Here is a 461,373-nt window from a genome sequence, read left to right on the forward strand (position 1 = left end):
AGTTCACCCAGATGACTTTGGTTTTGACTTTAGGATTGACGCTTTGTGCACCCAAGGTATAGGCATTAATATTACGAACCACTTCCGGGATCGGGAATGAGGCTACGACACCCAAGGTATTAGTTTTGGTGGTTTGCCCTGCCACTACACCCAGCATGTAAGCCCCTTCATAGGTACGTACATCATAGATGCCTAGGTTTTTCCCCTGCTTATAACCGGTCGCGTGCATGAATACAGTATTTGGGAACTGCTTCGCGACTTTTTCCATCTGGTTCATATAACCAAAAGAGGTCGCAAAAATTACTTTATTGCCCTGCTGTGCCAGATTACGAATCACACGTTCAGCATCGGCCGTTTCAGGTACATTTTCGATATAAGTCGTCTTAAATTTTCCGCCCAAAGCTTTTTCAGCTTTAATACGCCCCTGATCATGTGAATATGTCCAGCCATGGTCACTGGTTGGTCCAATATAGACAAATGCAGCTTTATCGACTGCAAAGCTCTGACTGCTGATCCCCAAACCCATAATTGCAGCCGCAATTACAGGCAGTGAAAATTTTTTCATTATCTTTTTATGTTTGGACATATTCAGCATAAATTGCCTCCGTGAATGCCATTTGAGTTTTATAAATAGCGGCTTTAAAAGATCTGAATCGACATCAAAAATTTTACTGATTGCTATATTTCTATTAATTAGCAACTTCTATTCCAATTCGGTTCAAAAAATAGAACAGGTGGATTGCAAGACACTTATAATTTTTAGAATGATCTGTTCTTTTATTTATTTTTATAAATTACAATTATTTACTACCAAGTATTGAGTATAAAAAAGTTGAACAGTTAAGAATATAAGCCGAGAAATATAGATTTCAATCTAAGTCAATGAGCAAAGCTGCTAGAAAACCAGACTCAGCTGAAGAGTGGAAAATTAACAAGATTGAATATTTAAAAATTCTTGTGATTTTCTTTTGATCTGCGCTAGATAAGTGCGTTAGCTCTAAATCGTGTGCGCTAATAAATGGCGTATAGTTAGCAATATACTGAATAGATAAAAATGGATTTTTAAAAATAGAAAATTAAATTTAGCAAAGTAAGTTGAAGAAAATACAGAAACTGGATTGCAGCATTTTAAATTGAGCTTACAATCCGGAAAATCTGTTTTTATGATCTTATAAATAAAAATGAAGCAGGATTATAAAAAGAATAATTTCAAATGTTCATCGAGATGACCAGAAGTCTTTTTGCAATTGAACCGTTTCCTGTTCAAGTTCCGTAATTGGCCCGATCAGCTCAATGTTCTTCTGACCATGAGAAAAAATATATTCAGCAGAAACACTCATGGTCGGATTCTCATTGTGGTTTCCAGTACATTGCAATAATTTTTCTTCGGTCATGGCATAGACCACCCGTCCGATATTGGCCCAATAAATCGTTCCAGAACACATGCAGCAAGGTTCAACTGCCGTATATAAGGTGCATTCAGCTAAATAATCCGGCGTAAAATTGCTTGCTGCGATCCGGGCTAAGGTACTTTCTGCATGGTTGACCGTATCAATATTACATTGGGTTAGTAAAACCGTTTCATGATCAGGCGCGACCAGGACTGCACCAAAAGGATGATGGCCTAAAGACATTGCTCGTTTGGCAACCCCATTGGATAATCTTAAAAAAGATAGCATTTGCTCATGACTAGGCTGTGGCATAAATTACTCTAAAATTAGTAATTCAATGGTCATAGCTCCTCTAAAAAGAGGATTTTCGACATATATGGAATAAAAAAAGCACCCCAACAGACCAGGGTGCGTAAAGGAGGAAATTTAATTTAAACAATATAGCGCTTGCTTAAGCCCCATTCCGCCAGAATTCGGCGATAAGTTGTCGAAGAACGGTCAGCTTCAAAATGTGCTTCCATCGTAATATCCAAAGGTAATTCTTCTGGTTTTTGGCTTTCGACCATATCCTGATCTTCAGCAAAAATCTGTGCGTTAAAATCGTAAACCGCTTGCAGATCACCAGTCGTATCAAAATTACGGGTCAATGGCACAAATAAACGGGTTTTATTGTGAGATACTGGACAGCAGGCATTTAGAATTTTCAGGATGCCATTTTCCGGAAAATGCACTGTTAAAATCGCTGAAAATGGTGGATAAACATCAAACACACGTTTCCACAAAAATCCTTCGGGTGCCAGATGCTGCAAGCCATGTGGATAGTTGCTGACATCGCTGACATATTCTGTATGCAAGCCATAAGGAGTGCGCACAGTGGAATACTTTTGCACGATCGGATTATCACGTGAAGCAAACGATTCATGATGCACCCAGGCAAAATGCGCCACATCAATAAAGCCTTCCAGCTGCCGGCCACTTGAACCACCGATATCAACAAATGGCGGTAAGATGGATTGGTGCTCTTCACTGTCCCAGGTATCCAGATCAGGGAAATTAGCTTCTGATTCATCCCGGCTAAACAGGCTGGTCCAGACCAGACCATATTTCAAGACCACTGGAAACTTGGTTAAGGTAAAACGATCCGAAATGTTGGTTAGTTCTGGTTGAGCCGGTATTTTGGTGCATTTTCCTTGCGTGTTGTAATGCAAGCCATGATAAGGACAAATAATTTCTTCACCCTTTACCCAGCCTTTGGTTAATGGTACACCACGATGCGGACAGATATCACGAACCAGATGAATGCTGCCACTCTCAGTTTGATATAGGGCCATCTTCACATCCAGAAGTTGTACCTGCTGTGGCGTAGTACTCACATCCTGAATACGGGCAACTGGATACCAATGCTGAGCCAGGATATTCCAGTCTGATGGGTCAAAGCCGCTACAGTGCGGTTGACTGAATAAATTAAGCACCGGGATCGCATTCATAGTTCACTCACAAATATTTATCGCATGACAACGGCTTAAATTTTTATCTCATTAAGCTGCCTAGTTGTTCTTTAATAAAATTAGCCAAATGCCTGTTCTGCTGTCTATTAGAATGTTTCGTAGCCCATGTTCCAAAAAATAGAACACAAAACTTTTACCGTTCCATTTCTTTGAAAATTGGCACAGAAATCGCTTGTCCACTTGCATAGAACCAGAATCACTTAGTTTCCAGCTGAAAATTATGTGATTAAAACGATGTGCAGGTGGGTTGATGTGATTTTATGAATATTACTTTTTCAAGATTTTCAGAATATTTTATTGCCGTAGCCAAAACAGGCAGCCTCAGAAAAGCAGCTGATCAGCTTTATATTTCCGTCTCCGCGATTCATCGTCAGATCGCTCTGGCAGAAGAAGAATTTGGCATCGTGCTTTTTGAACGGTTGCCGAGTGGCCTGAAGCTGACATTAGCGGGTGAATTGCTCTATGCCGACCTACTCAAATGGCAAAAAGAATTCCAACAGACCTGTGTACGTTTTGATGAAATTCAGGGTTTATCGCGCGGCAGCATTGAACTCGGGCTCATTGCGGCACTCAGTGACGGTTTCGTTTTAGATTCCCTGCAATACATGTATGAAAACTATCCCTGGATCAATTTCAATATCCAGATTCAGGAAAGTGATACTGTCTCTAAAATGATTATGGATGCTGAAGTTGATTTTGGCATTCTGCTCAATCCTAAAAGTCATAATCAGCTCGAAGTCATGTCTTTTGTGGAAATCCCGGTTGGATTTGTGATGGCCAAATCTCATCCTTTGGCTCAGGCAGAAAAAATCTATTTTTCCGACACTTTAAACTTCAAGCATCTCATTCCCTGCGCCCCTTTAATCATTCATGACTATGTTTATAGCCTGTATAAACATCACCAATTTATGCCACAGCAAAAGCTGGAATGTAATGACATTCGCATGATTACTTCTCTGGCAGAGCGCAACTTAGGAATTGGGGTACTTTCCTATATCGACGCCTTGCCTTATTTAGAACGCGATGAACTGGTGTTTAAACCGATCATTGAAAAAGGTATGCATCCACTGACCCTTGCCCTTTGTGTGGCACCGAAACGGCAAATTTCCCGTATCTCACAAATCATGATGAACCATCTGATCGACCAGATGGAAGATTTGAAAATCAAATTACAACAGCTCAATGCCTCATGTGCTGCCTGATTCATGTGCAGCACAAATAAAACTTATGGGAAAAAAGATATGACAACCTTATGGATTAAAAATCCTCTTGCTGTATTTACCGCAAATGATCTGGATGCCCGTGGTGGTTTGGTCATTCGCGATGGCAAAATTATTGAACTGGTGGCTTTGGGACAAACCCCAGCATCGCCTTATGACCAGTTCTTTGATGCCCAGAATTTGGTGATTACACCGGGACTGATTAATAGCCATCATCATTTTTATCAGACCTTGACCCGTGCTTGGGCTCCCGTGGTCAATGCTCCGCTATTTCCATGGCTAAAAACCTTATATCCGGTCTGGGCCAAATTGAATACTGAACAGCATTATCTAGCCACTCAAATTGCATTGTCTGAATTACTGCTTTCCGGTTGTACCTTTGCGGCGGATCACCATTATCTGTTTCCACAGCAGCTGTCCGATGCCATTGATGTTCAGGTTGAAGCATCAGAACAATTAGGGATTCGGGTCATGCTGACCCGAGGTTCCATGAGTCTGGGTGAAGATTCTGGTGGCTTGCCACCGCAGCATACCGTACAGGATATGGACACCATTCTGCTGGACTCAGAACGGTTGGTGCAGAAATTTCACCAGCGTAGTGCTGATGCGATGGTCAATATTGCGCTTGCACCATGTTCACCATTTTCAGTCACCCAAGAGATTATGCGAGAAAGTGCGGCACTGGCAGAAAAACTGGATGTACGTCTGCATACCCATCTGGCCGAAACACTGGATGAAGAACAATTTTGCCTGTCCAAATTTGGCATGCGTACCGTCGATTATCTGGAAAGTGTAGGCTGGCTCAATTCTAGAACTTGGCTGGCGCATGGCATTCATTTTAATGCCGATGAGATCCAACGCTTAGGACAGGCTCAGGTCGGTATCTGTCATTGTCCGCATTCCAATATGCGTCTGGCTTCAGGGATTTGTCCAACCATGGATTTACTGGAAGCGGGTGCAGTCATTGGTCTGGGTGTGGATGGCTCTGCTTCGGGTGATGCGTCCAATCTGATTCTGGAAGCTCGGCAGGCGATGTATTTACAGCGTTTAAAATATGGTGCAGAAGTGATTACCCCTGAATGTGCTTTAACCTGGGCCACACAAGGCTCGGCACAGTTACTGGGACGTGAAAAGCATCTAGGACAAATCGCAGCAGATTTTCAGGCAGATTTAGCTTTTTATAGTCTGGATGATGTGCGTTTTTCAGGGATTCATGACCCGATTGCCGGCCTGTTGCTGTGCGGTGCAGACCGTGCCGAACATGTCATGGTGAATGGACAATGGGTCGTTAAAAACCGGGAAATCCTGAATCTGGATCTTGAAGCGGTTCAGGCTGCACATCGGCAGGCAGCGAAAGCTTTACTTGCGGCCTAAAAAATCTATTAGCGAATCCCTCATATTTAAATATAAAAAAACCCTTCATCATTGAAGGGCTTTTTGCCAAGAGTGTAAAGGCAGAATTAATCTAAAGGATTGCCAATAATATTACTGATAATGCCTTTCATGATATGTGGTCCCTGCTCTTTACGCAGTTCTTCATACCATTCTTTGGTCACGGCTTCATCTTTCATATGCGTGACATCACAGCGTTTACGTGCACGCAATACCAGCTCATTGGCACGCTCATTGCGTTTGTTCTGATAGCGTTTCAAGGCATCTTCCAGCCCAAGGGTATTAATCTGTAAAGACCGAGCCAGATAGATCGCATCTTCCATGGCCTGACAACCACCCTGACCAATATCCGGTGTGGTGCTATGTGCGGCATCACCAACAATTACGACACGACCTTTATAGAACTGGGCAAACGGTTCAATATCATGAATTTCAACCCGATTGGTTTTCTGTTCATCCAGCGCATCAATCAGATGCTGAACCGGCGCACACCAACCTTCAAAGTACTGTTTCAACAAGGTTTTATATTCTGCCCGATTATTCTCTAAACCGGCTGGCAACGGCACATCAAAGAAGAAATAGAATTTTCCGTCTGCTACAGGCATCAGCGAAACGCGCTTACCTTGTCCGACAAATGTGGTCCATTGATCTGCCGGAGTAAGCTTTTCTGAAATTTCTACCAGACCATTCCAGTTGACATAACCGGCATAGCGACGAGAAACCTGTTCACCCAGTACATAGGCACGGGTAATGGAATGAGTTCCATCTGCGCCAATCAGTAGATCCGTTTTGATTTCTGTACCATCCGCAAATTTAACCAGGACACCATCTTCCTGTTCTTGCAGCTCGATCATTTTCTTGCCAAGCTGAATATCTTCATGGCCAAAATCGTCCATCAGCATGTTTTGTAAATCTGCACGTGCCACCGGATATGGACGTTGTCCCACTTCTTCAATTAACGGCAATAAACTGAACTGCGTCATGGTATCGCCCGTCAAGCCATCAATATAGGCCAGCTGATCCATCTGGCCGCCAAGATTGGCGACCTGTTCAGTTAAGCTCAGATAATTCAAACATTTTACCCCATTTGACCAAAGTGAAATTGCTGCGCCCACCGGTAAAATCTTTTCTGCCTGTTCATAGATGGTGACTTTATGCCCAAACTTTTTTAGTGCAATTCCTGTGGTCAATCCCCCCATCCCTGCACCAATAATTGTAATCTCCATCTATTTGCTCCTCTCAAAATTGTGTTTCTTCCTCCCTGTGTAGCTAAAAGCGTGCCATTTCGAAAATAATGCACTGATTTTTCTCAAAAGTTGGCACAAGCCGTGCATTCATCTATTCATTAAAAACCTGTTTTTATAAGGTCTTTCAGCAGAATTACAGACTTTTATAAAAAATTAGATTCACGTTAAACATAATTTGAATGGAACATAGTTATGGCAAGATTATTTGCACCCATTTTCGAGATCCCTGCCCATATCCAGCAGCTTACCAACTTGGCTGATAGCCGGATTGGTGCAGAAATTCTTGAATATTCAGATGATTTTTTTGCTGAAGCAAAACGAATGTTGCAATTTGATGCACCAATTTTTGTTGAAGATAAATTTGATGATCATGGTAAATGGATGGACGGCTGGGAAACTCGCCGCAAGCGCCATGCCGGCTATGACTGGGCCATTGTTAAACTAGGTGTGGCTGGAACCATCAAAGCACTAGATATTGATACCACGTTCTTTACCGGTAACTACCCAGCTTCTGCTGCAGTTGAAGCCTGCTATGCACCAAATGGTGACTTAAGCACTGCAACCTGGCACTCAATTTTACCAAACAGTATATTAGGTCCGAGCCAGCATCATATTTTCAATATTGCTTCAGACGAAGTCTTTACGCATGTACGTCTAAATATTTTCCCTGACGGGGGTGTGGCGCGCTTTAAAGTCTATGGTGAAGTAAAAATTCAGGTTCAGGACAGCAATCAGGTGATTGATCTGGTCGCTCTGGAAAATGGCGGTCGTGTCATTGCCTATAGTGATGCACACTTTGGTCATCCACGTAATCTGATTAATCCAGGCCGTGGCATCAATATGGGTGATGGCTGGGAAACTAAACGCCGTCGTGCACCCGGTTTTGACTGGTGTATTCTGGCCTTGGGTCAGAGTGGCCAGATTGAAAAAATTGAGATTGATACCGCACATTTTAAAGGCAACTTCCCTGCTCAAGTCTCTATCCAAGCGATTTATATTGAAGATGCGACTGATCAGCAGTTAATTCCGCAAAGTATGTTCTGGCCATTCCTGCTTGAAGCACAAGATATGCAGATGGATCATATTCATAGCTTTGTTAAGGAAATCTTAAAACAGGAAAAAATTTCTCATATTCGGGTGAATATGATTCCGGATGGCGGCATTAGCCGGATTCGTCTATGGGGAAAAGTTGTCTGAGTAATTACATCTATGAGCATGCAAAGCATAAAAATACAGCCCTTAACTGCTGAAAGTTTCTTGCCTTATGGCGAGGTCATTGCCTGTGAAGGCAATGATTTTTTCCATATTAATGATCAGCAGACTGAGCGTTATCATGCTCTGGCTGTTGCTGAAACAGATGCAAAAGTTGGTCTAAGTATTTTTAGAAATATTCAGACCACTGCCATTCCCTTTGAAATCGAAATGCTGGAACGTCATCCTGTTGGTTCACAAGCGTTCATCCCGATGCAAGGCCAGAAATTTTTAATTGTGGTTGCACCTAATCTGGATCATGAAAAACCTGATCTCAGTCAAATTCAGGCTTTTATCAGTAATGGTACACAAGGCGTAAATTATCGTGCCGGCACCTGGCATCATCCTTTGCTGACCTTTGAAGCTCCGAGTGATTTCGTAGTGATCGATCGTATCGGCACTGGTCCAAACTGTGATGTTTATACTTTTCCTGAAAAGATTTTTATCGAAAATTAAGCCCATTAAAAAGCCCTTATTAATAAGGGCTTTTTAATTTCTTATTTGTTGTATTTAGAAATGATATTTCACTAAAGCACTCACGTTGTTTTCATCTGCATCCGGAATACCGTATTTGTTATTCCAAACCGAATGCTCAATACCAAGATATAAATTGGTATCAGGAGAAATGTGCTTGCCGACATTCCATTTCCACTGAGTCGTCCAGTTCATCTCGCTCGCATGATCATCTTCAGCAGTTGACCAGTCCAGGAAGCCATCTACCAGGAATTCTTCTGTACCTAGTTTAAATGGCACACCATAGGTCAAGGTGAGCTGATAGTCGTCTTCCATATTTTCGTTATTTACACGATAGAGATTCACGCTGGCATAATTGAATTTTGGAATTGCCAGATCGAAACCTACACCGTACAGGAAGTTATCAAAACCTTCACCACCTTCCCAAGTCGTTGCCACCAAAACATCTTTCACTGGACCAAATGCCAGCTTTTGACCTGAAACTTCACCCAGACTTAAACGTGGTGAAAATTCAAAATAGCTTGATTTAATATCATCGGAACCACGCATACGGTCAATGAAAAAGAAGACATCTGCATATTTAACTTTTGCAGCGTATTCAACAGTTAGGGTTGCCTGTTTTTCATCTACAACTTCATAGTTTTCCCCATAAAGCCCAGTAACGCTAAAATCCTGCCAGACTGGTTTTGCCTGTGCAGATGCTGCACCCAATGCAAGTAATGTTGCAGCAGAAACTTGAGTAAATTTCATAAATAAGGTTCCCCAATGGAATTAAAAATCTCATTCTGGATTAAGCAAGAACAAAGCCAACTTTTTTAATTTTTGATAAAAAAAGCCCATGACTGGCATGGGCATATGGAGGAAATCAAACTTTAATGCAGCGTTTCTGCGACCTTTTCCGGAACCTCTGTTTTCGACTTAAACATTGGCAGATGATTAAACAGAATATTTAAAAGGATCGCCATTAAACAGGTTGAACTGATGCCAGAATGGAACAGGGTTTGGAACCATTTTGGGAAATTGGCATAGAAAGAATAGTCAATAATCGGGATCATGCCGGCTGCAATTGAAGTTGCAACAATGATCAAATTCTTCTGCTCGTTATAATCAATTTTTGCTAGCGTACGAATGCCGCTTGCAGCTACTGTACCAAATAACACTAGACCTGCACCACCAAGTACCGGAACCGGAATTGCGGCGATTAGTCGGCCCATAATGGAAAGTAATCCCAAAACTACTAGAATCATACCGCCTGCAGCGACTACAAAACGGCTTTTAATCCCGGTAATGGCAACCAGTCCGACGTTTTGCGCAAAAGCACTTTGCATGAACGAACCAAAAATCGGTGCAACTGCACTTGAGAACATATCTGCACGCAGACCATTCGAAATACGTTCTGAATCTACTTTGGTTCCAACAATCTCACCTACAGCAATAATATCAGCCGTCGTTTCAGTCATAATCACCAACGTCACAATCAGCATGGAAATGATTGCACTGAGTTCAAAGGTCGGCATGCCAAAAGCAAAGAAACTCGGAAATTGTACCCATGCACCATGGCCGACTTTACTAAAATCGCCAAAACCAAACAGATAAGCCAGCACTGAACCCATTACGATCGCCAATAAAATAGATAAGCGACGAATCGAGGCATTTCTGCTCAAGTTTAGACAGATCACAATAGCCAAGGTCATCACGGCCAGGCTGATATTTTCAACACTTCCCCATTCAGGTGCATTTTTATTACCCCCCATCATCCAGCGAACGGCTACGGGTAAAAGTGATAAACCGATAATCGTGATCACACAGCCGGTCACGACTGGCGGGAAAAAACGGATAATTCTAGAAAAATAAGGCGCAAGGAAGAAACCAATTAATGAAGCTATGATGACTGCACCATAAACAGCTGATAAGCCGCCACCTGTAGTTACAATCGCCACCATCGTCGCCACACCCGCAAAGGAAACCCCTTGTACCAGTGGCAATTTAGCCCCGATATATTTCACTCCAATGGTTTGTAAAATTGTAGCCAGACCGCCAACAAACAATGCAGCCGCAATCAATAACCCGATTTGTGTAGCTTCCAAACCTGCAGCAGTACCCACAATCAGAGGTGGTGCAATAATACCGCCGTACATGGTCAATACATGTTGCAAGCCATAGGCTGCACTTTTGCCTGCACCCAGATATTCATGTTCTGGTGAAATGTTTGTGCTTTGTTCTGTCATTCTTTTTCTCTCCCTGAAAGCTTGAATAAAAAAATCAGCTTCCGCGATATGTGGAGTACGCGAATGGGCTGATCAGTAAAGGAATATGAAAGTGCTGAGAGGCATCTTTCACCTGAAAATGAATGACTGCTTTAGGAAAGAAAGTTTCTAGACCTAAGCCTTCAAAATAATCAGAAGTAGCAAATTCAAGACTGTATTTACCTTCCTCAAATTCGGTTAAACCAAAATCTGTGACTCGACCATCTGCATTGGTAAATGCTTTTCCGAGTAATTCACCTTCTTCATCAAAGAGTTTGATTAAAACATGTGCTGCAGGTTTGCCGAGATGCGTATCTAAGATATGAGTGCTGATCATGCTTGCAGCTCCTGTGACAGTCTTAATAAAGCGATTTCCGCCAGTTGCGTATGAACAATACCTTTTTCAGTTTCCGGATCATTAGCTAAACGATCTTTCAAGGCATTCAGCACTTCTTGGCTATTTAGACCAGCCGCTTTAATCAGGAAGATATAACCGTATTTTTTTTCATAAGCGATATTGCCTTCTAGCAAAGCTTGCTGAGTTGCTTCGTCCTGAGTTATCGCAGCCTGTTCACGATTGGAAAAGTTTTTTTCAACTTCGCTTAATTCAGCCTGTGCCTTTTTTTCACCAATACGTGGATGATTATCCAAAGCTGCTTTGATTTCGTACCAGGTCCAGGTTGCAGCCTGTTGTCTGGCTATATTCAATACATCTTCAACAGATATATAAGGACGCTTTGCTTCAATCTGGGTCGACCAGCTCGGTATTTGCACACAGTGCTTTAAAAAGGTAATGGCCTCTTCTAGAGATGCCTGATTAAATTCAACGAGTTGCACTATTAAATCGCCTGATGATATTCATTTTTTGTTCAGTACAGGTTTTGCAATAACAGTGCCAAATCGTCTTGATCTTCTATTTTTATATGATGTATAAAGCAAAAAAGAGAACTCAAGGTTCTCTTTTTTAATATATTTTTCTCATTTTGGTGCGTGATATTTATACCAATGCGCTGCAATATCACCTCGGCGGCAAATCCAGACTTTTTCATGACCTTGCACATAATCGAGGAACTTTTGTAGGGCTTTAAAGCGTCCCGGCCGCCCTAAAATACGACAATGCATCCCGATCGATAGCATTTTTGGTTCAGTTTCACCTTCAGCATAGAGCACATCGAAGGCATCTTTTAAATATTGATAGAATTGTTCCCCGCTATTAAAGCCGCCCGGTGAACTAAATTTCATATCATTGCTTTCTAAAGTATAGGGGATGATCAAATGAGGGCGTGTTTCCCCTGCCTGATTGGTCAATGTGCTCCAAAATGGCAAGTCATCGCCATAGTTGTCGCAGTCATATTGAATCTGAGGAAATTCAGCCAGTAATTGACGGGTATTTGGACTATCCCGACCGGTATACCAGCCAATCGGTGATTTGCCGAAGAGGGTTTCCAGTACGCTAATCGCCTGATCCATATACTGGCGTTCAAGTTCAATTGGCATGTCCTGATAATGCACCCAGCGCTGACCATGTGAAACTACATCATAATTGGCTTCTTTAATCGCTTCGACTATATAAGGATTACGAATTAAAGCCATCCCAACCCCGAATATGGTCATCGGCAGATTACGCTTTTTAAACTCGTTATGAATACGCCAGAAACCTGCACGTGAGCCATATTCATACATAGAATCCATCGACATGTGTTTGTCTGGAAAGCTGGCTGCGCCAATAATGTCAGATAGAAACTGTTCTGAACCGGCATCACCGTGTTCTACGTGGTTTTCACCACCTTCCTCATAATTCAGTACAAATTGAACTGCGACACGGGCCTGATTAGGCCATTCTACTTTTGGTACATCGCCATGATAGCCAATCAAATCACGTGAATAAGGCTGGTTTCGAATTTGATCTATGAGTTCTTGTCCGCGTAGATATGTGCTGGTCACGTTTAATCCCTGATGTGTTATATCAAACAGTAAAATTGAATAAGCGTGACAAGCAATTTATGCGCCAAAAAGGATCATTAAATTTTCATGAAGTTTCATTAATAGTTCGATCTAATCTAGGATGATTAGGAACTGTTAGACCATAATTATTGAATATTCTTTCTACTCTAAAATAGGGAATTTTATTTTTACTACATATCTTTTTAAGTTTTTCCTCATCTTTGGATGAAATTTTAATTCCACCAATTACAGTACAAATTAAATCTGTATAAGGAATTTTTTGGATCGGTTCATTTGTATAAGGTCTTAAAATTCTGAACTCTTTTTCATAGCTCCATTCTTCAGATTTCGTTGTATAGATCTCTAATATTTTTTCTTCTGATTTTAAACGATCTTTTAATGTAACTAATGGCATTTTATTTGAATAATTTACAGAAATAGGAAAAAACTTCGCATAAACTGAATTCGATTTTAGTAAATCTCTTTTAGAAATTTAAATTCTGTTAAAAAGCCTTTATGAAAATCTGCATAATGAGACCACATAAGAATATTAAGTGGGTTGTGGTTTAAGCAGCAGATTCCCATGCGATCATTCATTTCTTTGAAATAGCTTAGATCATGTATCTTTCTTTTTTCAGAATCCTTATATTTCTTAGCCTTTTTTTCTGCCTTTTTTCGACTTATCTTTGCCCCCCTATCTTTAAATATTTTCTTTATTTCTTCTGCTGAATAATGATGACTCTCATCAATATTTCCTACACAGTCCAAAGGGTCATTAAAATTTTTAGGATTTATAAAACTTATAGTCCCTTCTGTAAGAAGCTTTAGTCGACTATCAGTGATGGGCTGATGTTTATATAAATATATATAATTTTCATCTTGATAAATGAATGGGTATTCTGACATATTGAGCAAATTAGCAAACTCTATCTAATCTATTGAATTAGTACTCTATATATTTTTTAAATATACTCATCAAGATCAAAAAATAAGAAAATACCCCTCATCCTAACCTTCTCCCAAAGGGAGAAGAAACTTTCCAAGAGTTTATTTAAATAGTGGAAATTCCCTCTCCTTTAAGGAGAGGGTCAGGGAGAGGTAATTAAAACAAGAAATAACGTTGAGCCATCGGCAACACTTCTGCTGGCTCACAGGTCAGATGCATACCATCGGCACGAACCTCATAAGTTTCTGGATGCACTTCTATGACAGGACAGTAACTATTATGTTTCATGTCCTGTTTAGTTACCTGGCGTGTCGCCTTACATGGTGAAATCAACTTTTTCAGACCTAATTTTTCATGTACGCCATCATCAATTGCAACTTGTGACAGGAACGTAATACAGGTGTTATGCACACCACGCGGATAAGCCCCAAACATTGGACGATAATGCACAGGCTGTGGCGTTGGAATAGAAGCATTAATATCACCCATCGGCGCTGCTGCAATCATGCCGCCCTTAATAATCATGGATGGTTTGACTCCAAAGAATGCAGGCTTCCACAGCACTAGATCGGCCAATTTACCTTCTTCCACCGAACCAATTTCGTGGCTCAAACCATGAGTAATTGCAGGATTAATCGTATATTTGGCGATATAACGTTTGACCCGGTTATTGTCTTTATAGGCAGTGTCACCTTCCAAAGGCCCACGTTGCACTTTCATTTTATGCGCCGTTTGCCAAGTCCGTAAAATTACTTCACCGACACGTCCCATCGCCTGAGAGTCTGATGACATCATGGCAATTGCGCCCATATCCTGCAATATATCTTCTGCAGCAATGGTTTCACGGCGGATACGACTTTCTGCAAATGCCACATCTTCTGCAATCGCTGGATCTAAATGGTGACAGACCATTAACATGTCCAGATGTTCATCAATGGTATTGACGGTATATGGACGGGTTGGATTTGTTGAAGATGGTAATACGTTCGGTTGACCAATGGCTTTTAAAATGTCCGGCGCATGTCCGCCACCTGCACCTTCAGTATGGTAAGTATGAATGGTACGGTTTTTAAAAGCTACTAAAGTTTCTTCTAGAAAGCCACTTTCGTTTAGTGTGTCAGTGTGAATCGCGACCTGCACATCATACTGGTCGGCCACAGTTAGACAGTTATCAATCGCTGCTGGTGTCGAGCCCCAATCTTCATGCAGTTTTAATCCGACTACACCAGCTTTAATTTGTTCTGCAATTGGCTCTGGCTGGCTTAAGTTGCCTTTACCTAATAAACCAATATTCATCGGTAAATCATCAATTGCTTGTAGCATTGTGGCAATATGCCAAGGCCCTGGAGTCACGGTTGTCGCAGAAGTTCCAGCTGCCGGACCTGTACCGCCGCCGACCATCGTGGTTGTGCCAGACATCAGTGCCGTTTCAACTTGCTGCGGGCAGATCCAGTGAATATGGGTATCAATTCCGCCAGCTGTTAATATTTGTCCTTCACCAGCAATGACTTCAGTTGCAGCACCCAATGGAATGGTAATATTAGGCTGAATATCCGGATTGCCGGCTTTACCGATTTTCCAGATTCGACCATTTTTTAAGCCTACATCTGCTTTAACAATGCCCCACCAGTCGACAATCAGCGCATTTGTAATGACAGTGTCAGCCACTTCAGATGACAAAAGTTGTGATTGTCCCATACCATCACGAATGACCTTGCCGCCACCAAATTTAACTTCTTCACCATAAGTGGTGAAATCCTGTTCGACTTCAATGAATAATTCAGTATCAGCTAGACGAACACGATCCCCGACTGTTGGTCCAAACATTTCGGCATAAGCACGACGTGACATTTTCATGATTTATAAACCTTTATAATTCTGCTGCAATTTTTATGAATCGAGCTTACCCATGATTCGCCCGCCGAAACCGTAAACCTCACGTTTACCTGCTAATGCAACCAATTCCACATCGCGTTTTTGTCCTGGCTCAAAACGAATCGCCGTACCAGCAGCAATATTTAAGCGAAAGCCTTTGGCCAGCTCACGATCAAACTGCAAGGCATCATTGGCTTCAGCAAAGTGGAAATGTGATCCGACCTGAATCGGTCGATCACCAATATTAGCAACAGTTACCTTCAAAACTTCCCGACCGACATTCATTTCAATATCGCTCTCAGGTGTAAAAATTTCTCCTGGAATCATATGCTGCTCCTATACGATCGGTTGATGGACAGTGACCAGTTTTGATCCATCTGGAAAGGTTGCTTCCACCTGCACTTCTGCAATCATTTCCGGAATGCCTTCCATGACATCATCACGTGTCAGTAAAGTCGTACCGTAATGCATCAATTCACTCACCGTCATGCCATCACGCGCACCTTCAAGCAGTGCCGCAGAAATATAGGCAATGGCTTCTGGATAATTCAGCTTTAAACCTCGGGCTTTACGACGCTCTGCCACCAGACCCGCAGTAAAAATCAGCAGTTTATCTTTTTCTGTAGGATTGAGTTCCATAACTGGTTCCTCATTGATATATATGTATTTCTAAGCAAAATATGTGCAAGATTTAAAATCTTTCCCATTTCAACTTTATAAAAGAGATGAGCTTTTCTCCTCCCTTTATCAAAGGGAGGTCGGGAGGGATTTGACCTGCTCTTAGCCTTCTTCCAGTCAAAGGAATCCTTAATTTTTTTTGCGGAGCAACGCTTCTCACTCATCTTTAAAAGAGGACATTTTTTAAGACGATTATGAAGACTTTTACGTCCGCCAAATCCTCGGAAATGCCTCATCCAGACCGAACCAGTAGCGTCTTAATCTGGCACGGATAGCAGCGAAACCATCATGGCATTGACGGACATCATCTCCCAGAAAACGTGCACTAATTACATCGCCAAGCAAGGTCAAGGTAATCGGTACATCCATCCGCATAATAAGCTCACGAATTAAATCGAGATGTTGTTCCAGATAAAAGCTCGCGCGATATTTTTCAGGCGGTACAGCCCAGAAGCTACCCATCACCGCATGTCCATTCATACCTAGACATGAACTGAGCCAGCGGTCATTGCCTTTAAAATTCAAGGTATCTACAACCAGCAATTTGTCTTTACGCCAAAGCTGAAACCGGTTTTGATAAGCCCCCTGTGCAAACTGCTCATCTCGTGCCTGACGGCCGATCACCAGCATATCCCAACCAATAAAACTGGCTGCCGCATCTAAATGGACGATTGTTTCGGAACTGGCATTAGCCCCATCAAACAGCATGGTTTCTTGAGGTAGCCATTCAAAAATCGCATTGTCATTTAAACGGATATGAATGTGCTGAAAAGCCTGCTTGCCATTGGTTCTGTACCATTTACCCGCACCCGGTGTGGTCACCAAAGCATGAGCATTGGCATCCACCTGCATATCAAAAGTGAGATGATCTCCACCGGCGATCCCTGCTGGCGGATGCACGATAATGGCATGGCAAATCCCATTGGCTTCTGGCCATAACATTTTCTGGATGCGTACCGGTCCATGATGCCTGCGATGTTGCAAAATGGTTCGTGCAGTCTGTTGCTGCGCCTGAAATCCCATTTCCAGACGTGCATACCATAAGTTCTGCTGTGTGCTTTTTTCTACCAGTTCATGCATCAACAAATCAACTCAATTTCATCTGCAAATGATTTTCCAGGCATTAAGCCAGGCCAATGACAGCGACAACTGCAGCTAACCCACCAATGATCTGCTTGCCATAAGGTACATATTTTTTTACGAATGCACCTAGAGCCAAGCCTGTACCATAAATCAAAGCCATTGCTGAAACCATACCGACAATTAATAGCGATACATGTCCACCTTGCCCCAATTCACTTCCATGCGCTACGCCGTGGAAGCTAGCCAATAAGATTGCAGCGACAGGCAAAACCTTATTCGATTTAGTCCACAGCGCAACAGCTAAAATGACCAGTGAAGCGATGATGCCTGACTCAGCCAGTGAAGTTGAAAGCAGACCCTTGCTACCGAGCACAAAGCCTGCAACCATCGCTACTGCCAGACCGATGAGACCCGAAATTTTCCAGCGTTGATTTGCAGTCCACATCAATACACCAAAGGCAATCGCCATCATCAGGTGATCTAAACCAGTAAAAGGATGGACAAAGCCAGACCAGAATCCACTGTGATGGTCATGTCCCGCGTGAGCAAATGCCAACATCGGTAAAGCTGCCACGCTTGCAACCAGTAACTGTTTGAATAGACGCATGATGAATTTCCCCTTAAGACTTAAATAAACCTTGTTTTTCGATAAAGCTGATAATTTCGTTCAAGCCATCTTGTGTTTTCATATTAGAAAATAAAAATGGTTTATCGCCACGCATCCGCTTCGCATCCTGATCCATCACCTCCAGGCTGGCACCGACCATTGGCGCCAAATCCGTTTTATTGATAATTAGCAGATCCGACTTGGTAATACCGGGACCGCCTTTACGTGGAATTTTCTCGCCACCAGCCACATCAATCACGTATAAAGTGAGATCAGATAATTCCGGGCTAAAGGTTGCCGCAAGGTTATCGCCACCACTTTCAATAATGATAAGTTCTAGTCCATCAAACTTTTCACACAGATCATCAATCGCAGCCAGGTTAATGGACGCATCTTCACGAATCGCAGTATGTGGGCAGCCGCCTGTTTCTACACCGACAATACGGTCTGGCGACATCGCTTCATGACGGGTTAAAAAGTTCGAGTCTTCTTTGGTGTAGATGTCATTGGTCACCACTGCCATATTGTATTTTTCACGCAGTGCAAGACATAAATTCAGGGTTAAAGCAGTTTTACCTGATCCAACCGGACCACCAATTCCAACGCGTAATGGACTACGTTCTGACATGTTGATTTCCTTTATTACATTTTCTGGGCACCAGTTTTAATGATGCTTTTCAATCTTTTTACTACTGCTCTGGTCTGAAGATTACGACCGGAATAAGCGTGAATACTGGGTTTCATGCGACATGCTTAACATGGCATATTGCGGTAATGCGCTGCTGATTTCATGATCATATAAAGCTAATGCTGCCTGTACAGCTTCAGGAATTTCCTGATGTAGTTGCCATATAATCCGCTGCCCACTCATTTGCCCGAGTGGAATAGTTTTTACTGCTGCCAGCACCTGATTTTCCAAAACTGTAAAGCTATAAGCAGTTAAGACATCGGCAAGATCTAAACCCAGCTCACCACATAAATGTGCATACACCGGCACAAACCCTAATTGCTTTTTTACGCTCGGTGGTTGTTTTAAAACATCTCTAATCCATGCATTCAAAGAAAATGCCAATTGTTGTGATTCAGCCAGTAATTCTTTGGATTCTCGGCTGGCCCGATACAGTTCTGCCCAATACTGAAACTGTTCTGCATCATCAAAAGTCTCTACCAGACGCTTGAGTACTGGAAGCTCAAAACGCACTAGTAGCATTTCCAATACTTCCTGAAAATAGCTCACACAGGAGACTTCATCATGCACCATGCCTTTTTCGATGGCGCTCTCCACCCCTTGCGAATAACAGTACGCTCCAATCGGCAATGCCGTTGAAGATAAAGTCAGCAAGCTGAGCAGTTGAGACGCATTAGTGATGGACATGATGTAAAGCCTTGATTGGGCTTAAGCGGTGGTCATGCTGATGCTGTGCATAAGCACCACTTTCAGGTTCAAATGGGTGCATGACTTCCTGAACTTCAAGACCTAAACCTTGTACCATTTCAGCCAAAACATGATCTGGTTCAAAGTACAATGCAGTAGGTGTTAACATGAGAGGAACATGACGATTCCCTAGATGATAGGCTGCTTTTAATAAGTCAAAGCTATTGTTTGTAGTCACCTGCATCAATTTTTCAGGCTTCGCATCGACCCGAAGAATGTCACCCTGTTCAGTTGCTATAAAAGAACCACTACGCAAAATTCCTGTACGTGGTAAATCTGCACCAATATCGACACCATTTTTTAAAGTTGCACGAAAACGGCTCTTTTGTCGTGTATCGAATGTGAGTTCAAGAGACTCAAAATCACTTTCTGGTGCAATGTTTTCCAAACGTTGCGTATAAATTTTCATAACTACCCTACTGATGCTGATAAATCCTGTATTTGTTCCAAATTGAAACCAAATAATTTTTAGCATTTAAAATTTGCATCAAAATAAAGCAGTTATCGTGCCAACTTGGTTTGTTAAAAGATCTAAAATTGAATGAAAGATAAAATCTCAAAAGTTTTCGTTGAGCTAATCCGTAAGTTAAATTATTTTCTTGATTCAAAAATTTAAGCTAATATCTCTACAATGATTAAATAAGAATATGAGAAATAAATGGCAAAATTTTTAAACACAAGCGGAACAAATTTCTTTCTAGAAGAACTTATTAAAAATGCCAAAGAGCGTTTAATTTTAATTAGTCCATATTTGCGTCTCAATGATCGTATTAAAGAGCTATTGGAAGACAAAGATCGGCTAAAAATTGATATCCGTATTGTTTACGGTAAAAGTGATCTGCATCCTGATGAAATTAAATGGATGCAAAAACTGGATTATGTGCGTCTAAGTTTTTGTAAAAATCTACATGCAAAATGCTATTTGAATGAATCAGAGTGCATCATTTCAAGCTTGAATCTCTATGAATTTAGCCAAGTGAATAACAATGAAATGGGGATTCTAATCCGTAAGTACGAAGATAATGATGTATTTAAAGAAGCTTATGAAGAAGCACAACGGATTATTCGAATTAGTGATGAAGTCCGCATTACTTTAGATGAGGTAAAAGCAGAGACCATCCCAACTGAAGAGAATAAATCAGAAGAAAATACAGCGTTCACAAAACTGACCACAGCGAAGCTTGCCGCAAAACTAGGCTTAAAAACAGCAGACACTTTTGAGAAATTGATTGCCAAAGGTTATCTAACACTCAATGAAAATGGAAAGCATTTTTTAACAGATGAAGGTAAATCTGCAGGTGGAGAATTCCGAACTGGACAATATGGCATGTATTTTTTATGGAGTGAGAATACAGAGATTTAATTATATTTATAAATCCCTCCAAACCTCCCTTTTATAAAGAGAGGCGTCTTTCCCTCTCCCTTTGGGAGAGGGTCAGGGAGAGGGAATTTAAATTGCCACCAGATCCCGAATACCTTTTTCCGGCATTTCACTTCCAACACCTTGAGCAATCACTTGCCCACGTGCCATGACGGTATAACCATCTGCCAGTTCTTCAGCAAAGTCATAGAACTGCTCCACCAGAACAATCGCCATTTCACCGCCATCAGCCAGCTTACGAATCACGCGACCAATATCTTTAATGATAGATGGCTGAATTCCTTCAGTCGGTTCATCCAAAATGAGCACACGCGGTTCAGATGCCAATGCGCGGGCAATCGCCAGTTGTTGTTGCTGGCCACCGGATAAGTCACCGCCGCGTCGATACTTCATTTCTTCTAATACCGGAAAAATCTCATAGAGATGTTCCGGAACTTTACGGGTTTTGGCTCCTTTAAATTTTGCCATACCAATCAGAATATTTTCTTCAACGGTTAAAGTCGAAAAGATATCCCGGCCTTGCGGCACATAAGCCAAACCTGCCTGAACCCGCTGTTCAGGACTCAGTTTGGCAATATCTTTGCCATCTAAAAGAATCTGACCTGATTTGATGGGCAAAATCCCCATCAGACATTTCAGCAGTGTCGTTTTACCAACGCCGTTACGACCCAGTACGACAGAGCACTCACCGACAGGCGCATTGAAAGACACATCACGTAAAATGTGACTACCGCCATAAAACTGATTTACATCTTTAACTTCTAGCATCAGTCAGCCCCTTAACGTCCAAGATACTTTTCAATGACCTCTTCATTGGCCTGTACTTCTGCCAATGTGCCCTCAGCCAGAATCGCCCCTTGTGCCAGCACCGTTACTTTTTCACTAATGGTATTGATGAAGCTCATATCGTGTTCGATGACCACCAGCGTATGATTCTTTTTCAGTTCCAGACACAGTTCAGCAGTCCGTTCGGTTTCGGCATCGGTCATCCCTGCCACTGGCTCATCCAGTAAAATGAGTTTTGGACGTTGCATCAGCAGCATACCAATTTCCAGCCATTGCTTCTGACCGTGCGATAAAAGCCCTGCAGGTTTGTGAATAAATTCCTGCAAGCGGATTTGCTGTAACGATTCATCCAAGGCATTTTGTGCATCCGGATCGAGCTTGCTGAAAAAGCTTTTTTTAACACGTTTATCTTTAGGTGCAGCCAAGAGCAGATTTTCCATCACGGTGAAATTTTCAAACACCGTTGGTTTCTGGAATTTACGCCCGATGCCAGCTTCTGCAATTTCTTCAGTACTCATTTTCGCCAGATTATAGGTTTGGCCAAAAAATGCAGAACCTTCAGTAGGACGGGGTTTCCCGGTAATGACATCCATCAACGTGGTTTTACCCGCGCCGTTTGGCCCAATGATGCAGCGCAATTCACCTTCTTCGATATACAGCGATAAATCATTTAAGGCACGGAAAGCATCAAACCAGACACTGACTTTTTCCAGATAAAGTGCGATCCCATGGCTAAAATCTGGCCCTTGCTCTTTTGGTCGGCCATAGCCTTCAGAAGCATGGCCGCCATGAGGTTGTAAAATTTCACTCATTCGCTACGCTCCTTTTTAAAACGGTCAAATAATCCAATCACGCCTTTAGGCAGGAAGATGGTGACCACAATAAATAATGCCCCCAGAATTAATAACCAGGCTTCTGGATAAGCGACAGTAAAGTAAGTTTTAACTACATTAATTAAGCCTGCACCCAGGATCGGACCGATCAAGGTACCGCGACCGCCAGCCGCTACCCAGACTGCCATTTCAATCGAGTTCACCGGATTCATTTCGCTCGGATTAATAATCCCGGCTTGTGGTACATACAGTGCACCAGCGATACCTGCAATCACAGCAGATAATACCCAGGCTGAAAGCTTGTACCATAAGGTGCGGTAACCTAAATATTGCAGACGGTTTTCACTATCACGAATCGCGCCAAGCACACGACCATAAGGTTTATTCATTAAATGGCGTAGACCAACAAAGCACAGCAATAACACCAGAGCCGTGATAAAACATAGGCTGGCACGCATCGGTGCTGATGTGATGTCCATGCCTAAAATGGTTTTGAAACCGGTAAAACCGTTATTCCCGCCAAAGCCTGTTTCATTGCGGAAGAATAAAAGTGCTGCCGCAAAAGTCATCGCCTGAGTAATAATCGAGAAGTAAACGCCTTTGATTTTTGAGCGGAAAGCAAAGAAGCCGAAAATAAAGGCAATTAGTCCTGGTACCAAGACCACAAGTATCATGGCCCACCAGAAATGATTAGTCCCCACCCAAAACCAGGGTAATTCAGTCCAGCTCAGAAAACGCATAAAGTCAGGCAAACCATCACCTGCTGATTGACGCATTAGATACATCCCAAAGGCATAACCACCCAAGGCAAAGTACAGGCCATGACCTAAACTTAAAATACCGGCATAGCCCCAGACCAGATCAAGTGCTAAAGCCACCAATGCCAAGCACATGATCTTGCCGATCAAAGTGACCCAATAAGCAGACAGATGCAGGCTCGAATCCGCTGGCAATAAATGTAACCATGGCAAGGCCAGTAAAATAACAAAACAGATCGCAATTGCGAGTGCGCTATAAGGTTTATCTGAAAGTAATGATGTGATTTTCATAGGCTTACTCCACAAAGCGTCCTTTAATGGCAAACAAACCTTGTGGACGTTTCTGAATAAACAAAATCACAAGAACCAAGAGAATAATTTTTGCCAATACTGCACCCATACCAATTTCCAGTACGGTACCACTGACACCCAGTCCCAAAGCGGCAAGAACTGCACCCCATACCTGACCAACACCACCGACAACAACCACAAGGAAAGCATCGATAATGTAGTTCTGGCCCAAATCTGGCCCAACATTACCCACTTGAGCCAAGGCACAGCCGGCAAGACCGGCAAGACCTGAACCCAGACCAAATGCCATCATGTCAATCCGGCTGGATCGGATACCGACAGCACGAGCCATTTGACGGTTTTGCGTTACGGCACGGACAAATAAACCAAAACGGGTTTTATTCAGTAGATAAACAAGTAGCAGCAAGACAGCTACAGTAAAGACAATAATTGCAATACGGTTATAAGGCAGCATCAGGCTTGGAGTAATCGAGATCCCGCCTGAAAGCCATGAAATGTTAGAAACTTCGACATTTTGTGCCCCAAAGATCATCCGCACCACTTGCATCAGGATCAGGCTCACCCCAAAGGTTGCCAATAAGGTTTCCAGTTGACGGCCATATAAAGGACGAATCACGGTACGTTCGATCAGCATGCCAATCGCTGCACTGACAATAAATGCCGCAGGAATCGCTGCGATCAGATACCAATCTACCAAACCACTAAAATGCGATTTAAAGAAACTTTGCACTACATAAGTGGTATACGCCCCGATCATGATCAGCTCGCCATGCGCCATATTAATGACACCAAGCAAGCCATATGTAATGGCTAATCCTAAAGCCGCAAGCAATAAAATACTGGCAGTACTTAAACCGGAAAATACATGTCCAGCCCACTCACTGGCCTGAATTCGGGTTTTGATACTACTTCTGGCATCGACCAAAGCGGCTTTTAAATCGGGATGAAGCTTTGGCTGAGCCAGTTCATTTTCAACCAGCGCAAGGACGTCTGGACGGTTTGAATCTTTTAGAACTTTTGCCGCTTCTATTTTGGTTAGTACATCTTCAGATTGATAATCCAGACGTGCTTTTAACTGGGCAAAACGTGATTTAACCGTATTATTTTTTTCATTTAAATACATCTGATTGATAGCTTGAGTATCAAGTTCAGACAAGTTATTTTCTAGAATATCAATCGCCTCAAGGCGCTGAGAGGCTTCGTCTGAATTTAATTTCTTTTTTGCTAAACCGAAGGTCAGTGCTTTATTTAAAGTATTTACCAATGTAATTTGCGACAAATCAGATGGCCAGGTTTCAACAGCTTTTCCATCAGGATAGCTGACTAGTTTGTCTTCTGCTTCCAGAATATAAGTATTACCTGCACTGTCAGTATAAAGCTGATCTTTTTCAACAAACTCTGCTAGTTGATCAAGTTGTTCAACACTGGAAGGCCACTGGTTTAATAAAGCACGACGAGTGGCAAAGTCCCCACGAACAAACTGCTGAATGGCATCAAGTGACTGTTGAGATGATTGCGATACGGTTGTTTCGCTAGATTGAGTTTCTGCATGCACCATATTGAGACACAAACACTGACTCAAAATTACAAAAATGGCCGCGAGATTTAGGCGAGTGGACATGAGTGTCCTCCCTATTTATATATTTAACGCTATCCCGTCCGGGAGATGAAAAATAAGAAAGGCCTACTGCCGAAGCAGCAGGCTTTGGAGGAAATTATTTAGGAATGTATGGGCTCCATGGCTCAGCAGCAATGGTTTTCGGAGTTTTATAAACCACATCAAACTGACCATCGCCACGAATCTGACCAATCATCACCGGTTTATGTAAATGATGGTTGTTAGCATCCATTTGTAACTGATAGCCAGATGGTGCATCAAAGGTCTGACCTGCCATTGCTTCACGAACTTTATCTACCTCAGTAGAACCGGCTTTTTCTACCGCCTGTTTCCACATATTGATACCGACATAAGTCGCTTCCATCGGGTCATTGGTCACAAACTTTTCTGCATTAGGCAGTTTGTATTCCACGGCATACTGTTTCATCTTGCCGCTGAATTCAGTATTTTTCGGATTTTTTACGGACATGAAGTAGTTCCACGCCGCTAAATGGCCGACCAATGGCTTGGTATCAATACCACGAAGCTCTTCTTCACCTACAGAGAATGCCATAACCGGAATATCAGAAGCTTTTATGCCCTGGTTACCCAATTCACGGTAGAACGGTACGTTTGAATCGCCGTTGATGGTTGAGATCACCGCAGTCTTTTTGCCTGCAGCAAATTTTTTCACATTGCCGACAATGGTTTGATAGTTACTATGACCAAATGGTGTGTACTCTTCCATGATGTCAGCATCAGCGACGCCTTTAGATTTTAGGAAAGCACGAAGAATTTTGTTGGTGGTACGCGGATAAACATAGTCTGTACCTAGTAATACAAAGCGTTCAGCTTTACCGCCTTCTTCACTCATCAGATATTCAACTGCTGGAATCGCTTGCTGGTTAGGCGCAGCACCGGTATAGAAAATATTTTTAGACTGTTCCTGACCTTCGTATTGGACTGGATAGAATAATAAGCCATTTAACTCTTCAACCACTGGCAATACCGATTTACGTGATACTGAAGTCCAGCAACCAAAGATGACCGCAACTTTATCTTGAGTGATGAGCTGACGTGCTTTTTCAGCAAATAGTGGCCAGTCAGATGCTGGATCAACGATAACCGGTTCAAGCTTTTTACCTAAGACCCCCCCATTGGCATTGATTTCATTAATCGCCATCAATGCTGTGTCTTTTAATGAAGTTTCAGAAATGGCCATCGTGCCAGATAAAGAATGCAAAATACCAACTTTAATCGTTTCCCCACTAGTTGCAGCTGCTTTCGGCTCAGAGGTAGCGGCCGTTTTATCTTCAGGCGACTTCGAACAACCTGTTAAAGTCAGTGTCCCCAACATCGCAGCAACAATTAAATTTTTAGAAAACTTTTTTTGTTCGACTTTCATGTACTTCTCTCCAATCCTAGTTAGGCTTTTTTAGAAAATTTGAGAGAAGCTATTCAAATACTGTGCCACTTTTAGTTTACAATTTTAAGCCACTGAATTTCATTATGATTATCTATTTTGAATAAAAATAAAGATTAAATTTTGCACCAATAAATACATGTTGCCCCAAAATAGAAAATAAAATCTGAGGCTGAAAATCAATTAATTAGCCTAAAAACTCATCAAAATAGCGCAGGCTTTTAAATCAAAATATTAAGAATGCTTACTAAGGATGCATAAATAAAATGAGCAGAAAATACATCTGCTCATCAATATAATTTATTTTTCATCAATAAAATTTTGCATATGCTGCAAAACTTCCGCCGTCTTTTCTCCATGTAGCCAGTGCCCTGCATTTTCAATCACTTCAATCTGTGCATGAATAAACTGCTGATTGATGGCTTCAAAATGTTCAGGTTTAGAGATATATGATGAATTTCCACCTCTTAAGAATAATGCTGGAAGTTCATTTTTTTCTATCTTCTCCCAAGCAGTAATATCTTCATAATGATCAAACAGTGCTTGCACATTAAACAACCACTGCCCCTTATTAAATGATTTTAAAAGAAACTGGATGACCATTTCCTCTTGAATATATTTACGCATAATTTTTGCTGCTTCATTTCGTGAAGCGACTTGCGCCTGCTGCACTGCAAACAAGGCTTTAAATATTTCAGAATGATGATTTTCTTGATATTGGATTGGCGTGATATCTAATACAACCAGTTTTTCAATCTGATCAGACGCCAGGTCTGCCAGCTTCATGGTAATTTTTCCGCCCATCGAATGTCCAACTGCAATAAATTTTTTAATATTTAAACTGGCTAGAGTTTCTAAAATATCTTCGGCCATGATTTGATAATTCACTTTATCAGAATGGCCAGATAAACCATGATTTCTGACATCAATTTGAATCGTAGTTGTCTGCTCTGAAAAATGTCGGGCTAACATACCTAAATTACTTAAACTACCAAATAAACCGTGAATAAATACGATTGGCGCTAAAGTTGATGTTTCATGGGTTTGTATTTGATAGTTCAGGATCATTTGAGAATTCCGTGATTTTCTATGTTATGTGTTAATAGTGGAGTTATATTGGAAGTTAATCAATTGCCAATGACATAATTTAAAATTTTGCTTAGGCTATTTTTATGGAAATAAAATATGCTTAGGCTAAATTGGCAAGATCTGCTCATAATTGAGTGTCACACTAGATCATTAATAAAAAAAATATTTTAAAATTTTTAGGAAATATACGAGTTTTAGAGGTTTATTTGGTATTAAATTTTAATTATGGGATATGGATTTTGCGAGAATAAATATAAAGTAGAAAATTGCTTAGGCTATTTTAGCGTGCAATGATTTTACTGCCCTTTGTTTAAGTAAAAAGAAACATATAAATATTTAATAATTCTTAATAAATTTCAAAAGTAGCTGATATATATCCGGTAAAATTTGTATATAAATAGATTTTTTATAAAGTTTATTTAATGAGTAATTTAAAATACAATGAAATCCATATACTACGTATCAGAGTATTTATGCATTAAATAAGCAAGCTCAGAGTCGAAAAAACGGGCTAATTTTTTGGCCCTACCCTTTTTTATCCGTCTATACCTTTATCAAGATCAACATCCCTAAACAAGATATGAATATTTAATTTTATTAGCTTGTATATGCTTCATATCCGATAGTTTAAAGTAGTGTATAAAATGTATTCTAAGGCTATCTTATGAACAATTTAGTTAAAAAAAGCATTGAATTCTTAGTGGAACAAGACGTTGTTGACTCAGCAGAATGTGTGATCACAGAAGCCGGATTAACTCCGGCAGAATTGATCACGATAGTTTATGGTGAAATTGTTCGAACAGGCCAAATACCTATTATCCCTCAAGTAGGAACTAAGGATTTTAATATCGCTCGATTAACAGCAGCGAGTTCGTCTATTCCAACTGTCAAAGTTTCCACTCCAGAACAGAAGGATGCATTTTTAAATGATGATGGTGGCTATTAAAACTGAAAACATTGCTCTTGCTTTTGGCCTAATTACACTTCCCTACTCTTACAAAATACTGCGGTGGTCATACCTGAATTATTCATACTCTGTGCTTGTCGATCCAGAAAGCTTTTAGCAATCATCGCCATTGTAGGCGCCATATTGAGTTCATGATTTTCTTCAGAAACTTTTTGAATCTCTTCATAAGCCGTTAAACGCTGACAGAATGCCTGACGTTGACTTTGTGCATCAGCATTCTGATCTGGCTCATCTAAAATATGTTTGGTTTCATTGACTATTTTTGTTTGCGCAGCAATAAACTGATCATAATCCGCTTGTGAAAGCTTTTCGGCAAAAGCCATATTGTTCAATTGCATGCAAATAAAGAAAGTACATATTAAAGATGAGGATTTGATCATTTCGAAGGTCTTCTTTTAGTTTTCTTCTTTCCAGACATCTTCATAATCATCTGCATCAATCATGAAGCGGTAGCCCTGCTCTAAAGCCAGATAAGGTAAAACTTCAGGGGCGACATCCTGTAACTCACGTACAGTCATGGTTTCAAAAGCATCTTCATTTGAAGCCAGTTCACCACCATAAATATACCAGCTAATATTTTCGTCTGTCTCAGGCTTTCTACGGATTCCGACAATTGGATCCTGCTTCAAGGTATGTACAGCCACTGCAACGACATCATCACCACTTACTTCTATATAGGCAGAACCGACCTCTTCACACAGCAATTTCTGCTCTGCAATCAGTTCCTGTAATGGTGATAATTTTTGCGTGTTTTTCGACATTCGGTTTGACTCATTAAATTCTTTAAATACCGCTTTAGTTTAGCCTAGTTTTAAAAAATCTAATGCGTATTTTTATAAACTACCTGAAGATCTGTCCTTAAAAAGGATTAAAGACAGATCGGAAATAAAGCTTATTGGAAAACTTTGAAGCGTTGATCATCTTCAAGATAATCTTTCGCACGCGCTTCGCCTTCAACTGAACCAAATACCAGTTGAGCACGAAGTTTCCAGTTTTCTGGAATATCCCACTCTGCATGAACCTGCTCATCTACAATCGGATTATAGTGTTGTAAAGATGCACCCAGGCCTTCAGTATGCAACGCTGTCCAGGTAGAGAACTGAGCAATAGCAGTTGAATGTTCTGCCCAGATTGGGAAATTCTCGGCATAAGATGGGAATTGCTCTTGCAAGCCTTTTACTACATTTTGATCTTCAAAGAATAAAACTGTACCCGTACCTGCAGCAAAGGTTGCCATTTTTGCAGTCGTTTTTGCAGCACTCTCTTCATCTTTGGCATAGCTTTTTAATTTATCAGCGACAAAGCCCCAGAATTTTTCATGTTCGCCATTAAATAAAATAACGGCGCGAGATGATTGCGAGTTAAAAGATGACGGACTTTGCTTAATCGCATTTTGAATCAAATCAGTTAAATATTCAGGAGACTGTTCTACATTTTTACCAATGGCATAAATAGTACGGCGTTTTGTAATTAAATCTAAAAACTGATTCGACATTCGGTTAAATCCTTGGATATATCTTCGGGAAAAATGGAACCTTCACTTATTTTTATGAAGGAATTCTAATGAATAAGAACTCTATGATTCATTTACTCACAAGTACTGATAGCTTAAAAAAATATGACTGGAATAGCTATATTATTAAAGTAATATCTTTATATATTCTTTTGATAAAGAATAGTTTTTTAATTTATTTTTTATCAAATGATAAAATAAATGCCCTTTTCTGAGTCAATTTCTGTTTTAAAATAAATCACCATGTTCAATGATGTAGCAGAAAGTTTTTTTGATGATAAATATAGAAATTTGCTTAGGCTATTTATTATGAGGGAAATGTCAATCCTAAGAAATCGCTATATAAAATCATCCCCCAATTTGGAGGATGAAATTGAATGAATCAGCTTAAATTTTCTTAGAATTTAGCATTAAGCACTTGAGCAGAGACTTTATTTTTCCAAAGATCACGTAAGGTTGGTAAATAGAATTTTTCACCTAGTTCTACCAGTTCAGCATCAATCAAGCCATGCACATCATGCATAAATAGATAATCCAGATCCACACTAGAAAGCTTAAGATGTTTCTTCTGATATTCTCTGCGTTTTTGCTGCGCCTCTTTCACCAACTGATCTGCAAATGTCTTATCTTTATACTGGGTGATCGCATTTAAACGCAATTCAATAATGCCCCACCCTGTTAATAACATCTGAAATGTCTCAAAGTCCTGAGTGGTTGATTCCCAGGTCATTTCATCAAGATTTTCATTTTCTGGGAGAACAGGTAAAAGAAGTTCCATTACGCTAGGAAAAATCTTTTTAAAATTCAGAATAAATTTAACAGGATGCTCACCTGGATAATCCTTGAATTGAACCTTTTTTTGAACATCTGTTAAATAAATATCAAGCATTAAATTTTCCTTAAACAACCTGCCATTTTATGGATGTTTATTCATAAGCCATAGAAACTCATGCGGAATAAACGACAAAACAGCAGTAAAAACGAACTGCATTTTAGCAGCTATATACGCTTATTCAACGTTAATTCGGTATGAGAAGCCATGTGAATAGGCTTTAACACTAAAAAAAACTTCAATAGTTATCTCTAAACATCCTTCTAATACGATTTCACCCGTAATTTTAGATTCTTTCTTTTATTTGCTCATGAATCTATAAACTTAAGAACTCCTGATGAGCAGAATAAAAAAGCCCACTCATAGAGCAGGCTAAATAAACAATTATGAGTTGAGTTAATCTATCTCACCTGTTTTGCCGGTTCCCATACATTCGATACACTGTTTAGCTTCCACAACGTTATAGCCGGTACCGCTACAGCTGCTACACTTCTTTTTTGTATAATCTGGATATGGATCCTCATCTGGATAGGGCTCTTCCAGATCAAAATCATCATCAAAGTCAGTCATCACCCTTACCTCATTTTTCTAGTTATCAGGGAATTTCTATTAGTAATCCTTCGTTGTATATCTGTCAAAACCTGAACGATAGATGGTTCATAGCATTTAATAAACAAGCTTAATTGAAGGAGAATTTTCTAGCAAAAACATGTACTTGTTATTTTATTAAAATTTGTATGAATAATCCTTAGATATAATAAAGCCCTCATTTAGAGGGCTTTATTACTTAACCATATTAGAAAAGACTTATTTTACGTTTGGAGCCACCATATTTTCAGGACGAACCACCTGATCAAACTGTTCTGCAGTTACCAATCCGAGTTCTACTGCGACCTGTTTTAAGGTTTTACCTTCTTTATAGGCAGTCTTGGCCACTTTAGCTGCATTCTCATAACCAATGACTGGATTCAATGCAGTGACCAGCATTAATGAATCATGCAGGAAGTGCTCAATCTTGTCACGGTTAGGCTCGATTCCGACTGCACAGTTATCGTTAAAGCTGTTACATGCATCGCCAAGCAGTTGGATGGATTGCAACAGGTTATAAGCAATCACTGGCATAAAGACATTCAGCTCAAAATTCCCTGATGCACCGGCCACATTAATCGTCGTGTCATTCCCTAAGACTTGGGCAACAACCATGGTCATGGCTTCACTTTGAGTCGGATTCACCTTACCCGGCATGATACTTGAACCCGGTTCATTCTCAGGAATTCGTAATTCACCAAAACCACAACGTGGTCCACTTGCCAACCAGCGAATATCGTTGGCAATTTTATTCAGGCTAACGGCTAAAGTCTTTAAAGCACCTGAAGCAAAAACTGCTGCATCACGGCCGGCCAAAGCTTCGAACTTGTTAGGAGCAGTGACAAAAGGCAAGTCTGTTAATTTAGCCAGAGTATCCGCAGCTTTAACAGCATAATCTGGATGGGCATTGAGGCCTGTACCGACGGCGGTTCCACCCAGTGGCAATTCATATAACCCTTGCAAAGCCTGATACAGACGAATCAAGGCATGATCCAGTTGAGAAACATATCCACTGAATTCCTGACCTAAAGTTAAAGGTGTGGCATCCTGAAGATGGGTACGACCAATTTTTACAATCTCAGCAAATTCCTGAGATTTAGCATGCAAGGTATCACGTAAACGTGTCACTGCCGGTATTAATAGTTCATTAATCTGTAAGCTAGCTGCTACATGAATCGCAGTCGGAAAAGAGTCATTGGTCGATTGAGCGCGGTTGACATGATCATTTGGATGCACAGGCTTTTGTGCACCTAAAGGATTACCCAGCTTCTGGTTAGCAATATTGGCAATAACCTCATTACAGTTCATGTTACTTTGCGTGCCCGAACCGGTTTGCCATACCACTAGCGGGAACTGGCTATCCCATTGACCGCTGATCACTTCATCCGCAGCACCGATGATATAGGTCGATAACTCATGAGGAATCTGGTTTAACTCGGCATTGGTGATCGCAGCTGCTTTCTTGACCAAGCCCATGGCACGAATCATGGCGCGTGGCAAATGCTCATTGCCAATCTTGAAGTTCTGTAGACTACGCTGAGTTTGTGCGCCCCAAAGTGCTTCACTCGGTACAGCGACTTCTCCCATCGTGTCATGTTCAATACGTGTTTGCATGCTCAACCTCAATTGTTATTCCATGTTTTACTCATTTAGACAGCAGCTTCAATGCTGTACTCAATTCATTCATCTTAATGAGTTTGATTACTTTTGCAAATGATAATTATTATCAATAATTAACTTATAGGATTCTTAATCACTGCCCTCTTAACGTATTCTGATAGAACAGCCATTCATCCTCTAACATTTTCCTTAAGGTATAGCGTGGTTGCCAATGTAATAACTGTTGGGCTTTATCTGTATTAGCGCCCAGTTGATCCATTTCGGCATGCGGATATGGCAAAGCATCTACTGTAGGAACAGCGGATTGGGTGACTTCTGCAACCTGATCCAGCAAAGTCTGCATTGAAATTAGCTCTCCAGCAATATTAAAGGCTTCACAAGTCCATTGTTGCTGCTGCGACAGCCAATGTAGCGACTTGAATACCGCATCACAGACATCCATCACATGCAAAAAGCTGCGTTCTACCGTATAGTCTTCGGTCTTGGCCTGACGGCGCAATTCCAGATATTCACGCTGCTTCGCACCCACCTGCATGGCCAGAGGCACAATATTCTTTGGTAGAGGTGGTACCCATTCACCTAAAATGCCATTTTCAAAAGCACCCGCAACATTGGAAAGACGTAACATCGCAATACGCCATTCATTATCCGTCTTGGCAGTATCCCAGATGATTTCTTCCACCATCTGCTGTGATTTAATATAAGGGTTTGGATAAGTATAATTGAAAGCCTGATCTTCTTTTAAATCCGTTCCGGAATGGCCATATACAGCCAATGAAGATAAATGCACCAGATTTCGCACCCCGGTACGCTGCATGGCACGCATCAGGCTCATGATGCAACTGACATTATCATTATAGTATTCAAGTGGTTTTAAAACTGATTCTTCCAATGATTTAAAGCTTGCAGTATGAATGACAGCCTGTACCGAATTCTGTTCAAAAACTTTATTTAATGCTGGAGTGTTACGGATATCAATTTTGACAAAAGGCACATAGCGGCCGGAAATAAATTCAAGGCGTTCTAAGGTCTGTAGACTGGCATTGGCCAGATTATCGACCACAATGACCTCTAGTCCTTGTGCCATCAGACTTAAAGCAATATGTGAGCCTAAAAAGCCTAAACCACCCGTCACTAAAATCATTGTATACTACCTACTTTCTTTGTAGCCAAGATCATCATCCCGCGTTGATCAAGCCTGTAGTGAATTTCGATGAGCACCTTAATTCTTGTTACCTCCGCACCGACTTCTATTTATGCCTGGCATGCGCTTGGACTCGCCCAAGCTTTACAACATAAACAGGAAGCTTTCCGTGTATTTTTCTATCAAGATGGCGTGTCGGTCGCAAATGCATTGCAATGGGTGCCCGACGACCAGCGTCATCTCACACGTTCCTGGCAGGATCTGAATATCCGCTTACCCGTTTGTGTCAGTGCAGCCTTAGCGCGTGGGATTACAGATCAGGAAAATGCTCAACGTCACAATATTCAGCAACATAATCTTGCTGATGGTTTTGAATTGGTCGGTCTAGGTGAGCTTGCTGATGCTGTTCAGTCCTCACAACGTCTAATTCAATTCTAGATGCTTCATTTTTCAGGATGTGTTGCTTTTAAAAGGAATCTTGTGTGAAATCTGTACTTGTTATATTAACCCAAGCCAACCTAAACAGTTTGCAGGTGCATGAAAGCCTGTCTGCCACGATGGTACTGGCGACCTTCGGGGCTGAAGTTAAAGTATTACTCCAAGGCGCGGCCTTGAGCCTTTTACGTTCTGAGCTGCAATTTGATCAGCTGAAACATGCCTTTAAACTGGCTTCAAATCTGGTGGATAGTTTCGAATTTTATGACCTAACCCCAATTCTGGTTGAACAGAAAAATCAGGATTCTCCTTTTGTAAAGCAAAGCGAACAGGAGATTGAGTTGATTGAACTCAATTCAGAATTCGTTCAAAAATTTGATCACGTATTGTATTGGTAAGGACGAAGGATAAATAAATGTCAGATCAAACCCTTTACCTGATCCAGTCAGATTATGCAGCGACGGCGTCAGTCCTTGATCAGTTAGCACAGCTCCATGCTTTAGATGATCAGGTGGTCCTGATGGGAGAATCTATGCTGTATCTGGACCATGCCTTCGTACAGCAACTACCGCAAGTTTATATCCTAAAAAATGATGCAGAAATTCTGATCTCACCTTTATCGGAAAATGTTGCTTTACTCGACTACTCCGAATTTGCAGATCTATGTCTGAAGTTTAATCGTTGCATCTCAATGAAATAATCCATGAGTCAAATATGAATCTAGAACTGGACCAAGATGGTCATTTAGTCGATTACACCATCTGGAATGAAGACGTTGCCCAAGTACTGGCAGATACACTAGAACTTCAACTTACTCCTTGGCATTTTGAAGTGCTACAGGCAGTCCGTCAGTTTTATCAGCAGTTTGGGCATTCTCCTGCAACCCGTCCGTTGATTAAGTTTTTGATGAAGACAGTCAGCCCGGAAATTAACAATGCCTTATTACAGGAAAAGTTTAATACGGGTTTAGTGGCACGTCATTTAAGCCGACTGGCTGGCATCCCGAAACCCGCGAACTGCTTATAAGTTTTACTCTAAAACATGAATGAAGAAAAAGCCCGTAGAAACGGGCTTTTTCTTATTAAGCTTATCTATGATCTGTATTCACAACTAAATAAAGCTTTAAACCGGAAGATTAAAAACTTTTCTGATCCAATGCATTTAAGGCTTGATCCAGCTGTGAAGAGATTTCAGGCAGAACTTTCTGCAAAAATTCTATTTGAGCTCTCGCCTCTTCCGGAGCAACGACCCGGGCATTCACCAGATTCTGCTGCTGTACCAGCAAATGATCTAGCTGGCGATAGTCTGGCTTTTCACCTTGACTTAAGCCATTCATCATTTGGGTAAAATCCAGATAAAGCTGGTCTCTCTGTTGTAATAAGACCTGCTGTTCAGAATCCACTTCCGAGTGTCTAGCCGTTCTTGCCGGTACAGCTGTTTTAGGATTTAAATTCGAAGTAATCAGTGACTTTGCTGGAAAAGTCATCTGATCATCAGGTTTCAGTATATTGAACTCTGCCTTATAGATATCCTTATGAACCTGATAAGCAATCCCAACCAGAATACCGGTCAATAACATTCCCGCCAGCAGATATAAAGTAAGTGTTTTGTTCCTCATATATGCCACCTACAATGCTTAGAGCAACGTTCATAACACATTGCTCTTTTTAAGCCATTATTTGCTACGGTGTAGACCAGTCTGCTGGGGCATAACCGATCCGGACACGCTGTGGATGATTGCCTACAGGTACACTGGTCACTTTATTGCCTGTCGCGAAATCAATTACGGTCACCACATCCGTTTCACTTTCTGAAATGATACAGCTACGGCCATCCGGACTTCGGGTAGCCCAGTATGGTTTACCTGCAGGAATCAATTTTCCGGCAGTCAGACTCTGACGGTCGACAATGGTGGCATAATTATCCATCGTGCCCGCAACACAGAGCTTTTCACCGTCTGCACTGATCGATAACCCATGATGACGGGAATCATTTACCCATTTGGTGCGGTTTTTGGGAATACTATCGCTACCTGGCAACTGACCAATACGGGTCACTTTATTCTGGTTTAAGTCATACTCGATCAAACCATTAAAAAATGATACCTGAGCATAGAGTTTGCTTTCATCTTTACTAAAAACCATCGGCCGCACTGAATTAGATAAATCCTTTCGACCAAAAGCATCCAATGCCGGTCTAAAGTCAATTTTTTTAAGTACCTGATGGGTATTGGCATCTGCAATAGTGATATAGCGTTTACCTTTGGTGAAATCCTGCCACTGCGCATCAAGAGAGGTTTCTACATTACCAATGGCTGAGTTCAGAATTTTTTTGCCATTATCAAAGTAGATATTTTCATGCGGTTTATCACCTGTCGCAAAACGGCCAAGCTCCTTACCAGTATGAATATCCAGTACATGCACCACATTTCCGGAAGATGCGGAAACCGCGACACGCTGGCCATCTGGTGAAACTGCCATGTGATCAGCACGAAAGCCTTCTACCGGAGTACGCCAGTTAATCTTGCCTGTCTTGATGTTGATAGAGACCACATCGGCAAAACTTGGACGGGATGCGACCACCGACTGTCCATCTGGCGTGGAATACATATCGTCGACCAGCTGATCATTACCTTCACCCGCAGTAGCTTGAATATAGGTATAGGCAATCAGTTTAATGGGATTGAGGTGAATCTCTTTCAGACGCTCCTTACGATCAGGAATCATGTTGATCACACCAACCTTGCCAAAGTCACCTGAAGATCGAATCACTGTAACTGTTCCATCCCAGTTATTACCCACAAAGAAAACTTGCTGGGAATTGGGCGGTTGAGACAAGGTAGACGAATCTGCCTGTGCAGTTGAAAAGACTGAGAGCATGGCCATCGCGGACAAGCTCATACAGAACCGTGATAATCGTTTTTTCTGGATTTCCATGCGGTATTCTCCATATTTTCTATTTTATTGTTTTTATCTTTGTTCAATCCACAGTCAGGCCGTGGATCTCAATCATCCACTATACAATGAAGAAAAAACCATGCTGAATTTTCCGACAGAATAGAAATATGAGAACCCAGAAAAGTTGAAGCATCCATTGATATGAACGCTTCTAAATGAGGCAGTTTTATTGAAGAATACTTAAAATTTTAGATATCCAATACATCCACAAATTTTGCATCTAGGACCTTAGCCAGATCCAAAGGTTTTAAACCAATATCCAGCCCACGTTTACCCCCACTGACATAGATTTTATTCAGCTGTTCTGCAGATGCATCAATGACAGTTTTCAGGCGTTTTTTCTGCCCAACCGGACTAATCCCACCGACAAGATAACCCGTTAGACGTTCTGCCTGTTTCGGATCAGCCATTTGTAGCTTTTTACAACCAAAAGCTGATGCTACTTTTTTCAGGTTTAACTGATGGTTGACTGGAAGAACTGCCACAAAATACTGCTTCTCACCCGTGACTAATAAAGTTTTGAATACTTCTTCTACTGCTAATCCTAACTTTTCTGCCGCTTCCAGACCAAAGCTTTTGGCATTAGCATCATGTTCATATTCGTGAATGCTATATTCAATTTTTTGAGATTTTAATAATTTGCATGCAGGTGTCATAACAGCTTCGATAGTATTTTGACGGAATCTTCATTATAGCTTATCAATTCTGCTTGGGTTTTATTCTGTGATTCTCCATAGTCTATACAATCAATATATGTTCAAAATACAATCAGATACCATCACCTTTTAATCCGGCATATCTATTCATATCGCACTTTAACCGAACTTAGCTATCTCATTTATCCTTCTAATTCCTCATACCATCCTGGTATTAAGCTTAAAAATTCATCATTTAAAAACTTAGGCAATATTCAGATGAATAACAACGCCTATACATGAAGTGCCATTTTGCCAATGTTATTGAGCGAACATAAAGAATTACAAATAAAGGTAAGCTTTAGAAAATTGAGCACATTCGTCAATATTAGACGAGGCCAATAAAAGATTAATGAAGAATCATAAGTTTTTAATTTTACGTTTGTGATCAGTATCATTTAGCCAATGTTTAGTAGCAATGAGCCTATCTTTTTTTGCAGAAAAATAATGTGTTATTTGCTTTACTAGCGACATAAAATCCATTTAATACTAAACTTCAGTTCATACCATTTATCAAATAACTTTTTGATTTTTATTCCAAGTTTGATATTTTAGTTTGCATAATAATGAATAGAATAAAATTTTGATTCATCCAAAAATATAATGAAAACCCGGTCTTTTACTGATCACCATAATTTTTGATATGAGCAGAGACTTCGACTAATAATTTTTATTTTTGACAAGCCATTGCCGAATAAACACCCAATTTAAAAGAATTATGAATAAACATTGAGGTCTAACTTACACAGCATAAATGTAACAATTCAGCCAATTCATCTAAAATATAAAAATGATGTAAAAGACGAAGATTTGGTAGTTTTGAACATTGCTAAATGCTTGCAAAGTTTTCATTATATGGCCACTGCGTGGTACATGCTTTTCTATGTCAATTCAAAGAAATTATAAAAATAATGTAGGAATTCATGCCATAATAGGCGAAGTTTGCAGACATCTTGCAAACCTATCCTGAAACTTTTTAACTGGAGCACCATAGATGACTTCGACCATTTTGGTTATTCATGGACCGAATTTAAATTTGCTAGGAAAGCGCGAACCCGAAGTTTATGGTTATTTAACTCTAGAAGATATTAATCAACAGCTCACTGCTCAGGCTGAAAAAGCTACTTTACAACTTGACACTTTCCAGAGCAACTGGGAAGGCGCAATTGTTGACCGAATTCATCAAGCCCAACAAGACGGCGTGCAATATATCATTATTAATCCTGCTGCCTTGACGCATACCTCAGTTGCAGTTCGTGATGCACTTCTTGGCGTGGCAATCCCGTTTATTGAAGTCCACCTGTCTAACGTCCATGCACGTGAGGCATTCCGACATCATTCATATCTATCCGATAAAGCTATTGGCGTGATCTGTGGTCTAGGTGCAAAAGGCTATGCTGCCGCACTCGACTATGTCATTGAAAAAATACAATCTTCTAAACAATCTTAATTAGGAATACTGTCTCATGGATATCCGTAAAATCAAGAAGCTCATCGATTTGATGATTGAATCTGACTTACAGGCGATTGAAGTTAAGGAAGGTGATCAGTCGATCGCTCTGACTCGTCGTAATCCAGTAGTTGCAGCAGCTGTTCCTGCAATGCCTGCACCTGCAGTTGACGTCCCTGCAGCTAAATCTCCTCGTGGTGCAGTTGAAAAATCTCCAATGGTTGGCGTGTTCTATGCAGCTCCAAGCCCAGGCGAAGCACCTTTTGTAAAAATTGGTCAAACTGTTTCTGCTGGTGAAACACTGGGTATCATTGAAGCAATGAAAATCATGAACCCGATTGAAGCAACTCAAAGCGGCGTGATTGAAGAAATTCTGGTGAAAAATGGTGAAGTGATTCAGTTTGGTCAGCCACTTTTCCGTTACCGCGCCTAATCACTTCGGGGATTCATAATGTTGCAAAAAGTTTTAATTGCAAACCGAGGTGAGATTGCCCTGCGCATCGCCCGAGCTTGCAAAACTTTAGGAATTAAAACAGTCGGTGTCTATTCAGACGCTGACAAAGACCTGATGCACTTACGCTTCTGTGACGAAGCCGTGTGTATTGGTCCTGGTGCGAGCAGCGACAGTTACCTGAATATTCCAGCCCTGATTACAGCCGCTGAAATCACCAGTGCAGATGCCATCCACCCTGGTTATGGCTTTTTATCTGAAAATGCTGAATTTGCTGAAATCGTAGAAAGTTCTGGTTTTATCTTCATTGGTCCACGTCCGGAACATATTCGCCTAATGGGGAATAAGGTTTCTGCGATTATTGCCATGAAAAAAGCGGGTGTACCAACTGTACCTGGCTGCGATCATGCCGTGACGATTCACAATGCGCTTGCTGAAGCCAAAGAAATTGGTTTCCCGCTCATCGTGAAAGCGGCTTCCGGTGGTGGTGGTCGTGGTATGCGTATTGTAGAACGTGTAGATACCCTGCTTGAATCAGTACAAGCCGCACAGCGTGATGCAGAAATGTGGTTTGGCGATGACACGGTTTATATGGAACGTTTCCTGCAAAAACCGCGTCACGTCGAAGTACAGGTTCTAGGCGACGGTAATGGTCATGCGATCCATTTATATGACCGTGACTGTTCTTTACAGCGTCGTCACCAGAAAGTGCTTGAAGAAGCGCCAGCGCCTAACCTGCCAGAACAGGCTCGTGCTGACATTCTTGAAGCCTGTGTCAATGCTTGTAAATTGATGCAATATCGTGGTGCCGGTACATTCGAGTTTCTGTTTGAAGAAGGTGAATTCTTCTTTATTGAAATGAATACCCGTGTTCAGGTAGAACATCCTGTGACTGAAATGGTCACCGGTATCGACATCATTGAGCAGCAGTTACGTATTGCGGCTGGCTTAGGTCTGGATATCCAGCAAGAAGATGTACGCGTACAAGGTCATGCGATCGAATGTCGTATCAACGCAGAAGATCCATCGAACTTTATGCCATCTCCAGGCAAAATCGAGACCTTCTATGCGCCAGGTGGTGCAGGTATCCGTTTAGACTCTCATATCTATCCAGGTTACAGCATCCCGCCATATTATGATTCTATGATTGCCAAGCTAATTGCCCATGGTAAAGACCGTAAAACTGCAATAGCACGCATGAAGCAGGCCTTGGATGAAATGATTCTGACAGGTGTGAAGACCAATATCCCATTACACAAAGATCTGATTCTTCAGGATGAAAAATTCTGTGAACAGGCAATGGATATTCACTACCTGGAAAAACATTTGTTGAAGCAGCTTGAAGGTGCTGAAGACAAAGAAAAAGCTTGATCCGAGACTTGATCTAATAAAAAAACCGCTGAATTCAGCGGTTTTTATATCTAGCCTTCAATCAAGGCAAAATGCGTCGAAGTACAGCAAAACATTGCTCTGCTTTTTCATTGGCACAGAAATTAATGGTATTTGAGTTCTGCCACTTCACAAAATACTGCGAAATCTCGCCTGACTGATCTACCTGATTACCGGAACAGTCTTTTTCATTATTGTCGTATTTCACCTGCATAATCAGCGCTGGAATCTGTGCAGCCGGATCTTGTGAAGGCTGATAGTCATACAGCCCTGTGGTCCATTCTGAACCGCTTTTAATCACGACGTTGTTATTGCCTTTAAAATTATAGTATTCAACACATTTCTTATTATCTGGAATTTCCATTCCCCATAGCCCAACAATTTCAGGACGGGTATTAATAGTAAAGGTATTCGGAACTTCGATAGGTTTCGTAATACTACTTGCAGCTTGATTATTGTTTTCTGTTGCCATTAGCCAAGATGAGTTCATGAGCAAGACAAGGCTAAGACAGGTTTTTTTCATATTCACAGGCTTCGTTTCAATCCTAATAATTAATTTTAACTTATCATATTTTTCGGGATCATATTCTGCTCTGCATCAGTTTAAATACCGAAATAAAACAAATTTTTATCATTATAGTTTAAAAACATGGATTTCCTTTTTTAATTTTTTTGTATATATTTCGTATACAAACGTATATTGATAACGTAAGTAAAAACAGATTATTCCAAGAATAAAGTTGTACTTTTGGGTAAAAAGCATTTCCCAAACAAAGTGATATTTCACAAATAAAAATTAGATACAGGACTTAGATTTGCGAATACCTCGAATCACAGACCAGAACTTGAATCCTGAAACATATGCCTACTTGGTCATTCTTTTCATTATTTTAGTGACTTGTTTGATTGGCATTATGACCAGAACACAGGATTACTTAGCCATACTCTGGCCTGCTAACGCTGCCTTGCTGGCCATGTTCTTACGCTTCCCGCATTTAAACAATATGGGCGGGTGGCTAGGTGCTTTCTGTGCATTTATGTTTGCTGATCTGGCGACAGGTAATAATCTATTACAAAGCCTGTTTCTAACACTTGCTAACCTGATTAGTACGATTGTATCGCTATTTTTTATCCGATATTTCCAGATCAATTATAAGTACTACAATACTGGTTTCACTTTCGTGCATATGTTTGGCATCTGCGCATTCGCAGGATGCTTGGCCAGTGCAGCTTTTGCCGTGGCTACCTTACCCAATCTTCCTCATTCCTTTATGACCAAGGAAAATTTATGGATAGATTTTGGGCTGTGGTGGACAGGTGAAATGGTAAATTACATTATTGTCCTGCCGCTTTTTCTAGCCTTTCCTAGAACCAAAGATCTCAAGTATTTATTTAAAAACCGCAGAAAGAAGCAGAACTCTTTTAGCTATCTGCTGCCAGCAGGTACGGTAATCCTGTGTATTATCCTGAGTAATATTTTTGTCGGTCCAGGTGCCCTGCTTTATCCGTTGGCAGCTTTAATCTGGGCAGCACTGACCTATCGCATCTTCACAATTGCAATTATTAATGCCTTTGTAATCATTTTGATGTATTACAGCCTGACCCAGTTCTATGCCACTACACATGATACGTTGGCAGACTCGACCATTTATATCTCATTAAGGATCGGACTATTTATGCTGGCATTATCACCGCTGATCCTGTGTATCATCAGTCAGAACCGCAATGATCTGTTTAAACGGGTATTGTATTTGGCCAATCATGACAGTCTGACGCGTACCATGAACCGGCATTTTTTCTTTCAGAAAGGTGAATATTTACTACAACATTCCAAGAGTGTGCAGTTTTCCCTGATTATGCTGGATATTGATCATTTCAAACGTTTAAACGATCATTTTGGCCATCATGTGGGCGATAAAGTACTGCAACACTTTGCTGAAATCATCCGTTCTAATTTACGTTCTCAGGATCTGTTTGCGCGTATTGGTGGTGAGGAATTTGTGATTTTGCTTTGGGATACCAAACCATCTAAGGCCCAGTTTATTGCCGAGCGTATTCGTGAACTGGTAGCTAAAACGCCAATGTATCAACCTGATGGATCACCGTTATCGATTACTGTGAGTCTCGGGATTACGCATCAACATGCCCCGCTTTCTCAGGATTTACAGCAACTGATCAATACCGCGGATCAGGCCTTATATCAAGCCAAACACTTGGGACGTAATCAGGTGGTGCTTGCATCCTGAACTGAAACCCTCTACAACCTTATAACAATATCAACGCTAGGGAATGCAGATGAAATTTGAAGAATACTTACAATACGATGGATTAGGACTGGCTGAACTGGTTAAAAATAAACAGGTGCATTCAAGTGAACTTTTATCAGTTGCCTTAGAACGCAGTGCAAATATTAATCCTGAAATCAATGCCATTATTATTCCCATGCATGAGCATGCCTTGCAACGTACCCAGCAAGATCTGTCTGGTCCGTTTGCCGGTGTTCCATTTCTGGTCAAAGACCTGTTTCAGGAATATGCAGGTTATCCAACATCTTATGGGTGTCAGGGTTTAAAGCGCATCGGTTATATCGCCGAGACTAATGCCGAGATTGTTAACCGTTGGGAACAGGCAGGTATCGTGACCTTTGGCCGTACCAACACCCCTGAATTCGGAATTAAAGGCATTACCGAGCCAGATGCCTGGGGTAGCTGTAAAAATCCGTGGAATTTAAGACATAACAGTGGTGGCTCATCAGGTGGTTCTGCTTCTGCTGTGGCAGCCGGCATTGTGCCAATTGCTGGTGCAGGTGATGGTGGTGGCTCAATTCGTATTCCGGCTTCCTACTGTGGTCTGTTTGGTTTAAAACCAAGCCGTGGACGTACACCGTGGGGGCCGCAAATGAGTGAAGCAATGCATGGTGCTGCCATTCAACATGTACTCACTAAAACTGTTCGGGATAGTGCAGCAATGCTGGATGCCACCCATGGTGAAGATCGCAGTTCACTGTTTACCATTCAACGTCCGCATACACATTATCTGGAAGTGATTCAGCAACCACCAAAAAAATTAAAAATCGCATTTAATACCCGTTCCAGCATCGATACGCCTGTTTCTCAAGATGCTATTAAAGCGGTAGAACAAACTGCCCGTTTACTGGAATCTTTAGGTCATGAAGTCGTTGAGGATCAACCGCAGATTGATGGCATGCAACTGGCTAAAGATTTTATTACGACGTGGTTTAGCCAGTTTTCTTATATGCTGGACGAAATCCAGAAAGGCTATCCATCCAGATCAGGCGATTTTGAACTGGATTCTCTGGCTCTGGCTGCTTTTGGTGCCAAAACAACGGCGATTGAATATATCCAGAATCTGACTAATTGGGGACAATATGTAACCCAGATGAATCATTTCTTTGATGATTATGATCTCTACCTGACACCAGCCACAGCCACTGTTGCACCCAAAAATGGCGAAGTCAAAACACCAAACTGGCAGAAGCCGATTCTTAAAGCTCTATTAAAAATGAATAAGGCACATTTATTGGCACAAGGTAAGCTGGTCGATCAGATTGTAAAAGAAAACCTGAAATGGGTGCCATTCACGCAGCTAGCCAATATTACCGGCCTCCCAGCAATGTCTATACCGCTTTACTGGAATGAAAATAACTTACCTTTAGGTTCACAGTTTATTGCACCATTTGCCCGTGAAGATTTACTGTTGCAACTGGCCGCTCAATTAGAACAGGCTCAGCCCTGGTTTGATCAATATTCCAAAATCCGCATTTAATTATTCAATCGTATCTTAAACCTGCTTTTGCAGTTCGACTTTGTTGGGTAAGCCAAATACCAGCAATAGGCCCAGCAAGGTCGAGAGCGCAGCAGCAATAAAGATTGATGTTCCACCGACCTGATCCCAATAACGACCAGCTAGAATGCTGCCACTCGCTACGCCTAAGCCCCACATGGTGCTATAAAGTGCCTGTCCACGGCCTTGCTGTCCGGCCGAGAAGTTCTGAAAAATAACCCGCATGGCAATCATATGAAATAAGCCAAAACTCAGGGCATGAATGGTCTGGGCAAGAAACTGTGCCAGAAATGACGATGGAAATATGCCGACAGTCAACCATCTTAAACCAGTCATTAACAGGCATAGCATTGCCAGATGACGCCATGACCAGCGTGTCAGAAAGAATGTAGCGTAGGCAAACATAATGATTTCAGCAATGACTCCAACCGACCAAAGCAATCCGATCTGACTGGTACTGAATCCATTCTGGCTGAGATAGTTACTATAAAAACTATAAAACGGTGCATGCGAAAATAGCATGATCAATTCAATCAGGAAAAAACTGTATACCACTGGACGCTTGAAGATCGGCCATAAGGCTTCGAGTTTTTTCTGAGCTGTCGGTGCTGCTGTAGGTTCTTTGATGGTAAATGACCAGAGAAAAGCCAGAAATGAAATACAGAGCAATAAGATTGGTAGCATACTGATGCTGATAATTTCAAAAATTGCCCCTAAACCAAATACGCCAATAATAAATCCAATAGATCCCCACTTACGCACTTTGCCATAGAGCTCTGCCCTTTTCTCACCTAACCAGAATAAAGTCACGCCTTCAAACTGAGCCAAAATTGCATTCTGAAAGAAACTGAAAATCAGCATAAGCAAAGCGACTGACTGGAAGCTATTTGGAATGATAAAAATCATGAACCAGATACAGGCTTCCATCCAGGTAGCTATACGCACCAGCAACATGCGTTTCCCGGATTTGTCTGCAATCCACCCCCAAATAAATGGCGCAAAAAATCGGGTGACAATCGCAATCGAAGATAAAATCCCAATTTCCTGATAATTAAAGCCTTGATCTTCCAGATACAGACTCCAGAAAGGCATGAATGCGCCCACAATCGCATAATAAAAAAAGTAGAAAAAACTGAGTCTGTAATGAATAGCTAGAGATTGCATCAGACTAGATTCTCTTCTATTTCTAATAACTTAAAATAAATATAAGTTGCGCTGAGTTGCATTGATTGGGTCTCGGTCATATTTAAATTAACTATAGATTTATATTCATGGAATTTTAAAAGGCTCTTAAATCTTCGAAATAAATACTAGGTTACTTGGTAATCCCCCCTAAAAATAATAGGATCTAAAAGTAGAATTTTCTCTTAAGATACGAGCAGGAGATTCTGCATGAAAACATCTAAATTTACTGACAGTCAGATCATGTCCATCTTGAAACAGGCTGAATCTGGCACACCTGTAGCGACCCTTTGCCGTGAACACGGCATGAGTAATGCTACCTTTTATAAATGGCGTGCCAAATATGGTGGTATGGATACATCATTAATGGCTCGACTGAAAGAGCTAGAAGCCGAAAATACCAGACTTAAAAAGATGTATGCGGAAGAGCGATTAAAGGCCGAAATCATCCAGGAAGCGATGGCAAAAAAGTGGTAAAGCCATCTTGCCGGCGTAAGATGGCACAACAGGCAGTTGCCCAGCATGCCATTAGTATTCGTTTGGCTTGTAAAGCATTTGGCATTAGTGAAACCTGCTACCGCTATCAAGCCAAACTCAGCGATGACAATGCACTCATTGCTGAACAGCTCATTGAACTCACTGAGGAAAATTCCGATTGGGGCTTTGGTTTGTGCTTCTCGTATTTACGGCATGTTGAGAGTTGCTGCTGGAATCACAAGCGGGTTTACCGCATTTACTGTGAGTTGGCACTGAATCTGCGTATTAAACCGAGAAGAAGACTAAAACGGCATGCGCCTGAACCATTGAAAGAACCAATCCGAGAAAATCGGGTTTGGTCATTAGATTTTATGCATGATCAGCTTTCCGATGGTCGCAAGTTTCGATTATTGAATGTGATTGATGATTACCGCCGCGAAGGCCTAGCCATTGAAGCAGGGTTCTCATTGCCCACAATCAGGGTTATTCGTACGTTGAATCAATTGCTGGAGTGGAGAGAAAAACCGTTAGTGATCCGATGCGATAATGGTCCCGAATTTATCAGTCACGAATTTGTGCGCTGGGCTACTGAGCACGGTATTCGTATTGAATATATTCAACCGGGTAAGCCACAGCAGAATGCGTATATTGAACGCTATAATCGGACCATACGTTATAGTTGGCTGAGCAAGCATTTATTTGATACTTTGGATGAAGTACAAGATTATGCAACAAACTGGTTGTGGCATTACAACCATGAAAGACCACATCAAGCTAACAAAGGAAAGCCACCTCTAATGGCTGCTTAACCTCTACTTTTAACTTCGGTTATTTATGGGAGGATTACCATAAGTCTTATTAAACCTATGCTTTAACTGTTATAACATCTATCAATGTAACATTCTTACCTATTCTATGAAATTAACTTGTATATTCTTATTAATTTGAACAGGCATTCTTAATTTTACTCAAAAAAAACCCACATCATTGGGGACGATGTGGGCAGAACTCTAAATTCAAAACGTGGAGATTTTTGAACATATGGTAAAATATAGTAAAAATATTGCATGCAGTCAATCACACTTTGATATTAAGTCGATGATTAACAATCATATCGACCGATAAAATAGAAATAAGTCACTTATTCAAATTTCTAGTTAATCTCAGTCTCTTTGACCAGATCTATTACTTAGCTTAGCTAGGCTATTCAAGCCAGATACATAGTAAGAAATTAAGCTAAACTTTTCTTTAGGCAATAAAAAAGCCCACATTGCTGTGGGCTCTTCCCCTTTATCATTTTGCGCTGATTCAGGATTGTTGACGAAATGTACAACGGTCAAACAATAGCCAATTCATGACAAATATAAATATATATAGAAATTAAATATATATCCATACATAAAAAGTCTAAATTGTGATCTTTGGAGTCAATAATTTCTAGTTTGAACTTGATAAAGCTTTATTTTAGGCAACAAAAAAGCCCATCTTTCGATGAACTTCTGCAAAATAACACCTAGTAATAAGTGTGTTATCAGATCATCTGATCAATCTAATCCCCATGACTAGTTGCCCGTATAAGTCTTTCTTATTCCACTGATTAATCCAAAGACTTTTCAACACAATTATTTTTCTAAATTGTTGATTCCATCTCGGTGCATAATATTGATTGCTATCATCCTGCTATTCACCTTGATCTCTAGTCCAAATCTTTAAACTTTTAAACGAAATGAGTGATCTAAAAGTCAGCAAGACTTTTCTTGATCATGGAAAATAATAATACTGCGCAAACCGCGAACAATAGCCCTATCAAAGCAAATAAAGGATCCTGATAAATAAGACCTAAAACCATGAGAGAAACAGCAAGGATGACGAGGAAAATAATGCCGCATATTTTAAAGAGATACATATCCAGAACCTAAAGCAAAAGCTATGCTTTCAAGAAGCAATATTTATTCCTTTTTAAATAATTTTTATATTTATTATCTATATAAATTGATCAATATTCTATTTATGGGTACGAAGCTAGAGTATGAAATACGGATCTACTCAGTAACCATATTTCGAGCAAAATTCAGAAATCCAGACATTAAAAAGCCACTCTAAAGAGTGGCTCAATGATCAAATATTTTAATTGATATTCAATTATAGCGGTCATTATTTTCAAATAAGAATTTTAATAAATATTCATTCTTTACCCGAAATAATCTCGACATGCATTCCTCCATGAAAGATCAAAATATTCCTGATCTACCTGCCGTCTTTCAATCAGCACAATATTTTTATTTACTACAATAAACCTCCGATGCTTCATTTCATTCGTAGATTTATCTCTGAAACTAACCTCACCACATTCTCCCTCTTGTTGATGAAATTGAACCAGATCTGAATTAGGTAAAGCATTCCTTACCATCTCCCTAAATTTTTTTAAATCCTCATCCTGTAGGATCTTAGAGTCAGCTTCTTGCTGTGTATTTGGTTGACTACACCCCAGAAGTATTAAAGCTACAAGAGGCAAGATAATTAGTTTTTTCATAAGCTGTCCTCCTGAGAAAGAGGATCACATTATTTTTAAAGTATGGCTATTATTAAAATGAATAGTTTTGTAAACCATTCAACTTTATCAATAAATTTAATCAGGAAAATTTAGAACAGATGAAAAGGAAAAATAGCTAAAAAGAGTTTGCTGTTTCTCTGAAAATAGCAAAGTTCTGAAAATTATATAAGACTTGTCAAAGATGACTTTACTGAAAGAATGAGAGACCTCACAACCTTCTCTTGCTAGTGGTGAGGTCCTTTAAAGGAATTATTCAACAGGATTTGGTGCTTGGCTATCTACCTGTTCATTCTGAGGAGCAGGATTGTTTGAACCGTCCTTTTTGTATTTCATTTTCTTATAACAATAACCCGCAAGTACCCCTGCACCAATTAACGTTAATAACTTCATCTTTCACCTCATGCTCATAAATGCAAGCCTATATAACTAACATCTATATTTGTAGCTTTCCAAAGCCATTTAGAGTGTTTTTTTAAATAAAAAGTTAAATTATGTATATCTGTATAGATTAAATAAAATTTTAATCCTTTCATAATATTAAATTTACTTAAAATATTATTGAGTTAAATATTTTTAGGCTCTAAATATATACTTATAAAATAAAAAATCCTGCTTGCTGATTAAAATCTAACTTACGATATTCAAATTGTTTTGCACTTATCTCTCTTATATTTTAATTCTCATGATAGATCATAATGAGAGCGTTCGCCCATGTGTTCAAACTATGAATTCCCCTCAAAAAGCCGTCTCTCTTTATTAGACATTCATGAAGAGCAACTTGAACTGGATATAAAAACGCATGTATATCCTTTGGCTCCCGCTCCCATCATTATGCGCGGTGCTGACGAGTTTGAACTGGATATCGCACGTTTCGGACTCATCCCTTCTTGGGCCAAAGAATTAAAATTTGGCCGGCATACTTATAATGCCCGGACTGAAACAGTTGCCTCAAAAGCAAGCTTTCGGCATGCCTGGAAAAACAATCAGTTTGCTTTGGTACCTGTAGATACATTCTATGAACCCAAATACATTGATGGCAAATCGTATTGGTATTCTGTTTCTCGTGAAGACGGCGATCCTTTTACTGTTGCAGCCATTTATGATGATGCAATCATTGAGGGTGAAAAAGTTCGGTCTTTTTCAATGCTCACGATTAATGCAAATCAGCATCCCTTTATGAAACAGTTCCATAATCCGAATGATGAAAAACGCTCGATTATTGTGATACCTGAAGAGTCAAGACAGGACTGGCTGCACTGCGATCATGAGGAAGCAAGTGAGTTTTTCTTCGAAATGCGGGATGAATTTATTGCAAAGCCAAGAGATCCCCGTTTGTCGGAAAACTGAAATATAAAAGCAGTTTAATTATTAATATCTGATTTTAAATCATTTATTTTATTTGTATAAAAATAAAGCAATCATTACAATCTTGATTAATGTAACAACAATCAAGAAGTAGCAGATTTATGACAAATTCGCATGGGGGCTTTAGAATTGGTGCAGGCAGAAAAAAGGCCGAAGAAACTAAAGTAATTCGTGTACCTGAATCTAAAGTCCTGGATATCAAAGCATACTTAAAATCACTTAAAAAAGAAAGTGAAATCAGTGATATTCGCCAGTTTGATCCCGTTACTCAAATGGAAATTCCTTTGGTCACTGAACGCGTTCAGGCTGGTTTTCCCTCACCCGCACAAGACTATATTGATAAAAAACTCGACCTGAATGAATTCCTGATCAATAACGCTAATGCTACTTTTATCGTTCGTGCCAATTCGCTGTCGATGCTGAATGCAGGCATTGATATCAATGACGCATTGATTGTAGATCGTAGTATTGAAGCGCAACATCGAGATATTGTGATTGCCTGTGTAGATAACGAATTTACGGTCAAACGGCTGATTGTCGATGTAAAGGGTTGCTGGCTAAAAGCTGAGAATGACGATTATCCCGATATTCATCCTGTAGAAGGTCAGCAATTTGAAATCTGGGGTGTGGTCACCAACGTCATTAAAAAATTCAGATGAAATATCAGCAGGAAATCTATGCGCTGATTGACGTCAATAACTGCTATGTCAGTTGTGAGCGCATATTCAATCCGAAACTAAATCATGTACCTGTGATCGTGCTATCAAATAACGATGGCTGTGTAGTCTCACGTTCGCAGGAAGCAAAAGATCTCGGCATTAAAATGGCTGTTCCACTCTTCCAGATTCGCGATATCGTCGAACAGCATCAAGTTCAGGTGCTATCCAGCAACTATGCCCTATATGCAGAAATGTCCAAACGCTTTCATTCCATTCTGTCTGAATATGTAGCACCTGATGAACAGGAGGTTTACTCCATAGATGAATGCTTTCTGAAAATTACAGCTTATGCAAAAAATCATGATTTAACAGAATATGGTCAGGATATGCGACAGCGTATTTTGCAATGGATTGGCTTACCCGTTTGTGTCGGCATTGGCCGTTCCAAAACCGAAGCTAAATTAGCTAACCATATGGCCAAGAAAGCCAAACGCTTCAATGGGGTTTGCGACCTTTCTTCAATGCATCCACAACATAGAGATTACTTCTGGAGCTTGATTGATGTTGCTGAAGTCTGGGGGGTTGGGCGCCAGCAGAGTAAAAAGTTAAAGAACTTAGGCATACATACCGTTCTTGATTTAGCTCAGGCCGATTGTCATCGAATCGGAAAATTATTTTCAGTTGTTATGCAAAGAACTGTGATGGAATTACAGGGAATTTCCTGTATTGAACTGGAACAGGCGTGCCAGCCTAAGAAGCAGATTATTTCTTCACGCTCATCTGGTTCTCGAGTGATGGATCTTGAAGCTTTAACGGAAGCCATGAGTGATTACCTGCAAAATGCTGTCAAACGCTTAAGAGAAGATGAATCCTTATGTGGTTGCATCATTGCTTTCGCTCAATCCAATCCTTTTGACAAGAACACATCCTTTTATCATAAATCTATCAATATCGCTTTTCCTGAACCTACTGATTCTGCTGTTGTCATGAACCGGGCATTAATGCAACAGATGCATGAACTGTTTTCAGAAGGTGTTGAGTTTAAAAAATGTGGGGTTATTCTAACGGCGCTTGAACCTAAATCGGCCTATGTCTATGACTTGCTCTCGGACCATGCTCAAATCGAGAAAAATGAGAAGCTTCAACAAGCGCTAGAAAAAGTAAAAGAAAGATTTGGGGATCAAAAGCTGGCAATTGGAGCAGCTAAAATTCCTGACCGGAGCTGGGCCATGTCTCAACAGTATCTAAGCCAGAATTATTTTAGTTGGGATGGACTGTTAAAGATTGATCGGTAATTTCATCTTCCCAGTAAAGTGAAGCAGAAATTTTCCGAAATTTAAATCAAAATCTAAAAAGCCCTAAATTCAATTAGGGCTTTCTGATATCAATATCTTACTTTTGCTCCCTCAGCGGATGCTCAGGCTCGGCATTAGGCTTTTTCTCAGGCTTTACACCCTTATAGGTTGCTTGATTGCCTTTATCATCATTAGATTCTTTTTGCGGATTATCTTCTTGCTCTGTTTGGTGTTCTGCATGAGTTGTCATATATATTCCCTTTCCTCTAGATGCTTAGAAAATTATTAGGACATATAAGGCTAAACATCAATAATATTTATGTTTTCCATACATTTTAATAAACATATATTCTTCTAATCAGAGCTTATATAGACTTCTTGTTCTAATCAAAATCTGTCTGGCTGTGCAACCTGCTTCCAGAAAGCACAGCTCATAGATCAATTTAAAATTTGGTTTCTTATTACTTAAAAGAAAGTATCTGCAGAAACGTTAAAACGTTCAGACAAAGCTTTAATATGGCGGATATTGAGCTGACGTTTACCATTCAGGATTTCAGAAATGATCGACTGGGTAGCTATATCAGATAGGTCTGATTGGCTGAGGCCATGCTGTTCCATCAGGAAAGCGAGTGCAGTACGACCATCGCCTTCTGGCATTGGCAAATGCTCATGTTCATAAGCTGAGACTAAATCACCCAGTTGAAGAATCAGTCCCATTAAGGGATGCGACTCATCATCACCTACAATATCCAGAAGTTCATCTAAAGCTTCAGTAAGGGTATTAAAGTCTTCTTCAGTTTCTGGCTTGCTGAGCAATGGTGCAACATAACGCCAGTGATCAACGGCCTGTTTAATCATTGCATTCATATTAAGCCTCCTTCCAATGACCTTTATCATATTCCTGATGGGATAAGACATGGCGAATATAGACCCGTTTTGCCTGGTAGATTACAACTGCGATCAACCTGATCTTGTTGCCACCAATATCAAAGACATGAAATTTTCCGACTTTATCGACTGCGGGAAATAATCGCTTCATGTCGGCAAAATCCTTAGGATCATTGGCCTTGATAATTCGATACCAACCATCCAATGCCGTTTCAGCGTGTGGCCACTTTTGCATTGCTTCCAGAATCCGAGCGTGAGTGATCACATGCATAATTATTTATCGCATTTTGCTATATTCAAAGTATAATCTAAATATCGCATATTGCAATAACACTTAAAGCATGAATTTAGTTGAGATGAGTATTGTTATGGTCAAATCACAAGTTAAAATTAAATAAACCCTTATTTTTAATAATCTTTATTAATTATCAATATTTATGAATTAGCGTGGATATGTTGGTTCTATTTTCAAATAGCAATGATAAAAAAATGAAAACCCCGTCAATCTAAAATCTAACGGGGGTTCAACATCCATCTAAACTACGAAAGTCTAGAGAGTTAATTTAAATCTTTCAAGCAATCACGACACTTTTTGACTTCGAAATCATCGACTGTGTAATCAATTTCAGTCGCACCATGAAGACCAAATAAACAACATATAAATTGGAACATGTATTTCTCCTGACTGTGAACAGCTCGATCATAGATCGAGCTTTGTTGCTTTAAAGATAATGGCTTACAGCTCCACGATTTATTTACCTTGAAACGATTGAATCACTCACCTGTACTGCGATTGCACAGGCAAGCTATAGCCTCTAAATTTGTACACTCTCTTCATGTTTTGGCGCTTGGTCTTTGGTACCGTGATCCTTGCTCATCATCCGGCACATTTTTTCTTTGCAAGATTTAAAGCAACATCCCACCATGACACCCATACCAAATGCACAGATACATCTCATCATAGCTCTACCCTGTCTTTTCATGAAAAGAGATATATAAATAACATCTATTCATGTTTCACACTTGAACGTATTTTCAGGTTTTATGTTGTATATGAAAACTTATGTGAAGGATAAATGTCGAAGAATCATTAGTTTTTGGCATATTTATGATCTAAAAAATGAGCCCTGCTTAACTATCTGGATTAAGCAGGGCTTTTTAACTTGCTGATTTTAAATTATTTTATCTGAGTTGTTGTAGTGGTGATAAAGTACCACTTGTCATGCATCTAATATGTATATGAAATATAGAGGCTTTTTTACCAAATGTTGAATATAGGTTATGTTTTATATTTTATTGACTATTTTTCATCAACTTAGATGAAATTAAATACAAAAAACTTTGGTTCATGTGATTTTCATTCAATCAAGTGAGTCATAAAAGCAGAGATGCAACTTATACATATTGGTAGATATTTTATTTATTTTATCAAAGTCCTTTTCATTTTTTATTTTCTCAGCTGTCAATGAGTTTAAAGGTAGGTGCTCTTTCACTCATTTCTCTTTATAATTTTTCCAACGACTGATAACAATATATTGTTGCCATGAAAATATCATTATTCATAATTGCCCTATTGGCATTGGCCATCACAGGCTGCCAAAAACAACAGGCAGATGTATCAGCTGAACCTGATCCGGCAGTGAAAGCTCAGTTTGAACAATCCGATGCCCGATTGAGTGCTTATTTAGATAAATTAGATTCTTCTACTATTAGCCTTGAGGAAAGAACACATATTTTATGTGAGGATTATCCTAAAGAATATAAAACTTATTATATGCCGGCCCTAATAAAACTGATGCCACAAGAATATGATGAGCAGGAACTACTGAAAGATCTGAAAAATGCGCTCGATTTTTATAAAGTAAAAGCCAATATTCAATGCTGATTTATTCTGAACAAGAAAAAACCGCCTTAAAGAAGGCGGTTTTTTGTAGAGATTACACAGCTTAGATATAAACGCTGTAGCTTTAACTAATCTTATTGATTACGCAAATTTTGCTGCTGGTTATCTTGTTGTGGCTGTTGCTGTTGTTGCTGATTGCGTTGCTGGTCCTGTTGGCCCTGCTGACGCTGTTGGTTTTGCTGTCCCTGCGGCTGTTGTTGCTGCTGGTTCGGCTGTTGCTGATTTTGATTCTGGTTTTGCTGACGTTGTTGGTCTTGCTGTTGCTGTTGTTGTTGATTCTGTTGGTCTTGCTGATTTTGCTGTTGATTATTAGGCATGGTGTAACTCCTTACTATTTGCTTTAAATCGCCGATGATTAGGTTTCGACTTAATATTTACTCTACCTATTTTTAAAAATTCGCCAAGTTATTACCTGTTACATATTAATTCAATGTAAAAAAAGGTAGGTTAAGTAATTGAAGTCTGGATTTATAAGAAACATAAATTACTTTTAATAATAGAATGAACACATATTGAAAGCCTTCTGTCTTTAATAAATTTTATTTTTCAATTAAAGTCATAACTTAATCAAAAAATTGTATATAAACTTAAATTTAAAATAAAATTTAGAAATACATTTTGCTACTTATATAAAATATGATTATATTTATAAGATATTGAATTTTATTAATTATTTAAAATTATAATTTCTTATACATGTTTAATCTAATTTTCTAAAAATTAGATCATTAAATATAAAAACGAAAAAACCATTTTTAAATAGCAGAATATATTACATAGAATCACAAATAAGGCCTTTTAAGTTGCCAATTTACCTTGACTTTATACTTTTAAAATTATTATTAGATTTTTTTTATTAAATCTAATCAAATTTTATTTTAACGACCTTTATCCAATAAATAAGCCTCTTATTTTAAGAGGCTTATTTTTAATAAGTTATTTTTAGATTGCGACCACTTTTACAATAATGGTTTGGCTTTCTTCTTGCTCTTCGGCTAGATATAAACGCTTTAATTCTTTGCTTTTGACTTTAAACTTTAAGTTCTGGTAATGAATGATGCTTGGGATCTGATCAAAATATTGACCATCTGCCTCAATTTCTTCCTGAAATAAAGGAGTACCCAGTTGATAATCTAGACTTTTTAATACGGAATACTTTACTGTGGTTTTCATTCTTACAACCTACTTTCCTTACGCACTTTATTTTTATTTTTACCACTGATTAGAGCAAGTTAAAACCATTAATTTCAAATATTGTCCAAGCATTAAGCAATCAGTTCAATAACTGCCAAACTTACGTTTGGAATACTAAAATTACAAAAATATTTTACCTTTCATCATAATAAAGAAATAATCTCACAGTTGATACAAAAGCAAAATGGGACTACATTTGAATAAAGATTACCTTCTAAGACAAAATAGACATTATGATTAAAACATGTTGTGGCCTGCTGGAACAAAGAAACATCAAGATTGCTTTTATCGAAAGTGCCAGTTCTGGCTATTTAACCAGTCAGTTTTCAATTTGCAAAAATGAAGGTGCTGAAATCTTGCTGGGTGGTCTAGTGTGCTACGATCCGTCCGTGAAGATTAATGTTTTGGGAATTTCTCCGAATCTGATTAGTACCCATTCAGCTGAATCCATGCCTGTAACGGTTGCTCTGGCTGAGGCAGGCAAAAAAATGTTTCAGGAAGCTGACTGGATTATTGCTTGTACAGGCTTGCTTAAACCAGGCGGTAGCGCGACCCCAGATAAGCCGGAAGGTACTTTCTTTGCCGCTGTTTATGATGGTCTTCAAACTCACCAGTTCCAGTATTATATTAAAGGCACACCACAGGAACGTCTCAATAAACTGGCAGCCGTCATCGCACATGACATGATTAATCTACTCAACACCTAAAGCCAAAACTGTTTATATTGAGTGCTGATCAAACTTCATTATTTCTACTGTATTTATAGTTAAATTACTTCCATAAAAGCACGTTTTTAATGAGGCCTGATCAGTGATGAAAATAAGAATTGCGGCTCTTTTGCTCGCCCTTGGTATTCCTGTATCCGCTTTCGCCACTGTTGGTGGCCCACAGAATATTGAAGTTTTGGGTTATGAAGTCAAAGACCAGAAACTTTATCTGTTGCGCCATTATCTCGATGGTCGCGGACGCCTACCTCAACTGTATTATTATAATTTTAAATCCAAAACTCCGAATCAGTTAATTCAGGTGAACTCCCTGTATATCAATCCAAAAACCAAGCAGATTGACTACGATCAGGACAGCCATAAGTTTGATCAGGAAATTGCCAAAATTAAAAAGCGTCTGATTCCATTAGTACCTCTGCAAAAGCAAAACATTCAGCTCAAGCTATTAAAGACCAGCAAAGGTACTGCCCCTGCATGGCATGACCCTAAACAGAAAGTTCCGAAATGGACTTATCAATATCAGGTGCAATCTGGCCAGTATAAAAGTCCTGTTCAACAAGCAGTCAGCTATAAAGCAGATTTAAGATTAAGCCAGACTTATCAAGTTCCGAAACAGAATAAAATACTGGTGACGGTAAAATACTTAGGCATCCCATTTGAAACCGGTTATCACATTGAAGATCCGGCATTATTAAGTCGTTAAACTAACGTCAATAAAGAGTCAGCAAAAAAAATAAGGCCTCATAGAGACCTTATTTTTTATGTTTAGAATATTTCTGGCTTATGCAGCAGAAGTACGCTCAGCAATTGGAACCACTTTACGCAATTCTGGACCGGTATAATCTGCGCTCGGACGGATAATCCGGTTATCTGCACGTTGTTCCATCACGTGCGCTGCCCAACCTGTGACGCGTGACATCACGAAGATTGGCGTAAACAGTTTGGTTGGAATACCCATAAAGTGATAAGCAGAAGCATGGAAAAAGTCTGCATTACAGAACAGTTTTTTCTCGCGCCACATGACTTCTTCACAACGTACTGATACTGGGTAGAGCACAGTATCGCCCACATCTTTTGCCAGTTTCTCTGACCACTGCTTGATAATGCCATTACGCGGATCATTGTCCTTATAGATCGCATGACCAAAGCCCATGATCTTTTCTTTACGCTCCAGCATGCCCAGCATTTCGCGCTCTGCTTCTTCTGGAGATTTCCAGTTTTCAATCATGTCCATTGCCGCTTCGTTGGCACCGCCGTGTAATGGACCCCGTAGTGAACCAATTGCGCCGGTAATACATGAATGCAGGTCAGACAAAGTTGATGCACAAACACGCGCTGTGAAGGTTGAAGCATTAAATTCATGCTCTGCGTACAGGATCAGGGATACATTCATCACCTGCTCATGCAGCTGATTTGGCTTCTTGCCATGTAGCAAATGAAGGAACTGAGCACCGATTGAATCATCATCGGTATTTTCATCAATGCGTACGCCGTCATGGCTATAGCGGTACCAATAGCAGATAATTGCTGGTAGCGTCGCCAGAATACGGTCTGCGACATCCTGTTGCTGATCAAAAGACTGTTCAGTTTCAAGGTTGCCCAGCATCGATACGCCAGTACGCATCACATCCATTGGATGTGAGTCCGCTGGAATGCGCTCAAGTACTTCTTTCAATGCTTGTGGCAGTACACGCAAAGATTTCAGTTTTGCTTTATAGGCTGCCAACTGTTCTGAAGTTGGTAATTCACCAAAGAAAATCAGGTAAGCGACTTCTTCAAACTGACAGTTTTCTGCCAGATCCTGTACGTCATAGCCACGATAGGTCAGGCCTGCACCACTTTTGCCTACTGTTGAAAGTGCAGTTTTTCCTGCGACTTGTCCGCGCAATCCTGCGCCAGTGAGTACTTTTCCTTCAGCCATTGTTTTAATTCTCCTGCTTGAACAGTTTATCTAATGTGTTTTCAAAGCTGTGATAATCTAAAAATTCGTATAATTCTTTACGCGGTTGCATTTTATCCAGAACATGCACCTGTGTACCATTTTCACGCACTGAGCGCATCACTTCCAGTGCCGCTTTTTGCATCGCACGGGTGGCTGATAGCGGGTAAAGTACCATGCGAATACCCTGCTCAGCCAGTTCTTCAGTGGTATAATATGGTGTGTCACCAAATTCGGTAATATTGGCCAAAACCGGCACACCGACTGCATCACATACGGTGCGATACATCGTAATATCCGTCATTGCCTCAGCAAAAATGGCATCTGCACCTGCTTCAACACAGGCACAAGCGCGGTCAATCACTGCCTGCAGACCTTCTTTCTGTAATGCATCGGTACGTGCCATCACCACAAAGTTTGAATCGGTTTTAGCATCGACTGCCGCCTTGATCCGGTCAACCATTTCCTGTTGGGTCACAATTTCCTTATTCGGACGATGACCACAACGCTTTTGCGCAACCTGGTCTTCGATATGCACAGCTGCAGCGCCAGCAGCAATCATCTGCTTGATGCTACGTGCGATGTTAAATGCACCGCCCCAGCCTGTATCGATATCGACCAGTAAGGGTGTATCTACACGTTCAGTAATGCGACGCACATCTTCCAGAACATTATCCAGACTGGTCATGCCTAGATCAGGTAGACCGTAAGAATAGTTGGCAACACCGGCACCAGAGAGATAAATGGCTTTATAACCGACCTGTTTGGCCATCATGGCAGCATAGGCATTCACTGTGCCCATAATTTGTAATGGTTTTTCGACTTCAAGCGCTTGTCTAAACTTTAAACCTGCAGACATTTGTTCTGTCATCTTCCCTTCCACAGTCTTGGCTATAATTATTGAGATTTGAGTATACCGATTTGGAACCATGATGCTATAAGCCAATAGAATAAAAACTCTAAAACTTTAGTCAAACTTTTAAGTTTTACTTGATTCACTGAATAAATTCCGCCTTCATCCGGTCCGATTGTGAAATCTGCGGATATATTTGTTATGATGAACTACCAAGTTTATATAACCTGTTGATATACCATCCTCTATGCAAAACCTTGTTCATCTGGAACCACTCGCCAAAGATCTGCCACAAACCAAACGTGGTCATGAGCGCTGCGTTGCGCTGCTGGTCTCTGCGACCGAACTGTTTCTGGAACATGGTTATGATGCAGTTTCTCTTGATGATATTGTCCAGCATGCAGGCGGTTCCAAGGCTTCTATTTACAAGTACTTTGGCAACAAAGAAGGCTTGTTTAAGGCCATTTGCGATTATCGTCGTATCAAGTTTTTTGAAGATATCAGTATTCCGATCGAGCTGATGGCGCTGGATTTTCGTAGTTATCTGGTACATACGCTGCTTAATTTTTATCATCAGATCATGCAACCGGAAAATTCAGCCTTTATGCGTCTGGTGCTGGAACAGAGTCAGCGTAATCCGGAACTCGCGCAGCATATTCATGAACGAGGCCCAGTACATGTACAAAGTTCCATTGCTACCGCACTCGAACAGGCACATGAACAAGGTTTGCTGTATTGTGAAAATCCGCAATATTCTGCCCAGTTATATTTTGGCATTTTGCGTAATCTGGAATGGCGGATTCTAATGGGAATTACCATAGAGGAAGATGATCAAGAAATCGACAAATACATCAGTTATTGCGTGGATCGCTTTTTAGACGGTCATCAAAAAGTCTAGTTTTTTTGCAATTTCCTGTTCATATAGTATATTAGCCGATTCCGTATTTTTTCTTAAACTAACCAACAACTGATTGTTGATCGAGTTTTCGGCAATTATTGTGGAGTAACGAATGGCTCTCCGTCACTTTCTCACCTTACGCGATTTATCAACTTTAGAACTGAACCAGATTTTACAGCGCGCAATCGAGCTTAAGCGCAAACAGCACAATAATGAAGTGTTCCAACCCTTTGTTGGTAAAGTCATGGGCATGATTTTCGAAAAATCGAGTACCCGTACGCGTGTTTCGTTTGAAGCAGGCATGAGCCAATTCGGTGGTAGCGCCATCTTCCTGTCTTCACGTGATACCCAGTTGGGTCGCGGTGAGCCAATTGAAGATTCTGCACGTGTGATTTCCAGCATGCTGGATATTGTGATGATCCGTACTTTCGGTCACGATATCGTAGAACGCTTTGCTTCTTATTCAAAAGTTCCAGTGATCAATGCTTTGACTGATGATCATCACCCTTGCCAGTTACTTGCTGACATGCAGACATATCTGGAACATCGTGGTTCAATCGAAGGTAAAACCGTTGCCTGGATCGGCGATGGTAATAATATGTGTAACTCTTATATCGAAGCAGCGCACATGTGGGGCTTCAAGTTAAAAGTTGCAGCACCAAAAGGCTATGAGCCTCAAGAACAGTTCCTGTCTGAATTCGCACACTGTGTAGAACTGGTCGATACTGCTGAAGATGCAGCAGTTAATGCCGACCTGATCGTCACTGACGTTTGGGCAAGTATGGGCCAGGAAGAAGAACAGAAAATCCGTGAAAAAGCTTTTGCGGACTATCAGGTGAATGAACGCCTAATGGATCTTGCACACCCAGACTGCCTGTTCATGCATTGCTTACCTGCGCATCGTGGTGAAGAAATTTCTGAAAACATGCTGGATCACAAAAATGCTGTGGTTTGGGATGAAGCAGAAAACCGCCTTCATGCACAAAAAGCACTGGTTGAATTCCTGTTGAATGAAAACCTGAAAAAAGACTGATTCCTTCAAAAAAATCTTCACAAATTAAGCACCAATCTCTGGTGCTTTTTTTGTTTCAGCTCTTATAATCAGAATTGAAACGACATAAAAAGTGATGCGATACAATGCAAAAAAAATATTGGACTTTGGCACTCCTGGCAGGTTTTAGTAGTGCTGCTTTACCGGTGTATGCTTCTGAATTCGACCAGTATCTCCAAGGAAAAGGCATTCTAGACAGCAAGTTTAAAATTGAGAAAAAAGCTGAGCTGAACGAGCTGCTTACCGTGCTAAGTGCGGAAGATTCCAAGACTTTACCGCTACAGATCGATCAGAATACAATCATAGAGCAGTTACAACTTACAGCCAATAAAACGACGCTTAAAGGCATGATCACCACACCCGACTTTAGCCAGTTTGAGAAAGACTTAGGCCGTAAAGAAGTCCTTAAGGTGATTCGTAATAATCTTCTAAATAACTGCCAGATCTTTTTTGAACATCGCTATCAGATCGTCAATCCTTATAAAATCGAACTTAGTCTCAGCTCCCAAACGCATACTTATAATGTAGATCTCTCCCAGAAAGACTGTAATGTAAAATAATCTTGTCTAGAATCAATAAAGGCAGCTAAAGCTGCCTTTGTTTTTAAATAAATTCTAATTGGGAAACATAACCAGATGATCAACGAATCAAACCTTGTGGCTGTAATATAATAATCAGTGCTCCTAGAATCACTACTATTCCACCAAGCAGATCCCAACGTGAAAGGCTGACCTGATCAACGAATTTCAGCCACATCAATGCTGAGAAAATATAGATTCCCCCATAGGCGGCATAAATACGCCCAGAAGCCGCCGGATGCAAAGTCAAAAGCCAGACGAACGCAGCTAAGGCTAATGCCGTTGGAATCCATAGCCACTGGCTCTTCGCCTGATTTAAAATCAGGTAGGGAAAATAACAGCCTAAAATTTCCATCAATGCCGTTAATAAAAACAGAAAAAACGTAGTTAAAAGCTTGCTAATCTGGATATCCATATATTTCGCTAAATCAGAAACTCTTTAAACCAAGAGTACATAAATTAAGGGCAAATAAAACAACAAAACCCGTGCGAACACGGGTCTGATGATGATCTATTCAATGATTAAGCTGGTTCAGCAGTCTGATCTTCGAAGACTTCAAGTTTCAGACCGACAGATTTACCATTTTCTTTCTTCACAGAAACTGAAACGTTACCACCATTTTCAGCCAGTTCACCAAACAGGATCATTTCAGCCAGTGGTTTTTTCAGATGTTCCTGAATCAGACGCTGCATTGGTCGAGCACCCATCAAACGGTCATAGCCATTTTCAGCCATCCATTCGCGTGCGCTTTGATCCACCTCCAGCACCACTTTCTTCTCATCCAGTTGTGCCTGAAGTTCAGTCAGGAATTTATCCACGACATTTTCAATAATGGTATTCGGCAATGCCTTGAACTGAATTACACCGTCCAAACGGTTACGGAATTCTGGCGAGAAGGCTTTCTTCATCGCTTCCTGATTGTCATTACTGTTGTCCTGTTCCATGAAACCAATGCTGACACGAGAAATACTTTCCGCACCAATATTAGTCGTTAAAACCAGTACCACATTACGGAAATCGGATTTGCGACCATTATTATCCGTTAAGGAACCATGATCCATGATTTGTAATAACAGGTTGAATACATCTGGATGCGCTTTTTCGATCTCATCTAGAAGTAATACACAATGCGGATTTTTGTGAATCGCATCGGTCAGCAAACCACCTTGGTCAAAACCGACATAACCTGGAGGTGCACCGATCAGACGAGAGACTGCGTGACGTTCCATGTATTCGGACATGTCAAAACGTACTAACTCTACACCCAGAATTTTCGCCAATTGCTTGGTGACTTCAGTTTTACCTACACCTGTTGGACCGGCAAAGACAAAACTACCCACTGGCTTATCAGGCGATTTCAAACCTGCACGTGACAGTTTGATTGCAGAAGCTAAAGCTTCAATTGCTTCATCTTGGCCGAAGACCACACGTTTCAGATCACGCTCAAGGTTTTCTAGCACAGACTTATCATCTTTAGATACGGTTTTCGGTGGAATACGGGCAATCTTGGACACAATGTCTTCGATGTTTTCAACCGTAATTAAGCTGTCATCTTGCTCAGCTTTCAGACGACGTTGTGCACCGGCTTCATCAATCACATCAATCGCTTTATCTGGCAAGAAACGGTCATTAATAAATTTCGCTGACAGCTCAACCGCAGAAACCAGGGCCTGATCGTCATACTGTACATGGTGGAAATCTTCAAATTTAGATTTCAGGCCACGCAAGATATCAATTGTTTCTGTAATCGAAGGCTCATTCACATCTATTTTTTGGAACCGACGTGACAAGGCATGATCTTTTTCAAAGACCTGACGGTATTCCTGGAACGTGGTTGAACCGATGCAACGTAAAGATCCGTTCGCCAATGCTGGTTTGATCAGGTTCGATGCATCCATGGTGCTGCCCATACTTGAACCTGCACCGATGATCATATGAATTTCATCAATAAACAGCACGGCATCTGGTTTTTTCTTCAAGGCATTTAATAGTTGTTTTAAACGCTTTTCGAAATCACCACGGTATTTAGTTCCCGCCACCAGTGCACCGATGTCTAGGCTATAGATTTCAGCATTTTCCAGCGGCTTAGGTGCCTTGCCATTCACAATTAACCAAGCCAGACCTTCAGCAATCGACGTTTTACCTACACCTGGATCACCGACAAGTAAGGGATTATTTTTACGACGGCGGCATAAAATTTGCGCTGCCCGCTCAATTTCTTTCTCACGACCAATCAATGGATCTGTCTTGCCGCGTTGAGCTTCCTGATTCAGGTTTGTCGTATATAACTCTAGCGGACCAGAATTATTGGAAGAAGCCGATTCACCGTCCAGTTCTTCAATTTCTTCTTCAGACTGTACTTCGTCTTTACGTGTACCATGAGAAAGGTACTGAGTTAAAGTCAGACGGTTAATCTGATGACGTTTAAGCAGATAAACCGCAAAAGAATCACGCTCAGAATACATCGCAACCAGAATATCGGCGCCTTCTACAGTACGATCACCGCCACTGGATTGAACATGGAAAATTGCACGTTGCAAAATCCGGTCAAAACTTTCTGTAGGATGAGGTGCCTGATCACTATTTTCACCGAGTTTAGGGGTATGTTGTTCTACGTACTCTTCTAATTCTTTACGCAAAACGATAATATCTGCGCCACATGCTTTTAAGGCATTCACGGCAGAATCATTGTCGAGTAAAGCTAATAATAAATGTTCTACGGTCAGGAACTCATGTCTCTTTTGACGAGCCATGCTGACAGCCAAACGTAGTGATACTTCTAATTGACGACTGAGCATGCAACCCCCTTAATCTTTCGGCTCAATCTGGCAAAGTAAAGGATGACCTTGAGATCGAGCGTAATTATTGACTTGGTTCGCTTTGGTTTCCGCAATGTCTCGAGGATAGACCCCAGCTACACCTTTTCCTTCATAATGTACAGTTAGCATTACTTGTGTAGCTTGGTCAAGATTCATTGCAAAGTATTGTTGTAAAATTTCAATTACAAACTCCATGGGAGTGTAGTCGTCATTCAATAATACCACTGCATACATCGGTGGACGCTTCAGTTCAGGAGGTGCAGTCTGAACTGCAAGATCAGCGTCATCATCGTGAAAAGGCTCGTCTGTTAAACGCGGGCTAATATGCCAATCAACCATGCCGGACTCGTAAAAAGAATTTTTGATCTCACTTAAACATTTTGGACGTTTATTGCTTGGCATACGATTTCTATTTCACACTTAATTTGCATTTGCTTCAGTTTTTGGAATCTCTGACAGGACTGTTGACTGGCTTTCAACAGCTTTCCCCTGATCCCAGCTAAAACGGCGAATCACAGGCTTAGCCCCTGAGAGGCGCACTTCAATAAATTCTGGTTTAAAGCCTTTAGGCATGGTCCAGCGACCAGTTAAACGTTCGTAATTGTCGAAATTAAAGTTTTTATCTTCAAGCGGCACAACCAGGATTTCAGTGCCCTTAATCAAACGTAACTCTACTGTACCAGAAGCGCGATTTTTGCCTGGACTAACTTGAACCAGATCAATCTGGTATTCGAAGGCATTATCAGGTAAGGCTTTAATCCCCAGATGTTGAACTGTCAGTGCTAGACCACCGCGTTGACGCAAAATCTCGCGGTAGATCGTACCAACGCTTTCAGCCTGCTCCTGGGCATCACGTGCCTTATTCGCAGCCAGATAAAGATCATTGGCATTGCTAACGGCCAGATCACGTTCCTGAACCGCTGTATTCAGAGATTTATTCAGTGTTTCCAGACTGGTTTTTTGTTTTTGTACTACTTCAACCAGTTGTTCCGCATCCGCCTCAAAACCTACCGCAGTCAAACCTTGCCGATGCCCGACCGTATAGCCCAGCAAGCCACTACCCAGAATCAACACAGCAGCACCGATTACCAAAGGTGTATTGCCTCTCATCAATGGTTTCTTTGTAGAGGGTTCCTGGATCGTCATGTTTGACTCATTATTCGGCATTTTGATCTCTGTATACTTTGTTCAAGACACACATTTAAATCCAAATCTAAATGTGTGTGAAGTTCTAATACGTTTTTTATGGTAATAAACCAATATTATTCAAGCCTGCATTTTCTGCAAAGCCAAACATCAGGTTCATGTTCTGTACTGCCTGACCAGCTGCACCTTTGACCAGATTGTCTTGAGCCACCAGAATCACCAGTTTGGCTGGTTGTGGCTTATACAGTGCGATGCGCAACTGGTTGGCACCACGTACCGAACGGGTTTCTGGCGAACTGCCTGCTGGCATCACATCAACAAACTGTTCATTGGCATAGAATTGCTCGTACAGTGACTGCAAGTCAGCTGCCTGGCCTGCTTCAGTTAAATCGATATAAATCGTTGATAACATCCCACGAATCATTGGCACCAGATGCGGCACAAACAGGATATGGTCAAACACGCCTTTTTGACCTGAAATGTTTTCCAGTGCTTCTACGATTTCAGGATGGTGACGGTGGCCGGCAACGCCATAAGCCTTAAAGTTATCAGCATTTTCAGAATAGATCATGCCCAGGCTTGCTTTACGACCTGCACCAGATACACCTGATTTCGCATCAATAATAATGCTTTCTGGTTTTACCAGAGCTTCTGCCGCTTTTAAAACTGGTGCCAGACCAAGCTGAACCGTCGTTGGATAACAGCCCGGATTACCAATTACACTCGCCTGTTTGATCTGTTCACGATTAAGTTCAGACAAACCATAAACAGAATCTTTTAATACTTCTGGGCAAGCATGTTCCATGCCATACCATTTTTCGAACTGTGCCAGATTTTGCAAACGGAAATCCGCTGCAAGGTCAATTACCTTGGTATTGGCTGCGACAAGTTCTTCAGCATGTTTCATGGCAACCCCATGTGGTGTCGCGAAAAATACCACATCACATGATTTTAAAAGATCAAGGCTGAGGTCAGAAAACTGAAGATCCGTATGTCCACGCAGACTCGGGAACATATCGTCAACGCGACGGCCTGCTTCAGTACGTGATGTCAGTGCTTTAACTTCTACATTCGGATGTCGCAGTAATAGACGTAAAAGTTCAACGCCTGTATAACCTGTACCACCCACAATACCCACTGAAATCACGATGATTACCTCAAACTAGATGTTTCCTTTATGGACTGTAGTATGACAGGAACTTGAGGTTTTCTAAACTGTTTCACTAGGGATTGATGGTTTTTTATTTACCCTTTTATTTTGAGTGTTTTTAAAAACTTTAAGAGAATTATGTCTATTGCTTAGGCTATTTGGAAGTGAATAAATACTATCCGAGTTCCTCTAAAGATATTCTTAAGCTGTCCACCAATATGGCATGACGGTATTTTTCAGAATTTTGCGATGAATTAAATAACTTGGATCATGCTTTGCCACTTCCGCCCAAAAACGAGGACTATGGTCAAAATGCCGGGTATGGGCCAGTTCATGCACACATAAATAACGCACAATATTTTCAGGAAACAGAATGATGCCGCTATTTAGCATGATGTCATGTTTGGCAGAACAACTGCCCCATCGTGTTTTCGGTTGGCGAACATTACAAATGTTAAATGATAATTCTGTTTCCTGGCTTACTCTGTCCAGATAAACAGGCAGCTGCTCTTTGGCATAAGAAATGGCAAAGGCTTTTAAATAGGTTTCAGGATGACGGTCACTAATTGATAGCTGTAATGATTCAGCATCAAAAAGGAAGTTCTGCTTCTGACTTTGATACATGATCTGGATTGACTGAGCCTGATTGAAAAGCTGCAATTCTGCTGGTAAAGATCTATCAATACTTTGATTTTTTTCCTGCTGCAATTTCCATGTTTTCAGTAGCCAGCTTTCCGCTTGGTCAATAAAATTCTGAATCTGTTTTTTGCTACAAAATACAGGTGCGGTTAAACGGATTTGATCACCCTCTACACGTAGTCTGAGACGTGTTGAGCGAACATTTCGGGTGATTTGGATTTCGGGCAGGTCGTTTAGGGTCATTTTTTATATTTAATCGTTATTTTACTAATCCCCCTCGACCCCCCCTTTAATAAAGGGGGAAGTTCAAACTTATAGAAGTTTCGAGGTGCTTTATCAAATTAAAGACTTTTCCCTCCTTTGAAAAAGGAGGGTCAGGGAGGATTTCTTAAATCGCTGTACGCTCTTCAATACCATTATTAGTCGCAACAATTGCGATATCTGCTTTGTTGATCGCGAAAATACCGTTACATACGACGCCTGGGATGTCGTTAATGGTTTTTTCTAGCTCAAGCGCACTCAGAATGTTCAGGTTATGCACATCCAAAATCACATTGCCATTATCTGTTATTACACCTTCACGGTAAGCAGGATCACCACCCAGCGCCACCAGCTTACGTGCAACTGCTGAACGTGCCATTGGAATCACTTCAACTGGAAGCGGAAAATCACGACCCAACTGCTCTACCCATTTTGAATCATCGACGATACACACGAATTTTTTCGCGATAGAAGCCACGATTTTTTCACGTGTCAGCGCAGCACCACCGCCTTTGATCATGTGCATATGACGGTCGATTTCGTCTGCGCCATCTACATAAGCATCCAGTCCACCGACGCTATTCATATCAACCACTTCAATGCCTAATTTCTTTAGACGCTGTGCAGTCGCTTCAGAACTTGCAACAGCAGCTTCTAACTGAAGTTCAGGTAAAAGGTCAATGAGAAAGTTAACGGTACTGCCTGTACCTACGCCTAAAATGCCACCTTTCGGTAAGTGCTTTAAAGCAGCTTTGGCTGCTGCTTGTTTTTTCTCATCTTGGGTTGCATATAGACTCATGACATCACTCAACTAATTTGGACTTTTGCAGTAATTTTAAACCGCAAAGCCGTGTGGTTTGTTACAATAGATTCTTATTTTAAACTGTTAGATGGAAAATTAACATGCTGTCTCGTTTGGTTCGACAAATTTTACAAGCAACGGTCTACGATGTTGCAATCGAAACCCCACTCGAAGCAGCGCCACGAATTAGCGAACGCTTAAATAATAACATTCGCTTTAAACGTGAAGATTTACAACCGGTCTTTTCATTTAAGCTACGCGGTGCCTATAACCGTATTAGTCAATTACCGAAATCACAACTCGAACGTGGCGTTATCACAGCTTCAGCAGGCAACCATGCACAAGGCGTGGCACTGTCAGGGAAAAAGCTGGGTATTCGCGCGATTATTGTGATGCCAAAGACCACACCCGACATTAAAGTCCAAGCGGTAAAACGTTTAGGTGGTGAAGTGGTTTTACATGGCGATTCATTTGACGTTGCCAATAAATATGCCATTCAGCGTGCTCAAGAAGATGGCATGACTTTCATTCCGCCTTATGACGACGAACTGGTGATGGCAGGTCAAGGTACGATTGCCAATGAAATCCTGCGCCAATGGCGTGATGTAGAATATGTTTTTGTTGCAGTTGGCGGTGGCGGCCTGATTGCAGGTGTTGCAGCTTACTTAGGTGATGTTGCACCACATGTCAAAGTGATTCCGGTGGAATACGAAGAATCTGCATGTTTAAAAGCAGCTTTTGATGCAAATGACCGCGTAATTCTGCCATCAGTTGGTTTATTTGCCGATGGTACTGCTGTGGCACAAATCGGTGAAAAGCCATTTGACGTGATCCACCTACAAAAATCAGACAACTCCGGCCCGATCGTAGAACCAGAAGTCGTACTGGTCAATACTGATGAAGTCTGTGCAGCAATTAAAGATACTTATGATGAATGCCGTAGTATCGTAGAACCGTCAGGTGCAATGGCATTAGCGGGTATCAAAAAATATGTAGCAAAACACGGCATTGAAGGCAAAAACATCGTATCGATTGTTTGCGGTGCGAACATGAACTTCGACCGTCTACGTTACATTGCTGAACGCACCGAGCTGGGCGAACGCAAAGAAGCCATCTTTGCCGTAACTATTCCAGAAGAAAAAGGCTCATTCCTGAAATTCTGTCGTGCACTACAAGGCCGTAATATCACAGAGTTTAATTACCGCTCAAGTGATGCTTCTGCAGCTCAGGTCTTTGTCGGCATCAGTCTGAAAAATGGCGAGAAAGAACGTCAGGAAATCTATGAAAACCTGAAATTTGACTACGACGTTGATGATCTGTCTGATGACGAAGTTGCAAAACTGCATATCCGTTATCTGATTGGCGGTCATGCCGATATTGAAAATGAGCGTCTGTTCCGCGTGGAATTCCCGGAACGTCCAGGTGCCCTGCTAATGTTCCTGGAACGTCTTGGCCCAACGCATAACATCACCCTGTTCCATTACCGTAACCACGGCGCTGCAGAAGGTCGCGTACTGGTCGGTCTGGAGGCAGAAGATGCCCAGCAGAATCCAGATGGTTTGATTGAGACATTGGAAAGCATTACTTATCCATATGAAGAAATTACCAATAATCTGGGTTATCAGCGTTTCTTGAAATAATCAGTTTAATATAAACCGCCTTTCGAGGCGGTTTTTTTATGTCCGGCTGAATAAATGTATGAAGTATTTATGTAAGGCCAGATAGCTGAAAACTATAAAAATCTTTAAGATACTTACTTAGACACGAACTGATTTGAAATAAAAAGATTTAGGGAAATATGCATGGCATTATTTGCAGTCATTGGGCTGGGCAGCTTCGGTGCAACAGTGGCGACTCAACTGATCAGCCTGAAACATGATGTGATTGGAATCGATCTCGATAAAAAATATGTGGAAAATATTTCCGATCAGCTTACCCATGCGGTGATTGCCGATGCAACCGATGAGCATGTCCTGGATGAACTGGATATCCAGCGCTGTGAAGCAGTCGTGGTCGCGATTGGTGAAGATATTGAAGCCAGTATTCTCTGTGTACTTCATCTGAAAAATATGGGCGTAAAGAAAATCTGGGCCAAAGCCAAATCCAAAGCCCACCATATGATTTTGACTCATCTGAATGTCGAAAAAATTATTCACCCAGAAGAAGATATGGGCGTCCGCGTGGCACAATCACTCAGCTACCCGATGGTTAGCCGTTATATGTCACTTGAAGATGATCATTATATTGTCAAGATCGAGATTCATGCCGATCATCATGACACTCCCTTACACCAGTTAATGAGTCAGGTTCCCGAAATTAAAGTTCTTTTACATAAACGCGGCACTGAAATACAACATATCGTGGATCTTGAGCTGCTACTTAAGGAAGGTGACATTCTGGTGGTCGAAGGATTACTAGAGCCTCTACGCCGTTTGTCCAAGCATTTTAAGGCCATATGAAAAGCTCAAATTTAAACCAGAACAGGATTGTCAATCTCAGTCCACCGAGTCTGCTGGCCTTAGGTTTTCTCGGGCTGATTTTTATTGGTTCTTTATTACTGATGCTGCCCTTTGCGCATCAAACTGAAATCAGCTGGTTAGAAGCGATTTTTACAGCAACTTCTGCAGTGACAATTACCGGGCTATCTGTGGTCAATGTTGGTGAAGCTTATACACCCTTTGGGCAGGTCGTGATTATGTTCCTGCTGCAATGTGGTGGCCTCGGTTTTATGACCTTTGCCATACTCGCTTTTATGAGCCTGTCACCTAAACTTGGTTTAAGACAGCAAGTGATGGCACAGGAATCTATTGGCCAGACCAGTTTGAAGAAAGTCAGTTTTACCATTAAAGCGGTATTCCTATACTCCCTGTTTTTCGAAGCGATTGGCACCCTGATTTTAACCTTGGCTTGGCTGGAAGATTATCCTTTTGGTGAAGCGCTGTTTTATGCAGCTTTCTATAGTGTTTCTGCGTTTAATAATGGCGGGTTTTCTCTTTTCCCCAATAGCTTGATGAGCTTTTCCGGCCAGTATTTCGTGACCTTCACGATCAGCATGCTATATATCATTGGCGGGATCGGTTTTCTGGTTCTGATGGATGTAAAACAGAATAAAAGCTGGCGCAAACTCAGTCCGAATAGCAAGCTGATTCTGACTACGATTATGGGTCTTAACCTGAGTGCTTTTATTGTACTCTGGCTATTAGAAGCCTCTAATCCACAAACATTAGCGCTGATGAGCGTAGGTGATCAGGCACTCAACGCCTGGTTCCATGCCACTGTTCCCCGCTCTTCAGGTTTTTATAGTCTGCCTATGGACCAGATGAGCGATGCCTCAAGTCTAGTCACCATTTTTTTAATGTTTATTGGTGGCGGTTCCTTAAGTACGGCGGGTGGAATTAAAGTTGGCACGTTTATTATTGTGGTCATCAGCGTAATCAGTTTTTTACGCCGTGAAGATGAAATCCGCTTGTTCAATCATTCTATTTCTGAAAAAACCACTTTTAAGGCTTTAGCGGTTGTGTGTATTACCGCAGGTCTGGTCATGACCGGTTTTATGAGTTTACTCATTCTAGAACCCGATCATGATTTTTTAGACTTGCTATTTGAAGCAGTTTCTGCCGCCTGTACAGTTGGATTAACACGTGGTGTCACTGGAGAATTGCAACCAGCGAGTTTAATTATTCTGATGCTGATGATGTATGCAGGTCGTCTAGGACCTTTAACTCTTGCCTATTTAATTGCAACACCGAAAAAGAGCCGTCTTAAACATCCGCCTTCAGAAATTCAGATTGGTTAAGATTTAAATAAATACGCATAAGCAAAAAAACCACGCCTAAGCGTGGTTTTTTACATGAAACAGATTAGTACCAATTCATTAAGGATACACCCAAGCCCACATAGGTCGCACGGTGATTGTAATCAATCAAACTTTCACCATAACCATCAAAGAGCTGAAATTGACCGCGTAGACGTCCACTGATCGGAAATGACCAGTCGAACTGTACTGCACCACGGTTATCATCTCCACCTTTTAGCGTATGACGCAACATCAGGGAAAAATCGTGGGCATTGTGACGATAAAACGCAGTTAAATCTCCACGCCCGATATAGTTTTTAATCTCGGGATTATTGTCATCTGCACGATCTTCTTCGATACGATACCAAGGGCGCAGCATCATGGCGAAGTTGTCTTTTTCAAAACCGAGATTCAGCATTACCCGGTTCCAGCTACGAGATAATGGATCCGAACGACCATTAGATTGATGATTCAGGGTTAGTCCCAGCATACGCCAGTTCAAACCAAATAGATCATAATTAGTACGGAAGATCAGGCTTGCTTCAGGCTCATAATTGGTTTCACGAAATGGTCGGGACTCTTCCGAGTTATATACCTGCCAGCGTGAGGACTGGGTATAGCCCAGCCAGAGATCACCATTGTCACCCAAGATATTCTCAACTGCCTTGGTTTTTAAAGATAACTGGAATTTCCCCTCAATCGAGGTCAAATTCTGGCGCTCTGTTTCTGTATTATTTGGATTTTCACTCTGAGGTAATTCATTTTTGTTGGAAGTCCAGAATCCTGGCATCAGATAAATCGGCTGATAGGAACGGATATTCCAGGTACCCAGTTTACTTTCCGACGACAATTCCCAACGGCTATCCAGCAAGGATAAAGCCGGAGTCAGCTTTGATCCTTCAGAAGCATAAATATTGGAAACGGTCTGTTCAATTTTTGCTTTGAGGTTATCAGGTTCGGGCGCAATTTCTATGGCTGCACGCCGTTCAGAAACAATCTCAGGCTTACTATCAGCCGGTATTTTAAATACCGCATCATAACAGGCCAAGCGTTCTGAATTGGTTTCAACCGCAGAGCAAGCCTCCGCCGTTGCCGGCATCGGACTACTTGCTACAGTTTTATCTTCCGCATTAACTTGCGTCCCAACTACACAGCCAAGCAAAACGCCCAGCTGCAAAGTTGAGCGCTTAATAGAATTAAGCGCCATCCTCTATCCTCATTGTTTTTATTTATTGAACTTGCTGAATTGTAAAGCCGAGTTGTTCTAAAGTTTCTCGTTTGGCAAATGGCGCAACAACCGCTTTTGAAGCTTGCTGTTCAACCAGATAAGTCTGTGCGACACGTTTCAAGTCATCTAAAGTGACATGCAACAAACGTTCCCGAAGCTGTTTACGGAAGGCTGGCGTACGTTGATGCAGGTAGGCATAACAGGCAGTAATCGCTTCACCTGCTGGTGAGCCCGGTTTGTCCATACTGGCAATTAAACCTAAGATAGCTTCTTCCAGCTGATGCGGTTGTTGAGGTGCGTTAAGCAACCATTGGATACTTGCATCAAAGTCCTGGAAAGTCTCTGCCAGACGTGGATCGCGATAACTATAGAAGCGGAATGAACAAGCATTGCCGTCATAGCTTGCGCCGCCCCCATAAGCACCGCCTTTTTCACGGATCGCGCTATGCAGATAACCATTACGCAAGTAGCCTGCCAATACCATCAAGGCAGCAGCATCAGGATGTGAAACTTCTACCGTAGGATAAGCTGCTGCACAGAACTGCACATTAGTCTGAATCAACCAGGCTTCATCATTGCTATGATTAACTTTTTCAACCTGAGTCAATTCTGCAGGTGCGGTATTCACTTCCAGTTTGTCCCACACGTTTTGAATTTCTTCAATCAAACGCTCAGACTGCTGTTCTTCACACACCAACAAGAATTGTTTTGGCGCTTGTAGCAAGACTGCATGAATGCGTTTTAATTCATCAATCATGGCGTCATAAGCTGCTGGATCTTTTTCAGCCTGATTGACCAAGTTAATTAACCAGTTCAAGGCACCCAGACCGGTATTATGATAATCACGCAAGGCTAGAGCGCTATGCTGACGTGATGCCACTTGCATCGCATAGCTATGACCAGAACCGGAAATCCGTGATTGCCAGCGAGTTTTACGTTGTTGCAACAATTCAATAATACGGCCTTTTTCATCAAAGCGTAGCTGCTCAAAACCGATTTTTAACAGACGGATCGCATCCAGATGGCTAGCCAAAGATTTAGTCGTTAAAGTTAACCACGCACTAATCTTGTTTTTGTCATCCACTTTAGAGCGCAATGAAGCACCCATACCCAAGCCACCGCTGACCGCTGTTTGCAGTTGCTGGAATTGCAGGTAATCGTATTCACCTGCACCGACTTCACCCATTAAAATAGACAACAGGTTGAAATACGATGATTGCACCACTTCATCGGGAATTTTCACCAATACCTGTTGGTAATAAATTCCATTGGTACCCGCATGATACAGATTCAACGGCGTATCCACGCGGTTACAGATAATCTCACGCAACTGACCTTGCACAATCTGCAATTCCGCAGGCACATCTTCCAGACCGACCTTAGGTAACAGATTCAAATCGTCTGGGGTATCTTGGCGGATCTTTAACGCTTCAGTTTGGGCATTGATCTCGGCTTTTTGTTCTTCAGTTAAAGCTTTACCAATTTCAGCTAGACGTGCTTTTTCTTCTTCAGCTTCCTTGGTAGATTTGCTTGCATCTGGAACTAAAGTCAGTTGAACACGGTGCGAGTTATCTAAAAGATGTTCTTTGATCAGATTCGACAGCCACATTGGATCTTGCAATTCTTCTTTTACTGAAGCAATTGCAGAGTCCACATCCCAGACTTCTACCGGATCACGATGGTGAATTGCACTGCTTAAACCGCTCAAGATCAGGCTTAGACCATACGGTGTACCATCACCATTGATTTCACGCTGATGCAGCTCAATCTGATGCAGGATTGCATCCACTGCCTGTTGATCAACCGGTTTAGAGGCCACATCTTCCAGAACTTTAAAAACTCCGTTTTTGAATTCTTCAGCATGTTCAGGATTTGAACCTTGAACCGCACAGTAGAAAGTCATTTCAAAGTTAGAATCATCTACGCCCATGAATGGGCCAGTTGACTGTGCATAACCACAGGTTTCCAGATAATGACGCAGTGGAGATGCTGAATCTTCCAGCAAAATCCCTTCTACCAGACGCAAGCCTAAACGTAACTTGATATCACTCGCTTCTGGCAATAACCATGATAATACGTGATAAGTCTTGTCCTTCAGATCTTCCCCATCCACTGCATAGGTTTCTGTCACATTGAGTGGCGCAGTTAAACGAGTTTCCGGAGTTGAATAAAGTGTTTCACCTTTTTCAAATTTAGACAGCGCCAGATTTTCAAACTGTTCCTGTAACTCAGCAGCAGATTTATTACCAAAGGTCATAAATACTGCATTACTTGGGTGATAATGCGTTTTATAAAAGTTCACCAGCTCTTCATAAGTCAGGTCTGGAATATCTTTAGGATCGCCGCCTGAATTATAGTGATAAGTGGTGTCCGGGAATAAGTGATGCGCCAAAGTATGATAAAGCTGATCTGAAGGTGAACTCATTGCCCCTTTCATTTCATTAAATACCACGCCTTTATACACTGGCTCGCCATTTTCCAGCTCAATACGGATACCTTCCTGAGCAAAATCCAGCGGATTCAGGTTCGCAGCAAAGGCCGCATCCATATAAACTTCTAATAAGTTCTGGAAGTCTTTATCATTTTGAGTTGCGAATGGATAAGCCGTCCAGTCTGCCGCTGTAAAGGCATTCATAAAAGTATTAAGCGAACGGCGAATCATCAGGAAGAACGGATCACGTACCGGGAATTTTTCTGAGCCGCACAGTGCAGTATGTTCCAGAATGTGCGCTTCACCTTTTGAATCCATTGGCTGAGTGCGAAACGCAACCAGAAAAACATTTTCATCGTGATTGGTCGCCAGATGATAATGGGTGGCGCCAGTCACTTTATGCTTATATTCAGACACTAAAATGTCTAAAGCTTCAACATGTTGTTGACGTACCAACTGAAACGCAGGATGTACAGTTTGAGAAATGGTTTCAGTGACATCTACAGTCATGCGATCTCCTAATGCTTAAATTAAAAAATTATTATTCGCATTATAGCTGTAGTTGTTTGAATTATTCACGCAGAAAACCGAGGATTTTGATCGAATTAAGTAAACCTGATCATCTGATTTTTAAATGATCAGGTCGGGCAATGATCTCTAGATCATATACTTGAAATAGTTATAACTCGGGTGGTTTTCAACAAAGACATAGTTCTGTTTTTGATAAAAACTGGCTGCCAGTTTGGTATCGGTCTGTAAACAAAGTGCTGAATAAAATGGTCGTGCCAACTGCTCCAGATAAGCCAGAAGCTGCTTACCTACACCATGTTGACGATATTTTGGATGCACATAGAAACGACGTACCCGTCCAATCCGTTCTTCAATGCCGTTATCGCCCCATTGCTGGTTTAAACCACCACAGGCAATCAGTTTATTGCCATCATAGGCACAGGCCAGAAATTCATTATTTTGACTGAAACAGTTTTTTCCAGTGCGGTATTCTTCAATTAACTTATCAATCAGGTCATAACCTTCTTTACGCGCCAGTGTCGCTAGAGTGTCAATCTGATCAGGGAGCTGCTCGGCTGTTACAATCTTAATATCCATATACCCACACTGTTTTAGATGATTGTTCAAATGTCGCACCAGTATAACTGCTTGGTACTCTAATCTTATAAATAAAATCCAACCTTTAAATCAATGGCTGCACTCGCTACCGTTTAAAAATAAACCAATTCTTAGACCAAAGATTCAAGCTGAATAAGTTACAGAATCTTTTAAAGTATTCTGAAAATGTTTCAGTGAACTACAGCAAACCCGAGCAATCGTGTAAACTTAGCACTTTCATTTTTAATGTGATATTTAGATATGTCTACTGTTGACCTTTTTGCGATTGGCAATGCGCTGATTGACCAGGAATTTAAAGTTTCTGATGAGTTTTTAACTGCACATCACTTGCAAAAAGGCACCATGCAACTTGCGGATGGTGAAGCTCAGGCTACTCTGTATCAAAACTTAAAAGCAACTCAAACTTATAAAGGTCAGGCTTCAGGCGGTTCAGCAGCCAATACTACAGTTGCATTTGCAGCTTTGGGCGGCTCTGCATTCTATGCCTGCCGTGTCGGTAATGATGATCTTGGTCACATCTATCTGCATGGCTTAAATGAAGCTGGCATTAATACTACAACTCAATCGATCAGTGAAGGCGTAACCGGCACCTGTATGGTTCTGGTCAGTCCAGATTCTGAACGTACCATGCATACCTATTTAGGTATTACTGCTGAACTGACAAATGAACAGATTGACTTCCAGCCTTTAACAACTGCTAAATGGCTCTATATCGAAGGTTATCTATCCACATCAGAAACAGCACGTCAGGCCGTAAAACAGGCGCGTGAAATTGCCAAAGCCAATGGGGTTAAAATCGCATTTACCCTTTCTGATCCTGCGATGGTGCAATATGCCCGTGCCGGTCTGGATGAAATGATTGCAGATGGTGTAGATCTCTTGTTCTGCAACCAGCAAGAAGCATTGATGTATACCGAAACAGATACCATCGAAGCCGCTCTGGCTAAACTTAAAGAATTAAGTCAATACGTTGTCATTACAATGTCAGCTGAGGGTGCGCTTATTTCCAATAATGGTGAAACCTTCACTGTACCGGGCCGTGCTGTAACTGCAGTGGATGCCAATGGTGCTGGCGATGCGTTTGCGGGTGCTTTTTTATATGCACTTAATGCAGGTCTTGGCTTAAAAACAGCAGCAGAACTGGCAATTTTAGTGTCTAGTCAAGTGGTAGCGCAATTTGGTCCACGTCTGGCTGTTTCAGAATACGCAGCATTATTAAAAGATGTTCTTAAGGAATGTGCTTAATGTTTAAAATTTGCATGACTGACGATATTCCAGAGCGTGAAGCACGCTCTTTTGAACTTCCAAATGGGGATACAATTTTTATCACCCAGCGTGATGGTTCGTTTTATGCTTACCAGAATATTTGTCCACATTTACAGGTAGAACTGGAATTTCTGGAAAACCAGTTTCTGGACCGTGATCAGGAATTTATTGAATGTTCTACTCATGGTGCACTATTCGTAGTAGAAAGCGGTGAATGTATTTCTGGACCTTGTCAAGGTCAATCACTTGAAAAAGTTGATATTACCGTGCATTCTGATGGCGGAATTTATCTTTCAGAATAATAGCTAAAACGGATTTTGCCATGCCTGAGTTTTTACTTGACTATAACCTGATGCCATTTCATCTCAGTTTATTGTTCATCATTCTGCTTGGCATGGCAAAAACAGTTGCCTTCTATTTTAAGCTTAAACCCAGTCAACTCCTGAAACGCATTTCTCCGTATGACTTTCAGAATGTTGAATGGCTAAATGTCAAATTTTCCAAAACCCTGATTGTTTTTTTCTTTCTGATGAATTTTAGCTTTGCCGGCTATTTGCTTCAGTTTCTGATCTATTCACAGGAATATCATTTCTTACCTGCCTATTACATCATTCTACCGGCATTGATCATTGCGATTTTCTTTACCGTATTTATGATTCATTGTCTGGATCAGGTCATTCCACCTAAATATAAAAAGAATGATGTAAACCTGTTAGGCCGTTTAGCCACGATTTCAAGTGGCAATGCCCGTCCCGGGTTTTCTGCACAAGCGCGAGTTCGGGATGAGTATGGTCAGTTACACTATGTTCAGGTCGAACCTGAATTTGGCGAACTGGAATTTCAGTCTCAGATTATTTTAATCCGTCTTAGAAAATCGCATTATGTGGCCAAGAAAATCTGTAAATCTAACCGACTCTTTAGCCTGAATCTGGAAGAAGCTTAAAGTTCATGTAATTCAATAGAAAAAATCCCGGCCAAACGTCGGGATTTTTTATTAGATAGATAGATTTATTTTTTAAACAAGCCTGAGACCATATTCAATACATTCTGAATATCATTATTGGCTTCCTGCTTGCTGGTCTGCTCACCTTGTGGTGTCAGTGAATCAATAATCTGCGGCAAGACCTGAGAAATGGCGCTATAGACATCCTGCTTAGGCACATGGGTCTGTTCTGCGACCTGTTCCACTTCCTGATCATCAAACAGGTTTTGCACCTGCTGCGGATCGACATTGGCATTTTCACCCGGGCCAGTAGAGACCCAGTCATCAACCTGGCTATTTAGACCTTGTCCTTTGAGCTTATCCAATGCTCCTTGCAAACCGCCCTGTTTCTGAATCCAGGCCAAGACCAGTGGCAAGACAGCAATCAATAAAGTCTTTGTTGTTGAACTGCCACCCAGTCCAGAACTTGGTCGAGCGGAAGATTGGCTCCCACCTCCGAGCTGGCTGAGTACAGCACCTAAAATTGCACCTAGGCCATTTTGCTTGTTTTGCTGTTGTGAGTTTTGATGCTGCTGATTTGGATTCAGGTTTTGCTGATTGGTATTATTGATATGACCCAATACTGATCCAAGAATATCTGCCAATCCCCCTTGCTGGGATGAACGCTGCTGGGATCGCGACTGGTTATTTCCTAGGGCTTGCTTGGCCAGCATTTCCACAATACTACTAAGATTGGTCATAACTCATTCCTGTATACGCCTTCTGTACAGAATAGAGTCTGAACTCATATTTTCCATGCAGGATTTTGTTAATATTTGCAATACTGATATAAGTCCTTCCTAGCTTTCCAATTTTACCAGCGATATTTATCCCAGTTTTCAGGGTTAGCCCAGAATTTAGAGTTAAACCAGTCTGGCACATGTTTATAAGTCAAAATATTGAATTGCCAGAGTGCAAAATCCGCCCCATAAACCGTCTTGTCAATCAACTTGGTCAGACCTAGAGACCTGAGCAGTTTTTCATCCTGCAAGCGACTCACCACCACCAGACGTTTTGCAAATAAATCACGCATTTTAACCAGAATTTGACTCTTCTGCTGTTCTGGTAATGCTAAGGTTTCAGGAGTATCCAGCATCACTACTGCCAAGTCATAACGCTGTTGAAAAGGCAGATTTAAAACCTCAGATACGTTAAAATAGTGCCATTGAATAGATTGCTGAAACTGAGATTGGGTTAAATCCTGCCCGATACAAATAGCAGTATGAATTGGCTGTTCTTTGGCGAAGTCGTCTAGCATTGAAGTGATGACATTCTGTTCAGCCATGACTGCATCCTTATGATTTAAGTGAGTAATTTTTTATGGAACTTCAGGGCATTTGCCATAAAATGCACGTCGGTCTTACAGACCTTAGTGTAACTGATCAAAATACCCAGCGGGCAAATGTTGAATATAAATTAATATTAGATGGATCAGAAATTAACCTTCCATTCCAGTTAGGTCAGGAAATCGAGATTGAATGGACTGGAAATATCTATTGTGTTTCTTGCGGCAAAAAAACTTCTAAATCATTCTCACAAGGCCACTGTTTTAAATGTTTTAAAACTAAAGCGTCATGTGATATGTGCATCATGAAACCGGAAACCTGCCATTATCATTTAGGCACTTGCCGGGAAGATGAGTTTGCACAGAATGTCTGCTTCCAACCACATATTGTTTATCTGGCCAATTCTAGTGCTTTAAAAGTCGGAATTACCCGGATCAATCAAATGCCGACTCGTTGGCTGGATCAGGGTGCAACTCAAGCCCTTCCTATCATGAAAGTGGGTTCTCGCCGTCTTTCCGGTAAACTGGAAGTGATGTTTGGTACCCAAGTCGCAGATAAAACCGACTGGCGTAAATTGCTCAAAGGTGAGGCGGAACCTTTAAATCTGATTGAAGTTCGCGATCAGCTGATTGAAGAATTTGCACCGAAAATCCAAACTATTCGTGAAGAGTTTAATCAGAATTTGCAGTTTAATGAGAATATTGAGGTTTTGGATAAGGAATTACCGCGCGAGTTCATCTATCCGGTAGAGCAATATCCAGAGAAAATCAAATCTCACAATCTGGACAAAACTCCAGTGATCCGAGGCAAATTACAAGGAATTAAAGGTCAATATCTGATTCTGGATACGGGTGTGATTAATATCCGTAAATATACAGGTTATGAGCTAATTTTCCGGGCGGAATAAAATGGCCGGATTTGAAAAGAGAGCTGTATGCTCATTTTTTATTTTAGATATTATTTCCTACTTAAGAAAATAAAAAACCAGCCCTCAGGCTGGTTTTTTTACAAGCGAATCTTATTTGATTTTTGCGTGAGATTTTAAGTAACGCGTATAATCATCAAATTCTTGTTGACCACGAAGCTGTTGATACAGTTTTACCAGCTCACTACGTTGCTCTGCACTTAAAACATCGATCGGATTTTTCTTCACTTCAGAAACTGCCACAACAACCAATTCATTTGGCATATTTGCTGTCGTTACTGACCAGTGACCTGCTTTAGGTGCTGGTACGCTAAATGCTGCACGTTGTACATCACGCTTAAGCAGACCTTCTGCGCGTGTATAGATGCCTGCATCTTCAAATACCAGTTTACCTTTTGCAACTGATGCTGCAGGCTTGGTTTTAAACTCATTCAATGCAGTTTGAACTTCAGCTTTAGCCGCAGCAAATGCTTTATCTTGAATCAGTTTTGCTTTTACCGCTGGTTTTGCTTCTGCCAGTGTCTGCTCACCCGCTGCATGATAATTGCGAACTTTTACCCAAGCCACATCACCATTGGCCAACTGAATGCTTGAAGATGCATTACGGTCGCCATTTTTCACGTCATCATTAAACAGTTTAACTTTGACAGCCGCATTACTTAGCAATGGATCACGTGTCGCAAGGGTCACACCATTTGCTTTCTGAACCTGAACACCCTTCACTTCCTGAGCAACAACATCCAGCGAGTCCGCACTTACGACCATGTCATTCAGACTGTTTACCGTATCAGAGAATGCATTAGATTTTTTCGCTGCCAATACTTCTTCAGATAAACGTGCTTTTTGAGATTCAAAAGATGGAACTGCTACATCAGGCAATTGGACTGAAATAATATGGTAGCCATAATCTGTTTTAACAGGCGCTGAAACTTGACCAGATTTTAAAGATGCAACAGTCTGATCAAATGTAGTACCGAACACGCCTTTTTCATAGACAGCAATAGCACCGCCTTTAGATTTAGATTCAGGATCCTCAGAGTATTGAGCTGCTGCTTGTGCAAAAGTGGTACCGGCTTTGATTTTAGCTGCAATTTCGCTTGCCAGTTTTTTGGCTTCAGCATCACTACGACTATCAGCAGTCACCAGAATATGTTTAACCTCTGGTTTTACATTCTGCTTCTGGTCAGCCACAAATTTATTATAGGCTTCCTGCAATTCTGCATCAGTGACCGCTACATTGGCAGTATCAATATTGCTCGGCTTGATCACCACATAATCCACATCAACGCTAGTTGGTTGCTTGAATTGGGATTTGTGCTTTTCATAATATGCTGCAATATCAGCTTCTGATACTTTTACTGCTTTTTTATAGCTGTCCAGATTCACGCTAGCGATATGAATATGACGTTGTTCAGTTTGCAGATCTGCAATTTGCTGCATCTCAACCGGACTGACCAGTGGATAATCCATAAAAGTAGAAGACAGCATTTTCAGTGCATGATCTTTACGTAAACTTTCTACTAAAGCATTGTTGGTCATACCAATTGATTTCAGGTAATTTTCATATAAAGCATTAGAAAATTTGCCATTCTCCTGAAAAGAAGGCTGCTGTGAAATCATTTGTGCAATTTGCTGGTCACTCAGGCTAATCCCCAGTTTTTCAGCCTGTTGCAAAAGCAAGGTACGCGCAACCAGGGTATCCATCGCTTTTTGATCGATGAAGCTTTGATTTAATAAGGTTTCATCACCATTGGCATAACTTAAGTATTGTTGTTTGAATGATTTTGTCAGTGACTCTAATTCTTGTTTAGAGATATCAGTTCCATTGACTGATTTTGCTGCATCAGAATTCCCGCCGCTAAAATATCCTTCAATACCTACAAGCGCTAAAGGGGTTAAAAACAGAACGAGCAAGACCTTGCCCAACCAACCCTTAATAACTTTACGAAAAGATTCCATAAGTATTCCAATATTTTATTTGCAGAGGATTTTAACCGAAAAAACCCATTGAATGAATGTGTTAATCAAAACAATTAAATCTATCAATAAAAAACGCGCCAAAGAAGGCGCGTTTTAGGATTGAAGCAGCTTAAGCAACAGCGTCTTTTAAGCCTTTACCTGCTTTGAAGCTAGGTACTTTGCTTGCTTTAATTTCAAGAGTAGCACCAGTTTGTGGATTACGGCCAGTACGTGCAGCACGCTCTTTAACGCCGAAAGTACCGAAACCAACTAGAGTTACTGTATCACCCGCTTTTAAAGCTTCAGTAACAGAAGCAATTGTAGCATCTAAAGCTTTACCTGCGTCAGCCTTAGATAATCCCCCTTTCTCTGCAATTGCATCAATTAATTCTGATTTATTCATGAAAACTACGTCCTCTTAATATCGTTTATTTAAGGTCCAAGAATTTGTTTAAACTACCATAACGCCTTTATAGCAATGCTTTAGGTATAAACGCAATACTTATAAACCTCTTTTTTTTCAAAATATATGCGAAAAAAACATTGAATTATGAAGAAAATCATTTTGTGTGTATTTTTTCCGATAATTCTTTCTGTATTTTTTCTTGCTGCAAGGTCAATTCATCAACCTTGGCATGCAACTGAAGAATTAAACGCTCCAGATGTTGTACATCCTTCAATGTCACTAATCCTATACGATTCAAGGAATGATGAACAGAGTTGTCGATCAGTTTTTCAACCTTATCTTTGGTATCTGTCACAGATTCGCGTGCTTTCTCGGAGACTTTTTCCACAGTTTGATCTGCAATATCGACTGTTTTGGATTCCAGCTCTTCTCCGACCTTGACCAGCGAGTCAAACAGTTTATTGCCTTCTTCCTCTGCGCGGGAAAATGCCCCAAGGCCAGCTAACCAGATCTGCTTGGTATATTTACGAAAGTCCAGCATCGAACGTCGCTCTGAGGCAGACTTTGACTTACTCTTCACTGGTTTTTCAATCAATTCCTGATCTGTATCTTGTGTCGTTTTTGTTTTATCCATGTACACGACTCCTGCTTATTTTCTATGCAAATATCATAAAATTATCTACAAAATCACCGCATAATAGCAAATTTAGGGCTTGATAGATTTGCTAAACTGTTCTACAAAGCACTTTATTTCAAGTCTAATTTGATTTAACCCTGAAATCTTTTACTCAGCAGGATGCTTTTTCATTTTAATTTTCAGGTAAGGATTGGTTGTATATATGAGTGAATCGCAACAAAGTCAAAATCAACCACATTTGTTGCTTACGATGACTTTGATCGTTTTAGAAACAATTTTCACGTTCATTCTCAAACATGACCGTGTTGTTGCTCTTCAGGCGAAGAAGTTTGTAGATGAGAATATTACAATAAAAATCAATAGTTATATTCCATATTTTGATTTCTATGTTCAGTTTACCAAAGACGGGCTGTTATTTGACTATAAAGCACCAGGCAGAATTATTGATCTGGATGTTCGCACCACTTTAATGGATCTGATTAAAATTTTTATCTTTGGCAATCGCAGAAGCATTCGTGCGATGCGTATTGACGGTAATCAGGTTTTAAAAGACGAGTTCCGTGATTTACTGACTTTATTTGCCTTACCTAAAGTATTGTCTGACTGGAAACACTGGTTATCTGAACCACCGGCAGATGAGACCGATATTGTTTCATCAAGAAAACGTATTGCGCCTTTATTAAAGAAAATTGAAGATCAGCGTTCCAAAATTAATAGCCTGCAAGTTGAAGTTAAACAGTATCGCAACCGCATTAAACGTATGGAACGCCGTCAAAAGCGGATCAATATGGCCTTTAGTATAATCACAGTACTTTTGATTGCGTTATTAGTGTATAATTGGATCAGCGTGTAATTCTTTCATTTTCAGAAAATTAAATACGCTCGCCATTCACAAAAATAACTTGACTAATTTAGTCGGGATTCATAAAATCTACACATCTAGTCTAACCATGTGTATCGAATCATGCGCCTAACCACTCGCGGTCGCTACGCAGTGACTGCTCTACTTGATTTAGCTTTGCAGCCATCTGAACAAACGATCACGCTTGCTGAAATTGCAGCACGTCAAACTATTTCTGTTGCCTATCTCGAGCAGTTATTTGCGAAACTAAAACGTCATGGTCTAGTTTCGAGTGTTCGCGGTGCCAATGGTGGATACCATTTAGCACGCAGCGCAGATGAAATTACTGTGTTAGCAATTATTGAAGCTGTAAACGAAACAGTTGATGCGACTCGCTGTGACCATAAAGGCAACTGCCAAAATGGCGCGATGTGCTTGACTCATGATTTATGGCAAGAACTCTCCCACCACATTGCCGATTATCTCGCAAAAATCACCCTTGCTGACCTTGTAGCTCGTGACAACGTGCAAACCGTGTCATTACGCCAAAATTCAGCAAACATTGATTCAGCCCTTTTATCGGTTACAGGTATTTGACATGAAACGTCCGATTTATCTTGACTATGCAGCAACAACTCCGGTAGATCCTCAAGTTGCAGAACGTATGATGGAATGCTTAACTTTCGAAGGCACCTTCGGTAATGCAGCATCTCGTTCACATGCTTATGGCTGGCAAGCGGAAGAAAAAGTTGAATACGCCCGTGAACAAGTGGCGAATTTAGTAAAAGCTGATCCGCGTGAAATCGTATGGACTTCAGGTGCAACTGAATCTGACAACCTTGCATTAAAAGGTGTGGCTCAATTCTATGCATCTAAAGGCAAACACATCATTACTTCTAAAATTGAACATAAAGCAATTTTGGATACTTGTCGTGAGCTAGAGTCTGAAGGTTTTGAGATTACTTATCTTGAGCCGCAACCAAAAACTGGCTTAATTACTCCAGAAATGGTTGAAGCAGCAATCCGTCCAGACACCATTCTTGTTTCCCTGATGATGGTAAACAACGAAATCGGTACGACAACTGATGTTGCTGCGATTGGTGAAATCACCCGTGCGAAAAAGATTTTCTTCCACGTTGATGCTGCACAGGCTGCAGGTAAAGTTGAAATCGATCTTTCTCAATTGAAAGTCGATTTGATGAGCTTCTCTGCACATAAAATCTATGGTCCTAAAGGTATTGGTGCCCTGTTCGTACGTCGTTCACCACGTGTACGTCTAAAAGCACAAATGCATGGCGGCGGTCATGAACGTGGTATGCGTTCAGGTACTCTTGCGACTCACCAGATCGTTGGTATGGGTGAAGCATTTGAACTTGCAGGCAAAAATTTACAGTCTGAACAAACTCGTTTACGTGTACTTCGTGACAAGCTTTGGAATGGCTTACAAGGTCTTGAACAGGTCTTCTTAAATGGCCACCCAACTCAAAACGTTGCAAACTACCTAAACGTAAGTTTCAACTTTGTTGAAGGTGAATCATTGATGATGGCACTGAAAGATGCAGCCGTATCGTCAGGTTCAGCATGTACATCTGCAACACTTGAACCATCTTATGTACTTCGTGCATTAGGTCTTTCTGATGAGCTTGCACACAGTTCGATCCGCTTCAGCTTTGGTAAGTACACCACTGAAGAAGATATCGATCACGTTTTAAATATCACTAAAGCTGCTGTTGAGAAATTACGTGAACTTTCTCCGCTTTGGGATATGTACAAAGAAGGTATCGACCTTTCTACAGTTGAATGGGCTGAGCACTAATTTTTGACTCTGAGATAGCTGTATTTACGCTGCTATCTCATTGATAAAAAATTTTTAATCCCCATATTTATATTAAGGCTGACCCCGAGTTTTGGAGAAGCAACATGGCTTATAGCGAAAAAGTAATTGATCATTACGAAAACCCACGTAACGTTGGTGTTTTAGACAAAAATGCAGAAAACGTTGGTACTGGTATGGTCGGTGCACCTGCTTGTGGTGACGTAATGCGTTTACAGATCCAGGTAAATGATGAAGGCGTGATTGAAGAAGCACGTTTTAAAACTTATGGTTGCGGTTCTGCAATTGCATCAAGTTCATTAGTGACTGAATGGTTAAAAGGTAAAACCTTAGACCAAGCACAAGCGATCAAAAACATTGATATCGCTAATGAATTGGCTCTTCCACCAGTAAAAGTGCACTGCTCTGTACTGGCTGAAGATGCAATTAAAGCGGCTGTTGAAGACTACCGTAACAAGAAGTCTAAAGCTTAATCATTCGTTTTTTAAAGAAAGATTCACGGAGTTTTCATGATCCACTTAACTGAAAATGCAGCAACTCATATCAGCAATTACCTCAAAAGTCGCGGTAAGGGTGAAGGCATTCGTGTTGGTGTGAAAACTTCAGGCTGTTCTGGTCTTGCTTATGTTCTTGAGTTTGTCGACGAAGTCGATACTCATGACCAGGTCTTTGAACAGTTTGGTGTTAAAGTTTTCGTAGACCCAAAAAGTCTGGTTTATCTCGAAGGTCTAGAAATGGACTACGTGAAAAACGGCTTGAACGAAGGCTTCGAATTTAATAACCCAAATAAAAAAGGCGAATGTGGTTGTGGTGAGTCATTCACTGTCTGATTGCAACAATAATTCTCTTTTTTCAGCATTAAAACAGTGTGAAATACACTGTTTTAATTGCATTTAGGCAGTTATTTTAATTGTCATCAAGCTTAATCATTTTTGCATATTAATCGCGGACTCTATCTCCCATGAATCATTTTGAGTTGTTCAATCTTCCTGTAGCACTCGATATTGATTTAGCCACTTTAAAAGCAGAGTTTTTAAAGTTGCAGCAACAATATCACCCCGATAAAGCTGAAGATAAAGATCAGGCTTTGATTAAATCAAGCGAGATCAACCAGGCATTCAAGGCTTTATCAGCGGTTGATAGCCGTGCAGCTTATTTACTGTCTTTAAAAAAACAGGACTATCATCTGGATCAGTCTATTAGCGATTTTGAATTTCTTCAGGATGCGCTGGAAATTCGCGAACAATTAGATGAAGCTTCATCGGCTGAAGATCTTTCTTCTCTGAAAGTTGAAGTTCAGCAATGGATTGATGGTCTGGTTCGTGAGTTCAAAATTGACTATGAAGATGAAGACTGGGGTGAAGCTCGCGATACCGTGCGTAAACTGCGTTTCTTTGTTAAAGTCATGGCGGACATCGACAAAGCGGAAGACCGTTTCCTGGATGATGACAGCTTTGATCTTGATGACGAATTTTAATTTTTCTATTTAATTTTAACGTGCAAAGGATGTAACACTATGGCTCTCTTGCAGATTGCAGAACCAGGTCAATCAAGTGCACCACATGAACACCGCATTGCGATTGGTATCGATTTAGGCACCACCCACTCTTTGGTCGCCACGGTTCTTTCAGGTCAAGCCAAAGTACTCAAAGATGAACAAGGTCGTGTGTTACTTCCTTCTATCGTTCATTATGCAGCACAAAGCACCGAATATGGCAATGATGCCAAACCTTTTATTACGACCGATCCTAAAAATACGATTGTATCCGTAAAACGTTTTATGGGGCGCTCCCAAGCAGATATTAAATTCCAGCATCCTTATGCCTTGGTGGGCGAAGCGAATGAAATGCCGGCATTTGAAACTGCACAAGGTCGTAAAACGCCAGTTGAGATTTCTGCGGAAATTTTAAAGCAGCTTAAAGAACGTGCTGAAGCCAGCTTAAAAAATGAGATTAACGGTGCCGTGATTACGGTTCCTGCATACTTTGATGAAGCACAGCGTCAGGCAACACGCGATGCTGCGCAACTGGCTGGTTTAAATGTTCTGCGTTTATTGAATGAACCAACGGCTGCTGCGGTAGCTTATGGACTGGATCAGGAAACCAACTTGAGCACAGATCGCAACTATGTGATTTATGACTTGGGTGGCGGTACCTTTGACGTTTCAATTCTACGTTTCTCTCAAGGCGTATTTGAAGTATTGGCGACTGGCGGCCATACTGCTCTTGGTGGTGATGATCTTGATCGTCTGATTTTAAAATGGGCTAAAAAACAGCTTAATATCGAAACCCTAGATGATGCTGAATATGCGCATTTTATTACTGCTGCGCGTAAAGCTAAAGAAACATTATCTGATGCTGACTCAGTTGAATTAAAGCTGCTTGACCAAAGCCTGACTTTAGATCGTCCGACTTTTGAAGAAATCATCAAAGTTGCTTTGGACAAGACTATCAGCGTATGTAAGCGTGTCATGCGTGATGCCAAGCTGGAACTTGATGATATTCAGAATGTGGTGCTTGTAGGTGGTTCTACCCGCTCGTACGCCGTGCAAAAAGCAGTACGTGATGTGTTTAACCAAGAGCCCCTATGCACCATTAACCCGGATGAAGTGGTTGCGATTGGTGCTTCAATTACAGCGAATCAGCTCATTGGTAACAGCAAAGATGGATCATTATTATTAGATGTGACTCCACTTTCTCTTGGTCTGGAAACCATGGGCGGTCTGGTTGAGCGTTTGATTTCACGCAATACCGCTATTCCAGTCGCACGTCGCCAGGAATTTACAACGTATCAGGATGGCCAAACCGCTATGCTGATTCATGTGGTACAAGGTGAACGTGATTTGGTAGAACATTGCCGTAGCTTAGGCCGTTTTGTCCTGCATGGTATTCCACCAATGACCGCAGGTCAGGCACGTATTGAAGTGACTTTCCAAGTGGATGCAGATGGCTTGTTAACCGTTTCTGCCAAAGAAATGACTTCAGGTGTGACTGCACAAATCGATATCAAACCATCTTATGGTCTGTCGAGTGAAGATACTGAACGTCTGCTGTTAGAAGGTTATCAGTTTGCTGAAGAAGATAAGAATCTTCGTCATCTGCAGGAAACCAAGGTGGAAGCACAACGTGAACTTGAAGCACTGATTCAGGCACTGAAAGTAGATGCTCAATTGATGAATGAACAGCAATTGGCAGAACTGACTGCTGCGCAAGCACGACTTGAGTCCGAGCTACAAGGCACAGATATCAAAGCCATTGAATCTGCAGTAGAACAGCTTAAAATACATAGTGATGCATTTGCTGCTCTGCGCATGAATCAACATATTGATGCTGCCCTTAAAGGCACTAAACTCGACGATTGGTCAAACTCAAACTAATTTAAGGTAAAGACTATGCCACGTATTAAAGTTCTTCCACATGCGCAAATTTGCCCTGAAGGTGCTGAGTTTGAAGTTGAACAAGAGGCCAATCTATGTGAAAGCATGCTGAAAAACGGAATCAAGATTGAACATGCATGTGATATGTCATGTGCATGTACCACTTGCCACGTAATTGTTCGTCGCGGTTTCGACAGCCTTGAAGAAATGAATGATGTCGAAGCTGACTTGCTCGATCGTGCTTGGGGATTAGAACCTGATTCCCGTCTGTCTTGCCAAGTGAAGATTGTGGATGAAGATCTGGAAGTTGAAATTCCAAAATATACCATCAACCATGCTTCAGAAAATCACTAAGATTCTGAAATCAAAAAACCACGCTTAGGCGTGGTTTTTTTATGGTCTTTATCATTTATTTAAATCATAAAAATTAGATGACTTTTGATCGTTCAGCTGCTCGAAATGCTTCTTCAGCAGACAAAGGTTCAATGACTTCATCTTCAAGTTTTAATTTCACAATTCCTTGAGAGTTGGTCAGTTGCTGCTGGGTTTGAATGCGTTTAATCATTTTTTCCAGCACATGCAATAACTCTGGATAATCATAGTTTTGCACTTCATCCAGATTTAGCAGTAAATGAAAGCCTTTATATTCATAATCAAACCAGCGCTGATATTCAACTTTCTGGAAGGCATATTTTTCCATCACTTGCCAGGTGCGAACCGGTGCCTTAATCCCTTTCAGGAAAATTGGCTTTTTAGGTGCACATAGATAGTCATTTTTGATCAGGTTATGGGTATCTTCAGAAATCAGGATTTCATCAACTTCCGCAGCGCTTTGTAAGCGTGCAGCCAGATTGGCATCACGACCAACAATGGTATAGGCCATACGGTGATTCGCACCATAGTTCCCCACGTGGCAATAACCGGTAGAAATTCCCATACGGATATGCAATGGTGGATAACCCATTTTAATCCAGCGCTCGCGTAACAATTTCATTTGCTGACGCATTGAAATCGCCATTTCCAGACAGTTTTTAGCATCCTGCTCTACACCATCTGAATGCGGATCGCCAAAGAAGATCAGGATGGCATCACCCATAAACTTATCGACTGTTGCTTCATATTTCTTGGCGATTTCAGTCATATGACTTAAATAGTCATTCAGCAGGAAAGCCAAGTCATCTGGGATCAGAGTTTCAGAAAGCTCTGTAAATCCCTGAATATCTGAGAAGAAAATCGTGAGTTTTTTACGTTTGTATTCGATCTTAGCTTCAGACTCGCCTTTCATGATGGATTGCCACAACTGCACTGGCGCATAGCGGCTGAGCTGATTGGCAAATTCCATATAACGGTTCATCTGGTCAAAATAATGGTTTTTCTTCTGGGTCATATATTGCATACGACCGCTTTGATAGAAATTTCCAACACCAAAATAGGTAATCAGACAGATGAAACCTAGTACGGTGAGTTCGGTACTGGTAGGACTGAAATAGCTGGTAAACCCAAAAATGCCAATGGTAGACAGATAAAAGATCATGGTGCCAATCAGGCCAGCCAGTGACACCATCATGAATGAAATCTTGTTATTAATGGCTGTATACAGCAATGTGACCACTGCCAGCAGGGACAACACCAGATCCAGATGTACAGCTGCAAGTACAACCGAAACAATAATCACATCTAGAACAAAGAAGAAATTACGTTTTAAATTATAGTCGTATTTATAAATCATCCACCGGGATAATTTCGGTGTGATCACCAAGACCAGTGCCAGAAACAACGGAACGAAAATCTGGTAATTGGTATCCGGTTCCGTGTAGTGATAGACGATCAGAACCAGAGACAGCATGATATATCCCATCATCCGATGGAAATATTCAAACTGTTTCGGTTCCTGATGAATCCAGTCGTCTAATTGCACTCAATTACTCTCTTAAAGTCCAAAATCTTGAATGGACCATAAAATGTATGTCAACGCTTAGTCCATACGCCAGTCAAATGGCATATCCCCTTGACCGCGTAAAGCCAGCATCAAGGTTTGACGCATATGTGCCAATACTTCACTGCTATAAGGAACTGCTGGTGTACCCCATACCGGCTTAGGCCATGCCACATCGTTTTGATAACGAACCACATGGTGAAAATGCAGTTGTGGCACCATATTGCCCAAAGCTGCGACATTCATTTTGTCGGCACGGAATACACGCGCTAACTGGCTAGATAACCAGCTTGACTCACGTAAAAACTGCTCTTGGTCAGCTTGGCTCAATTCATATAATTCGGTAATGCCTGGTACACGCGGAACCAGAATCAACCACGGAAATTGCATATCATTCATCAAACGACATGTTGATAAAGGAAAGTCGCCTACAAAAAACGTATCTTGAGCAAGTTGTGGATGCAAACTAAACATATCTTTATAAATGATGCAAAATTAGAATGATGGCTAATACTACCATATACAATTGCGGCTGAGTATTGTAAGCGGGCGCTTTAGAGCAATTTTGTATGAATTGTGAAGGACAAAACGGCAAACTATTAGCTTAAATAATTTCATATGAAAACAAGCTGATATTCACACTATATTTATAAAAAAGAAATATAGCGTGAATAGTCATATTCCATGAAATCTAAAAATATTAATTTAGCTCTTTTAATAGGCTATCCAATAAATCACTGATGAACTGGATTCGTTTCTGATAGTCTTCCAGCATCACCATCACTTTCAGACGTTGACCACCCTCCATTCTGAAATAGGTCGGATGTTTCTGCATCATCTGGATAATACTCATGGCCTGAACCGGTGTATCTGGTGCAAATTCGATATGGCCGCCCTGCCCACCAATGTCAATTTTAGTGATGCCTAATTGCTCGGCTTTAAGACGTAGCTGATGCACCGCAAATAACTGTTTCACCGGTTGCGGCGGAATGCCAAAGCGGTCAATCAGTTCCATACGGATATTATCGAGTTTTTCCTGAGTATCGGTATTACTGATGCGTTTATAGAACAGCAGCCGCTGATGTACATCACCCAGATAATCGTCCGGAATCAGGGCTGGCATATGCAGGTTGATTTCTGCAGTTAAAGACAGTGGTGCATCAAAATTCGGTGTTTTACCTTTTTGAATCGCTTTAGTTGCCTTTTCCAGCATTTCCATATACAGGCTATAACCGATCGCCTGCATCGAACCACTTTGCTGCTCACCTAAAAGTTCACCTGCACCGCGAATTTCCAGATCTTCGGTGGCCAGCATAAAGCCTGCGCCCAGAGTCGAAGCACGTTGAATCGCTTCTAGCCGTTTTTCTGCATCACCTTTTAAGGCTTTTAGAGATGGCACTAACAGATAGGCATAGGCCTGGTGATGCGAACGCCCAACCCGGCCACGCAACTGGTGTAACTGTGCAAGACCGAGCTTGTCTGCGCGCTCAATAATAATGGTATTGGCATTCGGCACATCAATCCCGGTCTCAATAATGGTCGAGCACACCAGAACATTGTATTCTTTGTGGTAGAACTGTTGCATCACCTGCTCAAGCTCGCGTTCTCGCATCTGACCATGTGCCACAATCACACGCGCTTCAGGCACCAGATTCCGGATATTTTCTGCAGCTCGGTCAATGGTATCGACTTCATTATGCAGAAAATAGACCTGACCACCACGCAATAATTCACGCAGAATTGCTTCTCGAATGGTATCGTTGGTATGCTCCTGCACAAAGGTTTTTACAGCCAGACGGCGTGCTGGTGGCGTGGCAATAATCGACAGATCACGCATTCCGCTAAAGGCCATATTCAAGGTACGTGGAATTGGCGTTGCGGTAAGAGTCAGCATATCCACATCGGCACGCAAGGCCTTAATACGTTCTTTATCACGCACTCCGAAACGATGTTCTTCATCAACAATCATCAGCCCCAGATTATGGAACTGGACATTTTCCTGTAAAAGCTTATGGGTGCCGATAACAATATCAACTTTGCCATCCGCTAAATCCTCAATCGTTTTGGTATGCGCTTTAGAAGAACCGAAACGGGAAAGTACTTCAATGCGTACAGGCCAATCCGCAAAACGATCTTTAAAAGATTCATAATGTTGCTGTGCGAGCAAAGTGGTGGGTACTAATACCGCGACTTGACGATTATTCTGTACTGCGACAAAGGCTGCCCGCATGGCGACTTCGGTCTTACCAAAGCCAACATCACCACAGACCAGACGGTCCATTGGTTTGGCCAGCTGCATATCATATAACGTGGCTTCGATCGCATTGGCCTGATCCGGTGTTTCTTCATAGGCAAAGCCGCTGGCAAACTGCATATAAAGACTTTGATCAACCTCAAAACTGATCCCCGGTTTAGATGAACGACGTGCCTGAATATGTAATAACTCGGCTGCGACATCATGAATCTGTTCCAAAGCCTTACGTTTGGCTTTATTCCAGGCATCCGTACCCAGTTTATGTAACGGTGCCAGATCTGGATCACCGCCACTATAGCGGCTGATCAGATGCAGGTTAGTCACCGGCACATAGACTTTAGCACCTTCAGCATAGTCCAGTTGCAGAAATTCATGATCCTGATCATCGATACTTAAAGTAATTAAGCCTGCATAACGTCCCACACCATAATCCATGTGTACCACTGGTGCACCAATGCTCAGCTCAGTCAGACTGCGGATCAGGAATTCTTCTGATACTTCCTGCTGACGCTTGCGACGACGTTGGACCACACGATGCTCGTAAAGCTGATTTTCCGAGATCACACTGATCCGATTTGTCAGAACAAGACCACGTTCCAATGGGGCACTGGTAATCGCAATCGCATGCAGAGATTCGACAAAAGCATCAAAGTTTTCTACGGTCGGAATATCGCCCAGACTTGGGCGCAGCGCATCTTTTAAGGTTTCACGACGACCGGCACTTTCAGCAACCAGTAAAACCGGATGATTGGCCGCATCAATATATTTTTTGACTTCGGTAAAAGGTTTTTCACGTTTTGGATCAACAGGCAACCGTGGTGGTAACTGGGTATCCAGATTAATCACGCCGGCTTTCTCATCAAAAGCTTCTTGTGCCGCAATGATGCGACTAAACTGATTCAGCTGTTCTAAAAGCTGATTGGTCGGACAGAACAGTGTTTCAGGCGGCAGAATCGGCTGATCAATATTATGACGGCGATCTTCATAACGGCGTGTTACATCCTGCCAGAACTGCTCTAAACTCTGCTCCAACGCCCTATCTGTAATGACAATGCCATTCTTTGGTAAATACGAAATTAAGGTACTTTGCCCTTGCATCGCTTCATGACTAAAGAATAAAGGCAGGTAGAACTCGATTCCCGGTGAAGCAATGCCATCCATCACATCCTGATAAATTGGATTTTTCTTTGGATTAGCTGTCGGGAAAAATTCTGCATAACGGTCACGGAAAGTAGCACGGCCTTCCTTAAGGGGAAATTCTTGTGCAGGTAATACCGTAAATTGTTCTAAAGTTTGCGTAGTTCGCTGGGTTTCCGGATCAAAAAATTTCAGGGTTTCAATTTCATCATCGAACAGGTCAATCCGGATCGGGGCATCCTGACCTGAAGCATATATATCGATAATACTACCGCGAACTGCAAATTCGCCATGGTCATAAACGGTATCGACCAGATGATAACCAGCCTGAATCAGTTTTTTCTTTTGCTGTTCCAGATCCAGCTTTTGCCCGACTCGAATATCGAAGTGTTCACCCAGCACCCATGAAGTAGGTGCAATACGCTGTGCCAATGTAGAAGCTGCCAGCAACAATACGCCGCTTTGGGGCATATTAGATAAAATTGCCAGACGTTCAGAGACGATGTCCTGATGCGGAGACAGACGGTCGTAAGGCAAAATTTCCCAGTCTGGAAATATGGTCGGTTTAATCCCATAAAATTCCAGTTCACTTTCCAGTTGACCCAAATGCTGGTTATTACGTGCAACAATGACAAATAGGCGCGATTGCTGCTGCTTGATAATTTCTTTCAGCAATAATGCAGTAGACGAGCCTTGCAGATTGCCTAACCAGCGTTTCTCGCCTGCCTTGAGCTTGGGTAAATTAAGTTGGGAAATTTCTTGTTGGAACATGTATATAGCTTTAAAGTCTAAACAACATGAAGCTTATACTATCACGATGATCTGGTGCTATTTCGTTATTTTTATGCAGTCGTTACAGATTGACTGCACAGGATAAAATCAGCCTATGATTCATCTATTTTTTGTCGCGTAAAAAGTTACGATAATAGTCATTTAACTTTTTCACAATTATTTTAAATTGCAGCAGGTTTTCTTCAGTATTTCCTAATCTTGCATTAAAACGCTGATTGGCAATTTCCAGATCAATTTTTTCATTAATGATCATTGCAGTTGAATATAGCGCTTTTAAATCATCAAAAGTTTTCATGCGTCGGTTAGACAAGTATTCCAGCCGCTCGCCCAGCTCCTGATTTAAATTAATCCCATCCACAATATAGCCAGTCCCTTCTACATATTGGATATGATTCTCTTCCAGAAAAAGCTGAGCCGGGTCAGGTTTATTTGATTTAAATAAGTTACTGATTTTATCAAACATGCTATGCACTCAATTCATTGTGTCATCGATATAGTCTAGATGAAAATGCCCCAAACCCACAGACAGGATTTGAGGCAAATGGTTAAAATCAGTACGAGTCTATATTGGACTCATCCTTAAACTTTCAGGATACCCGTTCCCATTGATTCATCATTGGGACTTCTGAAACCAGATTTTCAAAGGCAAAGATTTCATCCAGCTGAATTTCACTCAATAAACCCAGCTCCAGCACCACTTCAGGTACAGTTTTATTTTCACGAATACATTGCTTGCCAATTTCATCACAAGTGGCATGACCTAAAAGTGGTTCCAGTAAGGTAATAATCCCGATACTGCGCATCACTGCATTTAAACAGTTTTGTTCGTTGGCCTGAATCCCGGCAATACATTTTTGTTGTAGGGTCTGCATACCTTCGGTCAATAGCTGAATTGACTCATTTAAAGAGACTGCGATTACAGGTTCCATGACATTGAGCTGTAATTGTCCTGCTTCTGCTGCCATCGTTATAGTCAGGTCATTACCAATCACACGGAACGCAATCTGATTGACTACTTCTGGAATGACCGGATTGACCTTGGCTGGCATGATAGAGGAACCTGCCTGCAATTCTGGCAAACGGATTTCCGCCAGACCGGTACGCGGGCCAGAACTCAAAAGACGCAAGTCATTACAGATCTTGGATAATTTAACAGCCAGACGTTTCAGACTACTGGATAGAATAATAAACACGCCGCAATCGCTGGTCGCTTCGACATAATCTTCCGCGCCTTTTAAAGGTAGGCCAGTAATTTTCGCTAAAGTTTGTACTGCATGTTTGGCATAACCATCTGGAGTATTCACGCCGGTTCCAATGGCAGTCGCACCCAGATTCACTTCCAGCAATAACTGACGCATTTGCTCAATCAGCTTCAGGTCTTCTTTTAATAAGGTTGCGAAAGCACGGAATTCCTGTTCCAGAGTCATTGGAACTGCATCCTGTAACTGGGTACGCCCCATCTTGATCACATATTGAAACTCTGATGCTTTGCTATATAAAGTATCAATCAACGATTTTTGTACATGAAGCAGTTCATCCAGACGTGTATAAGTCGCTAGACGTAGTGCCGTGGGATAGACATCATTGGTTGATTGTGAAGTATTCACATGATCATTTGGATGCAGGATATGGTAATCGCCTTTACGATGCCCGAGCAATTCTAGTGCCCGATTTGCAATGACCTCATTCGCATTCATATTAATAGAAGTACCGGCTCCACCCTGATAAGGATCAAGCGGAAATGCTTCCTGCCAGTCCTGAGGTTGATGAATCAATTCATCACAGGCTTGTTGAATAGCAGTACTTTGTTGTTCTGATATTTTCTGAAAATGTAAATTCGTTTGTGCTGCTGCTTTTTTAACTTGCGCCAGTGCGCGAATAAAGTGTGCTTGCTGGCCTACCACCAGACCTGAAATCTGAAAATTCTCAATCGCACGCAAAGTATGAATACCATAATAGCTGTGCTGGGGAATCTGCTTCTTACCCAATAAATCCTGTTCAATTCGGCTTGATTCTATTTGCAACATATTGTCCATGTCATATTACTCTTAGCAATGATGCACCATTCAGAATGGCGTTCCTTCACTATGAAGAGAGGCCCTAAAAACAAATAGAAGTGATTTAAACAGGATTTGAAACAAAATATGACTAATTCGAGCTTGTTGTTAGTTTTGTAAAGTTGTGTAATTAAAATACAAAAGTTCAATGAATTTAACTGTTTATTAAAACTACCTATTTTTCTTCAAAACCACGTGTAACTTTGCATTTTACAACCCTCTCCTAATTGTTCATTTTTATTAGAAAATTCTTAATTTACACAAAATATACATAAAAGCTGATTAACTGTTACAGAGTGTAATTTTTAAAACATGTTTGAATCACTGCCCTGTGAACGTAGTTCAAAAATCATCCCGGATGATGATGTTTAAAATTTAAGGATACTCTGCCTATGAGCTCGCTTAATCCGACACTGATTACTTTTATGTTTTATATCGTCGCCATGATTGGGATCGGTTTATATGCCTATCGTGCGACGTCCAATTTTGATGAATATATTCTAGGTGGGCGAAGTCTGGGCAGTGTCGTGACTGCACTTTCTGCAGGTGCCTCTGACATGAGTGGCTGGCTACTGATGGGTCTACCCGGCGCCATCTATTTTTCTGGCCTGTCTGAAGTCTGGATTGCGATTGGTCTGATTATTGGCGCCTGGTTCAACTGGCTACTGGTGGCTGGCCGTCTGCGTGCCCATACTGAATTTCAGAACAATGCCCTAACTTTGCCTGATTATTTCACCAGCCGTTTTGCGGATAAGAAACGGATTTTACGTTTACTCTCTGCGATCGTGATTCTGGTGTTCTTTGCAATTTACTGTGCCTCCGGCATGGTCGCAGGTGCACGTTTATTCGAAAGTTTGTTTGGCTGGGATTACACGACAGCACTTTGGCTCGGTGCAGTAGCCACGATTCTGTATGTGTGTATTGGGGGCTTCCTGGCAATCAGTTGGACCGATACTTTCCAGGCAGGCTTAATGATTTTTGCCCTGCTCATTACACCCATCATTACCTATTTGGCATTGGGTGATAACGCTCAACAGGTGGGCACCCTACTGGAAACAGCCCGTCCACATGCATCCAATATGCTGGAAGGTCTGAGTTTTGTAGCGATTATTTCCAGTCTAGCATGGGGCTTAGGCTATTTTGGTCAGCCACATATTCTGGTGCGCTTTATGGCGGCAGATTCGGTTAAAACTATCCCTGCTGCACGCCGGATCGGCATGACCTGGATGATTCTATGTCTAGTGGGGGCAATGTCGGCGGGCTATATCGGGATTGCTTATTTTGCGGCAAATCCTGACCTTCCTGCTGCTGCAATTGTCAACCGGAATCCTGAAACCGTGTTTATGGAACTGACCAAGATTCTGTTTAATCCCTGGATTGCAGGTATTATATTGGCGGCAATTCTGGCTGCTATTATGAGTACATTGAGCTGTCAGTTACTGGTTTGCTCGACTACCCTGACTGAAGATTTATACAAAGGCTTCCTGCGTAAAAATCCCTCACAGAAAGAACTAATCTGGGTGGGTCGTGGCATGGTGATTGTGATTGCCTTGATTGCAATCTCCTTGGCCATCAATCCAAACAGTAAAGTTCTGGGTCTGGTGGCTTATGCCTGGGCTGGCTTTGGTGCTGCCTTTGGTCCACTGATCATTTTCTCATTGTTCTGGAAACGCATGACCCTCAACGGCGCGATTGTCGGAATGGTAGTTGGTGCTGTAACCGTAATTGCCTGGAAAAATTATATGGGTGATACCGGTCTGTACGAGATTATCCCGGGCTTTATTCTGGCAGCGCTAAGTATTGTGATTGTGAGTCTATTGGATAAAGCACCAAGTCACGATGTCGTTAATCGTTTTGAACTGGCGAAAGCTGAATATCAAAAAGAAATGGCTGAAATGAAAAAATAATTTTCTATTTCAAATTAAAAAGGGACTTTATGTCCCTTTTATTTTGTCTGAATTTATACCTTAGCTTTAGCCGGCATTTTCAACTTGATCTGTTGGGTTTCCTTGATCACTTCCATGACCGGATAACTACGGGTTTCCTTTACCCCTGGTAATTGCCACAAAATATCACCGGAGATTTTTCGGAATTCATCCATATTGGCACAGCGAATTTTTACCACAAAATCAAAGCCCCCACTGATCATATGACATTCCACAATATCCGGAATATGCTGCACTGCCTCGGAAAATTCTTCCAGCACATTCGGTGTGGTTTTATCCAGCAAAATTTCGACAAAGACCACAAAACCGTTACTCAGCTTGACCGGATTGAGCCGCGCTTCATAACCGAGAATAAATCCTTCCTTGGTCAGTTTCTGTACACGAGCCAGTACCGCAGTCGGTGATAGATTCACCATTTCTGCCAGTTTAATATTGGAAATTTTCGATTCAGACTGCAGCAAATCAAGGATACGAATATCTATTCGGTCAAGGCTTAAATAAGGGCTATGCATTAGAATTATTCTCTAAAAATAATACAAACTATAGTGAGATATTCGTCAATTATTTTGGGATTATAGATTAAAACTCATTCAACTCAAAGAACCGATTGACGCAGTACAGGAAGTCACTATGTCCACCACAATACGCCCGAATTCGCACTCGAATGCAATGAAGCAATCGAATTACATTGCTGAATTTAAGGATAAAAACCAATACGAACAGCGCATCAATACAGCATGGCGACGTGCCGAGTCCGAGTGCGTGGAAACGCTGCTGGAACATAGTGAAATTTCTTCAGAACTGACGGATAAAATTCAGAGCCTGGCTTTTGATCTGGCACACTCCCTGCGCGAGCGTAAAGGCTCTGGCGGTAAAGCGGGTATCGTACAAGGATTGCTACAGGAATTTTCACTCTCTTCTCAAGAAGGAATTGCCTTGATGTGTCTGGCAGAAGCCTTGCTACGTATTCCGGATACCGCAACCCGTGACTTGCTGATCCGCGACAAAATCAATCAAGGCAACTGGAAAGAACATCTTGGTCAAAGCCAGCTGATGTTTGTGAATGCTGCAGCCTGGGGTTTGATGCTGACCGGCAAACTGATGGAAACACCACAGCAGAAAAGCTTGTCGAGTTTATTAACCGGTCTTTTAGCACGTAGTGGCCGTGGCATCATCCGTAAGGCGGTAGATGTCGCAATGCGCATGATGGGCGAACAGTTTGTGACTGGCGAAACCATTGAGGAAGCCCTGAAAAATGCAGAACGACTAGAAGATAAAGGTTTCCAATATTCTTATGACATGCTCGGTGAAGCAGCTCTGACTGATCCGGATGCGGAGCGTTATTATCAAGACTATCAAGATGCGATTCATGCCATCGGCAAGGCTTCAACGGATAAAGATGTCTATAACGGCCCGGGTATTTCTATCAAACTGTCTGCACTGCATCCACGTTATCAACGTTCACAAATGGATCGTGTGAATGATGAACTGTATAGCAAGGTACTGAATCTGGCAGTTCTGGCGAAAAACTATAATATCGGCCTGAATATTGATGCCGAAGAAACTGAGCGTCTGGAAATTTCCCTAGAGCTTTTAGAACGCTTGTGTTTTGAACCTGAACTCGATAACTGGAAAGGCATTGGTTTTGTGATTCAGGCCTACCAGAAACGCTGCTTCTATATGGTGGATTATATTATTGATCTGGCTAAACGCAGTCAGAAACGCCTGATGATTCGTCTGGTTAAAGGTGCATATTGGGATAGCGAGATCAAGAAAGCTCAGATTGATGGCATGTCGGATTACCCGGTATTTACTCGTAAGGTACATACTGACCTGTCTTATATTGCCTGTGCTCGAAAACTGCTGGCAGAACCAGATTATATTTACCCGCAATTCGCGACACATAATGCGCAGACCGTTGCTACTATCTATCAGCTCGCTAATCCAGAACGTTATTATGCAGGTCAATACGAATTCCAGTGTCTGCATGGCATGGGTGAACCACTATATGAAAATGTAGTAGGTGACAAAGCTGCTGGAAAACTCGGCGTTCCATGCCGGATCTATGCGCCGGTCGGTAACCATGAAACCCTACTGGCCTATCTGGTTCGTCGCTTGCTAGAAAATGGCGCGAATACCTCTTTCGTCAATCGCATTGCTGACAAGAGTTTAAAAGTCGAAGACCTAATTGAGAATCCGCGTCAAACCATTTTAAAAGCAGCTCAACAGGAAAATGCCTTAGGTGCTAAACATCCGAAAATCCCTTATCCAAAAGATTTATACGGTACTTTACGATCAAATTCGTCCGGATTAGATCTGGCTAATGACGCAGACCTGCAAGCCTTAAATGAAGTTGCGACAGACTTGGCGAGTAGCCAATTTCAGGCTGCGGCGATGGGTACTGCTTTTTCAGAGTTAGATACCAGCTATCCAGTACAGATTGTCAATCCGGCTCAGCATCAGGATGTTGTGGGCACCGTATATGAGGCAACAACTGAACAGGCTGAAATTGCCCTGACTCAGGCAATAAATGCTCAACATTTCTGGAGCAACTTGTCAAAAGATGAACGTGCAGCCTGTCTCAATAAGGCCGCTGATCTGATGCAGCAACGTTTGCTGCCACTGATGGTCCTTCTGTCTCGTGAAGCCGGTAAAACTTATGCCAATTCGATTGCGGAAGTCCGTGAAGCAATTGACTTCCTGCGCTACTATGCTGGCCAGATGCTGGACCTGTCTAATGATGTACATATTCAGCCTTTAGGAACCGTACTCTGCATTAGTCCATGGAATTTCCCGTTAGCGATTTTTACCGGTCAAATTTCTGCAGCACTGGTTGCTGGCAATACTGTCATCGCCAAACCGGCTGAACAGACTCCATTGATTGCAGCACAAGCCGTGCAGATTCTCTGGGAAGCGGGTATTCCGCAGGATGTCCTTCAGCTATTGCCGGGTCGTGGTGAAACCATTGGTGCTCAACTCAGCCAAGATTCACGCATTCAGGGCATCCTGTTTACTGGTTCCACTGAAGTCGCCAAGATTTTGCAAAAAACTGTCGCAATACGCCTGAATCAGTTTGGCGAAAGCATCACTTTAATTGCCGAAACTGGTGGTCAGAATGCCATGATTGTAGATTCATCAGCACTCACCGAACAGGTAGTATTGGATGTAGTTAACTCAGCCTTTGATAGTGCCGGCCAACGCTGTTCTGCCCTACGTGTACTCTGTGTGCAAGAAGACAATCTAGATACTGTGCGTAAGATGCTACAAGGAGCCATGCAGCAGCTACATGTCGGCAATCCGGTTCTACTCAAAACCGATATTGGACCGGTGATTGATGCCGAAGCTCAACAGAATATCCAGAAACATATTGATCAGATGCGCAATAACGGTCATAAAGTTCATCAACTGATGTTTAATCAAGATGCTTCCGATCTGGCTCAAGGTACTTTTATTCCACCGACCTTGATTGAACTGCCGAATTTGAATGATCTTGAGCGTGAAGTCTTTGGTCCAGTGCTGCATCTGATTAGCTATAAAGCTGGTGAACTGTCACAACTGCTAGATCAGATTAATAGCAAAGGTTATGGCCTGACCATGGGACTACATACCCGGATCGATGAAACCATGCAAACCGTGATTTCAAAAGCGCATGTCGGGAACTTGTATATCAACCGCAATATTGTCGGTGCTGTGGTGGGTGTACAGCCCTTCGGTGGTGAAGGCCTGTCTGGGACTGGTCCGAAAGCTGGTGGTCCACTGTATATTTACCGTTTAATGCATCAGGTGTCTGAGAAGAAACTGACTCAGCCTTATGCAATGCAGCCTACTAATGCACCACTTGAAAATCCGTTGATGCAGGACTTTAAGGCTTGGGTAAACAAGACTTTCCCCAGAGTTTCGTTGAAGGCTCCCGCTCAGATTGCCACAGGACATAACTTTAGCCTGCAAGGTCCAACGGGTGAAGAGAATCAGTACATGATCTTGCCGCGTGAAAGCGTGCTCTCTCTAGCAGACAATGATGTAGATCAGATTCAGCAAATCTTGGCAATTTTATCGGTAGGTAGCCGCCCGGCTGTACTGGCAGACAATACTTTTATACTCAAGTATCTGCAAAGTATGCCCGCGAGTGTGGTGAAAGCTATTAAAGTTATCAAGGATATTGAATCTAGTGATTTTGAAGCTGTGCTGCATCATGGCGATACATCTACATTGCTTGATCTACAACAACGTATTGCAAGACGACAAGGACCAATTGTAGGTATCACACATTTAAGCTCTGGAAATTATGAGATTCCAGTGGAGCGTTTCGTGATTGAACGTGCAATCAGTATCAATACCGCAGCTGCAGGTGGCAATGCCAGTCTCATGACCATGTCAGGCCTGTAAAAAGCTTTAGTACTTAAATTATTTTAATTCCTTTCCTCTTATGGCCAAATCTCTCCCCTTTGCAGGTTTGGCTTTTTTTTAACTGCTTTTCAAGCTGGTTTCCCTGAATAGTCTTAGGCAGAGCAGCAAATTTTTGCTACCATCTTGGCTTTCAAAATATTTGCGATTTTTTTACTGCATATGACCTCATCTTATCAGCAACAACTGGATGCCAAAGTTGAACGCATTAGCGCACAATTTGCCGAATATCAACCACCTGCCCTTGAAGTATTTGAGTCGCCTGAACAGTACTATCGCATGCGTGCTGAATTCCGGATCTGGCATACTGAAGATGACCTGTTCTATGCCATGTTTGAGCGTGATGAGAACAATAACAAGAAAGTGATCCGTATTGATGAATTCCCTGTGGCTGACCGCAGTATTAATGACTTAATGCCGCAATTGCTAGAAGCCTTCAAAGCCAATGCAACTCTGGGCCACCGCCTATTTGAAGTGCATTTCCTGGCAACACTAAAAGGTGAAGTACTGGTTTCCCTGATCTATCACCGTAAACTGGATGAAAGCTGGGAACCTGCAGCTAAAGCACTGGCTGAAAAATTGAAGATCAAGCTGATTGGTCGTAGCCGTGGCCAGAAATTTGTCTTGAGCGATGAGTTTGTCGTAGAAGAACTCAGTGTATTTGACCGCAAATATCAGTACAAACAGATTGAAAGTAGCTTCACCCAACCGAATGCGCAAGTCTGCCAGAAAATGCTGGAATGGGCATGTAATGCCGCGCAGCAGTCTGATAAAGATCTATTAGAACTGTACTGTGGCAATGGTAACTTTACCCTGCCATTATCTACCCGTTTCCGTCGTGCATTGGCAACTGAATTGGCCAAGTCATCTGTGTATGCGGCTGAATGGAATATCGAGCAGAACGGTATCGAAAATATTCAGGTAGCACGTCTATCTGCTGAAGAATTTACGCAAGCTTTTAATGGTGAACGTACTTTCCGCCGTCTGCAAGAAGCCAATATTGATCTGTCAACTTATGACTTTGATACGGTATTTGTCGATCCACCACGTGCAGGGATCGATGATGAAACACTGAAACTGCTACAGCGCTTTGAACGAATCATCTACATTTCTTGCAATCCGGACACATTACACGACAATCTGAAACAACTGTCCCAAACCCATAAAATTACCAAGTTTGCCCTGTTCGATCAGTTTCCTTATACCCACCATGTAGAGTCAGGCGTACTGCTGGAAAAACGCTAAAAATATTGTTTCAATTTATTTTTTTGTTACATAAATGGAGCTTTTGTTAGCTCCATTTTTTATACATAAAATTAGTAACTTATCCATGAATTATCTTGTTTCAATCAAATAATATCGTTCAAAATCTCTTCTACAATCGAAAATTTAAAATACTGACTGCTGCTTTTATCACATAGGGCCTATTGCTTTATTTATTAAATTGGATATATTTCACCCTATGTTAGGTTGTGTATGAAGGCTCTATGAGTTTCTGGCAGAAGTTGTTTTCAGATGAACAACAAAATGAACACAAGAACCAGATTGCTTGTGTTGAAAATGATTGCTCTTGCAAGACAAATGAACAGCTCCTTGAAGCACTGTCTAAAGCAACTGATGAAGATATCATTATCGGAATCAAAAAAGTTCTAGCTTCTCGCGGTTACAGCCGTAAAGAACTCAATGAACTTCAGCACCTGCCGCTGCAATAAGCAGCTTAGGTCTTGATAAAAAGCATTTGCATACGCAAATGCTTTTTTTATATCTATCATTTGGATTTTTGCCAACCCTTATTTCCTCTTAATCAGATGGAACCTAATCTTTCTATCTGAACTTGGGTTTCTATATCTTCATTTCTCTTCAAACATGCGGATAAATGACTTTTCATATTAGCTTAGGCTATTTAGACATTATAGTTTAATATCTGCCTCAATCAGTTCACATACAGCATTTATAAAGTTCGAAAAATTTAAGGATGACTGTCTAGACAACGAATTCTGGATAGAATTGAACCCTAAAACATCGATTAATTCACAAAAAAACAGTACACTTGCTGTTTAAAATACACTTGTTATTAAATGGCTTAATCTTTACATGCAGCGAACTAAACGGTTTCCCATAGGTGCGCATCTTATGGTTAAACATTTCGGTTATACTCATCACGGGATTTATGCCGGGCGTGGTCGTGTCATCCACTACTCCGGTTTTGCACATTTATTTAAGAAGCATCCAATTGAAATTACCTCAATTGAGAAATTCAGTAACGGTAAACCGATTCAGATCCAGTACTATGCTTCAGCAAAATACAAAGGCCGTAAAGTGGTTCGTCGTATGCGTTCCAGAATGCATGAAAATAACTATCACTTGATTATCAATAATTGTGAACATCTCTGTACTTGGGCAATCACTGGTGTAGAAAGCAGCCCACAAGTCATTCAGATGATGAATCGCCTAACGACGATCGGTTATATCAGCTCCATGATGAGCTTTATGAATAGCCTTTTCCTGACCTTGACGACCACCTGTTTCGCCCTAGCCCTCTATATCAAGAAAAAGCTACGTGACAAGGCCAAACAACGTTTAGAGCAATATCGTGAGCTACATGAGCAGGTTAAAAACAATAGCCCAGATCTTGGCAATCATTTAAAACATCGCTAGGGTCATAGTTTCATGCTATTAAAATTTTTAAGCCCGCTATTCAAAAAATATTTAAAAAAATAAAATTTCTATCATTTGATTTATTTAATGATTAGCTTTTTAATAAAATCAGTTTAAACCTAAGTTAAATAAGCTTTTTGAGCTTTAATCGCTTCAGGTAATTCTTGTCCTAAAGAACTCAGGGTTTCACGTTCGATCAATCTCACAATAGAGTCTAAAGGCAGATCATTATCCTGAAATCCAAAAGGCTCTTCCAGTTCCGCACTCAGTTCATCTAGCCCTAACAGCATATAAGCAATCAGGCCGACTAGAATCGGAGTCCATAAACCAAGACTAGCTTCCAGACTAAATGGCAGGATAAAACAGAAAGAATAAACAGCACGATGCAATAGCACTGAATAGGAAAATGGTAACGGCGTCGACAAGATCCGGTCACAACCCGCCTGTATATCACCCAAAGCCACTGTATGCTGATTCAAATTGTTATAAATAATGTCTGTGATTTTGCCCTGTTTATAGAGCAAAACCAAATCTTTCTGGATCTGTTCCAGTACCCATTGTGATGCATTGATATGCGTGGACAATTGTTCAAATGCAGCAGCATCAAAACCAGTGTGCGCCTGGTAATGCTGAATACTTTGCTGTTGCTGTCTTAAACGGTCACGTAATAAGTGAGTAAACAGCATCATACGATACAGCAAGATTTCACGTGACTGATCATCAAGGACGTAAGTATCACGACATAAATGACGTGTCGTAGCAATCAGCGCTCCCCACAGCTTGCGCCCTTCCCACCAACGGTCATAACAGGCGGTGTTACGAAAGCTGAGAAAAATCGACAGAATCACCCCGAAGATGGTAAAGCCTATGGCCGGCACTGCAGGAAAGCTAAAAAAATGCGCCTGACGCAGATAGACCAGTAAGCCTGAAAGAAAAATTACCAGCCCCAAGGCAGGCAGAACTTTAGGCAAAATTGTGCCATGCCATGCAAACAGCAGACTAAAGCTATTACTTTTATCACGAACAATCATTCATTCTTTCCTACCAGGATTGAAAAAGCCCAACCGGAGTTGGGCTTTTTAGGGATTTAGCTTAAATTATTTGCCAGGTTTAAAGCTGTCTTTCAAATCTAGAATACGGTTGAACACTGGTTTGTCGCTTGAATGATCATATTGATCCGCTACGAAATAGCCTTCACGTTCAAACTGGAAACGATCTTCCGGTTTTGCCTCAGCCAGCGCAGGCTCAATAACTGCTTGAACCACTTTCAATGATTCAGGGTTCAGATTCGCCAGGAAGTCATCCCCAGTTTCAGGATCTGATTCAGTGAACAGACGATCGTAAATGCGAACTTCGGCAGGAATACCTTTGGTTGCAGATACCCAGTGAACCACACCTTTTACCTTACGGCCTTCAGGATTTTTACCTAAAGTCTCAGGATCGATTGAGCACTTCAGTTCAACCACTTCACCGTTCGCATCTTTAATCACTTCATCACATTTGATGACATAAGCATGACGCAGACGCACTTCACCGCCTGGAATCAGACGTTTGAAGCCTTTAGGTGGCTCTTCTTCAAAGTCTTTACGGTCGATATAGATTTCTGAAGTGAACGGAATAATACGTTCGCCCATATCCACGTTTGGATGACGTGAATGAGTCAGATCCATATCCGCTGGCAGATTGGTTAAAGTCACTTTCAGTGGATTCAATACTGCCATACCGCGAGCTGCGGTATTTTCTAAAGATTGACGGATGCAATATTCAAGCATTGCTACATCAACGATACTGCCATCGACTTTAGATACACCTACACGCTTACAGAAATCACGCAGACCTTCAGGCGTGAAACCGCGACGGCGCATGCCTACAACAGTCGGCATACGTGGATCATCCCACCCGTTAACATAACCGCCTTCAACCAGCTTGCGCAGCTTACGTTTAGAAGTGATGGTGTAATCAACATTCAGACGGCTAGATTCATACTGACGTGGAACTGATGGCGATTTAACTTTTTCCACCACCCAGTCATAGAATGGACGGTGATCTTGGAATTCCAGTGTACATAGTGAATGCGTAATGCCTTCAATCGCATCTGATAATGGATGCGCATAGTCGTACATTGGATAAATTTTCCATTTATCGCCAGTCTGGTGATGCGCAGAATGCAGAATACGATACAGGATTGGATCACGCATATGCACATTTGGCGAGTTCATATCTATCTTGGCACGCAATACCGCTTCGCCTTCAGCATATTCACCAGTACGCATTTTTTCGAAACGCTCAAGGTTTTCTTCCACAGTCGCGTCGCGTTGTGGCGAGTTTTTACCTGGCTCTACGAAGCTACCGCGGTTTAGCTTGATCTCTTCCGGAGTTTGCAGATCCACATAGGCATCGCCCTGTTCAATCAGTTGAATTGCCCATGCATATAACTGATCAAAATAGCTTGATGCATAGCGGGGTTCACCATTCCACTGGAAGCCCAGCCATTTCACATCATTGGCAATACCATCCACATATTCCTGCTCTTCTGCATCCGGGTTGGTATCATCAAAACGCAGATTGCACAGGCCACCAAATTCTTCAGCAATACCGAAGTTCAGGCAGATCGCTTTAACATGACCAATATGCAAATAACCATTTGGTTCAGGCGGGAAACGGGTGACCACTTGCTGGGTACGGCCAGCTGCTAGATCGTCAGTAATCACCTGACGTACAAAGTCTAAGCCTGGTTGTTGTTCCTGCTGCTGCGCTGAATCGACTGCATTCTTATTTTGGGTCGGGTTGTCGGGCAGAGACGTCACAACATCATTTGGCTTCATGATTAATCATTCACTTCTAAAGTTAAAAAGGGATTAATGAATATGCAGTAGCTCACGCGGTCTAACTGTATTCACTAAATAAAGGTTCTTTAGTTTAACTATAGGTGAATGATCTCTCAACCGTTAACTTAGGTATTTGATTTCAATTCGTTCATTTTTCAAATTGGAAAATACAATAGCTTACCAAATCGTAAAATATCCGCTTTTGACTGAGCCAGCAGATCAGTGCATGCTCTTAGGGTCAGACAAGCTTTATGAAGACGCATGATCTCGAAGAAATGACTTTGTAAATCAATGCATAAATAAGATACGATTTTTATGTTTTTAACAAAGAAAATTATGTTTTTGCTTGCCTTGTCGATTGTAGTTTGCTTATGCTTCCTTCATTCAGAAAAAACCATGGCATTAGTCCATGATTAGGAGATTACACAATGAGTTTTCCTCAAGTCGAATTAAACACCAATAAAGGTCGTATTGTTCTTGAATTAAACGCTGAAAAAGCACCTAAAACAGTAGCTAATTTCTTGCAATATGTACGTGACGGTTTTTATGACGGCGTAATTTTCCACCGCGTTATTGATGGTTTCATGATCCAGGGCGGCGGCATGGATGAAAACTTCAAAGAAAAAGCAACGCGTGATGCGATTGAAAACGAAGCTGACAACGGTTTAAGCAACGATGTAGGTACCATTGCAATGGCACGTACTCAAGCGCCTCACTCTGCTTCTGCTCAGTTCTTCATTAACGTGAAAAACAACTCTTTCCTTAACCATACTGGTAAAACTGCACAAGGTTGGGGTTATGCCGTATTTGGTAAAGTGGTTGAAGGTATGGATGTTGTTGATGCAATCAAAGGCGTTCGTACTGGCAACCGTGGCTACCACGCTGACGTTCCTCTAGAGAACGTTGTGATCGAATCTGCAAAAATCATTTCTGAGTAATTTTAAATCCTCCCTAACCCTCCTTTAATAAAGGAGGGAACCACCATTTTTAAAGATGGTTTTTCTCTTCCCTGTGTAAGTTTTAAAGCACTGCTTTTAAAACGAAGCGCAAGAAAGGGAGGAAAACTCCCTCTTTATCAAAGAGGGATTTAGGGAGATTCAAAAATAAGGAAAAGATTCGTGACCTATCTGTTTATCTCAGATTTACATTTGTCACCTGATCACCCTCGACTTGTTCGGGGGTTTTTAGATTTATTGGCAGCTTATCAGCATAAAAATACTCAACTGTATATTTTGGGCGACTGGTTCAATGCCTGGATTGGAGATGACTACTCGGCTCCCTGGCTGGATGAAATTATCACTGCTTTAAAACAGTTTAACCAGGCCGGTAATCAGATCTTTTTTCTCATCGGTAACCGTGACTTTGCCTTAGGCCAAGTTTTTCTGGATCAATTTTCCGGACAGCTTTTACCTGAAGTGACCAGTTTAAATATAGGTTCGATCCGATACCGGATTGAACATGGCGATGCACTCTGTACCGATGATGTGTCCTATCAACGTTTCAGAAAAGTCATCCGTCATGCCTGGATTTTAGGCTTTTTAAGAAAAATGCCTTTAAGTTTCCGTGCCAGAATCGCTAATGGTTTCCGCAAGAAAAGCCATGAAGCACAGCAATTGAAAAGCTATGAAGTTATGGATGTAAACCCATCTGCGGTAGAAGCAGCACTCAAAGAAGCAGATGTGCTGATTCATGGACATACTCACCGCGCTGCAATACATGATGTAAATGGTAAAAAAAGAATTGTTTTAGGAGATTGGAAAGCTGATTATGCTGAGATTTTAGAGCTGGGCAGCTCGGATATTGATATTCATAACATTCAGCTAAAAATCTGGTATTACCCATAAAAAAAGCAACTGCGAGCAGTTGCTTTTTATATTTTATTTAACTTAAACGGTATAACTGGTTAAAACCAGTATAGAAACTTTTACCATCCAGATTAAATGGATATTGTTCACCATTTTCAAGTTCAATCATCTTGCCCACATTGACCATAATCATACCATTGATGGTATTTTGCTGACGTTGCATTGGTACAACTTTGACTTGAATTTCACAACCATTAATGGCGGTCGCGATAGACCATGTATTTAAATTTTTCAAAATATTCACTCATAATATGAGCTTTTTGTGATTAAACAAGGAGAGCTATAGACTAAAAATAAATCTTATTTCTGGGTTTGCTAGAGTTTTTTTAACAGGAAAACCTGTCTTTCGTGTATCACAATCAGCTAAAAATAAACCAGCGAAAACAGTATTCGCTTTAAAGTAATTATCTTATAACTCTTTTTTGACCAAATAGCAAAATTACATTGTAATGACATATGTCAAGAGTAGTATTTTTCAGATGCTTTTTCGCCTATCTGAATGTCCAGTAAAGAAGTATTTCAACATATAAAACAAACCGATCAACATCATGATACTAAAGCCAGAGATCAAATCACCTGAATCAAGAAAGTTTAAAACTGCCAGATATCCACTAAGCAATGTATAAGTCAGCATTAAAGACGAATAAGATACGTTGCCCTAAATGATAACGTTGTTGTTTTTTTGCTCATGGATCTGTTTTTGCTGCTCAAAAAATACATCAATTTCTTCTGGTTTCATTTTACAATCCCACCCATCTTATTTTTTAAACTACTATAGCTAAAGTAAATAAAAAAGCTCTGACAAATCAGAGCTTTTATAAAATATCTTCTATATAAGTAATCAATATTGAGAAACCACAATTTACGACTCTCTGATATTTTTATAATCAATAACCGCCTTCTGACTTGATGACTTCAGCATCAGGTTTATATTTTACCAAAAGTTCACGAAGCGAATTCATCAGAACACTGGTATCGACGCCTACTGCAACAAACTCAGTTCCAAGGTCCAAATATTTCTGGGTAGCTTCATGCTGAGTCGATAAAATCCCAGCAGCCTTACCAGATGCACGAATCCGCTGAATGGCGTCTACTACTGCTTTTTGTACTTCAGGATGGTTCGGATTCCCCTGATAGCCCATAGTCGCTGAAAGATCTACCGCTCCAATAAATACACCATCAATCCCCTCAATCTTGAGGATTTCATCCAGATTTTCCAGACCTGTCACCGATTCAATCTGAATTAACAAACAGATATTTTCATGAGCAGTCTGGTAATAATTCGGGATACTGTTCCAGCGAGTCGCACGTGCCAGTGCAGCGCCCACGCCACGAATTCCTTCTGGAGGATAGCGGACTGCTTTGACCATTAATTCGGCCTGCTCCACAGTTTCTACCATAGGAATCAATAAGGTCTGTGCGCCAATATCGAGTAACTGCTTGATCAATTGTACACTGCCAATTGGTGGGCGTACTACAGCTTGAGATGGATAAGCAGCGATACTCTGTAATTGAGAGAGCGTCGTTCTCAAGTCGCTTGGGGCATGCTCGCCATCAATCAAGAGCCAGTCATAGCCTGCATTTGCCGCAATTTCTGTCCCATACGCATCAGCTAGTCCGACCCATAAGCCAATTTGCTGCTGCGTCTTTAATTTACGTTTAAAGTAATTGGTATATTGCATCGGCCCACCTATCTTGCATGCTATTGCCTGAAGTTCTTATTAAACTCCTGTTACCAGAAACTGCCAATATACAAAAGCTCGCTTTTTATCTGATTTAACTCTTAGTTTTTCATAAAATTTCACTCAAGATTATATAAATATAGACTTTGCCGATGATGTTTTTATTGTAATAATCTTTTGATCAGAAAAATCTAGATGCCTAAAGCATATTTCTAAACGCCTTATCAAAAGATTGGAGTCCATCAATGGATTTACTTAAGATCGCTCAAACCCGTTATACCACTAAAGCTTATGACCCTAACAAGAAGGTTCCAGCAGAACAATTTGAACGTTTATTAGAAATCTTACGCCTGACGCCATCTTCGATTAACATTCAGCCCTGGCATTTTTTTATTGCTGACAATGATGCCGCTAAACAGCGTATTGCCAAAGCACTAATTGGAACTTATGCCTACAATGCACCCAAAGTGCTAGACTCTTCACATACCATTTTATTTTGTACCAAAGCCGATATTGACGAATTACATCTGGACAACCTGTTAAATCGTGATGATCTGAGTGGTCGTTTTAAAGATGAAAGCGCCAAAGAAGGTCAAAAGAATACCCGTACCGGTTATGTACATTATTATCGTAATGAAAAAGGTGATATTCAGCGCTGGGCAGAAAACCAAACCTTTATTGCACTAGGACAGATCTTACTGGCTGCAGGAAGTGAAGGTATTGATGCCACACCGATTGGTGGTTTTGATGAAGACATTCTGAGTGAGGAATTACAGTTAGCTGAACAGGGCCTGATTCCTTCTGTATTGCTTACTTTAGGTTATCGCAGTGAAAATGATTTCAATGCCAAATTGCCTAAATCTCGTCTGCAAGCTGAAGATATTTTCACCAAACTGTAAGCATTTTATGTTATAAAAGGGGTCTAGTGCCCCTTTTCTTGTCAATTCGGGCCTAATTTTTGCTTTATTATCCAAACATCCAACTAGAATAACAATTAGAGGTACCCATGTCTGTTTTACCATCCAGCTCTTTAAAATTTGAATGCAAACACTGCGATAAGATCTATTTACATCACTATGCTAATGCCCAGCATCGTTATCCGAATTGTCCGGACTGCAAACAGGCAGGCTTATTGCTTGGACTGGCTGAAAAAGAAGACCTGTTACGTTATCCGCTTGAATTTGCATCTTCCTATGTTAAACAGACATTGCATATGCTAGGCAAACAACACTAATCACGCCTAGAATCAGCCCGATCGTACTTGCAGGTTTGAGTCGTTCTTTAAAGATGAGCAAACCTGCAATCACACCAAAAATCACCACCAGAATATTCATGCCCGCGAATACAATCGCTGGCGTATCTTTGAGCATCATGTGGGCTTTGACGTAAAAAGCGATATTGGCAAAGTTCAACGCACCCAATAACAGACCGAAACCAATATCCTTGCCAGAACCCAGATGACGATATTGCAGCAGCAGATAGATCATCGACAGAATCATGGCACAGATAAACATCAAGTTCAGTGCCACAGCAAATTGTAGACCAAGGCTGGTAGTATATTTCAGCAAGACATCAATCAGCGCATAACCAAACCACACTAGGCCCAGAAAAAACATTCCCTGCCTGGAGCTTTGTGATGTCTGACGGTGTGAGAATAGAATGCACAGTACGGAACTTATGCCTAAGACAATACCCAGCATCTTGAGCTGGTTAAATTGTTCCTGAAAAATGAAATAAGCAGCAGCCAGTGATAGTACAACCGATAATCGCTGGGCAATTTCAGTTTTTAAGATCCCTGCTGTTTGTAATGACTTGGCCAGAAACAGAAAAACACTAGGCAATAAAACACCGAGGGCCAGAATCAGTAGCCATGGAGTCTGACTCATGGAAATATGCTGGATGTCTGGCTTGAACCAGAAAAAACACAATATGCTGGCTGTAACATAATTCCAGCTAATCATGTGGATAGGGCTCAAGCCTCTATTTTTAGCAATTTTTAAGAGTAACGAGACTGCAACACTACATAATGCGGCAATAAAAATCAGTTCCATATGCTGCTCTTATTCTTCATCTTTATTTATATATATAAAAAAGCCCACATTCGCTGTGGGCTCTTCTTATAAATTATTCACAAGGAATTATTTATAACGCTCAACCATTTTCTCTAAAGAGATTGGACGAATCTTGTCTGCATTGCCTGCAGTACCAAATGCTTCGTAACGGTCGATACAGATTTGCTTCATTGCATCTACAGTTGCGCTGAAGAATTTACGTGGATCGAATTCGCTTGGTTTTTCAGCCATCATACGGCGCATTGCACCTGTAGAAGCTAAACGCAAGTCAGTATCGATGTTGATTTTACGAACACCGTGTTTGATCGCTTCAACCAGTTGCTCAACAGGAACACCATAAGTTTCTTTGATGTCGCCGCCATACTGATTAATCACAGCCAGCCATTCTTGCGGCACAGAGCTAGAACCATGCATTACAAGGTGAGTATTTGGCAGAGCTTCATGAATTTCTTTAATGCGGTCAATTGCAAGAATATCGCCTGTAGGTGGACGAGTAAACTTGTACGCACCGTGTGAAGTACCCACTGCAATGGCTAATGCGTCAACATTGGTATCTGCAACGAATTGACGAGCTTCTTCAACTGAAGTTAGCAGTTGAGAATGATCAAGTACGCCTTCAGCGCCTACACCATCTTCTTCGCCTGCCATACCTGTTTCAAGGCTACCCAGACAGCCGATCTCACCTTCTACTGAAACGCCGCATGCATGTGCCATTTGTACAGTACGGCGAGTCACATCAACGTTGTATTCGTATGAAGTTGGTGTTTTACCATCTTCACCCAGTGAACCGTCCATCATGACTGAAGTAAAGCCTAACTGGATTGAACGTTGACATACGTCAGGGCTAGTACCATGATCTTGGTGCATTACCACTGGAATATGTGGCCATTCTTCAACTGCAGCCAAGATAAGGTGACGTAAGAATGGTGCACCTGCATATTTGCGAGCACCTGCAGATGCCTGCACGATTACAGGTGAATTCGTTGCATCTGCTGCGAGCATGATTGCGCGCATTTGTTCTAAGTTGTTTACGTTAAACGCTGGTACGCCGTAAGCATGTTCGCCGGCGTGATCCAAGAGCTGGCGCATCGAAATAAGAGCCATAATATCCTCCCAGGTAATGGGCCATATTCTACATGTTCAACTATTGCAATACAGCCAAAAAATACAATATTTTATAAAAAATCCCTGCAAAAGCAGTGATTTTTACTTGCATAGTCTGAGTTATGGTGTCATAGGCTCGGAAGCACCTGATACAGATTCATCTACAGTCGCGGCATCTGCAGGTGCATTGGCAATTTCAGCCGGAACATCTGTATTTTTTTCATCCAGAACCGGTTTATCAATCGCATCAATTGCGGCTTGTTGCTCCGGACTAATAGTCTCTTCATTTACCACTGTTGTATTTTCTAGGTCATCTGCCGGTGTATTTTTCTGTGGGGTACAGGCAGTAAACATAAAAGATGCTGCCAGCAATGCAGCTAAAGTGAGGTGCTGTTTCATCTAAAGATCTCATCTTCATACTCTATTGTCTGCATCTTATGACAGCTTTATTGCACTTTAATGAATCATTGATGAACAGATCTGGAATAAATAAGCTATAAAAATAAAAAAAGCTGGCATCAAGCCAGCTTTTTACATTAGGACATGCGATTAAGCACGCTCTAACAATACCGCAACTGCAGGAAGTGTTTTGCCTTCAACGAATTCAAGAAATGCACCGCCACCTGTAGAGATATAGCCAATTTTGTCAGCAACTTCGTATTTATCGATCGCAGCTAAAGTATCGCCACCACCTGCAATCGAGAAACCTTCAGATTCCGCAATCGCTAAAGACAATGCTTTAGTACCTTCACCGAACTGATCTACTTCGAATACGCCGACTGGACCATTCCAAAGAATTGTTTTAGACGTTTTCAGGATTTCAGCAAATGCTTTTGCAGTTTCTGGACCAACGTCAAGGATCATGTCATTGTCAGCAACGTCTTCAACTTTCTTCACAGTCGCTTTAGCCGCAGCTAATGAACCCAGGAAGTCATCAAAGTTGATTTCAGATGCATCAGCAACCACAACATCAGTAGGAAGTGGAACTGAAACTTTTGCGGCAATGGCTTTCGCTGTATCGATCAGGTCATTTTCACATAGTGATTTACCTACATTGTAACCAGCAGCTGCAAGGAACGTATTTGCGATACCACCACCAACAATCAATTGATCACAGATGTCAGACAATGAAGTCAAAACATCAAGCTTGGTAGAAACTTTAGAACCCGCAACGATCGCAACCATTGGTTTTTCAGGTGTTTTCAATGCACGGCCCAATGCATCCAGTTCAGCCGCCAATAAAGGACCTGCTGCTGCTACTTTAGCTAAACGAGCGACACCTTCAGTTGATGCTTCTGCACGGTGTGCAGTACCGAACGCATCCATCACGAATACGTCACAAAGGGCTGCATATTTTGCTGCAAGTTCAGGATTGTTTTTCTTTTCCCCTACGTTGAAACGGCAGTTTTCCAGTAAAACCACTTGACCCGGCTGAACTTCAACACCATCTAGATAGTCTGTGAAAAGTTTTACTTCCTGACCCAATGCTTCAGTCAGATAAGCTGCTACAGGTGCAAGAGACTGTTCAGCCTTCGGCTCACCTTCAACTGGACGACCAAGGTGTGAATACACCATGACAGCCGCGCCCTTTTCTACTGCAGCTTTAATTGTTGGTAATGCAGCACGTAGACGCGCATCGCTAGTGATTACACCATTTTTAACCGGTACATTTAAATCTTCACGGATCAGAACACGTTTACCCGTCAGGTCAAGGTCAGTCATACGCTGAAAGTTCATTGTAGAGCTCTCTTTATAGATATTAAAAACGAGGCGATTTTAAATGATTATGCAGAAAAAGGTTAGCATCTTTTGCAGAAAACATTATGAATGCCAAAGTTTTGTTATGATAGAAAAAAGCTTCTTCCAGATTCAGTACCTATGTCGATACATCCTGATCCTAATCTTAACCGTCTCAATGTTCTAGGCGAGCCTTTGGCAAGCTGTTGTTTTGATCCCATTACTGGGTATTTCCGTAATGGCTTTTGCCATACCGCACCTACCGATCTGGGACAGCACACTGTCTGTGCACAGATGACCTCTGAATTTCTGAATTTTTCCCAGAAAGTGGGCAATGACCTGATTACACCATTACCAGAACAGGGATTTCCTGGACTGCAACCTGGTGATTTCTGGTGTATCTGCGTGACACGCTGGGTAGAAGCTTATGAAGCTGGACAAGCGCCACCGATCAAGCTGCAAGCCTGTCACAAAGCTGTCCTTGCTTATGTTCCTCTCCATATTTTAGAAGAATACGCTGTCTAATGAATACCGCAAAAATCATCTTGGCTTCTTCAAGCCAGACCCGTAAAGAACTGATGAACCGTCTACGTCTTGATTACGTATCGGTCGTCCCGGACATAGATGAATCACCCCAAGGTGAAAATCATGCGGATGAATTAGCCAAACGCCTGGCTTTTGAAAAATCTCGTCATGTCGCTGAGCAACATCCTGATGCAATTGTGATCGGTTCTGATCAGGTAGCCTGGCGTGAAGGCGCACCAGATATCTTTATGGGTAAGCCTTTAACAATAGAAAAGGCCATTCGCCAGCTGCAGGCCAATTCGGACAAGATTGTGTATTTCAGTACGGCGCTCAGCGTTCAACAGAAATCTACCAGTTTTGAACGTACGCTGGTAGAACATTATAAAGTCAAATTCCGCAAACTGTCTCAAGCGGAAATTGAGCGTTATGTAGAAATCGAACAGCCCTTGCATTGTGCCGGTAGTTTTAAATGCGAAAGTCTTGGGATTAGCCTGTTTGAAACCATGATCGGGCAGGATCAAACTACCCTGATGGGTATGCCGATGATTCAGCTATGCAATATTCTGCGTGAGCTAAAGATTTTAGTTCCTTAATCCTTTAAAGAAGTAATAAAAAAGCAGTCCCAAGACTGCTTTTTTAAATCATGATAATACTTAACCAATAATTAGCTGATTTTCAGACAAAAGCTGCTGCAAAGTGAGTCCTTGCTGATTTTCCAGAATCAGTAAATCTGTGCACTGAAATTCTGATTCTGATCCATCTCGGTCAACACGAATCACTGCATGACCGTCTATATCCTCAACTGTAATATAATCATTGATATTACTTAGGTCAGACAGCAAACCATCAAAGAACTCTTTATCAAACTGGATAACATCAACATCCAGCAAGTTAGAGTCTTGCCCTGAACCTGCTAAATTAAAATCGATCCAGGTATCTACACCATGACCGGCAGTTGCATCCGCTGCATCTAGTACTTCGTAGACCAGAGTATCCACACCTAAGCCTGAAGAAATCAGGTCATTACCCTGATCAGCATAAATGGTGTCATTCCCCGCACCCGCGATAATAATGTCATCACCACTGCCCGCCTTGATAATATCATTACCGCCATGGGTATCATTTTCCTTGATAAAGTCTCTAAAGTGTTTTTTGAGGTAGGTATAGACTTCTTGCTGGGTTAATACCTCACCTACAGGTTTTTGTGATTTCAGGTATTCTTCAATCACAATATAACCAGAACCTTGCGGAGAAATACGTTCATCCCAAGTTAGGTGATCCGTATTGATCGTGTCCGCAAAGATGACATCAGCACCGGCACCTGCATGAATATTGTCATGACCCATCGGATTGAGCTGAGTAACTAGTTGCTCTCCAATAATATAAGCCATCAATTCTTGCGGAGTTTTCAGTACAGCAACCGAGCCTTCACCGATAGCAACTTTCTCCCCTTGTTCATTGGTATTGTCATATAGCTTAAGTGTTTCTTCTTTCGGATGAAGAATACCTGCTGCAAACACTTTTGAGAGTTGATCTAACTTTGCAAAGTTTGCTTTATTATTTTGTACGTTGTCTGTTGGATCACCATCCGTAATAAAATAAGTCTGGTTTTCATAGCCTGAATTTTTGATATTTGCGCTATTAAACCAGTCCGTTGCCTGCTTGAACGCTTCATTATAGTCTGTACCACCTGATGATGGAGTGAAGAATGTCCCTGACGTTGCAACAATTTGATTCTTTATCCAAAGCTCTAAATTAGGCAATAAGCTCGGATCTTTTAAATTCTGAGCAGAAATTTCGATAGATTTTCGATTGCCTGAATAGTTATTCCCCCTAGAATCTGTAGAACTAAAGGTCATGATCTTGAAATTAATCAGACCATCATGCTTGGCTAAAATGGAACTAAAATGTTTGAGCACTTCTTGCACCATTTGTGCATAGGTAATGTATTTTCCATTATATCTAATGGTATCTGCCATACTGCCAGACAGGTCAATTAACATGGCGATATTGTAGTTTTTACCGGCTTCAGTATAAGTTTGTACCCCACCTAAATCACCCACCAGGATATCTTCAGAACTTCCTCCGACAATATCATCATCTCCATCACCACCAACCACAATCTGTGCCGAGGTAATTTCAACAGGAATGGTTCCAATTACAGGATAAGACGGCAGGCTTTCTAATTGAGACTGAATATCTTTAACGATACCAATCACTTCCACCTGCGTATCCATACGCAAATGTCCTGCTGTAACATCCACACTCCATGAATTATCTGCCTCATCAATAACAGCTTCATAGATTTTCCCAGCGACTTTCACTTCAACTTTGACAGGTTCACTACCTGCGGAACCCGAAATACTTCCTTTAATTTTTACTGAAGTCGTAATTTCTGGATCTTTCAGCAAAGCAATAGGCTCAATTGAAACTTCTGCTAATGGTAATACCCAAATGTTTGATGAAGTTAAGCTATCTGCCTGACGCTGGGTTTCTAAATCCACTACTGTAGCGAGTACTGTATATTGACCAATATTAAGTGCTTGCGGAACCTGAATACAGAAATGACCAGCTTCATCCACACACGTGGTGAGACTCTGAATATTTCCAGATCCATCACTTATTTTAAGTGTAACTACACTACCGGCTAACGCATTTGAATAGCCACTTAAAATCGGGTATTGCTCAGCGCTTTTTTCCGGCTCTTCAAGGCATACATTTAAGTTATCTACAATGGCTTCTGTATATGAGCAACTAGTACGGTTACTACTAGGTTCAGTCACGCTGACTTGTACGCTATATTGCCCATCTGCCAATGCAACCGGTACCACTACTGCAAAACAACCATTATTTGCTATCGCTTCAAGTGTTTGCACATTTTTATCAGCATCTGTCACTACAACTGTAATTGGGGTGCCATCAGCTAATGAAGTAGTACCACTGATAGCCGGATATTGATCAAAGCCATCCTCTAAGGGATTCAACTTTACACTTACAGCATAAACTTCGGCTGCTGATTTTGTACTGGCAGTACGTACACTTTCAATTTCTGTCACGCTGGCTTCAACACAATACTGGCCATCTGCAAGAATATCTGGCACTTGTGCTTCAAACACACCGTTTTGAGCTGTTGTTATTAAAATTTGTACTGAATCTGCTGAATCCCTGATAACAATAATAATTTCACTTCCATCTTGGGCATTGGTTTGACCAGTAATAACTGGACGCTGTTGATACCCACTTTCTAATGAAAGGCAAATCTCTAAACTTAGATCAATCGGATCAACGGGATCAACAGGATCCACAGGATCCACAGGATCCACAGGATCCACAGGATCTACAGGATCTACAGGATCTACAGGATCTACAGGATCTACAGGATCTACAGGATCAATTGGATCAACCGGGTCAATAGGATCTACTGGATCGATAGGATCTACAGGATCTACAGGATCTACAGGATCTACAGGATCTACAGGATCAATTGGATCAACCGGGTCAATAGGATCTACTGGATCGATAGGATCTACAGGGTCAACAGGATCAACAGGATCAACAGGATCAACAGGATCAACAGGATCAACAGGATCAACAGGATCAACAGGATCTACAGGATCTACAGGATCTACAGGATCTACAGGATCTACAGGATCTACAGGATCTACAGGATCTACAGGATCTACAGGATCTACAGGATCTACAGGATCTACAGGATCTACAGGATCTACAGGATCAACAGGATCTACAGGATCTACTGGATCTACTGGATCGACCGGATCAACAGGATCAACAGGATCAACAGGATCAACAGGATCAACAGGATCTACAGGATCTACAGGATCTACAGGATCTACAGGATCTACAGGATCAACAGGATCTACAGGATCAACAGGATCTACAGGATCAACAGGATCTACAGGATCTACAGGATCTACAGGATCTACAGGATCTACAGGATCTACTGGATCGACCGGATCAACAGGATCTACAGGATCAACAGGATCAACAGGATCAACAGGATCAACAGGATCTACAGGATCAACAGGATCAACAGGATCAACAGGATCAACAGGATCTACAGGATCAACAGGATCTACAGGATCGACCGGATCAACAGGATCTACAGGATCTACAGGATCGACCGGATCAACAGGATCAACAGGATCAACAGGATCAACAGGATCAACAGGATCAGTCGGAGTCACAGGAACATTTGATTCAAGTTCTGAACCAGGATTAGATGGGCTTCCACCACTAGAGCCACCGCTAGCGGCAGCTGCAATTCCACCTACTAGCGCTGCGCCACCCGCAATCCAGGGTAAAAGCCCCATACTATCGGAAGATGAAGGTAATAATACTTCGATGTCTGGAATCTGCTTGTACTGTTTCGCGACCTGATCAAACCAGTACAATCCTCCATCGTCTTCTTCAAATACAATGTCAGATGTGAGTCCATCTTCATTACTGACATAAAAGTTTTCAATGACCAGTCTTTCGCCATTTGTAAGGACCACAATTAGGGTATTGCCCTCTTGTAATAACTCGACAACATCGAGCTTATTAATTTTGGCTTTTACAATTGAAATAGCATCAAGCTGAACATTAGTTGCCTCTAATTTTGTTTGTTCTCGGCTTAACTTATTAATAATTTGAAGTGTTTGCATTATTTTTCCAATCTATATTTCCCCAATGTTGCAAAATTGTATGATTGTTGTTTTTATGTCAAACACACTATTCTTTTCACCTATTTATTGATGCAGTTCACACTTTTTAATTACATTCTTTTTCACTTTATTAAAAAAATATATTTTTACTGAGACCTTTTGATTAACTCTTTTCAGAAATAAAAACTCAAATCTTGAATTTAATTTTTAAGGGATATATCACACTTCCCCAATTTGTAACAAAAGTTGTAATAATATTTCCCTTAGACAGAGTATTACGGCTTAGATTTCATCTCTTAAGGTGCAATAAAAATCTATTTCACATGATCCAGCTTGCACCATAAGCTTACTCAAGAGAAAATACCTGCAAATTTTTATGCAGTCTTAATAATGTCCCTACCTCTAGACGTTTTAGGCGGTATTACCGCTGAACAATTCCTTGCCGAATACTGGCAGAAAAAACCGCTGCTGGTACGTAATGCCATGCCTGAAATCGCAGGCCTGCTAGAGCCTGATGATGTAATGGAGCTGGCACTTGAAGAAAATGTCACTGCACGTCTGATCAAGCAGAAAGATCGTGATCCAAATCAGTGGTCGGTCAAGACATCCCCTTTATTAAAAGCTGACTTCCAGAAGATGCCTAAGCTCTGGACTTTGCTGGTTCAGGCTGTGGATCACTATTCGTTCGACCTGTCTGAACTCTGGAAAAAGTTTGCTTTTATCCCTCAATGGCGTCGTGATGACATCATGGTGTCTTATGCGCCTCAAGGTGGTTCAGTCGGTCAACATTTCGACTTTTATGATGTTTTTCTAGTTCAAGGCTATGGTCATCGCCGCTGGCAACTGGGGCAAATGTGTGATGCCGAGACCGAACTTGTACCGGGGCAGCCATTAAAATTATTGCCAGAAATGGATGTGAATTTTGATGAAGTCCTTGCACCCGGTGATTTGCTGTATGTTCCACCCGGCCTTTCCCACTACGGCGTAGCAGAAGATGACTGTCTGACTTTCTCTTTTGGTTTCCGTATGCCAAATGTCAGTGACATGATGGACCGTGTAGGCGATAAATTTTCGGAAAATGAGGTCTTACGCAATCCATTGACTGACATTATTCGTGATCAAATTAGCGCTGCGGGTGAAGTCACAGGCAATGAACTTGAATATCTGAAAGGCAAAATCATGGAGCAGTTGCATAACTCCAATGTGCTTGAAGACGCCATCATGAGCTTGATGTCAGAACCGAAATATGAAGAGAATATTCCGGAGGCTGAAGAAATTGGCACAGGTGATCTGGAAGAAGCACTTGATCAGGGCTATAGCCTGATGCTTGAACCCGCTTCACGCCTGCTCTATACAGAAGAAGACGGTGAAACCTTGTTCTGGGCCAATGGTGAAGGAATCTGTATTTCAGAAGCATTTACTGCAAAACTGAAGCAGATTGCTGATGGTGAGCGTGTCTTACTGGATGAAGGTTTCGCTGACGAAGATATGCTGGAGGATGTTGCTGAGCTATTGAATGATTCTGTACTGATGCTAGTGCCACGGGCTGAAGAAGAATAAGTTTTTATATCTTGGTCATTTAAATCTATAAAAAAGAGGATCATATGATCCTCTTTTTTATGTCTGGATAATTTTGAGATGATTAAGGCTGATAGAGTTCCATCACCACGTGTACGCAGGTATCACCTTTCGCAGACTGAATATCCAGCATTCCACCCATGCGTTCAATGCGCATTTTCATACTGCGCATGCCAATACTCATACCATTTTTCTGCACCATCTCTGGATTAAAGCCGACCCCATTGTCTTGAATTTTTAAAGTCAATTGATGTGGCTGTGTATATTCCATACTCACACTCACCTTTGTCGCCTGGCTATGCTTGATAATATTGGTCAGACTCTCTTCTACTACACGAATCAGGGTCAGACATTGCAAAGCAGTAGGTTCACGCTGCCAGACTTTAGGAAATGACCAGTCTACGGCGATATCCATTTCTTCCAGTAATTGAGTAAATCGGTAACGTACTGGCGCAATCCAGATCACTGGCGTTTCAGGCACTTTATTGTCAATAGAAGAACCGCTATCGATAATTTGACGCAGGTCATCCCTAAGCAGCTTCAGCATAGATAAGAACTGCCGGTTAGAAATATTTTCGGTACTTTGATCCACCAGAATCATGGAACGCACAATCGAGCCACCCAGTCCATCATGCAGTTCATGTGACAGATTAATCCGTTCCTGCAAACGCACATTATCCAGTTCCAGCTTATGCTGATCACTCAAGCTTTTATTTAGATCAGCACTGACTTGCCGTACTTTTGATTCTAACTGCGTATTAAATTTTTCGATCTTTTTGATATTACGATTCAGTCGTGTCCCCATAATTAGCACAACAAACAGAATAATAATCGGTGATGTATAAGGTGATAAAGGTGAGAATTCACTAACCGCCGTTTGACCCAGAATGATCAGATCTATAATGACACACAGCAAAATTCCCCACAGACAAAGCATCAGAAACAGATATTCCCCATTGCGGGTTTTAATGGCCCAGTAGCTGACATAGATGACGCAACTAATATAAAGCAGCACATATGAGACAAAAGCGACACTGAGCACCGCTTCTAAATGCTCTAAAGAACTGGCTATGATGAATACACTAAATAAAGCAGTAACCCCGATAAGTCCCCGCTCCAAACGCTGAAATTTCTGCTTCAAGAACCGAATCAAATACAGGCAGAAGAAGTGCATATAAAGGATAAAGAAAATCAGATTGGCTTTACTGGCCCATATACTGGAGGGAAAAGGAAAATTCTCTGTGGTTAATACATTGGAGATAAACAAAATCCACAATAATGAACTCAGCGCCAGCCAGCCAAAAGTGGTTTCAGAACGTCGGAATAGCCAGATAATCAGGCTAATGACTCCAATCGTACCGGATAGAATCATATTAATCTGAAAGAGCGTACGGCGATCCCAGATCTTTTTTGAATAATGCTGGTCGTTGGCCATGACATTATGAAATTCAATCCTGCCAAGTCCTGCACCTTGGAAACTGTAACCCCGTACATAAATCAGCAGTTCATTGTCTGTCTGCTTCAAGCCTGCAATGGGCAAAATCCAGTAACGTGGTACATTCCAGCTTTTAGATAAAGGTTCTTGCAGATTTTGATCCGACCACAGCAGATCATCATTCAGAAAAACAGCTCCAGCAGAGTTCAGATAATCAATCCCAAAAACAATGGGTTCAGCCAGACGTATATTGTCCTGACAAGACCAACCCCAGCGAATTTTATACCAGGCATCCCCATTATATTTCGGCCAGTTATTTTTCCAGTTATCCGGTAATGTCACAGGTTGCCAGCCCGCATCCGGAATTTCGAGATGACTTGGGACTTGAACTTTTTGTTGCTGTTCAATGTTCACCTGACAAAGCTCATTAATCTGAAAATTATTCTGTGCCAGACTGATGCAAGAGAATAGGCTCAGCCAGCTCCCTATCATCAATAGAGCGAAGAGCCTTAGTCCTTGTCTAAACATCTTGCTAACGGATAGCATTCGCACTAAAGAATACCTAAATGCCGGGCGGTGCTCACTGCTTTAGTCCGCTTGCTGACAGAGAGTTTGCGGTAAATATGCTTAATATGACTCTCTACGGTATAGCGTGACACACAGAGTTCATCGGCAATTTCACGATTGCTAAGTCCCTGTGCCACCAATGAAAGAATTTCTTTTTCCCGTTGGGTCAGGCTTTCCTGTTCAGGATCAGGTACGACCTGTTCCAAAGAGGAAGATGGCTCTGAACTGGAAATCTGCTTGAGAATTTCACGCGCAATAAAAGGATCAATGGGTGCGCCGCCCCGCAAAATACTACGAATTGCCAGACTCACTTCTGTATCATCGCGTTCCTTGAGTACATAACCGGTTGCTCCTGCCTTAATTGCTTTTAACAGGCTGTCCTGAGTACTCCAAGCGGATACGACGAGTATCAAAGTTTGTGAACCGAGCTCATGTATTTTTTCAATAATGGAAATGCCATTTCCATCTGGCAGTCCAAGATCAATCAGTGCTAAACAGAACGGTTCTTGTTGCAGAAGATATTCGGCTTCCCTGACATTATTGGCGAACAGCAATACTTCATCGCTATACCCTAGATCCTTCAAAATATTTTTTAAACGGCACTGAATGACATATTCGTCTTCAACAATTAATACAGGTACCGGTAGTACGGCGTCTTGTGCTGTCATAAGCACACCCCTTATCGTTATTCTTATCACCCCATTGAAATTAAAATATAAACAAAAAAAGAAGAAAAATCATGAGTTTTTTTAACTTTATTGTGAGTAGCTCTAAGTATGAATAATTTTGAAAGCAGAGTTCTTGTTCTTGGAAAATTCAAATTTATAAACCATAAAAATGCCATCTATTTTAAGATGGCAATTTTTGTATGTTCCAAATATTAGGTAGCAGTTTATTTTTTACTTTTCTTCTCAGGACCATATTGCTGCTTCAAATACTCCACAATATCTTTAGACTCAAACATTTTTGTATTGGTATTCGGATCAACCAGATAAGGAACTTGGATATTGTTCCCCATTACTTTTAGTATCTGTTCACGTTTACCCCCCGATAAGGGTTCATATTTACCCGGCTTTAAACGCAGTTTTGCTGGTCCATAATCTTGCCAGCGTTCCTTCGCGACGTTATGAAAAATGAATGGTATTTCCAGCTCGCTTAGAACAGCACGTACTACTCGAGTAAACGGACTCGCTTCAAAGCCCCATAATTCTAATAACTGTTTAGGTGCTGGACGATCAATAATCTGTTTGTTGATCCATACACCGCGGGCTCCATTCACGATGGTTCCGGCAAAAGCGGCCACTGGAATTTTAGGATATTGCGCGTATTTACTCGGTATCTTGCCATTTTTGCCATAATGCTTGAACAGGTGATGAATAATATCTTGTGACTCATACATCTGATCACCCGTATTTTCATCTACTAAAAATGGAAAGCGGGTTCTGCCTCCCAACTGTTTTACAATCGGACGATATTTGGTGCCACCCTTAGGACATGGATAAACTTCATAATCCAGATTGAGCAAGGTTAATACCTCACGGACACGACGACAAAATGGTGAACCTTCAAATTCATATAGCTTGATTGGCTTTTCAGGCTGATTTGGAAACGGCGTGCCCACCATACCTCGACCGCCTTGGGTAAATGACGATGCCAGTGCTTGAGCAACCTTGATTTGATGTGGGAGCATTATTGTTATCCTTTTTTTGTTTTAAGAACCGTGAAAGTATGCTATTTGAGTAACTTTCACGGTATTGCTGATTTTTATTACTTTCTGTCAGTTTAAACAGATAGCTGATTAATCGACTAGTTTTTCCTGCGAAAGTACAATGCCGTTGTTATCGGCATAGACATACTCGCCCGATTTAAACGTGACTCCACCAAAATAAAGCGGCACATCAACTTCACCAATTCCCTTGCGGTTGCTCTTTTGAGGAATAGAAGCCAAGGCATGTACACCAAGATCAAGTTCAGCAATCGCATCGACGTCACGCACACAGCCGTAAATAATCACACCATTCCAGTGGTTTTTCACCGCAGATTCAGCAATCAGATCACCCATTAATGCACAGCGCATCGAAGCACCACCATCAACGACTAAGACTTTGCCTGTACCATCTGTCGCCAATAACTCTTTAACGCGAGAGTTATCTTCAAAGCATTTTACGGTCACAATCTGGCCGCCAAAGCTTTTACGTGCGCCATAACTTCTAAAGAATTTGCCATCCAGGCATGGAGTGACTACCTGCAGGTCTTTATCCGGATTGTCATCAAGCAGGTCACAAGTTACAAATGGTACGCTGGACACGTTTTTTACCCTCATTTCATTTTTTGTATGGCTAAATTATCATAAATTTCAAATTTCACAGTCTGATTCAGTGCTGCATATACCATAGTATGAGCCACCTGCTCTGCTGTCACTGGCTTGTATTTAAAAGAATCGGGGATGAAATGCGAAAACTTATCAAACAGGTTCTGTGCCGCGTCTTCCAGTAAACGCTGATGATCCCGCTCACCAATCAATAAAGACGGACGGAACAAGCTGATACGCTCTAGAGACAAGGTCTGGATATAATCCTCTAATTCACCCTTTACTCGATTATAGAACAGTCTGGATTTTGAATTGGCACCCATCGCACTAATCAACAGATAATGGGCATCTGTTTGCTGCACCAGTTCGGCAAAATGGGCATTGATGGTGTAATCGGTATTATAAAAAGCTTCTTTCGAACCTGCTTTCTTTAGCGTGGTACCCAGACAGCTAAAGGCATGGGTATGGCCACTGACATCCTGATCATTGAGCATTAAGAAATCCTCAACGACCACCTGCTTGACCTTGTGCCATTGTTCAAATTCTGGTTGATGTTTACGCACGATGACGCTAATACGCTTACAACTTGGTTCATTTACCAGCTGTTGCACCAAAGTCTTTCCGACCAAGCCTGTAGCGCCAATCACGATAGGATATGTAATGGTTTTAGTCATTTTTTGTACGATCTCCCTGCTTAGATACTAATCTAACGTTTTCTTTAGAATTTTTCTGCAACTAAAATGTTGTCAAAGCATGTCAAGACTTGACTTAAGCCCATAGTTTCCTCAAAATATGGCACTTGTTTACGGGCTGGTGATAGTTCTTCTGATGTGGTTTTCAGTTGAGTTTCAGCCCGCCCAGACCAATCTATTTCAAGGAGTGCACGAGTGGCAAACTCTGCTCAAGCAAAAAAACGTGCTCGTCAAAACGTTAAAGCACGCAAACACAACGCAAGCTTGCGTTCTATGGTTCGTACATATCTTAAACGTACAGTAGCTGCTATTGCTGCTGGCGACTATGCTGTTGCTACTGAAGCTTACAAAAAAGCTGTTCCAGTAATCGACCGTATGGCTGACAAAGGTATCATCCATAAAAATAAAGCAGCTCGTCATAAGAGCCGTTTGAACGCGCAAGTTAAAGCATTAGCTTCTAACTAATCGCAAATCAAAAGAAGCCCTTTTAGGGCTTTTTTTGTGCCTGAAATTTAATATCAAATCAACAATAAAGAATGATGAATACCAGATTATTCCCAATTCTAGTCATAGAAATCTTTTACTTAGATAAAAACAGAATAAATTATTCATCCTTATCCATAGAATGAGGCGTGGTGGTCTGATCTTGCTGCGCATTGTCTGTATCACGCTGACAGGCAGTTAATCCTAACATAACGACCAGACTTAAAATCGTGATTATTTTCATGATGACTCCTATGCTTCCAAAATTGGTTTAAATATCAGCATAGTGATATTTCATCGTTACTCTATTTCACTTTCATACGATAAATGTAAAAAAGCTCAACCTAAATGATTGAGCCTTTGAATTATTTATTTACCTTTAATTCGGCATTCTGAAATTGGGAAATATCCAGCTCATGCACTTTGCCACGCCAGATCCATTTTAGTTTAGATTCCTCAAATACATCGCCTTCAAACCAAACAAACAAACCTTCCATCATTTTCGGCCAGTCTTCACGGCTGACTTCCTGATGCCCAGACATGACTGCAATCATCGCTGCCAGAATGGTGTCATGACTGACCGCCAGACTGAGTCCATACGGCGTTTTCGGATGAGTGTTGTAAATTAATTCTAATACATCCACTACGCCATTAATGGGATGTTTCATTCCGGGCAAGGCATTATTGACGAAGCTATTAATAAAGCCCAATGCCCCCTGTTTTTTGAAATATGGCCCTGCTTTTTGAATATCCAGTACAAAGCTGCCTGGCTCAACCAGCAAACCCTGTTCCACGATTTCAATCTTATGGGTATGCGGTGCTTTATCCGTTGCATCAGCCCCTTCGATCATCAATGCTGCGGTATCTACACAGCGCTGAATCGGACTCGATATACAATGCTGGATATGCCGATCTGTCTGATTGACCAGATAAGTGCCCCATTCCTGCGCCAGATCACGTCCTTGCGGCGTCAACTGCAAATCATAACCTGCCAGTCCCTGACCAGCGATATCTTCACGCAGAGAATGCCGCGTAAACAGAGTCACAGGTGTCTTGGTATCAGGCAATAAATCTATTGCACTGAGCATACTTGGTGGAAGCAGTTTTAATGCCACAATCTTGCCAACTGATCTATCAACGGAATCTTCCTCACTATACCATGAACGGCTATGAGCTCAATCATTGTCTTGCATGTCCGCCAGTGCCCGTAAAGCCAATACCTTCATAGCTTCATTCTTATAGGCGATAAACCCGCCATTCAGTAAGGTCTTGCGCTGGTTGTAGATGAATGGCCGACCTTCCAGATCAACCAACCCTCCACCAATCCGCTCGAGCATGCATTGACCGGCACTGGTATCCCATTCCGAGGTTGGATGGAAACGAGGATAAATATCTACTCGGTCTTCAAGGATCATGCAAAATTTATAGGCACTTCCTGCCTTGAACTCGGTGTACGCGCTAAGTTTAGCCAGACTTTGCAGATACTCGATATATTTTGGCTTCTGCTGACTGCTCTGACTCAGACCGACAAAGACATCCTGATGATCGGTAGCTGCTTCATAGCCAAACCATGCCTGATCCTGAATATCGTATTTTAAAGGCATGCCCTGTTCAGGGCAGAAATAAATTAGCTGCTGCGCAGGAACCGCCAAAATAGCAAAGGTAGTCAGACTGCCTCTGACCAGACTCAGGTTAATCGTGAATTCTGGACGCTGGTGCAGAAACTCTTTGGTGCCATCCAGAGGGTCAAGCAACCAGAAGTCTGTCCAGGCATGACGCTGATCCTGCCGCCCCTCTTCTGACAGCAAAGGTAATTCCGAGATTTCCGCCAAAGCTTGGGTTAAATAACTATTCACCCGATAGTCTGCCTGCGTTACAGGAGAATCATCACTTTTCTTGACAATATCAAACGCAGCACCCGAACAATAACGCTGATATTCTTCTCGCAAAATTTCATAGGCCTGTGTCAAAATGGGCACAAACTGCAAAATCATCGGATCTTGTGGTGCTATTGTCGCTTTAAACATAGAAAACCTTATATGTCGAATTGCTCAGAAAAACCGCCTATAATTTTCGATATGGACGGAACTTTACTTGATCTTGCTTACGATGACTTCATCTGGAACGAGTTATTACCGGTCCGTTATGCCGAAACACATGGCTGTAGTCTGGAACAAAGCCGCGAAACGCTTTATGCATTCTATCAGCAACATAATCATACCCTAAACTGGTACTCTTCTCGCTTCTGGACGGCTAAAGTCGAAGTCGACGTTCTGGCCATGCAAATCGAGCATAAAGATAGGGTTAGCTTACGCCCTTATTGCCTGGAATTACTCGATTATCTTAAAAATAATGGCTATCCGATCTGGCTTGCAACCAATGCCGACTGTGCCGGCCTGGCCTTTAAACTGGATCATCTGAATCTCAAAGATTATTTCGATGTCATTGTCAGCTCGGAAAGCATTGGACATGCCAAAGAATTTGTAGAATTCTGGCAAGGTCTGAATGCTTTGTACCCCTTTGATCCTGAGCAGGTCTATTTTATTGATGATACCGAAAAAGTCCTGAATGGCGCCAAGGCTTATGGCATCCAGAACCTGTTCTGCATCCAGCAACCATCTTCCAGTAAAGTTGCGCGCCAGACTTGCAATTACCCGATGCTGCACCAATTAACAGAGTTAATCACTCATTTAAATCAGTCTGAGGTAAACAAGCAATATGCGTAAATCGTCTTTACCCGAAGATGCGGTAGGCATGCGTATAGATAAATGGCTGTGGGCGGCACGTTTTTTTAAAACCCGTTCCATTGCCAAGAATGCTATTGAGGGCGGTAAAGTCCATCATAATGGTGAGCGTGTAAAAGTATCTCGCGAAGTCCGTGTGGGTATGGAGTTGACGATTCAGCAAGGTATCGACAAAAAAACCGTGGTTGTAAAAGAACTTTCTGATGTTCGTGGTCCTGCACCAGTGGCACAGAAACTGTATGAAGAAACTGAAGTCAGTATCGCTCGCCGGGAATTGATTGCATCGCAAAGAAAGTTGCATAATCTAGCGCGTCCCGATCATCGACCAAGCAAAAAAGATCGTCGAGACATCAGTCGATTCAAGAATGAAAATAGTCAGAACTTTGATCAACATTGGTCATATAATGATGATTAAATTCAAGCGTCAGCATGTGTCGTAACACTGCTGGATTTTATAGAATACAAGGGAAATTTCTGTCACTATATTCCTGTGGAACGAAGCTCTAATGTAAGACATCCACTTGAGTACTAAGTTTGTGACATCGTATTGAGGTTGTAAGATGGATGAGAATAAAAACAAGGCGCTCAACGCTGCCTTAAGCCAGATTGAAAAACAGTTTGGTAAAAACACAGTGATGCGTCTTGGTGACAATACCGTGCAAGCAGTTGAAGCTGTATCTACAGGTTCTTTAACGCTTGATATCGCACTCGGTATTGGTGGTTTACCGAAAGGCCGTATTATCGAGATTTATGGTCCTGAATCTTCAGGTAAGACCACAATGACATTGCAAGCAATTGCTGAATGTCAAAAAGCTGGCGGTACATGTGCATTCATTGATGCCGAGCACGCGCTTGATCCTCAATATGCCCGTAAACTCGGTGTAGATATTGATAACCTGCTGGTTTCTCAGCCCGACAATGGTGAACAGGCACTTGAAATCGCTGACATGCTGGTACGTTCTGGCGCAATTGACCTGATCGTAGTCGACTCGGTTGCGGCATTGACGCCTCGCGCCGAGATTGAAGGCGAAATGGGTGACTCACATATGGGTCTGCAAGCACGTTTGATGAGCCAGGCACTGCGTAAAATTACTGGTAATGCTAAGCGTTCAAACTGTATGGTGATCTTCATTAACCAGATCCGTATGAAGATTGGTGTAATGTTCGGTAGCCCGGAAACGACTACTGGTGGTAATGCACTAAAATTCTATGCTTCTGTACGTCTGGATATCCGCCGTATCGGTCAGGTGAAAGAAGGCGACGAGATTGTAGGTTCTGAAACCAAAGTCAAAGTTGTGAAAAACAAAATGGCGCCTCCATTCAGAGAAGCTCTGTTCCAGATTCTGTATGGCAAAGGTGTTAACCATCTTGGTGAACTGATTGACCTTGCAGTACAGCAAGAAATCGTTCAAAAAGCGGGTGCTTGGTATTCATATCAAGGCGACAAGATTGGCCAAGGTAAGAACAATACCATCCGTTATCTTGAAGAACACAAAGAGCTAGCGGATACCATTGAAAAACTGATCCGTGAGCAACTGCTTACTACAGGCAAAGTAGTCGAAGATAAAGACGAAGAAGAACCAGCAGACTTTCTGGATGCATAATCCTTAAACGTCATAACAGAGCGCCCTACGGGGCGTTTTTGTTATTATGGAATAGATATTTTAATCGAGATCAATATGTCAGACGCAAAATTCAGCAAACTTTTGGACTATGACACGATTAAACAGCAGTTTGGTGATGCTGAAGACTCAGCCACTTCTTCACCTGTTGAGTCACAGACTTTGCCAGAATTTGATCCGGAAGACAGCTTATTTGGTAACTCCGATAAAGAGCATAAGAAACCCGGTCTAACCGGCACCCGTTTGCGTTCTTATGCCTTTGCTGTACTAACTCGCAAAGAATACTCCAAAGCTGAACTCATTGAGAAACTGGCGCTTTATGCAGAAGATCGAAATGAAGTGATTACTTTGGTTGAAGAGCTATCTCGAGAAAACTATCAAAGTGATCAACGTGTCGCTGAAATCATGTTGTCGAGCCAAAAGCGTAAAGGCAAAGGTCCCAATCAGATTAAAATGAAGCTGAAAAGCAAAAAAATTGATACTGCCCTGATCAGTGAAGAACTCAAAGAAACAGACTGGGTACAACAGGCTTATGAACTGAAACTTAGAAAATATGGTCCAGAAGTAACAAAAGATCCAAAACTTAAAGCCAAGCAGATCCGTTTTCTAATGTATCGTGGTTTTGAAATGGATGCGATCATGAAAGCGATTAGCCGCAAGGCCGAAGATTAATTCTTTTGTATTTGTGAAAATTAGGCTTAGGCTATTTTTTTATTTTCCTCTTTGCCATCCTGCTTAAATAGTTTCCCTTAATTTACAATTAATCCCGAACAACAAAAAGCTTTCAAAAACTCAAATTAAGATAGTTTATTCAAAAGATTGAATTTCAATATTCCAAACAATATAGGCATCCACGAAAGCAGCTCTGAATAGAAGATTGAAAGTAAAGATTAAAAGGAATAGAAAACAATGAAGATTAAGATTGAAAAACAAAGAGAGAATAGAGAAATTTTATAATTATAAATCTGGTGGCAACCCTACCAGCAAAGCTCCGGCACATCATAGATCTACTACCGTTGCTACCTTCCGGTCCTGGCGGGGTTCATAGAGTACAATTGCGAAGTAACCGGCAGGGCTACCATTACAGGAACAGAGTATAGAGATTTTTATTGAAGTTGCAAGGGCTGTATTTCAAATTTTCAGTATAAGCTATCCGTTTGATTATTTTAAAAACAATATGCCCCATTATGCTGATTTTTTAATATTCTTCACAATTAATTCATGAATATCGAAATTCACATGATCTTTGTAAAACCTTGTTGCAATTTCTAAAAATGCCGTTTTAAATGTGAAGCTATAAACGGGTTATCTCTTTTAGAATAAATGAGCTGCGGATACATAATCTCGCCAAGAATCATGGAACTTATATGATGTTTAAGAAACAGGTATTGTGTGCCCTCACTGCACTCTGTACAACCTCTCTTTTTGCTGCGATTCCTATCGAATCACGTGGACTCAGCCAAGGTGCTCAATCAAATAATATCAGCACTCAATCTGCCACTGCTACAGGTGCAGATGCGCCTCAGACCAATACCAGCTGGCAGCTCATGCAAAAAAACCAGCAGCTTGAAAATGATCTACGCAGTTTACGAGGAAAAATCGAAGAACAAGAAAATGAGATCGAGAGATTAAAGAGCGAATTAACCAACCGCTATGCAGATCTGGATCAACGTCTTGAACTGTTGCAGCAAAAAATTGAACCTGCTGAAGATACTCCCGCGGAGGATAACCAACAGGATATTTCTCCCAGTTTAAGCTCTAATGCTCCAGTAGCCACTCATCAGGCATCTACAACGCAACAGCCGAGTGAGCAGGAAAAAGCGGCTTATACCATTGCACTGGATGCCTATAAAAATGGTGGTGCAGCTAAAGCCATTGCACCCATGCAGAATTTTATCAAGAATAATCCGAATAGCGTCTATATTAGCAATGCTCACTTCTGGTTAGCCGAATTTAACCTGTCGATTGACCCACCGAATTTTAATGAAGCAAAGAAGAATTATCTGATCGTGGTTGACCGCTATCCGAATTCTGCAAAAGCCTCTACTGCCCTTTATCAGCTTTATAATATTAGTAAGGATGTAGAAAAGAACGCTACTCTTGCTTCGCAATATAAAGCGAAACTACTCAAGAACTATCCGAAAGCTGAAGAAGTTAAATTTTTGAAGTAAAATATAAAGCCTCAAAATAAAAAAGACACCACGCAGGTGTCTTTTTTAATTCCAACTTCACTTCTATAACTTAACGCACAATGCCACGCTTTGATTGTTCGAGTGAATCAATCAGACGCTGTGCTTCAGAAACTTCTGGAAGAATCTCGATACGGATTTTCTCGATGGCTTCCTGAGTCGTTAAGCCAGATTTATAAATTAGCTTAAAGGATTCACGTAAACCGTTAATCACGTCTTTTGACCAGCCTTTACGACGCATGCCTTCCACATTCATGGCAAATGCATGTGCCGGATTACCCGATACCATCACATAGGCAGGAACATCTTTCAGAATCAGTGAAGCGCCCCCAATCATGCTGTAAGAGTCAATTTTACAGAACTGGTGAATACCTGAGTTACCACCAATCACGACATAATCGCCTACGTGTACGTGACCCGCCACACCGACATTATTTGCGAAAATATTATGATCACCAACCATACAGTCATGTGCAATATGGGTATTTACCATTAACAGGTTATGACTGCCAATTTTGGTAATGCCTTTGTCCTGAACCGTACCGCGGTGCAGACTGCAGTGTTCACGAATCTTGTTATAATCACCAATTTCCAGCCAGGTTTCCTCACCTGCATATTTCAGATCTTGGCAGACTTCACCAACACTGGCGAACTGAAAAATTTCATTATGTTCACCAATACGTGTGAAACCACCCACCACGACATGTGAATGCAGTTTGGTACCAGCACCAATCGTGACATTTGGCCCAATAATACAATAAGGGCCAATCTGTACATCTGCAGCAATTACTGCAGATGCGTCAATGATGGCAGTTGGATGAATTAGGGGATTATTGCTCATGCCTGCTCGACTTTCAGATGGGAAACCATAATTTCCGCGGTTGTTGCGACAATGCCATCTACTGTGGCAATACAATTATATTTATAAATGCCACGTTTTTGCATCACTAATTCAGATTTAAGTACTAATTGGTCGCCAGCAACCACTTGTTTTTTAAATCGAACCTTTTCAGCGCCAGCAAAAAGGAATAATGAACCTTCTTTTGGAGTTTCATTATTCATGACAAAACCAAGGATACCTGAGATCTGTGCTAATGCCTCTACAATCAATACACCTGGCATGATTGGATAGTTTGGAAAATGCCCCTGCAGAAATTCTTCATTAATTGAGACGTTTTTATAACCAACAATGCCATTTTCGGTAATATCAACAACGCGATCTACCAGCAGAAATGGATAGCGATGGGGCAAATATTCACGAATCTTTTGAATATTCATTGGCAATTCAGGCTTCGTGAATGTAGGCAAATTCGACTCTGTCATCATAATTATTTACGCAACTTAAATGTTGATTCAATGGACTCAATTTGAGATTGCATATGATCCAATCGTTTTACCAACTGGGTCAATGGCACATCTGCTAATTGTCTTAAGCGAACCACTGTGCGTTTCCATTGCTGATTTGGTAACAATCCCATGCCTGAAGAATAAGTGCCTTCTTCAGTAATGTTATTTGTCACCATTGACATTCCTGTCAAGGTCACATTATCGGTAATATGTAGGTGTCCTGCTACCCCACAAGCCCCCGCGAGAATACAGTTTTTGCCAATCGTGGTACTACCGGCAATCCCGCATTTGGCTGCAATCGCAGTATTTTCACCAATCTTGACGTTATGGGCGATTTGCACAAGATTATCAATAATGACACCTTGTTCCAGAATTGTGTCATCCAGTGCACCCCGGTCAATACTACAGTTTGAGCCGATCCGGACATCATCTGCAATACGGACTGAACCCAACTGGGCAATTCGATGCCATTTCCCTTGATAAGGTGCGAAACCAAAACCTTCACTACCAATCACGGTATTAGCATGGATCCGAACACGATTACCGATTTTTGTAGCACCTGTTAAAGTCACATGTGCATCAATAAAACAGTCCCGGCCAATTTCAACCTGGTCGTCAATCTGAACGTGTGACTGGATAATGGTATTTTCACCCACCACACAACTCTCACCAATTACGGCATAGTGGCCAATATAGGCACTGTCAGCAATGATGGCAGATGGATGAATTTGAGCGGTACTTTCAATTCCCTGAGTCGTATGTTTTTTCTCAAAAACGTGAGTCAGAATTGCAAAAGCCAGATAAGGATTGCCTACGACAATGAAGTTCTGCTGGGAAGTTAGCTGCTCTTTTAATTCAGCAGTCACAATTAAAGCGCCCGCCTTACTCTGAGCTGCCTGTTCCAGATATTTATCTGCATTGACAAATGCAAGGTCATGAGAAGTTGCATTTTCAAGACTTGCCAAACCTCTCAAACATAAATCTGCCTGACCTACATACTCACCTTGGACAAGACGAGCAAGGTCAGCTAACTGAAGTTTTTGATGATTCATCGATTATTTAATTGCATTAACCTTTTGAATCATTTTATCAGTTAAATCATACTTCGCGTCATAAGCAAGTACGGAATTTTTATTTAAAACCACATCTAGCTTGTTTTCTTGGCGCAATTGTTCAGCAGCACGCTTCAAATTTCCTTCAAAAGCCTTATTTACACTTTGCATGCGCGTTTGCACGGTTGCCTGTACCTGTTGCTGCACACTTGCCAGTTGAGTCGCTTTGCCTTCAAATTCTTTGGCTATTTTTTCACGTTCTGCTGGTGTTTTTGCAGCCTGACCTTTTTGCTTGATTACAGTAAGGTCTTTTTGAAACTGTGCAATCTGTGCAGTTTGTGGCTTAATGTCATTTTCCAGAGTGGCATTTTGCTGCTTTAAATAAGTACTATTTTGTACTACTTTTTCCAGATCAACGATTCCGTAATCATCTGCATGTGACAATGAAGTTAAACCCGCTAAAGCAATACCCATTGCCATCATCATTTTTTTCATGTTTTTACCCATTCAAAAAATTTTGCTCACAAAACCTGATGGCTTTATGAGCAAAATCTGTATTTAAGATCAAAGTTTTCTTAGAAAGTACGTCCAATTTCGAACTGAACATTTTGAGTTTCATCACCGTCCTTATCATTCAACGGGTATGCATAGCTCAGTGATAATGGACCAATCATGGTAATCCAGGTGAAACCAGCACCTACGCTATAACGCATATTGCCTGCATCGAAATCAAAGTTATCCTTACAATATTGGCGCAGCTCAGCAGATTGTGAAACATCACATTTTGTATCAAATACTTGAGCACCTTCAGCAAAAAGAACTGGACGAACCTGACGCGCCCAATCCCCCTTAAATGGAACAGGAAGAACTAATTCAGTACCAAACTGAACCAAGGCATTACCGCCCACTTCTTCTGGATCAAAATTACTCAAGCCTGAATTTTCAGCATATACACTGTCATACTTTGGACCTAAAGTACTATTTTCATAACCACGCACAGAACCATAACCACCGGCATAGAAGTTCTTATAGAAAGGTAGGTCATTACCATAGCCTAAACGGCCATAACCACGTAGAACAAAATCTTTGCCTAACGGGAAGAAAGCCTGCGCATCATAAGTCAGTTTTTGATACTCCACATCGCTACCTGGCAAGGCAATTTCTGCATTGACACGATGTGACATACCTGTCGTCGGGAACATTGGACGGTTTAAAGTATTATAAGACCATCCTAAGTTTAGGTTATAGGTTAAAAATTCACCTTGGAAACGATCTGCTTTTGGTTCTGTAGCACAAGGGTTAGCATCATCAATACAATAAGGACTTTGGCCTATTGTTTTACCATCATTTGCTAATAAGTAATCACGAACATAAGTAGAAACACCATTACCCGTAGTTACCTCAGTATTATCGATATTTAAACCTAAGCTTACACTCTGATTCTCATCAATTGGATAACCAAAATTAATACCACCACCAAAACTGTCTGTAACATAATTATTTACGTTGTAATTATCATCTAGCTTTGTTTTACGGTAGTAAAGATTATAACCGCGACGTACACCATCAATCGTGAAGTACGGATCCATTACACTCAAGTTATAATAATCTTGAGTTTCGGAACGTGACAGGTCAATCGAAACGCTGTTCCCTGTACCCAGGAAGTTAGTCTGACTTAATCCAGCCTGGAACGTTACACCACCGCTTTGTGAGAAACCAACAGCTAGAGTACTAGTACCTGAATGCTGCTCTTCAACTGCCACATTCAAATCAATTTGATCCGGTGATCCTGGAATACGAACAGGTTTGATATCGACTGTTTTAAAGAAACCAGTACGTTCTAAACGCACTTTAGACAGGTCAATCTTCTCATTGCTTGCCAGCGCACTTTCCATCTGGCGCATTTCACGACGCAATACTTCATCGGCAGTTTTAGAGTTACCTGTGAAGTTGATCCGACGTACAGTCACTTGCTGACCCGGATTAATATAGTAGTTCAGGTCAACCTGTTTAGTTTCGTTATTGATTTGAGGTACAACATTTACTTCAGCATAGTAATAACCAGCATTACCATATTTACGTAGCAATAGCTGCTTGACCGCATTCACTCGTTCCTGAGAGTAGGTGTCGCCTTCTTTATACAACTGCAAAGCTTGTAACTCTTCAGGTTTATAAAGCGCATCGCCGAGGAATTTGGTTTGTCCAAACTTAAACTGTTCGCCTTCATTGACTGAAACTTCAATAAAGACATTCTTTTTATCTTCGCTCAGGTTCAGACTTGAATTGGTAATATTGAAGTTGATGTAACCGCGGTTCAGATACATCGCACGTAAAGCTTCCAGGCTCGCAGCCATTTTTTCACGTGCATAACGATCATTACGCGAAATGACAGAACTCCAGCCACTTTCTTTAACAGCAAAGGCTTGCTTGATATCTGATTCTTTAAAGACAGTATTGCCGATAATATTGATATCAAAAACTTTAGCGGCTTTACCTTCAACAAAATCGATCAGCACTTCAACGCGGTTGTTTGGTCGAGGCGTCGTTGTTACCGTAATATCGGCATCATAACGACCTTGCTGCATATATTGCTGTTCCAGCTCGGTTTCGACTGTTTGCAGTGCAGATTTCTTCAGTACCTCACCTTCAGCCAGACCCATTTTTTTCAGGCCTTCTTCAAGCGCTTCCTTTGGAATCAGTTTATTGCCTTTCAGCTCAATTTTCGAAATTACCGGACGTTCTACGACCTGGAATACCAAGGTATTGCCTTGTTGAACGGCTTTAATGTCATCAAATAGCCCAGATGCATACAGGCTACGAATCGCATTGGCAATGATCGGATCATTCACCCGGTCACCACTGTTGATTGGCACCAAGCCGTACACATTTTCTGGAGTTAAACGTACCAATCCATCAAATTTTATATCTTGTACAATGAAGTCTTCTGCCGCATATACTTGTTGTGCTACTGCCATTGCACTAACGAGTGCCAAAGGCATAAATAAATGTGTGTGCTGCATGCCAGTCTTTTCCGCTGTTAATTATTCCATTTACGTTATTATAAACGCATAAAGTCATTAAATAATGCCAAAAGCATCATACTGCCGAGCAGTACCATACCAATTTTTAATCCAACCAATTGTATTTGTTCAGAAACAGGTTTACCACGAATTAATTCGATAAAATAATAAACCAGATGTCCACCATCAAGCATTGGGATTGGCAATAAGTTTAATATCCCTAAACTTACACTCATTAGCGCCATAAAGGAAATAAAAGTTTCCCAACCCATTTCCGCGCTTTGTCCCGCCACTTTGGCAATGGTAATCGGGCCAGAAAGATTATCCAGACCAATCAGACCACGTACCATTTTGACGATCGAGTTCAGAATCATTGAAGACAGATGTGCTGTCTTGTCAAAGGCCATCACCATCGCCTCAACAGGCGTATAGTGAATCGTCTGTTTATATTCAGCAGGAATTGTCACCTTGCCCGGATCACTTTGAACTCCGAGCATACCGGTTACATTCCCCATATTGTCACGTTTGCCTTGCGGCATGACCTGAAGATGCACGACCTGATTACCACGTAATACATCTATCTTAAGTAATTTTTCTGGTGATGCCTGTACAACCTGTACCACATCGAACCAGTCTTTCATCTGTACACCATCAATGGCCAGAATCTTGTCACCTTCTTTAAGACCCTGACGAATGGCTGCACCATCTTCACTCAGTTTGCTCACCACAGCCGGAATTTCCGGACGATATGGCAAGAAACCTAGTGTATCAAGGGGTGACTGACTTTGATCTTTAAGAAAGTCTTGAATTGGTAACCGGAATATCTTGTTTTCACCCTCACGGTCTGCCTGAATCGAGACCACACCAGTTTCACCCACACGATCCACCAAGGCATAACTCAGTTTTTCCCAAGTTTCGACTTGTGTACCATCTACAGCGACGATTTTATCGCCCTGCTGCATCTGTACCGCGGCTGCAGGTGTGTTTGGTAAGACCTTGCCTACGCGAGTATTCAGCTGTTCTTGTGCAGGTAAAAAAAGCACCCAAAACAGGACAACGGCTAAAAGCAAGTTAATGAGAGGACCCGCAGCAACGATGGCAATACGTTTCCAGGGATGCTGGCGGTTAAAGGCTTTAGGCAAGTCTTCTTCTGCCACACTGCCTTCACGCTCGTCCAGCATTTTGACATAGCCACCCAAAGGCAAAGCTGAAAGCTGATATTGGATACCGGACTTTTTTGAAGTCCATTTTAAGAGGGTTGGCCCAAAACCAATGGAATAGACCAGTACTTTAACGCCCAGTTTACGTGCCACAATGTAGTGCCCAAACTCGTGAATCGCAATTAAGGGACCGAGTAATAGGATTGCGGCTGCAATAATAAACAAGGCGTTCATGTCTTAACTTCCTTTATTCACAACATATTGCTGTGATAAACCTCGTGCTGTGTGATCTGCATGCAGGATAGTATCCAGATCGTGTGCTGGTTGATTGTCCATCTGGTTCAGGACAGTTTCAACCACCTGAGGAATTTGGGTAAATCTGATTTGCTGATTTAAAAATGCAGCCACTGCAATTTCATTGGCCGCATTCAAAATTGTAGGCGCAATTCCACCACTCTTCATGGCTTGACGCGCTAATTTCAGTGCCGGAAAACGAACCACATCCGGTTCCTGGAAATTCAACTGTGAATGCTTAAACAAATCCAGAGCCGGGATATGGGTACTGATCCGTTGTGGCCATGCCAAAGCATGTGCAATTGGCGTGCCCATATCCGGGTTGCCCATTTGTGCCAATGTCGACCCGTCCACATATTGCACCATGGAATGAATAATACTCTGTGGATGCACAACAACTGTAACAAATTGTTCTTGAACTGCAAACAAATGACACGCTTCGATAAGTTCCAGCCCTTTATTCATTAAAGTAGCTGAATCTACAGAAATCTTTTGCCCCATTGACCAGTTTGGATGTTTGCAGGCTTGAGCAGGCGTCACATCATGCAATTGTTCAAGAGAATGATTCAGGAATGGACCGCCAGAAGCAGTCAGTAAAATCTGATGAACACCGAGCTTAGGTTGACCATTACGTTCGGCATCAAAATAGTTTTGAGGCAGGCACTGGAAAATTGCATTATGTTCAGAGTCGACTGGCAACAAGAGTGCACCATAATCTCGCGCGGCTTGCATCATGATGTCGCCGGACATGACCAAGGCTTCTTTATTGGCCAAAAGAACACGCTTACCCGCTTTGACTGCAGCCAATGTAGGAAGCAGGCCTGCCGCCCCGACAATTGCCGCCATCACGATATCAACGTTCGCATGCTCTGCGACTGAAATTAAGCCCGCTTCATCCTGAAGAATTTCGATATCTGATAAGCCCTGCACTTGTAGCAGCTGAGAAAGTTCATCGACTTTATTTGTAGGCACTACAGCCACTTTAGGACGGTACTGCTGACAGATTTCTGCCAGCTCAGTAATACGACTTTGCGCTGTCACAGCGAAAACCGAGTAAGCTTCAGGATGTTGCTGCAAAATTTTTAAAGTACTTTGACCAATTGAACCTGTAGCACCCAGTATACAAACAGCTTGTGACATTTATAAATCTACGCCAATAAGTTTTAAAACATATATGCCTGTTGCAAAGATAGGAGCTGCAGCAAGCAAAGAATCAATACGATCTAGTACCCCACCGTGGCCCGGCAAAATACGGCCCGAATCCTTGATTCCAGCACGACGCTTGATCATGGATTCAAACAAGTCACCTAGCACTGAACTAAACACGGTAATAACAGAAAGGATCAGGAACAGACATAGCTCTGGCCAGGTCATATCCAGATAAAGTGAAGCGACGACAACCACGATGAGCATGGAGGTAAGAATACCGCCGTATAGACCTTCTACCGACTTGTTTGGGCTGACATTTGGTGCGAGTTTTTTCTTGCCGAATTTGCGTCCAACAAAGTAAGCGCCACTGTCTGCACCCCATACCAGCAGAAACAGGTACATCAACCACCATGGGGAGTTTAGCCAAACCGAGAAGATTGCTGTAACAGCAGCAGAAACCAGTACAATCCCGATGCCGTGCAAGCTGACATTGTACCAGCCATCATAATCAGGATAGGTTTTAACCCAGTAGATACTCAGCAACCAGGTCAGGATAGATGCAGACCATAATAATAAGGCCACATCCCAATAGTATAAAGCCAGTGCAGATAAGGCTGCAGTCAACAGACCATAGCCCCACGCCACTGGCTTGATTACATTTTTACATTTTCGCGGCATGAGTTTAAACCACTCATAGCCTGCCACCCCGGCAGCCACAACCATCAATGCGAACATTGGATATTGTGATTTGGTCGCAAACATACAGCTCAGTACGACTGCAACCAGCACCAATGCGGTTATAATCCGCTCAAACATGTGTATTAATTCTCAAGTCTTTCTTGAAGAATCTGCTCTGATGTTTTACCGAAACGACGTTCGCGCCCGCAAAATACAGCAAGTGCGTCATCGAATTCCTCTACGGTAAATTCTGGCCATAAGGTCTCAGTAAAATACAGCTCTGCATATGCTGCCTGCCAGAGCAGGAAATTGGACAGGCGGAAATCTCCACCGGTACGAATCAGCAGATCAACAGGCGGCAAGTCACTCAAACTGACATATTGACCGAACACATCAGTATCAATTGCTTCAAGATCTAATTTATTTGTTAAAACATCCGCAGCAATCTGCTTCGCAGCTTGTGCCATGTCCCACATTCCACCATAGCTGATTGCAATGGTAAGCGTCATACTATCGAAATTAGCAGTCCTTTGTTCTGCTTGCAACATCAATGCTTGCAGTTCAGGAGATAAACGCGACCGATCACCAATAAAACGTAAAGCAATATTAAATTTTTGCATACGTGGCAACTGTTCATGAATCGTGTCTTCCAACAACTTCATGAGCAAGTCGACCTCATATTGGGGACGGTTCCAGTTTTCGCTGGAGAATGCAAAGACCGTTAAAGCCTGGATATTTCTTTTTCTACAATGTTCAACAATCGGGTCTAGAACCGTTTTTCCTTCACGGTGTCCATCGCCTTTCTGCATCTGATTTTTTTTGGCAAAACGATTGTTGCCATCCATGATGATGGCAACATGTTTTGGAAGACGGGAATTTTCTTCAGAAGCGGTCATTGATGAATTAGACCTTCATCAATTCAGCTTCTTTCGCAGCCAAGCGTTTGTCTACTTCAGCAACAAATTTGTCTGTGATTTTCTGAATTTCGTCAGATGCACGACGTTCATCATCTTCAGAAATTTCTTTTTCTTTCAACAATGCTTTGATGTCACCCAATACATCACGACGGATGTTACGGATCGCAACTTTGGCATTTTCAGCTTCGTTACGTGCAACTTTCTGCATGTCACGACGAGTTTCTTCAGTCAACGCTGCCATTGGTACACGGATCGCGTCAGCAGTAATCGGGTTCAAGCCAAGATCAGACTCACGGATCGCCTTATCAATTGCAGCAACCATTGAACGTTCAAACGGTTGAACCAGCAATGTACGTGAATCTTCCACGCCTACGTTAGCAACCTGGTTCAATGGCACATCAGAGCCGTAGTAAGGAACCATGACACCGTTCAAAATTGATGGATGCGCACGTCCGGTACGAACTTTTGCGAAACCATGTTCTAACGAGTCAAGAGACTTGTTCATACGCTCTTCTGCGTCTTTTTTAAGATCGTTAATCATATGATCTTCCTTACTTAATTCTTAAAAGATGTATTTACTAAATTAGGAGGTAGTATAAAGGGCTTTGTAGCTCGCGTCATTAATTGGTGACGTGAGTTCCTTCTTTTTCACCCATCACCACTGAAAGCAATGCGCCAGATTTGTTCATGTCAAATACTTGAAGTGGCACATTATGATCACGACATAGGCAGATCGCGGTTAAATCCATGACGCCCAACTTCTCGTCCAGCACCTGATCAAATGTCAATGTATCGTATTTCACTGCATCTTCGTATTTGCTTGGGTCTTTGTTGTAAACACCATCAACTTTAGTCGCTTTCAGGATCAGGTCAGATTCAATCTCGATACCACGCAAACAAGCTGCTGTATCCGTAGTAAAGAACGGATTACCTGTACCCGCTACAAATACGCACACTTCACCTTGAGTCAGATGACGAATCGCATCACGGCTAGAATAAGATTCAACCACTGCACCAATCGGTAATGCAGACATCAAACGGGTTTTGATATTACGGCGTACCAAAGCATCACGTAATGCCAGACCGTTCATGACAGTTGCCAGCATACCCATCTGGTCACCGGTTACACGACCTACCAGACCATCTTTTTGCAACTGGCTACCACGGTACAGGTTACCACCGCCCACGACGATACCGACTTGTACACCCAAACCCACGAGATGCGCAATAGAAAGTGACATCTGATCGAGCACTTGTGCATCGATACCCATGTCTTTGTTCCCTGCCAGTGCTTCACCAGATAGCTTTAGCAGGATGCGACCAAATCGTGGCTTTTTAGAATCCAACATCATCAAACTCCAAATTATTTAATATAAATTCTTTTAATTCAAAATCTTAAGCAGACTTGATTGAGATCAGCTTAGCAAATAAATCATATTCATCTGCATCAGTGATTTCGACTTCAAGCAAATCCCCTGCCTTAATCACACTCTTGTCGATATCTTCAACAAAAACATTACCATCAATTTCAGGCGCATCCGCATATGAGCGTGCTACAGCAACCGGGAATTCTTCTTCCAGGTCATCGACTAGCACAGTCATTTTCTGGCCAATACGTTTTTGTAGCTTCGCTGCTGAAATTTCCTGCTGAACCTGCATGAAACGTTCATAACGTTCTTGCTTGATCTCTTCCGGCACATGGTCTGGAAGATCATTCGCCGTCGCACCTTCAACTGGTGAGTAAGTAAAACAGCCAACGCGATCCAGTTGTGCTTCTTTCAGCCAGTCCAGAAGCATCTGGAAATCTTCTTCCGTTTCGCCCGGGAAACCCACCACAAATGTAGAACGGATGACTAGGTCAGGACATTTCTCACGCCATACTTTTAAACGCTCCAGTGTATTTTCACTGTGCGCTGGACGTTTCATCAGTTTCAGGATTCTTGGGCTGGCATGCTGGAATGGAATATCCAGATAAGGCAGGATTTTGCCTTGAGCCATTAAATCAATCACAGCATCTACGTGTGGATATGGATAGACATAGTGCAGACGCACCCAGATGCCCAATTGACCCAATGCTTCACACATGTCATAGAATTTGGTTTTAACTGGCTGGCCGTTCCAGAAGTCCAGTTTGTATTTGGTGTCGACACCATAAGCAGAAGTATCCTGGGAGATCACGAGTACTTCTTTGACACCTGAACGTTTCAGTGCCGCAGCTTCTTCAAGCACAGAACCGACTGGACGGGAAACCAGATCACCACGCATGCTTGGAATGATGCAGAAGGTACAACGGTGGTTACAGCCTTCTGATATTTTCAGGTATGCATAATGTTTAGGGGTTAAACGGATACCCTGCTCAGGCACCAGATCAATAAATGGATTGTGTTTTGGCGGCTCAGGAACATACTCATGTACCGCATCCATCACTTCTTCATATGCTGCTGCACCCGTCACTTTCAGGACATTCGGGTGCATTTGGCGAATTTTATCTTCGTCTTTTCCTAGACAACCTGTTACGATAACACGACCATTCGCGCTCATCGCTTCACCGATGGCATCTAAAGACTCTTGTACTGCAGATTCAATAAAACCACAGGTATTTACTACTACTAAATCAGCACCGTCATAATCCGATGCGACATCATAACCTTCAGTCTTTAACTGAGTTAAAATTCGTTCAGAATCTACCAATGCCTTAGGACAACCTAAAGATACAAAACCGACTTTGGGGGACTTCATGAATCTGCGCTCCACTAGAATGCGCGTATTGTATGTCTTTTCGCATCATAAAAATAGTTGAAATGGCCACTCTTTGCATCACGCACTAAAATAACGCCATAAAATATTCAATATAAAAGCTTATGCACCAAAATGAATCATTTTAGGTTTACAGCCTCAATTTAATCCGTTATACCTGAGTTTGATTGGGCATCCCCGTCAGATTTCGTGCATTTTTCAGCAAAATTTTAACAAGAGTTCTAAAGTTGGCGTGCATCTTGCTTAATTTGCCTCAAATCTGAACTTTGAAATTGTTATTTTGCTTTATGAAGATGCCATTGCGCCATTTTAATACAGGAAAACCACCGCTAATGGATCAGCCTCTTTCCATCGACTATCGCCTTTTGGTGGACAACCTGACCACTGCCATTATGCTGGTTGATAGTCATCTGAATATTTATTACTTAAATACGGCCTGCGAGGCCATGTTTGATGTCAGCCTGTTACGCGCATCAGGTACGCCGGTATTGAACATACTTCAAGCGCCGACAGATGAATTCAACACTGAAGAATCACTCTATAACACGCTGTATACCGGCCAACCTTATACTCGCCGTGAGGCGACGATCATCGTCAACTTTAAAGACATTCATGTGGACTATACGGTTTCCCTGCTCAATGCGGGCAAGCCAAATCATCCTTTATTGTTGATCGAGCTGAATCAGCGTGACCGTATGCTGAAAATCTCACGTGAAGAAAACTATATCCAGCAGCATCAAGTTGCGCGCCAATTAATTCGTGGTGTTGCACATGAGATCAAGAATCCACTCGGTGGCATTCGTGGTGCAACCCAGCTTCTGGCACGTAGCCTTGAAGATCCAAAATATAAAGAGTTCACTGACATTATTATTAGTGAAGTGGATCGCCTGAGAAATCTGGCAGATAGCATGCTCGGTTCACGCCAGCTACCAAGCTATGAAATGGTCAATGTGCATGAGCCTTTAGAACGTGTCCGCTCACTGATCGTGAATCAAACTAAAAAGAAAATTAAAATTACCCGGGACTATGACCTGTCCCTACCGGAAGTTCTGGCAGATCGTGATCAGCTCATTCAGGTCATGCTAAATATCTGCGTGAATGCCGTTCAGGCGATGACAGAAAACAAGGATTTCTTTGTCGAGCATCAACCGGAACTCATTTTAAGAACCCGGATTCAGCGTCTTTATACCATTAGTGGTGTGATTCACCGATCTGTGGTTCGAATCGACATTGAAGATAATGGTCCTGGTGTTCCAGACGATATTATCGAAGCCGTGTTCTACCCGCTGGTGACCAGCCGTGCCAAAGGTACCGGACTAGGTCTCAGCATTGCTCAAAATATTATGCATCAACATAACGGAATGATTGAATGCCAGTCAGTTCCAGGAAAAACCGTATTTAGCTTATTTTTACCTTGGGAGTCAGATCATGTCGCGAAATAAAATATGGGTGATTGATGACGATCGTGCCATGCGTTGGGTACTAGAAAAAACATTTAAAGAAGAAGGTTTTAACGTTACCAGTTTTGAAGAAGCCCAATCAGCACTTGATCAGTTGGGTGTCGATGCACCTGATGTGATCCTGACCGATATCCGTATGCCAGGGATCGATGGTCTAACCTTTTTAGGCAAAGTAAAAAATACCAATCCTGATCTGCCAGTTATTATTATGACGGCACATTCAGATCTGGAATCTGCGGTGTCCAGCTATCAAACGGGTGCTTTTGAATATCTGCCAAAGCCATTTGATATTGATGAAGCATTGGCACTGGTTAATCGTGCGATTTTGCATATCACCAAATTACAGCAGCAAGAATCTGCCAAATCTGCACCAACGATTCAGTCAACTGAGATTATTGGTGAATCGCCTGCGATGCAGGAAGTGTTCCGTGCGATTGGCCGTTTATCTCAATCACATATTACCGTGCTGATTAATGGTGAATCCGGTACAGGTAAAGAACTGGTAGCGCATGCCCTGCACCGCCATTCACCGCGTAGCAATAAACCGTTTATTGCACTGAACATGGCGGCAATTCCAAAAGACCTGATTGAAACTGAATTGTTTGGTCATGAAAAAGGCGCTTTTACCGGTGCAAATACGCAACGTCAGGGCCGTTTTGAACAGGCCAACGGCGGTACGCTGTTCCTGGATGAAATTGGCGACATGCCTTTTGAAACACAAACGCGTTTGTTACGTGTCCTGGCAGATGGTGAATTCTATCGTGTTGGTGGTCACATTCCGGTTAAAGTTGATGTACGTATTGTGGCTGCAACGCATCAGGATCTGGAAAAGCTGGTACATGACGGCCGCTTCCGTGAAGACTTATATCATCGTCTAAACGTGATTCGTATTCATATTCCTAAACTGGCGCATCGTTCAGAAGACATTCCGATGTTGGCACAGCATTTCCTCGCGCGTGCAGGTAAAGAACTGGGTGTAAATCCTAAAATCTTACGTCCTGAAACTCAGGAATATATGCAAAAGCTACCTTGGCAAGGTAACGTGCGTCAGCTTGAAAATACTTGTCGCTGGCTGACTGTGATGATTACCGGTCGTGAGGTTTATCCAGAAGATCTGCCACCTGAATTGAAGCAGATTCCAATTCAGCAGCAAGATCCGGGTGCTCCAATTCCAAACCTAAATCAGATTGCGCCGCATCATTGGGATGAATTACTGGGTCAATGGGCGATCCAGAAACTGAAAAACGGTGAAATGAAGCTGTTAGATGTGGCTACACCAATGTTTGAACGCACACTCATCAATGCTGCACTACAACAAACCCGTGGTCGTAAGCGTCATGCAGCCGAACTTTTAGGTTGGGGGCGTAACACACTCACTCGTAAGCTGAAAGAACTCGGCATGGACAGTGCGGATGACGATGAAGTAGAAGAAGTCGAAGGCCAGGCCTGAAATTAAAAAAGCACCCAAGGGTGCTTTTTTATTTCTTATATATAATAGTTAGATTCTTACACTGTTAAACCGATATAACGCGAATAACCTGCCGCACCTAGATCCGATTTTAAAATCAGATAATTCGGATAAGTACTTGTAGTGATTTCTTCGAACATATTGACGATGTCATCATTGGTATGTAGCTCATCAACCGTTTTTTGCATGGTTTGCTCAAATTCATCGGTAATGTATTCAAAACCGATATCCATAGCGATAAAGAGCGTATGTTCGCAAGGTTGGACATATTGTTCTTCTTGCCAATTAATGATGTCTTGATGGCAATGAGGGCAAGCAATATTGTCAGTGGCTTGGATGTCGAGTTCTACGAGTTGGTAAGACATAATCTTCATCAAATGCTGTTTGACATAATGTTATCAAAGCCATTAACAATGCATAAGCTACAAACATAAAAAAAGGCAGCTTAAAATGAGCCACCTTTTTTAAATTTGCAAATATTTATTTAATTTTAGATTTGTATTTAGACAAAGCAGTCACTGCTACAGCTGAAATCATCACTGCTGGCAAACTTGCCATCAATACACCGGTAGTCCCCAAACCGAGTGCCAAGATTTTCCCTGACAATAATGGCCCAGTCATTGCACCTAAACGTCCCAGAGAAATTGCACTACCCACGCCTGTTACTTTACCTGTGTCTGAGTAGAAAATTGGCGAAATGCCGTAAAGAATCGACTGACCACCTGTTGAGAAAATCCCACCCATCAAGCCAGCAAGAATAAGTAATGGAATGACTTTACTTGTAAATAACAAGATCAGTGCAACAGCTAAGCCAACATAGATAATTGCTGCCATCTGCCAAAGTTTCAAACGATCCAGCATAAAGCCTAAACCAAGCGTACCTACCAATGCCCCTACTTGGAAGATCAGCATAATACTAAACGCTTGTGGTTTTGATAAACCTTGTTCCATTAATAAGTTCGGCAACCAACTGATCAGAATGTAGTTAATCATCAAGGTAAAGAAGAAACCTACCCACAGTGGTATGGTACGTTTATATTGTTCAGTTTTAAACAAAACCTCTACCATTGGCGGAACGATTTGTTTTTTAGTATGGGTTTGTTCTTTTTCTTTTAAGATAAATGCCATAAATGGAAGTAATAGCAACGGCGCTAAACCACCAATTAAGAATAAGGTATGCCAAGAAATATCTTTAAAGAAAATTGCTAAGCCTGCTACAAAAATAGCCCCTACAGGTAAACCGCAATACATCAAACTGTTTAATTTACCGCGATTAGCTTCAGTCGCTTCATCACCTACAACTGAAATCATGGTTGGCATTGCAGCCCCCAAACCTAAACCCGTTAGAAAGCGCGCAATATAGAGTACCTCAATACTTGTTGCTACAGCAGTTAATGCCATGAATGCACCAAAGATTGAGATTGAAAGCATCAGTACTTTCTTTTGCCCCAAGTAATCTGCAATACGTCCTCCAAAGAACGCACCAAATAACATACCGAATACACCAAGGCTAAAGACATAACCCATTTCAACTTGACCAAGGCTAAATGTTTCAGCAATTCCTTTTGCAGCAATACCCGGCGCTTGCAAATCGAAGCCCTCGAAAAATGCCACCCAAAAACATAAAAATATGACTAAAAACTTTTGTAATTTATTTTGTTGTATTGATGCCATGATTCCTCTCCAGCAGTAAACAGCTTGCCTATTGTTTGACTGAGCTTGCAGGGGAATTGTCTGCCTATAACCAGAAAATATATACCACTACAATGGTCGGAATTGGACTTGTGGTAATTTGCTTTAAAAGAAGGATTAAGACTTAGAAACAATAGCTATATTTAATATTGCAATTTTTATTATTAAAATAAATATAAAAATCAAATATTTATTTATTGATAAATAATTACTATCAAATCATTACCAAAAGTGATGATGATCTTTAAAAATAAAAAAGCCCGCATTACACGGGCTTCTTTAATTCAAAATCTTAAGCAGATTTTTTCGCTTGAGCATTCTTACGAATAGTGATCATCACCAATTGAACTGCTGCTGGTGTTACACCTGGAATACGGCTTGCCTGAGCCAGTGTTTCAGGACGAATATCTTTCAGCTTCAAGGTAATTTCGCGAGAAAGACCTGAAACAACATCATAGTCAAAATCAGCAGGAATCTTGGTTTCCTCTAAACGTTTCATTTGCGCAACGTCTTGATGCTGACGGTTGATATAACCTTCGTATTTCACCGCAATTTCAATCTGATCACCCACTTGTGGTGAAACTTCAGAACCCGTCAACTCAGCAATTTGAGCAAATGTGATATTTGGACGCTTGAGCAGATCAATCGCAGAACATTCTTTAGAAAGATCCGCACCCGTCATTTCTACGAATTTTTTACCCATTGGGTTGTTTGGTGCAGCCCAAAGATGTTGCAAACGACCTGTCTCTTTCTCTACAGCTTCCATTTTTTCACAATAAGCTGCCCAACGTTCGTCATCTACCAGACCCATTTCACGACCGATCGGTGTTAAACGTTGATCCGCATTGTCTTCACGTAGCATCAAACGGTATTCCGCACGTGAAGTGAACATACGGTACGGTTCTTTAGTACCTAGTGTGATCAAGTCATCAACCAGTACACCCATGTACGCCTCATCACGTTTCGGTGTCCATTGTTCCTGATCCCAAGCGCGACGTGCTGCGTTCAAGCCTGCAAGCAAGCCTTGAGCACCCGCTTCTTCATAACCTGTTGTACCGTTGATTTGACCAGCAAAGTACAGATTATTGATCGCTTTGGTTTCCAAAGTGAACTTCAACGCTTGAGGGTTGAAATAATCGTATTCAATCGCATAACCCGGACGAAGAATGTGCGCATTTTCCATACCACGGATTGAGCGTACCAATTCAAACTGAACATCAAATGGCAAAGAAGTTGAAATACCATTTGGATAAAGCTCATGCGTATCTAAGCCTTCAGGCTCCAAGAATACTTGATGCGAGTCTTTATCCGCGAATTTATGAATTTTGTCTTCAATCGATGGGCAGTAACGTGGACCTACACCTTCAATCACACCAGTGTACATTGGTGAACGGTCTAAACCGCCCCGAATAATCTCATGAGTACGTTCATTGGTATGAGTGATGTAGCAGTTCACCTGTTCAGGGTGCATAGACACATCACCCATAAATGACATGGTTGGTGACGGGAAATCACCCGGCTGCGGTGTCATGACAGAGAAGTCGACTGAACGCGCATCAATTCGTGGTGGCGTACCTGTTTTTAAACGACCTACAGGTAAGTTTAATTCACGTAAACGATGTGCCAATGAAATTGAAGGAGGATCGCCAGCACGACCGCCTGAAGCATTGTTTAAACCAATGTGAATCACGCCACCCAAGAATGTACCCGCAGTCAGCACTACAGTTTTCGCATCAAAACGAATACCCATCTGGGTCACGACACCTTTAACAGTATCGCCTTCAACAATCAGGTCGTCTGCCGCTTGCTGGAAAATATCCAGGTTCGCTTGATTTTCTAAAGTCTCACGAATTGCCGCTTTATAACGAACACGGTCAGCCTGCGCACGAGTTGCACGTACTGCAGCGCCTTTACGTGAATTCAGAATACGGAATTGAATACCGCCTTTATCGGCAGCCAGTGCCATCGCACCGCCCAAGGCATCAATTTCACGCACTAAATGTGATTTACCGATCCCGCCAATGGCTGGGTTACAGCTCATCTGCCCTAAAGTCTCAATGTTATGAGTTAAGAGTAATGTCTGTCGACCCATACGTGCTGCAGCCAGTGCTGCTTCCGTACCTGCGTGACCGCCACCGATAACAATGACATCGTATACTTTAGGATAGTGCATAGTGGTAAATAGAGAGATAGAAAAAGGATAGCTGAACATTATAGCAAACTTCCTTCCAAAGTTGACAAAATCACTTGAATTTATCCTTCGGAATTTGCCCTGCCCGCCTATAAAGCAATGTAATTAAACTTTGCATACTTACTATATAAATTAAACATCTTAACTCAAAAAGTTACCCGACTCATATTGTTTAATATTGATTAGTTTTTAATCTATAAAGTGGTCACATTACAAACAAAGGTATACATGATGAATAAGAATATTTTCCTAGCAACAGCGCTCTGCGGTCTATGTTTCGCTCCATTTGCAGCCTCAGCAAATGATAAAGTCGAAAAGGTTTATAATGCCCAAAAATACCAGCAAGTTTGTAAAGGTAAATCAGAGGGTGCTCCTGTAAGTTTTGCTTACCGCGGTATTATCTGGAATGGTACCTGTCAGCAACAGTTCTTCCCTTCATCATCAACCAATATCAAAGGCGATGAACCTGAACTTTATACATCTTGTAGTTCAGGCGGCGAAACTTCTGCAACCATTAATGGCACTCAGGTCAATGGTAAATGTGCATTAGGCTTTACCCCTCCACGTCCACCGTCACAAATGCAAACTCAGCCTCAAACCCCATCTCAATCAGGGATGTAAATCACTATATAGCTAATTAAATATATTTTTAATCAGAAACTTAACGGGTAAAATGCATAAATTTTACCCGTTTTTATATTGCTTATTTATTCATCTACGCTAAACTCAAAATATACCTAAAAAATGAATAATAAAAAGGAAACTTCATGGATTCGGGGTTTTTTAGCTTATTTTTGCCGATTACTTTGGCAATTACGATGATGGGGTTAGGACTACAGTTAACAATCAAGGATTTTCTACATGTTAGCCGTTATCCTAAGGTGATTTTCATTGTCTTATTCTCACAACTGGTGATTTTAACCGGTTTAACCTTTTTAATCTGTCTGGTACTGGATCTGCCGCCATTGCTTGCTGTAGGCATGATGCTGCTGGCTGCCTCTCCAGGAGGTGCTACTGCCAATCTGCTGAGTTATCTTTATAAAGGTGATGTTGCACTTAATATCACGTTAACCGCCATCAATACGATTATTTCTATTTTTACCTTACCTTTTATTATGAACCTGTCCCTGTACTATTTTATAGGACAGGATACCGGCATCGGCTTACCACTTGAAAAAATGGCTCAGGTTTTTCTGATTACGATTATTCCGGTTGTGATCGGCATGTTGATTCGGGCAAAATTTCCAAAGCTTTCAGATATTGTACATATGCCAATGCGGCTGCTATCTATCGCTTTTTTAAGCATGCTCTTGATCTATGCCATTTTCCAAGAGCGCTTTAACATCATCGAATATTTTGCCAGTATCGGGATTGCTACTTCCATATTATGTTTTTCCAGCCTGTTTCTCGGTTATTGCCTGCCTTTATTAATGGATATTCCAGACAAGATGGCACGCGCCTGCACCTTCGAAGTCGGCATTCATAATACGACTGTATCCATGACGATTGCGATTTCTGTCCTGAATAATGTCACCATTGCCATCCCTGCGGGTATTTATTCAATTGTCATGTACGTTTTTGCTGGTATTTTTGGCTTTATGATTAGTCAGCAGAAACTTAGCTATAGTGGCAAGAGTCGTTTATCAGATTTGTAACTTTCTAAGTCAATTTCCTGCTTAAGCTGTATGCTTTTTATAGAAAATTTAAAACTATTAAAATAAATTTCTATAAGGAGCATACAGATGGACTCTGGCATCATAACAATATTCCTCCCCCTCGCACTCGCCATCATCATGGTGGGATTAGGACTCGAACTCACGCTTAAAGATTTTGCCCGGGTCAGTCAGCACCCTAAAGCAGTGCTGGTTGCCTTGTTTTGTCAATTAATTCTACTGGTAAGCATTGCTTTCATTCTATGTAAAGTTCTGGCTTTACCACCTTTACTTGCTGTTGGTCTGATGTTGCTGGCCGCATCGCCAGGTGGCAGTACCGCAAATCTGTTCAGCTATTTGTTTAAAGGCGATCTAGCCCTCAATATTACCTTGACTGCGATCAATTCGGTGGTTGCTGCATTTACCTTGCCTTTAATTATGAACTTTTCCATTATGCATTTTATGCAGGACAGTCAGCAGATCAGCTTGCAGTTCGGAAAGATTCTGCAAGTGTTTGGTATCATTATTATACCAGTCGCGATTGGTATGTTGATTCGTCATTATGCGCCTGCGCTTACAGTAAAGTTAAACAAGCCTCTCCGCATTTTTGCAGTCCTCTTTCTGGTGCTGATTATTGCAGGAGCAATTTATAGTGAACGCGCCAATATTGCCGAATATCTGACTCAGGTGGGTTTAGCAACCGCCCTGTTCTGTCTCTTCAGCTTAATGATTGGCTATTTTGTTCCACGCCTGATGAATATCAATTCCGCTCAGGCACGTGCCAGCGCCTTCGAGATCGGTATTCATAACAGCACACTCGCCATGACTATTGCACTTACTGTCATGTCCAGCACTGTAGTTGCTATGCCCGCTGCGGTTTATTCAATCTTTATGTATATCTTCGCGGCTATTTTTGGATTATTACTGAATCGCTTTGCTCCAGTAGCTGCACGCCCTACCATCTCTCCCACTCAAGAAAATGCGTTTTAACCGGTTTTCGTAAAAAGGGTGCGAAAGCATCCTTTTTATTTGACTCCGTCTCAAGAAGATCACACCTTCAAGCTGAACTTCCGTTACAATAGCTTTTTGAAAAAATGTATAAAGGTTATTTCTGTGAAGTGGTTACAAATTCATATTACAGTTGATCAAGCTCAGGTAGATTTTACTGAAACATTACTTAGCTCACTGGGCGCCGTAAGTGTCACTCTGGATGATGCTGAAAACCAGGATTTACTGGAACCACTTCCAGGTGAAACACCGCTCTGGAATAAAGTGATCGTGACTGGCATCTATGCTCAAGAAGATGACGAAGAAGAAATCGATGTAGCTGCATTGGAAACCTTTATTCGCGCACAACTACCTGAAGCACCGATCCGCCATGAATTCCTGGAAGATCAAGCTTGGGAACGCACCTGGATGGATGCCTACGAGCCAATCCAGATTTCTGAAAAATTCTGGATTGTTCCAGAGTGGATGGAAGCGCCTGAAGCAGATGCAGTGAATATTAAACTTGATCCAGGTTTAGCTTTTGGTACAGGTAACCATGCCTCTACTTTCCTTTGCTTGCAATGGCTGGGTAAAACCGATGTAAAAGACAAGATCGTGATCGATTATGGCTGTGGTTCAGGCATTCTGGCTGTCGCGGCCCTGTTACTCGGTGCCAAATATGCCTATGCAACTGATATTGACCCACAAGCTGTTTTAGCGACTAAACAGAATGCTGAACTGAATGGCGTATTGGATCGACTTTATGTTGGTTTACCGGAAAAGTTCAATGCAGAACTTGGTGAGCAGAAAGCAGATGTGTTTGTTGCCAATATTCTGGCTGGCCCACTCATGATGCTTGAGCCTGAGTTCGCAGAATTGGTCAAACCTGAGGCAGAGTTCGCACTCGCAGGTGTTATCGAAGAGCAAGTTGCTGATGTTACTAGCATTTACTCAAAACATTTTGATATATTAGAAGTAGAAAAACGCGATGAACACTGGTGCCGTATCTCGGGGAAACGCCATAAGAATTAAAGAGTCTATAAAACATTTATGAGTGACAAGCGAACCCACTGCCCGACCTGCTCTACAACCTATAAAGTTACGGTTGCGCAATTAACCATTGCCCAAGGCATGGTTTGCTGCCCAAAATGTAGTACGACCTTTAATGCTTTATCGCATCTGGTGACCGAAGCACAGAATTCGGTCGCCCTTACCCATACGCCAAGTCATGTTTCTTATATTAATAGAAGCCTCACCGAATCTACTTCTTCAGCTAATTCTTCAGATCAGCACTATTTACTGAATATCTTTGATGAAAAAGTTGAAAACTCAAATATTGATCTGAAAACCTATCTGAACAACCTGAATTATTTCAGTACCGAACCGATTGCAGTCCTCCCTAGCATGAACTGGGATGATCAGGCTGATAAACAGCACAATAAAGGCCCGCTTTATTATTTAGGCTGGACCAGCCTGAACCTGTCCCTATTTGGATTACTGTTATTTCAATTCTTCTGGTTCAATCCGCACTATATTAAGAATAGTCATGTGATGAGTGTGGCTTTTAACAATATCTGTGAAGTGTTCAACTGTTCCAATCTGGAAGAACATTACAATCTGATCAATACCAATAAGGTCAAAGCCAAAGCGATTGCCACAGATAAAACCCAGTTTAGTGGCGAGCTGATCAATTTCCACAAGCGCAGTCTGGAAATGCCAAACTTGAGAGTTCACCTTAAAGATCAGGGTGTGGTTTTGGCGACTTATAATTTAAAACCTCAGGAATACCTGATCGAAAGCCTGGTCAAGATTCAACGTATTCCCCAAAACAGCCCATTTAAATTTGAATTTGTGCTTCCTGTCGACCGTAAAGACTTCGATAATTACAGTTTGGAAATAATTCGACCTTAATATTGATAAAAACTATTAAAAAACGAAAAAAAAGTTAAAAAAAATGCAGTTTTCTTGCTCACTTTTCCCGAGACAATGGTATTATACGCGCCACGAAAGCTATGTGCTGCAAACTCCTCGCTACTTTTTCACAACAAATACAGTCTTGCCTAATGCGCTATAAAACTTATTGCGTATCGAGCAGATTTTTTTGTTTTGATTTTGGTCAGTAACAAAACTTTAACTATTGTTACGCTTATTTTTCGACCAAATCGTCGAGATGTGGCAAGCTACAAGCTCAATGTAATGACCAAGTTTTAGAACTCCAGTTTTAGGATCTAAAATGGAGTTCATTTCAATTTCTAGACCACTTTTATATATCGCTTTACCCAAGTGATATTTGATTTTTCGGATTAATTCGCATGAATAGCAAATCTCCTATTTTTACTGCACAATCTGATGTCGCTCTTCGTATTCACGTAGATCGCGCAGTTCGCCACTACTTTGCACAACTGCAAGGCGAGCAACCTTCTCAGGTGTACGACATGGTGCTGGCAGAAATGGAGAAGCCTTTATTATCTGTCGTTCTAGAATATACGCGTGGTAATCAGACACGCGCTGCCGAGATTCTCGGACTAAACCGCGGTACTTTACGTAAAAAGTTAAAAGCTCACGGTTTAATGAGTGAATAAATGGTAAAATGCTTGCGGCTACCGCAGGCATTTTTTTTGACTGTTAATTAGCTATTTAGATTTAATCTGTTCCTTGGTAACTGTGACGAAGATCATGACTATTAAACGCGCTTTAATCTCTGTTTCCGATAAAACCGGTATTGTGGAATTTGCACAAGACCTTGCTGCTCTTGGGGTAGAAATTTTATCTACAGGTGGTACATACAAATTGTTGAAAGACAATAATGTCGCTGTAGTAGAAGTTTCGGAGCACACTGGTTTCCCAGAGATGATGGACGGCCGTGTAAAAACGCTACATCCGAAAATTCATGGTGGCATCCTGGCTCGTCGTGGTCTAGACGAAGCTGTGATGGCTGAACACAACATCGATGCGATCGATCTTGTCGTTGTTAACCTGTATCCATTTGCTGCAACTGTAGCGAAACCAAACTGTTCACTGGCTGATGCGATTGAAAACATCGACATCGGTGGTCCAACAATGGTTCGTGCTGCTGCAAAAAACCACGCATCTGTGGGTATCGTGGTAAACGCTGCTGACTATGCAACTGTAATTGCTGAGCTTAAAGCTGATGGTGCTTTATCTTATGCAACCCGTTTTGACCTTGCGGTTAAAGCATTCGAACATACTGCTCAATATGACGGTATGATCGCATCTTACTTAGGCGCTCGCGTAGGTAAAGAAGAAGGTCAGGCAGACAAATTTGCGCGTACTTTCAATACTCAATTAAACAAAGCTCAAGACTTACGTTACGGTGAAAACCCGCATCAGTCTGCTGCTTTCTATGTAGATCCTGCTGCGAAAGAAGCTTCTGTTGCGACTGCTAAGCAGCTACAAGGTAAAGAACTTTCTTATAACAACATCGCGGATACTGATGCTGCACTTGAATGTGTGAAATCATTTGCGAAACCTGCTTGTGTGATCGTAAAACATGCGAACCCATGTGGTGTTGCAGTTTCTCTAGATGGCATCAAAGCAGCTTATGATCTTGCTTATGCAACCGACCCTGAATCTGCATTCGGTGGCATCATTGCATTCAACCGTGAATTAGACGTTGCAACTGCGCAAGCAATTGTGGATCGTCAATTCGTTGAAGTGATCATTGCTCCTAGCATCGCTGAAGGCGTACTTGAAGTAACTGGCGCGAAGAAAAATGTACGCGTACTGGTATGTGGCGAACTTCCAGCGATTAACGAACGTGCTCCACAACTTGACTACAAACGTGTAAACGGTGGTTTACTGGTTCAAGATCAAGACTTGGGCATGATCACTAAAGATGACTTGAAAGTTGTGACTAAACGTGCTCCAACTGAACAAGAAATCGATGACATGATCTTCGCTTGGAAAGTTGCAAAATACGTGAAGTCTAACGCGATTGTTTATGCGAAAAACCGTCAAACTATCGGTGTGGGCGCTGGCCAAATGAGCCGTGTAAACTCTGCTCGTATTGCTGCAATCAAAGCTGAACACGCTGGTTTAGTGGTTGAAGGTGCAGTAATGGCATCTGATGCATTCTTCCCATTCCGTGACGGTATCGATAACGCGGCTAAAGCTGGCATCAAATGCATCATCCAACCAGGTGGCTCAATGCGTGATGAAGAAACTATTGCAGCAGCTGACGAAGCTGGTATTGCAATGGTATTTACTGGCATGCGTCATTTCCGCCACTAATTTTTAAGTATTAAATTCCAAACCCTCCTTTTCGTAAGGAGGGTTTGTTACATCAGTAGATTATTTAATATCTTGCTATAAGATGTTAAAAGATTTTTAAACCTCATTGGGTTTGTGGAATTTCATTTTCGAGGGAATTTTCTAAAGATGAACATTTTAGTTTTAGGTAGTGGCGGCCGTGAACATGCTCTTGCATGGAAAATCGCACAAGACGATCAAGTGGCAAAGGTATTTGTTGCACCGGGCAATGCAGGCACCGCAACTGAAAATAAATGTGAAAATGTCGCTTTGGACATTCTCAATAACCCTGCCATCATTGATTTTGCAAAAAATAATGCAGTTGAAATGATTATCGTGGGCCCTGAAGCACCGCTTGTGAATGGTGTGGTTGATGCTTGCCGCGAAGCAGGTGTGAAAGTTTGGGGTCCTACTCAATACGCTGCTCAGCTTGAAGGCTCTAAAGCATTCGCAAAACATTTCTTAAAACGTCATAACATTCCAACAGCTTTCTACGATGTATTTACCGAAGTCGATGCAGCGAAAGCCTTTGTTGAGAAAAATGGTGCGCCAATCGTAATCAAGGCGGATGGTCTTGCTGCGGGTAAAGGTGTGATTGTTGCCATGACCAATCAGGAAGCATTTGATGCGATTGATGACATGCTGGCAGGCAACAAATTTGGTGATGCCGGTTCTCGTGTGGTGATTGAAGAATTCCTTGCAGGCGAAGAAGCATCTTTCATTTGTATGATTGATGGTGACAACATCCTACCAATGGCAACGTCTCAAGATCATAAACGTATTTTTGAAGGCGACCAAGGTCCAAATACGGGCGGTATGGGTGCTTACTCTCCTGCGCCTGTGGTGACTGCAGACGTGTTTGAAAAAGCAATGAATGAAGTGATGCGTCCGACTGTTGAAGGTATGAAAAAAGACGGTCACGTATACACAGGTTTCTTGTATGCAGGCTTGATGATTGACGACCAAGGTCAACCGAAAGTAATCGAGTTTAACTGTCGTTTTGGTGACCCTGAAACTCAACCAATCATGATGCGTTTAAAATCATCTTTAGTTGATTTGGTTCAAGCAGGTCTTGAAGGTAATTTACCTGCAGAAGCTGAATGGGATGAGCGTAAAACTGTTGGTATCGTACTAGCATCTAAAGGCTATCCTGAAACTTCTAGTAATGGCGATGTGATTTCTGGTTTAGATACTGAAATGACTGATGCGAAAGTGTTCCATGCAGGTACAAAAGCCAATGAAAATGGTGACATCGTCACTGCGGGTGGTCGTGTGCTTTGTGTGACTGCGCTTGGAAATACGATTGGTGAAGCACAAGCGAAAGCTCTCGAGCTTTGTGAAAAAGTAACTTTCGACGGCGTTCAATATCGTAAAGATATTGGTTATCGCGCAATTGCCCGTGAAAATGCTTAATCTTAAATTAGATTAAACAAAAACCCCGCTAAGTGCGGGGTTTTTATTATATGATTTAATCAAATTACTTACCTAATAAAAATATATGCTGAATTTATTTAATAAACCTTCTGACACAATTCAGTATTTAGGAACGCCTTATACTCAAGATTGTATTGAAGCTATTGCTATGATCATTCAATTCGAAGCGCAAATCGAAAGTGCAATCGTTTTAACATATGATCAAACTCACTGTTTTTTAGTAAAAGCATACCGACACTTATATCTTATCCGTTTTGGATTCCGATCAGATTATATATCTGAGGGATATAAAGGATTTGTTAAAGCATTAAACCTTTTAAGGCGACATGAAATTGAAATAAAAGAAGTGGTTATTACACAAAAATTATTCGAAACTATAAATCGAAATGCTTTAACGGATAGTGATATAGAGTTAATTTTAAACAACCCTAACATTAGAACTAACACAATATACAATTATATCAATAATTTAGAAGTCATATTCAAAGAACCTTTGAATATAGATCGTTATTATCCTTCAGAATTACCATTGAATTTAATTGATCCGAGAATTTTGGATTTAGCCTTAAAATTCCGCGATGATGCAGATTCGGCTATTATGAAAGCTTATACTCGATTAGAAGACATTGTGCGGGCAAAAATTGATTCAAAAAAATTTTCTGCTTCTCTTATGGATGATTCCTTTTGTTCTGATTTAAAGAAAAATAAGTTATCCCCCTTTAAGTGGGAATCAGAAAATGAGGATTCCTCAACCGCTATTGGTCGACTGTTTGTAAATACATTTAAAGCATATCGGAATCAACGAGCACATAGTGAAGTTGATAAGTCAATTTCCCAACTTCATAGAGAGTTTTTATTAATCAATGAACTTTACCTACTGGAAAGTGAGTCAATAAGACGATAAACAGATACTGTATGACTATTCATCTCAAAACCCCTCGCCTAATCCTCCGCCAATGGCAAGAATCCGACACTGCCCCATTTATTCAAATGTGTGCAGATGAGGATGTGATGCGTTATTTTCCCGCCCTACTGACACCTGAACAAAGTTTACAATTTATCGAAAAAGTGACTCGGCAGATTGATCAGCATGGTTGGGGTTTATGGGCAGTTGAGCTAAAAGAGACTAAAGAATTTATTGGTTTTATTGGGCTGCAACCCCAACCTAAATTGTTTGAGTTTTCACCCTGTATTGAAATTGGCTGGCGGCTAGCAAAAAAATATTGGCATCAAGGTTATGCGACTGAAGGTGCACGTGCAGTATTGGATTACGCGTTTACCACTTTAGGTTTGGATAAAGTTGTGTCGTTTACTGCCACAGTCAATACACCATCCGAAGCGGTGATGAAAAAGATAGGCATGCTAAAAACTCAAGAATTTCTGCATCCAAAGTTGCCAGAGGATCACCCTTTATGTTGGCATGTATTGTATGAAATCAATCAAAGTAATTACTCAGTTAAATAAAACACGGCTTAAATCCTGCTTAAGCGTTTATTAAAAAAGATCTTTCAGTAGCTCAATGAGCTAGTAGATTTACCCATGTTTATTCATTTTTATGATTTCTATTGGATAAAATCTTATAAAGATCAATATTTAAGCGGTTTGGAATTTTGGCTTATCTTCAATAAAAATAATATATTGTATTCATTAATATTTTAATCATTTTTACCCAATTTATATTCTATTAAAAAGATAAGTAAATACTTTTTATCCACTATATCGAATAAATAATAATTGCTATGATTGCGCCCATTCAGAGTGCCAAATTTGACTATATCTTATTAAAAACCTCTATTTACTCTCTCCAGATAGAGAGTTCATATAGCGGTTTGGTGAACTCTGACCCGATCGAATTAACGTGAACTGTTGCAGTACATTTGCATTTTCCCTGCCGGAGCCACATGCGACATCGATCTAGAGTCAGATGAAAGTGTAATAAAACTCCACTTTAACATGACCTTAAAATGCATATACTTTAGGCAACACGAAAATTAGGACATCTTTATGAAAAAGCTACTTGGCGTTTTACTCAGTGCATCTGTACTGACTTTAACTGCATGCGGGAAACAAGAAGCGCCTGCAACGGACGCAGCACAAAACAAAGATTCAGGTGAATTGCAAACGGTTACTATGGCATCGACTGGTTCAGATGCTGACGTATGGCGCTACATTTCAACTTTGCCTGAAACTAAACAAGCCGGCATCAAGCTTGATGTGAAAAACTTTACTGACTATGTGGCGATGAATACTGCTGTTGCCAACAAAGAAATTGATGTCAACGCCTTCCAGTCTTATGCCTATATGGTTGCTTATAACGACGCCAATACTCAAAAGATCGCTCCACTTTCTACGACTTATCTTGAGCCAATGGGGATTTACTCAAGCAAAGTGAAAAAAGTTGAAGAGTTTAAGCAAGGTGCGACAATTGCTATTCCTAACGATGGCGCGAATGAATCACGTGCATTGTTACTTTTACAATCTGCGGGTCTGGTAAAACTTAAACCAAACTTTGACCTGGTAAAAGGTACGCCTGCTGACATCACTGAAAATGCGAAACAGATTGTCATCAAGCCAATTCAAATGGCGACTGCAGTCCGTGTGAAAGATGAAGTAGATGCGATTGTTCTAGGTAATACTTTGGCAATGGAAGGTGGTCTGAACGTATTGAAAGATGCGATCTATTACGAAGCGATTGATCAAAGTACTAAAATGAATGTTAACATTTTAGCTGTCGCTGCTGACCGTCAAAATGATCCTGTACTTCAAAAAGTTGGCCAGTTGTATCATACTCCTGCTGTGAAAGCCTATGTTGATGAACACTTCGGTGGTACTAAAGTTGCTGTAAATAAACCAGTGACTTATTTAACCGAAGAAAAGTAATACAATAATCAATATTCAGAACAGGCAAGATTTCTTGCCTGTTTTTTTATTCGTGATGCAGTATTTGACACTATGATTGAATTTAAAGACATCTCCAAACAGTATGAGCTCAAGGGTCAAACCTTACGTGCCTTGAATCGGATTAATTTACAGATTCCAACCGGCAGTATCTTTGGCATTATTGGCTATAGTGGTGCCGGTAAAAGTACCCTGATCCGCCTGATTAATCTGCTTGAACGCCCTACTTCTGGTCAGGTGATTATCAATGGCACGGACTTTACTGCTTTGGATGCCAAATCATTGCGTCAGGAACGTACCCAGATCGGCATGATTTTCCAGCATTTTAACTTAATGCAGACCAAAACTGTTGCTGCCAATATTGAAATGCCAATGAAGTTGCTTGGCTGGAGTAGGGCTGAACGGGAAAAACGTCTCGAAGAACTGCTGGATTTTATTGACCTAAAACATAAGCGTCATGCTTTTCCGGACGAGTTATCAGGCGGTCAAAAGCAGCGTGTCGGTATTGCTCGTGCATTGGCAAATCACCCAAAAATTTTGTTATGTGATGAAGCAACTTCTGCTCTAGATCCGCAAACTACTAAATCTGTACTGCAACTACTCAAACGGATTAATCAGGAACAAGGCATTACCATTGTTATGGTCACCCATGAAATGGATGTGATCGAAACCGTGTGTGATTATGTGGCTGTCATGGAAAAAGGTGATGTGATTGAAACCGGTTCTACCCTGCAGATCTTTAGTCAGCCACAACATCCGACTACGAAAAACTTCATTCAGACTGTACTTCAGCAAAACTTGCCAGTGAATATTCTGGCGAATCTGGAAAACCAAAATCATCACAGTATTTATTGTTTAAAATTCCTGGGCAGCTCAGCGCAGGAAACCGTGATTCAAGGTGTGATTAAACAGTTTGATATCAGCTTGAATATCCTGTTTGCCAATATGACAGAAATTAATGGGTCGGTGATTGGCCAGATGTTTATCCAACTTTTAGGAGATCCAGCGCAAATCACAGCAGCGATGCAATATCTGAGAGATAACGGCGTACAAGTAGATCAAGCAGGAGTACAAGAATGAGAGACTTAATTGTACAGTGGTTGACCACTATTACTGCGCCATTCTGGAAAAGTTCGCTGTCGATGGATCAGTTTGTCACAGCACTACAAGAAACTTTCCACATGGTGTTCTTCGCAATGCTGTTTGGCTGTATCTGGGGCTTTATTCAGGCGATTATTTTACTCGTCACTCGTCCAAACGGGATTCTGCCAAACCGTGTGATTTACCATGCTCTAAACCCGATTGTGAATGCACTGCGTTCCCTGCCATTTATTATTTTGCTAATTGCGGTGATTCCACTAACCAAGTTTTTGGTCGGAACATCAATTGGTACTTGGGCAGCGATTGTACCTCTAACTATTTATGTCGGTCCTTATATCGGCCGTCTGGTAGAAACCTCTCTGCTGGAAGTGAATGAAGGCATTATCGAATCTGCTCAGGCGATGGGTGCAACACCAATGCAGATTATCTTTAAGTTTATTCTGCCGGAAGCGCGTAGCTCACTCATTCTTAACCTCACTACTGCAACCATCAGTCTGATTGGTGCAACGGCGATGGCTGGAGCAGTTGGTGCCGGCGGCATTGGTGATCTGGCAATTTCTTATGGTTACCAGCGTTTTGATACCTCAGTCGTGATCATGACTGTAATTGTTTTGTTGATCTTGGTACAGATTGTACAAAGTGTCGGTGACTGGTTATCTCGACTTCGTTAAGCTAAATTCCTAAGTAAATAATGCCCTCTTTTTGAGGGTTTTATTTTATCTACTAAGCAAATGATCTTACATTACAAATCCACCTTAACAGCTCTTTATTCAAATTCTACTAAGCACTAGCTATAGAGAATGGTGACAGGATGTCGCCCATTGATCTGTCTTGCACAAGCTTTAAAGCAATGCTTAAAACTTGCTCAGGAAGTGCCATCAGATTAACAAAGGGGTTTTGTTACTTTTGGCCCGTCAAAAGTAAGGCATAAACACTACAAAGTTAAAATTGAATAAAATACTGAAATTCGATTTTTCCAATAACTTCATGAAAAAGCTTATTAGCACTTGAAATTCTTCTCTTACTTTTGAAAGATGAATAGCACTACTATGCAAAGTAACAAAAATCTTCTGTTGGCTTGATGATACCTCCCTGTATCACAAGCCAACGGCGACATCCATGTCGCCTCATACAAATTCAATTTGGGTACGTAGTTCTATTCCGATAAAATGATAAACGTGGCTTTAAGTCAATTCTAATTCACAATCTAAAAGTTCAGCATTTCCCCTCAATTTCAAACTGAAACAATAAATCCCATGCTAAACTATCGAGTGGTTTTTGCAGGGACTCATATATGCACTTTGTTCATCTTGGTATTCATACAGAATTTTCGATTACTGAATCCATCGTACGTATACCTGACTTGGTCAAAGCTGCTGCGAATGACGAGATGCCAGCACTTGCGCTGACTGATTTATCCAATCTACATGCCGCAGTCAAATTCTATAAAAAATGTCTGGATAAAGGCATTAAACCAATTCTCGGTTCTGAAATCCGCCTGAATGATGCGGAACATCGTGTCACCCTGCTTTCTATGACCAATAAAGGCTGGCGCAACCTGACCGAACTGGTGTCCGAAGGTTATATCAGCGGCCAGCAACTAGATATTCCTTGCGTACAGAAAGATTGGATCTTGAACCAGCACGATGACATGATCGTATTGCTCGGTATGCAGTCCGATGTCGGCAAAATGCTGATTACCTCAAATCCTGATAAAGCTGAACCGCTACTACAAGAATGGGTAGAGAAATTTGGCAACCGTGTTTATCTAGCCCTCACCCGCACTGGCCGTGCTAATGAAGATACTTTCATTGAAGAAGCGGTAAAGCTCGCAAAGAAATATAATATTGGTGTAGTTGCACATAATGATGTGCACTTTATTGCTCGTGAAGATTTTGAAGCACATGAAGCGCGTGTCTGTATCGCAGATGGTTATGTGCTGGGTGATAATCGCCGTCCTAAAACCTATAGTCCTGAACAATATTTTAAAAGCTCAACAGAAATGGCGGAGCTATTCTCGGATATTCCAACCGCGATTGAAAACACCTTCCATATCGCAAAACGTTGTAATGTCACCCTACGTTTAGGTTTCAACGATCTACCAGATTACCCAATTCCTGAAGGCCATACCATTGATACCTATTTCGCACATTTGTGTGAAGAAGGCTTAGAGGAACGCCTGAACTTCCTGTATCCACCAGAAAAACGTGAAGAAGATTGGCCTATAATCCGTCAGCCTTATGATGAACGTCTGGCCTTTGAGATCAAAATTATTCTGGATATGGGCTTCCCAGGGTACTTCTTGATCGTCATGGACTTCATTCAATGGTCCAAAGGTAATGGCGTGCCGGTAGGTCCAGGCCGTGGTTCAGGTGCCGGTTCCCTCGTAGCTTATAGCCTCAAAATTACCGACCTTGATCCTCTGCGCTATGATCTGCTGTTCGAACGTTTCTTGAATCCGGAACGTGTTTCGATGCCCGACTTTGACGTCGATTTCTGTATCGCGGGTCGAGACCGCGTGATTGACTATGTCGCACGGACTTATGGCCGTGATGCGGTATCGCAGATTGCGACTTTCGGTACCATGGCGGCTAAAGGTGCGATTCGTGACGTAGCCCGTGTACTGGGTAAATCTTATGGTCTGGCCGATCGTATTTCCAAACTAATTCCGACCAAGCCTTTGGGTTTAAGTCTGGAAGAATCTCTGGAAGCAGAACCACAGCTAAAAGACATCGTCACCAATCCATCGAATCCCGATTATGACGATGCCTCAGAAATCTGGGAAATGGCACTCAAGCTGGAAGGTATTACCCGTAACACCGGTAAACATGCCGGTGGTGTGGTCATTGCCCCAACCAAGCTGACTGACTATTCAGCCGTGATGTGTGATGCTGATGGTACAGCACGTGTAGCCCAGTTCGATAAAGACGATGTCGAAGCTGCCGGCCTGGTAAAATTTGACTTCTTGGGTCTACGTAACCTGACTGTAATTGAAGATGCGATCAAGCATATTAATGCACGTCCAGACGTCACTGAGCCAGTCAATATTTCCTATATTCCGCTGGATGACAAGCCTGCCTATAACATCTTTGCGACGGCGAATACCACTGCAGTATTCCAGTTTGAATCCGTCGGCATGAAGAAGATGCTCAAGGAAGCGCGTCCAAGCAAGTTCGAAGAAATTATTGCCTTCGTATCGCTATACCGTCCAGGTCCAATGGACCTGATTCCTGACTTTATCCATCGTATGCACGGTGGTGAATTCGAATACCTGCATCCCTTGCTGGAAAAGGTGTTAGAGCCAACTTACGGGATCATGGTATACCAAGAACAGGTAATGCAGTCTGCACAGTTCTGTGCCGGCTATAGCTTGGGTGGTGCGGACTTACTTCGTCGTGCGATGGGTAAGAAAAAACCTGAGGAAATGGTCAAGCAGCGTAAGATCTTCATTGAAGGTGCTGCGAAAAAAGATATCGATGAAGCCACCGCCAACCATATCTTCGACTATATGGAAAAATTCGCAGGCTACGGCTTTAACAAATCGCATGCCGCCGCCTATGCCCTGGTAGCTTATCAAACAGCTTGGTTGAAAGCGCATTACCCGGCTGAATTTATGTCAGCGGTGATGACCTCGGAAATGCAGAACACTGATAACGTGGTGTTCCTGATTGATGACTGCCGTCATAATGGTCTGGAAGTATTGCCTCCATCGGTGAATATGTCGATTTACCAGTTCCATGCCAGCGATCCAAAAACCATTGTGTATGGTTTGGGCGCGATCAAAGGTGTCGGTGAGGCGGCAATGCAATCCGTGATTGAATCACGTCAAAAAGAAGGTCCATATAAAGACCTGTTTGACTTCTGTCACCGTATCGACCTGAAGAAAATCAACAAACGTACCCTTGAAGCCTTGATTCGTGCAGGTGCACTGGATTGTCTGGGTATTGAACGTGCCGATCTGATGGCACAACTGCCTGAAGCCGTACAAGCTGCAGATCAGGCCCGTCAAAACCGTGAAACCGGCATCATGGACCTGTTTGGTGAAGTTGAAGAAGTTCAACGTAAACCTGCCAAACCGGTGAAACCGTGGTCAGATGAAGTCCGTCTCAAAGGTGAAAAAGATACACTCGGCCTATATCTAACGGGTCACCCGATTGATGTATATCGTAATGAGCTGAAAGCCTTTGTTCCTTGTCAGATCAATGAATTAACCCCAACCCGTCGTGGTGTAACGACTGTATTTGCCGGTCTGGTAGTCGATGTCGCTAACTTCCCGAACCGGATGATGGTGACATTAGATGATGGTACGGCACGTATCGAAATTTCTACCAACCATGAACGCTTCCAGCGCTTTAAAGACATCGTTCAGGTCGATAAAGTGGTGGTGATTGAAGGTGAAATTTACGAGCGTGAGGGTTTTGATCGTCCACTGGGTCGTCTGACCAAAGCCTTTAGCCTGAATGAAATCCGTCAGAAACGTGCCAACAGCATCAAAATTACCTTGCAAGCTGAACATTACAGCAAAACCCTTAGCCGTGACTTGCAGCAGATTCTAATGCCATATACCAATGTGGACATGAGTACGCATATTCCAGTGATTCTGTATCTGGATTATGGCTATGCCACGGCCGAACTGCATCTGGGCTTAAGCTGGAAAATTGCGCCGCTGGATGAGCTGCTCGCCAAGTTGCGTGACTATTTTGGCAAGACTGCGCTGTATATCGAGTATCAGGTGAAATCTAAAGCTGCCCGCGCCGTATCTTATGAACAAGCCAAACCAGTTGAAGTGCCACCTCCACCTTCAGATATGAGTATGGACGATGCCCTGGCACAGTATGAAGCCGAGTCTCAACCGCAATACTCATAAAATCTGACCTTTAAAATATTTAAATTGGAATCATCATGAGTCAAATTGACAATGCTGCTGTTTCAGCACATCTCTCCCATGTGCGTATTGTCATGGTTAATACCACCCTGCCTGCCAATATTGGTAGTGCCTTACGTGCCATGAAAACCATGGGCCTGTGCAAACTGGTCCTGGTTGCACCTAAAACTTATCCGCATCCAGATATTGATGCACTGGCTGCAGGTGCAACTGATCTGATCGAACAGATTGAAATCGTAGAAACACTGGAAGAAGCCATTAAAGATTGCCAGATCGTCTTTGGTACCAGCGCACGTAGCCGCACTATTCCATGGCCTTTACTAGACGTTCGTCCTGCTGCTGAAAAAGCACTTTCAGCTGTGGTGCAAGAAAAACAGGAAATTGCGATTCTGTTTGGCCGTGAAGACCGCGGTCTGACCAATGAAGAACTGGCGATGGCGAATTATCACCTAACTATTCCTGTGAATACGGATTATGGTGTTTTGAATGTTGCTCAAGCTATTCAGGTGATCTGCTATGAACTGCGTATGGCGGCACTGGATCAGGTAGAACATCCTCGTGATCCCAAAGCCACCATGCAAGTTATTGATGGCATTGAAATGGAGTGGGATGAACCGCTGGTGCCCCATGAACAGATGGAACAATTCTACCCGCATCTGGAAAAAATGCTGGCAGAAATTGAATTTATGGATCCAAAAAACCCACGATTACTTCCTTTACGCTTGCGTCGCCTTTTCGGACGTATACAATTAGATCGTATGGAATATCACTTACTTCGTGGTATTTTCACTCGTGTTCAGGCACTGAATAACGGCACCTGGAAAAAATCTTCCCATACATCACAACAGGATGAGGATCAAAACTAATGCTAAAACAGCTCAAAGAAGATATCCAAGCTGTCTTTGCGCGCGATCCTGCAGCACGCAATACCTTAGAAGTCTTAACCACCTACCCTGGCATCCATGCACTGATTATGCATCGCATGGCACATGAGCTATGGAAAAAAGACTGTAAAGGTACAGCGCGTGTTTTGTCCTCTTTTAGCCGTTTTGCAACAGGTATCGAAATTCATCCGGGCGCCAAGATTGGTAAACGTTTTTTTATTGACCATGGCATGGGTGTAGTGATTGGTGAAACTGCAGAAATTGGCGATGATGTCACCCTATATCATGGTGTGACTTTGGGTGGTACAACCTGGAATAAAGGCAAACGTCACCCGACTCTGGAAGATGGCGTTGTTGTTGGTGCAGGTGCCAAAATCCTGGGTCCATTCACGGTAGGTAAAAATGCCAAGGTCGGTTCCAATGCTGTAGTTACTAAAGCAGTTCCGCCGAATACCACAGCGGTTGGCAATCCAGCGCGCTTTATCACCAAAGACCAGCCAAAAGAGGATGCTGAAGCTCGTCGTCGTGATTATGCAGAAAGCATTGGTTTCCAGCCTTATGCAACAACACAGGATCAGACAGACCCGATTCTGGAAGGCATGCGTGTTCTACTTGACCGTATTCAACAAAATGAAAAACGCATGAATACACTGTGCAACCGCCTGTCTCTGCTTGACCCGACTTTTAAGAAAAACCAGTTAAATGAACAGCCATTTAGCAAGGAAGAACTTAAAATTCTAGAAGATGCGCGCCGTGAGTGCGAAGCACAAACCAGTCAGTCCAAGGCCTGACTATAAATCGTAATTCTTTTGTAACACGCATTTGCTTGCATGATCGCAGCACTTTTCATAGACTGACGATCATGCATTTTTTGAATAGATGTTTTAAAAAATAACATGAATGGACGGATATTATGACCTTGAAGCCCTTAGCAATTGCTTGCTTAGCTTTTACCATGACGGCGTGCTCTATGGCACCGACATCAAGCAAACAAGAACAGAAACCAGCTGATCAGATAGTTTTTGTTGAACCTGAAATTACTCCGCCATTTTATGCTTTAAATCCATTTAACTATAACGAACCACCTCCATTTGAAGTACATTTGCAAAAAGCCGCTGCGCAGCCAGTGACAAAAATGGTAGTGACTGATCCTAAAGATCCGTCTAAACAGTTAACCCTAGATGTAAACAAGCTGATTATCCCGATGGTGGATAGCAATACACGCAGTATGCGTTATGCAGCACTTGCCAATGAAAATGAAATCGACATTACTGAAATCGATGATTTCTTGCAGATGGTAGAAGGTAAAGCGCGTCATTATCCGCCCCGCTTTAGCGACCGTCAGGAACGCCGTGGTTTTGAAGCGAAACTTCGCGAAGTTTCTCAACAACTGGATACTTTAGCTTCACGTCCAAATGCTTCATTTGATGTACTAATCCGTGCCTTTAAAGCCAGTGTCATGGCACGTAACCTGGATTTGGGTTCAGTCTATACCACCAAGTCTTTGGCCTACGCACAGCGTATCCTGAAAATTAACCAGGATGATGCGGAAGCCAACTTCTGGTTCGGTTTTGGCCTGTCTGAAGGTGGTGGCCAGCGAGAAGCTATTCCCTACCTAGACAAAGCTATGCAAGCCGGTGTTCAGGAAGCTTATTTATCTGCGGCAAATAACTACATTGCCATGGAGAATAAAAAGAATGCAGTTCAGGTTCTGAATAATTACAAAATTAAATATCCGCAAGAAGCTGAAGTTGCAGATCGTCTGATCCAGGAAATTGAGAAGCAAGGCCGTTGGAATGTATGGCAAGTGATGACGCCAAAAAATTAATGTAAATATTACTCGAATTTGAGTTACAAAATAGACTGCTTAGGCAGTCTATTTTTTTGAAAAAATCAGTAAAATACAAAACATTAATACACAATTAGACTGAGCTTCCAGAATCTATATGCACCATAAAATGAATAAAGCATTCCTTTTCTGTTCAATCCTGCTAGGGGCTGTCCTGAGCGGCTGTCAGGTCGTCAGCGTTAAAGAACAGGCCATTAATGTCACCATCAGTAATGAACGTGACAGCATCCTTACCCGTGACAAGCTGAGTGAAGCCAGTCTGAATGTCCTGTCCATGACAGGCCGTGAAGCTCGCATCTGTACCGAACAACCGCAAAACTGTGTAGATGCACTGAAGCAAATTCCTGAAATTCTGGATGAAGAATTATTGTCTACCGCCAGTGAGCTGTATCTTGCCAAGTCTTTGCAGCTCGGGAACTCTGCCGGATGTAAAAGCAGTCTCCTGACCAAGACCCAGTCTGAAGAAAAAAAGCAGCTACAAAAACAGAATATTGAGAAGTGTCAGGATCAGCAATTGGTCATGTTGGATCAGAGTATCCGCTATAGCTATGCGTACCTGTTCAAGACCCAGCGTGCACCACAGGATCGTATCTTTGACAACCGTCAGGTCCAGATCCGTGACTTCTATAACCTTGCGATAGCACACCTGATTCACGTCTATTCTGAACGTCATCCCTCTAAAGAGGTAAGCCGCAAGATTCAGGTCGGTAATAGCATTTACTCAGTTGATTTTGAAAATTATCCGGAAATTAAAGACCAGTCTTTTGAAAAGCTCATGTCTACTTATAATATGAACTTTTCCGGGCTGCGTTCGATTACCCGCCGTGATGGTTTCGGCTCAGAGTTTGTGGTTATTTTGCCTGAAGAAAAACGCATTACGCCGAATAAAAAATATATTGTCGATCCTCTCAAATATCAGTATCAGGAAGGCCGTAATCCGAATATTCACGCTGCACGCTACTTGGCCACGACCATTACTGCCATTCCAAAGTCTGGCAACAGTGTAGAACAGATCATTAACAGCCCGGAATTTCACCTTAAGTTATACGACCCGTACAAACATGAAAAAGTTACTGTCGCCGGTAAACAGTATTCTCTGGCAGCCAATTTCTCGGCCCCTTATGGCTTGTGGCTGGCTGAAAACAATCTCGGACGATCAGCTTATTTGGTGCTGATTGATCGTGATGACAACCTGACCATGCCGCATCTGTATATGCTGGAACCTTATAATCCTAAGAAAAAAGTCATTGTGCTGATTCATGGTCTGGCCAGCAGCCCGGAAGCCTGGATTCGTTTAACCAACGATGTGATGGGTGATCCGGTACTGCGCGAAAACTTCCAGGTATGGCAGGTATTTTATTCGACCAATATGCCAATTCTGGAAAGCCGCTATCAGATTAATGCACTAATTCAGCAAGCTTTCAAATTGAATAAACCCAACGATCCCGCCAAGAAAGATGCTGTACTGGTCGGACACAGTATGGGGGGTGTGATTGCCCGTCTTCTGGTGAGTGAAGCCAACCTGATTCCACGCACGGAAGAGCTGCTGAATAATCGTCGTATCGAACGCTTCCGCAATAATCCCTTATTTAAAGCACGTCTGGATATCAAACCTGTACCTAATTTCAGTCGGGCTATTTTCCTGGCAGCCCCACATCGCGGTACTGATTATGCTGATCGCTGGTTTACGCTGGCGGCACGTAAAATTATTAAATTGCCTGGTGCCTTTCTCGGAGCATTTGCCGACACGCTACAAGGCGACATCGGACTGGATGATTTTCTCAAGGAAATTGGCCATGACATGATTCAAAATGGCCCGAGTGACCTGTCTAAAAACTCCAAGTTTAATGCGCTGACACGTGATGTGGTGCCATATCGGGGCTTTAAATTCCATAACATCATGGGGAATACTATGGACAGTCAAGACAAAGCTATCATGACAGATGATGTCGTACCGTATCAAAGTGCCCGACTGGACGGCGCACTCTCTGAAGAGATCATCAAAGGTGGACATTCGATTCAGGAAACGCCTGAAGCTGTACTGGAACTCCGCCGCCTTCTCAGATTACATCTGGTCGACTTAGGATTGTATGACCCTGATTAAATTTTGATGAAAGATATAAAAAAAGCTGCCAATCGGTGGCTTTTTTTATGGGCAACCCATGTATCAATACCCTTTTATGCTTTATATCGACTAAGTCCGTCCAAATACAGATTCCTGCGGATTTATATTTCTTTCTAAAAATTAAATTTGTTAGACTTGGAGCAATTATTTTTGACATTCAAACCGGTCTTTACAGGATTTTAGCTTAGGCTATTTTCCAGGTTTTCCGAGGATAATGTTCCGGAAAAAGATTCAGGTTTGGCTTTATATATTTAAAGGATTTTTTCTTAATGACCAGTTCAGAACTTGTGGCTGATCTCTCTAGCTTAACGCCCATGATGCAGCAATACATGTCGGTCAAAATGCAGCATCCACACTCATTGATGTTCTATCGCATGGGTGATTTCTATGAACTGTTCTTTGAAGATGCCCATAAGGCCGCCAAAATTTTAGGCATTACCCTGACCCATCGCGGTAAAGCCAATGGTCAGCCAATTCCGATGGCTGGTGTACCTTTCCATGCTGCTGAAGGATATCTGGCTCGTCTGGTAAAAAAAGGCGAAACGGTGGTGATCTGCGAGCAGATCGGTGAAGTGACTGGTAAAGGTCCAGTTGAACGTGGGGTCGTCCGAATTATCACTCCCGGGACTTTAACTGATGATGCCTTATTAGGTGCGCATCAAACCTCCAACCTGGTTGCTCTGTGTGTTCACCAGCAACAAATCGGAATTGCACTTCTCGATCTGAGTGCGGGTTTATTTAAAGTCCAGCAAATCGATTATGACTTAAGTCAGTTAGCCATTGAGTTGGCACGCCTGATGCCAAGCGAAATTGTGGTGGATGAAAATCTGCAAGATCAGGCACTGATAGAACACTTAAAACAACAGCTAGATGTTCCAATCAGTAAACGTCCGAATGTCGACTTCAACCAGAACAATGCCCAGAAGACCTTATGCGACCAGTTTGCAGTAAGTACACTTTCAGGTTTCGGAATTGATCATCTGCCTTTGGCCAAAGCTGCTGCGGCTGCATTGATTCACTATGCTAAAGAAACCCAGAAAACGGCTTTACCGCATATCCGAACCATTCAACTGGAACAAAGTTCAGACTTTATTGCACTAGATCCAGTCACCCGTCGCAACCTCGAATTGATTGAGCCTTTATTTGAACATGGCACTTCATTGTTCCAGCTGATCAATGACTGCCAGACCGCTATGGGTGGCCGTCTGCTTAGCCGAACCTTGATGCAACCGCTTCGTGATACTGCCATACTGGATGAGCGACTGGATGCGACACAGGCATTGCTTGAAGGTTTCCATGAATCGCCAGTCCGTCTGGTCTTAAAAGAAATCAGTGATATTGAACGTGTACTCAGCCGTATTGCTCTCGGCAGTGCGCGTCCACGCGATCTGGTTCAATTACGTCAGGCCTGTGCACAGATTCCATTTTTACGCCATGCGTTACAACCACTGTTAAGTCAGCAGAATTCGAAATTATTACAGCAGCTGAATCAAGAACTGGGCGATTTTCATGGCCTGCATCAGCGCCTGATGTCAGCTATTGTTGAAAATCCACCGGTATTGCTACGTGATGGCAATGTCATTGCAGAAGGTTTCGATAGCGAGCTGGATGAGCTGCGTAAAATCCGTGATCATGCCGGACAGTTCCTGATTGATCTGGAAATTAAGGAACGTGAGCAAAGCGGTATTCCTGCCCTGAAAATCGGCTACAACCGTGTTAGTGGGTACTATATCGAATTGACCCGTGCCCAAGCTGAACAGGCACCTGAGCATTATATCCGTCGTCAGACGCTCAAAAACGCCGAGCGTTATATCACGCCTGAGTTGAAAGCCTTTGAAGATAAAGTACTGTCTAGCGAATCCCGTGCACTTGCTCGCGAGAAAATGCTGTTCGAAATGTTGCTGGATGAACTGCGTCAGGATATTGGCAATCTACAGATGATGAGCAGTGCGATTGCCCAGATCGATCTGTTGGCAAACTTTGCGCATCAGGCACGTTTACGCAATTGGGCACGACCAAAATTCAGTCCTGAAATTGGTGTGAAAATCGTTGCCGGTCGTCATCCTGTGGTGGAAGCCTTAAGCAAGGCTGCCTTTACTCCAAATGATACCCAGCTGGATTATCAGCATCGTATGGCCATTATTACTGGTCCAAATATGGGTGGTAAATCCACCTTTATGCGCCAGACTGCCCTGATTGCCCTACTGGCTTATTGCGGTAGTTATGTGCCAGCGCAATCGACAACACTGGGTCCAATTGACCGGATTTTTACCAGGATTGGCTCTGCAGATGATTTGTCGACTGGTAAATCAACTTTTATGGTCGAAATGACGGAAACTTCGCAAATTCTGCATCATGCTACCAGCCAGTCGCTAGTCCTGATGGATGAAGTCGGACGTGGAACCAGTACCTATGACGGGCTGTCATTGGCTTGGGCTTGTGTGCTTGATCTGACTAAACGCATTCAATGTTTATGCCTGTTCGCAACGCATTATTTTGAGCTGACCGAACTGGATAAAGAATCAGGCATTGATAACTACCATGTCACAGCCAAAGAACTAAATGGCAACCTGATTCTGCTGCATAAAGTCCAACATGGTCCAGCTAGTCAGAGTCATGGTTTACAGGTGGCTAAACTGGCAGGTATTCCTGCGGCTGTAATTAAAGAAGCCCAACATCGTTTGAAGATTCTGGAAAAGCAACATCAGGCTAAACCGCAAAGTCCACAGCATGACCTGTTTGCGATGCCGGAAATTATTGAAAAGGTCATCGAGATTGAAAAGCCTTCAGCAGCACTTGAGTTATTAGAAGACATTGATGTTGATAACCTGAGCCCACGTGAAGCATTACAGCAGCTATATGCGCTCAAAGATCTCATGAAACAGCCAAGTTAAAATCTCTCCTAAGCCCTATCTTGTATAGGGCTTAGCTGATGATGATTCTCATTCCCTAAGCCTTTCATCAAATCATCGCAGTTTTTTCAAATTTAACAGCCCTATATATAACAAATATCAATAAAAGGAATTGTTTGTTCCCTCTATTTTTGCCTAAAATACGGTATTCGTCATTAGAACCATATTTTTTAGGTAGCTGTCGCCATGACCTTCGTTGTCACTGAAAATTGTATTAAATGTAAATATCAAGACTGTGTTGAAGTTTGCCCTGTAGACTGTTTCTATGAAGGTCCTAACTTCCTTGTGATTAACCCGGACGAGTGTATCGACTGCGCGTTATGTGAGCCTGAATGTCCTGCAAATGCAATTTTCTCTGAAGATGAGTTACCGGAAGGCCAAGAAGTCTTTATCGAACTGAATGCTGAACTGTCTCAGAAATGGCCGAACATCACTCAAATTGGTGAGCAACCTGCTGACCGTGAAGAGTGGAATGGTAAAACTGATAAATTACAATATCTTGAAAAATAATTTTTCAAATCTTAAAAAAAGACCAGCATAGACTGGTCTTTTTTTATACCTCATCCACACATTTCATTGCAATTTATCCTGATTTTCTCCGTAAAAGTGGACTAAAATAGCGCTATTTTAAAATATCTGAATTGCTATCAATGAAGCATTTAATAAAGGGGTTATTGAGTGTTTGTATAATCCCGCTTGTCTTTGTAGGATGTGCCACCACAAAACAGTCTGGTAAAGTAACTCCAGATAAAAGGATTTATATCCCAGAAGAACGAGTCCAGTACAATCATAAACCACAGCCTAAACCGGTTCCTTATGTCTATACTCACTGGGTATCGGCACTAAATAACCTGTCTCTTGTACGTGAATATGAAAACTTTTTGGCCCAGCAAGGGGTCGGAAATATTATCCCAAGTTTTGAGCTGATGCGTACTGCACGGGATTGGGCCAAATGTGGTCGATCGCAATACATGATTCCAAGCCGTGAGCTCTGGTCAAATCAGGTGCCTACTTTACGTGTCTTTAAATATCTGGTTGCAGCTAATGTGCTGACTGATTTTGAAGTCACTTCGGTTTATCGTGACCTGCCTTTGAACCAGTGTGCCGGTGGAGCCAATTCTTCACGTCACCTGTTTAACTCGGCAATTGATTTTCGGATCGGACCTGAGTACCCACAGGCTCAGGATTATGCAGCGATTGAAAATACCAAGTTCAAACTGTGCCAGTTCTGGTTACAGCATGGACAAAGCCTGAATATGGGGCTCGGTTTATATGCCTCTGGCCAAATCCATATTGATACTCAAGGTTATCGTACCTGGGGCCCAGATTTAAGCCGTCGCTCATCAATGTGTAATTACTAAGTCATTTCATTTGCTATACAAAGCCAGCTTTTGGCTTTGTATAGCCTAAAAAACCAGCGAATATAGAACAATAAATTGCGCTGTGCCTGGAAAAGTTTAAAATGCACGCATCACAACAAAGGTGCGAGTACTATGCAACAAATGTGGACAGATATTGACCGCTACATTGATTCACATTTAATTCCTGAAGATCCTATCCTGAATCAGACTCTTGAAAATACTGCTGCACATGGTTTTCCAGATCATCTGGCTGTTGCGCCGAATCAGGGCATGCTGCTGCAAATGCTGATCCAGATGAATAAGTGCAAGCGTATACTGGAACTAGGAACTTTTGCTGCATATAGCACCATGTGGCTAGCTCGTGCCCTGCCTGAAGACGGTTATATCCTGACCATTGAAGGCCGTGAAACGCATGCTGCCATGGGACAGGAAAATATTGATCGTGCACAGTTAAAACAGAAAGTTGAGCTGAAATGTGGCCGTGCTGCAGATGTGCTTCGTGCCCTGCCTGAAGATACTGAAGCCTTTGACTTTATTTTTATTGATGCCGATAAGCAAAGCTATCCTGAATATCTGGAGCTGAGCTTAAACCTTTCTCACTCCGGTACTATTATCTTCTTGGACAATGTGATTCGTGCCGGTGATATCATCAATCCGGACAATAAAAAACCAAGTATTGAAGGCATTCGTGACATGTTTAAAGCGCTGGAAAATCATCCACGTATCTTGTCTTGTACTGCTTTACAGACCGTTGGCAGTAAAGGCCATGATGGTTTTGCACTCGCAATTGTCAAATAATACGACTAGAACAAAAATCAGCCAATAAAGTATTCCTGATAAATAACATCATCTTACAGAATGTAACCACAGAGTTATCCACAATATATGAGGATAACTCTGGTTATTTTTAATTCAAGCTGTAACAATTTATCAAAAAATACATCTCTGCCGCTTTTGTTATCCTCTTTTTACTTTGCTACCAATAATGGAACTTTAGAATTACGGAAAATCGTTGTCGCAATACTGCCCAAGAAGAACTGGTGGATCTTGCTGTGACTGAATGCCCCCAAGACAATTAACTGAATCCCATGTTCCTGCTGATAAGACAGGATATTTTCAGCCACTTCTCCATAGCGGTATTCTGGAACGACCTCTAGTCCTGCTTCTGTCAAATATTGCAGAGGCTCATTCAGGATTTCCACATGATCCCCGATATAAAGCAGATGACATTGTAATTGTCTTAATAAATCACTTTCTGCAATACGTTTCATCATCTTCACACAGGTCGGTGAATACTCATAAGCAAAGATAAAACGTGTCGGTGGTCTGAAGTGTTCCCCTACAGTCATCACTGTACAGTTAGCACCACGAATAAAGTTTTCTACATTGGTGCCGATTGGCTTGTTTTTTTCGGCAGAACGCTCACCGAGTAGTCCGATGACTGCAATATCATCAGGTTTTAGAATTTGAAAACTTTGTTCTAGAAAATCACCCTTTTCCTGAATATGCGTGGTGCGGATGCCATAATCTTTAAAGATACGATCCGAAATGTGCTGGAGCAGATTATTGCTATAACTAAGCGCGATTTCACTTTGCTTCTGTTCCAGCTCAGCCAGTTCTTTAAGCAACATGGCATTGCTTTCAAAGCCAATCACACCACTAATTTCCCCAAGATGATAACTGGCCGGGTAATAATCCAGAACCTGTAATAAAACCAGTTCACGGCCGGTCTGTTTGGCAATCCATGCAGCCGCATCTGCAAGCGCGTTCGTGCATGGTGAGGAGTCTATGCAGGCAATGACACGTTTCATGTTCAGCCTCTCTTTTATAATAAAAATTTCTTAGTTATTTTTAACTTAGCACAAGCATTAGTAAATGTGCACTGAAATCTGTAAGGCTTGAATTGAAATATGTTAACTTTTATGTGATGTTCTAGGACCCTTACCGAATATTAAGCACTTGATATAAATTCTTTTTCCAAGCACCTCTTTCACTATGTTAATCCCGATATCGAATCAATTTTGCCGGATTTCCGGCGACAATTGCACGCGCTTCAATATCCTTCGTGACCATGCTATTCATCCCTATAATCGCCTGATCGGCAATTTTCACCCCATCTTTGATGCCGACGTGGGCACCTAGCCAGACATCCTGACCAATCTCAATCCCTTTAGACCTGACTGGCTGCTGATAAATCGGCTGCTCCAGTTCCATCCCATGATCAAAGGCATAAAGATGACAATAAGCTGCGATGCGTACCTGATCATGCAGTTTAATCCCAACCCGACCACCATCCAGAATACAGTGATGATTGATGGCAACTTCGTTACCGATCTCCAAAGGACCATGTAGCGTACAATCTGCCGCAATAAAGGTATTGTCCCCGATAATAATTTTACGTCCCGGCTCAGCGAAGATATGTGCCAACGGCGAAATAAAACAGTTTTCGCCAATTTCGACTGTTTCCATCTCCATCAGATAGGTCTGATATTCTTTTTGCCAAGCCTCAGCCCAACCACGATTCTTCGGTTTTAAGGACCAATATAGCCAAGGCATATAATTTAGACGGTGCTTATGCTGCTCACGATATTTCAGTAATGGATCTGGTTCAGTCATCTGTGGCTTCTTCTATAATTTTTAACTGTTCACGTCCGCGAGTAACATCCTGAATCTTCAACGCAAAAGGTTCAATCTGATGTTTCTGAAATTGTGCCTGAACCTGTACACCTTCAGAAGTATATTCTTCCTGATAATCAATCTGCTGCTGATTCAGCTCATACTGAAAAATCGCCCACTCATTAAACTGGCAAGCAAATTCGACTTTTTTCTTTTCAATCAGTTCAATTTTTTCAGCTAATAACAAACATTGTCCAGCACAGCCGCCATAAGCACGGACCAGACCACCGGTGCCTAATTTAATACCGCCATACCAGCGATTCACCAGTACCAGTACATTGGTTAGCTCATTGCCTTCAATGGTCGCGAGGATCGGTCGGCCTGCTGTACCCGATGGCTCACCATCATCATTAAAACGTACATGATGACCGATTTTCCAGGCCCAGCATTGATGAGTGGTGGTCGGATCACGATAGGCCTCCAGAAAATCCTTCACATCCTGTTCATTTTCTACAGGTGTGGCAAAGGCCTGAAATCGGCTTTTTTTGATGTCTTCCTCAAAACTAACAAGGCTGGCAATAGTAAATGGCATAACTTCAGGCATTCAAATTTCACCTGTGCAGTATACCTGTTTTGATGTGGCAAAGAAAAAGCCTCTCGTATAGAGAGGCTTGATTCAATTTAATTTTATTAATTACTTTTAAATTTAACGTTCACGCAATGCTTCTTTAGCTTTATTGAATGGCTTGATGAGATAGTCCATTACCGTTTTTGCTCCGGTACGAATATCGACGGAAGCCACCATACCTGGTGTGATATTGAACTCCTGCCCGGCGGCGTTTCTCAATTTGTCACTATCGGTACGAATATACACCCGATAATAGAACTGATCCTGTTTGACTTCATCTCGCAAGGTATCTGGCGAAATCACGGTCACCTTTCCTTTTAGACCGCCATAAATCGAGTAATCATAGGCCGTAATCTTAACCAGTGCTTCCTGATCAGGACGAATAAAGGCAATATCACGTGGTGAAATTCGGGCTTCAACCAGTAATTTTTCATCCAGAGGGACGATGGTCATCAGCTTGCCATTTTGCGGAACCACGCCACCCAAAGTCATGACATCAATTTCTTTGACCACGCCACGAACTGGTGATTTAAAAATGGTCCGGTTCAAGGTATCTGACTTGCCGCGTACCACCTGTTGCTGGGTTTCTACATCAGTATTGGCTTTGGACAATTCTTCCCGTGCTTTCACATAATATTGGTTGCGAATATCATTCATCTGGTTACGCAAATCATTGGCTTCACGCTTCAGCCGTAAAACTTCAACTTCACTGGCTGCCCCTTTAGCCACCAATGGCGCGGTCATTTCCAGTTCCTGTTGTACTAGTACCAATGCCTGTTGCAAGCCGGCAAGAGATTCTTCCAGATTGGCACGACGTGACTGATAGAGTGCGGTTTCTTCTTTAACCAGTTTCGGATATTTCAGCACTTCTTCCGGGAAAGACAACGGCGTACCACTCACTTCTGCACGTAAACGAGCGGAAGTCGCACGTGAAGCGATCAGCAAGGATTCTGATTCACCGACATTAGATTCAAATCGGGTTGGATCAAGCTGTGCCAAGACTTGACCACGTTCTACAATCTCACCTTCTTTGACATTTAACTTGGTTAGAATGCCACCCTCCAGAGACTGAATCACTTGTTCTTTGGAAGATGGAATGACTTTACCCGTACCGGTCGAAACCTCTTCCAGTTTAAATAACCAGGCCCACGTCAGCAGTATTAACAAACCAATGCCCACAATCCAGATAATCAGACTGGATTTAGGTAATGGTGGTTCCTGAAAGCTCACTTTGTTTGAACGCGTTAATGTATGTGGTTCACTCATGCGCTTGCTCCCACGACCCGTTTAGTTCCTACCTGTGACTGATTTAATATTTGATCTCGTGGACCATCCATGACAATTTTGCCATCATTGACCACAAGAATACGGTCAACTAACTCTAGTACAGCGCGACGATGCGTTGCTACCACCAGTGTACGATGTGCCAGATACCCTTTCAGATGATCTATTAACTGTTTTTCTGAAACATCATCAATCGCTGCAGTTGGCTCATCTAGCAACAAAATTTTCGGCTGGCGGATCAGGAGCCTTGCCAGTAACAAGGCTTGACGCTGTCCACCCGAGAAGCCCACTCCACCTTCCAGAATAATATGATCCAGACCTTCTTTTTTCTCCTGAACAAAGTTAAGTGCACCGGTGATTTGCAAGGCTTCCAGAATCTGTTGATCCGTAGCGAGCGGTGCACCCAAAGTCAGGTTTTCACGAATACTACCGTAAAAGAGTTGTGAATTCTGATTGAGCAAGCCCATATCACGGCGTACATCTGAAGGATCTATCAGGGTCAGATCAATACCATCCAGTTTGACCTTACCTTGTGCTGGGGTTTGCATACCCGACAACAGTTGCAACAGCGTCGATTTACCAGCACCGTTACGACCCAGAATTGCAATTTTTTCACCGGGCTTGATTTCGAGTTTTGGAATGACCAGACTCGGTTTGGGATCATCATCGCCATATTTGAACACCACGCCACTCAAGTCATAATGACCATCCAATACAGGACGGTGAATCAGATGTGAATAGTCCGGCTGATCCACCGATTTTTTCATCAACTCATCCAGACCGCCCTTGGCAACTTTGGCTTGCTGTAAACGGCCCAAGACACCGGTAATTTGTGAAATAGGTGCCAGCATCCGTGATGATAAAATCGAACAGGCAACTAAAGCACCTGTGGTCATCTCACCATCCATCACTGCAAATGCACCGACCAAGACCACAATAGCAAAGGTGAGTCCCTGAATTTTTTGAGTCCATGCTGTCATTAAGCCAACAATTTTACGTTGTTGCATGCTGACATCAGCAGAGACTTCATTCATGTGATTCCATTGGTTCTGGAAGCGGGTTTCAGCTCTTAACAGCTTGATATCTTCAATCCCTTGTACAGCTTCCACTAATAAGGCATTACGGATTGCAGATTCACGCATCCCCAACTGTGCCAACTTGGCCAGTTTTTTCTGTGCCAGAATTCCCGGAAGAATCATGAGTGGTACTACCAGTAGCATGACCCAGAACAGGTTGCCGCCAATAATCCAGAAGATTCCCAGGAACAGGAAGAAGAATGGCAGATCTGCAATTGCCGTCACGGTAGTTGAAGTGACCAGTTCACGCACACCTTCGAGTTCACGAATCTGTGAAATAAACGTTCCGGTCGATTTGGAACGTTCACTGTTTTTAATTCTTAAGGAATGACCAAATACCCGGTCAGAAATTTTCAGGTCAGCCCGTTTACCAATAATGTCTGAAAGATAAATACGGGAGACTCGTAATACAAACTCGAAAATAGCCGCAATCAGTACACCACCGGCCAACACCCACAAAGTAGGAATCGATTGTGAAGGAATGACACGGTCATAAACGTTCATCGAGAAGACAATCGTCGCTAAAGCCAAAATATTGGCGATCAAAGAGGCAAACATCACATCGATATAGCGTTTCCAGTCTTTCAGTACAATCGACCAGAACCAGTTTTTCTCAAAGGGCTTGATATATTCGTCGACACGCGCATCCGGTACAGAAGACTCTGGTCGCAGGATATAAACATGCTTCGCACCAGCCTCTAACTGCTCGATGGTAAAACTTTGTGATAAACCGGCATCTCCACTCAGTTGTACACTGACATTGCCTTGTGTGTCGATACGTTCAATAACACCGACATCTCCACTATCAAATTCAACCAGTAAGGGCAAACGCCAGGGATTCAGCAAACTGCTATTGAATTTATTTTTGCGGACATTCAAGCCCATTTGACGGCTAACGATCTTGAGCATTTCATCAATGTCATGATGCTGGTTCCAGTCCAGTTGCAGACGTATCCGCTCCTCAGATGGTTCAATCCGATAATGCTTGGCAATATTCAAAACTGCCTGAAGCCACGGCTGATAATTTATTGTAGTACTCATGGCTGAACTTCAAACCCCTGAATAGAAATACGGTTAAGCGCGTAAATATCCCGTGTACGACCTGTCACCTGAATGTATTGCACAATCGCCGAATAGATGTCATAGCGCGCTGATTCAATTTCCTGTGCTGCGCTGTGAATCGCCTGTTCTGCATTCAATAAATCCACTACAGTCCGTGTGCCCAATTTATATTGTTCTTGATATAGCTCTTTGGTTCGTACCGTGGTTTCACGGCGCTGAGCCAGGACATCCATTTGTCTTTGTTTATTTTCGATCTGTTCCCGGATTAAACGAACCTGATCCAGCACATCCAGATAGACAGTATTGACCTGTGCGCGTGCAGCTTCTTCGGCATAACTGGCAGCACGTGCCTGAGACCGAACAGCGCCACCCTGATAAAAATTACTGCTGGCTTCAATCATGATTGAATTATAAAAGCCATCATCTTCATTATTATTCGGATTTCGACCATTAACCGCCTGACTTAAGCTACCTTTCAGATTAATGGTCGGATAACGGCTTAAGCGTGTCTGATCTTTTTGCAATCGGGCTACATCCACCCCTGAATGTGCCAAGATCATACTTGGAATCTGGGTAAATTCAGGATCCTGATAAAGATCAGCCTGGGTCACGATACGATCTGGAATTTCCCATTGAATTGTAGAGACATCAAATCCCAATAAAGTCCGCAGACGTTGCTGATATTGTCTTAACTGGGTCTGTTGCACAATCAAATTGGACTGCGCTGCTTCCAGATTGGATTGCGCCTGAACCGGATCGGCCTGTGTGCTAATCCCGGCGCGGGCACGTAAATTGGCAATTTCTGCAATGCGTGCAATCCCCTGAATCTGCTGTTCGGCAATCTTGGTAATTTCCTGATAGCGTTTAATATTGACGATGGCATCCGCTACTTCCAGTGCCACCTGATCCAGACTTACCAATACTCTTGCCTGATCTTCTGCCAGTCTCGCCTCTTCAACACTGACATTGGTTTTAATCTTGCCAAAGTCATATAGCATCTGGGTTGCATTCAGAGAAACCACCTGACGTCCACGTTCACCTGAGGTCAAATCTCCGGTACCCACACCGCCAGATAACTGCGGATAATACGCTGCTTTGGCCACATCAATATTGGCGGCCTGTGCAGATAAAGACGAAATACTCTGGGCAATTTCCGGACGACGCTGAACTGCTGTATGAACCGCCTCAATCAGACTCATTTTTGCAGGAATACCAGCATTTATAGGCCGAATTGAAGATTGTGCCTGCTGCGGCCGAGTAATCTGCGGCAATTCAGCCACCTTTGAGGTATCCAGTGAGTACTGACTAAGTGAGCTAATATCAATCGTTTGCGCAGATCGCGTTGGCTCTGGAGCAATCAGTTTTCCTAATCCACTTTTAATATTATTAAAATAATTCTGTGAATTTTCTGCATGTACGAATGGCACAGATAAAGGTAAAAGAAGAATGACCCATATTCCCTTATTTTTATCTATTATCCCCTGAACATTTTTTAAGTGCTGCACCCTAAATTGCATAATAATGAATGTTTCGTGTTTTAGCCTAACAATATATCAAATCATACAAAAAGATAGCTTTTTCGTCTTAAGTTAAGTAAAAAAAACCCGCATTTGACGACTAAAGTCTTAATGCGGGTTTTTCTGATAATGAAAATTTTCTATACAGTAAAGTCATCACCCAGATAAACTTTACGTACCGTTTCATTGGCCAGAATTTCTTGTGCCGTGCCTTCGGCAATGACTGAACCTTCGCTGACAATATAGGCATGTTCACAGATGGCCAAAGTTTCACGAACGTTGTGATCGGTAATCAATACACCAATTCCACGATCTTTCAGCGTCATAATAATATCTTTAATATCACCCACGGAAATCGGGTCAACCCCGGCAAAAGGTTCATCCAATAACATGAATTTAGGGTCAGCCGCCAACGCACGAGCAATTTCAGCACGACGACGTTCACCACCTGATACACTCATACCCAATGAATCTTTAATATGGGTAATTTTAAAGTCTGCCAGTAATTCAGCCAGACGTTGCTGACGCTGAGCTTTGCTTAAATCCTTACGGGTTTCCAGAATCGCCATAATATTTTCAGAAATGGTTAGTTTTCTAAAAATAGAAGCTTCCTGAGGTAAATAGCCAATACCTTTACGCGCACGTTCATGCATCGCCAAGTCAGACAAATCCAGATCATCCAGATGGATTTCACCCTTGTCCATACGCACCAGACCCACCACCATATAGAAACTGGTAGTTTTACCTGCACCATTAGGCCCTAAAAGCCCAACAATCTGCCCACTTTCCATACTGAAGGAAACGTCCTTGACTACCCAGCGTTTACTATAATTTTTCGCCAGATGCTTAATGGTTAAAGTTTGAACCTGATGCGTCTGTGCCATTAATCACGTGCTCCCGGGAAGGATTTCGAAGATGAAGGCGGAATCACGATTTGTACACGACCTGCTGCTGAACCGGTTTTATTTGGTGTACCTGTTGCTTCAATATCGCCTTTATTCATGCTGTATTTCAGCGTATTACCACGGATACTAGCGCCATCTTGCTGCAAGTAGGCATTTCCAGACAGGGTAATAATACCGGTTTCCGCATTATAGACAATTTTCTGTGCCTGACCTTTGGCCAAACCTTTGGCAGGATCAACTTTCTGCTGAAATTGAGCCGGGCTACCTGTTGCTGTAATCAGGCTGATCTGTTTTTTATTATTCAGATTCGCCACAATCGAATTGGCCTGCAATTTCATGGTGCCCTGTTCAATAATGACATTACCTGAATAAGTCGTGACTCCGGTACGCTCATTAAAAGTCGCACGGTCAGCTAATAAGGTAATCGGCTGGTTACGGTCAGATGGCAATGCAAACGCAGTGGCTGAACCCAATGCAACCAGACTTAATAACGCAGCGCGCTTAAGGAAAGTGTTCATCATTTTAGCTCTAGGAATTTGGTTCATACTTTCCTCGAATATTAAAGAATTCGTATTGACCATCATTAAGATTGGCTTTTAGGCCCTGACTGATAAACTCAGCCTGTGGAGATTCAACAATGACGGTTTTGTCGGTTTCAATTTCACGTGTTTTCGGAAAAGCGGTCAGCTCCTCGGTACGGAACTGCATTTTTCCATTTTGCATGATCTTGGTCGCGAGCACTTCTTGTGAAAGTACAACTTTTGTATTGTCATCATAACCGTTGCCCTGTTTGGCAAAGAATGTCGCATCAACCTGACCGTCTTTATAGGTCGTTGCCTGCAGATTTTTGAGACTCGAAGTCTCTAGCTGCAGGTTTTGTTCAAGCTGGTCGACCTGGGCACGAACAGACAACATGCCCTTTTCATCAGTTTGGGTTAAGTTAATATTATTTGCAGAATAGGTCATGCTACGTGCAGAATCAGTCTGCAACTTGTTGCCCTTACCGCTGTAATAGTAATAACCACCACTTATTGCGGCAATAATAATAGCCGTAAGATATAAAACTCTAGTGTCCATAAGCGGTGTACTTAATCCAGAATGTATGACTTATTAATAAGGCGCACGAGTATATTTTTCAAGTAACTCTTGGTACTTACCTTTGGACATCAGTAACATGTCACAAATCTCGCGTACCGCACCACGACCACCATAGGCCTGCGTTACCAGATCAGCACGACGACGTACTTCAACATGCCCGTTTGGAACAGTCACTTTCATGCCTGCAATCGCGAAGGCAGACAGATCAGGCCAGTCATCACCCATGTATAAACAGTCTTCAGGGTCGATATTGAGCTGAGTACAAGCTTCACGTAAAGCAGTTCCTTTATCTTCGCGGCCCTGATAAACCAGATCTACACCCAAATCCGACATACGTTTCTGTACGATATTGCTTTGACGTCCAGTGATAATGATCACTTTGATTCCGGCTTGCTGTACCAGCTTCATCCCTAGACCATCACGGATATCAAAAGATTTAATTTCATCACCCGTATTGGTCAAGGTGACAAAACCGTCGCTTAAAATACCATCTACATCAAGTACCAGTGCCTCAATATGACGTGCCTGCTCTAATAATACATAAGATGCCATTTATTAATTTACCCCAGCCTGAATCAGGTCATGCATACTAATTACACCAATGACTTTATTGGCATCATCAACCACTACAAATTGATTAATTTTACGTTCGTTCATTTTTTCCAGTGCAACGACAGCACGTGCTTCCTGAGAAATCGTCAGCGGATTTTTGGTCATTACTTCCTGAATCGGTAAATTGACATCAAAACCTTGCTGTTTGTCAATCAGGCGGCGCAAGTCACCATCAGTGAAAATACCCAGCAGAAGGTCATTTTGATCCACAATTGTGGTTAAACCTAGGCGTTTATTTGAAATCTCGTATAAAACTTGATTCATCGGTGTATCTGGTGACACTTTTGGCAATTCCGAACCTGTATGCATGAGGTGTTTTACATGTAGCAATAAACGTTTACCCAAGGCACCCGCTGGATGTGACAATGCAAAATCGTCAGCAGTAAAACCACGTGCATCTAAAAGAGCGACAGCCAGTGCATCACCCAGCGCTAAAGTTGCTGTTGTACTCGAAGTCGGTGCCAGGCCAAGTGGACAGGCTTCCTGAAGATGACCCAGAGTTAAAGCCACATCAGCATTTTGTGGCATTGGGCCTTTGGCATCACCACTAATGGTAATTAAGGGAATTTCCAGACGCTTGATCAGAGGCATCAGCATCATGATTTCATCGCTTTTGCCTGAGTTTGAAATGGCAATCAGTACATCACCCGGTACCAGCATCCCAAGATCACCATGCCCTGCCTCGCCCGGGTGCATGAAGAATGAAGGCGTACCCGTAGAGGCAAAAGTTGCCGCCATCTTACGACCAATATGCCCGGATTTCCCCATCCCGGTAATCACCAGACGACCTTTGCACTGCAGGATAATTTCACATGCCTGACTAAAACGCTCATCAATCTGCGTGGCTAAAATCTGTAATGCTTGTTCTTCGATACGCAAGGTTTCAAGTGCAACTTTCTGGAAGTCTATTTGATTTGGCATATTTGGTGGGTTCAAAGTAGGTTTACCTTAACTCTATACAGAGTTGACTCAGTCTAACGAAAATAATTTTCGCAATTTTATCATATCTATGCAAATGGCAGGTTTCAAAATGTAGAGCTTTTCATAAAACTTAAACAGAATGTTTTGAAATTTCCCTGACCGAAAGCTCTTCATTATTTAGAATTTCATTAGGTAAATCAGTTCTGGTTGTCCTTTTTATTTTGCGTAGGCAATAAAAAACCCCAATCTTCCGATCAGGGTTTTTTGAATTTTGGAGCGGGAAACGAGACTCGAACTCGCGACCCCAACCTTGGCAAGGTTGTGCTCTACCAACTGAGCTATTCCCGCAATATGGGAGTGAATTATAGAGAGTTTCTGCTAACTGTCAACTCTCTATCGATTCAACTGTCGAATTAATCAGCACGACGCCATACAGTTCCTTGACGGGTATCTTCCAGCACCACCCCTTGGTCTAATAAAGACTGGCGGATTTCATCGGCACGAGCAAAGTTTTTCTCTTTTTTGGCATCTTTACGTTGCTGGATCAGGTCTTCAATCTGCGCTTCAGACAAGCCTAAAGCTTCCTGACCAATATCAGACTTCAAGAATTCATCGACATTGTGCTGCACCAGACCCAGAATATTAGTCAGGTGACGCAGAGTAGAATAATAAACTGTAGCCTGTTCCTGATTCTGGTCTTTTACTGCACGGTTCAGCTCTTTATTCAGTTCAAACAACACAGCAATGGCTTCTGGCGTATTGAAGTCATCACGCATGGCTGTATTGAAACGCTCAACAAAGCTTTGATCTAAAGTTTCAACAACCTGCTCACCATATACCGCTTGATAAGCTTTAAAAGAATGATAGAAACGCATCAGCGTATTTTTCGCTTCTTTTAAGGCTACATCTGAATAGTTCACCGGGCTGCGGTAGTGTGAAGATACGATAAAGTAACGCACCACTTCTGGATGGAATTTTTCAATCACATCACGGATAGTGAAGAAGTTACCCAAAGACTTCGACATCTTTTCACCATCGACATTGATGAAGCCAGCATGCATCCAGTAGTTCACATACTGTTCACCAGTGGCTGCTTCAGATTGTGCTATCTCATTTTCATGATGCGGGAAGCTTAAGTCAGCACCACCGCCATGAATATCAAAATGATTGCCGAGGCAGCAGGTAGACATGGCTGAACATTCAATATGCCAGCCTGGACGACCATTGCCCCATGGTGAAGCCCAAGACGGTTCATTTTCTTTGGCATGTTTCCAAAGTACAAAGTCAAACGGGTGTTTTTTCTCAACTTCGACGTCTACACGTTCAGAAGCGCCCGCCTGCATATCTTCCAGTTTACGGCCTGAGAGACGCCCGTATTTGGCGAATTTTTCAACCTCGAAGTAAACATCGCCATTATTTGCCGGATATGCAGTCCCTTTTTCCACCAGCGTACCAATCATGTTTTGCATTTGATCGATATAGTCGGTAGCTTTCGGTGCTTCATCCGGTGCAATACAGCCCAGCTTGGCGAAGTCTTCATTCATGGCATCAATAAAACGGCTGGTCAGTGATGAAATGCTTTCCCCATTTTCATTGGCACGTTTAATAATCTTGTCGTCAATGTCGGTGATATTACGGACATATTTTACTTTCCAGCCCTGACTGCGCAGGAAACGGATAATATAGTCAAATGCAACCACGGTACGTGCATGTCCAATATGACAGTAGTCATAGACCGTCATCCCACAGACATACAGATCAATCTGACCTTCTTTACGAGGCACAAATTCTACTTTTTTACGTTGCTCTGAGTTATATAGAACAAATGGTTGCATAGGTCTTCTAGAATGCTTTTACAAATGATGGCTCATCTTAACCTAAGCATTATTTTTCATAAAGTTTTTAGTCACTCTTTTAAAATAAATGCATAAAAAAATCCCCAGCCGAAGCTGAGGATTTTAAATCAACTTTCTAAATTTGGGTTAGAAAATAATTTGTTGATTATTTAACAACTCATCCAGTGTTACTGCTTGAGTTTGGTTTGTTAGAGTTAGTAACTTCACACTCTGATAAGTTTCACCAGATGTACCATCACGATCGATTGAAATTACTGCTTCTTTCTTAGCATCATCATAACTCACAGATACAAACTCTTTAATATCACTAGCACCTTTGTCAAACCCAACAAGTAATTCTGAGATATTAATTGCATCAACTCCATCAGAAGCAGAGACATTATAATTAAAGTCAGTCCAGACATCGTGGCCATTACCACCGTTATTTGAAGCACCATCTATAACAGAATAAATTAACAAGTCATTACCACCATTTCCTTCAACAATATTATTGAATTCATTACCAATAATAATCTCAGAGCTAGTTGAACCACTTATTAAGATATCTGAATAGCTATCCTGATCAGAAATACTTTGATATGAAGATATTTTTATATCTAATACAGCTTCTCGGATATCACCATTTAAAGATTCAATTCGATAATTAAATGTATCAATATTCCCTAAAACATTACTCGCATTGTCATCATAAAGCTCATATTTATAATGTCCATTACTCCAAAGCGTTAAGCGGCCATATTCACCATTAACAACAAAACCATCATTTGCGCCCATAATGGATGTAACTTGCTGATAAGGAGTTGTTCCTGAGTCGGTTAAAACATATAGCTTGTAAAAACTGTGGTTATATGAATCATTACTTAAAATATTACCTTCTATCATTTCATTTCTACTAGCGTCTACTTCATAGTTATACAAATCAGTACTCAAGATTGCCATATCTTTTAGACCAGTCGATGAACCAGAAGTAGAAGAAAGAATTAGGCTATAATTTCCTTCTGATAGTCCTTCCAAGTAGAGACTATCCCCATTTTTTAAATTTTGACCAGTTTTAACTGGCACTCCATCTTTCACTAACGTCCATTCTTTACTGATTGTTGAGGTCGATTCAGCATAGAAAGTAAATAACTTATCCTTACCCATTAAAGTAAATGTTAAAGTTTCAGAGTTTGAAACTCTATAAAAACTATAGGTTTTCCCATCATTTGAACTAGAATTATTCTCTAAAAAGCCTGGTTCAGATGTAATCTTTAAATCAATTTCAGACCAATTCAATTGATCTACGACTTGGTTTAAAATCATATTGACTACTGCATCATCATTTTGAGCATTAAAACCACTCAATATTGAATCATCAGTAAAATCAGTTTCCATATTTGGACTTTGAATTCCTATATTTAAACTAATTGATTTTTTTATACCATCTATTTCGTAAATTAAATCAAAAGAGTCAGATTTACCGATATTAGTAAGGCTAGCGTTAGGTGTATAAACATAATTACCAGAAGTATCGATTGTTAGTACACCATAATCTGTATCAATTGTTAAAGTTGGTTGTCCTGAAAAATCAACCATATTAACACCAGACTCTGTGTTGACTCTAATCTGTGTAAGTGATGTTGTAACATCTACACTAGCCTGATCAAAAATATTACCCTGCTGACTATAAGAATTCAGAACTAAAGATGACGAATCATTATAATCTTTAACTTTGAAGTTACTCATAGTCGCTGTTAAACCCGAAAGTAGATTTAATCCCTCACTAGTTGTTGCAATAAGTTTATATTTACCAGCAGGCAAATCACTTACATGAAGATTCAAATTATTGATTGGAATAAACAAGAATGATCCTGCAGTTCCAGAACCTATAGTTTCAGAAGTCCAGATGGTCTGACCATTCACTGATTCTTCACGTAGAAGCATGACATTAATTTTTGTTCCAGAAGCAACACCGTTTAATTTCGCAACATAATCGAATGATAATTCCTGGTTTGCTTCAACATAGAAACTAATACCTGCACTCCCCTGGATAACATCAGCACTAATGACATTACCGGCCCCAAGCCCTACTACATTACCACCAATATCTTGAAGTTCATTAACCACCACACCTGATTGTTTGTAACTATTTGATTTAGCTTCAGCATTAATCACAATTGTAGCAAAAGTCGAAATACTTGCATCATTACCGTCCAAAGCTATTTGATCTGCCTGTGCCTTAGCAACAGCAGCTTCCAGTGCCAATTCTGCACTTTCAAGCTGGGTTTGGTTAGAGAACGGATTGTTCTTCACTTCTTCTGCTGCAGCAATCGCTTGATCCAGCTCAGCCTGAATCGCAGGGTTTAAACCTTCTACTGCTTCTGCTGCAGTAATTGCACCTGCCAGTGCATTTTCTGCAACATCTTCTTCTGCTTCTGATGTGGTTAATCCAGCAATCGCAGCTTCAAGAGCAGCCTGTGCTTCTTCAAGTGCAACCACATTCGTCGCTGTAACCAACGCATCTTTGGCAGCATTCACCGCTTTCAATGCATCAATTTCTGCCTGACCGTCAAAGTCTTCGGCATCAGTCAAGGCATCTGTAATCGCACCTGCAAGATCCGCCTTCGCCTGAGTCAGCTCATCACTGTTTTCTAATACATCCTGATCTGCCTTTGCCTTAACAACCGCCGCATCCAGTGCCAATGCCGCTTTTTCAAGCTGATCCTCGTTAGAGAACGGATTGCTCTTCACTTCTTCTGCTGCAGCAATCGCTTGATCCAGTTCAGCCTGAATCGCAGGGTTTAAACCTTCTACTGCTTCTGCTGCAGTAATTGCACCTGCCAGTGCATTTTCTGCAACATCTTCTTCTGCTTCTGATGTGGTTAATCCAGCAATCGCAGCTTCAAGAGCAGCCTGTGCTTCTTCAAGTGCAACCACATTCGTCGCTGTAACCAACGCATCTTTGGCAGCATTCACCGCTTTCAATGCATCAATTTCTGCCTGACCGTCAAAGTCTTCGGCATCAGTCAAGGCATCTGTAATCGCACCTGCAAGATCCGCCTTCGCCTGAGTCAGCTCATCACTGTTTTCTAATACATCCTGATCTGCCTTTGCCTTAGCAACCGCCGCATCCAGTGCCAATGCCGCTTTTTCAAGCTGATCCTCGTTAGAGAACGGATTGCTCTTCACTTCTTCTGCTGCAGCAATCGCTTGATCCAGTTCAGCCTGAATCGCAGGGTTTAAACCTTCTACTGCTTCTGCTGCAGTAATTGCACCTGCCAGTGCATTTTCTGCAACATCTTCTTCTGCTTCTGATGTGGTTAATCCAGCAATCGCAGCTTCAAGAGCAGCCTGTGCTTCTTCAAGTGCAACCACATTCGTCGCTGTAACCAACGCATCTTTGGCAGCATTCACCGCTTTCAATGCATCAATTTCTGCCTGACCGTCAAAGTCTTCGGCATCAGTCAAGGCATCTGTAATCGCACCTGCAAGATCCGCCTTCGCCTGAGTCAGCTCATCACTGTTTTCTAATACATCCTGATCTGCCTTTGCCTTAACAACCGCCGCATCCAGTGCCAATGCCGCTTTTTCAAGCTGATCCTCGTTAGAGAACGGATTGCTCTTCACTTCTTCTGCTGCAGCAATCGCTTGATCCAGTTCAGCCTGAATCGCAGGGTTTAAACCTTCTACTGCTTCTGCTGCAGTAATTGCACCTGCCAGTGCATTTTCTGCAACATCTTCTTCTGCTTCTGATGTGGTTAATCCAGCAATCGCAGCTTCAAGAGCAGCCTGTGCTTCTTCAAGTGCAACCACATTCGTCGCTGTAACCAACGCATCTTTGGCAGCATTCACCGCTTTCAATGCATCAATTTCTGCCTGACCGTCAAAGTCTTCGGCATCAGTCAAGGCATCTGTAATCGCACCTGCAAGATCCGCCTTCGCCTGAGTCAGCTCATCACTGTTTTCTAATACATCCTGATCTGCCTTTGCCTTAGCAACCGCCGCATCCAGTGCCAATGCCGCTTTTTCAAGCTGATCCTCGTTAGAGAACGGATTGCTCTTCACTTCTTCTGCTGCAGCAATCGCTTGATCCAGTTCAGCCTGAATCGCAGGGTTTAAACCTTCTACTGCTTCTGCTGCAGTAATTGCACCTGCCAGTGCATTTTCTGCAACATCTTCTTCTGCTTCTGATGTGGTTAATCCAGCAATCGCAGCTTCAAGAGCAGCCTGTGCTTCTTCAAGTGCAACCACATTCGTCGCTGTAACCAACGCATCTTTGGCAGCATTCACCGCTTTCAATGCATCAATTTCTGCCTGACCGTCAAAGTCTTCGGCATCAGTCAAGGCATCTGTAATCGCACCTGCAAGATCCGCCTTCGCCTGAGTCAGCTCATCACTGTTTTCTAATACATCCTGATCTGCCTTTGCCTTGGCAACCGCCGCATCCAGTGCCAATGCCGCTTTTTCAAGCTGATCCTCGTTAGAGAACGGATTGCTCTTCACTTCTTCTGCTGCAGCAATCGCTTGATCCAGTTCAGCCTGAATCGCAGGGTTTAAACCTTCTACTGCTTCTGCTGCAGTAATTGCACCTGCCAGTGCATTTTCTGCAACATCTTCTTCTGCTTCTGATGTGGTTAATCCAGCAATCGCAGCTTCAAGAGCAGCCTGTGCTTCTTCAAGTGCAACCACATTCGTCGCTGTAACCAACGCATCTTTGGCAGCATTCACCGCTTTCAATGCATCAATTTCTGCCTGACCGTCAAAGTCTTCGGCATCAGTCAAGGCATCTGTAATCGCACCTGCAAGATCCGCCTTCGCCTGAGTCAGCTCATCACTGTTTTCTAATACATCCTGATCTGCCTTTGCCTTAACAACCGCCGCATCCAGTGCCAATGCCGCTTTTTCAAGCTGATCCTCGTTAGAGAACGGATTGCTCTTCACTTCTTCTGCTGCAGCAATCGCTTGATCCAGTTCAGCCTGAATCGCAGGGTTTAAACCTTCTACTGCTTCTGCTGCAGTAATTGCACCTGCCAGTGCATTTTCTGCAACATCTTCTTCTGCTTCTGATGTGGTTAATCCAGCAATCGCAGCTTCAAGAGCAGCCTGTGCTTCTTCAAGTGCAACCACATTCGTCGCTGTAACCAACGCATCTTTGGCAGCATTCACCGCTTTCAATGCATCAATTTCTGCCTGACCGTCAAAGTCTTCGGCATCAGTCAAGGCATCTGTAATCGCACCTGCAAGATCCGCCTTCGCCTGAGTCAGCTCATCACTGTTTTCTAATACATCCTGATCTGCCTTTGCCTTGGCAACCGCCGCATCCAGTGCCAATGCCGCTTTTTCAAGCTGATCCTCGTTAGAGAACGGATTGCTCTTCACTTCTTCTGCTGCAGCAATCGCTTGATCCAGTTCAGCCTGAATCGCAGGGTTTAAACCTTCTACTGCTTCTGCTGCAGTAATTGCACCTGCCAGTGCATTTTCTGCAACATCTTCTTCTGCTTCTGATGTGGTTAATCCAGCAATCGCAGCTTCAAGAGCAGCCTGTGCTTCTTCAAGTGCAACCACATTCGTCGCTGTAACCAACGCATCTTTGGCAGCATTCACCGCTTTCAATGCATCAATTTCTGCCTGACCGTCAAAGTCTTCGGCATCAGTCAAGGCATCTGTAATCGCACCTGCAAGATCCGCCTTCGCCTGAGTCAGCTCATCACTGTTTTCTAATACATCCTGATCTGCCTTTGCCTTAACAACCGCCGCATCCAGTGCCAATGCCGCTTTTTCAAGCTGATCCTCGTTAGAGAACGGATTGCTCTTCACTTCTTCTGCTGCAGCAATCGCTTGATCCAGTTCAGCCTGAATCGCAGGGTTTAAACCTTCTACTGCTTCTGCTGCAGTAATTGCACCTGCCAGTGCATTTTCTGCAACATCTTCTTCTGCTTCTGATGTGGTTAATCCAGCAATCGCAGCTTCAAGAGCAGCCTGTGCTTCTTCAAGTGCAACCACATTCGTCGCTGTAACCAACGCATCTTTGGCAGCATTCACCGCTTTCAATGCATCAATTTCTGCCTGACCGTCAAAGTCTTCGGCATCAGTCAAGGCATCTGTAATCGCACCTGCAAGATCCGCCTTCGCCTGAGTCAGCTCATCACTGTTTTCTAATACATCCTGATCTGCCTTTGCCTTGGCAACCGCCGCATCCAGTGCCAATGCCGCTTTTTCAAGCTGATCCTCGTTAGAGAACGGATTGCTCTTCACTTCTTCTGCTGCAGCAATCGCTTGATCCAGTTCAGCCTGAATCGCAGGGTTTAAACCTTCTACTGCTTCTGCTGCAGTAATTGCACCTGCCAGTGCATTTTCTGCAACATCTTCTTCTGCTTCTGATGTGGTTAATCCAGCAATCGCAGCTTCAAGAGCAGCCTGTGCTTCTTCAAGTGCAACCACATTCGTCGCTGTAACCAACGCATCTTTGGCAGCATTCACCGCTTTCAATGCATCAATTTCTGCCTGACCGTCAAAGTCTTCGGCATCAGTCAAGGCATCTGTAATCGCACCTGCAAGATCCGCCTTCGCCTGAGTCAGCTCATCACTGTTTTCTAATACATCCTGATCTGCCTTTGCCTTAACAACCGCCGCATCCAGTGCCAATGCCGCTTTTTCAAGCTGATCCTCGTTAGAGAACGGATTGCTCTTCACTTCTTCTGCTGCAGCAATCGCTTGATCCAGTTCAGCCTGAATCGCAGGGTTTAAACCTTCTACTGCTTCTGCTGCAGTAATTGCACCTGCCAGTGCATTTTCTGCAACATCTTCTTCTGCTTCTGATGTGGTTAATCCAGCAATCGCAGCTTCAAGAGCAGCCTGTGCTTCTTCAAGTGCAACCACATTCGTCGCTGTAACCAACGCATCTTTGGCAGCATTCACCGCTTTCAATGCATCAATTTCTGCCTGACCGTCAAAGTCTTCGGCATCAGTCAAGGCATCTGTAATCGCACCTGCAAGATCCGCCTTCGCCTGAGTCAGCTCATCACTGTTTTCTAATACATCCTGATCTGCCTTTGCCTTGGCAACCGCCGCATCCAGTGCCAATGCCGCTTTTTCAAGCTGATCCTCGTTAGAGAACGGATTGCTCTTCACTTCTTCTGCTGCAGCAATCGCTTGATCCAGTTCAGCCTGAATCGCAGGGTTTAAACCTTCTACTGCTTCTGCTGCAGTAATTGCACCTGCCAGTGCATTTTCTGCAACATCTTCTTCTGCTTCTGATGTGGTTAATCCAGCAATCGCAGCTTCAAGAGCAGCCTGTGCTTCTTCAAGTGCAACCACATTCGTCGCTGTAACCAACGCATCTTTGGCAGCATTCACCGCTTTCAATGCATCAATTTCTGCCTGACCGTCAAAGTCTTCGGCATCAGTCAAGGCATCTGTAATCGCACCTGCAAGATCCGCCTTCGCCTGAGTCAGCTCATCACTGTTTTCTAATACATCCTGATCTGCCTTTGCCTTAACAACCGCCGCATCCAGTGCCAATGCCGCTTTTTCAAGCTGATCCTCGTTAGAGAACGGATTGCTCTTCACTTCTTCTGCTGCAGCAATCGCTTGATCCAGTTCAGCCTGAATCGCAGGGTTTAAACCTTCTACTGCTTCTGCTGCAGTAATTGCACCTGCCAGTGCATTTTCTGCAACATCTTCTTCTGCTTCTGATGTGGTTAATCCAGCAATCGCAGCTTCAAGAGCAGCCTGTGCTTCTTCAAGTGCAACCACATTCGTCGCTGTAACCAACGCATCTTTGGCAGCATTCACCGCTTTCAATGCATCAATTTCTGCCTGACCGTCAAAGTCTTCGGCATCAGTCAAGGCATCTGTAATCGCACCTGCAAGATCCGCCTTCGCCTGAGTCAGCTCATCACTGTTTTCTAATACATCCTGATCTGCCTTTGCCTTGGCAACCGCCGCATCCAGTGCCAATGCCGCTTTTTCAAGCTGATCCTCGTTAGAGAACGGATTGCTCTTCACTTCTTCTGCTGCAGCAATCGCTTGATCCAGTTCAGCCTGAATCGCAGGGTTTAAACCTTCTACTGCTTCTGCTGCAGTAATTGCACCTGCCAGTGCATTTTCTGCAACATCTTCTTCTGCTTCTGATGTGGTTAATCCAGCAATCGCAGCTTCAAGAGCAGCCTGTGCTTCTTCAAGTGCAACCACATTCGTCGCTGTAACCAACGCATCTTTGGCAGCATTCACCGCTTTCAATGCATCAATTTCTGCCTGACCGTCAAAGTCTTCGGCATCAGTCAAGGCATCTGTAATCGCACCTGCAAGATCCGCCTTCGCCTGAGTCAGCTCATCACTGTTTTCTAATACATCCTGATCTGCCTTTGCCTTAACAACCGCCGCATCCAGTGCCAATGCCGCTTTTTCAAGCTGATCCTCGTTAGAGAACGGATTGCTCTTCACTTCTTCTGCTGCAGCAATCGCTTGATCCAGTTCAGCCTGAATCGCAGGGTTTAAACCTTCTACTGCTTCTGCTGCAGTAATTGCACCTGCCAGTGCATTTTCTGCAACATCTTCTTCTGCTTCTGATGTGGTTAATCCAGCAATCGCAGCTTCAAGAGCAGCCTGTGCTTCTTCAAGTGCAACCACATTCGTCGCTGTAACCAACGCATCTTTGGCAGCATTCACCGCTTTCAATGCATCAATTTCTGCCTGACCGTCAAAGTCTTCGGCATCAGTCAAGGCATCTGTAATCGCACCTGCAAGATCCGCCTTCGCCTGAGTCAGCTCATCACTGTTTTCTAATACATCCTGATCTGCCTTTGCCTTAACAACCGCCGCATCCAGTGCCAATGCCGCTTTTTCAAGCTGATCCTCGTTAGAGAACGGATTGCTCTTCACTTCTTCTGCTGCAGCAATCGCTTGATCCAGTTCAGCCTGAATCGCAGGGTTTAAACCTTCTACTGCTTCTGCTGCAGTAATTGCACCTGCCAGTGCATTTTCTGCAACATCTTCTTCTGCTTCTGATGTGGTTAATCCAGCAATCGCAGCTTCAAGAGCAGCCTGTGCTTCTTCAAGTGCAACCACATTCGTCGCTGTAACCAACGCATCTTTGGCAGCATTCACCGCTTTCAATGCATCAATTTCTGCCTGACCGTCAAAGTCTTCGGCATCAGTCAAGGCATCTGTAATCGCACCTGCAAGATCCGCCTTCGCCTGAGTCAGCTCATCACTGTTTTCTAATACATCCTGATCTGCCTTTGCCTTAACAACCGCCGCATCCAGTGCCAATGCCGCTTTTTCAAGCTGATCCTCGTTAGAGAACGGATTGCTCTTCACTTCTTCTGCTGCAGCAATCGCTTGATCCAGTTCAGCCTGAATCGCAGGGTTTAAACCTTCTACTGCTTCTGCTGCAGTAATTGCACCTGCCAGTGCATTTTCTGCAACATCTTCTTCTGCTTCTGATGTGGTTAATCCAGCAATCGCAGCTTCAAGAGCAGCCTGTGCTTCTTCAAGTGCAACCACATTCGTCGCTGTAACCAACGCATCTTTGGCAGCATTCACCGCTTTCAATGCATCAATTTCTGCCTGACCGTCAAAGTCTTCGGCATCAGTCAAGGCATCTGTAATCGCACCTGCAAGATCCGCCTTCGCCTGAGTCAGCTCATCACTGTTTTCTAATACATCCTGATCTGCCTTTGCCTTAACAACCGCCGCATCCAGTGCCAATGCCGCTTTTTCAAGCTGATCCTCGTTAGAGAACGGATTGCTCTTCACTTCTTCTGCTGCAGCAATCGCTTGATCCAGTTCAGCCTGAATCGCAGGGTTTAAACCTTCTACTGCTTCTGCTGCAGTAATTGCACCTGCCAGTGCATTTTCTGCAACATCTTCTTCTGCTTCTGATGTGGTTAATCCAGCAATCGCAGCTTCAAGAGCAGCCTGTGCTTCTTCAAGTGCAACCACATTCGTCGCTGTAACCAACGCATCTTTGGCAGCATTCACCGCTTTCAATGCATCAATTTCTGCCTGACCGTCAAAGTCTTCGGCATCAGTCAAGGCATCTGTAATCGCACCTGCAAGATCCGCCTTCGCCTGAGTCAGCTCATCACTGTTTTCTAATACATCCTGATCTGCCTTTGCCTTGGCAACCGCCGCATCCAGTGCCAATGCCGCTTTTTCAAGCTGATCCTCGTTAGAGAACGGATTGCTCTTCACTTCTTCTGCTGCAGCAATCGCTTGATCCAGTTCAGCCTGAATCGCAGGGTTTAAACCTTCTACTGCTTCTGCTGCAGTAATTGCACCTGCCAGTGCATTTTCTGCAACATCTTCTTCTGCTTCTGATGTGGTTAATCCAGCAATCGCAGCTTCAAGAGCAGCCTGTGCTTCTTCAAGTGCAACCACATTCGTCGCTGTAACCAACGCATCTTTGGCAGCATTCACCGCTTTCAATGCATCAATTTCTGCCTGACCGTCAAAGTCTTCGGCATCAGTCAAGGCATCTGTAATCGCACCTGCAAGATCCGCCTTCGCCTGAGTCAGCTCATCACTGTTTTCTAATACATCCTGATCTGCCTTTGCCTTAGCAACCGCCGCATCCAGTGCCAATGCCGCTTTTTCAAGCTGATCCTCGTTAGAGAACGGATTGCTCTTCACTTCTTCTGCTGCAGCAATCGCTTGATCCAGTTCAGCCTGAATCGCAGGGTTTAAACCTTCTACTGCTTCTGCTGCAGTAATTGCACCTGCCAGTGCATTTTCTGCAACATCTTCTTCTGCTTCTGATGTGGTTAATCCAGCAATCGCAGCTTCAAGAGCAGCCTGTGCTTCTTCAAGTGCAACCACATTCGTCGCTGTAACCAACGCATCTTTGGCAGCATTCACCGCTTTCAATGCATCAATTTCTGCCTGACCGTCAAAGTCTTCGGCATCAGTCAAGGCATCTGTAATCGCACCTGCAAGATCCGCCTTCGCCTGAGTCAGCTCATCACTGTTTTCTAATACATCCTGATCTGCCTTTGCCTTAACAACCGCCGCATCCAGTGCCAATGCCGCTTTTTCAAGCTGATCCTCGTTAGAGAACGGATTGCTCTTCACTTCTTCTGCTGCAGCAATCGCTTGATCCAGTTCAGCCTGAATCGCAGGGTTTAAACCTTCTACTGCTTCTGCTGCAGTAATTGCACCTGCCAGTGCATTTTCTGCAACATCTTCTTCTGCTTCTGATGTGGTTAATCCAGCAATCGCAGCTTCAAGAGCAGCCTGTGCTTCTTCAAGTGCAACCACATTCGTCGCTGTAACCAACGCATCTTTGGCAGCATTAACTGCTTTCAATGCATCAATTTCTGCCTGACCGTCAAATGCTGCTGAGTCAATTTCGGCCTTGTTAATATCAGCTTTTAGTGCATCTTTCGCCTTTTCTAATTCAGATAAATTATTATTTCCATAGTGGCTATTTGAACCACTTGAGCCACCAGCAGCTATTGCCAAACCACCGATCACTGCAGCTCCCGCTGCCCAAGGCCAAATACTGACAAATGCACTTTCTAAGTGGCCATATAATAATGGTTCAATTTTATCGATAGGATTATAGTCGAGAGTTTCGAAATCAAATAAAAACATTTCCGACTGTTCATTTCTAAAAACTAATGAACTCTTTTCAGGATTAAATTGATTAACCACTATTATTTCACCACTTTTCAAAGTGATTACTGCCTGGTTATTTATATATTCTATTTTTTCTATATCTTCGACTTTTACATCTATTAGAACTACAGAATCTTTGTTGAGTTCTATTTTTTCCAAATACTCTTTTATTAACTGATTATTACCGCCCGCTTTTGAAATAACTTGAACCTGCATAGGAAACCCCTATAAAACCTACTTAAACAGTTGGTATTAATTAAAGATTTATTAAAAACATTTTTCAAGCAATTACTCTACTTTTTTACAATATAATTTTACAGATAATAATAATCATTTCTGGTTTAATCACTACTTTTTTAACAATAGCTAATCATTCATAGATAGTTTTATCTAAAATAAAATTAAGTGATTGTTTTATCTATTTTAATAAAATTTATAGAGTTAGAATATTTAGTTTTTTTAAAAAATTACATTCAAATAAATTATATTTAATCTTATGAAATTTATGTTTTTTTACTTTTCTAGATTGGAAAAGTATTTATTTCTAAAAATTTATTTTTATGACTTTTAATGGGCTTTGTTGCACAAACCTATCTGTAAAGGCTTTTTCAGCGATATAATTTTCAAATGAAGAAGCCTACACATAAAATCTACCGCACAACCAATTGGCCCGCATATAACCGAGTACTCATGAGTCGCGGAAATATTGCCATTTGGTTTGATCCTGCTACGCAATGGTATGCTCCATCAAAAGGCAAACAAGGGCGAATCAAACCTACTCCGACGCAGCTATCCAATGCTGCTTAATGATTAAATCCTTATTCCGTCTATCTTTACGTATGGTCACTGGCTTTGTGCAAAGTCTGATTGAACTTTGCGGATTAAATTGGACCGCACCAGATTACAGTACGCTTTGTAGAAGACAAAAGCATATTGATATTGCAATCAGCTACCAAAAAAGTAGCGAGGGGCTGCATCTACTTGTAGACTCTACAGGCATGAAGTTTCTAGGTGAGGGCGAATGGAAACGCAAGAAACATGGAGCTGAATATCGTCGCCAATGGCGTAAACTACATATTGGTATAGATGCCAAAACCCTACAAATACGCGCTATTCAGCTCACAACCAATAATGTCAGTGATTCACAGGTGCTTGGTGATTTACTTAATCAGATTCCACAAGATGAGCAGATTGACTCTGTTTATACCGATGGAGCTTATGACACCAAGCAATGCCGTCAGGTCATTGCAGATCGGCAAGCACATGCGGTGATTCCACCTAGAAAAAATGCGAAACCATGGAAAGATAGAAAGAGTAGCTCGCTAGAGCGAAATGAATTACTTCGAACAGTTAAACGTTTAGGCAGGACATTATGGAAAAAATGGTCAGGCTATCATCGCCGCAGTTTGGTGGAAACCAAGATGCATTGCATCAAATTATTAGGCGATAAATTAATGGCAAGAAGCTTTCCTAGTCAGGTGAATGAAATTCATGCACGTGTAGCAGTCCTCAACCGATTTACGGAATTAGGTCGACCACTTACCCAAATTACGCCTTAAATTTGGCTCAATTAGGGGCGCTTTGCATTTCAAATCTTTGTGCAACAAAGCCCTTTTAATGTAAACTTCACATTGTAAAATAGTTAATATATTAAAAAATAAAGATATTAAGTACCGCTCGAAATGATATCTTTACTTAAAACAAATCTTACCTAAATTATTTAATATTTTTAAATTAACATTTAATATTTTCTTAACTACTTTTTATTGGTATACTTTATTTCTATATTTATAAAATCCGATCACTAAAAATTAATATTAAGTATTTATTCAACTCGAAAATAAAATCACTATATTCTATAAAAAATTAAGAGCAGGTATTTAATTCAAAAACCTGCTCTTAAATAAAAAATCAGTAATATCCAATTATAAGATTCTAACCCAATTCATTTCTAATATTGTTCACCATATGTAATAAACGTGGTGCAATATCATTTTTGATTTTTTCTTCATTGAGGAGGAAACTTGGACCGCCGCAGTTAAACACCAGTAGACCATGCTGTTCATGGACAAAAGGAACTGCAACCGAATTCACATCCTTATGCCATTCACCGATTGAAAAGCAGAAACCATGCTCTTGATAGTCTCGAAATGACTTCTCCAGATCTTTTTGGATCTGTGGCCATTCTTCAGCATGTTTACGACGAATCGCATCAAGCAGAAAATCACGCTCATCTTCTGGCATTGCAGCCAGACAAGCACGCCCCATTGAACTTAAATGAATCGGCAAATGGGTTCCTACCTGACGACGCATGGTGACATTGCCTTTGCCCTGTACCACATCCAGATAAATCATATTCAGACGATCACGGGTCGCCATCGCCACAGCAGCTTCAGCATAGTCCGCCAGATTTTTCATTAATGGATGAGCAACCGATCGCAAGGATAAATTCGACAGCATCGAATAACCAAAAGACAGTACGCCGACTGAGAGCTGAAACTTGCTCGAATTTGGAACCTGCTTTAAATATCCTAAACGTGACAAGGTATGGGTTAAACGGGTAATTGTCGGTTTAGGCAAACCTGTCATTTGTGACAGTTCCTGATTTCCCAAATGCTGATGTTTTGGACTAAAGCAGCGCAGTAACTCCAGACCACGTGCTAAAGCTGTAATAAATTGACGGTCATTTTCATCCTGCATATCTTCGATCGGATGCAATAACTCATGACGCAAAGGTGCAATTAATTTTTCTTCCGACTGATCGGTTTCAGGTACATCATCAGACATGTCTTCACCGTCCTTCAATTTCATAATAAGTGTTTCGCATTGCGAAATTATAAATAATTATCTTGTATATAGCAAAGAAGCAACTTTGATTAAGTTGCTTCTTTATTGGACTTATGGGTTTTCTTTTTGATTAACCAACAATACCTTGAGCTTTTAAGGCCTCCAGTTTTTCCTCATCCACGACACGTGAAAGAATCTCATTCGTATGTTCGCCCAACATTGGCGGTGCCTTACGGTATTCAACCGGTGTACGCGATAATTTAATTGGTGAACCAATCACGGTTAATTTTTCTTTTAACGGATGTGGTATTTCAACCAGCATGTTACGCGCTTGCACTTGTGGTTCCTGGAAAGCCTGTTCTAGATTATTGATCAGGCCTACCGGAACTTTCACTGCATGAATTGCTTGCACCCAATGCTTCGCAGTATTGGTCAAGAAATGTTTTGCCAATAGCTCTGTGATTTCTGCACGATGCTGAATACGCAGTGCATTGGTCACAAAACGTGGATCTTGCGGTAAATCTGGCAAACCAATTGCAGCGCTCAAGGCTATAAACTGTTTGTCATTACCACAGGCGATGATGAAATCCTGATCCGCAGCACGGAATACTTGGTAAGGGACAATATTGGCATGTGCATTACCATAACGACCCGGGATTTTTCCCGAAGCCAGGTAATTCATACCCTGGTTTGCGAGTAACGCCACTTGTACATCTAGCAATGCCATATCAATATGCTGACCGAGACCAGTCACATGGCGGTTTAACAAAGCCGCCTGAATGGCAATGGTCGAGTATAAACCCGTGGTTAAGTCCGCAAAGGCCACGCCAACTTTTTGTGGTCCACCGCCCGGTAGGTCATCTTTCTCACCGGTTACGGACATTAAACCGCCCATCCCCTGGATGATAAAGTCATAACCTGGTTCAGGTGCACGAGGGCCAGTTTGGCCAAAACCGGTAATTGAGCAATACACTAGTTTAGGATTGATTGCACTCAAGCTTTCATAATCCAGACCGTATTTCTTCAAAGAACCCGCTTTATAGTTTTCAATGACTACATCTGAATCAGCCGCCAATGCTTTGACCAGTTCCTGACCTTCAGGCGTTGAAATATCAATGGCAACCGACATTTTATTACGGTTGGCTGACTGGTAATACGCCGCTTCACGTGTATTTTCACCCTGGTCATTCTTCATCCAAGGTGGTCCCCACATACGGGTATCATCACCCGTTTTAGGACGTTCAACTTTAATCACTTCAGCGCCTAAATCCGCGAGGATTTGACCACACCAAGGACCTGCAAGTACGCGACTTAAATCCAGTACGCGAATACCCTCTAATGCACCCATGTGTTTTTCCTTTGTTTATACGCGTTCAATGACCAGTGCCAAACCTTGGCCGACACCAATACACAGACTAATCACAGCATATTTTTTGCCGCTGCGCTGCAATTCACGAGCAGTACTGAGCACTAAACGAGCACCTGAAGCACCGAGTGGATGACCGACTGCAATCGCACCGCCATTCGGGTTAACGCGAGCATCATCAAATGCGACATTTAGACCTTTCAGGCAAGCCAATACCTGAGATGCAAAGGCTTCATTGATTTCAATGATATCCATGTCATCCAACGTCAAGTTGGCACGTTTGAGTGCCAGTTTGATCGCATCAACCGGGCCTGCACCCATAATACGTGGTTCAATACCCGCAGCAGCAGAAGCAATGATTTTTGCCATTGGCTGGATACCCAGTTTTTCCTGAGCAGCTTCCGAACCAATGATTAACGCTGCTGCACCATCATTCACACCTGAAGCATTGCCTGCAGTCACTACACCACCTTCAAACAGTGGACGTAATTTTTGCAGAGCTTCCAGGTTAGAAGATGGACGTGGATGTTCGTCTTGATCCACTAGTTTTGCTGGCAATTTACGGCCTTGGGGTACTTCGACACCAACAATCTCACCAGCGAAGAAACCTGCCTGTTTAGCAGCCTCATATTTGGCTTGTGATGCTGCAGCAAACTGGTCTGCATCTTCACGCGTAACGCCATATTCCACCGCAACGTTATCACCAGTTTGTGGCATGGTGTCATTGCCAAACTGTTTTTCAATGATTGGGTTCGGGAAACGCGCACCAATGGTTGAATCAAATACTTTAAAGTCACGACTAAACGGTGTTTCTGATTTTGCAAAAACAAAGGGTGCACGAGACATCGACTCGACACCACCTGCTAGGAAGATATCCCCTTCATTACAAGTAATCGCACGCGCTGCATCAATGACTGCTGCCAGACCAGAAGCACATAGACGGTTCACAGTTTGTGCTGGCGTTTTCACATCTAGACCCGCCAATAACGTTGCATGACGTGCAATATTACGGCTGTCTTCACCGGCCTGGTTAGTATTCCCCAGAATCACATCATCAAAAATATCAGCAGGCAGATTATGTTTTGCAACCAATGCCTTAATCACATGTGCAGCTAAATCATCTGGACGAACCTTTGCCAGGCTACCTGCATGACGGCCAAATGGTGTACGTAATCCATCATAAATATATGCATTTAACATGAGTTTGATTCCTTAAACTGCAGCAGTGTGAAGAAGAGAAAGTTTTAAACGGGCACGGCGTTGTACCCATGGGCTTGGACGGTAACGCTGGTCACCGGTATTCGCCAGGATACGTTCCAGAATCAGCAGAATACGTTCTGCACCTAAGACATCACCCCATGAAATTGGACCATGCGGATAGCCCAGACCGAGTTTCACCGCTTTATCGATATCGGCTGCGGTTGCGATTTGCTGCTGGGCAATATCACAAGCCAGATTCACGACCATTGCCAATACGCGCTGTGCGACAAAGCCAATACTTTCAGCAATTACCGATACGCCATGACCATTTTTAGCAAACAATGCATGTGCCTGGTCAATATAGGCTTTTTGAGTTGCAATTGATGGCATGATGGTACGGTGCTTGGCAAAATCAGTCAGCATATCAATGCTGATTGCACGAGTCGCATCAACATCAAAACGTAATGCAGCTGTGGTGGTGTCTTCACCATATGTGGCCAATAGAATCAGACTGTCAGCAGCTGGAGTTTCAGCACTATCGATAAGCAGACCCTGCTCACGGATATAGTCACGCAAGATACTGGCATCCTGTTCAAGATCTGCTTTGATCCAGACTGGACTAAATTCAGTCACTTCAGGTGCAATCTGAGCCGGAGCTTCATTGGTCTTTTGACCATCCTGATACTTATAGAAACCCTCACCGACTTTACGACCAACTTTTTTACCTGCCAACATTTGACGGGTTAAAGCACTTGGACGGTAACGATCTTCCTGATAATACTGATTAAAAATCGATTCCATCACCGGATGAGAAACATCTAGTGCAGTCAGGTCAAACAATTCCAGTGGCCCCATACGGAAGCCAGCGCCTTCACGCAGAATCCGGTCGATTTCTGAAACGGAAGTAACACCTTCACCTAGAATTTTCAGGGCTTCTGTGCCATAAGCACGGCCGGCGTGGTTAACAATAAACCCAGGCGTATCTTTGGTACGTACCCCAAAGTGACCCATACGCTGTGCCAGTTCGAGTAGATCTGCAACCACTTGTTCATCTGTTGCTAGACCTGCAATCACTTCGACGATTTTCATCAATGGCACTGGATTAAAGAAATGGAATCCAGCCATGCGACCTTGATGCTCAAGATTGGATGCAATCGCAGTCACTGATAATGATGAGGTATTTGTTGCCAGAATGGTTTCTGGAGATACGATACCTTCCAGTTGTTTAAACAGGCTTTGCTTGATGTCCAGATTTTCAATAATGGCTTCAACCACCAGATCAACACCAGCCACTTCTTCAATACTATTCAGGATTTTGAAACGTACCAGAGTTGCATTCAGAACTTCTTCAGTAAATTTACCTTTGGCCTGCAGCTTTTCAAGCGTGCTTCTAAGTTTAGCCAAACCTGCTTCTGCTGCACCTGCTTTGGCATCGAATAAGCGCACTTCCAGACCCGCCTGGGCTGCGATTTGCGCAATGCCCATGCCCATTACACCAGTACCAATGAGCGCCATAGATTGAATGGTCATGTCTTATTCTCCAGTGTATTGTGCAGGACGTTTTTCAAAGAACGCATTCACGCCTTCTTTCTGATCTTTGGTATCAAATAAAATCTGGAAAGCTTTACGTTCCAATGCCAAAGCACCTTGTAAAGATTGATCTTGGCCAAGATTGGTCACTTCTTTAATTTGCTGAACCGCGATTGGAGAGAAAGACGCAATCGTTTGAGCAATCTCAATCGCATGGGTAATGGTGTTTTCATCTTCCACGACTTCAGAAACCAAGCCCATACGCTCAGCCTCAGCAGCTTTCACCAATTTACCGGTCAATACCCAAAGCATGGTTTGATATTTACCAATCGCGCGCAGTAAACGTTGTGTCCCACCTGCACCCGGCATCAAGCCCAGTTTCACTTCAGGCTGACCAAATTTGGCACTTTCACCGGCAATGATGATGTCCGCATGCATGGCCAGTTCACAGCCACCACCGAGTGCATAGCCATTGACTGCTGCAATAATCGGTTTCGGACAATCAGTAATGCTTTGCCAATATTGTTCAGTATGGCGTAAATACATTTGGGCTGTAGTTGCAGTGGTGAAATCTTTAATGTCTGCACCCGCAGCAAATACTTTTTCACCGCCGGTCAAAACAATCGCTTTTACAGCATCTAATTTTGAAAGGTATTGAAATGCTTCAGAGAGTTGCTGACGTAATTCCAGGTTCAAGGCATTACGTGCTTCCGGGCGATGGATTTGAACAATCGCGACGCCATCTTCCTGTACAGTCAATTTTAAAATTTCAGTGCTTTCCATAATCTTCTCATTTCGCACAGCGGTATTTAATTAACAATATACATAAATTTTGTTCAAAGTAAACTATTCAAATTTGAACAAAAAATATTTTATAACGCCTTAAAAATAGCACTAATTACATTAAATCAATTATTTAAATCTAATTCTAAAGCAAAACATAAATATCGCACAGCGAAATATACTTTCGTATATATTGATCCTTGTTTTAATTTTAATTAGTATCCGCATAAATTTAGCTTAGTGATGAGTTTTTATTCACATTGGACAAGATGTGGACAGAACGAAATCCTAGATACGGAGTTAGGACATGATTCGTGATCAGGAAACCTTAGACCAGTTGGTAGATATGATTCGCCAGTTTGTAGAAGGCGTATTAATCCCAAATGAAGAAATTGTTGCAGAAACGGATGAAATTCCTGCAGAAATCGTGCAACAAATGAAAGAGTTGGGCTTATTTGGTTTAACCATTCCTGAAGAATATGACGGTCTTGGCCTGACCATGGAAGAAGAAGTCTATATCGCTTTTGAACTGGGCCGTACTTCCCCGGCTTTCCGCTCATTGATTGGTACGAATAACGGTATCGGCGCATCTGGCCTGATCATCGATGGTACTGAAGAGCAAAAACAGCACTTCCTACCAAAACTGGCTAGCGGTGAAATTATTGGCTCGTTCTGTCTGACTGAACCGGATTCTGGTTCTGATGCAGCGTCGCTTAAAACTACTGCTGTAAAAGATGGTGATGAGTACATTCTGAATGGTACCAAGCGTTTCATTACCAATGCGCCACATGCGGGTGTATTCACAGTAATGGCACGTACCAATCCTGAATTAAAAGGTGCTGCAGCTATTTCAGCGTTCATCGTTGACAGTAAATTGCCAGGTATTTCACTGGGTAAACGTGACAAGAAAATGGGCCAGAAAGGCGCACATACCTGTGACGTGATCTTTGAAAACTGCCGTATCCCTGCATCAGCTTTGATTGGCGGTGTAGAAGGCGTTGGCTTTAAAACTGCGATGAAGGTTCTGGATAAAGGCCGTATCCACATTGCTGCACTGAGCGTGGGTGCTGCAACCCGTATGCTGGAAGATTCATTGCAATATGCCGTTGAACGTAAGCAGTTCGGTCAGGCGATTGCCAACTTCCAGCTGATCCAGGGCATGCTGGCAGATTCTAAAGCTGAAATTTATGCAGCGAAATGCATGGTGCTTGATGCAGCGCGTCGTCGTGATGCCGGCCAGAATGTAAGTACTGAAGCATCATGCGCAAAAATGTTTGCAACAGAAATGTGTGGCCGTGTCGCTGACCGTGGTGTGCAAATCCATGGTGGCGCGGGCTACATCAGTGAATATGCAATTGAGCGCTTCTACCGCGATGTGCGTTTATTCCGTCTTTATGAAGGAACCACGCAGATCCAGCAAGTCATTATTGCTCGCAATATGATTCGCGAGGCGACTCAGTAACAAGTTTGGCCTGATCAACTCTCCTTGCGATCAGGCCTTTTTTATAGGTAATGGATGATGGCTATAACGAATACAATTTCAAAAATTGGCCCAAATACCTGGAAAATCGCATTTATTTTTGCATTCCTCGCCCTGCTGGTCGATGGTGCGGATTTAATGCTGCTTTCCTACAGCTTAAACAGTATTAAAGCTGAATTTGGTCTAACCTCTGTCGAAGCTGGGATGCTCGGAAGCTTTACCCTTGCAGGTATGGCAGTTGGAGGTATATTCGGAGGGTGGGCTTGTGATAAATTCGGTCGTGTACGTACCGTCGTTGTCTCAATCCTTTTATTTTCGGCATTGACTTGTGGTCTTGGTTTTACCCAAAGCTTTGCTCAATTTGGTGCATTACGTTTCTTCGCTTCTCTTGGCTTAGGTTCTTTGTATATTGCATCGAATACTTTAATGGCTGAGTACGTGCCAACTAAATATCGTACAACTGTTTTAGGAACATTACAGGCTGGCTGGACAGTTGGCTATATCGTTGCGACTTTGCTTGCGGGCTGGTTAATTCCAGATCACGGCTGGCGCATGCTGTTCTATGTAGCTGCGATTCCAATTGCCTTGGCTATTTTGATGCACATTCTGGTACCAGAACCAGCGGCATGGCAAGAAAACCGCTTCAAGAAAGTTGAAGTGACTGACAAACCTGCTGAGTCGACCTGGAAGCTGATTTTCCAGGATAAGAAAAACCGTAACATGTTTATCTTATGGGCTTTGACTGCTGGTTTCCTTCAGTTTGGTTATTATGGCGTCAACAACTGGATGCCGACATACCTTGAAAGTGAACTGGGTATGAAGTTCAAGGAAATGACTGCCTACATGGTGGGTACGTATACTGCGATGATCCTCGGTAAAATCCTTGCAGGCTTAATGGCAGATAAATTCGGACGTCGTTTTACTTATGCCTTCGGTGCAATTGGTACTGCGATCTTCCTGCCACTGATCGTATTCTATAACTCACCAGACAATATCCTGTACTTATTGGTGATCTTCGGTTTCCTATATGGTATTCCATATGGTGTGAATGCAACATATATGACTGAAAGCTTCCCAACCAATGTACGTGGTACAGCAATTGGTGGTGCATATAACGTCGGTCGTCTGGGCGCTGCAATTGCTCCGGCAACCATTGGTTATCTGGCAACTGGCGGTTCGATCGGTCTAGGCTTCCTAGTCATGGGTGCTGCATACTTTATCTGTGGTTTGCTCCCTGCTCTGTTCATCAAAGAAAAACTCTACGATCCTCAAAAATCTTAATCCGTTTTAGAAAAAGCCTCCTAGGAGGCTTTTTTCATAATCAATTCCCAACTTTCTATTTAAAAACTTTTTCACTGTGATAAAATACCGCTAAGCGAAACAGGATTTCTTATTATGGAAGATATTTCTAGAGAATCGATGGAGTTTGACGTTGTGATCGTAGGTGCGGGTCCTGCCGGCCTGTCTGCTGCAATCAAGATCCGTCAACTTGCAATTGAAAACAATTTAAATGATCTGTCCGTTTGTGTCGTAGAAAAAGGCTCCGAAGTCGGTGCACATATTCTTTCGGGTGCTGTGCTTGAACCACGTGCCATGAACGAACTATTCCCGAACTGGAAAGAAGAAGGCGCGCCTTTAAATGTTCCTGTGACAGAAGATAAAACTTTCTTCCTTCTTTCAGATGAAAAATCACAAGAAGCCCCGCACTGGATGGTGCCGAAAACCATGCACAATGATGGCAACTATGTCATCTCTCTGGGCAACGTGGTGCGCTGGTTAGGCCAGAAAGCTGAAGAGCTGGAAGTATCGATCTTCCCAGGCTTTGCTGCTTCAGAAATTCTGTATCATGAAGATGGTACGGTGAAAGGTATTCAAACCGGTGACATGGGGATTGGCAAAGATGGCGAACCGACGCATAACTTTGCGCCAGGTTATGAGCTGCATGCCAAATACACCATCTTTGCAGAAGGCTGTCGTGGTCACCTCGGTAAACGTCTGATCCAGAAATTCAACCTGGATAAAGATGCTGATCCACAGCACTACGGTATCGGCATTAAAGAACTCTGGGAAATTGATCCAGCGAAACACAAACCAGGCCTGGTGATGCATGGTGCCGGCTGGCCATTGTCTGAAACTGGTTCTTCAGGTGGCTGGTGGTTATACCACGCTGAAAACAATCAGGTAACCCTAGGCATGATCGTGGATCTTTCTTATGAAAATCCACACATGTATCCATTCATGGAAATGCAGCGCTGGAAAACGCATCCACTGATCAAACAATATCTGGAAGGCGGTAAACGTATTTCTTATGGTGCGCGTGCCGTAACTAAAGGTGGTTTTAACTCCCTGCCGAAATTTACCTTCCCGGGTGGATCTTTAATTGGTGATGATGCAGGATTCCTGAACTTTGCCAAGATCAAAGGCTCACACACTGCCATGAAATCTGGCATGTTGTGTGGCGAAGCAGTCTTTGAAGCGATTGCTGCCGGTGTAGAAAAAGGCGGTGACCTGGCGATTGCGCGTGTGACCGAGGGTGAAGACTTCTTCGTGAAAGAACTCACATCTTATACAGACAAGTTCAACAACAGTTGGCTGAAAGAAGAGTTGTATAGCGCACGTAACTTTGGCCCAGCAATGCACAAGTTCGGTCAATGGATGGGTGGTGCATTTAACTTCATCGACCAGAATGTCTTTAAAGTGCCATTCACGCTCCATGATTTAGTGCCAGACTTTAAAACCCTGAAAACAGTTGATGCCGTGAACTTCAAGCCGAACTATCCAAAACCGGATGGCAAGCTGACGTTTGACCGTCTGTCTTCTGTGTTTGTATCGAATACAGTCCATGAAGAAAACCAGCCAGCGCACTTAAAGTTAACTGATGCTTCGATTCCGGTAGATGTCAACCTGCCGAAATGGGATGAGCCAGCTCAGCGCTACTGCCCGGCGGGTGTATACGAAATTATGGAAAATGATGACGGTTCGAAACGCTTCCAGATCAACGCCGCGAACTGTGTACACTGCAAGACCTGTGACATCAAAGATCCATCTCAGAATATCACCTGGGTAACACCGGAAGGTGGCGGTGGTCCGAATTACCCGAATATGTAGGGTAATTTGTGTGAGTAAGAAATCTTTTTCTTGTTCATATACCCAATTTTGAAGCAGTTATAACTAACACTTCACTTTAATTTTTTAGGTAATCCCAGTTCCCTAGGGAGCTGGGATTAAAAATAATCAAGAATAAAAAAATAAAAACAGATTCAGGTCTTTTTCGCTGACTTGCTGCTTAGACCAGCTTATTGATTGTGAAATATTGTGCCCCAGTAAAAAACCAAGACCTTATCTAGTCATTTTTATTTATAAACCTTACCTTTAATTAAAATTAATTATCTGAATATACAAACACTTTAGTCGTATTCCTCTTTGGTTCTTCCTATTCAAAATGCTATTGTACAAAAAGTTTCCAATTTCTCATTTTCTAATCACGATCTAGTTTCATGACTTATAAACTGAATGCCCGACATCTGGTGCTAGACCTGCTCTATGCCTCACATAATTCTACTGTTAGCATCAAACAGATGTTATGTGCAGCAGATTTATTAGGAATCTCTGACAACAGCTTGCGGGTTGCGGTCGCACGACTCAATCAGGATCGGATTATTCAGTCAGTAGAACGCGGCATTTATCAGTTAATTGAAAAAAAATTTGATACTTCTTTTATCAGCCTGAACAAACATCCCAATATGCAGACCGCTACGGCTTGGGATGGTAAGTACATTCTGGTTTATACCGGTGCGTTGGGACGAGTAGATCGTACGGCCTTATCTAAACGGGAAAAAGCCCTGCGTTATTATGGATTTCAGGAGCTGGAACAGAATGTGTTTATCCGCCCGGATAACTTACAACTCAGTTTGAACGAGCTTAAATCAGCAGCCGTCAAGTTTGGCCTAGATCAAGGCGCACGATTTTTTCAGGTTAGCGAGATCGATCAGCACACTCATGTATCTGCACTTTGGGATATTCATGGCCTCCATCAAACCTACTTAAATATTAGTCAGGAAATTGAGCAGTGGTTTGAAAGTCATGAATATTTATCCTTAGCTGAATCAGCTAAAACTGCCTTTTATCTGGCGAAATCTGCTGTATTTAGTCTGCGTGCAGATCCGCTATTGCCTGAAGAATGGCTAGATGCTCCAGCCCGACAAAAATTTGAACTGGCTGTACGGCGTATGGAAGAACAAGGCCAGCAGTTATGGCAGCAATATTTTCAGCAGCAAGGCGTATAATTTATTTCCTATACACTCACAAAAATAAATTGACTGTAATATTTTAATTCAAATATAGTGACAAGAAATACAAGAACTAGATCAAGGCAGAATAATGAACAGTAAAGTGAGTGTCACAGAGCTATTTAGCCGTGAAGAAATCAAAGAGCTGACCACCCCATCCGACTTACAGGGGGCTCTGGCAGTAGGCTCAACTTGGGCTGTGATTGTTTTGACCTTTGGCACAGTCGCTTATAGCTGGGAATATTTACCAGTCTGGGGGAAAATATTGATGTGTGCCTTGGCATTAGCCATTCTGGCGGGTCGCCAACTCGCTATGGCCATTTTGATGCACGACGCCTCACACCATAGTTTGTTTAAAACCAAGTGGCTAAACACACACTTCACTGACTGGTTTTGCGCCCGTCCGATCTGGAATGAAGTCGGTAAATATCGTCCTTATCATTTGAAACATCATGCCCGCACCTCTCAACCTGATGATCCAGATTTAGGTTTGGTGAAAAACTTTCCAATTACTAAACAATCATTATTCAGAAAATTCTTTAGAGATTTAAATGGTCAATCCGGCCTGAAATTTCTGGCTGGCCGAGTCTTGATGGATTTAGAACTTCTGGAATGGAGTGTTTCCAATGATCCGAAACCAATTCCTCGTGGTCATCGCAGCAACTTGGAACTGGCAAAGAATCTGTTAAAAAATAGCTCAGGTATGCTGATTTCCAATGCTGCCCTATTTTCTGCACTTTGGACCAGCGGTCATCCGAAACTTTATTTATTATGGCCGTTAGCTTATATCACCCCTTTCCCACTGTTTATCCGTATCCGGGCGATGGCTGAGCATGCCGGTCTGGAAACCAGCCATTCTGCACTGACTAATACCCGTACCACCCGTGCAGGCTGGCTAGCGCGGGCTTTCGTTGCACCGATTCATGTAAATTATCATATTGAACATCATTTAATGGCCTCTGTTCCGCATCAAAATCTACCCAAAATGCATCAGATGTTGCGAGAGCGCGATTACGTTAAAGCACCACCGAGTTATAAAGAGGTAATTGTTTCATTATTAAAAGACTAAAATTAAAAGATCAAAGTTTAAAATACATAAAGTTTGATGCCAAGATTCCTCAAACTTAATGTTGATGGCTTTCTTTATGCCTATGATGCTCATGCGAATGGGCTGATTGCCGATGCTGTTCTGGGGGACAATCTTCTGCTTCAATTTGCAATGTCATCTCGGTAATGTGATGTTCATGGTGCAACATCTCGAACGCCTCCTGATGCAACTTTTTATAGTCAACGTCTGGCGCAACTAAATGCACCGTCAACATCACCTTCTTGGAAGTAATCGCCCAGACTTTTAGCTGATGAATATCTTTAACACCATCTAGCGCCAGTAGGTCATGGCGCAGTTTTTCAATATCGATTTCATCGGGAACCCCTTCCAGCAGAATATTGATGCTCTGTTTCAATAAAATCCATGTCCGTGGAATGACCCAGAATCCGATCATGACTGCAATCACGGTATCGATCCACATCCAGCCGCTGAAATAGATGATGATTGCGCCAATAATGACACCCACCGAACCCAGTGCATCACTCAGTACTTCCAGATAAGCCCCTTTAATATTCAAGCTTTCCTGACTGCTAGAAACCAGAATTTTCATGGAGATCAGGTTAATGGCCAGTCCAAGTATAGCCACAATCAACATGCCCAAGCTTTCAATTTCAGGTGGATGGCTCAGGCGCTGATAAGCTTCGAACAGGATATACATCGCTACCAGAAATAGCATAATTGCATTAAACAAAGCCGCCAGAATTTCAAAACGCTGATAGCCAAAAGTGCGTTTATCATCTGCGGGTTTTTGCCCGATCTTAATTGCAGCCAGTGCAATCGCCAGTGCAGCAGCATCAGTAAACATATGTGCTGCATCAGAAAGCAAGGCCAGACTTTGAGTCATAAAACCGGCAATGACTTCTACAATTAAAAAGGCTGTCGTCAGGGCTAAGGCGATGGACAGTTTTTTGGCATTCTTCGCACTAACTTCTACATGACTATGATCATGATGATGTGATCCACCCACCTTATACTCCTTTTCATTTGAATCTGATTCTAAGTTTTAGCTACTTCTTATTGCCTATACTTCCCATACTACGCCTGCACTGCTGATATTTAAGCTATTTTTTGTATAGCTTGGCTCTCTTTAGAAATATCCATGTTTATTTATTAAGTAAACTCAGTGCTTAAATTATTAAATTTACCTCTCTACCGAACATAGAGTCAGAACTCAGAATGAGTATGCAGTTTTTCATTTTCCAAAATCCAGGACTGCACTGAAGAACGCTGAAAATTACGCTGGATATAAGCCTGAATCTTTTCGGGAAGCTCAACATCGTGACTAAGCAGACGATGCAGCATAAAGGCTAGATCAAAGTCTGCAATTGACCATTGTTCGGTGAGCCACAAATTTTCAAGTAAAGTTTCTGTGATTACCAATAAGCGCTGAATATCCTGCATGGTTTCAGCCGATGCGATTAAAGGCCTTTTAGGTGGTACAAAGATCGAAGTTGAGGGCATATCCTGCCGGATAGAGGAAAAATCAGTTTTAATCAAGGCCTGAACGGCGCGGCATTTTGCTCTGGCTTTCATCTCTGCAGGATATAAAGCAGGATAATCCGGTGCCGGAAAAGCATCTTCCAGGTATTCGGTAATCGCCCAAGATTCAAATAAATGAAAATCATCAACGATCAGGCAAGGAACTTTGCCACTCGGACAAATTTTACGATATGCCGAAGATTGCTGTTCCAGCAGAGCTAGATCAATCATTTTTTCCTGAAAGTTGAGTCCTTTCTCTTTTAGAGCGACATAAACTGACATGGCATAAGGACTGATACGTTTTTTATCGACATATAAGCAGATATTGTGCATTTCTTATCCTGCCTCTTATGATTATCCACTGCTCTCTACTCTAACGCCATTCTTATAGAAAAGGAAAATATCGCTGCATATTGATACAAAGCTGAGGCATAGGCTTACAGAGAATTGCCGATTCGGATTATTCACCTCCCTAAGGCTAAATCACCGGATTAAAAAGACTTCTAATTTTTTGCAGAATAACGTTAAATAAATATTTTACATTTAGACCTGACTGCTATGCTGAACCTTGACCACTTCCCCGATACCGTATATGCCATTCAACATCTGGCTTTTGAAGACCTAGGTGCCTGGGAAGATGTGTTTTATCAGCTGGGATTACGTGTTCGCTATTTTGAAGCCGGTATTGATGACCTGCGTAAAGCGTATGAATATACAGGTCTGACAATTATTTTAGGGGGTCCAATTGGTGTTTATGAAACGGAGGACTACCCTTTCTTACAACAAGAAATAGACTTACTTAAAGTACGTTTAGAAAAGAATTTACCCACTTTAGGTATTTGTCTGGGTGCTCAACTCATTGCTCATGCACTCGGTGCCAAAGTTTATGCAGGACATAGCAAAGAAATTGGCTGGTCTAAACTTAGTCTTCCAGCCACTGAGAATAATCCACTACAAGCTCTCGAAGATATTGAAGTGCTACATTGGCATGGCGATACTTTTGATCTGCCTGAACAGGCTGAATTATTAGCCAGTTCCTATCTCTATCCAAATCAGGCTTTCCGCTTAGGATCAAATATTCTGGCTCTGCAATTTCATCCTGAAGTCGCTAGCGATAGCCTGGAAAAATGGCTGATTGGACATACCTGTGAGTTACGCAAAGCTCAGATCAATATTCCCGCCTTACGGGCGGATCATCAACGCTATGCGCCCGCGCTTGAACAGGCAGCCAGTTCGGTATTGATGCATTATTTAGAAAACCTGCAACTTAAATAACCGTAATAAAAAAGCACCCAATTGGGTGCTTTTTTAATTTGTCACTCTTACTTTTTCGGAGCAGGTACAGAAGCCTCGGTAGTAATGTTTACTGTAATTTTATCGCCCACATTTGGAACATAACCGCCTACCCCAAAGGCTGAACGGTTAAATGAAGTGGTTGCATTGAAACCAATCGTTTGTAATTTAGTCATTGGATGTACGCCTTGTTTATTTAAAACTGCATCCAGTACCACAGGTTTAGTGACATCTTTCACGGTTAAGTTGCCAGTGATTTTATATTTGTTTTTGCCTAAAGCCTGAACTTTAGTACTTTTAAAAGTAATATTCGGATATTTGGCAACATCAAAAAATTCTGCTGTCTTAATATGGTCATCCAGTGCTTTCACATTCGTATTAATGCTTGCAACCGGGATGTTCACATTGACCGAAGAATTCGCAGGTTTTTCATTATCAACATTAATGGTGCCTTGGATGTCACTGAAGTTTGCAGATGGCGTAGAGAAACCAAAGTGGCTCCAAGAGAAAACAGTTGCTGAATGAGTCGGGTCAATCGTATAGGCCACTGGTTTTGCCATAGAAACTGTTGCTACAGATGCGACCGCCAAGCCTAATGCTAATGTTTTGAAATTCATGTTTTTATCTCACGTTTTGGATGTTATTAAGTGTATAGAATCTGGAACCGTTTACAGCCCTAAAGATAAAACGTTTTGTTGCAGCGATGAAACGATAAAATTGTAAGTTATTTTTTTAATTTTTGAGCTTTAATCCATACGGTACTGAATGAATCCTGTTTTCTTGGCGACTTTGTTATACAACGCTTGTGCCTGATGGTTTGATTCCTAAATCAGCCAGTAAACCCGGTCGCAATTACGCTGCTGCGCGACCTGATAGACATGTTGAATCAGCTTGCGCGCCACGCCTTGTCCGCGATAGTCCGGATGGGTAAATAGATCCTGCAAATAGGCATAAGGTCTTACTGTCCAGCTACTGTTATGTTCGATGACATGCACAATCCCAACGACCTTTCCATCCATCAGCGCCGCAAAACCGTACATTGAATCTAGCTCATAATTGGTTAATTTATCCCAGGTATTTTTACTTACCTCATCCGAAATTTGGGTCTGATAAAAGCGTTGATAGTCTTGCCATAAAAATAGCCATTCTGGCTGTGATATTTGCTCTAAAGATTTGATCTGGATCTGGGATGATATTTCCATATTGAGTAACTTCTTTGGTTTATGTCTTTCATTATCTTTAATTCAATTATTTACGATATAAGTCATTAAGCTTTTATGAGGACACAAACTTAGATTTATCTTATCTAATGTTCATAAGCAACTGCCAGATGAAAATCATCCGATATAAAAAAAGCCCCGCTCAGGGACTTTTAGTATTTTCTATTAAAGTTTTTCAACCAGAATACGATCCACCTGTTTCAAACCAGAATGCTTTTCATGGTTCTTGCGACGTACTTTAATGATTTTTTCTTCAGCCATTTCCTGAAGTAATAGCTCAACCGCAACCATTGCTTCAAGGGGTAGATCCTGCCCGATCCATTTCTGCTCGCCTGCATCCATTAAAGTAATTTCATCACTAATTTGTTCATACAAGCTCATGTTTATCTCACTCTTTCATTTCAATTATGGGAGAACACTTTTTAGCGGTTGCCACATGAAAACAAGGCTAGAAAGCGGAAAAACAAAAGACGCCCCAAAACTGGGGCGCCCTTAAAAACGACTTAATCAGTTGATTAAGCAGTAATCTCTTTTACAGCTGTTACAACAGCTTCAGTTGTAATACCGAAGTGTTTAAACAGGTCTTTAGCAGGTGCAGATTCGCCATAAGTGGTCATGCCGATCACACGACCATCCAGGCCTACAAATTTCCACCAGTAATCTACATGCGCAGCTTCAACCGCTACACGTGCACGAATATTTGAAGGAAGAACCGCTTCACGATACGCAGCATCCTGTTTCACGAACTCTTCAGCACATGGCATAGATACGACACGTACACCTTCGAACTGTGCATAAGCTTCCATTGCAAGAGAAACTTCAGAACCAGTGGCAATGATGATCGCTTTCAATTCGCCTTTTTCTTCAGCCAGAACATAACCACCTTTCGCTACATTCTCAATTTGTGCTTGAGTACGAGTTTGGAATGGCAGGTTTTGACGAGAGAAGATCAATGCTGTTGGACCTTCTGAACGCATCAAAGCAGATTTCCAGGAAATTGCTGCTTCAACAGTGTCACATGGACGCCATGTATTCAGGTTTGGTGTACCACGTAAAGATGCGATTTGTTCAATTGGCTGGTGTGTAGGACCATCTTCACCCAGACCGATTGAATCGTGAGTATATACATGGATCACACGTTGTTTCATCAGTGCAGACATACGTACTGCATTACGTGCATATTCCATAAACATCAGGAATGTTGCTACATAAGGAATGAAACCGCCATGCAGTGCAACACCGTTGGCAATCGCAGTCATACCAAATTCACGTACGCCGTAGTGAACATAGTTACCTGCTGGATTGTCCTGTACGCCTTGCGCGCCTTTCCAAAGTGTCAGGTTAGAACCTGCAAGGTCAGCAGAACCACCTAGTACTTCTGGTAGTGAAGGCACAAGAGCTTGTAACGTATTTTGGCTCGCTTTACGTGTCGCAATGGTTTCTTCTTTTGCATTTACTTCAGCGATATAAGCATCCGCTTTTGCAACAAAGTCAGCTGGAAGATCACCAGAAAGACGACGTTTTAATTCAGCTGCTTCAGTTGGATATTTTGCTGCATAAGCGGCAAAAGTTTCGTTCCATGCTGCTTCAACTTGTGAACCTTTTTCTTTGGCATCCCAAGCTGCGTATACATCCTCAGGAATGACAAATGCTTCGTCTGACCAGCCAAGCGCTTCACGAGTCAGTACGATTTCGTCATTACCCAAAGGAGCACCGTGACAGTCTTCTTTACCTTGTTTGTTTGGTGAACCTAAACCAATCACTGTTTTACACATGATGATGGTTGGTTTGTTCGCTTCAGCTTTTGCTTCTACAGTGGCTTGACGGATTGCATCAGCATCATGACCGTCAACTTTAATCACTTGCCAGCCATAAGACTTGAAGCGTTGTTCTGTATCGTCAGAGAACCAGCCTTCAACTTCACCGTCAATCGAAATGCCGTTGTCGTCATAGTAAGCAATCAGCTTGCCCAGACCTAAAGTACCTGCCAAAGAACATGCTTCGTGAGAAACACCTTCCATCAAACAGCCATCGCCCAGGAAGCAGTAAGTGTAGTGATCAACAACTTTAATATCGTCTTTGTTGAATTGCGCTGCTAAAGTTTTTTCAGCCAGTGCGAAACCAACAGCATTTGCGATACCTTGGCCTAAAGGACCAGTGGTTGTTTCAATACCTGGTGCATAGCCCAATTCTGGGTGACCCGGAGTTTTAGAATGAAGTTGACGGAATGCTTTAAGATCTTCAATTGAAAGATCATAGCCCGTTAAATGAAGAAGTGCGTATTGAAGCATAGAGCCATGGCCATTCGACAATACGAAACGGTCACGGTTAGCCCAATTCGGATTTGTTGGGTTATGGTTTAAGAATTCGCGCCAAACCACATCAGCGATATCTGCCATCCCCATTGGAGCACCTGGATGTCCTGAGTTTGCTTTTTGCACAGCATCCATTGCCAATACACGAATTGCGTTTGCAATACGACGTTCATTAAGCGGGGTTGTCATAAATCAGCGTCCAAATAAATTCAGAAGAAATAGGAAATGATGAAAAGACTTTCAAAACTGCCGTCTATTGTCTTAAAAAAACAGCGAGGGGTAAAGACTAGCCTACAATATTTATCAATTTATTGATCTTGTATTTACCTATCGGATAAATATTCTGCACTTTTAAGGTGCATTGATTGACTAGAGTTTAAGTTAGATTCTAATAAGATGATAAATCTGGAATTATTCTTAACTATTTTTTATAAATTAAACTTTCACAATATGTTGAATTCCTTTTCAGGAGACATCCATATAAGGATCAAAACAGAAGATCCAGATTTAAATAAGTGATCTTTTCCAGGCTATAAAAATGTATATGTGAATATCTATTGTCTGCCCAAGATCCTCAGACATAAAAGATAAAGATTAAAGTTAAATCAGGCTAATCGATACCAAGAAAATCATTGTCCTCGGCAATCTTTAGGTAAATAACGCTGACTGATATCGCTCGAAGAACAACTGCCGCTATAGACATCAAAAGCAATGGATTTCCCACGAATAGCCGTATCTACCCCATCCTGCCGTAGCTTAAATTCAATCCGACAAGCGGCATTGATCACGACTTTTTCAATATATTGGGTTCCGCTGCCAATTTGACGGCCTGCATCACAATGGCCATCAGAGGCAATAAATTGAGTTCGATAGCTACCTGCCTGCTCAAAAACCTCCGCTAGTTGGCTTCGCACTACATACCTGTGATAACTCATGCCTGCTACTGTCGCCAGAATGGCAATAATCGTGAGTACAATCATGACTTCAATCAAGGTAAACGCCTTTTGATACATGCTTTTCCATCTCCGTACAGTCTTTTAAACAAGTCCATACCAAAAGATTTCGCCATTTCCTGACAGGCGGTTTCTGAAGACTTGAAGCTACTATGCAGAGTCGTACTATTTGCAGCAAGGCTGTCTGTCGTGTGATCAATACACCCGCCTTAATTTATTAATAGAATGATCACTTTCCTTGATATTTTAGACACTCTAATTTTTATATTTTTCTTAGTATTTGGTTCTGCGAATTTATCTGGAAATCTCGCGGCTTAATAAGTGCTCCTTATCAATTGACAGACTATTTATTAACTTTATTAAATGAATCCACCCTGCTGTTTAATTAGGCATATCAGTTTTTTTAATTCCAATAATCAAATAAAAGCACAATAATTTGAAACAATTTCGTGCAATTTTGTCGAGTTGCGCTAGTCCTAGAGCACAAGTCGATGTAACATATCGGGTCTTTAAATTTAACTGTGATAGGACTATGCGCGAGTACGCTGTATTTACTTCGGAATCTGTAAGCGAAGGCCATCCAGATAAAATGGCTGACCAAATCAGTGATGCTATCTTGGATGCAATCTTAAAAGAAGACCCATATGCACGGGTTGCTTGTGAAACGCTTGTAAAAACAGGTGCGGTTGTACTTGCCGGTGAAATCACAACAACTGCGAACATCGATTTTGAAGCGGTTGTCCGCCATACCGTTAACAGTATTGGTTATCATCATTCTGACCTAGGTTTTGATGGTTCGACTTGTGCGATCATCAACATGATCGGTAAGCAGTCTCCTGAAATTGCTCAGGGTGTAGACCGTCAGAAACCTGAAGATCAAGGTGCCGGCGACCAGGGCTTGATGTTTGGTTATGCCAGCCGTGAAACTGATGTACTCATGCCTGCGCCAATTTCTTATGCGCACCGCTTAATGGAAAAACAGGCTGAATTACGCCGTAACGGTACATTGCCTTGGTTACGTCCAGATGCAAAAAGCCAGGTGACTTTCGCTTATGAAAATGGCGTGCCTGTTCGTCTAGATGCTGTTGTGCTTTCAACTCAACACGATCCTGAAATTTCACAAGCTCATTTAAAAGAAGCTGTGATTGAAGAAATCGTGAAAAAAATCATTCCTGCCGACATGTTCCATGCAGACACCAAATTCCACATCAACCCGACCGGGATGTTTGTGATTGGTGGTCCTGTAGGTGACTGTGGTCTGACTGGCCGTAAAATCATTGTAGATACTTACGGCGGTATGGCCCGTCACGGTGGTGGTGCATTCTCTGGTAAAGATCCATCAAAAGTTGACCGTTCTGCTGCTTATGCAGGCCGTTATGTTGCGAAAAACATTGTCGCTGCGGGTCTTGCAGACAAATGTGAAATTCAGGTGTCTTATGCGATTGGTGTGGCCGAGCCTACTTCAATTTCAATCAATACTTTCAATACAGGCAAAGTGTCTGATGAATTGATCGTTCAATTGGTTCGTGAGCACTTTGACCTGCGTCCATACGGTATTACCCGTATGTTGAATCTGATCCAGCCAATGTATAAACAGACTGCGGCTTATGGTCACTTTGGTCGTGAAGGTTCAGATACTGCGTTTACTTGGGAAAAAACTGACAAAGTCGAAGCACTTAAAGCATCTGCTGGTCTATAAGTTTTCAAGTTTTAAAAGCTCGCTTTATGCGGGCTTTTTTTATGGCTCCTGCTTTTAGCCTGATAAAAATTGATGATGAAATAGTTGTGTTTTGTTACATCTAAAACTATATCTTAAAGTGAATAACCTCACTCTTTATAAGCAGTGAGAAGCAATCTACATAAGGTTTGTAAGAAAATACATTCAAATAATCAGACGATTTATATTTGGCGAAAATTGTATAAGCCTTTATAAAAATTACATTTAGTGAACAAATTCTGATCTAATTATTAGCATAAATTCAAATAAATACTCGCTAGACTGTTTTCGACCTTACAACTACAAAGGATATGACACGATGAATAAATTACTTGTTGCTTTGGGTTTAGTTGCTACCGTAACACTGGTGGGTTGTAATAAAGAGAAACAGCCTGAAACTGGCGCGACTACAGGTGAGCATTTAGAAAATGCTGCTACTCAAGCCGGCCATGATATGGAAGATGCCACTCATGAGGCTTCTCAAGAAACTGACCAAGCCATGGATAATGCGGCAGCAAATGCTTCCCGTGCCGCTGATGAAGCTGCAGCTGCGACTTCTCGAGCAGCCGATGCCACTGCTGAAGCCGCTAAAAATGCGACTGCTGCAACTGCGGGTGCTATTGAAGAAGGTGCAGGTAAAGTACGCGAGAAAGCTGAAAATTAATTTTTAAAGCTTTCAATCTTTAAAAGCCTGCTTTGCAGGCTTTTAAACTTTTTATACGTTTCACTATTAGACGGGCGATTGTTCTATTTAAGCTGATATCTTCTGAAATAATCATGACCTTATATCATTTAAAGTCATAATTATTATCAGTTATCAGGATGATTAATTGACTCTTAGAAGCTCTAGATCAACCCATTTTAGTGAGAAATTGCGTAATATACGCGACTTTATTTTTAAAGCTTGATCTCCCATGTCTGTTATTGCTGTGTCTTCCCAGCGATCGAATCTCTCGGTCTGGGTGGCTTTTATTCTGCTTGTATTAGGAACTGTCGGTGCCTATCACATCGTAGGCCTGAACCAGGCTCTATTATTTCTGGTGGGTGGTGCACTGGGTATGACCTTGTATCATGCCTCGTTTGGTTTCACCTCCAGCTGGCGCATCTTTATTAAAGAACGTCGTGGTCGTGGCTTACGTGCCCAAATGATCATGCTGGGTCTTGCTGTATTGCTATTTTTCCCTGCTTTAGGCGCAGGTGAACTGTTTGGTAATCCAGTTCAAGGCTTTGTCAGTCCGGTTTCACTGTCTGTGGTGATCGGGGCATTTATTTTCGGGATTGGCATGCAACTCGGTGGCGGTTGTGCATCAGGCACACTTTATACTGTGGGTGGTGGTAGTGCCCGTATGCTGGTAACCCTGTTCTTCTTCTGTGCTGGCTCACTGATTGCGACTTCGCATATTGACTGGTGGTTTAACCTACCCCATTTCGCACCCATCTCCATTGTAGAAAGTTTTGGTGTTATTCCTGCACTTGTTTTGAGCTTTGTCGTTTTTGCTGTTATTGCTACTGCAACTATCTTTTTTGAAAAGAAACGTCATGGCAATTTAGAAGTTGAACCTCAAAGCCAGCATCAGGGCTGGAAACGCTTTTTGCGTGGTCCATGGCCATTAATCTGGGGCGGAATCATTTTAACCCTGCTTAACTTTGCTACTTTGGCGCTGGCTGGTCGTCCATGGGGGGTTACTTCTGCCCTTGCTGTCTGGGCCGCGAAATCTGCAAGTTTTGTTGGAATTGATGTAGCCTCTTGGGCGTATTGGCAGCAACCAGCAAATGCCAAAGCCTTATCTGAATCGCTCTGGTTCGATATTACGTCTATGATGAACTTTGGCATCATGCTTGGTGCATTATTGGCCGCCAGTCTGGCAGGTAAATTTGCTCCGAACTTCAATATTCCAAAACGTTCATTGGTTGCTGCAGTTATTGGCGGTTTGATGCTTGGCTACGGCGCTCGTCTGGCTTATGGCTGTAATATCGGTGCCTATTTTAGTGGTATTGCTTCAGGCAGCGTACATGGCTGGTTATGGCTGGTCTTCGCATTCCTTGGAAATGGGCTTGGGGTAAAACTTCGTCCAATTTTCTTCCCCGGTGAGAAACCTCAACCAGAAAAACTGACTGGCTGCTAAATAAAAAAGCCCATCTTTGCGATGGGCTTTTTTTATAGCTTAATACTTACAATGCAGCTTTTAAGTTACAGCCATAATTCATGGTCTGTTGCACTTGGCGATAAGTGGTATAACGATCCAGAATAAAAGTATAGAACTGATCGCTAGATGCAAAATTGGATTTCAGGTCTTCATTCTCGGCTTTAGGTAATTGAATCTCGTCGACCAGATTCAGATTATAATGTCCCAAGCGATACATCTCGGTAAAATAACCATTCATCATGTCACAATAGGCTACTTTACTGGATTTTAGCGCAGTCCGGCTGACAGGATGCTGATTCAAGGTTTGCAGGTTATTCACATCCAAAGGCAGCTGATGAGAAAAGGCAATACTTTCTACTTTTTTAAATTGCTGAAAGTCTTGTGCCAACTTACTGTTTAGATCATCAAAACGTTGCTGTAATTCCTGTGCACTTTTAACCTGATATTTACCTGGATCTACTGCTACTTTCTGTTGCTCTGCTGAACATGCGGCCAATCCAGTTACCATAGCTAATGATGCCAGCCATACCTTCATATCTATACACTCAATCTAAATATTAGCTTTCATTATGCCTTAAACTTGGGCGAAGATTTTATTTAAAGTACTTTCTCATTCATATAACGCCAATAGCGTTTAGGTACATACTGGATATGTAGTTTCATATTTTGTCGTGCCTGAATATTCACGCTTTTAAAATAATCTTTCCAAAGCTGATCATAAAGTACTTCTTCATCATCCAGTTCAATACTAAAAGACTGACTATGTCCAATCCGGATTTGTGGATCAACCATTTCTGCATTCATCTCTATGTGGTGCACATCATTTAAATCGTAATAGATGCCGTACTGGCGCTGCTCATCATAAATTAGCCAACGCTGATCTTGGTAACGTTCCTTAAAATGCCGGGAAATAATCGGCAGTACATTAAAATCCGGTTTGATCAGACTAAGGAACAATCCATCTTTGGCTTTTTTGAAGCGGACAAAAGCTTCCATACGATGCTTTTCACGCCCGACCTGTTTCATCCATTGTGACATTCCGATGACTGCATGATGGCCATAATCTTTATCAACCGGCCGTTGGTTTTGAAATACATAAACTGCAAAATCGAACAGGTTCTGAAATGCCTGTTCTTTTTCAGAAAGAAAAGCATAATAAAAGGCTTTTAAACTACTGGATGATACTTTCTGTTTTATGCCTTGCCAGACCCGCTGCCCATGACTTTCATTCGAAGCCACATGAATAAAATCATCGAATAAGCCATTTTGTGCCTGCGGATTGGCCGTCACTTTGACATCAAACTCTTTAAATTCAAAAGCCCGAAATACACAGCTTAATAAACCGGTCATGGTGCCATCAAAACAATACTGTGCCATCAGAAACCGAATCCCAGTTGAGGTGACAGTTGTTGCTGATATTTGGATTGACCAGCTTGTAAAATCTGCTGGCGAATCTGCTGGGATTGCTGCTCCTTTTTAAATTTTGGTGTATCTGCACAGCGGATAAAATGCTGTGCCCGGTTATACGCCACGCCCATCCTTTTCAGTTGGTCAATATGAATCTGACCAAAACGGCGTGCCTGTACAATCTTTTTGGCAGAACGTACTCCAATGCCCGGCACGCGTAAAATCATTTTGTAGTCGGCTCGGTTAATATCAACCGGGAAGGCCTCAGGATGACGTAAAGCCCAGCTCAGCTTTGGATCAATATCCAGATCCAGATTTGGATGCTGGTCATCTACAATTTCATCTGCTGAAAATCCATAAAAACGCATCAGCCAGTCAGACTGATATAGACGATTTTCTCTTAATAAGGGTGGCGCTGAGCCGATTGCGGGTAAGGCTTTTTCTTCGGGGTTAATCGGAATATAGCCAGAAAAATACACGCGTTTCAGCTTAAATTCCTTGTAGTGCCGATCAGCCATTAAAATAATATCTTTGTCCGTTTCACTATGCGCACCGACCACCATTTGCGTGGTCTGCCCTGCAGGAACAAATTTAGGAACGGATTTGATGATCTTACGTTCATCTTTCAACTGGATTAGGCGATCCCGCACAATTCCCAGATCTTTTTGCACTTCTGTATGGGTTTTCTCTGGGGCAAACTTTTGCAGGCCTGCTTCGGTTGGCATTTCCAGGTTGATACTCATCCGGTCGACATATAAACCCGCTTCAGTAATGATCTCCTGCGATGCTCCGGGAATGGTTTTGAGATGAATATAACCATTAAAATTTTCTTCAAGACGCAGCTTTTTCACCACCTGCAACATCCGCTCCATGGTGTAATCTGCTGATTTAAAAATTCCCGAACTTAAAAACAGCCCTTCAATATAATTACGGCGATAAAAATTCATGGTCAGATCGACCACTTCCTGCACGGTAAATGCAGCACGTTTTACGTCATTGGAACGACGAGAGACACAATAGGCACAGTCAAAAATGCAGACATTGGAAAACAGTATTTTCAGTAATGAGACACAGCGACCATCTTCGGTATAGCTATGACAGATTCCATTTCCGGTATTGCCCAAGCCTTTGTCTTTATTTTTACGGTTACTGCCACTCGATGAACAGGACACATCATATTTGGCAGCATCAGCTAAAATTTGTAGTTTTTCTCGGATACGATCAGACATGATTTCAGCAAGTTGTTGGCTAAAAACCTATTATAAATTTTCCCCGTTATGCACTATAGCTTTCCTGTCTTTGTAGCGACATCTCATGTCGTAAGAAATGTAATTGAACCGTTATCCATACAGCATTATTTCAAAATAAAATAACCAATATGATTTGCTTAATTCTGCGGCTATAGGCAAAGTAGATAGAGTAACAGGGAGCAAATCTATGTCTTTATTAGAAAAACTCGGAATAAAACATCCTATTTTTTTGGCCCCTATGGCAGGCGTTTCGACACCTGAACTGGCAGCGGAAGTTTCAAATCAAGGTGGTCTGGGTTCGCTGGGCTTGGGAGCCAGCAGCGTAGAATCTGCGCGCCAGCAGATTTTAAAAACTCAGGAACTTACAGATTGCCCATTTCAGGTTAACTTTTTCTGTCATGACAGCCAGCCTCTTGATGAAAACGTAGCTCAAGCCTGGATTAACCAGTTTAAAGATAAATTTGCTGAATACGGAATTAATCCACCCACTCAATTGAACTGTATTTACCCAAGTTTTAAAGACAATGATGACTTCCTGAATCTGGTTCTGGAAACCAGACCATGTGCGGTCAGCTTTCATTTTGGTATTCCTCTTCCGCATCAGATTCAGGCTCTAAAAGATGCCGGTATTCTGACGATGGTATCTGCAACCAATTTTGCTGAGGCCAAAGCCATTCAAGCAGCAGGGATTGATATCATCATTGCTCAAGGCATTGAGGCTGGAGGTCACCGGGGTATCTTTAGTACCAAATTTGATGCCTCAGTCAAAACCTCCAATCTGGTCAAGTTAATAAAACAGCATTTTTCACTGCCGGTGGTTGCTGCAGGCGGAATCATGAATGGTGAACAAGCCCGTCAGATGATGGACTTTGGCGCTGAAGCAGTACAATTGGGTACAGCATTTGTTCAATGCAAATCTTCCAATGCCAATGACGCCTATCGTAAAGCGCTACTGTCCAAGCCGCTGACTCAAGTTAGTGCCAGCATTTCCGGCCGCCCAGCGCGTGGCATCATTAATCACTGGCACATAGACGTAGACACGCCTAATCGTCTGGATGTTCCTGCCTATCCGTATACTTATGATCTGGCCAAGCAGTTACATGCAGCAGCGTCCAAACATGGTGATCAGGGTTATGGCGCGTTTTGGGCAGGTTCAAATGTGGCGCAAATTCGTGAGATGGAAGCTTCTGATTTAATTAATCAGTTAGTGCTGGAAATGAAACAAAAATAAAGCAAAATTTAATTTTAGAACATAAAAAAACCTCTCCAAAGAGAGGTTTTTTTTATATCGTTCTTTTAACGAGTCATACGATGCCAAGCATCTTTGATCGCAAATTTTGCTTCTTCCCAATTCAAACGAGATTCACCTTTTACCTGTTCCCATTTGGTTCGTAATTCAGGTTCGGCATGTTCGAAGTCAGTTTGACGGTCATATAGCGGACGGTTTTCATAACCCACCCGATAGGCACCACGATAGTCACGATCATAGTCGAGATCGCTGTAAGTAGTGCGTGATTCCGTATAATACGGACGGTTGGTATGCTCAGTTCTCCAGTAATCATCCTCCTGCTTAATCGTGTCCGGATGCTGATAATTATCTGCTTCTGGATGATTTTCTGGATGCTCGTAGTTATCCGTCTGTTTTGGATGATCAGGTGAAGCAATATCATTCCCTGCAATACCGCCTACAACACCGCCAATGATACCGCCTACTACTGCCCCTGGAGGGCCACCTACCAGACCGGCAGTCGCTCCAACTGCTGCCCCGCCTAAAGTACCTGCACTGGTAGCAAGTACATTATCCTCACCTTCATTCATATCTGGCACACGAGGATTATCTTTTTGAGGTGAATTCAAATCTGGTCGAGCACTGGCATCTGTTGCATCTTGATTTAATGCGTCACTACGTTCCTCTGGTAATTCAGTCGAGGTTTTATTGCCAAAGTCTGTAACTGGACGATTGGTATTTGTCATTATAGATCTCCCTTGATCATGAGAATGAACAAGATTGAATAAACATCTTGCCATGCTAGAAATTCAGCTTAGAGCAATTTCACGTAACCAATGTCCATATCCTGTCCAGTTTCAGTGAACTTAATATGCGGCTATGTTCACTACAGGCTTTAATATAACGGAAGCATATAAAATTTTAGCTACAAGATAAAAAAGGTACTGTATTTACTACAATACCTTTTAGAAGAACTAGGAAATCTCTCTTTTATTTGGTTTCTAACAGATTCACCTGATCTACTTGTACATCGCTCATGATATGGCCATGTTCCAGTAATCCATTAAAATAGTTTTCCACCACTTTATATTGATCGGCGGTGTTTTCTACCTGATACATATTTTGACGGAATTCATTACTCGAACGTAGTCCTTTGGTATACCAGGCAATATGCTTACGCGAAATACGACAACCTGAATATTCACCATAAAACTCATAAAGTTCGGATAAATGCCCTAGTAGCACATCTTTCACTTCAGCAATACTTGGCGCAGCCAGATGCTCTCCGGTTTTTAAATAATGTGCAATTTCACGAAAAATCCAGGGACGGCCTTGTGCTGCACGGCCGATCATAATGGCATCTGCACCTGTATAGTCCAGTACATATTTGGCTTTCTCAGGACTATCAATATCTCCGTTCGCAATCACGGGAATATTCAACATCCCTTTCACTTCCTTGATTAAGGAGTAACGTGCCGTATTGAGGTACATGTCTTCACGAGTACGGCCATGTAATGCCAGCGCTGCAATCCCCGCGTCTTCAGCACGTTTTGCAACTCGCAGAATATTTTCATGACCGTTGAGATAGCCCAAACGGGTTTTTAAAGTAACAGGAACATCAACTGCAGCAACAACTGCATCTAAAATACGTGCAACCAGATCTTCATCCTTTAACAAGGCAGAACCGGCTAGCTTATTACAGACTTTCTTTGCTGGGCATCCCATATTGATATCAACAATTTGTGCCCCATTTGCAACCTGATAGCGTGCTGCCTCAGCTAAGTCATGTGGATCAGAACCAGCAATCTGCGCTGAGATTGGTGCCAGCTCACCATCAAAATTTGCCCGATATAAGCTCTTTTTGCTCATGCGCAAGGTCTTGTCAGAAGTCATCATTTCACTGACCGCATGACCTGCACCGAAGTACTTGCATAAGGTTCTAAATGGACGATCGGTGACACCTGCCATGGGAGCGACAATCAAATTATTTGACAGTTGATAGGGACCAATATACATATAAATTCATCACTTTTCTGATGGGCATAGTATACTGCATCTGCCTTGTTCACTCATCTTTTCAATTTATTTACGACACCATGAACAAATATTTTGCTCAAGCTTTTTCTCTTAAGTCCGTATCCATACTTGCTTTATCTATTAGCCTTGTAGGGTGTGGCAATGGTTCATGGTGGTCAAATGATGAACCGACTCTTGAAGTTGAACATATTCGCAAAGCCATTCCAGGTCGTGTCAGCCAGCGTGAATCATGGGCACAAGATATTTATGACATTACTGACCAGCTCGGTATTCCACAAACCAAAGAGAATATCTGTTCAATCGTGGCAGTTGTCGATCAGGAATCTAACTTTAATGCAGATCCGGTAGTTCCTGGTCTTGGTGAAAAAGCCGTTAAAGAAGTTCAGGAACGTCTGGAAGAAAAATTCAAAGATAAACTTGGTGAAAGTATCGGTGGAACAGTTGCAGGATATTTCCAGGACGTACTTAAAAATCATCCAAGTCCAGAAGACAATTATCTAAGCCAGATGCGCCGGGTCAAAACCGAACGTCAATTAGATGAACTTTATCGTGAAATCTTTGATTACATGGCCAAACATTATCATGTAAGTGCACTGACAGGGGCTGCCAAACTGTTTGGACAAAATATTGGCGAAAAAATGAATCCGATTACAACTTTGGGTTCTATGCAGGTTCATATCAGCTATGCCAAGGAATATAAACGTCAAGGTGGCAGTATTGCTGATTTGCGTAGTGACCTGTATAGCCAGTACGGCGGACTCTATTACGGGATTCATCGATTGATGATGTACCCTGCGGATTATGAAAAACCAATTTATCGCTTTGCTGATTATAACTCCGGGATGTATTCCAGCCGTAATGCAGCGTTCCAGAGCATGTTAAATAATTTAACCGATGCCGAATTGAGTCTAGATGGCGATTTACTACTTTATACTAAAGATGGCGCGATTCGCTCACAAAAGAGTCAATCTGAACGAGAGCTCATCAGCGTTTTTGCAAAAAATAATTTTATTATTACTGAACGTCAGATTCGGGCGGATCTAAAAAAAGAAAAAGTTAAAGATTTTGAAGATACCATGACTTATCGTGGTATCAGTAAACTTTATCAAGAAAACACCGGTAAAGAGCCAATTTATGCAATGATGCCAGAAGTTGTGATCTCAGGCCCAAAATTGAGTCGTGAGTATAATACTAACTGGTTTGCCAGCCGTGTCGATGGTCGTTATCAAACATGCATGCGCCGCATCAAAAATATAAAACTCTAGCCTTATTTGATTTTGATGGAACCCTGTATCCTTATGACAGTTTTACAGGGTTCATTTTCTATGCCTTAAAGAAAAGGCAGATTTTAAAACGTGGCATTCGTATTCTGCCTTGGATTCAGGCTTACTATCTTAAGCTCTATCCTGCTCATGCAATGCGCCCAAAGCTGTATTACACCATGTTCAAAAATAGTCATGCGCATGAAATTCAGCAGCTTGCCGAAGAATATGCACAGCAGCTTGTTTTAAGATTAAATCCTAAGCTATTAAAGCAACTTAGACAACATCAGCAACTCGGGCATCAAGTCGTTCTCGTTTCTGCTTCACTGGATTTATATTTAAAACCGGTTTGTACTTATTTAGGCATTGACCTGATTTGTAGTGAAGTAGAAATTCTGACAGGCAAAATGACAGGTTTATACAACACACCTGATTGTAGTAAGGATCAGAAGAAAAGTAGAATCCTGGAAAAATATAATTTAGAAGATTATGCTGAAATTTATGCTTATGGAAATAGCGAAGAAGATGAGGCAATGTTAAGCCTTGCACAGTATGCTTATCTGGAAGGTCGAGATAAAGTACTTCCACTACTTGAAATGAATTTATCTGAGTCTGAGCTTAAAATAATTAATTAAACTGAGAATAATAAAAAACCGCTATGAACAGCGGTTTTTTATTGAAATCTATCTTACTTCTTAAACGGAAATGCATATTTCACAATACGTTTAATTACGCTGCCATACTGTTTTACCAAACTGGCATTGTTATAGTTCAGACCATATTTTTTACATACTGCTTCTACTTTTGGCGCCATTTGACGGTAACGGCGTGCAGGCACATCTGGATATAAGTGATGTTCAATCTGATGGCTTAAATGTCCAGTCAAAATATGAAACGCTTCAGAACCAGTCAAGTTTGAAGAACCACGAATCTGGCGCATATACCAGTGACCACGACTTTCATTTTCCATCACAGCTTTCGGAAACACTTCTACATCTTTGGTAAAGTGACCACAGAAAATAATACTAAAAGTCCAGATATTACGAAGGCCATTTGCCACCAGGTTACCTGTCAATACCGGTAATGCTGCAGGACCTGCAATCAATGGAAAGAATACATAATCTTTGAATAATTGCTTGCCAATTTTACGCTGCATTGGCTTCCATTCTTCAAGGGTTTGCTCTTTGGTTTTACGGCCTTTGAAGTATTTACCCAGTTCAAGGTTTTGAATGGCCACGCCCCACTGGAATAACAAGCAAAATGGAATACTGTAAATTGGCTGTAATAAATAGCCTGGTTTCCAGCGTTGCTCAGGGAACAAACGCAACAAGCCATAACCAATATCGTCATCCATGCCTTTAATGTTGGTATAGGTATGATGCTTGAAGTTATGGGTTTGACGCCAGTTGTCTGAAGTTCCGACAATATCCCACTCGTAGGTTTGGCCATTGAGCTTCGGATCATTCATCCAGTCATATTGACCGTGCATGACATTATGACCCAATTCCATATTTTCCATGATTTTGGCAAAGCCTAATAAGCCTGTACCCAACAACCATGCTGGCGGGAACCAGCCTGCGAATAATAAGGCACGACCTGCAATCGATGAATAACGGATACTCGAATATACGCGACGGATATATTTGGCATCTTTTTCACCTAAATCATCCAGCACTTCCTGTTTGATGGCATCAAGCTCACGTGCAAGTTCATCTAGCTCAGACTGGGTCAGTTCACGGTTTTTAGGATTTTTAAAATACTGTAATTTTACTGGCATATTCATAGGATAAAACTCGCTTATAAGTCGATGACAAGGTCAGTCTGCGCTGAGTTAACACAAATTTTTAAAAGATTACCTGGCTCGGTATTTTGTGCGCCATTTACTAGATTCTTGGTTGAACCTTCCGCTTTATTACAGGCACATTTATTACAGATGCCCATACGACAGCCATGGGTCGGTCGGATATTCTGCTGTTCCAGGCTTACCAGAATTGACTGGCCTTTTGGAATCGTGACGATTTTTTTCGATTGAGTCAGGGTTACATTGACAAAACCGGTATCAGCTTCATCACTCAGACTCATGCTGAAAGCTTCACTTTTGAATAGTTTTGCTGAAGCAAACAGCCGTTCTGCAGTCGCAACAAAACCTGATGGTCCACATGCATAGACTGTGCTGTGTTCCAATGCTTGCAATTGATCTAGATAAGATTCATCAAGACGCGGCGCAGCCGGTTGTTCCTGAGTTGCAAATACCTGATAAGAAAAGTTTGAAAACTTTTGTGCCAGCTCTTCAAAACGCGCAATGAAAGCAGCATCCTGGTTTTTCTTAACCCAGTACCATAAAGTTACTGGTGCAACCAGTTCAGCTTTATCTTTTAAAGCTTCCAGCATACTCAGCATTGGGGTGATACCACTACCCGCAGCAAGCAAAAGCAATGGGCTGTCCTGTTCTGGCAAAGTCATGTCACCGAAAGGCTGACCGAATTCAATGATATCGCCGACTTCAGCCTGTTCAGCAAACCAGGTAGTAACTTTACCCGCATTCACTTTTTTAACCGTCAATAAAATATGCTGCTGATCAATACGGGTCAGACTATAGCTACGTTCATAACGAATGCCGTTCACCACCACAAATACAGGATGATGCTGGCCCGCCTGACCGAACTGGAATAAATGATTGACACGAATCGTCAGGCTCAGCATATCCTGCGCAGCATGTTCTTTGCGCACAATCTTGCCTAAGGGCTGATTCATTGACCATAAAGGATTTAATTTCTGCATCCAGAAATTAATCGCATATGGATCAATCACACTCTCTTTCAGCGTATTTAATGGCGTTTTAAGCTTTTCGAGTACAGGCATCGTTTTAGACATCACCTTGGATTTTTAATTATTATACACTTGTATATATATTTGTATATACATTTGTATTGTTTCTAATCATTTCACAAGCTGGACTGCCTTCGTTATAATGTGTTAATGCCTTTTACTAATCACCTCATGAATGAGCCTTCAATGAAAATAAGCAGTGACGCGTCTTTACCATCGAAAAGCATTGATGAGCCCATTATTGTCCGTAGTGTGGGCCGTAAAGCGACCATTACCAAGGAAGAACTGTTCCAGGCTGCTTTAAACCTGATCGGACCACAAAAAAGTATTTCATCTTTAAGCTTGCGTGAAGTTGCTCGTGAGGCTGGAATTGCTCCGAACAGTTTTTATCGTCATTTTAAAGATATCGATGAACTGGCGATTGAGCTGATTGATCGTGCTGGGATTGTGCTGCGTCAGATTCTCAATGAATCCCGCCTAAAAGCATCGAAACAGAACAGTATTATCCGTAGTTCTGTCGAAGTCTTTATTGCCCAGCTGGATGCTGATGAAGGTAATTTAAGTCTGTTATTACGTGAAGGTTATACCGGTTCAAAATCCTATAAACAGGCAGTCGAACGCCAACTGAATTATTTCCAGCAGGAGCTTCAGGAAGACCTGATCCGTCTGGAACGACTAAATAATAAAAAATTATTTCATCCTGAGATTGCGGCCAGAGCGATTACCCAACTGGTATTTAATATGGGTGCCAATGTGATCGATATGGCACCTGAAGACCGTAAGGAAATTGCGGAACAAACCATGATCATGATTCGCATGATTCTGGAAGGTGCCCGTCATCTGGATCAGTCTCAGATCCGTTAAACCAGCTAAAAAAAGACTCTTAGTGAGTCTTTTTTATTACCAAGATTAAAGCTTATTCAATCTGGCTTTAACATGGTTTGCCGTCATTTCCGGATGCTCTAGTGGAAACATATGTCCGCCCTGCACCACCGAATAATGAATTTGGTAAACCTTATGCATGCCTTGTGGTAAACCTTGCTGATAAAACTGGCTGCGCTCTGCTGTGATTAAATGTATCGGAACCTGGGGTGGTTTTCTTGGTGTACGCCACCACCAGGCCGGTACGGTCCGGAAAATTTCTGCCTCAACCTGTTTCGGAATAGCTAAAGTTACTCCTCCACGCTCTTGATCAGGTACAATCCCACTTTCAATATAATCCTGAAAACATTGTTCATCAAAATGCTTAAATAGACGATTCGATCTCAGCGCTGCAACGGCGTCCTGTTTAGATGGCCAGTAATCCTTACGTTTTAGGGTAATACCTGCCGGAGTGAAACGGTCAATACTTTTTAAGTTGAGCTTTTTCACCACTTCAAACAGTGCACTGTTTTTACCAATCACGAAAGGTGGATCCATGATCACCAGTTTGGAAAATAAATCCGGACGTTGATAGGCTGCCATTAAAGTTACCAAACCACCAAATGAATGTCCCAGCCCAATCACCTTTTGATCCGGAGATTGCTGCTGGATATCCTGTATCACTTCATTTACTAGATAACGCCAGTCTTTGGTAATTGGATAGGCTGGATTCATCCCGATCAGCGGAATCGCCTTGACCTGATATTCGTCCTGAAAATAATTTAAAAACTTGCGATAGCTTGCCGATGGAATGCCATTGGCATGAGTAAAATGCAAAACCTGTTTCATTATTTTCTTTGGTCATTTCTTTATAAAGTCTGAAAGAAGCTTAATATTGAAATGCAAAATTCTACAGAACCAAATTCACCAATCTATGACCTTTAAGTCACTCCTAGCTTAAATCGGCAAATGGTTCGTTATTTTTTAGAAATAGCCAGATTTTGCATCGGTAAAAAAGTGGCTCCACAACTGGCTTTATCTCCAGCAATGATTACAGCCCTACCTTTGACTATTGTAGATAAATCACTAGCAATAGCTGTCACGGTAGTTTGACACTTGGGACAATAATGCTTCATGCCATTCAGATGCACTGCCATACCATTAATTAAAAAAGAGCTCTCACATTCAGAGACCATACCGCCATGACTGGTTTTCGCGCCAATAGTGATCAATGCTTTGGACATGGTATTTATTTCTTATTCTTAGGTGGGCTGATTTTAAACAATACAGAAAATATCAGCTAGCACGGCCCGACCAAGCACTCCATGAAGCTTTAAATTTCAGCCATAAAAAAGCAGCCCGGAAGCTGCTTATTAATTCATTAGACCTTATGGTTTAACCACAACCATTACCTGAATCGCTTCAGGTGTTACAGATAAACCTTCTAACAGACTCAAACCTTCTTTCTGCAATTTCTGTAAACGTGCGATTTCATCTTCACGGATACTTGGGTTGAACTGTTTCAGGTAAGTTAGACGGTCAATTTCATACTGCCATTTATTGCCATACACTTCTTTAGCCTGCTGCTTGAAGTTTGGCAATGCTGAACGAGCCAGTTCCAATGCCTGTTGATAACGTGCTTCAATTACTTCACGCCGTGCTTTCACTACCTGACGGCAGCTATTGCCATCTAAATGATGTAGATAAGGTTTCAGGATTTCAGGCGCAATCTTCTGAGACAGATCCTGACCTTTTTCACTGAGTAATACACGGATCAGTTGCTGTGGCAAGCTTGACGGTAAGTTCAGTGCTTTTGGTGCAACCACATCAACCTTGAACCACACTTCCATCAATACAGAACCTTGTGGTAATGCTGCAGATTTTAAGACTGCAACATTGGTACTACCAAAGCCTTGAGTATTGATCATTTCCATCACACTTTCAGTGAGTGGATGTTCTAGAGTTAGATATTGAGCATCTTCACGGATCTGAGCCTGATCACGATAGAAGGTGGCTGTCATACCCTCTTCATCCAGGGTTAAACCTTGTACCTGCATCTGATCCGTTGGCTTGATGATCACGGTACCATTGCTTTGTTCATCAAAATCGATATTGGTCGATGCCATGAAACGCTTCATGAACATTGGCAAGGTGGTATTGTCATCATAGTCTTCAAGTGCATTGACAATTTCCTGTGCCACGACGGGGCGGCAAGAATTGTACTCAAGCAGACGGTCACGACCTTCCTGCAATTCAGCTTCAAGCGCTTCACGTTGCACACTGACTTCTTCCAGCAGATCTTCAAATTCCTGACCTTTATCTGCCAGCAAGCAATCTTTCAGGGCAATAATAAAGTTTTCTTGCAGCGTTTGCGCCGTTGGAGAAATGTTGCTGAAAATATTCAACGCTTCGTTATACCAGCGGAACATACGTTCTTGCGCAGTACCCACCAGATAAGGCACATGAATCTGAATACGGTTTTCCTGACCAATACGATCCAGACGACCAATACGCTGTTCCAGTACATCCGGATTGGCTGGCAAGTCAAACAGAATCAAGTCAGATGCAAACTGGAAGTTACGGCCTTCTGAACCGATTTCAGAGCACAATAAAATCTGTGCACCATAAGATTCTTCAGCAAAATAAGCCGCTGCCTGGTCACGTTCCAGCAGGCTCATACCTTCATGGAACATGGCAGTACGGATACCTGCATGCAGACGTAATACATTTTCCAGTGCTTCAACCACTGGACCACTACGTGCAATCAGCAATACTTTTTTATGCTTCAGATCAGTACGTAGCTTTTCCATCAACCACATTACACGCGGATCGGTTTCCATCCACGAGCCATCAAGTTGAGATTCTTCCGGCCACATCTGTTCACGTAGTTTGCCATCTTTAGACCAGTTTTCTGGTGCTGGCAAAGGCGCTGGCTGACAGTCACGGCCAGGGAAGCCCTGAATTGCTTCACGTGTATTACGGAACAGGATACGACCCGTACCATGACGGTCTAGCAATTCATGAATCGCACGGAAACGTTGCTCCGGAGTATCTTCAATCGCATGACCAAGCAGGCTTTCAATCGCAGTAAAATGCTCTGCTTCCAGTGGAAGGTCTGACATCAGTACTTCAGCGATTTTAGCAGTATGCTGATACTGCTCTTCTTCATCCAGGAAACGGTCCAATGAACTGAAACGTTGTGGATCAAGCAGACGCAAACGCGCAAAGTGAGATTCCACACCGAGCTGTTCAGGTGTTGCAGTCAATAACAATACGCCCGGTGTTTTCTCTGCCAGTTCTTCAACCAGATCATAACGGTCATTGCCGCCTTCTTCCTCAGACCACATCAGGTGATGCGCTTCATCGACCACCAACAGGTCAAAGCCCGCCTCAATCGCCTGTTCGCGTAGATCTTCGTGATCCACCATCAAGTCTACAGAAGCGATAATACGCTGTTCAGTCAGGAATGGATTTAGATCAGGATCATGCTCTTTAATCGATGCAGTACGCGCCAGATCAAATAGGGAGAATTCAAGATTGAAACGACGGCGCATCTCAATCATCCACTGATATTGCAGTGAATCCGGAACCAAGATCAGGATACGTTCAGAACGGCCAGTTTTAAGTTGCTGATGAATGATCAGACCAGCTTCAATGGTTTTACCCAAGCCAACTTCATCCGCCAGTAAAACACGCGGTGCAAAACGCTGACCGACTTCATGTGCGATATACAACTGGTGTGGAATCAGACCTACACGCGAACCGACCAAGCCACGCAATGGACTGGTTTGCATATTAGCTTGCATCAGCAAGGCTTCAATACGCAGGTCATACCATTCTTTATAGTCAATCTGGCTGGCCAGTAAACGGTCTAAAGGTTTAGACAACTGAATCGTTGCGCCTACACGGGTTTCATTTAAAGCTTTACGTTCTTCTGTGCCATCTTCAAGAGTACGAACCACGTGATAACGCACCACGCCATTTCGGTCTTCAACTGACTCAACGGTCCAGATCGTACCTTCCTGATCTTGCAGCTCGTCATTTGCATTAAATACGATACGAGATAAGGGTGCGTTACTGCGAGCATAGACGCGAGTTTCATCGCTTTTTGGGAATAAAATGCTGACCGATCGCTCATCAACATCAATGAGAACCCCTAAACCGAGTTCTGTTTCAGTATCTGATAACCAACGTTGACCAATAGCAAATTGCTGCAATTTTTCCACCTTTATCTTAAGTACAAGATTATGAATATCAGGCTCAATCACGAAACGTCATTTGAGCAAAATTTCACACCTTCAAGCAATGTATTTTGACATAAAGCCCACTAAAAAGTGAGCATAATTCACGTCGATTAAACAAGTATTTCCTAGAATTCAGCCGGACAATTAAATTCAACTAACTGTTGTGTTTTAGGATGATAAAAACTTAAACGCTCGGCATGTAAGCATAGACGCGGACTAAGCTGTTGCTGCTCTGGCGTTGCATACAAGGTATCGCCAATAATCGGATGCCCGAGATATTGCATATGTACACGGAGCTGATGTGAACGACCGGTAATCGGAGTCAGTTTCACCCGAGTCACAGCTTGCCCCTGAATTTCAAAATGTTCGATGGCCTGCCATTCTGTAATAGCCGGCTTATTATGATTCGGTTCAGCAATATGCAGTGGCGGACGGCTTGGATCGTAAATGACAGGCACATCAACTGTACCCTTGTCTTCTAATGTTCCAGCCACGATGGCCTGATAGGTTTTATCGGTTTGGCGTTCCTGGAACTGGCGGGAGATGGATTTTTGCCCTTCACGGCTTAAGGCAAATACTAAAATACCGGAAGTGTCTCGATCCAGGCGGTGGATCAGTAAAGTTTTAGGTTCCAATTTGATGAGGCGATTGATCAGGCAATCTTGTAAATCTTCTGTTTTACCGGGCACTGTGAGTAAGCCTGCAGGCTTATGGATGACCATAAAATCTTCATCACGATGTATCAGATGTTCGGTTAGAAAATTACTCAAAGTTCAATCCCACGCTGATCGCGAAAAACAAGGCGGCCATAATAGAAAGCTTGAGTGATAATTACAATGCGCATTTATGTAAATGGCGATGAAATTTCCGATTATTTTAAGAAAATTACCCAATTAGCGATTATCGACGTGCAGATTGCATTACAAAGCTCACTAAATCATGTAATGACGGGTGTTCCAGCACATCTTCATAACGCAGATCAGCACCATGCGCACGCCATGTGCCAACCAGACTGACTACTGCTACAGAGTCCAGTCCATACTGCTTTAAATCAGCATAAGGATCAATTTCCAGCGCATCCATATCCAGCTGTTCAGCTACTGCCAACATGATGCCTTTAGTTGACAATACATATTCTGACGGCGCACTTAAGTTCCATAATCGGGTCAGACTATAGCTGTTCATATGATGCAAAGCTTGTGCCGATATATTCTCAATCCACTGGATATGCTGTTCCTGACTAGGCATCAAAATTGCATCATTAATTATGCAAATTTGTTCTGTCACACTTTGCAGATGTGGCAAGATCTGTTTCAGCATCGGTGTGATTTGTCCGGCAAAAATCAGTTGTGGATGAGTTGAAGCATATTCTCCAAGTTGCTGCATACCCTGCATTAAATCATCGCCATATAGGTCGACAATGGGAATATCAAGTGCTTTAGCTTTATTGCTGATCTGAATCAGATTATTCATCAGCTCAGTCTCTTGAATCCCGGTCTGCATTCTTAAATTATGCAGCCCAACCAAGACCAAGACTGAATCTGTAGCAGCAAGCTGCCATTTGGCTTGAGATGGAGCAATTTGAATTTTTCTGGGCATTGTATAGAGCATGGGAGTTTTATCTATTTAGCTTATTGCAAAAGTTCATTATGCTAGCTTAGATTAATAGGAATGATAAGTTTCAAATCACAATTAATAATACTTTCTAACCCGAATCCTGCTTAAGCCGATGACTTCATAATTTGAATTGTTGGCTTATTTTTATGGATCAGTTGATATGCACACAAGGACGCGTAAATCCCTCCTAGAAATCCATGAACACTACGTGCTTTGCTTGTCACTAAATTGTACTGACCTTTCAATAAACTGAATAAAGTCTCTATCTTATTGCGCTGTTTTAAGTGATATTTATCTGACTCAGAAAGTTGTATAGCCTGCATATTTTTTTCGATGATAGGTAATTAAATCAATATCTTGCTCTTTCAACCTACTCTTCAGTTCTTGACTAATATAGCCACGATCTCCATGCAACTTTGCTTCCATCTCTTTAACAGGTCTCTCAACCATTTTGATATCAGCCAAATGTCCATTGGATAAAGCAGAACAAGCAATTTCACCAAATTGATTCATCACAATATGTAATTTACAGCCATAAAACCAGCCCATTGAGCTTCTACCACGTGATGCAATTTGGACTAATGATTTATGGCGTTGAATACGTTGATTTTTACAAACTGGCAGAGTTGTTGAATCAATCCATAAATATTGTGTACCTTGGCCTTTCATTAGCGCCACATGTAAAGCGTGTAGAGCTAATTGATGTCTATTAATCAGATGAATCATCCGTTGGTAACAGGGTAAGCTTTTAAATAAATGATTTTTATCCTGTTTCAACCATGTGAAAAATGCTTTGAAATTAGTGAAATGAGAACATTTATACCAGATCGCGATAAAAGTGATTTCTGAGATACTCAAGTGAGCGGTTCGGACTCTGGAGAAACGACGACTTTGTTTAAGGAAATTCCAGTAGGTTGCTTCAAATTTAAGAAAGAAATCATCAATTACGCAAAATAATTCGGTACTATTAAACATCGGGACTAGAGTTTTAAGTTTTGTGTGGTAACTCAACTGATGGCTCTAGTCCTCTTATTTTTCAAGTCAATTTTTTATCCGCGATTCGGGTTAATTTAATAATTAACAAATACAAGTACACTTTAAATAAAAACAGATTATCTAAATTAAAAACTTTAATTTTATAAAAATATTAAGATAATTCTCATTAATTTTATTACTTAAAATCAAAAAAACCCAAGCGAATCAACTTGGGCTTTGTTAAATTTATTCATACTCACGATGATTTTTTATTTTCCAATTACTAACACCTATTTTTGTAGTGCCAAAAACTTCTCAATCGCCTGCTGAGCAATCGCAGCATCTTGGAAAGACTTCACGCCAGAAACACCCATCGCACCAACCACCTGACCTTGATACATAATCGGCTCACCACCTTCCAACATACCCGAGAAAGTATCCATGGTCAGAAAGCCCATTTGCCCACCTTTGATAATATCTTCAAACAGCTTGGATGGACGGTGACTAATGGCAGAACAACGTGCTTTTTCCAGACACAGGTTTGCTGTCATCGGTGAAGCCCCATCCATACGCTTCATTGCCAGCAAATTACCAGTTTCATCAACGACAGCAATACTGACATTAAAGCCATTTTCTAGCGCATATTCATAGGCCTGATTTAATAAAAACTCAGCATCGCTTAAGGTCAAATAATGTTTAGTTTGCATCCGTCTTTTCCATTTTCAAAATCTGTATAAAAAAGCCCGAACGAATTCGGGCTTATGTTCCCTCTCCTTTTAGGAGAGGGTTAGGAAGGATTTAAAACTTAAGCTTTCATTTCAGCAAAAGTTTCTTTAGCCGCCTGGATCGTGAATTCAATATCTTCATCACTATGCGCAGCTGAAATAAACCCTGCTTCAAATGCAGATGGAGCCAGGTTCACACCACGACTTAACATGCCATGAAAGAATTTTTTGAAGGCTTCAACATCACACTTCAGCATTGAATCAAAGCTAGTGATGTCTTCCTGATCCGTGAAGTACAGGCCAAACATACCGCCCACTTGCTGGGTCTTGAATGGAATACCTGCTTCATCCGCAGCTGCCTGTAAACCTGCAAGAAGTTTTTCAAGTTGTGCAGTCAATTTTTCATAAAAACCTGGTTCACGCAGATGTTTAAACATCTCGATACCAGCACGCATCGCCAGTGGGTTACCAGACAAAGTACCTGCCTGATACACGTTACCTAATGGCGCGATGCATTCCATTACTTCTCGTTTACCACCAAAAGCACCAACTGGCAGACCTGCACCAATGATTTTACCCAAAGTCGTTAAATCAGGAGTCACGCCATAATGTGCCTGAGCACCACCTAGACCGACACGGAAACCGGTCATCACTTCATCAATAATGAATACTGAACCATGTTCATCACAGACATCACGTATCGCTTGCAGGAAACCATCAATCGGTTTCACCAGATTCATATTCCCTGCTACTGGCTCAACAATCACACCCGCAATTTCAGAGCCAAACTTGGCAAAGCATTCTTTTAAAGTGGCAATGTCGTTATAAGGAAGAGTTAATGTATGTTTGGCAAAATCAGCAGGTACACCCGCAGAAGTCGCTTCACCTTCACCTTTAGTTAACAGGCCAGAACCTGCTTTTACCAGCAGCGAGTCAGAGTGCCCATGATAACAACCTTCAAATTTTACGATCTTGTCACGGCCAGTATAACCTCGCGCCAAGCGAATCGCAGTCATCGTTGCTTCAGTACCGGAATTGGTCATACGCACCAATTCAATAGATGGCATGATGTCGCAAATGATATCCGCCAAAGTGGTTTCATGCACGGTTGGTGCACCAAAGCTTAAACCATCTACTGCTGCATCTTGCACCGCTTTAATGATCGCAGGATGCGCATGACCCAGAATCATTGGCCCCCATGAACCGACATAGTCCACATAGCGCTTGCCATCGACATCGTACAGATAAGCACCTTGGGCTTTCTCGATAAAGATAGGCGTACCACCCACGCCATTGAAGGCACGTACAGGTGAGTTAACACCACCCGGAATATGTTTATTGGCTTGTTTAAATAGTTGTTCTTGCTTTGGAGATAAACTCATGAGAATCACTCAACTCAAAAATACAATAAGAAATAAAAATTAAGCTTGTTCAGCAAATAGTTCCGACCAGTCATATACACGTTGACCGACAGTCGACATTGAGCGACCTAAGACATCACTAATGACTGCACAAAGATCTGCACCGGCTTCAATAACTTCTCTACCGTTTTCAACCGTCAAACCACCAATGGCACAGATTGGCACATTCAATTTTTCTTTAGCCAGCTTCAATGTTTCTAAACCAATATTACCTGCTTCTGGCTTGGTATCAGTCGCATAGATCGCGCCAAAGGCCACATAATTAGCCCCATCAGCAATGGCTTGTTCAGCAAGCTCAAGTGAATTATTACAACTGCGGCCAATCAATACATTTTTGGGCAAACGTTCAACAGCTTCCTGGATTGAACCATCATCCTGACCCAAATGCACGCCTACACCATATTTTACTGCAGTTCCCAAATCGTCATTAATCACAAATGGAACTTTGTACTGTTCGCACATTTGTTTCATATATTCGATTTCGTAAGCCTGATCTTCTTTCGCTACTTTTTTACGACGATACTGAAGTACCGCAACTTCATAAGTCGCCATTGCACCTTCAAGTTTTGCTAGGAGAAGTTCAATAGGATCATCATTGGTAATTAAATACAAACCGCGCATGACTGCCGCCATTCAAAATACATACGCTATTATAGGCATAAATGGGCGAGTTTCCCCATCCTAAACACTGAATAATACCCGATTCAGGTATTAGATTATTATTTGTACTTTTTATACAGGTGATTGATCAATATCCCTATTTTCAGTGATAGGCGGCTACGAGAATTTACGTTTTAATAGTTTTATAACAATAATGATAAAGTGTTAATGCTTACGCCCTCCGACAAACGCTTTTAGGATTTTGCAGATAACTTAGTGGAGAAGTTGCAAAATTCTGAAAGCGATTTTTTTATGTCCGGATGTTACGATTCCTGTTTATAAAATTGCTGAAATACCATTAATCACAAAACTTAAAGAAAACTTCAAAATACCCAATTTCAGGGATAGGTCTACATGCATTAAAGGATTTAAATAAGTTCGAACACAACACATAAATAGAAAAGCAAAAGCTGTGTTTTATCTACCAGATCCTTTCTAGCTTTGGGTAAACCGTTTATGGGGAGACGTGTCAAAGCTAGAAAGGATCGACCCATCTAAGCAGAACCGACCATCTCATCTTTCAAACTTGCTTCATTCATCTCGTGAATATTTTCTAAATCATTCAGATAAATTAAAAATAATGCACTGCACATCTTTCTATTTTTTTAAATATAAAAAAAGCCCGGAGAAGGTCGCTCCAGGCTTGGAAAACTGATTTATTCAGTGAATTATACTCTTTGATAAAATACTGAATAAGCAATAAAACAATTAATAGAATAATAACTCTACACTTGCAAGTGTTTTTATCGTTTTTATTGCAATACTTAAGCATAAATCCGATAAAACGTCATAAGCCCTAACTTGGAATTTTGTCGTGCTTACGATCAACTAGACTCAGGTTACCACGTAATACATCGGCAAACATACGCCAGTCTGAAATAAAACTGTATAGCGGCTGTTTAAAGCTGGCCGGTTTATTCTTTTCAAAAATGAAATGACCAATCCAGGCACAGGCATAACCTGAGAGTAGTCCATAGGCTAGATATTTGGCTTTACGCTGATGAAGGGCTTTGCTAAAAAAATATAAACCGATACTGCTGCCTGCGACATGCAAACGGCGGCTCATGATATGGCGATGCTCAGTCAGATAAAACCGGTAAAATTCATGATAGTCACGAATCGGCATTTGTGGAGAAGTCAGTTCTGCAATCTCATTGCTCGGCTGCACCTGTGCATTCATTATCATCATCCTGATCTTTTTTCTTCACCTTAGCGCATAATTTAGGCAATTAAAAGTACCTTTATTTTCATGCAATTCTGTTCCTGAAGTTGGCTTAGATATTGAATTGTCATGCTTTCAGTAGAAACCGGCGAATGAAATCAGCATTTTAATTTTTCCATTTCCATTTTTTTCAATCGGTCAAGTCTTACATCAGATTGGTTTTTCGTTACAATCAGCCGCTCAAAAGTCTAAAAAATTCTTCCGTTTCATATCGGAATTTCATGCAAGCGAATAAAAATTCAATTTATTTTTTAATATTTTTCAATAAATTGAATAGACAGGATGATTATCATGGTTGAAGTTGAACTCAAGTTCCAGATTCCCGCGGCACGCCGTACTGCCCTGCTTAAGGCACTTGATCCCAAGAAATCTCAACAGATCCAGCTTCAAGCCAAATACTATGATACTGCAGACCGTCAACTGGCCCAACATGGAATTGCCCTACGTCAGCGATTAGAAGGCAGTCGTTGGGTTCAGACGTTAAAAGCGGCAGGCAAAAGCCACATTGAACGTTTCGAGCATAATCATGATCTGGGTGAATTAGAACAGTCGCCTGAGCTGGACCTGAGTATTTACAACCCGTCTACTGAAGCGCAAGCCTTGCTTAATCGCGCTTTAGGTGATCAGTTTGACCAGCTGCAATTGCAGTTTGAAACCGATATTGCCCGTACCTTGCGCGTGATTGAATATGAAAACACATCAATCGAAGTCAGCCTGGATATCGGCTGCATTCGCACGCCTCATGCTGAACAGGAAGTGCATGAAGTTGAATTCGAGTTAAAGCATGGCTCAATTCAGGATTTACTCGCCTTTAGTTTTGAATGGGTCAAAAAATATCAGCTGTGGCTGGATGTACGTAGTAAAGCAGAAATCGGGAATCTGTTAGCAACTCATCAGAACGTGAGTCCCGCTACTTTTGCCAAAGAATTCCAGATCAGTAAAAAAGATAGTGCGGGTAAAAACCTGTGTCATCTGGTGGCCCAGCAAATGCAGCATCTATTGCCCAATATTGCGGCAATCTCCGCGCAATTGGCAGAGCAGGAACATATTGATCAGGCACAACAGGCCTTGGATCATCTCTATCTGACCTTACTTTTGTTTAAAGATTGGCATACCCAGGTTTCAGACAAATGGGCTCATCAGCTGTCTGCCTTTAAACAGCAGTTTGAACATCTGCAACATTTACAGCATATGCAGAACACTCTGGCTGGCTTCCTGCAAAATCCTACGACCGCAGAGAACCTGACTAAAGATATCCTTTATGCCAAAGAGAAGCTGGGCAATCTGGTGAAATCCACCCAGAATGTGCATCACTATCTGGAATTGCTGATCTTCAGCTTAAGTACAGATGAAGCTAAGCCGCTGGAATTAAAATCTGCAGCGCAAACTACCCTGCAGCAACAATACAAAGTTTTGCAGGAACAGATGAACCAGACTGATATTACCAATTTTGAGAGTCTGGATCTGCTGTCCATTCGCATTCAGGAATTAAAATTCAGCTTCCCGATTTTGACCACAATTTATGATGTCAAAAACCTGCAAAAATACAGCAAGGCGTTAAATGATGCACAGCAGGCAGCAAATGAATATCAGACACTAGCCTCTTCTGCAGCTTATATTCAACAGACCGAACTGGAAGCCAGCGACTGGTTTGTGCTGGGTTGGTTGACCGCAAAACAGGAAGTTTATGCACAAAAATTACTGGAAGCGACAGAACAGTTTCTGGTCAGCCGCAAATTCCTTAAATAAGTATTTAACTGACTTTCAAAGCACGCTACGGCGTGCTTTTTTGTTGCACAAGCACATCACAATACTTTTGTTGTTTGGTCTATATTGGTTGTTATGAGCTTTATCGAGAAGGAATGGCCCGATGGCAGAAATCGAACTCAAATTCCAGATTCCGCAAAGTATACGTCACCAATTCGAACAAGATTTTCAGCAGTACGGGCCGACTCGACATCATTTATGTGCCAAATACTTTGATACTTCCGATCAGCAGTTACAGCAGCACAAAATTGCACTCCGGCAGCGTCTGGAAGATCAGCAATGGTTTCAGACCTTAAAAGCACCGAGCCAGCATCAGTTTGAACGCTTTGAGCTGGAAGAAAGACTGGATACCGCACCAGACAACTGTGATTTAAAAGCTTATGCCAAGCATAAACAGGCTCGGAAGATTCTAAAACAGGCCCTTCACACCCTAGATACACCTCTGACTCTACAATTTGAAACTGATGTAGAGCGAGATCTCTGGATTGAAGATTACCGAGGAAGTCAGATTGAAATTGCACTGGATAGAGGTGAGATTCGTTCTAAGGGCCAAACCCTGGATATTTATGAAGTTGAATTTGAGCTCAAAAGTGGCAAACTTGATGACTTAATTGATTTTGTTAAACCCTGGATTCAACGTTATCAGTTATGGCTGGATGTACGCAGCAAATCTGAACGTGGTTATGCTCTGCTGAATAATAAAACTGATCTTCCGGTCCAGCATCAGACAACCTTAGAGCTCGCAGCTAAAGACGATATTCATCATATCTTGCAAAAAATTATCACCAACTGTCTGACTCATCTATTTCCTAATGCGACAGCGATTGCGCTAGAGAATTACAACAGTGACCATGTGCATCAGGCCCGCGTCGCTATCCGGCGTTTACGCAGTGCCTTAAAAATTTTCCAGCCCTATCATCAGGATTTGCCAGAGGAATGGCAGGATCAGTTACGAAATATTTTCCAGCAATTGGGTTCTACCCGGGATCGCGATGCTTTGGCTGAAAGTCTGCTTCTTCAGCTAGAAGCTGCGGGTTCACCAGTATTGCAGTTACCTCCTGCCCAACAGGATCAGGCAGATATTAGCCAATTATTCAGAGAGCCCGCCACGATGGAGCTAATACTGGAGCTGCTACGTTTTAGTCAGGATCAGAGTAAAAACCAGCAAAAGTCCTCACATAAAATCCTGTGTAAAGGACTCAGCAAACTGCATCAGAAAGTCTGTGCAGATGCAGAAAACTATCAGGAACTGGATATTGAATCGCGCCACCGAACCCGCAAGCGGGTTAAGCGCTTGCGTTATAATGTAGAATTTCTGCAAAGCCTGTTTCCTGAAAAGGAAGTCAAAAGATATCTGAAAGCGCTAAAACCCTTACAGGAAACTTTAGGTCACTATAATGACCTGTTTGTCGCAGAAAGCCTGTATAGGCCTTATGCCAAAAAACACTCCAAGGCATGGTTTGTCATCGGATGGCTTACTGCAGAACAGCAGCACCTGTCAGGACAGGCCGCTAAGCAATTACAGAAATTTTCTCACACTAAACCATTCTGGTAAGAGATAAATAGGCAAAATTGCTCTAGCGATATTTGCCGTACACTTTCCAGGTATTGTTATCGGCTAATGGATCACTATAGCTATCGCTGCGCTGCTTACGCGGTTTATCACGGGCATCGACCAGTTCAAAATGTGGTTCGATACTGAGGACGATGCTATTCACATAGAATCGAGTCCGGGTGTATTCACTTTGACCATGCTGGAACACATAAGTACGCAAATCTACAAATTCACGATGTGCCACCAAGGCCGCCGTCTCATCACTGTCTAGCCAGCGTTGCATGGCCTGAATCTGTTCCGGTTCAAATTGCCCACATTTTTCAATCAGGCTGGCAATGCCTCGAAAAGTTTTGGATTCTTTGGCGCGGGTTTTATTAATCCGGATGCGGTCCACATGAAAATAAAATAAGGGCAGATTCAAATGACTTGGCAAATGAATCGCATCCAGGACTTCATCTTCCATAAAAGGCTGAAACAGATCCTGTGCCCTTTCAATCAGACCCAGCCATTGCCTGTAATATTCTTCGACCTGCGACTTGGTGCCATAATAAATTGGCAATCCTTCCACATTGGCCAAATTGGCTGGTGGCCAGATATTCTGGCGCAATAAGGCAATATCACTTTTCAGACTCTGTACAGCAATTGCATCTTGCATGAGATTCACATTTATATTGCTTAGGCTATTTTTAGATTAAGGCAAAGGTTTAGTTTCTGCAAGGCTTTGCCTATAATTAGTGATTAAGATTTTATTATCAGGAAAAATTCATGGTTCAAAAGATTGAAGCAACCGATGTAACCGAAGAAGAAGCGTTAAATGCTGCATTCTTTGAACGTGCTGATGAATTTATTAAACAGGCCAACGAATTTAGCCGTGTAGAAAAAGGCTCTCAGGAAAACCCGGCAGAAAAACGTGGTCAAGTCAGCGCCGCAATGCTGTTTGGTACTGCCCGCTTTAATACTTGGGTCGCTGCCAACAATTTCAAAGATGGTAACGAGATGCGCGACGCTAAAGATCAGGTCATGTCTTATATCTTGCAGCAATTTCAGATGATGCTGGAAGATAACTATGATGAATACTGTGAGCAGTTTGAAAACTATTTACGTTTCCGTCGTAATGAAGAGTTTCATGCTAACAAGCATCAACACGACCACGATCATTAATGAAAGCCCTACGGGGCTTTTTTTAAATCTTTGATTTTTAATTTGACTTTAATGCTGTATTTATCCTATAAAAAATGAATAAAAATTAAACGATGACCAAAAATATCATGCAGCAACTGCCCTTTCCGATTATAGATCCGCATATTCATCAGTGGGATCCTTATACCACACCGCATGCCGCAGCCTCAGCCGTAAAATTATTTGGCAAACATCCCAAACTGCTGGACAAGATGGTACGGCTGATCAAGCCCAAAGCAGTGATTGATACCATTGGCCTTACCGAACATCTGACCGCGCCTTATCTACCGGAAAACTATAAACGTGACATCGGTCATTATCAGGTGGAGCAGATTGTTCATATAGAAGCAAGCTGGCATGAACATAAAGGCACGGGCGTGGTTAATGAAACCAGGTTTATTGCCGGGCTGCCTTTTGCTGAACAGAATATTCAGCTAGGCGGCATTGTGGCCACAGCTGACCCTCGTCAAAAAAACTTTAAACAGCTGCTGCAATTGCATCAGGAAGTTTCGCCGAAACTACGCGGTATTCGTAAAATGGCATCGTTCCATGCCGACAAAGGCATTCATGCTTGGACCGATGAACCGCATCTCTATCGCAACACAGATTTCCTGAAGGGCTTTGAAGAACTGGCCAGGCAAGATTTAAGCTTTGATGCCTGGGTGTACTCTACCCAGATTGCGGATGTTACTGCGCTGGCCAAAGCCTTTCCAAACACCCCTATTGTGCTGGATCATCTGGGTACGCCCGCAGGTTTATTTGGCAAAGTGGGCAAAGCTACAGGCAAGACCGAACAAGATCGCACCCAGATATTTGCAGACTGGAAAGATCAGTTGGCAGAACTGGCCGAATGCAAAAATGTATCGACCAAAATGTCTGGTCTGTTTATGCCAGTCTTGGGACATGATTTTCACACGCAGAAACGGCTGGCAAGTAAACAGGAATTAGTGGAACGTGCCGCACCCGTGATCCAGCATACTTTAGACTGTTTTGGTTCTGGGCGCGTGATGTTTGCATCCAACTTTCCAATGGACAGTGTCAGCAGCTCACTCACCAACATTATTGATGCCTTTAGCGATATTGTTCAGGACTACAATGAAAATGCGTTAAAGCCGATCTTTTATGAAAATGCTAAAGCGTTTTATAAATTAGAAGAATAAGAGTCTGGATCCTTAAAAAAGGAGGAAAATACATATGCTCTGGGAAGAAATGATCGCTAGTCCCTTGTCAGAAAAGCTTTTATATACTTGCTTGGTGATCTGTTTTAGTGGAATCGCATCCTACTATTACCAACATATGATCCACTTACCCTTTAATAAAGATATCGCTTTAGGATCAATCTTGGTATCAGGTGGTATTTTCCTTTTTCTCTTTGCCACTTTCTGGTGGAGCTTGCCCTGCGCTGTATTATCTGGTGTTTTAGGTGGAATCCTGTTCACCAGAAAAGTTACTTAAATTGGGCTTTTAATAATATGGTAAATAAAAAAACCCCCTCATTTGAGGGGATTTTTTTATCAACACTATGATGTTTTAACTTGCTTACCATACTGATCAGCCATCACTTCAACCAGCTGGTCCGGCTTGATGTATTTTTTGATCATGGCATCAATATCGGCTTTGCTCAGTTGAGCAATCGCCTGATCACGTTTTTCCCGGTAAACCAGATTACGGTCTTTTTCCAACTGTGGAATCAGCATGCTATGAATACGGCGATCATCTTCCAGTGCAGTGACGCGCTGTTTCAAAATCGTGGCTTTCGCTGCTTCAACTTCCTGCTCGGTTACCCCTTTGGCCAGAAGCTCATTCAATACCTTATGCACAGCTTGAGACACTTGTGCTGATCGGCCAGGCGTATAATTTGCCTGAATGCCTAATGCGCCTGAGTCAATCCATTCATCATACTGAGCATTGGCACTGAAGCCATAAACCAGCGCATTTTTCTCACGCAGCTCCTGTGCTAAACGTGAAGACAACTGAGAATCCCCCAGAATATGCCGGAAGACCAGCATGGCTGGCAAATCTACATGTTCTGCACCGACAGGGAATGTCATGACAGCCTGATAATGACCGAACTCACGCTGTTCAGATAACGCATGGATTTTCTGTGCCGGATAAACTGTATATTGACCACTTAAGCGCTCATAAGGCTGCTTTGCTTTCCAGCTCGCAAAGTTATTTTTAAGTACTTTGCTCACGGACTTCGGATTAAATTCCCCGGTCACTGCGATCTGGGCATGATGGGTATTAAAGAACTGCTGATACAGCGCTACGACCTGTTCACGAGTAGCAGCCTGAATCTGTTTTTTTGCCAGTTCAGGTTCAAAATGATAGCGAAGGTCACCCGGCTGATAAATCTCGGTCGCGCGGGACATGGTCAGGCCTGCCACCATATTGGGCTCAGTATAAGGACGGTCTAACGCAGATAGGCTTTGTCCTTTAATCAGGTCAAACTGACTCTGCTCAAAGGCCGGTTTATTGAGCACATCCAGTACATACTGGAAAAACTCTTCAAACTTCTCTTTTTTGGCACTGATCTGAATGCTCATGCCATTTTCAGAGGAACTGGCCGTGGCTGAACCACCAGACTCAATAATTTTATCGGCAATCTGTTGCAAGCTCTGGGTTTCAGAAGAACGCAGTAGTAAGTAAGCAGTCAGATCCAGAATCTCGCCTTTATTGAACAAACTTTGTGCCGTGCCAAAATTAAGTGCAATAGTGGCATAAACTTTGTCATCCTGAGTCTGGGTCGGGAATAAAGCGTATTTAATACCATTCTTCAGTTTGCCCCGTTGAATCTGCTTGTCCTTAGCCTGTAAATATTGCTTGGACTGCGCCACATACTGCTTTACTTCTGCCTGATAGACACTGACATCTTTCAGCGGTTCTGCTGCTTCAGCCTGCTGGTCCAGAGTTTGAGCCGGCACTTCAGTCTGGGGCAACTCCTGTGCTTTTTTCTGATCTTCTGGTGTCGGCAAGATATTGCCAGAAATACGATATTCTGGCTTAAAGAATGCCTTATACACCTGATTGATCTGATTGACATCCAGCTTTTCTATGGCTTGCAGATCTTTGAAATACTGGCTCCAGTCACCTGAATAAGCCACTACATATTCACTTAAACGCGAACCTAAAGCGGTTGCGCTATTTTTAACATTGTCCGCCTGGTTTCGGGTCAGACTTTTAGCCCGGTTTAATTCGGTTTCGTTAAATGGCTGGCTCTGCTCTACACCCTGAATCAAGCCCTGCTCAACCTGCTTGACTTGATGATTTGGCGCATAGATGGCACCCATAAACACCAGATTAAAATCTTTATCCAGCCAGGTCATAGACTGCACCGTAGTAGTTTTACCCGTCTCGACCAGACTCTGATACAGGTGTCCGCTAGGTTGCAATGTATATAAGATTGGAGACATGGCCAGCGTGGTTTTAATACTTTCTTCTGACTGGTTCAGATAAATATTAAATTTGGCCAGATCACTACCCTTTTGCACGGTAAATTCACGTTGTTTGATCTGTTCAGGTTTTAGCGCAGGCACTTTTACCGATTCAGGCACTTTGCGGGACTGAATCGGACTGAAATGGGTATCAATCTGCTTCAGCACTTCTGCCTTATTAAATTTGCCTGAAATAATCATGAGGGCATTATTCGGTGCATACCAGTGACGATAAAACTGGTTCAGCTCCTGCATCTTGATCGATTGCAGTTCGTTCAAATCGCCAATCGGTAAGCGTCCCAGATACTGATTGCCATAAGCTGATTTAAACACCTGATCCATCAGTACGGAAAATGGCTGATCCAGACGGATTTCACGCTCACGCTTCACGATATCAATTTCAGTCGGTACATACTTTTCTTGCAGGACCAGCTTGTCCATGCGTTCTGCTTCAAGGAAAATCACTTCATTGACCGCAGTCTGCTCAGGACGAATCACATTGGTATATTTGGTTGAGTAATAGTCAGTACTAGCATTGGTCATTAAGGTATATTGATCCAGACGGCGCTGAAACTCATCTCCCTTCACATTTTCCGTGCCTTTAAACGCCAGATGTTCAAGCAGATGCGCCAGGCCCCCTTTGCCTTGCGGATCATTCAGTGAACCGGTCAGATAAACCGTATTCATAAACACTTTATTTTCTTTCACGTTGGGCGCAAGAATAATTCTTAAGCCATTTTCCAGTCGATATTCTTCGATATTCTGTTCTGTTTTCACCAATACCGACTGTGCAAAACTGGCCGCTGTCCAGCCAGATAATAAAATCGCCAAGCTTAAACGTTTAAAGCGTATTTGCATTGTTCATCCAAATTTTTAAGTGTGAATTTTTATTTACAGTCACTCTGATCTTAGAGAAAAGTCTTTATTATGAGAAGCCAAATAAAATACCGCGCAATTTCACGGTATTTTATTGAGCATATTAATTAAATATAAAGTTCGGCCAGCATAAACAGTTTGGCATAACCTGAAATCTCAATGCGGCCTTGTTCTTTTAATGCGCAATACAATACACCGCCACGCTGAGAGGCCTGATAAGCCACCAGTTCAGTTTTATTTAATTTCTCCGCCCAGATCGGTGCAATCCCGGTATGAATTGAACCCGTTACCGGATCCTCATTAATCCCGTTACTCGGTGCAAAATAACGTGATATACAATCATATTGGGTATCGCCAGCGGTAATCGCGACATCCAGTAATGGACCCGCCGCTGTAATCGCGGTTCTTTTTCCATTCAGCTGCTTCAGCAATTCAATATTGGGTTGCTCTTCTAATACATCTTGCACTGATTCATATTCAATAATATAACCTTGCGTATTCAGATAAACGTTTTTAAAAGGTTTCGTCAGGGCCTGTCTTAAAGCTTCCGGATAATCTCTGATAAGTTCAGGCTGACGGATCGGGAAATTCATCCGGATTTTGCCATCCTCATCCTGGCGTACTGTAAAAATACCCAGATCTTTGACATGAAAATAAATGGTTTTTGCAGAGCTAAAGTCCTTGAATAATACAAAGCTGCTGGCCAATGTGGCATGTCCACAAAAATCCACTTCCTTGGTCGGTGTAAACCAGCGAATTTCATAATTTTCTGCATCCAGCACTTTGACAAAAGCAGTCTCAGACAGATTATTTTCCAAGGCAATATTCTGCATCAGGTGATCATCCAGCCAAGCATCCTGCACGATGACTGCAGCAGGATTTCCCTTAAATAGAGCCGTCGTAAAAGCATCCACCTGGTACATTTTCATTTTCTTTACTCCTGTATGTAGGTGTTTAGTTTAAAAGCTTTTTTCCAGAAGGGGAATTTTATATGCTGTAAATCAAATGATTTATTTTTCTCCCTTTTCACTCATTAAGGTTCTTTATGAACAATTCACATATTCAAACTGTACCTTTAGAAAAAGCCTATCGCCTGATTACACACGGTCCAACAGTACTGGTGTCTGCCAATGATGGACAAGACACTGATGTCATGGCCGCTGCCTGGGCATGTGCACTCGAATTCAGTCCAGCAAAAGTCACCGTAGTGCTGGATAAAAGCACCAAGACCCGAAAAATAATTGAAAATTCTGGCTACTTTGCCCTGCAGATTCCAACCCTCAAACAGCTGGAAATGGTCTATAGCCTGGGAACATTGAGTCTGTACAATGCCCCAAACAAACTGGAGCAGTCTGGTGTGCAGTTATTCAAATTCGCAGATCAAGAGATTCGGGTTGTAGAGGGTTGTGCCGCATGGATTTTATGTGAGCTGATTTCCGAGCCACATAACCAGCAGACCCATGATCTGTTTATTGGTAAGGTCATTGCCGCTTATGCTGATGACCGGGTGTTCCGTGATGGACACTGGTACTATCATGAAGTCAGCGATGAATGGAAAAGTATTCATCATGTCGCCGGCGGCCACTTCTATACCATTGGCGAAGCTGTCGCAGTCAAAGATGCAGAATAAATAACTGATCTTTTTAAACAAATCATATAAAAAATTCTTGCAAACAGGCAGCTTTGACCACAGTCAGACTGCCTGAATTTATGCTACTTTATCCATAATATCTGTTTGGTCTGATGTCTTATGATGCCGTTTAAAATCCACTGTATTGATGTCAAAAACTCATTACAAAATTATATCTGGTTACTTGAACATACACCGACGCATCAGGTCGCGGTCATTGATCCCACTGAAGCTGTGCTAGTTCAAGATTATTGTACCGAACATGGGCTTGAGCTGAGTCAGATCTGGCTCACCCACTGGCATAAAGACCATATCGGGGGCGTTCCGGATTTAATTCAAAAGCAATCATTACCGGTATATGGCCCAAAAGCTGAGCTGGAAAAAGTTCCGTTTATTAACCATCCACTTGAACATGACGACCAGTTCAGTTTTCATGGTGTTGAGGTACAGATTATTGCCGTACCGGGACATACCCTAGGCCATATCGTGTATTTCCTGGATGCCATTGATGTACTGTTCTGTGGCGATACCCTGTTTGCCATGGGCTGTGGGCGGGTATTTGAAGGCACTTATCAGCAGATGTACCACTCTCTGACTCGTCTGGCTGCCTTACCGCCACGTACCCAGGTTTATTGCACGCATGAATATACGCTGTCGAATGCACAGTTTGCCAAACATGTAGAACCGGATAATCCAGCAATTCTGGAGCGTTTCGAACAGGTTGAGCGTATGCGCATGCTTGGACAATGCACCTTACCCAGTACTATTGCAGCAGAACTGGAAACCAATCCTTTTTTACGCGCAGACAGTGTCGAAGAGTTTCAACATTTACGCGTGATGAAAGACTCGTTTTAAACTATAGCTGCTTAGAGCAGCTGATGCTTCTGAGCATAGTCATCCAGTTCTTGCTGGGTGACCACTCGTACCGCATTCATTTCATCAATCCTGACCAGCAATAATCCACCCAAAGCAGGTTGATAACGGCGCGCACTGCCAAATGGCGTATAAGCCACCTTGGACTGTACCGAAAAATCCAGCCAGTCTTCATGACCCAGCATCACAGCAACAGGCTCCTGCCCTTGCTGCTGCATAAGTTCAATTTGCTGTTTGACGTACTGTTCAATATTTAATTCAGTCATCATTAATCTTATTTAAATTACATCAATTTCAGTATAAAGGATTGAGCCTAACACCATGACCTGAATACTCTGAGACTTTACTGGATTGTATATTTTTAAGCCTTACTCAAACTCTAAAACTTTAAACCACGCTAATTCCTAATTTAAAATGAATAACAAATAAACAATTATTGATTTAAATATTTGAATATTAATAACTATTCAAAAAATTATTTAGGCTTAAAATTAAAATATTTAGTTACAACATCTTGAAAATAATAAAAAACATAGACTTAGATTAAAAACCCTATATTTCGTCTATATTATCTTGTTCATTAAATCCGCAAATTCAATTAAATTAATTTAAATAAGGGTATTTGCCCTTTAAAACGAAAATTCTCACCCTTATCTATGATTTAACTGATGAAGGAGTTATCTCGTGAAAAAAGTGGTTAAAGCAAAAAACGTTCTCGCATTTAGACTTTGGTTAGAAAAATTGGGGTATTCGGTTCGCACCCTGGCAGACAATCGTGGTTTTAGTTTCAGTTTTAAAAAAGAATATGGTCTGGTGACCTGCGATCTTTCAGGTAATGCATTGGCCATGCAGCTGGGTGAGGAGTTTGAAGATCATCTGAAAGCTTAAATTTAATTAATCAATGCACTCATGATTTACCCTTTTATTTGAGTAAAATTCTCTTATTCCTATAATCAGCCCATTTCGATGGGCTTTTTTTCGTTTATAAAATTTCAGGCAAAAAAAAACAAGGTATCAACCTTGTCTCTTTTGATGGTGGGGACGGAGAGACTCGAACTCTCACACCTCGCGGCGCTGGAACCTAAATCCAGTGCGTCTACCAATTTCGCCACGTCCCCATCAGGGTACCAACTTAGTGTTGGACTTTTTCAAACTTTGGCAGAGGATCAAGGATTCGAACCTTGACGAACGGTTTTGGAGACCGTCATGCTACCATTACACCAATCCTCTATTAGCCATTTTACTCAATCTCTTAAGTAAATTGGTGGGGACGGAGAGACTCGAACTCTCACACCTCGCGGCGCTGGAACCTAAATCCAGTGCGTCTACCAATTTCGCCACGTCCCCGATGGCTGTGTATATTATAGAGATAGCAGGTCATTGACAAGTGATTTTACAAGCAATCACTGCCTATTCCGCTATAAATTAAACAGTTAATGCAATTTTTTTATTTTTTATAAGATTTAACAAGAAAACTCGGCCTTATGAGGTTTCTTTGCTACTGCTTTGAACTTAATCTCTAAGCTTGTCTAGCTCAGTCTCAGCAGATCAGACCTCTAGAACCTCACTTATCTTGATCGAGCATGTTGTTTAAACAATAAATGAATCCAATACAAAGAATAAAAAGCCGAGCCAATAAAAATGTCGCACTAAATTTCAGGCAAAAAAAAACAAGGCATCAACCTTGTTTCTTCATATATGGTGGGGATAGAGAGACTCGAACTCTCACGCCTAGAAGGCGCTGCGACCTGAACACAGTGCGTCTACCAATTCCGCCATATCCCCGTGGCTGTGTATATTATAGCGATCGCATCCGCTTGACAAGCGATTCTATGATCAACTCGGCATTTTTATATCAAAAATTAATCAGTTAATTCTTTGATGATTAAATACTGGCTTATTTCTAATGAAACTGCTTAATTTCATTTCTCCAATTTAAAAAATCAAGTTATTTGAAAGAGTGCTGAATATTAATTTTAATGATGTTTGGATTAGCCAATTGATTGGGCATTTTAAAAGACTTCTCTCTTCCCCCTTCACTGATACTTAGTTTGAGTATTTAAAATCTACTCATCGAAAGTAAGCGAATAATGAAAATGAGATTAAAAGATGGCTCAGCCTTAAATTTCAGGCAAAAAAAAACAAGGTATCAACCTTGTCTCTTTTGATGGTGGGGACGGAGAGACTCGAACTCTCACACCTCGCGGCGCTGGAACCTAAATCCAGTGCGTCTACCAATTTCGCCACGTCCCCATCAGGGTACCAACTTAGTGTTGGACTTTTTCAAACTTTGGCAGAGGATCAAGGATTCGAACCTTGACGAACGGTTTTGGAGACCGTCATGCTACCATTACACCAATCCTCTACTCGGCCATTTTACTTAATCTCTTAAGTAAATTGGTGGGGACGGAGAGACTCGAACTCTCACACCTCGCGGCGCTGGAACCTAAATCCAGTGCGTCTACCAATTTCGCCACGTCCCCGATGGCTGTGTATACTATAGGGATCAATTTCGCCTGACAAGCTCTTTTTAAGAAAAAAACACTCGTTTGATTAAATAAAAAACAATATGCAATTTATTGTATTTTTCTCATGCAATTTCAGTAAGTAAGGCCTGTTTTACGGCTTTGAAATCAGACAATCTATCCTGTGAATGCTTTCGAAGCATGTTTTTTATAAAGCTTTGCAAAGCTTGATATTGCACAGGGAGCTCAGGTTTAAAATGCTGACAATGCAATAATGCCCAATCCTGATAATCTGCCGCTTCCAAGCGCTGCCCTGTGAGCCATTCAAAGAAAATGATACCCAGCGCATAAACTTCGCTCTGTAGCGACTTGGCTTGCCCTTGAAATAGTTCAGGTGCCATATAACGAGGCGTTGCGTTCATTGCTTGGTTTGAAGAATTGATTGGCTGAACTTGCTCAAAATCAATCAGACAGACCCGTTTCTGATACATGACAAAATGCTCTCGTTTGAGATCAGCATGCAGATACCCCAGTTCTTGTAAACTTATCAACGGTTCTAATGCTCGTAGCATATGCTGACGGACTTCTTGAATTGGGAATAATAACTTGGGACATACATCAAAATGTGCTGGCGCATCAGTCAAAATCAAAGCCTGATTAAAAGATTCATTTCCAATCTGAAAAGGCTTTCGAATAATTTGATGCGGAAGCAAGAAAGTCCGCCCTTCTTGCTCACCATAAGCTTCATAAAAATCCAGCTCATGACTTAAGCCAGTCTGGGCATGCTGAGAAATAGCCGTTGAATCCAGATTCTGGGTTTTTAACCAAAGTGCTGACCCGGTCTCAGGATTAACTTGTAAATGATAAAGACGGCGACCAAAACCCAGACTTCGGGCTTTGGTCTTAAGCTGGAAATTAAGCTGATGCAGATTAGCGAGGTTAAGTAACAATGTATTCCTGCTTGGCATCTGGAGCATGCTGGTAATTTAGCAGTTCCAGACAATGCTGAATAGTTTTACCTACCCGCTCCTGAGTTTCGATCAGAGAGATTTTTGGCCAGGTCGCCCGCTCACCTTCACGCTGCAACACCTTGAATAAATGCGGACGAGGATTTTGCAGCATATAGCTATAATGACGCAGGCTATATTTACCGACGATATTGACATCACCATAATAGCGCTGATCCACTACGCCATAACCATGATCCAGCAAACGGCGGACTGGCGGCAAACTGCCCGCATGCTCACGGGCAAAATCCATAATCCCTTTGGTAAATACTACACTCTGACGGCGTACAATGCGTTTCGGCCAGCTTAAAGTCCCTTTACGGAAGCGTGAAATATCATCCTGCATAAAAGGCACAATGTGCGGATTGGCCTGACTGGCAATGGTGTAATTGATATTGTATAGCCGCGCCATTTTCTCCTGCGGGAAATCGCTACGGACACTGCCATCTACCCAGCGTGTCGCCCCCATATAAGGCGTATATTGTCCATCATGACGTTTACTGGTGAGACGTACCGGCGGGAACAGAATTGGCACGGCACAAGATGCCAGCACTGCACTCCAGACCAGTACATCTGGAGAGGTATAGGCATTCATGATCCGGGCATCTTGCGCCGCATCATAAGGTGCGACTGCAATATTGATATGTAGACCGGAAGTTTTTAGTGCTTCTTCAAAGGTCATATCTCCCAAGTTTTCGATCAGGAATTTTTTCAGGTATTTGACATCCGCCAGACCACCATTACCCTTCATTAATTCACTCATGGTACGGAAATGAAAGGCTTCATGGAAAAAGTTATGGCCTTTTAAAATATCTACATACTGCGCGGGTTTGGAGACGCCCAACATCGCGGTCATAATTGCACCAGCACTGGAACCCGACATCACTCGAGGTAACAGATCCTGTTCCATTAGCGCCTTACATACACCGGTATGAAATAAGCCGAGTGTTGCACCGCCCGAGAACATTAAAGCTGGCTGACCATAAGCCCGTTGGCAGTGCTCAAAATATTCAATTTTTTCTTCTAGAGTCAGACAGGTACATTGTGCAGAAGCAATATAAGCCAGGCCCAGACTGACTTCTTCCACATAATCTTCAATAATTTTTTTAGTGCCGACATAAGTGACGGTAAACAATAAAGGATGGGCAATATTGGCAATATCGTAACTCAGTCCTTCACGCAGGATATACATCAGGTCACGAGTACGTTTCTGCTGACGGTAACGTCTTAATTTCCCCAGTCGATGCGCAATCACTTCGGCATCAAAATACGGTGAACTATTATCCAGTTTCCATTCTTGTGCCCCAGATTCTTCATCGATCTTTAAGGCAATATATTTCCATTCTTCGTAAGTTTCAGCCTGTTGCAATTGCTGCTTCAGCTTTTTAATACGATAGGCCTGATGTGGATTGATATCCTGAGTAAAATCTTTAAACAGCATCTGCCCTCTTCCCTATATTGTAATTTTCAGACATCCTGCAGCTATGAACAAAAAACAGGCATCTATTTTCTTTGTACTACAATAACGAAAATTCATCACTTTAAGCAAATTATCACACTTTCCAGACTTTGACTGTGAATTTTACAGTGATAGTATTCTAGCCATAATTGTAAATGTACTGCTCAAATCATGGCGAAAATTGATTTACCTGACAATATCTTAAATGCTCTTTCTACTGTTCTTCTCCAGCTCCAGCAAAGCCTGCCTGAATTAAAACAAAGTCCTGATTTTTCTGCTTATGCCTATAAATGGCAGGCTGGAGAACTCAAACCCATTCACCAGCTTAAACAGATTGAACTGGCAGATTTAAAAGGCATTGAGCGACAAAAAGAAAAAGTCATTCAAAATACTTTGCAGTTTCTAAAAGGATTACCTGCCAATGATGTTTTACTGACTGGCTCTCGCGGTACAGGAAAATCTTCGATTGTGCGTGCCTTGTTGACTGAATATGCAGATCAGGGCTTACGTCTGATCGAAATTGAACGTGATGATTTATCAAATCTTCCACAAATTCAGCAACTGATCGCCGGTCGTCCGGAAAAGTTTATTGTCTATTGTGATGACCTGGCCTTCAATGCGGAAGATGAAAACTATCGCAGTCTGAAAAGTGTGCTAGATGGCTCATTACAATCCGGTTCAAGTAATTTTGTGATCTATGCGACCAGTAACCGTCGTCATCTATTACCGGAATTCATGCATGAAAATACCCCGGTGACCAAAGTAGATGTACCGCAATATACCGAGTTGCATCCACAGGAAGCGATTGAAGAGAAAATTTCCCTGTCGGATCGTTTTGGTTTATGGCTGTCGTTCTACCCGATGGATCAAAACCTGTATCTGGAAATTGTCGAGCATTATCTGAAAAAGGCAGATATGCAACTGACAGCTGAAGCCCGTGCTGAAGCATTACGCTGGTGTCAGGCACGTGGCCAACGTTCAGGTCGTGCAGCCTATCAGTTCTCTAAACATTGGATTGGTTCGCAGCAGTTAAATTCCCTGTAAATTCTTTCCCAAATAAAAAAGCTCCTTGATGGAGCTTTTTTATGAAATCAGTTCTTATTTTTTATTGCCAATAATCGTAGACCACAGTAGGTCATCCAGCTCACTGCCATTGAAATAGACAGTTGCTTTTAAGGGTTCAGGCTGATTCTGTTTGACCTCAATCACCTGATCATAACTATCAGTAATTTTAAGCACACCCTCTTTTGGCAGATGCTTATAATTATTCAACACCGTTTCGTCCATCTTGAATGGTGTAGTCGTATTAAAATCAAAACTATAACGGTAATCCGCCAGATTTGGCTGACCAATAATGCTGCCGCTGCTGGTTAAGGTACGAATACCATTACTGCCACTACCATAGTCATCTACAAGGCTATAGTTATAATTACGTACGAGTAAGTATTCCTTGCTCAGCTCATCATACTCAGCGCCAGATTTACCCGCATTCTTGTCTTCCGCTACACGCTGAAATTCCAGACGGTCAATTTTATAGCTTTCCAATGCACCTAGATTGTTTTTGCTTTTGGTATGAACAATCGTACCTGAAATCAGATAATCATCTTTTAGATTAAAATCAACATTGGAACCATAACGTACATTGCTAAAGGTCAAGGTCGTAGTATCACCATTGACCGTCTGGGTAATGGTTGAATCTTTGCGATAGGTTTTATCCAGAACAATACAGTTATTTTTATCTGTTTTTAATTTAAAGGTTTTCACCGCACCATTGGTATTCACCTCCGAACAGATCAGATTTGGATACTTGATGCTATTCACACCCAGATTATAAATCTTGATAATACGGCCCGTGCGTCCATAAGGATAATCCGCAAACACATCACCAATCATATGACCTAACGCAACGTTATAGTCCGTATCATTACTGGTGCTATTGTTAATTTTATCGCGGATTTTATCGATGATATCGCGACCCTCAAAAGGAATAAATTCTTCTGAAAGTTCAGGAGAAATACTCTCCTCTGGAACATTTGGCGGTGTGGTCACTGTAGGATTATCTGAACTACCTCCACTGCCACCACATGCTGTAAGCAAGCCTGAAACCAAAACCAGCCCAAAGAATGATATCTGCTTTTTCATAAAATTTTATTCCCTAGGATTTCTTTGCATTTTTATTCAATGAGAATGAAAGATGGGCGTATTAAAACCGCACAACACAAACCTACTACCTGTCGATGATATTTTTTCTGGACAGTATTTCTTACACTCTGATCGTGCTTTATCTTTTAATAAATCAGGGATTAACTCTGTAATTTTAATGTATATTTCAAACAACAATGATCATAAGAAAATAAGATGTTACTTTTAGAGCTAGGTCTTATTAGCTCTCATAACTAACTCTTAGAAATCAACCTATATAACGGTTATTTTCTTTGCAACAATACTTATAAAATTTGTAACCATTCGGTTAAAAAGTCGAAAAGTTATCTTTTGAATAGCTGGGTTTAAAGAAGAACTTAGATTGCTTCTAGACAAGTAAACTTTGAATAAAACCTAAAAAAATAAGAATAAAAGGAAATTAATTACTTCTATTTATTGTGGGAAAAACTTGGCAGCTCATGGCTGAATATTCTCAGGCACCCCCTTAAAAATATTAAAAATCAAAAATATTTAAATAGACTTTTTCCAGCGCTTGTACTCAAACATATTTTTATCTGCTTGCCACTGTGCCTCAACCAGGCCAGTCGTTGGATGACGCATCGCCATACCAAATGCAGCTTCAATTTTTGCTTCGGCAAAGGCTTCAATTAAACGATCAAGTAAACGCTCAGCTCCCGCTTTATCATTTTCTATGCTCAGGATTACGAATTCATCACCACCAATACGCGCCACAATATCATTGCTACGTACATTTTCCTGAAGGACTTGTGCAGTATGTTGAATTAATTGATCGCCTTCCTTGTGTCCCAGACTATCATTCACCTTTTTCAGGTCATTCAAGTCTATAAATAAGATCGCAGCAGGATGACCGTACTGTTTGCAACGTTCTTCTTCTGCCTGTAGCAGTTTCTCCCAGGCACGACGGTTATATAACCCAGTCAATTCATCTTTACTGGCTTGTTGCTGTAGCAGTTCTTGCTGACGGATTTGCTCGTTCTGACGCAACTCAGCTTGTAAGATTGAGCTCAAAAGCTTGCTAAATAACTCGACCATCGCCAGATCCTGAATGATGGCATCTGACTTGGCTTCAGGATCAACTGCACATAATGTTCCAAATAGACTGCCATCTTCTTTAAAAAGGGGTTGACCAATATAAGATTTGATGCAGAAATGCTGGTTAATTGGCGCAGTCGCATATAAAGGAATTTCTTCAGAGCGAGGCGCGATTCTTGGTCCTTTGCCTGTGACCATATGACAGCAGAAAGAATTGGCCCATTCAAATACCTGACCTGGCTGGACAGCATAGCCATGATCTTCGCTTTGCAGCACAATCCAGTCATTGTCTTCTACCCGGGTGATCATCCATAAATTAAAGCCAAAATGCTGATGCAGATATTTTAAAACTGCCTGTCCCGCATCCTGAAAACCTTTAAAACTGATATTATCCATCCAAAATAGTCTCTGCATCATTCCGCATATAATAGAGTGGGATTTCTATATTATTAAACTATTTTACGGTATCTATAAGAAAACACTTACTGTGGCAGAGTTAAAATAATTAATTTATTAATATTATTTGTTGAATATTTCTACTCCACAAAAACAATCCAATAAAAAAAGAGGCTTAAGGCCCCTTTTCTTCATCATGAATCTTTTAATCAAGCTTCGGCTGGATTCGTCAATTCTGTCATTGGCCAACGTGGAGTTGTGGTTACAGCCAAGCCATCTTGCTGTCCGGCTTTTAGACGTTGATAACCCGCAAAGGCAATCATTGCACCATTATCGGTACACAGTGCAGGTTCTGCATAGTACACGGTGGCTTTGATTTTCGCCAAGTCTGCTTCTAGGCGTTCACGTAAACGCTTATTGGCACTTACACCACCAGCAATCACCAAACGTTTTAAGCCAGTCTGCTTCAATGCCTTCACTGATTTTTTCACTAAAGTATCGACAATAGCTTCCTGGAAGCTCGCAGCGATATCAGCATCACGTCTTTCTTCACCGAGTTTCTTCATTTGAACAGAAACTGCAGTTTTTAAACCACTAAATGAAAACTCCAAACCTTGATGTAGCATTGGACGTGGGAAAGCAAAGGCATTCGGGTCTCCCTGCTCGGCCAGTCTGGAAATATTCGGGCCACCTGGATATGGCAAACCCATCATTTTCGCAACTTTGTCAAACGCTTCACCCGCCGCATCATCAATCGACTCACCGAGTAATTCATACTGCCCAATGCCATAAGCAGCCATGAGCTGTGAGTGACCACCAGACACCAGTAATGCCACAAATGGAAATTCCGGTGGCGTTTTAGAAAGTAATGGCGCCAGCATATGACCTTCCATATGGTGCACACCAATTGCCGGTTTATTTAAGGCAAAGGCCAAAGTCCGACCAAACAGTGCACCCGTCATTAATGCGCCCATCAGGCCCGGACCACGGGTATAGGCCACCGCATCAATTTCTGATTTTTTGATACCACTTTGTTCAAGCAGTTCATTCAGTAAGGGAATGAGTTTACGCACATGGTCGCGCGAAGCCAGTTCTGGTACGACGCCGCCATATTCAGCATGCAGTTTAATCTGGCTGTACAGCACCTGTCCGCGCAAACCCAACTCGCTGTCATACAGCGCAAGTCCTGTTTCATCACACGACGTTTCCAAGCCTAAAACGATCATTAAACTGCCTATAACCTGTATCAAATCTATTGCAGCAACTATTATAGACTTGTGATATGAGATGTAAATGAGTAAAATACTGACCTTCACTTGTGATCGAGGGCAATTCGGCCCTGATCTTATCCATAACTTAATGAGGATTCTTCATGCCACAAGTTAAATTGAAAGAAGGCGAACCAGTAGACGTAGCTATCCGTCGTTTCAAACGTTCATGCGAAAAAGCGGGTGTTCTTGCTGACGTTCGTAAACGTGAATTCTACGAAAAACCAACTCAAGAACGTAAACGTAAAAAAGCTGCTGCTGTTAAACGCTACCAAAAGAAATTGGCGCGTGAATCAGTACGTACTACTCGCCTTTACTAAGATTAATTTGTGATTGACTGCTTGGAATAAATAATGACTACTTTAAAAAACCAGATTACTGACGTATTGAAAGCCACCATGCGTGCCAAAGATATGTCAAAGTTGACGGTCATTCGTAGTCTGCAAGCAGCAATTAAGCAAATCGAAGTCGATGAGCGTAAAGAACTTGACGACGCTCAAGTTCTTGCGGTCATTGAAAAGCAAATTAAACAACGTAAAGAATCGATCAAAGCCTTTGAAGGCGCTGGTCGAGATGATTTAGCTAGTAAGGAACAAGCCGAAGTTGAGGTTCTCTCTCAATTTCTACCAGAAGCTATGACTGAGGAAGAACTTGATTCCCTGATTGCGCAAACAATTGAAGCGCAACAAGCTACTAGCATGAAAGATATGGGTAAGGTGATGAATTCTCTGCGTCCGCTCATAGCCGGGCGCGCCGATCCTGCACAAGTTTCAGCAAAAATTAAAGCAAAACTTGCTTAATTCCCCCATTCTATTTCAAATCTAAATCTGCGTTGAACTGCCTCCATTCCGGACAGTTCTCAGCATTTTCTTATTTATTCTTACTGTAAATTACAATCCACATTATAACGTTTCAGCAACTGCATCTCTTTTGAAGATTTTACCTGCAGTATGACATCCTGTTTGCCTACATTTTGATACTGACGATCTAGATAAGCCCGGTTCTGGTCTGCCGCCTTATACAAACGATCCACATAACGCTGCACAATCGCACAAAACTGCTGATTCTGTGATGCGCTAAAACCTTGCTGCTGCGGATTTAAACCTTTTAAAAACTGGCGTGATTCTTTTTGATAATCAGCATTAATCTGCTCAACGGACTGCACGTATTCTGCCGCACTAGCCGCCAATACATTTCCGCCACACCCCAATATCCATAAACCCAATAATATTTTTTTCATAAAATAATTAAAATAGACAACTTAGCTTTGTCCGGATTGTAGCGTGATTTAGTGAACTTCGGCTATATCTACTGAAGCTAAAAATCATTAGAAAAATAGACTTAAATTTTAAACTGTCGCGTTTGCTGCATCTGTTTTAAACGTTGGCCAATGGTTGCTGACAGAGATTGGTTGCTTTTACTAATGCGTTGAGCATGTATTAAGGATTTAATCGCAGTTTCTTCATAGCCTGACCAGTACTCTACTTCTGCACGATAGCGCAAGACATTGGCGGCTTTTATTGATGAATCAGGTGCTGCATTCGCTGCCAGTTGCATTAATCTCCAACCACTAACATCACGGGTATTGCTATTTAAAAAGCGCTGCACAATCGTTCTGGCCTGATCAGGCTGTTTGGCACGAATCAGGGTTTCAGCATATTTATAATTTAAAGCACGGTTTTCCGGCATAATCCGTGCGGCTGAACTAATGCTTTTTAGCGCATTATCCAGCTGATTTTGCCCCAGATAAATATCAGTTTGAAATAACACCTGCAAAGGATGCATTTTATTGTGCTTTTTGGCTTGATCCAGTGCGGTTTGTGCCGCCTGAAAATCTCCCTGCTGAAGTTGATAAGCCGTTAAAGCCAGCTGACCAGGAAAATCATTGCGTTGCACCATTAAGTTGAGCTGCTGTTCAGTGGTCTGACGTGACAGCACCCGCGTATACCATTTAATGATTTCAAAATCCTGATCATTTAAATTACGCTTAACCGCAGGCAACTGATTGGCACGCAAACGCGCTTCACTCATACGCTCAGTAGTTAAGGGATGCGTCAGCCAGAAATCTGGCATAAAGCTTAAACGGCTAGTGGAACGATGCATCACCTCAAAGAAATCCGCCATACTATGTGGACTGTATCCAGCAGCATACATATATTGCATCCCGATTCGGTCCGCCTCACGTTCCTGATTACGGCTATAAGTTAATTGCTGATCCAGTAGTGCTGCCTGAGAACCCATCATCACTGCTGCACCGGCATCACCATCTGCCTGTGAAGCGACTAATGCACCCACCAGAATCCCTGCTAGGGCCAACAGTCCTTGTCCTTTAAAGGTTTCTTGCGAACGACTGTAATGACGTTGTGTGACATGTGCAATTTCATGTGCCATCACCCCCGCCACTTCATCTGTATTTCGGGCAGAATTAATCAGACCCGCATTCAGGGCAAATAACCCACCAGGTACTGCAAAAGCATTAATTTGCGGGTCATTGATTACCATTAAACCAATCGGTTGCTGTAACTTGGTCTGACTGAGAATGTGGGAAAATACGGAAAGTAACTGATCTTCAAGCCATGGATCTTGAATCACAGGCATTTGTTTCTGGACTTGACGATAGACCTTTTCACCGATCATTTGTTCTTTTTGCTGGTCGATCAACCCGACGCCCGCACCAATATCCGGTACAGAAAATTGTGCAGTAGGCTGATTAAAATAATCGCTATCACTATGTCCTGCCGCTGCACACAGACTTAACCCGCACGCCAATAACAAACGTTTCAATGAAAAATCTCTAAAATTCAGTTTCAACCTGTCTCGAATATAGCATCGAAAAATGAGCATAGATGCAGGAAAATGTTATTTAATATTACTTAGATGAACCAATCACTTGAGGATTCACCACATAGCGTGGCACCCGCCCTTCAAGTGCATCGACCAGATTCTGATAAGCCAGCTCAGCCATTTTTCGACGTGTCGCCACTGTGGCCGAACCGACATGGGGCAAGGTAATGACATTATCCAGCTCAAATAATTCTGATTCTTTTAAAGGCTCTTTCTCATAAACATCCAGACCCGCAGCAAAGATTTGGTTGGCTTTTAAGGCTTTGATCAAAGCCTTCTCATCAATCACAGGCCCACGGGAGATATTCACCAGCACCGCATGTGGCTGCATTTGTGCCAGTTGTTCTGCTCCAATCAAAGCTTTTGATTCAGCATTTAAATCCACGGTAACCATTACGAAATCTGAGCGCTGCAAAAGCTCATTCAGTGAGCAATACTGTGCACTGAGCCCTTGAGCCAATTCCGGTTTTTCATGGCGATTATGGTACAGGATATTCATATTGAAACCGTAAAACCCACGGCGTGCAACTGCTGTCCCAATATGCCCTAGCCCGATTATCCCCAGCGTTTTTCCAAAAATATCCATACCAAATTGTGCTTCACGTGTCGTGCGGTGCCATTGTCCCTGTTTGGTCCAGTGATCCAGATAAGCCACTTTGCGTGCAGCTGCCATTAACAGCGTAAATCCCAGATCTGCCGTGGTTTCAGTCAGGACATGTGGAGTATTGGTCAGATAGATATTTTTTTCATTCAGATAATCCACTTCATAGTTGTCATACCCTACACTGACACTAGAAATGATTTTAAGTCGGGTTGCTGGTGCCAGATTATCGCGATTGAGCAGTCGGCCTGCCCCAATCATGCCATCGGCATCGCGCACATGTTCCAACAACTGCTCATGCACATTGCCCAGTTTCGGTTGTAAGGTCACTACGTTAAAATTTTGTTCGAGTTTTTTCTGGACATCCTGATCGATCTGGCTAAATACAATCACTTTTTGTTTCATATGTTCCTATTCCACATCAATATTATTCTAAGTTCGCTGGCCTGTTTTGCATAAACTGCCATAAGCGTTTTTTAAGTATGGGCTGATCCAGCATTTCCTGTAAAGATGCCAGTTGAATCATTTTATTAAGTGTCACATGCGGAATAGAGCCAAGTGAAATGATATTTTTTTCCAGGCTCATCATGTCCAGAAAACCCTGAATATAAGATTCGACACCCCGACCATCTTGTAGATTCATCCATGGAAATGGCCAGTTTAGTTCATAAAATTCACTTTGCAGAGCACGCTGGATGTTGGCCCATAAATGCTGGGTTTGCTCGGTCATTTGTGTGGCATCGATGACAATCGTGCAATGTTCCAAGCTTAAAGCCTGCAAGTTGAATGGCGGAATATACAGAATTTCCCGCTGTTCCTGAGATGCAACAACTGCTGGCGCTTCACTTTTAACCTCAGCTTTTGTTTCAACAATGACAGGTTCAGGCGCGACTAAAGGAGCTTTTGCTACGGGAGCAATCTGAGTCGGTTGTGGCAGGATGATTTCGCTATACAATTCTGCTGGGGCTTGATCACGCCAGATCGAAACCTGATGCTGCTGACATACGTCGCCCTTGGGAATCCAGATATCGATTCCTAATGTTGCCAGTATGTCACGCTGATGCCCAATCATCTTTTCTTCATCACCTATTTCAGGTCGAACATTTTAACGGGATTCGCTTTTCTTTGCCGAACTATTTCCAAGCTTTTCACTCTCTATCTTGAGTCATTTTAACTCAGAATAGAAATCAATTTATAAGATTACTTTTTTCTACTGCAAGTTGGCTTATAGATCAGTTCTTGAAAACTGGAGTTAAATACATCTTATTAATTTAAAAATACTAGATAATCATCAAGCTGTTTTTCTTAAGCATTTGCTGGGTAATTTCATTGGATTCAAAACCCAAGCGCCAGTACAGAAGTTCCATTACATCCAGCTCATCCTGGGTCATGATCCGGTCGCTCCAAAGGCAAACCTCTGCAATTCCTAACATGCTCAAACGATCACGCAATAACAATCCGGCAATATCATTTAAAATCTCGGCCAAATCAATCGGCTCATCTGAGATTTCACTATACAGCTCAAGTTCTCGTGGGCTAAGAATACGATTTAAAATCTTTTCCCTAACCTCCAGCTGATTATCACTATTAATCTGCTGCACATGCAGCAAGGCATCAATCAGACGTACAATCTGTGGTTTGACCTCATCTAAAGACGTCGGTGTATGCATCGGCAACAGATTCAGCTCATACTTCACCCGCTCTAGCAATAAGGCATCCAGCAAACCGATTTCACCATCTTCCTGAATAATCCTTGCCAGCTTCATTAAAAACTGTCGCGCTACCGTAGTAGGCATTCCACCAATATTTTTACAGGCTTGCTGGAAAATCGAGATATGTACCCGTCCATCCAGATTTAATAACGAATCAATAATCGCACGACTGACTTCTGCCTCAGTCGGAATAAACTCACGATATTGCCGGATCATCAAAATCGCAATCATGACCTCACGTGAACCGGTCGAGGTTTGCAAAGCACGTTCAATCAACTCCGGACGCGGCATATTAGCACGTAGTTCAGGATTCAATGGCTTGATGGCATCTTTAATGGCGAAGCTAATTGGAGACAAACGCAATAAAGGCAAAGGCTGTGGGGATTCCCAGACTGCTGTGCTTTCAGGCACGACATCTTCGAGTGAACGGAACAGACTAAACAAAGGCTGGTTTTTTAATTTCTTCAGATTTTCAAGCTGCAGATCCTGAATCAAAGCAGGATTTAATTCATAAATACGCTGATTAATATTCGGATGAATATTCAACCAGTTCTGTGGACTTAAAGAATTAGCAAAACACATATGCGAAATGGATTCGGCATATTCACTATAAATCTGTGAACCTGAATGATGCACATGAATGCGCAATAAAGTCTGAATATTGGCATCATTCTGAATCAGACGGCGAGTTTTCTGGTCATTTTTATAGGTACGTCCGCCCAATGAAATATATTTAATAAAACGTGTAATCAAAATACCCAAGCTGCCAATCAACCAGATGACTGCTCCGATTGAGACATAGAAGGTTTCAAACTTGTTTTCTCGAGGCACATCATTGCGATAAAACCCCAACTTTGCAATCTTGCTGCCCCATTGGCTAAAGGTAGTCAGACTACTATATAGAATTTTCAGGCGGGTATTTTTAGCTGTTTCACCAGATAGAATCTTGTTAAATTCATGACTGAGCAAGCCATAAAGTTCAATTTCATCAAGGGTTTGTAATGCACCCCAAGTCAGAATAATAGCAGTATCACGTGGACTAAAACCCGCTGTTAATGCATTGACCCCCACTTCATTCGGCAGGACATACATAGCTGGCGGTTCAATCAGGAACGTATCTGCCAGTTGAGTATTGATCCGTAGTGCAGCACTTTCTTCCGGAATACTTTCCATTTGGTTCAGTCGACGCGCGCCCATTTGCTGGGCTAAAGAATAGCCGCCGGCACGAAACGTATAAAATTCATAGATGACCGAAATAATCATCAAGAACAAAACCAGTGCAACCAGATAAGGACTAAGGACATGCCACCATATCGACTGACTAGGATCAGCATAGAAAACAAACAGGCCAACAACTGTATTGATAATCAGAACTGTTAATAGTATCGCAATCAGACAAAAGCTGGCCGGCAATAGCATATTCTTGTTTTTGACCAAAGCATATCCTACGCTTTTCAATCTACCACCCTAACTGATCTGGTCTTTCCTTGGGCTCATCATAAAACAAAAAAGCGGGAAATTCCCGCTTTTTCATCATGATTTTAATTGCTTAGACTTCGCGCACACCGGTCAGGTCAACTGATGCTGCATCAATATTCACATCAATAAACTTGTCACCTTTTTTAGCACCATCACTGCGTTTTTGCTCTAATTGATCAAGGTATTCAGCATTGATTCCACCTGCCACATACACCCCATCGAATACAGAACAGTCAAATTCACGCAAATGAGGAACTTTCTTGGTACGCACTGCATCTTTTAAGTCTTCCAGATCCTGAAAAATCAGACGGTCAGCACCAATGATTTCACGGATTTCTTCTACACTACGTTCAGATGCAATCAGCTCAGATTTGGCTGGCATATCAATACCATACACGTTTGGATATTTCACCATAGGTGCCGCAGAAGCAAAGAACACTTTTTTCGCACCGGCATCACGTGCCATCTGAATAATTTCATTACAGGTTGTACCACGAACAATCGAGTCATCAACCAGTAGAACGTTTTTGCCCTGGAACTCAAGCTCAACCGGGTTCAGTTTTTGACGTACTGATTTTTTACGCAGTTGCTGACCTGGCATAATGAAGGTACGACCGATATAACGGTTTTTCATGAAACCTTCACGGAATTTCACGCCTAGCATATTGGCTAATTCTAATGCCGAAGTACGCGAAGTATCCGGAATTGGAATCACCACATCGATGTCGTGCTCATCACTCCACTCGCGCAGGATTTTTTGTGCCAGTTTCTCACCCATTTTCAGGCGGGCTTTATATACAGAGATCCCATCAATGGTTGCATCTGGACGGGCAAAGTACACATATTCAAAAATACATGGACGGTATTCTGGATTCGCTGCACATTGCTGGGTAAAGAAGTTACCGTCATAATCAATGAAAACTGCTTCACCTGGTTCGATATCACGTTCAACCTTGAAGCCTAGTGCCGTAATCGCTACAGATTCAGAAGCAATGATATATTCCATACCATTTTCTGTTTCGCGCGAACCGTAAATTAATGGACGGATACCATTTGGATCACGGAAGCCTACCAGACCTTGACCGGTAATCATCGCAACAACGGCATAACCACCTTTACAACGCTCATGTACACGCGTTACAGCCTGGAAAATATCTTCAGATGTTGGTACCAGCTTGCCACGTTTTTGTAATTCGTGCGCCAGTACGTTTAGTAGCACTTCTGAATCTGAATCAGTATTCATGTGACGCAGATCAGTTTTGAACAGGTCATCATGAATTTCTTCAGCATTGGTCAGGTTACCGTTATGCGCCAGCGTAATCCCATAAGGTGAGTTTACGTAGAATGGTTGCGCTTCGGCACTGCTTGAAGTACCCGCCGTTGGGTAACGCACATGGCCAATACCATAATTACCCTGTAAAGCACGCATATGACGGGTATGGAATACATCACGTACCATACCGACATCTTTACGCAGGAACAGGCGGCCTTCCTGACAAGTCACAATCCCAGCTGCATCTTGTCCACGATGTTGTAACATCGTTAATGCATCAAACAACATTTGGTTAACAGGTGATTTACCAGCTATACCAACTACTCCACACATAGCAACCTCGCAGACAAGCTAGGATTAATAAAAAGGATTATTCGTTGACGCATCTGAACTCTTGGCTTTGGATGCCGGTTCAGATGAGGAATCTGAAGGTTTCTGTGCCCCTTCAGACTTGATATGTTGCAGGGCGCCATTTGCGGCTTCTTTGGAGAGCTCTGTTGCCCAAGGCGCATATGGCAATAAAACCTGTATAAATTTAGACTGCTTCCAGTGCGGCGAACTTTCAACCCAAGGGCCAATACCCTGCATGGTAATCAGGACAATCAGCAAACCTTTCAGGCTGCCGAAAACACCGCCCGCAAGACGATTCAGCGGACCAAGTTTCAGGGTTTTTAAAATGCGGTTGAGCAGAAAGGTGACAATCCAGGTGAGTACCACAATCATTAGAACGATAAAGGCAAAGGCTGCAATCTTCTGTACCACTGGATCTGTACTGAGAGCAACCATTGAGGGCGCAAGTAGTGTTGAATATTTCGCCGCAATAATCAAGGCAAAAATCCATCCCACTAAGTTCGCAAAGGCTTTAATAAATCCTTGGCGCAAACCGTTGAGCCCTCCAATGAGCAAGATAATCAGTAGAAAGATATCAATGGCATTCATAGGATTTAAAGCGCGGCTACACAGTCTTTAACCAGTTCCGGCCCAGTATATATGAGGCCACTATAGACTTGTACAAGGCTTGCACCAGCTTTTTTCTTGGCCAGCGCATCCACACCTGAAAGAATACCACCCACACCAATCAATGGAATTTGTCCCTTTAATTCCTCTGCAAATGCAACCAGACATGCCGTGCTTTTCTCAAAGACTGGCGCGCCGGATAAACCGCCTGCTTCTTCTGCATGCTCCAGACCTTCCACACCTTCACGTGACAATGTGGTATTGGTCACAATCAGACCATCAATCTTGTATTGCAATAACTGCTTGGCAATAAAGGCAATATCTTCAGCTTCAAGATCCGGTGCAACTTTTAATACCAGAGGAACATAATGCTGATGTTCCTGAGCCAGTTCCAGCTGACGATTCTTCAGCGTTTCCAGCAATTCAGTCAGTGCATCGCCACTTTGTAAACTGCGCAGGTTCTTGGTATTTGGAGAAGAAATATTAACGGTGATATAGGAAGCATAATTATAGACTTTTTCTAAACAAATAAGGTAATCATCTACTGCTTTTTCTACCGGAGTATCAGCGTTTTTACCGATATTGATTCCCAGCACACCCTTAAATTTTGCAGCTTTAACGTTTTCAATCAGTTTGTCCACGCCATCATTATTAAAGCCCATACGGTTAATAATCGCTTTGGCTTTCGGAAGACGGAATAAACGTGGATGAGGATTACCAGGTTGCGGGCGTGGAGTAATGGTGCCAATTTCAATAAAACCAAAGCCTTGACTGGCCAAGGCATCAATATAGGCACCATTTTTATCTAACCCTGCTGCAAGACCGACCGGATTAGGAAATTCGATTCCCATACAGGTCACAGGTTTCACAGCAACATTTTGACGCATCATGCCCATTTTATGGGATGATTTTAATAGTGATAGTGTCAGCTCATGTGCACGCTCTGGTGCTAAAGAAAACAACAAAGGACGGGCTAGAGAATACAACATATCTAGAAAAGTCTACTGCTTTTTAAGTCGGCATATTATAGGCATAGGCTGACAAAAAAACCATGCTTTGCAAATCTTTATTTTTACCAGTTATTGCACAGTCGCTGTTAATTTAATCTGCCCTGCTTCATTATTTAGTTCCATTTTCTCGATACTTAGCCCCATCTGCGCCAGCTGCGTCAGGAAGTTGGCCAGCACAGAATAATTTTCGTGAGACAGCATCAACTGAATTTTTCCATCCATTTGCTGTGATGCGACCGACAGCCCTTGTTGCTGGGCAACGCGCTGCACTTTTTCTGCTGCATCTAATTGCAAGTCTCCTGCCGGCTTCATAGTAACCGCATTGCTTTGCATCCAGACCAGCGTATCTTTTAGATCATTTAAACGTTTCTGCTGGGTATCTGCTGCCTGATGCATTGCCCAGAGTGCACTCGAGACAGCGGCAACCAGTACAAAAATCGTGGTAAAGATCACCAGAATGCGTTCACGTGCTGACAAGCGATCCAGATAATCGGTCAATTTTTCAATTTGCAGATCCATGCGGTTCTGTAAGGTTTCAATGGCTTTCATTATTGTATTTTCACCAGTCCTACGGCGCCTGTTCCATTCGCCTGTATATTCCCCAATTCTACTTTAAAGCCCTGCTGCCCCAGCTGCTTGGTCAAAGTATTTAGACTTTCAGATGAATTGGACTGTAACTGCAGACTCAATCCAGACGGATCATAATTGACGCGCTGTGCCACAATCTGGTTTTGCATCAACACCGGCCCGACTCGGCTAATGAGCTGCAAAGCCTGAGTGTCTGCAGTTTGACTTTGACGAAGCTGGGCTTCGAACTGGCTTTTAATATTCTGCTCAGTGACCGGATAATTTTGTCCGAACCAGTATTTAAACTGGTCAATCGCCTGCATCGCAGTGGTATTGGCGACTTTTTTATATTGGTACCAGCGCACCGCATCGTAAGTGAACTGCAATACCAGAATCCCAAGAAAAACCGCCGCACAGGCTTTCCAGTAACCAGAAACAGTATGATCCGATTTACCCTTTGGCAGGATATTAAATGGATGCTGTTTCGGTTTTTTTAGCATTGGCAACGTATATTGGAACGAGTTTAATTGTTCACGTGTTGCCACAGCTTCCAGACTACTCATTTGTTCAGGGCTGAGATTGCTGACCTGATATTCCAGATCTTTGGGCTGAAAATCCAGATAAAGGCTCAAGTCATCCACTGACTGGCCAATATATTCAGCTTCACGTACCAGCAGATGCCCACCAATTTGTGCAATAACGCGCTGCTGTGCATGTTCAGGCACTGGCAAAACCAGAAAGTCTGGCAATAAAGCAGCGACTTTAACAGGAATCAAATTAAGGGCATGTTGCAAAGTTTCAACTGTAGAATTTGCAATCCCCATGATACTGATCTGGTCAGGCTGCTGAAAATGATGCAGCACTTTCATAGTATCGACAGGCAGTACTACATATTCTTCTAACAGATATTTGATGCCATCATTGCCCATTTTCTTATATTGGCTCTTAGGCAAGGTCTGCTGCAAAATCTGCACATGACGACTTGGAAAAAAGACCGTCACCTCTTCACCATGATAGGCCTGAATATCCTGAATCAGCTGCTCGAGTGTTGCAGCAGTGTTCCAGAACTCCCCCTTTGACCATTGCCAAACCCCATTGGCTTCCGGCATCCATAAATACAACATCGATTGTGTTCTACCGTTTTAATTGGTTTTTTATACTGTTGGAATAAAGCTATTAACTTGTGTTGATAGACCTGGTGCAATCACGGCCTGATCATAAATACGTGCTTCTGACAAATGAAACGGATGAAAAGACTCAGTCACGAGAATAGAGGCAATATGCGCCACAACATTCATATGACAAACCACCGCAATGGACTCATACGGCAACTGCGACAACCATTCAACTGCAACTTTGGCATCATCATCAGGCTTGATCGTATTACAGATCACCACAGGCACATCTTTAAAATAATGCTGTAGATGCGCCAGAGTTTCCTGCGCACGCAATAAAGGACTGACCACAAATACTTCCGGTTTAATGATGTCCTTTAAATACTGCGCTGTCTGTTCCGCCTGTTGATGCCCGCGCTCCGTTAGGGGACGTTTGCTATCATTCCCATTCACTGGTGGCGCGGCTTCGCCATGTCGCACTAAAGTCAGTTGCATCTTATTTCCCTATTTATTTGGTCGCTACGATCATCAGTCAGCATCATAATCATAGCGCTTCCTGTGTTATAGATCAGACTTGATGATGTGGCAAGACAAATTCGACATCACTGCGATGACCATTTTTCATCAAGGATAAAGCGATCGTCAGCGGCGGTGCTCCTTCAAAGATCACTTCATACAAAGCAGTTGTAATCGGCATATACACATCCAGCTCTTCTGAACGCGCTTTTACCTGCACAATCGTGTTAATCCCTTCCGCAGTCTGCCCCAGTTCAGTCGTTGCCTGTTCTAAGGTTTTACCCTTACCTAATGCATAACCGACCTGATAGTTACGACTCAGCGGACTATTACAAGTCGCAAATAGATCACCTACACCTGAAAGCCCCAGGAAAGTCAGCGGGTTTGCACCCAGCTTGACTGCAAATCGGCTCATTTCAGCTAGCGCACGGGTTAGAATCATACTCTTGGTATTTTCACCGACATTATAGGCAGCCGCCATTCCCATCGCGACCGCATAAATATTTTTCAGTGCACCACCGAGTTCTACACCATGTACATCATCACTGGCAAAGACACGAAATAACGCACTATGGAGTGCCTGTTGCACTGCATAACGTACCAGTTCAGATTTACTGGCAATCACCGTACCTGCCGGCTGACCTGCGACAATTTCCTTGGCCAGGTTTGGACCAGACAGCACACCATAAGGCACTTCCGGTAATTCTTCACGAATGATGTCACTCATAAAGCTGAAGGTATTGGCTTCAATCCCTTTTGTCAGGGAAATCACCGCTTGAGATGTGATAAAAGGCTTGATCTGCTGCAACACATCACGGAAAGAATGGCTTGGAATCGCGACTAGAATAATATCGCGATCACGAACAGCCTTCTCCAGATCGGACACAGCAAGCAGATTTTCTTCCAGCTTAAAATCCGGTAGATAGCGTTTATTGATATGTGTTGCATTAATATCTTCAGCTACTTCCGGATCACGAATCCAGATCATGGTATCGCAGCCATTTCGAACCGCGGTATTGGCCATCGCAGTACCAAAACTACCACCGCCTAAAACTGTAATTCTTAAAGCCGTATTCTGGTTGACCGCCACCGGTTCAATCAAATCGGTAAAATTTAATTCTGACATCTTATTTTCTAATATCCTGTGTCTTGAAATGCCTTAGTTTTGATTCCAATAACTTACATAATTCTGAGTCTGGATTTCAGCACGTGGTGCAATCGCTTTTGCCGCCGTACCGATATAGATAATGCCAGAAACCAGATCATCTTTACCAATACCGAGCGACTGCTTGAAAAATTTTGATTCTACTACTGCGCCACTACGCCACATGGTTGAAAAACCTTGAGCCTGCAAAGACAGCAGGAAGTTTTGAATAGCAGCACCTGAACTCAGAATCTGTTCAAAATGTGGCACTTTCGGATGATCCTGCAAACGGGTTAATGCCAGTACCAGCAAAGGTGCACGAAAGGGATGATTCTTGACCCGTTCAATCTGAGCCGATTCAGTTTGACCCAGATCTATCAGTGCTTGCGATAACAATTCACCAAATGCTTCACGTTGCGCATCCGGGATGATCACAAAAGTAGTAGGTTTTAACCGGTGATGATCTGGTGCTGTCAAAGCAGCTTTAAATGCCAATTCTAACTGTTCGGCATTCGGCGCAGGTGCCAGCAAATGTCCTATTGATTGACGTTGGTGAATATTTTGATGAACGATGTCGACCACAGATTCCGTCATTGCTTTATAGATCTATAACTTAAAAACTACGGTCAAGATTAGCATATTCCACTAGCAATACTCTAGAAACTTGCAATGACCTTTACCTTGAAAATATTTAAGGAAGATTACAATATTTTCCGTGGAATCAATAAAATGTCTCTTTCATTCACTTTTCTCTCATAGAGCAACATCAAAAATTGCCAAACTTATACAACAGCTCCTAATTCTGTGCTTTTTACTGTGTTTCAATATTCCCAGTTCTGTTTTCAAGCGAGATTTTATGATGAAAAAAACAATTGCGATCAGCGGATTAGCAGCTTCAGCTCTACTTTTAACTGCCTGTGCATCTAACCCGACTTCAGTGGCGGTTCAAAAGGAAAATAATCAGTTTGAAGTAACAGGATTAGGTAAAAACCAGTTGACCTCTAAAAATAATGCAGTAAATGCGGCCAGCAAAACCTGTGGCTCTAAAGCTACTGCGATTATTCTGGATGAAAAAACTTCTTATGATGGCGCACTAAAAGGTGTAGTCGATGAACAGACTGGACAAATGATTCAGGCTGCTGCGACTGTATTAGGCAATATTGCCGGCACCAATACCGGATTGAACCAGAATGATGATTATCAGACTGTGTTAACGTTCCGCTGTGAAGCTAAATAAGCTTCAATATGTGCAGTAATAAAAAACCGCTCCTATAGAGCGGTTTTTTTTGCGGTTTAGATTAGCAATAGCCTTCTAAACGGGTCAGCGGTAATTTTTGTCCAATCGCTTTTTCAATCTCTGGCAAATAGAACGCATCATCTTCGGCCAAGAAACTGATACTTACACCACGCGTTCCCGCACGACCGGTACGACCAATACGGTGTACATAATCATCTGACTGTTCAGGCAAAGTAAAGTTAATCACATGAGATACGCCGTCTACATGGATACCACGACCGGCAACGTCTGTCGCAATCATGATGTTATGTTTACCATTTTTGAACTGGTCTAACATTTTCAGGCGTTTGTCTTGGGCAATTTCACCTGACAGCATTACCACCTTATAACCATCACGTTTTAAATGATCATAGAGCTTACGCACCTGATCACGACGGTTAGCGAAAATCATGACCTTTTCAATCGGCTCATCACGCAGAATGTCTTGCAGCAATTTATATTTATCTGCCTTCGCGACCATATACACACGCTGTTCAACGTCGGCATTGGTTTTCTTTTCTGGCTCAATTTCAACAGTCACCGGTTCAAATAACCATTGTTGTGCCAGATTCAAAACATCATAGCTAAAGGTTGCAGAGAACATCAGTGTCTGGCGCTGTTCTTTGCGTGGCGAGAAACGCACAATACGTTTTACTGATGGAATAAAGCCCATATCCAGCAAACGGTCCGCTTCATCAATCACCAAGAATTCGATCTGATCCAGCCAGACTTCTTTTTGCTCGACAAAATCAATCAGACGCCCTGGAGTAGCCACCATGATATCGACTGGCGCTTTATCCAATTGAGCTTTCTGCTTGTCAAAATCTACACCACCCAGAAGTGTTACGACACTTAGATCCGTAAATTTAGTCAGCTCATGCGCGTCGCTTTCAATCTGTAATGCCAGCTCACGAGTCGGTGCCAGAATCAAAGCACGCGGTTCACCACGATAACGCTGTTCTTTTACCGGATTATTCAGCAAATCATTAATCACGCTAATCAGGAATGCGGCAGTTTTACCCGTACCCGTTTGTGCACGACCAATAGCATCATGTCCTGCCAAGGTGAATTTTAAAACCTTCTGCTGAATCGGCGTCATGGAAGTAAAGCCTAAAGCATCAATTGCCTTTTTCAGTTGGGGATGTAAATTTAAGGTTTCAAAACCAGATGACATAAAGCGCTGCTCTAATTTGATAATCACTAAGATGGAATAGTATAAACAAAAAACGCCCCAATTTATATTGGGGCGTTTATTAGCTTAATCCGAAGATTAGTCTAATGGTTGAACTTCTTCAGCTTGGAAGCCTTTTTGGCCTTTAACTACACTGAATTCAACACGTTGGCCGTCACGAAGTGAACGGTGGCCTTCGCCTTGAATAGCACGGAAATGAACGAATACGTCATCACCGCCGTTGCGTTGAATAAAGCCGAAGCCTTTAGTGTCGTTGAACCATTTAACTACGCCTTGTTCACGAGCAGCTGTCATAAGTTAATCCTCATTGATACTAAAAAAAGGACCACCCGGTGTTGCAAACAGCAGAGCAAACAAGTTTGAAAATATTATTTTTAAGCTTGTAATCATTCTGTAAAACTATTAACAAAATCCCGGTTACATCCATTGTGTATAGGGCGAAAAACAATCAATTTGTTTATCTAAAATCCTAAATACGCAACGAGCTTAACATGGGTTTATGACAATTAATAGATATTTTTTAGCTTTGTTCCTTTTGATTTAGTTATTTTTTTCACAAAATATATCAGAAAAATTATATATATTATTTCATGTAACTTTTTAGCCAAATAGTTGGGTTTTGGCATCCTATTTGCTAATATTTATAGCCTTTTTTGCGATATGAATAAAACGGAAATGAGTGATAACCACGGTCAAGCGCATATTATTGATGCCATGGGTAAACCCTGTCCGATGCCGCTCCTGATGTTAAAGCGTGCATTAAAAGCAGATCAGGGCAAAACATTCTTGCTAAAGTCATCAGATCCACATAGTCAAACTGATGTTACACGGTATTGCCAAATGCATCAGTTAAAATGCGAATCTCAACAGATTTCTGCAACTGAGTATCACTACCTGATTGAATCTTAAAAATTTTCAATTAAACTGGATGCTCTCCATACTCGTATAAAAGTTTACATTTCTCTACCCAAATATCCATTATTTGAGGAGAGTTTGGATTAAGATAAAACCTAGTTAAGGGTTAAATCCCCCGCACTTCAAGGAGAACACATGAGTGACAGCCGCAATCAATTGATGCCCCTGTCATTATCGGCGCCAGGTGTCAATCTTGGTGCTTATATTAGCACTGTCAATCAAATTCCTATTTTAACGGCTGAACAAGAAAAAGAGTTAGCTGAACGCTATTACTACGACCAGGACCTGGACGCAGCAAAAATGCTGGTCATGTCTCATTTGCGTTTCGTGGTACATATTGCACGTAGTTATGCAGGTTATGGTCTGCCTCAAGGTGACCTGATTCAGGAAGGCAACCTTGGCTTGATGAAAGCCGTTAAACGTTTTGACCCGAGTATGGGCGTACGTCTGGTGTCATTTGCGGTGCATTGGATCAAAGCTGAAATTCATGAATATGTAATTCGTAACTGGCGTATTGTCAAAATTGCGACCACTAAAGCACAACGTAAACTGTTCTTCAATTTACGAAGCCTGAAAAAGTCTTCTAAAAAGTTAACGCTTGAAGAAGCTCAGTCGATTGCCAATGACCTGAATGTAACACCAGAACAGGTACTGGAAATGGAAGGCCGATTGACGGCTTATGATGCAGCATTTGAAGCATCAGGTGACGATGATGATGAAAATTCAACTCACGTTGCTCCAGCATTATATCTGGAAGACAACCGTTATGACCCGGCACGTCTGATTGAAAATGAAGACTATGAGGAACAAAGTACCTCTGCCCTGCATGAAGCGATGGAACAGCTAGATGACCGTTCCCGCAATATCTTGCAGCGTCGCTGGCTGGATGATGAAAAGTCAACCTTGCATGAACTGGCAGCTGAATATAACGTTTCCGCCGAACGTATCCGTCAGCTTGAAAAGAATGCAATGGAAAAGATTAAAGTGGCAATGTCTTCAAACTGATGTATTGAATTAATATGCTACCAATCCTAAGAAAAAGCCTTCATATATGAAGGCTTTTTTGTCTTTTAATGCCGTGTTTCAGCCTGGGCTTTTATGCTAAGGTTAAGCGCAAACTTTATTGGGAAGATCAATTCAAATGTGGGTTGCAATTTCAGCACTGAATCTTGCGCTTGCAGTCATGCTCGGCGCATTTGGTGCCCATGGTTTAAAGACTCGAGCGACTGAAGCACAGTTGACCTGGTGGCAAACGGCCACAGATTATTTCTTCTACCATGCTCTTGGCTTACTTATTCTGGCAGTCATCAGCCGTGTGATTCCTGAATTGCCAATTAAATGGAGTTTTCTCCTAATTCAGGCGGGGATTTTCCTGTTCTGTGGCTCACTCTATGTCATGGCACTGGGTCTGCCGCGCGGTTTAGGTGCAATTACGCCAATTGGTGGTGCCTTAATGATTGCTGGCTGGTTAATTCTGGCTTGGAATGCCGTAAAATACCTCAAATAGGTCTGATGCTTTAATCAATAATCATGGAGGGTTGCCAAGATGTTGGTGTATATCAATGGCGAACAACAAGAAACTCAATGCAAGAATCTGCTGGAACTGGTTCAAAGTCTGGCGCTTGAGGGTAAGCGCTTTGCAGTTGAGGTCAATGAAATGATTATTTCTAAAAGCAGATTGGGTGAAACGCCCATTTGCGAAGCGGACAAAATAGAAATTATTCACGCAGTCGGTGGCGGCTAATAACACTTGGAACAATTATGCAAGATTTATTACAGATCGGTTCACGCCAATTCCAGTCTCGTCTTTTAGTAGGCACAGGCAAATATAAAGATTTAAATGAAACAGATCAGGCCATTCAGGCCAGCGGTGCAGAAATTGTAACGGTTGCTATTCGCCGGGTGAATATTGGCCAGCATCCGGACCAACCGAACCTGCTTTCAGTGGTTCCACCAGAAAAATACACCATTTTGCCAAATACTGCGGGCTGTTTTGATGCCAATAGTGCAGTACGCACCTGTATGCTGGCACGTGAACTCTTGGATGGTCATAACCTGGTAAAACTGGAAGTTCTGGGTGATGAAAAGACCCTTTATCCAAATATTACCGAAACCTTGAAAGCAGCGCGTACCCTGATTGATGACGGTTTTGAAATCATGGTCTATACCTCAGATGATCCGATCGTGGCACAAGAACTGGAAAGTATGGGCTGCGTAGCAATCATGCCTTTGGGCAGCCTGATCGGTTCTGGTCTGGGGATTCTGAATCCGCATACCATTTCGATCATTAAAGAAAATGCCAAAGTGCCTGTGCTGGTTGATGCGGGTGTCGGTACTGCCAGTGATGCAGCAATTGCCATGGAACTGGGCTGTGACGGCGTACTGATGAATACGGCGATTGCAGCAGCACAAAATCCGGTCTTGATGGCCTCTGCGATGCGTAAGGCGGTTGAAGCAGGTCGTGAAGCATTCCTGGCCGGCCGTATGCCACGCAAACGCATGGCGAATGCCAGCTCACCTGAAACCGGTTATTTCTTTAAATAATAATCGAGGCTAGAGGCCCAAAAGATTATTTGAATCATATCGATCTGTTCAGGAGTTTCCAGCAAACTCCTGAACTTTTAAATTTAGATACCCAGGTTAAATTTGAAGATTGAATATTAAAAGTTCACTTCTTGGTTTAGACAAATTTGAATAGGAACTTCAAATCCATAGCTGAATTTGTAAAAAAGCTTTAAAGTTCACCATAAATATCTATCCAATATTCAAAGAGATGACTTAACCTATTTTGCTAAACTTATCACTCAGCTTTGATCATCAATAAAATTATAAATAAAAGGAATTTAAACCGATGCTTTATCAGATCAAACTGCCTTTCCTATTTAACACCCTGCTGTGTATAGCATTTACACAAAGTGCATGTGCAACACCTCAGACAGGCAGTTCTCTAAAATCAAGCTATCAGTCATTTGTTCCGAAAAATTGGAAAATTTTGGAAACAGCGCAAGGCGATTTAAATCAGGACGGTCAAGCAGATCTAACGCTGATTATTGAAGATACTAATCCCGAAAACTTTGTTGCAAATGCAGGTGTAGGCAATCATGTTCTGAATAGAAACAAACGAAAACTTTTGATTTTATTCAAGCAAGAAAATGGTTATCAGCTTGTAGCTAGTAATACTACTTTGCCAACCGAAGGTGATGTAGAGTCGCCTTGCCTCGCTGATCCACTTGGTGAATCCGAAGCCTTAAGCATTCAAAAAGGTGTACTTCGGGTTCATTTACATTACTGGCTAAGCTGTGGTTCATGGTATGTCACCAATCATACTTATACCTTTCGATACCAGGATAATGCTTTTAAATTGATTGGCTATGATGTAGATGATTTTCACCGTGCCTCGGGTGAGAGTACAGCACGAAGCATTAACTTTTTAACAGGCAAGGTAAAAACTACAACAGATGAAAATGAATTTGCAGAACAGACACAACCTGCCAAAGTTCAATGGTCTACCTTAAAACACCGCTACGCACTGAAACTTGAACAGGTTCAATTCAACCAGCTGAAAAAGTTTGAATAAAATTAAATATCACAAACTCTTTCAAACTGAGAATTACAGCTTAAAGCGCTTCTAAAATTCGAATCTTTACGCTCTCAACCGCACCTTTAGTGGCCTTAGCATGCTGCTGCATATTTACACTATGCATGTGGGTTTCCAGATGCTGAATGCTTTCCCATTTTTCAAACATCATGATTGAAAAAGGCACTTTAGTCTGTAATCGGCTCTCAACCGCTGGATGATCAATATAGACATCATAAAGATGACAGCCTGGCTCTTGTAATACCTGTGTGCGGATGTTGTTAAATGAATCCAGCACTGTTTTCATATCTTGTTCCGAATGACAGATGATTTCAGCAATAACGGTTAGCATGGTCATATCTCCTGATTAAGCAAAAATTTGAGTTAAATGTTCACGATACTGTGCGATATACGCTTCAACTTCAGGAGCTTTAATTACATCATTCACAATAAATGTCGGTAAAGCCTGCATCCCCAGGAATTGGTTGGCTTTATGAAAAGGTAGGTAAACGCCATCTACACCCACGCCATGAAAAAACTGCTCGGTATCCGTAAACGCATCCATGGGTGCATTCCAGGTAAGAGATAACATATAGTTTTTATCGTGAATCAGGCCACCTGAGCCATATTTTTTTGAAGCATCTGAACGTGAGCGACCATCATTTGCATACAGGCTGCCATGCCCTTCGGTAAAAACATCATCAATATACTTTTTTACTGACCACGGCGCACCCATCCACCAGCCTGGCATTTGGTAAATGACCGTATCTGCCCAGAGGTATTTTTCCACTTCTGCTTTTGCATCATATTCACTATCAGCACGAGTCACCTGAACCTGATACCCCAGCTTTGTTAATACTTCTTGTGCCAGTTCGGCCAAAGTATCATTTAACTGACCATTCGAATGGGCAAAAGCTTTAGCACCATTAATTAATAAAATATTTTTCATAGGAAGAACCTGAAACCAAAAATTTATGCAGGCACTATATAGACTCTGCTTATTGCTAAAAAGTAGTAAATCTGCAAATCATTATTGACTAAATATCAATAATCACTTTGGAAGCAATAAAAAAAGCGCCCTATGGCGCTTTTTCAAAATTTTGAGATTAAGGAATCAAACCTTCATCACGCATTGCAATCTGTACAGACTGACGTTCTGCAACTTTATTGCGGATATGAATAATATTTTTATATGGACTCAGATCATGCTCAATCTGGTTCGACCAGTTGGTCAGAACAAACAGGTAAGCATCTGCCGGACCGAAATTATCATCGACCAGATAATCATTGTCCGATTCACCAATGGCCTTATCGATATAACTCAATAAACGGTCAATTTCTGCATAGGCTTTTTCTTTGGCTTCATCTGATAATTTTCCAGTGAAGAATACAGCATAAGCATCATGCAGTTCTGAGTTGAGATAACCTAACCACTCCAGCACTTTGGCACGTCCCATGCCAGAAGGTGGAATTAGATCTTGTTTTGGATCGTGTTGAGCAAGAAACGGTAAAATTGCAACATTTTCTGTAAGAATTAAACCCGGATTAATTTCTAATGCTGGTACATAACCCTTTGGGTTAATTTCGTAATAATCTGCACCTTTTTCTGTTTTATGGGTTTTTAAGTCAACACGTTCCAAATCAAAATCGACATTAATTTCATTTAAAATAATATGAGCTGCCAAAGAGCACGCGCCTGGCGAATAGTAAAGCTTCATTTCTGATCCTTGTTATACACTTCTCAATGTTTTAAATCGCTTCTGACAAACTTTCAAGTGATCAAACCTGTAAATTGCAAAAAAGCGTAACTGTCATTCAGCACAGTTACATATCCAATATTGAGGAATTTACAGGCTTTTGCAAGTCAATCTTGTGTAGATTTTTATCTGTATCTGTTTAAGATACGCAGGTTCTCAAAATTTAGATGATATTTCGTGATTAACCTGAAAAAAGAAGAATGGTTTTCCAATATCCGGACTGATGTACTGGCAGGTCTGGTGGTTGGACTGGCCCTGATTCCTGAATCTATTGCCTTTTCTGCGATTGCAGGTGTCGATCCGCAAGTCGGCTTATATGCCTCTTTCTGTATTGCCGTGTCCATTGCCTTTTTCGGTGGTCGTCCTGCTATGATTTCTGCGGCGACTGGTGCAATGGCACTATTGATGATTACGCTGGTCAAGGATCATGGATTGCAATATCTGCTTGCAGCTACGATTTTGACTGGAATCATTCAGGTGATTGCTGGCTTTTTTAAAGTTGCCAAACTGATGCGTTTTGTGTCGCAGGCTGTGGTGTATGGTTTCTTGAATGCCCTCGCGATCCTGATTTTTGTGGCACAAATCCCGGAAATTAACCGGATGGACAGTACGGGTTATCTATTCATTGCAGTAGGTTTGGTAATCATCTATCTGTTTCCTTATATCCCGAAAATCGGTAAAGCCATTCCATCACCTCTGATCTGTATCATCGTGCTAAGTGCACTTGCGTTATTGCTTGGTGCGGATATACGCACCGTGAGCGATCTGGGACAGTTTCCAGATACCTTACCCGTCTTTCTTCTTCCAGAAATTCCACTAAATCTGGAAACTTTGCAGATTATCCTGCCTTATTCCTTTACTTTAGCCACTGTAGGTCTGCTTGAAAGTATGATGACGACTACAGTGATTGATGAAGTTACTGGAACTGAAGGTGATCGACATCAGGAATGTCGTGGTCAGGGTATGGCCAATATTGTCAGCGGTTTTATGGGCGGAATGGCCGGTTGTGCCATGATTGGTCAGTCGATTATCAATGTCTCTTCAGGTGCACGTACCCGTTTATCCACTCTAGTGGCTGGGGTGTTTTTACTATGTCTGGTGGTCTTCCTGAAAGACTGGCTGGCTTATATTCCTATGGCAGCACTGGTAGCCATTATGATTATGGTATCATTTACCACCTTCCAGTGGGGTGCAATCAAACAGTTTGGCAAGCATCCGCTAGAATTTAATACCGTGATGATTGCTGTGATAATTGTCGTGCTTGCTACTCATAATCTGGCGCTCGGTGTATTTGTCGGTGTATTGCTCTCTGCTCTGTTCTTTATTAATAAGCTGGAAAGAACTGTACATATATCGACTTATTTGCATAAGCCTAATTCACGTAGCTATATAATTTCTGGACAGATCTTTTTCAGCAGTACAGAAAAGTTCTACCAGTTTTTTGATTTTAAAGAAAAACTGGATCATGTTGAGCTGGATCTGACGCATGCACATATCTGGGATGTGACTTCAGTAAATATGCTCAATAATGTGATCCAGAAGTTTAAAGCCCAAGGCATAGACGTGACTGTGATTGGTTTAAATGAAGCCAGTAGCACTTTAATCGACCGTTTTAGTACCTGATCAAGCTTGATCTATAAAAGAGCCAACTGGCTCTTTTATTTTGTCTGAGATCTCTGGCTCGATTTTTATGGAGAAATACCGAGAAAAGTTTGACTTGCACCGCTCAGGACTTAAAATACCGCATTCTGAATTTTTAGATTTGCCAAAATTATGTCGAACGATCAATTAGACCAGCAAGTCGTGGAGCTGGACAATTTAAGCGAGCACCGTGAAATTGTGACGTTTATGCGCCGCTCAGCGCCATTAAATACCTCTCAACGTACTGCGCTTGAACAATATGGTCACTTAATTTTGGAATATCCGGTAGGTGATTTGCGTCAGTATTTTGAACATCCTGAACGTCCGCTGACTGTAGAAATCGGTTTTGGTATGGGCCGCTCTCTGGTACTCATGGCTAAAGCGAATCCAGAGCGTAACTTTGTCGGAATCGAAGTGCATGTACCGGGTATTGCGCAGTGCGTGTATGAAGCAGGTATGGCTGGCGTGACGAACTTACGTGTATTGGATGCTGATGCGATTCAGGTACTTCGTGAAATGCCAGACAATAGCATCAACACCGTTCAGCTGTATTTCCCTGATCCATGGCAGAAAAAACGTCACTTTAAACGCCGTTTTGTATCTCATGACCGCATGCCATTGGTTGAGCAAAAACTGGAACTTGGCGGTACTTTCCATGCTGCAACAGACTGGGAACCGTATGCTGAGTGGATGCTGGAAGTTCTAGAAGAACGTCCACGTTTAGAAAACCTGGCAGGTAAAGGCAACAGCTACCCTCGCCCTGAATGGCGCCCACAGACCAAATTTGAACGTCGCGGAATCGAAGCTGGCCACAAGATTAATGACTTTATCTTTAAGAAAATTTCTTAATATCTATAAGTCTAAAAAGCGCTGATTATTCAGCGCTTTTTTTATTAGGTCTGATGGCGTTCTAAAATCTGCTGACTGAATAATTTATATACATCTGCCAAGTCTTGTCGCTGAGACTGCTCTAGCATCTGCTGATGCATATTCAGAATATTCTGATCACCACGCATCGCAGGTCCAGTCTGCCCCTGGCGTGGATCATTTTGCGTCGCTTTATGGGCTGTTTCCAGAATCAATGGATAAAGCAGGCTAAAGTCTACCTGCTGTGTATCTACTACCTGCTTGGCCATGTCATAACAGTAGTTGCTAAAATTGCAGGCAAACACCGCAGCTAGATGCAAGCTCAAACGTTGTTCTGAACTATATTGATAAACTCGTTTACTTAGGCTATTTGCTAAATGAATTAGAATTTTTTGATCTTCTGGATCAGATGCTTCAATAAATAAAGGCGTATTTTCCCAGTCAATTTCACGTTCCAGACTAAAGGTTTGTAATGGATAAAAGACGCCAGACTTTGCATGTACATCTGCTAGAACATTCAGGTGAGTACTGCCCGAAGTATGGACAATCAGTACATCTTGCGAGTAAGGATGGACTTGTTTGATGACATTAGCAATTGATTGATCACTCACGGCAATGATCATCAAATCAATATTCTGATTCAGATTCTCAAGGTGAGCGATAGCTTGCGCTTTAAATTGATCAGCCAGTTGCTGTGCTTTATCCAGAGTCCGGCTGTAGATCTGTACAATTTCATGTTGTGCTGACAATACACGGGCAAGATGATAAGCCACTCGTCCTGCCCCAATGATACTAATCCGCATTCATCAATATTCCTGAATCATTGCGCACAGCATGCCAATAAAAAAAGGATGAATCAATTCATCCTTTTGCTTTTGAACCGGATTTAGAATTTACGTAAGGTCAGAATCTGTTCACTACGACCGAAAGGCCCGTGAATATCATGCAGCACACCACTGGTGAGACCAATCCCATCTTCACCATACTGTTGCACCACTTCCAGCCCCAGCCATTCACCTTGCGGCAGACGGTACATATGAATCTGTAAATCCAGATTTGGAAATCCCCAGCCCGCATTTGGATCCTGACGCGGCACAATGCCATTGGCGGTATCTACCATACCAAGTAAACGACTAAAATCTGTAGTCGGTTGTCCTTCTACCATATCCAATGAATTTCTAAGCCAGACAATGCCTTTGCCTGCACGATGGTCGGCATGTGCACGGGTTTCAATACTTTGAATATAACCACCCGGCCAGCAACTCATACCCTCCCAAACCGGTAAAGAATCAGGGTTTTCAATCGGAAAATCTTCAATACCTGCAATGGTCCGGCTATCCGAAGTCAGCATCCTCCAGGCACGAGCAACGATACAGGTTTTTCCATTGGCACACATTTCCGCCTCAATCAGTTCAATAGTTTTGCCAGGACGGATCATGCGTGTAGTAATAGAAAAATCACCAAATGCAATCAGCCCAAAAATATCCAGTCCAACCCGGCCAATGCGCATTTCTGATCTAGGCTGAAACTGTTCTAGTTCAACACATAGAATACCGGTTGCCGGTGCCATGTGCTGTTCATGAGGATTCCACGCACCTTGGGCATGAATATTGGAACGATAATAGGCAGTAGTACTGCCATCTGTATGCTGCTCGCGCTGGATCAAACTATAATATGCTGACATTTTTCTTAAACTTCCTTGATTATTCTCTTAAACTTTAAAATTCATATAAAGTTTCATGATCTTTATTTTCTGAGTAAAAAACCATAATAATTCATGATTTGACTATAAATTCTGCGCTGTTTAAATCCGACTTTTGTTAAAAGTTCATTTGAATCTTCTACTGAAATCAGGAAAAAGTCCTGCTGCAATCTGGCCAGCATATTTTCGCTTTGCTGCACACTAAGTCCGGTTTGCTGTGCCATTTTTTGCATCACCTTTAATTCATTCTCACCTTCTGGCTGCATCAGATCATAGGTCAATGCGATCCGGCCAGCTTTAAGGCTCTGATAGATAGCCTGAAAAAAATCAGATTTCTGAGGTTCAGGAATAAAATGGGCGACTAAAATAGCAAGTGCAGCATCGAAAGTATCCTGCTGATCCAGTTCCTGAGTGGTGCACTGTATAAACTGAACTCGTTGTTCAGCTCCAATAGAAGCCAGCTGCTTCCTTGCCTGCTCAAGCATTGCAGCGGAAGGATCAATCGCAGTAAATGTCCAGTTTGGATGCTGTTGCAATAAATAAGATAGCTCATAACCAGTTCCACAACCGACTACTAAAATATGTGCAGTTTCTTGAAGTTCAATGCTGAGTATTGCTTCAATCTGCTGATGCACCAGTTCATAGCCAGGAATCAGTTTACGGATATGATCATCATAACTTGCGACCACCACTTCACTGTGAAAGTTTTTTGCCATCTGTTTACTCTGAATTCTGATTATTGAATTAGTGCTGAGAAAGATTTTTTTAATGCGGAATCTATAAAAAAAATTTTATTTTTCATCATCTTGTCTTGAACTTTTCCTCATTTTAATCACGTGACAGGCGACATGGATGTCGCCATTTTGCTGAGGGACATGGAAGTCCCTTCAGCAAAATAAAGGGCTTTTGCTTACTTTTGGCCCATCAAAAGTAAGAAAAGCCTGCACGTTGATAGTGATGAGTTCCTTCCAATTGAGGCAATGCAAGCATTAAATACCACACTACCTCCCGTAATAGACTGAAATTGCTATAATTTAAGCAATCTCTTTCAGATTTAATTCTTCACGCATAAATTCACGCAACTTGAACTTCTGTGCCTTACCTGAAGCTGTCATCGGGAATTCATGGAAGAAACGCACATAACGCGGCACTTTGTTATGCGAGATATGCTCGGCACAATACTGGCGAATGGCTTCTTCGGTACATGGGTCATTTTCATGCAAGATGATGCAAGCACAAAGCTCTTCACCATATTTATGGTCTGGCACGCCAATCACCTGCACATCCGACACCGCTGGATGGGTATAAAGGAAATCTTCAATTTCTTTCGGGAACAGGTTTTCACCGCCACGAATCACCACATCCTTGATACGACCCTTGATTTTGACAAAGCCTTCATCATCCATTTCAGCAATATCACCGGTATGCATCCAGCGCGCAGCATCAATGACTTCCTGCGTCTTGTCCTGGTCCTCCCAGTAACCCAGCATCACGGAATAACCACGCACACAGAGTTCACCCAATTGACCGCGCGGCACCACCTTGCCATTTTCATCGACAATTTTAACTTCCAGATGCGGATGGACACGGCCAACTGTACTGACACGACGCTCAACACTGTCTTCTGTTGAACTTTGTGCACTTACCGGTGCTGTTTCAGTCATGCCATAACAGATGGTAATTTCGGACATATGCATCCGCTCAATCACGCGCTGCATAATTTCCTGCGGACACGGGCTACCCGCCATAATGCCGGTACGCAGGCTCGTCAGATCAAACTCATCAAACTGTTCATGTTCCAGCACAGCAATAAACATGGTCGGTACGCCATAAGCTGCCGTACATTTTTCTTGTTGAATGGCTTTTAGGGTTTCCAGCGGATTAAATACGGCAGATGGATAAATCATGGCTGAACCATGGGTAATACAGGCCAGATTGCCCATTACCATGCCAAAGCAGTGGAATAGTGGAACAGAAATACAGACACGGTCTTCTGAACTTAAGTGAATCGCTTCACCGACAAAGTAACCATTATTTAAAATATTGTTATGGGTCAGCATTGTACCCTTAGGGTTACCTGTGGTGCCTGACGTAAACTGGATATTGATGGTTTCATCGAACTGCAAATCAGTGGAGATCTGTTGCAGTTGTTCCAGTTCTTGAGCACTTGGTGTAGGCATTAAATCCTGAAAACGATGAATGCCAGTATGCTGCTGCTCATCAATTTTAATGACATGCTTTAAATGTGGGAGACGCTCTGCATTCAGTAATTTATTTTCAGCCTGTTTTAATTCAGGCGCAATTTTGGTCAGGATTTCCTGATAATCCGTGGTTTTAAACTGCGATGCAATGATCAGTCCCTTACAGGACACTTTATTCAGGACATATTCCAGCTCATTGCTTTTATAGGCCGGATTCAGGTTAACCAGAATAATGCCTGCCTTGAAAGCTGCGAACTGGGTAATAGTCCATTCCACACAGTTCGGCGACCAGATTGCCAGACGGTCACCTTTTTGCATACCCAATTTCAGCAGCTGACAGGCAAAGGCATTGACCTGATCCTGTAGCTGCCGATAACTCAGGCGTATGTTCTGATGCATGCTGACGACTGCATCGCGATCTGCATATTGTTCGCAAGCCTGATCAAATTTTTCACCAATCGTCATGCCCAATAAAGGCTGGCTACTGGTTCCATAGGCATAGCTTAACCGTACTTGTGTCATTGAATCGATCTCCTTGATTCTTTGTAATTCTGATTTTCAACTTTACTAATTGTTTTATGACCATGACGACCTTGTCTATGTGCCTGTTTTTGTGCGTCTATGCTGCTGAATTTCCCTCCTGTCGATGTACTGCGTTAACACAAAAATCGGCAATCTGTTTGACAAAGTGATCCTTGTAGTTCTGATCAAACATCACATTACGGGACGGATTCAAAGGTTCAATCACGACAAAGGTCATGGCACCGACCACGCCCAAAGCTGCCGTATTTAAATCTTCAAACTCGAACTCTCCATTCACCTTTCCTTCGGCCAGGATTTCCTTAATGCTTTGTTTAAGCAGCTGTTTACTGCGAAAACGCTCATGCTCCATTTCCGGATCAACCGGTTCAAACATGAGTGAATACGCCAACTGGGGGCTATTCATGGCTCGTTTCACAAAAGTTGTAACAGATTTTTGCAATTTCAGTTTTGGCGACAAATCCGATCCGGCAATGGAAACAAGAATTCCAACTTCGTGCTGAATCGCTGCCGACAAAACCTCAATCAAAATCTGGCTTTTGTTTTCAAAATATCGATATACCAGCCCTGTAGAAACGCCTGCGCGTTCTGCAATCGCCTGAATCGACGCCTCTTTAAAGCCCCCTTGAGTAATCAGTTCACGAGCAGACTGTAAAATCGACAAACGATTTTGTTCCATTCGTTCCTGCATCAGTGATGATCTTTTATAACTCATAATCTTATTCTCAACCAGATAAAATGAATTGTAAATCATTTTGTGAATATAGGTTCACTTTTTTAATTTTTCGTTGTATGTTAAAAAAACAAGCACAACAAAAATGCTTTTGGACACAACAAATATAATCTCAGGATGGATGAAGAATGAATTTACAAAGCTTAGATTTCGGTTTGGATGAAACTCTTATTGCGCTTCGTGATTCAGTGGCCGCATTTTGCGCCAAGGAAATTGCCCCAATTGCCCAGCAAGTTGACCGTGACAATGAATTCCCGGCTCACCTTTGGAAAAAATTTGGTGATATGGGCCTACTTGGTTTAACGGTCAGTGAGGAATATGGCGGTACCAATCTGGGGTATCTGGCCCATATTATTGCCATGCAAGAAATTTCCCGTGCTTCAGCATCCATTGGTTTGTCCTATGGCGCCCATTCTAACCTATGTGTTAACCAAATTAAGCGAAATGGTAATGAAGAACAGAAGCAGCGCTACCTGCCAAAACTGATTTCTGGCGAATATGTCGGTGCACTGGCCATGTCTGAGCCGAATGCCGGATCAGATGTAGTCAGCATGAAACTGAAAGCCGAAGATAAAGGCGATCATTATCTACTCAACGGGTCCAAGATGTGGATCACTAACGGCGGTGATGCCGATGTACTCGTTGTCTATGCTAAAACCGATTTACAAGCTGGCGCCAAAGGCATGACTGCCTTTTTGGTTGAGAAAAATATGCCAGGTTTTAGCCACGGCACCCATTTGGACAAACTGGGTATGCGCGGTTCCAATACCTATCCCCTGTTTTTTGACAATGTCGAAGTTCCGAAAGAAAACGTGCTTGGCGGTGTCGGCAATGGGACTAAAGTTCTGATGAGCGGTCTGGACTATGAACGTGCGGTTCTCAGTGCTGGTCCATTAGGCATTATGGATGCCTGCATGGATACTGTGATCCCTTATATTCATGACCGTAAACAGTTTGGTCAGGCACTGGGTGAATTCCAGTTAATGCAAGGCAAAATTGCTGACATGTACTCTACCTGGCTGGCATGTAAGGCCCTGGTGTATGCCGTTGGTGCTGAATGTGACAAGGCTGATCATAGCCGTAGCCTGCGTAAAGACGCTGCCAGTGCCATTTTATATGCCGCTGAAAAAGCGACCTGGATGGCAGGCGAAACTATTCAGACCCTAGGTGGTAACGGTTATATCAATGAATTTGCTGCAGGCCGTTTATGGCGCGATGCCAAACTCTATGAAATTGGCGCCGGTACTTCCGAAATCCGCCGCATGCTCATTGGCCGTGAGCTCTTCAACGAAACAGCCTAAACATTAACACTTAGAATAAGACAAGGATGTTCGTCATGAATCAGTTACAGAGCAAAATCAATATACGTAGTGAAGAGTTTAAGACCAACCAGGCTGCCATGCTGCAACTGGTGGATGATCTTAAACAGAAAGTAGAAAAAATTGCCTTGGGTGGCGGAGAAAATGCCCGCCAGAAACATCTGGATCGCGGCAAATTACTGCCGCGTGAACGGATCAATCATTTAATTGATCCAGGCACGGCTTTTCTGGAAATCGGTCAACTGGCTGCCTATCAGGTTTATCAGGATGATGTTCCTGCAGCAGGTGTGGTCGCAGGTGTGGGCCAAGTGAATGGTGTGACCTGCATGATCGTGGCCAATGATGCCACAGTCAAAGGCGGTACTTATTATCCACTTACGGTGAAAAAGCATTTACGTGCCCAGGAAATTGCCGAACAGAATCATTTGCCCTGTATTTATCTGGTCGATTCTGGCGGTGCTTATCTGCCTTTACAGGATGAAGTATTCCCGGATCGTGATCACTTTGGCCGTATCTTTTACAATCAGGCACGTATGTCGAGTCTAGGTATTGCCCAGATTGCTGTAGTGATGGGTAGCTGTACAGCCGGTGGTGCTTATGTGCCAGCGATGTCAGATGAAACCATTATTGTGCGCAATCAGGGTACTATTTTCCTTGGCGGCCCTCCTCTGGTGAAAGCAGCTACTGGTGAAGTAGTTTCCAGTGAAGATCTAGGCGGTGGTGATGTACATACCCGTTTATCTGGGGTTGCCGATCATCTGGCAGAAAATGATGAACACGCAATTGCCATTGCCCGCAACATTGTGGCGAACCTGAACAAAAAGCCAAACAAGACCGCAGATGAAATCGAAGCACCGCGTTTTGACAGTTCAGAACTGTACGGCATTGTGCCAAGCGATGCACGTAAACCGTTTGATATCCGTGAAGTGATTGCGCGTATTGTCGATGGCTCACGTTTTGATGAATTCAAGGCACGTTTCGGTACTACCCTGGTCACTGGCTTTGCCAAGCTCTATGGAATGCCAGTCGGGATTATTGCCAACAATGGAATTTTATTCTCTGAGTCTGCACAAAAAGGCGCGCATTTTATTGAATTATGTACCCAGCGCAATATTCCGCTGATCTTCCTGCAAAACATTACCGGCTTTATGGTGGGTCGTCAGTATGAAAATGAAGGTATTGCCAAAAATGGTGCCAAGCTGGTGATGGCCGTCGCGACAGCCAATGTGCCTAAACTGACTCTGGTGATTGGCGGTTCTTTTGGTGCCGGTAACTATGGCATGTGTGGCCGTGCTTACTCACCACGCTTCATGTGGACCTGGCCAAACTCACGTATTTCGGTGATGGGCGGTGAACAGGCTTCTAGTGTATTGTCAACTTTGAAACGCGATCAGATTGAGCAAAAAGGTGGAACCTGGTCAGCTGAAGAAGAAGACCAGTTTAAACAGCCGATTCGTGATCAATACGAGCGCCAAGGCCATCCTTATTATGCTTCTGCGCGTCTATGGGATGACGGTGTCATTGACCCAGCGCAATCGCGTGAAGTCCTGGCCCTAAGTCTGGCTGCAGCGATGAATGCACCAATTCAGCCAACCAAATTCGGCGTGTTCCGCATGTAAGAGGCGACAAAAATGGACTATCAATTTTTACAGCTCGAGCAGCAGAATCAGGTGGCAACTGTCTGGATTAATCGTGCTGAACTGCACAATGCGTTTAACACCCAAGTCATTGAAGAGTTACATGCCTGCTTCCAGTCTTTAAATCAGCGTGATGATGTACGTGTAGTGATTCTGGCAGGCCGAGGTAAAAGCTTTTCTGCGGGTGCGGATCTGAACTGGATGAAACAGGCCGGTCAGGCCTCACAGGCAGACAATGAAGCTGATGCCCTAAAACTGGCAAAAATGCTGCAAAGTCTGGCGACATTAAAACAACCGACGATTGCCCGTGTCCATGGAATTGCTTTTGGCGGCGGTATGGGTCTGGCATCCGCTTGTGATATCTGTATCGCCAGCACCGATGCCAAGTTTGCTACATCGGAAGTACGTTTAGGATTGGCTCCTTCAACTATTAGCCCTTATGTGATTCGTGCAATTGGCGCCCGTCAAGCGTCACGCTATTTCCTGACTGCTGAGCGAATCTCAGCTGAACAGGCGAAAACCATTGGTCTGGCACATGAAGTGACTGCACCAGAACATCTCGACAGTAAAATTGATGAGATTGTTGAAGCGCTCTTACTCGGTGGACCAGCAGCGCAAAACGCCTCAAAACAACTGATTCAACTCGTCGATCAACAGGTCCTGACTGAAGATCTGCTGCTTAAAACCGCACAGCATATTGCCCATGTTCGCCAGGGAGATGAGGCGAAAAATGGACTGAATGCATTTTTAAACAAAAAAAGCCCGGCCTGGATCAAGACCACGGCATAACAACAAGAAGGATCGTAGGATGTTTGAAAAGATTTTAATTGCCAACCGTGGTGAAATTGCCTGTCGTGTGATTCGTACAGCGAAAAAGTTAGGGATTGCCACCGTTGCCGTATATTCCGATGCCGATGCACAGGGACAGCATGTCAAACTGGCAGATGAAGCCATCCATATTGGTGAATCGCCTGCTGCACAAAGTTATTTACAGATTGAACGTATTATTCAGGCAGCAAAAACTACCGGTGCTCAGGCCATTCATCCAGGTTATGGTTTCCTGTCTGAAAATGACCAGTTTGCCTTGGCCTGTCAGTATAACAACATTGTCTTTATTGGTCCGCCAGTGGATGCGATCTTAGCAATGGGTCTGAAAGCGACCTCTAAAGCACTGATGGAAAAGGCCGGTGTACCGTTAACCCCCGGCTATCATGGTACCAATCAGGATGCGGATTTCCTGAAACAGCAGGCAGACAGTATTGGCTATCCGGTACTGATCAAGGCTAGTGCCGGCGGTGGCGGTAAAGGCATGCGTCTGGTCGAGCGTAGTGAAGATTTCCTCAGTTCACTCGCTTCCTGTAAAAGCGAAGCACGTTCCAGCTTCGGCAATGAAGATGTGCTGATTGAACGCTATGTCGTGCAGCCACGCCATATTGAAGTTCAGGTCTTTGGTGATACACATGGCAATTATGTGCATCTGTTTGAACGTGATTGCTCCGTGCAGCGTCGTCACCAGAAAGTTCTGGAAGAAGCACCTGCACCTAAAATGCCAGAAGACAAACTTGAGGCGATGCGCCAAGCCGCAATTGATGCTGCACGTGCTGTAAATTATGTCGGTGCCGGTACAGTCGAGTTCATCGTTGAGCAAGACGGTACTGCTTACTTCATGGAAATGAACACCCGTCTGCAGGTTGAGCATCCAGTCACTGAAATGATCACCGGTCAGGATCTGGTGGAATGGCAGTTACGTGTAGCGTTCGGTGAACCTTTACCGAAACAGCAGCATGAATTACAGATACACGGTCATGCACTGGAAGCCCGTGTTTATGCCGAAGAACCAGAAAAAGGTTTTATTCCTGCCATCGGTCAGATCAGCTATTTGCACTATCCAGAACAAAATGACAGCGTGCGTGTGGATAGTGGCATTGTCGAAGGTGATGAAATCAGCACCTATTATGATCCGATGATTGCCAAACTGATTGTTTGGGGCAAAAACCGTGAAGCTGCTTTAACCCAGATGCATCATGCCTTGGGTCAGTTTCATGTCGATGGTCTTGGCAATAACATCGCTTTTCTTGATCGCTTAGTATTATGTGATTCATTTAAAAATGCCCATCTCGATACTGGCCTGATTCAACGTGAAGAAGAGTTCCTACTCAAACCATCTGCTGATATCAGTGCAGAATTAGTGGTCACTGCAGCCTTGGTTGAACTGTTATCGCGTCTGGCTCAAAACCCGACTAGCAATAATCCAGTCTGGCAGCAAAAGGCATTTTGGCGTCTAAATCAGCAAAATAGCTACACAATTAAATTACAATGTAATGACGTTTTACATGTGGTGAGCTTTAAAGCGCTAGAAAATAGTTTCCTGGCAAATTATGAAGGCCAGACACTTACCATCCAGGGTGAGCTGCTTGATCAACACCTACTGCAGTTAAATCTTGCGGGTCAGCAGCAGAAACTGGCATTTAGCCAGACTGAGCATGGCATTACCCTGTTCCAGAATGGTCAAAGCTACAAGTTCAATTATTTGAAAAATGACTTTAATAACCAGGATGAACAAGGGACTGAAAATAACTTGACTGCGCCAATGCCTGGCGTGATTACTCAGGTTCTGGTCGCGGCAAATGACAAAGTGAAAAAAGACGATGTACTGCTGACCTTGGAAGCAATGAAGATCGAATATACCATTCGCGCTCCGCATGATGGCATTATCGCAAACTCATACTTCCAGAAAGGTGATCAGGTTAAAGCCGGTGATGAACTGGTTGAGTTTCAGCCTCTAGCGGAGGAAGTTGCATGACAGATTTCGTTAAAATCGTAGAAGTCGGGCCACGCGATGGCCTGCAAAACGAAAAAACACCTTTAACACTAGATGACCGTAAAAATCTGATTCTGGACCTGATGAAAACAGGTTTGCAGGCGATTGAGGTCGGCTCCTGTGTTTCAGCCAAATGGGTTCCACAGATGGCAGATAGCGATACGCTATTTGCCAGCTTGCCTAAAGATCCGAATATCCAGTTCAGTTTGCTGACGCCAAACATGAAAGGTTTTGAATCAGCGCTGGCTGTGGATTGTAAAGAAGTTGCGGTATTTACCGCAGCTTCTGAAAGCTTTACCCACAAGAATATCAACTGCTCGATTGATGAAAGCTTTGAGAAGTTTGCAGATGTGATGGCAGCTGCCAAAGCAAATGATGTCAAGGTGCGTGGCTATGTCTCTTGTATGGTGGACTGCCCTTATGAAGGTGCAATTGATCCGAAGCAGGTCGTCAAAGTTACACAGCGTCTACTAGACATGGGCTGCTATGAAGTGTCATTAGGTGAAACCATTGGTACGGCAACTCCGGATCGCGTGAAGAACGTCTGGGATGCCTGTCTTTCAGAAATTGATAGTAAAGTGCTAGCCGGTCATTTTCATAATACCTATGGCATGGCCATCGCTAATATTTACCAGTCATTGCTGCAAGGGATTCGGGTATTTGACTCCTCTATTGCCGGTCTCGGTGGCTGTCCTTATGCCAAAGGTGCTTCCGGCAATGTTTCAACTGAAGACCTGTATTACCTGCTCTCCAAGATGGGCTTTGAAACCGGTATTCAACTGGATGCTTTGATGCAGGCCAGCCGTAATATCAGCGAGGTATTACAACGCAATAATCCATCCAATTATGCCAATGCCTATTGGCAAAAAGCCTGTGCTTAAAAACTTAAAATAGCCGGACACTCTATAAGTCCTCATGGATAGAAATCAGCAGATCTTTAGATGAAAGAGATCTGCAAGAGAAGAATAAATCGAGGTAAAAATGTCAAATAAAGTGTATGACAGTGCAAAAGCCGCTTTAGACGGCGTGGTTCAGAATGGACATACCTTGGCGGTAGGCGGTTTTGGTCTATGTGGTATTCCAGAAGCCCTCATTGCAGCTTTAAAAGAAACCGGTGCCAAAAGTCTCACCTGTATTTCCAATAATGCCGGTGTCGATGACTTTGGCTTGGGGCTATTGCTGGAAACCAAACAGATTAAAAAGATGATCTCTTCCTATGTGGGCGAGAATAAGGAATTTGAACGCCAATACTTAAGCGGTGAACTTGAAGTTGAACTGACCCCGCAAGGAACTTTAGCTGAAAAATTACGTGCCGGTGGTGCAGGTATTCCCGCTTTCTATACCGCGACCGGTGTTGGAACCGTCATTGCTGAAGGTAAAGATGTCCGCGAATTCAATGGCAAGTCTTATATTCTGGAAGAATCCTTAACTGCTGATGTAGCTTTGGTTAAAGCTTATAAGGCCGATAAAGCCGGCAACCTGATTTTCCGTAAAACTGCCCAGAACTTCAATCCGGTCTGTGCCATGGCTGGTAAAGTGACCATTGCTGAAGTTGAAGAAATTGTCGAGATCGGTGCCCTTGATCCAGATGAAATTCATCTTCCAGGCATTTATGTGAACCGGATTGTACTGAATACCCGACCGGAAAAACGGATTGAACAGATGACTTTAAAGGCGGAGGCTTGATCATGGCTTGGACACGTAATGAAATGGCGCAGCGCGCCGCACAAGAACTTGAAGACGGTTTCTATGTGAATCTGGGTATTGGCCTGCCAACCTTAGTCGCTAACTATATTCCAGAGAATATTAATGTCTGGCTACAGTCTGAGAATGGTCTGTTGGGTATTGGAGAATTTCCAACGGCCGATACTGTGGATGCAGACCTGATCAATGCTGGCAAACAGACGGTAACTGCCCGCAAAGGTGCTTCTTTCTTTTCCAGTGCTGACTCCTTTGCCATGATCCGTGGCGGTCATGTCAATATCGCCATTCTGGGGGCTATGGAAGTCTCAGAAAATGGTGATCTAGCCAACTGGATGATTCCAGGCAAGAAAGTCAAAGGCATGGGTGGTGCCATGGATCTGGTCGCAGGTGTGCAAAAAGTTGTGGTGCTGATGGAACACTGCGCTAAAGATGGTACGCCTAAAATTGTCTCACAATGTAGTCTTCCGCTTACTGGCCAGGCCGTAGTGAACCGGATTATTACTGACTTAGGTGTATTGGATGTCACACCTGAAGGTATTCAACTTGTAGAACTGGCACCCGATGTCAGTTTTGATGAAATTCAGAAAGTCACCGGCGTACCTTTACTCCGTAAAGCAGCCTGATTTTTCCCAGCCCTTAAAATGAAAAATTTTAAGGGTTTCTTTTTGGCTGAAGAAAGCCGCTTCTTAATAACAAATGCAGAATAAATGGATTTTAATCATGCAAACTCAACAAAATATCTTGCAGCGCTTTGCCATGCGCGTCAGCGACTGGTCTGAAAAATGGTTTCCGGACTCTTATATCTTTGCCCTACTCGGTGTCATCATCGTTGCGATTGCCGCGATTGGCATTGGTGCGCCGGCACAAGACGTCGCGATTTCATTTGGTGACGGATTCTGGAGTCTGATTCCCTTTACCTTACAGATGTGCATGTTGATCGTGGTCGGTTATGTAGTTTCAGTTTCCAAACCGATGCAATTACTGATTCAGAAAATGGCGCGCATTCCTCATTCTGGACGTGGAGCCATCGTTCTCGTAGCTACTGTTAGTTTACTGATTTCCCTGATTAACTGGGCGATGAGTACGGTTCTAACCGCACTTCTGGTGATTGCGCTAGCGCAGCGTAAAGAACTGAATATGGATTACCGTGCGGCTGCCGCAGCAGCGATTATCGGGATGGGCGCAACCTGGGCACTCGGCATCAGCTCTTCAGCAGCGCAATTACAAGCCAACAAATCCAGTCTACCAGAACCACTTTATAATCTGACTGGTGTGATTCCATTTACTGAAACGATTTTCCTGCCGCAATCCATGATCATGACAGCAGTCTTGATTATTGCTTCGATTGCCATTGCCTACTGGTCTGCGCCCAAAGGCAATCATATTAAAACTATTGATCACTTCCCGATCCAGATTGAAGAAGAAAAGACTGAAACCGTGACCCATAAACGGCCGGGTGACTGGCTGGAAAACTCGCCAATCTTAAGTATTCTGATTGTGGTTCTGGGTCTGGTCTGGATGTTTAACGAGTTTTCCAAAAGTAATCCTATTCTGGCAATCTCCAGCTTAAACACCTATAACTTTATCTTTCTGATTTTGGGTGTAGCTTTACATGGTACACCACGTAATTTTCTCAATGCTGTGTCCAAAGCTGTGCCGGCCATTTCAGGGGTGCTGATCCAGTTTCCGCTTTATGGCAGCATCGCCTTTATGATGACCAATGCCCTGAATTCTGCTGACCTGTCCCTATCGCACTATATCGCCGAGTTCTTCGTTTCGATTGCCTCGCAGGAAACCTTTGCAGTGGTGATGGGAATTTATTCAGCGATTCTAGGCTTCTTCATTCCTTCTGGTGGAGGAAAATGGATTATTGAAGCGCCTTATGTGATGCAGGCCGCACATGACCTGAAAGTGCATCTGGGCTGGTCTGTCCAGATTTACAATGCGGCCGAAGCCTTGCCCAATCTGATCAATCCTTTCTTTATGCTCCCTATGCTGGGTATCTTAAAATTAAAAGCCAAAGATGTGATTGGTTTTACAGTGACCCAACTGGTCTTTCATCTTCCATTGGTACTATTCTTGCTCTGGTTCCTAGGAAGAACCCTGACTTATACCCCACCTGTCTTCTCTTAATTCATAACAAATAAAAAAGGACGAATCATTCGTCCTTTTTTATGATGAAAGAATTATTTAGCTGGCTTTCTTTTCAACTACGCCTTCATTATCTACAGTATGTACACGACCATCTTCGGTACTCATAACTTCAAAAGTTACACGACGATTTTGATACTGACCGTTCGAGGTTGCATTCGGTTGAGCAGGCTGATTCGCCGCCATACCTACAGGTTGTAATTGTGCCGGATTCACCCCTTTCTGTACCAGATAATTCACAATGGCTTGAGCACGTTTTAAAGATAGCTCCTGATTTTGAGTGCTGCTGCCTTCCGTATCAGTATGGCCTATTACGGTTAGACGTACATCTTTGGCATATTGCAATAAAGCTGCGGTCTGATCCAGCAAGCTTTTATTCACTTCAGGAATTTCTGTAGAACCTGTCGCAAAATGAATAAGTTGCAGGTTTAAGGCAGTCGCAACATCCAGCGCCTCAATATTTTCCATCTGAAGTTCATCTAAAGCTTTTTTAGCCTCGGTATTGGCTGTATTGATCGCCTCATCCATATCCACTGGTTTTTGGGTCACGACTTCTACATTTTTAGCCAGACCACGAATCTGACCTGCCAAACGCTGTGCATCTGCACTGTTCGCTGCCTGCACAGACACCTGATTACCTGCCCAAGTCAAAGTCACATTTGACATGCCTTGCAGCAGTTTTAGTACTGAAGGAATCGTATCCTGATCAATAAATTCAGAATGGTAATTTTCATTGGCTACTGCACCACAGCCCATACTGTAATTAAAGATCTGTTTAATTTCATTTTGCAGAATCTGCATATATTTCGGATCATTCATCTGTACCTGACAGTTGACGATTTCACCCTGACTACCGGTGCTGATTTTTAGAATTGCAGGATTCGTTGCAGCAGCTTCACTCACCGCCTGAGCATTTCGTAATTCATCCGGATCATCATCACGCAGGCATCCACGGAAGAAGAATAAGATAATTGCAGCAATAATCACGAGGAGAATAAATGGCCAGAACACCACTGCCTTTTTCTCTTCAGTCAGTACCGGTTCTGCTTCCGGTTCGGAATCCAGACCCGGTGCGCCGTTCAAGTTTTGTCCTGCCAGCGGAGATACGCCTAGAGATGCCAGTATAGAACCAGCCCAGACTGGTAATGCCCGTTGAATCGAGTCTGCATGTGTATCTAACAAATGGCCTACTGCTTCAGCAGTGGGTGCACCAGCCTCTGCCTGTAAGAAATTCATGGTTGGAACAATTGCCCGGTTCAGGGTCAGTTCAATGTCATCTTGAGGTGCAGTTGAATCTAACTGAGTCAGGAATTGTTGTTTTAGGGTCGGATTATTATTAAATAATTCATCAATTTTGGGATTAAGTTGCTGGCCTAGACTTTCAATCCAAGCCGGTCTTGCACGAAGAATACTTAACAATACAGGATAGAATTGGGCTAAGGCCTGATCCTTGGCAAATAGATGTTCAGTTTCACCTTGCAGCACAATGGCGGTCACATCACTCTTTAAACGTTCAATTAAATCTGTATTCATCAAGATCACCATTATTCTGATTTATAATGTTTAATATTTAATCAGTGTAGCGACCCACCCTCTTTGGAATGTTAATAATTGTACTGATATCATAAAGTTTCACTGTTTATGTAGGGCTAACTTTTCTAGTATTTTATTTAAGATATAAAAAAGTCAGCCGAAGCTGACTTTTTGTAAACGCGAAATGTAAGTGTTATGCGGCAATAAAAGTTTGCAGCACTTTACCTTTCACTTTTTGATTGAACAGTGGTGTATTTTTACCTTGAGAAACGATCGTTTCTTTGCTTAATGTCCATTCTTGTTCTGGATCAACCAGTACCCAGCCTGCTTCCGCTTTCCAGCGATTAAACATGTTAGCGACTTTCGCGGGAGCAACTGTGACTTTCTCCACCCATTCTAACGGCGTAAAGAAACCTTCATTCACCAGTTGGATACCGAACGGTACATAGGTATCAAACGCAGTAAATCCAGGCAGTGTCTCCGCGAATGGTGCCATTTTGGCAGAGCTGCTCAGGGGTTCATGATGGGTACAGATCGCATCAATCACACCAGATTTCACACCTTGACGCAGTAATTCTTTGTCAGATTCAGAACGTAATGGTGGGCGTACGTGTGCAAGAGAGTTAAAGCCATCAATCAGATGGTCAGTCAGATGCAATTGGTGCATTGCAACATCACAAGTTACTGGCAGGCCTTTTTCTTTGGCAATACGGATCAGTTCTACTGATGCACCACAAGATAACAAGCCGAAATGAGCGCGTACTTTAGTCGCTTCAATCATGAGCAGGTATTTGGCAATGGCCACAGTTTCCGCTAATGCCGGAATCATTGGCAGACCCTGACGTGAAGCAATAAAGCCTTCATGCACACAGCCATCTTTGGCGATTTGAGGTTCTTCTGCATAGAACACTACAGTCAGGTCCAAGCCCGCTGCATATTCAAGTGTACGCAATACCACATCATCATTGGCAAACGGCGCACTGGCATTAGAAACCGCAGTACAACCACCCTTTTTTAAACCTGCCATATTGGCTGGTTGCTGACCTTGCAAACCTTGGGTTTGCGCACCGATCACCTGCAAATAAATACCGCCATCCAGCATGGCTTTTTCAACCAGACCATGAATCAGCGCACCATTATCCTGCACAATCGGTTTGGAATCTGGCGGGGTAAAGACATGCAGAATCCCGTTTTCACGTGCGGCCTTACCTTCAGACTTTAAAGTCCCGTGTTGCTGCTGGCCCGGTTCACGTAAACGAGCACATAAGTCCACCATAGTTGGCATCAGCCATTTGCCCTGTCCATCAATGGTTTCAGAGACGTTAGCAGTTTCTGCAATACGTTTACCATTTTCCAGATAAACTGTTTCGACTGAATCAGTGTTTTGGATTGGGTCTAGAACACGGACATTTTCAATTTTTACAATAGACATGACTTATTCCTTATACCGCAATCGCTTCAATCAAACCCTGTTCCTGTAACTGCCCCTGCATTGCAAGAGCCAGTACTGCCATACGTACTGCAATCCCGTTAGTGACCTGTTTCAGAATCACGGATTGCGGACCGTCTGCAATGCTGGAATCAATTTCCACACCACGGTTCATTGGTCCTGGATGCATCACGATACAATCCGGCTTGGCTAGGGCAAGACGTTCTTTATTCAGGCCATACATTTTGTAGAATTCAGCCTGAGAAGACAGCGCTGGCGAATCAATACGCTCGTTTTGAATACGCAAGGTAATGATCACATCACAGTCTTTGATGCCATCTTCCATATTATTGAACAGGCGTACATCTTCACTGTAGTCATCAAAACCGTATGGCAACAACGTATTCGGTGCAATCACGCGAATATCTTTACAACCTAAGGTTTGCAGTGCCGCCACATCTGAACGTGCTACACGCGAATGCTTGATATCGCCAATTATGGCAATCGACATATCTTCAAATTTTTTGTTAGTCTCGCGGCGAATAGTCAGCATATCCAGCATCGCCTGTGTTGGATGGGCATGACGGCCATCCCCTGCATTAATAATGGCGACATTCGGACAGACATCTTTGGCAATAAAGTGTGCTGCACCTGAAGATGAATGACGTACTACGAAGATATCTGCCGCCATGGCTTCAAGATTCCACAAGGTATCACGTAAAGTTTCACCTTTAGAGGTACTTGAACGGGCAATATCGATATTCAGGACGTTGGCAGACAGACGCTTGGCCGCTGCTTCAAATGTAGTACGCGTTCGGGTAGAATTTTCAAAAAATAGGTTCATCACCGTTTTGCCTTCGAGCAAATTATTGGTGATCAGCTGATTTTGGTCATTAAAAAAGGACAACGCAGTGTCCAGTATTTTTGTAAGAGTTTCTTTAGAAAGACCTTCGATGGTCAGGAAATGTTTAAGATTACCTGCTTTGTTGAGTTGAATCTGGCTCGGTGTATGCAATGCCGCCAAGTGCATGAGAGATTCCTTATACGTTAAGTCAACGTATTATACAGAGATTAGCGAATCTTTATAGTTGATAAAGAGCTCGGTTGTACAAAAACCATCTCGGTAATAAGAATGGAAATTTAAATTCCCATGTATTTTTTCAATAAGATAATTTAACCTGTTTATCTACATGCTTGTTTTTTCATTTAAACATGAGTGCTTCAGTCTGGAGCATCCACACCCAATCCCCCAATTAGCGCAATGCGCCAATATAATGATGTGAAACCTGAGCGCGATAGATATCTTCTTCGCTTGGTTCCACAGAAATCAGTTCCTTTTCCGCCTGTTCTTCAGCCTGCAGTTCTGAAAATGACGATAAATCTAGAGTGGTTTTTAAGCGGTTGACCAGATGTAAAAGCTTAGGATCTTCAGTCTGCTCTGCCAGCCCAATCACATGCTTTGCATAGTGGATATTTTCTGCAAGATACATGGCATCAATTACTCGCCCAGTTACTCGTCTTAAACGTGCATAAATCAAGGTAGCGATTGAAAATGCCTCATTCCTGCGTAATTGAAGATCCAACATCTAAGCCCCTCCGAAATAATAATTAAGAATAAAGATGAAGCTGTAATGATTCCCCTCAGCATTACAGCTTCATTGATATTAGATAGAGCAATAAACGTACCAAAATTAATAAATAAGTTATGTGAGTTATAAATTGATATGAATGAAAACTGATCTACCCCTGAGCAATATTAGGTCAGCGTCTTTTTTGTTTTAGATTCGATCTTCGTCTGGCTAATCAATTCTTAGTCTCGATCACTTGACATAAGTGACCCAATTTTAGCTTTTACTTTTAGAGTAATGCTGATGCCATGAGGTGCATATGAACAACCCTGCATCAGATCCATCACATCAATAACCCGATTATTTATTTTTTTAAATCACACATACAACATGGTCGCACTTGAAGAGCTAGCATTGTGAATTAGTTTAATATTCATCAGATATCCATCTGTAAAATAAAAGATTTAATCAAAAATCCCCCCTATTGGTATTGTGTAATCTTAGCTATTTCATAAATTTTCAGTTTGCTTTTTAAGTTAATATTTAGCACTTTTTAGGATGAGTAAAACTAGGCTGTATATGCTCGATTTTAAAAAATTTCCAAAGCTTTAACAGGCAAAATACGCTAAACTGAACGCAGTTTTTTATTTATTCTTTTCCGGTCTCTCTATTTTATGAATACCTCTTCACGTTTAAGCAATTATTGGGTCACCTGTGCCGATGGTCTGGAAACCTTATTAGAAGAAGAAATCAAAGGTTTAGGTGTTCAGGATATTGAACGTTTCCCAGGTCGTCTGACCTTCAAAGGCACGCTTGAAAATGCTTACCGCATCTGTATGTGGTCTCGTCTGGCTTCTCGTGTCCTGATGCCAATTCATACGCATGAAATCGAATTCTCCCACGATGCGCGTGATGTTGCAGAAGAGCTTTATGAAGGTGCGATGAGCTTCGACTGGTCACTGATTTTTGCACCACAAAGCACCTTTGCAATTCGTCTGCACGTTGAACGTGATATTAAGGTCAATACCCAGTTTGCGACTCTACGTGCCAAAGATGGCGTCGTCGATTCCTTTATGGAAGCTGTGGGCAAGCGCCCAAGTATTGATACCAAACAGCCAGAAATTACTATGTACATTCTGGCTGGTAAAAAAGAACACACTTATTGTTTAGATTTATCCGGTGATTCTCTGCATAAACGTGGCTATCGCCGCTTTATGACTGAAGCACCAATCAAGGAAAACCTGGCGGCTGCGATCCTGCAAAAAGGCGGCCTGAAAGACATCAACCCAGATATTGTAGTTGACCCAATGTGTGGTTCAGGGACGTTTATTATTGAATCACTAATGATTCTGACTGACCGTGCCCCAGGTCTAGTGCGTCGTTTCGGATTTAATGGCTGGAATGGTCATGATCATGAATTATGGATGGGTATTAAAGCTGAAGCGGCTGAACGTCATAAAGCTGCGCTAGAAAACCCATTACCCAAATTCTATGCCTTTGATGCCGACTGGGAAGCGGTGAAAGCCACTAAACAGAACATTATTGCGGCAGGTTTTGAATCAGCCCTCGATCAGATCAAGATCGAAGAGCGTACTTTGAATGACTGGCCAGATTTCCAGGCTGAAGGCAAGAAAGTGTTCTTCGTCACCAACCCACCGTACGGTGAGCGCCTTGGTGATAAGGCATCTAACCGTGCCTTGTATCTGGGTCTGTCTAATCTGCTGCAAAAGAATTTTCCGAATCAGAAAGCGGCAGTCATTGCTGCTCAGGTGGAACAGGCCGATGTCTTGGCGTTCAATGATCCACAAATTCTGCGTTTGATGAACGGTAAACTGCCGATCTATATCCGTTTTGGTACAGTAAAACCGGCAGCAGTCACACGTCCTTTCCTGGAAAGCTGGCAGCCGCAACAATTCGAGCCGATTGAAGGTGCGATGGAATTTGCTAACCGTCTAACCAAGAATATGCAAACCCTGAAAAAATGGGCGGTGAAGGAAAATATTCACTGCCTGCGTTTGTATGATGCCGACCTGCCAGACTTTAATGTAGCAGTTGATCTATACGGCGAACGTCTGCATGTTCAGGAATATGCACCACCGAAAAAAATCGATCCTGAAAAAGCCAAAAAACGTTTCAATTTGGCTCTACAGGCGATTCGTGCCGTGACCGGTTTGGGCCGTGATGCGATCTTTATCAAGACGCGTGCCCGTCAGGAAGGTAAAAACCAGTACACCAAACAAAGTACAGCGTCTAAACGTTTTATCGTGCAGGAAGGCCAAGCTAAGATTCTGGTCAACCTGACCGACTATCTGGATACAGGGCTGTTCTTGGATCACCGTCAGATGCGTTTGCGTATTGCCAAAGAAGCCAAAGGTAAGCACTTCCTGAATCTGTACAGCTATACCTCTACTGCTAGCCTGCATGCAGCTTTAGGTGGTGCAGCGAGTACCACCAGTGTCGATTTATCAAATACTTATTTAAACTGGTCAAAAGAGAACTTTGTTCTAAATGGTCTGACTGTAGATCATGCCGATCAGCAACATCAGTTCTTCGCTTCTGACTGTTTTGAATGGCTGAAAGAAGGTCATGAACAATATGACCTGATCTTTATCGATCCGCCGACATTCTCTAACTCGAAAAAATTTTACGGGACTTTCGACGTTCAGCGTGACCATGTGTCTTTGCTGAAGCGTGCCATGAACCGTTTAACCACTGACGGTACTTTGTATTTCTCGAATAACTATCGTGGTTTTGAAATGGATGAAATGATTGAAGGTTTATATGACGTGGAAGAAATCACGCATGAAACCATTGGTCCAGACTTCAAGCGTAATCAAAAAATTCACCGTGCCTGGAAAATTACTCATCCAAAAATGTAAGGTGTGCATATAAGATAAAGAAAAACCCAGCCTAGGCTGGGTTTTTTGTTGCGAGGAAAACTGGTATTAGCTGAGTTTCATTTTTTCAAAGACCAGTTCGCCGCTTTCACCACGAACTATGATGGTATCACCAGGGCCAAACTCACCTGCCAGGATGCTTTGTGCCAAGCCATTTTCAATACGTTGCTGGATCGCACGTTTTAATGGACGCGCACCATACAACGGATCGAAACCAGCTTCGATTAACTGATCGAAAGCAGTGTCATCCACAGAAAGATGCATATCGCGTTCTGCCAGACGTTGACGTAAGCGGTTCAACTGGATATCGGCAATACCACGGATCTGGTCTTTTTCCAGCGCATGGAACACCACTAGCTCATCAATACGGTTGATAAACTCTGGACGGAAATGTTCCGATACCGCATTCATCACCACTGTACGGACTTCTTCACGAGTGGCTTTATCACCCAGTTCACGGACATCCTGTGAACCCAGGTTCGAAGTCATCACAATCACGGTATTTTTAAAGTCCACCACACGGCCTTGCGAGTCTGTTAAACGACCATCGTCCAGCACTTGCAGCAGAATGTTGAACACATCCGGATGGGCTTTTTCCACCTCATCGAATAACACCACACTATAAGGTTTGCGACGTACCGCTTCAGTCAGCACACCACCTTCTTCATAACCGACATAGCCCGGAGGTGCCCCGACCAAACGACTCACCGAATGTTTTTCCATAAATTCGGACATGTCAATTCGGATCATGGCATCGTCACTGTCGAACAGGAAGTTCGCCAAAGCTTTGGTCAATTCTGTTTTACCCACACCTGTTGGGCCTAAGAACAGGAATGAACCACTTGGACGGTTGGGATCTGACAAACCAGCACGTGAACGACGTACAGCATTCGATACAGCCACTACGGCTTCTTCCTGACCAACAACACGATTATGCAGGAAGTCTTCCATATGCAGCAGTTTGTCACGCTCACCTTGCAGCATTTTCGCTACAGGAATACCGGTCGCAGCACTGACTACTTCAGCGATCTCATTGTCAGTGACTTTGTCACGTAGCAGTTTTGGTGCTTCACTTTCTTCAGCCGCTTCAATACGTTCCAACTGTTTTTGCAGTTCAGGAATCACACCGTATTGATAACGTGCTGCTTCAGCTAGATCACCTTCACGCTGGGCTTTTTCTAAGGCAATACGAGCCTGATCCAGTTTCACCTGAATATCTTTGTTGCCTGCTACCAGCGCTTTATCAGCACGCCAGATTTCTTCCAATTCGCTGTACTCTTTCTCTACAGTGGCAATCTGCTCTTCCAGGTGTTTCACTTCACCTTGTGCACCAGAGTCTGCATCTTTTTTCACAGCTTCAAGCTGCATCTTCAGCTGAATCAGACGGCGTTCGAGTTTATCCAGCGCTTCAGGTTTAGAATCCAGCTCCATTTTGATACGAGATGCTGCTTCATCAATCAGGTCAATGGCTTTATCCGGCAATTGACGATCTGTGATGTAACGATGCGACATTTTCGCCGCAGCAATGATTGCAGAATCCAGAATCTGCACACCATGGTGAGTCGCATAACGGTCTTTCAGACCACGCAGAATCGCAATGGTATCTTCCACGCTTGGCTCATCCACCAGCACTTTCTGGAAACGACGCTCTAAAGCTGCATCTTTTTCAATGTATTGACGATATTCATCCAGAGTTGTTGCACCGACACAGCGTAGTTCACCACGTGCCAATGCTGGTTTCAGCATGTTACCCGCATCCATGGCACCATCGCCTTTACCGGCACCCACCAGTGTATGCAGCTCGTCAATGAACAGGATAATTTCGCCTTCATGTTTAGCCAGATCTTTCAGAACGGCTTTTAGACGTTCCTCGAACTCACCACGATATTTAGCGCCTGCTAGCAAAGAACCAAGGTCCAGAGATAAGACACGTTTGCCTTTCAGTCCTTCTGGAACTTCACCATTGACAATACGTTGTGCTAGACCTTCGACAATCGCAGTTTTACCGACACCCGGTTCACCGATCAGTACCGGGTTGTTTTTGGTACGGCGTGACAGCACCTGAATCGTACGACGGATTTCATCATCACGACCAATCACCGGGTCCAGTTTGCCTGCCATGGCACGTTCAGTTAAATCAATCGTATATTTATTCAGTGAGTCCCGTTGATCTTCATGATTATTGCTCATGACTTTTTCATCGCCTCGAATTTGATTAATAACCTGTCGTAAATTTTCAGTTTTTACGCCAATACTATTTAATAAGGTTTTGGTGGCACCCGTTTCTGCAAGTGCCAGTAATACCCAGTCAGTGGACAGGAACTCATCTCCTGCTTTCTGTGCATAACTGTCCGCAAGATGCAGGGCTTTGGCTGCTTCCTGACTGATATTGATATCGGCAGAGGGATTGCCGAGCGTAGCTACATTATTTAGCACAGTTTGTACTTTGCTTTGCAGTTCACGCAGGTTCGCTCCAGCCTGTTGCAGCAAGCTCACATTCGATGCTTCTTCCATCAAGGTGGACAAGATGTGAATCCCTTCAATGGCAGCATGATCTTTGCTCATTGCCAGAGATTGCGCATCGGAAAGGGTTTGCTGTAAGCGATTGGTAAATTTCTCAAAACGCATTCTTGTTATTCCTCACAACAAATTTTCTACTTGATGGATATATGGGTGCTGGAAATAAAATTTCAAATAATTTTTTATATATTTTTCAAAACTTTAATTAAATAAAAGACAGAGTTATCAGTATTAATATTGGTATTCAATGAAAATATTTCAAGTGAGCGAAAGTAGAATTTTTAAAGTGAAGATCAATAATGAATATCTGATTTAATTTACTCTGCTATTTTTCGGATGGGTAGAAAATAGAGAAAGACCTTTAGTGCGGTTGCAAGCGTCCTAGTAATCGCAATACTGCACTCAAACCATGTTCTGTTTGTATCAAGGATCTTGGCGTTTGCTCATCCAGAAGCTTGTTAGGCGAATTGATAAACTGGCGCATCCAGCTCAAGTCTCCACCATTCAGACCAAATAATGCTTGATAGATATTGATTAAAGTTATTGCTCTTTTACCTGCGGTAGTATCTGGTTCTAATTCTTTTTGATTTATGATTGACGATAATTCTGCTTCAGATAGATCCAGAACTAATGCAAGCTCAGATTCTTGCAATTGCAAATGCTCAGCTAAGTTGAATATTGCTATAGCTAATACTTGGGATTTAGAAATATCCGTTTCATTATTCATTTTTGTCAAATTCTATTGATGAATCTTGTTTTGATTATGCTGCCTTTATCCTTTTCTTGCTATGTTGTTTATCATTAAATTTGATCCTTTATTGAAACAAAAATGCCCTCACTTGAAGGGCATTTAAAGAGAACACTTGAACAATTATGGTGCCGGATTGGGTTGCTGACGGTGAATGGCTTCAATGCCCTGCAGGACTTCTTCAGAAAGATTCACGTCAAACGCCTGAATGTTTTCCTTGAGCTGATCCAAGTTGGTCGCACCAATAATAGTACTGGTCACGAAGAACTGCTGTTTAATGAAAGCCAGTGACAACTGGGTTAAGGTCAGGCCATGCTGCTCAGCCAGTTGTGCATACTGCTCGACGGCCCACTCGCTTTCCGGATTGCTATAACGGCTAAAACGTGAAAATAAAGTCACACGTGCATTGGCTGGACGTGCACCATTTCGGAACTTACCAGTCAGATAACCAAATGCCAATGGAGAATAAGCCAGCAAACCTACACCTTCATATTTGGCAATTTCCGACATACCAATTTCATAAGTGCGATTCAGCAAGCTATACGGATTTTGTACACTAACAAATTTAGACAATCCCAGTTTCTCTGCCAGATGCAGGAACTTCATGGTGCCCCAAGGTGTTTCATTGGACAGGCCAATATAACGAATACGACCTTTCTTAATTTCGTCATGCAAAGCAGTCAGGGTTTCTTCCAGATTCGTGACAGCACGATCATCTGCAGCTTCTGCATTGCCATAGCCAAGCTTGCCAAAGAAATTGGTCGCTCGCTGCGGCCAGTGCAATTGGTACAGATCGATATAATCAGTTTGCAAACGTGACAATGAATTATCAATTGCTGATGCAATCTCATCTGCCACAAATCGGGTCTGACCATCACGGATATGGCTACCACCTTGTGACGGACCGGCAATTTTCGAAGCTAAAAACAGTTTGTCACGACCACCACGTGAAGCAATCCAGTTACCAATAATGCGTTCAGTTGCACCTTGAGTTTCCGGCTTGGGTGGCACCGGATACATTTCTGCGGTATCCCAGAAATATAAACCTTGATCCAGGGCATAGTCTAATTGCTGAAAAGCCTCTTCCTGAGTATTCTGCTCACCAAAAGTCATGGTGCCCAAACAGATTTCTGGCAATAAGATTCCCGTATCCGCCAATGGTCTGAATTGCATAAAAATATCCTTTAAGTTTATCTGTTATTTATCAAGAGCAAGTCTGCTATAGCCTATCGGAATTATAAGGCGGACTTAAATCATCTTTTCTAACAAGCTTGTGCCAATTTGTTATGTTCTGAATCAGGCTGAAATTTTTAAACAGGAATAAAAAAAGCAAACCCGAAGATTTGCTTTTTATCACGCTTTTGACTTATTCGTCCTCGAACTCGCCAGCAGCTACTACTTCAGGTTCTTCCAGCGATGCATCAAAAATCAGAATCGCCTTACCATCGGTTTCAATCATACCCTGTTCTTCTAGCGTTTTTAGAACACGACCGACCATTTCACGTGAACACCCAACAATACGGCCAATTTCCTGACGGGTAATACGGATTTGACGACCATTTGGCAAGATCATCGCTTCTGGCTGAGATGACAGGTCAATCAGACAACGTGCGATACGGCCAGACACATCAATAAATGCCAGGTCAGTCACTTTACGTGTGGTATTTTTCAGACGACGAACCAGCTGGGCAAAAACTGCATAGCTTAGATCTGGATATTGTTTGCTAATTTCATGAAAGTTTTCATAGGTAATTTCAGCAATTTCACAGACATCACGAGTACGCACTTCTGCAGTACGCTGTGGATTTGCTTCGAAAAGACCCATTTCCCCAAAGAAGTCTCCCGCATTTAAATAAGCTACCACAATCTCACGTTCATCATCTTCACGAAGAATGATAGATACAGACCCCTTCAGAATTAAATACAGCGATTTAGATTCTGATCCTGCATCCACGATCGTGGTACGTTTTGGATAGCGATTGATATATGCACGTTTTAATAACGCTTTCACTGATTCAGGTAGTTGCCCCGGCGAAAGTGCGTCTGTGCTTAATTGTGAAAAGTTTGAAGTCATGCTTACAGTTCCGAATATGGATAATTTATAGATCGCACAAGACCTAATGTGAACTTGTCACACAGTGGGATTGAAATTCCTTATCAACCCAATTTATGTTAGTGTACAGTTACTTCGTAAATTTATAGCTTTTTTTAGGTAGTTGCAATGCAAACGAGTGTTCATTGGCTAGAGAATGTTGCTTTTGAAGCAAAAACTCAAAGTGGTCACAGTATCATCATGGATGGTTCACCTGAATATGGCGGTGAAAACCGTGGTCCTCGCCCAATGGAACTGATTTTAACCGGTCTGGGTGGTTGTGCTTCTTTTGACATTGTGACGATTTTAAAGAAAGCACGTCAGGAAATTACTGATGTTCACTGTGAATTAAAAGCAGAACGCGCCGATACAATTCCTGCGGTATTTACCAAAATCCATCTACACTTTGTAGTCAGCGGTAAAGGCATCAAAGAGAAACAAGTCGCTAAAGCGGTAGAGCTTTCTGCTGAGAAATACTGCTCTGCCAGCAAAATGCTGTCCGACGGTGGTGTCGAGATTACTCACGATTTTGAAATTATAGAAGTAGAATGATCCGCTAATTTCATTAAAAAAGCAGTCTTCGTGGCTGCTTTTTTTATGTCATTTTTTGAGTGAAATACTGCTGGCCATCTTCAAAAATCACCAGATTTTCAGGCCATCTTAAAGCCCCAAGATGATGAGCATACTCAGCCTGTTGCTGTCGGTCACGATAACGCCTACCCACTGAATAATCGACACAAAATACATTCTGCTGCTGACCAAACCATTGCAGGGCATCAATGTGCTTAAACAGACCGGATTTTTCTTCGGTGGTTTTAAAGTTTCGCCAATAATGGCCAATCACCACAGGTATCGTATCTGTATAACACTCCCACCATGGCAAACGGTCAATCATGCGCCAGCGCCCCCCTGCATAGACTGGTCGTCGCGCAATTTTTTCTGCGCCTGAGCTTAAGGTACGAATCGGATTTTGCATCTGGTCGCGTAACTCTTTCTCAGCGATATATTTTAATAAGGGAATGCTAGCTGTTGGATCCTTGAACTGCCCCTGATATTGCTGCTGTTCACTCTGAATATATTCATCAAAGCCCAAGGTCTGCAACTCAAGCTCATTTTTCAGGACAAAATGATCATAAGCCTGTCTGATTGAATTAAAAGGAACAGATTTCAATTGTTGAATTGCCTGCGTATCCCAACAGGCATGCACAATTCTTAAATGAGGTGCATCTAATGCCAAAGGCAGGCTGTTTAGAAATTCCAGAATCCATGCACGATCCTGACTTGAAGCCTGAACTGAATCAAAAGTTTTGAGATCATCCTGATGCGGTGAACCAAAAAACCAGCCATTGCCTTCCCGTAGCGTATCGGTTAACAAGTTGATTTCATGATTACCCAGAATGCATTGCGCATTGCCATTTTCTATTAAGGTTTTAACCTGTCTGATGACAGCGATACTGTCTGGTCCACGATCACACAGATCCCCGACAAAAATCAGTTTACGCTGTTCAGGATGACGACCTTGCAGATCGTAGCCCAATACTTCTAATAATTGTTGTAGCGCATCAATCTCACCATGAATATCGCCAACAATATCCACCGGACCATCAAAAGTCTGCTGTATGAATATCTGATTACTCATGGCTCTACCCTACCCAGGTCAATAAAACCTTTTTTTAATATAGCGCTTATACTTTAAATCAATATAACAATTTCAGAATTATTTTTTAATCATTTCGATTATTCAATCAAACAACGATAGATCAGAAACTTAACTGAAATCTCATTTCTTCATTTCTTATCTAAATGTATATCTAAAAACAATAAAAAACCGGCGCCTAAGCACCGGTTTTATTCACTTTACGAGCTTTAAAGCTAGTACAGCCTGATTAAGCGTTTAGTGATTCAATGATTTGGTTCAATGTAGCACTTGGACGCATTACAGCATTTACTTTTGCAGGATCAACTGCATAGTAACCACCGATATCTACAGATTGGCCTTGAACTGCATTCAATTCGCTCACGATCTTCTCTTCATTTTCAGCAAGAGATTGAGCGATCGGTGCAAATTTCGCTTTCAATTCTGCATCTTCGTCTTGCGCTACAAGTTCTTCAGCCCAGAATTTAGCCAGGTAGAAGTGGCTGCCACGGTTGTCTAGCTCGCCAGTACGACGTGATGGAGACTTGTCATTGTCAAGCAATTTACCAGTCGCAGCATCCAGTGTTTTCGCAAGCAGTTTCGCACGTGCATTGTTTTCTTTAATGCCCATTTCTTCCAGAGAAACAGCCAATGCCAAGAACTCACCTAGAGAATCCCAACGTAAGTGGTTTTCTTCTACCAATTGTTGTACGTGTTTAGGTGCAGAACCACCCGCACCAGTTTCGTACATACCGCCACCTGCCATTAAAGGCACGATAGACAACATTTTCGCAGAAGTACCAAGCTCCATAATTGGGAACAAGTCTGTGAGGTAGTCACGTAAGATGTTACCTGTTACAGAAATGGTATCTAGACCGCGAGCAACACGTTCAAGTGTGTAACGCATTGCACGTACTTGAGACATGATTTGGATGTCTAAGCCGTCAGTGTCATGATCTTTCAAGTATTTTTCAACTTTCTTGATCAATTCATTTTCGTGTGGACGGTATGGGTCTAACCAGAAGATTGCTGGCATGCCAGAGTTACGTGCACGAGTCACAGCCAGTTTCACCCAGTCGCGGATCGGTGCGTCTTTCACCTGGCACATACGCCAGATATCGCCTTCTTCCACATTTTGAGACATCAACACTTCACCTGTTTCAAGGTCAGTGATGTTCGCAACACCCGCTTCTGGAATTTCGAAAGTCTTGTCGTGAGAACCGTATTCTTCAGCTTTTTGAGCCATCAGACCAACGTTAGGAACTGTACCCATAGTACGTGGATCGAAGTTACCATTCCATTTACAGAAGTTGATCATTTCCTGATAAATACGTGCGAATGTAGATTCAGGCATAACTGCTTTACAGTCGTAAGGTTTACCATCAGCACCCCACATTTTACCGCCAGTACGGATCATTGCAGGCATAGAAGCATCTACAATCACGTCGTTTGGAGAATGGAAGTTAGTAATACCTTTTGCAGAATCAACCATCGCAAGTGCTGGACGGTGTTCTTGGCATGCATGAAGATCTTCAATGATTTCTTCACGTAAAGAAGTCGGTAAAGATTCGATTTTTTCGTAAAGACCAGCCATACCGTTGTTTACGTTAATGCCGAGCTCGTCGAATAATTTACCGTGTTTCTCAAACGCATCTTTGTAGTAAATACGCACACAGTGACCGAATACGATCGGGTGTGATACTTTCATCATGGTCGCTTTAACGTGTAAAGAGAACAGGATGCCAGCTTCTTTACAATCTTCTAATTCTTTTTCATAGAAGTCGCAAAGTGCCTTTTTGCTCATGAACATTGAGTCGATGATTTCGCCGTCTTGAAGCGCAACTTTTGGCTTAAGAACGATAGTTTCACCAGACTTAGTGATCAGTTCCATTTTCACATTACGTGCACGGTCTAAAGTCATAGACTTTTCGCCATGGTAGAAGTCGCCTTCTTGCATGTGAGAAACGTGAGTTTGTGACCAAGGTTTCCATTCACCCATAGAATGTGGGTGTTTTTTCGCGTAGTTTTTCACTGCTGTCGGCGCACGACGGTCAGAGTTACCTTCACGAAGTACTGGGTTCACTGCTGAACCTAGGCACTTGCTATAACGCGCTTTAATTGCTTTTTCTTCTTCAGTAGTCGGGTTTTCTGGATAGTCAGGCAGTGCATAGCCCTTAGACTGAAGTTCTTTAATACATGACGTCAACTGAGCAACAGATGCACTAATATTAGGGAGTTTAATGATATTAGTATCTGGATCTTGGGTAAGACGACCTAATTCTGCCAGGTTATCTGAAACTTTCTGCTCATCGCTTAGATAGTCTGCGAATTCTGCAAGTACGCGTGCGGCTACAGAGATGTCTGTCTTAACAATCTCAACGCCCGCCGGCTTAGTAAAGGTCTCAATGATCGGCAGTAGAGAGTAAGTCGCCAATAATGGCGCCTCGTCGGTCAGTGTGTAAATAATTGTTGACTTTCCACCAGCCATATATAGCCCCTTGCTTTGGATTGAGTTTCTGATCATCAGGCTTTTGGCCTAATTTCAGCGAACCGGTTACTTAAATAAACTTTGAAAGTAGTGGTGCTGGTTGCACCTCAGTCAAAGGAATATCAATACATATTCAACTTTGCCTGAAAAATTCGTAAAAATTGTCAGCGTGATTCACCGACAGCAGTATTCTACGTGAAAATGAACCTTTTTTCGAATCGGCACATTGCCAAACCATGCGATTTGTGCATTAGAGGGTTAATTCTCAGATTTTGCTTAATTTTACCAAAAATTATAATTTAAGCATTATAATTCAATTACTTAAATTAAAAATCAGACAAATTTACCTATAAACTTAATGTGTGCTTAATTCGGTTTTTAGCCATCAATTTTTATCTACATGTTGGGTATCATGAAAATAAATTATCAATGGCCGTAATTTCCATAAGTATGGGTTAAAAAGCGAATTGAAACAGATCTGCTCTTTCCTATCGAAATTTATGATCTGCACCTGATAAATTGATAGTTGATCCTAAAGGCTTAAGACAACCTAAATAATAATCACCTTTCTACTCTTTCTTCAGTTTAAATTATGTGCATTTTTTTAATCGAACTAATAAGGCGCAAGAAGAGACTTGAGGTAATTTAAACCTTGGATGGCTTAAATAGCCTATAAACAATGTAAATTATTTTTTAATTCAAAATAGTTTCAGGATGACTCATAAAGAATCATCCTAGAACAATTTACTCTACTCAAATTTAAAAATGAAAATATTTAAGAGTTTTGAGTGGCTTTGTTGCATAAAGGTTTGAAAGGCTGAGTTCCCTTAAGCTACTCAAATTTAAGAGACAACTTGGGTATGAGGGCGACCTAATTCTGTGAATTTATTCAAGACTGCCATGCGTGCATGGATCTCATTCACTTGGCTATCAAAACTCCTTGCACTGAGTTTATCTCCTAATAATTTGATGCAATGCATCTTAGTTTCAACCAAACTTCGCCGATGATAGCCTGACCATTTTTTCCATAGTGTCCTGCCTAAACGTTTAATTGTTCGAAGTAATTCATTTCGCTCTAGCGAGCTACTCTTTGTATCTTTCCATGGTTTCGCATTTTTTCTAGGTGGAATCACCGCATGCCCTTGCCGATCTGCAATGACCTGACGGCATTGCTTGGTGTCATAAGCTCCATCGGTATAAACAGAGTTAATCTGCTCATCTTGTGGAATCTGATTAAGTAAATCACCAAGCACCTGTGAATCACTGACATTATTGGTTGTAAGCTGAACTGCTCGTATTTGTAGGGTTTTAGCATCTATACCAATATGAAGTTTACGCCATTGGCGACGATATTCAGGTCCATGTTTCTTGCGTTTCCATTCGCCCTCACCTAGAAACTTCATGCCTGTAGAGTCCATGAGTAGATGCAGCCCATCGCTACTTTTTTGGTAGCTGATTACAATATCAATATGCTTTTGTCTTCTACAAAGCGTGGTGTAATCTGGAGCTATCCAATTTAATCCGCAAAGTTTAATCAGACTTTGCACAAAGCCAGTGACCATACGTAAAGACAGACGGAATAAGGATTTAACCATTAAGCAGCATTGGATGGCTGCGTCGGAGTAGGTTTGATTTCGCCCTTGTTTGCCTTTTGATGGCGCATACCATTGCGTAGCAGGATCAAACCAAATGGCAATATTTCCGCGACTCATGAGTGCTCGGTTATATGCGGGCCAATTGGTTGTGCGGTAGATTTTGTGTGTAGGCTTCTTCATTTGAAAATTATATCGCTGAAAAAGCCTTTACAGATAGGTTTGTGCAACAAAGCCATTACAGCCTAAAACGTTGGACTGCTTTAAGCCGCTATCTGGATGATGGCAATCTACCCATTGACAATAATTGGATAGAGAACCAAATGCGTCCCTGGGCCTTGGGGCGTAAGAACTGGCTATTTGCAGGTTCGCTGCGCAGTGGTCAACGAGCTGCCAATATCATGACTTTAATCCAGTCAGCAAAGCTGAATGGCTTGGATCCGTATGCCTATTTAAGTGATGTGCTGAAAAGGTTGCCAACACATAAAGTGCCTCAAATAGAAGAATTACTACCTCACCGCTGGAAACCTGAACCCCGTTAAAACTTGGCGATGGCGTTCAGCGGATGCTTACTTTTTTCGTAAGAGATGCGATGGATGTCTGGTTATTTGTAGTCATAAATTTTAGTCCCCACTTGTTTTTAAGTGGGGACTAAATTAAGGCTTATAGGACGAATTCATAAGGTGTGTTTAGCGAACGCTTACATTCAAACAAGTGGGACCACCTCTCTACTGATTACATAGGACTTCCCGCTATCTTTTCTTTATTGAATTAATTCCATATTAAAAACATAATTAGCTAATTACTTGAATATTTGGAAACAAAATGTCTACTGAACGTTCAACACCTGGCAATTGGATCATAGCTGATAACTTCAATGACCAACACCTACCAAGTAGACCTAATAACTTTTACATAGGTATCGACTTTGGCACTTCAACTACTGTAGTTAGCCAAGTTCTTATAAATGAGAATAATACTACGGTAAAAGTCATTCCATTAGGACAACCAGATGAATTTGGAGCCACAATTCGTCATCACTTAATTAATACAGTCATTGCTTGGAAAAATAAAACATTGATATGGGGTCAAGATGCTTATCGATTAAAACCCTTATTAACAGAAGGAAGAAATCTTTTCTCATCTTTCAAAATGCGCTTAGGGTTAGCTATTGGCCCAACCTATCCATCAACCGTATTATCTAAAAGTAAAGATTTACCTTATACAATTGAAACCGCTGAAGATGCAACTAAGGCATTCTTTAACAAAGTCATCTCAAGTTTGAAAGATGAAATAGGCAATTCAAATCTTCAGTATTATAAGTTTGCCTTTTCTGTACCTGCTTCTTTTGAAGCCAATCAAAGACGTAGCTTATTTCAAAGCTTAGAAGCCAATGGAATTCTCTCAGAGCAATGTTGTCTAATAGACGAGCCTAATGCTGCATTCTTAAGTTTTATTTATGATTGTGCAAAAAATCATACTTCTCATACATTTCTGACCAAGTTAAAGTCTAAACCATCCAATATCCTTGTGTATGATTTTGGTGCTGGAACCTGCGACATCACAATTTTAGAAGTAGATGCTCGAAATAACCAATTTACCTCTAAGAACCTTGCAATATCAAAGTTTACTGCTCTAGGTGGAGATGATATTGATAGAGCAATTGCTAAGCATATTTTGCTACCTCAATTATTAAGAGAAAATCCTAATTTCAATCCAAACTCACGTGATATCGAAGAAAAAGTAATTCCAATTCTTCAAGCAACGGCAGAACAATTAAAAATCGCAGTATGTAAATGGGCAAATCACCATCAAATTTATTCTTATGATAGTTTAAAGAATTATTTTGAAGAGAAAATTACTCTTCAATCTCTAGAAGGTATTAAGATCAAAGAATATAAACTTAATTTAACAAAACCAAGTATAACAATTCATGAATTCAAAACAGTAATGGAGGATTTTGTAGGGCCTTACGATGGGTTACATACACCTATGCACTTGGTATCACCTATCGAAGATGCGCTTAATAAAGCCAATATAGAACGTGAAGAAATAGATGGTGTTTTATTTATTGGAGGAAGTTGCCTAAATCCATTAGTGCAAACTTGTGTAATGAACTATATGAATGAGTTTTCAAATGAGGTTGAAGCAATTTTTCCTAAAGATGTCAGAGCTCATGTATCACTAGGAGCAGCTATTCATTCCTTTAGTTACCATGGTTTAGGAATTGACTTTATTAAACCTATCGTTTCAGAATCTATCTTCATTGTAACTACTAATCAAGTATTGGAAACTGTTATACCTGCTTCAACAGAGGTACCAATACCTCAACCCTTCCATAAACAGCTCATTGTTACACGAGAATATCAGGATGTAATTGATCTACCGATTTGTGTAGGAAGCACCAATAAATTATTAGGAATATTAACAATAGAAGCAGAAGAAGACTACTTCAAGCAAGGCTCATTAATTGATGTCTACGCCACTATTAATCATGAAAAACTATTGAATATTGAAGCTATTGTCGATGGTAAAAGTGCAGAAATCTCTATATTAAATCCTTTAGCAAATAACTCTTTAACTAAAGTGGAAGAGTCCATGCTACGAGCTAAGCAAAAATTCAATCAAGCTCTGCTTGATTATAATGGCCGACCTCCTGTTCATATTGCCGAGGAATATGCAGACGCTTGCTCTAAGGCAGGTGCATATGAATTAGCTGCTGACCTCTATATTGCTATAGAACGTTTAGACCCAGACTCGGATCATGCGACAAATATTTGTTATAACTATGATCGTGCAGGTAAAACAAAAAAATCAAAAGAATGGGCAGAAATTGCCTATAAAAGAAACCCTAGTGCAATTAATGCATACAATTTATCATGTGAATATTATGGTGAAGAAAAAGAAAAATATTTACGTCTTGCCTTGGAACACGATCCAGACTATACATCCGCTTTGCTAACCTTGGGTAAAATTTTAAAAGTTCGTGGAGATTCTGAAGGAGATGTTTTATTACAAAGTGCACTTATTCAATTACAAGATGACTTGTATAGCAGCACACCTACTATTAGGAAGTGTGAGGATCTCATCCAAGTCTGTAATACACTAGATGGTTATGAGGAGCTCAAATCTTCTGCAACTGACATTAAGAAAAGAATTATTAATACAAATAAAGAGTTATATTCCTTAGAAAATTTAGTATCTAGCCTAAAACCAAATTTAGGCATGAAAGAGAGTTAATTATGGCTTGGTGGATTAAAAAATCTAATTTGAGCGAAGAGCAGAATCAGATTATTCGCTCAATTAAAAACAATCTAAACCATGTTCATTGGGTTAGTGGTGTTGCTGGAACTGGAAAAACCACTGTCTTAGCAGCACTCACTCAAGAATTACGAAATGATTATCCTGATGCTACTTTCCACTATTTAACATACACACATGCTCTTAAAGATTTAGCAATCAGCTCTTTTAAAGAAGAAAATGTGACTGGTGTACACTTTCTTACTCATACAAAGTTTTTACATGATAAATCATCAACTGATTTTGTGTTCCTTGATGAAGTACAAGATATTTCTGTTGATGATTTAAATACCATAAAAGGGTTAACCAAGCATTTAATTATCGCTGGTGATTGTGCACAAACAATCTACGAACAATCTGCAACGGAATCTGAGATTAAAAAATCTGTGCAACCTGTGCAACATATGTTAATCATCATACATCGATTAACTGAGTTCCTAGCCAAAATTGCCTCTAGTATCCTACCGAGTAAGGAATTACTTGGTGCAAAACCAGGTAATAGTTTAGCGAATACAACTGCTAGGCTTATAAAATTCGAGAATGCTATACAAGAATGCATATGGACAATTGAGGAGTCGTTATCTAGAGCTAGACCCAATAAACCATCTTGCATACTATTGACCCATCATGTTTGTATAACATTCTTTATTAAAAATGCTCTTAAACATTTTGATTTGGAGAAAGCCATAGATTCTTCATACTATGAAAATAATAGTAAAGAATCATCAAATCAAAAATTCAATTATGGATTAATCAATAACTTATTTGAAAAGCACAATATTAATATTCGATACCTAGGTAATAATCATGGTGATCTGTCAGGAGTGCCAAACAAACCTATGGTTTACCTCATGACTTATCATAGCTCTAAAGGCTTAGATTTCGAAAATGTTTTTATTCCTCAACTTAACTCAAATAAGCAAATTGTTTATAAAGACGTATTGTCGAAAAAACCTGAGAATTATGATCTCGATAAAAGACTGCTATTCGTAGCTGTGACTAGAAGCCGAAGCAACTTATTCATGACATATTGCACAAATGAACCACATCCTTTAGTAGCGACTCTACCTAATATTAGCCAAACCAAATACGAACCAAATCAAAAAGATGATAAAGATGAAAACGAGGACTTCTTCTAATGAACAAAAATTACAACATCGTTCTTAGTTTTAAAGAATGGAATAATTGGATCGATCAAGGTTATTTACGGGTTAATCTCGCAAGAATTCAGCCCTATGTGGGTAGTAAGCAAAGCTTTTATCAATTAATGAATTCTTCTGCAGATATATCACACCTCGATGATAATGAATATATTATTGCCTCTTTATCCAAAAAATATTCCAAATATCTTTTTCAATCTGAAGAAACTTTATCGAATTATATAAGTTATGAAGCAGTCCAAGATTTCTATGCCTTGACGGAACGTGGAAAAACAGCGTTACAATATAGTGCCAGTAATTTACAAGTTACTTTAAAAACTGATCCACGATTAGAAGAGTTTTGGGAGGTTTACCGTTTAGATCAAAAAAATATTTTAGAACATGAAAAAGCTTTAAACTTTTGTAGCTTATTTTTCGAAAATAAATTTTGCAAAGAACATTTATCAAATATCATTGAGAATAAGGCTACTCTTGATTTATTTAATCCTGAAATTTATTTAAAATTAAGTGTTAATGACCTAGATGAGGAAGAGGATAATCAGCTTAAAGAAAATTTCAAAAAACTCAACGACTATAAACTAACCAAAGCTTTTAGTGGTGTTTTTACTCGCTTTATTTTCAATTTAGAAATAAAAAATAAAGCTATTGTAAAAAAATATCAAGAAATATCAAAAATTGATAGTTGCAATGCTAATAAATATTATAATCATATACTACTGAAAGAAATGACTGTAGATCAGTTAACTTCCTCTTTACTAGATGATCAAATTCTGTATGAAAAACTACTCACAGAAAATCTACTTTTCACCATAAATAGAAATGACCTGCCATTATTAGCTCTTACTATCTACTTCCATTATGACATGCTAATCAAAGCAGAGTACCCTATTAATTTTAAATCTCTGAAATATGATATCGATCGTTTAAATTATTTCTATAACTTATCTGATAACTCTGAATTCAAAAAAATACCTCTTATATTAATTTATAAAATTGGTAAGATTTTACCTTCATCAATTGTAAATACCATTTATTATTATCAAAGTAAAGCTCACTCTGCTTTTTCACCAACCAATCTTGCTGAATTAGAAAAATTTTTACCATCGTCAAATGAAATGAATTCGTCTACTCATTTAGCTCAACATGAAGAACAAATTGATAGAATTTGGAATAATTTATTGCAAAAATGGAAGGAAGCGGAAAAATCTCAACCTACTGTAAATATTAACTCTGCTCCATTACATGATGGTTTTACTACTGACAACTTAACGAACGTAGCCAATATGAATTCTCCTGATAAAGAGAATGATTACTACAAAGAAGATTCACATCAACAAGACTTACTAGATACATCAGAATATACGGATCATCTGAACCCATCTAGGCCGTCTAAAAGTGATTCAGATATCACTGCTGTAGAAAACTCAGAAGATAAATTTTCATTACAAAACTGTATTAATGATGAAGATCAGAATTCAATATCGAAAATAAATATTGATACTGATTTTCATGACATTAACAATCCTATTGAAGATAATCAGATTAAGGAAAAAAACAATTGTAATTTTGATACCGAATACCCTAATTTCATTGAGGATTTAAAATCATGTTTATCAGCAGATCCCTCAATTAAAAAAATATCTGAACTCGAAAGTAAACTTAAAAACCTGAGACCTTCTAATAAATTAAATGAAAACCAATTAAAGGATATTTTAATTCATTTCGGGATTTTAGATAAAAATATTAAAAGGGTTACAATCAATGGAATTAAGAGTAAATTATTCAACCAAAAATAAATTATACAGTTCCTTACACCACAACACCAAAATAGTGTTGTGGTATATCCTTGTTTTAAAAAGTTGCACTTACTACCTTCCTATAAATTTTTAAGGATTATGAAAAATAATTCTTTAATCTTTCAAAGTAAGCGTTCGCTAAACACACCTTATGAATTCGTCCTATAAGCCTTAATTTAGTCCCCACTTAAAAACAAGTGGGGACTAAAATTTATGACTACAAATAACCAGACATCCATCGCATCTCTTACGAAAAAAGTAAGCATCCGCTGAACGCCATCGCCAAGTTTTAACGGGGTTCAGGTTTCCAGCGGTGAGGTAGTAATTCTTCTATTTGAGGCACTTTATGTGTTGGCAACCTTTTCAGCACATCACTTAAATAGGCATACGGATCCAAGCCATTCAGCTTTGCTGACTGGATTAAAGTCATGATATTGGCAGCTCGTTGACCACTGCGCAGCGAACCTGCAAATAGCCAGTTCTTACGCCCCAAGGCCCAGGGACGCATTTGGTTCTCTATCCAATTATTGTCAATGGGTAGATTGCCATCATCCAGATAGCGGCTTAAAGCAGTCCAACGTTTTAGGCTGTAATTGATCGCCCGGGCGGTTGGAGAACTCGATGGCACCGTCAGTTGATGTTGGTTGAGCCATTCATATAGTTGTTGCATGACCGGTTGACTATGCTGTTGTCGGTATTCGCAGCGGTCTTCCGCTGTACCATCCGTCTTTTTTCTTAATTCTGCTTCTATCGCATATAATTTCTGAATCAGCACTAATGCCTGTTCAGCGACCTGACTTTTCTTGGTCACATGTAGTTCATGGAATTTACGACGTGCATGTGCCATGCAGCCCACCTCAATGACCTGACCTGATCTAAAGCGTGCTTTATAACCACTGTAATCATCACAGACCAAATGACCCTGCCAGCCTTTCAGGAAGTCTTCAGCATGCTGGCCAGAACGGCTATCTTGAAAGTCATAGATCACTGCCTGAACTGGATTGTACTGTGTGCTGGCATAGGCCCAGACATAACCTTTTTTGGGCTTTTTCTCATTTTCACCCATCTGCATGACCGTCACCGGTGTTTCATCTGCATGGATCACCTGCTGTTGCAGTACCACCTGTTTTAAGGCATTGGCCAGAGGTTCCAGTTCCACCCCACAGCGGCCAATCCAGTCAGATAACGTTGATCTAGACAGATCAACACCTGCGCGTAGAAAGATTTGACGTTGACGGTACAAAGGCAAATGATCGGCATACTTTGACACCAGCACATGGCTAAGCAATTCAGGTGAAGCAATGCCTTTATCAATCACATAGGCTGGCATCGCTTGCTGAGTCAGAGTGTCACACTGATCACAGACCCAATTCCATTAATAAATATATTTATTTAAATTCAAACACTTATATAAGATTTAAATATTATTTATACAAAACATTATACAAAAAAAGAGGCTTTTTTTGTAAAAATTTATAACAAATAATATCTTTTTTACTTCTCAAATCTTACCCCCAATTTTTAAAGTTATATACATTTGCACATAATTGTTTTAAGCCCCACCTATAGTCCCCTACCTCTACATTGTACTCCATGAAAGCGTGTTCATTGTGCAACCGCTTTTTTTACAACATCTTCAATATTTGCAGAAACGGACCATTCCCATCGCTTACAATCACTACATCAGCTTTTTGCCATTGTTCTTGCTCAAGTCGCTTCACAGCATATTCAACGGTTTCAACATCATTACCACCACCAAAAGAATAGCCCAAAAAATCGAGTAATTTTTCAATACCATCTTGAGCAAACTTTAGATCATGTTCAATTCTTTACCCCTGCCCGCCAAATGTATGTAAGTAACAAAGTCTTTTTCTGCATGTGCAATTTTAGCAACTTGTAAAGTTAACGCTTTTGCAATAATTTCAGGTGTTCCACTCATTGAGCCAAACGTATCGATCACCACTAAAATAGGTCCACGATCAAATCGAGGTTTGGGTTTTTGTATTTCTGCTTGTTCACTGATATACACCCAAGTTTTGTCAATCTCGATACCTTGAACTCTATAACTCAACAGCGCTTGCTCATAGCGTTTCGCATACCAAAGCATCTTAAGTTTTTGATGACCTAAAAATAAGGCTTCTTGAGGGAGTATTACCTTGAAGAGGGCGAGAGTTAAAAGCAGATCTATAAAACACGAGAAATGGCGCGTGCAGATGTGTTTGATTATATTGAGAAGTTTTACAATCGAATCAGCCATAATTCGCATCTCCATGGAATGGGCCTAGAAGCATTCGAGGCAACTTCAAAATGAGGCTGTTTCATGTCTAGGATATTGGGAGCAGTCTAGTTGTATTTATCTATTCATAGACACCCATTATATTGAATTGATGTCTATGAATCACACACTTAATACATCAATAAAAGTATTTAGTTATATAGTAAATACTGAACCTATATAGACTCACATAAGCTTAAAAACTATATAAACTTATAAAGTGTTTTACGCCCTTCTCTCACTATACATCCTTCAGCTTCAAGCTCTTTTAACCATTTTTTAATTTGAGTATCTTGCAATTCAGGGAATTGCTTTTTCACATCATTTAAGGCAAATAAAGTAGTGCGATCTTTTGACAATAAAATTAATGTGTTCACAAATAATTCAAAAATTGCACCATATCTTTGATGGATCTGAACTGATTGTATTTCCTCTGAATTACTTTCCTTATCAGATAGTTCTTCTGAACCAGTGATTAATTCAATTTGTAGTGGATTCACATGTAATTCTGATAATTTTTCTAAAGTATCTACTATAGAGCCTTCGTTTACTTTATCAGTCGTTTTTGAATCAACATGATATTCTAAATGCAGATCTGGCTCCTCAACTAATGACTCAAACATATCTACATTATTAGTCAAAAGATCCGGTTGTTGTAGTAAAGGTTTTGTTCCTAGTTTGGTTCGTAAAATTACACGAGCTTCTTCAGCTTCCACTTCAGTAAATATTTTATTTTCTACAATTTTTACTCCACTACTTTGAGCATATTGGGATAAAAGCTTATTATATGGAAGTTCATGATGTCCAAGAGCAATTCCCCCCATTTGGATTAATGCCTGATTACCTTCCGCTGCAATATCTCTCACCAATAAAGGAACCCATTTTTTATTAAGGTTTTCTTTAGCTCCAGTCCAAGTTCCGCCTTTATCTTTATCGCTTTTCACTACGATGACAGCATCTGAAAGGGTATAAATAAATTTATTGCGAGCCATTGCATTACCCACACTAAAACTAGCTTCCGGGAAGAATGGGCTAATCAAGACTAGGGTTCCTTGACGTAAATAATTTAAAAAAATACGTCGAGTTTCATTGGTATAGATACCATCAGCCAAAATTCCTACACATTTTCCACCATGTTCTAAAGCAGCCTGCATAGCGGTCTGGTCAACACCTTTCGCACCACCAGAAATGACGTTGTAACCTTCCTCAACTGCTTTTTTAGCTGTTGCAGATGCGAAAATTTCATCATTTTCAGTAATGGAGCGTGAACCAACAACCCCAAGACCTGCTAGGTTTAACAGTTGTTGATTACCTAAACCAAATAAAATAGGAGGACGTTGCTCACCTAAATGCTTTTTGATCGCTTTAGGATAGAACTCACTCACACGAGAAATTACCCAAATGCCTTGTTTAGTCCATTTTTCTAGGGCAAATGACATACTGACACCACGACCGAGTAGCTGTTTGATACGTTCTGGAGTTATTTTCCCTTTAGGGTCATCCCATTCTGTCAGTATTTCATCCGTTTGCGATAATAAATCTGCTGGGCTCCATTTATTTTGGTATAACCATTGTGCAAGCTTCGAGTACTCTAAACCACTCAAAGGTTTAAAGTTTTTTACTTCATTTTTATTAAAGTAGCAGCACAACAACATGGTTGCTTGCATGATTTCGTCATATTGCATATTTATTCACCTTGGTCTTGCTGCGCTGTACTCGTTAGAGCAATAGGATAAACGGCTTGAACACCTGCTCGTCGCAATAGTGCGGCTACTACCGTAAATGTCCACCCAGAATCTACAGCATCATCTAAGAGTAATACTGGGGTTTCAAAACCCTGTGTCGTATCAATCTCAAATGCACCATCTAAATTTTGACTTTGTTTAAAGCTATTTTGCATAGTTTTTTGAGGGGGGCGAACTGATGTCATTACAATAGCATCTTTGCATGGAATGCCTAATTGAGCCGCTAATCGATATGCAAAATCTTTAACCAATTGAGGATGACGACGTGATGGTACATAACTCATCCATTGAGGTCTTTGAACAAAATTCATTGAGTCAATCATTTTAATCATCGGTTCTAAAAGTTCATCGCTAAATCTACCTTGTTTTTTCCCTTTAGCAACAATATCTCCCCAAACCCCATCCTTCCAGCGAGAAAGTGCTAGGCCATCAGATGCCTGTAAGTTCAGATCCCGATACGGAAATTGATATATAGGAAATGCTTCTCTTGCCACAACAGATGAACGTGCAAATTGTTTTCTAGATTTAATTTTGACATAGCGCATTTTCACAAATTCAGCAGCAGCCAATATAAGTTCACGTTTAAAATCAATTGATATTTTACGAGCAGGTTCACAATTTACACAGTTACCACAATCTTCAGCTAAAGGATCGTCTAGAGCTGTAGTCAGCTCTTTCATCAAACAATTATTGGATTGATGATATGCAATCAATTGATCCCATTCCTGCTCTTTAATTTTAGACACTCTCTCAATACGGTCATATGGAAGACTATAATCTTGGTCATTTCGACAATACTTATTCTGACTATCTTTATAAATTGGTGAAGGTGATTCAACACTTAAGAACTTTAGAACAGCTTGAATTCGACTAAATTTCAAATTTGTTTTTGCTTCAATATCATATAATTTTAATCCTCCCCATTTTTCAATTGCATCTAGGATTTGCTCTATCTCTTGCTCTTTCGGGAAAGCATTTTGAATGAAATAAGACTGAATTTCTTGAGTTTCGGTTCCATTCATCAATATACCATAGGCATGATCGATACCACGTCCTGCACGACCGACCTGTTGATAGTATTCAACAATACTACCTGGAAGTTGAAAATGAATAACAAAACCTAAATCAGGTTTATCAAATCCCATACCTAAAGCTGAGGTAGCCACCAAAGTTTTTATTTCGTTCATCAATAAGGCTTGTTCTAAGTGAATACGTTCTTGATCGTTTGCTCCACCGTAATAACAAGCTGCTTTGATACCATTATGATTTAGCCACTCAGCCAAAAGTTCACTATCTCGTACTGTTTTGACATAAACAATACCTGTCCCTTCAAGCTGAGGGATTTTCTCGGCTAACCAAGCCATACGTTCGACTCGTCTACTTATTGGAATATTCTGTAAATACAGTGAATTACGCTTTAAATCACCACGGATAGTTTGTAGATACCGCCCTAATTGCTGATTGATATCAGTAATCACACGGTGATTGGCTGTTGCCGTTGTTGCAAGTATTGGCATATTAGCAGGCATATGCTGTAAAACTCGAACAATACGGCGGTAATCAGGCCTAAAGTCATGTCCCCAGTCTGAAATACAGTGTGCTTCATCCACCACAAATAAACCAATATCAGAAATAATATGACTGAGTACATCTTCAATCATTTCATCATTGGCTAATTGCTCTGGAGAAATGATCACTGCATCCACATTTTGATTTATGATTTGCTGTTTCGCATAATCATTTTGTTCTGATGTTTGAGAGGAATTAATCGAAATAACTTTAAGCCCTAACTGCCCTGCACGTTCAATTTGGTTTCGCATCAATGCAATTAATGGAGAAATGATAATGGTCGGTCCTTTGCCTTGCATACGAAGCAATTTCGTTGCAATGAAATAAACCGCACTTTTCCCCCAACCTGTCTTTTGGACAACTAAAAGCTTGGACTGATATTCAACAAGCTGTGAAATTGCTTGAAACTGTCCATCATGAAATTCAGCAGTGGGATTGCCTGTCATTTCTCTCAATAGTGCTAAGGCTTGATCTCTCATTTCATACCCTCTTTATAAAGTTTGCATATAGTTTCTCGAAAAGCTCAATATGCTCTTCTGTTATATTTTCAGCACATAATACAACACAAACTTTCATCTATTCCTTTATAAATTTCTTAAAAAACATAGATCTGTCAGATTTCCATCACATATGAGAAAAAACATCAATTTTATACTTTTGATTTTTTCAAGAATTGATAGTGCACAGGACACCTTTAATATCAAAAATAAATACTTTTTTAATTTTTTTTTATTTAATTTGTATTTGACTTTGTATTTTGTTTTGTCTAATCTATAACAAACGCTACAACAGAGGTTAGTAATGGACAGTAATAAATTTAATAAAATTTTAGAGATTTATAGCGATCTCAATTCAAATCAATCTTACGAAAATCTTTCTGAGTTGAATGAATTCCAAGAATTCCTAGAGTTCTTTGAAGATGGACTAGATATGAAATTAAATACTTTCTTTGATAATGATCAGCATTTGGACCAATTAGATGACTTTCTTATCGATGAAGAGTTAAGCCTTGATGGACTAACGCATTTTTTAGAACTAGCTAAAGCAGAAAAGTTAGACACTGATTCAACTACCCTAAAGGGCTTATCAGTTAAAGTGACTGAAAACCAAAAACAACTTTTAGATTTTGTGAGTGAAGTTTTAGGAAAAAGTCGATCAAAGGTATTACAAGAGCTTGTAAAAACTTATATGGATTCAGCTTATTTAACTTACTTAAATGGTAAGCATCAGATGTATCAGAATTACCATGAAATTGATAAGGGTGCTCTTATTAATGAATTACGTAGTGATGCAATTGCCTTAGATGACAATAATCATACTCTGACAATGCTTTATAAATTACGTTATAAAGATGAAGCTTGTAAGGAACTAGAATCTTTAGCAGGAGAAACAAAATGACCAATTACTTTATCGAACTTGGCAAAATGCATGCTAAAGACTTAAGACCGACTGATGAAAAATCATCTCCTCTATCATTTCAATTATCTGAAAAAGATTTTAAAAAATTGGAATTCTACTGTGAAAAAATGTCAATCAATAAGACAAAATTCGTGACTCTTATCATTAAGCAAAAATTAATTTTTGCTTTAGCACAATATCTCCATGCCAAAGGTCTCGGAACTGACAGCTTAGATTTATCCAATATGCCCTTTCACCAGAGAGCTTACATAAAAGCGAGACTAAGTTTAGCCATGAGAGAAATCGAAGAATTTACCAAGTCTTAGTTGCTCATATGAGGGCGAGTCTATTCTCTATTCGTCCTCATAATTATTAAACGTAACCTTATAAAGAGTTAAATATGACCAAACATTGGCTTGCTTACCATATGTCTCATTCAAAGCTTTTTCCATACCCATACTCATACTTAGGGAAATCGACTGTTTATAGCAAAAAAGAAATGAAATTAGATGAAAATGATATAGTTTGGGTAATACAAGGCAATAAAACTACATCAGCAAAGTTTATTGATTTTACATTGGTCGATTGTTTTATTGTCGGAGAACGTACGACTCCTCATGAAAAGTTACCTAAAGATTTTATTGATGCCTTTGATGCAAAGAAATCATTATTAACCAAAAATATTCCTATGAATAATGCAGATTCCCATTGGAGTCTCCTATACAAAACATACTTAACTAAAAGACCAATGCTTAGGTTAGCAAAAACTAACCAAATTATGGCTTTACAAAAAATCAGCGGTATTAGCTTTTAAAATTCTCTCACTATGCAGCCATGGATGCTGCATAGTGTTACTTATATGTTATTTTACCCTTACCAATTAAACTAGGTAACTGCTCTTCACCCCATAAGAAGAAACAACTACTTCCTTCTTAGCCCGCGTTAAAGCAACAAATACAAGTGATCGCTCATGAGCATCTGCTTCTATCTGAGAAATCTGATCAGCTTTATGCTCTACAGCCTTCTTTAATGGTATGAGCCCCTCATTACAAGATGCTAAAATAATTAAATCGAATTCCAAGCCTTTAACACGATGGATCGTGGCAATTTTTACAACATCCTTTGGAGCATGCGTTTCAGAGGTTTCAATTCTATGGAATTTTCTCTTCTCAGCATTAAATTGTGAGGCGATTTTATCTACCTCTGCATTTGTTCTTGCAACAATGCAAATACTATCCAATGGATAAGATGCTTGATCAATAAAGGCAAATATCTTCTGCATTTGCTCTTCAAAGTTTTGACTACTATCAAGGATAAATGGCGCTGGACCATGCGTCAGAGACTTATACAAAGTATTGTCATCTTCACCACCATCTAAGTCATCTATAGGCATATCATTTAAGATTGAAGTTGCAAACTTTCGAATTTCATCTGTTGTTCGATAATTAATTTTAAGTTTAGCTGACCGCCCACGGACATTAATACCGACTTGGCTCAGTACGACCTTATTTTGGTCGTAAATACGCTGATGTGCATCACCAACAATAAAGAGATCGTTTTCTTGCTCTGGCACAATCGCTCTCAATAACTTGAATGCTTGTGGCCCCATATCTTGGGCTTCATCCACGACAATACTTTGATAAGGAAAATCTATACCATTGACTTTGATATAGTCTGCTGCATCGCGATAGGCATCTGAGATTTCTTTAATCCCATGTTGATTCAGTAACCGTCTATATTCTGATAAAACATCCCAAACTTTAATTTTATCTGCTCGACTTAAACGCGTTCCTCGTCCTACACGGCGTGCCTGCTTATATTCCTCAAGTGAAGTAATGCCTTGTGGCTGTATTACATGTAGCCATTCTTCTTTAAAAAACTCCAAGCTTAATGTCAATTCTGGTGACATTTCTGCATAGGCCATTTTCCAGTGTTCATCTAATTTTTCGCGACTGTATACAATTTCAAAATCATATTTTTGTTTACGTAAGAAATACTGAACCCATCGATCTAAATTCACGACTTCAATTTTTTGAAGCAAAGCCTCTCCACATAAACTTCTAAGCTGATCTTCAATATCTTGTGCTAAGTTCTTGGTAAAAGTTGTAAATAGAATTTTATGATTCGGATCGGTTAAATTCTCCGCTAACCATTTTGCCCGGTGCATAGCTACTACTGTCTTACCCGTACCCGCACCACCTAATACACGAACAGGTCCTTTTTTTTGTCCTGTTGCTAGTTTACGTTGTGATGAGTGTAGGAAGACACGCCATTTTTCTAACGATGCACTTAGCATCTCCTCCAATTCAGTCTCACCAGAAACCACAGAGAATTTAGCTAATGACTGATCTCGAGTAAGTGCAGCCTCAAAATCAGTCGTACTAAATTGACTATCTTCAGCAATTTCACGCTCAGCAAGAATGGACTCGTAGCTTTGCCCTGCTAGGTACAAGAATAAGCCTTCATAGGCATCCTGTGGCAAATTGGTTTGTAACTGATCGAGATCTTCTTCCGTTTTCACTAATCGAACTTGCTGGATTAAATCTTCTGGCACCCCTACTTTCATCAATTGTTTATCACGTAAAGAATTGAATAAACTTTCTGAAGTATCCTGAGGCTCTATTGTCACTGCTTGGACTTCACTTTGATAAAGCTGAATAGCACCAGTTTCGGCATTGATATTACATTTATGCGTCTTCGCCCAAGCATATGCATCATCGTGATGATCTACCCAAAGCAATAACAGAATATTGCCTTGCTCTGAGACAATGATACGATAGGTCTGGTCTACTCGTAAGGATCTAAAGCTATCATCTTTGACAACTTGTAATTTTTCTAGATTAAAACCAGGCAAAGAGGGATTGACCATAAACTTCATAATCTGTTGGTTTACTTTTGCCTGAATATTGGATGGCAATTTATTCAGTGATGCAAAATATCCATCAGAAAAAGCCAGCTTTAAATTTGTTTTCATAGCTTATCCCCCAATTCAGTTACTAATATTTCCAAATTATTTTCAAATAGGTATACGTCATACCCTTGTTGATCAAACACTTCTTTGTCATCGAATTGATAAGGCAAAAGTACAATGATTTTTTGATCATTCCATAACAATTCTGCTTCTGCCAGAATTTCACCTTTAGATCCTTCTAATTCAAAGCCAACTAAAGGCATAGAAACACCCTGATCTTTTAATGCATATAACAGTGGATGCATGACTTCTGAGGCTTCTTCGAATACAAATGACCAATCATCATGATTCGATACGGATGGTGTATCCCAATTCAATTTTGAATGCACACCCTCATTCGTATGTTTAAATTCGCCAGCGTACAGATTTGGACAGAATTGCAGCCAATTCATGAATTGCCATAATTTCATCCACAGCACTTTAGTTTCTTCGATATTTTTTTCACCCAATTGGACTTGGATACCAATCATGAGTTCGTTTAAATCAAGACTTTTAATAATGCCATTACCTGCGGCATAAGCTAATTTAAGCTGATTTTCGTTATGACCAAGTTCAAAAATATTACCTAAAATAAGAGATTTAGATTGAGAAAGCTCATTAAACTCCAAAGGAAAATACTGAGTAAAAGTTTTCCATTGCGCTAAATTTTGATCTGATTTATGTTTAGGATCGACTAAACGTAAGGCTTGTACAGCACTTAATTTCTGCAGATCCTCTGTATTAGGGTGGCTCAAGAACTTCATCAATAAATTAAAACTATTGAGTTGTAAATCATTGAGCGTATATGGCTTCAAGTTTTGTTCATGTGCTCTTTTCAGTCCAGCATAAGCTGATGTTTCTACAATAATACTTGGGAATACATTCGCAACTTTAGCTTCATTTTTTGCAAAGCTTGATTCAACATCATGCCAAGTCAGAGACCAGACCCAATACTGTCCCGAACGTAGCAGTGCCTGACGTTTAAGTAAATCATCATGCACACTTTGTGCATGATACTCATAACCGTCCAAGAAAATTGCAATCGGTTTAAAGCCCGCTTTCTTTGCTTCTTTATTTTCTGGGTAAATAATAAAGTCTGGCTCACAAGCATAAGCAACGCCCTGTGATGGACCCAATTGGACATGCATTTCCATACGGTATTGTTCTTTATCAATACTTAAATGATATGCCTTACGCCCTTTGATCAAATCAACTTTTACACTGACTTTCTTACCACCAACAAAGGGTTGTAATTCTGGTTCATTAAATGTTTTCAGTGCTTCTGGGAAGCGTACTTCTAGCTGGCTATCCTCCCAAACCACTTTTTTCACTTTCCCTAAGTGTTCAACTTTTTTAAATGTCGGATCATCACGTAATAACTCATGCAACATATTCAAAGCCACTTTACGTGAAGTGCTTTCCATACCGTAGGAATTACGATAGGCATACAAGCATTGATAGCAACCATCCACCTCAGGAACGACATGTTGACATGAGCATTCAGCCATTACTTTTTGGGCTGCTTTAAATGTATCTAACAAATGCTTTGGGTCCGCGAGCAATTCATGTAAATAACCCGTCCCACCAGGAACGCTATCATAAATTACTAAGTAGCGTTCTCTAAAGTCACTACCAGCAACAGGCTGTTCAGAAATCATAATTTGTAAGTGATCAACTTTACCGCCAAATTTCTTTTTAAGGCCTAACTGCATTGCTGCAACAAAAGAGTTGATCTGTTCATCTGGCGTTGCTACAGCCATACTCGGCATAAGAATACGGATAGCTTCTGAAACATATTGTCGGTAAAGATAGAGACATTGTTCAATGCCACTTTCATCTTGATTTTTAGCAAAGCTACAGTAGTGCTGATGTTTTGCAGAGCCTTTTTTGTCTTGTACAGTGCCGCATTCCTTGCAGATCCTAAAACCTGGGCGCTCTAACTCCTTACCAGCGATGTAAAAGGTTAAGTCAGTAGAGCCCGTACTTTCACCAAAATTCATTTCAATAAATTTTGCTTTTTTAACGAATTCAAAACCAAAAGGTCGATCTTCGTTTTCAAAAGCATATGCAAGTTCCACATCCTGCGGATCAACATCCACGAGCATCTGCTTATTAAAGAATAATGGTTCACGTGTTTCACTATCATCAGATAGCATCGCCTTAGATTTCAATGTATTGGCATATACTTGAACAAGCTTTAATACTCGGAACTGCTGCCTTACATCTGCCCATTGAATATCACCACAACGGGGACAACTTGATGCCGTGACCGTTGAACCCACCGTCTCATGATAACTACAGCTTGGGCACATTCGCATCATTTCAATGGCTTTACCCTTTGCTGTTTCGATACGGGTAATCTCAACCTTGTGATGAGACGCATAGAAAATACTATTCGGTGCCAATTCGCTAATCGCTGCATGAGCTGGTCGTGTATATTCATACTCTTCGGAATGATACGGTGAAGCACTCGAGGGATCTGAAGACTTTCTAAAAATGACAGACTTTAATGTCGTACCTTCCTCAGGGAAAGCATAGTTAGGGAGTAAGCCTTCATCTGTTAGAAAATTAAATGTCGCTTTGCTATAAATATTACGCTTCAGTCGTGAGACACCTGTAATTTCTTGATGAAGTTCATCTAACTTTTCCTTTTTCTCATCATCATCTGGTAATGCTTCGGTTTTCTTTAACGTTTTTTCTAATGCATTCTTCTGCTCATTTAAACGGTTGATTTCCTCTGCCAACTCTTTAATTCGATTAATCAAAACCCATTCAATTTGCTCTTCTTCAGCATCATGATTGATAATAACTTTTTTGAGTCGCTCACGATTATCTGCACTCATTGTAGGAGGCAGTAATTCACTAAACTCATCCCATAAACGATCACGATTGGTTCGTATGTATTCAATTAAAGTGTATGGGAAACGGTCTGTATTATTGGTTTTGACTGCACCAATGACCAATTGCATGGTCTCTGGAATACTTTGTTTACCTTGTTCTGCTCGTCCCCAGTCATCAAAACAGTACGCAAATAATTGTCGTTTCAACACCATGGATGCTTCTAAGAAAATTGCAGGTGGCTCAACATTGCCCGCCATCATTTGCAATGGATTTGCATAAAAATACAAATCATGTGGTTGTCCATTGGCAACCGTTAACGCCACAGAATTACCCGTCGAACGTCCAGCTCGACCAATACGCTGCAAATAGCTTGCCTGTGATGGTGGTACTGAAGCCAAAATCACCGATGATAGATCACCAATATCAATACCCATTTCCAATGTCGGTGTCGCAGACAATAGGTTTTCAAACCATGGCTTACGTTCACCTGATTTTTCTTTGGCTTTGAACTGATTTTCAATTTTTTCACGTAATGAACGTGACAATAAACCGGTATGCTCATGCCCAATTACACGGTTAATTTGTCCATGCAAGTAGAAATGTCGATAAAAATTATTTAATGATCGGTGATCTTTTTTCCAAACATACATCCGCGAGTTGTTCTTCACGTTTAACTGCAATGATGGAAGATCTTCAATCTCATCATCCCATTGCTGTGGAACATTCAGCTCACCATGGCCTTGGGATAGATCTAAACTATCTGAAGCACGTAAGGTGAACGTGCTGAGCTGATGAGTAACAAATAATTTTTGGGGATTTAAGCCCCAAACTCGTGCATCTTTGGTTTTAATCACCCGTTCAACAACCAAGTCCACGCTTTGCAATGCTTTTAAGCAATATTCAAACAAATTGCTATAAAAGTCTTTAGCCACCAGTTGTTCTGTATGTACAACCAAAGTCAGCCACTTTTCATACCAGCTCTGACCTTTTTTAAGTGTAATACTTTCAAAATTCTTACATTTATCACTTGCAGGAAATACAGGTAGTTGCGAGTGTGAACCAAAAGTTGGTAAGGTCTTGTCATTGGTTAAAATATAATAATCACCGCCACGCTCGACATACCCCTCTAAGAGTTGATGATAGATCGCGCCTTGGTTACGTAACCTTAGGCAGATGCCCCACAGTACTTGTTGCGCTTGTTTTTCAGACAGCTCATATCCCAAGTGATTAAGTGCATCATCTTTTAATTGATTCGCTGCTTGATGAACTAATGTTGCTTCCCAATACAGAGTTGCCACCCCCGTACGGCGTAAAGAACGCCCAGTTTGGCTTTTAATACCTAACTCGTGCAGTGCTTCCCATGCAAGACGACGTTTAATATCTGCCAATAATTGAGCAAGTTGAGGGTTTTTACCCTCTTTCATATCAATATACGTTTCACGAGACTCTAAATTAGGCGCAATAAATTCAGTAATGAATTTTTCATGGGTCCAGCCATTTGGGTTTTTCTCATTCAGTTCATAATCTTCAAACCAATGTTCCACAAAGTCTAAATAAGGCACCGTGCCATTCTTAGAAATATATTGTGCCATCCCTGTTCTAAGGTTCATCTCCCAAGTGCGTGCACTATAAAAACCAGCCCGATGGGTCGCATCTTGGACAGAGTCAGAAAAAGCAATGACTTTTTTATCTTGATTGAGTTGATTTGAAAACAGTTGGTTAATCGCAACTGAAGTTAAACTGGCCGCCTGAGAACCAAAAATGATCAGCGAGTTACGGGATTGACAAGATGGGCACGTCCGTTCTTTTTTTGTGGTATTTACACCTTTTTCTTGAACTTCTTTGATCTCAGCACTTTCTACAACGCAAACAACGTTTTTAGAGCCACATTTATTACACTGATCTGCTTTCACCGCACTTTGGTGACAACATTCACCACATAAATAACTCACCACACCCGTAACATCATGACACTGTTCAGGAGCAATCGGCATCAGATATTTGGCCTGTACATCGTTTTTAAAGAAACGGTTATACAATTTACGTAGGTCCGTTTCAATTTGGGTATCACCCATCTTCTCTGCCGCTAGCCAAGATGTTGCATGACATTCTGAACATTGCAGAACAGGTAGAACTACTTGATCTTTTTGTTTTTTCAAATCGTCATGATAGTGCAAGTGTACATGCTCAGGGTCTTTATTTACCGTGGCGACAATACGGCGCAGCTCTCGAATCCACGCTTGAAATCTTAAAGAAACAAAGGGTTGTCCTGGGTAATCTTTACCACGTGCATGAGACACCAATGCCAACAATGACATCAGAATATACTCAGAGTAAGGTCTGAGACTTGGTGGTAATGTTCTCGCCTCAGGGACTAAACTTGAAAATGGTGTCAGCGTTTGTGCATCATTCAACAATTTTAGGAAGAATGCATGGCTTTTTAACTTTAAGCCTAATTCTTGGCGGGATTGCATATCACTAGGATCGAGGTCAAAACCGCCATCTGTTGCTTTACCAAAGAAGAACCACGCCTGGTGCTTTAAATACTCTTCTTCCGATTCAAATTGTTGTTGGTTTAACAGCTTTGGATCAAAGTCATAAGAGATGCTGTAATACTCAATGGGCGCTTGGAACTCGGCTGGGCTGACCCGTGTTTCACCAATAATACTGTCTGCTGTAAAGTCCGCATCGAAGATTTTCGAAACAAAATCCAGTAAATCTCCTTTGCTTTCTTCAGAGCCAATAGTTGCAGAAGTCCCCACCGTGACCAAATGATTCTTTGGTGTTTTTAAATGGGCTTTTAGACGCCGAATCAACATTGCCAAGTCTGAACCTTGTGCACCATCAAAAGTATGTAATTCATCGACAACCAAATACTTTAAGGTATCCGCTTTGTTTTGCACCCAAAGACTTTGATCTTTAGGACGCATGAGCAAGTAATCCAACATTTTATAGTTGGTTAACAAAATGTCTGGTGGTGTCTTACGCAAGGTGTCATGGTCGGTAATGACTTGTGTCGCCGACATTTGTTTGGTGCCACTGGCTGCATTGTCATCTTGACCGACAAATAGCCCGACATTGACACGATTTTTTAGTTCAGGAGTGTTATGGATGACTTCGGCAAAACGTTTCGCTTGGTCGGTTGCCAAAGCGTTCATTGGGTAAATGATAATGGCTTTAATGCCTTTACCTGCTTGTTCTAAGCAATGATTCAACAATGGATATAAGAAACATTCTGTTTTACCCGACCCCGTGCCTGTAGCAACCAAAGTTGGTTTTGCAGTTTCTCCAACAAGACGTTGCCATGCTTTTTCCTGATGTGCAAACGGTGAATGTTCTGTTTTGAAGTTTGGGAAAAAATGACAAGTCGCTTTAGGATTTTTAGCAAAAGGTAGCCCTAAAGAGACATAAGGTCCTTTAAAAAAAGCTTCCCCATTTGCGTCTTTATCAACCAGTGCTTCAAACTTCCCCTTAAAGTGTGGTGTTTCCGTTTCGTAGCCAGTTGTAATAAAACTTTTTAATGCTTGCTCTATATCTTTTGAAATTAAACTCGGAAACATGCTTTACACACCCTCTTGCGCTTTGAATCGTGCCGTAAACACGTCCCACGCTTGTTTATAATCTTCTTCTCGATTTGGTAAGTACCATGGACTGGTATAGGTAATCACACGTTCAACAGGTCCACCCGGTTGCGTGTCATCTAAAATAGTTCTATGAATTTTTGTACCATCTGGTAGTTTTTGGGCTTCAGTCCAACCGAGGGGTTTACTTTCTTTTTTACCGCACGGATATTCAATAATGACCGATGGATCACGTGGTCCTGCGTTACGTGCTAGACCTATGCCAACAAGACCTTTTGATGGGGTAAAGACAATACGTCCGCTTTGGTCGTAATAGGTTTCACGTTCGTACTGTTGCATGACTGGGAATTGCACACGGTAAATGGTGAGCAGTTCTTGTAAAGTCATACCGAGTTCCATTGCTACAAGTACGTCGATTTCTAAAAGTGCTTGACGGCGTTCATAATCACTTCGTAAAGCACTATCTCGTGCCCAAGATTTACTTAAGATTGAAAAATGTTTTTGATTTAATAAGCTATTTTCACAACTCCAACGATCATTTTTATAAATTTCAGCCCAGCTTTTTTCCCATAATTCCTTATATTGACTAGTTAAACAAGTTAAGGTTAAAACTCGTATTCTTAACTTTGGCGAAGTAATAACTGGTAATTGTTCTAAAGTAGAAATATATAAATCTTCTTTTCCTACTGATTTAACGTAATAATCAGCAACTATTGAGAAAAGTAAAGCTTGAAAATCAAGTAAAATATTAGAATCTTTAAAAACTGTAATAATACAAGTATGTATTGCTCCTACTTCTGGAGGTATTATTGTTGATAAAAGAGTTCTCTCTCCTGATAAACTCAATTGTCTGCGATGAATCATTTTATAATATTCAGTCACCTTTTTGCTTGAGCTACATCCATCATCTATCCAAGGCACATTAATAATCTTACGTTTATAGTCTTCAATCTTATTAGGAAGATAATTAGTTCTTGGTAAATAACTATTAGAAATATTCATTAAATCAATATTCTCATATGCTCTATGAGTATTGCATATATCTTTAGGAGTCTGAAAGTATGCGTTTGCTATATGAAAATGTGGTCCAGACATAATCCAATTTAAATTATCTTTTGCAAAGCTTGTATTCCTTTTAATAATTAAATTATTCTGAGCTTTAGTTTCATGCCACATTTCAAAAGAAATATATGTATTAGGAAAATTATTAAGCCGAACTTTAGTATTACTAAGTTTTTCGATACCTGAAATTAGTTCTGTAGAATGAACTTCCGGTAATTGTGAATGAAGTATAGGTACGTCTCCATCATCGTATAGTTTATTAAAAATTTTTAGAACATCTTTGTTTACCTTAATTAGACGGCTCTTATGTCCAAGTACAGACCAACTATCATTAATATCTTTAATTCCCGGAACTGAGCCTTTTCCATTGTGTTCATAACAAAGTTCAATAGTCTTTGGTATAAATAAATTAGATATATTTAAAAACTCAGGTAAATTTTTAATTTTCCCATAAATATTAATGCTAAATTTATTTCTATTCCCAATAGGGAAAAGCTTTTTCTCATTCTGAAACTGATAGTGAGCTATTAATCTTAAATACATTAACTCTCGAAATTTTCCCCCACTATTTTCACGATACACATTTTCTGGATGTAGAAAACCACTTACTCCATCAAAATGTATATATTTCCAAGCCTGAGGTATAAAACATTTATATAAGTTTGTTTGAATACCTTTTAGTTCAGGATAATTCTGATAAGCATTGAGGAAATTCTGAGTCCCCTCAGCTTCTTCCAGCTCAGTAAACCACGCATTTTCCAATGCAGGTTTAGCTTCAAACTCCTGCTTTCTACGTTCACGTAACTTCGTCGCAGAAAAGTTTTTAATTAAAAACTCAGGGTTGTAATCTCCTAATACGCCACCTTCATTCCACTCCACCTTTAACCACGGCGGATTCCCCAACATCACATCAAAACCACCACGGTCAGCAAAAATATCTGCAAAGGTCAGTTCCCAATGGAAAAACTTAAACTTATCCGCAAGCTCTTTTACCAGTTGTAAACGTGGATGTTGCTTATACAGACTCGGTAAATGCAACTCACCCTTTGCTGTTAAAACTTGACTCAGCTTCTCTTCTTGTACCGTTAAGTTGAGTTGAGCATCCCCAAACAAATCATGCTGAGGTTTTTCAAACCCAGTTAAAGCAGGCGCCGTGTCTACTGTCGCATCAAAATCAAAACCACCTTGTTCAGGTTGATGGAAATCATACACTTCACTTTCCAGTACAAGCTTTAGCTCCATCATCCATGTCGCACGGTCAGGCAGTAAATCTGCTTTTTCAATTGGCCAGAACCACAATGCACACCAATAATCCATCACCAATTTCAAACGGTGATATGGTGTCGCAATTGGCGCATCATGGTTAAAAATACCATTGGCATGAATTTCATCTTTAGCCGCAGTCGTCGTGGTTTGACCTTTAGACTCCTGTCCCCAAATCTTAAATTGATCTTCCGTACGGGCACGGTCGGCTCTTAAGGTTTGAACATGCTGTGCCCAAAGCTCGTCAATCACATCGCTAAATTGTTGTAGCGTCTCAATTTCCCAAGCTTCTAAATTCGATAAAAAACCTTTACGCCAATTCTTAATCGTTTCAAATTTTTCAGGTTTTAACGCTTTGGCATCACGGTCTGTCACGTTCGCCATATCAGGGTCAGGCAATAAGAAATGGTAAACTTCAGTTTTAGCTCGATCTGATTTTTTACGAGCCAAACTTTCAGGCGCTAAACGCTTCGGTGCAAAGTTAAACCATTTATCCGCTTTGACTTTGGTTTTAATCTGCCTCTCGTCATACACCTGACGGCGTGCACCAATCAGCGAGTTACCGTTAAATAATTGATACCCAAACCATGGTACCTGATTTGAACCATTGATCGAGTTCAGCCATAAAGACACTTCTGCAAGTTCAACCGCAATCGGGTTTAAATCGACACCAAATACATTATGGTCGGCAAGGTGCATTTTGACCGTCTGTAATTCATGTTGATAATCTTTCATCTCAATACGTTGATTGAGCTCAGATTGCTTCTTAACTAAATAAGCTTCTGCTAATTGGTTGACAGCTTCGTTCAAGAATGCGGCTGAACCCATTGCAGGCTCACATACTGTCAGTTTTAAAATATCATCGGCACTGACTTTTTCTAAATCCGCACCGAGTTTTTCACGTAAGGTGTATTTCACCAAACTCTTGGTCAGCACCTCTGGTGTGTAATAGCTTGCTGACTTTTGACGGTCACGACCTGCTAAACGATAGATGAACTTACCCTTAGGGTGCTTTTTAAGAACTTTGAGTCCTTCGTCATTTCGCTCATAGACTTTTTCATCATCCGCATAGCTGTCAATTTCTGTTGCAGTAACAAAATATCCTTCATGCAGTTCATCGTAATTGTCCTTAGGTCTTTTCACCTCATACAAGTCTTCTTTAGCAAAGAAACCTCGGTAGCTCAGCAGCGCCTCGTAAACTGCGCCCAATTGGTTAATACCGAGTTGCGCATAACTAACACGACCACGGCGTTGACGACCTCGACCACTGGTTTCACGCGTCAAAGACATCAAGCGAATGACACGTTGTAGTGTTTGGTTGGTAAATTTTACTTTTTCTAAATATGCAGTTCTTTTCGGATCAAATAGATGGCTGTCTAAAGCATGAATATCAAAACCTGTTAAACCCGTACTTGATGCGCTGTAACTTCCTTCAAGTGCAAGATCCCCTTGATCGTGCGGTTTACCGGTATGAATCAAATTAAACAACTTTTGAATCGAATGATGGAAATAGTAACCTTTCAAAGACTGTTCACTTTGTAATTGCACCATTTCTAAGTCACGTAAACTCTCTAAGCTATATCCCTTTAAGTAGCTCTGGCTGGTTTTAATTGGGACATAGCCTAGCTCTGGTCGCGCTTCAATATAGAACAAGAACAACAAACGATACATATAACGTAAGCATTCTCTTGAGAGTTGCTCTGGGTTTAGCCCCGTTTTTTCACCTGCCCAACTAATATCTTTACGTTGTAAAAGCTGTTCCGTTGCTTCATTGCCTAAGAGTTCAATTGCTTCACGCAGGGCATATTTCAGGTCCTCAGATACCCCAAAAGCATGCTTATGTGCATTTTCATCTAGGCTGTCGAGCAACGAATCACCATCTTCAGGAACAAGACTGTCTTTAAATAACAATGCTGTTGTGGCCTGTAAGGTCTTGGTATCTTTACGGCCTAAAATTTCATCCCAATCAAAACGTAAAACGCGGTTTTGTAGCCATTTAAAACGATCAACCAAAATTGCTTGTCGATCACCTAAGACCAAGACCCAACGTGGTGGCTCCTGCATCTTAAAAATGTGATCATTGATAATGTCCGACCACTTGATTGCAGTCCCATCTTTCGCTTTATGCACTAGACCATCCGCATATGGTCCTGGTCCAAAGAATTGCTCTTTCAGCAGGCTTAGTGAGAATGGGTCAAAACCGTCATTTTCTTTATCAATTGCCTCTACAACCATCAATTTTGGTTGTTGCTGATTTGGATAAGCAGACAAAACTGGCAGTTCTACATCCTTATTTCCAATTGAAAAAACATGGTTATATGGAGCAAAAGGAATATCCAAAGCACTTAATAATTGTTGGCGTAATTCTCGACGTTCTTCTAAAGTTGCCTTTAAACTACGTTCACGCTGAATTTTTTCATGTGTTTTAAAATATGGACGTGCTAAGTTTTTTAAGCGTTGATATGGCGGTTCAAAAATAACTGTTTGCTGAGTCTCTCTGTCCTGCTCTTCTTTAGCTTGCCACTGTTGGATTAAATCCCGAATATCGCCATCGAAAACTTCTGATAAATAATGTGCCGAATAGAATTCATTTTCGTTTTGAATGCCCAAATATGTCGCTGCATTATCACTAATAGCCATGATCTATCCTTAGTTTTGAGTTGCTGCAATAACGGCAATTAATTGAATATAAGGTGAATTTTCTGTCTGCCAAGTATCTTTAATCCAGACTTCGTATTCATTAAACACTTGATCGATATAACGTTGCTTCGCTTCTTTTTTGGTTTTAGCAACAGACTCGAGTCCTTGATCGAAATCAAGATATAACTGTTGTTCTTGTTTACCTTTTAAAGCACTTAATTTTTCAAGTTGTTCAGCAAGCTTGGGCTGCATCTCTTCATCAAAACTGACTTTCTTCTTGAGCACTTCTTGAGTCACCCCATCCACAACGGCAGAGCGTAAATTTTGCAAAGCATCTAAATCCACTGGTGCACCCGTATTCGGTGCATTTTTAAGGATTGGACCATAGACATTCAACATGTCTTGTAATGACTCAATTTTAGTAACCTGATTTGCTTTAGTATGTACGGCATACCATTCCCAAATCACAGGATGCGCTTTACGGTTAGGTATCAGTGCTGATACTAAGAAAATTGCTTCATCTTTCTCGATTTGAGTATTCAAACCAATCACTAAAGCTTCATTACGTCCTGTGTTGCCCAACATACGCTCTTGGAGCCATTCAGCAACAGGATGACGTTTCCATAAATAGTGTTCTTTTGGCCAAGAGTTCTCTTCATTACGAGAAGCCTTCACCACTTCCATATAATTTTCTTTATCTTCAGTAAGAATAAAATTTCCATACTCTGGATAAATTTCAGGAGGATATGCTTTAAATTTTTGTTTTAGATCCTCAGGCGCAGTTAATTTTATTTTTTTAACTGCATCCTCAAACTCGACAGCAATACGTCGCTGGTCTTTGTTGAGATATGACAATGCTCTTTTGGCAAACTCATATTCACATTCAAATATCTTAAAATTGTCCTTTACTTCCTGTGGTTGTACCTCGATAAGAGGCTCATCATCAAGTGAGCTAAAGAAGTCAGCTAAAATGTCATCGCCTTCATTATGTTCGTTTTCTGGCGTATATTGAGCATCAAATTCATCAGCCTGCATAGTGAGCATAGCCTCAGCAACTAACTTTTCTTCTTCTGATACATCATAAACATCTAGGAAGGTCGCTGGGTCGCCAATATTTTTATAGGCTTGATCATCCTTTTCTTGCAAGATTTCTAAAATACGTACATCGCCACGGATCGTTTCATTACTACTTTCCGTAATCAAATAATAAATCTCTGGCTCTTGGGTTTGACCATAACGATCTACACGACCATTACGTTGTTGGAATACCATCAATGACCATGGCAAATCAAAATGTACTAAGCGATGAGATAAATGATGGAGGTTAATCCCCTCACTCGCTACATCAGAGCACAGTAATACTCGGACCTTTTCTTCACGCTTACTAAATTTTTCAACAATTTCTTGTTGGGTAATATCATCCATCCCCCCATGCAATTGCTGAATTTGATCTTTATTTAGACCTAAATCACGGCTTAAAACACTTTCTAAAAAATTCAGTGTTTCAATACGTTCAGAGAAAATAACGATACGATCATCCGTGTTACGTTTATCCCAACTAAATTCAGAGCTTTTAAGTAATTCAATAAGCTTGGTGTATTTTGTAAACGCTACTGAATCGATTGGCTCTAGACAAGCTTTCAAGTCTTGAAGATGGTCGAGTTCTTGTTCTACATCTGGTGTAAGCAATTCATTTTTAGCAGTAAGTGTTTTGATCCGTTGTTCAACAGACTTCAAACAAGCTGCTGGGGATGAAAACAGTGCTTTCTGCAAGCCAATTCGAACTAATTGTCCAGGCTTATCACTGTTGTATTGACCTTTAATGGTAAATGGCACTTTAAGCAAAGCGTCATAAGCCAACTCTTCTAGAGCTGAAGCTTGATGCTTTAAAGAAAAGACCTTACGGTCCTTAAATTCAGTTTTGACCTGATCTTTAATGTCATGTTTGAAACGGCGTACTACAAGCCCTTTATCTGCAAAATCAGCTTTCTCATAGTTATTCGGATCTGGAATAGCTGTTGGATCAAGCATATTCATTAAGCTTGCAAAGCTTTTGGCTTTACCATCATGTGGTGTTGCTGAAAGCATGATTAAAGTGTCAGATTTACGTGCTAATAACTGAGCAAGTTCAGTACGCTGTGAACTTGTTCCTCTGTCAGCCACGTTATGTACTTCATCAATGACAATGATGTCCCAATAGGCTTTGTCTAAGTAGGACTTAAACTCATTGTCTTGTTTAAGCGTGTCGATTGAGATAATTGACTTATCGTAGTAATAGAATGGATTGTGATTCGTTGGGATGCGCCCACGTACACGTTGTAAGCCATTTGAATCTAGACGCATTAACGGGATTGAAAAACGATTCCAAAATTCTTTTTGGAATTGGGTCATCATACTTTTTAAGGTCAAAACTAAAATGCGTTTACCACGACCACGCTGAATGAGCTCTGTGACTAAAATACCTGCTTCAAGCGTTTTGCCTAAACCAACCGCATCCGCAATTAATATACGCTGACGAGGCTGTTTCAAGGCTTGATATGTGGGAACCAATTGATATTCAACCACATCCATTGCTGCTTCTTTGGCAATGTGAATTTTTAAATCATTGGGCGTGGACTGGCGTAGCTGACTTTCAATAAATAATAAACTTTGAGAAAATTGCGGACTTTTATCCTGAACCAATTTGGTGAGCTTAGGATCTAAAATTTGAATTTTGTCTTCGAACTTAGTCAGGAAAATGGCTTCTTTACCACGGACAAGCTCTGATATTCCTTCACATGTAAGTTGATCACCATGATTCATCGTCGGGTCCACGCGTCGGATTACCCACTCTTCGTCACGAATCTCTACACGAGCTCCAGGCGCAAATTTCCCCGTCATGTTCTTATCTCAATCATTCAATAATGGTTTTAATCTTTATTCCATTTATAACTTTGCCATAAATGCCTCTATACAAAGCCCTCACTTTGTATGAATCACATTACTCAGGCTACCATTATAGCTCAAAGTATGTTAAATAAGATTTTAAAAAATATAGGCTTATACTAACTAAATAGCTACCAAACGACAAAGCATGCCTGTACAAAAATGAAGCGCTTGGCATAGCTCGTCATAAAAATAAAATACAGAAAATTGGATACAGTGTTATAAGCTTATCTAACAATCATTATCCATAATTTGAAAACAGTGTGGCTCATCTAAATTAAAAGGCACCACCCTAAGCTTTGCCCCATGTGTATGCCTAAAACCAAAATCATCCAAAGGTCGATCAAACTTTCCTGCTCGATACGGATACACCAATATCACTTCACTTTCTTGTTGTAAGTAGTAGTGACTGTAAGCAAACATCTGCTGAATATCACTGTCTTTTAAGCCATACCGTCCACCACGGTCATTCTGATCTATCAGTTTCCACTTGGTATCCATCACAATATTTTTTGCATTCGTTTGGGAACGATCAATAAAAATATCGGGCTTCAACTTAAAGATCTTACTCTGTTGATGCTCACAAATATGTTCGGTTGAATGCTGTGTTTTGACCTGATATTCAGGCAATCCACGGCGCAAATGATACGCTACAAAGTGTTCAAAGAGCTTTTCCATCGGGAATAATAGACTCATGCCACGCCATTCATCTTGTGTAGATACAGGCATGTATTCGCCTAAGATTAATTCCGTCCAAGGCTTAATCTCAGCATATAACGCAAGTAAACGCCCTGACTGCCATTGTCTAAAATCCTGCTGAATCTTTTGACTTGACGGTATTTCAGTGGTCATCAACCGTAGCTCTTGAGCAAGCTTCCAATTGTTCGCATCTTTGGTCTTTTTACACACGACTTCCAATGCTGTACGAATCAGACGGTTCTCAGGACGATTGACTTCATAAAAATACAATATGACTCAAAACCCATCAGATTTTAGCTTCTTAAAATTCATATATTTCATTGAATTAAATTCTTTCGATCATAAGTAATCTGTGCTCAGAGCATTATAAAAACACCAACTTTTCAACAAAAACCCGCCACCTTATTCCCTAGTTTTTGAACAAGCAGTCAAAGCTTTATTTTTAGCTTTACAATTGAGCTATCGAATAAAAAGAATAAAACAACGATGAAAACAAAAAAATCAGCTTCAGACCAAGTGCAGCAGTTGTCTAAGGAAAAAGCCCTTGCCATTGCTAAAATCAATAAGGGTATTCAGCTCTGCCTTCATGAAGTCCATCATGCAATGCCCTCCCTATTTGGGATCCATCCACAACTCAAGTTATTTCACGCTGTAAAAAAGAAAATAGGCAATCAAAGTGAAAAATTGAGCGTCGAAGCGCTCCATTTTCAAATGACACAAGCATTTATTTCGATGTTGTTGCATTCTAAAATTGAGATCAATCAGATCTATCCCAACAGATTATTGTCTTTGCTGAATCAACATCTGAGCAAAACCTTTATTTATGATCAGAACTGTCGTCTATACGACAAACCTCATACCAACATGTCCATGCACCTGTTGGCACAGTTTCTTGGTTGTACACGCAACCAATTAAATTATCGTCAATCGCATATTGATCAAGCATTTAAATTGAAATGGTCTGCGCTGCAAGCCAAATGCGAAGCATTGCAACATGATGATTTGGATTCCTCCATGCTGTGGAGGGCTGAACATGAGTGAGATGATGCGATTGAAAATGAGATCATTATTGGTTGCAGAAGATGTACTCGAAACCTTCCAATATATGGGTGCACATTTTCTTTGCCAAACACCTTCGATTGATGATTTAAACACAGAGCTCTTGGCTTCTCTTTTACCATTTGTATATTGTGACAACGTGTCATGGGAAAAATTAGACCTGCATCTACTTGATGAGGCACCTCATCTAACTCAAGCACCGATCAGCAGTTATTTGTATGCCTTAAAAGATGTTAAACCCGACCATATTGCTTATCAATGGGCAGTGAACATCCTACATGCCTTAGTCGCCTTACATCATATTGGTCGTCGCTCAGATGAACATAAGAACACGATGATTATATTAGTGACGCGCTTGCGTTTGGCTTCACAAGCCTTATTTAAATCCGAACAAGGCAAAAAGCTCTCTAAATATGACAAGTTATATTTATGGTTATGGGAGCAATTGCCACAGACGCAGATCCGCCTTGAGGAATTTATTCAACAGCTCAGTGCATTAGAACACTCTGGTACTTTAACCACCTTTCAATTTAATCTGATCCGAGATCTCAGACGTGCTTATCAATATGTATTGAATGCAAGTCCGAAAAAGGCAGGACATAACCATAGTGCGCAAAAAAAGCTGGAACTCTACCCTCTAGATGATTCAGATCATCTATTGATGGTACAGGAATTGCCAACATCCTCCACAACTCGATCTCTACAATATGAACTATTGGCAGATCATCAAGAGATCCAACATGCACAGATTGAAACTGAAGCTGTATCACCACTGTGTAAACAGTCTAAGGTGCTACAAAGCAAGTCGGTTCAATTGATGCAACAACATATGATTCGGCTCCAACATCGCTTTGCTAGTAGTAATCATTATCCTGATCTGGAATCAATTCGCTTATTGATCTCACATTGTTGGAACCAATACAGTACAGCGCAATTGAAGAACAAAGCCTATCTCATTATTTTACTCAGTTTCCTTACAGGCAATTCCACGGAAGAATGGCTCAAGGTACAAAGCCCAACGATCTCTCGTTTAAATCAACGTCAGCGTCTCATTCAAATTGAAGATAGGTACGTCCTACGGTCCAAATTTACTTTATTTGATCCAATGCACTTTCCACATAAAGATGCATTGCACAATCAAATCACGGATTTTGATTTACCTCTTGCTAATGTCCTTATTCGAGGACTAAAGCATAAACCCATATTGGAACAAGCCGATATTACTCAGGCTTTACAACAATGTCGTAAAGCACTTTATATCCCTTCGCTCACGAGTAAGAAACTCAGTACCTTACTCCATGCCCATATTTACCATACGACCGGCAATGCGCAATTGGCAGATATTCTGACCGGCATCGATGCCAATCGTTCCTGCTCGATCTCCTATTGCTCCTATCCGGTGTATCGTTTACAGCATGAATATGTTGACGTCGTTCAGCATCTCTCAGCCAACATGATGAAAGCTCTACAGATCAAAGTCGAAGATCAGGGATTAAATTTTGGCAGTTTAAAAGCCCCAACAGCCAAGACGGTGACGAGTATTTTTGCTTATTTGTATGCACAGGTGATTCAAGCTCAACATCACTTTGACGCTATTGCCACCTATAACCATTACAATATTTGGATGTGGCATATTCTGCTACTTTTTACCGCTGCACGACCGGTGAAGGACTTTCCGGGATTGTTAAAAGATGTTGATTTAACGCAGGGATGGTTATGGGTATCAGATAAAGAAATCCACGGTCGGCATGATGATGGGCGACTCCTGCCATTATGTGATTTTCTCAAACGTGAATTAAAAAGCTTCTTGCAATATTTAAGACAAAATACAGTGAGTTTAGAAGCTGAGATCGAGAATAGCACTCAGCATATTGAAGAGATCTTTGAGAGCAAACGTCCCTTGCTGTCAGTTTTTATTGATGATCAATGGCAAAGCTTAAGTCCTGCAATCGTGTCGCAATTTACGGAAGGCATGCAGCTTGAACAAGCCAATTGGCTTCGGCATACCACACGGGCGTATTTGACAGGAAAAACAGAAGAACCCTTGATTCTTGCATTGTTTGGCCATGAACGAAATCAACAAGAACTGGGCAATCATTATTCGAGTCTTGCGCTGAATACTTACCGCACATTGGCAAAGACCCTCGATGAAATGAGGGATTTTTTTCAAATTGATGGCATGTGTGACAAAAATGAGAAAGTTTAAATGAAATCAGAAGATTTTCCTGTGTACATCTAAATTTACCAAATGATCAAAAAGCAGCAATTTCAAATACTGAACTTTGCGCTGTACTTATTTATTTTAAGTTTCACGTGAAACTTATATTTACAAATAAAACATATACTTAGGAAAAATTTGTGATGTAATAAAAAATGTGTTAGTTTTACTCAAAATTGGAAAATTTCATCTAAATTTAAGCATACCTTATAGATGATTTAGTATGTTTAACATAAATACACCTATCAAATGATATAGTCTAAGTACATTTCTCTACTATGGCTTCACTCTCAATCATGTATATAAAGATTAAATAAATGAAATTCAAATGAGCTTCAATTTTATTGGCTACTAATTTATCTAGAAGAATTTTTGCCTAGCCATTAACTACAAAATCATTGTATATTCATGTATTAATCTAAAAATTACTTACCAATTTAAGTCTTTTAAATCTAAAAATATAGGATGACCAGACTTACCTAAACGAAATGAAAATCCAATTAATACACTATATGAAATATCTACAATTCCATTTTTTAACATAACTTTTAAACTTTTATCATTTTTAATTTGATCTATATCAAACCCAAACCCACCAATAGGTAATTTTAATATTGATTTTGTTCTTCTACACCCAGAAATATCTAAAAAAGTTACTGAGACACGTAATGTTTTATTGGCATCTAGACATGCTTTTCGGCTAAATTCGAGAACTGAGATTTTCTCCCTTGCTCTACTTTTATCGTATTCGCTCACTTCCCATGCTAAACGCTGATGATATTTTAAAGGTAATACTGTTACAACTGTACCAGTCTGCTCATCTCTAATCGCCACAAAATACTCTTCATCTATAGGGCTATAGAACAGAAGATGCTGTTTAGGAATCCCAGGTTTGTTCCCTAAATTAAAATACATCTCATGATCAAGCCAGAAAACGAGTTGTTCCTGAGTAAAAGAAGTACGTTCACTTAAACGATCAAATGCGTGTGTAGAAAAATTAGTAAAACAAGATCCCAAATTTATTTCCTTATATTTAAGTCTCAATAGAACACGGCTTCACATGCAATCCTAAAAGCACTAGTTTAACCTTCATGTCAGAGTTAGTAACAGCCAAGCCCGAAATAGCTAATTATTAACCACATTTATGGATAAGAAATTGACTTTAGAAAAATACAATCCAACCTAAAACCTGCCAGATTTCAATTCTTAAAATTTATTTCCGATCAAAACTTAAATTAAAACCTATATTTTATTATCCACATAATCCATAGGTAAAAACAGTATTATTTCAACAATAACCCTCAACTTTATTCCCAAGTTTTTGAACCTTCGGTGAAATCTAGCCTTGCAGATTTATCATAGAGGAAGAATAAAAATAAAAAGCTCCTTCTATGAAAAACACAGCCTTCGCCAGTGAGCGTCGTAGCACAGCACGTAAAGCCACTCGTCAAAAAGAAATGTGGCGTGCTCAAAGTTTTATCCAAACCCATTTACCACTAGGCATTCTTTATGAGGCCTATCAAACTAATCAGCATGTGAGCCTATTTAAAAAACTCGAAGATGCGATTGAGCGTGAGGCTTCCTCAGTTCGATATAAGAAGATGCTCTATCACTGTTATCGAAAGCAGATTACGTTGTTTAATCGAAATTATTCGCTGGAGTTGGAACTTCCTACACGGCAATTTATCAGCATTGAACGAGATCAAATGGTGTTTGACCGAGAATGGTTACAGCGCTCTCACCATATACATATCCTCCATGACAAACTTCGACGCTATTGGGATACCACCACGCAGTTTTCAAAAGATGAAGTGATTGGCAATGTGCTACTTTCCAGTATTTTGTTTGCAGGGATCTCAACACAAAACACCCTTGATGCTTTCTTTGAACAGCTTCAACAAGGGCTCACGATTCATCGTATTCCCACACTTGATTTACATCTTGTTTTTCTAGAGCCATTATCACCAAGCTATGGGGATCTGTATCACCCCGAAGCGCCACTACGTAAATCCCGAACCTTGGTCTTAGACCGTATCACGCAATTATGGCTGTCTCGCTTTTTTAAACAGTCATCCTCTCTGCAAATGCCAGTATCCAGCTATCTGAATTTAGTATTATCGAAAATGGAGTTATCGACCCAAGCCAGCGATATTTCAAAATTACTCGCCTGTGCAAGCTGTCACTGGATGCAATTGAAGAATGTGGCTTTAGATCCGGCTTTAACTCGATGTCTAGAGGAAACTAATGAAACCTGTGGATTGAGTTTGGATGCATTTCAACATTTCATGAAACCTGTACTTTTCTCTACACCACGTCTTCAGTCCAAGGCTTTAGCCATAAACCTACAACCTCAGCGGATAGATCGAAGTACACACCTTATGCTCGATCAAGATGCTATTGCGAGTATCAAAAAACTGCATAAATATTTACTCAAGACCATTCGCACCCATCAGCACTGCCTTGAAGAACTGCTCGAGTATCTACAGCAACAACACACGAGCTTATCTGAGCCTGCTCTCCGAATTTTCTTATGGCTGATCAGCTTGTTCCAACCGAGTACAGCGCAAGTCGAACAGCTCAGTCAGCGCTTTGATTTAGATGCAGAGGCGTGGCTCAAATATTTAAGCTATCAACAGAAACTGCGCCACTCCTCCATCTATAGCTACTATGCCAAGTTTGCCGAAGCATGGTTATTTCATAGCTATGCTTATCAAGAAGATCATGATTTCAACAGTCATCTTGAGGACATTTACAGCAAGATCATGGCGGAAAAGCAAAAGTCCTCCGCTCAAAAATTGGACCTACTCAGACGTTTTCATCATTTTCAAAAAGTTTTATTTCAATCAGATAATTTTCCTGTGTTTGATGATGTACATACCACCTCGCATCCCAAAACACAGATCATTTCCGCACAGACCTTTTGCGCTGTACTTGAGCACATACCAACCTATATGCATCAGAGCCATTTCAACGAAGATGAAGCTGAGATGCTGTCAATCATTTTTACACTCGCATTTCGCACGGGCATGCGGATCAATGAAATTTTAGGGCTGAGAGTGAAAGATATCGAAGGGCCGGCTTGCACTTCAATTTGGATCAGACCCTACCGATCTAAACAACAGGAGCATCATTTAAAAACCGACAGTGCTGAACGCAATCTGCCTGCCTCTATTTTACTGAAACCGGATGAATATCAAGCCTTCCAACACTACTGCCTCAGCAGACGTGTGAGTTCAGCTCAAAATGATTATTTGTTTACACTGCGCAATAGTGAGGAACGTCTCACCGCTCATTGGGTCAGTCAGATCTTCTCTGATGTGATCAATAGCGTCTTGCCCAGTGCACGTTATTCTTTTCATAGCTTAAGGCATACGACTAGCAATTATTTAGCGCTGGTGCTTAACATGCCCTACCGCATGGTGAACGTTTTTACAGATTATACGGAGGAAGATTACTGCCGGATTCGAGATCATCTGATCCGTTCCAGTACAGCGCAAGATCTTTGGTATACGCTTTCCCATTTACTGGGTCATATCGCGCCAAGAGAAACCTTTAAGAGTTATATTCATTTGGCCTTTATCATGGCAGGTGATCAACTGTGCCAATATGATCCTGTGCTCCCTAGGAACACTATTAAAACCATCAATCCGGAGATCGATCTCAAATCCTTATCTCCAGAGATCCGTTTAAGTGATTTAAGTGCGCAGCTGAGGCGAAGCTTGTCACCAGAACAGATTCAAGCACAACGCTCAATTCAAAAGTCTCGTAAAACTAAGCCGTCTAAAACGCCTAGCCATGATCTGTGTAACGAAAAATATTATCCGGGGACAGAACAATCTCATTTGTCGATGCCAATGGCCGTTACACTAATTCGGCATTGTGAGCGCTTTGATGATCTGGACTATATCGCTAGCAAATTGCATTTACCAATAAAATTGATTCAGCAATGTAAGGCCAACACTGCTCAGATACAAAATATCAAGAACCAAAAAGGCAAATCACGCTTTCTGCTTGATCCAAGCAACAGTGGTCGGATCTTACCGTGTATTGAAACTAAGGAAGAAAAGCGCTTAATGTCTACTTTTTGTAAACAGCTTTCGGATTATTCCAAGGATGATCAAGACTTTATAAAAGCATTAAGGATATTTATTTATAAATCCAATACTACAGAATCAGGATTAATATTTTTTCTTAAAGACATTAATCAACTCGAGACATTTTTAGCGGTATTTTATCCACTCTTCCCAAAACAGTATTGGGCATGTGAATATCCCAATTCATTTCAAGACAAAGATTTAGCTCAGTTTCCATGGATCAATCAATTCCAAACACAGAATTTAATACCCGGAAAATTTAAAAAATCCTTCCGGATTTATTTAAAATCTCAAAAAAATAATAAATCACTGTGTTTTCTTAAGTACATCATTATTATTTTATCTGTATTTAATTTTAGTCTTTTTAATTCATGAGCTAGAATTAAATTTATCATTAAACTTCAGTTACATATCTCAATTGAATCAACATAACTTCTATATTAAAAAAGAGATGTAAATAAAAATAAAGGGTTAACCTTATGTTTAAAGATCAAGAAATACGTAAAATATTAATTCAACTGATTCATGAGTATGGAATCCAGGATGAATATCATCTAGGAAAATATTTGGGTTTTGACAGTTCATATAGCGATCATCGCTCACTATATTTATGGATCGAAAACTTATTCGATGAATCCCCTAGTTTAACTTTTGACGAGGTTAAATCCTCTTTCCGAAAAATAGTGCCAAACTTTCTTTTCGGCTAAAAAAAGCCCCTATTTAAAGGGGCTTTTTTTTATTCATACGCTAGATATTGAAAGACTAGGTTTTTCAGATACTTTAGGTCCTTTATATACTCTAGATGTTTTATAGACGCCATATGCTTTGCGTATTTTAGTTTTACTCTTTCTCTTTATACTCGGATTATTAATATAATCAGCCCACCACTGCATTATTTCAGCTGACTCATCAAAATGGTCTGCTTTATCATAAACCCCTTTCACTCCTCCTTTTTTATGGGACAAAGTTGCTTCAATAACTTGCCACTTACTACTAAAAGCATTGTTTAATGTGGTGCTTGCAAGATACCTTACACCGTGTACAGTCATTCGATCCTTATACCCCATTTTTTCTAGCGCCGTTGTAAATCGCCCCTCACTCATATGATCATTCACATTTCCTCGCTTTGGAAATAAATATATTGAAGGTTCTTGAATCGCTTTCAATCTTTTAAGTAATGTGACAGCTTGGTGGGATAAATATACTTTATGTGCTTTTCCATTTTTCATAATCTCTTTTGGTTTGATCCAATATTTTTTTTCTAAGTTAAATTGTTCCCATTTCGCTTGGCGCATTTCTCCATGTCTAGGAAATAACAATAAAACTAACTCTAATCCAATACTGACATCCTGAACGGGATAAGCACGAATATCCTTTAAGAACTGATCTAGTTCGCTAATATCAATATGTTCATGTTCCCTTCTTTTATATTTAGGAAGAAATTCGTTGATTGCTGGCAAAGGATTTGCCTGTAAATTATATTGGATTGCCGCCCATCTATAGGCAGAATTAACATAACCATACAGTTTCTCCCTGACTGACATTAAATGATTTTCAATCAAGCCTAGAAAAAAAGTTGACCACTCCTGAGATGTAATACTTCTGAAATCACGTTCGCCAAATACAGGATACACATGCTTTTTAACTGCATTGACTACTGATTTATTGTATTTTTTACCCCATTTTCCTTTTGATACATTCAACCAGCTGTCCATTAAGGTACGCAGTTTATATTTATTAGATTGAGTATTTTTTCCAAAAGGAAAATTACCCACCTCACATTGATAAGTAAACTCGTTCGCCAACTGAATTGCTTGTTTCATATTTATCGTTGGAAATACCCCTAGACCGAACCAACTCCATTTACCGTCTGCTTTTTTAGATCTGATTTGCCAATATTTTTTGCCTGTCTTTTGAACATAGAGGTACAGTTTGTCTTGAACAAGCAATCGGTAATCTTTCTGCTCACTCTCAAGCGACATGAGCAAAGTATCATTTCTTTTTGTTACTGCAGTTATTGAATTTCTATTCATGAGATTAATCTCGTTCTTATTCATATACCGCGAGAAATATCACAAGAAAAAAAATCCCATCCCCAAACCTATAAAACGGAGAAAAAAATGCTAATTTTTTTATTAAGCTTCTAATTGGTTCACAAAATCTGACCACCATTGCATCAAAACTCTACGTTCATCCAAATGTTGAGCTTTGTCATATATCGCTTTTACCCCTTTTTTCTTATGTGCAAGACATGCTTCAATCACTTGTCCTTTATGACTAAACATTTCATTCATCACTGTACTAGCTAGATGTCGAAACCCGTGCGGATGCTGTCGCCCTTCATAACCAAGCTTATTTAAGTTGGTATTAAAGGTCATATTACTGATCGGTTGGTGTAACGTTCCACGACCTGGGAATAAATAGTCGGATTCAGGCTGAATTTCTTTCAACTCTTTTAATAATTGAATGGCTTGATGCGAAAGTGGTACTTGATGCAGTTGACGTGTTTTAGTAGTTTCGGCAGGTTTTGTCCATAATGCTTTTTGTAAATCAAAATGTTCCCAACGTGCAAAGCGTAATTCACTTGGACGGGGAAAAAGTAGAATCATTAATTCCAAACCAATTCCAATCGCACGTGGTTTACAAGTTCGGATTCTTTCCAATAAAACTGGCATTTCCTCAATTTCAATAAACCGCATATTATTATTGTGACGGCGATCTAGATACTTCATCATTCCGTCAATGGGATTGGAATTTATTTTGCCTTGAAATTTTGCCCAATCATAACAAGAGCGCACATACGCCACGAGCTTCTCAACTTGTGTATGGATACCTAAATTACGTTGCAGACCTTGAAAGAATTCAAACCACTCTTTTGCAGAAATATCGACATAGTCTCGTCCACCAAAAGCGGGAATAAGATGTTTATAGATCGATTTTTCAGCTTTGTTATAGGTGACTTCCCCCCATTGCTTGACCTTAATATTCAGCCAATCACACATGAGATTTTGAAAATATAAAGTTTCTTTTTTATTTTGCTGTTTGTGCAATCTTTTCAGTGCTTTTAAATCTTCACCTTTAGCCAGGGCCTCTCTATATTCATGTGCTTTATGCCGAGCCATGAGCAAACTGATTTGTGGATATGTACCTATCCCGATCCAAGCCCATTTCCCATCAGCATTTTTATAGCGAAACTGCCAAAACTTTGTATTATTTTGGGCTATCACAATATACAAGCCATTGCCATCGTGTTCACGATAGTCTCGATCTTTGGGGTGTAAAGTCGCTAGAATTTTTTCACTAAGTGGGCGTTTTTGAATGTTTTTCTGAAACATAAGAACCACCTTGAATCATAAATAGGACAGGAATACTGTTATAAAATTTATGATACAAAGATGCTTCAATTTCAGGGAATTTGCGGGAATTTTCAAGTATACAAAAATAGATATAAATTATTGATTTTATTTATTTTTTATCTTAATTTTAGCACTAAAAAGTGGCTAAAATAACGCGATCTTGGTAGGTATATCCAGATTCGAACTGGAGACCTCTACGATGTCAACGTAGCGCTCTAACCAACTGAGCTATACACCTAGAATGCTTGGCATATTATAAATTTTTCGATCTTAAGACAAGTCTTTTCATTTAATTTTCAATATATGCGCACAAGTTTTAAGCAAATCTTTGAATTGTTTCAAATCTTGGTCTGAGAATTCCCTGCCTGAATAAATTGATTTTTCAAATAGTCTAATTGCTTCAAAAAATACAGACTGATCTTTATCCTGAACTTGCTGAGATAGCCTTAACATCCATTGATGAAAAGTCTCCGTGGATTGTCTTTTTAAATCTTTGTTCAAAGACTGATTAAACTGCTGAATAGAATAATCAAAAGGCGATTTTAACTGCCGGTTTTTAAGATAGATTTTTAAAATATAAAGCAATATAAGTATGCCAATACCGGATATGAGAATGATCACACTGGAATAAACTGAACTTAGACCTAGCTTCGCTAAACAGCCTTGTTGAGATTCGGCATTATAGCCCACGACCTTACTTTGCCATTGGTAACTTGCATAATCACTCCAGACTCTTAGTTTGGTCAGCCATACATTACGCTGTGATGTCCAGCCAGAATTACTTGCCCATACTCGCTCATCTTGCGAGATTAAATTTTGCATCCCATCATCAATACGTTGCGGGGCTACCATTGCGGTAGGATCAAAACGCTGCCATCTTTGGTCAATCCAGACTTCTGTCCAGGCATGAGCATCCAACTGACGAACCTCCCAACTTTTCCCATCGGGTGCCAATTGTCCACCTTGATAACCTGTAACCACACGTGCCGGAATTCCCACATATCGCATCAGCATCACAAAACTGGAAGCATAGTGTTCACAAAAACCCTGCCGGGATTTAAACAGAAATTCATCAATCCGGTTTTTACCGAGTACGCCTGGTTTCAGGGTATATACAAAATGATTTTGCTGATACCAGTTCAAGACTGTTCGGATATAACGTCGCGGATCCTCCCCACTTCGTAGATATAAACGCTGTGCCAGCTGTTGTGCCTGAGAGTCTAAATGGACTTGAGTCTGGGTATTCAAACGCTGAACAAATTGTTCTGGTAGAGCACTTTCAGCATTGTGATTACCCAGCCATTGCAGATGAATCGGTTCTACTCGTTGGGTTAAACGCCTTGGTACGATACTCCAATCCTGACGGTTATAATAACGGCGTTCCAAAGGCATCGATTTTTCCAGGCCCATCACCCAGAACACAGAAGGATCAGCAGCCAGATATTGGTAATTCCACCTTGATGTGGATACTGGAACAACTTCTCCAGGCTGACGGATTAAAGGCTGCTGATTAATAAAGCTACTGGTCCAGCGCTGTCCATCATATTCATCTAAAACTAATGCCCGCCAATATAACTCTGAACGTGGCGGTAGTTTACTCACATCACCAATAATCCGGAAAGCTAGAGCATTGGATTGAGATAATTCAGCAATATCTCCCGGTGACATACTGTCTGCGATCCCGGTCACGCCTTTATTTTCTGGAATCGGGATATGCCAAAGCGGTGGCAAACGCGGAAAGAAGATGAATAACAAAATAAAAAATGGCAGAGCATAAAGCACAAATCTGCCGACATATTTAGCATCTTGCTGTAAGGCTATACGTGGTGATTGCTGACTCTGCTGAAACTCACTGGTCTGAATCCGGTATAAGCCAATTAGACAGCTTAATAAGCATAGAATAATCACAACAGCCATACCAAAAGACTGACTATATAGAAATGAACTGGCCGCAACAAAAAGCGCAAAATTAAACAGGATAATCAGATCCCGCCGGTTTTTTGTTTCTAATGATTTGGCAAATAAAAAAGTGGAAAGAACTGCGACGCCTGCCTCCACGCCAATAAAACTTTGGTGGCTGAGATAAATACTGCCTAATGCCAAAGCCGTAAGTAGAAAAGTTCCAATTTTAGGAAATGGCTTTTGCCGTTTAAGAAAAATCCAGATACACAGTAAGCTAATGACAAAGATAATGCTAAGCAGCACCGGGATGAAAGCTACTTGGGCAAGGATGATCAAGCCTAGGGTCAAGACGATCGAAATTCGGATTTTTCCATCAATCATAGATTCACCCGTTATGCCTGAGCCAATAATTGTTTGGCCTTACGCAATTGTTCTTCACCTGCTCCCTGCGGCAATTCTGCCTGTGGTAAATGTAACGCATATGCACATTGCTGCTGCTCACATTGCTCAATCAGTCCCATCATTAAGCCCAGTTTCTCCTCATGCGACTGGCTAGGCATATGTTCATAATGAATCTCAATGCTATGTTCATCCTGATACTGTTCAAAGACTTTGACATATAAACCTTGTCCACGTGCAAACTGCTTCCAGGAAACCGCCTGTAATGAGTCTCCAGATTGATAGTTACGTAATTCACGGAACTCATCCATATCCGGTTCAAAGCTATTTTGATAAATCTTGTTTGCTGAAGTATTGCTTTGAGCTTTGGGTGCCACCCAGGCAAACTGATGATGATAAAGGTAGGTCCAGGCTCGAACCAGACCAAAAGGATAGACTGAATAGATCTGAATCACCGGATACTCAAATTTACCGCGACGTTCCGCATAAAATGGCAACACCCAATGCTGCTTTTGTTCAGTCAGATAAACTTTCTCCAGCTGATTGCCGGCCTTAATATACAGATAACGCGGCCGGGCTGTGGCTTGCTGAAAATAAAAATGCAAATTGAGCGCATGACCCACCTGTCCGACGTCTTCAGCAACCATTTCGATATCCAGATCATGCAACTGTTTAAAGGTCAGATAGAAGCTGACACATAGCACTGCACTAATCAAAAAGCAGAAGCCTAAAATCAGGTTATTGGCATAATTCACACCAGCAATAAAGGTGATAAAAATCAAAACCAGATACAGATAACCCTGCTGATAAATAAAGACCAGTACATCCTTTTGGGAAAGTCGTTTTTGCTGTGAAAATTGAAAGCGTTTCGCCAGCCAGTTTTGCCAGGTTTTATCCAAGAGTGGACTCCTTTAACTGACTGCAACCTGTTGCATCACATTTAATGTTTCTGCATCACTCAGCCCCAGACGATGGGCAGCAACTGCCACAAAAACGGCTTGTACATCGTCCGGAGTTACAAAGCTACGTTGCTGAATAATGGCATTCGCCTGTGCTGCACGTTTAAGCGCCAGCAAACCTCGTGTTGATAAGCCTTGGCGTTTCTTACGGGTTTCTTCCGCAAGATCTAGCATATATTCCTGAACCGCTTCACTGATAAAAATCTGCTGGGTCAACTGCTGTAATTCCAGCACTTCATTTTCAGTAAATACATGTGCCAAGCTAGCGATCAAGGCAAAACGGGATTCTTGCTGTAATAACAGTTTTTCAGCATGACGGGATGGATAACCTAAAGACAAACGCATTAAAAAGCGGTCTAGCTGAGATTCAGGCAAGGCATAAGTGCCACTTTGAAATAACGGGTTCTGGGTCGCGATTACCCAAAATGGCTTAGGCAATGCATAGCGTATCCCATCAACAGTGGCATAACCTTCTTCCATCGCTTCCAGCAAGGCACTCTGAGTTTTGGGACTAGAACGGTTAATTTCATCTGCTAGCAAAATCTGGGTAAAAATAGGGCCCTGTTTAAACTCGAACTGATGTTCTTTCTGGTTAAACATATTGATACCGATGACATCACTGGCCAGCATGTCATTGGTAAACTGAATCCGCTGAAATTTCAGTCCTACGAGATGGGCTAGACTACTTGCCAAAGTGGTCTTCCCTAAACCGGGTAAATCTTCAAACAAGACATGCCCGCCTGCAATCAGACAGCATAGTGCTAATCTGGTCTGTGCATGTTTGTCCAGGACAATGGCATTAATTTCTTGGAAAAACTTTTGAATCTTGGGTGCGTAATCAGCCAGCTTCTGTTCCAGCTCCTCATTGTTGTGCGCAATATCCAGCTTTTCTTTTTGTTTCATGCCCCAGATCACAATATTTTCCCTAATAAAACATGCTGTAGGATTAACATACACTGATTTTTAAAATTCCCCAAAGATCAGTCATCTGCCGACTTTATTTCTGCAGAATAAATTAGGAATTTTAGAAATTTTATATGATTAAATTTCCTATAAGAACCAATTGAAGCTTTAAGATTAAAGTTTAGAAAAGTTGCATTTTGATTGGCATATTTATTAGAAATAACAAGCTATTAAAAACCTTTGAGATTTGAACTTATACCTAAGAGATAAAGACTTTGAAAAATTTAAATTCCCAATGTCAAAATAAATCATAATTTTGTTTTATCTTGTTTGAATCCTAAAATTTGCCCATAAAAAAAGCGCCCCGAAAGGCGCTCATTTTATTCATCCATTAGCATGGACACTTCTTCATATCTCCACCGGCAGATGGATAACGCGAATCTACACAGTGACGATAAAATGTTTTAGGGTCCATCGCTTCCAGATCAGGATGGTGCTTTTTCATATGCGCCAGATAGGTCTGATAATCCGGCACACCCACCATTAGGCGGAAACTCTGCTGTAAACGTTGCCACAACGTCGCAATCCGTGACCAGTTTTTCGGGTTCAGGATTAAGTCTTTTTGTGACATCACGGTCATCTTGATGATTTTATAGATAACCGCTTTTCCACCTTTAGCAAACTTCAAGTTCATGCGCTGCTCCTTAATGTCCTTTTGCAGGCTGAATGTCTTCAGGATCGCGATACACTGCTTCTGCTTCATTTACGGTTGGTACAGGGCTCGCCAGGGCACGACGGATCACGCCAATTGCAGCAAATAGCATTACAAACGCCACAATCATAAAGAAACCACAAAGTGCTGCATTGATCTGATTCGACATTGCGACAGTCTGCATTTCAGCCAAAGTTTTCGCTGGTGCCAGAATTTCATTATTCGCAATTGCCGTATTGAAACGCTCTGCCTGTGCCAGGAAACCGATCTTTGGATTTTCATGGAAAATCTTCTGCCAACCGGCTGTCATTGAAGTAATAAACAGGAATACGGTTGGAACAATTGTTACCCACACATATTTCTCTTTCTTCATCTTGAACAGGATGACTGTACCCAGAATTAATGCCATTGCAGCCAGAATCTGGTTACCAATACCGAACAGTGGCCATAAGCTGTTAATACCGCCTAATGGATCAACGACGCCTTGATAAACGAAGAAACCCCAGCCAGCAACAGCAACGGCTGTACCCAGCATATTACCGAAGAAGTTATGAGATTGTTTTACCGCAGGAATCACGATACCAACTGTATCCTGAACCATGAAGCGACAAGCACGAGTACCCGCATCTACCGCTGTCAGAATGAATAAGGCTTCGAACAGAATCGCAAAGTGATACCAGAAAGCCATCATTTCACGGCTGTTAAAGATTTCGGTAATGATATGCGCCATACCAATCGCGAAAGTTGGTGCACCACCCGTACGTGACAGAATCGAGTTCTCACCTACTTCCTGTGCCAGCAATGTCAGTGCTTCAGGTGTTACCACAAATCCGAGATTACGCACTGCTTCAGCCGCAGTATCTACAGTGGTACCTAGTAGCGCCGCTGGTGAGTTAATCGCAAAGTACACACCTGGATCAAGAATTGCGGCACAGATCAAAGCCATGATCGCAACAAATGATTCCATCAACATACCGCCATAACCGATTATCCGGATATCGCGTTCGTTGTTGACCAGTTTCGGTGTCGTACCTGAAGAAACCAGTGCGTGGAAACCGGAAATCGCACCGCAGGCAATGGTAATAAACAGGAATGGGAACATTGAACCAGCGAATACTGGGCCTGTACCATCGACAAATTTGGTAATCGCTGGCAACTTCATTTCCGGCATCGCGAACAGAATGCCAATCGCCAGACCGGCAATCACACCAATTTTCAGGAAGGTAGATAAATAGTCACGCGGCGCAAGTAATAACCAGACGGGCAATACCGATGCAATGAAACCGTAAATGATCAGTGCCCAAGTCAGCTCAGTACCCGTTAAGGTAAATAGCTGTCCCCAGTAGGGATGCTGTGCAACGTTTTCACCATAGATAATGCCAAGCATCATCAATACGAAACCAATGATCGAAACTTCTGCAATTTTACCCGGACGGATAAATCGCATGTAGATCCCCATGAAGATGGCGATCGGAATCGTAGCTGCAATACTGAATACGCCCCATGGACTGTTAGTCAGTGCTTTAACAACGACTAGCGCCAATACTGCAAGGATGATGATCATTACGCCCAGCGCACCAAGCATCACGATAATGCCAGCAAAGGTACCCAGTTCCTGTTTTGCCATTTCACCCAGTGAACGACCGTCACGACGAGTAGAAATAAACAGTACCAGGAAGTCCTGTACCGCACCTGCCAGTACCACACCGACCAGTAGCCAGATCGTGCCTGGCAGATAACCCATCTGCGCTGCAAGGATTGGACCGACTAAAGGACCCGCACCGGCAATCGCGGCAAAATGGTGACCGAATAACACACTTTTATTGGTCGGCACATAATCCAGACCATCACCCAGACGATGGGCAGGTGTTAAACGGCGTGCATTCAGTTCAAAAACTTTATTGGCAATAAATAAACTGTAGAAACGGTAAGCGATGCTGTACACACAGGCTGCGGCCAGTACCAGCCAGACTGCATTCACATGCTCACCACGACTGAGTGCAAGTATCCCGAAGGAGACTGCCCCGACTATGGCTACCAGGAGCCAGATGATTTTCGAAGTCATGGTTGACTTCTGTTGTAAAGTTTCCATTCAATCCCTCATTTTGTGAAGCATATAAATCAGCGTGATTTTTTTATTCGAGGTACTGCTGTTTTCCCTTGCGACTTTACGCTTGTTCCTTTCGAATTCCTCTAAGACTTTGGCATAAAAAAAGGGATGATTTTAGTCATCCCCTTTGATAATAGTCTATTTTCCGACCATTATGCACGTTCTAAATAGTCACCAGTACGGGTGTCTACGCGAACGCTTTCTTCTTGCTGAACGAATAATGGAACACGTACTACCGCACCTGTTTCAAGTTTCGCTGGTTTACCGCCACCGCCAGAAGTATCACCACGAACGCCTGGATCAGTTTCAACAATTTTTAATACTACGAAGTTTGGTGGGCTTACTGTTAAAGGTACGCCATTCCATAACATGATAGTACATTTTTCATTTGAATCGTCTTTTAACCATTTTGCAGCATCGCCCATTGCTGTTTTATCAGCAGCGATCTGTTCGAAGGTTACAGGATCCATGAAGTTCCACATTTCGCCATCGTTGTACAAGTATTCCATTTCTACTTCTACGATGTCTGCAGCTTCTAGAGAATCACCAGATTTAAAAGTTTTTTCCAAAACTTTACCACTGCGAAGGTTACGTAATTTAACGCGGTTGAACGCCTGGCCTTTACCTGGTTTAACGTATTCGTTTTCCATGATTGAACATGGGTTACCATCAAGCATAACCTTCAGGCCAGACTTGAAATCGTTCGTAGAATAATAGGCCATGATTGGCTCACTCCAAACTTACTAACTTTAAGCTATTGATGCTATGGGCTGTTGCAATGTCATTTAGCAAGTCTGACACGAACATGAGTTGCCACATGCACATTCATTTAATGTTGCGTATTCTAAATGAGCAATACACTAAGTCGCAACGAAAAAATCGGTTTTAACTTGCTGACACTGCTTAACTTAGCATCAGCTATTCCAATACTGGTGCACAACCAGTCTTCTAAGCACATAAAAGTCTCTATGCTTTTGCATACCATAGCAAACTGATCGTGTTTAGAGAAATTTTAGCCAGCTTTCACATTCCCATCTGTAGACAAACTGCTAAACTGCGCACTTCTGGCTATCGCCTTCATCTTTTTTTGATCTTCCGGCATGACACAGTATTTATATCAAGAAGCAAATTGGCAATCGCAACTGAGTGATCTGATCACTGATCCACAAGAACTACTACAGATTTTACAGCTTTCTCCAGATCAGCTGTTATCTGGTGCTCTGCTGGCCTCTCAAGCCTTTAAATTACGTGTGCCGCGAGCTTTTGTTTCCAAAATGCAGCCAGGCAATCCTCTAGATCCACTTTTATTACAAGTGTTACCGCATCATCTGGAACTGGAAGATCATCCGGGATTTGTCACCGATCCCTTGGGTGAAGAACAGGCCAACCAGCAGCCTGGTGTTCTACATAAATATAAGTCACGTTTTCTACTGACCTTAACCGGTGCCTGTGCAGTTCACTGTCGTTACTGTTTCCGCCGCCATTTCCCCTATCATGAAAACCTGCCTAAAAATGAGGACTGGATTAATATCAAACAATATCTGGAAAGCCAGCCAGATATTAATGAAGTAATTCTGAGTGGTGGCGATCCACTGACCTTATCTAACCGAAAATTAAAAATCTGGATTGAACGACTAGAATCGGTACCACATCTCAAATTTTTAAGAATACATTCACGAGTTCCTATTGTGATCCCAAATCGGATCGACGAAGAGCTACTAAGCATGTTAAAAAACAGTAGGCTACGTATTATTCTAGTGGTACACTCGAACCATGCATCAGAGCTGGATGACCTGACCTGTAAGCAGCTTAATCAGCTGGTTCAGCATCAGATCACGGTACTCAATCAGGCAGTTTTATTAAAAGGGGTTAATGATTCTGCTCAAGTTTTGATTGATTTAAGCTATCGCTTGTTTGATGCTGGCGTGATGCCCTATTATTTACATGTACTTGATAAAGTAAAAGGTGCGCATCATTTTGATTTACCTGCTGAGCACATCAATGAGATTTATACAGAAGTTTTAGCGAACCTACCGGGGTATCTGGTTCCTAAACTAGTTCGAGAAATAGCGGGCGAGAAGAATAAGACACCGCTTTTTGGGGTTTCAACATTTTTGAGTTAAATAATAAAGATGAGTAAGCATACTGCAGACATTTTTCAGACAACGGCTGAACTCACCATAGAACAGCTAAGTTTTTGTCCCACAAATGCCAAAGCATTGCAGGAATGGGTCGCAGGAATTTCAATCCTGCAATTGGGGAATTCATCCAAGTCTCTGTTCAGTGCTTTACTGGAAATTTCCGAACTGAAATGTGCGGAAACCTTGCGTTTTGACCTGATTCAGGTATTGCACCCTACCCTTGAAAATGTTTTGGCCAGTCTTGAGAAACATTTCGTCAATCAGGGTCTGATCACGACGGATCGCAATGACCAGATTATTGAACTGGCCATGCTGTTACGCAGCTATTTTGCCAAGATCTATATAGATATTGCCAAACGCTGTAATCATCAGCTGAATCATCAGAAGTTTTCACTATTTTCCCTGGGCAAAAAGAAAAGCCTGCAAAGTGCCCGGATGGTGTCCATCTACTATGGCCTGCAACAGTTAAGCCTGCTGCTCTATCAACAGCATATGCTGTATAGCACACCTGGCGCCGGTCAGTGGTTGGCGGCACATCAGTTGCTGGAATGTGCGATGGACAATAATTTCTATCAGACCAACATCAATCAGGTTCTTGGCACCCAGCACGAAATCCAGAATATTGCCCAAGCCTATGCACGACTGATTTTGCTGGATATTTTCAATACCCATCAGATCCGTCCAGCTGAAATTCAGGGTTTATATTTATGCAGTGCGGACTGGGCAAAACTGGTTCAGATTCTGCCAAAAGAAACCACACTGTCACGTTATGTGGTCGATGCCAGCAAAGATCATCCGCCTTTACTGAATTCTCATCAGGGTCAGCATTTCCAGCCGAGCTTCTATATTTCGACACAAAACCTGATGGAACACCTGACCGGTACGCAAAGCAAAAATGCCCAGTATCTGTCACGTAATGAAAAACTGTTCCTGACACCTGCTCTGCATTTTCATATCTATAACCTGCTTTCGAATAATGTCGAACGCCGTCATGAACGTTATGAATATTCCGCACAGATCAATATCTGCTTTGGCTTAACGGTGGCGCATTTTTATCTGTCTAAGGGTAAAAACTTTAATGAAACGCTGGAACTGGAAGGTAATTATGGTTTCCAGAGCGAAAGCAGTTTTGTCAGCTCAATGCATAATGCCGTTCCAAGCGGATTCAGCAGTATCAAGGCGCTCGATCGCGAAGCCAAACAGATTCATACCGCTGAAGTTCTCGATATCAGTGTTAATGGTTACCGGATTAAATGGACAGGTATTACCCCTGCCAATCTGAAAACTGGTGAATTTATTCTGGTTCAGGAAAAATCTCAAAGCCAGTGGCGTGGCGGTGTCATTCGCTGGATCAAACAGTCAGCAGATAAAAGTCTGGAAATCGGCCTGGAAATTCTGGCACAGGAACTGTTCCCTTGCGCAGTCTATGCCCGTACCGACAAACACAGTATCAATTATCAGCCAGCTATTCTGGTACAGATGACCCAGCTTGATCAGGTCTCAACCAGTATTATTGTCTCTGGCTCACAAATGTTTAGGGAAAAACAGACCATTCATTTACGTCTTGGCCAAAAAGAACTCAGAATCTACCTAACCAAGGCGCAGCTCATTACACAAAGTTTTATCCATTTTGACTATGAATTATTAAATGATCAAGAAGAAGATATCATCGAAAACTTTATACATAAGCAATTAAATGAAACTAGAAATCACGATTTATGGGAAGCATTGAAGTGAGAAATCCATTATTGTCTAAAAAGTTAAAACGTACTGAAACACGTTTACTGATCATTGATGATAATCAAATTAGATATAACCAAATCCGTGATCTCTTAACCAGCAATGAATATCAAGTCGATGCCGTTCTGCTTGATGATCTGCAATCTTTTGAAAAACAGTTAAACTTTAACTGGGACTTAATTATTTTTGGTCGTGCGTATGATCTGAAATATGAACAGGCCTTAAGTCTGGTTCAACTTTCGCAGCAACCTGACCTTCCTATTCTTTTGTTAAAGCCGGAAGATTACCAAGCTGAACAATATGCCCAGTATATCCGTAAAGGCATTTTTGACATTCTGAATCTGGATTATCCAGACCGCTTCTTCCTGAATCTGGTACGTGCCCTTTCCTTTAGCCGTACCATGCAAGCCCAGCGCCATTTAATGGAAGAACTGGAAACTGCACAAAACCAGGCACAATCATTGGTAGAAGACAGTAACCGTGCGGTCGCAACCATTCAGGAAGGCATCCATATTCAGGCTAATGCCGATTATCTCAAACTGTTTGGCCTTAAAAGCGAGGATGATATTATCGGTCTGCCGCTTTTAGACCTGTTACAGCCGCAAGATTTGAATGATTTTAAAACCCGCTTTAAAAAGATTTCTCAGGGCCAGTTTGATTTAGGCCGTTTTGATATTACTTCGTCGAATCCAAATGTTGCTGCTGCCAATCCATTAAAACTGGAATTTCTGGCATCTAGTGCTGAAGAAGATGCACTACAAATTACGATTGATACAGCGACTACTCAGGCAAGTGCCTCTTCTGAAAAGGTTGCAAACAAGCCAAGTACCTTACAGTCACTCAAGCGTGAACTTAATCGTGAACCAGCGAAAGCCAATGCGTTGATCATCTTCTCCTTTGCTGCGTATGAGCCACAAGTCCTGAATGGTGATTGGGCAACCTACATGGGTTACTTCCATGAAATTGAGAATTTTCTAAAAGAGCAGGTTCGTATTCCACTCTTTAAACTGGAACATGATGTTCTGGTGGGGATCATTCAGGCAGATGCGCAAGATATTCTGGAATCCAAACTGGTCGGACTAGGTTCATTGACCAAACCACAGCTCATTACAGTGAATCAGCAAACTTATCCGCTCAATCTACGCATCGGTTATACCCTGCTTGACGGTGAGCTGCGTGATGAAAGCCATTGTAATGAATTAGTCGGTCGGGCTTTCTCTACTCCTTTACCACAAGCACAAAAAACGTCTGAATTTGTTCTGGATATTCCTGCAACGACTCAGGAATCGATTTCAATGCCGAGCATTGACTTCACGGTTTCAGAACCCGTTATTCCAGCGTCTGAGTCCATACCGGTCAGTCCGGCAGTCAGCACTGTACCACTCACAACCTCTCCAGTATTAAAAGCACTGCGTGAATGTCTGGAACGTGGTGAAATTCATCTGAAATATCAACAGCTATATGATAAAGAAGATACCAACCTCTACATGTATGAGGTGACTAGTGGCTTTATCTTTGAAAATAAATGGCAGGATATTTCTTCCTTGATGGAACTCAATGAAGATGATGAATTGTCTATTAAACTGGATCGCTGGATTCTGGTTGAATCAAGCAAGCAGTTGCATAACTTCATTACCCAGTATCCGGATGCCCGTTTAATCGTCAATCTGAACCGTGCGGTACTATTCAAAGACCGTACTTTCCCTGAGTTTATATCCAAACTGATTACGATTATTCGCAGTAAAGTCGAGCATCCTTTAACTTTACAGTTCTCTGAAGAAGATATCCTGATGAACCAGCAGGATGCGCAGAAATATCTACGTACTTTACGTGAACATGGCGCGCGGATTGCGATTCGTAACTTTGGTCACTCAATGTATAGTGAAACCCTACTACGTGAGTTCGATATCAATGGTCTGAGCCTGGATAGCAAACTGACCAAGATGCTGAACAATGATACTAAAATTGAACAGCTACAGGAAAAAATCACCACGTACAATGAAATCAAACCAGTGAATATCATGATTCGTGAACTGAATGACATGACCTTATTTGCGAATGCCTGGAACGTCGATGCCCGCTTTATTCAGGGTGATTATTTCCAGAAAAAACTGGATCATCTGATTGATGTACAAGACCACTAAGGTCTTGTACTCGCCTTTCAATCTAGAAACGTGAAATGATTTTCTAAATTGCAGGCACAAAAAAACGGGCATAAAGCCCGTTTTTTCATTTTGGGTATTAACGTTTAACAGAACGTGACATACCAGCAAAACGTTGTTTGAACTTGTCGATACGGCCGCCAGTGTCAACGTTCTTTTGCTTACCAGTGTAGAATGGGTGGCAAGCTGAGCATACGTCTAGGTAAAGAGTTTCTTTACCAACAGCTGAACGAGTTTCGATTACGTTACCACATGAACAAGTAGCAACTAGTTTTTCGTATTTTGGGTGAATATCGGCGCGCATCGTCGATTACTCCATTAAGATGAAAGAAGGTTTTGCTGTCATCGCAATTGATCACTCTCAAATATTGAGGAAGGGCCAGAATCAGGATTCAGGCAGATCAACACCACAACAGACCATTCTTTTGGCCCACCGAGACGGATACCGTCAGAGCTAAGCACAACAAGTTGGGCGGTATTATACGGCAAACAAATACAATAAGCGAATTATTCTTCTGTATGTACCGCCTGTTTGGCCCAAAGATTCGCAATCACACCGCAGGCCATCAGCTGGATTTGATGGAAAATCATAATCGGTAAAACAATCATGCCAAGTGGCTGACCAATAAACAGAATCTGTGCCATCGGTACGCCACTAGCCAGCGTTTTTTTAGAACCACAAAAGAACACCGTTTTTTGGTCGGCACGATTAAAGCCCAGCCAGCGTGGAATAAATAACGACAACAGCATTACGATGGTCAATAAAACCGAACATGCTAGCAGTAACAAGAGCAAAGTACTTAAGCTGACTTCACGCCAAAGTCCAGCCACCACCGCGCTGCTAAATGCCCCATAAACTACCATCAGAATTGAACCTTGATCGAATACCTTGACGATCTTGGGCATTTTCTGCATTTTTGGGAAAATCCAGGGACGCAGTAACTGACCTAAGATAAAAGGCACCAATAACAGCAGCGTAATCTGTAGAATCGATGCTGTCGGATCAAAGCCATGCTGAGATTGTCCAAGAATAAAGAATGCCACCAGCATCGGGGTAATAAACATCCCGATAATATTGGAAAATGAAGCACTACAGATCGCACCGGCAATATTCCCTTGAGCTACTGAGGTAAAGGCGATCGAAGACTGTACGGTTGATGGCAGGAAGCACATAAACAGGAATCCCCAATATAATTCCTGCCCCAGCATTGGCAATAGGATTGGCTTTGCCAGCAGGCCTAAAATTGGAAAGAGTGCAAAGGTCAAGGCAAAGACCAAAGTGTGTAATTTCCAGTGCATCAAGCCTTCAATTACGGCTTCACGCGAAAGCTTGGCACCGTGCAGGAAAAACAGGATCGCAATGGCTGCTGTCGTGATCCAGCTAAAGACTTCAGCTGCCTGCCCTGACACTGGCAATACACTGGCCAGTAACACCATAACAAAGAGCAAGATCGTAAAGCGGTCCAATGCCAGCAGTTTAAGCATCTGATGTCCTTCCCTCAAAATTTTATTATTCGATAAAAAAATACCCGGCTATCTTAACAGATGCCGGGTCCATGTTATGCATTCAGATTGATGGAATATTTTCATCCATACATGAATACATTTCACATATCTCGCTCTATAACACTTAGTTATTACGTGCGTTGTTGTCTTGCTGGATTAGCTCGATTTTGTAGCCGTCTGGATCTTCTACAAATGCAATGACAGTGACACCGCCTTTCATTGGGCCAGCTTCACGAACAACATTGCCACCACGTGCCTTGATTTCTTCACATGCTTTATAAGCATCATCTACCGCAATCGCAATATGACCGTAGCCATTGCCTAGGTCATAGCTTTCTGTATCCCAGTTATGGGTCAGTTCAAGCACAGTGTGATTTTCTTCATCGCCATAACCTACAAAAGCCAAGGTAAAACGACCTTCTTCATAATCACGCTTACGAAGTAAAGTCATACCAAGAACTTCAGTATAGAACTTGAGTGATTGTTCCAGATTGCCTACACGTAACATGGTATGCAGCATGCGCATATTAATCATCCTTATTTACAGATTGTTTTTGGTGTTCACCGAGCAATTTTGCCACCCAAACGACCAGAATCAGGATTGGAATCCCGATTAAAGTGGTCATCAGGAAGAAATTCGGATAACCGATATTGGTCACTATAGTACCCGAATATCCACCTAAAATCTTAGGAGTCAAGGTCATGAGTGAGCTAAAAATAGCATACTGAACAGCGGTAAAGGACACACTGGTCAGACTGGACAGGAAGGCAATAAAAGCAGCGCCTGCGAGACCTGCGGCCAGATTATCGACAATAATTGCAAAATATAGCCACCATGAACTATACGGTTTAATCACCTTACCTTGAATTTCAACATTCTCGCCTGTTCCAATTGTAATCGGCTGAATATCAATATCCATCGGATTGGCCTGAGTCTGCGACAAGTCCACAGCATATGAATGCTGCTGGGTAACCATCGGTTGCTCCTGTTGCATTAAGCTTGCATTGATTTGCTTCATAGGTGCCGTAATCAGTTTCTCGGCAGGAATAGCAGCACTAAAGACACGCCCTTCATCCAGCTTGGCATCGAATTTATCGCCATTCAGCTCTAATACAATTTTTTGCTCTGCAGTTAAATCCGGCCCTAGATACTGACCGCGAACCACGATGCTATTTTCCTGTTCATTGGCACTGATCAGGTTATCTGTGGTAACAGGCAAAAGCTGTAATTGTGCTGCTTTCGAAGCATTCTGTTGCAAATAAGGCAGGTTAACTTGTACTGCATCTGCCGGATGATTCAGATAATGTGCACGGACCTGAATCTGTTCGGCCTCTTTGAAGGCAGTAGTGGGTACATTCAGTTTCCAGTAACCGACTTCATCTGTATCTGCCTGAAAGGTTTGCTGGCCTACCTGAACTTCGACCTGTCCCAGCTTTTCACCAGACTTTACTAAGCCAATAAAAATCAGATTGGTTGAACAGGCCAAAATCGCGCCTACAAACATCAGTTTCATGATGTTCATTTTCTGAGCCAGCAAGCCACCTAAAAAACCGCCAAGCAGGGAGAAAATTACCCCATACACTTTCACGGCTTCAGCAATCTGCTCCTTGCTGAAATTCAGATCCTGATAGAACACATTGGAAATCACACCGGCAATAATATCGGAGACCCGATAAAAACCGATCAACAATAACAACACTAAAGCCAGCTTTAAGCCATAGCGATCAAAGAAATCCGCTACGGGATTGACCCAGGTCTCGAATGCCATCTGTTTATTCACAGCACCCATTTTGACCAGAATCGTACCCACACCGAAAGCGACAGCACCTGAACCGATAAAGCGTAAAGCCTCAAAACAGAACAAGGCAAAAGTATCCTGAATCGCCCATTGTTCAGTGATACTCGATACCAAGTCACCGGAATAGACATAGCTCAGAACAAAGCTGATAACTGCCACAAAAAACACGCCGACGAGACGAAAATAATCACTGCGCTGATAATCTTTACGTACCCGATCCACTTGAGGCTCACGGATGACCAATGTGGTGATAATCCCAACCAGCATAACCGCCGCCATCGCCAGATAAGTCCATTTCCAGGCATCATAGATATAGTTGCCTTTGGCTGTACCTAAATATGCCGCCAGAAACAGAGCTCCAGCGCCAGCCACAATCATCCCGATCCGGTAACCCGCATTATAGGTCGATGCCAGTACGGTCTGCATCTGGGTTTCGGCCAGCTCAATACGGTAAGCGTCAATGACAATATCCTGCGTTGCCGCCGAAAACCCAAGCAAGACTGCACCCAATGCCATCTGCTGTAAATGTGCCTGCCCCAATGCCGGATCTGAAAAAGCCATAATTGAAATTGCAGTCACGATTAGAATCTGGGCAATCAGCAGCCAGGCGCGCCGGCGACCCAAAGCTTTGGTCAGAAACGGGACAGGTAATTCATCGATCAGTGGCGCCCAGACGAACTTGAATGAATAGCCCAGTGCAGCCCAGCTGAAAAAAGTCACCGCACTTTTACTGATTCCGGCTTCACCGAGCCATAAAGACAAACTGGAAAAGATCAAAAGAATCGGGACACCGGCTGAAAATCCGAGAAACAGCATGATCAGGGCACGTCGATCCAGAAATGCTGTAAATGCGGATTTCCAACCCGTCGTTTGTGTTGTCATTGCTTTGTTATTTTCCACGAAAACCAATTGCTGCTATTCAATCCTTTAATAACGTATCTTTCAACAAAATTTATATATTTCTCGCATACCCGATTTTTTATTTTGTGGCAAAACTGACATGTTGGCTTGAATTTTTCAAGTAAATCTGTATACCTTAAACCTTATCCACGTCATATTTCGTTTTGGACTTTCAACAGTGACTCAGAGACTCGATCAAATTCATTCTTCAATTTCAAGTAATACAACTATATCTCAACAAAATATCAGCTCCGACCTACTTATCTCAGCCTTTGAACAAAGCGAAATTACACCAACCCTTGAAAAGACATGCCTGAAACCGGCACAACTGACGCGTATTGCCGATCCGGATAAAATCCCGGCATCGACCAAGCGAATCAAGCCTTTGAATAACTTTCTGGGCCAGGACCGTGCCCGTGCTTCGGTTGAAGCCGGTATTGCCCTGCCATATTCAGGCTATAACATCTTTGCCGTGGGTACTGCCGGACTCGGCAAACGCACCATGGTGAAGCGTTTGCTACAGCAACATGCCAAAACCATGCAAACACCAAATGACTGGGTTTATGTCAATAATTTTCAGAATCCTCGTCAGCCTATCGCACTGGAATTTCCAGCCGGCCAGGGGCCTAAGTTTCAGGCGATGCTGCACCAAAGCTGGCAATCCATTCTAAAACAGCTGGAGCGCCGTTTCACTGCGGAAAGCTATCACAACCGAATTGAAATGATTCGCCAGGAAACGGGTGATGAACAGCAACTCGCTCTGATCGAACTGACCCGTGAAGGTGAAGAACTCGATCTGAAACTGATTTCTCGTAATGATGAACATTGTTTTGTGCCAATTCATCTAAAAGATGACAAAGTACAGGAAATGTCTCAGGAAGATCTGAATGCTTTAAGCAATAAAGATCGTGCCGAAATCGCCTCTAACATGCGTTACATGGACAAGAAACTGGAACGCCTGGGACTTCATTTGGGTGATCTGGAAGACGATGCGCGTGACCGTGTTCAAGTATTGAATCGTGATATTGCCAAACAGGTAGTCATGCCACGCGTTGAGCAGATGCTGACTAAATTCAAGCATGTCGATGGTCTGGAACACTATCTGAAGCAATATGCCGAAGACATTATTAATAATGTCGAAATTGTACTGGAACAGGAAGAAGATGATTTTACCCCTGCCCAGTTTAGCCGCGTACCAGCGCGCTTCCAGGCCAATGTAATTGTCACCCATAAGCCAAATAGCGGTACACCCGTTATTTTTGAAGATTTCCCGACGCATTACAATCTATTGGGTCATGTGGAACAGTTGACCCAAAATGGTACGATTACCACAGATTTCACGCTGATCCGTCCCGGCTCCTTACATAATGCCAATGGCGGTTTCCTGATGCTTGAAGCAGAGCAGCTATTGGAACAGCCATATGCATGGCAAGGTCTGAAACGTGCCTTGAAATCTGGGCATCTAAAGCTTTCTTCTTTGGAACATATGCTGACTCTCACCGGTAGTATTTCCATTGAACCGGCTTCTATTCCGCTGAATATCAAAGTGGTGCTGCTGGCAGAGCCAGAAATTTATTATGAAATTCTGGAACTTGAACCAGAACTAGGCAGTATCTTTAAAATCCGTGCCGATTTTACCGACACCCTGCAACGTAATGATGAAAATGAGCAAGCCTATATGCAGCTGATTGCTGACTATGTGCAATCAGATAAATTATTACCTTTTGACCGTTCTGCATTATCTGCCCTGCTGACCGACTCAAGCCGTCAGGCTGAAGATCAGAGTTCCTTGTCACTACATGCATTAACGCTAGGCGACCTGATTCGTGAAGCGCATCATCATGCATTCGAAGCGGGTGATAAAATGGTGTCAGAGAAGCATATCAATACCGCACTGGATCATCGTAAATACCGCTTAGGCTATTTACGTGAGCTATTCTGGCAGGATTTGACTCGTGGTACTCAACTGATTGAAACTCGCGGTCATCGTCTAGGCCAAATCAATGCGCTATCTGTGATTCATTATGCAGATGTTGAATTTGGTCTGCCTTCACGCTTAACTGCTTCTGTATATCAGGGTGGTGGCGATATTCTGGATATTGAACGTAGCGTAGAACTTGGCGGCTCTTTACATGCCAAAGGCGTGTTACTGATGGCCTCTTTCCTGAAAGCCCATTTTGGTCGTGAACAGACTCTGCACTTCTCTGCCGCTTTGGCTTTCGAACAAAGTTATGGTCAGGTGGATGGTGACAGCGCGACAGTGGCTGAACTTTCAGCGCTTATTTCTGCGATTAGCCAGTTACCGATCGACCAGTCCTGGGCAATTACTGGTTCCATGAACCAACTCGGTCAGGTACAACCGATTGGTGGAGTTAATGCGAAAATTGAAGGTTTCTTCGATGCCTGTAAATTGCAAGGCCTGACAGGTAAACAAGGTGTGATTATTCCACGACAAAACATGCAGCATCTGATGTTACGTAAAGATGTCATTGCTGCAGTCGAAGATGGTCAATTCCATATTCATGCCATTGATAATATCGCGCAGGCTTTGGAAATCCTGATGGCACGTCCGGTCGGGACTATGGACAAGAAAGGCCGTTATAGCAAAAACTCGATCTTTGCTGCTGTGATGGAACAACTCGAGTACTGGCAAGCCATTGAAGATGGTGCCGAGTTTGAGGAAGAACCTAAGAAAAAGAAAAAAAAGAAAAAAAAGAAGAAAAAGAAGAAAGATAAGGCGCCTATAAAGGAAGTTCAGACCGATCCAGATACCTTAGCTGAGGCCTTGGTTGCTGAATCAAAAGAACTGGAAAAATCTGAGGATCAGGCAGAAGATTAATTCTGCCCCCCTATCTCACTATTCACCCATAAAAAAAGCGCTTCTTTCGGAAGCGCTTTTTTACATCTATCAGTTTAATCTAAAGATTAAGCTTCAGGTGCTGGGCTGTATTGTTCTACTAAAGGCTGTAACTCACCTTTTTGGAACATTTCTAGCATGATGTCACTACCACCGATCAATTCACCATTGATCCAAAGTTGTGGGAATGTCGGCCAGTTCGCAATTTGTGGCAGAGTTGCACGAATATCTGGGTTTTCCAGAATATTAACATAAGCAAATGGACGACCAATTTGACTGAGTGCTTCTACCGCACGTGCAGAAAAACCACATTGTGGAAATTGTGGTGTGCCTTTCATATAAAGAAGTACTGCGTGCTTGGCAATTTGGTCACGAATTAACGCTTCGGTATCGCGTGCTTGTTCAGTCATTGATAAATCCTCAACTAATCTGTCTCGCATTATACCCAAAACAGAGAAAAACAGTACGTCTAAAGTAATAAATCCATTTTTATTTACAATTACCCTTTAAATCTGACCAAGTTTTTGCTTATATAAGTTTTTCTTTCCACCTAACAGTAAAGAGTTAGTCATGAATAATATTACCCTCGCTCCGGTACAAACTGATCAACCTTCACATTTGATGCCAGTCTTTGGTCGTCAACCGATCAGCTTTGTCCGAGGACGAGGTGCATATCTGTATACCGAAGATGGTACAGAGTATTTAGATGCCTTAACAGGGATCGCCGTTTGCGGTTTGGGTCATGCTCATCCAGTGATTGCTGAAGCAATTGCGGAACAGGCTGCAACCCTGATTCATACCAGCAACCTGTTTGAAGTGCCTTGGCAAACTGCTGCAGCACAGAAACTGGCTGAAGTCGCTGGCATGGAAGAAGTTTTCTTCTCCAACAGTGGTGCAGAATCGAATGAAGGTGCGATCAAAATTGCGCGTAAATTCGGTCATATGCAAGGCATTGCAACACCAAAAATTATTGTAGCCGACAAGTCTTTCCATGGCCGTACGCTGGCAACCCTGTCTGCAACGGGTAACAAAAAAGTTCAACAAGGCTTTGGCCCATTGGTTGAAGGCTTTATTCGTGTACCTTTTGGCGATATTGAAGCTATCGAAGAAGCAGCAATTAACCATCCGGATATCGTGGCTATTCTGGTTGAACCGATCCAGGGTGAAGGTGGTGTCAATACAGCACCGCAAGGCTTTAGTTACCTGGAAGAAATCCGTCAGATCTGTAATCAGCACAACTGGTTGATGATGCTGGATGAAGTACAAACAGGTAATGGCCGTACCGGTAAATATTTTGCTTATCAGCACACCAATATTGTGCCCGACGTATTGACGACTGCTAAAGGTCTAGGCAATGGCTTCCCGATTGGTGCCGTGATGACTCAAGGTCGTGGTGTCGGTGTTTTAACTGCGGGGAACCACGGTTCGACTTATAGCGGTACTGCACTGGGTTCACGCGTGGTTTATACCATCATCGATATTATGCAAAAAGAAAATATCGTGGCTAATGCCGCTGAAAAAGGTGCATATATTGTTGAGCAGTTACGTAGCCAGCTTGCAGATCATCAAGTGACTGTACGTGGTTTCGGCCTGATGATCGGGATTGAGTTGCCTAAAGACTGTGGTGAGCTGGTGGATATTGCACGCGATGAGTACAAAACCATTATCAACGTGACTGCAGGTAATGTTGTTCGTCTGTTGCCTACCCTGAACATTACTCAGGAACAGGCTGATCAACTGATCGAACGTTTAGTGAAAATGATCAAAGCTTATCTTGCTTAAACCTATCTTGAAAAACAAAAAAGCCGCTTTAAAGCGGCTTTTTTGTTTATAGGGAATTTACGATGCGACTTGTAACAAACGTCCACCAGAGATCTGGCTAAAATATTGTTTCAATGTATCCAGACAGCGCAGGACTTTAGTCGGTTGCTGTTCTCGATTAAACATAACTGCATAAAGGGTGACTGGCGGAAGTTTCCATTCAGGCAAGACTTCAATCAGTGAACCATTTAATAAATCTTTTTTAACATCAAGATATAAAATCTTGGCAACCCCATTGCCTTGCAGGCACATGGCTTTTGCAACCAGGCTGTTATTGGTACTAAAGCGTGAGCTTAGTTCAAAGTCGACCTTTTCTGCGCTATGCACATGTTGAAAACTGAAATTCTGATGATTTTTAATATGCGTTAAAGGCAAAACATCATGGTGTTTCAGGTCTTCAGGACGCGAGATAATTGCGGTCTGGTTAATATAGCTTGGCGCAGCAACAAGAATCTGTTCAATCTGCATTAATGGCACAACCTGAAGGTTGTGGTCATCATCGTTCTGGTCAAATCGCAGGGCAATATCAATACGCCCTTCCAACAAATCAACCTCATGATTGTTTGTTTCCAGGTGGACTGTCAGGCCACGGTGTGCGGACATCCAGTGAGAAAGTGCAGGAATCACATGATTCGCACACACTTCCGGTAAGGATACAATACGAAGTTCACCAACAAGATCGTCACGTAACTCGTTAATGCGAACCTTTCCACGCTCAGCAGCAGATAACATTTCCTGGCAGCTGTGAAAAAAAGCTTGTCCCGCTTCGGTCAGACTTAATTTTCTCGTAGAACGATTTAGAAGTACAACTTCCATATCCTGTTCTAAAGAGCGAATTTGTTGACTCACGGCGCTGGTTGTAATCCCTAGCTCACGTGCAGCACCGCTAAACGAGTTCTTTTCCACAACACAAGCAAAGACACCCATTGCTCGAAGTTGATCTAACATAAATTCCCCTCTAAACTTATGAGATGCTTCATCTTTTGATAAAAGCAACTCATTGTATTATACGGTGAAATTTACGTTTTGCATTATTTATTTAATTATTTGGTAAAACTGCTGTTGGATTAATCGGTTTTCCGTCTAAGCGAACCTGAAACTCAAGCATAGTGCGGGTTGTACCAGTCGCCCCCATCTCGGCAATTTTTTGACCAGCCGTTACATTTTGGCCACTTTTCACGCTTAATTTACTGTTATGCGCATAAGCCGTGATATAGCCATTAATATGTTTAACTAGTACCAGATTACCGTATTCCTTCAGACCATCTGCTGCATATACCACCTGCCCATCTGCTGCAGCAAAGACCGGATCTCCGACATTACCGCCATAACGGGTACCTTTGATATTTGCAGCCAGATCATAGTTTTGTAATACCGGACCATTTGATGGCTTGACCCAACGTAATCCCGCTGCTGTCGATACTGGGGTAATCGGTGCAGAAGTAGTGGTGGCAGGTTTTGGCGTAGTCTTAACAGTTGTTGGAGCGGGAGTGGTTGGCGCTGGAATCGCAATCGTTTGACGCTGAATCGGCGCAGCTTGGGTAACAGGTTGAGTCGCTGTAGTACGGCGAGCAGTAGTGTTATTTTTCAGGCGAATCGACTGACCCACATAAATACGATACGGTGGAGCAATATCATTCATCTCTGCCACACTGATATAGCTCAGACCATAACGTGCAGCAATGCCACTCAAAGTATCCCCAGAGCGTACCGTATAGAAGTCAGGCGCTGCGGCATAGCGGGTCATATTATTGACCTGAGGTTTAGTGGCACAACCAGTAATAATCAATGTGGAAACAACCACAGTGGACAAAACCAGAGTTTTGATGAAGCTGGATGGTGAAGCATGAATGAAGTATTTCGGTGACACCAAGGACATTATCTTCCTCTCTAACATCTATACGGTTGCAAAAACCCAGTAAGATTAGCAAAGTTTTACTACAATATACTTGTAAGCTTTCATTTTTCACAAACTTATAACATTCATTAGATTTTATTTAGAATCTGGGCTTGCAAAGTGTGAAGTGTGTCATAGTTTGTAGCATCCATCTGAATTGGCGTCACGCTTACATAGCCATTGGCAATTGCAAAAAAGTCTGACTCGATTTCAGTTCCTTTATGTTTTGGCATTGCGACTGCTTCACCCGATAGCCCAATCCAGTAAACCTGGCGACCACGTGGATCTACATGACTGGTAATCGGCTTGGACTGGCTACGGCGTCCCTGAAAGGTCACTTTAGCTCCTTTCAGCTCAGCCACATCAGGAATATTCACATTAAAAATATGACGCTCAGGCAAAGTTGGCAAACCTGCCGCAATAAAATCATGCACCCATTGCGCTGCGATGCGATACTCTTCTGGTGAGGTATAAGATCGAACGTTTTGCCCACATAGAGAAACTGCTAATGCAGGTTGTTTGGCCAGCCGACCTTCAAATGCGGCACCCACCGTCCCTGAGTACAGCACATCATCTCCCAGATTGGCGCCACTGTTAATGCCGCTGACCACCAGATCGAATTCAACATCAAATAAGCCATTCATGGCCAGATAGACACAGTCAGCCGGCGTACCATTCACTGCCCATACATCGGGAGAAATCTGGATCGGTCTTAATGGTCGGTCTAAAGTCAGTGCACTGGAAAATCCGCTACGTTCACTTTCTGGAGCTACAACCACAACGCGTCCTAAAGGTCTCAAGGCCTGCGCCAGTGCCTGTATACCCGGTGCAAAAACGCCATCATCATTGGAAATTAATATATTCACTGCAAAATCTCGTTGAGCTAAAAAATGACTCGCTAGGACATTTCATTGTATTAGTTCAGGAATTATATATATTTGTAGCACGATATCCATTAATACATATGGCTTAAGATGATGAAAAAATTCTCTCTTTGGGGTGCTTTGGCTTTAAGTTTGGCAACTTTTGTTTCTCCTGCAGTTATTGCCAATGATTTGACAGCTGAAGAAAATGACATGATCGTGAAAGAAGATGTTGCGTCTGCACAGGTAATGATTGAAGTATGCCCAGGCATTATTGGTCAGAATGCAAAATTCGATACAACGATTCAGCAGCTGATTCAATCTTATCTAAAAGAATACTCAGACAAATCGATGACCTATCAAAAACTTCAGGCAGACAGTGAATATAAGACTGTGCTTGAAGAAGCGCGTCAAGGTGCAAAACAGACTGCAAAAGACGAACAAAAAACAGCGTGTGAAGACGTTTTAGCCTATCAGGAATAAAGTCTTTCTCACTGAAATGAGACGATGCCAGCATCGTCTTTTTTCTCTTACACATTTCTTCATAATTCTACAGCTTCACTACATTTCCCCTCTTTTCAATTTTAAAAATATCTTTAAGCTAACAAATTATTGTTCTACATGTAATTTTTGAGTTTTTTGATGAAACATACATTAATTAAAAGTTTAAGTTTATCTGTTGTTGCTGGTATGACACTTTGGGGCAGCTCGGTTTATGCAGCAAATGAAAATATTGAAGTCACCCCGAGTCAGGAAATCACCAAGCAAGAATTGGCTGCAATTTATGTCCTTTCTGAAATTTGCCCAAGCATGGTCAAAGACAAAGCAAAATTCAATCAGGGTTATAATCAGTTGGTGACTGAATATCTACCGGGCCAAAAAAATCCGGTTGAACGCCTGAACCAGATGGTAAAACAGTCAGATTTCCGTAACATTCTGGCTGAAGCACAGAGCGATGCAAAAAAGGCTGGTAAGAAAAAGAATCAGGCCATTTGCAATGAGTTGGTGAGCTACAGTAAATAATCCACTTTTTGCGTGATTGCTTACAATACTTTTGAAATAACCCCGGGTTTCCCATAGAAGTCAGCCTAGCTTTGTCCTAAAATGCTAGGCTCTTCGTGCTTACATCAAGATATTGGAACCCACTAGAAATGACCCAAAAAACTGCCCTTGCTGCATTATTATTAATTCCTAGTTTTAGCTTTGCAGCAACTGTCTTATCTGCACCACCAGAATTGAATAATAAATCTTATGTGCTAATGGACTACGAGACAGGGCAAATTCTCGCATCAAAAAATGAAAATGAAAAATTAGCCCCTGCTTCAATGACCAAGATGATGACCAGTTACATCATCGAGCAGAAGTTATTAAGTGGTGAGCTGACTGAAGATGAACAGGTTCGCATGAATGAATCTGCATGGTGTCGTGGTAGCAGTGCAGAATCATGTATGTATGTGCCTTTAAACGGTACAGCGACTGCATTGGAAATGCTGCGCGGGATTATTATCCAGTCTGGTAACGATGCATCTAAAGCGATGGCTGAACATATTGCAGGGAACGAGGGTACCTTTGCACATATGATGAACCAGGAAGCAAAACGGATCGGCATGACCAATACTAGCTTCATCAACTCAACTGGTATGCCAGCTGAAGGCCATTATTCGACTGCGAAAGATATGGCAACTTTGGCTCAGCACATCATCAAAGACAGTTCAAAATACTATCCAATTTACTCTGAAAAAGAATTTACTTTTAACGGGATTAAGCAAGGCAACCGTAATGCCCTGCTCTATACTGATCCAAGTGTAGATGGTTTGAAAACTGGTCATACTGATGAAGCCGGTTACTGCTTAACGACTTCTTCAAAACGTGGTCCGACTCGTCTGATTTCAGTGATCTTCGGTGCACCAACCATGAATGAACGTGCATCGCAAACACGTGAACTTCTGGCTTGGGGTTATGCGAACTTTGAAACCAAAAATGTTCAGCCTGCTAAACAGGTTCTAGCCAAATCTAAAGTCTGGTTTGGTAAGGAAAATGAAGTTCAGATCGGTCTTGCAGAAAACTTTAACGTGACTATGCCTAAAGGTCAGGCTAATGCCATCAAAACTCAATTGGTCGTTCAGCCTAAACTGACTGCGCCTTTACAACCAGGTCAGGTCGTAGGTAAATATGTGGCAACTTTAAACGGTAAAGTAATTGCTGAGAAACCACTTGTTGCGCTGAAAGCAGTTGAAGAAGCTGGTTTCTTTGCCCGTATGCTGGATCATATCAAACAATTCTTTAGCAACCTGTTCTAATATTTATTATCAATATTAGCTCCGACTAAAGCCAAAGCACACATTCATCGAATGTGTGCTTTTTTATTTTATAATGCTTATAAACTTTCAGGATGATACTGACATGAGCCAAAACATTCGCCCTTATCTGGATACTCGCCCGCAAGTCGCTGACTCCTGTTATATCGATCCGATGGCGGTGATCGTAGGTGATGTTGTTTTAGGCGAAAATGTATCTGTGTGGCCTTTTGCTGTCATTCGTGGTGATGTGAATCATATTCGTATTGGCAAGAACTCGAATGTACAGGATCATTCCATGTTGCATGTGAGTCATAAAAAAGCGGATAAACCTGAAGGTTCACCACTGATCATTGGTGAAGATGTCACGATTGGTCATCATGTAAAATTACATGGCTGTACCATCGGTAATCGTGTTTTAGTAGGTATCGGTACAATTATTCTCGATGATGTAATTGTTGAAGATGATGTGATGATTGGAGCAGGTTCACTGGTACCACCGAATAAGGTATTAGAAAGTGGGTACTTGTATGTAGGCAGTCCAGTCAAAAAAGTGCGTCCACTGACTGAAAAGGAAATAGCTTTCTTGCCTTATTCAGCACAAAACTATGTGAAAGTCTCAGGCCATTACAAATAAATCGACAAACTAAGGCTACTTTACGTAGCCTTATCTTAATTAAGGAATAACCACATAATCATTCTTAAAACTATTGGCTTCAAAGTCTCCCTCTACCAGACTCACAAATTTTTGGTTGATTTCGTTTAGTTCCAAACAATCATCTACATCAATCACGGCATCGGTATGAGGTTTAAACCAGGTCTTTTCAATGGCCAGCTTGCCTTGTGCTTTAGCTTCAGTCTTATTTTTAGCAGCAACTACCAGATATTTATGGATTTCACCAAACTGATCTGGCACATAAGCACCCAGATTGATCAGGAATAATTTTAAATCCTGTTTTACAGGTGTGTCCGTCACCTGAACCTGATAATTCAGATCCTGATAGCTAACACCATTGATCATCATCCAGCCATCGACATGCAGGCCTTTTTGCACACCAAACCATTGCTGCTTCAAATATGGGAAAGCTGTCTTAATATCTGAACTAATGACCGGAATTACATCATGTACTTCTACATTGGCTTTTTCATGCTTGCCACCCAATAAAGCAATATAGAGCTTGAGTTCAGACATAAAAAAATCCTTTAAAAGTAAAATAGAGAAAACTTTATCCGCATAGTGTAAATGAAACTTACTCGTTCAACTTCAAGTCAATCATCTCATATTTTAAAATCCTGAAATTTACTTAAATCAGCCTCAATACAAGGGATGAAAAAATCCTAATTTGATCTATTTTTTAAGCAAGCTTATTTGTATTAAAATAAGGTCCAAATTCCCCTTCTCTTATAAGTGAGTCACGCCAATGAAGTAAGTCTATTTTTCTCATCAACGATTATTTTTAGATTGATGTGCAAAATAGATCGTCTGGCTTGATCTTTTCTAGAAAAAATCCCTTTTTTATTTTGTGCATCCTGTATTTATGAGGTTATTTATGACTCAGCAGGCATGTGTAATATCCACTCTGACTTTAGAATTCCCGTCCAAAGTCATGTTTCAGAATTTAAATTTTACCCTTCCTAAAGCCCAGGTCAGCGCTTTAATTGGCCGTAATGGACAAGGTAAGTCTTTGCTTATGCAGCTTTTGCATCAGGCTCAGCATTCTTCTCCACATTTCTCAGGCCAAGTTTCCTGGCAAATGCATCATGCCTGTCTACCACAATTGCATCGGTTAAAGGCAGCCACAATTGCTGAAGCACTCGAAGTAAGTCAATTACATCGTGCTTTTAAAAATGTGGAACATGGTACAGCCAGTTTCGAGGATTATGAGCTACTTGAGGATAGTTGGCACTTGCCGCATGAATGGCAGCAACTGTTGAGTTCAGCACAATTACCCACAGATCTGGACTTTCCCGTGCAATATTTGAGTGAGGGCCAAAAGACCAAACTTGCTTTATGTAGCTTGTTCTTAAAGCCTGAATATTATTTATTGCTGGATGAGCCAAGCAACCATCTGGATCGTGAAGCACGGACATGGTTAATAGAGTATTTAAAGTTACATCCTGCTGGTGCGTTGATCATTAGTCATGACCGGACTTTACTAGATCAGGTTAATCATATTTATTATTTAAATGAGCATGGATTACAGCACTTTACTGGAAACTATGCGGAGTTTTTTGAACAGTATCAGAAAAATGTCACTTCACTCGAACAGTCAATTCAGCAGAGTCAGCGTGATATTAAACAGATGAAGCACAAGCAGCATGACGTTTTAATGAAAGCACAAAAGCGGGAACGTGCCGGAAACAAATTACGTGATTCGAATTCCCAAGCCAAAGTGCTTTTAGACTTTAAAAAGGAACAAGCTGGTCAAAGTATAGGTAAAGTTCAGGCACAGCACCAACGGCAAATTTTGAATGAACAATCTGAGTTAAAAGTTCAAAAGCAGCAACTTGAAAAGATAAAACCTCAGCTATTTCAATTTCCAGATTTTAAACCACAGTCTGGTGAAATTCTGCGGGTTAAAGAGTTACAGCTTCCTTTTGGTACTCCACAGCCTGTGAATCTTGCTTTAAGTGCAGCTGAAAAAATCCATATTGTAGGCCGAAACGGAATTGGTAAATCCACTTTACTGAAACTGGTCGCCCAACAAAAGCAGCAACCTCTAGATCAAATCTTTCTGGCACGAAGCTGTTTTTATCTGGATCAAAATTTTAGTTTTCTCAATGAGGCACTAAGTGCGATTGAAAATTTAAGGCAGATGAATCCCGATATTCCGGAAGTGGAATGGCGTAATTTATTGGGCCAACTCAGAATTCGTGGTGATAAAGGTACTTATCCTTTGCCTCAGTTAAGTGGTGGTGAAAAGCTGAAAGTGGCGTTATTAGGTCTTAGCCAGGTCTCTCCTCAACCCGAACTTTTATTATTGGATGAGCCAGAAAATCATCTGGATATTGAGTCTAAAGCTTTGTTGGCAAGTGCAATTCAATCTTATACAGGCGCTGTGATTTTAGTTTCACACGATGAACAGTTTGTGCGTGATTGCGGGATCACTGAAGTATTCAATATGAATGGTTTTAATTAAACTTATATACGTAAAAGCTACCTCAATGGATAGCTGATCAATCACAGGAAATAAGCTTATTGATTTGTAGTCACGCTCTCAGAATATAAATTTAATAAGTATTTTGACAATATGGTATTCCCCACAAATAGAGAACCTGATTCACTTAAGTGACCATAATCTACCTGAAGCAGGTCTTCTCCTTGAGCTGCACGAATCCGACATTTGTATTGCTGCTGAACATCATCTTTTTTACATAGATGATCAATGAGAGAGATATAGGTAATTCCCTGAGGATATTGTAATTTTTTCATTTTCTCGTCTACCTGAACTGCTCTTAAGTCCAGTCCGGCATCAAATATAAAATCTTCAGCACTATTCCAGTTTTTCGGTTTCACCATCACTTTCGGAAGCGAAGGTTTCCATTGTGAAATTGGCCCCACAATGACGATATTGGATACGCCAAGCTGAAGTAAACTTTTCCCGATATTTTCCCAATTGGTTTCGTCGTGTTTCAGGGCTTGAGTGATAACCACAATTTTGGGTTTCAGCTCTGCGATGCTCTTTAGTGCCAGTTTATTGGAATAATCACAGGCTTCTTTATAAGCACCTTTATGATAGTTGATCTCGGTTAGCGATGCCCGGCAAATGGAGGAGGTTTTCTGATAAAAAGGGATATCATTGGATTTCAGTAATGTCCTCAGCCCTAAAGAAAGTGCCTCAGCATGAGAATCTCCCCATAAGAACACCCCGCCTTCCTTTTGTTTCGTGATACAGACCGGGTCAGGATCATAACTATTATGCTCAGTCAGGCTCACGTAAGTATCACATTTCAGCCAGTATGCATCCCTTAAATTTTTGAATTTCTCATTATAATAATCTAAGAATTTTGCCTGTTCTGAAGCTGCACCTTGGCGTAGATCTGTATTAAAACCATTAAATATATTTAAAGTAACTCCTAAGTTCATGAGCACTAGAGAAAAATAAAGCGGTTTTATACGGTAAATATCTTTCCACTGGTGATATGAAGGTAATTTAATCTGCTCAATATACTTGTAGCTTAGAAAACCTAACCCTATAGAAAGTGCTATTCCTGCATATACATAATACTCAGGCAATGAGTAGATATAGATCAGAACCACCAAAGGCCAGTGCCAGAGGTAAATAGAATAAGACCAGGTTCCCAACTTTTGAAAAAAAATATTATTGGTAATAACGCTGCCATTTCGATGCGCCTGAATCATCAGGAAGGTACCGATAACAGGAAAAAATGCCAGATAACCAGGCCATAAATCTTCTGCTGAAATGAAGAAATAAGAACCCAGTATAAGTGCCAATCCCGTTCCTTCCAGCAACCTTTTCTTATTTTCCTGCAGGGCCAAAGGGTAAAGATAAGCAATTCCTCCGATCATCATTTCCCAGGCTCTGGTAGGTAACAGGAAATAAGCCGGATTTGGCCATTTGTAGGTAGCGATCACAGATAGAATGAATCCTAAAATCGTTCCCGCTAACAATACAAATTTCATGGTGTGGATGGACATAAACTTGCGCATGGCAATGAGAACGAGCGGATAAATCATATAGAATTGCCATTCGACGGAAAGTGACCAGGTATGTAATAACCACTTTTCGTGAGTGCCTGCCTCAAAATAACCGGATTCCTTCCAGTAACTGATATTGGATAAAAAGGTCATGCTACTCGCGGCATGCTTACCCAATAACTTGTAATCAAAAGGCGTCAAATAAAACCAGCCAAAAATCATTAATACCAGACACAGCACGGCCAAAGCTGGAATAATCCGATTCGCACGAGCCACATAAAATTTCAGAATAGAAAATTTTTCATGTTCTAAATCTTTAAATATGATTCCAGTCATTAAAAAGCCTGAAATCACAAAGAAGACATCTACCCCAACAAAACCGCCAGGCAGCCAGGCCGCATTAAAATGAAATAGCATGACTGCAATCACTGCAATTGCTCTGAGGCCATTGATGTCTGTTCTGAATTTCATTGGAGTCCTGGCCTATAAAGCGTGTTATTTATTTTAATTGTTATGAAATACTGCTAGTTTTTATTAAATTATATTTTAAATCAAATTCTTATATTAAAGCGTAGAATACAGATATTACTGTTTTAGTATTTTATGCACCCATTATATTCTACGCTTTCTTTTTCGCCAAATGCCTTTATTGTTAATCATCTAAATTAAAATCCCGAGTATCGACATAGCCACCGCCGCCTAAATTTTGTAGAATACAGTTTTTATTCCATGGTGCTCCTCTATGACCGCTTGGACTGCTCACGTCACTGTCGCAACTGTCGTCGAAAATAATGGAAAATTCCTCTTCGTTGAAGAACATACTGAAGGTGTCACTCATACCGTATTTAATCAGCCAGCAGGCCATGTTGAGGCAGGTGAAACCATTGTCGAAGCAGCCATTCGTGAAACCATGGAAGAAACCGGCTATCAGGTTAATGTCACTGATCTGATCGGCATCTATACCTATACCCCACCGATGTTCCCGGATCGCACCTATTTCCGTTTCTGTCTGAGAGCAGAAGCCGTCAGCCATGATGAAAATGCTGAACTGGATACCGGTATTGTCGGTGCAGTCTGGATGACGCTGGATGAACTGGTTGAAACCGCACGTGCCCGTAGCCCATTGGTGATTAAAGCCGTGCAGGATGCCCAAGCTGGCAAACGCTATCCTTTATCGCTCATTTACGAGCACCAAAATTCTCCCTTAATTTCAAATTTGGATGCCTAATCCTATGCAACAACGTGTCATCGTCGGTATGTCTGGTGGTGTAGATTCATCTGTGTCTGCAGCTCTCCTCCTTCAACAGGGTTATCAGGTTGAAGGTCTTTTCATGAAAAACTGGGAAGAAGATGACGGCACAGAATACTGTACGGCAATGGAAGATCTTGCCGATGCACAAGCCGTTTGCGACAAGATCGGGATCAAACTGCATACTGCTAACTTCGCAATGGAATACTGGGATCGCGTGTTCGAGCATTTCCTGGCTGAATATGCTGCTGGCCGCACCCCAAACCCGGATATTTTGTGTAATAAGGAAATCAAATTCCGTGCCTTCCTGGATCATGCGATCAATCTCGGCGCTGACTTTATTGCCACCGGTCACTATTGTCGTCGCGGCGAGACCATGACCAATTCACGTGGTGAACAATATGCCCAATTACTGCGTGGTTATGACAATAATAAAGACCAGACTTACTTCCTGCATGCAGTTCATGGTCGTGAAATTAATAAGACCCTGTTCCCTGTCGGCGAAATTGAAAAACCGCAAGTCCGTAAAATTGCAGAAGAATTAGGTCTGGCAACTGCCAAGAAAAAAGATTCTACAGGTATCTGTTTTATTGGTGAACGTCGCTTCAATGACTTCTTAAAGCAATATTTGCCGGCGCAACCTGGAAAAATCGTGCTGGAAGATGGCAAAGAGGTTGGTGATCATCACGGCTTAATGTACTATACGCTCGGTCAACGCGGCGGGATCGGTATTGGTGGTATGAAAGGTGCTGAAGAAGGTGCCTGGTTTGTACTGCATAAAGATATTGAAGGTAACCGTCTGGTGGTGGGTCAAGGTCATGAACATCCACTGATGCAAAGTACCATATTGTGGTCTGAAGCGATTGACTGGGTAGCCGGTGAACAGGATATTCCTGAATCAGGTTTCCGCTGTACGGCAAAAACCCGCTACCGTCAGCCTGACCAAGCGTGTACTATTTTCAAGGATCCAGAAACACCAAACGGTGTTCGTGTTGAATTTGATGAGTCGCAACGTGCTGTGACCCCAGGTCAAAGCGTTGTATTCTACTCAGGTGAAGTTTGTTTAGGTGGTGGCGTGATTCATCATACCAATGCGCCTAAACCTGATTTTATTAAAGGATGATTTCGGCATGACGGAGTTACCGTTTCAACAAGCCACAACGTTGAATGTTCGTCAAAATCGTGCGTTGGCGCTGGCGGGGGTTTTTCAGGCCACCCAGCTGACGCATATGACTGCATTGACGGGACAGCAAAGCATTGGTGAAAGCGGTAATTTCTATTTTGAACAGTTGATTAAAGCCAGTTTAAATATCCGTCCAAGTGGCAAGTTAAATGCCCAGACCTTAGACTTCTTTAATCAGCTGGCCGATATTTCCCTCGGTTTAAAAACCCTGGAGAGCAGCATTACCCAACCTTTTAATACTTCCCCAAAATCCCGACTTCCAAAACTTTCATCGACCAAGCTTCCAATGTCTTATGCCATGGCACTTCTTCAGTTAGAAAAGAAGGTCTATAGTAATCCCAAGTTTGTTGAAATCATCGAACAATCCCAGCAAAAAATCCTCAGACAGCTCTCCTTCTTCGATAACAATTACATGCACCCCAGCATCATTGCCAATCTCGCTCAAACCTATGTCGATACCGCCGGCCAGATCAATCCGCGGATCATGGTGCGTGGCAATGCTGAAGCCTTTAAAGATTCCGGTCATACTAACCGCATCCGTGCTTCACTCTTTACTGGACTGCAGATGGCGCACTTATGGCGTCAGCTTGGCGGCAGTTCATGGGGCATGATTTTTGGCAAGCGCAAGCTGCTACAGGATATCCAAAATCTCGCGCGCTTACAGTTTCAGGTGATCTAAACCATGTTGTTGTACGCGCACCGTTTTTCGTTTAATTCCAAAATCTAGGGAATCGATATGAACGCTTTAACTGCACTTTCTCCATTAGATGGACGCTACGCTAGCAAATGTGATGCGCTGCGCCCTTTTCTTTCTGAGTTTGGTCTGATCCATGCTCGTGTGACTGTTGAAGTGCGTTGGTTACAAGCGCTTGCCAACCGTCCTGAAATCACTGAAGTGCCAGCTTTCTCATCTGAAACCAATGCTGCACTTGATGCCATCGTTGCCAACTTCTCTGAAGAAGATGCCAACCGCATTAAAGAGATCGAACGTACTACAAACCACGACGTGAAAGCGGTTGAGTATTTCCTGAAAGAAAAAATTGCAGGGATTGAAGAGCTAAAAAATGCGGGTGAATTCATTCACTTTGCATGTACCTCTGAAGACATCAATAACCTGTCTCATGCGTTAATGCTGAAAAATGGCCGTGATGTTTTAATCGCATCTATGCAACAAATTATCGATTCAATCGTGGCTTTGGCTGAGACTCACGCTGAACAGCCGATGCTGTCTCGTACCCACGGTCAAACTGCCAGCCCAACCACTTTGGGTAAAGAAATGGCGAACGTGGCTTACCGTCTGGCTCGTCAAATCAAACAGTTCAAAAATGTTGAACTGCTAGGTAAAATCAACGGTGCTGTAGGTAACTACAATGCGCACTACTCTGCTTATCCAGAAATCAACTGGCCTGCTCATTCTCAAGCTTTCGTGGAATCTTTAGGTCTGACTTTCAACCCATATACGACTCAGATCGAACCACATGACTACATGGCGGAACTGTTTGATGCGCTTCGTCGTTTCAACACGATTCTGATCGACTTTAACCGTGACGTTTGGGGCTATATCTCTCTTGGCTTCTTCAAACAAAAACTGAAAGAAGGCGAAGTGGGTTCTTCAACCATGCCGCATAAAGTGAATCCAATCGACTTCGAAAACTCTGAAGGTAACTTGGGTATTGCCAATGCTGTATTGGCTCACTTGGGCGAAAAACTGCCTGTATCTCGCTGGCAGCGTGACCTGACTGACTCTACTGTTCTGCGTAACATGGGCGTTGGTTTTGCACAAAGCTTAATCGCGTTTGAAGCATGCTTAAAAGGTATCGGTAAACTTGAACTGAATGCTGCTCGTATTCTTGAAGATCTTGACCACGCGCAAGAAGTTCTGGCTGAACCTATTCAAACGGTAATGCGTCGTTACAACGTTGAAAAGCCATACGAAAAACTTAAAGCCCTTACTCGTGGTCAAGCCATGACTCGTGACATGATGGTGAGCTTCGTGAATGGTAATGAGCTTGAAGCAGTTCCTGCTGCAGACCGTGCGCGTCTGGCTGAAATGACCCCTGCAACTTATACAGGTAATGCTGCTGACCAGGCAAAACAAATTAAAGACTTAATTTCTAAAATCTAATTTAGATAATTAAGACCAAAAGCGAGGCTCCGGCTTCGCTTTTTTTATTTATAATTATTTTCAACTTTAAAACAAAATGATAGATAACAAGATGATGGATCATCGATTAAGCGGCAAACATTTTATCAGCCTGGGAATTTTGGTAGCTGCGATCATTATTGCCAGCATTCACCCCCTGGAAATGCAATCCTATTTACTGCATCAGACCGGCACTATATTTATGATCGGTATGCTGACTTTCTGCCTGTATAAAATCGGACTGAGTTTCCTTAGTTTTAATCTGTATATTCTGTTTTTATTCATTCATATCGTTGCAGCACATTATCTGTATTCTTATGTACCTTATAATGACTGGATTCAGACACTGTTTGGCTTTGACCTAAATACTCTCATGGGCTGGTCTCGCAACATGTTTGACCGTTTTGTACATCTGGTTTTTGGCCTGTTGCTCTATCCTGTTTTTTATCGACTGTTTCAGGTCTGGTTACCCCAGCAAAAGCCATTCACTATTTTTCTTTTAGTCATTCAATTCGTGATGGCGACTAGTCTGATTTATGAATGGATTGAATGGCTGATCGCCATTGGCTTATCACCCGAACAGGCTGAAAGCTATAATGGCCAGCAAGGTGATATGTGGGACGCGCATAAAGACATGTTACTCGCAACAGTCGGTGCGATGTTTACGGGTGGATTCATGTTGTTTGTATCACATCAAAAAAGCTCATCCAAGTGAGCTTTAATTCTGGAAAACAAGTGAATTAATTTTTCAGATGATGAACCGGAAGATATTTATCGCATGACATTATGCAGGCGGACAATAGCGCACAAAATCATCTTTCATTTTTTGCAATTCATTACCCGTCAATATTTCGCTGTAATAAATAAAATAGGTGGCATCAGGATATTGAATCTCATGTCTGTACATGATTCCACGTAGAGAAACAGGCAACTCTTTAGGAAAATCATCCGCTAAATTCAGTTCTTCAAATTCATAGTTAAAGTAACAATTTTGGATTGCTAAAAATGCTTTAGCCACGGCCATCTTTCTGCTCTTAATGGAAATATGCTGCATTTTAGCTGATGAGCAGTAACCATGGCTGATATTTATGAAGGTTCAATCCACTTAACCAGCTTAGATTCTGCCAAATGCCGATATTTGAACTTATCTAAATATTCAAAGCAGACTTTATGACCTTCAGGAATTTTCTTTAGATGCTTATCAAAAAATAGATGACGATTATATTGAGTACCATCAAAGCGGATGCTGACACGCTCAAAGTAACCACTCCGACGAGCATTGAATTGGTAAAATTGAATCACGCCACAGTCCTCTGATGGAATCACAGGTGGAGCATCTGGCTTTAAAAATGCGTAGAGTAAAAAGATTGAAGTGCCGGGAAGAAAGCTGAGCCAAAATAACATCTTCTTTGATTCATCAGTGGTTAATTTCGCTTCAGAATAGATCATACATAGCATCAGAATGAAAATGATACTGAAGAAGCCGAATAGTAAAAGAAAGGTGAGCATATAAAGGAGAAACCAATATAAGTCAGTTACTTATAGCATAATTGTTTAATTTTAAATCATAAAAAAGCCCACCGAAGTGAGCTTTTAGATTCATAACTGAATAATAAATTAAAGTTTAGGATCGCGCATCTGAACCAGATTTGAATTGGCTTTGGTTAGCGTATCTACCACTTTATTCATCACCGCAGGGATAAAAGAATCTGCAATTTGTGCTGCTTGCAAACCTAGTTTTTCACCCAGCGTTGGTTTTTTACGGGTCTGGATTAAATACACATCATGTTGTGGTAATAGGCCTAGCAGATATTCATCGGAAGTTTGCAGTTTATCTACCAGATTCAGGTCTAGGGCATCCTGACCATACCAGTGTTCACCCGTTGCCACTTTTTCAACATTTAACTGTGGACGATATTTTTCCACGAAGTGTTTAAACAAGGCATGTGTCTGTTGCAATTCTTCTTCAAACTTGGCTTTGCCTTCTTCGGTATTTTCACCAAACATGGTCACTGTACGTTTGTATTGACCCGCAGTATAAAGCTCAAAATCGATCTTGTTTTCTTTCAGCAGACGATTAAAGTTGGGTACCTGTGCTACTACCCCAATTGAACCCACAATTGCAAACGGCGCAGAAATCACTTCATTTGCAATACACGCCATCATATAACCGCCACTGGCTGCCACTTTATCGACACAGATGGTCACATGGAAACCCGCTTCACGTAAGCGCACCAGTTGCGCAGCTGCAAGACCATAACCATGTACCATACCACCCGGACTTTCTAAACGTACAATGATACGATCACGACCAGCTTTTGCTGTAGATAGAATCAGGGTAATTTCTTCACGCAGGTTTTCTACTGCAGACGCAGCCATATCACCTTTAAAATCGAGCACATAGATTTTTTGGTTAGTTTTCTTACGCGCACGTGCTTCTTTAGACAGTTGCTGGCTCAGTTGTAGCAGTTCCAATTTAGAAGCAGTGGTTTGCGCAATTTTTTTTCGTTGTTCATTAATACGCGCATTGAGATGACTAATCCGGATTTCAGCCGGCAGCTTCGGAGTATGAAATAACATAAAAAATCTATTCTCAGTTTAATTTGGGCTATAGCTTTAGATTAGGTCAATATCAACATTTTTCAATAGCTTTATTGCGTTTGTTATTGCTTGCTTCTTGTCTAATAAGTAAAACATACTGATTCGTGATTGCATTGATCGCAAATAATCGGAAATACAGCCAGAACCATCCTGCATGAAAATCCGTGTTATAACTGCATTGATTAGCCACCAGCTTTGGATGAAAAATCGCCACGTCTTGGCTTTTCAAACGGTGTCATGAATAAGAAGCATGAGATAAACCGTAAAATCACTAAAACCACATGGTAGAACAAAAAAAACAGAACCCTAAGATTCTGTTTTTTTAATGCTTAAACAAGCTAATTTTAGCCAAAACGGCCGGTGATATAGGCTTCAGTCAGCTGATGGTCCGGCTGGGTGAAGACTTTCTCGGTTGAGTTCACCTCAATCAGATCACCTAGATGGAAGTACGCGGTACGGTCTGAAACACGTGCCGCCTGCTGCATGGAGTGGGTCACAATCGCAATCGTATATTGCGTTGAAAGCTCAGAAATCAGCTCCTCCACTTTTGCAGTAGCAATCGGGTCCAACGCTGAACAAGGCTCATCCATCAGAATCACTTCAGGCGATACAGCAATGGTACGTGCGATACACAGACGCTGTTGCTGACCACCAGACAGGCCTGTACCCGGCTGATTCAGACGATCTTTCACTTCTTCCCAAAGTCCTGCTTTACGCAGACTATTCTCAACAATTTCTTCCAGATCATATTTGTCCCGGGCCAGTCCATGGAGTTTTGGACCATAGGCCACGTTATCAAAAATAGATTTCGGGAATGGATTTGGTTTCTGGAAGACCATGCCAACTTGGGCACGCAGTAAAACCACGTCCAGGTTAGGGTCATAAATATCCTGATGGTCCAGCATTACTTTACCCGTCACCCGGCAGCTATCAATGGTGTCATTCATGCGGTTTAAGGTCCGCAGGAAAGTTGATTTACCACAACCTGATGGCCCAATAAAAGCGATCACTTCATTTTCATAGATGTTCAGGTCAATGCCTTTAATCGCCTCTGATTCACCATAATACACATGGACATCGGAGGTGCTGAGTTTGACATTGCTAGACTTGGGTGCCTGTGCTGCTTCTGCCTGCTGACCCAATTGAGAGATAAATGAAGTCGCTGGTTTCTGTGCAGCATCATCGGCTGTAAATTGTATTTGCTGTGGATTCACTGATGGATCCTTTTCTAAGGAATTTAAAATTTCAGTTGTATTCATGATTTTGCCCCTCTTACCAACGGACTTCAAATTTCTTACGTAACCAGATAGCCAGACTGTTCAGGCTCAGCATCATCGCAAGAAGAACAATAATGGCTGCAGCAGTACGCCCTTCAAAGAAGTTACGCAGTTCATTGCCCTGCCACAGGAAGATTTGCACTGGCAATGCAGTTGATTGATCAAACGGCGTTGCAGGCACGCTGGCAACAAAGGCACTCATACCAATTAACAGCAGCGGTGCTGTTTCACCCAAGGCTTGGGCAACACCAATAATGGCACCGGTGAGAATCCCCGGTAATGCGAGTGGTAATACATGATGGAATACAGTCTGGATACGCGAAGCACCTAAGCCCAAAGCTGCCTGACGAATCGACGGCGGAACCGCTTTCAGCGAGGCTCGAGTGGTAATGATGACGGTAGGTAAAGTCATTAAGCTCAGTACCAGCCCCCCCACCAACGGTGCAGAAAGAGGTAAATGCATCCAGCCAATAAAGATCGCTGCACCTAGCAAACCAAACACAATCGAAGGAACTGCAGCCAGGTTATTGATGTTGACTTCTACAATATCGGTAATCCAGTTTTTTGGTGCAAACTCTTCCAGATAAATGGCTGAGGCTACGCCAATCGGGATCGAGATAAAGATCACGATTAGCATCATGAACAGCGAGCCCATAAATGCACCTGCCAGACCAGAGGTGGCTGGGGAGCTACGTGAGTCCGGACTGACAAATATGTTGGTATTAAAGCTATTTTCAATCACGCCAGAAGCTTTCATTTTATCTGCCAGTTGGCGGACTTCAGGACTGAGCTGCTGTTGTTCTGCGGGTAAATCACGGTCGATGTTTCCTGCCAGCCAGACATCGACATTGGCATCAGCCAGAATTTTAACTTGCTTTGTCTGTCCAACCAAAGCCGGATCATTCAGGACCATATCACGCAGGCGATAAGCTTCTGAACTGGTGTATAACGTACTAAGCTCATCACGCTGTGCTGCCAGTTTTGCATCACGGGCTATCATGCCATTCACGATCAGCGCTTCCCAGTCCACCATGCCGACATCCATTTGCCAGCTGATCATACGCTCTTCAAACTGCGCCGGAGATTCGCTTTCTCTTTGTACCGGTTTTGCTCCGATATCAACAATGGCCGGATCAAAATGAATCGGCAGGCTCATGCTGCTTTGCCAGAATGCCGGTAGACCTTTGGCCAGAATGCTGCCAAACAGCAAAACGACAAAGAATAAACCAGCCAGTACCGCTGAAAAACCAAACCACTTAAAAACCTTTTCTCGGCGATGGCGTTTTGCCAGCGAGTTCTGAATGGTCTGTTTGCGCTGCTCACGTTGTTCAGCTGCCACAGCAGGATCAATGGACTGATCTAGGGGTGTGGTGTTTGAAGTCGTCATTAGTCGTATTGCTCACGATATTTACGCACAATTATCAGTGCAATAATGTTCAGTCCCAGCGTAATTACAAACAGGGTTAAACCTAAGGCAAATGCCACCAGAGCTTGCGGGCTGGCAAAGTCAGTATCACCCGTTAGCTGATTGACAATGGTAATGGTAACGGTAGACACAGCTTCGAGTGGATTACCATGTAGCTGCGGGCTGTTTCCTGCCGCAAGTACCACAATCATGGTTTCGCCAATAGCTCGGGAGGCTGCTAGCAGGAAGGCGCCAATGATGCCCGGTAAAGCTGCAGGAATAACGACCTGGCGAATGGTTTCTGATTTGGTTGCGCCCAGACCGAGTGATCCGTCACGCAGGGCACGCGGCACCTGGGTAATAATGTCATCAGACAATGAAGACACAAAAGGAATGATCATGATGCCCATCACAAAGCCCGCAGTCAGTGCACTGGTGGCATTAATATGAATACCGACCATTGCGCCCAGTGACTTGATAAATGGGCCAATGATCATCAGGGCAAAAACCCCATAAACAATGGTCGGAATACCGGCCAGAACCTCAATGGTCGGTTTGGCCCAGGAACGGAATTTTGGCGAGGCATATTCAGCCAGATAAATTGCAATCATCAGGCCGACCGGAACTGCAACCAGCAAGGCAATACCACTGACCATCAGTGTGCCCCAGAGCAGTGGCAGCAAACCATAACTGCCCTCCGCATTACCCGAAGTACTAAAACCCGGGTCCCATACTGTGCCAAAGAAAAAGTCAATTGGACTGACAAAGCTAAAGAAACGCATGGCTTCGCCAAACATTGACATCACGATGCCGAGCGTAGTCAGAATCGCGACACCCGAGCAAAGTGCCAGGCCAATATTAATGGTTTTCTCAACCTGATTACGTGCTCTTAACTGGGAACTGATGCGCTGCTTGGCCCAGACCAGTCCTGCCAATGCAGCTGAAATGACCACGGCCAATTTGGCATAGGTGCCAATAACAGCAACTCGCGCCAACTGCTCTGCCGCTGCCAGTTCATACGGCTGTGGGGTATCACTGACACCAAAACCTGATGCAATAGCCTGCACCCGATCTACCACTACACCCAAGCTGGCCGGATCAAGTCCTGCAGAGATTTGCTCAGGTAAATGATTGAGTACCACCTGTTCCAAAATACTGGGTTCCACCAGATTCCAAACCATCAAAATTAAAAATGCAGGGATGCCACACCAGAGTGCTACCATCGCCCCGTAGTAGCCTGGACGTGAATGCAGTGCTGCGGAATTATTGCCCTTACCTGCTAGATGACGACTTTTAGTCAGTCCGATTTGATAGGCGATGGCAATAGTCGCCAGAAGTACGCCTATGAGTAGCAGATTCATGTATTCTCCACTGGTTTCTCAATTTTCATGGTTCGAAAAAACCTGTTTATCACGAAACGCCGATGACAGGTCACCCCATCATCAGCGATTGAAGCAAGGTGAATTACTTCACCACTACCGCTTTACCTGCTTTAAAGTTAGCCAGTACTGCTGCGCGCTCTTTGTCTGACATTGAAATCAGGCCAGCTCTCTCAAGCTTGGAACCTTTACCAGAAACTTTCTTGTTCAGGAAATATTCAGTAAATTGTTGCAGGCCTTTGATTGATTTCAGGTGCTCGCCTTTCACATAGAAGAACAATGGACGAGATACCGGATAAGAACCATTCAGAATCGTATTTTCAGAAGGAGCAACGTTGTTGACGGTTGCTACACGTAGCTTATCGCGGTTTTGATCGTAAAAGCCCAAGCCGAATACGCCAACAGCGCTCGGTGAGGTTTTTAAGCGTGCCAAGGTTTCAGTATAGTCACCTGAAATTTCAACAACACGGCCATCTTTACGGAAGCTGGTACATGCTTTTTTCTGTGCATCTTTCGCTAGAGCCTTAATAGCAGCATACGATTTACAACCTGCATCCACCATCTTCTCCTGGAAGACTTCGCGCGTTCCATGATTCGAAGCCGGAATTACCAGCGTGATCGGCTCATTCGGTAATGATGAATCGATTTGGTTCCAGCGAGTATATGGATTAGGTACCATTTTACCCTTAGCCGGCAACTCTGCCGCTAATGCAGCATAAACATGCTGTGGACGTAATTTGTATGCCGCTTTTTTGGCATTTGAAGCAAAGACGATGCCGTCATAACCAATCTTGATTTCGAGAACCTGGTTCACACCATTTTTCTTACATTCTGCCAATTCAGAGCTTTTGATCTGACGTGAAGCATTGGCGATATCAATGGTGTTATCCCCTACACCATTACAAAACTGTTTTAAACCACCTGAAGAACCGCCAGAACCGACAACCGGAGTTTTGAACTGCGGAAAGGTATTGCCAAACTCTTCAGCCACAATACTGGCATAAGGCAGAACGGTTGAAGACCCTGCAATCTGAATTGTATCTCGTGCAGCATTTGCTGTAGTTGCTGCAGCCCCGGTTAAAGCTAAAGCTAAGGCAATATTGGTAAAGCGCATTCTGTATCTCTCTCATTTATACAACTTGGGAGTACGCCACTTTTTATTCAGTTTTGTACTTGTTTCGATACATGCATTGTGGTTTTAGAATATGACAGACAGGTTACAGCTTTATGACGTTTTAATGATAATTAAATAGACAGTTAGCACCTTATGGACATAAAAAAAGACCCTGTTCAGGGTCTTTAAGTTTAGTGACTTGATTCGGGCAATAATACTGGTTTTCGACGATATTTCATCACATAGAGCACACTGAGAAACAGCAACCAGACCGGCACCAGCGCAACAGCAATCTGCATCTCTTTCGTCAAGCTCATGATCATTAAAATCATCAGAATAAAGGTGATGGTCAGATAATTGCTCCAGCGACCAAACAGACTCGGGAAAGTTGTGGTCTGCCCCTGCGCCTGTATGCTTTTTCTGAATTTTAAATGGGTTAATGAAATCATCAACCAGTTAATGACCAGCGCAGAAACCACTAGCAGCATCAATATTCCAAAGGCTTCACCGGGCATGAGGTAATTCATTAATACACAGATACCGGAGACTGCTGCCGAGAATAGAACAGCATTTACCGGGATACCACGGCGGTTAATTTTCTTTAAAAATGCGGGTGCATTACCTTGCTGGGCCAGACCCAATAACATACGGGTATTACAGTAGATACAACTGTTATAGACCGAAAGTGCAGCGACCAGAACTACAAAATTAAGAACATTCGCCACACCATGGCTGTTCAATGACTGGAAAATCATTACGAACGGGCTACCGCCCTGCGCCACCAGATTCCATGGATAGAGACATAGCAACACTCCAATGGCACCAATATAGAAAATCAGTACACGGTAGACAATCTGATTGACTGCTTTTGGAATGGTCTTTTCTGGATTTTTGGTTTCACTGGCGGCAATACCAATCAGCTCCAGCCCGCCAAATGCAAACATAATCACGGCAAGTGCCATCATAAAGCCCGACCAGCCCTCAGGGAAAAATCCGCCATGCTGCCACAAGTTGGTCACACTGGCCTGACTGCCAGCAGAACCGCTAAACAGCAGATAGATCCCGAATCCGATCATGCTTAAAATGGCAATGATCTTGACCATAGAAAATATAAATTCGCTCTCACCGAAGAATTTGACATTGACCAGATTGATGCCGTTCATGAGCAGGAAGAATGCCAGTGCCGTGAGCCAGGTCGGAATCTCCGGCCACCAGAACTGAACAAAAGTACCAATTGCACTCAACTCAGCCATACTGACTAATACATAGAGAACCCAATAGTTCCAGCCTGAAATAAAGCCTGCTTTTTTTCCCCAGTATTTATTGGCAAAATAACTGAATGAACCACTGACCGGTTCATGCACTACCATTTCACCCAATTGGCGCATGATCAGAAATGCAATGATGCCAGCGATGGCATAGCCCAAAAGCACTGATGGGCCTGCCAGCTGAATCGTATGTGATAAACCTAAAAATAATCCTGTACCGATCGCTCCGCCTAAGGCGATTAACTGGATATGCCGGTTGGAAAGCTGTTTTTTTAATTGATGATCTTCAACATCCATATTGTCACTCCTTGTGAACAATTTTTTTTAATTTCTACATTTTGCTAGATTGCCTTTTTGTAGGGAGGTGTATTCTGCTCGACTAGCTGCTTATAACCATATTCACCATAGTCATAGCGTGCCACGACTTCAGCAAACTGTTTTAAGCGTTGTGGAGCATCCATACGTGGAAGTTGCAGTTCAATCAGACATAATTCCTCAGCCTGATGAACCTGTGCGAGTGTACGCTTTAATTCTGCCGGGGTTTTGACTATATGAGCCTGATGCGGGGTATCTGCAGAAAAGACTTGGGCAAACTGACTGTATTGCCAGTTCTGAATATCGTTGTACTTGGCATTTTCACCCATGATCAAACGTTCAATGGTATAGCCGCCATTATTTAAAATAAAAATTACAGGTTTTAAGCCTTCTCTTAATAAGGTTGAAAGCTCCTGAATGGTCAGCTGAATCGAACCATCCCCAATAAATAACAGATGACGGCGCTGAGGTGCAGCAAGCATACTGCCAAGCAAGGCAGGCAAGGTATAGCCGATTGAACCCCAGATCGGTTGAACCAGATACTTGGCGGTCACCGGCAAGGTCAATCCTGATAAACCTGCATTGGCAGTGCCCACTTCTGCCACAATCACATCATCTTCCTGCAAGAATTCAGAAATCTGCTGCCAGAGTGCAGTTTGGCTCAGCGCAGTATTTTCTTCGAGCTGTTGAGTTTGTAACAATGGTTTCGGTGCAGGATTAAAAGTACGTGGTTGATCATCTAAAGTCTGTTTTGAGATGGCTTGGATCAACTGAGCTAAATCCAGTCCACTGATCATCTGCCCATCCAGACAAAGACAGGAATCCGCCAGATACAGCATATTTTGTGCGGATACACGATGTGAGAAAAAGGCGGTGGCCACATCGGTAAAACGTGGCCCAATAGCGATCAGGCAATCCGACTGTTCCACCAGCTGACAAGTCGATGCTGCGCTTGCTGCACCTGCATAAACGCCCGCATATAAGGGGTGACTTTCATTCATGATATTTTTGGCAGTAGACAGACAGGTATAGGGAATCTGCATGCGCTCAGCCCAATTTTGCAGCATATCGGTAAGCTGGAAAATTTCTGCTTCATTGTCAATGAGCAGGACTGGCTGACGTGCCTGTTTGATGCGTTTGGCTATCCGTGCCGCAGTGTCTTGCAGAAGTTTTGGATCACTCTGTGGACGGCTCAGATCCAGAGGCTGCTTGGGCACTTTAATCTGAAGATGGGTAATATCCGATGGAAGCTGGATATGAACCGGTCGACGCATCAATATACATTGCTTTAATACCCGGTAAATTTCACTCACTGCATTGGCTGGAGTCAAACGTGTCTGTGCCACGGTAAATTCGCGCATGCAGTTCATGATATTGTCATAATCGCCATCAATCAGGGTATGGTGTAACAAAGCACCCTGCTCTACGGCATGCAAAGGCGGGATACCGGAAATATGCACCATGGCAACCTGCTCGGCATATGCACCTGCAATGCCGTTAATCGCGCTCAAATCACCAACCCCATAAGTGGTCAGTAAAGCGCCGACACCATGCAGACGGGCATAACCATCCGCTGCATAAGCTGCATTTAGCTCATTACAGTTACCAATAAATTCCAGTTTCGGATCAATTTCGATCTGTTCTAAATAGGAGAGATTAAAGTCGCCTGGCACACCAAAAATATGCTGAATTCCTAGCTCTTGCAGGCGCTGATTAAGGTACTGACCAATTTCCATAAACATTATTATTTTCCCTATCACTTATCATGCTTCAATTACAGAATATTGCATTTCATTTTCTGATTTCGTGCATAATGCAAGTCACAATGATTCAAAAACACATAAAACGTGTATCGGATAAGGATTCAATGCAATGGATGCAATGGATGCAATGGATAAATTTGACTGGAAAATCATCCAGGCTTTGCAAAAAAATGGGCGCCTGACGAATCAGGAAATCGGAGATTTAATCGGTTTGTCAGCCTCTCAATGTTCTAGACGGCGTCAGCTGCTGGAACAAAAAGGAATTATTTTGGGTTATAGCGCCTGCATTCATCCTGAAGCTTTGGGAATTGCAGTTTTGGCTATGGTTCAGGTCAATCTCAAAACACATGACGCAGCAGCGAAGATCGCTTTTCAACAATTGATTGAAGAAGAAGAAGCTATTCAGGAAGCTTTTTCTTTAAGTGGTGATGCAGATTTCATGTTAAAAGTAGGCGCTAAAAATCTGGAAATGCTGGCAAATTTTGTGACTGAAAAATTGCTGAGCTGTAATTTTATTGGTCATATCAAATCTTATATTGTCTTAAATAAATTCAAGCAATTACATTTTGATTTTCAGGCTGCCCGCCCTTTATTACGTTGATATATCTTAAAGTAAAAGAAAAAAGCTCAAGTACAACTTGAGCTTTTTTTTGATTTAATTTTTATTGATATGAACAACCTGCTGAATCGTATTTTCGAGCAGACCACTCAGTCCGAACTGGGCACCAATGCCTGAATGCTTCCATCCCCCAAAAGGTACATGCGGGAAAATCTCACCATGCGTATTGATCCACGCCGTACCACAACTCAGTCGCTGTGCAAACTGCTGCGCCTGCTCTAGATTGGATGACCAGATCGAACCACCTAAACCAAAATCCGTATTGTTGGCTTCAGTCAGTACTTCTTCAATATCATGATAACGGATCAAAGGTAATACCGGACCAAACTGCTCTTCCTGAACCAGACGGCTATCTGGACTCACATTGGTTACGATTGTCGGTGCAATAAAATAGCCTGTATCCGGTAGATTCTGACCAGATGTCATGACTATTGCCCCTTCATCCTGGGCTTCCTGAATCATAGTCTGAACTTTTTGGTATTGCTTGATGTTTTGCACTGGACCAAAAGTAGTCGTCTCGGCTAAACCATCTCCCAGAGACTGTTGCTGTGCGACTTTTACTAATTCCTGTGCCAGTGCATCATACTGGCTGTCATGCACATAAAGACGCTTTAACGCTGCACAGGTCTGGCCCATGTTGATAAAAGCTCCATGAAAGATTCGGACTGCCATTGCCTGAATGTCGGTATCTGGCAAAACAATGCCTGCATCATTGCCACCAAGTTCCAGTGTTAAATGCTTGAAAGTCGCAGCTGCGTTCTGCATGATTCTTTGACCAGTTGCGGTTGAACCGGTAAATACCACTTTGGCAATTGCAGGGTGACTGGTCAGCTTAGCCCCAACTTCGCCGCCACCTGTAAGTATAGAGACCACTCCAGGTGCAACTTCCTGCTGAATCAGCTCACCGAGTCGGAGGGTCGACAATGGGGTAAATTCTGAAGGCTTATTGATCACCACGTTGCCAGCGCGGATTGCCGGCATGATATGCCAGACAGCAATCATCAAAGGCCAGTTCCATGGAGTGACCGATGCCACAATCCCTAAAGGCCGATGATGCAGTTCGATCCGTTTATTGGCATCATCCTGTAAAACTTCAGTTTCAATCTTGAGTTCTGCCTGATAGCGGGTCCAGGCAATGGCCCCACCGACTTCAAATTCAGCCAGCGCATAAGGTTTGCCCTGCTCCTGCACCACTAAACGCGCTAATTCTTCCCGGTGTTCTTCAATACGATCCGCAATACGATGCAGAATTGCCTGTCGCGTTGCATCATCCGTATTTTTCCATTGGTGAAAAGCCTGCTCGGCACTACGGATGATGTCTTCAACTTGTGCTTCTGAGGGAGAGGAACATAGGGCCAATACCTGCTCATCAGCAGGATTGATCACCACAAAACTTTCGCCACCGCCTTGTACCATTTTTCCTTGAATAATACAGCCAACGGGTTGGGATACATGCAAATTAGTCATCTCTTCATCCTGAATCAGATATTTTTGTTGTTCCCTGACATTAGCTGATTTTATCTGAACGGAGCTTGCATATCACATTAGGCATAAAGTCCTGAATGCACATTTTGTGCATGGAAAATAGAAGAATCATCTTTCGGGATGCTTTTTTGGAACTTTAAATATTGCTTCCTTTAATTTTTTGCCTATAGCTCATTCTTCCTTACATCCTGTTCGAATTTATGCAACAGGATGTCCTGATCTTTGAAATTTCGTAGAACATCACATTGGCCTATATTGGAAATAAAGAATCACAGTGATAGCGTCATGAACAGCACAACCATTTCAGTTTTCAATCCCGATTTACCGATTCACATGACATTCGAAGAACATGACTGGCATCTCCTGGCTCAATATTGGTATCCAGTGGCCTTAGCCCGTGATGTCTCTGAACAGCCGCTAGGGACAAGGTTGCTAGATATGCCACTGGTCATTTACAAGATACAGGATGAACTGGTCGTGGCCAAAGATGCCTGTCCGCATCGTGGTGTGCCTTTAAGTTTGGGAAAAAATGATGGTCAAGGCGTCGTCTGCCCTTATCATGGCCTACGCTTTGGTACGCAAGGTAAATGCAACCGTATCCCTGCCCATCCACGGCATAAAATTTCAGATCGGTTTCATTTACGGACCTATGCCGCGGTTGAACGTTATGGTCTGATCTGGTGTTCACTGATAGCTAACAAAGATGCTGAACCGAATATTCCAGTGATGCCTTATTGGAATGATGCAGATTATCAGCAACTGGTTTGCCCACAAGTCGACATCAAATGTTTTGCTGGCAGACAGCTAGAAGGCTTTATTGATGTCGCCCATTTTGCCTGGGTACATCCAGATACCTTCGGTGATCCGAATGATGTTGAAGTCCCGAATTACACCACAACAGAAACTGAATATGGTTTCAGTGCCGACTATATCAGCAGTATCGGCCGTTATCCGATTGGGTTAGATCAGCGCGGTCAGGAAGATTTTAAATGGCTACGACATTTTGAAATTAGCCTGCCCTTTACCGCGACCCTGACCATCCATTTCCCTAATGATGCCAAACAGGTGATTATGAATGCTGCTTCACCGATGACCGCCCGTCAGACCCGACTGTTTGCTCCTATCTGTCGTAATTATGATAAAGACTTACCCGTCGAAGAAGCCTATGATTTTAATCTGAAGATTTTTGAAGAAGATCGCCTAATTGTCGAAAACCAGAAGCCTGAGTTTTTACCGCTAGACTTATCTCTGGAAGCACATTTCCCGGCAGATCGCAGCTCCAGTATGTACCGTAAACTGTTAAGGAAAAAAGGCTTTAGTCCTTTATTTGCAGCTTAATTTTATTTAAAAATCATTATCTATGTGTCAGCCAAATTCCAATAAAAAAGGAGATCTTAACGATCTCCTTTTTTTCACCTGCAATTGATTAAGCAATTGGCGGTGTATAAGTCCCATCCGCAATTGAATCCTTGATACGATCCGCTTCTGCAAGCACGAGTGCCAACAGGTTCTTCACGTTTTCAAGTGTTGCAACCGGGCTTAAAGTGGTCATTTTCAGAGATTGAACCTGACTCACTTTAGTGACGCCAATATTCGCTTCACCACGCGCAAACAGTTCATCTGCGACGTTCTGGTTCAAGGCATCGACAAATTCAGCTGAATAACCTTCTGGCACCACACGGAACAATACCGATGCAAATTGTGGCTCAACCAGAAGTTCCAGACCATCAGTTGCCTTGATGTAATCTGCCACTTCACGCGTCAATTTCACGCCATGATCGATCATTGAACCATAAAGCTCTTCACCCAGCGCTTCTACAGTCATCCACAGTTTCAATGCATCGAAACGACGCGTGGTTTGTAGCGACTTCGACACCAGGTTAGGAACACCGTGCTCTTCATCATAAGCAGAGTTCAGGTATTCTGCTTCATAGTGCATGAAACGATAATTCGCCTCATCTTTCAGCAAGAATGCACCACATGAAATGGTCTGGAAGTAATGCTTATGGAAATCCAGTGTCACAGAATCAGACAGTTCGATACCATCTAGCATAGAACGATAGTCATTCGACAGGATCAGCGCACCACCCCATGCTGCGTCGATGTGCATCCACGCGCCATATTTATTGGTGATTTCACGAATCTGTTTGAGTGGATCAATCGCACCGGCATCCGTGGTACCCGCAGTTGCGACTACACATGCCACGATCTTGCCTTCAGATTGAAGATGCGCCATGGTTTTTTCCAGAGCATCAACATCCATCTGCGCATTTTCGTTCACAGGTACAGTCACAACGGACTGGAAGCCCATGCCCATCATCGCCATATTCTTTTGCACAGAGAAGTGTGCATTTTCAGAACAGATGACTTTGACATTACGCATTGCATCCGCAGGGATACCATCACGTTGAACAGACCACGGATTGCCGTTTTCGTCTTTCCAGTTTTTCGCGATGCAGGCATCACGCGCCAGCAGTACGCCCATCAGGTTGGATTGTGTACCACCAGAAGTAAACACACCCGCCTGACCTGAGCCATAGCCGACTTTTTGGCGTAACCAGTCAATCAGCTGCACTTCCATCAAAGAACCTGCCGGGCTTTGATCCCAAGAGTCCATTGACTGGTTAGTTGCATTGATTAACACTTCCGCGATCTGGCTAGTGACCATTGTCGGGCAATGCAAATGCGCAAGCGAATGCGGGTGATGTACTTTCAAGCTCTTGTTGAGGAATAGCTCAACCATACGCTCTAAAGACTTTTGTACGCCCAGACCTTCTTTAGAAGGATTGAACGCAATTGCGCTACGCAATTCCTTGATGCTACCGCCGGTATACATCTTGTCGTTTTGCAACCATGCTGCAACCGCTTTGGTCGCCTGATCCATCGCCGACTCATAGTCAGCGATAGATGCAGCATCATTGCAGAGTAACGCTTTACGGTGTTCTGCAAAATCTACCATGAATTATGCGCCTCGAACTGCGACTAGAGCTTCAGCAACCGCTTTCTTGAAGCGAACCAGAACTTCTTCACACTCAGCTTGAGTAATGATCAATGGGCAAAGTAAACGGATCACTGTACCGTTACGGCCACCTTTTTCAAGCAACAGTTTGTTGTTGAAACAAGCGGTTTGAATCGCTGCAGCTAATTGACCATCAGCAGGGAAAGAACCCATATGATCCGCTGGTTTACGTTCGTCAACAATTTCAACACCGATCATCAGACCGCGGCCACGAACGTTACCGATACATGGGAATTCAGCAGCCAATTTTTTAATTTCAGCTTGCAGGAAATCACCACGTTCTTGTGCATTTTGCGCAAGATTTTGTTCTTTAATGGTTTGCAAAGTCGCAAGACCTGTACCCATTGCCAACTGGTTACCACGGAATGTACCAGTGTGGCCAGCAGGTTGCCATGCATCGAATTTACGTTTAATACCCAGTACTGCAAGTGGCAAGCTACCACCAACGGCTTTAGACATTACAACCACATCAGGTTCGATACCCGCATGTTCGAATGCGAACATTTTGCCTGAACGCGCAAAGCCTGCTTGAACTTCGTCAAGAATCAACACAATATTGTGTTTTTCAGTCACTTCACGGATTTTTTGCAACCATTTTACCGGTGCAGTTACCACACCGCCTTCACCTTGAATCGCTTCAAGAATTACAGCTGCTGGCTTGGTTACACCGCTTTCGACATCTTCAATGAAGTTTTCGAAATAATAAGTCAAAGCATCAACGCCCGCTTCACCGCCTAGACCCAATGGGCAACGGTATTCATGCGGATATGGCATGAATTGAACGCCTGGCATTAAACCATTCACCGAGTTCTTCGCAGACAGGTTACCTGTCATTGCCAAAGAACCGTGAGTCATACCGTGATAGCCACCAGAGAAGCTGATCACTGAACTACGGCCAGTAAAGGTTTTGGCTAGTTTAATCGCTGCTTCTGTTGCATCTGCACCAGATGGACCACAGAACTGTAAGCAGTATTCTTCTTTGCCACCTGGCAGGTAAGCAAGAAGTGCTTCAGTAAAAGCATCTTTTAAAGGAGTTGTGAGATCCAGCGTATGCAATGGAAGACCGCTTGCAAGTGTGTCCTGGATACTTTGAATGACCGCAGGGTGATTATGGCCTAATGCCAATGTCCCTGCCCCAGCTAAACAATCAAGGTACTCCGTACCTTCAACATCGGTAACCCAGCAACCTTGTGCTTTCGCTATCGCTAACGGTAATTTACGTGGATAACTACGCACATTCGATTCCATCTGACTTTGGCGAGTCAAGTAGTATTCGTTTGTGGAATTGGTGGCAGGATTTACAGAAGAAACGCTCATATCGAATTACCATCTCTGATATGGGTTGAAAGAAATAAGTCTGGTGACTTGCGGTCGTTTGACTCGGTGCTTTATATAATCTAGTTAGACAATTTTCTATTCAGTAACTAGGAGAGGCGGATGATACAGTTTTTTTCAGGAAAATAAACAACTTTTAGTATCAATTTGCCTCGACTGTTATTGAAAAAATATATCAAAAAATGTTGCTGTCTAAATTATCAACTTTATGCATAGTAATGACAAGGAAGCCTAAACATTTTATGCAATTTTGTTGTCATGAATACAACAGTGTAATTATCAAACAATTATCTCAATAAGTATATAATTTTCATCACATTTGGTTCCGATATATCTACAATAAATAAAATATATTTTTAACAATCCAACGACAATAATTTCGGAATATCAACACATTTCTACCTTAGTATTTTATGATCAGCACAAGGCCAACAATTCCACTAAAACAGGACAACAAAATGCGTCTTTCTTCTTTTTCAGCGCTTGCTTTGCTCGGCGCATTATCTTCTGCCGCTTTCGCAGCTCCTGAAGAAACCTTGAATTATAATGTGGTGAATATCTCGGCAGAAGCCAGTCGCGATATTTCCAATGACCTGATGAATGCCAATTTATTTGTTGAAAAATCCAATAAACAGCCCGCTGAGCTTGCAGCACAAATCAATCAGTTGATGACGCAGGCCATTAATACTGCTAAAAAATATCCTACGGTAAAAATTGAAACCGGTTCACAGCATACCTATCCAGTCTATGACAACGACAACCGCAAGTTAAGAGAATGGCGTGCTCGTGCGCAGGTACGGATTGAATCGACTGACTTTAAAGCCGCCTCGCAACTGATTGCTGAGCTACAACAGAACTTCCAGACTGAATCGATTAACTTCACAGTATCTGAAGCAAAACGTAAAAAAGTAGAAAATGAGCTGATGCTTGAAGCTTCGAAAAACTTCCAGCAACGTGCGCAAAGTCTGGCGCAAGCCTGGAACAAACCGGGCTATCAACTGGTGAATCTGAATATCAACACCAATAATTCGGGTTATCCACCTGTGCCACGCATGGCGATGGCCAAATCTGCTTATGCCGAAGCAGTTCCAGAACAGGAAATGGCAGCAGGTGAATCCAAAATGACCGTCAGTGCTAATGGTTCTATTCAGTTTAAATAAGTCTTAATGAAATTATTCAGACGCTTAAAAACCACCCTTTTGGGTGGTTTTTTATCACTTGAATATTCTGTGAAAAATCAATGCTACAAATTCATACAAACTCAGATATGAATTGAGCTTTGATCGGTTTAGAGTAACGGACATTTGTGTCAGCCCTCTCTCTTCATGTCACTCGATCAACTGAACCTGTATCTATTTCATCTTCTCAATGTACCTGACCAAGCCTCGATCTGGATGATTAACTATGCCAGACTGATAGCGCATGATCTGGTGTATTTATTTCTGCTGATTTTTGCTGTTGCCTGGCTGCGCGGCAGTCGTGAAATCAAAACAGGGATTATTAAAGCTGTGATTTTCACCGCAATCACCTTGTCAATTAGCGAGGTATTATCTGCAGTTCTAAACACGCCCCGCCCTTTTGTCATGGAGGTTGGTCGAACCCTGATTGAGCATGCCCCTACAGGTTCATTCCCAAGCAATCACATGAGTATTTTTAGTGGAATTGCCTTTGCCTATTACTTCTCAGCACAACGTGATTTGGGTCGAATCCTGCTCTGGACTGCCTGGCTGGTAGCATGGTCACGGATTTATGTAGGTGTGCATTTTCCGATTGATATGGTGGGAGCATTCCTGATTGCTTTGGCAGTTAATCTTGCTGGCTTACCGCTCTGGTGGAAATATGAGAATAAAATCATGAACTTTATTTTCAGCATTCATCAATTCCTGTTTAAGCCTTTTATTCGGATGGGCTGGATTAAATAAAATTAATTCAAATGCCACAAAAAAATCCCGCTCGAAAGCGGGATTTTTTATATCTTGATAACTTAGTAAATCGCCATATGATTTCGATGAATCATCTCTAAAGAACGCGCTTCACCCAAGACCTGATGCACTTTATCTGATGCCAGACCTTTGACGATTTCCGCTGAACGCGAACTGAAGTTGACACGTCCTACAGCAATACGGTGACCTTGTCGATCGACACATTCCACTACATCACCACGGTCAAAATGTCCTTCTACCGCTTTAACACCGACCGGCAACAGGCTACGGTGGTTCTCTTTGATGGCTTTAACCGCACCATCATCAATTACCAAGCGACCTGCAGTTTGCAGATGCGCTGCTAACCATTGCTGATGTGCAGTCATACGGTCATCATCAGTGATAAATAATGTACCCAACATTTCACCGGCCATCAGGCGCGATAAAACACAGTCACTATCACCACTGGCAATTAATGTCGGACAACCAGACTTGGCAGCCAAACGAGCAGCACGGACTTTGGTCAGCATACCGCCACGACCAAATTTTCCGCCGCCGCCTGCCATATCAAACAGGCTTTCATCCATGGCACGCACGGTATGGAACAGTTTGGCATCCGGATTAGAACGTGGATCCGAGTCAAACATGCCTTCCTGATCAGTCAGGATAATGAGCAGATCTGCATGAACTTGACCTGCGACCATCGCAGCTAAGGTATCGTTATCACCGAAACGGATTTCGTCAGTAGAAACCGTGTCATTTTCATTAATGACTGGAATCACATGCCAATCAATCAGGTGCTGTAAAGCATCACAAGAATTCAGATAACGACGACGGTCTGCCAGGTCATCATGAGTCAATAATACCTGAGCGGTTTGAATGCTGTGTTTTTCCAGCACACTTGACCAGGTCTGGATTAAACCCATTTGACCAATGGCAGCACAAGCCTGAAGACTGGGTAGATCGGTGGGTCGATTCTCAAGTTTCATTCGAACCATACCTTCAGCCACAGCTCCGGAAGAAACGAGAATAATCTCGTGTCCGGCATTGTGTAGATCCGCGATTTGTCCCGCCCAATGCGAGATGGCATCTAAATCTAAACCTTGCCCGTTTGCTGTGAGTAAAGATGATCCGATTTTAACAACGATTCGTTTACAACCCTTGAGCTGACGTTGCCCATCTACCACTTCTATCATCTTGTCCTCAGACTTATCTTTAAAAGATTAACGTACGTAATATACTTCTACGTCGCTGTCGTCATCATCTTCATCATCAAAGTCATCGCCGCCCAGACGTTGAGCGCGACGCATTTCACGATAAGCTTCTTTCGCAGCAATCGTTTGTTCACGTGTTTCAGCTTCAAGCTGATCACGGAATTCTTTCATCTCTGCTGCGTATTCAGGATCTTCAACTTCGCGTTCGCGTTGCTGCTCGATTTGATCCATCAGGTAATACACCACATCCTTAGTGCCTTCAGCCGTTAAGCCTGAAGTTTTAAAGACAGGACCTTCCCACTGCAATTCTTCAAGAATGTGATTACACCATTCATCGCGAGTATCTACAGCAAGCTGATCGACCTTGTTCAGAACCAATACCACTGGTAATTTTGAAAGTGTTGGGGAGAATTTTTGCAACTCATTCAAAATCGCTTTGGCATTGTAAGCTGGATCTGAACCGTCAATCGGTTGAACATCTACAATATGAAGCAGAATACGGGTACGTGCCAAATGTTTCAGGAAGCGAATCCCGAGACCTGCACCTTCTGCCGCACCTTCGATCAGACCTGGAATATCCGCCATTACAAATGAACGATGACGATCCGCATCCACTACGCCCAAGTTAGGTACCATGGTGGTAAATGGATAATCTGCAACTTTTGGTTTTGCTGCAGAGACTGCACGGATAAAGGTTGATTTACCTGCGTTTGGCATGCCGAGCAAGCCAACATCAGCCAGTACTTTCAGCTCAAGACGGATTTCACGGAATTCGCCTTTGGTACCATGCGTACATTTACGCGGAGAACGGTTGGTTGATGATTTGAAGTGAGTATTACCCAAACCACCTTGGCCACCATGTGCCACTAATACTTTCTGGCCGTCTTCAACCAGATCTCCAATAATGTCGCCAGATTCACTATCTACAATGGTTGTTCCCACAGGAACTTTTAAAATAACTGATTCGCCACCACGACCAGCACAGTTTGCGCCAGCACCGTTTTTACCACGTTCAGCGCGAAATTTACGGGTATAACGATAATCTACAAGGGTACTCGTGTCGTCGTCAGCCTGAATATAAATGCTGCCGCCACGACCACCATCACCACCATCTGGACCACCAAATGGTACGAACTTTTCACGGCGAAAACTGGCTACGCCATTGCCACCGTCGCCAGCCTCTACGGTAATGACTGCTTCATCAACAAAGCGCATAATGCCAATCCTCTAAAAACTTTAAAAACCGCCTATTCTGCCATATTTTAAAGCATTTCTCGACTATATTTATTGAGCTTTCCAAGAAGAAGACCCAATTTAGAATTATTTTATAATATTCAAGCAAAAAGCTGATACAGATTGACGATTTATCAAGAAATTATTGTGAGGAACTTATACAAAATAAGAATTATAAAAATGTTTTCACTTATTTCAGAATTGCGGTAATTCTTCTTATAGTTTAAGCATCTTTATTTTTATAGTTTTACTTTTTTCAATTGAATTGCTTTAACTGATCAACAGATATTCAGAAAACCATGAGTAAACTAAGAGGTTTCTTTATATTATTTTTCATAAAGCGCATATTTCATTAGCTCTTCGCATAAATCAACAAAAATATCTCCTAACTCCCTTTTCAACATGGGTATATGAGAATAAATATTTGTAATATTCTCCGGCTTAAGAAGACCTGAATAGTGTGAATAAAACCCTAAAGTTTTCTGTTCAAACAGCTGGATCTTTTTTTCTAATGCCTGATCTTTAGTTGCTTCTTTTAAAAACTTGAATGAACTTAGTATATTTATTCTTAAGCTATAGAACTCATCTACAAGATTTTTAGCTTTCTTAAAATCTATATTTTTGACCCAAAATCCTGTTAAAATTTTATTATTTATTCCTTCTATTTCAATCGTTAAAATTGCAAGCTATTTAGCTTGTTCTGCTATAACCTCACTACCTTTTTGTTTTCTCCAACTCGTATAAGTCATCAATACTGCTATTGGAGCAAGGATTGAAGCTGACCAAAGCAAAAGATTAGTCGCTAAAGTGAGATCAACTTCTAAAAGCTGAAAGATCGCATAAATAGCGATGCATAAAGTTAGGATAATTGCGTACACTGCCAATAATCGAGCAACTAGATTTTCTGACTTATCCATTTATTGCTTCCCCAAAAGCAATTTAATTTTTATTTAGTAACACGCTCTTTATTTTCCAAAATCTCTGGCAAACTCCGCTCTACCCAGCCAATCAAATAGTTTATTTTTTCTGCTGCTTGCGAACCGGTAATGGTCAATTGATATTCAACTTTGGGCGGCACAACGGGATAAACCGTTCTTAAAATAAAACCATCTTGCTCCAGCATTTTTAAGGTTTGCGCCAGCATTTTTTCACTGACCCCTTCAATTCGCTGCTTCAGCTCACTAAAGCGATGTACACCCTCACTTAAACAGCGCAATACTAGCACTGACCATTTATTGGTGAGATGTTCCAGTATTTCACGGGATGGGCATTCATTAGATAGCACCTGTCCCAACAATGGACTGATTGCATACTTGGTCATTGAAGAGTTCCTTTCTTGATCACAATTTTTAGTTCTTACTTACTATTTTTAATGTACTTACCATTTGTAAGCTAACAGATTCAAATAGGCACATCAAGGTGAATTTTCCATCAATTAATGCAATAGTTTTATAAAGCTGATTTGCCACCTTTATCTTCCACAATAAAAAAGAGCCTCAAAAGAGGCTCTTTTTTAGATCACTTCTACAAATTATGCATTTGTTTCAGCAGGAACTTTTGGATAGCTTACGCCGCCCATTTGTTCAGCAATGCGAAGTACCTGGCAGCTATAACCCACTTCGTTATCATACCAAACGTAGCAAGTTAAACGATTGCCTGAAGTGATTGTCGCTTGAGCGTCGAATACACCTGCAGTACGAGAACCGATAAAGTCAGAAGATACAACTTCAGTAGAGTTTGTATAACCGATTTGACCTTGAAGGTTAGAATTGATTGAGATTTGGCGAATGTATTCATTCACTTCATCACGATCAACTTCTTTATCTAAAGTCAGGTTCAGGATCGCAAGAGATACGTTTGGTGTAGGAACACGTACAGAGTTACCAGTCAACTTGCCTTTCAGCGCAGGAAGTGCTTTCGCAACTGCTTTAGCAGCACCAGTCTCAGTGATAACCATGTTTAATGTTGCAGCACGGCCACGACGGTCAGCTTTATGGTAGTTGTCGATCAGGTTTTGGTCGTTTGTGAACGAGTGAACTGTTTCAACGTGACCATTGATCACTGTGTATTTGTCGTTTAACACTTTCAATGTTGGAGTGATCGCATTGGTTGTACAGCTTGCAGCAGAGATGATTTGATCTTCATCAAGGATGTCAGCCTGGTTCACACCAAATACAACGTTCTTCATGTCACCTTTACCAGGTGCAGTCAGAATTACGCGAGCAGCGCCTGGGCATTTCAGGTGTTGAGCAAGACCTTCAGCATCACGCCATTTACCAGTGTTGTCGATCACTAATGCATTTTCGATACCGTATGCAGTGTAATCCACTTCAGATGGATTAGATGCATAGATCACTTTGATGAACTGACCGTTTGCAATAATTGCTTCGTTTTCTTCATCTACAGAAATCGTACCCGCGAATGGACCGTGGATTGAGTCACGACGCAATAAAGACGCACGTTTTTCAAGGTCACCGTCAGATGATTTACGAACTACGATTGCTTTCAGGTTCAAGCCACGGCCTAGACCTGACTGGCTGATCATCAAACGGGCAAGGATACGACCGATACGACCGAAACCGTAAAGTACAACGTCTTTACCTTCAACAGAAGTTGCATTGCCTTCAAGTGATTTCACAGCATCAGCAACGAATGCGTTAACATCACCACCTTTTGCTTTGAATTCAACAGCAAGTTTGCCTAGATCAATTTCAGCAGTACCGATGTTTTCTACTTTTGCCAATGCTTCAAGAATTGGGAAAGTGTCTACAACAGAAAGCTCAACGTCCAGTACACGAGTACGACGATGCGCTTTAAGGATCTGGATTACAGAACGGTTAATTAAAGAGCGACCGTAAACTGTAGCTACGATATTTTTTTCACGATATAACTGACCTACTAGGGCAATCATACGTTCCGCAAGTTCTTCACGGTTTTTCCAACGACCTTGGTGCTCTGCATGGAGGGCAACGATAGTGTCTTTGCTCACAGATACGTCCTCTAATTAATTGTAAATCTAAGCATAAATTTCAAAACCCGATAATTGTAATGGAATTGGCCGCAAGTTTGAATCAAAAGCTGATTAACTCTGGCCGAAAATCCGATATATTCACTATAAATTTTGAAAATAATTGTAATTAGTCAGATGATTTTGCATTTAAAATTTGAAAAATCATCTATTAACTATAAAAACCAGATTTTTGTTAAATGTTGTTTATTCAGCCAAAACTAGAGTTCATAGCTGATGGCATTTTCCTGATTAAGCTGCACTTTGGTTCCTGCTGAAAAATTCATGTCCAGACTCATGGATGCATTGAAGTTTTCTACATCAAAATCGTCATAGGTTTCTGGCAAATGAATCAGGATTGGTAAGCGGGTCAAACCGTTATCTCCACATGGAAAAGCATAGTGGCGTTCAACCTGCTGTAGATTCTGTAAACTTTCAAATTCCAGAAAAACACTGCTGTTTTCATAGGTACGTGGAACCTGAATAATTTCCAGGAACATGCTGCGCTTTAACTGCTGCAATCTGTTCAGTGCGATTTCAATATCCTGATCTGAAGTGTCCTTAGTCCATAGTTTCTTGAAAATTGACTTCTTCTCATGCTCTCTCTTTTGACGATGCAGCGTATTGATATATTTTTTCAAATCCCGATATTGCTGCACATTATCTGCAATTGTAGACTGAATATCCTTGATCGGCTGCTCGGAACGCTGGTGCATCACCTGCCATTCATGCGAGTTGGTCGGAATAAAGGTTTCACCTTTGCGTTTTTCCAGCAGGCGAATAAATCCCAGTAATTTATATTCAAAATTCTGGATATATTGATTAAACATAAATGCTGGCTGCGATTTGAAATCGCGGTAATAGGCCAGAATTTCAGAAAAGATTTTATGGACGTGCAAATATAGATAAGAAAATTCTTCAATATGAGAAAGATGATCACGGATCGCATCACGCATGGGTAATAACAATTCCCGAGTCAGAATTTCTTCAAAGTTTTTCAAATGTCGCTGTGCCACCACATCGGCATTTTTTTCTACCACCTGAATGGGTTCAACCAGCAAATGGAATAGCTTCTGTTCTGAGATCTGTTCCAGATCATGCACAATATCAATCACGTCCAGATGAATCTGGCTTTGCAAGGTCACCATACGCTGCATCTGTGATTTCAGCGTTTCGACCACTTCCTCATCCATATCCTCTTTCAAATCCAGGACAAGAACATTCAGGTAAACCTGATCTTCAAGTGCACCCTTTTCTTCAATCAGGAAACGGCGAATAGAATATGGATTCTGTTGTACATCCATCACTGGCGCAACAATGAATAAAAATTGCGAAGTACGGACAATATCAAAATGACGGATTTCTTGTTCTTTGATCAGGAAATAGCGAAACAGCGGATGTTTCATTTCCACGGTTTGTTTTTTTAATAGAGGTTTGTACCAATAACCAAGGAGTTGCTGCTTGATAAACACCTCGGTAATAAAGCATTTCACATGCTCTTCAGTCAGCTGGCGCACCCCTTCTAAAGGTTGCAACGTCAGTTCACGGATAATTTCAGCAGCATTTAGCAAAAAGGTTCGGCGTAGTTCCAGCTTTTCACGCTGCATCTGAAAGTTTTCATCGACTTCGATTTTATCAATTTGCTCAAGTGCATTTTCCAGATAATCCGCAATCTGCAAACTGTCATTTAAGCCCTTCAGGCTTTGCAAGGATAAGGCAAAGGTGCTGGCATAATAACGCATCCGGTCATTTAAAAACTTTTGACTGAGCAACTCGACCGAGTGTTGAGCCTGGTATCGATATTGATTGGCATCACGATCCCAGAGAATTTTTTGGGGTTTTAAAATCTGAAAATTGATACTTTCTTTAAGCTCGGCAGATACATCAGCCAGAACTGTTCTGAGTTCACGCTGCCATTCCAGATCCAGACTTGGTTCTAGCTGTGACAGGCGGGCACGTAACTGATATGGAATAGCGATTTCCGACATACAATTCCCCAAATAAATCGTGATATCTTGTTATTTTGTGATGTATGTCTCGAATTTTACATTATCTAGACTGACAATCTACAAATATTGTCTAATTAAAGCTGCACGATCTGGAATTTAATATTTTATAAAATCATTTTTCTTTATATTGTTCCAGCTTCTCGACTTTTTGCATAAGTTCGCGTTGTTTCAGCTTTTGCTGACGTAAATGCAAAATACCTTCAATTACCAACAATACGACGGCCAGCCAGATCGGGAGATAAGTCAGCCATTCGCCGGCTTCAACCCGCTCCCCTAATGCCATAGACGCAAAAGCCAAAAGTACTGGCTCTAAATAGCTCAATAGCCCAAAGATGACAAAAGGCAAATAGCGGCTTGCCAGAATATAACTTCCCAATCCTAACGCACTTAGAAAGCCTAGACCTAATACCGCAAAAATCAGATGCTGCGCATTAAGGATCAGTTGCATGGAATCGCTATGAATAAAGCCTAGATAGATCGCGACAGGCAGAATGATGAAGAGGTCCCACCAGAAACCGCCTAAATGATCCGTCTGAAATTTACGGCGCATAAAGAAATACAGCGGATATGCCAGTGCCACATACACCGTTTCCCAGGCAATGAAACCGATCCGCCAGATTTCATGTCCTACACCTAATATGGCCAGTGCGACTGCTGCCATCTGCCAGCGTGACAATTTTTCCTTATAAAGTACACATCCGACTAGGACCATAACTAGCGGCAACAGAAAATATCCCAGGGATACCTGTAAACCGCGACCATTAATTGGTCCCCATAAAAAGAGCCACAACTGTGTCGTACATAACAGGGAACTGATGATCAACCAGATCAGAAAAGCAGGTTGTTTGAGAATGCGTTTTAAAATTTGAGTGATATGGTTGAGGTCACCTGACCACCACATGAACGCAGTCAAAAATGGAATGGTCGCCAGCATTCGCCAGGCAAAGGTTTGTTCACTGTCTAAAGGCTGCAACAATGGCGTGAATATATACAGGACACCAAATACCACTGATGCCAATACCGATAATGCAATGCCTTTATACATGCTTCAAACCCAAGATCATTCCAGCGTATTATAACGATTAGTCTAAAATAAAGCTTGAAGATTCATCTGACCAAAGGTGATAGCAAGGCAAAATATATAATTCAAAAAAGAGAAGCATTAAAAAACCATGCCGAAGCATGGTTTTTATACATAACCCGAGTGGCCTTTTATTTTCTTGCCTGTTGGGTCTGTTTGGTATGAATCACATCACTTAAATCATAACCCACAGATTGCGCATATTGCAGGTATTCATTTACCACATTCTGATCCAGTTGAGGATCACGTGACAATACCCACATATATTTACGTTTTGGCTCGCCGACCAGTACGGTTTGATAATTATCATCTAGTTTCAATACCCAATAATCGCCACGACCCACTGGTAACCAGCGAATAAACTCTGGTAAGAAACTTACTTTGAGCTTGGTGTTATAAGGTGCATTCTGAATGTATGCCTCACCTACGGATTGGGTCACCTGACCATTTTTCTGGATACAGCGGTTATCTACATTAACGTTACCATTTTCATTTAATGTATAAGTCGCCGTAACATCACGATCACATTTGTTCTGGAACGTAAGTGGCTTACGAGCCACTTCATACCAAGTGCCCAAATAACGGTCCAGTTCAACTTTCTCTACAGTGGGTAAAGAATCGTTCTTGGCATAAGCCATGGTTGCAGCCCCGAGTCCAAGTAGAACTGCACCACCCACTGCAATTTTTGCAAGTTTCAATCCCGCATGAGGGAGATTATTTTTAGTTGTCATACGATACCTATTTGATCAGGACAAAATTTTCAACATGAATATTTCGTACTTACAATAGCGGCATCCGCAGACATACTCTGTAGCATTATGTTAGGTTTGTGATTGATTTTACGTAATTTAAATTTGTAATTTACACACAGACCTAACTTAACATCTGCGCTTTTAAACGTAAAATTTCATCCCGTATACGTGCAGCTTGCTCAAATTGTAGCTCTTTTGAAGCCTTGAGCATTTCTTTCTCCAGTTTATTGATATGCTTCGCGAACATCTTTGGATCGGCCATGATATGGCGTTCATCTGCACTGATCGCACGGGCCTGATCGGAAGCTTTCAGCTCAATAGTTTCATCATCCAGCACTTCGCCTGTATCAATTTCCTTAATCACCTGACGTACTGCACTACGTGGTGTAATACCATGCTCTTCATTGAACTGAATCTGCTTGGCACGACGGCGTTCAGTCTCATCAATGGCTTTTTGCATAGAATCGGTGATGCGATCCGCATATAAAATCGCTTTACCTTTCAAGTTACGCGCTGCACGACCAATGGTCTGGATCAGTGAACGCTCTGAACGCAGGAAACCTTCTTTATCCGCATCCAGAATCGCAACCAGTGAAACTTCTGGCATATCCAGACCTTCACGCAGCAGGTTAATGCCGACCAAAACATCATGCACACCGGTACGCAGCTCATGAATGATTTTCACACGCTCTACGGTATCAATATCGGAGTGTAAATAGGCAACCTTGATTCCGTATTCTTTTAAATAAGACGTCAGGTCTTCTGCCATGCGCTTGGTCAATGTCGTTACCAGCACACGTTCATTCATTTCCTTACGGATATTGATTTCAGACAATACATCATCGACCTGCGTCAAGACTGGACGGATTTCAATTTCCGGATCAATCAGACCGGTTGGACGAACCACCTGCTCGACCACCTGTTCAGATTTTTCCAGTTCATATCTTGCAGGTGTGGCACTGACGTACACGGTCGTCGGTACAATACGTTCCCATTCCTCAAATTTCATTGGACGGTTATCCAGTGCACTTGGCAAGCGGAAACCGTAATTCACCAGATTTTCTTTACGGGAACGGTCACCTTTGTACATGGCTCCAATTTGTGGAACAGTCACGTGCGATTCATCGATAATCAGCAAGGCATCATCGGGTACATAATCAAAAAGCGTCGGCGGTGCTTCGCCTGCCGGACGACCCGATAAATGACGTGAATAGTTTTCGATACCGTTGGTATAACCGAGCTGCTGCATCATTTCCAGATCATAACGGGTACGCTGCTCGATCCGCTGAGCTTCCAGCAACTTGTCATTTTCACGGAAAAAGACCAGACGTTCTTTTAACTCATCTCGAATGGTTTCAATCGCGCGAGCCAAATTGTCTTTCGGTGTTACATAGTGACTTTTAGGATAGATCGTGACACGCGGCACTTTACGGATCATTTTCCCGGTTAAAGGATCAAACCAGCGAATGGAGTCGACTTCATCATCAAACAGCTCAATCCGGATGGCATCCTGATCCGATTCGGCAGGGAAAATATCAATAATCTCACCACGAATACGATACGTACCGCGCAGGAATTCCAGTTCATTACGGGAATACTGCATTTCGACCAAACGACGGATAATATCATCACGGCCAATCCGGTCACCTTCCACCACATGCAGCAACATGCTCATATAGGCATTCGGATCACCCAGACCGTAAATCGCAGAAACAGAAGCAACAATAATCGCGTCGCGACGTTCTAAAAGTGCACGGGTTGCCGAAAGACGCATCTGGTCAATGTGATCATTAATTGCCGCATCTTTCTCGATAAAGGTATCTGAAGATGGCACATAGGCTTCTGGCTGATAGTAATCATAATAACTGACGAAATATTCAACCGCATTATTCGGGAAAAATGCTTTAAATTCGCCGTAGAGCTGTGCAGCCAGCGTTTTGTTATGAGCCATGACAATAGTCGGACGCTGGGTACGGGCGATGACATTGGCCATAGTATAGGTTTTACCTGAACCGGTAACCCCCAGCAAAAGCTGATCGTGATAGCCTTTTTCTATACCCTTGACCAGCTTTTCAATGGCCTGTGGCTGATCGCCAGCAGGTTGATAATTGGTCACCAGTTCAAAGGGTTGTTTATCACTCATAGCTTTAATAATTTCACTGCGGATATCGACTCAATTTATTATGGGGGTAAAACTGAATTACTCAATCCCTATCCAGGTTTCTGTTTAGTAAAATAAAACAGGATCATTGTCATTATTTTATATTGCTTTACTCAGTTCAAATTTGATGAATAAGGGACAGAACAATCCAAATTGCTTTGAAACATATAACATTAATGAGTATAAAATTGAGATCTATAAAATTATAAAAAACAGGCAAAATCATGAAAGATAAAGAATATCGTGAAATCGCTACTAAGAACCAATTCCGCTATATGGGCACAATCATATTTTGTATGGGTCTTTTCTATTTGTTCTTGGTCATTGGTGCCTTATTGAATAAGTACTTTTTATAAAAGGCCGTCACTTATGCAAAAGAATAAATTAAGCATTTTTAGACAGCAACTCTATTTAGGTTTGTTCGGTATCCTATTCTGGATTATTGGGGGAATTTTGACGTATCTGTTTGGGTAATGCTGCACAATAATGCCTTGACCCCTGCCCGTTTCAAAGGCAACATGAAATCAATCAGGATATCGAATAAAAAAGCCATGACTTACCATTATCACGATGAAAGTATTGTTAAATCTCTGCCAGAAAATACGGTATTTGTTTTCGGAAGCAACTTGGCTGGACAACATGCCGGAGGTGCAGCTCGAACAGCTTATGAGCATTTTGGGGCGGTCATGGGGGTTGGTCGTGGCTGGGCAGGCCAAAGTTATGCCATTCCGACTATGAATGAGCATTTGCAACAGATGCCTCTCTCACAGATCCAGCACTATATTGATGACTTCAAGATTTACACCAAGAACCATCCTAAAATTAAATATTTTATTACTTCGGTTGGTTGTGGCATTGCAGGCTATAAAGTTGAAGAAATTGCTCCTATGTTCAAAGGCATTTCCCACAATGTCATTTTTCCGCAATCTTTCCGGCCTTTTGTAGAAAAAGCGCTTCCGAAAATTACGTCGCAATTCCTGCATACCATCTTCCGGGATTCAGTGATTTTTACTCCGGCGACAGATGAGCTGATTGATGTTCTGGCACTGACCGATAATGAAAAGAGTCTGGCCAAGATTCTGCTCAATACTCAGATTTATCCGGTCGACAGCAATGGTCGTGATCGTGTATTCGAGATTGAAGATATTCTGCATAACCTGAATGGCAAGATTTTTGACTTTCAGAATAATTCTGAAGGTTCCATGCTGTTTGGTGCCATAATTCTGGCGCTACTGGAACTTTATAATATCAATGAAAAAGACTTTATTGATGTCTGGAAAGGCGATCGTGAGATTGCCCCACCAAAACCTGAAAATAAGGCGCGTAAAACAGTTCGCTAAGAAAATCTCAAATTTTACTCATAAAAAAGCCATGAACTTCATGGCTTTTTTATTTATTAACGTTTGCCCATTGAACGGCGTGTACCACGAGGTGGCATCCAGGTCCGGTCGGCATAACGCTGCGGTTTAGGTCGCAGATCTTCCAGAACTTCATCTGAAGCAGATTGTTCTGTCTGTTTTAATGGAAACGGTAAATTAACCAATGGCTTTTTCTTGGGAGAATTTTGGGAGCTCATGCGCAATACTCAATAATTTATGCGGCTATTGTACAAAAAAACTCTATATGCTGTGTACCATCGGTTAGCTAAATTTATTCAAGCTTTTTCTAGTGAGTTTAAAGCAGAAAATTTCCTGATTTCTTGTACAAATCACGTCCAGGATAGAAAGCTTAAATCATTATTTAAAACTTAGATTAATGAGAAAAATGTTACCCACTTATTATTCTATTACTTCGATAAAACTGAAAATTTTATAAAAATTAATATCCTATTTATCTTCACTATTCATAATAATTTTTACATAAATATATATTTTATTAATACAATTTATACAAACTTTGGCATTTTTTACTTTCTGTTAACTTTTCACTACTCGTTCTGTAACTGTGTAAATTGGTGAGATTTAACTAAATTGTTCAATAGAAAAACAAATAACTACCACGGACAAGGAGTCCTCTGAACAATGAAGACAATCATGGTATGCATGGCAGGTCTAGCCACACTACCCCTGCTTGCACATGCAGAATCCCCATATTTCAGCCTACAGGATGGCGATGGCTTTAAACGATTTTCCGTTTCAGTCGGTGCACTGCATGTCATGCCACAAGGAAAAGCTCAGCCCTTTCAAGTTAATACTGCTGTAAAAAATGGTGAAGTTGCCAGAAATGGTGCTATTCAAGTCGATACCGTATTGAATAACTTGAATTCTAATGTTGACCAAGAGGGTCTTGCAGCAGCATTAGAATTTCTGGGTTTTTTTACCGGTGGTGAATTAGGTAGTGGACTCAGCGGTAGTTCACGAATTCAAGGGTTGGAGGAGTGGAATAATCCAGGCACAGGTCTGGAAGCAGATGATGTCACTACCCTTGGGATTTTAAGTAATTACTTTTTTACCGATCACGTATCACTTGAAATGAAAGCCGGCATTCCACCCAAAGTGGACTTACAGGGCAAAGGAAAAATTTATGCTCCTTTCGCTGCGATCGCTACACCTCAAATCGGTAGTTTGCCTTTAGAATTCCTGAATATCGATCTGCAAAATGATATTTTTATTACTGATTTAGAAGCTCATGGTCCTGCAGCGTCAGCACGTGCTTGGACGCCTGCCTTTGAATTACAATATCATTTTGGAAAAACCGGAGTTAATAAGTTTCGCCCTTATGTCGGCTTAGGGGTAATGTACGCTTACTTTAATGAATTGGAGATTAACCCGCGTACTGAACAGGATTTGATTGCAGCCGGTCATATGATTGCCAATATCAAAGAAGGCAATGCCGGAGCTTCACTGGAAGGTAAACCGAGCAATGCCAATCCTACAGTAGATCTGGAAGCGTCTGATGCCTTTGCTCCTGTCGCGACTGTCGGCTTCACTTATGACTTTAATGATACCTGGTTCGCGGTAGGTTCTGTATCTTATGCTCATCTGAAAAATGACACCACGATTACGGTAACAGATGCAAATCTAGGTGAACTGATTCGCTCCAAAGCCGATATTGAAGTTAATCCAATTCTGGCCTATGCCGGCTTCGGGATGCGTTTCTAATCAATTAATTCTTTTATTAAAAAACTGAATGCTTCAGAACAACGGCTACGGCCGTTGTTCTGCGTTTAGGCATTTTATATAACTATAAAAAAAATTTATCGTTTGATTAATTTTTATTTTATCGCCTCTCTAGGTTGAATCGAATACTATACCTATCAACTTTATATGCTTGAATGACTTATGGCTGACAGTCAATTTTCCAGGACCCTGATTTTAATGCTGATTGGCGCTGCCATTATTCTGGCTTTATCTTTGGGGATTCGTCATGCATTTGGCCTATATCTAGTGCCAATGAGTGAAGAATTTGGTTGGGGTCATAATGTCTTTAGTTTGGCCATTGCCATGCAGAACCTGATCTGGGGTGCTGTTCAGCCTATTACTGGTGCCTTCGCTGACAAATATGGCAGCAAGATTGTCGTTGCCATTGGCGGTGCCTTATATGCGCTTGGCCTGTTATTGATGGCTGTCAGTTCGACTGGATTATTATTGAATCTCAGCGTCGGACTGATTTTAGGTTTAGCTTTGTCTGCCACTTCTTTCCCAGTTTTATTGTCTGCGGTTGGACGAGCTGCACCACCTGAAAAACGCAGTCTGGCAATGGGGATCGCCAGTGCAGCAGGCTCCTTCGGCCAGTTTATTATGCTGCCCTCAACGCTGTTACTTTTACAGAATGTCGGCTGGTCAGCAGCACTTGTCGTCAGCGCAATTTTAATCGCTTTGATTGTACCTTTGGCCTGGATGCTAAAAGCCCCGATGTATGTCGATCCAAATACCGTATCTACACCGAATAAGGTATCACTCAGCTTTAAACAGATTTTAGTGGTAGTCAAAAACCATAAGCCATTCTGGTTTCTGGCGATGGGCTTTTTTGTCTGTGGCTTTCAGGTGGTCTTTATCGGGATTCACCTGCCGGGTTATCTGATTGATCATGGATTCAATGCTACAACTGGCACCATTTTCCTGGCGCTGGTGGGCCTGTTTAATGTTGTCGGTACCTATACGGCTGGCTGGCTCGGTGGAAAGTATTCCAAACCACGTCTGCTAATGGGCTTATACGGTCTGCGCGGGATTGCGATTATCGCCTTTTTGATGCTGCCTTTAAGCACCTGGACGGTCTATGCGTTTGGTGTCATCATGGGATTATTATGGCTTTCCACCGTACCACTGACCAACGGTATTGTTGCCAATATGTTTGGCGTGAAATATCTAACTATGCTCAGCGGGATTGTATTCTTTACCCATCAGGTCGGTTCATTCTTTGGCGGCTGGCTCGGTGGTGTAAACCATGACATGAGTGGTAACTATAATGCGGTATGGATGTTGTCGATTGCCTTAAGTATTTTTGGCGTACTGGTGCACTTATGGGTAAATGAGGAGCAAATCGTACATGACTGATTCGACCTTTCTGCTCAAGCTTTCCATTGCGGTAGCGATGGTACTTCTCCTCTCTATTTCTTTATGGCTCTGGAGCCAGACTCCAGAACTGTTTGAGTACTTTAATCAGGCGTTTTGTGCACATTAATTGTCAAATATTTGACACTTTTCAGCAGCTTTAGGACTTTGTTTTGCCATATTAATTAAAAGATTTCAAATCAATCATTTAGATATTTTTATTAAGTTTTTCATAAGTTTAGCAATTCTTTTGATTTTATTTTTGCTCTGTTTTTTTTTAGATTTTCTGCAACAAGAAAATTCAGAGACTTTCCAATGACAAGCTTGACCCAACTTTCACAAGCCATTCACGATGCACCACGCTGGCATCAGCAAGATCAGTTCCAGAATACTGATGAAATCAAAATTGTCCCGCAGGCAGATCAAGCCCTAGGCGCAGTGGTTTATGGCCTCGATGCCCATAAAGCCCAATCTGGCGAAACCATCCTGCGTCTGAAGCAGGCTCTGGCTGAACATTTGATCCTGATCTTTAAGAATCAAAGTCTGGATGATCTACAGTATCTGGCATTTGCCACCTATTTCGGTTCAATCTTCCGTCCAGATGCTGACACGCCAGTACTGGCTTCTAAAACAGATACCGGCACTCCACCTGATGTCGTACCAGTTTCCAATGCAGTCGGTCAAGGGGATTACACCGGCCATGGTGAACTTGCCCCGCATGCCGATCACCAGTGGACACCGCTACCATCTTTTGGCTCTTTACTTTATGCCATTGAACTGCCAAAAGACGGTGGCCAGACGTCCTGGATTAATACCATCAAGGCTTATGAAGCATTAGATGAAGAAACCAAAGCACAAATCGATCAGTTACAACTCATTACCTATAATCCATTTGTACGCTTCCAGAGCAATAAAGGTGGTAATGCGTATGCGGGAAATATACCAAAATATCGCTTTAAAGATCAGCCAATTTTAGGTCATGCCTACCCACACCCACTGGTACGTACCCATCCTGAATCTGGCCGTAAAGCACTTTGGTTAAATACTCATACCGAAGTTGAGTTGGTAAATTATGATGATCAGGCAGGCAATGAACTGATTACAAAATTACGTGAGCATGTCTTAAAACCTGAATTCGCTTATGAGCACAATTGGGAAGCAGGCGATATCGTATTCTGGGACAATCAGGTCACTTTACATTCACGCCGTCCGTTCCCCGCTGATCAACGCCGTTTATTAAAACGGATCAGCCTGGCAGGTAGTCGTCCATTTTAATCTCCATAAAAATATAATAAAGAGAAAGGTCATTTAAGCCTTCGACAATAACGACTCATCATGTAGATTTTCCGCCATTGAGGAATGACCGCCTCAATGGTTTTATTTTTAAATCTTTAATCATCCTATTTTGGGAAAATCAGGATAGAGGTTTTAAATTAAATTTTTTAAAAATACAGCTTTTAACAAAATCGGTAATCGGATTACTTTTTCTCACTCAAACTGCCTAGTGTATTTTTCCTTTTCTGCTTAGCGTATTAAAAAAACAAGCCATTGCTATAGCTGCAAAAAGGAGAAGAAAATGAACGAGATTCAGTTTTCAGATTGTGTTCGCGCATGTATGACCTGCTCTCTGGCCTGTACTAACTGTGCCAGTGCCTGCCTGAAAGAAGAACATTTAGAAATGATGCGGGAATGTATCCAGCGCTGTCTGGACTGTGCTGATCTGTGTCAGCTCTGCGCCCGCATGCAACAAAAGCAATCTCCATTTATCAAAGAGATTTGCGAGCTATGTGCTAAAGCTTGCGATTATTGTGTAGAAGAATGTGGCCATCATGAGGATGATCATTGCCAGCAATGTGCCGAAGCTTGCCGTCGCTGTGCTGAAGAATGCCGCAAAATGGCAGCTTAATCACTATACTTACTGACCAGATTGAACTTTTTCAATCTATAAAATAAAAAACCCGCAAATCGAACTTGCGGGTTTTTGATCTAACCTGAATAAATCAAATTAGAATAAACGGTTCATACCATTCAATGTTGCCACACGATAAGCTTCTGCCATCGTTGGATAGTTGAATGTAGTTTCCACAAAATACTTGATCGTATTGTTCGGGCTGTTCATGACTGCCTGACCAATATGGATAATCTCTGATGCATTATTACCAAAGCAATGCACACCCAGAACTTCCAGCGTATCGCGGTGGAACAGGATTTTTAATTCACCAACCGTATCACCAGTAATCTGTGCACGCGCCAGATGACGGAAAGAAGCCTGACCCACTTCATACGGGATTTTTTCTTCAGTCAACTGCTGCTCAGTTTTACCGATCGAAGAAATTTCCGGAATGGTATAAATACCAGTCGGAATATCAGTCACCGGTGCAACGTCTTGTTCACCGCTCATGTTGGCACCTGCGCAACGACCTTGGTCATAGGCAGCAGAAGCCAATGATGGCCAGCCAATCACGTCACCTGCAGCATAGATATTTTCGACTTCAGTCTGATACTGCTCATTCACGGTTAATTGACCGCGGCTGTTTGGTTTCAATCCAATATTTTCAAGGCCTAAACCGTCAGTATTCCCCGAACGGCCATTACACCACAGAATCGCATCTGCCTTAATTTTCTTGCCGCTTTGTGTATGCAGAACCACATAATCATCAGAAGTTTCAAGGAAGTCGATCTGTTCATTATGACGGATCAATACACCCTGTTCACGTAAGTGATAAGACAATGCATCAGAAATTTCATCATCTAAATAGCTGAGCAGTTTTGGTTGGGTGTTGATCAGGTCAACCTTATGTCCCAATCCAATAAAGATCGATGCATATTCACAGCCAATCACACCTGCGCCATAAATAATGATTTTTTGGATTGAGAAATCCAGATCCAGAATTTTGTCTGAATCAAATACACGTGGATGATTGAAATCAAGAATCTCTGGACGGTATGGACGTGAACCAGTTGCAATCACCAGTTGCTGGAACATAATAGTTTCTTTTATGCCATCTGGTGTAAATACAAAGATCGTATTTTCGTCTTGAATATAAGCACGACCATGATAGATATCAATCTTGTTACGGTCATAAAAACGTGAGTGGGTATCTACCTGCTGCTGAATGACTTTATGTGCATTGCGCAGTACCTGTTTCATGGTGAATTGTTTCCATTCACCTACTTTTTGAAACATTGGATCACGTTGATAACGGATAATACTGGATACCGTCTGACGCAATGCCTTACTTGGAATCGTACCTACGTGAGTACAGTTACCACCCAGCTGTTCACGCATATCCACAATTGCAACACGCTTACCAGATTTGGCAAGTTTCATTGCCGCGCCTTCGCCCGCAGGGCCTGAACCTAGAACTACCGCATCGTACTTAACGAAAGTCCCACTAACGACCTCTTTTTTACGTGGCATTCAACGCTCCTTAAAATTAAAAAATTTTGCTTTAATCTACGCTATATTATGACGTAATTGCTGCCGATTTGGTGTATTTAACTTACATATATTGTGTGATAAGAACATTTTTTAAATGAATAATCCTTTTCGCCCTATTTCACCCGAGTTTCGTTATAATTAAAAAAGTGTTAACTTTGATTTATCTCCCTCCTTCAAAACAGTGGAAAAGTTATATATGTCTGAAAACCGTAAACCTGAACAGGGTATCAAACTTCGCGGCGCAGAAAAGGTCGCCCGTATTCCTGTAAAAGTTGTTCCTACGGTTGAAACGCCACGTAAGCCGGACTGGATCCGCGTGAAAATGGCCGCTCCCGAGGAAGTTCAGCGTATTAAAACTACACTTCGTCAGCAAAAACTGCATACCGTATGTGAAGAAGCCGCCTGTCCGAACCTGCCTGAATGTTTTGGTGGGGGTACAGCAACCTTTATGATTATGGGTGATATTTGTACGCGTCGCTGTCCGTTCTGTGATGTAGCACATGGTCGCCCAAATGCACTCGATCCAGACGAGCCGCGTCATATGGCAGAAACGATTGCCAACCTGGGTCTGAAATATGCAGTCATCACTTCAGTTGACCGTGATGACCTGCTGGATGGTGGTGCACAGCATTTTGTAGATTGTATTAAAGAAGCCCGTGCTTTGAGCCCAAAGACTTTGCTGGAAATTCTGGTACCTGATTTCCGTGGTCGTATGGACATCGCTTTACGCATCATGACTGAATGTCCACCAGACGTGTTTAACCACAACATCGAAACTGTGCCACGTCTGTATAAAGCCATACGTCCAGGTTCTGATTATCAGCACTCTTTAAATCTGTTGAAAATGTTTAAAGATTATTGCCCAGAAATTCCAACCAAATGTGGTTTGATGGTGGGTATTGGTGAAACTGAAGAAGAAGTTCTCGCTCTGTTAGACGACCTGAAAGCGCATGACGTGGATTATGTAACGATTGGCCAGTATCTACAGCCATCTAAACAGCATGCCCCAATCGACCGTTTTGTAACGCCAGAAGAATTCGAACGTTATGCAGAACATGGCCGTAAGCTTGGCTTTAAGAATATCTGGTCAGCACCGATGGTACGTTCAAGTTACTTTGCAGATCGTCAATACTATGGTGAACCGGTTCCGGAAGTACGCCGTAAAGTTGATCCTGCAAAAAAAATCGCTGTACAGGCGATTGAAGCTTAAAATGACTTAGATCAAAGCCCTCTCAAGTAGAGGGCTTTTTTATGCCTAACTAAATTTATATTTGTTCACTTTTTAATTATTTCACCTACCCTCTCTTAGAGATTAAGTTATTACTTATCTTCACATTTCTTTGCGTGTTCTCACTTGAAGACTGCGCATTTTTCAAACAATCTCAAAAACAGATAAAACACTTCAATATATCGTTGAAATATTTAATAACGATCGTTCTCACAAGAACAATTGTGAATTTGCCAGTTGCTTAAGCGATGTAAAAAAATTGATCAAGTCTTAAGAAGACACCTTAGGGAGATCGGCAGCATCACAATTGTATGACCCTGGAGAAATATAACAATGCTATTTATTTTCGCCGTACTTCTTCTCATTGCCAGTTTATGGGCGATTTTCTTTTTTCAACTCTCCCGTACCCCTGGTGCAATTACCCTGATTGTCATGTCAGTGGTTTGTGCCTTTATCAGTCCTTGGTCACTGATTCTGGGTATTCCCCTGATCCTGATCAGTCTGGTCGTCATGATCGAACCTTTGCGTATATCTTTCATTTCCAGGCCAGCCTATAAGGCTTTAGCGGATGCCATGCCAAGCATTAGCCCGACAGAACGTGAAGCTTTGGATTCTGGTACCAGCTGGTGGGAAAAAGAACTCTTTATGGGTGCACCGAACTGGGAAACCTTTAATAGCTATCCTTATCCAAAACTTTCCATTGAGGAACAGGCATTCTTGGATAACGAAGTCGAAACGCTGTGTAGCATGCTGGATGAATGGGAAATTCATGAGAAGAAAATGCTGCCTGAACATATCTGGCAATATATTAAAGATAATGGTTTTTTGGGACTAATTATTCCCAAAGAATACGGCGGTCGTGCCTTTAGTTCCTTTGCTCAAAGCCGGGTGATGAGCAAAATTTCTTCACGCTCTCTCACTGCTGCTGTGAGCTGTATGGTGCCTAACTCTCTCGGGCCGGGTGAGCTACTGCTACATTACGGTACTGATGAACAGAAAGATCGTTATTTACCCGGTCTGGCCAAAGGTGAAGAAATCCCATGTTTTGGTCTGACCAGTCCTGAGGCCGGTTCAGATGCCGGTGCGATTCCAGATACTGGTGTCGTGTGTTATGGACAGTTTGAAGGTCAGGAAGTCTTGGGATTGAGAATGAATTTCTCCAAACGCTGGATTACTTTGGCACCGATAGCCACTGTAGTTGGACTGGCTTTTAAAATGTATGATCCCGATCATCTACTCGGTGATAAAACGGATTATGGGATTACTTGTGCCTTGCTACCGGCCAATCATGAAGGAGTAAAAGTCGGTCCACGACATAATCCTGGCTCCCCTTTTATGAATGGCACTGTTGAAGGTAAGGATGTATTTATTCCTTTAGACTGGATCATTGGTGGTGTGAAAAATGCCGGTAAAGGCTGGCGTATGCTGATGGAATGTCTAGCGGTTGGTCGTGGTATTTCCCTACCGGCTTTATCTACCTCTAGTGCCGAAATGACTTATCTGAATGTCAGCGCGTTTTCGCGAATCCGTCAGCAATTCAAGATTTCGGTGGGTAAATTTGAAGGGGTTCAGGAAGCCAATAGTGAAATTGCCAGTGATGCCTATATGCTGGAAGCATTCCGCTATTTAGTGACTTGTGGTCTGAATCAAGGTGGTAAACCGGCAGTCATGACCGCGATTGCCAAATACTACGCCACTGAGACCATGCGTAAAATTGTTAACCATGGTATGGATGTCGTGGGTGGTCGTGCGATTCAGATGGGGCCTCGTAACTTTCTGGCTCTCAATTATCAGGCTATTCCAGTATCGATTACAGTCGAAGGCGCCAATATTCTGAGCCGTTCATTAATGATCTTTGGCCAAGGTTCGATGCGTTGCCATCCTTATCTGTATGAAGAATTACAGCTTCTGCAAGCTGAAGACCCGAAAGCCGCTCTGAATCCATTCGATACTATGTTGTTTAAACATCTGGGTTATACCTTTAACCGGACTGCCCGCTCTTTTGCCTATGCTTTTAGCGGGGGTTCAAGTGCTGCGCCACAAAGTGCGGTTGATTTTACCCGTCCTTATTACAAGATTATTAACCGGCTCAGTGCTAACTTTGCCCTGACTGCAGATATGTGTCTGGGTTTACTTGCCGGTGATATTAAACGCAAGGAAATGCTTTCTGGTCGTCTGGCTGATATCCATGCTCATTTGTTTATTGCGACGGCAATCCTAAAATTCTTTGAACATAGCAAAAAAACTGAAGCTGAACGTCTGCATGCACAATTGGCAATTGAGAAATCTTTATATACCGCTCAAGAAGCGTTTTATGACCTGTTTGCAAACTTCCCGGTTGGGGTTGCTGCTGGCATGGTCAAACTCATCTGTTTCCCATTTGGCCGACCTGTCGCGAAGCCATCTGACCGACTTAAACAGGAAGTCGCAAATGTCATGATGGAAGATAACGCTTTCCGGAAGGTACTGAAAAAGCATGTTTTCTATAGCACAGCAGAAGATGATGTGAATGGCCGCATGGAATCAACCTTCACCATGTTACTGGAAATTGAGCAGCTTTGGGATCGCTTTAAGAAAGCCGAAAACAAAGGTCAATTTAAAGGACTTAGTTTTGCTGATCATGTGGCTGATGCGCATGAACAAGGCTTTATTAATGAAGAAGAAGCGAATAAGTTGCTGCACTATAATGCACGTCGCTATGACAGCATGTTGACCGATGTCTTCGATCTGCATTTACAGGAAGTATTGGAACTAGAAAATCCTCATATTGCGAAAGCAGATGCGACAGGTACTGATACTTCAGTTCAAAGTGCACCTTCACATTCAACCAGTCCTTAGATAGAACTTTTATCTAAATCGGATTTTGCTTTCCAAAGTGAGGTTATTTCTTGACTTCACTTTGGATATCTCAAGTGGCTATTCAGCCACTTTTTTACGACTATTGCACGATGGTATTTACGGCATAAAACGTTAAGCTAGGACCCATAATAAAATTGAGGGTCAATGATGTCACAACAAGATTATGAAAATGGCTTGAAAGTCCGTACTGAAGTGATGGGTGCAAGCTTTGTAAAGCGCGCTCAAGACAATACAGTTCCTTTTACCCAACCTTTACAGGACTGGATTAATGAACATGCTTGGGGTTCGACCTGGCAACGTGAAGGGGTTTTACCACGTAAATACCGTTCTTTAATTACCATTGCTTTTCTGACTGCGCAAAAAAGCCCGACTGAATTGAAAGGCCATGTTCGTGGCGCTTTGAATAATGGGGCAACAGTAGAAGAAATTCAGGAAGTGCTACTCCATAGCCTGCCTTACTGCGGTGCCCCTGCCACTCAGGAAGCCTTCCGTGCAGCGCTTGAAGTAATTCAGGAATATCAAGCGAATCAGCAGAATTAAGAATTGCTTAGGCTATTTAACTGGCTTATCAATAATAAAGCCGGGAATTAAAATTCCCGGCTTTTTAAATTTTAAACTGATATATCTATAGCTATAACGTCTTTAACACTGTCTTTAATATTGTTTGAAAAGATTATCCTCTTAATTCAATTTGAGTACGTTGCTCCAAGCCTTGCACCGCCGCGGAGAAATCCAGCTGGCTGGCCTGAGATTTCGCTATTTGCTTAAACTCTTGCTGAATCAAAGACATCACTGATAAATCCAGTTGCTGTTGCTGTACCAGCTCCAAAGCAATGCCAATATCTTTCTGCAATAAATCCAGTGCAAAGGTCTTGCTAAATTCACGGTTCAGTACTCGCTGCGCCATGATATTTTCCGACATGCTGCTTTTACCACTGGAATGATTAATACAGTTCAGTGCACTGCTTAAATCAACGCCCTGTCCTTTCAGTACAGTCAATCCTTCAGCCAATGCCCATAAATGAGTCGCCATTAGGGTATTATTCACGGCTTTTACCGCAAAACCAGAACCACTTTCTCCCACATATTCAATCAGACCGGCAAAGGCATCAATGATCGGTCGGGCTTGTTCAAAGGCTTGTTCATTGCCTCCGACCATAACAGTTAAAGTACCGCGTTCCGCTCCAATGGTTTGCCCAGAAACTGGCGCATCCAGATAAAAACTGCCTTGTTGTTCCAATAACTTCGCCAGTTTCTGTGCAGATTCTGGCACCCCACTGGTACAGTCAATCCAGATTGCACCTTGTTTGGGTGGATAGGCTGCAATTAATGCTTCCACATCCTGACTGGTCGGCAAACAGGAAAAGATAAAATCTGCCTGAACTGCCTGCTCAATACTCACCGCCTGTGTTGCAAAAGTTTCAGCATGCGCTATAGCTTTCTGTTCAGTTCGATTCCAGACCCAAACCTGATGTCCAAGTTTTGGCAGATGGGAGGCCATATGCCAGCCCATTGCCCCGAGTCCTAAAAATGCAATTGTATGACTCAAAAAATGCTCCTCATTTTAAGCGACTGGCTTAGCCTCAACTTCAGTTACGGTTTCAGCTGATTCAGATGCTGGCAATTCTTTATCTTCACCACGGTTCAGGAATAGATTTAATAGAATTGCAGCTAAAGTTGCGGTACCAATACCACCCAGATCAAAACCACCAATCTGCAAGCTATAGTTGCCTGTGCCCATGATCAGACAGACTGCACCAATAATCAGCGTACTGTTCTTGGTGAAATCAACACGGTTATCTACCCAGATTTTCGCACCAGCCACAGTAATCAGACCAAATACGACAATCGATGCACCACCCAACAAGGCCACTGGAATGGTACTGATCACTGCACCGAATTTAGGTGAAAGTCCGAGCAAAATAGCGAAGATACCAGCAAAGACAAATACAGTCGTTGCATAAACTTTGGTGACTGCCATGACACCGATATTTTCGGCATAAGTGGTCATACCTGTACCACCGACAGAAGCGGACAATGAAGTACACACCCCATCAGCAAAGAAACCACGACCCATATATGGAGACAGGTTTTTACCGGTCATCGCAGAGACTGCCTTAAAGTGCCCTAGATTTTCTGCAACCAAGATAATTGCCACTGGTGCTATCATCAGCATGGCATTCATTTCAAAGACCGGACTCTGGAAATTCGGCAAACCGAACCATGCTGCTTCACTGACTTTGGTAAAATCAATCGCAGATCCGAAGCCCATGACGTTTGTGAAAAGGAAGTAAATCAGATAGGAAGATAACAAGCCCAATAACAGCAACAGACGGCGTACCATTCCTCGGGTAAACACAGCAATCACACTGATACAGATAATGGTGATTAATGCCATCCACGAATCAAACTGGTTCGCTGAAACGCTTTTAATCGCGACTGGAGCCAGGTTCAAACCGATGATCATCACGATCACGCCTGTCACTACAGGTGGCATCAGTTTTTCAATCCAGTTGGTACCGGTTTTCATCACCAGTAGCCCAATCAAGGCATAGACAATACCGCAAGCAATGGTGCCGCCAAGGGCCAGTCCGATATTAGGATTCGCTCCAACCCCAGAATAACCCGTCACTGCGACTACCGCACCAATAAAGGCAAAGCTGGATCCCAGATAACTTGGCAATCGGCCGCCCGTGATCAGGAAAAATAAAATGGTGCCAATCCCGGTAATGAAAATCGTGAGATTGGGGTCAAACCCCATTAGTAAGGGTGCCAGCACGGTTGCACCAAACATGGCAAACACATGCTGTAACCCGAGAATAATACTTTTTCCAGCAGGCAGATATTCATCTGTTTGCACGGGTGTGGTATCGAGATTGCCTTGGTAAGACTTAAATTTTGGAAACCACGTTTCTTTTTCTTGCATCGGCTTCCCCTCCTTGATTAGGATTGAATTGAATTAGCACATTTTGTGTGGCTCACAGTAAGAACGGTTGAAGTACATCAGCGCATTGCCTTGACTCTGGCACATGGCTTTCACCTCACAGAACAGCACGTCATGACTGCCTACGGATAAACATTGGACCACCTCGCAGTCAAAACTGACTAAGGCATCCTCAAGTACAGGTGACTGGGTCACCAAAGTTTTCCAGTTCCCCTGACTGAAACGCTCTGCCATTGGTGTTTTTCCACCAAACAGATTGGAAAGATGTTGTTGATGTGATGCCAGAGTATTCACACACAACACCTGATTCTTTTTAAAGGTTTCATAGACTGACGCAGAACGGTTCAGGCACACCAGCAACGTTGGTGGTGTATCCGTCACGCTACATACGGCCGAAGCCGTAAATCCAGCCATTCCTGCATCGCCTTGCGTGGTAATCACATTCACCGCAGCACCCAGATTGGACATGCCCTGACGGAAAATCTGCTGATCGACCTGGGTAAAGATGTCACCTGGTGCGTTAGTCGCCAAAACCTTATTTAATGCATTATTTTCTGCAACTGTCTCTATGATGATTTTAGATAGTTTGGCATTCATGCTGTTCTCCCGACCCCAAGTCAATATTCACTGGGGCATCTAGTAATGAGATTGAATCAGGTGGATCGGCTTATACATGGGCAATCGAAGCAATTTCGATCAGCGCATCAGGCTTGACCAAACCTGTCTGTACGCAATACCGTGCCGGCTTATCTCCCGGGAAATACTCTGCATAAACTGCATTAATCGCAGCATAATCTGCCCAGTCTTTGACAAAGACATGGTTAAACGTTACGTCATCCATGCTGCCACCGGCTTCCTCAATCACACGCTTGATGGTTTCCAGAATATGACGGGTCTGTGCTGCGGCATCACCGACATGCACCACATTATTATTTTCGTCAAAAGCCAATGTACCGGATACATACACAATATTGTCTGCCTTGGTTGCCGGTACATACGGTGCTAATGGTTTCGATGTTCCTGCTGGAATAATAATTTCTTTAGGCATACTATTTTTTCCTTAATCCTGATCTTTAATTCTTTATGCACTTACAGCTAATTTAGTTTCTTTTAGTGACTCACTTTCTTTTTGAAAGGTCTCGACAAAATTTGCAGTATCTGACACCCAGCCAAAGAAGGTCTTGATGTTATACAGACTGGCTTCATGCGCTTCGACTGGACCTGCCTGATGGCAGGCA

Annotated in this window: 397 protein-coding genes, 9 tRNA genes, 1 other RNA gene and 7 pseudogenes (2 of these 414 only partly in view); 165 read left to right on the forward strand and 249 right to left on the reverse strand. The window is 41.9% G+C overall.

From position 1 onward, the window contains the following. From AC4MCC_RS07795 to AC4MCC_RS07805, 3 genes are all read right to left on the reverse strand, one after another. Positions 1-526, reverse strand: the 5' portion of a protein-coding gene (locus tag AC4MCC_RS07795) for a BMP family ABC transporter substrate-binding protein (RefSeq protein WP_228761304.1). 506 nt of this gene lie to the left of the window's left edge; the window shows 526 of its 1,032 coding nt (coding positions 1-526); the start codon lies at positions 524-526; its stop codon lies off the left edge, out of view. A gap of 691 nt (positions 527-1,217) precedes the next feature. Continuing rightward, complete coding sequence (locus tag AC4MCC_RS07800; RefSeq protein ID WP_491885086.1) at positions 1,218-1,703, reverse strand: nucleoside deaminase; 486 nt, start codon at positions 1,701-1,703, stop codon at positions 1,218-1,220. Between the two features lie 119 nt (positions 1,704-1,822). Then, positions 1,823-2,878, reverse strand: a complete 1,056-nt coding sequence (locus AC4MCC_RS07805) for a Rieske 2Fe-2S domain-containing protein (protein ID WP_419365191.1) — start codon at positions 2,876-2,878, stop codon at positions 1,823-1,825. 281 nt (positions 2,879-3,159) lie between these two features. Between AC4MCC_RS07805 and AC4MCC_RS07810 the strand changes: the two genes are divergently transcribed. Further along, positions 3,160-4,101, forward strand: coding sequence for a LysR family transcriptional regulator (locus AC4MCC_RS07810; RefSeq protein WP_005235603.1), 942 nt, complete (start codon positions 3,160-3,162; stop codon positions 4,099-4,101). Between the two features lie 39 nt (positions 4,102-4,140). Continuing rightward, entirely contained in the window at positions 4,141-5,493 is a 1,353-nt protein-coding gene (locus AC4MCC_RS07815; RefSeq protein ID WP_491875849.1) for an 8-oxoguanine deaminase, read from the forward strand. Between the two features lie 86 nt (positions 5,494-5,579). Here AC4MCC_RS07815 and hpxO read toward each other — a convergent pair whose 3' ends face one another. Beyond that, the gene (gene hpxO, locus AC4MCC_RS07820) at positions 5,580-6,737 is read right to left on the reverse strand and encodes an FAD-dependent urate hydroxylase HpxO (RefSeq protein ID WP_491885087.1); all 1,158 of its coding nucleotides are present in this window, start codon (positions 6,735-6,737) and stop codon (positions 5,580-5,582) included. Positions 6,738-6,950: 213 nt separating this feature from the next. Between hpxO and alc the strand changes: the two genes are divergently transcribed. Next, complete coding sequence (gene alc, locus AC4MCC_RS07825; protein ID WP_491885088.1) at positions 6,951-7,955, forward strand: allantoicase; 1,005 nt, start codon at positions 6,951-6,953, stop codon at positions 7,953-7,955. Between the two features lie 12 nt (positions 7,956-7,967). Beyond that, a complete protein-coding gene (locus AC4MCC_RS07830) occupies positions 7,968-8,465 on the forward strand; it encodes an ureidoglycolate lyase (protein WP_419365201.1) in 498 nt (165 codons plus the stop codon). Between the two features lie 54 nt (positions 8,466-8,519). On the opposite strand, the gene AC4MCC_RS07835 is transcribed toward AC4MCC_RS07830, so the two are convergent. The 15 genes from AC4MCC_RS07835 to ureE all read right to left on the reverse strand — a co-directional run bounded on the left by AC4MCC_RS07835 (position 8,520) and on the right by ureE (position 19,706). Continuing rightward, complete coding sequence (locus AC4MCC_RS07835; RefSeq protein ID WP_491875852.1) at positions 8,520-9,233, reverse strand: outer membrane protein OmpK; 714 nt, start codon at positions 9,231-9,233, stop codon at positions 8,520-8,522. Between the two features lie 122 nt (positions 9,234-9,355). Continuing rightward, positions 9,356-10,711 (reverse strand): nucleobase:cation symporter-2 family protein, encoded by a 1,356-nt coding sequence (locus AC4MCC_RS07840; protein ID WP_491885089.1) that lies wholly within the window; start codon positions 10,709-10,711, stop codon positions 9,356-9,358. Between the two features lie 34 nt (positions 10,712-10,745). Next, positions 10,746-11,066, reverse strand: coding sequence for a hydroxyisourate hydrolase (gene uraH, locus AC4MCC_RS07845; RefSeq protein ID WP_005235589.1), 321 nt, complete (start codon positions 11,064-11,066; stop codon positions 10,746-10,748). Further along, positions 11,063-11,566 (reverse strand): 2-oxo-4-hydroxy-4-carboxy-5-ureidoimidazoline decarboxylase, encoded by a 504-nt coding sequence (gene uraD, locus AC4MCC_RS07850; protein ID WP_491885090.1) that lies wholly within the window; start codon positions 11,564-11,566, stop codon positions 11,063-11,065. Before uraD ends, uraH begins: the two co-directional genes overlap by 4 nt. 141 nt (positions 11,567-11,707) lie before the next feature. Then, entirely contained in the window at positions 11,708-12,673 is a 966-nt protein-coding gene (gene puuE / locus AC4MCC_RS07855; RefSeq protein WP_491875854.1) for an allantoinase PuuE, read from the reverse strand. An 85-nt stretch (positions 12,674-12,758) separates the two neighbouring features. After that, a complete protein-coding gene (locus AC4MCC_RS07860; protein WP_491885091.1) occupies positions 12,759-13,088 on the reverse strand; it encodes a hypothetical protein in 330 nt (109 codons plus the stop codon). 56 nt (positions 13,089-13,144) lie between these two features. Beyond that, the gene (locus tag AC4MCC_RS07865; RefSeq protein WP_491885092.1) at positions 13,145-13,579 is read right to left on the reverse strand and encodes a hypothetical protein; all 435 of its coding nucleotides are present in this window, start codon (positions 13,577-13,579) and stop codon (positions 13,145-13,147) included. Positions 13,580-13,775: 196 nt separating this feature from the next. Continuing rightward, complete coding sequence (gene ureC, locus AC4MCC_RS07870; protein WP_419365212.1) at positions 13,776-15,476, reverse strand: urease subunit alpha; 1,701 nt, start codon at positions 15,474-15,476, stop codon at positions 13,776-13,778. Positions 15,477-15,509: 33 nt separating this feature from the next. Beyond that, the gene (locus AC4MCC_RS07875) at positions 15,510-15,821 is read right to left on the reverse strand and encodes an urease subunit beta (RefSeq protein ID WP_312158199.1); all 312 of its coding nucleotides are present in this window, start codon (positions 15,819-15,821) and stop codon (positions 15,510-15,512) included. Between the two features lie 9 nt (positions 15,822-15,830). Continuing rightward, complete coding sequence (gene ureA / locus AC4MCC_RS07880) at positions 15,831-16,133, reverse strand: urease subunit gamma (RefSeq protein ID WP_004785859.1); 303 nt, start codon at positions 16,131-16,133, stop codon at positions 15,831-15,833. 243 nt (positions 16,134-16,376) lie between these two features. After that, entirely contained in the window at positions 16,377-17,252 is an 876-nt protein-coding gene (locus tag AC4MCC_RS07885; protein WP_491885093.1) for an urease accessory protein UreD, read from the reverse strand. A 43-nt stretch (positions 17,253-17,295) separates the two neighbouring features. Continuing rightward, entirely contained in the window at positions 17,296-17,862 is a 567-nt protein-coding gene (locus tag AC4MCC_RS07890; protein WP_419365219.1) for a HupE/UreJ family protein, read from the reverse strand. Between the two features lie 13 nt (positions 17,863-17,875). Beyond that, on the reverse strand, positions 17,876-18,490 hold the full coding sequence (gene ureG / locus AC4MCC_RS07895; RefSeq protein ID WP_004785864.1) for an urease accessory protein UreG: 615 nt from the start codon (positions 18,488-18,490) through the stop codon (positions 17,876-17,878). A gap of 81 nt (positions 18,491-18,571) precedes the next feature. After that, a complete protein-coding gene (locus AC4MCC_RS07900; protein ID WP_491885094.1) occupies positions 18,572-19,237 on the reverse strand; it encodes an urease accessory protein UreF in 666 nt (221 codons plus the stop codon). Continuing rightward, the gene (gene ureE / locus AC4MCC_RS07905) at positions 19,224-19,706 is read right to left on the reverse strand and encodes an urease accessory protein UreE (RefSeq protein ID WP_005235563.1); all 483 of its coding nucleotides are present in this window, start codon (positions 19,704-19,706) and stop codon (positions 19,224-19,226) included. The genes AC4MCC_RS07900 and ureE overlap by 14 nt, the downstream gene beginning before the upstream one ends. Positions 19,707-19,955: 249 nt before the next feature. Here ureE and AC4MCC_RS07910 point away from each other — a divergent pair, with 249 nt between their 5' ends. Next, positions 19,956-20,660 carry a phospholipase D family protein gene (locus AC4MCC_RS07910; protein WP_004785869.1) on the forward strand — a complete coding sequence of 235 codons (705 nt, stop codon included), beginning with the start codon at positions 19,956-19,958 and terminating at the stop codon, positions 20,658-20,660. 87 nt (positions 20,661-20,747) lie between these two features. Here AC4MCC_RS07910 and urtE read toward each other — a convergent pair whose 3' ends face one another. From urtE to AC4MCC_RS07940, 6 genes are all read right to left on the reverse strand, one after another. Next, positions 20,748-21,446 carry an urea ABC transporter ATP-binding subunit UrtE gene (urtE, locus tag AC4MCC_RS07915; protein WP_491875857.1) on the reverse strand — a complete coding sequence of 233 codons (699 nt, stop codon included), beginning with the start codon at positions 21,444-21,446 and terminating at the stop codon, positions 20,748-20,750. Between the two features lie 11 nt (positions 21,447-21,457). Next, on the reverse strand, positions 21,458-22,276 hold the full coding sequence (gene urtD / locus AC4MCC_RS07920; RefSeq protein ID WP_491885095.1) for an urea ABC transporter ATP-binding protein UrtD: 819 nt from the start codon (positions 22,274-22,276) through the stop codon (positions 21,458-21,460). Continuing rightward, positions 22,273-23,346 (reverse strand): urea ABC transporter permease subunit UrtC, encoded by a 1,074-nt coding sequence (gene urtC, locus AC4MCC_RS07925; protein ID WP_491885096.1) that lies wholly within the window; start codon positions 23,344-23,346, stop codon positions 22,273-22,275. Before urtC ends, urtD begins: the two co-directional genes overlap by 4 nt. A 4-nt stretch (positions 23,347-23,350) precedes the next feature. Next, positions 23,351-24,988, reverse strand: coding sequence for an urea ABC transporter permease subunit UrtB (urtB, locus tag AC4MCC_RS07930; protein WP_491885097.1), 1,638 nt, complete (start codon positions 24,986-24,988; stop codon positions 23,351-23,353). Between the two features lie 94 nt (positions 24,989-25,082). Then, positions 25,083-26,321, reverse strand: a complete 1,239-nt coding sequence (gene urtA / locus AC4MCC_RS07935) for an urea ABC transporter substrate-binding protein (protein ID WP_419365323.1) — start codon at positions 26,319-26,321, stop codon at positions 25,083-25,085. Between the two features lie 366 nt (positions 26,322-26,687). Further along, the gene (locus AC4MCC_RS07940) at positions 26,688-27,455 is read right to left on the reverse strand and encodes an alpha/beta fold hydrolase (protein WP_491885098.1); all 768 of its coding nucleotides are present in this window, start codon (positions 27,453-27,455) and stop codon (positions 26,688-26,690) included. A gap of 685 nt (positions 27,456-28,140) precedes the next feature. Here AC4MCC_RS07940 and AC4MCC_RS07945 point away from each other — a divergent pair. Further along, complete coding sequence (locus AC4MCC_RS07945) at positions 28,141-28,422, forward strand: type II toxin-antitoxin system RelB/DinJ family antitoxin (protein WP_491885099.1); 282 nt, start codon at positions 28,141-28,143, stop codon at positions 28,420-28,422. A gap of 32 nt (positions 28,423-28,454) precedes the next feature. On the opposite strand, the gene AC4MCC_RS07950 is transcribed toward AC4MCC_RS07945, so the two are convergent. From AC4MCC_RS07950 to AC4MCC_RS07980, 7 genes are all read right to left on the reverse strand, one after another. Beyond that, a complete protein-coding gene (locus AC4MCC_RS07950) occupies positions 28,455-28,823 on the reverse strand; it encodes a hypothetical protein (protein WP_491885100.1) in 369 nt (122 codons plus the stop codon). Positions 28,824-28,838: 15 nt separating this feature from the next. Then, positions 28,839-29,204: an immunity protein Imm33 domain-containing protein gene (locus AC4MCC_RS07955; protein ID WP_419365231.1), complete on the reverse strand. Its 366-nt coding sequence runs from the start codon at positions 29,202-29,204 to the stop codon at positions 28,839-28,841. Positions 29,205-29,335: 131 nt separating this feature from the next. Next, complete coding sequence (locus AC4MCC_RS07960) at positions 29,336-29,938, reverse strand: nitroreductase family protein (RefSeq protein ID WP_034706681.1); 603 nt, start codon at positions 29,936-29,938, stop codon at positions 29,336-29,338. A 415-nt stretch (positions 29,939-30,353) separates the two neighbouring features. After that, the gene (locus tag AC4MCC_RS07965) at positions 30,354-30,845 is read right to left on the reverse strand and encodes a hypothetical protein (protein WP_005235543.1); all 492 of its coding nucleotides are present in this window, start codon (positions 30,843-30,845) and stop codon (positions 30,354-30,356) included. Between the two features lie 339 nt (positions 30,846-31,184). Next, complete coding sequence (locus AC4MCC_RS07970; protein ID WP_491885101.1) at positions 31,185-31,358, reverse strand: hypothetical protein; 174 nt, start codon at positions 31,356-31,358, stop codon at positions 31,185-31,187. Between the two features lie 237 nt (positions 31,359-31,595). Next, complete coding sequence (gene fumC, locus AC4MCC_RS07975) at positions 31,596-32,990, reverse strand: class II fumarate hydratase (protein ID WP_491885102.1); 1,395 nt, start codon at positions 32,988-32,990, stop codon at positions 31,596-31,598. 139 nt (positions 32,991-33,129) lie between these two features. Then, positions 33,130-34,140 carry an NAD-dependent epimerase/dehydratase family protein gene (locus AC4MCC_RS07980; RefSeq protein WP_491880883.1) on the reverse strand — a complete coding sequence of 337 codons (1,011 nt, stop codon included), beginning with the start codon at positions 34,138-34,140 and terminating at the stop codon, positions 33,130-33,132. A gap of 69 nt (positions 34,141-34,209) precedes the next feature. Between AC4MCC_RS07980 and tusD the strand changes: the two genes are divergently transcribed. Genes tusD through AC4MCC_RS08000 form a run of 4 tightly spaced genes read left to right on the forward strand, consistent with a single transcriptional unit; the run spans position 34,210 to position 35,601 of the window. Next, positions 34,210-34,578: a sulfurtransferase complex subunit TusD gene (tusD, locus tag AC4MCC_RS07985; protein WP_004785936.1), complete on the forward strand. Its 369-nt coding sequence runs from the start codon at positions 34,210-34,212 to the stop codon at positions 34,576-34,578. Positions 34,579-34,622: 44 nt separating this feature from the next. Further along, positions 34,623-34,973 (forward strand): hypothetical protein, encoded by a 351-nt coding sequence (locus tag AC4MCC_RS07990; RefSeq protein ID WP_005235449.1) that lies wholly within the window; start codon positions 34,623-34,625, stop codon positions 34,971-34,973. A gap of 17 nt (positions 34,974-34,990) precedes the next feature. Continuing rightward, positions 34,991-35,275 carry a hypothetical protein gene (locus AC4MCC_RS07995; RefSeq protein WP_419365237.1) on the forward strand — a complete coding sequence of 95 codons (285 nt, stop codon included), beginning with the start codon at positions 34,991-34,993 and terminating at the stop codon, positions 35,273-35,275. 14 nt (positions 35,276-35,289) lie between these two features. Then, positions 35,290-35,601 carry a TusE/DsrC/DsvC family sulfur relay protein gene (locus AC4MCC_RS08000; protein WP_005235445.1) on the forward strand — a complete coding sequence of 104 codons (312 nt, stop codon included), beginning with the start codon at positions 35,290-35,292 and terminating at the stop codon, positions 35,599-35,601. 109 nt (positions 35,602-35,710) lie between these two features. Here the strand turns inward: AC4MCC_RS08000 and AC4MCC_RS08005 are convergent, their stop codons facing one another. From AC4MCC_RS08005 to ybaK, 3 genes are all read right to left on the reverse strand, one after another. After that, the gene (locus AC4MCC_RS08005; protein WP_491880882.1) at positions 35,711-36,193 is read right to left on the reverse strand and encodes a hypothetical protein; all 483 of its coding nucleotides are present in this window, start codon (positions 36,191-36,193) and stop codon (positions 35,711-35,713) included. A gap of 64 nt (positions 36,194-36,257) precedes the next feature. Beyond that, positions 36,258-37,511 (reverse strand): YncE family protein, encoded by a 1,254-nt coding sequence (locus AC4MCC_RS08010; RefSeq protein WP_491885103.1) that lies wholly within the window; start codon positions 37,509-37,511, stop codon positions 36,258-36,260. A gap of 209 nt (positions 37,512-37,720) precedes the next feature. Beyond that, complete coding sequence (ybaK, locus tag AC4MCC_RS08015) at positions 37,721-38,188, reverse strand: Cys-tRNA(Pro) deacylase (protein WP_491885104.1); 468 nt, start codon at positions 38,186-38,188, stop codon at positions 37,721-37,723. A 1,033-nt stretch (positions 38,189-39,221) separates the two neighbouring features. Here ybaK and aroQ point away from each other — a divergent pair. Genes aroQ through accC form a run of 3 tightly spaced genes read left to right on the forward strand, consistent with a single transcriptional unit; the run spans position 39,222 to position 41,499 of the window. Then, on the forward strand, positions 39,222-39,677 hold the full coding sequence (gene aroQ, locus AC4MCC_RS08020; protein WP_004785950.1) for a type II 3-dehydroquinate dehydratase: 456 nt from the start codon (positions 39,222-39,224) through the stop codon (positions 39,675-39,677). Positions 39,678-39,693: 16 nt separating this feature from the next. Then, on the forward strand, positions 39,694-40,110 hold the full coding sequence (gene accB / locus AC4MCC_RS08025) for an acetyl-CoA carboxylase biotin carboxyl carrier protein (protein ID WP_491885105.1): 417 nt from the start codon (positions 39,694-39,696) through the stop codon (positions 40,108-40,110). A gap of 18 nt (positions 40,111-40,128) precedes the next feature. Continuing rightward, a complete protein-coding gene (gene accC / locus AC4MCC_RS08030; RefSeq protein WP_491885106.1) occupies positions 40,129-41,499 on the forward strand; it encodes an acetyl-CoA carboxylase biotin carboxylase subunit in 1,371 nt (456 codons plus the stop codon). 61 nt (positions 41,500-41,560) lie between these two features. Here the strand turns inward: accC and AC4MCC_RS08035 are convergent, their stop codons facing one another. After that, positions 41,561-42,007, reverse strand: coding sequence for a hypothetical protein (locus AC4MCC_RS08035; protein ID WP_180179365.1), 447 nt, complete (start codon positions 42,005-42,007; stop codon positions 41,561-41,563). Between the two features lie 325 nt (positions 42,008-42,332). Between AC4MCC_RS08035 and AC4MCC_RS08040 the strand changes: the two genes are divergently transcribed. Continuing rightward, positions 42,333-43,763, forward strand: a complete 1,431-nt coding sequence (locus AC4MCC_RS08040) for a sensor domain-containing diguanylate cyclase (protein WP_180179315.1) — start codon at positions 42,333-42,335, stop codon at positions 43,761-43,763. Positions 43,764-43,812: 49 nt separating this feature from the next. Then, on the forward strand, positions 43,813-45,303 hold the full coding sequence (locus AC4MCC_RS08045) for an amidase (protein ID WP_419365245.1): 1,491 nt from the start codon (positions 43,813-43,815) through the stop codon (positions 45,301-45,303). Between the two features lie 15 nt (positions 45,304-45,318). On the opposite strand, the gene AC4MCC_RS08050 is transcribed toward AC4MCC_RS08045, so the two are convergent. Continuing rightward, positions 45,319-46,485 carry an MFS transporter gene (locus AC4MCC_RS08050; protein ID WP_491885107.1) on the reverse strand — a complete coding sequence of 389 codons (1,167 nt, stop codon included), beginning with the start codon at positions 46,483-46,485 and terminating at the stop codon, positions 45,319-45,321. Positions 46,486-46,713: 228 nt separating this feature from the next. Between AC4MCC_RS08050 and AC4MCC_RS08055 the strand changes: the two genes are divergently transcribed. Then, positions 46,714-47,789, forward strand: a protein-coding gene (locus AC4MCC_RS08055; RefSeq protein WP_491885108.1) for an IS3 family transposase whose coding sequence is annotated in 2 segments (ribosomal slippage) — positions 46,714-46,966 and positions 46,966-47,789 — 1,077 coding nt in all. Because the reading frame shifts where the segments join, the coding sequence is not laid out codon by codon here. Between the two features lie 1,382 nt (positions 47,790-49,171). Here AC4MCC_RS08055 and AC4MCC_RS08060 read toward each other — a convergent pair. Continuing rightward, positions 49,172-49,513, reverse strand: a complete 342-nt coding sequence (locus tag AC4MCC_RS08060) for a hypothetical protein (RefSeq protein ID WP_034170370.1) — start codon at positions 49,511-49,513, stop codon at positions 49,172-49,174. Positions 49,514-49,783: 270 nt separating this feature from the next. After that, positions 49,784-49,924 (reverse strand): hypothetical protein, encoded by a 141-nt coding sequence (locus AC4MCC_RS08065; RefSeq protein ID WP_175967540.1) that lies wholly within the window; start codon positions 49,922-49,924, stop codon positions 49,784-49,786. A gap of 321 nt (positions 49,925-50,245) precedes the next feature. Here AC4MCC_RS08065 and AC4MCC_RS08070 point away from each other — a divergent pair, with 321 nt between their 5' ends. The 3 genes from AC4MCC_RS08070 (at position 50,246) to AC4MCC_RS08080 (ending at position 52,853) form a co-directional block, all read left to right on the forward strand. Further along, positions 50,246-50,881, forward strand: a complete 636-nt coding sequence (locus AC4MCC_RS08070; protein ID WP_491885109.1) for an SOS response-associated peptidase — start codon at positions 50,246-50,248, stop codon at positions 50,879-50,881. 119 nt (positions 50,882-51,000) lie between these two features. Then, positions 51,001-51,558 (forward strand): LexA family protein, encoded by a 558-nt coding sequence (locus AC4MCC_RS08075; protein ID WP_180179319.1) that lies wholly within the window; start codon positions 51,001-51,003, stop codon positions 51,556-51,558. After that, entirely contained in the window at positions 51,555-52,853 is a 1,299-nt protein-coding gene (locus AC4MCC_RS08080) for a Y-family DNA polymerase (RefSeq protein WP_491885110.1), read from the forward strand. The genes AC4MCC_RS08075 and AC4MCC_RS08080 overlap by 4 nt, the downstream gene beginning before the upstream one ends. A 97-nt stretch (positions 52,854-52,950) precedes the next feature. Here the strand turns inward: AC4MCC_RS08080 and AC4MCC_RS08085 are convergent, their stop codons facing one another. From AC4MCC_RS08085 to AC4MCC_RS08095, 3 genes are all read right to left on the reverse strand, one after another. Continuing rightward, the gene (locus tag AC4MCC_RS08085) at positions 52,951-53,103 is read right to left on the reverse strand and encodes a hypothetical protein (RefSeq protein WP_171431294.1); all 153 of its coding nucleotides are present in this window, start codon (positions 53,101-53,103) and stop codon (positions 52,951-52,953) included. A gap of 215 nt (positions 53,104-53,318) precedes the next feature. Then, positions 53,319-53,720, reverse strand: coding sequence for a helix-turn-helix domain-containing protein (locus AC4MCC_RS08090; protein WP_419365257.1), 402 nt, complete (start codon positions 53,718-53,720; stop codon positions 53,319-53,321). Between the two features lies 1 nt (position 53,721). Then, on the reverse strand, positions 53,722-54,012 hold the full coding sequence (locus AC4MCC_RS08095; RefSeq protein WP_419365259.1) for a type II toxin-antitoxin system HigB family toxin: 291 nt from the start codon (positions 54,010-54,012) through the stop codon (positions 53,722-53,724). A 1,272-nt stretch (positions 54,013-55,284) separates the two neighbouring features. Here AC4MCC_RS08095 and AC4MCC_RS08100 point away from each other — a divergent pair. Continuing rightward, entirely contained in the window at positions 55,285-55,626 is a 342-nt protein-coding gene (locus AC4MCC_RS08100; RefSeq protein ID WP_180015517.1) for a hypothetical protein, read from the forward strand. Positions 55,627-55,718: 92 nt separating this feature from the next. Here AC4MCC_RS08100 and AC4MCC_RS08105 read toward each other — a convergent pair whose 3' ends face one another. Together AC4MCC_RS08105 and AC4MCC_RS08110 are read right to left on the reverse strand one after the other, a co-directional pair. Further along, positions 55,719-55,961, reverse strand: a complete 243-nt coding sequence (locus tag AC4MCC_RS08105) for a hypothetical protein (protein WP_419365262.1) — start codon at positions 55,959-55,961, stop codon at positions 55,719-55,721. A 625-nt stretch (positions 55,962-56,586) separates the two neighbouring features. After that, entirely contained in the window at positions 56,587-56,817 is a 231-nt protein-coding gene (locus tag AC4MCC_RS08110) for a hypothetical protein (RefSeq protein ID WP_034702487.1), read from the reverse strand. 254 nt (positions 56,818-57,071) lie between these two features. Here AC4MCC_RS08110 and AC4MCC_RS08115 point away from each other — a divergent pair, with 254 nt between their 5' ends. Both AC4MCC_RS08115 and AC4MCC_RS08120 read left to right on the forward strand, forming a co-directional pair. Next, positions 57,072-57,545 carry a CinA family protein gene (locus AC4MCC_RS08115; protein ID WP_034702490.1) on the forward strand — a complete coding sequence of 158 codons (474 nt, stop codon included), beginning with the start codon at positions 57,072-57,074 and terminating at the stop codon, positions 57,543-57,545. Between the two features lie 106 nt (positions 57,546-57,651). After that, complete coding sequence (locus AC4MCC_RS08120; RefSeq protein WP_419365325.1) at positions 57,652-58,266, forward strand: aminotransferase; 615 nt, start codon at positions 57,652-57,654, stop codon at positions 58,264-58,266. 78 nt (positions 58,267-58,344) lie between these two features. Here AC4MCC_RS08120 and prpC read toward each other — a convergent pair whose 3' ends face one another. Both prpC and prpB read right to left on the reverse strand, forming a co-directional pair. Beyond that, complete coding sequence (prpC, locus tag AC4MCC_RS08125; RefSeq protein ID WP_005235399.1) at positions 58,345-59,484, reverse strand: bifunctional 2-methylcitrate synthase/citrate synthase; 1,140 nt, start codon at positions 59,482-59,484, stop codon at positions 58,345-58,347. Positions 59,485-59,488: 4 nt separating this feature from the next. Then, entirely contained in the window at positions 59,489-60,373 is an 885-nt protein-coding gene (prpB, locus tag AC4MCC_RS08130) for a methylisocitrate lyase (protein WP_004785998.1), read from the reverse strand. 229 nt (positions 60,374-60,602) lie between these two features. Between prpB and AC4MCC_RS08135 the strand changes: the two genes are divergently transcribed. The 3 genes from AC4MCC_RS08135 (at position 60,603) to AC4MCC_RS08145 (ending at position 62,864) form a co-directional block, all read left to right on the forward strand. Further along, positions 60,603-61,253 carry a TetR/AcrR family transcriptional regulator gene (locus tag AC4MCC_RS08135; RefSeq protein WP_491875863.1) on the forward strand — a complete coding sequence of 217 codons (651 nt, stop codon included), beginning with the start codon at positions 60,603-60,605 and terminating at the stop codon, positions 61,251-61,253. A 112-nt stretch (positions 61,254-61,365) separates the two neighbouring features. Continuing rightward, complete coding sequence (gene argF / locus AC4MCC_RS08140; RefSeq protein ID WP_004786004.1) at positions 61,366-62,286, forward strand: ornithine carbamoyltransferase; 921 nt, start codon at positions 61,366-61,368, stop codon at positions 62,284-62,286. Between the two features lie 104 nt (positions 62,287-62,390). Further along, positions 62,391-62,864, forward strand: coding sequence for a hypothetical protein (locus AC4MCC_RS08145; protein WP_179992341.1), 474 nt, complete (start codon positions 62,391-62,393; stop codon positions 62,862-62,864). 79 nt (positions 62,865-62,943) lie between these two features. Here the strand turns inward: AC4MCC_RS08145 and AC4MCC_RS08150 are convergent, their stop codons facing one another. The 7 genes from AC4MCC_RS08150 to rpiA all read right to left on the reverse strand — a co-directional run bounded on the left by AC4MCC_RS08150 (position 62,944) and on the right by rpiA (position 69,697). Further along, positions 62,944-63,297 carry a YnfA family protein gene (locus AC4MCC_RS08150; protein WP_491875864.1) on the reverse strand — a complete coding sequence of 118 codons (354 nt, stop codon included), beginning with the start codon at positions 63,295-63,297 and terminating at the stop codon, positions 62,944-62,946. A 107-nt stretch (positions 63,298-63,404) separates the two neighbouring features. Continuing rightward, the gene (clpA, locus tag AC4MCC_RS08155; RefSeq protein WP_034702512.1) at positions 63,405-65,681 is read right to left on the reverse strand and encodes an ATP-dependent Clp protease ATP-binding subunit ClpA; all 2,277 of its coding nucleotides are present in this window, start codon (positions 65,679-65,681) and stop codon (positions 63,405-63,407) included. A gap of 9 nt (positions 65,682-65,690) precedes the next feature. Further along, positions 65,691-66,104 (reverse strand): ATP-dependent Clp protease adapter ClpS, encoded by a 414-nt coding sequence (gene clpS, locus AC4MCC_RS08160; RefSeq protein ID WP_034170359.1) that lies wholly within the window; start codon positions 66,102-66,104, stop codon positions 65,691-65,693. A gap of 18 nt (positions 66,105-66,122) precedes the next feature. Continuing rightward, a complete protein-coding gene (locus tag AC4MCC_RS08165) occupies positions 66,123-66,869 on the reverse strand; it encodes a DUF6776 family protein (protein WP_419365274.1) in 747 nt (248 codons plus the stop codon). Between the two features lie 76 nt (positions 66,870-66,945). Further along, positions 66,946-68,001 carry an N-acetyl-gamma-glutamyl-phosphate reductase gene (gene argC / locus AC4MCC_RS08170; RefSeq protein WP_419365327.1) on the reverse strand — a complete coding sequence of 352 codons (1,056 nt, stop codon included), beginning with the start codon at positions 67,999-68,001 and terminating at the stop codon, positions 66,946-66,948. Between the two features lie 198 nt (positions 68,002-68,199). After that, complete coding sequence (locus AC4MCC_RS08175) at positions 68,200-68,880, reverse strand: M48 family metallopeptidase (protein WP_491875865.1); 681 nt, start codon at positions 68,878-68,880, stop codon at positions 68,200-68,202. Positions 68,881-69,025: 145 nt separating this feature from the next. Then, positions 69,026-69,697 carry a ribose-5-phosphate isomerase RpiA gene (rpiA, locus tag AC4MCC_RS08180; RefSeq protein ID WP_491880872.1) on the reverse strand — a complete coding sequence of 224 codons (672 nt, stop codon included), beginning with the start codon at positions 69,695-69,697 and terminating at the stop codon, positions 69,026-69,028. Between the two features lie 104 nt (positions 69,698-69,801). On the opposite strand from rpiA, the gene ilvA reads away from it, so the two are divergent. The 3 genes from ilvA to AC4MCC_RS08195 all read left to right on the forward strand — a co-directional run bounded on the left by ilvA (position 69,802) and on the right by AC4MCC_RS08195 (position 73,496). Beyond that, positions 69,802-71,340 (forward strand): threonine ammonia-lyase, biosynthetic, encoded by a 1,539-nt coding sequence (ilvA, locus tag AC4MCC_RS08185; RefSeq protein ID WP_491885111.1) that lies wholly within the window; start codon positions 69,802-69,804, stop codon positions 71,338-71,340. Between the two features lie 162 nt (positions 71,341-71,502). Further along, a complete protein-coding gene (locus AC4MCC_RS08190; protein WP_104426160.1) occupies positions 71,503-72,159 on the forward strand; it encodes a potassium channel family protein in 657 nt (218 codons plus the stop codon). Next, positions 72,156-73,496, forward strand: coding sequence for a TrkH family potassium uptake protein (locus tag AC4MCC_RS08195; RefSeq protein ID WP_004786026.1), 1,341 nt, complete (start codon positions 72,156-72,158; stop codon positions 73,494-73,496). Before AC4MCC_RS08190 ends, AC4MCC_RS08195 begins: the two co-directional genes overlap by 4 nt. A gap of 64 nt (positions 73,497-73,560) precedes the next feature. On the opposite strand, the gene AC4MCC_RS08200 is transcribed toward AC4MCC_RS08195, so the two are convergent. From AC4MCC_RS08200 to AC4MCC_RS08210, 3 genes are all read right to left on the reverse strand, one after another. Further along, on the reverse strand, positions 73,561-74,703 hold the full coding sequence (locus AC4MCC_RS08200; RefSeq protein ID WP_491875868.1) for a phospholipase A: 1,143 nt from the start codon (positions 74,701-74,703) through the stop codon (positions 73,561-73,563). 22 nt (positions 74,704-74,725) lie between these two features. After that, the gene (locus AC4MCC_RS08205) at positions 74,726-77,665 is read right to left on the reverse strand and encodes an insulinase family protein (protein ID WP_491885112.1); all 2,940 of its coding nucleotides are present in this window, start codon (positions 77,663-77,665) and stop codon (positions 74,726-74,728) included. Between the two features lie 147 nt (positions 77,666-77,812). Beyond that, positions 77,813-78,262, reverse strand: coding sequence for a GNAT family N-acetyltransferase (locus AC4MCC_RS08210; RefSeq protein ID WP_034170350.1), 450 nt, complete (start codon positions 78,260-78,262; stop codon positions 77,813-77,815). 261 nt (positions 78,263-78,523) lie between these two features. On the opposite strand from AC4MCC_RS08210, the gene AC4MCC_RS08215 reads away from it, so the two are divergent. From AC4MCC_RS08215 to AC4MCC_RS08225, 3 genes are read left to right on the forward strand one after another with little or no spacing between them, the layout of a single operon-like run. Continuing rightward, positions 78,524-79,528 (forward strand): adenosine kinase, encoded by a 1,005-nt coding sequence (locus tag AC4MCC_RS08215; RefSeq protein ID WP_419365289.1) that lies wholly within the window; start codon positions 78,524-78,526, stop codon positions 79,526-79,528. A gap of 14 nt (positions 79,529-79,542) precedes the next feature. Beyond that, entirely contained in the window at positions 79,543-79,851 is a 309-nt protein-coding gene (locus AC4MCC_RS08220; protein WP_373684488.1) for a Rieske (2Fe-2S) protein, read from the forward strand. A gap of 20 nt (positions 79,852-79,871) precedes the next feature. After that, positions 79,872-80,492 (forward strand): OB-fold-containig protein, encoded by a 621-nt coding sequence (locus AC4MCC_RS08225; protein WP_005235372.1) that lies wholly within the window; start codon positions 79,872-79,874, stop codon positions 80,490-80,492. Between the two features lie 65 nt (positions 80,493-80,557). On the opposite strand, the gene AC4MCC_RS08230 is transcribed toward AC4MCC_RS08225, so the two are convergent. Both AC4MCC_RS08230 and AC4MCC_RS08235 read right to left on the reverse strand, forming a co-directional pair. After that, on the reverse strand, positions 80,558-81,232 hold the full coding sequence (locus tag AC4MCC_RS08230; RefSeq protein WP_491885113.1) for a YidB family protein: 675 nt from the start codon (positions 81,230-81,232) through the stop codon (positions 80,558-80,560). Between the two features lie 113 nt (positions 81,233-81,345). Next, positions 81,346-81,816, reverse strand: coding sequence for a DUF6231 family protein (locus AC4MCC_RS08235; protein WP_484459548.1), 471 nt, complete (start codon positions 81,814-81,816; stop codon positions 81,346-81,348). Between the two features lie 35 nt (positions 81,817-81,851). Here AC4MCC_RS08235 and AC4MCC_RS08240 point away from each other — a divergent pair, with 35 nt between their 5' ends. Continuing rightward, the gene (locus AC4MCC_RS08240; RefSeq protein ID WP_159122743.1) at positions 81,852-82,724 is read left to right on the forward strand and encodes a DUF2797 domain-containing protein; all 873 of its coding nucleotides are present in this window, start codon (positions 81,852-81,854) and stop codon (positions 82,722-82,724) included. Positions 82,725-82,835: 111 nt separating this feature from the next. Here AC4MCC_RS08240 and AC4MCC_RS08245 read toward each other — a convergent pair whose 3' ends face one another. The 3 genes from AC4MCC_RS08245 to AC4MCC_RS08255 all read right to left on the reverse strand — a co-directional run bounded on the left by AC4MCC_RS08245 (position 82,836) and on the right by AC4MCC_RS08255 (position 85,741). Beyond that, positions 82,836-84,701: a SurA N-terminal domain-containing protein gene (locus AC4MCC_RS08245; protein ID WP_125278307.1), complete on the reverse strand. Its 1,866-nt coding sequence runs from the start codon at positions 84,699-84,701 to the stop codon at positions 82,836-82,838. Between the two features lie 130 nt (positions 84,702-84,831). After that, the gene (locus AC4MCC_RS08250; RefSeq protein WP_004786051.1) at positions 84,832-85,104 is read right to left on the reverse strand and encodes an HU family DNA-binding protein; all 273 of its coding nucleotides are present in this window, start codon (positions 85,102-85,104) and stop codon (positions 84,832-84,834) included. A gap of 157 nt (positions 85,105-85,261) precedes the next feature. Next, positions 85,262-85,741, reverse strand: a complete 480-nt coding sequence (locus tag AC4MCC_RS08255) for a phasin family protein (RefSeq protein ID WP_034170344.1) — start codon at positions 85,739-85,741, stop codon at positions 85,262-85,264. 205 nt (positions 85,742-85,946) lie between these two features. Here AC4MCC_RS08255 and AC4MCC_RS08260 point away from each other — a divergent pair, with 205 nt between their 5' ends. From AC4MCC_RS08260 to fdx, 8 genes are all read left to right on the forward strand, one after another. Beyond that, positions 85,947-86,597, forward strand: coding sequence for a hypothetical protein (locus AC4MCC_RS08260; RefSeq protein WP_416656551.1), 651 nt, complete (start codon positions 85,947-85,949; stop codon positions 86,595-86,597). A 111-nt stretch (positions 86,598-86,708) separates the two neighbouring features. Beyond that, the gene (locus tag AC4MCC_RS08265; RefSeq protein WP_004786058.1) at positions 86,709-87,182 is read left to right on the forward strand and encodes an Rrf2 family transcriptional regulator; all 474 of its coding nucleotides are present in this window, start codon (positions 86,709-86,711) and stop codon (positions 87,180-87,182) included. 1 nt (position 87,183) lies between these two features. Beyond that, positions 87,184-88,401, forward strand: coding sequence for an IscS subfamily cysteine desulfurase (locus AC4MCC_RS08270; protein WP_004786059.1), 1,218 nt, complete (start codon positions 87,184-87,186; stop codon positions 88,399-88,401). A 104-nt stretch (positions 88,402-88,505) separates the two neighbouring features. Next, positions 88,506-88,892 (forward strand): Fe-S cluster assembly scaffold IscU, encoded by a 387-nt coding sequence (iscU, locus tag AC4MCC_RS08275; RefSeq protein WP_004786061.1) that lies wholly within the window; start codon positions 88,506-88,508, stop codon positions 88,890-88,892. 36 nt (positions 88,893-88,928) lie between these two features. Further along, complete coding sequence (gene iscA, locus AC4MCC_RS08280) at positions 88,929-89,249, forward strand: iron-sulfur cluster assembly protein IscA (protein WP_004786063.1); 321 nt, start codon at positions 88,929-88,931, stop codon at positions 89,247-89,249. A gap of 131 nt (positions 89,250-89,380) precedes the next feature. Further along, positions 89,381-89,896 (forward strand): Fe-S protein assembly co-chaperone HscB, encoded by a 516-nt coding sequence (gene hscB, locus AC4MCC_RS08285; RefSeq protein WP_004786065.1) that lies wholly within the window; start codon positions 89,381-89,383, stop codon positions 89,894-89,896. 39 nt (positions 89,897-89,935) lie between these two features. Then, positions 89,936-91,795, forward strand: a complete 1,860-nt coding sequence (gene hscA / locus AC4MCC_RS08290; RefSeq protein WP_491885114.1) for a Fe-S protein assembly chaperone HscA — start codon at positions 89,936-89,938, stop codon at positions 91,793-91,795. Positions 91,796-91,810: 15 nt separating this feature from the next. Then, positions 91,811-92,149: an ISC system 2Fe-2S type ferredoxin gene (gene fdx / locus AC4MCC_RS08295; RefSeq protein WP_491885115.1), complete on the forward strand. Its 339-nt coding sequence runs from the start codon at positions 91,811-91,813 to the stop codon at positions 92,147-92,149. A gap of 73 nt (positions 92,150-92,222) precedes the next feature. On the opposite strand, the gene AC4MCC_RS08300 is transcribed toward fdx, so the two are convergent. The 5 genes from AC4MCC_RS08300 to aspA form a co-directional block, all read right to left on the reverse strand. Beyond that, on the reverse strand, positions 92,223-93,713 hold the full coding sequence (locus tag AC4MCC_RS08300; RefSeq protein WP_159122747.1) for an adenylate/guanylate cyclase domain-containing protein: 1,491 nt from the start codon (positions 93,711-93,713) through the stop codon (positions 92,223-92,225). 57 nt (positions 93,714-93,770) lie between these two features. After that, positions 93,771-94,205, reverse strand: coding sequence for an HIT domain-containing protein (locus AC4MCC_RS08305; protein WP_004786072.1), 435 nt, complete (start codon positions 94,203-94,205; stop codon positions 93,771-93,773). Positions 94,206-94,431: 226 nt separating this feature from the next. After that, positions 94,432-97,893, reverse strand: a complete 3,462-nt coding sequence (gene mfd / locus AC4MCC_RS08310) for a transcription-repair coupling factor (protein WP_419365299.1) — start codon at positions 97,891-97,893, stop codon at positions 94,432-94,434. Between the two features lie 124 nt (positions 97,894-98,017). Then, positions 98,018-98,377: a hypothetical protein gene (locus tag AC4MCC_RS08315; protein ID WP_284879946.1), complete on the reverse strand. Its 360-nt coding sequence runs from the start codon at positions 98,375-98,377 to the stop codon at positions 98,018-98,020. 124 nt (positions 98,378-98,501) lie between these two features. Next, complete coding sequence (aspA, locus tag AC4MCC_RS08320; protein ID WP_419374852.1) at positions 98,502-99,950, reverse strand: aspartate ammonia-lyase; 1,449 nt, start codon at positions 99,948-99,950, stop codon at positions 98,502-98,504. A gap of 413 nt (positions 99,951-100,363) precedes the next feature. Here aspA and putP point away from each other — a divergent pair, with 413 nt between their 5' ends. Next, positions 100,364-101,878: a sodium/proline symporter PutP gene (putP, locus tag AC4MCC_RS08325; RefSeq protein WP_419365303.1), complete on the forward strand. Its 1,515-nt coding sequence runs from the start codon at positions 100,364-100,366 to the stop codon at positions 101,876-101,878. A 53-nt stretch (positions 101,879-101,931) separates the two neighbouring features. Here the strand turns inward: putP and AC4MCC_RS08330 are convergent, their stop codons facing one another. Beyond that, entirely contained in the window at positions 101,932-102,429 is a 498-nt protein-coding gene (locus AC4MCC_RS08330; RefSeq protein ID WP_491885116.1) for an Lrp/AsnC ligand binding domain-containing protein, read from the reverse strand. A 118-nt stretch (positions 102,430-102,547) separates the two neighbouring features. On the opposite strand from AC4MCC_RS08330, the gene putA reads away from it, so the two are divergent. From putA to AC4MCC_RS08350, 4 genes are all read left to right on the forward strand, one after another. After that, entirely contained in the window at positions 102,548-106,303 is a 3,756-nt protein-coding gene (putA, locus tag AC4MCC_RS08335; RefSeq protein ID WP_491885117.1) for a trifunctional transcriptional regulator/proline dehydrogenase/L-glutamate gamma-semialdehyde dehydrogenase, read from the forward strand. Positions 106,304-106,483: 180 nt separating this feature from the next. Next, positions 106,484-107,566 (forward strand): tRNA (uridine(54)-C5)-methyltransferase TrmA, encoded by a 1,083-nt coding sequence (gene trmA / locus AC4MCC_RS08340; protein WP_491885118.1) that lies wholly within the window; start codon positions 106,484-106,486, stop codon positions 107,564-107,566. Between the two features lie 242 nt (positions 107,567-107,808). Further along, the gene (locus tag AC4MCC_RS08345; protein ID WP_004786091.1) at positions 107,809-108,033 is read left to right on the forward strand and encodes a hypothetical protein; all 225 of its coding nucleotides are present in this window, start codon (positions 107,809-107,811) and stop codon (positions 108,031-108,033) included. 382 nt (positions 108,034-108,415) lie between these two features. Beyond that, entirely contained in the window at positions 108,416-108,979 is a 564-nt protein-coding gene (locus AC4MCC_RS08350; protein WP_125278319.1) for a lecithin retinol acyltransferase family protein, read from the forward strand. 119 nt (positions 108,980-109,098) lie between these two features. Here the strand turns inward: AC4MCC_RS08350 and AC4MCC_RS08355 are convergent, their stop codons facing one another. Both AC4MCC_RS08355 and AC4MCC_RS08360 read right to left on the reverse strand, forming a co-directional pair. Then, on the reverse strand, positions 109,099-110,010 hold the full coding sequence (locus AC4MCC_RS08355; RefSeq protein WP_291360476.1) for a bestrophin family protein: 912 nt from the start codon (positions 110,008-110,010) through the stop codon (positions 109,099-109,101). 66 nt (positions 110,011-110,076) lie between these two features. Then, complete coding sequence (locus tag AC4MCC_RS08360; protein WP_491885119.1) at positions 110,077-111,804, reverse strand: glutamine--tRNA ligase/YqeY domain fusion protein; 1,728 nt, start codon at positions 111,802-111,804, stop codon at positions 110,077-110,079. A gap of 431 nt (positions 111,805-112,235) precedes the next feature. Here AC4MCC_RS08360 and AC4MCC_RS08365 point away from each other — a divergent pair, with 431 nt between their 5' ends. Further along, positions 112,236-112,745 (forward strand): peptidylprolyl isomerase, encoded by a 510-nt coding sequence (locus AC4MCC_RS08365; RefSeq protein WP_004786097.1) that lies wholly within the window; start codon positions 112,236-112,238, stop codon positions 112,743-112,745. Positions 112,746-112,925: 180 nt separating this feature from the next. Beyond that, complete coding sequence (locus AC4MCC_RS08370) at positions 112,926-113,651, forward strand: UDP-2,3-diacylglucosamine diphosphatase (RefSeq protein WP_491875878.1); 726 nt, start codon at positions 112,926-112,928, stop codon at positions 113,649-113,651. Positions 113,652-113,688: 37 nt separating this feature from the next. Here AC4MCC_RS08370 and AC4MCC_RS08375 read toward each other — a convergent pair whose 3' ends face one another. Together AC4MCC_RS08375 and hpaI are read right to left on the reverse strand one after the other, a co-directional pair. Next, a complete protein-coding gene (locus AC4MCC_RS08375; RefSeq protein ID WP_004786100.1) occupies positions 113,689-113,907 on the reverse strand; it encodes a hypothetical protein in 219 nt (72 codons plus the stop codon). Positions 113,908-114,559: 652 nt separating this feature from the next. Next, complete coding sequence (hpaI, locus tag AC4MCC_RS08380) at positions 114,560-115,354, reverse strand: 4-hydroxy-2-oxoheptanedioate aldolase (RefSeq protein ID WP_491875879.1); 795 nt, start codon at positions 115,352-115,354, stop codon at positions 114,560-114,562. 245 nt (positions 115,355-115,599) lie between these two features. On the opposite strand from hpaI, the gene nfsB reads away from it, so the two are divergent. Continuing rightward, a complete protein-coding gene (gene nfsB, locus AC4MCC_RS08385; protein WP_180017689.1) occupies positions 115,600-116,253 on the forward strand; it encodes an oxygen-insensitive NAD(P)H nitroreductase in 654 nt (217 codons plus the stop codon). A 107-nt stretch (positions 116,254-116,360) separates the two neighbouring features. Next, on the forward strand, positions 116,361-116,588 hold the full coding sequence (locus tag AC4MCC_RS08390; RefSeq protein WP_491885120.1) for a hypothetical protein: 228 nt from the start codon (positions 116,361-116,363) through the stop codon (positions 116,586-116,588). Here AC4MCC_RS08390 and AC4MCC_RS08395 read toward each other — a convergent pair. The 4 genes from AC4MCC_RS08395 to AC4MCC_RS08410 form a co-directional block, all read right to left on the reverse strand. Continuing rightward, positions 116,551-117,405: an EamA family transporter gene (locus tag AC4MCC_RS08395; RefSeq protein WP_491885121.1), complete on the reverse strand. Its 855-nt coding sequence runs from the start codon at positions 117,403-117,405 to the stop codon at positions 116,551-116,553. The genes AC4MCC_RS08390 and AC4MCC_RS08395 overlap by 38 nt on opposite strands. Positions 117,406-117,492: 87 nt before the next feature. Continuing rightward, positions 117,493-118,530 carry a class II fructose-bisphosphate aldolase gene (gene fba / locus AC4MCC_RS08400; RefSeq protein ID WP_104426189.1) on the reverse strand — a complete coding sequence of 346 codons (1,038 nt, stop codon included), beginning with the start codon at positions 118,528-118,530 and terminating at the stop codon, positions 117,493-117,495. A 120-nt stretch (positions 118,531-118,650) separates the two neighbouring features. Continuing rightward, complete coding sequence (locus AC4MCC_RS08405; protein ID WP_491880854.1) at positions 118,651-118,929, reverse strand: hypothetical protein; 279 nt, start codon at positions 118,927-118,929, stop codon at positions 118,651-118,653. 150 nt (positions 118,930-119,079) lie between these two features. After that, entirely contained in the window at positions 119,080-120,267 is a 1,188-nt protein-coding gene (locus AC4MCC_RS08410) for a phosphoglycerate kinase (protein ID WP_034702596.1), read from the reverse strand. Positions 120,268-120,408: 141 nt separating this feature from the next. Between AC4MCC_RS08410 and AC4MCC_RS08415 the strand changes: the two genes are divergently transcribed. After that, a complete protein-coding gene (locus AC4MCC_RS08415) occupies positions 120,409-120,792 on the forward strand; it encodes a DUF2237 family protein (RefSeq protein WP_491885122.1) in 384 nt (127 codons plus the stop codon). Beyond that, positions 120,792-121,385 (forward strand): Maf family protein, encoded by a 594-nt coding sequence (locus AC4MCC_RS08420; RefSeq protein ID WP_491885123.1) that lies wholly within the window; start codon positions 120,792-120,794, stop codon positions 121,383-121,385. Before AC4MCC_RS08415 ends, AC4MCC_RS08420 begins: the two co-directional genes overlap by 1 nt. A 60-nt stretch (positions 121,386-121,445) precedes the next feature. Here the strand turns inward: AC4MCC_RS08420 and AC4MCC_RS08425 are convergent, their stop codons facing one another. Further along, positions 121,446-125,456, reverse strand: coding sequence for a BapA/Bap/LapF family prefix-like domain-containing protein (locus tag AC4MCC_RS08425; protein WP_491885124.1), 4,011 nt, complete (start codon positions 125,454-125,456; stop codon positions 121,446-121,448). A gap of 390 nt (positions 125,457-125,846) precedes the next feature. On the opposite strand from AC4MCC_RS08425, the gene AC4MCC_RS08430 reads away from it, so the two are divergent. Next, on the forward strand, positions 125,847-127,016 hold the full coding sequence (locus tag AC4MCC_RS08430; RefSeq protein WP_419365715.1) for a ribosomal protein uL16 3-hydroxylase: 1,170 nt from the start codon (positions 125,847-125,849) through the stop codon (positions 127,014-127,016). Between the two features lie 82 nt (positions 127,017-127,098). Here the strand turns inward: AC4MCC_RS08430 and AC4MCC_RS08435 are convergent, their stop codons facing one another. The 5 genes from AC4MCC_RS08435 to AC4MCC_RS08455 all read right to left on the reverse strand — a co-directional run bounded on the left by AC4MCC_RS08435 (position 127,099) and on the right by AC4MCC_RS08455 (position 132,021). After that, positions 127,099-128,961, reverse strand: a complete 1,863-nt coding sequence (locus AC4MCC_RS08435; RefSeq protein ID WP_491875884.1) for a sensor histidine kinase — start codon at positions 128,959-128,961, stop codon at positions 127,099-127,101. Between the two features lie 59 nt (positions 128,962-129,020). Beyond that, complete coding sequence (locus tag AC4MCC_RS08440) at positions 129,021-129,704, reverse strand: response regulator (RefSeq protein WP_180179341.1); 684 nt, start codon at positions 129,702-129,704, stop codon at positions 129,021-129,023. A 224-nt stretch (positions 129,705-129,928) separates the two neighbouring features. Beyond that, positions 129,929-130,726, reverse strand: a complete 798-nt coding sequence (locus tag AC4MCC_RS08445; protein ID WP_419365717.1) for a glutathione S-transferase N-terminal domain-containing protein — start codon at positions 130,724-130,726, stop codon at positions 129,929-129,931. A 108-nt stretch (positions 130,727-130,834) separates the two neighbouring features. Next, the gene (gene rraA / locus AC4MCC_RS08450) at positions 130,835-131,344 is read right to left on the reverse strand and encodes a ribonuclease E activity regulator RraA (RefSeq protein ID WP_180014160.1); all 510 of its coding nucleotides are present in this window, start codon (positions 131,342-131,344) and stop codon (positions 130,835-130,837) included. An 11-nt stretch (positions 131,345-131,355) separates the two neighbouring features. Further along, positions 131,356-132,021, reverse strand: coding sequence for a Rossmann-fold NAD(P)-binding domain-containing protein (locus tag AC4MCC_RS08455; protein ID WP_034702612.1), 666 nt, complete (start codon positions 132,019-132,021; stop codon positions 131,356-131,358). A gap of 213 nt (positions 132,022-132,234) precedes the next feature. On the opposite strand from AC4MCC_RS08455, the gene rpsT reads away from it, so the two are divergent. Further along, complete coding sequence (gene rpsT / locus AC4MCC_RS08460) at positions 132,235-132,504, forward strand: 30S ribosomal protein S20 (RefSeq protein ID WP_004786139.1); 270 nt, start codon at positions 132,235-132,237, stop codon at positions 132,502-132,504. 139 nt (positions 132,505-132,643) lie between these two features. On the opposite strand, the gene AC4MCC_RS08465 is transcribed toward rpsT, so the two are convergent. From AC4MCC_RS08465 to AC4MCC_RS08475, 3 genes are all read right to left on the reverse strand, one after another. After that, positions 132,644-132,766 carry a hypothetical protein gene (locus tag AC4MCC_RS08465; protein ID WP_004786141.1) on the reverse strand — a complete coding sequence of 41 codons (123 nt, stop codon included), beginning with the start codon at positions 132,764-132,766 and terminating at the stop codon, positions 132,644-132,646. A gap of 121 nt (positions 132,767-132,887) precedes the next feature. Further along, positions 132,888-133,637, reverse strand: a complete 750-nt coding sequence (locus AC4MCC_RS08470; RefSeq protein ID WP_419365719.1) for a histidine phosphatase family protein — start codon at positions 133,635-133,637, stop codon at positions 132,888-132,890. Between the two features lie 60 nt (positions 133,638-133,697). Next, positions 133,698-134,549 (reverse strand): 3'(2'),5'-bisphosphate nucleotidase CysQ family protein, encoded by an 852-nt coding sequence (locus AC4MCC_RS08475; RefSeq protein ID WP_491885125.1) that lies wholly within the window; start codon positions 134,547-134,549, stop codon positions 133,698-133,700. A gap of 12 nt (positions 134,550-134,561) precedes the next feature. Between AC4MCC_RS08475 and AC4MCC_RS08480 the strand changes: the two genes are divergently transcribed. The 4 genes from AC4MCC_RS08480 to AC4MCC_RS08495 all read left to right on the forward strand — a co-directional run bounded on the left by AC4MCC_RS08480 (position 134,562) and on the right by AC4MCC_RS08495 (position 137,560). Beyond that, positions 134,562-135,248, forward strand: a complete 687-nt coding sequence (locus AC4MCC_RS08480) for an HAD-IA family hydrolase (protein ID WP_419365721.1) — start codon at positions 134,562-134,564, stop codon at positions 135,246-135,248. Next, entirely contained in the window at positions 135,241-135,681 is a 441-nt protein-coding gene (locus AC4MCC_RS08485; protein ID WP_004786147.1) for an RNA-binding S4 domain-containing protein, read from the forward strand. Before AC4MCC_RS08480 ends, AC4MCC_RS08485 begins: the two co-directional genes overlap by 8 nt. Before the next feature lie 145 nt (positions 135,682-135,826). Beyond that, complete coding sequence (recA, locus tag AC4MCC_RS08490; RefSeq protein ID WP_004786150.1) at positions 135,827-136,870, forward strand: recombinase RecA; 1,044 nt, start codon at positions 135,827-135,829, stop codon at positions 136,868-136,870. A 75-nt stretch (positions 136,871-136,945) separates the two neighbouring features. After that, positions 136,946-137,560 carry a regulatory protein RecX gene (locus AC4MCC_RS08495; RefSeq protein WP_491885126.1) on the forward strand — a complete coding sequence of 205 codons (615 nt, stop codon included), beginning with the start codon at positions 136,946-136,948 and terminating at the stop codon, positions 137,558-137,560. A 303-nt stretch (positions 137,561-137,863) separates the two neighbouring features. Here the strand turns inward: AC4MCC_RS08495 and ffs are convergent. Continuing rightward, positions 137,864-137,960: signal recognition particle sRNA small type (gene ffs / locus AC4MCC_RS08500), an RNA gene on the reverse strand. A gap of 295 nt (positions 137,961-138,255) precedes the next feature. Between ffs and AC4MCC_RS08505 the strand changes: the two genes are divergently transcribed. After that, entirely contained in the window at positions 138,256-139,059 is an 804-nt protein-coding gene (locus tag AC4MCC_RS08505) for a YbgF trimerization domain-containing protein (RefSeq protein WP_491885127.1), read from the forward strand. A 70-nt stretch (positions 139,060-139,129) separates the two neighbouring features. Here the strand turns inward: AC4MCC_RS08505 and lpxA are convergent, their stop codons facing one another. From lpxA to rimO, 12 genes are all read right to left on the reverse strand, one after another. Continuing rightward, complete coding sequence (gene lpxA, locus AC4MCC_RS08510; protein ID WP_312332866.1) at positions 139,130-139,918, reverse strand: acyl-ACP--UDP-N-acetylglucosamine O-acyltransferase; 789 nt, start codon at positions 139,916-139,918, stop codon at positions 139,130-139,132. Further along, complete coding sequence (gene fabZ, locus AC4MCC_RS08515) at positions 139,915-140,400, reverse strand: 3-hydroxyacyl-ACP dehydratase FabZ (RefSeq protein WP_171064833.1); 486 nt, start codon at positions 140,398-140,400, stop codon at positions 139,915-139,917. The genes lpxA and fabZ overlap by 4 nt, the downstream gene beginning before the upstream one ends. A gap of 5 nt (positions 140,401-140,405) precedes the next feature. Further along, positions 140,406-141,476, reverse strand: a complete 1,071-nt coding sequence (gene lpxD / locus AC4MCC_RS08520) for a UDP-3-O-(3-hydroxymyristoyl)glucosamine N-acyltransferase (protein ID WP_491885128.1) — start codon at positions 141,474-141,476, stop codon at positions 140,406-140,408. A 3-nt stretch (positions 141,477-141,479) separates the two neighbouring features. Further along, positions 141,480-141,971 carry an OmpH/Skp family outer membrane protein gene (locus AC4MCC_RS08525; protein ID WP_491885129.1) on the reverse strand — a complete coding sequence of 164 codons (492 nt, stop codon included), beginning with the start codon at positions 141,969-141,971 and terminating at the stop codon, positions 141,480-141,482. An 80-nt stretch (positions 141,972-142,051) separates the two neighbouring features. Further along, positions 142,052-144,496 (reverse strand): outer membrane protein assembly factor BamA, encoded by a 2,445-nt coding sequence (bamA, locus tag AC4MCC_RS08530; RefSeq protein WP_180014142.1) that lies wholly within the window; start codon positions 144,494-144,496, stop codon positions 142,052-142,054. A gap of 38 nt (positions 144,497-144,534) precedes the next feature. Then, positions 144,535-145,890 carry an RIP metalloprotease RseP gene (gene rseP, locus AC4MCC_RS08535; RefSeq protein WP_491885130.1) on the reverse strand — a complete coding sequence of 452 codons (1,356 nt, stop codon included), beginning with the start codon at positions 145,888-145,890 and terminating at the stop codon, positions 144,535-144,537. Between the two features lie 3 nt (positions 145,891-145,893). After that, entirely contained in the window at positions 145,894-147,090 is a 1,197-nt protein-coding gene (gene ispC, locus AC4MCC_RS08540; protein WP_491885131.1) for a 1-deoxy-D-xylulose-5-phosphate reductoisomerase, read from the reverse strand. After that, on the reverse strand, positions 147,091-147,915 hold the full coding sequence (locus AC4MCC_RS08545; RefSeq protein WP_034702638.1) for a phosphatidate cytidylyltransferase: 825 nt from the start codon (positions 147,913-147,915) through the stop codon (positions 147,091-147,093). Positions 147,916-147,920: 5 nt separating this feature from the next. Continuing rightward, complete coding sequence (uppS, locus tag AC4MCC_RS08550; protein WP_491885132.1) at positions 147,921-148,673, reverse strand: polyprenyl diphosphate synthase; 753 nt, start codon at positions 148,671-148,673, stop codon at positions 147,921-147,923. 7 nt (positions 148,674-148,680) lie between these two features. Further along, positions 148,681-149,235 (reverse strand): ribosome recycling factor, encoded by a 555-nt coding sequence (gene frr, locus AC4MCC_RS08555; RefSeq protein ID WP_005235283.1) that lies wholly within the window; start codon positions 149,233-149,235, stop codon positions 148,681-148,683. A gap of 79 nt (positions 149,236-149,314) precedes the next feature. Continuing rightward, complete coding sequence (gene pyrH, locus AC4MCC_RS08560) at positions 149,315-150,043, reverse strand: UMP kinase (RefSeq protein WP_004786170.1); 729 nt, start codon at positions 150,041-150,043, stop codon at positions 149,315-149,317. Between the two features lie 46 nt (positions 150,044-150,089). Further along, a complete protein-coding gene (rimO, locus tag AC4MCC_RS08565; protein WP_004786172.1) occupies positions 150,090-151,433 on the reverse strand; it encodes a 30S ribosomal protein S12 methylthiotransferase RimO in 1,344 nt (447 codons plus the stop codon). Positions 151,434-151,783: 350 nt separating this feature from the next. On the opposite strand from rimO, the gene glnL reads away from it, so the two are divergent. Both glnL and glnG read left to right on the forward strand, forming a co-directional pair. Next, complete coding sequence (gene glnL, locus AC4MCC_RS08570; RefSeq protein WP_180017658.1) at positions 151,784-152,893, forward strand: nitrogen regulation protein NR(II); 1,110 nt, start codon at positions 151,784-151,786, stop codon at positions 152,891-152,893. Beyond that, positions 152,880-154,361 (forward strand): nitrogen regulation protein NR(I), encoded by a 1,482-nt coding sequence (gene glnG / locus AC4MCC_RS08575; RefSeq protein WP_491885133.1) that lies wholly within the window; start codon positions 152,880-152,882, stop codon positions 154,359-154,361. Before glnL ends, glnG begins: the two co-directional genes overlap by 14 nt. Before the next feature lie 56 nt (positions 154,362-154,417). Here the strand turns inward: glnG and AC4MCC_RS08580 are convergent, their stop codons facing one another. From AC4MCC_RS08580 to mnmG, 3 genes are all read right to left on the reverse strand, one after another. Then, the gene (locus AC4MCC_RS08580; protein WP_491885134.1) at positions 154,418-154,744 is read right to left on the reverse strand and encodes a hypothetical protein; all 327 of its coding nucleotides are present in this window, start codon (positions 154,742-154,744) and stop codon (positions 154,418-154,420) included. 115 nt (positions 154,745-154,859) lie between these two features. After that, complete coding sequence (gene mhpT / locus AC4MCC_RS08585; RefSeq protein WP_491885135.1) at positions 154,860-156,053, reverse strand: 3-(3-hydroxy-phenyl)propionate transporter MhpT; 1,194 nt, start codon at positions 156,051-156,053, stop codon at positions 154,860-154,862. Between the two features lie 310 nt (positions 156,054-156,363). Next, positions 156,364-158,244, reverse strand: coding sequence for a tRNA uridine-5-carboxymethylaminomethyl(34) synthesis enzyme MnmG (mnmG, locus tag AC4MCC_RS08590; RefSeq protein ID WP_159122801.1), 1,881 nt, complete (start codon positions 158,242-158,244; stop codon positions 156,364-156,366). Between the two features lie 249 nt (positions 158,245-158,493). Between mnmG and AC4MCC_RS08595 the strand changes: the two genes are divergently transcribed. The 22 genes from AC4MCC_RS08595 (at position 158,494) to AC4MCC_RS08700 (ending at position 185,417) form a co-directional block, all read left to right on the forward strand. Further along, positions 158,494-158,883 carry a hypothetical protein gene (locus AC4MCC_RS08595; protein WP_491885136.1) on the forward strand — a complete coding sequence of 130 codons (390 nt, stop codon included), beginning with the start codon at positions 158,494-158,496 and terminating at the stop codon, positions 158,881-158,883. Positions 158,884-159,029: 146 nt separating this feature from the next. Further along, a complete protein-coding gene (locus AC4MCC_RS08600) occupies positions 159,030-159,917 on the forward strand; it encodes a bile acid:sodium symporter family protein (protein ID WP_491880842.1) in 888 nt (295 codons plus the stop codon). Between the two features lie 87 nt (positions 159,918-160,004). Beyond that, a complete protein-coding gene (locus tag AC4MCC_RS08605) occupies positions 160,005-160,904 on the forward strand; it encodes a bile acid:sodium symporter family protein (RefSeq protein WP_180017654.1) in 900 nt (299 codons plus the stop codon). Between the two features lie 123 nt (positions 160,905-161,027). Further along, complete coding sequence (gene prmA, locus AC4MCC_RS08610) at positions 161,028-161,933, forward strand: 50S ribosomal protein L11 methyltransferase (RefSeq protein ID WP_180017652.1); 906 nt, start codon at positions 161,028-161,030, stop codon at positions 161,931-161,933. An 18-nt stretch (positions 161,934-161,951) separates the two neighbouring features. Further along, positions 161,952-162,812: a DUF3426 domain-containing protein gene (locus AC4MCC_RS08615; protein ID WP_491880841.1), complete on the forward strand. Its 861-nt coding sequence runs from the start codon at positions 161,952-161,954 to the stop codon at positions 162,810-162,812. A gap of 401 nt (positions 162,813-163,213) precedes the next feature. Beyond that, positions 163,214-163,483, forward strand: a complete 270-nt coding sequence (fis, locus tag AC4MCC_RS08620; protein ID WP_001086304.1) for a DNA-binding transcriptional regulator Fis — start codon at positions 163,214-163,216, stop codon at positions 163,481-163,483. Positions 163,484-163,577: 94 nt separating this feature from the next. Beyond that, the gene (gene purH / locus AC4MCC_RS08625; RefSeq protein WP_419365733.1) at positions 163,578-165,152 is read left to right on the forward strand and encodes a bifunctional phosphoribosylaminoimidazolecarboxamide formyltransferase/IMP cyclohydrolase; all 1,575 of its coding nucleotides are present in this window, start codon (positions 163,578-163,580) and stop codon (positions 165,150-165,152) included. Between the two features lie 147 nt (positions 165,153-165,299). Then, positions 165,300-166,583, forward strand: a complete 1,284-nt coding sequence (purD, locus tag AC4MCC_RS08630; protein ID WP_491885137.1) for a phosphoribosylamine--glycine ligase — start codon at positions 165,300-165,302, stop codon at positions 166,581-166,583. A gap of 85 nt (positions 166,584-166,668) precedes the next feature. Next, positions 166,669-167,508, forward strand: coding sequence for a TIGR02391 family protein (locus AC4MCC_RS08635; RefSeq protein ID WP_419365735.1), 840 nt, complete (start codon positions 166,669-166,671; stop codon positions 167,506-167,508). Between the two features lie 11 nt (positions 167,509-167,519). After that, on the forward strand, positions 167,520-168,068 hold the full coding sequence (locus tag AC4MCC_RS08640) for a GNAT family N-acetyltransferase (protein ID WP_491885138.1): 549 nt from the start codon (positions 167,520-167,522) through the stop codon (positions 168,066-168,068). Between the two features lie 540 nt (positions 168,069-168,608). Next, positions 168,609-169,484: a MetQ/NlpA family ABC transporter substrate-binding protein gene (locus tag AC4MCC_RS08645; RefSeq protein ID WP_005235248.1), complete on the forward strand. Its 876-nt coding sequence runs from the start codon at positions 168,609-168,611 to the stop codon at positions 169,482-169,484. 72 nt (positions 169,485-169,556) lie between these two features. Continuing rightward, the gene (locus AC4MCC_RS08650; RefSeq protein WP_347453937.1) at positions 169,557-170,582 is read left to right on the forward strand and encodes a methionine ABC transporter ATP-binding protein; all 1,026 of its coding nucleotides are present in this window, start codon (positions 169,557-169,559) and stop codon (positions 170,580-170,582) included. Further along, entirely contained in the window at positions 170,579-171,274 is a 696-nt protein-coding gene (locus AC4MCC_RS08655; RefSeq protein ID WP_004786199.1) for a methionine ABC transporter permease, read from the forward strand. The genes AC4MCC_RS08650 and AC4MCC_RS08655 overlap by 4 nt, the downstream gene beginning before the upstream one ends. 623 nt (positions 171,275-171,897) lie before the next feature. Continuing rightward, on the forward strand, positions 171,898-175,470 hold the full coding sequence (gene dnaE / locus AC4MCC_RS08660; protein ID WP_491880836.1) for a DNA polymerase III subunit alpha: 3,573 nt from the start codon (positions 171,898-171,900) through the stop codon (positions 175,468-175,470). A gap of 35 nt (positions 175,471-175,505) precedes the next feature. Beyond that, positions 175,506-176,354: an RNA methyltransferase gene (locus AC4MCC_RS08665; RefSeq protein WP_200230540.1), complete on the forward strand. Its 849-nt coding sequence runs from the start codon at positions 175,506-175,508 to the stop codon at positions 176,352-176,354. Then, positions 176,354-177,163 (forward strand): serine O-acetyltransferase, encoded by an 810-nt coding sequence (gene cysE, locus AC4MCC_RS08670; protein WP_159122783.1) that lies wholly within the window; start codon positions 176,354-176,356, stop codon positions 177,161-177,163. The genes AC4MCC_RS08665 and cysE overlap by 1 nt, the downstream gene beginning before the upstream one ends. A gap of 122 nt (positions 177,164-177,285) precedes the next feature. Then, on the forward strand, positions 177,286-178,200 hold the full coding sequence (locus tag AC4MCC_RS08675) for an ABUW_2363 family tetratricopeptide repeat lipoprotein (RefSeq protein WP_491885139.1): 915 nt from the start codon (positions 177,286-177,288) through the stop codon (positions 178,198-178,200). A gap of 118 nt (positions 178,201-178,318) precedes the next feature. Then, positions 178,319-180,325, forward strand: coding sequence for an esterase/lipase family protein (locus AC4MCC_RS08680; RefSeq protein ID WP_491885140.1), 2,007 nt, complete (start codon positions 178,319-178,321; stop codon positions 180,323-180,325). Positions 180,326-180,615: 290 nt separating this feature from the next. Next, the gene (mutS, locus tag AC4MCC_RS08685; protein ID WP_491880833.1) at positions 180,616-183,240 is read left to right on the forward strand and encodes a DNA mismatch repair protein MutS; all 2,625 of its coding nucleotides are present in this window, start codon (positions 180,616-180,618) and stop codon (positions 183,238-183,240) included. Positions 183,241-183,444: 204 nt separating this feature from the next. After that, on the forward strand, positions 183,445-183,768 hold the full coding sequence (gene fdxA / locus AC4MCC_RS08690) for a ferredoxin FdxA (RefSeq protein WP_004786212.1): 324 nt from the start codon (positions 183,445-183,447) through the stop codon (positions 183,766-183,768). Positions 183,769-183,908: 140 nt separating this feature from the next. Then, positions 183,909-184,619, forward strand: a complete 711-nt coding sequence (locus tag AC4MCC_RS08695) for a D-Ala-D-Ala carboxypeptidase family metallohydrolase (RefSeq protein ID WP_340834324.1) — start codon at positions 183,909-183,911, stop codon at positions 184,617-184,619. A gap of 132 nt (positions 184,620-184,751) precedes the next feature. Further along, positions 184,752-185,417 (forward strand): O-methyltransferase, encoded by a 666-nt coding sequence (locus AC4MCC_RS08700; protein ID WP_419365741.1) that lies wholly within the window; start codon positions 184,752-184,754, stop codon positions 185,415-185,417. A 170-nt stretch (positions 185,418-185,587) separates the two neighbouring features. On the opposite strand, the gene AC4MCC_RS08705 is transcribed toward AC4MCC_RS08700, so the two are convergent. The 14 genes from AC4MCC_RS08705 to AC4MCC_RS08770 form a co-directional block, all read right to left on the reverse strand. Continuing rightward, the gene (locus AC4MCC_RS08705) at positions 185,588-186,430 is read right to left on the reverse strand and encodes a universal stress protein (RefSeq protein WP_034703837.1); all 843 of its coding nucleotides are present in this window, start codon (positions 186,428-186,430) and stop codon (positions 185,588-185,590) included. A 187-nt stretch (positions 186,431-186,617) separates the two neighbouring features. Then, positions 186,618-187,235 (reverse strand): DapH/DapD/GlmU-related protein, encoded by a 618-nt coding sequence (locus AC4MCC_RS08710; protein ID WP_491885141.1) that lies wholly within the window; start codon positions 187,233-187,235, stop codon positions 186,618-186,620. Then, on the reverse strand, positions 187,228-187,827 hold the full coding sequence (locus AC4MCC_RS08715) for an IMPACT family protein (protein WP_419365748.1): 600 nt from the start codon (positions 187,825-187,827) through the stop codon (positions 187,228-187,230). The genes AC4MCC_RS08710 and AC4MCC_RS08715 overlap by 8 nt, the downstream gene beginning before the upstream one ends. Positions 187,828-187,941: 114 nt before the next feature. Continuing rightward, entirely contained in the window at positions 187,942-189,129 is a 1,188-nt protein-coding gene (locus AC4MCC_RS08720) for a beta-barrel domain-containing protein (protein ID WP_491880830.1), read from the reverse strand. Then, a complete protein-coding gene (locus tag AC4MCC_RS08725; protein WP_491885142.1) occupies positions 189,126-191,264 on the reverse strand; it encodes a type I secretion system permease/ATPase in 2,139 nt (712 codons plus the stop codon). The genes AC4MCC_RS08720 and AC4MCC_RS08725 overlap by 4 nt, the downstream gene beginning before the upstream one ends. Beyond that, entirely contained in the window at positions 191,261-192,802 is a 1,542-nt protein-coding gene (locus AC4MCC_RS08730) for a TolC family outer membrane protein (protein ID WP_491885143.1), read from the reverse strand. Before AC4MCC_RS08730 ends, AC4MCC_RS08725 begins: the two co-directional genes overlap by 4 nt. Before the next feature lie 140 nt (positions 192,803-192,942). Then, entirely contained in the window at positions 192,943-193,686 is a 744-nt protein-coding gene (gene lptB, locus AC4MCC_RS08735; RefSeq protein ID WP_491875898.1) for an LPS export ABC transporter ATP-binding protein, read from the reverse strand. Then, the gene (gene lptA / locus AC4MCC_RS08740) at positions 193,686-194,252 is read right to left on the reverse strand and encodes a lipopolysaccharide transport periplasmic protein LptA (RefSeq protein WP_004786229.1); all 567 of its coding nucleotides are present in this window, start codon (positions 194,250-194,252) and stop codon (positions 193,686-193,688) included. The genes lptB and lptA overlap by 1 nt, the downstream gene beginning before the upstream one ends. Next, complete coding sequence (gene lptC / locus AC4MCC_RS08745) at positions 194,236-194,784, reverse strand: LPS export ABC transporter periplasmic protein LptC (protein WP_175967395.1); 549 nt, start codon at positions 194,782-194,784, stop codon at positions 194,236-194,238. The genes lptA and lptC overlap by 17 nt, the downstream gene beginning before the upstream one ends. Before the next feature lie 33 nt (positions 194,785-194,817). Beyond that, positions 194,818-195,357 carry a KdsC family phosphatase gene (locus AC4MCC_RS08750; protein WP_034170294.1) on the reverse strand — a complete coding sequence of 180 codons (540 nt, stop codon included), beginning with the start codon at positions 195,355-195,357 and terminating at the stop codon, positions 194,818-194,820. A 3-nt stretch (positions 195,358-195,360) separates the two neighbouring features. Continuing rightward, positions 195,361-196,338 carry a KpsF/GutQ family sugar-phosphate isomerase gene (locus AC4MCC_RS08755; RefSeq protein ID WP_004786235.1) on the reverse strand — a complete coding sequence of 326 codons (978 nt, stop codon included), beginning with the start codon at positions 196,336-196,338 and terminating at the stop codon, positions 195,361-195,363. 272 nt (positions 196,339-196,610) lie between these two features. Next, a tRNA-Gly gene (locus AC4MCC_RS08760) sits at positions 196,611-196,686 on the reverse strand. 65 nt (positions 196,687-196,751) lie between these two features. Then, positions 196,752-198,173, reverse strand: coding sequence for a cysteine--tRNA ligase (gene cysS, locus AC4MCC_RS08765; RefSeq protein WP_491885144.1), 1,422 nt, complete (start codon positions 198,171-198,173; stop codon positions 196,752-196,754). Positions 198,174-198,320: 147 nt separating this feature from the next. Next, positions 198,321-210,008 carry a BapA/Bap/LapF family prefix-like domain-containing protein gene (locus AC4MCC_RS08770; RefSeq protein ID WP_491885145.1) on the reverse strand — a complete coding sequence of 3,896 codons (11,688 nt, stop codon included), beginning with the start codon at positions 210,006-210,008 and terminating at the stop codon, positions 198,321-198,323. 411 nt (positions 210,009-210,419) lie between these two features. Here AC4MCC_RS08770 and AC4MCC_RS08775 point away from each other — a divergent pair. Beyond that, positions 210,420-211,351, forward strand: a pseudogene (locus AC4MCC_RS08775) (IS5-like element IS17 family transposase). 376 nt (positions 211,352-211,727) lie between these two features. On the opposite strand, the gene AC4MCC_RS08780 reads toward AC4MCC_RS08775, so the two are convergent. The 5 genes from AC4MCC_RS08780 to AC4MCC_RS08800 all read right to left on the reverse strand — a co-directional run bounded on the left by AC4MCC_RS08780 (position 211,728) and on the right by AC4MCC_RS08800 (position 217,458). Then, positions 211,728-212,579, reverse strand: a complete 852-nt coding sequence (locus tag AC4MCC_RS08780) for an IclR family transcriptional regulator (RefSeq protein WP_262737656.1) — start codon at positions 212,577-212,579, stop codon at positions 211,728-211,730. Between the two features lie 130 nt (positions 212,580-212,709). Then, positions 212,710-213,927 (reverse strand): CaiB/BaiF CoA transferase family protein, encoded by a 1,218-nt coding sequence (locus tag AC4MCC_RS08785; RefSeq protein ID WP_491885146.1) that lies wholly within the window; start codon positions 213,925-213,927, stop codon positions 212,710-212,712. A gap of 15 nt (positions 213,928-213,942) precedes the next feature. Further along, on the reverse strand, positions 213,943-215,145 hold the full coding sequence (locus AC4MCC_RS08790) for a 3-oxoadipyl-CoA thiolase (RefSeq protein WP_491885147.1): 1,203 nt from the start codon (positions 215,143-215,145) through the stop codon (positions 213,943-213,945). A 12-nt stretch (positions 215,146-215,157) separates the two neighbouring features. Beyond that, complete coding sequence (locus tag AC4MCC_RS08795; RefSeq protein WP_491885148.1) at positions 215,158-216,675, reverse strand: 3-hydroxyacyl-CoA dehydrogenase; 1,518 nt, start codon at positions 216,673-216,675, stop codon at positions 215,158-215,160. A 3-nt stretch (positions 216,676-216,678) separates the two neighbouring features. Next, entirely contained in the window at positions 216,679-217,458 is a 780-nt protein-coding gene (locus tag AC4MCC_RS08800) for an enoyl-CoA hydratase (protein ID WP_180013092.1), read from the reverse strand. Positions 217,459-217,765: 307 nt separating this feature from the next. Here AC4MCC_RS08800 and AC4MCC_RS08805 point away from each other — a divergent pair, with 307 nt between their 5' ends. The 5 genes from AC4MCC_RS08805 to AC4MCC_RS08825 all read left to right on the forward strand — a co-directional run bounded on the left by AC4MCC_RS08805 (position 217,766) and on the right by AC4MCC_RS08825 (position 224,296). Next, complete coding sequence (locus AC4MCC_RS08805; RefSeq protein ID WP_166135179.1) at positions 217,766-218,920, forward strand: acyl-CoA dehydrogenase family protein; 1,155 nt, start codon at positions 217,766-217,768, stop codon at positions 218,918-218,920. Positions 218,921-218,977: 57 nt separating this feature from the next. Further along, positions 218,978-220,219: an MFS transporter gene (locus AC4MCC_RS08810; RefSeq protein ID WP_125279311.1), complete on the forward strand. Its 1,242-nt coding sequence runs from the start codon at positions 218,978-218,980 to the stop codon at positions 220,217-220,219. 114 nt (positions 220,220-220,333) lie between these two features. Next, on the forward strand, positions 220,334-222,046 hold the full coding sequence (locus tag AC4MCC_RS08815) for an electron transfer flavoprotein-ubiquinone oxidoreductase (RefSeq protein WP_491880821.1): 1,713 nt from the start codon (positions 220,334-220,336) through the stop codon (positions 222,044-222,046). A 389-nt stretch (positions 222,047-222,435) separates the two neighbouring features. After that, entirely contained in the window at positions 222,436-223,224 is a 789-nt protein-coding gene (locus AC4MCC_RS08820; protein WP_491885149.1) for a hypothetical protein, read from the forward strand. Between the two features lie 94 nt (positions 223,225-223,318). Continuing rightward, positions 223,319-224,296: a fatty acid desaturase family protein gene (locus AC4MCC_RS08825; RefSeq protein ID WP_419374953.1), complete on the forward strand. Its 978-nt coding sequence runs from the start codon at positions 223,319-223,321 to the stop codon at positions 224,294-224,296. Positions 224,297-224,351: 55 nt separating this feature from the next. Here the strand turns inward: AC4MCC_RS08825 and AC4MCC_RS08830 are convergent, their stop codons facing one another. Both AC4MCC_RS08830 and yfcF read right to left on the reverse strand, forming a co-directional pair. Further along, positions 224,352-225,302: a cation diffusion facilitator family transporter gene (locus tag AC4MCC_RS08830; protein ID WP_491885150.1), complete on the reverse strand. Its 951-nt coding sequence runs from the start codon at positions 225,300-225,302 to the stop codon at positions 224,352-224,354. Between the two features lie 197 nt (positions 225,303-225,499). Beyond that, complete coding sequence (gene yfcF / locus AC4MCC_RS08835) at positions 225,500-226,147, reverse strand: glutathione transferase (RefSeq protein WP_491885151.1); 648 nt, start codon at positions 226,145-226,147, stop codon at positions 225,500-225,502. A gap of 225 nt (positions 226,148-226,372) precedes the next feature. On the opposite strand from yfcF, the gene AC4MCC_RS08840 reads away from it, so the two are divergent. Continuing rightward, positions 226,373-227,089: a glutamine amidotransferase gene (locus tag AC4MCC_RS08840; RefSeq protein WP_419365869.1), complete on the forward strand. Its 717-nt coding sequence runs from the start codon at positions 226,373-226,375 to the stop codon at positions 227,087-227,089. Between the two features lie 47 nt (positions 227,090-227,136). Here the strand turns inward: AC4MCC_RS08840 and AC4MCC_RS08845 are convergent, their stop codons facing one another. From AC4MCC_RS08845 to AC4MCC_RS08865, 5 genes and pseudogenes are all read right to left on the reverse strand, one after another. Continuing rightward, positions 227,137-227,724, reverse strand: a complete 588-nt coding sequence (locus AC4MCC_RS08845) for a YceI family protein (protein WP_034702946.1) — start codon at positions 227,722-227,724, stop codon at positions 227,137-227,139. A 129-nt stretch (positions 227,725-227,853) separates the two neighbouring features. Next, positions 227,854-228,309, reverse strand: a pseudogene (locus AC4MCC_RS08850) (GNAT family N-acetyltransferase). Positions 228,310-228,492: 183 nt separating this feature from the next. Continuing rightward, positions 228,493-228,708 (reverse strand): hypothetical protein, encoded by a 216-nt coding sequence (locus AC4MCC_RS08855; protein WP_004786275.1) that lies wholly within the window; start codon positions 228,706-228,708, stop codon positions 228,493-228,495. Positions 228,709-228,842: 134 nt separating this feature from the next. Next, positions 228,843-230,831, reverse strand: a complete 1,989-nt coding sequence (gene tkt, locus AC4MCC_RS08860; RefSeq protein ID WP_491885152.1) for a transketolase — start codon at positions 230,829-230,831, stop codon at positions 228,843-228,845. A 440-nt stretch (positions 230,832-231,271) separates the two neighbouring features. Next, positions 231,272-231,655, reverse strand: coding sequence for a pilin (locus AC4MCC_RS08865; protein ID WP_419365620.1), 384 nt, complete (start codon positions 231,653-231,655; stop codon positions 231,272-231,274). Between the two features lie 472 nt (positions 231,656-232,127). Between AC4MCC_RS08865 and metK the strand changes: the two genes are divergently transcribed. The 3 genes from metK to AC4MCC_RS08880 all read left to right on the forward strand — a co-directional run bounded on the left by metK (position 232,128) and on the right by AC4MCC_RS08880 (position 235,438). Next, entirely contained in the window at positions 232,128-233,294 is a 1,167-nt protein-coding gene (gene metK / locus AC4MCC_RS08870) for a methionine adenosyltransferase (RefSeq protein WP_004786281.1), read from the forward strand. 337 nt (positions 233,295-233,631) lie between these two features. Continuing rightward, complete coding sequence (locus AC4MCC_RS08875) at positions 233,632-233,976, forward strand: hypothetical protein (protein WP_180003928.1); 345 nt, start codon at positions 233,632-233,634, stop codon at positions 233,974-233,976. Between the two features lie 250 nt (positions 233,977-234,226). Then, the gene (locus AC4MCC_RS08880) at positions 234,227-235,438 is read left to right on the forward strand and encodes a YeeE/YedE family protein (RefSeq protein WP_395525918.1); all 1,212 of its coding nucleotides are present in this window, start codon (positions 234,227-234,229) and stop codon (positions 235,436-235,438) included. 46 nt (positions 235,439-235,484) lie between these two features. Here the strand turns inward: AC4MCC_RS08880 and AC4MCC_RS08885 are convergent, their stop codons facing one another. The 3 genes from AC4MCC_RS08885 to AC4MCC_RS08895 form a co-directional block, all read right to left on the reverse strand. Next, on the reverse strand, positions 235,485-235,994 hold the full coding sequence (locus AC4MCC_RS08885) for a hypothetical protein (RefSeq protein WP_419365619.1): 510 nt from the start codon (positions 235,992-235,994) through the stop codon (positions 235,485-235,487). 62 nt (positions 235,995-236,056) lie between these two features. Next, entirely contained in the window at positions 236,057-236,836 is a 780-nt protein-coding gene (locus AC4MCC_RS08890) for a TIGR03915 family putative DNA repair protein (protein ID WP_491885153.1), read from the reverse strand. Next, positions 236,836-238,095, reverse strand: a complete 1,260-nt coding sequence (locus AC4MCC_RS08895; protein WP_175967365.1) for a putative DNA modification/repair radical SAM protein — start codon at positions 238,093-238,095, stop codon at positions 236,836-236,838. The genes AC4MCC_RS08890 and AC4MCC_RS08895 overlap by 1 nt, the downstream gene beginning before the upstream one ends. Before the next feature lie 208 nt (positions 238,096-238,303). On the opposite strand from AC4MCC_RS08895, the gene AC4MCC_RS08900 reads away from it, so the two are divergent. Beyond that, entirely contained in the window at positions 238,304-239,347 is a 1,044-nt protein-coding gene (locus AC4MCC_RS08900; protein ID WP_491880813.1) for an NAD(P)H-dependent flavin oxidoreductase, read from the forward strand. Positions 239,348-239,412: 65 nt separating this feature from the next. Here the strand turns inward: AC4MCC_RS08900 and AC4MCC_RS08905 are convergent, their stop codons facing one another. Together AC4MCC_RS08905 and dusB are read right to left on the reverse strand one after the other, a co-directional pair. Next, positions 239,413-240,090 (reverse strand): hypothetical protein, encoded by a 678-nt coding sequence (locus AC4MCC_RS08905; protein WP_125279326.1) that lies wholly within the window; start codon positions 240,088-240,090, stop codon positions 239,413-239,415. Positions 240,091-240,334: 244 nt separating this feature from the next. Next, a complete protein-coding gene (gene dusB / locus AC4MCC_RS08910; protein ID WP_419365616.1) occupies positions 240,335-241,360 on the reverse strand; it encodes a tRNA dihydrouridine synthase DusB in 1,026 nt (341 codons plus the stop codon). An 80-nt stretch (positions 241,361-241,440) separates the two neighbouring features. Between dusB and AC4MCC_RS08915 the strand changes: the two genes are divergently transcribed. Both AC4MCC_RS08915 and AC4MCC_RS08920 read left to right on the forward strand, forming a co-directional pair. Then, a complete protein-coding gene (locus tag AC4MCC_RS08915; protein ID WP_491885154.1) occupies positions 241,441-242,646 on the forward strand; it encodes a DUF1615 domain-containing protein in 1,206 nt (401 codons plus the stop codon). Continuing rightward, positions 242,613-243,278 (forward strand): HAD-IB family phosphatase, encoded by a 666-nt coding sequence (locus AC4MCC_RS08920; protein WP_419374942.1) that lies wholly within the window; start codon positions 242,613-242,615, stop codon positions 243,276-243,278. The genes AC4MCC_RS08915 and AC4MCC_RS08920 overlap by 34 nt, the downstream gene beginning before the upstream one ends. 53 nt (positions 243,279-243,331) lie before the next feature. On the opposite strand, the gene AC4MCC_RS08925 is transcribed toward AC4MCC_RS08920, so the two are convergent. Further along, positions 243,332-244,426 carry a fatty acid desaturase family protein gene (locus AC4MCC_RS08925; RefSeq protein ID WP_004786314.1) on the reverse strand — a complete coding sequence of 365 codons (1,095 nt, stop codon included), beginning with the start codon at positions 244,424-244,426 and terminating at the stop codon, positions 243,332-243,334. Positions 244,427-244,440: 14 nt separating this feature from the next. After that, a complete protein-coding gene (locus AC4MCC_RS08930) occupies positions 244,441-245,505 on the reverse strand; it encodes a ferredoxin reductase (protein WP_491875908.1) in 1,065 nt (354 codons plus the stop codon). 153 nt (positions 245,506-245,658) lie between these two features. On the opposite strand from AC4MCC_RS08930, the gene fabR reads away from it, so the two are divergent. Continuing rightward, positions 245,659-246,336 carry an HTH-type transcriptional repressor FabR gene (gene fabR / locus AC4MCC_RS08935; protein ID WP_004786319.1) on the forward strand — a complete coding sequence of 226 codons (678 nt, stop codon included), beginning with the start codon at positions 245,659-245,661 and terminating at the stop codon, positions 246,334-246,336. 45 nt (positions 246,337-246,381) lie between these two features. On the opposite strand, the gene AC4MCC_RS08940 is transcribed toward fabR, so the two are convergent. The 10 genes and pseudogenes from AC4MCC_RS08940 to AC4MCC_RS08985 all read right to left on the reverse strand — a co-directional run bounded on the left by AC4MCC_RS08940 (position 246,382) and on the right by AC4MCC_RS08985 (position 257,155). Next, complete coding sequence (locus AC4MCC_RS08940; RefSeq protein WP_491885155.1) at positions 246,382-247,182, reverse strand: alpha/beta fold hydrolase; 801 nt, start codon at positions 247,180-247,182, stop codon at positions 246,382-246,384. Positions 247,183-247,310: 128 nt separating this feature from the next. Next, the gene (locus AC4MCC_RS08945) at positions 247,311-247,577 is read right to left on the reverse strand and encodes a PAAR domain-containing protein (RefSeq protein WP_005235145.1); all 267 of its coding nucleotides are present in this window, start codon (positions 247,575-247,577) and stop codon (positions 247,311-247,313) included. 144 nt (positions 247,578-247,721) lie between these two features. Next, positions 247,722-250,559, reverse strand: a complete 2,838-nt coding sequence (rapA, locus tag AC4MCC_RS08950; RefSeq protein ID WP_419374939.1) for an RNA polymerase-associated protein RapA — start codon at positions 250,557-250,559, stop codon at positions 247,722-247,724. Between the two features lie 143 nt (positions 250,560-250,702). Next, positions 250,703-251,299, reverse strand: a complete 597-nt coding sequence (locus AC4MCC_RS08955) for an RluA family pseudouridine synthase (RefSeq protein WP_491880943.1) — start codon at positions 251,297-251,299, stop codon at positions 250,703-250,705. 178 nt (positions 251,300-251,477) lie between these two features. Beyond that, positions 251,478-252,188: a phosphopantetheine-binding protein gene (locus AC4MCC_RS08960; RefSeq protein WP_491880808.1), complete on the reverse strand. Its 711-nt coding sequence runs from the start codon at positions 252,186-252,188 to the stop codon at positions 251,478-251,480. A 110-nt stretch (positions 252,189-252,298) separates the two neighbouring features. Further along, positions 252,299-253,169, reverse strand: a pseudogene (locus AC4MCC_RS08965) (IS982 family transposase). 290 nt (positions 253,170-253,459) lie between these two features. Further along, the gene (locus tag AC4MCC_RS08970; RefSeq protein ID WP_491885156.1) at positions 253,460-253,876 is read right to left on the reverse strand and encodes a GlcG/HbpS family heme-binding protein; all 417 of its coding nucleotides are present in this window, start codon (positions 253,874-253,876) and stop codon (positions 253,460-253,462) included. A 98-nt stretch (positions 253,877-253,974) separates the two neighbouring features. After that, on the reverse strand, positions 253,975-255,276 hold the full coding sequence (hemL, locus tag AC4MCC_RS08975) for a glutamate-1-semialdehyde 2,1-aminomutase (protein WP_125279557.1): 1,302 nt from the start codon (positions 255,274-255,276) through the stop codon (positions 253,975-253,977). Between the two features lie 39 nt (positions 255,277-255,315). Continuing rightward, positions 255,316-255,936, reverse strand: coding sequence for a thiamine phosphate synthase (gene thiE, locus AC4MCC_RS08980; protein WP_419365623.1), 621 nt, complete (start codon positions 255,934-255,936; stop codon positions 255,316-255,318). An 835-nt stretch (positions 255,937-256,771) separates the two neighbouring features. After that, on the reverse strand, positions 256,772-257,155 hold the full coding sequence (locus tag AC4MCC_RS08985) for an Mpo1-like protein (protein WP_034705228.1): 384 nt from the start codon (positions 257,153-257,155) through the stop codon (positions 256,772-256,774). A 333-nt stretch (positions 257,156-257,488) separates the two neighbouring features. On the opposite strand from AC4MCC_RS08985, the gene AC4MCC_RS08990 reads away from it, so the two are divergent. Further along, positions 257,489-258,946 carry a CYTH domain-containing protein gene (locus tag AC4MCC_RS08990; RefSeq protein ID WP_491885157.1) on the forward strand — a complete coding sequence of 486 codons (1,458 nt, stop codon included), beginning with the start codon at positions 257,489-257,491 and terminating at the stop codon, positions 258,944-258,946. 121 nt (positions 258,947-259,067) lie between these two features. Then, positions 259,068-260,519 carry a CYTH and CHAD domain-containing protein gene (locus tag AC4MCC_RS08995; protein ID WP_491880804.1) on the forward strand — a complete coding sequence of 484 codons (1,452 nt, stop codon included), beginning with the start codon at positions 259,068-259,070 and terminating at the stop codon, positions 260,517-260,519. A 22-nt stretch (positions 260,520-260,541) separates the two neighbouring features. Here AC4MCC_RS08995 and AC4MCC_RS09000 read toward each other — a convergent pair whose 3' ends face one another. Next, the gene (locus tag AC4MCC_RS09000) at positions 260,542-261,174 is read right to left on the reverse strand and encodes a hypothetical protein (protein WP_491885158.1); all 633 of its coding nucleotides are present in this window, start codon (positions 261,172-261,174) and stop codon (positions 260,542-260,544) included. A gap of 110 nt (positions 261,175-261,284) precedes the next feature. On the opposite strand from AC4MCC_RS09000, the gene AC4MCC_RS09005 reads away from it, so the two are divergent. From AC4MCC_RS09005 to AC4MCC_RS09015, 3 genes are all read left to right on the forward strand, one after another. Then, a complete protein-coding gene (locus tag AC4MCC_RS09005) occupies positions 261,285-261,680 on the forward strand; it encodes a DUF3144 domain-containing protein (protein WP_004786347.1) in 396 nt (131 codons plus the stop codon). A gap of 107 nt (positions 261,681-261,787) precedes the next feature. Then, entirely contained in the window at positions 261,788-262,858 is a 1,071-nt protein-coding gene (locus AC4MCC_RS09010; RefSeq protein WP_491885850.1) for an amidohydrolase family protein, read from the forward strand. A 34-nt stretch (positions 262,859-262,892) separates the two neighbouring features. After that, on the forward strand, positions 262,893-263,153 hold the full coding sequence (locus AC4MCC_RS09015; protein WP_159123777.1) for a hypothetical protein: 261 nt from the start codon (positions 262,893-262,895) through the stop codon (positions 263,151-263,153). Positions 263,154-263,218: 65 nt separating this feature from the next. Here AC4MCC_RS09015 and AC4MCC_RS09020 read toward each other — a convergent pair whose 3' ends face one another. Both AC4MCC_RS09020 and AC4MCC_RS09025 read right to left on the reverse strand, forming a co-directional pair. Beyond that, positions 263,219-265,990 (reverse strand): M16 family metallopeptidase, encoded by a 2,772-nt coding sequence (locus tag AC4MCC_RS09020; protein ID WP_491885159.1) that lies wholly within the window; start codon positions 265,988-265,990, stop codon positions 263,219-263,221. 125 nt (positions 265,991-266,115) lie between these two features. Beyond that, positions 266,116-266,937 (reverse strand): PhzF family phenazine biosynthesis protein, encoded by an 822-nt coding sequence (locus AC4MCC_RS09025; protein WP_419365601.1) that lies wholly within the window; start codon positions 266,935-266,937, stop codon positions 266,116-266,118. A 116-nt stretch (positions 266,938-267,053) separates the two neighbouring features. On the opposite strand from AC4MCC_RS09025, the gene AC4MCC_RS09030 reads away from it, so the two are divergent. Both AC4MCC_RS09030 and gloB read left to right on the forward strand, forming a co-directional pair. Then, positions 267,054-267,638 carry a flavin reductase family protein gene (locus AC4MCC_RS09030; protein WP_491875917.1) on the forward strand — a complete coding sequence of 195 codons (585 nt, stop codon included), beginning with the start codon at positions 267,054-267,056 and terminating at the stop codon, positions 267,636-267,638. A gap of 120 nt (positions 267,639-267,758) precedes the next feature. Beyond that, a complete protein-coding gene (gloB, locus tag AC4MCC_RS09035) occupies positions 267,759-268,493 on the forward strand; it encodes a hydroxyacylglutathione hydrolase (RefSeq protein ID WP_200230476.1) in 735 nt (244 codons plus the stop codon). An 11-nt stretch (positions 268,494-268,504) separates the two neighbouring features. On the opposite strand, the gene AC4MCC_RS09040 is transcribed toward gloB, so the two are convergent. After that, positions 268,505-268,777 (reverse strand): hypothetical protein, encoded by a 273-nt coding sequence (locus AC4MCC_RS09040; RefSeq protein ID WP_004786360.1) that lies wholly within the window; start codon positions 268,775-268,777, stop codon positions 268,505-268,507. A 418-nt stretch (positions 268,778-269,195) separates the two neighbouring features. On the opposite strand from AC4MCC_RS09040, the gene AC4MCC_RS09045 reads away from it, so the two are divergent. After that, positions 269,196-269,399, forward strand: coding sequence for a hypothetical protein (locus AC4MCC_RS09045; protein ID WP_004786362.1), 204 nt, complete (start codon positions 269,196-269,198; stop codon positions 269,397-269,399). A 145-nt stretch (positions 269,400-269,544) separates the two neighbouring features. Here the strand turns inward: AC4MCC_RS09045 and AC4MCC_RS09050 are convergent. The 9 genes from AC4MCC_RS09050 to AC4MCC_RS09090 all read right to left on the reverse strand — a co-directional run bounded on the left by AC4MCC_RS09050 (position 269,545) and on the right by AC4MCC_RS09090 (position 273,424). After that, a tRNA-Leu gene (locus AC4MCC_RS09050) sits at positions 269,545-269,629 on the reverse strand. A 38-nt stretch (positions 269,630-269,667) separates the two neighbouring features. Further along, positions 269,668-269,741: transfer RNA gene (locus AC4MCC_RS09055), tRNA-Trp, on the reverse strand. 32 nt (positions 269,742-269,773) lie between these two features. Beyond that, a tRNA-Leu gene (locus tag AC4MCC_RS09060) sits at positions 269,774-269,858 on the reverse strand. A 352-nt stretch (positions 269,859-270,210) separates the two neighbouring features. After that, positions 270,211-270,296: transfer RNA gene (locus AC4MCC_RS09065), tRNA-Leu, on the reverse strand. Positions 270,297-270,679: 383 nt separating this feature from the next. Further along, positions 270,680-270,764 (reverse strand) — tRNA-Leu (locus tag AC4MCC_RS09070). A 38-nt stretch (positions 270,765-270,802) separates the two neighbouring features. Beyond that, positions 270,803-270,876 (reverse strand) — tRNA-Trp (locus AC4MCC_RS09075). Positions 270,877-270,909: 33 nt separating this feature from the next. Continuing rightward, positions 270,910-270,994 (reverse strand) — tRNA-Leu (locus AC4MCC_RS09080). A gap of 107 nt (positions 270,995-271,101) precedes the next feature. Then, a complete protein-coding gene (locus AC4MCC_RS09085; protein ID WP_491885160.1) occupies positions 271,102-271,944 on the reverse strand; it encodes a protein kinase domain-containing protein in 843 nt (280 codons plus the stop codon). Continuing rightward, positions 271,916-273,424, reverse strand: a complete 1,509-nt coding sequence (locus tag AC4MCC_RS09090; RefSeq protein WP_180053617.1) for a DUF3336 domain-containing protein — start codon at positions 273,422-273,424, stop codon at positions 271,916-271,918. The genes AC4MCC_RS09085 and AC4MCC_RS09090 overlap by 29 nt, the downstream gene beginning before the upstream one ends. Before the next feature lie 189 nt (positions 273,425-273,613). Between AC4MCC_RS09090 and AC4MCC_RS09095 the strand changes: the two genes are divergently transcribed. Next, positions 273,614-274,486 (forward strand): ATP-binding protein, encoded by an 873-nt coding sequence (locus AC4MCC_RS09095; RefSeq protein ID WP_419365597.1) that lies wholly within the window; start codon positions 273,614-273,616, stop codon positions 274,484-274,486. A 54-nt stretch (positions 274,487-274,540) separates the two neighbouring features. Here AC4MCC_RS09095 and AC4MCC_RS09100 read toward each other — a convergent pair whose 3' ends face one another. From AC4MCC_RS09100 to tsaD, 3 genes are all read right to left on the reverse strand, one after another. Continuing rightward, positions 274,541-275,584, reverse strand: coding sequence for a hypothetical protein (locus AC4MCC_RS09100; protein WP_491885161.1), 1,044 nt, complete (start codon positions 275,582-275,584; stop codon positions 274,541-274,543). 531 nt (positions 275,585-276,115) lie between these two features. Next, entirely contained in the window at positions 276,116-277,054 is a 939-nt protein-coding gene (locus AC4MCC_RS09105; RefSeq protein WP_166138407.1) for a sensor domain-containing diguanylate cyclase, read from the reverse strand. 209 nt (positions 277,055-277,263) lie between these two features. Continuing rightward, a complete protein-coding gene (gene tsaD, locus AC4MCC_RS09110; protein WP_004782431.1) occupies positions 277,264-278,280 on the reverse strand; it encodes a tRNA (adenosine(37)-N6)-threonylcarbamoyltransferase complex transferase subunit TsaD in 1,017 nt (338 codons plus the stop codon). A gap of 146 nt (positions 278,281-278,426) precedes the next feature. On the opposite strand from tsaD, the gene rpsU reads away from it, so the two are divergent. Next, complete coding sequence (rpsU, locus tag AC4MCC_RS09115; protein WP_001136722.1) at positions 278,427-278,642, forward strand: 30S ribosomal protein S21; 216 nt, start codon at positions 278,427-278,429, stop codon at positions 278,640-278,642. 33 nt (positions 278,643-278,675) lie between these two features. Beyond that, positions 278,676-279,122, forward strand: coding sequence for a GatB/YqeY domain-containing protein (locus AC4MCC_RS09120; protein WP_005235099.1), 447 nt, complete (start codon positions 278,676-278,678; stop codon positions 279,120-279,122). Between the two features lie 80 nt (positions 279,123-279,202). On the opposite strand, the gene AC4MCC_RS09125 is transcribed toward AC4MCC_RS09120, so the two are convergent. From AC4MCC_RS09125 to AC4MCC_RS09185, 13 genes are all read right to left on the reverse strand, one after another. Next, complete coding sequence (locus AC4MCC_RS09125; protein WP_104426261.1) at positions 279,203-279,562, reverse strand: hypothetical protein; 360 nt, start codon at positions 279,560-279,562, stop codon at positions 279,203-279,205. Between the two features lie 101 nt (positions 279,563-279,663). After that, entirely contained in the window at positions 279,664-281,106 is a 1,443-nt protein-coding gene (locus AC4MCC_RS09130; protein ID WP_419374926.1) for a M48 family metalloprotease, read from the reverse strand. Between the two features lie 85 nt (positions 281,107-281,191). After that, positions 281,192-282,172 (reverse strand): 2-hydroxyacid dehydrogenase, encoded by a 981-nt coding sequence (locus AC4MCC_RS09135; protein WP_491885162.1) that lies wholly within the window; start codon positions 282,170-282,172, stop codon positions 281,192-281,194. Between the two features lie 22 nt (positions 282,173-282,194). Next, positions 282,195-282,839, reverse strand: a complete 645-nt coding sequence (locus AC4MCC_RS09140; RefSeq protein ID WP_491885163.1) for a hypothetical protein — start codon at positions 282,837-282,839, stop codon at positions 282,195-282,197. A gap of 208 nt (positions 282,840-283,047) precedes the next feature. Next, positions 283,048-284,937 (reverse strand): M48 family metalloprotease, encoded by a 1,890-nt coding sequence (locus AC4MCC_RS09145; protein ID WP_419374925.1) that lies wholly within the window; start codon positions 284,935-284,937, stop codon positions 283,048-283,050. 91 nt (positions 284,938-285,028) lie between these two features. Then, the gene (gene purF, locus AC4MCC_RS09150) at positions 285,029-286,564 is read right to left on the reverse strand and encodes an amidophosphoribosyltransferase (RefSeq protein WP_491880796.1); all 1,536 of its coding nucleotides are present in this window, start codon (positions 286,562-286,564) and stop codon (positions 285,029-285,031) included. 24 nt (positions 286,565-286,588) lie between these two features. Then, positions 286,589-287,170, reverse strand: a complete 582-nt coding sequence (locus AC4MCC_RS09155) for a CvpA family protein (RefSeq protein ID WP_005235088.1) — start codon at positions 287,168-287,170, stop codon at positions 286,589-286,591. Between the two features lie 5 nt (positions 287,171-287,175). Further along, on the reverse strand, positions 287,176-288,177 hold the full coding sequence (locus AC4MCC_RS09160) for a quinone-dependent dihydroorotate dehydrogenase (RefSeq protein ID WP_491885164.1): 1,002 nt from the start codon (positions 288,175-288,177) through the stop codon (positions 287,176-287,178). 90 nt (positions 288,178-288,267) lie between these two features. Beyond that, positions 288,268-288,747, reverse strand: a complete 480-nt coding sequence (locus tag AC4MCC_RS09165; protein WP_419374924.1) for a type II secretion system protein M — start codon at positions 288,745-288,747, stop codon at positions 288,268-288,270. Next, a complete protein-coding gene (gene gspL, locus AC4MCC_RS09170) occupies positions 288,747-289,889 on the reverse strand; it encodes a type II secretion system protein GspL (protein ID WP_491885165.1) in 1,143 nt (380 codons plus the stop codon). The genes AC4MCC_RS09165 and gspL overlap by 1 nt, the downstream gene beginning before the upstream one ends. Positions 289,890-289,919: 30 nt before the next feature. Continuing rightward, positions 289,920-290,375 (reverse strand): phosphohistidine phosphatase SixA, encoded by a 456-nt coding sequence (gene sixA / locus AC4MCC_RS09175; RefSeq protein WP_491885166.1) that lies wholly within the window; start codon positions 290,373-290,375, stop codon positions 289,920-289,922. A 73-nt stretch (positions 290,376-290,448) separates the two neighbouring features. Further along, positions 290,449-291,522, reverse strand: a complete 1,074-nt coding sequence (locus AC4MCC_RS09180; RefSeq protein WP_419365587.1) for an NAD(P)H-dependent glycerol-3-phosphate dehydrogenase — start codon at positions 291,520-291,522, stop codon at positions 290,449-290,451. 33 nt (positions 291,523-291,555) lie between these two features. Then, a complete protein-coding gene (locus tag AC4MCC_RS09185; protein ID WP_004782456.1) occupies positions 291,556-292,134 on the reverse strand; it encodes a nitroreductase family protein in 579 nt (192 codons plus the stop codon). A gap of 265 nt (positions 292,135-292,399) precedes the next feature. On the opposite strand from AC4MCC_RS09185, the gene AC4MCC_RS09190 reads away from it, so the two are divergent. Then, a complete protein-coding gene (locus AC4MCC_RS09190) occupies positions 292,400-292,777 on the forward strand; it encodes a hypothetical protein (RefSeq protein ID WP_034170065.1) in 378 nt (125 codons plus the stop codon). A gap of 61 nt (positions 292,778-292,838) precedes the next feature. On the opposite strand, the gene rhlB is transcribed toward AC4MCC_RS09190, so the two are convergent. Then, entirely contained in the window at positions 292,839-293,990 is a 1,152-nt protein-coding gene (gene rhlB / locus AC4MCC_RS09195) for an ATP-dependent RNA helicase RhlB (RefSeq protein WP_004782458.1), read from the reverse strand. 96 nt (positions 293,991-294,086) lie between these two features. Then, a complete protein-coding gene (locus AC4MCC_RS09200; RefSeq protein WP_004782461.1) occupies positions 294,087-294,302 on the reverse strand; it encodes a cold-shock protein in 216 nt (71 codons plus the stop codon). Positions 294,303-294,683: 381 nt separating this feature from the next. Between AC4MCC_RS09200 and AC4MCC_RS09205 the strand changes: the two genes are divergently transcribed. The 6 genes from AC4MCC_RS09205 to AC4MCC_RS09230 all read left to right on the forward strand — a co-directional run bounded on the left by AC4MCC_RS09205 (position 294,684) and on the right by AC4MCC_RS09230 (position 298,500). Further along, on the forward strand, positions 294,684-294,917 hold the full coding sequence (locus AC4MCC_RS09205; RefSeq protein ID WP_175968201.1) for a sulfurtransferase TusA family protein: 234 nt from the start codon (positions 294,684-294,686) through the stop codon (positions 294,915-294,917). A gap of 141 nt (positions 294,918-295,058) precedes the next feature. Beyond that, positions 295,059-295,928 (forward strand): RNA polymerase sigma factor RpoH, encoded by an 870-nt coding sequence (gene rpoH, locus AC4MCC_RS09210; RefSeq protein WP_004782464.1) that lies wholly within the window; start codon positions 295,059-295,061, stop codon positions 295,926-295,928. 136 nt (positions 295,929-296,064) lie between these two features. Continuing rightward, entirely contained in the window at positions 296,065-296,430 is a 366-nt protein-coding gene (locus AC4MCC_RS09215; RefSeq protein WP_284879274.1) for a DUF423 domain-containing protein, read from the forward strand. Positions 296,431-296,469: 39 nt separating this feature from the next. Then, entirely contained in the window at positions 296,470-296,667 is a 198-nt protein-coding gene (gene thiS, locus AC4MCC_RS09220) for a sulfur carrier protein ThiS (RefSeq protein ID WP_005235073.1), read from the forward strand. A gap of 17 nt (positions 296,668-296,684) precedes the next feature. Next, entirely contained in the window at positions 296,685-297,467 is a 783-nt protein-coding gene (locus AC4MCC_RS09225) for a thiazole synthase (protein ID WP_034702140.1), read from the forward strand. 307 nt (positions 297,468-297,774) lie between these two features. Then, the gene (locus AC4MCC_RS09230) at positions 297,775-298,500 is read left to right on the forward strand and encodes a hypothetical protein (protein WP_419374921.1); all 726 of its coding nucleotides are present in this window, start codon (positions 297,775-297,777) and stop codon (positions 298,498-298,500) included. Positions 298,501-298,540: 40 nt separating this feature from the next. On the opposite strand, the gene AC4MCC_RS09235 is transcribed toward AC4MCC_RS09230, so the two are convergent. From AC4MCC_RS09235 to AC4MCC_RS09245, 3 genes are all read right to left on the reverse strand, one after another. Beyond that, positions 298,541-298,852: a putative quinol monooxygenase gene (locus tag AC4MCC_RS09235; RefSeq protein WP_419374920.1), complete on the reverse strand. Its 312-nt coding sequence runs from the start codon at positions 298,850-298,852 to the stop codon at positions 298,541-298,543. A 15-nt stretch (positions 298,853-298,867) separates the two neighbouring features. Next, a complete protein-coding gene (locus tag AC4MCC_RS09240; RefSeq protein WP_491880793.1) occupies positions 298,868-299,449 on the reverse strand; it encodes an NAD(P)H-dependent oxidoreductase in 582 nt (193 codons plus the stop codon). Between the two features lie 157 nt (positions 299,450-299,606). Then, complete coding sequence (locus tag AC4MCC_RS09245) at positions 299,607-300,218, reverse strand: glutathione binding-like protein (RefSeq protein WP_004782472.1); 612 nt, start codon at positions 300,216-300,218, stop codon at positions 299,607-299,609. A 216-nt stretch (positions 300,219-300,434) separates the two neighbouring features. Here AC4MCC_RS09245 and AC4MCC_RS09250 point away from each other — a divergent pair, with 216 nt between their 5' ends. Next, positions 300,435-301,880: a SulP family inorganic anion transporter gene (locus AC4MCC_RS09250; protein ID WP_419374918.1), complete on the forward strand. Its 1,446-nt coding sequence runs from the start codon at positions 300,435-300,437 to the stop codon at positions 301,878-301,880. 150 nt (positions 301,881-302,030) lie between these two features. Further along, positions 302,031-302,747, forward strand: coding sequence for a tRNA (guanosine(46)-N7)-methyltransferase TrmB (gene trmB, locus AC4MCC_RS09255; RefSeq protein WP_125279238.1), 717 nt, complete (start codon positions 302,031-302,033; stop codon positions 302,745-302,747). Positions 302,748-302,791: 44 nt separating this feature from the next. On the opposite strand, the gene AC4MCC_RS09260 is transcribed toward trmB, so the two are convergent. The 5 genes from AC4MCC_RS09260 to AC4MCC_RS09280 all read right to left on the reverse strand — a co-directional run bounded on the left by AC4MCC_RS09260 (position 302,792) and on the right by AC4MCC_RS09280 (position 307,923). Continuing rightward, positions 302,792-303,568 (reverse strand): Rossmann-like and DUF2520 domain-containing protein, encoded by a 777-nt coding sequence (locus AC4MCC_RS09260; protein ID WP_419374917.1) that lies wholly within the window; start codon positions 303,566-303,568, stop codon positions 302,792-302,794. Between the two features lie 83 nt (positions 303,569-303,651). Beyond that, positions 303,652-304,449 (reverse strand): thioesterase family protein, encoded by a 798-nt coding sequence (locus tag AC4MCC_RS09265; protein WP_491885167.1) that lies wholly within the window; start codon positions 304,447-304,449, stop codon positions 303,652-303,654. A gap of 62 nt (positions 304,450-304,511) precedes the next feature. After that, a complete protein-coding gene (locus AC4MCC_RS09270; RefSeq protein ID WP_491885168.1) occupies positions 304,512-305,183 on the reverse strand; it encodes a class I SAM-dependent methyltransferase in 672 nt (223 codons plus the stop codon). 318 nt (positions 305,184-305,501) lie between these two features. Further along, positions 305,502-307,190, reverse strand: coding sequence for an AMP-binding protein (locus AC4MCC_RS09275; RefSeq protein ID WP_491885169.1), 1,689 nt, complete (start codon positions 307,188-307,190; stop codon positions 305,502-305,504). 97 nt (positions 307,191-307,287) lie between these two features. Next, entirely contained in the window at positions 307,288-307,923 is a 636-nt protein-coding gene (locus AC4MCC_RS09280; RefSeq protein ID WP_004782481.1) for a TetR/AcrR family transcriptional regulator, read from the reverse strand. Positions 307,924-308,069: 146 nt separating this feature from the next. Between AC4MCC_RS09280 and AC4MCC_RS09285 the strand changes: the two genes are divergently transcribed. The 8 genes from AC4MCC_RS09285 (at position 308,070) to AC4MCC_RS09320 (ending at position 317,555) form a co-directional block, all read left to right on the forward strand. Then, positions 308,070-309,242, forward strand: a complete 1,173-nt coding sequence (locus tag AC4MCC_RS09285) for an isovaleryl-CoA dehydrogenase (RefSeq protein ID WP_004782484.1) — start codon at positions 308,070-308,072, stop codon at positions 309,240-309,242. Positions 309,243-309,277: 35 nt separating this feature from the next. Next, positions 309,278-310,879, forward strand: coding sequence for a carboxyl transferase domain-containing protein (locus AC4MCC_RS09290; protein ID WP_005235052.1), 1,602 nt, complete (start codon positions 309,278-309,280; stop codon positions 310,877-310,879). A 12-nt stretch (positions 310,880-310,891) separates the two neighbouring features. Then, positions 310,892-311,686 carry an enoyl-CoA hydratase/isomerase family protein gene (locus AC4MCC_RS09295; protein ID WP_419374914.1) on the forward strand — a complete coding sequence of 265 codons (795 nt, stop codon included), beginning with the start codon at positions 310,892-310,894 and terminating at the stop codon, positions 311,684-311,686. Between the two features lie 19 nt (positions 311,687-311,705). Continuing rightward, on the forward strand, positions 311,706-313,700 hold the full coding sequence (locus AC4MCC_RS09300; RefSeq protein ID WP_491885170.1) for an acetyl/propionyl/methylcrotonyl-CoA carboxylase subunit alpha: 1,995 nt from the start codon (positions 311,706-311,708) through the stop codon (positions 313,698-313,700). Next, positions 313,697-314,599, forward strand: coding sequence for a hydroxymethylglutaryl-CoA lyase (locus AC4MCC_RS09305; protein ID WP_004782490.1), 903 nt, complete (start codon positions 313,697-313,699; stop codon positions 314,597-314,599). The genes AC4MCC_RS09300 and AC4MCC_RS09305 overlap by 4 nt, the downstream gene beginning before the upstream one ends. 100 nt (positions 314,600-314,699) lie before the next feature. Next, positions 314,700-315,404 (forward strand): CoA transferase subunit A, encoded by a 705-nt coding sequence (locus AC4MCC_RS09310; protein WP_491885171.1) that lies wholly within the window; start codon positions 314,700-314,702, stop codon positions 315,402-315,404. Positions 315,405-315,406: 2 nt separating this feature from the next. Beyond that, a complete protein-coding gene (locus tag AC4MCC_RS09315) occupies positions 315,407-316,045 on the forward strand; it encodes a CoA transferase subunit B (protein ID WP_004782495.1) in 639 nt (212 codons plus the stop codon). Positions 316,046-316,142: 97 nt separating this feature from the next. Beyond that, positions 316,143-317,555, forward strand: a complete 1,413-nt coding sequence (locus tag AC4MCC_RS09320) for a short-chain fatty acid transporter (protein WP_004782496.1) — start codon at positions 316,143-316,145, stop codon at positions 317,553-317,555. 57 nt (positions 317,556-317,612) lie between these two features. Here the strand turns inward: AC4MCC_RS09320 and AC4MCC_RS09325 are convergent, their stop codons facing one another. From AC4MCC_RS09325 to AC4MCC_RS09340, 4 genes are all read right to left on the reverse strand, one after another. After that, positions 317,613-319,106, reverse strand: coding sequence for an OmpA family protein (locus AC4MCC_RS09325; protein ID WP_491885172.1), 1,494 nt, complete (start codon positions 319,104-319,106; stop codon positions 317,613-317,615). Between the two features lie 193 nt (positions 319,107-319,299). Further along, complete coding sequence (locus AC4MCC_RS09330) at positions 319,300-320,538, reverse strand: dihydroorotase (protein WP_491885173.1); 1,239 nt, start codon at positions 320,536-320,538, stop codon at positions 319,300-319,302. A 10-nt stretch (positions 320,539-320,548) separates the two neighbouring features. Beyond that, positions 320,549-321,565 (reverse strand): aspartate carbamoyltransferase catalytic subunit, encoded by a 1,017-nt coding sequence (locus AC4MCC_RS09335; RefSeq protein ID WP_034702102.1) that lies wholly within the window; start codon positions 321,563-321,565, stop codon positions 320,549-320,551. A 223-nt stretch (positions 321,566-321,788) separates the two neighbouring features. Continuing rightward, positions 321,789-322,121, reverse strand: coding sequence for a hypothetical protein (locus AC4MCC_RS09340; RefSeq protein ID WP_491885174.1), 333 nt, complete (start codon positions 322,119-322,121; stop codon positions 321,789-321,791). 656 nt (positions 322,122-322,777) lie between these two features. On the opposite strand from AC4MCC_RS09340, the gene rlmKL reads away from it, so the two are divergent. Beyond that, positions 322,778-324,982 (forward strand): bifunctional 23S rRNA (guanine(2069)-N(7))-methyltransferase RlmK/23S rRNA (guanine(2445)-N(2))-methyltransferase RlmL, encoded by a 2,205-nt coding sequence (gene rlmKL, locus AC4MCC_RS09345; protein WP_005235042.1) that lies wholly within the window; start codon positions 322,778-322,780, stop codon positions 324,980-324,982. A 66-nt stretch (positions 324,983-325,048) separates the two neighbouring features. Here rlmKL and clpB read toward each other — a convergent pair whose 3' ends face one another. From clpB to crp, 4 genes are all read right to left on the reverse strand, one after another. After that, positions 325,049-327,628 (reverse strand): ATP-dependent chaperone ClpB, encoded by a 2,580-nt coding sequence (gene clpB, locus AC4MCC_RS09350; protein WP_491885175.1) that lies wholly within the window; start codon positions 327,626-327,628, stop codon positions 325,049-325,051. A 253-nt stretch (positions 327,629-327,881) separates the two neighbouring features. Then, positions 327,882-328,247, reverse strand: a complete 366-nt coding sequence (locus AC4MCC_RS09355) for an antitoxin Xre/MbcA/ParS toxin-binding domain-containing protein (RefSeq protein WP_491875936.1) — start codon at positions 328,245-328,247, stop codon at positions 327,882-327,884. 144 nt (positions 328,248-328,391) lie between these two features. Further along, positions 328,392-329,441 carry an NADP(H)-dependent aldo-keto reductase gene (locus AC4MCC_RS09360; protein WP_159123982.1) on the reverse strand — a complete coding sequence of 350 codons (1,050 nt, stop codon included), beginning with the start codon at positions 329,439-329,441 and terminating at the stop codon, positions 328,392-328,394. A 193-nt stretch (positions 329,442-329,634) separates the two neighbouring features. Beyond that, complete coding sequence (crp, locus tag AC4MCC_RS09365; RefSeq protein ID WP_419365567.1) at positions 329,635-330,342, reverse strand: cAMP-activated global transcriptional regulator CRP; 708 nt, start codon at positions 330,340-330,342, stop codon at positions 329,635-329,637. Between the two features lie 147 nt (positions 330,343-330,489). Between crp and AC4MCC_RS09370 the strand changes: the two genes are divergently transcribed. Then, positions 330,490-330,912 carry an OsmC family protein gene (locus AC4MCC_RS09370; RefSeq protein ID WP_419365566.1) on the forward strand — a complete coding sequence of 141 codons (423 nt, stop codon included), beginning with the start codon at positions 330,490-330,492 and terminating at the stop codon, positions 330,910-330,912. A 43-nt stretch (positions 330,913-330,955) separates the two neighbouring features. Here AC4MCC_RS09370 and AC4MCC_RS09375 read toward each other — a convergent pair whose 3' ends face one another. The 3 genes from AC4MCC_RS09375 to AC4MCC_RS09385 all read right to left on the reverse strand — a co-directional run bounded on the left by AC4MCC_RS09375 (position 330,956) and on the right by AC4MCC_RS09385 (position 336,259). Then, the gene (locus AC4MCC_RS09375; protein ID WP_491885176.1) at positions 330,956-331,999 is read right to left on the reverse strand and encodes a metallophosphoesterase; all 1,044 of its coding nucleotides are present in this window, start codon (positions 331,997-331,999) and stop codon (positions 330,956-330,958) included. Positions 332,000-332,246: 247 nt separating this feature from the next. Then, positions 332,247-334,484 carry an NADP-dependent isocitrate dehydrogenase gene (locus AC4MCC_RS09380; protein WP_419374907.1) on the reverse strand — a complete coding sequence of 746 codons (2,238 nt, stop codon included), beginning with the start codon at positions 334,482-334,484 and terminating at the stop codon, positions 332,247-332,249. Between the two features lie 842 nt (positions 334,485-335,326). After that, positions 335,327-336,259 carry an IS5 family transposase gene (locus AC4MCC_RS09385; protein ID WP_491885177.1) on the reverse strand — a complete coding sequence of 311 codons (933 nt, stop codon included), beginning with the start codon at positions 336,257-336,259 and terminating at the stop codon, positions 335,327-335,329. A gap of 53 nt (positions 336,260-336,312) precedes the next feature. On the opposite strand from AC4MCC_RS09385, the pseudogene AC4MCC_RS09390 reads away from it, so the two are divergent. The 4 genes and pseudogenes from AC4MCC_RS09390 to AC4MCC_RS09405 all read left to right on the forward strand — a co-directional run. Next, positions 336,313-336,618: pseudogene (locus tag AC4MCC_RS09390) on the forward strand (transposase domain-containing protein); the annotation flags it as partial. A 283-nt stretch (positions 336,619-336,901) separates the two neighbouring features. Then, on the forward strand, positions 336,902-339,316 hold the full coding sequence (locus tag AC4MCC_RS09395) for an Hsp70 family protein (protein ID WP_179995087.1): 2,415 nt from the start codon (positions 336,902-336,904) through the stop codon (positions 339,314-339,316). Between the two features lie 2 nt (positions 339,317-339,318). Next, complete coding sequence (locus AC4MCC_RS09400) at positions 339,319-340,515, forward strand: 3'-5' exonuclease (protein WP_491885178.1); 1,197 nt, start codon at positions 339,319-339,321, stop codon at positions 340,513-340,515. After that, positions 340,515-342,332 carry a hypothetical protein gene (locus AC4MCC_RS09405; protein ID WP_491885179.1) on the forward strand — a complete coding sequence of 606 codons (1,818 nt, stop codon included), beginning with the start codon at positions 340,515-340,517 and terminating at the stop codon, positions 342,330-342,332. Before AC4MCC_RS09400 ends, AC4MCC_RS09405 begins: the two co-directional genes overlap by 1 nt. A 289-nt stretch (positions 342,333-342,621) precedes the next feature. Here the strand turns inward: AC4MCC_RS09405 and AC4MCC_RS09410 are convergent. After that, a pseudogene (locus AC4MCC_RS09410) lies at positions 342,622-343,701 on the reverse strand (IS66-like element ISAba17 family transposase); the annotation flags it as partial. Between the two features lie 807 nt (positions 343,702-344,508). Here AC4MCC_RS09410 and AC4MCC_RS09415 point away from each other — a divergent pair. After that, positions 344,509-344,643, forward strand: a pseudogene (locus tag AC4MCC_RS09415) (IS3 family transposase); the annotation flags it as partial. 167 nt (positions 344,644-344,810) lie between these two features. Here the strand turns inward: AC4MCC_RS09415 and AC4MCC_RS09420 are convergent. Together AC4MCC_RS09420 and AC4MCC_RS09425 are read right to left on the reverse strand one after the other, a co-directional pair. Further along, entirely contained in the window at positions 344,811-346,292 is a 1,482-nt protein-coding gene (locus tag AC4MCC_RS09420) for a DNA-processing protein DprA (protein ID WP_491885180.1), read from the reverse strand. A 2-nt stretch (positions 346,293-346,294) separates the two neighbouring features. Continuing rightward, positions 346,295-348,400, reverse strand: a complete 2,106-nt coding sequence (locus AC4MCC_RS09425) for a RecQ family ATP-dependent DNA helicase (RefSeq protein ID WP_491885181.1) — start codon at positions 348,398-348,400, stop codon at positions 346,295-346,297. A 322-nt stretch (positions 348,401-348,722) separates the two neighbouring features. On the opposite strand from AC4MCC_RS09425, the gene AC4MCC_RS09430 reads away from it, so the two are divergent. From AC4MCC_RS09430 to AC4MCC_RS09440, 3 genes are all read left to right on the forward strand, one after another. Then, the gene (locus AC4MCC_RS09430) at positions 348,723-349,319 is read left to right on the forward strand and encodes a hypothetical protein (RefSeq protein WP_491885182.1); all 597 of its coding nucleotides are present in this window, start codon (positions 348,723-348,725) and stop codon (positions 349,317-349,319) included. Further along, entirely contained in the window at positions 349,316-349,645 is a 330-nt protein-coding gene (locus AC4MCC_RS09435; protein ID WP_491885183.1) for a hypothetical protein, read from the forward strand. The genes AC4MCC_RS09430 and AC4MCC_RS09435 overlap by 4 nt, the downstream gene beginning before the upstream one ends. Before the next feature lie 74 nt (positions 349,646-349,719). Further along, positions 349,720-350,133, forward strand: coding sequence for a hypothetical protein (locus tag AC4MCC_RS09440; protein ID WP_491885184.1), 414 nt, complete (start codon positions 349,720-349,722; stop codon positions 350,131-350,133). A 66-nt stretch (positions 350,134-350,199) separates the two neighbouring features. Here the strand turns inward: AC4MCC_RS09440 and AC4MCC_RS09445 are convergent, their stop codons facing one another. The 5 genes and pseudogenes from AC4MCC_RS09445 to AC4MCC_RS09465 all read right to left on the reverse strand — a co-directional run. Beyond that, the gene (locus tag AC4MCC_RS09445; RefSeq protein ID WP_491885185.1) at positions 350,200-352,293 is read right to left on the reverse strand and encodes a UvrD-helicase domain-containing protein; all 2,094 of its coding nucleotides are present in this window, start codon (positions 352,291-352,293) and stop codon (positions 350,200-350,202) included. Further along, the gene (locus tag AC4MCC_RS09450; RefSeq protein WP_491885186.1) at positions 352,290-358,670 is read right to left on the reverse strand and encodes a DEAD/DEAH box helicase; all 6,381 of its coding nucleotides are present in this window, start codon (positions 358,668-358,670) and stop codon (positions 352,290-352,292) included. Before AC4MCC_RS09450 ends, AC4MCC_RS09445 begins: the two co-directional genes overlap by 4 nt. 3 nt (positions 358,671-358,673) lie before the next feature. Next, the gene (locus tag AC4MCC_RS09455) at positions 358,674-363,656 is read right to left on the reverse strand and encodes an Eco57I restriction-modification methylase domain-containing protein (RefSeq protein WP_491885187.1); all 4,983 of its coding nucleotides are present in this window, start codon (positions 363,654-363,656) and stop codon (positions 358,674-358,676) included. A gap of 9 nt (positions 363,657-363,665) precedes the next feature. After that, positions 363,666-366,536: a DEAD/DEAH box helicase gene (locus AC4MCC_RS09460; protein ID WP_491885188.1), complete on the reverse strand. Its 2,871-nt coding sequence runs from the start codon at positions 366,534-366,536 to the stop codon at positions 363,666-363,668. Positions 366,537-366,812: 276 nt separating this feature from the next. Further along, positions 366,813-367,541 (reverse strand): annotated as a pseudogene (locus AC4MCC_RS09465) (McrC family protein); the annotation flags it as partial. Between the two features lie 225 nt (positions 367,542-367,766). Between AC4MCC_RS09465 and AC4MCC_RS09470 the strand changes: the two are divergent. Next, positions 367,767-368,321, forward strand: a complete 555-nt coding sequence (locus AC4MCC_RS09470) for a hypothetical protein (RefSeq protein ID WP_491885189.1) — start codon at positions 367,767-367,769, stop codon at positions 368,319-368,321. After that, the gene (locus AC4MCC_RS09475) at positions 368,314-370,545 is read left to right on the forward strand and encodes a hypothetical protein (protein WP_491885190.1); all 2,232 of its coding nucleotides are present in this window, start codon (positions 368,314-368,316) and stop codon (positions 370,543-370,545) included. The genes AC4MCC_RS09470 and AC4MCC_RS09475 overlap by 8 nt, the downstream gene beginning before the upstream one ends. 441 nt (positions 370,546-370,986) lie before the next feature. Here AC4MCC_RS09475 and AC4MCC_RS09480 read toward each other — a convergent pair whose 3' ends face one another. Then, positions 370,987-371,574, reverse strand: coding sequence for a hypothetical protein (locus AC4MCC_RS09480; protein WP_491885191.1), 588 nt, complete (start codon positions 371,572-371,574; stop codon positions 370,987-370,989). 374 nt (positions 371,575-371,948) lie between these two features. Here AC4MCC_RS09480 and AC4MCC_RS09485 point away from each other — a divergent pair, with 374 nt between their 5' ends. Beyond that, positions 371,949-375,026: a tyrosine-type recombinase/integrase gene (locus AC4MCC_RS09485; RefSeq protein WP_491885192.1), complete on the forward strand. Its 3,078-nt coding sequence runs from the start codon at positions 371,949-371,951 to the stop codon at positions 375,024-375,026. 365 nt (positions 375,027-375,391) lie between these two features. Here the strand turns inward: AC4MCC_RS09485 and AC4MCC_RS09490 are convergent, their stop codons facing one another. From AC4MCC_RS09490 to efp, 9 genes are all read right to left on the reverse strand, one after another. Then, positions 375,392-376,684, reverse strand: coding sequence for a tyrosine-type recombinase/integrase (locus tag AC4MCC_RS09490; protein WP_491885193.1), 1,293 nt, complete (start codon positions 376,682-376,684; stop codon positions 375,392-375,394). Positions 376,685-376,786: 102 nt separating this feature from the next. After that, entirely contained in the window at positions 376,787-377,986 is a 1,200-nt protein-coding gene (locus AC4MCC_RS09495) for a tyrosine-type recombinase/integrase (protein WP_491885194.1), read from the reverse strand. Positions 377,987-378,168: 182 nt separating this feature from the next. Beyond that, a tRNA-Val gene (locus tag AC4MCC_RS09500) sits at positions 378,169-378,245 on the reverse strand. Between the two features lie 47 nt (positions 378,246-378,292). Beyond that, entirely contained in the window at positions 378,293-380,290 is a 1,998-nt protein-coding gene (locus AC4MCC_RS09505; RefSeq protein WP_419375313.1) for a transglutaminase TgpA family protein, read from the reverse strand. Between the two features lie 11 nt (positions 380,291-380,301). Beyond that, positions 380,302-381,207, reverse strand: coding sequence for a DUF58 domain-containing protein (locus tag AC4MCC_RS09510; protein ID WP_419375312.1), 906 nt, complete (start codon positions 381,205-381,207; stop codon positions 380,302-380,304). A gap of 12 nt (positions 381,208-381,219) precedes the next feature. Next, complete coding sequence (locus tag AC4MCC_RS09515) at positions 381,220-382,170, reverse strand: AAA family ATPase (protein WP_491885195.1); 951 nt, start codon at positions 382,168-382,170, stop codon at positions 381,220-381,222. Between the two features lie 391 nt (positions 382,171-382,561). Further along, positions 382,562-382,864, reverse strand: coding sequence for a YbdD/YjiX family protein (locus AC4MCC_RS09520; RefSeq protein WP_004782606.1), 303 nt, complete (start codon positions 382,862-382,864; stop codon positions 382,562-382,564). A gap of 10 nt (positions 382,865-382,874) precedes the next feature. Continuing rightward, positions 382,875-384,974 (reverse strand): carbon starvation CstA family protein, encoded by a 2,100-nt coding sequence (locus AC4MCC_RS09525; protein WP_419363516.1) that lies wholly within the window; start codon positions 384,972-384,974, stop codon positions 382,875-382,877. 170 nt (positions 384,975-385,144) lie between these two features. Further along, positions 385,145-385,714, reverse strand: coding sequence for an elongation factor P (gene efp, locus AC4MCC_RS09530; RefSeq protein ID WP_004782608.1), 570 nt, complete (start codon positions 385,712-385,714; stop codon positions 385,145-385,147). 378 nt (positions 385,715-386,092) lie between these two features. Here efp and epmB point away from each other — a divergent pair, with 378 nt between their 5' ends. From epmB to AC4MCC_RS09545, 3 genes are read left to right on the forward strand one after another with little or no spacing between them, the layout of a single operon-like run. Beyond that, positions 386,093-387,115 carry an EF-P beta-lysylation protein EpmB gene (gene epmB / locus AC4MCC_RS09535; RefSeq protein ID WP_419374454.1) on the forward strand — a complete coding sequence of 341 codons (1,023 nt, stop codon included), beginning with the start codon at positions 386,093-386,095 and terminating at the stop codon, positions 387,113-387,115. A 9-nt stretch (positions 387,116-387,124) separates the two neighbouring features. Then, positions 387,125-388,870, forward strand: coding sequence for a cyclic-di-GMP receptor FimW-related protein (locus AC4MCC_RS09540; protein ID WP_491885196.1), 1,746 nt, complete (start codon positions 387,125-387,127; stop codon positions 388,868-388,870). Then, positions 388,852-391,017, forward strand: coding sequence for an EAL domain-containing protein (locus AC4MCC_RS09545; protein WP_491885197.1), 2,166 nt, complete (start codon positions 388,852-388,854; stop codon positions 391,015-391,017). The genes AC4MCC_RS09540 and AC4MCC_RS09545 overlap by 19 nt, the downstream gene beginning before the upstream one ends. Positions 391,018-391,114: 97 nt before the next feature. Here the strand turns inward: AC4MCC_RS09545 and rpmE are convergent, their stop codons facing one another. From rpmE to AC4MCC_RS09565, 4 genes are all read right to left on the reverse strand, one after another. Beyond that, positions 391,115-391,339 (reverse strand): 50S ribosomal protein L31, encoded by a 225-nt coding sequence (gene rpmE / locus AC4MCC_RS09550; protein WP_004782616.1) that lies wholly within the window; start codon positions 391,337-391,339, stop codon positions 391,115-391,117. 203 nt (positions 391,340-391,542) lie between these two features. Then, positions 391,543-392,520: a bile acid:sodium symporter family protein gene (locus tag AC4MCC_RS09555; protein WP_005235005.1), complete on the reverse strand. Its 978-nt coding sequence runs from the start codon at positions 392,518-392,520 to the stop codon at positions 391,543-391,545. 145 nt (positions 392,521-392,665) lie between these two features. Continuing rightward, entirely contained in the window at positions 392,666-393,067 is a 402-nt protein-coding gene (gene gloA, locus AC4MCC_RS09560) for a lactoylglutathione lyase (protein WP_004782618.1), read from the reverse strand. Position 393,068: 1 nt separating this feature from the next. Continuing rightward, positions 393,069-395,240 (reverse strand): AmpG family muropeptide MFS transporter, encoded by a 2,172-nt coding sequence (locus tag AC4MCC_RS09565; RefSeq protein ID WP_419374451.1) that lies wholly within the window; start codon positions 395,238-395,240, stop codon positions 393,069-393,071. A gap of 178 nt (positions 395,241-395,418) precedes the next feature. Here AC4MCC_RS09565 and AC4MCC_RS09570 point away from each other — a divergent pair, with 178 nt between their 5' ends. Continuing rightward, positions 395,419-398,079: a Lon protease family protein gene (locus tag AC4MCC_RS09570; RefSeq protein WP_419363505.1), complete on the forward strand. Its 2,661-nt coding sequence runs from the start codon at positions 395,419-395,421 to the stop codon at positions 398,077-398,079. 86 nt (positions 398,080-398,165) lie between these two features. Here the strand turns inward: AC4MCC_RS09570 and grxD are convergent, their stop codons facing one another. Continuing rightward, positions 398,166-398,507, reverse strand: coding sequence for a Grx4 family monothiol glutaredoxin (gene grxD, locus AC4MCC_RS09575; protein WP_034702064.1), 342 nt, complete (start codon positions 398,505-398,507; stop codon positions 398,166-398,168). 160 nt (positions 398,508-398,667) lie between these two features. On the opposite strand from grxD, the gene AC4MCC_RS09580 reads away from it, so the two are divergent. Next, the gene (locus tag AC4MCC_RS09580; protein WP_166138891.1) at positions 398,668-399,879 is read left to right on the forward strand and encodes an aspartate aminotransferase family protein; all 1,212 of its coding nucleotides are present in this window, start codon (positions 398,668-398,670) and stop codon (positions 399,877-399,879) included. A gap of 57 nt (positions 399,880-399,936) precedes the next feature. Here AC4MCC_RS09580 and AC4MCC_RS09585 read toward each other — a convergent pair whose 3' ends face one another. The 3 genes from AC4MCC_RS09585 to surE all read right to left on the reverse strand — a co-directional run bounded on the left by AC4MCC_RS09585 (position 399,937) and on the right by surE (position 402,681). Next, entirely contained in the window at positions 399,937-400,866 is a 930-nt protein-coding gene (locus tag AC4MCC_RS09585) for a LysR family transcriptional regulator (RefSeq protein WP_419363502.1), read from the reverse strand. Between the two features lie 91 nt (positions 400,867-400,957). Next, positions 400,958-401,797: a peptidoglycan DD-metalloendopeptidase family protein gene (locus AC4MCC_RS09590; RefSeq protein WP_166138886.1), complete on the reverse strand. Its 840-nt coding sequence runs from the start codon at positions 401,795-401,797 to the stop codon at positions 400,958-400,960. Positions 401,798-401,904: 107 nt separating this feature from the next. After that, a complete protein-coding gene (surE, locus tag AC4MCC_RS09595) occupies positions 401,905-402,681 on the reverse strand; it encodes a 5'/3'-nucleotidase SurE (RefSeq protein WP_166138883.1) in 777 nt (258 codons plus the stop codon). A gap of 108 nt (positions 402,682-402,789) precedes the next feature. On the opposite strand from surE, the gene AC4MCC_RS09600 reads away from it, so the two are divergent. The 4 genes from AC4MCC_RS09600 to AC4MCC_RS09615 all read left to right on the forward strand — a co-directional run bounded on the left by AC4MCC_RS09600 (position 402,790) and on the right by AC4MCC_RS09615 (position 405,612). Then, complete coding sequence (locus AC4MCC_RS09600; RefSeq protein ID WP_166138880.1) at positions 402,790-403,161, forward strand: MCR_0457 family protein; 372 nt, start codon at positions 402,790-402,792, stop codon at positions 403,159-403,161. Positions 403,162-403,320: 159 nt separating this feature from the next. After that, positions 403,321-403,701, forward strand: coding sequence for an MCR_0457 family protein (locus AC4MCC_RS09605; RefSeq protein WP_004782633.1), 381 nt, complete (start codon positions 403,321-403,323; stop codon positions 403,699-403,701). A 128-nt stretch (positions 403,702-403,829) separates the two neighbouring features. After that, entirely contained in the window at positions 403,830-404,978 is a 1,149-nt protein-coding gene (gene dacC / locus AC4MCC_RS09610; protein ID WP_004782636.1) for a D-alanyl-D-alanine carboxypeptidase PBP5/6, read from the forward strand. 103 nt (positions 404,979-405,081) lie between these two features. Next, complete coding sequence (locus AC4MCC_RS09615) at positions 405,082-405,612, forward strand: gamma carbonic anhydrase family protein (protein WP_166138877.1); 531 nt, start codon at positions 405,082-405,084, stop codon at positions 405,610-405,612. Positions 405,613-405,651: 39 nt separating this feature from the next. Here the strand turns inward: AC4MCC_RS09615 and AC4MCC_RS09620 are convergent, their stop codons facing one another. Further along, a complete protein-coding gene (locus AC4MCC_RS09620) occupies positions 405,652-406,167 on the reverse strand; it encodes a DUF1543 domain-containing protein (RefSeq protein ID WP_491885198.1) in 516 nt (171 codons plus the stop codon). A gap of 358 nt (positions 406,168-406,525) precedes the next feature. Here AC4MCC_RS09620 and AC4MCC_RS09625 point away from each other — a divergent pair, with 358 nt between their 5' ends. Then, a complete protein-coding gene (locus tag AC4MCC_RS09625) occupies positions 406,526-408,115 on the forward strand; it encodes an ATP-binding cassette domain-containing protein (protein ID WP_491885199.1) in 1,590 nt (529 codons plus the stop codon). Positions 408,116-408,171: 56 nt separating this feature from the next. On the opposite strand, the gene AC4MCC_RS09630 is transcribed toward AC4MCC_RS09625, so the two are convergent. Next, the gene (locus AC4MCC_RS09630; protein ID WP_491885200.1) at positions 408,172-410,106 is read right to left on the reverse strand and encodes an acyltransferase family protein; all 1,935 of its coding nucleotides are present in this window, start codon (positions 410,104-410,106) and stop codon (positions 408,172-408,174) included. A 271-nt stretch (positions 410,107-410,377) separates the two neighbouring features. Here AC4MCC_RS09630 and AC4MCC_RS09635 point away from each other — a divergent pair, with 271 nt between their 5' ends. The 5 genes from AC4MCC_RS09635 to AC4MCC_RS09655 all read left to right on the forward strand — a co-directional run bounded on the left by AC4MCC_RS09635 (position 410,378) and on the right by AC4MCC_RS09655 (position 414,925). Then, a complete protein-coding gene (locus tag AC4MCC_RS09635; RefSeq protein ID WP_491885201.1) occupies positions 410,378-410,863 on the forward strand; it encodes an NUDIX hydrolase in 486 nt (161 codons plus the stop codon). Between the two features lie 4 nt (positions 410,864-410,867). After that, a complete protein-coding gene (mnmA, locus tag AC4MCC_RS09640; RefSeq protein ID WP_034703632.1) occupies positions 410,868-412,007 on the forward strand; it encodes a tRNA 2-thiouridine(34) synthase MnmA in 1,140 nt (379 codons plus the stop codon). Between the two features lie 7 nt (positions 412,008-412,014). After that, a complete protein-coding gene (hflD, locus tag AC4MCC_RS09645) occupies positions 412,015-412,746 on the forward strand; it encodes a high frequency lysogenization protein HflD (RefSeq protein WP_004782648.1) in 732 nt (243 codons plus the stop codon). Positions 412,747-412,803: 57 nt separating this feature from the next. Further along, positions 412,804-414,192, forward strand: a complete 1,389-nt coding sequence (gene purB, locus AC4MCC_RS09650) for an adenylosuccinate lyase (RefSeq protein ID WP_034703634.1) — start codon at positions 412,804-412,806, stop codon at positions 414,190-414,192. A gap of 91 nt (positions 414,193-414,283) precedes the next feature. Further along, on the forward strand, positions 414,284-414,925 hold the full coding sequence (locus tag AC4MCC_RS09655) for a DUF2238 domain-containing protein (RefSeq protein ID WP_419363487.1): 642 nt from the start codon (positions 414,284-414,286) through the stop codon (positions 414,923-414,925). 69 nt (positions 414,926-414,994) lie between these two features. On the opposite strand, the gene AC4MCC_RS09660 is transcribed toward AC4MCC_RS09655, so the two are convergent. The 9 genes from AC4MCC_RS09660 to AC4MCC_RS09700 all read right to left on the reverse strand — a co-directional run bounded on the left by AC4MCC_RS09660 (position 414,995) and on the right by AC4MCC_RS09700 (position 425,311). Then, positions 414,995-415,234: a hypothetical protein gene (locus AC4MCC_RS09660; protein WP_419363485.1), complete on the reverse strand. Its 240-nt coding sequence runs from the start codon at positions 415,232-415,234 to the stop codon at positions 414,995-414,997. A gap of 62 nt (positions 415,235-415,296) precedes the next feature. Next, positions 415,297-415,719: a hypothetical protein gene (locus AC4MCC_RS09665; RefSeq protein WP_262737852.1), complete on the reverse strand. Its 423-nt coding sequence runs from the start codon at positions 415,717-415,719 to the stop codon at positions 415,297-415,299. Between the two features lie 108 nt (positions 415,720-415,827). Next, positions 415,828-416,790, reverse strand: coding sequence for a protease SohB (gene sohB, locus AC4MCC_RS09670; protein ID WP_491885202.1), 963 nt, complete (start codon positions 416,788-416,790; stop codon positions 415,828-415,830). Positions 416,791-417,155: 365 nt separating this feature from the next. Further along, entirely contained in the window at positions 417,156-418,070 is a 915-nt protein-coding gene (gene pstB / locus AC4MCC_RS09675; RefSeq protein ID WP_166137188.1) for a phosphate ABC transporter ATP-binding protein PstB, read from the reverse strand. A 13-nt stretch (positions 418,071-418,083) separates the two neighbouring features. Continuing rightward, positions 418,084-419,475 (reverse strand): phosphate ABC transporter permease PstA, encoded by a 1,392-nt coding sequence (gene pstA, locus AC4MCC_RS09680; protein ID WP_166137185.1) that lies wholly within the window; start codon positions 419,473-419,475, stop codon positions 418,084-418,086. Then, positions 419,475-420,854 carry a phosphate ABC transporter permease subunit PstC gene (gene pstC / locus AC4MCC_RS09685; protein ID WP_491885203.1) on the reverse strand — a complete coding sequence of 460 codons (1,380 nt, stop codon included), beginning with the start codon at positions 420,852-420,854 and terminating at the stop codon, positions 419,475-419,477. Before pstC ends, pstA begins: the two co-directional genes overlap by 1 nt. Before the next feature lie 103 nt (positions 420,855-420,957). Beyond that, on the reverse strand, positions 420,958-421,986 hold the full coding sequence (locus AC4MCC_RS09690) for a substrate-binding domain-containing protein (protein ID WP_166137178.1): 1,029 nt from the start codon (positions 421,984-421,986) through the stop codon (positions 420,958-420,960). A 191-nt stretch (positions 421,987-422,177) separates the two neighbouring features. Continuing rightward, positions 422,178-423,551, reverse strand: a complete 1,374-nt coding sequence (locus tag AC4MCC_RS09695; RefSeq protein WP_419363480.1) for an amino acid permease — start codon at positions 423,549-423,551, stop codon at positions 422,178-422,180. A 44-nt stretch (positions 423,552-423,595) separates the two neighbouring features. Further along, complete coding sequence (locus AC4MCC_RS09700; protein ID WP_491885204.1) at positions 423,596-425,311, reverse strand: alpha-keto acid decarboxylase family protein; 1,716 nt, start codon at positions 425,309-425,311, stop codon at positions 423,596-423,598. 148 nt (positions 425,312-425,459) lie between these two features. Here AC4MCC_RS09700 and AC4MCC_RS09705 point away from each other — a divergent pair, with 148 nt between their 5' ends. Further along, complete coding sequence (locus AC4MCC_RS09705; RefSeq protein WP_034703664.1) at positions 425,460-425,933, forward strand: Lrp/AsnC family transcriptional regulator; 474 nt, start codon at positions 425,460-425,462, stop codon at positions 425,931-425,933. A gap of 54 nt (positions 425,934-425,987) precedes the next feature. On the opposite strand, the gene AC4MCC_RS09710 is transcribed toward AC4MCC_RS09705, so the two are convergent. Beyond that, the gene (locus AC4MCC_RS09710) at positions 425,988-427,418 is read right to left on the reverse strand and encodes an aldehyde dehydrogenase family protein (RefSeq protein ID WP_491885205.1); all 1,431 of its coding nucleotides are present in this window, start codon (positions 427,416-427,418) and stop codon (positions 425,988-425,990) included. Between the two features lie 303 nt (positions 427,419-427,721). Here AC4MCC_RS09710 and AC4MCC_RS09715 point away from each other — a divergent pair, with 303 nt between their 5' ends. Continuing rightward, positions 427,722-428,774, forward strand: a complete 1,053-nt coding sequence (locus AC4MCC_RS09715; protein ID WP_491885206.1) for a Rieske 2Fe-2S domain-containing protein — start codon at positions 427,722-427,724, stop codon at positions 428,772-428,774. Between the two features lie 88 nt (positions 428,775-428,862). Here the strand turns inward: AC4MCC_RS09715 and AC4MCC_RS09720 are convergent, their stop codons facing one another. Continuing rightward, on the reverse strand, positions 428,863-430,395 hold the full coding sequence (locus tag AC4MCC_RS09720; RefSeq protein WP_491885207.1) for a pyridoxal phosphate-dependent decarboxylase family protein: 1,533 nt from the start codon (positions 430,393-430,395) through the stop codon (positions 428,863-428,865). Positions 430,396-430,398: 3 nt separating this feature from the next. After that, a complete protein-coding gene (locus tag AC4MCC_RS09725) occupies positions 430,399-431,772 on the reverse strand; it encodes a diaminobutyrate--2-oxoglutarate transaminase (RefSeq protein WP_419363470.1) in 1,374 nt (457 codons plus the stop codon). A 476-nt stretch (positions 431,773-432,248) separates the two neighbouring features. Here AC4MCC_RS09725 and AC4MCC_RS09730 point away from each other — a divergent pair, with 476 nt between their 5' ends. Both AC4MCC_RS09730 and AC4MCC_RS09735 read left to right on the forward strand, forming a co-directional pair. After that, positions 432,249-432,950 carry an SIMPL domain-containing protein gene (locus AC4MCC_RS09730; RefSeq protein ID WP_004782671.1) on the forward strand — a complete coding sequence of 234 codons (702 nt, stop codon included), beginning with the start codon at positions 432,249-432,251 and terminating at the stop codon, positions 432,948-432,950. Between the two features lie 165 nt (positions 432,951-433,115). Then, positions 433,116-433,712: a phosphatase PAP2 family protein gene (locus AC4MCC_RS09735; protein ID WP_491880760.1), complete on the forward strand. Its 597-nt coding sequence runs from the start codon at positions 433,116-433,118 to the stop codon at positions 433,710-433,712. Positions 433,713-433,774: 62 nt separating this feature from the next. Here the strand turns inward: AC4MCC_RS09735 and proB are convergent, their stop codons facing one another. The 9 genes from proB to uvrB all read right to left on the reverse strand — a co-directional run bounded on the left by proB (position 433,775) and on the right by uvrB (position 445,151). Then, the gene (gene proB / locus AC4MCC_RS09740) at positions 433,775-434,908 is read right to left on the reverse strand and encodes a glutamate 5-kinase (RefSeq protein WP_180003977.1); all 1,134 of its coding nucleotides are present in this window, start codon (positions 434,906-434,908) and stop codon (positions 433,775-433,777) included. Positions 434,909-434,935: 27 nt separating this feature from the next. Further along, on the reverse strand, positions 434,936-436,141 hold the full coding sequence (gene cgtA / locus AC4MCC_RS09745) for an Obg family GTPase CgtA (protein WP_004782712.1): 1,206 nt from the start codon (positions 436,139-436,141) through the stop codon (positions 434,936-434,938). A gap of 704 nt (positions 436,142-436,845) precedes the next feature. Next, the gene (locus AC4MCC_RS09750; RefSeq protein WP_205683241.1) at positions 436,846-437,076 is read right to left on the reverse strand and encodes a hypothetical protein; all 231 of its coding nucleotides are present in this window, start codon (positions 437,074-437,076) and stop codon (positions 436,846-436,848) included. Between the two features lie 29 nt (positions 437,077-437,105). Continuing rightward, entirely contained in the window at positions 437,106-437,480 is a 375-nt protein-coding gene (locus AC4MCC_RS09755; RefSeq protein ID WP_125278388.1) for a winged helix-turn-helix transcriptional regulator, read from the reverse strand. 210 nt (positions 437,481-437,690) lie between these two features. Next, positions 437,691-439,148, reverse strand: a complete 1,458-nt coding sequence (locus tag AC4MCC_RS09760; protein ID WP_004782721.1) for a glyceraldehyde-3-phosphate dehydrogenase — start codon at positions 439,146-439,148, stop codon at positions 437,691-437,693. A 239-nt stretch (positions 439,149-439,387) separates the two neighbouring features. Next, positions 439,388-441,154 carry a hypothetical protein gene (locus tag AC4MCC_RS09765; protein WP_491885208.1) on the reverse strand — a complete coding sequence of 589 codons (1,767 nt, stop codon included), beginning with the start codon at positions 441,152-441,154 and terminating at the stop codon, positions 439,388-439,390. 133 nt (positions 441,155-441,287) lie between these two features. Next, complete coding sequence (gene rarD / locus AC4MCC_RS09770) at positions 441,288-442,220, reverse strand: EamA family transporter RarD (RefSeq protein WP_491885209.1); 933 nt, start codon at positions 442,218-442,220, stop codon at positions 441,288-441,290. A 167-nt stretch (positions 442,221-442,387) separates the two neighbouring features. Then, on the reverse strand, positions 442,388-442,987 hold the full coding sequence (locus AC4MCC_RS09775) for a lipocalin family protein (protein ID WP_004782725.1): 600 nt from the start codon (positions 442,985-442,987) through the stop codon (positions 442,388-442,390). Positions 442,988-443,129: 142 nt separating this feature from the next. Continuing rightward, a complete protein-coding gene (gene uvrB, locus AC4MCC_RS09780; RefSeq protein ID WP_034170047.1) occupies positions 443,130-445,151 on the reverse strand; it encodes an excinuclease ABC subunit UvrB in 2,022 nt (673 codons plus the stop codon). A gap of 569 nt (positions 445,152-445,720) precedes the next feature. Here uvrB and AC4MCC_RS09785 point away from each other — a divergent pair. Next, positions 445,721-446,509, forward strand: coding sequence for an A1S_2505 family phage non-structural protein (locus AC4MCC_RS09785; RefSeq protein ID WP_419374464.1), 789 nt, complete (start codon positions 445,721-445,723; stop codon positions 446,507-446,509). A 56-nt stretch (positions 446,510-446,565) separates the two neighbouring features. Here AC4MCC_RS09785 and AC4MCC_RS09790 read toward each other — a convergent pair whose 3' ends face one another. After that, positions 446,566-446,745, reverse strand: a complete 180-nt coding sequence (locus AC4MCC_RS09790; protein ID WP_491885210.1) for a hypothetical protein — start codon at positions 446,743-446,745, stop codon at positions 446,566-446,568. Positions 446,746-447,190: 445 nt separating this feature from the next. Here AC4MCC_RS09790 and AC4MCC_RS09795 point away from each other — a divergent pair, with 445 nt between their 5' ends. The 5 genes from AC4MCC_RS09795 (at position 447,191) to AC4MCC_RS09815 (ending at position 451,568) form a co-directional block, all read left to right on the forward strand. Further along, on the forward strand, positions 447,191-448,270 hold the full coding sequence (locus tag AC4MCC_RS09795) for an OmpW/AlkL family protein (protein ID WP_166137148.1): 1,080 nt from the start codon (positions 447,191-447,193) through the stop codon (positions 448,268-448,270). A gap of 180 nt (positions 448,271-448,450) precedes the next feature. After that, a complete protein-coding gene (locus AC4MCC_RS09800; protein ID WP_491885211.1) occupies positions 448,451-449,665 on the forward strand; it encodes an MFS transporter in 1,215 nt (404 codons plus the stop codon). Further along, on the forward strand, positions 449,658-449,792 hold the full coding sequence (locus AC4MCC_RS09805; protein WP_277343749.1) for a hypothetical protein: 135 nt from the start codon (positions 449,658-449,660) through the stop codon (positions 449,790-449,792). The genes AC4MCC_RS09800 and AC4MCC_RS09805 overlap by 8 nt, the downstream gene beginning before the upstream one ends. A gap of 185 nt (positions 449,793-449,977) precedes the next feature. Continuing rightward, positions 449,978-450,937: a TauD/TfdA dioxygenase family protein gene (locus AC4MCC_RS09810; RefSeq protein WP_491885212.1), complete on the forward strand. Its 960-nt coding sequence runs from the start codon at positions 449,978-449,980 to the stop codon at positions 450,935-450,937. 301 nt (positions 450,938-451,238) lie between these two features. Next, complete coding sequence (locus tag AC4MCC_RS09815; RefSeq protein WP_004782738.1) at positions 451,239-451,568, forward strand: four-helix bundle copper-binding protein; 330 nt, start codon at positions 451,239-451,241, stop codon at positions 451,566-451,568. 99 nt (positions 451,569-451,667) lie between these two features. Here the strand turns inward: AC4MCC_RS09815 and sthA are convergent, their stop codons facing one another. Then, the gene (gene sthA, locus AC4MCC_RS09820; RefSeq protein WP_005234884.1) at positions 451,668-453,083 is read right to left on the reverse strand and encodes a Si-specific NAD(P)(+) transhydrogenase; all 1,416 of its coding nucleotides are present in this window, start codon (positions 453,081-453,083) and stop codon (positions 451,668-451,670) included. Between the two features lie 217 nt (positions 453,084-453,300). Here sthA and lipA point away from each other — a divergent pair, with 217 nt between their 5' ends. The 3 genes from lipA to AC4MCC_RS09835 all read left to right on the forward strand — a co-directional run bounded on the left by lipA (position 453,301) and on the right by AC4MCC_RS09835 (position 457,731). Further along, the gene (gene lipA, locus AC4MCC_RS09825; RefSeq protein WP_491885213.1) at positions 453,301-454,314 is read left to right on the forward strand and encodes a lipoyl synthase; all 1,014 of its coding nucleotides are present in this window, start codon (positions 453,301-453,303) and stop codon (positions 454,312-454,314) included. Between the two features lie 351 nt (positions 454,315-454,665). Then, complete coding sequence (locus AC4MCC_RS09830; RefSeq protein WP_419363449.1) at positions 454,666-457,170, forward strand: acyl-CoA dehydrogenase; 2,505 nt, start codon at positions 454,666-454,668, stop codon at positions 457,168-457,170. A gap of 168 nt (positions 457,171-457,338) precedes the next feature. Then, on the forward strand, positions 457,339-457,731 hold the full coding sequence (locus AC4MCC_RS09835; RefSeq protein WP_180015134.1) for a carboxymuconolactone decarboxylase family protein: 393 nt from the start codon (positions 457,339-457,341) through the stop codon (positions 457,729-457,731). A gap of 133 nt (positions 457,732-457,864) precedes the next feature. On the opposite strand, the gene AC4MCC_RS09840 is transcribed toward AC4MCC_RS09835, so the two are convergent. From AC4MCC_RS09840 to rutB, 5 genes are all read right to left on the reverse strand, one after another. Beyond that, positions 457,865-458,704 carry an NAD(P)-dependent oxidoreductase gene (locus tag AC4MCC_RS09840; protein ID WP_419374463.1) on the reverse strand — a complete coding sequence of 280 codons (840 nt, stop codon included), beginning with the start codon at positions 458,702-458,704 and terminating at the stop codon, positions 457,865-457,867. A 51-nt stretch (positions 458,705-458,755) separates the two neighbouring features. Further along, complete coding sequence (gene rutG / locus AC4MCC_RS09845; RefSeq protein ID WP_419374430.1) at positions 458,756-460,117, reverse strand: pyrimidine utilization transport protein G; 1,362 nt, start codon at positions 460,115-460,117, stop codon at positions 458,756-458,758. A 33-nt stretch (positions 460,118-460,150) separates the two neighbouring features. Next, positions 460,151-460,666, reverse strand: a complete 516-nt coding sequence (rutF, locus tag AC4MCC_RS09850; protein WP_419374462.1) for an NADH-dependent FMN reductase RutF — start codon at positions 460,664-460,666, stop codon at positions 460,151-460,153. A 136-nt stretch (positions 460,667-460,802) separates the two neighbouring features. Beyond that, positions 460,803-461,183: a pyrimidine utilization protein C gene (gene rutC, locus AC4MCC_RS09855; RefSeq protein WP_491885214.1), complete on the reverse strand. Its 381-nt coding sequence runs from the start codon at positions 461,181-461,183 to the stop codon at positions 460,803-460,805. Between the two features lie 33 nt (positions 461,184-461,216). Beyond that, positions 461,217-461,373 carry the final stretch of a pyrimidine utilization protein B gene (gene rutB, locus AC4MCC_RS09860; RefSeq protein ID WP_491875974.1) on the reverse strand. It continues 605 nt past the right edge of the window, so 157 of the gene's 762 nt are visible here — the last part of the coding sequence; the start codon falls outside the window, past its right edge; it ends in the stop codon at positions 461,217-461,219.

The sequence above is a fragment of the Acinetobacter sp. CAU_H_56 genome, from assembly GCF_058599425.1.

Coding starts and splice junctions, on each gene's coding strand:
- AC4MCC_RS07800 (WP_491885086.1), bottom strand. CDS start 1,703: ATGCCACAGCCTAGTCATGAGCAAATGCTATCTTTTTTAAGATTATCC.
- AC4MCC_RS07805 (WP_419365191.1), bottom strand. CDS start 2,878: ATGAATGCGATCCCGGTGCTTAATTTATTCAGTCAACCGCACTGTAGC.
- AC4MCC_RS07810 (WP_005235603.1), top strand. CDS start 3,160: ATGAATATTACTTTTTCAAGATTTTCAGAATATTTTATTGCCGTAGCC.
- AC4MCC_RS07815 (WP_491875849.1), top strand. CDS start 4,141: ATGACAACCTTATGGATTAAAAATCCTCTTGCTGTATTTACCGCAAAT.
- hpxO (WP_491885087.1), bottom strand. CDS start 6,737: ATGGAGATTACAATTATTGGTGCAGGGATGGGGGGATTGACCACAGGA.
- alc (WP_491885088.1), top strand. CDS start 6,951: ATGGCAAGATTATTTGCACCCATTTTCGAGATCCCTGCCCATATCCAG.
- AC4MCC_RS07830 (WP_419365201.1), top strand. CDS start 7,968: ATGAGCATGCAAAGCATAAAAATACAGCCCTTAACTGCTGAAAGTTTC.
- AC4MCC_RS07835 (WP_491875852.1), bottom strand. CDS start 9,233: ATGAAATTTACTCAAGTTTCTGCTGCAACATTACTTGCATTGGGTGCA.
- AC4MCC_RS07840 (WP_491885089.1), bottom strand. CDS start 10,711: ATGACAGAACAAAGCACAAACATTTCACCAGAACATGAATATCTGGGT.
- uraH (WP_005235589.1), bottom strand. CDS start 11,066: ATGATCAGCACTCATATCTTAGATACGCATCTCGGCAAACCTGCAGCA.
- AC4MCC_RS07860 (WP_491885091.1), bottom strand. CDS start 13,088: ATGCCATTAGTTACATTAAAAGATCGTTTAAAATCAGAAGAAAAAATA.
- AC4MCC_RS07865 (WP_491885092.1), bottom strand. CDS start 13,579: ATGTCAGAATACCCATTCATTTATCAAGATGAAAATTATATATATTTA.
- ureC (WP_419365212.1), bottom strand. CDS start 15,476: ATGAAAATGTCACGTCGTGCTTATGCCGAAATGTTTGGACCAACAGTC.
- AC4MCC_RS07875 (WP_312158199.1), bottom strand. CDS start 15,821: ATGATTCCAGGAGAAATTTTTACACCTGAGAGCGATATTGAAATGAAT.
- ureA (WP_004785859.1), bottom strand. CDS start 16,133: ATGGAACTCAATCCTACAGAAAAAGATAAACTGCTGATTTTTACTGCG.
- AC4MCC_RS07885 (WP_491885093.1), bottom strand. CDS start 17,252: ATGCATGAACTGGTAGAAAAAAGCACACAGCAGAACTTATGGTATGCA.
- AC4MCC_RS07890 (WP_419365219.1), bottom strand. CDS start 17,862: ATGCGTCTATTCAAACAGTTACTGGTTGCAAGCGTGGCAGCTTTACCG.
- ureG (WP_004785864.1), bottom strand. CDS start 18,490: ATGTCAGAACGTAGTCCATTACGCGTTGGAATTGGTGGTCCGGTTGGA.
- AC4MCC_RS07900 (WP_491885094.1), bottom strand. CDS start 19,237: ATGTCCATCACTAATGCGTCTCAACTGCTCAGCTTGCTGACTTTATCT.
- ureE (WP_005235563.1), bottom strand. CDS start 19,706: ATGAAAATTTATACGCAACGTTTGGAAAACATTGCACCAGAAAGTGAT.
- AC4MCC_RS07910 (WP_004785869.1), top strand. CDS start 19,956: ATGGCAAAATTTTTAAACACAAGCGGAACAAATTTCTTTCTAGAAGAA.
- urtE (WP_491875857.1), bottom strand. CDS start 21,446: ATGCTAGAAGTTAAAGATGTAAATCAGTTTTATGGCGGTAGTCACATT.
- urtD (WP_491885095.1), bottom strand. CDS start 22,276: ATGAGTGAAATTTTACAACCTCATGGCGGCCATGCTTCTGAAGGCTAT.
- urtC (WP_491885096.1), bottom strand. CDS start 23,346: ATGAAAATCACATCATTACTTTCAGATAAACCTTATAGCGCACTCGCA.
- urtB (WP_491885097.1), bottom strand. CDS start 24,988: ATGTCCACTCGCCTAAATCTCGCGGCCATTTTTGTAATTTTGAGTCAG.
- urtA (WP_419365323.1), bottom strand. CDS start 26,321: ATGTTGGGGACACTGACTTTAACAGGTTGTTCGAAGTCGCCTGAAGAT.
- AC4MCC_RS07940 (WP_491885098.1), bottom strand. CDS start 27,455: ATGATCCTGAACTATCAAATACAAACCCATGAAACATCAACTTTAGCG.
- AC4MCC_RS07945 (WP_491885099.1), top strand. CDS start 28,141: ATGAACAATTTAGTTAAAAAAAGCATTGAATTCTTAGTGGAACAAGAC.
- AC4MCC_RS07950 (WP_491885100.1), bottom strand. CDS start 28,823: ATGATCAAATCCTCATCTTTAATATGTACTTTCTTTATTTGCATGCAA.
- AC4MCC_RS07955 (WP_419365231.1), bottom strand. CDS start 29,204: ATGTCGAAAAACACGCAAAAATTATCACCATTACAGGAACTGATTGCA.
- AC4MCC_RS07960 (WP_034706681.1), bottom strand. CDS start 29,938: ATGTCGAATCAGTTTTTAGATTTAATTACAAAACGCCGTACTATTTAT.
- AC4MCC_RS07965 (WP_005235543.1), bottom strand. CDS start 30,845: ATGCTTGATATTTATTTAACAGATGTTCAAAAAAAGGTTCAATTCAAG.
- AC4MCC_RS07970 (WP_491885101.1), bottom strand. CDS start 31,358: ATGACTGACTTTGATGATGATTTTGATCTGGAAGAGCCCTATCCAGAT.
- fumC (WP_491885102.1), bottom strand. CDS start 32,990: ATGCAAACACGTATTGAACATGACACGATGGGAGAAGTCGCTGTACCG.
- AC4MCC_RS07980 (WP_491880883.1), bottom strand. CDS start 34,140: ATGATTTTAGTGACGGGTGGTTTAGGCTTTTTAGGCTCACATATTGCT.
- tusD (WP_004785936.1), top strand. CDS start 34,210: ATGAGCACCTTAATTCTTGTTACCTCCGCACCGACTTCTATTTATGCC.
- AC4MCC_RS07995 (WP_419365237.1), top strand. CDS start 34,991: ATGTCAGATCAAACCCTTTACCTGATCCAGTCAGATTATGCAGCGACG.
- AC4MCC_RS08000 (WP_005235445.1), top strand. CDS start 35,290: ATGAATCTAGAACTGGACCAAGATGGTCATTTAGTCGATTACACCATC.
- AC4MCC_RS08005 (WP_491880882.1), bottom strand. CDS start 36,193: ATGAGGAACAAAACACTTACTTTATATCTGCTGGCGGGAATGTTATTG.
- AC4MCC_RS08010 (WP_491885103.1), bottom strand. CDS start 37,511: ATGGAAATCCAGAAAAAACGATTATCACGGTTCTGTATGAGCTTGTCC.
- ybaK (WP_491885104.1), bottom strand. CDS start 38,188: ATGACACCTGCATGCAAATTATTAAAATCTCAAAAAATTGAATATAGC.
- aroQ (WP_004785950.1), top strand. CDS start 39,222: ATGACTTCGACCATTTTGGTTATTCATGGACCGAATTTAAATTTGCTA.
- accB (WP_491885105.1), top strand. CDS start 39,694: ATGGATATCCGTAAAATCAAGAAGCTCATCGATTTGATGATTGAATCT.
- accC (WP_491885106.1), top strand. CDS start 40,129: ATGTTGCAAAAAGTTTTAATTGCAAACCGAGGTGAGATTGCCCTGCGC.
- AC4MCC_RS08035 (WP_180179365.1), bottom strand. CDS start 42,007: ATGAACTCATCTTGGCTAATGGCAACAGAAAACAATAATCAAGCTGCA.
- AC4MCC_RS08045 (WP_419365245.1), top strand. CDS start 43,813: ATGAAATTTGAAGAATACTTACAATACGATGGATTAGGACTGGCTGAA.
- AC4MCC_RS08050 (WP_491885107.1), bottom strand. CDS start 46,485: ATGCAATCTCTAGCTATTCATTACAGACTCAGTTTTTTCTACTTTTTT.
- AC4MCC_RS08060 (WP_034170370.1), bottom strand. CDS start 49,513: ATGAAAAAACTAATTATCTTGCCTCTTGTAGCTTTAATACTTCTGGGG.
- AC4MCC_RS08065 (WP_175967540.1), bottom strand. CDS start 49,924: ATGAAGTTATTAACGTTAATTGGTGCAGGGGTACTTGCGGGTTATTGT.
- AC4MCC_RS08070 (WP_491885109.1), top strand. CDS start 50,246: ATGTGTTCAAACTATGAATTCCCCTCAAAAAGCCGTCTCTCTTTATTA.
- AC4MCC_RS08075 (WP_180179319.1), top strand. CDS start 51,001: ATGACAAATTCGCATGGGGGCTTTAGAATTGGTGCAGGCAGAAAAAAG.
- AC4MCC_RS08080 (WP_491885110.1), top strand. CDS start 51,555: ATGAAATATCAGCAGGAAATCTATGCGCTGATTGACGTCAATAACTGC.
- AC4MCC_RS08085 (WP_171431294.1), bottom strand. CDS start 53,103: ATGACAACTCATGCAGAACACCAAACAGAGCAAGAAGATAATCCGCAA.
- AC4MCC_RS08090 (WP_419365257.1), bottom strand. CDS start 53,720: ATGAATGCAATGATTAAACAGGCCGTTGATCACTGGCGTTATGTTGCA.
- AC4MCC_RS08095 (WP_419365259.1), bottom strand. CDS start 54,012: ATGCATGTGATCACTCACGCTCGGATTCTGGAAGCAATGCAAAAGTGG.
- AC4MCC_RS08100 (WP_180015517.1), top strand. CDS start 55,285: ATGAAAATATCATTATTCATAATTGCCCTATTGGCATTGGCCATCACA.
- AC4MCC_RS08105 (WP_419365262.1), bottom strand. CDS start 55,961: ATGCCTAATAATCAACAGCAAAATCAGCAAGACCAACAGAATCAACAA.
- AC4MCC_RS08110 (WP_034702487.1), bottom strand. CDS start 56,817: ATGAAAACCACAGTAAAGTATTCCGTATTAAAAAGTCTAGATTATCAA.
- AC4MCC_RS08115 (WP_034702490.1), top strand. CDS start 57,072: ATGATTAAAACATGTTGTGGCCTGCTGGAACAAAGAAACATCAAGATT.
- AC4MCC_RS08120 (WP_419365325.1), top strand. CDS start 57,652: ATGAAAATAAGAATTGCGGCTCTTTTGCTCGCCCTTGGTATTCCTGTA.
- prpC (WP_005235399.1), bottom strand. CDS start 59,484: ATGGCTGAAGGAAAAGTACTCACTGGCGCAGGATTGCGCGGACAAGTC.
- prpB (WP_004785998.1), bottom strand. CDS start 60,373: ATGACAGAACAAATGTCTGCAGGTTTAAAGTTTAGACAAGCGCTTGAA.
- AC4MCC_RS08135 (WP_491875863.1), top strand. CDS start 60,603: ATGCAAAACCTTGTTCATCTGGAACCACTCGCCAAAGATCTGCCACAA.
- argF (WP_004786004.1), top strand. CDS start 61,366: ATGGCTCTCCGTCACTTTCTCACCTTACGCGATTTATCAACTTTAGAA.
- AC4MCC_RS08145 (WP_179992341.1), top strand. CDS start 62,391: ATGCAAAAAAAATATTGGACTTTGGCACTCCTGGCAGGTTTTAGTAGT.
- AC4MCC_RS08150 (WP_491875864.1), bottom strand. CDS start 63,297: ATGGATATCCAGATTAGCAAGCTTTTAACTACGTTTTTTCTGTTTTTA.
- clpA (WP_034702512.1), bottom strand. CDS start 65,681: ATGCTCAGTCGTCAATTAGAAGTATCACTACGTTTGGCTGTCAGCATG.
- clpS (WP_034170359.1), bottom strand. CDS start 66,104: ATGCCAAGCAATAAACGTCCAAAATGTTTAAGTGAGATCAAAAATTCT.
- AC4MCC_RS08165 (WP_419365274.1), bottom strand. CDS start 66,869: ATGCCGAATAATGAGTCAAACATGACGATCCAGGAACCCTCTACAAAG.
- AC4MCC_RS08175 (WP_491875865.1), bottom strand. CDS start 68,880: ATGACCCTAAACGACCTGCCCGAAATCCAAATCACCCGAAATGTTCGC.
- rpiA (WP_491880872.1), bottom strand. CDS start 69,697: ATGAGTCTATATGCAACCCAAGATGAGAAAAAACAAGCAGCAGCCAAA.
- ilvA (WP_491885111.1), top strand. CDS start 69,802: ATGCTGTCTCGTTTGGTTCGACAAATTTTACAAGCAACGGTCTACGAT.
- AC4MCC_RS08190 (WP_104426160.1), top strand. CDS start 71,503: ATGGCATTATTTGCAGTCATTGGGCTGGGCAGCTTCGGTGCAACAGTG.
- AC4MCC_RS08195 (WP_004786026.1), top strand. CDS start 72,156: ATGAAAAGCTCAAATTTAAACCAGAACAGGATTGTCAATCTCAGTCCA.
- AC4MCC_RS08200 (WP_491875868.1), bottom strand. CDS start 74,703: ATGGCGCTTAATTCTATTAAGCGCTCAACTTTGCAGCTGGGCGTTTTG.
- AC4MCC_RS08205 (WP_491885112.1), bottom strand. CDS start 77,665: ATGACTGTAGATGTCACTGAAACCATTTCTCAAACTGTACATCCTGCG.
- AC4MCC_RS08210 (WP_034170350.1), bottom strand. CDS start 78,262: ATGGATATTAAGATTGTAACAGCCGAGCAGCTCCCTGATCAGATTGAC.
- AC4MCC_RS08215 (WP_419365289.1), top strand. CDS start 78,524: ATGTCTACTGTTGACCTTTTTGCGATTGGCAATGCGCTGATTGACCAG.
- AC4MCC_RS08220 (WP_373684488.1), top strand. CDS start 79,543: ATGACTGACGATATTCCAGAGCGTGAAGCACGCTCTTTTGAACTTCCA.
- AC4MCC_RS08225 (WP_005235372.1), top strand. CDS start 79,872: ATGCCTGAGTTTTTACTTGACTATAACCTGATGCCATTTCATCTCAGT.
- AC4MCC_RS08230 (WP_491885113.1), bottom strand. CDS start 81,232: ATGACCAATCTTAGTAGTATTGTGGAAATGCTGGCCAAGCAAGCCCTA.
- AC4MCC_RS08235 (WP_484459548.1), bottom strand. CDS start 81,816: ATGGCTGAACAGAATGTCATCACTTCAATGCTAGACGACTTCGCCAAA.
- AC4MCC_RS08240 (WP_159122743.1), top strand. CDS start 81,852: ATGGAACTTCAGGGCATTTGCCATAAAATGCACGTCGGTCTTACAGAC.
- AC4MCC_RS08245 (WP_125278307.1), bottom strand. CDS start 84,701: ATGGAATCTTTTCGTAAAGTTATTAAGGGTTGGTTGGGCAAGGTCTTG.
- AC4MCC_RS08250 (WP_004786051.1), bottom strand. CDS start 85,104: ATGAATAAATCAGAATTAATTGATGCAATTGCAGAGAAAGGGGGATTA.
- AC4MCC_RS08255 (WP_034170344.1), bottom strand. CDS start 85,741: ATGGATAAAACAAAAACGACACAAGATACAGATCAGGAATTGATTGAA.
- AC4MCC_RS08260 (WP_416656551.1), top strand. CDS start 85,947: ATGAGTGAATCGCAACAAAGTCAAAATCAACCACATTTGTTGCTTACG.
- AC4MCC_RS08265 (WP_004786058.1), top strand. CDS start 86,709: ATGCGCCTAACCACTCGCGGTCGCTACGCAGTGACTGCTCTACTTGAT.
- AC4MCC_RS08270 (WP_004786059.1), top strand. CDS start 87,184: ATGAAACGTCCGATTTATCTTGACTATGCAGCAACAACTCCGGTAGAT.
- iscU (WP_004786061.1), top strand. CDS start 88,506: ATGGCTTATAGCGAAAAAGTAATTGATCATTACGAAAACCCACGTAAC.
- iscA (WP_004786063.1), top strand. CDS start 88,929: ATGATCCACTTAACTGAAAATGCAGCAACTCATATCAGCAATTACCTC.
- hscB (WP_004786065.1), top strand. CDS start 89,381: ATGAATCATTTTGAGTTGTTCAATCTTCCTGTAGCACTCGATATTGAT.
- hscA (WP_491885114.1), top strand. CDS start 89,936: ATGGCTCTCTTGCAGATTGCAGAACCAGGTCAATCAAGTGCACCACAT.
- fdx (WP_491885115.1), top strand. CDS start 91,811: ATGCCACGTATTAAAGTTCTTCCACATGCGCAAATTTGCCCTGAAGGT.
- AC4MCC_RS08305 (WP_004786072.1), bottom strand. CDS start 94,205: ATGTTTAGTTTGCATCCACAACTTGCTCAAGATACGTTTTTTGTAGGC.
- mfd (WP_419365299.1), bottom strand. CDS start 97,893: ATGTTCCAACAAGAAATTTCCCAACTTAATTTACCCAAGCTCAAGGCA.
- AC4MCC_RS08315 (WP_284879946.1), bottom strand. CDS start 98,377: ATGTTTGATAAAATCAGTAACTTATTTAAATCAAATAAACCTGACCCG.
- aspA (WP_419374852.1), bottom strand. CDS start 99,950: ATGGACAATATGTTGCAAATAGAATCAAGCCGAATTGAACAGGATTTA.
- putP (WP_419365303.1), top strand. CDS start 100,364: ATGAGCTCGCTTAATCCGACACTGATTACTTTTATGTTTTATATCGTC.
- AC4MCC_RS08330 (WP_491885116.1), bottom strand. CDS start 102,429: ATGCATAGCCCTTATTTAAGCCTTGACCGAATAGATATTCGTATCCTT.
- putA (WP_491885117.1), top strand. CDS start 102,548: ATGTCCACCACAATACGCCCGAATTCGCACTCGAATGCAATGAAGCAA.
- trmA (WP_491885118.1), top strand. CDS start 106,484: ATGACCTCATCTTATCAGCAACAACTGGATGCCAAAGTTGAACGCATT.
- AC4MCC_RS08345 (WP_004786091.1), top strand. CDS start 107,809: ATGAGTTTCTGGCAGAAGTTGTTTTCAGATGAACAACAAAATGAACAC.
- AC4MCC_RS08350 (WP_125278319.1), top strand. CDS start 108,416: ATGCAGCGAACTAAACGGTTTCCCATAGGTGCGCATCTTATGGTTAAA.
- AC4MCC_RS08355 (WP_291360476.1), bottom strand. CDS start 110,010: ATGATTGTTCGTGATAAAAGTAATAGCTTTAGTCTGCTGTTTGCATGG.
- AC4MCC_RS08360 (WP_491885119.1), bottom strand. CDS start 111,804: ATGAAGCCAAATGATGTTGTGACGTCTCTGCCCGACAACCCGACCCAA.
- AC4MCC_RS08365 (WP_004786097.1), top strand. CDS start 112,236: ATGAGTTTTCCTCAAGTCGAATTAAACACCAATAAAGGTCGTATTGTT.
- hpaI (WP_491875879.1), bottom strand. CDS start 115,354: ATGCAATATACCAATTACTTTAAACGTAAATTAAAGACGCAGCAGCAA.
- nfsB (WP_180017689.1), top strand. CDS start 115,600: ATGGATTTACTTAAGATCGCTCAAACCCGTTATACCACTAAAGCTTAT.
- AC4MCC_RS08390 (WP_491885120.1), top strand. CDS start 116,361: ATGTCTGTTTTACCATCCAGCTCTTTAAAATTTGAATGCAAACACTGC.
- AC4MCC_RS08395 (WP_491885121.1), bottom strand. CDS start 117,405: ATGGAACTGATTTTTATTGCCGCATTATGTAGTGTTGCAGTCTCGTTA.
- fba (WP_104426189.1), bottom strand. CDS start 118,530: ATGGCTCTTATTTCGATGCGCCAGCTCTTGGATCACGCCGGCGAACAT.
- AC4MCC_RS08405 (WP_491880854.1), bottom strand. CDS start 118,929: ATGAAACAGCACCTCACTTTAGCTGCATTGCTGGCAGCATCTTTTATG.
- AC4MCC_RS08410 (WP_034702596.1), bottom strand. CDS start 120,267: ATGAACTTTCAGCGTATGACTGACCTTGACCTGACGGGTAAACGTGTT.
- AC4MCC_RS08415 (WP_491885122.1), top strand. CDS start 120,409: ATGTCGATACATCCTGATCCTAATCTTAACCGTCTCAATGTTCTAGGC.
- AC4MCC_RS08420 (WP_491885123.1), top strand. CDS start 120,792: ATGAATACCGCAAAAATCATCTTGGCTTCTTCAAGCCAGACCCGTAAA.
- AC4MCC_RS08425 (WP_491885124.1), bottom strand. CDS start 125,456: ATGCAAACACTTCAAATTATTAATAAGTTAAGCCGAGAACAAACAAAA.
- AC4MCC_RS08430 (WP_419365715.1), top strand. CDS start 125,847: ATGTCCCTACCTCTAGACGTTTTAGGCGGTATTACCGCTGAACAATTC.
- AC4MCC_RS08435 (WP_491875884.1), bottom strand. CDS start 128,961: ATGATAGGGAGCTGGCTGAGCCTATTCTCTTGCATCAGTCTGGCACAG.
- AC4MCC_RS08440 (WP_180179341.1), bottom strand. CDS start 129,704: ATGACAGCACAAGACGCCGTACTACCGGTACCTGTATTAATTGTTGAA.
- AC4MCC_RS08445 (WP_419365717.1), bottom strand. CDS start 130,726: ATGCTCCCACATCAAATCAAGGTTGCTCAAGCACTGGCATCGTCATTT.
- AC4MCC_RS08455 (WP_034702612.1), bottom strand. CDS start 132,021: ATGACTAAAACCATTACATATCCTATCGTGATTGGCGCTACAGGCTTG.
- AC4MCC_RS08465 (WP_004786141.1), bottom strand. CDS start 132,766: ATGAAAATAATCACGATTTTAAGTCTGGTCGTTATGTTAGGATTAACT.
- AC4MCC_RS08475 (WP_491885125.1), bottom strand. CDS start 134,549: ATGTTTAAAGCGACAATAGCACCACAAGATCCGATGATTTTGCAGTTT.
- AC4MCC_RS08480 (WP_419365721.1), top strand. CDS start 134,562: ATGTCGAATTGCTCAGAAAAACCGCCTATAATTTTCGATATGGACGGA.
- AC4MCC_RS08485 (WP_004786147.1), top strand. CDS start 135,241: ATGCGTAAATCGTCTTTACCCGAAGATGCGGTAGGCATGCGTATAGAT.
- recA (WP_004786150.1), top strand. CDS start 135,827: ATGGATGAGAATAAAAACAAGGCGCTCAACGCTGCCTTAAGCCAGATT.
- AC4MCC_RS08495 (WP_491885126.1), top strand. CDS start 136,946: ATGTCAGACGCAAAATTCAGCAAACTTTTGGACTATGACACGATTAAA.
- AC4MCC_RS08505 (WP_491885127.1), top strand. CDS start 138,256: ATGATGTTTAAGAAACAGGTATTGTGTGCCCTCACTGCACTCTGTACA.
- lpxA (WP_312332866.1), bottom strand. CDS start 139,918: ATGAGCAATAATCCCCTAATTCATCCAACTGCCATCATTGACGCATCT.
- fabZ (WP_171064833.1), bottom strand. CDS start 140,400: ATGACAGAGTCGAATTTGCCTACATTCACGAAGCCTGAATTGCCAATG.
- lpxD (WP_491885128.1), bottom strand. CDS start 141,476: ATGAATCATCAAAAACTTCAGTTAGCTGACCTTGCTCGTCTTGTCCAA.
- AC4MCC_RS08525 (WP_491885129.1), bottom strand. CDS start 141,971: ATGAAAAAAATGATGATGGCAATGGGTATTGCTTTAGCGGGTTTAACT.
- bamA (WP_180014142.1), bottom strand. CDS start 144,496: ATGCAGCACACACATTTATTTATGCCTTTGGCACTCGTTAGTGCAATG.
- rseP (WP_491885130.1), bottom strand. CDS start 145,890: ATGAACGCCTTGTTTATTATTGCAGCCGCAATCCTATTACTCGGTCCC.
- ispC (WP_491885131.1), bottom strand. CDS start 147,090: ATGTCACAAGCTGTTTGTATACTGGGTGCTACAGGTTCAATTGGTCAA.
- AC4MCC_RS08545 (WP_034702638.1), bottom strand. CDS start 147,915: ATGTTTGAGCGGATTATAACCGCATTGGTGCTGGTTGCAGTCGTACTG.
- uppS (WP_491885132.1), bottom strand. CDS start 148,673: ATGACCGCTTCTGAAGAAAATTCCCGTCTTCCAAAACATGTTGCCATC.
- frr (WP_005235283.1), bottom strand. CDS start 149,235: ATGATTAACGATCTTAAAAAAGACGCAGAAGAGCGTATGAACAAGTCT.
- pyrH (WP_004786170.1), bottom strand. CDS start 150,043: ATGTTGGATTCTAAAAAGCCACGATTTGGTCGCATCCTGCTAAAGCTA.
- rimO (WP_004786172.1), bottom strand. CDS start 151,433: ATGAAGTCCCCCAAAGTCGGTTTTGTATCTTTAGGTTGTCCTAAGGCA.
- glnL (WP_180017658.1), top strand. CDS start 151,784: ATGGATCAGCCTCTTTCCATCGACTATCGCCTTTTGGTGGACAACCTG.
- glnG (WP_491885133.1), top strand. CDS start 152,880: ATGTCGCGAAATAAAATATGGGTGATTGATGACGATCGTGCCATGCGT.
- AC4MCC_RS08580 (WP_491885134.1), bottom strand. CDS start 154,744: ATGTCTTACCAACTCGTAGAACTCGACATCCAAGCCACTGACAATATT.
- mhpT (WP_491885135.1), bottom strand. CDS start 156,053: ATGGCATCAATACAACAAAATAAATTACAAAAGTTTTTAGTCATATTT.
- mnmG (WP_159122801.1), bottom strand. CDS start 158,244: ATGCACTATCCTAAAGTATACGATGTCATTGTTATCGGTGGCGGTCAC.
- AC4MCC_RS08595 (WP_491885136.1), top strand. CDS start 158,494: ATGAATAAGAATATTTTCCTAGCAACAGCGCTCTGCGGTCTATGTTTC.
- AC4MCC_RS08600 (WP_491880842.1), top strand. CDS start 159,030: ATGGATTCGGGGTTTTTTAGCTTATTTTTGCCGATTACTTTGGCAATT.
- AC4MCC_RS08605 (WP_180017654.1), top strand. CDS start 160,005: ATGGACTCTGGCATCATAACAATATTCCTCCCCCTCGCACTCGCCATC.
- AC4MCC_RS08615 (WP_491880841.1), top strand. CDS start 161,952: ATGAGTGACAAGCGAACCCACTGCCCGACCTGCTCTACAACCTATAAA.
- fis (WP_001086304.1), top strand. CDS start 163,214: ATGAATAGCAAATCTCCTATTTTTACTGCACAATCTGATGTCGCTCTT.
- purH (WP_419365733.1), top strand. CDS start 163,578: ATGACTATTAAACGCGCTTTAATCTCTGTTTCCGATAAAACCGGTATT.
- purD (WP_491885137.1), top strand. CDS start 165,300: ATGAACATTTTAGTTTTAGGTAGTGGCGGCCGTGAACATGCTCTTGCA.
- AC4MCC_RS08635 (WP_419365735.1), top strand. CDS start 166,669: ATGCTGAATTTATTTAATAAACCTTCTGACACAATTCAGTATTTAGGA.
- AC4MCC_RS08640 (WP_491885138.1), top strand. CDS start 167,520: ATGACTATTCATCTCAAAACCCCTCGCCTAATCCTCCGCCAATGGCAA.
- AC4MCC_RS08645 (WP_005235248.1), top strand. CDS start 168,609: ATGAAAAAGCTACTTGGCGTTTTACTCAGTGCATCTGTACTGACTTTA.
- AC4MCC_RS08650 (WP_347453937.1), top strand. CDS start 169,557: ATGATTGAATTTAAAGACATCTCCAAACAGTATGAGCTCAAGGGTCAA.
- AC4MCC_RS08655 (WP_004786199.1), top strand. CDS start 170,579: ATGAGAGACTTAATTGTACAGTGGTTGACCACTATTACTGCGCCATTC.
- dnaE (WP_491880836.1), top strand. CDS start 171,898: ATGCACTTTGTTCATCTTGGTATTCATACAGAATTTTCGATTACTGAA.
- AC4MCC_RS08665 (WP_200230540.1), top strand. CDS start 175,506: ATGAGTCAAATTGACAATGCTGCTGTTTCAGCACATCTCTCCCATGTG.
- cysE (WP_159122783.1), top strand. CDS start 176,354: ATGCTAAAACAGCTCAAAGAAGATATCCAAGCTGTCTTTGCGCGCGAT.
- AC4MCC_RS08675 (WP_491885139.1), top strand. CDS start 177,286: ATGACCTTGAAGCCCTTAGCAATTGCTTGCTTAGCTTTTACCATGACG.
- AC4MCC_RS08680 (WP_491885140.1), top strand. CDS start 178,319: ATGCACCATAAAATGAATAAAGCATTCCTTTTCTGTTCAATCCTGCTA.
- mutS (WP_491880833.1), top strand. CDS start 180,616: ATGACCAGTTCAGAACTTGTGGCTGATCTCTCTAGCTTAACGCCCATG.
- fdxA (WP_004786212.1), top strand. CDS start 183,445: ATGACCTTCGTTGTCACTGAAAATTGTATTAAATGTAAATATCAAGAC.
- AC4MCC_RS08695 (WP_340834324.1), top strand. CDS start 183,909: ATGAAGCATTTAATAAAGGGGTTATTGAGTGTTTGTATAATCCCGCTT.
- AC4MCC_RS08700 (WP_419365741.1), top strand. CDS start 184,752: ATGCAACAAATGTGGACAGATATTGACCGCTACATTGATTCACATTTA.
- AC4MCC_RS08705 (WP_034703837.1), bottom strand. CDS start 186,430: ATGAAACGTGTCATTGCCTGCATAGACTCCTCACCATGCACGAACGCG.
- AC4MCC_RS08710 (WP_491885141.1), bottom strand. CDS start 187,235: ATGACTGAACCAGATCCATTACTGAAATATCGTGAGCAGCATAAGCAC.
- AC4MCC_RS08715 (WP_419365748.1), bottom strand. CDS start 187,827: ATGCCATTTACTATTGCCAGCCTTGTTAGTTTTGAGGAAGACATCAAA.
- AC4MCC_RS08720 (WP_491880830.1), bottom strand. CDS start 189,129: ATGAGTGAACCACATACATTAACGCGTTCAAACAAAGTGAGCTTTCAG.
- AC4MCC_RS08725 (WP_491885142.1), bottom strand. CDS start 191,264: ATGAGTACTACAATAAATTATCAGCCGTGGCTTCAGGCAGTTTTGAAT.
- AC4MCC_RS08730 (WP_491885143.1), bottom strand. CDS start 192,802: ATGCAATTTAGGGTGCAGCACTTAAAAAATGTTCAGGGGATAATAGAT.
- lptB (WP_491875898.1), bottom strand. CDS start 193,686: ATGGCACAGACGCATCAGGTTCAAACTTTAACCATTAAGCATCTGGCG.
- lptA (WP_004786229.1), bottom strand. CDS start 194,252: ATGAACCAAATTCCTAGAGCTAAAATGATGAACACTTTCCTTAAGCGC.
- lptC (WP_175967395.1), bottom strand. CDS start 194,784: ATGGACACTAGAGTTTTATATCTTACGGCTATTATTATTGCCGCAATA.
- AC4MCC_RS08750 (WP_034170294.1), bottom strand. CDS start 195,357: ATGGCATCTTATGTATTATTAGAGCAGGCACGTCATATTGAGGCACTG.
- AC4MCC_RS08755 (WP_004786235.1), bottom strand. CDS start 196,338: ATGCCAAATCAAATAGACTTCCAGAAAGTTGCACTTGAAACCTTGCGT.
- cysS (WP_491885144.1), bottom strand. CDS start 198,173: ATGCAACCATTTGTTCTATATAACTCAGAGCAACGTAAAAAAGTAGAA.
- AC4MCC_RS08770 (WP_491885145.1), bottom strand. CDS start 210,008: ATGCAGGTTCAAGTTATTTCAAAAGCGGGCGGTAATAATCAGTTAATA.
- AC4MCC_RS08780 (WP_262737656.1), bottom strand. CDS start 212,579: ATGTCTGATGATGTACCTGAAACCGATCAGTCGGAAGAAAAATTAATT.
- AC4MCC_RS08785 (WP_491885146.1), bottom strand. CDS start 213,927: ATGGGTGCATTAGAGGGTATTCGCGTACTGGATTTAAGTCGCGTACTT.
- AC4MCC_RS08790 (WP_491885147.1), bottom strand. CDS start 215,145: ATGTTAAATGCATATATTTATGATGGATTACGTACACCATTTGGCCGT.
- AC4MCC_RS08795 (WP_491885148.1), bottom strand. CDS start 216,675: ATGACCATTCAATCTATGGCGCTCATTGGTACTGGTGTAATGGGCATG.
- AC4MCC_RS08800 (WP_180013092.1), bottom strand. CDS start 217,458: ATGGAAAGCACTGAAATTTTAAAATTGACTGTACAGGAAGATGGCGTC.
- AC4MCC_RS08805 (WP_166135179.1), top strand. CDS start 217,766: ATGATTCGTGATCAGGAAACCTTAGACCAGTTGGTAGATATGATTCGC.
- AC4MCC_RS08810 (WP_125279311.1), top strand. CDS start 218,978: ATGGCTATAACGAATACAATTTCAAAAATTGGCCCAAATACCTGGAAA.
- AC4MCC_RS08815 (WP_491880821.1), top strand. CDS start 220,334: ATGGAAGATATTTCTAGAGAATCGATGGAGTTTGACGTTGTGATCGTA.
- AC4MCC_RS08820 (WP_491885149.1), top strand. CDS start 222,436: ATGACTTATAAACTGAATGCCCGACATCTGGTGCTAGACCTGCTCTAT.
- AC4MCC_RS08825 (WP_419374953.1), top strand. CDS start 223,319: ATGAACAGTAAAGTGAGTGTCACAGAGCTATTTAGCCGTGAAGAAATC.
- yfcF (WP_491885151.1), bottom strand. CDS start 226,147: ATGCACAATATCTGCTTATATGTCGATAAAAAACGTATCAGTCCTTAT.
- AC4MCC_RS08840 (WP_419365869.1), top strand. CDS start 226,373: ATGCTGAACCTTGACCACTTCCCCGATACCGTATATGCCATTCAACAT.
- AC4MCC_RS08845 (WP_034702946.1), bottom strand. CDS start 227,724: ATGAATTTCAAAACATTAGCATTAGGCTTGGCGGTCGCATCTGTAGCA.
- AC4MCC_RS08855 (WP_004786275.1), bottom strand. CDS start 228,708: ATGAGCTTGTATGAACAAATTAGTGATGAAATTACTTTAATGGATGCA.
- tkt (WP_491885152.1), bottom strand. CDS start 230,831: ATGACAACCCCGCTTAATGAACGTCGTATTGCAAACGCAATTCGTGTA.
- AC4MCC_RS08865 (WP_419365620.1), bottom strand. CDS start 231,655: ATGTATCAAAAGGCGTTTACCTTGATTGAAGTCATGATTGTACTCACG.
- metK (WP_004786281.1), top strand. CDS start 232,128: ATGCGCGAGTACGCTGTATTTACTTCGGAATCTGTAAGCGAAGGCCAT.
- AC4MCC_RS08875 (WP_180003928.1), top strand. CDS start 233,632: ATGAATAAATTACTTGTTGCTTTGGGTTTAGTTGCTACCGTAACACTG.
- AC4MCC_RS08880 (WP_395525918.1), top strand. CDS start 234,227: ATGTCTGTTATTGCTGTGTCTTCCCAGCGATCGAATCTCTCGGTCTGG.
- AC4MCC_RS08885 (WP_419365619.1), bottom strand. CDS start 235,994: ATGAAGGTATGGCTGGCATCATTAGCTATGGTAACTGGATTGGCCGCA.
- AC4MCC_RS08890 (WP_491885153.1), bottom strand. CDS start 236,836: ATGGCACAGTATTGTTTTGATGGCACCATGACCGGTTTATTAAGCTGT.
- AC4MCC_RS08895 (WP_175967365.1), bottom strand. CDS start 238,095: ATGTCTGATCGTATCCGAGAAAAACTACAAATTTTAGCTGATGCTGCC.
- AC4MCC_RS08900 (WP_491880813.1), top strand. CDS start 238,304: ATGTCTTTATTAGAAAAACTCGGAATAAAACATCCTATTTTTTTGGCC.
- AC4MCC_RS08905 (WP_125279326.1), bottom strand. CDS start 240,090: ATGACAAATACCAATCGTCCAGTTACAGACTTTGGCAATAAAACCTCG.
- dusB (WP_419365616.1), bottom strand. CDS start 241,360: ATGTATATTGGTCCCTATCAACTGTCAAATAATTTGATTGTCGCTCCC.
- AC4MCC_RS08915 (WP_491885154.1), top strand. CDS start 241,441: ATGAACAAATATTTTGCTCAAGCTTTTTCTCTTAAGTCCGTATCCATA.
- AC4MCC_RS08920 (WP_419374942.1), top strand. CDS start 242,613: ATGCATGCGCCGCATCAAAAATATAAAACTCTAGCCTTATTTGATTTT.
- AC4MCC_RS08925 (WP_004786314.1), bottom strand. CDS start 244,426: ATGAATATGCCAGTAAAATTACAGTATTTTAAAAATCCTAAAAACCGT.
- AC4MCC_RS08930 (WP_491875908.1), bottom strand. CDS start 245,505: ATGCCTGTACTCGAAAAGCTTAAAACGCCATTAAATACGCTGAAAGAG.
- fabR (WP_004786319.1), top strand. CDS start 245,659: ATGAAAATAAGCAGTGACGCGTCTTTACCATCGAAAAGCATTGATGAG.
- AC4MCC_RS08940 (WP_491885155.1), bottom strand. CDS start 247,182: ATGAAACAGGTTTTGCATTTTACTCATGCCAATGGCATTCCATCGGCA.
- AC4MCC_RS08945 (WP_005235145.1), bottom strand. CDS start 247,577: ATGTCCAAAGCATTGATCACTATTGGCGCGAAAACCAGTCATGGCGGT.
- AC4MCC_RS08955 (WP_491880943.1), bottom strand. CDS start 251,299: ATGGTCATCCATAAGCCTGCAGGCTTACTCACAGTGCCCGGTAAAACA.
- AC4MCC_RS08960 (WP_491880808.1), bottom strand. CDS start 252,188: ATGCTCTATACAATGCCCAGAAAAATTCAAATTGCTCCATCTCAAGCC.
- AC4MCC_RS08970 (WP_491885156.1), bottom strand. CDS start 253,876: ATGCAAACTAAACATTATTTGACCTTAAGCGATGCTGAGTTTTTATTA.
- hemL (WP_125279557.1), bottom strand. CDS start 255,276: ATGAGTTTATCTCCAAAGCAAGAACAACTATTTAAACAAGCCAATAAA.
- thiE (WP_419365623.1), bottom strand. CDS start 255,936: ATGCGCGGTTTGTATTTAATTACCAATGATGATCCTATTGAACTTCTC.
- AC4MCC_RS08985 (WP_034705228.1), bottom strand. CDS start 257,155: ATGAATGCACAGGTGCAGCCGAGCAATGAGATTGCAGAACTGACTTCT.
- AC4MCC_RS08990 (WP_491885157.1), top strand. CDS start 257,489: ATGGTTGAAGTTGAACTCAAGTTCCAGATTCCCGCGGCACGCCGTACT.
- AC4MCC_RS08995 (WP_491880804.1), top strand. CDS start 259,068: ATGGCAGAAATCGAACTCAAATTCCAGATTCCGCAAAGTATACGTCAC.
- AC4MCC_RS09000 (WP_491885158.1), bottom strand. CDS start 261,174: ATGCAAGATGCAATTGCTGTACAGAGTCTGAAAAGTGATATTGCCTTA.
- AC4MCC_RS09005 (WP_004786347.1), top strand. CDS start 261,285: ATGGTTCAAAAGATTGAAGCAACCGATGTAACCGAAGAAGAAGCGTTA.
- AC4MCC_RS09010 (WP_491885850.1), top strand. CDS start 261,788: ATGCAGCAACTGCCCTTTCCGATTATAGATCCGCATATTCATCAGTGG.
- AC4MCC_RS09015 (WP_159123777.1), top strand. CDS start 262,893: ATGCTCTGGGAAGAAATGATCGCTAGTCCCTTGTCAGAAAAGCTTTTA.
- AC4MCC_RS09020 (WP_491885159.1), bottom strand. CDS start 265,990: ATGCAAATACGCTTTAAACGTTTAAGCTTGGCGATTTTATTATCTGGC.
- AC4MCC_RS09025 (WP_419365601.1), bottom strand. CDS start 266,937: ATGAAAATGTACCAGGTGGATGCTTTTACGACGGCTCTATTTAAGGGA.
- AC4MCC_RS09030 (WP_491875917.1), top strand. CDS start 267,054: ATGAACAATTCACATATTCAAACTGTACCTTTAGAAAAAGCCTATCGC.
- gloB (WP_200230476.1), top strand. CDS start 267,759: ATGATGCCGTTTAAAATCCACTGTATTGATGTCAAAAACTCATTACAA.
- AC4MCC_RS09040 (WP_004786360.1), bottom strand. CDS start 268,777: ATGACTGAATTAAATATTGAACAGTACGTCAAACAGCAAATTGAACTT.
- AC4MCC_RS09085 (WP_491885160.1), bottom strand. CDS start 271,944: ATGCCAAGCAGGAATACATTGTTACTTAACCTCGCTAATCTGCATCAG.
- AC4MCC_RS09090 (WP_180053617.1), bottom strand. CDS start 273,424: ATGCTGTTTAAAGATTTTACTCAGGATATCAATCCACATCAGGCCTAT.
- AC4MCC_RS09095 (WP_419365597.1), top strand. CDS start 273,614: ATGGCGAAAATTGATTTACCTGACAATATCTTAAATGCTCTTTCTACT.
- AC4MCC_RS09100 (WP_491885161.1), bottom strand. CDS start 275,584: ATGAAAAAGCAGATATCATTCTTTGGGCTGGTTTTGGTTTCAGGCTTG.
- AC4MCC_RS09105 (WP_166138407.1), bottom strand. CDS start 277,054: ATGGATAATATCAGTTTTAAAGGTTTTCAGGATGCGGGACAGGCAGTT.
- tsaD (WP_004782431.1), bottom strand. CDS start 278,280: ATGATCGTTTTAGGCTTGGAAACGTCGTGTGATGAAACAGGACTTGCG.
- rpsU (WP_001136722.1), top strand. CDS start 278,427: ATGCCACAAGTTAAATTGAAAGAAGGCGAACCAGTAGACGTAGCTATC.
- AC4MCC_RS09120 (WP_005235099.1), top strand. CDS start 278,676: ATGACTACTTTAAAAAACCAGATTACTGACGTATTGAAAGCCACCATG.
- AC4MCC_RS09125 (WP_104426261.1), bottom strand. CDS start 279,562: ATGAAAAAAATATTATTGGGTTTATGGATATTGGGGTGTGGCGGAAAT.
- AC4MCC_RS09135 (WP_491885162.1), bottom strand. CDS start 282,172: ATGAAACAAAAAGTGATTGTATTTAGCCAGATCGATCAGGATGTCCAG.
- AC4MCC_RS09140 (WP_491885163.1), bottom strand. CDS start 282,839: ATGATTGGGCATCAGCGTGACATACTGGCAACATTAGGAATCGATATC.
- purF (WP_491880796.1), bottom strand. CDS start 286,564: ATGTGTGGAGTAGTTGGTATAGCTGGTAAATCACCTGTTAACCAAATG.
- AC4MCC_RS09155 (WP_005235088.1), bottom strand. CDS start 287,170: ATGAATGCCATTGATATCTTTCTACTGATTATCTTGCTCATTGGAGGG.
- AC4MCC_RS09160 (WP_491885164.1), bottom strand. CDS start 288,177: ATGTTGTATTCTCTAGCCCGTCCTTTGTTGTTTTCTTTAGCACCAGAG.
- AC4MCC_RS09165 (WP_419374924.1), bottom strand. CDS start 288,747: ATGAAAGCCATTGAAACCTTACAGAACCGCATGGATCTGCAAATTGAA.
- gspL (WP_491885165.1), bottom strand. CDS start 289,889: ATGTTGTATTTATGGATGCCGGAAGCCAATGGGGTTTGGCAATGGTCA.
- sixA (WP_491885166.1), bottom strand. CDS start 290,375: ATGCAACTGACTTTAGTGCGACATGGCGAAGCCGCGCCACCAGTGAAT.
- AC4MCC_RS09180 (WP_419365587.1), bottom strand. CDS start 291,522: ATGTCAGAATTAAATTTTACCGATTTGATTGAACCGGTGGCGGTCAAC.
- AC4MCC_RS09185 (WP_004782456.1), bottom strand. CDS start 292,134: ATGACGGAATCTGTGGTCGACATCGTTCATCAAAATATTCACCAACGT.
- AC4MCC_RS09190 (WP_034170065.1), top strand. CDS start 292,400: ATGAAAAAAACAATTGCGATCAGCGGATTAGCAGCTTCAGCTCTACTT.
- rhlB (WP_004782458.1), bottom strand. CDS start 293,990: ATGTCATCTGGTTTTGAAACCTTAAATTTACATCCCCAACTGAAAAAG.
- AC4MCC_RS09200 (WP_004782461.1), bottom strand. CDS start 294,302: ATGACAGCTGCTCGTGAACAAGGCGTAGTTAAATGGTTCAACGACACT.
- AC4MCC_RS09205 (WP_175968201.1), top strand. CDS start 294,684: ATGAGTGATAACCACGGTCAAGCGCATATTATTGATGCCATGGGTAAA.
- rpoH (WP_004782464.1), top strand. CDS start 295,059: ATGAGTGACAGCCGCAATCAATTGATGCCCCTGTCATTATCGGCGCCA.
- AC4MCC_RS09215 (WP_284879274.1), top strand. CDS start 296,065: ATGTGGGTTGCAATTTCAGCACTGAATCTTGCGCTTGCAGTCATGCTC.
- thiS (WP_005235073.1), top strand. CDS start 296,470: ATGTTGGTGTATATCAATGGCGAACAACAAGAAACTCAATGCAAGAAT.
- AC4MCC_RS09225 (WP_034702140.1), top strand. CDS start 296,685: ATGCAAGATTTATTACAGATCGGTTCACGCCAATTCCAGTCTCGTCTT.
- AC4MCC_RS09230 (WP_419374921.1), top strand. CDS start 297,775: ATGCTTTATCAGATCAAACTGCCTTTCCTATTTAACACCCTGCTGTGT.
- AC4MCC_RS09235 (WP_419374920.1), bottom strand. CDS start 298,852: ATGCTAACCGTTATTGCTGAAATCATCTGTCATTCGGAACAAGATATG.
- AC4MCC_RS09240 (WP_491880793.1), bottom strand. CDS start 299,449: ATGAAAAATATTTTATTAATTAATGGTGCTAAAGCTTTTGCCCATTCG.
- AC4MCC_RS09245 (WP_004782472.1), bottom strand. CDS start 300,218: ATGAAGCTTTACTATTCGCCAGGCGCGTGCTCTTTGGCAGCTCATATT.
- trmB (WP_125279238.1), top strand. CDS start 302,031: ATGTCGAACGATCAATTAGACCAGCAAGTCGTGGAGCTGGACAATTTA.
- AC4MCC_RS09260 (WP_419374917.1), bottom strand. CDS start 303,568: ATGCGGATTAGTATCATTGGGGCAGGACGAGTGGCTTATCATCTTGCC.
- AC4MCC_RS09265 (WP_491885167.1), bottom strand. CDS start 304,449: ATGTCAGCATATTATAGTTTGATCCAGCGCGAGCAGCATACAGATGGC.
- AC4MCC_RS09270 (WP_491885168.1), bottom strand. CDS start 305,183: ATGGCAAAAAACTTTCACAGTGAAGTGGTGGTCGCAAGTTATGATGAT.
- AC4MCC_RS09275 (WP_491885169.1), bottom strand. CDS start 307,190: ATGACACAAGTACGGTTAAGCTATGCCTATGGAACCAGTAGCCAGCCT.
- AC4MCC_RS09280 (WP_004782481.1), bottom strand. CDS start 307,923: ATGAGTTATAAAAGATCATCACTGATGCAGGAACGAATGGAACAAAAT.
- AC4MCC_RS09285 (WP_004782484.1), top strand. CDS start 308,070: ATGAATTTACAAAGCTTAGATTTCGGTTTGGATGAAACTCTTATTGCG.
- AC4MCC_RS09290 (WP_005235052.1), top strand. CDS start 309,278: ATGAATCAGTTACAGAGCAAAATCAATATACGTAGTGAAGAGTTTAAG.
- AC4MCC_RS09295 (WP_419374914.1), top strand. CDS start 310,892: ATGGACTATCAATTTTTACAGCTCGAGCAGCAGAATCAGGTGGCAACT.
- AC4MCC_RS09300 (WP_491885170.1), top strand. CDS start 311,706: ATGTTTGAAAAGATTTTAATTGCCAACCGTGGTGAAATTGCCTGTCGT.
- AC4MCC_RS09305 (WP_004782490.1), top strand. CDS start 313,697: ATGACAGATTTCGTTAAAATCGTAGAAGTCGGGCCACGCGATGGCCTG.
- AC4MCC_RS09310 (WP_491885171.1), top strand. CDS start 314,700: ATGTCAAATAAAGTGTATGACAGTGCAAAAGCCGCTTTAGACGGCGTG.
- AC4MCC_RS09315 (WP_004782495.1), top strand. CDS start 315,407: ATGGCTTGGACACGTAATGAAATGGCGCAGCGCGCCGCACAAGAACTT.
- AC4MCC_RS09320 (WP_004782496.1), top strand. CDS start 316,143: ATGCAAACTCAACAAAATATCTTGCAGCGCTTTGCCATGCGCGTCAGC.
- AC4MCC_RS09325 (WP_491885172.1), bottom strand. CDS start 319,106: ATGAATACAGATTTAATTGAACGTTTAAAGAGTGATGTGACCGCCATT.
- AC4MCC_RS09330 (WP_491885173.1), bottom strand. CDS start 320,538: ATGTCTATTGTAAAAATTGAAAATGTCCGTGTTCTAGACCCAATCCAA.
- AC4MCC_RS09335 (WP_034702102.1), bottom strand. CDS start 321,565: ATGCACTTGGCGGCATTGCATACACCGAGCCAGATTCAACTCAACAAA.
- AC4MCC_RS09340 (WP_491885174.1), bottom strand. CDS start 322,121: ATGTTGGATCTTCAATTACGCAGGAATGAGGCATTTTCAATCGCTACC.
- rlmKL (WP_005235042.1), top strand. CDS start 322,778: ATGAATACCTCTTCACGTTTAAGCAATTATTGGGTCACCTGTGCCGAT.
- clpB (WP_491885175.1), bottom strand. CDS start 327,628: ATGCGTTTTGAGAAATTTACCAATCGCTTACAGCAAACCCTTTCCGAT.
- AC4MCC_RS09355 (WP_491875936.1), bottom strand. CDS start 328,247: ATGAATAATGAAACGGATATTTCTAAATCCCAAGTATTAGCTATAGCA.
- AC4MCC_RS09360 (WP_159123982.1), bottom strand. CDS start 329,441: ATGCAATTCAGACCATTGGCGGATACGGGAATCTTATTGCCAGAAATC.
- crp (WP_419365567.1), bottom strand. CDS start 330,342: ATGACTTCAAACTTTTCACAATTAAGCACAGACGCACTTTCGCCGGGG.
- AC4MCC_RS09370 (WP_419365566.1), top strand. CDS start 330,490: ATGCAAACGAGTGTTCATTGGCTAGAGAATGTTGCTTTTGAAGCAAAA.
- AC4MCC_RS09375 (WP_491885176.1), bottom strand. CDS start 331,999: ATGAGTAATCAGATATTCATACAGCAGACTTTTGATGGTCCGGTGGAT.
- AC4MCC_RS09380 (WP_419374907.1), bottom strand. CDS start 334,484: ATGGCTGGTGGAAAGTCAACAATTATTTACACACTGACCGACGAGGCG.
- AC4MCC_RS09385 (WP_491885177.1), bottom strand. CDS start 336,259: ATGAAGAAGCCTACACACAAAATCTACCGCACAACCAATTGGCCCGCA.
- AC4MCC_RS09395 (WP_179995087.1), top strand. CDS start 336,902: ATGTCTACTGAACGTTCAACACCTGGCAATTGGATCATAGCTGATAAC.
- AC4MCC_RS09400 (WP_491885178.1), top strand. CDS start 339,319: ATGGCTTGGTGGATTAAAAAATCTAATTTGAGCGAAGAGCAGAATCAG.
- AC4MCC_RS09405 (WP_491885179.1), top strand. CDS start 340,515: ATGAACAAAAATTACAACATCGTTCTTAGTTTTAAAGAATGGAATAAT.
- AC4MCC_RS09420 (WP_491885180.1), bottom strand. CDS start 346,292: ATGCAATATGACGAAATCATGCAAGCAACCATGTTGTTGTGCTGCTAC.
- AC4MCC_RS09425 (WP_491885181.1), bottom strand. CDS start 348,400: ATGAGAGATCAAGCCTTAGCACTATTGAGAGAAATGACAGGCAATCCC.
- AC4MCC_RS09430 (WP_491885182.1), top strand. CDS start 348,723: ATGGACAGTAATAAATTTAATAAAATTTTAGAGATTTATAGCGATCTC.
- AC4MCC_RS09435 (WP_491885183.1), top strand. CDS start 349,316: ATGACCAATTACTTTATCGAACTTGGCAAAATGCATGCTAAAGACTTA.
- AC4MCC_RS09440 (WP_491885184.1), top strand. CDS start 349,720: ATGACCAAACATTGGCTTGCTTACCATATGTCTCATTCAAAGCTTTTT.
- AC4MCC_RS09445 (WP_491885185.1), bottom strand. CDS start 352,293: ATGAAAACAAATTTAAAGCTGGCTTTTTCTGATGGATATTTTGCATCA.
- AC4MCC_RS09450 (WP_491885186.1), bottom strand. CDS start 358,670: ATGTTTCCGAGTTTAATTTCAAAAGATATAGAGCAAGCATTAAAAAGT.
- AC4MCC_RS09455 (WP_491885187.1), bottom strand. CDS start 363,656: ATGGCTATTAGTGATAATGCAGCGACATATTTGGGCATTCAAAACGAA.
- AC4MCC_RS09460 (WP_491885188.1), bottom strand. CDS start 366,536: ATGACGGGGAAATTTGCGCCTGGAGCTCGTGTAGAGATTCGTGACGAA.
- AC4MCC_RS09470 (WP_491885189.1), top strand. CDS start 367,767: ATGAAAACAAAAAAATCAGCTTCAGACCAAGTGCAGCAGTTGTCTAAG.
- AC4MCC_RS09475 (WP_491885190.1), top strand. CDS start 368,314: ATGAGTGAGATGATGCGATTGAAAATGAGATCATTATTGGTTGCAGAA.
- AC4MCC_RS09485 (WP_491885192.1), top strand. CDS start 371,949: ATGAAAAACACAGCCTTCGCCAGTGAGCGTCGTAGCACAGCACGTAAA.
- AC4MCC_RS09490 (WP_491885193.1), bottom strand. CDS start 376,684: ATGAATAGAAATTCAATAACTGCAGTAACAAAAAGAAATGATACTTTG.
- AC4MCC_RS09495 (WP_491885194.1), bottom strand. CDS start 377,986: ATGTTTCAGAAAAACATTCAAAAACGCCCACTTAGTGAAAAAATTCTA.
- AC4MCC_RS09505 (WP_419375313.1), bottom strand. CDS start 380,290: ATGATTGATGGAAAAATCCGAATTTCGATCGTCTTGACCCTAGGCTTG.
- AC4MCC_RS09515 (WP_491885195.1), bottom strand. CDS start 382,170: ATGAAACAAAAAGAAAAGCTGGATATTGCGCACAACAATGAGGAGCTG.
- AC4MCC_RS09520 (WP_004782606.1), bottom strand. CDS start 382,864: ATGAACTTGAAGTTTGCTAAAGGTGGAAAAGCGGTTATCTATAAAATC.
- AC4MCC_RS09525 (WP_419363516.1), bottom strand. CDS start 384,974: ATGGAAACTTTACAACAGAAGTCAACCATGACTTCGAAAATCATCTGG.
- efp (WP_004782608.1), bottom strand. CDS start 385,714: ATGGCCTATTATTCTACGAACGATTTCAAGTCTGGCCTGAAGGTTATG.
- epmB (WP_419374454.1), top strand. CDS start 386,093: ATGACACAGTATTTATATCAAGAAGCAAATTGGCAATCGCAACTGAGT.
- AC4MCC_RS09540 (WP_491885196.1), top strand. CDS start 387,125: ATGAGTAAGCATACTGCAGACATTTTTCAGACAACGGCTGAACTCACC.
- AC4MCC_RS09545 (WP_491885197.1), top strand. CDS start 388,852: ATGGGAAGCATTGAAGTGAGAAATCCATTATTGTCTAAAAAGTTAAAA.
- rpmE (WP_004782616.1), bottom strand. CDS start 391,339: ATGCGCGCCGATATTCACCCAAAATACGAAAAACTAGTTGCTACTTGT.
- AC4MCC_RS09555 (WP_005235005.1), bottom strand. CDS start 392,520: ATGCTTAAACTGCTGGCATTGGACCGCTTTACGATCTTGCTCTTTGTT.
- gloA (WP_004782618.1), bottom strand. CDS start 393,067: ATGCGCATGCTGCATACCATGTTACGTGTAGGCAATCTGGAACAATCA.
- grxD (WP_034702064.1), bottom strand. CDS start 398,507: ATGACTGAACAAGCACGCGATACCGAAGCGTTAATTCGTGACCAAATT.
- AC4MCC_RS09580 (WP_166138891.1), top strand. CDS start 398,668: ATGAATAATATTACCCTCGCTCCGGTACAAACTGATCAACCTTCACAT.
- AC4MCC_RS09585 (WP_419363502.1), bottom strand. CDS start 400,866: ATGTTAGATCAACTTCGAGCAATGGGTGTCTTTGCTTGTGTTGTGGAA.
- AC4MCC_RS09590 (WP_166138886.1), bottom strand. CDS start 401,797: ATGTCCTTGGTGTCACCGAAATACTTCATTCATGCTTCACCATCCAGC.
- AC4MCC_RS09600 (WP_166138880.1), top strand. CDS start 402,790: ATGATGAAAAAATTCTCTCTTTGGGGTGCTTTGGCTTTAAGTTTGGCA.
- AC4MCC_RS09605 (WP_004782633.1), top strand. CDS start 403,321: ATGAAACATACATTAATTAAAAGTTTAAGTTTATCTGTTGTTGCTGGT.
- dacC (WP_004782636.1), top strand. CDS start 403,830: ATGACCCAAAAAACTGCCCTTGCTGCATTATTATTAATTCCTAGTTTT.
- AC4MCC_RS09615 (WP_166138877.1), top strand. CDS start 405,082: ATGAGCCAAAACATTCGCCCTTATCTGGATACTCGCCCGCAAGTCGCT.
- AC4MCC_RS09620 (WP_491885198.1), bottom strand. CDS start 406,167: ATGTCTGAACTCAAGCTCTATATTGCTTTATTGGGTGGCAAGCATGAA.
- AC4MCC_RS09625 (WP_491885199.1), top strand. CDS start 406,526: ATGACTCAGCAGGCATGTGTAATATCCACTCTGACTTTAGAATTCCCG.
- AC4MCC_RS09630 (WP_491885200.1), bottom strand. CDS start 410,106: ATGAAATTCAGAACAGACATCAATGGCCTCAGAGCAATTGCAGTGATT.
- AC4MCC_RS09635 (WP_491885201.1), top strand. CDS start 410,378: ATGACCGCTTGGACTGCTCACGTCACTGTCGCAACTGTCGTCGAAAAT.
- mnmA (WP_034703632.1), top strand. CDS start 410,868: ATGCAACAACGTGTCATCGTCGGTATGTCTGGTGGTGTAGATTCATCT.
- hflD (WP_004782648.1), top strand. CDS start 412,015: ATGACGGAGTTACCGTTTCAACAAGCCACAACGTTGAATGTTCGTCAA.
- purB (WP_034703634.1), top strand. CDS start 412,804: ATGAACGCTTTAACTGCACTTTCTCCATTAGATGGACGCTACGCTAGC.
- AC4MCC_RS09655 (WP_419363487.1), top strand. CDS start 414,284: ATGATGGATCATCGATTAAGCGGCAAACATTTTATCAGCCTGGGAATT.
- AC4MCC_RS09660 (WP_419363485.1), bottom strand. CDS start 415,234: ATGGCCGTGGCTAAAGCATTTTTAGCAATCCAAAATTGTTACTTTAAC.
- AC4MCC_RS09665 (WP_262737852.1), bottom strand. CDS start 415,719: ATGCTCACCTTTCTTTTACTATTCGGCTTCTTCAGTATCATTTTCATT.
- sohB (WP_491885202.1), bottom strand. CDS start 416,790: ATGTTATTTCATACTCCGAAGCTGCCGGCTGAAATCCGGATTAGTCAT.
- pstB (WP_166137188.1), bottom strand. CDS start 418,070: ATGAATACAACTGAAATTTTAAATTCCTTAGAAAAGGATCCATCAGTG.
- pstA (WP_166137185.1), bottom strand. CDS start 419,475: ATGACGACTTCAAACACCACACCCCTAGATCAGTCCATTGATCCTGCT.
- pstC (WP_491885203.1), bottom strand. CDS start 420,854: ATGAATCTGCTACTCATAGGCGTACTTCTGGCGACTATTGCCATCGCC.
- AC4MCC_RS09690 (WP_166137178.1), bottom strand. CDS start 421,986: ATGCGCTTTACCAATATTGCCTTAGCTTTAGCTTTAACCGGGGCTGCA.
- AC4MCC_RS09695 (WP_419363480.1), bottom strand. CDS start 423,551: ATGGATGTTGAAGATCATCAATTAAAAAAACAGCTTTCCAACCGGCAT.
- AC4MCC_RS09700 (WP_491885204.1), bottom strand. CDS start 425,311: ATGTTTATGGAAATTGGTCAGTACCTTAATCAGCGCCTGCAAGAGCTA.
- AC4MCC_RS09705 (WP_034703664.1), top strand. CDS start 425,460: ATGGATAAATTTGACTGGAAAATCATCCAGGCTTTGCAAAAAAATGGG.
- AC4MCC_RS09710 (WP_491885205.1), bottom strand. CDS start 427,418: ATGACTAATTTGCATGTATCCCAACCCGTTGGCTGTATTATTCAAGGA.
- AC4MCC_RS09715 (WP_491885206.1), top strand. CDS start 427,722: ATGAACAGCACAACCATTTCAGTTTTCAATCCCGATTTACCGATTCAC.
- AC4MCC_RS09720 (WP_491885207.1), bottom strand. CDS start 430,395: ATGGTAGATTTTGCAGAACACCGTAAAGCGTTACTCTGCAATGATGCT.
- AC4MCC_RS09725 (WP_419363470.1), bottom strand. CDS start 431,772: ATGAGCGTTTCTTCTGTAAATCCTGCCACCAATTCCACAAACGAATAC.
- AC4MCC_RS09730 (WP_004782671.1), top strand. CDS start 432,249: ATGCGTCTTTCTTCTTTTTCAGCGCTTGCTTTGCTCGGCGCATTATCT.
- AC4MCC_RS09735 (WP_491880760.1), top strand. CDS start 433,116: ATGTCACTCGATCAACTGAACCTGTATCTATTTCATCTTCTCAATGTA.
- proB (WP_180003977.1), bottom strand. CDS start 434,908: ATGATAGAAGTGGTAGATGGGCAACGTCAGCTCAAGGGTTGTAAACGA.
- cgtA (WP_004782712.1), bottom strand. CDS start 436,141: ATGCGCTTTGTTGATGAAGCAGTCATTACCGTAGAGGCTGGCGACGGT.
- AC4MCC_RS09750 (WP_205683241.1), bottom strand. CDS start 437,076: ATGGATAAGTCAGAAAATCTAGTTGCTCGATTATTGGCAGTGTACGCA.
- AC4MCC_RS09755 (WP_125278388.1), bottom strand. CDS start 437,480: ATGACCAAGTATGCAATCAGTCCATTGTTGGGACAGGTGCTATCTAAT.
- AC4MCC_RS09765 (WP_491885208.1), bottom strand. CDS start 441,154: ATGTCGGAAATCGCTATTCCATATCAGTTACGTGCCCGCCTGTCACAG.
- rarD (WP_491885209.1), bottom strand. CDS start 442,220: ATGTATAAAGGCATTGCATTATCGGTATTGGCATCAGTGGTATTTGGT.
- AC4MCC_RS09775 (WP_004782725.1), bottom strand. CDS start 442,987: ATGACAACTAAAAATAATCTCCCTCATGCGGGATTGAAACTTGCAAAA.
- uvrB (WP_034170047.1), bottom strand. CDS start 445,151: ATGAGTGATAAACAACCCTTTGAACTGGTGACCAATTATCAACCTGCT.
- AC4MCC_RS09785 (WP_419374464.1), top strand. CDS start 445,721: ATGACTTACCATTATCACGATGAAAGTATTGTTAAATCTCTGCCAGAA.
- AC4MCC_RS09790 (WP_491885210.1), bottom strand. CDS start 446,745: ATGAGCTCCCAAAATTCTCCCAAGAAAAAGCCATTGGTTAATTTACCG.
- AC4MCC_RS09795 (WP_166137148.1), top strand. CDS start 447,191: ATGAAGACAATCATGGTATGCATGGCAGGTCTAGCCACACTACCCCTG.
- AC4MCC_RS09800 (WP_491885211.1), top strand. CDS start 448,451: ATGGCTGACAGTCAATTTTCCAGGACCCTGATTTTAATGCTGATTGGC.
- AC4MCC_RS09805 (WP_277343749.1), top strand. CDS start 449,658: ATGACTGATTCGACCTTTCTGCTCAAGCTTTCCATTGCGGTAGCGATG.
- AC4MCC_RS09810 (WP_491885212.1), top strand. CDS start 449,978: ATGACAAGCTTGACCCAACTTTCACAAGCCATTCACGATGCACCACGC.
- AC4MCC_RS09815 (WP_004782738.1), top strand. CDS start 451,239: ATGAACGAGATTCAGTTTTCAGATTGTGTTCGCGCATGTATGACCTGC.
- sthA (WP_005234884.1), bottom strand. CDS start 453,083: ATGCCACGTAAAAAAGAGGTCGTTAGTGGGACTTTCGTTAAGTACGAT.
- lipA (WP_491885213.1), top strand. CDS start 453,301: ATGTCTGAAAACCGTAAACCTGAACAGGGTATCAAACTTCGCGGCGCA.
- AC4MCC_RS09830 (WP_419363449.1), top strand. CDS start 454,666: ATGCTATTTATTTTCGCCGTACTTCTTCTCATTGCCAGTTTATGGGCG.
- AC4MCC_RS09835 (WP_180015134.1), top strand. CDS start 457,339: ATGTCACAACAAGATTATGAAAATGGCTTGAAAGTCCGTACTGAAGTG.
- AC4MCC_RS09840 (WP_419374463.1), bottom strand. CDS start 458,704: ATGGGCTGGCATATGGCCTCCCATCTGCCAAAACTTGGACATCAGGTT.
- rutG (WP_419374430.1), bottom strand. CDS start 460,117: ATGCAAGAAAAAGAAACGTGGTTTCCAAAATTTAAGTCTTACCAAGGC.
- rutC (WP_491885214.1), bottom strand. CDS start 461,183: ATGCCTAAAGAAATTATTATTCCAGCAGGAACATCGAAACCATTAGCA.